Genomic DNA, 461,373 nt, shown 5'->3' with positions numbered 1-461,373 from the left:
AACACGTTCACCACCTACGACTGCAATACATGTACATAGTGCCGAAAACCCTGAAAAGATCATAAGTGATAGGACAAACCCGATTCGATCGGTTATCGGCCCCAGCAATAGCCTGGCTAGAGCGAAGCATAAGAAAAAGATAGACAGCATACCGGATGCTTGAACCGTATCCCAGTTATAGGCTTTCTCCAGGAAGTTAACGAGCCAGCCGCCAACGGCCATTTCTGAAACAACACCAAACGTAAGCACTAGCACCACTAGCCATAATACGCGATCTTTCAGTAGGTCCTTTAATGAAATACGGTCCTCATGTAAGATGTCATCTCCCGGAAACGTGCTAAACCAAGCAATCACAATGGGGATGATCGACAGTAGCAGCATAATCAGGTACATCCCACGCCAATCCAGAGTGTGACCGACAATCGTCACCTTCATCAGACCCGTGGCGATAAGTGGAGCAACCGTTGAACTTAAGCCGTAAAAACCATGCGTCATGTTCATCATCATTCCGGTATTTTTCAAGAAAATCTTGGCACTCAGAATAGCTAGACCAATCTCTAACATACCGTTGCCGATATACATGAAAAAATAGGATGCTGCGAACAACGGGTAATAATGGGAATAAAAAATGAGGATTCCGGATGCAGCCATGGACGCGAAAGCAGCGATGGTTACCCATTTGATCCCCCACATCTTGGTCAAATACGCAGTGAAGGAACAAGCTATCAAATACCCCAAGGCGTTCAGAGATAACAAAGTACCCAATTGGGCTTCACTTAACCTAAAATCAAACTGAATTCGCGGTATGGCCGGTCCTTTAATGTTTTCAGAGAATCCGAAGATGACGAACCCAATAAATATGGTCGCCATTTGCATCGCGTAAATCCGGTTGAATTTCCATGTCGTTTTTTTCACTTTTTTAACTCCTATGTTGTAATTGAACCTCAAGTAGCGCTCGGCGCAACTATTGCATTCGTAACTTCGGGCGAAGATTTCCTCCCCCCATGAGACAATTGAATAAAAGCAAAGGTGTGCGATTGGAAAATATCCAGTTAACAGCTCTTCTCTAAGCATCTCTAGTCATCGTGATCTTGCCGCTTCCATCCACGCCGCACATGGCGATCAATTTCCTAGCATACTGATGTGGTTCCTCGTCATATCTCCATTTTGCACGATTCGAGCACTTTCAATTGACAATTCACATGTACAATAGATATACTACTTTTTACTTGATTGCACAAGGATGATTGCTCTTGAAACCGAACTACAATTCGCAAAAATCTCTGTTTACCATCGGAAATATAAGCTTTATTACCGTACAACGCCCCCAAGGACATAAAATATCGTATTCCGAGGGCAGAAGCCAGCATTCGTTCATCTATACGTTCAGCGGCACCATGTGCTATAGCTTTGAAGACCCTGCCATTAGCGATATCGTGGCCCCTGCAAGACAATTAGTATTTCTTCCTTCGGGGACCCGTCACGCGAGTACTTATCTGGATACCGAGAATGGGGTCGGAATTGTACAATTTGATCTAATCGAAGGAAAGCTTCCTTATTACCTTGCCGCACCGACGCTGATTATATTTGATCATGCGGAAGAGATCTTCTCTTCTTTTCGTAAGAACTTGAAAGCCGGGACCGACGATAATGCGATATATTATTTTTATCGAATGTATGAATTGCTATGGCATCTCTCCAGGGAAATTCAGAACATTCCTTACAAGTTCAAGAAGCTGCAACCTGCCCTAAATGAAATGAATCTGAATTATGCCAACCATCGTAAGATCAGCTATTATGCGGATATGGCCGGAATGAGCGAGCCGGGATTTCGACGGCTTTTCATCCAATATACCGGATTATCTCCGATTGATTACCGCAATCAAATTCGACTCCAAGAAGCAAAAAAACTGCTTCGCAGCGGGGAATACCGCATTGACGAAGCAGCAGAAGCCGTAGGATTTAGCAATCTGTCTTTTTTTTGCCGATCTTACAAAAGGCTCTTCGGGCATAGCCCGGGAAAAGAGAAATAGTTGTTTGAAAAAATCGGCCCTTACTTCATACTTATTAAAGTTCTGTCCGCAACGAGTATGGGAGAATCGTATACTGGGATATTCTTAAATGTATAGATGTTGCCTTCTCTTCTCCATTGTGCTGCCGGTATTTCATAAACGCCACCCGTTATCATATCCACATAAACAGGATCATCAAAGTTTCCATTTTCAACACTAAATTCCAAACACTTCAATTCATTCTCTTCTCTTGGTATCGCATCATCCGCCCACATGGCATATAACTGCTTTTGTGTATCCTTATTTCGGTAGCCATATACGGAAATACTTCGGTCCGTATTGAGTGAATAGGCAGGGCGTGACCCTCTTGCAGCAATGTGATGGGTATGCTTTAACGTTGTCAATCTTTCCAAGGTATGGTCAAAGATCGAGGTTACATGTTGGATGGCATAATAAGCGATCTTTGGCCTTACGGCTCCATTATCGGAAGCAGATTCAACAATGCCTTTCGTATTTTTTCTTCTTATCGGGCCATTGCCGGAATAATTCATGTCAATAATGCCAAAAATGCTGCACTCGATATCGTTTCCAAGGTTCTCAAGCATTCTTCTTATATCCCACTTGGCTTGTGTTAATTCAGACCAGTTATAATCGGAGAGCGCGCCTCCTGTACCGCCTACGGAAGGCGCACCATTTTCACCTTGTCTCATGATCATTCCCGGAGCATATCGTTTTACGATTTGTCTCATCTTGTATACAGCAAGTTTATTGGCATCCGGATTATAAACATAGTCATGATAGGTTACATTGTGGAATAATCCAATCGCATTCTTCTCGTTCAAATAGGCAAAAAATCTTTCTACATAGTCAAGATCGATATGTCCTAAAGCAAGGGCTGAAATTCTTGCATGGGATTGAATGCGTTTAATAATGGCTGCTGTGCGAATATTAAAGTCAGCCGTAATTTCAGGCGTATTGACCAAGTTATCACTAAAGTTGGGTTCATTCCATACTTCCCAATCTTTCACCTTATCTTTATATCTTGTCACCATGGCCCCTACCCAATTCTCATAGGCTGCAAGTGCTTCTTGAGATAACGGCATGCCTGCTCCCAGATTTTCACCGCCGCCGCCGGGATAAATCGGATTGCCATATCCAGTACATAATACGTTCTGTCCGATTTTACTGTAGTCATGTATATTCTCTCCCTAACCCGTCAGTACCATCTCCACATGCAAGACAGCTTTACATCAAGCATACAGAGATATCCGTGGGCAGGTCAATGACAGATCCAATCTGTTTTTGCACGATTCGAGCATTGTGAATGATCTGTTCTAAACATCGAACCGAAATAAAAACTTTGGCAGATACAGCGCGCCGCGAACGTCGCGAGCTTGGTCCCTTTGTTCGGGGAGAACGATTCAATTGCTTTGATCACCCCGATTTGTACCTAGCTTGGCATTATTCTATATGCGATTGACATTTTTGTTTATTCGAATCCAAACAGGTGCGCTTTATAATAGAACGTAAAGAGACCAGCAATAGGTTGACGGAGACGGAAGTCATGACATGGAGGTATTTGCATGAACGAAATACTGAAAATTACAACAACTCGCTATCCGGAGTTAGAAGCATGTATTCCAGAAATTGAGGCAGCATTTGAGCTTATGCGCGTCTCTTTTAGCCAAGGCGGTAAGCTGCTATTATGCGGGAATGGCGGCAGTGCTGCAGATTGCGAACATGTTGTGGGAGAATTAATGAAGGGGTTTATGTCTAAACGGCTGCTTCCCGTATCAACCATTGAACGTTTTGAAACTGAATTTCCGGGAGAAGGCGCTTCGATTGCCACAAAGCTCCAAGGTGCCTTGCCAGCGATTTCCCTAGTCAGCCATTCCGCTTTTTTAACCGCATATGCCAATGATGTAGCTCCGGAAATGATTTATGCTCAGCAGGTGTATGGATATGGCCGCCCGGGAGATGTATTGATCGCTTTTAGTACTTCAGGGAATTCCGTAAATGTGCTTCGGGCTTTACAGGTCGCTAAACTGCTGGGGATGAAAACGATCGGCTTCGCGGGAATGAGCGGCGGCAAAATGAAAGCGCTGTGCGATGCTTCGATCTGCGTGCCATCGGAACATACCCCTAGTATTCAAGAAAGACATTTGCCCATCTACCATGCTTTATGCATGATGCTGGAGGAGGTGTTCTTTCCCTCATGACAGTCTTAGCTGCAATCGATATTGGCGGTACAAAATGCGCAGTAAGTTTAGGTGTTGTGGAGCAGAATAACATGGACATCATAGAAAAAATCCGTTTTCTCACACCTATAACTCCAGAAATTGCAATCCAAAAGATCATTTCCTCCTTAGAAATTTTGTTTGCCAAGTATCCCCAAAAAAGGGCTGCTGCAATTGGCATTAGCTGCGGTGGTCCACTGGACAGTCGGAAGGGCCTTATTCTCTCGCCGCCGAATTTGCCGGGCTGGGATCACGTTGATATCATTACTCCTTTTCAAGAACGCTTCGGCATTCCGGTCAGTTTGCAAAACGATGCGAATGCATGTGCATTAGCTGAATGGCACTGGGGTGCTGGCAAAGGCTGCAGGAACATGATTTTCCTTACTTTTGGTACAGGAATGGGAGCAGGATTGATTCTGAACGGACAGCTTTATAGCGGAACGAATGATATGGCTGGAGAGGTAGGGCATATCCGTTTAGAAGCGGATGGTCCACTCGGATATGGCAAAGCGGGCTCATTCGAAGGCTTTTGCAGCGGTGGTGGCATTGCGCAAATTGCGAGAAACATGGCATTAACCGCAATACAACAAGGGCAAGGCCCCTCCTATTGCAGGACATGGAAGGATCTAGAAGAGGTTACTGCACAAAAGGCAGGAGAAGCTGCACAAGCAGGAGACCTCACCGCTCTGCGTGTTTTTGATCTGGTAGGTCAACAATTAGGTCGAGGTTTGGCAATGTTAATTGACCTGCTCAACCCGGAACGAATTGTGATTGGCAGCATCTACGGCCGCCAAAGGGGAATCCTCGAGCCTATCGTAATGAACGTGCTGCGGCAAGAGGCATTGTCCATTTCCTTCAACGTGTGTGAGGTAGTTCCAGCTGGATTAGGTGAACAAGTTGGCGATTATGCCGGTTTGTCTGTCGCCATGGAACAAAAAAAAAGAGAAATGGGGAATTCGATTGATCATCGACCGATTGGATTATTGTCATTTGTACAGAGACCTGCACCCTAAATTCAACAGAGCCTTCACCTATTTAAAGGAAGCCCCGCTCATTACCATGCAGCCTGGCAAGTATGAGATTGAAGGTGATGATATTTTTCTACTGCTGCAGGAGTATCAAACAAAAAGCGAGGAAACTCAATTCTGGGAAGCCCACCATCGCTACATCGATATCCAATATATGGTTCAGGGCTCAGAACGGATGAGATATGCTTGTGTAGAGGAGCTGCAGCAAACGGAAGATTTCTTGGCAGAAAAAGACTACATCGTTTTAAAAGGAAACGGTCATGATTTTGTCGTGCAGGAGGGTGCCTTCGCCTTATTTCTTCCTCAAGATGCACATATGCCTTGCTTATATGACAAGCAGCCGGCACTCATAAAAAAGGCAGTTATTAAAGTAAAAAGGTAAGAAAGAAAGGAGAATCCCCATGCATAATAAAGAATTGCTGAATTGCCTCCGTAATGGACAACGCGTTTATGGGACACTGATCGTTTCGACTTCCCCCCGCTGGCCTACCGAAGTAAAAAAATTAAATCTCGACTTCGTTTTTATCGATACGGAGCACATGTCCATCGACCGGGACATGCTCTCCTGGATGTGCCGGACCTACTCTGCCCTCGGACTTGCGCCAATCGTGCGCATTCCGTCGCCGGACCCCTACGAAGCAAGTAAAGCTATGGATGCAGGAGCCGCCGGTATTGTAGCCCCCTATATCGAAACACCGGAGCAGGTGAAGGCGCTTCGCGGAGCCGTTAAGCTTCGGCCAATTAAGGGGAAGAAATTAAGCAATATGCTAAATGGAACCGACCTACCGGAGGAACCTCTGAAATCCTATCTGGAAGAGTTTAATGCTGGCAATATTCTGATTGTTAATATCGAAAGCGGGCCCGCTCTCGAGGCGCTAGATGAAATCCTGCAGATTCCTCAATTGGACGGTGTGTTAATCGGCCCCCACGATTTATCCTGCAGCCTGAATGTACCTGAGCAATACGACCATCCCGTATTTAAGGAAGCTGTCAGCACGATCATCCGTAAGGCAATAGCTGCTCATGTAGCTGCCGGTATCCATTATTTTTGGGGAGTTGAGCAGGAAATCGCTTGGGGGCAGGAAGGGTTAAACCTTTTCGTCCACGCCTCCGACATGACGGCTTTCACAGCCCAAATGTCTCGTGACATCAACGAAATGAAACAAAGACTGGGCGATCGATTAAACGAGAACGCAGATAACCGTATCCATATTTGATTTCAATCGAAAGGAGCGCAGGCTTTGCCTGTGCTCCTTAATTATATCACTGTGCTTTATTATTCCTGCTGGAATTACGAAATAGATGAGGGGTTGTGCCTTCATACTTTTTGAACAACCGAATAAATGTCGTTCTGCTGTAAATACCTACTCGATCCACGATTTCATTTATCGTCAGATCTGTTTCTACGAGCATCTCCTTCGCTTTGGAGATTCGGTACCAGCTTATATAACCGACAAGATTAATGCCCGTCTTTTCTTTGAAAATCCGTGAGATATACTTGGCGGAAACCCCCATCCCCTCAGCAATTTTCTCAAGACCCAGATCACTGTGATAATTCTCCTCAATATACTTGATAATGACCGAGCTGATCTCATTGGATGTGTCATGATTTCGTGTCGTCGTCTGTTCAATGATTGTGTCGAAAAACAGGAGTAGATGTTCCTTCTTCTCTTCGTAGTCGTCGCCTTTGAATAGCGTTTCATTGCCGGATATATGATGTGGCATTAAACCACGCTCAATTAAAAATCTGCAGCCCGTATTATACATCTCTCTAAGCAAACTTATAATAAGATGACGCGGCAAATGCTTCTCTTTGTTTTTCTTCACAATCTCGTCGACTTTTATTTGTAAATTTTCCTTATCCCCCGCTTTTAAACAGTTAATGATGCTGTTTTCATCCATAAAGGAATAGGAAACGTGTGTGATCTCATCCGAAAGCGTTTCTGCCTCAATGATTTGAAAATCCGCTTTCCCATCACTGGAATCCAAGGCGTTCATTGTGTCTGAATAAGATTGGGCGATTCCTAACACATCCCGGTACTCCTTGCCGATCCCGATCCGTATAAGGCAATACCTCGAATCATGCTGGAAGGTATCGATGATTTTCTGCAAGGCCTTTTTCAATTGCAGGGTTTCCTCGTGGTCCTTTAAATTAAATATGCCGATGTACAAGTTTTCTTTTTCCTCAAGCAAATAAACATCCACATAAGAACGCAGCAATCCCCCAAGCAGGTTCCCCATCTTGTTTAAAATTTTCATTCGATCCACATCTTGAATCTCGTTATAAAATGACGCTTTGAATTCGAAACGAATAGCGAAGCACTGATACATGGGTTTCAAAAACTTCATGTCATTTCTTAGCATTCTTTCAATTTCCTCTTGCCCTTTCTTCGATTTCATGCCTCGGAATAAACTGATCAAACACTCCTTGAGATATTCCGCAGATTGCGTTTCCAGCTTGCTTTGGATGTTATGATTCCGTTCGATCAAGCTATTAATCCTCTTGCCGATATAATCAAACTCATTGTATTTGCCCGTTTCATGATTGATTTCGTCCGAGATATCATTTGCATCGCTGAGGATATCTCGAAACCTTTTTATAGGGCTGTACAGGTTATAGGCAAAGATAAATGAAAATATAATGCCGATTAGAATAAGGGTAAAACAAATAACCATGATTGAAGCAACAAAATAACTGGTATCCTTGTTGAATTCACTTACCGGTGTCACGGTGTAATAATTCCACCCATAATTTTCTGAATTGACGCGGGTTACGACAACTTTATTATTTCCAAGCTTTACTTTACTGTTAGATATTTCAGGTGAATTAAAAATTTTGTTCAGTTTCTCAACTACTGAAGGGGCACTCAAATTCGGATCACTGCTCACAATGACCCGATTGCGGTTGTCCGTGACAAGCATTTGAGTCGCATCCATCACGGCATGGTCTTGAATCGTCTTCAGAATCATATCCGTTGGCACTGTCGTCACGAGAACAACCTTATTTCCGCTGCTCGTGTTGGTGAAAACGAAAGGTATCACATTTCTCGCATGCGAAGTACTCTGACTGACTCGGGATGTAACATCCAGAATCTCAAGGAATTCCCCACCCTTAAGCTTATTATCCCAAAATACTTTATTGTATGCTTTCATTTGGTAGTTTTGATCGAAAAAAAAGTCAGAATCGTTAAGCCCATCAGAAAGATAGACCTTTTCTGTATCTGCGTAAGCGAAGATGTGATCAATCAGCACACCAAGGTTCGTAGAAATGCGCGCTAACGTTGCAGGAATTTCTGGGATACGTACTCTGTCCGCAAGACTGTATTCGTCATAAGGACGTAGCAGATCTTTATTTTCGGAGAAAAAATTCGCGCTTGAATCTTGAATCGTACGCAAATAAATCTCGATTGTATCAACAGAGGAACGTAAATTCATTTCTACTTTTTGCGTATAGTTTTCTTGTATTCGGTTAGTTGAGTTGAAATAAAAAACTGTCCCTATAATTAATATAGGGACTAAAAGGGATAAGAAATATCCTAGAATTCGAAAAAAAAGCCGGTTCAACGGAATGAACAATTTAAATCTATTTTTGATCATCATTGAACCTCCTCCTTCTCCAGGGGTTATGGTGTATTTGCGCGAGTATAAGCATCGTTGTAAATTTTCTCGATTTCCGAAACACCGTTATCTGCCAAGCTCTTCATAAACTTATCATAGTCAGACAATGGACGAACACCGATAATAAATTTATCCATTTCCTGATCTACTAAAGTATCTACCTTAGTTACTAATTTTTTTAATTTCTCGCTTTCTTCCTTTGTAAAAGGAGGTATACTGCGTACTTGGAAATAGCCATTCGCTTCTGTCATTTGAGAAGCCCAACGGGTTAATTCCGGATCCGATACTTGAGCCATCGGGTGTTCATCTACATTCGGATCGAAAGCCTCAAATCCAACAGCGATGTCCTTCTGCATGAAACGATAAGGATCTTTCGTATCTGCATACTTCTTGACGATATCTTCCTTCATCATGGGCTGGCCATTTACTACTGTATAGTGCTCGCCCTCAATACCATAGTTCATTAAACGTGTGCCTTCAGGGCTATACATCCAATCCATGAATTTAACAACTTTCTCTGGATCCTTCACTTTAGCACTGATGACATAGTGATGCAGCCAATCCTTCACATACATAGCCGCTCTAGGCTTTGCCTGCCCGTACTGCAGTGGAGGCAGTAGATCGAATTTCGCTTTTGGGTCAATTGGTTTCAACGCTTGATTAAAGTTGACACCAAAGGAGTTATTGTCCCAATAGAATAATGCTTTACCCGAAGCCAGTTTTTCTTTCATTTGGTCACCGGTATTCACTGCATAATCAGGATCTAACAGCTTTTCACTATAAAGTTTGTTGAGGAACTCCAACACCGGTTTAAATTCAGGGTGTGCCTGCCCATAAGACCAACTGCCGCCATTTATGGCCGGGTCGTAGTACATCCGGTTTCCTGAACCCATCGCAAAGGATATTTCATTTAGCAGCTTCTTGGCGTTTTCTCTGCCTGTATAAGGAATCGAATCCGGATAGGCTTCTTTAAATTTTTTCAAAACATGATATAAATCGTCGAAAGTCTTTGGTATTTGCAAGCCTAGCTTTTCAATTAAATCTACTCGGATCATAGGCGCGCCGGCAAGCTGTAATCTCCAATTTCCCAATTGCGGAAAGGAGTAAAATTTACCGTCCACTTTGTTGTTGTTAATAGCCGGGTTTTCTTTTATTAATCTAGCAAGGTTAGGCGCATATTGCATATAGTCGCTAATATTAAGCAGAAGCCCGTCTTTGGCTGCACTGGCAAAAAGTTGATTGCCATTCGCCACCTTCATGATATCTGGCAAAGTATTCGTAGCGAAGATGGTTTGCAACCGTTGATCTAAGTTAGCGGGTGCAAGCTCAAAATCCAGTTTGACATTTGTCTTCTCAAATACAGCATCAAAAACAGGCGATTTGGTGTTAATTTCACCATAGAGTACTTTAAGAGTCATGGGAGCGTCCAACAGTTTACCACTGGATTGAGCAGTGTCTGGTACAGTTGCTTTCGGTGCATCCGTGCTATTGCTTGCCGTATTGCTCGAACATGCCGAAATGATCAAAACAAGAACCAATACCATGGATAAGATGATCGCTGATTTGCTTTTTTGATTAGCCAATGGATACCCTCCTAGAATACTATTTTCTTTCCTTATTTTCAATTTTCCAAAAATGCCATCATGGATAATGAAAGCGCCATCACTCCTTTCAAAATTAAAGAGTCATCCTTTTAGCGATCCCACCATCACACCTTTGACAAAATATTTTTGAATAAACGGATATACAGCAAGAATGGGTAGAAGGGTAATAAAAATAAAGGCATATTTCATGCTGGTCACAATCGTTTTCGAATCACTCTCCGCATTGCTTCCGCTACTGACCAGCCCGTCAATCACATAATTGCGCACAATAACCTGGATGGGGTACAATTTGGAGTCACTTAGGTAAAGCGTTGCCGGAAAGAAGCTGTTCCAATGCGCGACCGCATAAAACATACACATGGTTGCGATGACCGGCATGGAAAGCGGAAGCACGATTCGCAGGAAAATCTTCATATCGTGCGCACCGTCGATATGAGCAGACTCGTAAATCTCGTTCGGGATGTTCTGAAAGAACGTTCTCATAATGATCATGTTCCAAACATTAATTGCCGTAGGTATGACGATTGCCCAGATGGAATTCAACATATGCAACCGAAAAACAACGAGATAGTTGGGAATCAGCCCCCCGTGAAATAACATGGTAATAATAATGAAAAAGGTAAAAACATTTCTTCCATAAAACCGGTTTCGGGATAACGGATATGCGCATAGTGCAGTCATCATGACATTGATGAACGTTCCGACGACCGTATATAAGATCGTATTTCCATACGCACGAAGGACCAAAGGATTATCCAGTACGGCACGGTACGCTTCAAAATTCATTCCAATGGGGAGCCATCTGACCTCTCCCCTCATGACGCTAATCCCATCACTGACAGATACAATAACAACATAATATAAGGGGTACAAAAAGGTGAACAGCATCATGATGATCAGCAAATAAATAATGGTATTATAGAAGACAGAACCGAGTCCTATTTTTCGAGTTACCATAAACTGGTTTCACCGACTTTTCGGGAAATTTTATTCGCAGAAGTAATAAATACTAAAGCGATTACCGATTGGAAAAGCTCAACCGCTGTACCATAACTGAAATCGCTGGAAAGCAACCCGCGTCTATAGACATAAGTCGAAATCACGTCTGCTGTTTCATACGTAGGTCCGGTGTATAAAAGTAGGATTTTCTCAAAACCAATTGTCATGATGTTACCTAAGCTAAGTAGAAACATAATCGTCACGACAGGAATGATCCCGGGGATCGTTATGTTCCAAATTTGCTGCCACCGATTGGCTCCATCCATCTTTGCAGCCTCATATTGCTGCGGGTCGACCGAAGTAAGGGCTGCTAAATAAATAATGGACCCCCAGCCTACCCCCTGCCAGATTTCCGAGCTTACATAAATACTGCGAAACCATCCTGCATCCATCAAAAAAGGGATAGGTTCCTTTCCAAAGCTTCCCAACAACTGGTTGATTAATCCGCCATTTGACATTAGATTAACAACCATACCGCATACAATGACAGTTGATAGAAAATGCGGAAGATAACTGATGGTTTGTACGAGCTTCTTAAACCGCAGAAATTTGATTTCGTTGATAACCAAAGCAAGAATAATTGGAGCAGGAAAAGCAAAAATGAGCATATAAATATTGATCACAACTGTATTCCGCACAAGTTTCCAGAAATAAGGGTCTGTTAAAAACTCGCGAAAATGTGCGAATCCAACCCACTCGCTATGAAAAATTCCCCTCACAAAGTTATAATCTTGGAATGCTATCACAATGCCAAGCATCGGAACGTACTTGAACAGGATAAAATAAACAATCGGCAAAAACATCATCATGTATAAGTACTTGTTTTCCACGATCCTTTTCCTCATTGTTTTGATGACGATTGAGTTAAGAAAAGTCAATCCAGTTCCCCTCCTTAATGCTAACCAGTTACCTCTTCCAAAATATATCACTTCCTACGCGCTAAATTAACACCCACTTTCGCACTTCCCGTTTCATTTTCCCCCTGGTTTGTTCATGTTTCATTTTTCCACCTTGTATCATTTCGGAGTTAGCCAAATCTCTCCAATATTCATCCGTTTAGTTCCTTTCGTACGGAGAAAGCTGAGCTTCAGTTTCCCCTCGCTAATAATCTCGCGAGGGATGTTGGATTCATGCATCGTAACTGTTGAACCATTTACAGGCAGATTCTCATAAACGATGAAGGAATCATTCGCTGTCAATTTCACTTGAACAGCTTTATGTGCTTCCACCCCAATTTCCCCCACAAAGGCCACTTTCAATTGGTAATCCGCCGATGGGTCAAGGTTCTCATAACGAATGATGATCGGGGTGTCGAGCATCACATTCACATGATTAATCCAAGCTAAGGGGATGCCGCCAAGCTCCTTTTCTTTTTCTTCTGCGCGACCGGGTGTTAATAAATAAACGGCATGAGCGGTTCTTGGCGAAACCAAATAACCTGGATCGCTTGCCCAACCCTGACCCGGATCGATACGGCGGTTGCTGCGATACGATCCGATATTATCATAAAAGCCGCCAGGTCCAGGATTCGTCCGATTTCGTATCCCATCAATAATCGCCAGTCGTTCTGCCTCATCCTTCGCCTTATGAATCATGGCACATCGGATGCGAAGCCAACGGGAATTGTTCAAGGGGTAGTTAATCGCATCCATGAATGCACCGCGATCCTGAGCAATCGCGAAATGTCGTGTCACAGTTAGCTGGTAACCTATATTCTCAAATAAACGGTCTGCCAAATCATCGCACCGTCTGCGATAATCCTGAGCAACGGGTTCAGTTACAGCTCGAGCAAGGATTTGCTCAACCCGTTCCGCTGCAACCAATGCTCCCGTAAGCTCCACTTCCCTTAGCGCATCCATGGCTCTATATTCCAGCTCTGTTTCATAGACAAGTCTACGCTTCGTGTACGCATCAAAGTAAGCTCGAAGCAATCCCATCTGAAAACGGTAATTGTTCAGAACGCTCTGGGGGGCTTCCCTCTCCATTTGCTGCCACTGCAGCAAGGTCACTTCCACGCCTTCGTTCGCTAATAGCGGACCCACCCAGTTATCCTCCAGTGCCAGCAGTCCTTGAGCTATGCCATCTGCTTGCTCATAGCCGATAAACCACCTGCCGTAGTCGCGTAACGTTTCTGCCACCGGTATCTGAGGATTCCAATCTTGATCGCTCCAAACGAATTTGTTTACATCGTCATTAATACCTTCTGAGTAAGAGATATTGCCGACGGCATAAGAGGCAAATACATTATGAATTTGCTTTTGTGCTATAGGACGCGGATTGGTGCTTTCTCTGCCTAGGGTCAGCGCAAATGACAGATCCCAATCCGCTACTGGATACTGGCAATGGAAATTATGTGTGATGTCTTCATAACGGCGAATTGGATATTTCTGAGGAACGATCTTTCTTAGCTCGGGCAGCGTTTCATCCACATGAGGGCCAAACACGATGCCGCCCAGCCAATCCGGCTCCTTGCTCAACTGCTCATAAAACCCTTTCTTCCATGCGGACGGATCTGCATTCATGACCTGCGATGACAGCCAAATCTGAGCATCCGGGTGGTAGGTGTGCAGAATCTTCGCAACTTTCTCGCACCAAACGAACAGTGGTTCTGGATCCAAATCGCCAGGATCACTGCCTGGGATAAAGACGTGCTCTATATAGGGCACCATGCTGAATATTTGTTCGCGTTCGGCCAATTCGGCTTCGACGATTTTCGGATCAGAGAAATCTTTACCGAGGTTAGGGTACCAGACCCATGTGTCGAGACCATAAGAATGTATGACTTCGGACAGCCGAATCATCATTTCCATGGGTTCGACCTTCATTACCGGCCCTGTGGCATCATCATCGGTTCTAGGCGGCATGATTTCAATGCTGTTGGCGCCGAAAATGGCTAAGTCTCTGATATACTGGTCAAACTGCTCCACACTCCACGCATCATAGGCATTGTTCTTAGGTCTGTACCCAAGCTGATGTCCTCGGATTGGAAACCTGGGAGCTTCTGTTAGATTGAGCTCATTATCCAGCTGTATGACATTGTCTCCCCAGTGCAATGAACGCAAAAGCTTTCCTGTACCGTAGAGAACACCACGGGCATCTGCACCGACAACGAAAACAGCTTGGCGTAAAGCTTGAGACACTGTTCTCAGCGCAAACCCTTCCGGTGATAGCGCAGGAATATCCTCATGCAGCTGGATTGGGCCGATTCGTTCAAACGAATCAGGTGTTCCGATTGCAATAAATGGAACGTTTCCATCCGGATAACTATGCGAGCGAAGCAGTATAATCCCCGTCCGTTTAGCCAATTCTTCGATCAGGACATCGACCGCCTTGGCTTCCGCCCCTTCAGCATCCTTGGCATATACGACTGTGGCTTGTTTCAAGTTCAAATATGTCATCTGGGGACAACTCCGTTCATGTGTGTTGTAACAACTCGTAATTCTCCATTCACAAAACTACAATTTGTACTGTTCGGCGTATTCTTTGGACACGGCATACAACTGCTCGACCATTTGCTTTCCGGTCTCGTTGAGGTCCTCCAACTTCCGAGAGCGCGAGTGGAGTCCAATCCCCACACCATCCAGGCTAATGAAGTATTTGGCGTTAATGGGATAAGGCTGTCCTTCATGCGCAGAGGCCATTCCGATAAAGTTCATCAACCTCAGTGCTTCTTCAGGCTGGGTATGCCAATTACGGCATAGCCAGACGTAAAGTTCTGGATGAAAGTTAGCCATGATCCCGCTGAAGCCTGCAGCTCCAGCCTTTAACGAATCAAGCAGCGTTGTTGCATTCGCATTAAATATTTTTAGAACACTTCCTTCTACGGCTTTCAACTTGGCCTTAATTAGCGGAAGCGAACAGCTGGTGTCTTTCAGAAACAGAAAACGTTCGGTCGCTGCGCACCATTCCAGCAACGCTGGCGAAAGCTCCCTTTTATATGGATAAGGGCATTCATAGAAACCGAGCGATAGGTCTGCAGGCAGCTTCTCGAGCAAGCGTTCCAGATTCGCTCTCCAAACATGATCAGACTCATCTTCCCGGGCTAACCGATTCGTAACCAGGACGACGGCATCCGCTCCAGCTGCAGCGATTGCAAGTATATCCTCTACCTGCTCTTCAATTGAATCCGAAACGTGCCCCGATGCAATAACTGGAACCCGGCCTGACGCTTTACCTACAATAAATTGGGTCAATTCACTTCTTTCCTGCCGCGACAGATTGAACATTTCACTTGATAAACAAACGGCAAAAAGCCCCTCTACACCATGAGCGATATACCAGTCCACCAATTCCCCTAATGCAGGATAATCAATTTCATTCTTTTCGTTGAAAGGCGTAATCATCGTGCTCCAGACACCATTCCTAATCGTTTTCCCCATCGCTTTTACCTCCAGTTTCCTTCTATTGAGATAACATTTTCAAAATATATCACTTCCATAGCGCAAAAATAACACCCACTTTCACGTTTTCCGTTTCATTTTTGCTCATGTCATACGATTGTTTCATTTTTCTACCTTGTATCATTTTGAACTCGTTCCATTACAAAAGAAAGCGATTACATTCCGCCTCTAATGGGCGTGTAATCGCTCTTTTACATTGTCATGCATTAAGTTCAATGATTGACTACATGAATAGGACTTCCCTTTAAATAAGCTCTTAGGTTGTCCGCGGCTGTAGCCATAAGCCGGCTGCGGGCTTCTTTCGTTGCCCATGCTATGTGCGGCGTAATGATACAATTCCGTGCACGGAGCAGCGGACAATCTGCCCTTGGCGGTTCTATGCTGAGCACATCAAGCCCTGCGCCGCCAATGGTGTTGGCATTTAAGGCATCAGCCAAATCCTGCTCCACGACTAACGCGCCTCGGGAAGTATTAAGCAGTAGCGCTGTCGGTTTCATTAGGGATAGCCTTGCTCGATTCATTAACCCCTGCGTATCCGGAAGCAGCGGGCAGTGCAAGGATACGACATCGGAATTGGCAAGCAGCTCATCCAACGGAACGAACCGGGTGTCCGCCCCATCAGGGTGGGGATTGCGGCCGCTTGTACTGGCCAGCACTTCCATGCCAAGAGCCCTGCATACTTTTGCCACCTCTTGGCCAATTCTGCCATAGCCGATGATGCCGATCTTCTTGCCATGGAGCTCTATTAACGGCTTCAGGCTAAAGCAGAAATCGCCGCTGCGGCTCCATTCACCACTGTGCACTGCCTCATTATGCAGTCCGATATGATGGCATAATTCCAAGAGCAGCGCAAGTACAAATTGAGCGACCGAGGATGTTCCGTAAGTCGGAACATTTGTCACAGGAATGTTCCTGAAGGATGCGGCCTGAATATCGACGACATTGTACCCTGTTGCCAGTACACCGATATAACGAAGATCAGAAAGCTTACCAATCGTATCTGCTGAAAGCGGCGTTTTATTCGTGAACAGGACGTCTGCACCTTTTGACCGTTCCACGATTAATTCTGGGGGCGTTCGTTCATACACCGTAACCTCCCCCATAGCCTGTAGCTCCTCCCAGCTTAAGTCTCCTGGATTCAAGGTATGTCCATCTAATATGACAATTTTCACTTTCCCCACCCTTTCAAGCTGTCTTTTTTAGAAACGTCATGACAAAGTCTATTTCTTGCCCAAAGCTTTGTCAATAGCCATGTGTGCGCTTACAATACACTCAAAATACAGAGAATAGATAGGATTAGAGCAGGGATATTACCGATATTTAACCAGTTGGCGGGTTGCTGGAGAATCCACACAAAAATAGTTGGCCTAATATTATAAACGGAAGTCATTATTTCACATTCTTATCTATCTCAAAATCCGTTACATTGAAAATGAAAAAGGTGCGCTACAAATTGAAGAGAGTAGGGAAAATAAATGGAAAAGAAAACGCAATTACACCTTATCGGAAATGCTCATTTGGACCCTGTGTGGCTATGGCAATGGCAGGAAGGTTATGCTGAAATTAAGGCAACCTTCCGGTCTGCCCTTGATCGAATCAAGGAATTTCCAGATTTTATCTTCACCTGTGCTTGCGCAGCCTATTATCAGTGGATTGAGGAAAATACGCCAGAAATGTTTGCAGAAATCCAGCAGCGCGTTGCTGAAGGAAGATGGGTCATTGTCGGGGGCTGGTGGATTCAACCGGATTGCAATCTGCCTTCTGGAGAATCGTTTGCCAGACAAGGCCTGTATAGTCAAAGATACTTTCTTAAAAAATTCGGCGTCATGGCCAATGTTGGCTATAATGTCGATTCTTTCGGCCATCATGGCATGCTGCCGCAAATTTTGAAAAAAAGCGGGCTTGATTACTATGTGTTTCAACGTCCGAATATCAAAGAGAAAGATCTCGAGAATAGTCTCTTCTGGTGGGAAAGCGAGGATGGCACTCGCGTGATGACGTTCCGTTTGCCAACCGGCTACACAGACCAAGGACCTGCGCGAATGGAAGAACGTATCCTCAAACATATGGCATTAGCCGAGAATGAAGGGAATCCCGTGATGTCTTTCTATGGCGTTGGCAACCATGGAGGCGGACCAACCATTGCGGCACTTCATAAATTGGGAGAGCTCCAGGAGAAGTATGGCGAGGACAGCCTCGTCTTCAGTTCGCCGAACGCATTCTTTACTGATGTAGAACAGCAGAATTTGGATATCCCTACGCTAAAAGAGGATCTGCAGCTGCACGCCATTGGCTGTTATTCCGCCCATTCGGAAACGAAAGCTTATAACCGCAAGGCAGAGCATCGTTTGTTAACAGCTGAAAAATTCTCAGCGTTAACCCACCATCTCCTTGCACTTCCGTACCCGCAGGAAAAGCTTCAACACGCCTGGCAGCTCGTCATGTTCAACCAGTTCCATGATATCATGGGCGGCTGCAGCATTAAAGAAGCTTACGAGGACTCCCGTGAGTCCTATGGCGAAGCACTGAATATCTCAGCTGTCGCGCTTAATGCTGCGCTGCAGAAAATCTCGTGGTCCATTGATACGATGCTGCCCGAAGTCAAGTCATTAAGCAAGGAAAACGATTGGATGTTATGGGAGCAGGCGGATCTAGGCATCCCGCTAGTTGTCTTTAATCCCTTGTCATGGGAAGTAAATGCTCCGATTTATCTTACGACAGAGCTCACAAGCATAACGGATGAAACTCAGCAGCCTATCGTAAGTCAAACGATCCGCGCTTCGCGTACAAACGGAAGAAATGACAAGTGGGGGAGCATGTTCATCGGCCGAATCCCGGCAATGGGTTATCGCGTTTACTGGATTTCGAAAAAGAAAACCCAAGAAAAAGCGCTGCCGACTGCTGCACTTGCCGTCAGCTCTACTCTTTTGGAAAACGACTTTATCCGTGTTGAATTTGATCCCCATAACGGCAGTATCGTCAAACTTTGGGACAAACGTCTTGAACGCGATATCTTCAACGGCAAAGGGGCTGTCGCTCAAATTATCGACGAGTACGATTCAGATACCTGGAGCCATGAACTCCGAGCGTTTCCAAACCTGATCGGTCAGTTCACCGACGCGAAGTTTCGAATTCTGGAGCAGGGCCCGCTGCGGACCGGAATACGGATCACCAGCCGATATAATCAGTCCGTGCTGCAGCAAGACTTCTTCCTGTATCACGACCGTGCTGATCTTGAAGTCAAGGTGCAGCTTGACTGGCGGGAAAAGCATAAAATGCTTAAACTCGCATTTCCAATCAACACGGAGCAGCCTGAGGCAACGTATGAAATCCCATATGGATACATGGTCAGACCCGGAGATGGAGAGGAAAAGCCTGGTCAGCAGTGGGTAGATATCAGCGAAGCGAATGTTGATGGGGATAAACCGAAATACGGATTTGCACTGCTCAACGACAGTAAATATGCCTATGATGTCAACGGACATATCCTTCGTATGACCGTCGCACGCGGGGCCATTTTTGCCGACCACTTTGGCTACCACCATGGTTCGCGAGATGATTTATGTGAATATATGGATCAAGGGATTCAGGAGTTCAAGTACACGATGGTGCCTCATGAAGGCACATGGCAAGAAGCACAAATCGTGAAGAAGGCCTATGAGCTCAATGTACCGCCAATCACCATCATCGAAACGTACCATCAGGGTGCTCTGCCGCAAAAAATGGAAGGGATTCACATTGCCAACGATGGCATTATTGCTACCGTATTCAAAAAAGCGGAGGATGGAAATGGCTATGTGCTGCGCTGCTATGAGTCCTCAGGCTTCAAGACGAATACAACAATTGAAATCCCTTTCCTCAACCGCAGATGGACAGCCACCTTTGGGAAATGCGAGATTGTCACCTTCCTGATCACTGATGATGTGACTCAACCGGTTAGGGAACTAAATTTATTAGAAATGTAGTCAACAGGTATTCTTCCTTTGTCGGAGTGCGGTACAATAGAAAGATAAACCAGATCCCGCAAGGAGTCCCCTTTCCCTATGACTATTCACATTGAAAGCTACACAGATCAGCTGCATGCTCTGCAAAAATGCATCATGCAGCCTATTGTCTTTAACGATATATCCTTTGTGCTTCTAGATGCACTACCCGCCTATCATGAACCGGATTGGACTTGTGAAGAACATCGGCACCCTTGGTTTGAGTTTAATTACGTCATGAAGGGCAGCACGATAACAACATTAAGCGGTGTCCCCTTTCGTATTACAGCAGGTCAATCCTACTTAATTCCCCCTGGCCAAATACATGGTCATTATCATGAGACAAAGGAAGTAGAGGATGGCTTCTGCTTACGCTGGCAGCTTCAACTGCTTGAAGTTAATTCCAGCACTGCAGCCACCTGCTTCGGTAAAGAATGGATTCGATGCTTTTCACAGCCTAGACCCATTGCTGTTGAGGCAGAGATCAACTTTCCGCTGCTGAAGCTACATCAAAAAATGAGTGTGTCAACCATTCAAGCAACCCTGCTCCACTGGCTTAGCAATATCTACGAATCCTGGCGTCCTGAGCAACACCAAACAGTCGAATTGAAACATAATGTGAATTCCCTTCTTATTCAACAAGCAGACCTTTACTTGGAAAAATATTTTGCCACAGAATTTAAGGTACATGATGTTGCCAATGCTTTACATGTGAGTTATCGCAACCTATCGAGAATGTATAAACGGGAAACAGGACTTACATTAATTGAGAAGTTAAACGATATCCGAATCAGACAAGCAAAAAGATTTATTAAGGAGACCCATTTATCCCTTAGAGAAATCGCGATGGCCGTTGGCTTCAAAAATGAATTTTACCTTTCCAAAATGTTCCGGCGCTATGCCTTAATGTCTCCAACACAATTTAAGCTGCAGATCGACCCGTCGGTCACCTCATCACTTGATTTTGAGCGGCATAAATAAGGAACCAAGGACACTTGATTGTGTTTAAAATGAAAGAAGGTCCGCCTAAACAGGAAATAACCTGCTTTGCTGACCTTCTGTTTTTTTCCTTTGATTTTTCTTTGATTCATCAGCGCCCGCTTCTCGATCCGCGACATATAGCTGCGGCGCGTCTCCTCCAGAGAACGCAGATGCATCAAGATCTCGTTCTCGATACAGCGCGCCGCGAACGTCGCGAGCTTGGTCCCTTTGTTCGGGGAGAACGATTCAATCGCTTTGATCAGACCGATGGTCCCGATCGAGATTAAATCCTCGAGTTCTTCTCCGGTATTGTCGAATTTTTTGACGTTGTGAACACGAAGCAAGGTAAATTAACCGCCAAATCCACAAGCCTTCTGCAAAAAGGCTAACAGCCATCAAATAAAACTAAAGCCTCTGGTGAAGACTGGTTTTTTAGTAACTTTCGTGGTCCCGAGTGCGCAGTAAACTTTCCAAACGCCCAGCCGTATCCGCTGAAGCAGTAAAAATGATGACCTTCAGCTCCGGATCAGTCGGCGGCTGCAAGGTCACTTGTTCGAACTCCATCTCTCCAATACGAGGGTCGTACCACTGTTTGTGGCAATCTGTAACGACCTGAACGTCATGTCTCGGCCATATCTCGCGGAACAGCTCGCTATTCTGCATAAATTCTTCAATAAGCTTCTTATACCTATCATCATTAGGGAAGTGTGCGTAATCAGCACGAAAGCGCGCAATCATTACCTGCGCTTTGGATTCCCAATCGTTGTTGTGGGATTTAAGTGACGAGTCCATCAAAAACCGTCTCAACCAATTGGGCCTTTGCTGCATATTATTTGAGAATACCGGCAATCGAAACACTATCTCGGCTGCCTGGTTCCATAATAACAAGTCCCAACTCCTTCCAATTATGAATGCAGGATTCGGTTCAAGAGCCCTTACCGTTCGCTCCAAGCCAACATTCAGTTCTTGTTCTTCTACTTTTGCCTGAATTATCGGCCTTGCCAGAAGATGAAGATGTTGACGTTCATCCTCAGTCAATCGCAGCGCTTTTGCTATGTTATTTAGTACATCCTCTGAAGGATTGATACTTCTGCCTTGTTCCAAAGAGGTATACCAGGACGTTCCAATATGGGCAAGCTGAGCCACTTCTTCCCTTCGAAGCCCTGGAGTCCGACGTCGTCCGTAAGATGGTAGCCCCACTTCTTCCGGATTTAGACGCTCTCGACGCGAACGCAAAAATTCGCTTAACGAGATTCCAGTAGCGATCACTTCCATTGACCACTCCTCCTTATCCTAACACTACCAATCATACGATAAACACAGGAAGGAAGCTACCCGCACATTATGTCATACTGCCAATATAGCATTTGAAAAACTCAGGAGGTTTTGAAAAATGAATGTTTTCCTAACAGGAGCAACAGGTAAAATAGGAAGCCGCGTTGTTCCGCGATTGCTGCAGCGTGGTCATCACGTCAAACTTTTAGTTCGGGATGCTGCAAAGGCGGATTGGTTTCGCCGGCAAGGAGCTGAAGTTTATGAAGGCGATCTTTTGCATACGGATAATTGGACTGACGCTCTCTGGGGCACAGATGTTGTGATACACTTGGCTGCGCAGTTCCGCGGTGTAGACGAGAACACTGCTAGGATGTCAAACGTCGATGCCAGTATAACTTTAGCTCGCGCAGCCTTGAAGGCGGATGTGCCAAGGTTTGTATTTTCCAGCACCAGTATGGTTTACGGTTCCCCGAATCATTCAAGACCTAGCCGTGAAGATGACGAATTGAAGCCGATCTCCCCTTACCCTCAAACCAAAGTTGCTGCTGAAGACGCGCTGTTGCGGCTTCATCGAGAACAGGGATTAGGACTGCGCATTTTGCGGCTCGCTTTTGTCTATGGTGAGCAAGATCCCCATGTCAGGGAATTTCTACCGTTCATGCAAAAATGGAATCCTGCCAAACAACTCCATATGGTACACCATGCGGATGTAAATCAGGCCCTAATGCTCGCTGCTTCCACACTAGGTATAGATGGCCGAATCTACAATGTTGCCGACGATGCTCCGATCTCCGCAGCAGAGTTGTTTCAGCTTCATGACCACCAGATTCCGTCAGAAACACAGCAACAGGAATTTAATCCATGGGAAATGATTCTTGAGACAGCGCGCATAAAAGACGAATTACATTATCGTCCAATTTTCCCGTCGTTCTATTCAGCAAGAGATGCAGGAGCGTCATAATACAACATTATGTACTGTGAAGTAACATAAAAAAGATCGCAAGCATCCGGAAATACTGCCCGGACTTAGCGACTTATATTTAAATCTACCTAAAAATACCTTCATCTATATCACATTCATTACAACCGTTCCTCATCGCTTCGCCTTATAAAACTCATGATACAGCTTCATGAGCGCCCGTTTCAAGGTAAAATAAATAACCCGATAGCTCAGAGGCCTACCGGGGGCTGATCGTTTTCATTTGAATGTGATAATTTTAATTTTCGAGCAAATCACGGTGAATCTTAACAACGATCTTGACCAGATGAACACTCTCTGCCAAATGGCAATTTGGGCGGTGAATTTCACCAGGCCAATAGACGGTGAAATCGCCCGGCAGAAGCCGAATACGTCCTTCGTTCTCAACATGTTGGAACAGGATGTAATCCCTTTGTTCCAGTTGGTCTTCAACCGCCTGGTTCTTATTTGAATGAGAGGCGAAGCCTTGCCACTCTTCCCCTGCTAACACGAGATGGATGTCGGCATAACAGGCATGAGCTTCGGCCAGTTGTTCCTCGAACAGCTTAGTCGTCGGTTTCTGCTTCATCAAGTACATGTTCTTTCCTTCTAATTCAACTGTAGACTGTATATCGTTCGGATTCAAATTAATGACATATTCGAGCGCACGACATACAGCCTCACCATATTGGTATTGATGATCCCGGCGATAACGGATCGTATCTATAATCATGGCAAGCTCCTCCTAATGTCCGGTACATATACCATTCCGGTGACGACACAGCACGTCACTTCCTACGTAGAATGCCTTGATTTGTTCGCGTTCTTTCTCCGTAAACTGTTTAAGCGGCTGGCGGACAGCCCAAGATGAGATCACGCCCTGCAAATAAAGCATATATTTCTCATACGGGATGACATCGAATTGGATCATATGCGCAATCACCTCGTTGGCCTCGGCTTGCATCTTCTGCAATGTCGGCATGTGAGGACGCTCTTCCGCCGCAATCAGCTTATACATTTGCGCGAATAAGCCTGGCATCATGTTGAACGTGCTGCCAATGGCACCATCCGCTCCGGCATAAGCGCCTCCTGAATAAATTTCGTCATGTCCATTGAAAATCAGGAACTCGCTGCCGCATCTCGCCCGAATCTGCTGCATTTCGAACAAATTCAGCGACGTGAATTTCACTCCAATACATTGCGGATTGCGGCTCATCTGCTCGTAGAAGTCCATAGACAGACTGACCCCCGTCGCTCCTGGGAAATGGTAGATGATCATCGGCAGCGGGACCGCAGCCATAATAGCCTCGTAATGCTCCCGTATTTCTTTCATCGTCACTTTGTAGTAGAACGGAACGACGGCCGAAATCGCGTTGACGCCTTGCTTTTCTGCATGTTTGGCAAGTCTGATCGATTCCAGCGTGCTGATGCAGCCGACATGCGCAATAATCATAACCCGTCCCGCAGCGGTTCGGACCACCGTCTCCAAGACTTGTTCCCGCTCATCGCTTGTCAAAATAAATCCTTCGCCAGTGCTTCCTCCCACATAAAACCCATGGATGCCTTGGTCAATTTGATGCTCTACCAGATTTGCCAAAGAGTCGAAATCGATCGCTCCATCCTTATGCATCGGTGTAAGCAGCGCCGTAAAAATACCATGGAACGAAGTTCGTTCTTCCTTGTTTTCAGTAGTTTTATTGTTTGTCGTCATACCCTATCTCTCCTTTGGCGCCATAGCGCATGATGTGAATTATGATGATTGTATTGTAGCCCCTGGTATAGCGAATTTCCCCCCACTTTTTTATTAAATCTCTCATTTCTTTATGAAACCGCCTCATTTAACAGACTTCCCTTGAAAAATCATTTTATTACTTCCACCGACCGGATGTACTCGACACTTCCATCGTAATCATTGCCGATCCGAAAATCGCTGGCATTATTCTGCAAATTTCTAAAATTCGCGTCTGTTATCGTAAAGGCAGCTTCCTTCCAAGTATTCGTTCCTGTTTTCACAATATGCAATGGTTTGTATATAGCGTTAAGCGCATTGTATTGGATCAATATGGTGTCGGTTCCGGAATCATAATACGAAATTTTAATCGTCAACAGCGCATCTCCTGTTCGTGCGAATCCATCGGATACCTGAAAATAGAAATATTTATTGTCACCTGATATTTTGCGTGCCTCCACACTGCTTATTGTCTCCACCGTCGTATACGGTTCTTTTGTTGGATCACTCGATTGAACTTGCTCTATCAATGTGTAGTTGTTGACATTTTTCAATATGACTTTCGCGTGGTTGCTTTGTTTTCGCACCGTTACCTTGCTGAAGGATTTCAAGCCGTTGTTATCTGAATAAATACGAAAATCGGAATAACTATTTTGCCTGTTGGCGAATTTAATATCGTTTAAGGTATACGTTTGGGTTTTCCACCCACCTGTATTGCCAATATACACTTTAGCCATTGTTGTATAGGCTCCTCCCTGCCCATCGTATTGAAGCTGCCATGAGCCGGACCCGCTGTCTAGATATGTCACTTCTATCGTAACCGTTGTATCAAGCCCGTCGTTCGTGTCATAAAGCCATTGGTCGTTCAATCGAAAATATGCGTATTTATTGGGGGAAACCTGGATATAAGATCCATAGCTCGTTACTCCGCTGTCTGCCGGAGACGTGTTCATAAATAACGTGAGCGAATTTTCCACTTGCGCGCCGAAGAAGCTTTCGGCACCGTTCAACGCTTGAAAATGGTACAAAGCCTTTAACGGTGATAAATTTTTAGCGACAAGACCAAAATTGTCCTCCTTAACATTGTTCGTGTCCGTGTCTCTATAATTGTACCAAAATGTTTTGGCGACATTTGGCCACCGTTTGTTCATCGCATACACTTGATCCGCGTAGTCAGCTTTTTGGTATTCATTCGTTCCCATCGAAGAAGAGCCGGTTTCCGTTATCCAGATCGACTTGCTTCCCAAGGTCGCACTGTACTTATTTACGATGTCCATCATCCCGTTATATTTACTGACCAGAAGCGGTGATGCCCCGTATGCATGGTAATTAATGATGTCAAAATAGTTCCCTGCTCCCTTGCTCATCAATGTATCGAACCATGTGCCGAGACCATAACTTGTTAAAGCCAATCCCCCCAATAATACGGTATTGGAAGAGTCGGTCGCTTTGACAGCAGTATAGGCTTTCTGCAGGAGGGTATTGTAATCGTCGATACTGCTCTTCCAGAATCCCAACGAATCCTGCTCGTTCCAAACCTCCCAATAATTGATTTTCCCTTGATACCTTGTGGTTATAAAATTGACATAGCTTTCCCAGTCCGCCCAATTGGCCGGTTTATACCTGGCTATATCCGGTGAAGGAACCCCCGGCATGGAGGAAGCCCAAGGTGCGGTATAACATAAAATCCAAACAATATGGATGCCCTTTGCAGTCAATTGATTGACCATATTATCCAATTGATTCAAGTAGGCCGTGTCATACACACCTTTAGCTGTTTCAATCCTGCCCCATTCGGGGGAAATGCGGATCCATTGAATTTGGGAATCGGCGATTTGATTGATTTCCGTCGTGTAATCCGTCGTGTAGCGTTGCAAAGGGTCATTCACCCCAAAGTAGTCGGAATCGATGGCGTTGGCTTGGTTAAGCGGTAAACCGATGATGCCTGCAAGACAAATCATCAAGAAAATCCCCATCTTCCTCAGAAACATATCAAGTCCCTCCATTCAATTTGAACATGCATGTTGGATCGCCATGTATGAAGGAAAGCCCCGGTCAGATTTGCTTCTAACCGGGGCAGGCCATCATTCTAGCGCGTGGGCAAGTTCAATCAAGATGTCTGCCAACTCGTTCGGAATCCGTTTTCCTTTTTGCGCTGATATCTCGTTCACATAAGCGCCATACTGCGAATGTTCCAGCTTTTTGACAAGCGAGTTGACCACTCCTTTCGATCCTTCTCCGGTTACGAGACGCCCCGTTAATGCTGCTAAGCTATCCCCTGTCACTTGAATTGTGTAACTTGATGTTTCGAATGTCATGTGGCCTGCTGCATCCTCAGCTTTTGCCAATACCTGGTGTGTGCCTAATCCGAGCATATAGGCAGGACTATCAACCAGTAGCCCGTTGCAATTGCTGTACACGATGCCCGATATGCTATCCGCTGCCGAACATGCGATCTTCACATGCTGATCGACTGTAAACGTGCCAACGCCAGAAATCTGCACAATCGGAGGAGTCTGATCAATCATGAATGTAACCGATTTGGCTTGCTCTACATTTCCTACAGCATCGGTTGAGCGGTATAACAACGTGTGAGGTCCATCTTCAACAAACCAAAGTTCCTGTGTGTATGGCTGCCATGTGGCGCCGCCATTCAAACTATACACCGTCTCTGTCACGCCGGGCCGATCATCCGTGGCGCTAAGATTGACTTTGACATCAGACACATACCATTCGTTATGTTTCGTACCTTCAAGTGCAGTTGCTGTTGTAGGTGGGGTATCGTCCGTTACGATCCACTGCATAGCACGGAATTTATTGGATAATTTACCGTCACCTATACCGGCCCCCCACTCAATCCAACCCTTTCTGCCACTCCCATCATTGTCATTTACCAATAAAGAGAAGCTGATGACTTCGTTTCTTTCCGCCATGATTGGCGTTATTTCCGACCAAGGAAGCGCCAACTCGTAAATTGTATCGTGCTGAATGTCATCTCTCGTTACGACAAGCTTGCCATTTGTCACCAATCCTTTGCTTACTCCCGGAGGTGTAATCCAGCGATAAATTTGTGGACCGTTTGGTGTTTGGGAAATCCCATATTCATACCAACTGAGACTCTCTCCCGGGAGTCCGTTCGAAATTGCGAATTGAAAGCTGTCATTTTTATAAATGTCCGCTCCGGAAAAAGGTGCCGACATGGTGTCATCTTTGATTCTTGCTGTGATATACAGACGATTTGAATCGAAGTTAAGCCAAAATTTCCCGCTCAAATCATTTGATCCTTGATAACCTGTCATTTTGACCGTCCCCTTGGACAGGTCGATTGTGGAGAAAGCGGCTGCCGTTTCTGGATCGATCGCTCCATCAACGCTAATCGTCCCTTGCATAATGGGGTTGAATTCAGCCGTTCCTTCATAAGTGAACGGATCGTAGTCATCAAAGTAAACCGTGACTTTAAGCGCATTCGTTACCCCTAGACCATAACCCGTAAGCGGAATATCAAATACATCTGCAGAACTGGACTGAACCTCAGCTTGCAATTCCTTCGTTCCCGAATGCGTACCGAACTTCCATTCGACTTTTCTAACTTGCAATCCTTTGGTGGCAGAAAGATTGTTGATCTGAATTTGAAGCGTTGTGCTCATCGTAGCTACGTCGGCAATAAGGGGACGAACCTTGACTTCATAGGACTGGAGCGCTGTAACCGCGCTTCTTATTACGCCGATCTTGTCATTTCCTTTCATCAAGAAACCCTTAACCAAGCGGGTCCCCGGTTCATTCAAATTGGGAACGGTCAGCATTTGGGTAGCCTTATGACCACCCTCGGCAAATACCGGATGCGACTCGCCTTCCACCTTTAAGACGAAAGAGAAAGATGTTGAGGTTTTATTATCGGTTTCCAATGTTAAGTTGATCGGATCACCGACTCGTGCGGGATCCCCATGCAGGGAGAATGTGGAATCCTCCTCGACTCCGGAAATAGTCCCTTTTATAAAATACGGCTCATCGTTTAAGGTCACATAAACGTTCCCATTATGAGGAACATACGTATCTGTATTTCCCATCATATCCGTGATTTGGATCGAAGTTGCGGTATGAATAACAGCCGGGACCGACGAACCTGCTGCCCACACAGCTCTTATTTGTTCACCCCCCTTTTGGAAAACGTAACTTTGGATGTCCGTATCCATCGAATCCTTACTTACAAAATGTGCGCCACCAAGTGCTCTTGTCATGGTCGCATAAGCCGCATATGCAGGCTTAGGTGTGTAAGCGCCCAGTTTATCATTGGTATTACGGATGATTCCGAAATTATCTTCGTTATAATTGAGCTGAACGCCATCGTTCATAAAATCGTACCACATGATTTTGTCGATACCGTTCGCGATTGCAACGACATAACTACGAATTAGATAGTCCGCCTGCTTCTGTTCATCCACTCCGCGACTGTCCAGTTGCGTGGGCCAGCCTGTTTCAGAGATCCAGATCGGTTTCAGCTGCCCGTTATTATATTGCCGGATCAAATCCTGCAATCCTTTAATTTGACTCTCCAACCGCTCCGGCTCACCTGGATATACATAAGGATGAACGGAAATAACATCCAAATACTGCAGGCCCCCAAGCTGGAATACTTTTTCCATCCAATTCAAGTCGATCGCCATGACCATGCCCACGACAGGCGTGTCGGGATGCGCAGCCTTGACTGTTTCATACGTTTTTTTCAGCAATGGAAAATAATTTTCCGGTTTCGAATCGGCCGGTCCGTTTCCTCTGTCCCCAAAGCTTCCGTTAAACTCGTTGAAAACTTCGATGGCATCCAACTGGCCTTCGTATTGATCCGCATACGCTTTCACATAATTGGCGAACCCTGCACGACCCTCATCGGTATAGGGAGTGCTATTGTTATCATAAAAAGGGTTGTTGAACCCGGAAACAAATGTGAAATCAAAATGATCATCATTCAACTTCGCCATGTAATCATCGGGAGAAGGAGAAAAGGTGTATGAACCCTTTTGCTTTTCAATACTGTTCCATTCTCTACCGTCCCGAACCATACCGATACCGGCATATTTCATCATGTCGATCAAATTAGCAGCATCCGCTGGCGGGATACGGTGCAGGTGGGTAGCCATCCCGAACGGAGAATTCACTTGCACCGAATGCTCTAGGGGAGAAAGCACGGCGAACGGAGTTTTAATTGAAATGGGATCACTAACGTTAGAATTGACCTTGATTTGTAAGGTAAAATAACCGAACGTTGTAAAAGGAACCGTCACTATAGCCTCGCCCTGAGCAACCGGGCTGATCCCCTCAGAAACCGCAGCTCCTTGATAATCATAGACTGCCCACGCTACGCTTGGTCTTGTGGTTATTACCTTAAATTGAATAGCTTCATTATTGATAAATACATTGCCTGGACGAAGCTGAACCAGTTTGGTGGATGGCAACATCGTTGTAATGAAGGGGCCATCTGTGCTCCATTGATTCAAGCCGTTCACAGCCTCGACCTTAAACGTGTATTTTTGATCGCTTTGCAGTCCCGTAACCGTATAAGAGCTTGCAGTATCGGCAACCGTTCCCAAGACGATTCCGTTTTGATAAATTCTATAACCAGTCACGCCAATAGGGTCATCTGCAGCTGACCAGTTTAATTGCAAGCCCGTTTCGTTGAAGTCTGAGACGTTGAGGCTTCCTCCGGACGGCCAATTGGGAGCGCTCGCATTTACGCGATCGGTGGAAAGCTCCAGATACGGGCGGTTCACCGTGTTCTCCATGCTGTTAATTTGCACAGCATGACCTTGTTCGGCTTGCTCCAAGAACGCAAAACTGACCGTCTGATCCAATGCCTTTTGCCGTTTCACAAAAGCAGTCACATCGATTTCATACCACCCCGCTGTTTTACCTACATTGAGGTTGGCAATATAAGTATCAGGAGTTGGCTTGGTATTCCAGGTCACAGTGTTTGCCTGCCAGGAATCGTCCTCCATGCCAAATACTTGGACACCAATCGTCGAATTCTCGGTATCGACGGCATATATTTTTAATTTGGCCGATCCGATCTCTCCACCAAAATAATTCAAATCATATTTCATATATGCTTGCCGGTTTAAATTGGCATCAGCATTAAAATTCTTCACGCCTAACAATGCTGATGTTCCATAATTATCATTTGCGTTCCCCCCACCCCGGACATAGGTATCCTCGAGCGGCAATACAACAGTCTGTTTCGGGTCGGGCAACGTCACAGTCACATAGGGCCCATCGTGACTCCATTGATTCAGGGCATTACCGGCTTCAACCTTGAACGTAACCTTCTGTCCGACCTGCAGCCCTGTCACTGAATACGAGGTCGCTGATCCACTAACCGTTCCTATGACATTTCCGTTTTGATAAATGGTATAGCTGGCCACACCTGCAGGGTCTACAGCCGATGACCAGTTTAGTTGCAGGCCTGTTGCACTTACATTCGAAATGTTGACATATCCGCCAGATGGCCAATTGGGAGCGCTTGCATTTACGCGATCAGTCGAAATCTCCAAATATGGACGGTTCTCCGCATTCTCCACGCTGTTGATATTCACAGCATGACCTTGCGCCGCCTGCTCCAGGAATGCGAAACTTGCCGTCTGATCCAACGCCTTTTGCCGTTTCACAAAAGCAGTCACATCGATTTCATACCAGCCTGCTGTTTTGCCTACTTGAATATTGGTTATATAATGTTCAGGAATGGGCTTGGTATTCCAGGTTACCGCGTTTCCTTTCCATGCATCGTCTTCCATACCAAACAATTGAACGCCGATCGTTGAATTCTCCGTATCAATGGCATATATCTTTAATTTGGCAGATCCGATCTCATTTGCAACAGAACTTAAATCATATTTCATGAAGGCCTGCCGCTTAATATTGACATCCGCATCAAAATTTTTTACACCTAATGTTGTAGAGGACCCAAAGTTCGTATTCGCGCTCCCTCCGCCTCTGACATAGGTATCTTCACTCGGATATAACTGTGAGCTAACCGGATCGGCTGACGCTGCAAAAGCCGACATCTCGTCATTTGCATAGGGAACAAGCGGAGCAACAAATCCTTGGAACAAAGCCGCTGTCATTGAAAAAGTTAAAACAAGGCTTGTTACTTTCAATTGCATTTTTTTAAACACGTGCACGTACTCACCTCTTATCGTTATTTTTAACTTATAAGCCAAGCACTTCTCCCGGACATCTCGGACATCCGGAAAAAGAGCTTGCCAATTTCGTTTATCGATTGTTATTTAAAATTGTTCTTGTTCTTCTGGTACCACTCCTGAACCTGCTTATCTACGTTATCTCCGCCTAGGCGCTTCCATTCTTTGCGAAGTTCATTTAGTCCATCCTGGGCCGTTATCGACTTCCCACCGGTAACCACTTTCGTTTCAATCTGAACGGCGATCGGTGAGAACGTAGCGATCAACTGTGTTAATTCAGGAATATCCGGGCTATACGGAATATCTCTCCGGTATACATTCTTCATTGCCAGTTCAAGCGACTTCGCCTTCAACTTGGCATAATTCTGGGATAGCTCATCCTTCGCCGCCGTGTCTATGATCAATTTAGGCGTCATAATCGAATCGATCATGAGCGCGTACTCGCCGGCATAACTGACTTCCTTGACAAATTTGTCCTGATCGATGGTCTGCCTAGCGCCATCAACTGTTTTATAATGTACATTTTCCTCCCCATACTTGAGGGGTACCCATCCATCCTTCAGCATCCAGTCTAAAAATTGGATGGCCGATTTGATTTGCTCTTCCTTCATCTTGCTGTTAAATACAGTAAATACGCTCGGAGGGGCCTCTTGATATAAGCCGTTCTTACCATACTTGGTGCCGATCGATTCAAGCGGAACCAACTTCGCATCCGGCACATTTTTCAATAAATCGCGATAGGCGTTATCAATATTTACCGTACCCCATTGTCCCAAATATATGCCTGCTTTACCGGTCGTCAACAATTGACTTGAACGCTGAAAGTTGGTGTCTGTAATATATTCCTTGTCGATCAATCCCTCGTCAAAAAGCTGCTTCTGGAACGCAAGCGAATCCGCAGAACGGTCAAGAAGCCTACCGTATTCCAGCTTGCCGCCTTCCACATACCACTGATTTTCCTGGGTGAAAAATAAAGCTCGCAAAATTCCGGTGCCGCTACCGCTTAATGAGATCGGTACGGTGTCCGCTTTGCCGTTGCCATCCGGATCACCATCTCTGAATTTGCGAGCGACTTCGATAAATTCTTCAGCAGTAGTCGGAGCTTTCAGTCCTAGCTTATCCAACCAATCTTGACGAATCCACATGCCGTGATTGGCGACTGTTTCTCGCGCGAACGAAACCGCATACGTTTGACCGTTGACGTTCAGATAAGGCTTGAGCTCTGGGTGTTTCTCCAGATATGCTTTGTACGTTGTGCTGTACTTGTTGATATAATCGCCGATCGGCTGAATAACGCCTTGGTTGGCCAATTGGCTAATATAATTTCGGTCGTATTCCCAGATTAAATCAGGAGCTTCACCGGAAGCGATGAGAGCATTCAATTTGGGCTGCGCTTGACTCCTGGTAACGGGAACCCATTTGACATTCACAGGCGACTTCTCATTGATCCACTTTGTCCACCGGTTGTTTTCATAAGTGCCTTCCTCCGTCGGTACCGTACCGCGATCGAACATCGATACGCTGATTTCCTTCTTAGGTCCCGAACTGGGTGCTGGGGAGGAAGCCGGCGAACTGCTTGTTTGTACCGAAGAAGTCTGGTTGGAGCTGCATGCGACAAGTAATGACAAAGCCATGGTTACCGCGAGAACGGCATTTCCTGCGTATTTGAACTTACTCATTCTTTTTATCCCCTTTATCTATATGAAATGAAAATCTAACGTCAGTTCGCTCTGGAGATCAACCTTTGACCGAACCGATTAAAACGCCTTTGACAAAATATTTCTGAAGGAATGGATATACGCAAAGAATCGGCATCACAGCGATGACAACGGCTGCTGCTTTAATCGCTTCCGGAGTAAGCAGAATTCGTTCCGCCGCATCATTTCCTCCAATATTGTTTAATAAGTTCTCATCCACCTTGTTGACCATCTGATAAACCTTTACCATAACGGTTAGTTTGGCCGACTTTGTGATGTAGAGCATCACGTTAAAGTAGCTGTTCCACCAACTAACAGCATAGAACAAGGACAATGCTGCCAAAATCGGCTTGCAGAGCGGGATAAAGATCTGCATTAATATTCGCCAATCGCCGGCACCATCCATCGATGCAGACTCCTCAATTTCCTCAGGCAGCCCTTCCATGAATGTTTTCATCACAAACATGTTGTATGTGCTGATTAATCCAGGCAGCCAAACAGCCCAATACGAGTTCATTAAACCTAACGTTTTGATGAGGATAAAGTTAGGAATGATGCCAGCAACAAACAACATCGTAACCGTGATCATCATGAGCAGCGCGTTTCGACCGAGAAGTCTTCTTCTTGAGAGCGGATAGGCTGCCAGAATGGTCATGACCATATTAAGCGCCGTTCCGACAACCGTGACAACAACTGTGTTGCGCATGGCTACGAATAACTGGCCATCGTCAAACAAACGTTCATAGGCAACGACATTGAACTCGACTGGCCATAAGAAAACTTCACCGGAATTAATCGCTCTGCTGCTGCTGAAAGATGCCGCAATTTCATACCAGAACGGGAATAGGGTCAATAATGAGAAACAGCCAAGGAGTATGTAAACACTTATTCTTGCAAATCCATTTAGCATCTTTTTGTTTGTCCTATACATGGCTTACCATAGCCCCCGTTCTCCGGACATTCGAATCATCCGGTTAACGCCAACGATCAGGATCAGGCCGACAGCCGATTGGAACAAACCTATCGCCGTTGTATAGCTGTAACTCATATTCTGCAAACCTACCCTATACACATAGGTGCTAATTACATCTGCAACATCAAGTACCGAGTTATTTTGCAGAACAAGCGTTTGTTCCAACCCCACATCCATCATTTGCCCCATTCTAAGAATAAGCAGTATGGCAATCGTACTGCGAATGCCTGGTAATGTAATGTGCCATATCTGTCGTAGCTTGTTGGCACCGTCCATCTTCGCTGCATCATAGAGCTGCGGATCAATCGAGACGATTGCCGCCATATACAGAATCGTCCCCCACCCAGCTTCCCTCCAGGTACTCGATAACGTATAGACAATCGGCCACCAGAACGAGTCGGCCATGAAGTAAACGGATTCCCATGCAGTTAATTTCTTGATGACCATATTCACAACTCCCGTGCTTGGTGATAACACGGCAACCACAATTCCGCCGAGCACTGCCCATGACATGAAGTGAGGAACGTACAGCATATTTTGCACAATGCTCCTATACCATTTCTGCCTTGTTTCATTTAGCAGAAGTGCAAGGACAATCGGGACAGGGAATCCGAGAACGAGACTGTACAGGTTAAGTACCAGTGTGTTTCTCAATATCCGCCAAAAGTCCGGGCTTGTGAAAATCATTTGAAAATGCTTGAATCCAACCCATTGGCTTCCGAAAATGCCGTCCACAAACCGATAATTCTTAAACGCGATGATCTCACCGAGCATCGGAGCGTACTTGAACAGGATGTAAAAGCTGATTACAGGCAGGAGCATCAAATATAAATGTCTATCCTGCATCATCCTTCTCCATACCGTTTGCCTGAACTTTCCGATACCAACCGTTTGTGTCCCGGTCCGTAATTCTGTTGCCGGGAGCCTACCCTTCATACCGTTTCACCCTCTCGTTATGTCATTTGTCAAACCTTCGTTCGCTTACGGTTTGATTGTAGGTTAGGCGATAAGAGAAGGAAATAGACTTGTTATGTGCTTCGTATCTTTTTCTTGTTTTTGAACTGGTACATTTCTTTAGGATGGTACCTTAATCTTGGGTTTTGCTCATTGAAGCTTACTCCGACGCTAATTTTTCTTCAGACATGAGCACCCACTCCCGATATTCGGTTGGTGTCATGCCCGTATATTTTTTAAAAGCCCGAAGATAGCTGCGTGTATTCGTGTATCCAACCCATTCCGCTATATCGTTAATCTTGCGGTTCTTAACAGCAAGAAGCTCCTTGGAAGCATTAATCCGAATCTCAATCAAATAATCAATGAAGTTTTTCTCCGTATATTCTTTGAACAGCTTGCTAACGTATGTCGGATTTAACTGAAACTTTTCGGACAACAACTCGAGAGAAAATTCGCTGTCACGATAATGATCTTGAATGTAAGGCAATAACCTATCTATGGTTTTATTGCTTCCCCGTTGACTTCGTTTTTCTTCAATTTTCCCCGCAAGTCCTTCAAGTACGGTTTGGACAATCCGTTGTGCATCCTGCCAATTGTCGCATTGATGAATCCGTTGGTGGAGATTCCCCATCTCTTCAAGCGTTTCCTCTGTATTTATGCCGACCGAAGCAACGACCTGCAATGATTTCATGATCATTTCGTAGGAGAGCTGCCTTATCAAATCGGGAGATAAGCTGCCGTTGACTGCTTCTATAAACAATTCGGATATATATCCCTCTAATTTTCCACTCTCTGTCTGCTTTAATGCTTCCACAATTCGATCCGTCATCGTTATCAAGCGGTAATAGCCCTGATTATCATGCCCCAACACATCTTCGATAGAAATAACGGAATGACTGCCGATAACCATTTTGTATTGCAGCGCCTTTTGCGACTCGTCGTACGATACGGGGATATCCTTCATTTCCTGATAACATCTGCCTACACCAATGGTCACTAGAAGCCCGAATTGCCTCTTCATGACATCCAAGACCAAATCGAGGACGGCCAATGCACGAAGATGGTTTTGTTCCATATCTCCTTCTGCAAAACTAAAAATGATAGCAGCGAATCCCGCTCCTAAATCGACTGCGGCCCCTGAGTTCTCCATATTCATCAACTCTTCCGCAACGTTGCATAACGCATACGTATACAAGGTTACATCCTTTGGGCTAACGCTGCCTTCCTTAGCGATCTCGGCCGTGCACACGACAAACCTATGAGCATACAAGCGGATTCCGGTGAATTCCAGGTGATGGCGCACAGATGCGTACTCCGTTCTATACCCGGACAGGATATCTAAGATGATTCTCCATTTCAATACGGGTTTGGAATCCCGGACCTGCTTCTCTAGGTGTTCACGGTCTACAGACATTTGGTCGAATACCGTTTCTAAGTAACCCAGTCCAACGGAGGAGCCTCTCACTGATTCATGCTCCGGATGGACTGGCTTGAACGCTCCTGACATTTTTCCAACTAATCGGTCCAAGGGCTTAAAGGTCAGACGATTTACGTAAAAAAGAACAGTAAGAGCTAGAAGAACCATGCCGACGGCAAACGCAATCATCAAACTCCGTGTAGATTCCAGAGGCTGATACATGTTAGATTTGGGAATAACGCTGACAATTCGCCACCCCGTATAATTTGAGGCCGTATAAAATATCGATTGCTCAATCCCCTCTATTTTCACTGTGAAATGTCCGCTTCCGCTATGGCTTAGAATCTGCCCAATATAAGGAGTATTCGCCAAGTTTTTATACAACTGCGTTGAGTCATCATGCGTCACTATATTGGCCTGATCATCAATGATGAAGGTATGTCCATCTTGGTCTTCTTCATACACATTCTTGATCATTCGATAAAGAACATCTTCATTGATATTGATGGCAACAAGTCCTTTTCGAAATTCAGGGCTGCTGATGGAAGGATAGGAACGGATCAGCGTGATGACATCCTGTTCTTTTTCGCCGTCCCATACTTTATGGGTAGACAGCCATTTTGAATGTCCTTTCATCCTTATGTAGTTAGCCAACCAGGTATCTTGTGAGACATCCCCCTTCATATAGATTTTATCGGTTAGCATATCACCACTTACCTCTGAATAAAGGAATATAGATGAAAAAAGTTCATTCGTATGTACAAGCGTTTTCAGTTTGTTTGACAATCCAAAAAAATTCGCATATTTCTGAGCCGCATCATCATAACTGTCATACATGAAATAAACATACTCTAACTCCTGCGACATATTCAGCAAATCTTTCTCCGTTTGGCGGAAAACGATTTCGATCTTATCATCAATCTGCTTTAACAAGGCAAGATGGGTAGTCTTCAGATCCTGTTCCAATCGTCCAACGGTTCCTGCATAAGATAGCCAAAAGGTTAAAAAAATGATCGCAATAAAGACCAAGCTGTAAATAAACATGACCTTGCCGGAAATACTCAACTTCATAGACATCTCTCCCTACTACATTCGCTCACTTGTAATCACTGGTCTTATTGACGGAATTCAGTAGGGGTCATCCCGATTCTCTTTTTGAACAGTCTACTGAAATATTTCTCGTCTTGGTACCCCACGCGATTAGCGATTTCATACGTTTTGAGATTAGAGCCCAGCAGCAGTTGCTTGGCCTTATCCATCCGGACCTGGGTTATATAATCAGTTAAATTTATGCCCTCGACCTGCTTAAACAAAAAGCTCAGGTAGACAGGCGATACAAATACCTCTTTAGCGATAATATCCAGCGAAAGGTTGCTGGCAAATTGGATCTCTAGCATAGCCTTAACGGATTCCACAACGTTATTCTTGCCGGATTTTCGCAAATCAACGGTCAGGTGGAGCAAATAGCGAAGGAACGACTTGCAGATTTGACTCAGCTCCTGCAAGGTAGCGGCGGCTACAACGTATTGAATCTGTTCAGCGGTCAACAACTGATCCAATTGCATCTTGGGATGAAGTTCGGAAATCACGCTAGCACCATAGATCATGGCTTGCAGACTTTCCGTTTTCGTCAATGGAATCGCGATCTCTTTCTCTTGCAGTTCGGTGAAAAAGGATTGCATCCAATCCTCCAATTCCTGAAGATTGCCAATCTTGAGGGCCATTCGCAGCCGTTCATAAGCCGATGATAGTTCTTCCGCGGCAGGCGCTTCCACTATCAGTGAACCCTGTCCATCGCTCTTTTTCCTGCTTTTGGACATTTCCCAATCTACATCGTCAATAAAGATGACTTCATTTGGGCCGGTATAATATTTATATTCCAAGGCCATTTTGGCCTGCGCATAGGCCATCTTTCCTTCGAGAAGCAATTGTCCGTTATGGGCAGAAACGCCTACGGTAACAAAGTATTTTAAAGTTTGCTTGATATTCATCACCAATTGCCGCAGGTCACGGCGAAGTTCCTCCAGGGAGGATGCCATATGCATAATCAGTACAAACTGACCCGATGTCTCCAGAAAAATGCATTTCTGTTCCCATTGCTGCAACGTTTCCTCCGCAATGTTCTGGATAGCAAAATTCATCAGCTGTTGATCTTCATAATTAAAATCTCTGAGCATTTCAGGATCCTGTTCGATTTGCAGCAAGACGATTCGGAAAGGCTCCAAGGTTAATGGAACGTTCAGATAGGCCGTTTTCTCCATAAACAACTTCTCAGGAAGCCTGGCTCCTTCCAGTAAGCTTCTTAAAAACCTGTCACGGATTAGCGGCATATTTTCCTGCAGCTGGCGGTATCGTTGATTTTCTTCTTCCCATTCTTTCTTGATCTTAATGAGCACTTCTAACAGCATATCTGTGTCCGGCGGCTTAAGCAGATAATCAGAGGCGCCAAGCTGAAGCGCTTGTCTGACATAATCGAATTCATCATGACCACTGAGAATGACGGATTTCATTGCCCATTCCCGATTTCGAATTTCGGTAAGCAGCTCCACACCCCCCATGATGGGCATCTGGCAATCTACGATAATCAAATTGGGCAAAGTGCAGGCCATTTGCTCCAAAGCCTTCCTTCCGTTTTCCGCTGGCGGCAGCCACTCGAAGCCGTATTCCTCCCATGGAATGATCATCCTTAATCCTTGTATAACGATCGCTTCATCATCAATGACCATGACTTTCATATAGTTTCCCCCATTGTGCTTCATTTTCGATCATTGGAATTCGTACAATTACCGTGGTGCCGATATCGGGCGCGCTGTTGATTTGCAGCGCATAGGCAGGACCAAACATCATCTGCAGCCTTTCATTCACATTGCGCAAGCCATACCCACCTTTACTTCGTACTGGAATGTACAACAGTTGTTTTACCTGGTCCGGATCCATGCCCTTGCCATTGTCCTGAACGATGCAAACAATATCGTTTCCTTGAACATAGGAACGAATCAACAGAACGCCTTGGCGCTCCGTCGCCGGTTCGAAGGCATGCAGGATGGCATTTTCCACAATAGGTTGGAGCAGAAGCTTCATCGTAATACAATGGCCAATTGTAGCATCGATATCCCAAATGGGCGTGAATCGACTAGGGAAACGTGCATGCTGAATACTGATGTAGGCTTTGATTTGATTGATTTCATTTTCTAATTTATAGTAATCCTCCCCCTTATTCAGTGAGAGCCGAAATAATTCGCTTAACGATTGAACCACTTTCGCCGTTTGATGATCACCGTTAATTTTGGAGCTGAAGAAAATGTAATCCAACGTATTGTAAAGGAAATGCGGCTCAATTTGGGCTTGCAACGTTTTTAATTCAATCATTTTCTGATTCGTTTGACTGATATACACTTTCTGAATTAACTCATTCAATTGGGCGACCATTTCATTGTACTTTTGCGTGAGCAGCCCGATTTCATCCTTCGACTCCACAGGAACCTTTTGATTAAAGTCCCCTCGTTTAAAATTATTCATAGACCGAAGCAGCTTCTTAATCGGCAAGGTTATGCCTTTGGAAAGCAAGATTGACATCACAATCGCAACGAGCAGGAGCGAGAATGACAGGATGATCGTGCTGCTGAGTACAATACCATATTGCTTTTGGATGTCTTCCATTGGCGTCAGGCTCACAATATGCCATCCATATAGCTCAATTGACGTATTCGCGGCTAAATACTTTTTATTGCCGATTTCATACATCCACGTTTGGTTGGGCTGCAGCAGGTTTTTAATTCCGTTTATATTGTCTTTAAAATGACTGCTCATTTCTTTATCATCCAGTTTGCTGGCAACGAGGTGATAATTATCATCGAACAGAAGCAGATTGGTCGTCCGGCTGATCTGCACGTCCTGGATGGCCTCCTTGATAGCATCCCGATTCATGCCCAGAAAAAACATGCCCAGCTTTTTGTCGGCATCATACAAGCTGATAATCCGTCTACCCAGCACGATATCATTGTAATTATGTGCGTATATAAATAGCGAGGAGCCTGAATAATCCAAGTGAGGCTGGCCGTCAAGCGCAGCCGTCGCCATATACAAGGGGGAATCTTTAAATTCCTCATAGGGTACCACTTGCCTATAAAATCCTGAGAAATCCTTAAAGATAAAATCATTTTCCCCGTACAAGATAATAAATGAGATATACTTTTTCGCTACTTTTAAATTCGATAAATAATTGAAAATCGTCTTTTGCGGATCGCCTGCAGACGGAGGGCTGGCCTCGCTTAGCAGCGATTGAATGGTTTCGTTTCCCACAATAAAGGAGGAGAGGTCCGTTGCATCATCCAGCATATGTTTCACATTGTCAGCAATCAACCGGATGATTTGCACTTGATTCTGCATCGTCTGTTTCTCCAAAGAGCGGGTTGCTATGCTATACGAGAAGCTGCCAAGGCCAATGACGGGAATCAGCACAAGCAAAATGAAGGAAACCAGCATTTTGGTTTGTAAGGTTTGGAACTGAAACATCCTGTTTTCTCCTCACTTCTGGTAATTAATTGCATTATAAAGCTTTATAACCGTCTACGGTATAGTCATCCCGCACTTGCATGAATAAGTCCACCAATCCTTAAAATCGTCACATTGTAATACAATTCGAGAACATTTACGATAAATTTGTAAGCAAATCATCAAGGAGGGGTAAACATGAAACAAGTAAAAAAGCCTGCAGCGGTCCTCATCAGCCTACTGTTACTGGCTGGAGCAACGCTGACTGGTTGCAGTTCGAAACAAGCCGACAATAGTGGACAAGCGTCAACACCTGCGGCAGCCTCGAGAGAAATCGATTGGAAAACCGTGAAAGCGGATATCCGGTTCATCTATCCGGGGACGTCTGAGGCAGAGAAAGAATTAGCCGATCAATTTAAAACAAAAATGAAAGAAAAGTATCCGAATGTCAACATTGAGTATATGTTCTTGTCCTGGCAGGATATGGATAAGAAGCTGCCTATCATGCTTTCTTCTGCTGACTATCCGGATATCACGATGACCCAAGACGTCACCAACCTAGTCCAACTGAATGGATTGGAGGATCTTTCTCCCTATTTCAATAAACAGGGAACCGCATTGAAAAAAGAAGATTTTCTCCCAGGCACACTGGAGTATGCCTCCCAAGGAGATAAAATCTATTCCGTTCCGAACCTTGCCAACTCTTTCACCCTCATGGTCAATGAACAAATGTTGAACGAAGTCGGCATGAAAATCGAAGATTTAAAAACTTGGGACAGCGTGGAGAAAGCCGCACAGCTCATGACCAAAGGCGATAAGTACGGCTTCGGTTACCCGCTGGGCGTAGCTCGGTTCGCTTTCAGAGTTCCCTTTACGGCCGCTTACAGCAATGGTCTTGTGCTGGACGATACGTCGGAAGCATCCAAGAAGAAATATATCGAAACGCTGGAGCATTTCAAAAAGCTCGAAGCTTACGAGCCGAAAGCCCATTTCACTTGGGGTTATCCGGAAATGTGGCGGTCGTTCAGCAACGGAGAAGTGGGCATGGTTGCGGCAGGAACTTACTTTTCCGCGAATGTATACAGCATCAATCCAGACATCATTAAGGTCACGAGAGCGATTCCTTATCCGAAAGGCCCTTCCGGGACAAAGGCACAAGCTCCTGTCTCAAGCGTTGGCGTAGGCATGTTCAAAGGAAGCAAAAATAAAGATGTCGCCTGGAAGCTGATCGAAGAGTGGTCGTCTTCCGAGTTTAATACGACAGAAGCAGCCGTCGTCAACGTCACCGCTGTCAAAAATGCCAATTTGGATGAAATCGTCAAGAAGGCTGAAAAGGTTTATCCAAAAGCCATCGATGGCCACAAGCGGATTTTGCAAGACTTTAACCAAATTCTTGTCAACAACGGCGTACCTATGGCAACCATCCTAGGACAACCGGAGATCGAGACCCTTGTGCAAGATAATATGACGAAGCTTCTTATGGGTAAACTGAGTACGGAAGAATCGTACTCAGCGATCAAAGACGGGATCAATAAAATTAAAGATAAGTTTAAATAACAACGTCATTATTCATCGGGGAACCGACAAGGATTGTAAAGTCGACGTTCCCCTTTTTTATTTTTGAATCAAGGAGGAAGTTCATCTATGAACACCCCAATCAAACGGTATGCTTTCGGCTATATGCTGCTTGCGCCAGTCGTATTATACGTTGCAATCTTTCAGTTCTATCCTTTGTTCGATACGATTCGTCTTAGCTTCTTCAAATACTCGCTTCTTCATGGCGGTGGCATGCAGTTTGCGGGCTTGAACAACTATAAAGAGTTGACTATGCATGATGAACATTTCTGGGCCATTCTTAGAAATAGTCTTGTTTGGGTCCTTGGTTCCACGCTGCTTCAATTTCTCATTGCCGTTCCTGCTGCACTCATCCTGAATCAGAAGCTTCGACTTCGAGGCCTTTGGCGCGGGCTAGTGATGGTTCCCTGGGTTTCTCCCGTTGTTGTCATCGGCATCATTTGGAAATGGATTTACGACGGACAATATGGGTTGCTCAATTACTATTTAAAGCTGCTGCATCTGCTTCAAGACAACATTGTCTGGCTTGGACACGAATATTGGGTGTGGCCATCCTTGCTGCTTACTTCCACATGGAAAGGATTTCCCTATGTCACGTTAATGCTGCTTTCCGCACTACAGGGCATTTCCAATGAGATGAAGGAAGCGGCGGAAATAGACGGAGCGAACCCTTGGCAAAGATTCCTTTATGTTACCCTACCTTCGCTAAAACCTATCATGTACGTCACCGGTATGGTTTCGATTATCGCTTCTTGGACGAAGTTCGAAATGATCTGGGCATTGACCAATGGTGGACCGGGTTATACCACCAGTATTTTGCCGACTTATTTATACACGCACGCGTTCGTTTATTTGGACTTGGGTAAAGGTGCTGCGATTGGAACTTTATCGATGCTGATTGTGTTGATGATGGTATTTGTTTACGCACGATTGTTTGGTAAAGAGAATAGTTAAGGGGCGAGAACATGAGAGAAACTTACTTGATGAGATGTTGGAAATATATGATTCTGTTCCTATTATTAGTTTTTACCTTAGTCCCTTTTCTCTGGCTATTGGATACTTCATTCAAGAGCGACGAAGCCATATTTGCCTCTAAGCCGACTTGGTTGGTGTCGCCTTTTACCTTAGATAGTTATTCATGGGCGCTCGGAAAAAAAGGGATACAGCTCGGCAAACTGTTGTCCAACTCCCTGATCACATGCGCGATTACTGCGTTGATAACCGGATTGATCGCCTGTATCAGCGGTTATGGTCTAGCCAGATATCAAGTTCCAGGGATCAAGCTGATCTTCGTACTGCTCGTATTGGCCCAAATGATTCAAGGCCCCATGATTATGATTCCATGGTATAAGTTTGCATCCATGGTATCGCTTTTGAATACCAAAACCATCCTCGTAATGATTTACGGTACAATGACAATTCCTGTTGGCGTCTGGATCATGAGCGGGTTTTTCAAAACAATCCCGATCGATCTGGAAGAAGCAGCCTACATGGATGGAGCTACGAAATTCAAGACATTATTTACTGTCGTGATTCCCCTTGCTCTGCCAGGCCTAGTTGCGATTAGCCTCTATTCCTTTATTCTCGGTTGGAACGATTATCAGTACTCGCTAATTCTAACGAACTCTCTATCTGCAAAGACCGTTCAAGTTGGCATCGCCGAAGTGATGGAAAGCATGGGCTCTACCAATTGGGGAGGCATCCTGGCAAGTGGTGTAATTATCATCCTTCCTATTATTGTGATCTTTGCTATCATTCAGAAATTTCTCATTGAAGGTTTAACCGCCGGCAGTGTTAAAGGATAATTTCAACACAGTAACGAGTGTTAAGAAGGTTCGCCTCCTCTAACACTCGTTTGTACATTTCTATATCAACCACTTTCGCAGCATGCTTGATTTCACACGCCCAGCTTTTTCGTTTCTCCTGGTTTTATTTCAACCGCTTGTCCTTCCACGCTCAACCATACGGATAGGGCGCTTGCATTGTGCACCCATTCGCCTGAAACAGCAAACCGCAATTGACGCAGTGCTGTCATGTACATCACGATTTCAATATTCGTCGCATACCACACATCAGGTCGGCGACCGATCAATTCGCCAAACTGCTCAAGCTGATCCCAGTTGTGATTGTTATTGAACTCATAGCTGTGACCCCATACATAGAGCAGGGACAGGCGCGGATGACGCGGTTGATCATCGATAAACTTCTGACCGAAAGCCAGCATATCGCGATGATGGCAAGTCGGCGACCATAATAAAAAATCGTCCGGTATCTCAAAGCTGCCATGATGATTCGTGGTTCGAGCATATTCCACGCCCAGGGCAGGAAGCAGCGCCACAACCTCCTTGTTCCAAGCGCCGTGTGGGTACGACAACCCCTTTACGGGATATTCTGCAAGCTGCTCCAACGCGCTGCGATCCTGTAAAATCTCATCAGCGATCCTTTCCTTTGGCGACATATTCAAAAACGGATGGCTGACCGTATGCCCGGATATCTCATGCCCGCTGAATAAATCTTTCACTTCCGAACGTTCCAAATACCCTGGCTTGCCCAAGAAGCCAGAGTTCAAGTGAAACGTCGCCCGGATGCCGTAACGATTTAATATTCGAACCATTTCCCGGTCGAATTCCCGTCCGTCATCGTAACTTAGCGTCAGAGCTTTACGCTTCCCACCGGGAAATAAATCAAAACGAATACGCATAGGTTCCCTCCAATTTCAACCTTTTACGGAGCCAATCATAGCTCCCTTTATGAAATATTTTTGCATCCATGGATAGATGAATATGATCGGTCCTATAGAAAGCAGCGCAATCCCAGAGCGGACATTGCTCATCGCAAGCTGCGCTTGCTGCGCATTATTGCTAAGCATCACCTCATTGCTTTGCTCGCTGACCGATGCCAGCATTTCGCGCATAATCACTTGAATAACCGTCAAACTGCGGTCGCGAATATAGATCATGGCATCAAACCATGCATTCCAATGCTCAACAGCAGCCCAAAGTGCGATCGTAGCCAGTACCGGGGTCGACACCGGCAAAATGATTTTAAACAGAAGTGTCAAATAACCCGCTCCGTCGATCACGGCGGATTCCTCCATCGCTGTATCCAGTGACATAAAATAGTTCCGCATGATGATAATACTGAAGATGGCAACAGCCCCTGGAATAATGAGAACTAGAAAGTTGTCGAGCAGTCCCAAACTGCGAATGATCAGATACGTAGGAATTAGCCCCCCGCTGAAAAACATCGGGATGATGAAGTATGTGGTCAGCCCTCCGCGAAAAGGCAGTTCTTTCTTGGCAAGCGGGTAAGCGGCCAGAATGGTAAATAAAACCTCAAGTAGAGTCCCTAGAACTGTACGTACAATGGAGTTGATGTAGGGGCGAACGATCTCCCCGGAAGAAAGCAAATACCGATAAGCTTCAAAGGACCAGGTTTTCGGCCAAAAATGAAAACCGAGCGTAGTCGCTTCTCTTCCATCGGAAAAAGAGAGCACGACCACCTGCCAGAACGGATAGAGGATGACCAAGGAAAAAAGGATCATAAACATGCTGTTTAAACCAACAAACCACCAACCGGGTTGGAGCCTGATGCCGATTCTGCCTGCTCTTTGCTGCACTTGCCTCATTTTCACCACACCCCATAGTCGTTGAATTTGCGCACGATCTGATTCACTGTGACGAGGAGAACAACCCCCACCAGGTTTTTAAACAATCCGACTGCAGCGGAATAATCTAATCGAAATTCGACGAGACCCGCGCGATACACATAGGTATCCACGATATCTCCAACTTCATAGACCAACGGACTATACAAATTAAGGATTTGATCAAATCCGCCGGATAAGATGTGACCCAAACGAAGTAGAAATAAAATCGTGATCACAGGAATAAGCGAAGGCAGTGTAATATAAATCATTTTGTGAAAACGGTTAGCCCCGTCTGATTCTGCCGCTTCATAAATCTCCGGTGAAATTGAAGATATCGAAGCCAAATATAGAATCGACGCCCAGCCCACCTCTTTCCAGGCATCGGAAATCAAGAGAAGCGGAACAAAAAATGTTTTACTGGATAAAAAATTGATCGGGGTGCCGCCGAATAACGTAATGAGGTAATTGACAATTCCTCGCTGTGGCGAGAAGACCTCAACGACCATGCTGGCAATAATAACCCACGACATGAAATGGGGTAAATAGGAGATACTTTGCACGGTCCTCTTGAATTTATTGTGCATGATTTCATTGATCAGCAGCGCGAAAATAATCGGGAACGTAAAGCCTACGACAAGCCGCAGCACGCTGATGATGATCGTATTTCGGAGTGCCCGTATAAATACGAAATCATGAAACATATTTTTAAAATGCTCGAAATTGTTCCATGGACTATCCCATATACCTAGCCCTGCCTTAAAATCCTTAAAAGCAATGATTACGCCATACATGGGCGCATAATGAAAAATAGCGAGATGAATCACAGGAAGAAGTAAAAGCACATACAGCATTTTCATTTTTTTGGCTTTTTTCCACTTCAGAGCCCGGTCTGATTTCGCTTTAAGGATGGTCGTTTCAACTGAGATCGCCATCTTGCTACCGCCTTTCCAGCAAGCGGGTAGATTTGCCTCTGACAAATCTACCCTGCTTTCGCGCATATTCACTTTTCACATTACGTTACTTCTTGCGGAGATCGGTGACTTTCGGCGCTTTTTCCAGTTCGGCAAGAAGTTCATCACCGCCGCTGCTGCGCCAATTTTTCACGTAAGCATCCCAAGCGGAATCGACATTAAGTTCACCTGTAATGGCCTTAAACAAGAATTCATCCGTGATCGTTTTTAATTTCGCAGCGTATTTGGTATTCAACTCATTGTATTTGGTTTGATTGAAATAATCCCACTTAAACGGCCGATAGGCAATTTTCCTTCCTGCTTCGGCACCAAAATACAGATCCGTTAAATTAGAAACAGCCGCATTGCTATAATACGCATTCACATTTCCTAATTGGATCGGCAAATTGTAGTAACCTATCCCGTCTTTTTCGCGATCGGCTTCCGCTGTCTGTTTCGGAATGACAGCCGACTTATAAGGCTCAGCTTCCCACGAATAATCTTTGCCTTCTTCACCGAACGCGGAGAGCATGAGCCCGTCTTTGTCCAAGTTCAAATAATCGAAGATCTGAAGAATACGCGCTAATTTTTCATCCGAGACATCCTTCTTAATGACCATCGCATAGCCAAGCCCATCTACAGGCGTATAGGCAGCCGAACCCTGCTGGCCTTTAGGACCGATCGGCGGCGGGGTGAACAGGAATTTCGCATTCGGATCCTTCAGAACAAGATTGCCGGGCGGACGATTGAACGTAAAAGGCACCATGCCCGCAGCTTGCACCTGCACCTGTGCTGCGCCATATTTCCCGGCAGCGAACTTCTCCCAGCTTTTAGCGCGGTTTAATGTCGTAAATTCCGGATCGATATACCCTTTTTTATTCAGAGAGGCCATATAGGTTAGAAACTCTTTATAGTTCTGGGAGATCGCATAGCCGACTACTTTTCCGTTTTCCTCCAGATTATAATCCCAACCAAAGCCAAACGCCCCCGCTTCCGTATTTAAAGCCCAGGATGCATCGCTATTGTTCAGAAGCAAACCGTACGTATCCTTTTTACCGTTACCGTCGGGATCATTATTGGCAAACGCCTCGAACATTTTCTGCTCTTCCTCTAGCGTAAACGCTTGCTTGGAGAAGAAAATTCGTTCGGCACCACCGGAAGTACCCACAGGAATGATGTCATCTTTAGGTTTAAATCCGAGTTTCTCCATCCAATCCAGACGGTACACCTGCCCCCAAGTGAGATTGTCCCAATCTTGTTTATAGCCGGTAAGGGCATAGTATTCACCCTGCTTACCTGGGACTTGATTCACTTTCCATCCCGTTGGCAGGTCATTTAATACTTTGGCGTAATTGGGCGCATACTTCGTGATCATTTCCTTGGATATGCTGCGGGTCACAGCATCCGAATACAGCTTATCCGGTGAATCCATGAAGGCAATATCCGGCAATTCTCCTGAAGCCACCATCAGATTTTTTTGTTCCTTGTTGTTGACATCCAGCTTTCTATTCTTCAATTTCACATTGAATTTCTTTTCAATCATCTGTTGAACTTTGTTGTTGTCTTCAATCTTGCCCCTTGCTCCTTGGCCAACCCAACTGATTTCCATCGTTTTCGAGCTATCCGCTGGCTTGTCTGCTGCTGTACCTTTCGGTTCACTCGCTGTCTTCTCCCCCGAGCATCCTGAAGCCGTCAAGATCACGGCCAAACCAAGTGCGGCAACGCTTACTTGTTTACTTTTCATATCCTTCCCCCTACGCTTATCGTGTGCCTTACCTCTTCATTATAAATAAAAGGCCCCTGCGATCCGTAACACAATCGTCAGGGGTTTATAATACGAATCTCACACATGTGAGGACGCTTCCATAGGATTATCCGACTCATACGGAAGCCGGATTGTCACCGTCGTTCCAACACCGGCACTATGGATCGATAAGCCATAGGCATCGCCGAAATAGAGCTTGATTCGACTATTCACATTATATAGCCCTACATTTCCGCGATCTCTATTGTCCAAGCGAAGCCGGATTTCATCCAACTTTTGGGGCTCAATGCCTGGACCGTTATCCTTTACGATGACCTCAAGCTGATGCCCGGTTTTCCTGCAATTGACCCAAATCTTAATTTCGTTGTTGTTTGTCTTAAGGGTATGCCTGATGGCATTCTCAATAATGGGCTGGAGGATCATCTTATTCACGATACACTCGTTCAGCGTTTCTTCCATTTGCCACTCGAAATGAATTCTGTCCTTATACCGGTAACTCATGATCTTCGAATAGGACTGACAGTAGACAATCTCATCTCTAAGCGTCGTCAGCGGGCTGTCTTTCCCCATGGCGTATCGAAACAAACGACTGAGTAAGCCAATCATATCTACGGCCAAATGACGCTCTCCCTTTTCGATCATATAGATGATATTTTCCAATGTATTGTACAGGAAATGGGGATTAATTTGTGCCTGCAGCGCCTCTATGTGCAGCTCCTTTTTCTCAAATTCAAGGGTCAGCCTTTCTTCATTTGCCTGGAGTGTATCCTGTACGAGCCCGTTAATTCTCTCCAGCATATGGTTGAAAGAGACTCGCAACTGTTCAACTTCATCGATTGCAAAGCCTCTGTGGAGCGTCAATTGATCAACATGCTCGAGATCAATGTTCAGATAACGGTTTTGAATGGAAGCTAGCGGTTGCACTAAGTACTGTGACATCAGATAGGAAAACAGGAGAATCAGCAATAAAAGAATGACCAACAAATAAATATCATCGAAAAATAAACGTATCACTTGATCCCTGATCGCCGAAGCATCGTACTTTGCAATCACATACCAAGGTAAAGCCGCAATTTTCTTGGAAAAATAAATGGCGCTATCGGTGCGGAATCGAGTCCCCTCCGATTGAAACAATGAGGATGGAATGTCGGCTTTCTGCGCGATTTTTCCCATATCCGGATGGGAGATTATACGGCCATTCTCATCCACGATAAACGCTTCACTGCCATTTCCGTTCAGATCGGCATACAGATTCGTAAAGAAAACACCGTTGATATCTGTTTTCATATAAGCAATCGGACTGGAATAACGATTGATATCGACGATACCTATGCCCAAACTTACCGTAGATGATGCTGTATCTGTCGATGGAAGCCAATAAAAAATAGGTTTACGGCTAGCACGCATGTGCTCGAAGAAAGTCGGGTCGATCTGGTTGGCATGCTTATATCGATTGCTGTAGATCAATTGATTATTGATATTGTAGATACCGATAGCATCCTCACTGAGAACGGGCAAAAAACTGTCAAAAATGAGTTGATCCATATGCTGTTGAAGATGATCGGTCGGTTGATCCACGTAGGATGCAACGAAAGCATCATAAGCCAAACGGGTCATGGCAGACTCTTTTTGATCGGCAAATAACTCTACCCGATGAGCTGTCTTGTCAAACAACGTATAGAAAGTTTGTTCCAATTCCTGTGTAATGATTTTCGATGATTGCACATAAAACCCCGTAACAAAAAGGCAGATAGGCAGCAAGATCGTAATTAAGAAATAAACGAATAAACGGTCCCTCATCGTGAATCTTTTGTATCTCTGCCGCACAACATCTAGAGGTTCCCATCTTTCCTCCAAGCTGCGCTGCCTGCCGATCCAACTGATCAAACTGTGCAAGGGGAACAAAATTTTACGGCCGATCACATACGATAGAAAAAAAGTAAGCAGCGCGCTGCCGCCTAAAATAATGAGCGCGTATCCGCCAAGCGCCAGAAATTGCCTTTTATGAAACCCCGATTCGGTTTCAGCCAACGCAATACGGATGTCATGAAATCCGATATCCCGAAAGAAATAACGTTTGCCCGAGAATGAAATGCCTTCCATTTGCTGCATATTTCCCGCACTTTTCAATAGTTCATTAATTGCTGGCGTTACTTCGCTTCCCTTAAACAGCACCTGATCCTTCGCATCCACAACCGCCAGCGATTCGCCATATGGAAGAATATGGTTAAACGAGCCGACGTTTAAATTGATCGTTAGGATTCCGAGTGTTCCCCCCGGACCTTTGATCGGACACATAAAATAACTCGATTTGTTCCATGCATCCAGTAGATTTCGCAGTGCATCCTCTTGAATCTCCAAGGGTGTCAAACCGAATACTTGATACGTCTGGTTTAAGGAGACAAACGTGATCTGATTCTCCAGGCTGGCCAGCGTCAATTGATTGCCTTCAAAATAATAAGAGGAATATTTGGCATTTGAACTGTACTGGCCTCCCTTTGTCCAAATCGTAATGCCACTGATCAGCTCATTTCCTTTATTCAAATTAAAGAGGGAGGACTCTATATTTTGAGATAGGTTCACCTTTTCATACGATTTTGCGTTTGGCCGCTCGAGTTCGTAGAGCGATTGAATTAACACGGTGTTATTCCGTAAACTATCTATGGTTTGGTAAATATCTTCGAATTGCTTGCGCACATCCGCGGCTGTTTGATTTAATTTCATCGCTTGCATCATATCGGTCTTCTCGTCAATATAATGCACCGTTTTCACGTAGAGCACATTGCCGACAATGATGAGCATTAGCGAAACGATCGTAAGGGAGAACAGCAGCAAAAAACGATTCAATCTGATCTCTTTTCGCTTCATTATGCATCTTCCTTGAACCGATAGGCCAAGCCGCCCGATTCTCTATAAGCTTGCGGCGTTACACCGCTTAATCGTTTGAACATTTTATTGAAATACGAAAAGTTGCCATAACCGACACTCATGGAAATTTCAAAAACTTTGTAATCCGTGTGCAGCAGCAGCTTCATCGACTCCTTGATTCTAACTTCATTCAGGTAATCGATAAAATTCTTTCCCGTTTCCCGCTTGAATAACGTGCTGAAGTAGTTCGAATTGACGTGCAGCCGTTCCGCGACGTCTTCAAGCTTGATTCGCTCTGTGTAGTTCTCTGCAATAAATTGCTTCGCAACAGCAACATAAGCATTGCGATCTCCATTCGCCTTTACAGCCAAAGGATGAACGGAAGAAGTCGACTTCCCAGCCTCTTGCTTCAAATCATTGGCAACACCTTGGAACAGCTCGATGAATTCATCGCGAATGATCGGCTTGAGCAGGTAGCCTTTCACCCCAAAACGGATCGCTTCCTTCGCATATTGAAAATCATCATAGGCACTCATCAGCGCGACCTTGATATGCGGAAATTCACTTTTCAAACACTGTGCAAGCTCAAGTCCGGTCATATTCGGCATTAAGATATCCGTCAAAATGACATCCGGATGACTTTCCCGCGCCATTTGTAAAGCTAATTCGCCATCTGAAGCGCACCCCGCCACTTCAAATCCAATTTCTCCCCATGGCATGTTATTGACGACTCTTTCACGAATAAACGCCTCATCGTCAGCGATTAACACCTTGAACATCGGAATCCTTCCCCCCTGCTATAAGCGCTTACAAATAGAGAAGACTGTATCTCCTTACCTAGATGTTACCTTGCTAAGTATGAAAAAACAACTACCGTCTTTCGACGATAGTTGCCTTACTTACACCATGCTATCGGTGTCTAACACAGCCGCCATTAAATCGATCCCCGTTCGTTTGAAGGGCGGATCCATTTCTAGCTCCTGAAAGGCCGGATCCTCAACCTGCATATACGTAATAATCGCTTTGCCCGATTTCGTGAACATACAATTCAGATTCGTATATTCATTCGGCCCCTCCGCAATATTCCCCAGCCTTCTCCATGATTCCCCGCCATCCTTAGAAATCGCTGCACTTAAAGGTGTGCGTCGGCCGAAATGATGCTTACCGGGTTCGTACTGGCTATCGTTCCATAACAGTAGAAGGGCATCGGTACCGGGAATCCGCCGCAAGCAAGTGCAGGATTCCGGCGATTTCAAACCGCTTGTTTGCGGTAAGCTCCACGTGTTGCCCCCATCTGTTGAATGGCACATAAACACGGAGCCCAATTGAGATCTGATCGACATCAGAAGATGTCCGTCGCTCATTTCAGCAACGGAGGATTCCATCGCGCCACGCATAGGCAGATCTACTGTGCCTGTGGCACACGTCCATGTACATCCGTCATCATCGCTATAGTAGCATCCGATCTCATTATGCTGACCGCCTTGATGGCCCGTGCCGAAGTGGAAGGGAAGCAGCAATCGGCCGCTGGACAACAGATTGATGTGATTCGCGCCGCCTTGCAGCCATTGGCCCCCCGAACGTTCCCAAATGTGTGTCAACAGTTCCCACGTTTCGCCTCCATCCTTCGAGGCATGGACTTCCATCGTGGAGCTGGCTCCCCCCTGATGGCCCCTTAAGCAATGGAGAATTAACGTTCCATTCGGAAGCAGACACAGACCCGGAGCCTGGACATTGTGATCTCCCGGATGGACATCGATCAGCATCCGCTCGCGTCCCCAGGTTATCCCACCATCCATGGAAGTTTTAGCATAAATGCGGCATAGATCGAAATCGCTTCCAAATGTACCATCATACTTGTGCCAAACCGCTAACAATGTGCCATCTTTCAGCTCAGCAATGGAGGCCGTATCGTTCCTTGGGTTATGGGCAGAGGATTTTGCAATTGTCGCATATTGGATAGTATTTAACATGTCACTTCACCTCGTATAGGGCCATGGCTAACTTTCCCTTTTATAATTGACTTGATTGAGAAATGGTTTTCCGTCACGGTAATTCATCAGATTGTTCAAGAGCAGCTGACAGAAACGATCGAATTCTTTCACCGAGCGTCCCCCAGCATGTGGTGAAATAATCACATTATCCAATTCCCATAACGGACTTCCCTCCGGAAGCGGCTCTATCTCAAAGACATCAAGCCCCGCTCCCTTCAGCCTACCGCTAGTCAATGCCGCATAAAGAACATTCTCGTCGACGATACTTCCGCGGGCCAGATTATAGAAATAGGCTCCATTCTTCATAGAAGCGAACATGTTATAGTTAAACAATTTCTCAGTCGATGCGTTGCCTGGTAAAATCAGGATCACATGATCAGCTTGGGATAAAGCTTCATTCATTCGAGAGCTCGGGTACATTTCATCCATGTAAGGATGCAACTCCCCGATTTCACGTCGCACGCCAATGGTGCGAACGCCCAGAGCGCGCAGACGTCGTGCGATTTCTGTCCCTATGTCGCCAACACCAACAATGCAAGCCGTGCTGCCAAACACTTCTTCATATTCGAATTGACGAATCCATTTATGCTCATGCATATCGCGTATATGCTGTGAAATACGGCGTGTCAGTGCGAACATCATAGCAATTAAATGCTCAGCTACTGCAACCGACATGACACCGCTAGCGTTACACAGTGTAAAAGAGGCATGATCTTGCGTCGTGCTGCCCAAGAAAGCGTCATAACCAACGCTTCCTAATTGGACAAGCCGAACTGGGCTTCCTGCAAGCCATTCCGCTTTGGGCCAACCGACTACAATTTGCGATCTACCTATCTTTTCACGGAAAACTGCCTCAGGAGCCTCTTCATTCATTTGCTCCAAAGTTGCCCAACCAGAAACGACTTGCTGGATACGCTCCATGTGTTTTTCCGTAAATCCATTGACTGCCACCAGGACGTGAGGTTTCATCGCTTTTTCGTTCACCTCCCTATTAAGAAACCGTCAGCGGAACTCGATATACGGAACCTGGAAGGTATGGATATTTCTCCTCCAGTCCATCTGGCAAGTATACGCCCAACCCAGGAGTCGACGGAACCTGTATGTTACCGTTCACCATTTTCAAAGGCTCAACCATCATTTCCTCACGCAGGGGATTCGGCACATTGGAAAGCTCCAGAATCGTACAGTTCCTAGAAGCGAACGCCGCGTGGAAATTCCCCATGATGCCTACACCTCCACACCATGCATGAACGGCAATTGGAATGGACTTGCGTTCACACATTTGCGCCACACGGCGGAACACGCTCAATCCCCCGATAACGGCCGCATCCGGCTGGAACAGGTCAAGCGAATTGGCTTTCAAATAGGATTCGGCTTCTACCAAGCTCGTTACCGTCTCCCCTCCTGCAACCGGAATGCTGACGTTGCGCCGAATTTCCGCAAATCCTTCATAGTTCGTTACCTCTGCCGGCTCTTCAATCCACAGTAGGTTGTATTTCTCAATACGTTTTGCAATTTCAATGGCCTTTTTGACAGACCATGGATATTTCGCTAAGCCTTGCGCGGCATCAACAGACAATCCGATATGGGGCCCAAGTGCTTCACGGCATATGGCTACCTTCTCTTCAATCGCATCGATATCCGGCAGCAGGTTGATGCGAATTTTCACCGCCTGGAATCCTTGTTTCACATAGTCATTCATTTCTTGTTTAAGCTCGTCAATTGGTTTATTATTGCCACCGCTTGCATAAGCCATCATTTCATTATGCACCTTACCGCCAAGCAATTCGTACACAGGAATGCCAAGCGCCTTGCCTTTTAGATCCCAAAGCGCCATTTCGATACCGCCGATCACGCATTGCGTTAATCCCATTCGTCCCAGGTAATAATTAGCAACTCGCATTCGATCGGACAACTCCATGACGGACATTGGGTTTTGTCCAATCAGATCGTGTTCCATCTGTTCTGCTATTCCCCTGACGGCTTCAGGCGCATAAGTGCCCGCGTAGGTTTCGCCCAAACCATAAATGCCTGCATCGGTTTCCACTTTCAAAAAGGCTGTGGGACGATATCCCGTTTTCAGGCAAATTTCCCGCTCTGCATCCCCTTTATTTGCGTACGGAGCGCTGACAAGGATACATTTAACTGCTGTAATTTTCATTACGCTTTCCCCCTCGATGCTCAATTTCACCAAACACGGTGGCTCCGCTATTCATTATATAAAAGAAGCATCTGAGGTCCGTAACACAATTATTAGAGGTATCTAATACAATTTTCACAAATTGGAGACGTTCTTGTGCTATTGATAACAGGGTGCAAATTCAGCATTACAATCCTTAAATTAGTCCACTAAATCTAAATTTCATCCGTTATCGCACAGCATTCATAGTGATACTATGAGATCAAGCTTCTAAATCCAATAGGGAGGACAATCGTGGGGATCAATTTTTGAATGCGCTTACCGAATACTGGGATTCATGGCAGTTGATATGTTGGGAGGAGACCTATAATGAAAGAAAAGCAAAGAATACTTCTGTATAGCCTCAGTTTTACTTTTATATTTACCTTGATGCTTGGGTGTTTCATAGTCGTAAATTCATCTGTTGCTTATGCGTCACCGCCACCTTCTTATACACTTGATGAAAAGGTAGCTTATCAAAATGACGGTTCTAATAATTTTTGGTGGACTCACTTACGCTGCGCAACCCTACCTAACGGTGCTAGTCCACAAATCATGTGCACTGTATCCAAAGATAAAAATGAAAGCCCTACCAATTTGTCTGACGTTTTCTATGATATCGCCTACACGTTAAGTACAGATCTTGGGGAGACGTGGTCCTCACTTACAACCATCCCACAATATCAATGGAAGACACTACCGGATGGCTACCAGGGCATGTTAATTGATCCCGTACCCGTATATCACGAAAAAACAGGAAAGATCATCCTTTACGGCATGGCCCAATCGTACGACCTTAATTTCAACAAGAAACATAATTACCCCGCTTATGCGGTATATGATCCTGCCAGTTCAACTTGGAGCAGCGACTGGTATTTATTCGACTGGCCTAACGTTTACGGCCATACCGGCAGCGTTTATCCTTATGAAGTAGGCGATGGTTCAGGTGACATTCTTTGGCCAATCAATCTATTGGACGGAACAGGCAGTGTAAAGGTTGTTAAAGCATCCTTTAACGGGACTGCGCTTTCCTACATCAGTCAAGGTACATCGGTCCCCAATACAGGGGGCAACGGGAACCGTTCCGGTATTGAAACATCCCTTACTAAGTACAATAACGAATACTTTATGACCCTTCGCGATGATATTCAGAACAGGTTGGCCAAAAGCAGTGACGGCTTGACCTGGCAGTCTGCTGTACCCTTACAATGGGAGGATGGAACCACTGTAGCTGGAAGTATGAATACGCAGATGCATTGGGTGACACAACCGTATGCACTCTATCTGATCTATACCCGTCAAGATGCTTCCAACACCGATATCCTTAGGTATCGGGCTCCTTTATGGATGGCTGAAGTCGATCCCGTTACGCTTCGGCTCAAAAAAAACACGGAACAAATCGTGATGTCGATTACGGATAACCGGGCACAATTAGGCAATTTTGGAACCACTGCAGTTACACCAGAATTGAGCATCGTGACAAGCAACGAATGGAGATCCCTCGTTCCGAATCGGGCCATCGTCTCGAGAATTTGGTGGAATAAGGCGATGGTCGGCAACTGGCATTTAGATGAAACCTCAGGAACTACTGTTGTGGATTCCGCTACCGGCCTTTATCCCGGAACCATTGTAAACGCGACACGAAACTCGAACGGCAAATTCGGCAGCGCTTTAAACTTTAACGGCAGTGGCGACTATGTGAACTTAGGCAATCCCTCCAGCAGTGCGTTTAATTTCGGAACCTCACAAAGCTTCTCGGTATCCGCTTGGGTGAAAACCAGTGTAACGGGCACAACAAAGTACATTCTGAATAAAGGAGACACGAACGCTTCATACTGGTTACGTTTTGAGGCCAACAATACGATTAAATTTCTTCTCGACTACGGCAGCACCTTCGATTCCGCTCAATCGACAGCTACCTTCACAGATGGACAATGGCATCATGTTGTTGGTGTAGCCGATAAAGCAACAGGTCTTAAACTTTACGTGGACGGAGTATTAGTAGGTCAAGATACCAGCCCTACAAGCGGGTCCATCTCCAACTCCCTGCCATTGACGCTTGGCAACAGCTCTGCAAACACAATGAATGGTTTCATTGATGAAGTACGACTATACAACTACGCTTTAAATGCTACGGAAGTAGGACATTTATACGGGTTGAGCGGATATTGGAAGTTCGATGAAACCACAGGAAGTACCGTGCTCGATTCTACCTTAAACGGTTACCATGGAACCATTACGAATGCCATCCGGAGTACAAACGGTAGGTTTGGCAGTGCTTTAAGCTTTGACGGAAATGGCGACTATGCCACATTGGGAGATCCCTTCAGCAATGATTTTGATTTCGGAACCACAGGAAATTTCTCCATTTCCGCCTGGGTGAAGACGAGTATACCGGGAACTGTTAAATACATTGTGAATAAAGGTGATACCAACGCGGCGTATTGGTTACGATTTGAAGCAAACAATACGATTCGATTTTTGTTGGATTATGGGAGCACCAGTGATGCGGTTCAATCCACAGCGACCTTTGCAGACGGGCAGTGGCATCATGTCGTGGCTGTTGCTGATCGAGCTTCGGGTCTTAAGCTATACATCGATTCCGTTTTGGACGGCCAAAACACTTCTCTTACGGGAGGCAATATCTCTAATGCGTTTCCGTTGACTGTAGGTGTCAATTCCGCTAGCACGATGAACGGCCTGATCGACCAAGTCGAGATATTCACTTATCCTTTAAGTGCTGCTGATGTGCAAAGCTTGCAATAGAATTAAAACAATTACATTCCAAAAAGGTAGGTACTGCGTTCTAGCAGCACCTACCTTTTTAACATCTCCAATGATAAACCAATCCAAGCCCATTCGCGCGATTTGTATGAAGCACATGCCCCCATCTTCTCCGTGACTTAGCAATCATGGCAACTCTCCGCTCTTATCGCTTCGCCTTATAAAACTCATGATACAGCTTCATGAGCGCCCTTTTCTCAATCCGCGACACATACGAGCGCGAGATCCCCAGCTCCTTCGCAATCTCCCGCTGCGTCCGCTCCTCGCCGCCAAGCTCAAGCCCGAACCGGCCGACGACGACTTCCTTCTCGCGGTCATCCAATATATCCAAATTCTTATAGATCTTACTCTTCTCAATCTTCAGCTGCACGGCATCCACGACATCGTCCGCTTCGCTGCCGAGGATGTCGATGAGCGTAATCTCATTCCCCTCTTTGTCCGTTCCGATCGGGTCATGCAAGGACACGTCTTTGCGCGTTTTCTTCAAAGAACGCAGATGCATCAAGATCTCGTTCTCAATACAGCGCGCCGCGAATGTGGCGAGTTTGGTCCCTTTGTTCGGCGAGAACGATTCAATCGCTTTGATCAGACCGATGGTCCCGATCGAGATCAAATCCTCGAGATCTTCTCCGGTATTATCGAATTTTTTGACGATATGGGCAACCAACCTCAAATTATGTTCAATGAGCTTATTTCTAGAATTCTCATTCCCTTCGGCCATCAGTCTAAGATGTGTTTCTTCTTCTTGTTCGGTTAAAGGCTGTGGAAACGCATTATTTTTCACATAAGACACAAGCAATGTGAGTTGCTTGATCACTACAGCAATTGCGCTAAAAAATCCAGGCATTCCAGCACCCCCTTGAGTGTTTGCGGATCTTAGCTGACTCGGAAGCCTCCGCTTTGAGATTACTATTAGTGTATGTAGGTGGGTGCCTAGAAGTGCCTGTACGGCTGAACTTACCTTTAATAAGCTAGGAGCGGAAGAAATTAGAGGAGATGCGCCTTTCGGACAGCTTGCATCCACACTTCAGCGATCAATTCATGCCCGGCTGCCGTTGCATGAACGCCGTCATGCAGCCAATAGCCAGCTTCTTTTTTGGACAGGGCTTGATTGAAAGGTTCCTGTAGTTCCACGAAAACGGCGTCGAATTCTTCAGCAAGTGTACGAACAATTTGTCCGTAATGGGGAATCATCCCCTGCCATTGTTCCCAGTTGTCCACGACAGTGCCTGCCGGGAGAACAAAAGGCTCACACAGAACTAGCTTGGTTTGCGGCATGACTTCCGCGGTCTCTTCCAATAGATGACGGTACACGCGCTCGAAGCGATCACTTGCGCCTTGAGGCAATTTATTAATCATACGCCAAGCATCATTGACCCCGATTAAAATACTGAGAATATCCGGTTGTATGCTTATCGCATCTTCATTCCAACGGGCATACAGATCAGAAACGCGATTGCCGCTTATTCCTCGATTGTAAACTTGGTGTTCTGCATCCGTGTATTGTGCGCCTAATTTACCTGCGATCATCGTAACGTAACCGCTGCCCAAGTGCCTATTGGGCTCTTGTACTTCTTTATTCCGCCCAACATCGGTAATGGAATCACCCTGAAATAGTATTTTTTTACTTGGAATGGTCATGGCCTTTGCTCCTACCGAAATCAAATTTTTTATGTGTGCATACATGGGTTAAGATTTGTAAAAGACCCTCTAAACAGCGGGTCTTCCATCCTGATCGGCGATCAGGGTCCGACTTTGATATAATCCACCCATTCACGGAATCCGCCCGCACTTGCATTTTGCCCTGTGGTGGTGAACCTGAACAAGTAACTGCCTGGGGCACTAAACGTGTAGTTGCCAAAGGTAATATCCCGATAGGCTTCCGACGTAGTCCAGTACATGTCTACAGGAGTTCCCACATTGGTTCCATCGATGGAAAGCTGTTGAATGCCGCTAATCCATGTTTTGAAAATACGAGCCGTCACAGGATAAGTGCCAGCCTGTGGAACATCCACACTAAATTCCGTGTAATCGCCGACGACCGTGTGGTTAAGGCTAAGTTTCTTGCCACCGCTCGCATTGGCATCATTGATCACCGATACGGATTTCGACGTGAGGTTAACCGGCAATGTTTCTGCTTCGTATTTATCAGGAAGAGGAATCGGGGAAGGGTTCGCTGCTTGCATTCCTGTCAGGCTGAACTTTACTTTGAACGATTTCCCTGCCGATTTGTTCACGTTGACCTTGAATTTGATCGTTGGGCTATACTGAAGAATCGTAACTTCAGGATCTTGGGAGATGACATTCTTGGCGTTCTTATTTACTTCCAAATAAATGGTTCCCACATTGGCTTGCGTTGGATCAGAGACGGAAACCTCAACATCGTTGGTTGTCTCTCTCATCATCACCGAGGCTTTGCGGTTAGACGTAACCAGCCCCACCGTTTTGGGAGCATCATTCCAGAAATTGATGCCCGTGATATTAAGTCCCGTCTCCTTAACCGCTTGGGCGGAAGTCGAATTTTCAAGGATCGTCACATTCGGTGAAGCGGCATAAGCGCTAACTTGCGTGGCTGTCTTGTTCGGAAGCACCACGTAGGAAAAGCTTTGATTGGTCGGATTCGAGCCATGGTCGAACCATAACGTCAAATAATTGCGCGTATAGTTCGTACTCGACCACCCTACAGCAGAGTTGATTTGCTTCCAGTTGCCAGTGCGAGCTTCGCGCAGCCCATTCACTGTTGCGCCGCCCGGGAAGTAGTACCCGATATCGGAACCCGTCACATTGCCGGCAAGATGAATATAGTTGGTTCCGGTCATCGACTCCGTCCAGCCCAAAGCCATAGATTTCGCGGTTCCATTGACGGTTAAGGCATTGTTGCCGGATGTATTGATTTTCCGGTTCTCAACAATCGATTCGGTCACGACGCCGTCCGTGCTATTAATACTTGCTCCGAGGGCCACCACTTCATCGTCAAACATGAACCACGATTTCTTGGCCTCAAGCGTTTTGGAAACCGCATGGAAGTCCATACCGGTAACGCCATAAAGCCCAAGCATATCCGTTCCGCCTACCCAATTACGATCACCTTTCACGTTGGCGGTTTGTGCCGTATCCTTCAGGACCGTGGTGCCCGGTAATCTGTAGCTATTTACGGTTGGCCAGAAGTTGTCATTAAACTGGCTCAAGTCATTGTTATACAGATACGTCATGCCGTCCCCCGTGTGCCACCCTTTGGAATTCTCGGCATTCGCAGATTCATAATCGCCAATGCGGCTGGAGAACATGCTGATGCCATAGCCGAAGCCAGGGCGCAATTGCAGGGCTCGATCCATACTTGCAAATTGTTTATACCCGAGCAATTCGCCTCGTGACGTAATTCCTGAATCGGCGACAATCGCTTTGGCTTTAACAATCATGTCGATGGACGCATGAGAAAGAAAATTGTTCTGCGTATCGAGTTGCAACCAATATTTCATCATTTGCTTAAATGAAGTCGCGTCTGTGGTTGGGGCTATTTGCGACAACTGAAGGATGGCGGTAAAAACTTCAATTAACGCCTCCCCATTATCTTGGCTCTGCCAACGCGAGATTTCGCGCCCCCTCACCATATCCATCAGGTTGCCATTATAGATGAGCGGCTCATAAGAATCGTGAATCCACTTATACACATTACTTATATTGGCATCCGTAACGTCCCACGTAGATCCCGCCAGGTCATAGAGAACCTGGGCCAGACCTCCAAGGAGATGAGCGCCGTAGGAAAGGGTATAGGCATAACTCGTATGCTGGATAAATGAACCGTCCTTATAAAAACCATCTCCGCTGAGTACATAAGGCAGCAAAGCACTCAAACCATCCCGGCCAGCGGCTATTTTGGCGGAATCCTTGGCATTAATGCCTTCAATCGCGATGACTTGACTCTCCCACAAGCGATTGGCGCCGGTCATTTGCACACTTGGCTGTGCATAGTTGATCGCAGCCATATAGTTGCCGATTTGCGTTGAAGTCAAATCATTGTACATGAGCGCGACGATATCATTCAAAGCAAGCGGCCCGCCGATTTGCCAGTGCCACCAGTTTTGATACATGTTGCACCCATCATAAAAACCGTTTGGCGAGGAATTCATCCAATCCAGACCATCAATAATGGCCGCTTTCAAGGATGCGTTTCCATTGAGCGTCGATCCATACGTATTGTAAGCAATGGCCATGGACCGCAAATGATTATACGTCGTTGTAATTCCTGTAGAATCGCTGCCCAACGCAGCATCATTCCAAAGTTTAGTACGAGTCGCTGCTGTCAGCATGGACGTCCAATAACCCTGTGCTTCATTCGTAATGGCCGTGACGCGAGCGGCAATATCGGGATCTGACAAGTTGTAAGAAGCCCCCCCGGTTAGCGTCGCTTTATGCCTTTCCCTCAACGTATCAAATTCGTCTGTGGCAGAAACCTTGGCCGTCGGCCCAAACGGCAGCAACACCATCACAAACAGCAATACGGATAACGACAAACCTGCCCATTTCCTGATTAACCTTTTGTCCACAAGCGCACTCTCCTTATTGATAAGAAAAGATGAATTGCCTTCCTTGCTTCCTGGAAATGACCGATCTCACCCCCTTTCCGGTTACCCTTTTACAGCCCCCATAGACAGTCCTTTTACCAGATACTTCTGGACAAACAGCGTGAAAATCAATGGCGGAATCACGGATAAAACGATAGAAGCCGCCACATCCCCCCAACGGATGCCATAGGCTTGGATAAATAACGTCGATCCGACCGTTACGGTCGTTGCTTTCATATCACTGAGGATGCGAACGAACAAGAAGTCATTCCAACTGAAGATAAACGTAAGGATCGCCGCTGCCGCCGCTCCCGGAGCGATCAGCGGGAGGATAACCCTTGCAAGCATGCTGTACACCGAACAACCATCCATCATGGCAGCTTCTTCAATTTCTTTGGGTAGTTCCTGAACAAATCCGACCAACAACATTAAGGTGAGCGGGATGTTCATCAAAGCGGCCACCCAGATGAGCCCGATTTTTGTATCTAACAAATGGAGATACTGAAACATCATGTAATAGGGAATGGCGAACACAATGGGAGGCAGTAATCGTAAAGAAATAACGAATGGGAAAAAGCGTTTAATCCCCACTCTCATCCGAACCATGACGTAGGCGGCCGGAATACATACCCCAATCGTCACAATGCTAGCAAAGAAGGATATGACAAAGCTGTTTAGGAAAAAGGTACCGAACGGGTAGCCCGATTTATAGAATACGTTATTGAAATGTTCAAACGTTGGTAGGAATACCCACTTTGGAGGAAATGAAGCAATATCCTGCTCCGCCTTCAAGGATGTTATGATGGCAAGCAGTAACGGGGAAATCAAGATGACGATACTACCGATGAGTACCAGGGCAAATGCTATTCTTTTTAGACTGTTCATCTTACTGCCCTTCCTTTTTCAAAACATATTTCATGGCCAGCGAGAGCGGGAACGCGAGAATGAGAGACAGAAGAAGACTTGCCGCCGCCGCTCCCCCTAAGTCCCCATCCAAGAAGGCCTTCTTGTAGATAAACATACTCACACTCGTGGTTGATTCACCTGGACCGCCATTTGTCAGCACATAAATCATGTCATAAATTTTAAAAGCATCGATCCCTCGCAAAAATGCGGCTGTGGCAATGCTCGGAACTAGCATGGGTAACGTAATCGTGAAAAACGCCTGAACTGGAGAAGCCCCGTCTATATGGGAGGCTTCATAGATGTCCTCGGGGATTGTCGTTAACCCCGCATAAATGATAATGAATACAAATGGAATCCACTGCAAAGCGTCGATGGCAATGAGCGTTGTATTCACCCATTCCGGGTCAAACGGATTTTGGTCAATGCCGATCATTTTCAAGTAGTACGGGATAATCCCTACAAATTCATTCAGACCTAACCGAAAAATTAGGGCAAATAACGAAGGCGCTACCATCATCGGCAGCAGAATCAAGCTCGTTGAAATCCCCTTTCCCTTGAAACTCCGGTTCATTAGTACAGCAAGACCAATGCCCAGTATGATTTCAACGAGAGTGGCAAGCACAGAAAATTTCAAGCTGTAAAAAACGGAATGATAGAAACTCGGGTTCGTCAACATGTTGATGTAATTATCCATACCTACGAACGGTCTCCGAGTGTCGGATAGATGAACGCCAAACAAGCTGGCGTAGTAAGAATACAAGGTGGGGAAGGCCACAAGGGCCAACACCACAAGAGCTAATGGAGTGATTAATATGTAGCTGTCTCTTCGACGCATGCCTACCATAGCTTATTTTCCTACTTTCTGGTTAACTTCCGTATTCGCCTGTTTCAGCGCATTATCTACACTAACCTGGCCTGCCCAAGCAGCAGAAAAATTCTTAGCGAGAATTTCAAGAACAGGGTTTACATTCGCGCTCGTATCTTCGACGAATCCATACTTATCGACATGCTCAGCAATGACAGGGAACTCAGGACGTTCAGCTTTCATCCCCTTAAGAATACTTTTCACCGATGGAATGCCACCATTTTGGGCGTAGATTTTTTGCGCAGCTTCTGTGGAAAGGTATTTCAACCATTTCACCGCAGCGTCTTGGTGCTTGGACGATTTGTTCAGACCGACAGCGAGTACGTGAACATGGGTTTTATGCTGGTCGCCCGGGATCGGTGCTAGACCTACTTTATCGAAAATCGTTGGATTCTTGGACTTATCTGACAATTCATGATAGGCAGCGCTCCATTGCAAGATCAATGCTGCCTTGCCGGTTTGGAAAGCTTGGTTCGTTTCGGGGTATTCAAAGGTGGAAGAAGAAGCAGGCGTCAAATCATTCTTAAAAATATCGGAATAGACCGAAAGCGCTTTCTTGGCAGCATCATTTCCAAAATTCGCTTTACCATCATCGGTATACCAGCTGCCGCCGAAAGAGTACAGGACATCATCCCAGATCATAATGTTATAAATCAGATTCTTTGCTGGCAGCGCTGTGCCATATTCGGTTGGAGAATCGGCGTTGTACTTTTTCGTAAAGAACGCTGCGGTAGCTTTGAAATCATCCCAATTCCAATCGTCCGGTTTTTTCGGCGACAATTCCTTGCCTACGATTTGCTGACTGATTTGTTTATACTTCGCTTGCCATGCAGCATCGCTAAGCAGTTTGTCGACCAAATCCTTCCGGTAGTACATGAATTGGTTAGACACATCCATTGGTACGCCGTACACATGCCCATCGCTTTTCAAAGAATCTACGGTCGTGCCTATAAAGACTTTCAATCCGTCGCCTAATTTATCTTCAAGCGGCACTAAGCTCTGGTTCTGTTCCCCCACTTTGTAAGTGGCTGTCATATAAACGTCAATATCACTGTTGCTAGCTGACATCATCGTGGCTTCCTTTTCCCAGAAGCCCTCTCTCGGGGCGGGAGCCATTTTGACTTCTACGCCATCTTTTTTCCCTTGATCGCTATTGTAAGCTGCAATCACCTTCGTTATCGCATCGCTTTCCGGTCCTGGCCAATACAGCATATTGACGACTTCCGACTGAGCCGGGCCTTTCCCCGTAGATTGGGCATCGCCTTTCTGAGCAGCATTGTTCGAGCTGCATGCCGTCAATCCCATCGCAACCGCACCTGTTACAAGAATAGTTACTGATTTTTTCAATTTGTTTGACATTTTAGAATCCCCCTTTAGTTAGTAAACTTCCAGCTCCCATAATCATGGCGTGTCCACCCAAGCTTGAAAATGCAATCTCCAGCGCCTCATATGCCGCTGATTGTAAATATCTCTTTAGAAGAGTGTCCAGAACGTTCGCATATGCCACCAATTCTTTAGCCAATCCTCCCCCTAGAATAATTCGCTGAGGATTCATGATGTTAGCGATCGATGAAATTCCATAGACCAAGTCCTCTAAATATTGTGCAAGCAATAAAGAGGCTGGCTGCCCCAAATTTTTCAAATCGTTAAAAAAGTCGTAGGCTGTGACGGTATGCCCGACCAACTCTTCATAACGCTTACCAAGCGCTTCACCGGACACGTAGGCTTCCAAGCACCCCTGATTTCCGCATGGGCAGTGGCGCCCGCCCGCCTTCAGAATCATATGTCCGACTTCTCCTGCACAGCCGCTGGCTCCACGATACAGTTGTCCATCTGTAACCATGGCTCCGCCTACCCCAGTGCCCAAAGCCACACATACAAAATTCGCAATCCCTTTGCCGAAACCATAATGCAGTTCGCCTATCGCCATGGCTTGCACATCATTGACGACGCGAACAGGAAGGCCAGTCGCTTTGTGCAGGGCTTGCTCCAGGTCTGTTCCGGCCCACCCAGGGAATGTCTCGGTTGAGGATAGAATTTCCCCGCCCAATCCGACTTGACCAGCAGCCCCAATGCCTATCCCCATCACTTCTTTGGTATTGAACTGGTGTATTAACGTAATAATCTGAGACACCACATGAGAGCCGCCTCGAGCTGCCTCCGTCGGAAACTCTTTGACATTTGAAACGCTTCCATCTTGATCAACCAAGCCACCTCTTATCTTGGTTCCCCCAACGTCGATCCCTAAGGCTGAGCTCATGTGCGACTCTCCCATTTAATAAATTTTGTTTAATACAGATTTTGTCGTCTTCTCCCTGTTCTTTTCAAAGCTTTCCTTCATGTTAAGAGAAAGTGCACTGCATAGAATATCAATAGCATGGAGCTGGGCGATCTTTGAAGACAACGCCCCTGTCTTCTGAGGATCTTCCTTGGCTGAGATCAACAACACGTTATCGGATATCTTCGTGATGGGAGAACGAGCAAAGTGCGTAATGCTAACGATCGTCGCTCCCGCTTCTTTAGCTAACACGAGACAATCGATCGTATCCTTCGTGCTGCCGGAGACGGATAGGCCGATAGCCACATCCCCGGGACCGAGCGTTGACGCCGACATGGCTTGCAAATGAGAGTCCATAATCGCCTCGACAAACACCCCGAAGTGAAGAAACTTGTATTTTGCATCCAGACTGGTCACGCCCGATGAACCGACACCAAAGAAATGGATTTTGCGGGCACTTGTTAACACATCTACAACTTTGCGAAGCTGATCGATATCCAGGATGGCCGTTGTATCTTGGATGGCCTGTAGGCTAGTCAGAGCTAATTTCTGTTTAATGGCTGAAAGCGGATCCAACACTTCATTCTCAATATTCGCTAATTCCATATTCGTAAGGGACGTATGAGCTGATTCTTTTGCTAGCGAGAATTTAAACTCCTGAAAGCTCTTGAAGCCAATACTCCGGCAAAATCGAAGAACGGTCGTTTCCCCGACATTTGCTTTTTCCGCCAGATCGGTAACAGAACCAAAAATTAATTGATCATTTTCCTTCAGAACAATCTCTGCTACTTTTCGCTCCGCTTTTGTCAACGCTTTCAAATAACTCTGAATATGAATGATCATATTGCTCATGGTGTAGGTCGTCCTTTCAATTTCTGTACAAACCACGCGGTAATCAACTGCGGTCGGGTAATGGCAGACCCCACGACGACGGACCATACGCCTTTGTCATAGCAAGCAATCATCTCATCCGGATTTCGGATATTCCCTTCCGCGATGACGGGAACACTTATGCGCCCCACTAATTGTTCCATGAGCACATAATCAGGCGCTTCTATAGGCTTCGTATAGGACGTATACCCTGACAACGTTGTTCCCACGGCGTCCGCCCCATAATCCGTCGCGGCAATCCCTTCCTCTAAGGTGGCGATATCCGCCATGAGTCGTGTTTTGGGGAAAAGTTTCTTGATTTCCTCCAAAAGCATACGCGTCGTCTTACCATCCGGACGGATGCGATAGGTTGCGTCTACGGCAACAATCTCTGCGCCGGCTTCCACGACTTCTTCCACCTCTTTCAGCGTGGGCGTAATAAACACATCCTGATTGGGATATGTGCGCTTTACAAGTCCGATAATAGGAAGGTCAACAGCCTTTTTGATTCCTCTAATATCCGAGCCGCTGTTCGCGCGAATCCCCACAGCTCCGCCTTGTTTAGCTGCAATAGCCATCTTGATCATGGTATCCGGTCCATACAGCGGCTCATTTTCCAACGCCTGACAAGAAACAATCAATCCGCCTCGTATTTTCTCGAAAACAGCATGATTCATGCTACACCTCCTCCATAATTGGTATGATGGCGCGATCTTTGCGACTTCATAAAAAAGGAGATATTTCCCTATAACTTTAAAAAAAGAGGATATATTCTCCATTTTCACCGAAAAAAAATAAAGGGAAAATTAGCTTCATGACGGATACATCGGATTGAATACCTCTCAGCGGAGTATCCTACGTTTTCTGATCTATCTCCGCTTTTCAGACCAAAGCGAATAGCCTAACCAGACCAACCCTAGGCCCATCGGAACGGCTGCCACCCGCCCGATCTCGTGCGGGAGCACCGCAGCGGCCAGGGAGGCCACGGCCCCAAAGGCTAGTAAGCCAGCTGCCCACCGTGATAAAATGCCAGCGCGATACGTTGCGATGCCAAACAGCAGACCTCCGAGTAAATACGCTATCGCCGATATGGGTCCCACGGCAACTAGTGCGCCGAGGTCAGACTTGCTGCCTGCTCCGCTTGAAAGTCCCAAGAATCCTTCCACAAACATCGGTGCATCCGTCGTCAGCAATGGCAAGATCAAAGCTTCGATGAAGGTAAGGGCCGTTAGCAGGACAAACTCGAGGCTGAACAAAAGATAACCGACTACACCAAGCCACCCGGTATGTTCCATCTGTCTGACAAAAATCCCCGTAATGCCGACCAGAGCGAGTATCCCCATGGCGATGCTTAAATAATGGGCAAGTGTCCAGGCGCTGGTATTCACCGATGAAAGAATGTCAGCCGGATGGATCATCTGGATCACGATGAATAAGATCCCTGCCAACATCGCTGCTACACCTGACCAACGAATGAGGTTAGGGGCTGTAAGATTGTTTTTGCCTACTGAATAGCGATTCGTATTCATCGATTTGTCTCCTCTTTCTTATGAAGCATGCCATCATCATACTTTGCTTCTCTGTCCTCTCATCCCTTACGATACAAGTTGGTGCAGAGAGCCGCATCACCACAAGTGGTGATTTCGTGTGGTGATTTATTTGCATAAAAAAAATCCCCACCACTGGTCGTTATACTGACCAGTGATGAGGATGCGGGCTCGCTAGAACAATGCCAACTCTTCCGCCCGACGGACTGCAGCCCTGCGGCTATTCACCTCAAGCTTGCTGTAAATATTCTTAGTGTGAGTGCGCAAGGTGTTCAGAGAAACATGGAGTTCACCGGCAATTTCCGGGCCGCTTAATTCCGTTCGGAATAAGAGGAGAACCTCCAGCTCTCGAACGCTCAGCGGCTCGTTAAGCAGCTGCCTAGTCGTCTCTTTACTTACGGGGAGGACACTGGCGCTTAAAAGCCGAGGGATATACGTCGTAAGCGCTCCCTGCTCCAAGACAGCTTTCAACAGGGGGACCAGAGGCTCCCCCTCGTCCACAAAAATACGTACGTAACCCGCTGATTCGGCAAGGGTCAAGGCGCGTTCCAGCGCCACAACTGCAGCAGGAATATCGCCTTGCATATCGCACACCAGCGCCTGCAAAATCAGGACTTCGATGACGCTCCCCGTCCTCCCTCCTTTTTCCGCTGCATGGAGCAGGCGCCGAAGAAATTGTTCAATCTCGGTGATCGAGCGGCTCCTGCGGTCGCGCTTGTATTGGGCGAGCAGCACCCTCGTCAACGTGATGTGCTCGAATTCGCGAAGATAGGAAAGATTATCCTTGGCGGATAGGGTCTGTTCCTGTGCCCAGTCGAGGGCATCATCCACCTTCCCCTGTTTGATCCACACCCGTGCCTTCAAAGCCGAGGCCGGACGCACATTGGGGAAAAAGTCACTTTTAAACAGCCGCTCCGCCTTTTGGAGAAGGGGGAGCGCAGCATTCAGATCGCCTTTTGCCTCCAATAATTGAGCCATCGCGACGTGCCAGCGATAACTGTTGTCCAGCTTGCCGGTACGCTCTCTCAGTTCCTTGCTCACCTCCAGGTGATGCGCAGCGGCTTGAAGATCATTGTACTCGCAATAGAGCCCGCTCATTCCAATATGAATATCGACGGTTCCCCGCAGCAAAGTCTCGCCATGCTCCTCAGCAAGGAGTAATCCCCGCTCATAGACACGCATCGCCTGACGCAGCTTGCCTTGTGAAATCCGGATATCCGCCAAAGCGATGGTGCCCCCGATAGCGTCCGAAAGGTTGCCGGCAAGCTGGACGCCAGCCATCCCCTCGGCAAACATGCGATACGCGGTTTCGAGATCACCGCTCGTCCATGCCGCCAGTCCCAGAAGCGCTAGGGCTGCACCGCGCCGAAGATGATCTCCTTCCGGCACAAGCTCGATCACCCGCTGGGCGTAGTGAATAGCTCCCGGGATATCCCCCATCACCTGGGAACGGGCGGCACGATATCCGGCAATGGTACCCGGGAGATGATGAAATTCTTCCCCATCCACAATAACCATTTCAGTTATGTTCGCTTGAATGTCTGGGGTAGATGTCAGCCAGCGTTCGGCATCTAGGAGCCGCCGCTCCACGGCCATGAACTCCCCGCCGACCATTAACGCCCACGCATATGCTACACTTAAGACAGGCCTGCAGCGTATTAACGCATCGGGCAGGCGCTTCAGCCACCCCAATGTAACAAGCCCTTGTTGAAGCCTCCTCATCTCGGGCCAAGCAAGCTCGATCAGATCCGCCGCTCGTGCGAAATCATTGGCGGCTAATGCGTGGCGAATCGCATCAGTCGTCGAGCCATGCTGCTCGAACCACAAGCTGGCACGCCTATGCAGCTCGGCTGCCGCATCCGCATGATTCGCTTTTAAATGTGTATAAAGCACCTGGGCAAAGAGATGATGAAAGCGATACCAATGACGTTTGTCATCCAGCCGAATAACAAAGAAGTTGCCCTTTTCCAGCGCCTCCAACTGCACGCTGCCATCCCCCTGACCGGTAACGGCATCGCACAGGGGACCCGACAATCGGTCAAGTATGGAGGTTTGAAGCAGGAAGTTCCGGATCGATTCCGGCTGCCGACGTAGGACTTCTTCGACCAGGTAGTCGACGATGTACCGGTTGTCTCCAGCGAATGCATGGATGAATCGGGGAATGTTCTCGAGTCCCCGCATCGAGAGCGCCGCCAGCTGAAGCCCGGCGATCCAGCCTTCGGTACGGCTCTCCAACGCAGCTATGTCATCTGCCGAGAGAGCCAAGCTCATCACCTGGCTGAAGAATTCGGCTGCCTCGCTGGTAGAAAAGCGCAGGTCTGCGGCACGCAATTCAGTCAAGTCGCCGTGTGCGCGTAACCGGCTCAGCGATAGCTGCGGATCTTCACGGGTCGCGATGACCAGATGCATCTGCCGCGGCAGATTATCCAGCAGAAAGGCAAGCGCATCGTTGACGGGTTTGCTGCTTATGACATGAAAATCGTCTAGAACCAGAATGAATGTGTACGTGAGAGCTGAGATTTTATTGAGGAGAATCGTTAACGTCGATTCGGCTGACAGAGGCTGTTGGGATTCGCTTGCATCCAACACGCCTTCTCCGATCTCCTCGGCAATCGTTCTCAGCGCAGCGATAACATACGTCAGAAAACTGGATACTTCGTTATCCCCTTCATCCAAGGACAGCCAGGCGACAGCACGATCACATCCGGCAATCCATTCACTTACCAGCGTAGTCTTACCATAACCGGCGGAGGCAGAAATGAGGGTTACCTTGCGATCCAACCCCCTATTCAGCCGTTCAATCAGCCGCGGTCGAAGAACCGCTAAAGACCGGAGGAGGGGGATGTACAGCTTCGTCATTAATATCGGCCTATTCATACTTTGAACTCATTCCCCATTCTCTATCGGCTCATATTCATTAGAATAACTTGAATGACTGTTTTTCACCACTACAAGTTACGGATGGATCGGCCTGAATACCAGAAAAAAAATTAGCTTCCTGAAAGGAAGCTAATTTTACCGTACAGCTTTCAAAACAGATGATTTCTTGTATGCTGATTGGCTCCTGGCAGCTGCTCAACTTAAGCCAAATGACGCTCCAATTGCAGCACCTCAATACCTGCCAGCAAAACAATCCCGATACCATGCGTATCGTTCAACAGCCAGGACAGATCATCCTTATAGTAGCCGACGCTATAGGAGTAGCCCGAACCACGACATACTCCGTACACATTGCCGAATTTATCGATGGAGATGCGGGCCATGCCGCTCCACCCCTTATGAATGGCCGCAATGTATTTCGCTGTATCTGTGATCCAGCCGTACCTGACACCGCGGGCAAAAGCATACACAAACATTGAGGTGCACGAGGTTTCCTCATAAGAAGCCGGCTCGGTCAGCACTTGGTGCCACAGGCCGTTCTCCCCTTGCAAGCGCAAGTAGCCTTCGCACAGCTCATTGAAGAAGGCCAGCAGCTCCAGGCGATGCGGATGCCCTTCCGGTAATACAGCCAACAACTCCGATAAGGAAAAAATAACCCAGCCGTTGCCGCGGCCCCAAGCGATTTTCGTCGGTTTGTCGATGCCGAAATCATAAACATGAGACATGATTTGCAGCTCAGGCATGTATAATTTTTTCTTGAATTGGATGAACTGATTCGCCGCATCCTCCAGATATCCAATTTCGCCGGTCCGCTGGAAGCAGCGGCACAAGTACGGCACGCTCATGTACAAGTCATCGCACCACAGCGTAGCGTTCGGGAAATCGACGTGCTTCGGCTTCCGATACAACGAGCCGTCAGGCAGCCGATCTTGTCGGTTGCTGATGTAGTCGGCGATCACGTCTGCAATTCGCTCGGCGCCTCGCAGCGGCTGATTTTGCAGTGCAAGCAGCATCGTTGCGCCGAACGAGCCGCAGTCATCCAGACTGTCCAGCGTAGCCAGGGTGTTCAGCACCCCGGAGGCGCCATACTTGGCTTTATCCCAATTGGCGTAGGTATAAAGCCGCGTGCATGTCTCCACATGCTTGTACACATACTGAAGCAAATCGTCGCGTCCGAGCAGCTTTCCCGTCTGAAGCATCCCGTACAGCGTCACGCCGAGCGGGTAGTTCCACTTGCCGAACAACGCATTTTCCGTGAACGGACGAACCCACGTGTTCGGCTGATCCAGCCGCCAGAACGTGCCGCCCGCCTGCGTCTCCACCAAGCCAGACAGCGAATCTTCCACATCCGGCATCGCTTCCTCAGCTGCAAAAGGCCCTACATACAGCCACGCATCCTTCGCCCCATGGACAGGATAAGGCTCGGCAAGCTGTATCCCTGCCGGCAGCGGTTCCAGGCGAAAGCCTGCGCTCCCGTGCTCGCCATAGCTTTGAATGACAAGATTGTGCGTGCCGTACCCAAGCTGCAGCTCCACACGGAAGGCGCCGGCCTTGTCAACGTTTGCCCGCAATTCCCCATTCACGTGGATGGCGAGCTTGCCTTCGGCTATCCCTGCCAATTCCACGCTGCGCAGCTCCTGCGAGAACGAGCGCAGCTTCGTCCATGCAAGGGCGTACTCGCCGTTCAGCTCACCAAAAATGCGAGCCACCGGATTCTTGGTTATCGCCTCCTCCCCCCATGCCAGCTTCGGGTACCAGACGATGCCGCGATCCGATTCCGTGCTTTCCTCACCCGGGAGCTCGCTCCAATCATGATCCTGCGGCGCAGTGTAGATCCAGCCTTCGTGTCCGAACCGCTCGGGGGAAGGCGCCAGAAAATGAACCGGGTTGCTCTTATATGAACCTGGTCCCAGAGAGCCGCCACAGCCCGCTTCCGTTTTGGTAAACTGGAACACCAAGTGGTTCCAGCCTTTCCGCATTCCGATCGTAACAACCGTTCTTCGTTTCGGATTCAATTCATCCGCGATATTCGCTTTATAAATAAGCTCACCGTTCGCATACAGCAGCAGCGGCCCGTAGCAATGTAAAATAAAGGAGAGTGGCGTTTCTACGTCACTCCAATATTTCGACCAAGCGTAGACAAGCTGGCCGTTCTGAATCTCCGGAAACCGCCGAACAAAATCAAAATCATAACTGTAATCGTGCTTCTTCAGAATGCCATCGGCACTAAAGACCCGATACGCCATCGGGTGAGGCGGGTTGTTCCCTACATAGCGGTCGGCGATCGTTGCCAAAATCTCGCTTACACGGTCTCCGCATTTCGTATATATACTTTCATTCCTATCCATATAACGCTCAGTCATGCGTGCTCTCTCTCCCCTTCAATGAAGAAAGAGGCGGAGTCCCCCCGCCCCTTGCCATCCTGTTTATTTCGCTGCCCCGCCGCTGCGTTTTTGATACGCATCTGTCATTTCTTGGCTCATGGTTGCCAAGTCAGGGTCATTTTTCTCTTTCGCCACGAAGTCATCCCACGCGGAAATCGGCTCACGCCCCAAAATAATTTTGGTTTTCAAATCCTGCACTTTTTTCTCGAATTCCGGCAGCAGCTTCTGCGCCGTCGGCGAGTACAGCCCGATGCTGATATCCGCGACAGACGTTTTGGCACGCTCATCCTGAATTTTCATAAACAAATCGTTAGCTTCTTTCGGGAAGTACACTTTCGTCGAGCTGGCGTAAGGGTCCGCGACATAAACGATTTGGTTAAAATCAGGACCGTTATCTTTGGCCAATTGTTCGGTATTGATCACTTTTTGACCGTCTTTAACGGTATAGTCGACGCCTTCAATGCCGTATTGCTGAATGGCGAACACGTCATCGGTCATCCAAGTATCGACCATTTTCAGGATACGCTTCATTTTCGCTTCAGGCACAGACTTGGGAATGGCCAGCATGCCGGAGAAGCCAGGGCCTTTCGGGTTGTAGCCGTTCATGTTGGTCAGCGGGTAGAAATCGGTCGGCTTCATATTCGGGTCAATTTTCTTAAGTTGTTCATAGTGATCGTTCATCGTGCCGGCTTTATCCATGATAATGCCCGCTTTCCCACCGTTGAACAGATCGGAAGCCTGAGATAGCTTGAGCGATGCGAAATCTTCCGGAAGCAGCTTGTCTTTGTACATTTTCGCCAAGTATTCGATGGATTGACGTGTTTCCGGCAGCATCGCAGTATTGATGATTTTACCGTCAACCAGCTTCCATTTGTCATTCTTCACGTTCGCGCCGGTAAAGCTGTTCTCGATCATGGCCAGTGTGCCCATATCGGCCGGAGGCGTCATGTAAGCGGCAACCGGTGTCGTGTCGTTCTTGCCGTTCTTATCCGGATCTTTCTCCGCAAAGGCTTTCATAACGTCGTACAGTTCGTCGGTTGTCGTCGGTACTTTGAGGCCCAGATTGTCGAGCCAGTCCTTGCGGATGATAAAGAAAGAATCGGCTTCCGCCGGACGCGGGCGCGGAATGCCGTAGTTTTTGCCGTCCTGCATTTTCGTCAGGTCCCAAGCGGTTTGGGAAATCTTAGAATTCAAGTTTGGGTAGTCTTTAATATAAGGCGTTAAATCCCAGAAAGCGCCTTGCGTAACTGCGTTCCGGAATACGGAAGTAAACGGATCGTTAATCGTGATCAAATCCGGAATGTCGCCGGAAGCGAGCGTCACGTTCAGTTTATCCGTATAGTTGTTGCCGGACACCCATTGAATTTTCATTTTAGAATTCGTTGCCTTTTCAATAGCCTGCTTAATCTTGTTATCATCCGCCGCAGGCGATGGTGTGAGCAAAATCGTCATAATGCTGACATCAAGCGGCCCTTCATTGCCGCCTGCCGCGCTGTTTCCCGCAGTGCTCTTGTTTCCGCACGCCGCCATGACACTGGAAAGCGCCAGCATAAGCACCATGGAACCTAGGATTGCTTTTTTGCTTTTTCTTACTTGCATGTGAGATCCTCCCTTGTTATGAACTTCTGCGTATCCAACGCTCCACTGGAGCACAAGGTAGACATTAGTACATCCCGCTTTGATCGACAATCGGACTTTTTTGTACCGCCATTTCGGCACCTTTAGGACTATCTTGCAGCTTGCACTTCGATGCAAACTGCCGAAAAACCCTTATTCCGCGCGGTTTAGCTCGCGAAATTGACTTGGCGTAATGCCTTCGTACTTTTTGAACAGCCGATTGAAGTAACTATGCTGATAACCGACGGATTCGGCCACTTCATTGATCTTCATATCCGTTTCAACAAGCAGCGCCTTCGCGTTGCCAATGCGAATATTCGTTAAGAAATCGATGAAATTGATGCCGGTAATCTGCTTGAATGCCCGGCTTAACGTGTACGGACTGGTACCGAATAAATCTGCGCACGATTCCAGCGACAGCGGTGTCATGTATTGCTCACGCAAATGGACGATGACCTGCTCGATGATCTGCTTGAAGTGATAATCCTGCCGCGAAATCATCTCCTGAACAAAGACGCCAATCACCTTGTGCTGGAACCATTTGAGCATCTGCTCCGGTTCTTTAATCTGCGCAAGCTGCTCGAATAAGTTCACACTGCCAAACAACTGTACCGGATTCATCCCGGATTGCAAAGAAGCATACCGGATGCTGCCCAGCAGTTGAAGCATGCCTTGCTGAAGCATAAATTCCGTGGATCCGTTGGCAGCCAACTCCTGCATGAACTGACCGATAAGCAAGGTGGCTTCAGACTCCTGACCGTTGCGGATGGCATGAATGATTTCCTTATCCAAGGTGAACGGATAACCCGTTTCCTTATAGACATCCAGCTTCGAAAGCTGATCTGTCTTAATAATCTGATTCTCGTCGAGCAGATCCCGGTAGACCAACGCTTGCTTCACTTCCTCAAACAGATGTGGAATTTGTTTCACGTTGTGAACCCATTTACTGACTGATATCGTAACTTGCATTTTTAAAATCCGATTGATCGCACGAATAATCTCTTGACACACCTGTTCCAAATCCTCATCCAGCCAGGTCGATGGATGGGAGGAAGGGAACGACAGCAGAATCCCGATGGAAAAGTTGTGGAAATTGATAATTTCCGCCTGCTCATACTGGCTCTTGATCAACTCGTCGATAATGTTGGACGCCGCGAACGTCACAAGGCTTTCATCCCCCGGAGAAAATCTCCCTTCGAGATTGGCAAAACCCGTCAATTGAAACATCAGCGCGACCAATTGGCGATTTTCCGTTTCCCAACCATATCGCTTCATTCGCTCCTTTAAATCGTTCTCTTGCAAGGAGATGAGATACCCCTGTGCCAACTGCAGAAAGAAACCTTCCCGCAGAAGCGGCATTTGCTCCTCAAGCTTGTGACGCATCGTTTCGGTTTGCTGGGACATCATCTGCCACTGCTTCTCGATCATCGCAAACTCGTCTTTGATCTCTTCGTTCTTCTCACCGGAAAACAGCGTTAACAGCCGCTGAACTGGATGATAGATACGGCGAGACACGAACCACGATAGGAGCAGCGCAATTAGCAGCCCTGTGACGCTAATAATCAGAATCCATTTGGAAATAGAAACGACCGGCGCGGTAATGGACGATAGCGGCGCAGCGGAAATATACACCCACTTTTGACCCAATCGGTTAAAATGGCCGTACGAGACGGAATACGAAACTTTGTTATACATGAATAGAAAAGACTCCGGCTTGGCGTCTTTCACAGCTGCTTCCCCGAGCTCGGCTTGATGCTCTGCGTAAGCCTTCTTCAGCGCAAGATCGAGCTCGGATCCGCCAGGGCCGCTGCTCGACAAATTCCATGCATCTTTATCATTGAACAGCATCGTGACTCCCTCATCATAGGGAGTCAGCGTTTTCAGCACCTTCAACAGGTTATCTTCATTCAATGTGGCAACAAGAGCACCGAAGGGCTCGGTGCTGTCGCCAGGGATTTTATTTACAATGGCAAGTCCCTGCTTGCCGGAGCCTTTGGGCGTCGTAAGCGTCCAGAACATGGATTTCTCATGCCCAAGCAACGTCTCGTAGCTTTCGATATCAGCCTGAGCACTGAGAAATTTGTACCGTTCTGTTGTAAACACAAGCGGTCGAGGCTTGTCCAGAAACAGCTCTACCTTCTGCAGAAAAGGATGTGCGCTCTCCAGCGTCAACAGCGTTCGGTACATATCCTGAACGGTATCGTAGTTATAAGCGAAATTAATCGTTTTCAGTTTCTCGTCGAATTTGGAATCGAACGCCCAGTGAGACACCGTCATTTCCAAAAAAGCCAGCTGATCGTCAATGTTGCCGGCCCGGTTTGAAATTTGATTCTGGTGCAGCCCCTGCAGTTCTTTTTCCACATTATGGGTTGCGATCCAATAGATGCTCAGACCGATAATCAGCCCGGGGATGCTCGCCATAAGAAGAACCATGACAAGGCTTTTCCGGAAAAAACGCTTATTATATTTATATTTCTGAATATAGCCAAGTGCATGCTGATAGATGCCAGTCAAGATGCTCACCTTCCAATCACTCATTTTCTACACGATTCGACATCTTGAACTGGAATCCCTCCCCATAGGCAGTTATCCCTTGACCGAGCCCACCATGGCGCCTTTGGCAAAGTGCTTTTGCAAGAACGGATACACCAGCAAAATCGGAACTGTCGCGACGATGACCGCGGCCATCTTCAGTGTCTCAGACGGAGGCGGGACGGAGGATACGTCCATGCGCAGGTCCGCATTATTCGCATTCAAGAGAATATTTTGCAGCATCACCTGCAGCGGCCATTTGCTTGCGTCGTTAATGTAGATAAGCGCATTAAAGAACTGATTCCAATACGCGACTGCATAGAACAAACCGAAAGCGGCAAGCGAAGGCAGTGACAGGGGCAAAATGATGCGGAAAAACGTCGATAAATCGTTGCATCCGTCCATGGAAGCGGACTCTTCCAGTTCGGCAGGAATGCTGTCAAAAAAACCTTTCATCAAAATCACATTCCAGCCGCTGGCGAGCGCCGGCAAAATAAGCGACCAGAGGCTGTCAATCAGGTGCAGCTGGCGAACAAGCATGTAGTTCGGGATCATGCCGGGATTGAACAGAATTGTAATCAGAACTGCGATTAAAGCGATGCGTCTGCCGCGGAGCCTTTTTCTGGATAAGGCATAAGCAAATGATGCGGTAAAGACCAGAGAAAGCACCGTGCCGACGAGCGTCACATAGACGCTGACACCGATGGATCTCGGGAATGCCCCTGTCGCCATCAAAAATTTATATGAATCCAGCGACCATGTCTTGGGGAAGAGCACGAAGCTTTTTTTCAAATATTCTGTCGGATCGGTGAAAGAAACAACAAACACATAATATAACGGGAAAAAGGTGATGATGCCGACCAGCCCCAGCACAGCGATATTCGTTAGGTTAAACAAACGATTACTTAGCCCTTTTCTCATATAATTCCCTCCTTGGGTCATTGCTATAGCCACTTTTTTATTGGCGGGCGATTAATATACGCCTTCCTCGCCCATTTTTTTCGATATCCAGTTCGCCAATACCACCAGCACCAGGCCTACAACCGATTTAAATAAACCGGCAGCGGTACTATAGCTGAATTCGCCTTGCTGAATACCCACCCGGTATACATAGGTATCAAACACTTCGGCCACGTGGGAAACGGCACCGTTGTACATCAGGAATACCTGCTCAAAGCCGACGTCCAGCATATGGCCCAAGCGTAAGATCAGGAGCGTAAAAATGACGGTGCGGATAGCCGGGAGCGTAATGTGCCACATTTGCCGTAACCGTCCGGCTCCATCGATCTTGGCCGCTTCATACACCCCGGGATCGATGCTGGCCATCGCAGCCAGGAACAAAATCGTTCCCCAACCGCATTCTTTCCAGATGGATTGAACCGTCAGCATGAGCCAGAATGAGTTGGGATTCGTCAAAAAGTCAATTTTCGCAAGGCCTAACCCGTCCAGCATCTTGTTGACCAAGCCTTCCCCTTTGGCGAACATCAGGAACGTCAACCCGGAGATGATCACCCACGATAAAAAATGCGGCATGTACACGATCGATTGAATGACCCGTTGATAGACTACGCTTCGCAGCTCATTTAAAAGCAGAGAAAGTACGATCGGCAGCGGGAAGAAGAGCACAAGATTCAGGAGATTGATTGCCATCGTATTGCGAAAGAGCAGCATAAAGTCCGGATTGGTGAAAAACCGCTGGAAATGCTCAAAGCCTACCCATTCGCTGCCGGTAATCCCGGCAAACGGCGAAAAGTTCTGAAATGAAATCACGACGCCCCACATCGGGACAAATTTGAAAATTAGAAAAAACAACACGCCCGGCAGCGCCAACAGGTACAAGTACTTATCGCGTCTTATATCCCGCAGCAAGCCTCTCTTACGTACGGATCGGGATTTGGCAGATTTGACGGAAGCGGCTGATTCTGGTTGCACGATTGCCATCCTTTCATTCCCCTTTCTAAGCTTGTTCTCGAATGTTACCAACTTAGATGAAATTCACCTTCTTGACAATCAGACAATATTGTAAGGAGGAAGGGCAAATTTGTCTCAGCCGACACCGGCATTGCGACTATTTTGCCGATTGAAACAATCTTGTTCCGAAGCTGCAAAGTCGCGTCACATCAGGGAAAATGCAGTTCAGGCTTCCGCGCGGCAGAGAGAAAGCCTGACGCCGCATGCAAAACGAAAAAGCCGCCCCACGCGTCGTGTAACGACGCGTGGGACAGCCCTTTCTTTCCTCCTTGCGGGTCGAGGAAACCCGATTACATCATCGCCGCGAGTCCGTGCCTGTCATAAAAGACCGGGCCGCGGGTCCAGACGCAGGCCAGATGCATAAGCAGTTCACCGGTCATCCGTTCACGGATCGCAGCGAAGTTCGCATCACCGTACAGGTTGTGCCATTCGTTCGGATCTGCTGCCAAATCGTACAGCTCGCCCTGGAACTCGCCGATTTGACCAATCGCTTCTCCAAGCATGCCTGGCATATACAGGATCAGCTTGTAGTCCATCTTGCGCCACATTAAGGCCGGTGCTGAATGATGCGGCTCCGCCCCTTTACCGTGAAACTCGCAGAACGTCCCTAGACGCTGTGTCTCGCCAAGCAGGTCGAGTCCGGGAAGCTGCGGATTACGCGGCAGCCCCGCTACCCTCGACAAAGTAGGCACGAGATCCACCAGCTCCGCTGGGCGATCGTCCGTCGAACCATGCACCGCTTGCGGCAAATAGCTGCCGGCCAGAATCATCGGTACGCGCACACTGCTCTCATACAGGCAGTATTTGCTGAAGCGGTGCTGCCTTTCGCCAAGCATCTCGCCATGGTCAGAAACGAAAACGATCAAGGCATTGTCCAGCCGCCTTTGCCGCTCCAGCTTCTCCAGCGCTTGCCCCAAGTAATGGTCAAGCCAAGAGCAATTCGCCCAATATCGAAGCGTCGTCCGCCTTCTCTCCTCCGGCGTCATCGCCTCCCAGACATGCCGCTTCTCCCAATAGCTGCTCTCACTGCTTGCATTGACCGCGTCCGTCGCGGCCAGATGCGTATGCGGCTCCAGCTCCCACGGCGGCTGCGCGATATCCGGAATCTCGTTAAGATCGTAGAGATCCTCGAATTCCTTCGGTACATTAAAGCCGGCATGCGGCTTTAAAAAAGACAGATACAGAAAGAGCGGACGCGCGTCATCCAGACCTTCGTCGATGAAGTTTAAGCATTGCTCGGCTACCCAGCCATCCCGGTGCCAATGCATCGGGATCTGGCTTGTGCGGCCGATGTACCCGTTCGAGTTCTCCTCGCCGCCTCCGTAATCTCTCGTTTCTTCATAATAGGCGGCAAGTGCTTCCGGGTCGGTGTCCCCCATCATAACGGCGCCTTCCTCATAGTGCCCGCTGTCGCGAGACAGCCCGACGGCCCGTACCTCAAAGCCGCGCGTGGACGGAACAGGATTTTTCACGCCGTGGTTCCAGTGGGTTTTTCCGAAACCGGCCGTCTGATACCCCGCCTTACGCATCAACTCGGGAAGCGGATCGCTCGGCAGCTTATCTTCCTCGTACAAACCGCCGTGATTGGTGCGCACCCCAAGCTGCGACGGATAATAGCCAAACATCATCGAGGTGCGGCTCGGCACACACATCGGCGCCTGGCATACCGCTTGGCTGTAAGTGATGCCTTGCGCTGTCAGCTTGTCAATGTTCGGGGTATGGATATGCGTGTTATATTTGCCGATACAATCCCAACGTTGCTGATCCGTCATAAAAAAAATGATGTTCGGTTGCTTGGACATCGATGTCCTACTCCCCTTCCCGGCTTAAAAAAGCTTGTACGCGCGCTGCCGTGTGCAGCAGCTTCAATTCATGCTTCGCGTAATTGAAATACTTGCCTTCCAGCATCCCGATTAACGTATTCGTCACGCGAACCTCGATACGATTGGCACCTTCCTTCAGCAGGGCGCTCTGTCCGCGGAAGCGATACGGCAGCCAGGTGCGGGCACCAAGGGAAGCCCCGTTCACCAGAACTTCGGCCACATCGTGAAACTCCTGATCCAGCCCATCGAACGTAATTTCGAAGGTTTCCTCCGTTGGCAAACGGTCGATGTGAATTTCGCGGCTGAAGGTCATCGTTCCGGCAAAATACGGATAACCCGCGTAGGGACTTGCCGCAAGCGGCTGTAGCTGAACGGCCGGAGGCAGCAAGACTGGCCGCTGCTCGGCGTCAAAGCCGGTCTGGAACGTCCCGGTCACATACAGCGCATCGATCAGACCATGCCAATCCTGTTCAATCGCCACCTCAACCGCGATTTCATTGACTCCCGGCTGCACATAAGCCGTAATGTCACACCCGATGTTCATATGGTCGTACACAAAGTGCCGCGTAAAATGCGATGGTTGCAGTCGATGCCCGTTAACCCGAATCGCCCCTTCACCGGACAGCGCACCTTGATCCATCACCAGATGCACCCGGTCGAGCGGCTGCTCAGCAGTAAAAGTAGCCGTATAGCGCGCTTGCAGCGGATACGCAAGCCCCATGCGCATGGGCGTCCCGAACAATTGGCGCATCTGTACCGGCAGCTTCGTCGAACTCGACAAATCTGCACATTGATCGATGAACGTCTTGACCTGTACAAGCGGAGCTGCCTCCTGCTCCCCTGTTTCAGAGCCGTTCACGCCTTCAATAGACAGATGGAACGATTCGAACCGCACCACATTGTCCGCATCCGTCTGCATCGTCCACAACGTCGACTCCGAAGCATCGATGTTCAGCGCCCACGGTTGGTTCTCCACAGCTGCAGCAGAACGGCCGCGCGTGATGCGAAACAATCTCGATTCGTAGGCGCTGAGATGAATCGGCAACGTCCAGCCACTGCCGGAGAACGCAGCCTTGACGGGTGCTTCATCGCCGCGATCCAGAGACAGCTCGCTAAACAGCGCATCCTTCACATCGTCATCCGCCCAAAGAGCGGTTGAGATCTGCATAGCCAATCCGCGTTCTTCTTCCTCCTGGTTGCTGACAAAGACCAGGAAGCTGTCCGCGTCGATACGACGGGTCTGCATCAGGATGCTGCGCCCGCCGCAAGCCGGACTCAGCTTCACCGCAATCGGCTGCAATTGTTCCAGCAGCGAAGACAAGCTGCCCAGCACCGCGGCTTCGTCAGCCGACGCCGCAAATGGCAAATGAAACGCATTCGCAGTGCCTTTGGACCACACCTGAGACAGCTCTGCATCTTCGTTCCAGAAGTGTCCCGCAATCGGCTGAGCTTGACCGAACGTGCTCGCTAAGGAAACCGTGTCCCATCCGCTCGCTTCGATGGCTTGATACGGAAGCTGCCCCATGCTGACAACCGTTCCGCCCTGCGCGAGAAAGACTTTCAGCTTCGCCAGCGCACCAAGCTCCAGATTCGTCATCGGCGGCACAACGACCACAGAATAACTGGCATGACCAAGCAGAATCCGGCCGTTCTCGACGACAGCTTCCGCCAGCAGACCTGAATCCAAGTGGTCAAAGTCCCTGCCGCTGTACGTTAATTCGTTGCAAATACGCGTCCACCACTTTTTGAGATCGGCGAGCTTGCGCTGCTCATCCCCATTGGTACCGCCGTAATCAAAATGATGAAACGGATTGCCCAGGTGCGTCCAAAGGGAGGTCGTCGGTTGAAGAACCGCCGTCTGAATCTCGGCATGTCCACAGCTCATTACATAGCTGATCCGTCCGACGTAATCGCCAAGCTGTCTGAAATGCTTCCAGTACGGATTCTGAAGGAACTGCGACGGCGGTGCGTCATGCTTCATCAACGCATCAAGAGTATAGAAAAAAGCATGAAAATTAAAAAAGTTCGTGCCCTGCGCAGCCATGCGATCGATCATCCATTTGGCGTCCTGCAGCGTCATCGACCAGCCCACACTGTGGAAACACTCGATCAAGTTTCGTTCGCGGCCGAACTGGCGGGCGATGGAGCTGACCATTTTGGCGCTCGTCCGGAAGCTTTCCGCATGGTTATTCAGTATCCAATCCAGCGAACGACCAAGCTTCTCATGGGCGGTATCGCCTCCGGGCACATGGCTGTACCGCTGCGTCGTATGTCGGACGGACGGCACTTCCGTCACATACTGAAGCCCGTATCGCTCGCACCAGTCATGCACCTGCTTGTGATACGCGCTTAGCAAGAGTTCATGAATCGCTTGATAGTAATCATACCGAATACGCGCAGCCTGATCCCCTTCATCGTACAACAAAGCGTGAAGGTGCTCCCTGAGATCATAACCATGCTGCTCCAGGAAATAAGCCGGCAGCTGCGGCGACCACGGCATGCTGCCCAGGAGCCCAATTTCGTCCGTAAACATCCCTTTGATCGTACCGCCAAAATATTCGCCTAGATGCTGCGCATACTTATCGTGCGTCAGCCGAAGAAAGGTCGCCATCGCTTTTTGATTGCACGGATCAACGAACGTCCCGTAATATTTGAAATCCTCAATTTCCTTCTCTTGCACGATCAGCACTTCCCAGTCGCCCGGCGGCGCCGTCCATACCATCTTCTGAATCGTGCGGTAGGTAAAGAACCGCTTCTGATTATAAGCCGTAAGCCCAGCTTTCTGAAAAATCGGCTCCGCTTGAAAATTCCCAATCGACGAGCGGACATCGACCGCATCGTTCCACAGCTTCTCGCCTGCCGGACCCACGGGAACGGCTTTGGCATACAAAATTCGCGCCCATGGCAGCTCAAGCGACACCTGTTCGCCGCCTTGCACACGCTGGGCTCGATGCTCCATCGTATAGTGCTTCGCTTCCGGATGCTCCAGCGTCACCTCACCGCCGGCAATCCCACTCGGATACGGATATTCATCATAAAGCCATACATGCAAGTTGCGGCGCTCGGCTGCTTTAACCGCGACGCGCACTTTTTGAAACCAGGCATCGGATAAATAAGGAACTTGCAGCCCCTGTCTCGCGCAAACAAAAAAACCACCTAAGCCTTTATCCGCCATCTCATCGATCTGATAACGAATCTGCTCATCGTCCATTTCCCCATTCCAGAACCAGAACGGATGAATCCGATACTCCGCTTCCGGTTGGACAAAAGACTGCATCGTAAACTTGGCCATGACAGCTCATCTCCTCATCATAGAAAAATTTGAAAAATTGCTTTCTTCTAATAAGCAACTATAAAGGAAGTGACTTTGGCTTAACAATCGCATTATTTTGACAGGGGGGGTGGATCGTTGCGACTATCTTGTTCGGTTTGCACATCCTTGCGAACCCGATAGCCAGATGCCTGAAATGTACACCTGAGCACAAAAACAGCTGCCCCAACCCGAAGGCCGGTAGCAGCTGCGCAAAAGCTAACTAATTATTGATATAACGCTCAAAAATGAATCCAAAATCCTTGATTTTCAGCTCCGTATGCTTCGTCTTGAGCCAGTTGTAGACGGACGTGTTAATCGCGTCGAACTCGCTGCTGACCGCAGCCGTTTCCGTCGAAATGCGGCCTGTCGCTTCCTTGGCCACTTGCACGCTTTGCTTAGCATAGTCGTACAAATGGTCGTTGTGCTCGACCGTCTCGGCGATTTTGATGAGCGCTTTGTACAGGTCTTTGATCTGTTCAATCTGTTTTTTGTCTACATCAATCGAAAAAGCGACGGAACCGATCGTAAATTTGATCTCAACGTCCAAATCAATCGTCCCCGCCGTCTCCAAATACACATCCGAAATGGCGTGGGAATGGTACGTGTACCGTTTCAGCATCCGTTTGCTGCTGATCGCGCTGTCACCGTCAAGATGAATGAGCGCAAGATTCGTAAAGCAGTACTCATCTTTCTTCGACTTAATAATGAAGAAAACTTTCTCGCCGTCCTCATGCATGACGTAATCGTCAGAATCGACCTTATCGAAATCGGCCGGGCTAATGACTTTTCCAATATCGCTGAGTCCGAGCGCATCTGCCGCTAGCTTTTTGAACATGGCAATCATCCTCTTTTCTGATAGATTTCACCATTTCAGTATAACTGATTTCCACCGCTGACAAAAGCACTAACGAAGCTGCCGAACCGTGGACCCCCGAACGATCAACTCGCCTTCCAGCACCTTCGTGTCCCCTGCCACGCCATCGATCATCGCCAAAAGAAGCCCCACCGCCTCTGTCGCCATCGGCTGACGGGGATAATGCAGCGTCGTGAGCGGAGGATCCGTTTGCGCCGACATCAAAATATTTTCACACCCCGCTATGGCAAGCCCCTCGGGAACCTGAACTCCAGCCCCGTGGCAAGCGGACAGGCAGCCGGCCGCCATCAGATCGTTCGCGCCTACGAGCGCCGTAAAGGGAGCCTTCCCTGCCGCGAGCCTCGCGCTCAGTACCCGTTCCGCCTCCTCAAAACGCCCGCCGCCATCCAGTCGATCCTCCGGATACCATATTAACCCCGCCGCAGCCAAGGCGCGCAGGAATCCCTCGAACCGCACTTCGTAATGGCTCGCGCTTGCGATACCTCCACCCATAAAACCGATGCGCGTATGCCCCTGCTCCTGCAAATGCCCGATGAGCTTGAGCAGCTCCGCCTCCCAGTCCAGATCCCGGTAAGCGATTCCGCTCCCCACTTGCCATGGCTGCATCACAGATACCGCCGGCACCCCGCGCGATTCAAAATCGGCCACCGTCGATGCTTGCAAGGATTGTCCCAGCAGCAGTAGGCCATCGACTCTGCCCATGAAAACACTCTTGAGCTGATCTTCCTCTTCCTTCCGATACGTATGAAAAAAAACGAAGTACCCCTGCGCTCTCAATTCATGCTCCAGATGCAGCAAAATACCGGCCTCAAACGGATTGCCGAGATAATTGACAAGCACGGCGATTTGCTTCGTTTTTTTCGTTTTCAAGCTGCGTGCGAGCAGATTCGGCTGATAGCCCAGCTCCTCTATCGCTTGCAGCACTTTTCTTCGCGTTTCTTCTTTGACGATTTTCCGGTCGTTCAACACATACGAGACCACGGCTGAAGATACGCCCGCTCGGTCCGCGACCTCTTTTCTGCTTACCATCTCGTTCACCCATTCAGGTTATTCTAAGGTTTAGGCATAGATGCTCTTGCCAGCATCCTGCAACCATAACTCCTTTAACGGTACCATAGATTTATAAGAAACAAAATAGCCTCGGTAATTTCACGAACATTATCCGATTGACATCACTTATCGTTCGTATTATGATAGTCAAGGCAGAATGATACAGCCACATACGTTAGAATCGTTCGTATATCCCCGAGAATTGGCTTGGGGGTCTCTAGAGGAAGCCTTAACTTCCTAGCTACGACGGGTGCTTGCTTTCGCATACCCGGGTGGCTAGGTTTTTTTGCGTCCAAATTTGAGGTGCTGAAGGAGATTGCTGCTATGAAGGCTTATGATTTTATCGTTGTCGGTGCAGGACCTGCCGGTATTTTCGCCTGCTATGAGATGACGCTGCTGCATCCGAACGCTCGTATTGCACTTGTCGATAAAGGCCACGACATCTACAGACGCAGTTGTCCGATCCTGGAAAACAAAATCAAGCTCTGTCCCCCGCCTGCCGGAAAAAAAGATTACGCCGGCTGCCTGCCTGCTTGCTCCATTACATCCGGTTTTGGCGGCGCCGGCGCATACAGCGATGGCAAGTTCAACATCACGACGGAATTCGGCGGCTGGATGACGGACTATCTTGCGCCAAGCAAGGTCATGGAGCTGATTCAATATGTAGACAGCATCAACCTGCAGCACGGAGCGACCGAATCCATTACGGATCCGACGACTGAGGCCGTCAAGCAAATCGAACAGCGCTCTTATGCGGCAGGCTTGAAGCTGCTTCGCGCCCAGGTGCGCCATCTCGGCACCGAGCAAAACCTGATGATTTTAAAATCGATCTACGAGTACTTGACGACCCGCATCGACATGATGTTCAAGACCGAAGTCGAAGATATTCTGACGGTCAAAGATAACGATAAACACGTCATCCAAGGCATCCTCCTGAAAGATGGCACCGAGCTTCGCAGCGCTAACGTCATGCTCGCCCCAGGCCGCGACGGCTCGGCTTGGCTGACGCAGGTGCTTAAGAAGCGCCGCCTTCGGATGTCCAACAACCAGGTTGATGTAGGCGTGCGCGTCGAAACGTCCGACGTCGTCATGCGCGAAATCAACGAACATCTATACGAAGGTAAATTCGTCTACAACACGTCCGTCGGGACGCGCGTACGTACGTTTTGCAGTAATCCGTCCGGCCACGTTGTCGTGGAAAATCACAGCGGCATCATGGCGGCGAACGGCCACTCTTATAAGGATCCGGCGCTCGGCTCCGCCAATACGAACTTTGCCCTGCTCGTCTCGCACAAATTCACCGAACCGTTCGATAAGCCGAACGAATATGCGCGGGAAATCTGCAAACGCGCCAACGATCTATCGAGCGGCGGCGTCATCGTGCAAAAATTCGGCGACATCATGCGCGGCCGCCGCTCAACCGCCGACCGGATTCGCGAAGGCTTCCTTGAGCCGACGCTGGCCGAAGCCGTTCCTGGCGATCTGGGACTCGTGCTTCCTTACAACACGATGAAGAGCTTGATTGAAATGATTCACGCCCTTGAAAAAGTGACGCCAGGGATCGCCTCCGAACATACGCTCTTCTATGGCGTGGAAGCGAAGTTCTACTCCGCTCGTCCGAAACTGAGCGAAACTTTTGAAACTGAGATCAAAGGTCTCTACTGCGGCGGCGACGGCGCAGGCATCACACGCGGTCTTGCCCAAGCCGGCGCCGCAGGCGTCTGGGTTGCGCGCAACGTGCAGCTGTAACGATTTCCGGGGAAATAGGACACGTTTCGTCATCTGTTTTCTCGATCTTCTCAATAGACCAATGTTCAATTCAAATCGAGCTGAACATTGGCTTTTTTGCGTCCAAAAAGGCTTTTCAATCCCTTTTAAATGTGGTAACATAAAACCGTCACAACAAATGAAAGCGTTATCATTTTGAGAAGGGGGATTTTACAATGAATGTAGCGCTCGATGTTATGAACACGTATGAGGACTTCAACTTGGAGAAAGATATTATGTATTTCCGGGTTGGCGAGCAGGGTTTGGTCTCGTTCCACGGTAAAAACTATCATGTGAAGAAACGCCTCAGCTCCGATCAGATACAAGCGATGACAAGCGATGCGACCTTCTTTAAAGTGAACACAGACTGTTATGTCAACACACGCAAAATTCAACATATTCAGGACGGCAAAGTATATTTTGACACGAAAGGAAGCGAAGCCAAATATACACCGATCACTAAGCTTCGCCAGCATCGGTTGAAAGAAATCGTCCAGCTGCAGAGAACGGTGTAGCCCCTTGCGAGCGAGCCGCCGAAACCTCGGGCACAAAAACAAAGGAGCGACGAATCAGGGATTCGAGGCTCCTTTTGCTTTTTTATGAAATTTTAGAAAGCGATTCATTCTGATGCTCTCGGATTAAAAACCGGATGTACTCGACCGTCGTTTCTTTCACCTTTCTCGCTTCTTCCAAAGTCGCGAAGGCGTATTCAGCATGATCGGTGCTTCCATACTTCTTCAGTTCTTCATAGTTCATCCCAAGCGCGGAATAGTTGTTCACAAGCTCATAAGGGGTTTTCGCATCCACTTGTTTGACGAATATGTCTTTGGTGAAAAACGAGCCCTGCTTCTCTACTTTAAAAATGACCCGGAACGGCCGATCCTTATCGGAGACAAAGCATTTAATGACAACGTCAATTTCCATCGTTTTGTAATCCAACGTGTTAGCAGGTTCCTGCTTCGGCTTCTTATGCATCCACTGTTTCAACTTCTTCAGCAACAACAAGCTTCTCTCCCCCATCACGCGAACTTATCCATATTTTAATAGATTCGTTCTGGCTTGGCAACCCGAATGTAAATTCTTTGTGAAAACTTTAGAATACTGTTCCGTTATACAGCTTCCTGCATAGAGGGAGAAGACGTTCCTTTTGCTCCTCGATATTTTAAAATGATGATCAGGCACAGCAGTCCTGTTAGCCCGCCGCATACAATAAACGCTCCGTTCGCCCCGAACCGGTCCGCAATCCAGCCAGAAAGCAGACTGCCGATCGGCGTCGAGCCCGCAAAAACAAGCGAATACACACTCATCACCCGTGCGCGGTATTCCTCTTTGGCGCTCATTTGCAGCAGCGAGTTACTGTTCGTCGAGAACATGATGTTAAAAAATCCAGTCAACGCCAGCAGCAGGCCGCACGTCCAGACCGAGCCTGTCAAGCCGTTGCCGATCAGGCAGAGCGCCACAAGGATACTCGCCGCCATGCTGACTTTCACTCGTGGGCCCATTTTGCTGCGGAACGACATCATCAGCGCCCCGGTCAAAGAGCCGACACCCAGGCACGACATGAGCGTACCGTACGTCGTCTCGCTCATGTGCAGCACATTTTTCGTAAATACAGGAATGAGAATGTTAAAATTAAACGCCAGCGTCCCGATCACCGAAACCAGCATCACGGTCGGCGCAAGTACCGGGTCTTTGGCGATGTAGACGATGCCGTCCTTGATTTCCTTCAAGACGCCTTCCTTCGCCCTCATCTTGCGCACATACGGAGCCGCCTCAATATGAATAATGCCGTACAGCACCGCGATAAAGCTGACCCCGTTCAGCAAAAAGCACCAGCCAGCCCCAAGCCAAGCCATCATCACCGCGCCGATGGATGGTCCGACAATGCGCGCCAAATTAAACGTCATCGAATTCAAGGCGATCGCGTTCATCAAGTCCTCTTTGCCGACGATTTCAATATTAAACGATTGCCTTGTCGGCATATCCAGCGTGTTGTTCAGCCCGAGCAGCAGAGCGAGCACCAGAATATATTCATATCTCACCGAGTCCGTCAGCACCAGCGCAGCGAGCGTAAACGCCAGAATCATCGAGACCGACTGGGTCACGATCAGAATGTTTTTCTTCGGAAATTTATCGACAATAATGCCGGCAAATAAGGAAAACAGCAGAATCGGCAGGAACTGGCATGCCGCAACCAATCCGAGCTTCAGCGGCGAGCCTGTGAGCGTCAGCACCAGCCAGGATTGCCCGATATTTTGCATCCAGGTGCCGATGAGCGATACGCATTGACCGAACCACATGTAGCGGTAATTTTTATGCGTAAGCGCGTGAAAATGCCGATCGATAAAAACTGAGCCCGCAAGCTTCATATTCATACATCTAGTCGCTCCCCTGTGTAATGTTCAGCTGCATTGTGTCCCATTTTCTCCAGAATGTTCAGCGCCATTTCGCGCTCTTCATCCGTGAGCCCCTTCGTAAGCAGCACCCGCCAACTGGAAAGCACACCGCGAACATCCTCCTTGATCGCAAGCGCCTTCTCCGTCAAAAACACCTCGTTACACCGCTTATCCTTCTCGCTCACCTGGCGGGTGACATAGCCTTGCTCCTCAAGTTTCTTAAGCGCTTTGGCCGTCGTCCCCTTATCAATCTTCAAATAGTCCGCGATCTCCTCCTGCGTCAGCCCGTCTTCCCGATAGAGCGCGTTCAGGAAAATATGCTGCCCTTTACCGATGCCATATACCTTGAGTCGATCCCCTATGTACGACTGCCCAATCCGATAAATCAACGACATCCACCGCGGAATCGAAGTCTTCGTTTCAATCATCACCGTCTCCTCCTTCCTCTTAAAATAAAACCGATCTGCATAAAAGCAACCTTCCTGCCGATTCGTTGCAATTGCCACTAATTTAGTGTATGAAAAAATCGTTGCGTTTGCAACGATTTTTTTGATGAATTCGCAGCGGGCTTGGCGCTGGGAAGGTCGGCAACATCGCGCTGCGCCGTATCGTTTATAGCGGCGTCCTAAGCGATTCTCCCTGTTGGCCTGCTGGGGTGAATAGCCAATGATTTCATGGCTTAAATGGACTCCATCGCACCCATTCTTTTAAATAGGCCATGTTACCACTGCCTAAGTCGGGAAAACATTGCGATGACAGCGAGGATCTACTGAAATTGCCAATGGATTTTTTGGCTATTCTGAGTGAACCCGCTGCCAAGCTGGAATTAGCCAATGGTTCTATTGGCTAATCCTCCCCTTCGGCTAGGCCAGAGAGGTTACACCAGGCTCTCCCCCTGTCTCAGTTCGAAACCGAAAGCCTGGCCGATCCTGTTTACCTATGGCAGCAAGCTAGTTGTCTAGCTACTTACTCTCCCTTCCACCCTATCCCATTCCGCCGCCCCTTCGCTCACCCTGCAAACTTCCCGCCTCTCTCCAACACGCCAAATACAAATAAGCGCGGAGAACCGCGCTTATTTCGTCTCTTTTCCACTATCGCCTGCAAATAGAAGTGGCAAACCTCTCTTATTTAACCCTCATTGCCCCTCCAAAGGTGGATAGCGGCTTGATAACAGCGGTTTACCACGCTTATTTGGAAATCAGCTGGCGGAATCGCCTCAATAAGGGCGGTTCACCGCTCTTATTGGGTTCACGCCGCCCAAGCGCTCCAGGCCCGCCGAGAGCTCTGACGTGTAACTCGCGTCAAGGATGCGGGAGCAGCTAACCTGGGCGCAGGCCAACCGCAAGGCACACTAGCACCGCGTGCCTACACGAACTTCACGCACACCGGCCGCGAGATCGCCGCCGTGAAGCCCGTCTCCTCCAGGAGCCCTGTCTCTGCGCTGCGGCGCAGGACGACGAGAGAGGAGGAGTCCTGGTTCGCCGCCAGCAGGAAGCCGCCGTCCGGCGACAGGGCGAAGTTCCGCGGCGTCCGCCCCTGCGTGGACGCCCAGCCCGCCACCGTCAGCGTCCCGTGCTGACGGTCCACCGCGTAAACCGCGATGCTGTCATCGCCGCGGTTCGACGCGTACAAGAAGCGGCCATCCTCCGACAGATGGATGTCCGCGCAAGTGCTCTCGCCGCTGAAGCCTGCCGGCAGCGTCGGCAAGCTCTGCACCACGGCCATGCAGCCCGTGGCGGCGTCATAAGACAGCACCGTCACCGTGCTGTCCAGCTCATTCACCGCGTACGCGTACCGCAGGTCCGCGCTGAACACCAGATGCCGCGGGCCGGCGCCCGCTGCAAGCGCCGCCTCGCTGTGCGGCGCCAGGTCGCCGCTCTCCGCGGCAATCGCATACACCAGCAGCCGATCCAGGCCGAGATCGGCTGCAATCGCAAACCGATTGTCCGGCGTCGGGACAATCGAATGCGCGTGCGGCGCTTCCTGCCGGTCCGCACGCGGGCCGACCGCTCCAGCATGCTGCAGCAGCTGGACAGGTGCCCCCAAGCTTCCGTCCACTTGGATCGGAAGCACCGTGACATTGCCGCCCATATAGTTCGCGACGTATAGTCGGCGTCCTTCACGATCCAAGCTGACGTAGCACGGCGACGAACCGTTCGTCGGCTGTTGGTTCAGCTTCGTCAGCTTGCCCGTTTCAGGCGCAATGGCGTACGCTGCGACGGAGCCGCCATACCGGCCTTCATACGTATCCGTTTCACTGACGGCATACAAAACCGTCCGCGCTTCATTCAGCGCCAGGAACGACGCATTGGGCAAATCCCGGTACGTGTCCACAATCGCGATCTCGCCCGTTTCCGTATTCAGTCGGCAATAAGAAATACCCGTCGGCTCCGAATCACTCGTATAGGCGCCAACATAAAAATAAGCCTCATTCAACAACCCCATGCTCCTAACCTCCGCATCATGAGAAATCCTTTTTCATTTTTTTCCATTATGAGCCTTTAGTCGGCCTCTTGTCTACGCTTCTTTGCCGCATTCGGGAGAAGAGAGCCCTTAGGACGACCGCCAGCAAAGCGCCGTACAGCGCCAACTCCATATCATGCTGCGCGTCCCACTCATCCCCTTGACTGCCTAAGAACTTCGTACCAAGCTCCGGCGCAACGAGAAACGCCACCCACATCTCAATCAGCTCGTAAAAGGCGCCCAGCGCCAAAATCACTACACAGGCAGTCGCAGACTGTCCCCCCGCCTTCATTCCCGTCCAGCGGCCCAGCGCTTCTCGGACCGGCAGCACACAGAGCAGCCCAAAGCTGAAATGCACGACCCGATCGTAGGAATTTCGCGATAGATCAGTGAATCCAGCCTGTTTCAACCATTCCGTCACAAGGGGTACATCATAAGAATAATTCGCGCCGACGGCATGCAGCAGGAGAAACAAGCCGAGCATCCCGTAAGCGCCAAGCGATAGCCTGCAGCGCCAATAGGTGAAGATAAGCCCGGCGATAGTGAGCCAGATCAGCAAATTTTCCAGCACCCAGTCCCCTCGGTCTATCGGTTTAATCGCCAACAGTCCCCACGCCGCAGCCCATATCGCCGCACCACTAACCACACGTCTCTCAATTCGCCCCGACCGTTTCCGCAATAGCAACAGCCCCTTTGTTTTTAACCAAAGCGTACTGTACTTCCAGCGGCCTCCATAGTGCTAACTTTTTGTAGTACCTTAACCCCTTGGCCGGTTACACGGCGAAAATGGAAATCGTCGCTTCCTGCCCTTGGAGCGCCTGCTCAACACACCTGCGATGCGCCCCCATCTCCGACAACTCCGCAATCACAATGGCGATGCGCCCATCCCGATCCGTCCGCTCAGCGAGCTGCGCCAACGTCGTATACTTGAAATCTCCCCAAGGCTCAGCCGCTTCCTCGCGCTGCGGATCGACCCACAACGGCGTGGAAAAGCCATGAAACCACAGCGTCTTCATCGCCTCTTCGGCAAATCCGCCTGCGCCGTAAAGCGCGACAGCCTCACATCCAGCCGCTTTGACGCGCTCGATGACCTCGAACAACATGACTTTCCGGCCGAACCGATCCGCGTACCGCAAATAAAATCCGTATAAATAAGAAGGAAACCTCCGCGTCGCCAAGCCTTGCGGCCAGTAGGCATTGAGTACGGATTGACCGTAATTGCAGCTAAGCAAAAAGGCTTCCGCCCCATCCGCGTACCATCGCTCATCCAGCTCTTCGCAAATCGGAACCGCATGTTCGGTGACAAAATTGTCCTGATGAATCAGGTCGCCAAGCAGCTGCGCTTCTCGCAGCATCGGCATGTCCAGCACGCGGTGGAGCGGCTTGCTCCACATGACGGCCTCCCGGGAGGCACGTGGCAGCCCCGCCCCCTTATGCGTCAACAAATACGCATAGTACCTCTGAAACGCGAAAGCGCCCTCCTGGCAAAGCTCTTTCAAGGCCAGCTCTTCCTCCGATCTTTTCAAAACCGCCGTGACCGGCGTTACAAGACCGCCTTCTTCCTCCCTGTACCGAAGCGTCGAACCGAAATTCCCCATCAGCAGCTCCTCCAGATAAGCCGGCGTCCGAGCGATGCAATTCCCCTCTTCACAGCCTCCGCTCCCGGCACGCAGCATACTGCGTACATCCATCCCGGACATGCGCAGCGCATCCAGCCGATCTGCGCCGACAGCGAGCAAATGCCGCATCCGGGGCTGACCGCCGGCAAGCGCAACGATCCGTTCAAGCGCCTGCTGCATCGTGCCATTAAAGCCGATGTCCAAGGTCACAAGCGATCCGGGATCGCCAAATTGCTGCTCCAGATAAGTCATGAACCGGCTGCGATGCGCCTGGATCGTCTGCGCCATGCGGTGCTCAACGCTTTCGCTGCTCAGCTGTTGCACAATAAGATCGTAGACCGTCTCTCCGCTCTCCAGACGAACCGTGCGGCAGTCCGCTACCTTCAGCTCCTGCCATGGCGCAAAATCCGTCGCTTCCTCCGACAGCTCCAGCACCTCCCACAGTTCGCCTACTTTTACACCGTGAATGCCGAGCAGTTGATCGCGCTCCCGTTCCCCAAAGCTTGTCATGCCGGCCAGCAGCACGGCTTGCCGCGACACGTACACCGGCTTCACCTCGAACGTCATCCCCCGCTGCGACGCCGTCCGCTCCAGCATCGGCCCCAGCAAATACGCCTCCCGCATCAGCGGATGCACAGTCCGAATCTCCTCGACTTCGCACAGATCCAGCACCCATTCGCACAAAGCATGCAAGAACGGTCCTAGCACCTGCGCCCCGAATGAATAGAAGAACTGCCCTGGGCTGCCCGGCTGAACACCCAGCCTGCCTGAAGCGGCCCCTGCCAGCTTGCGCAAAGATTTCCAGGCAGGCAGCACCTGACCGTGGCGCACCTGCTCCCAGTGGTGCAAACTCGCAAACGACTCGGGAATGACACCATAATAAACAGAAAGAATTCCCGCTTTAGCCGCGCCGTCGACGTCAGCGGGCCTGTTATCGCCGATATGCAGCATACGGCCGGAGGCGATCTGCGCATAGTGCCCTTTGACCTTTTCAAATAAATGGCCCGACGACTTGCCGTCTCCCTCCTCCGAAGAGACCCAAAGCGAATCGATTAACGTCAAATCGAGACCGTTCAATGCAAGCAAGCTGCGCAGTTGGTCCCCGAGCAAGTACATATCGGACACAAGCGCAACCGGGATGTCCCGCTCCCTGCACGCTTTCATCAGCGAAACGATATGCGGGTTCAAGTACCCGTATTCCGCTTCCGTTTCAAGCTCGATATCGATCAGCGCCTCTCGATCGCAGACGGTTTCCGGCATTTCCGCATAAATAAGCGCAAGCGTCACCTCACCAAAGCCGGTACGAGCCCGCTCGCGCGCCCTTGCCCGCCGCTCCGCCTCGATCCGCATCGCCTGAAAGGCCGGCGGGGCAATCGACGCCGCTAATGCCCCACGGGCATGCGCTTTTCCGGCAGCTATGCCGAATATATCCGCCGGCTGGCTGCACATCCGAAAATGCAGCGTATCGAAAATATCGAGACAAAGCAGATCGATCTCATCTAATTGAATGGCCGTCAAATACATATCCGTTTTCCAAAGTTCCGTATCGCCCTGCACAGGTATGCCCCCTTCTTATTCAACCGATTTGAGCGTTTTAGGAAATTGCGGTAAGCTATATGACATACTCTATCTGAAAAACGAGGTGCGCCATGATGTCCGAACAACCGTTGGTTTCCGTCATTATTCCTACCTACAACCGCCGTATTGAGCTCGCCGAGCTTGCAGAATCATTATACCGCCAAACGTACAAGCATTTGCAAATCATTCTCGTGAACGATTGCGGACCTTCCATCGACTTCATCCGCGACCTTTACCCGGAGCTGAACATTGAGATCGTGAACATGCCGACCAATCAAAAGCACGTTGCAGCTCGCAATCGCGGCCTGCAAGAGGTGCGAGGCGATTACATCATGCTTTGCGATGACGACGATTTGCTGCTGCCGATGCACATCGAGCGGATGCTTACAGAAATCCAGGACAGCGATCTCGTCTATCCCGATGTGGAAATTTTCAATTACGCCTTCGAAAATAATGCCCGCATCATCACGAACCGCTTTCTATTCGCCTATGAATTCGACATTCCGGCGATGCGCCGGTTCTCTACCTTCTTTTCCTCCGGCTGCCTTTTCCGCCCGGCCTTGATTAAAGCGCTCGGCGGCTTTGATGAGGAAATGTTCCACTATTGGGACTGGGATTTCTTCCTCCGGGCCGTTCAGGATTTTAGGGTGAAAAGAGCCCCTATCGCCAGCGTTCTCTACGCCTTCGCGCAGGATGGGCAGAGCAATATGTCCGGGCAGCATGACAACATGCGCCCCTTTCTGGACCTGCTCTCCGCCAAGCACGGGCTTGGTGAGCTGCCGACCAAAAATTTTTTCCTGCTGCTCGAAGAACCCGAAGTCAAAGCACGGCAAGCAAAGACCGAAATCGTCTGGGACGGACAGCCGATCCGCTCGCGCCTAACTGTATAGCCCTTTCGCGTACAAGGTCCGAAACTCGCTCGGCGTCATCCCTTCATACTCGTGAAAACGCTGGTTAAAATAGCTCGGGCTCGTATAGCCCGCTTCCTTGGCGATGTCTTTGATCGGCCAATTTTCTTTCTCGATCAGGCGCTGCTTCGCATACTGCATGCGGCACAGCGTGATGAACGACAGGGGCGTCATCGACGTCGCCTTGCGAAACAGCTTGCAAAAATAGTACGTGCTCACGCCTGCGAGCTCCGCCCATTCCTCGAGAATAAAGGGATCGCAGGCTTTTTGCTGCATCGCCGGCAGAAGCGCCACAATGCGTTCCACCGATTCCATTCCCCGGTTCACCGCCAGCGGCGCCGCATAGCTCATGAATTCGCTCAAAATGCGGTAATTCAACGTACTGAGCTGCGTCGGCCGCAAGATTTGATGAAGCTCCGCCTCCTCCAACAGTTCGAGCAGCGATTGCTCCAGCTCGGCGCTCCGCTTGAGCGACCACAAATTGCGCAGAAATCCTTTCGCCACGAGAAACTCCTTCAAGTGATCGCCATAGAAATGCACCCAGCGCACATCCCAAGGCTCGTCTTTCGAGCTGTAATAGAACTGCTTCTGATACGGGAAAAAGAGAAAGGCATCGCCTTTTTGCAGCGTATGTACCTCGCCTTCCAGCTCCACATAACCTTTGCCCGCCATGATCACGTGCAGGCTGTACGTCGTCCACAATCCCTCGGGGCGGTCGACTTCATGGTTCGGCGAATCCTTGTACCAGCCTACGGACTCAGGAAAAACAAAAAAATCCGACTGCTGCAGCGTCGGCAGCATCACGTGTCTCCTCATCGCATTCGCCCTCACTCTAATGACAATATTCCGATAGTCCATTCAATATATTATTATATTCATTTTAAATAACACAAACTATAATAGCAATATAACATCACTACATTTCATCCAAAAAGGAGATACACACGCCATGACCAAACTTCGCTGGGGCATTCTCGGTTGTGCCAAAATTGCTATTCGCGCTTGCATTCCAGGTATTGAGCAATCGGAAACGGGGGTCGTCACCGCCATCGCTTCCCGCGACCTTCAGAAATCTCAGGAGACTGCCGCAAGTCTGAACATTCCGAAAGCCTACGGCTCGTATGAAGAATTGCTGGCTGACCCCGACATCGATGCGGTCTACATCCCTCTCCCGAATCACCTCCATAAGCCATGGACGATTCGTGCTGCCCAAGCCGGCAAGCATGTGCTTTGCGAAAAGCCAGCTGCCTTAACCGCTGCGGAAACCGAGGAGATGGTAAGCGCTTGCGAGGAAAATGGCGTCCTGTTCGCCGAAGCGTTTATGTACCGCCACCACCCGCGCTATGAGCGCGTAAAACAGATCATCGACGCCGGTGAAATCGGCGACATTCGCGGCATCCATGGCGCCTTCACGTTCAGCAACCCGGACGATCACGCCAATGTGCGCTACAAGCGCGAATGGGGCGGCGGTTCGCTGTACGACGTCGGCTGCTACCCGATCAGCGCTGCGCGCCTCCTGCTCGGCCGCGAACCGGAAGCGGTAACGACGCACGCTTTCTTCTCGCCGGAGCATGACAATGTCGACATGATGATGTCCGGCCTTGTAGAATTCAGCGGCAATGTCGCGCTGACATTCGACTGCGGCATGTGGGCGGCGTTCCGCAACCGTCTGGAAATTCTCGGCTCGAAGGGCCGCATCGTGCTGCCGTCCGCTTTTGTCGCGCCGTCGCAAGAAACGAGCGATTTCCAAGTGATCATTGGCGCCGAAGAGCGCACGGAGTCTGTCCCGCTGCTCAACCAATATGCGCTGCAGGCCGATGATCTGGCTTATGCCGCATGGGGCCGCAAATCAATGCGTTTTGCCCCGCAGGATGCCATTGCCAATATGAAAGTGCTGGACGCCTGCCTCAAGTCGGCAGAAGAGCGCGCTCGCATCGTGTTATCACACTAATATAGATGAAGGAGGCTTCTCTCATGGAACACATTCAAATTAAAGGCCTGAACAAACCGGTATCGAAGCTGATCATGGGCTCTGACTTTTTCAACTTGTCGAACGGTCCTGTTGTCAGCGAAATTCTAGGGCATTACCTGGCGATCGGGGGCAATTGCATCGATTCCGCCCATAACTATTGCGGCGGCGAAAGCGAGCAAGCAATCGGCCGCTGGCTCGATGAGACAGGCAAGCGTGAGTCCATGGTGATCTTCACCAAAGGCGCCCACCCGAAAAACGACGGCCCGCGCGTGAACAGCGAAGCGATCCGCAGCGATCTGTTTACGAGTCTGGAGCGCATGCGCACCGACTACATCGATCTGTACGGTTTGCACCGCGACGATCCGAACGTGCCGGTCGGCCACATTTTGGAAGCGCTGAACGAGCACGTCGAAGCCGGCCGCATCCGCGCCTTCGGCGGCTCGAACTGGACGCACGAGCGCCTGCAGGAGGCGGCTGACTATGCGGCGAAGCACAGCCTGATCGGGTTCAGCTTCAGCTCTCCGAACCTGAGCCTCGCCAAGCCGAACGAGCCGTTCTGGGCGGGCTGCGTGTCGGTCGACAGCGAAGCGCTGCGCTGGTATGAAGCCAACCAGTTCCCACTGCTGTCCTGGTCCTCGCAAGCGCGCGGCTTCTTTACCGGCAAGTTCTCGCCTGATGTGCGCGACAATGCCGATATGGTTCGCGTGTTCTACAACGACGAGAACTGGATTCGCCTGGAGCGCGCCAAGCAGCTTGCTGCCGAGAAAGGCGTGAGCATGATCCAGATCGCGCTCGCGTACGTGCTCAGCCAGCCGCTGCCGGCCTGCGCGCTGATCGGTCCGCGCACCGAGGCGGAGATGATCTCCTGCCGCGACGGCGCGGACATCAAGCTCACGCGCGAGGAGTTGGCGTGGCTCGATTTAACCGGCGCTGCGGTCTAAGCGACAGCCCGCGCATTATGGGAGCTTTCCGAAATTACGCCACATTTTTTCGGAAAGTCTCCACTGGTCATTTTCGAGACACCCGCCAGCCCGTCCCATAGACTCCGCTACCGTGCCATGTTAAGATAATGAAAAGCATGTTCTACGGAAAACTTTAGGAGGTCCTATGGGAAAGACTGACATTCGCCGAGACGCCATTATGCAGGCGCTGAAAGACAAAGGTTCGATTGCCCTCACAGACATTGTGAAGCAATTTGGCGTATCCGAAGCGACGGCACGGCGGGATCTCGAAATTCTGGAAAGTGAAAAACGGTGCATCCGCACATTCGGCGGCGCCGTTCTCGAAAGCTTGAAGGTTGAAGTCCCGTTTTTCAACAAAATGGATCTTTTGACTGAAGAGAAGAAAGAAATCGCCGACAAGGCGCTGCGCTTCGTTGAAGACGGCGACATTATCGGGCTGACGGGCGGCACGACGACGACGTTCATCGCGAAGAAGCTCAATCAGTTCAAGAACCTGACGGTCATCACCAATGCGGTCAACATCGCTTATGAATTGATCGGAACGCCCGGTCTGCAGCTCATCCTCACCGGCGGCGTGATCCGCACCCAGACCTTCGAGCTGTCGGGCCCGCTCGCGAACGCGACGCTCGACAACCTCAGCATCCGCAAGACGTTCATGGGCTGCGACGGCGTTTCGCTCTCACGGGGCATGATGATCTACAACGAGCTGGAGGCGGAGACGAATCGCCGCATGATGAGGCAGTCCATGGAGACATATCTCGTAGCGGATCATTCCAAATTCACGCGCAGCTCTCTCTTTGTCATCGGCGAAGTCCAGGAAGCTGTTGGCATCATCAGCGACTCGGCGATTACGCCGGAAATGAAGCATGCGTTCAAAGAAGCGGGGACACCGTTCTTGTAATAAGCACAAACCGCCACCCGGCAGCGAAGACATCGCGTGCCGAGTGGCGGTTTTATTTTTAGCGAATCACTTTCCCGAAAGCCTCGACGATGTCGGCGCGAAACGATGTGCCGCTGTGCTTCTGAATCTCCAGGAACGCTTCCTGCTTAGAGTTCTCCACGCGATACGAACGCGGCGTCGTCATCGCCAAGTACATCTCCACAATGCCCAGCATTTGAGATAAAACCGGCACTTGCGCCCCCACCAGTCGATACGGGTAGCCGGTTCCATCTATTTTCTCATGATGATACAGAAACGTCCGCTCCACTTCTTGAAAATCCGGGATGCCCTCGCACAATTCCCGCGCCATATAGCAGTGCTCGTGAACGACTTCATATTCGAACTCGGACAATTTGCCTTCTTTCTCAAACAGATAGTCCGGCAGCTTCACCCGGCTCACAAAATGCATGAGCGACAGCAAATCAATCTCCCACTCCTGCACAGAAACTCCGCCGTAGACGTGAACCAGCTTCTTGAGCAGCGCGCTCATTTCGCCGATTTCCTTCCGTGATGTTTGCGTTTTGCGCTCGCCGACCGGAATGAACGACTGCAGCATATTGATGACCTGCTGCTTTTGTTTCTGAAGAGAGGCGGTCTCGGCGTCGCGCTTGCTCTTGCGAACCGTCAATTGAATGAGCGCTCCAAGCAGTACGCTTCCGATGGCATACGCGTTTTTCGCAATGGTGTCAAGAATAGGAAACGCATTCCCGCTCCCCCTAAAGTCCGTGCTAAGCCAGTGAAAAGCGGCGAAATACAGCAGAAACAGCAGGGAGCCATAGGCATAAGCCCTGCGTTCCACCATCAGACTCAGCATGATCGGAAAGAAGACGATCGCCACCCACAACAGCTCCAAGCCAATTGGGTCGTAAAGAGAAATGAGCGCCATCACTGCAAAAATGACAGTCGGCGCCAGCCTTTGCGCATACATGCGATGCAGAGGCAGCTTCCATTGAAGGCCATACATTCCCCAACCAAAAAGCGCCACGGTCGCAGAGGCTATCATGTACAGCTGGGATTCGACATTCCGGGTGATTAGCCAGTAAACCGCCCCGCTTGCCGCGCATAGGGTCGACAATCCCCCGATGATGAACATAAAAAGCAAATGAATCGGATAACTCCCTAATCGCTGTAAAAACTTCATTGTTCAATCTCCCTTAGGTCTGCGAACTCAAGGCCGTTCCCTCGCAAGAAACATGGAAGCTCCGTTCATGACGGCATGAATTGCGGAAAGAATCGTCTCCGGGCTCGTATCTTTCATCAAATATCCGTCCACACCCGCGTTTAAAGCGCGGTATATATCTTCACTTTCATCGAATGCGGTTATGATCATAATTTTCAATTGTGGAAAAAGCGCTTTCAAGACGCGCGCCCCTTCAATAATCGGGATGCCCGGCATTTTCAGATCGGTCAGCAGCAGGTCAGGCGCAAGCTTCACAACCTGCGAGAGGGCTTCTTCACCATTCGCCGCTTCCCCTGCCACCTCGTAGGACCCGCAGCTTTCCAGCAGCATGCGCAGGCCGGCCCTTACAATTTCTCTATCATCCACAACAACTACCCTATACAAAGCCCACACTCCTTTCTCGCGGAATACAAGCCGTAACCGTCGTACCTGCATCCGGTTCAGATTGAACAACAAGCGTTCCGTTCAATGCTTTAATCCGGTTCTCCATGCCTTCGAGACCGAAACGCCGCTGTGTAAGGTCCTCCCGGAGTGCCATCCCTTTGCCATCGTCTTTGACGGTTACTTCCCACTGCACGCTGGTCACCTCAATGTTGACGTACAAATGACTGGCCTGCGCGTGCTTGATGACGTTATTGGCCGCTTCCTCAATCAGGTGATAAATGGCTTCTTCCACCTCCAATTGCTCATGCGGCGTCCACCCATTTTTTACAAAAACCGGCCTTACTTTCGTATGCTCCGTTACCCGATGCAGCAGCTTCTCAATCGCATGATGGAGATTGATCTTTCTTTTCTCATCTTTCAGCTCGGTAATGAACTGTCGAATGTCCCGGTGGCTTTCCTTCACCTTCCTCTCGACTTCAAGGACGTGCGGAAGCATCTGCTCGCGAGCGTCTTGCGGAAGCGCTTGCTTAAGTTGAAACAGCTGAATCGAAATGAAAAACAATTCCTGGGCAATGCCGTCATGGATGTTCTGAGCAATCGTCTCCCGCTCCAGAGAGACCGCCGCCTCCGCTGTCTGAGCCAGCTCTCCTCGAACAAAATGGTCGGCTTCCAGGCGAATCAGCATAAACTGCATATAAATTTTATGTATCGTCGTTAATTCATGCTTGTTTGCCCTCACCAGCAGCCAACCGTAATGGCTTCCCTGACGATCCGTCAACGCTTTGATATAATACGGCACCCTTTCCCCCGTTGGGGAAGGAAGATTCGCATACTGTTTAGGCGAAGATGGCGGATTTTGCTGCATATAGTTCGCATAATAGGTGTGCTTCCAGCTCTGAACTTTCCCCGTCTCCAGCCATGCAGGCAAAATCAGCAGCACATCGCGGCCATCCAATGCCTTTCTGAGCAGCTCCTCCGTATAGGGAATCCGTTCAATGAAAGACGATGAAGCGGCATAAGTGCGCGCCCTGTAGATCATCGCAAGCTTCCGGTACGTATGATAGATCGCTAGTCTGCCATAATGATACAAGCCGATCAAGACGCAAAAGATGAAAACAAGAAAACCGTACCCCCAATACCGATTGGCATCGAGTTCTGCCGCCGGGCCGGGCAGCCAACGCAAGAGCAGCGGCAGCAGTGCCGCGTAAGCAAGAACAATGGCATAGTACAGCCGCCAGTCCATCAGCCTTTTCCAAGGCAGGATGCTTGCAAAGCTATAGACTAACAGTGTGCTGGAAAGACCGCCTGTATGGCTCAGCAGGTAAAGCGTGCACATCAGATCCACGGCCGCTGTCGCCAACCAACCCCATTTGTTCTGAACTTGAAGGTAAGCCAGGGTAGATACCGTTTGTGCCAAAATTACCAGCAGCAGCAGCTCGGGCTGCAGGCTGTAATTTTCAACATACAACAATAACCCGGCAAGCAGCAGCACCCATTTGCAGCCAACGAAGACATAGAGATTCGTTTGGCTCTGTCCCTGTAGAATCATGTCGAATTGCTCCTAAAAACTTAATGTAATCTTGATGGTTATTTCAATTTCAGTAAGCTACAATGAAAAGAGACATTGTAGTCTCAAAGTCATAGGCATTAGGAACTATATCCACTATATCATATCATGGTTAATTATTGGAGGTTATCCCTTTGCTTCGCATGATCATTCTTGATGACCATCCCCTTGTCCGGCAAGGTATTCGCATGATTGTATCCGCCAGCCCGCTCGTTCAAGTCGTCGGAGAAGCTGGCTCGACCCTCGAGGCGCTGGCGCTTCTCCAGCAATTGGAACCCGATCTGGCGCTCATCGATGTCAATCTCGGCAGCGAGAACGGTTTACAGTTGATTCGAAAAGCTCGTCAAACCGGGGCTGCGTGCAAGTTCATGCTGCTGACCTCTTCCATTACACGCAGTGAGTTGCAAGAAGCCAAGGCGCTGCAGGTCGAGGGCATCTGCTTGAAAGAAGCTTTCCCCGAGGATTTGATCTACGCGGTCGAAGTCGTGGCGCGAGGCCGCAAATATTACGATGCCAACCTTATGAACACATTCATGGAAGAGCCGGCAAGCTCGACTAAAGCCCCCCTTGACGATCTCACGCCCAAAGAGCTTGAAGTGCTTTGCGCGCTTGGCAAAGGGCGTTCCAACAAAGAAATTGCCGGGGATTTGTATATTACGGAATTCACGGTCAAAAAGCACGTCAGCCAAATCCTCGCCAAGCTGGAGTTCGCCGATCGAACGCAAGCAGCCCTCTACGCGCTCTCCAAAGGGCTAGTCGAATTCGAGCTGCAGCGTTAATATGCCAAAGATCCGCCGGTAGCGACCTGCGGATCTTTTTTTGTTATTTCAGTTCAAGCGGCTTGGGGATTGCGTGAAAAGGGAATAAGGAAAAGGCAGCGTATCCCTTAAGCGCCTGAATGGAAACCTGCCCCAAGGCGGGGTCCCGGCTGTCCTTGCTCTCGCCCAGCGTCCGATTGTCTCCAACAACAAACAAATGACCGTTTGCTACAATCTGTTCGGCCATGTCCTCGGATTTGCCGACGGTATACAGCTCGGCCAACGGACTGCCATTTACATAAATGACGCCGCCCGTAATCAACACATGGTCGCCCGGTACGCCGATAACCCGTTTAATGATGCTATAATCCAAACGTTCATCTTTTAGAACAACCACATCCCCGTATTTCGGCGAGGAGAAGAAGAGCGAAAGCTTATTCAAGAGCAGCACGTTGCCGTTATGCAGCGATGGATTCATGGAATTGCCGGACACCTTGGTCAGGCCGATCATGTTATTAATCAGAATAAAGGCCAACGCCAACAATAAAAGAAACCGAATCCATCCCCATACTTCGCTCTTTCTTTTTCCTGGTGCCGGGATGTCCGGCGTCAATTCATCCATGCGTGATTCCCCTTACGATTCATTGTAGGTTGCCGTCACGACGGTGGCCGGCGTTTCTTGCGGTCCGTAGACATCCGTTGTCACTGTCGGCGGTTGGGCTGGCTGCGGCTCAGCCGGCTGCGGTTGCGCAGGCTGTGGTTGCGCCGGTTGCGGCTGCGGTTGCCCCCCTCCGGGCGCACCTGCCGTTGGAGAAGGAACATACACCAACGCCGGCGGTGTGTAGCTCTCGGCAAGCGCATTCATCCCTGCCTCTGCACTCGCCACAATCGCTTGCAGCTTATTCAGAATTTGCTCCCGGTCCTGCGCCGTGCGAAGATCCATTTTATCCAACAAACTCTGGGCATACTGATCGAGAATGTCCATTTGTGCCCGCTTCTGCTCTTCGGTATAAGCATCCAAACTGCGGGATGCCGCTTCCAGTCGAAGCTGCAATTCTTTCTTCAACGCTTCCTTCTGCGCTTCCGTTTCCGACTTCATCGATCGATCCAGGCTTTGCATCGCTTGTTCCGATTTCTTGGAAAACCAGGAAGCCATCGAACCTGCAATGTCCAGATCTGCATAGGAAATCCCGGCCGAGGCCGTAAGGATAGCCGTTAAAGAAACAACTCCAACTGCGATTTTCTGCTTCTTGGTGAATGGACTGTTCTTCTGTCTGCTTTTCATGCTGCCACCTCCTCAGAGTGATTAGAAAGAGCCGGGACCCGCGAAGACGGGGCTCCGGCTTTTGAAATTGCCTTATGGATTTGTGATTGCGCCTACGATGCTGTCGAGTTGAGCCAAGGAATCGGTGGTCAGGTCATCGGCTTTGGAAGCGATTCTGCCTTGCGCCTCTTGCTGCAGTTGTGTTGTCAACTGTTCCAGTTGGCTCTGAAGCGCACTGATTTGGGAATCCAAGTTCGATTTTACTTCCGCAGTTGCCGTTGATTGTTCAGTAGCGATTAAACCTTCCAGGGCAGATTTTGTCGCCACAATTTGCGCGGACAGTTCGCTAGTCGCCGTAGCCGTTGTATTTGCAACACCATCGTTCAAACGAGTCGTGTACACGCCTTCGTGGTTTTTAACTGCATTTTGGATGCTTTTCGTATCTTGCACGCCGATTGCTGCTACGTTAGCATTGGTAGAACTGTTAACACCGCTTACGTACGAATCGTATTCAGCGCCGATGCTGTTTGTAATGCCGTTGCCTGTTGAAGTGATTTGTGAAGCGTAAGTATCTTTTTGACTATTAATAGCAGCGTTCGCCTCAGCCAGTTCTGCTCTGCCTGTTGTTGCGATGTTCACGCGCGCTGCACCAATGCCGGATTGAACTGTATCGTTCAGATCATTTGTTTTGGAGGAGTAATAGTTTCCAAATTCCCCTGTAATCGCCGCTTTTGCTGCAGAAGTCGCTGTGTTATACCAGCTTTGCAGTTGTACACCCGCGTCCGTCGCCGCAAAAGCTGTCCCCATGCCTGCTACCAATCCTGTTGCAATTACGCCTACTGCCAATTTGCTTTTCAATGCTTTCATCGTTCATCGATCTCCCTTGGAATTAGTTTATTGGTTCAAAGCCTTGAATCGTTTGAGTTACCGTGCGTTCAAGCTCCGTTTGCATACGGCCGGTTGCCGAGGCAACATACGCGTCAAACGCCTCTCGACTTGTCTTGCTGAGTTCTGTCGCAGCGCGATCAATTTGCTCGGCGTAATCCTTTTGCGATTGTTGAATGCGCCGGGAAGCCTGATTGGCCGCAGCGGCCGACTGCTTGTCGAGCTGCTCGTCTACGCTTGCGAGTGACGCCTTTTCCGTATCGCTTAGCGCAATTCTTGCTGTATTCATCTCTTCCCGCAGTTGATCTTCACTCGCCTGCTGCTGGAGCTGCACTTGCGATTTCATCCATTGCTGCAGCGTTTCGCCTGCCCCGGTATACGCATAAGCCGTACCCGAAGCCACGAGAGTCGATAAGCTCAATGAAACCAGTATCGTTTTACGCTTCAACCGTGTCATTGTGCTTCCCGTCCTCCTTTGGCTTGCTGCATCTGATTACATCCTTATTGTAGTCTCATATCCATTTTGTGCCCTCACCCTTTGGAATAGTTTTCAATTTCTACTTTCGGGGAAGCCCATGGTATACTTTCGTACCAGATGAGGCGCGCCTTCGGCACCACAACGACAAAAAAGCGGCAGACCGGACTCTGAAACTGTCCTAGCCTACCGCAGCTATAGGTTTAACTTCCGATTCATAAGATGTGACGACCCAGCTTAAGTAGAATCTATTTATACCCAGACTTTACCAAGAAGTAAAGCAGCCGCCATGCGATAATGTCCATAGGAACGCATTTCAAACAGATGGAGGCCAAAGAAACGTGACAAACTTTGTTATTCGAAGAATGGAGCCGCCTTACGATTTTACCGAAATTGCCCCGCTTCTGAATATGATTTGGTCGGAACCGACAACCGCCGAACAATTAAAAACAGACGAAGAGAGCATACCGCCCGGCAAGCTGCACTACAATGCAGACGGTGAGCTTGAAGGCTGGGATCGTCCCAAATGGGTTGCCGAGGACGCACATGGACATGTCCTTGCGTATGCCATCGCTTGGCGGGCGCCTTGGACGGAACCCGGAGCGCTGATTTGCAACCTGATTGTCGATCCGAAACATCGCGGCAAAGGAGTCGGCAATGCCATTCACGCTGCGCTTCTTGCCTGGGCCACCGAGGTGAAGGCCTCGCGGCTGATCAGCTTCTTGCGGGAGACGGATGAGATGTCATTAGATTTTGCTGCGCGGCGCGGCTGTGTGAAAGAACGACATACGTTCGAATCTGTATTGGAACTGGATACGTTTGACGGCGGCCAGCTCTTTGACACGATTGCACAAGTGGAACGTAACGGGATCCATTTTGTAACATTGGCCGAAGAGCCTGGCGAAGAAAGCGAACGCCAATTGCATGAATTGTATCGCGTTACGCATCAAGATATTCCAGGCTTTTCAGAGGGCTATCCCTGGTTTGAAGAATGGAAGAAATGGAATATCGATCGTCCCGGCGCACGCCCGGCATGGATTCACATTGCCAAGGACGGCGACCGCTACGTGGGCGTAGTTACTTTACAGCAAAATGAACAAACCCAAGCGATGTATCACGACTACACAGGCGTGCTGCCCGAATATCGCGGCCGCCGCATTGCGCTGGCTTTGAAGCTGCTCGGCATCCAAACAGCTAAGCGGCACGGCGTTCCTTATTTGAGAACGCATAACGACTCCTTGAATGGGCCGATGCTGCACATTAATCGCCAATTGCTTGGTTTCCGAGCGGAGCCGGGCCAATACAAGATGGTGCTCGAGCTGCCCAAATACGCAGCCTTCTCCTAGATTCAGCGCAGCAAGGTGTGCAATCAACCCGGATGGATTCCTAGCGCTTGCGGCTTCTTATCTACGTTGGCCGGAGATTAGCAGCAGAATGCGGCTTCTCCAAGCTCCATCATCACCCGCTAGAATCGTCTGCCATCCGAGTGCACGAGCTGCTTGCAAATTTTTTTCCTGGTCATCCACATACCAGATCGTTGACGAGCCCGCCACTTTCGCATGGACATGCGCATAAATGTCGGGATTCGGCTTGCAACAGCCGACACTGCTAGAAATCGTCACACTGCTGACATACCTTTGGATGGGAGCTAAAATAGGCTCAACCCATTCTGCGCGATGATTGCTTAGTAGGTGAATGTCCGCATACTCATGCCATACCGAAATATCCTCGAGCGCAGGCAAAGGCTGAATGTTCGACAAGAGCAGTCGCTTGGCCTGCTCTTTCTGAATGACAGGAAATCTTGTACAGAGCCGCGTCCAAAACGCTTCTTCTGAGATCGCGCCCTTCCATAGTTCGCTGCGGATCTCTTTTTTAAACAACATCAGCCCTTCGTAAGCCGTTCCCGTTTCCTCCTCCAACCTCCTCCAAAAGCGCGGTGAAAAATTGGTCGCCAATACGCCGGCAACATCCAGAATCAAGCTGTTTCGCTGCGACATCCATACGCCTCCACTCCGTAACTGGTCTAGTACATCTATTCTAGCACAATCGTTTTACGCAAATCCCCCTTTCCTGCACACGGCAAAACTGTGGGGAAAAAGCTGTAACGGATGCCAGCGCGCTTATTGTCCTGAAAATGGGCATTTTGAAACTTAACGGATGCCATTGCACTTATTTCGATGAAATCTAGTGAAATCGGGCCGATTTCAAGGTAATAGGCGCTGTCACATCCGCTACAGCTTGAAATGGTCGATTTTGGGGCAGATAGGCGCTGTGGCGCCCGTTAGCGGCAGCCACGCGTCCGACGACGTTTCGTACCCCGAAGCGAACTACATTCTGACCAAAATAACCACAAGCCCGCCTCATCTCAGGCGATCTTGTGGTTACCAATCATGTGTCATGCATACGTGCTTCACGTGTCGTACAGCCCATACACGAGCTATAAACGTGCATCGTTCCGCTCCCGCCTAATCCTCCTGCCGCCAGCCGATCGGATACGCTTCCGACAGCGTGACCGGCAGCCGACCGGCAGCTTTTTCGTTGCCGAGCAGCACATGCGCGAGCGAGTGCATCGCCAACGGGCGATTCTCGTAGCAAGCGTAGTACGTCTGAACCTCCGGGAACTCGAGCAGATCGTACGGGTTCCGCCCGGCCGCCACGATGAGGCGAAGCCGTTCTTTCGCTGCCAGCGCCTTCACCAGCTTCGTCTGGCCCGGCGAGAACGTCGCATTATACGTGACGACAACGACTCGCTCCAGCTCATCGCACAGCCCCACCAACTGAGCTACCTCGTCATCGCTCGGATACAGCCCGACGTATACTTCCCGAACCTCCTGGCCGGTAAGCTCCGCCAAGGCACAACCGAGTGTCCCCGTCCGCTCGACGACTTCGTCGATCTCCGTGCCGGTCTGCACTTCCGTCCAGATCACGAGCAGCTTGTCGTCCACAAGCAGTTCTTCCCGGACCGTATCCTTCACCTTCGTGACGCTTTTGCGGCTCAGCTCCCGCGCGAGCGCCTGATGCTCCGGCGTCGAGATCGGCCCCTCCGGCAGCGGGGCCATCGCCTCGAACAAGATGCCGCGCTTGTACTTGTGCGTCATCACGCGCAGCACGGACTCGTCGATGCGCGACTCCAGAATGCGGCCGCTCTCGACGGCCGCAATCACCGCCTCGATCGCCGCAAGCTGGCGCTCCAGCTGATGGCTGACCAGCACGAGGTCAGCCCCTGCCTCAATGGCGCGGACCGCGCCCTCCGCCACGCCGATCCCCTCGGAGATCGCCTTCATTTCCAAGCAGTCGGTCACGACAAGCCCCTTGAACCGCAGCTCCTGGCGAAGCAGCTCGGTCAAAATCCGATAAGACAGCGTCGATGGCGTCGCAGTCGCGCTGTCCCCCAGCGCATCGAAAACAACATGCGCTGTCATAATCGCATCCACGCCGTCCTCGATGGCCCGGACGAACGGCGCCAGCTCCAGCTCGCGCAGCCGCTCCATGCTGTGCGGCACAACCGGCAGGTCATGGTGCGAGTCCGCCGCCGTATCCCCGTGCCCGGGGAAATGCTTGACGGTCGCGATGACGCCCATGTCCTGCAAGCCTTTGACCGCGTGCGTGCCCATATCGCCGACCAGCGCAGCCGTCTCGCCGTAGGAACGCACGCCAATAACCGGATTCAGCCGGTTATTGTTGATATCCAGGCAAGGGGCAAAATTCATATTCACGCCCATCTGCCGCAGCTCTTTCCCCATCGCCTTCGAGCAGGCGTACACGCCGGCCGGAGAAAACGCTGCCCCCAACGCCATATTGCCCGGCAGCAGGGTGGCCCCTTTTTCGATCCGCGAGACCATCCCGCCCTCCTGATCGACCGCGATAAATAGCGGCTGATTGCCGCTGCGCTGCGAGATCGCCTGAAGCTCGGCTGAAAGCTGCGCAAGCTGGATCGCATCCTTCACATTGCGCCGGAAATAAATGACGCCGCCAAGCCCGTACGTTTCAATGAGCTGGGTGATCGCTCCGTTCGGCGTCGTCCCATCCCAACCGCAGATGAAGAGCTGGCCGACTTTTTGACGCAAAGAAAGGGGGGAATGCTTGGTTGCTGGGGATGCCATGAAAACACGCTCCTTGAATGGATGTTAAGCTTTGATATGAACCATGATGCGTCTATGCATCAGAAAATACATCGCAACGACGGGCAGCATGCTGAGCACAATGGCTGCGCTGAGCGAGCCGTAATTCATGTTGAGTTGGTCATAGAACGCAACCATACTGACCGGCAACGTGCGCAGCGCCTCCTTCGTCAGAAACACATTCGCCATCATGAACTCGTTCCAGCCCGTTAAGAAATTCAGCATAAAAACGGTAAACAGCGAAGGTATCGAAATCGGCACAAGAATGCGCCACAGCAACCCGTGCACGCTCAATCCGTCCATAATGCCCGCCTCCTCCAGCTCGCTCGGAATCGACGCCATGAATGCGCTTACCATGTAGATCGTCCATGGGAGCTCCAATACCAGATAGGGCAAAATTAACGCGAGCGGTGTGTTCACCAAGTGCAGGTCCCGAAGCAACAGATAAAGCGGCACGATCAATGCGCCCGAGGGTACGAGCAAAGCGAGGAGAAACACGCGTCGCAGCAGCCTGCTGATGCGCGGGAATTTCATGCGGGTCAGGGCAAAAGCCGTCGCCGTCCCGAGCCCCAGCGCCCCCAGCGCGGAGACCGCCGAATTGACCACACTATTCAGCAAATACCGGCCCACATGCGCACCGCTCCAGGCGTTCCAGTAGTTGGCAAGGGAAAGCTTTGCCGGAAATGCCCACGGGGCGGCGATAATTTCCTTATTCGTTTTGAAAGAGGAGAGCAGCACCCAGCCGAGCGGGCATAAGATCACAGCCACGTAAACAAGCAAGATAGCGTGCGGAAAAAAGCCCCGAAATCCTCTCACCACTCCACCTCCTCCCGCCTCCTCGCGAGCCACCCAAACGCGGCGGTCAACACTTCGGTAAACAGCAGAATCAGGATCGCTATGGAGCTTGCGTACCCGTACTCGCCGAGGCGATACGCTTTTTTGAGCATATAGGAGCCCATCACTTCGGTAATGCCGTACGGATTGCCGCCCGTCATCACAACGACAATGTCCAGCGCCTTCATCCCGCCGGTGATCGAGAGCAGCACCATCACAACCAACACGGGCCGCAGCAGGGGCAAAATCATATGCCACGCCTGCCGCCAACTGCCGGCGCCGTCCAGTTCCGCCGCTTCCAGGACAGGGCGAGGAATCGCCCGGATCGAAGCGGTGACTAGGATGACATAGAAGCCGATCCACTGCCACGCATTGGCGATCAAAACGGCAGGCATCGCCGTCGCCTCATTCCCCAGCCACACTCGCTTCCAACCGGCCAGACCGACGGCCTCCAATACATGATTCAGCAGCCCCGCCTGTGGATGATAGACGAACCCCCACAGGACGCCGATGACTGCCGTGGACAGGATGGTCGGCATAAAGATGAGTGTCTGGTACAGACTCGTCCATCGTCTTACCCGGCTGACAAACAGGCCGAGAAGCATAATCAGCGGAATTTGGAACCCTACGGCAAACAGAATGAAGAACAGATTATTTCTTACAGCGATCCAAAAATAAGGATCCCCAAACGCCGTGCGGAAATTGGCCAGCCCGTTATAGATCGGCGCCGACACGCCGTCCCAGGATGTGAAGCCATAACGGAGCGCCATCCCCATCGGCATTAGAAAAAACAACGCAAACACCAGCAACGTCGGTGCTGTAAACCAGGCGTAAGCCCAAGCATTTTTGCCCAATTGATTCATAGATCATCCTGCTACGATTTGGTATGGGATTCCTCCGCATTCGCGGCCTCCTGTTTCCTCTGAAGGTCGGCCGTCAACGCCGCCGGATTCGTCCTACCGCCGATCAACTCCTGCATGCTGCGCTCCAGACTCTCGCGAACCTTCGTCTGAATGACGGAATCGAACGCAGGGAACGTCCCTTTGCTCGTTTCAAACACTTGCAAAATCTGAGAAATGAGCGGATTGATCTGCCCCGTATCCGACAGCTTCATCGCCGGCGGCATGCCTTCTTCGAGCAGCTGCCTGCGCTGCATCGGTTCGTTGTACATTTGCCGTATAAACTCTTTGATCGCCATGAGCTGATCCGGCGTCACCTTTTTGCTGAAACCGTAGGCGTTGGACCAGCCGCCATTGATGTAGCCGTCTCCCGGACCGCCCATGGACGGCAGGCTCATGAAGCCGACATCGTTCACAATGGACGATTTCTCCGGATCAAGCAGCGGCGTATTCGCCCAACTGCCATCGAACATAAAAGCCGCGCCGCCCGAGATAAACGCATTCTGCTGCTCGGCGTACGCCAGCGCGAGGCTGCCGTCCTGAAAATAACCTTTTTGAATCAACGTTTGATACTGCTCGAACGCCTGCAGCATGTCGGGATCAGTCCACTTCTTGCTGCCATCCAATAGCCCGCCGATCGCGCCCTGCCCTGCCGTGCGCACCCACATCGTGTTAATCATCATGTTGATCACCCATGAATCTTTGGCAGCGAGTGCAAACGGCGTAATTTTGAGCGACTTCAGCTTCGCAGCGGCAGCCATGAGCTCATCCCACGTCTGCGGCGGTTGAATCTCATGATTGGCTAGCATCTTTTTATTGTAATATAAACCTTCCACATAGCCGGCCATCGGAATCCCGTAGATTTTGCCGCCTACCGTAAATTCCTCGAAGCTGTAAAACTTGTCCGTTAATCCAAGCTCTTGAAGAATCGGTGTCAGATCGAGCAGGCGATTCGCTTTCACGTAATCCCGCGTATCCGTGCCTCCGAACAGATCGAAAATTTCCGGCGGGTTGCCCGCCGCCACGACATCCTGCAGCATCGCAAGCCGCTTCTTCTGCGTATCCTTGACCTGTGTATGCCGGATCGTCAACTGAATCGGCGCAGACTTGCCGTCCTGTCCGCTTGCCGCTCCGCCGCGACTTCCATCGCTTGATCGATTACCGCCGATCAAGCTGCAGGAACTCAGCAGCAGCGTACCGCTCAGGGCAACCATGCCCCACATGAACGCCCTTTTCCTCATCATCTGCCTGACTCTCCTTTTAGCCCATGTTTCAAGTATAAGGGAACCCCTCCGGGTGCTAAAGACCAACAAATTCCTAATGGAGGGACAAAATTCTCTAGTCGCGCGATCCGTTCCCCGTGCGCTTCTCCCGGTACTCCGACGGGATTTCCCCCGTAAATTTCTGAAAAACTTTCGTAAAATAGCGCCGCTCCGCATAACCGACGGCTCGCCCGATGTCCGTGATGCTCTTGTCGCTGTGCAGCAGATGAGACTTCGCAATCTCCATGCGATGCTTGGTCAGGTATTCCACGAACGTTTCCCCGAAATGCTGCTTGAACAGCAGGCTGAAATATGAGGCGGAAATGCCCAGACTGCCGGCAATATCCTCGATCCCAAAATCGTTCGAATACTGCGTCCGAATATATTCTTTCGCGGCAGCCATCAAGAGCTCGCTGTTTTTCTTCTTGTTCGTTCCTTCGAGCCCGATCGTCACAAGCTGCGCCATCACCCGCACCAGATGCGGGATGCTTTCGCTCTTGTCGAGCTGACGCCAAATCTGCTCTTCCTCCGTAGGCGTGACGGCGTTTATTTCGCGCAATTCGCGCAGCACATGCAAAATGAGATAATGCAGCATCTGATACGCCCGCGTCGTCGACGTGCCGGGCAGCCCCTCGAGCATCGCTTGCAGCCGCTGCAGCGCATCTTCCGTGCTCGGGCGGCTCACCTGCTTGAGCCCGGCGACGATCTCCGCGACGAGTTCCCACAGCGTGCCGGAGGCATCGGCCGTCTCCCGCGTCTCGCGGCAGGGCAGCAGCGCTGCCGGGGTGAGCTGCAGGTCCCGCTGCAGCCTGCGGTACGTCGCCGCCAGCTCGCCGAGCGGCACCGGCGACTCGTAATAGCCGACGCGGATACCGACGTCGACGGCCCGGTTCACTGCTTGCTGCAGCTTCGCGGCAAGCGCCTCCAGCTTCGCCGGCGCGTCCTCCGCCGCGCCCGGCCATGGCAGCAGAAGCGCCCACTCGCCCTCGCGCATCTGCAGAATCGTCGCCGTCTCCCGCTCCTCGGCGAGCACATGATGGAGCACCTTGCGCGCCGCGAGGTTCCAGGCTTTTCGCTCCGCTTCGCTCCATGTCAGTGTATGCTCTGAGTACTTATCCACATCGAGTATCGCCAGCAGATAGGCGACGGTCTGAAAATCCGCGCGATCGATTGGCAAATAGCCGTCCGCCGCCAAATCCAGGTCGTTCAGGATGACGTCTTGCAGCACTTTTTCATAGACCAGGCTTTGCAGTTCCCCCAGCTTCCGCTGCTCTTCCTCCGCCTGGCGCTTGCGCTCGCGAATTTCGTCCGCCAGCTTGCGAATCGAGTTCTCCAGCTCCTCGTAGTCGATCGGTTTAAGAATATAATCGCTCACGCCAATCCGCAGCAGCGAGCGCACATACTCAAAATCCTGATAGCCCGTCACCATCAGCACTTTGCAATCCTCGTTGATCTCCCGCAGCTTATGAATAAACGCAATCCCGTCCATATGCGGCATCCGAATGTCGCTCATGACGAGATCGGGCACAAATCGCTCGCAGAGCTCGTAAGCTTCCAATCCGTTTCGCCCCGTGCCGACAATGTCGATCCCCAGCTCGTCCCAGGGAATGACCCCCTGCAAATTGCGCAAAATATTCGGTTCATCATCCGCCAAAATCGCCGTCAGCCTCATCCTACGATCTCCTTTGCTTCGGAATAACAACCTTAATCGTCGTACCCGCGCCTTCCTGCGAGCAAATAAACATGCCGTACCGTTCGCCGTACTGAATGCGAATCCGATCCGCGACATTGCTGAGACCGAGTCCGCGGCGCTCCTCGCCGTCCATAATTTCATGCAGCGGCGTTTCCAGCTCTGTTTTATAATGAAATTTCGCCAATTTCTCATTGCTGATGCCGACGCCATTGTCAGAGATGTAAATCCCGATGCTCTCGCCTTCATCCTGGGCGTTAACCGCAATCTGCCCCATCGCCTCCATCGGCTCGATGCCATGCTGCAAGCTGTTCTCCACAAGCGGCTGCAAAGTCAGCTTCAAAATATCATAGTGAAGCAGCTCCTCCGGCGCCTCAATCGTATAGTGAAACCGGTCCTCGAAACGGTATTCCTGAATTTGCAAATAATTTCGCAGATGATCAAGCTCCTGCTTGAGCGAAATTTCCTCGCGATTTTCCATCCCGATGCGCAGCAAATTGCCGAGCCGGATGACCATTTGGCTCACTTTTTTTCCTTGATTTTGAATCGCAAGCACGTTGATGGACTCCAAGGTATTAAAAAGAAAATGCGGCTTAATCTGCGCCTGTAGCAGCATCAGCTCCGCTTTGTTTTTCCGGTCCTGCTGCCGCTTCACTTCATCGAGCAAATCCTCCACCCGCGCCACCAGCGAGTTGAAGCCCCGGGCCAAGGCCGACGTCTCGTCCTTCCCGCTCTCTTCCATCCGCGTCGTCAGATCGCCGCGCTCCACCTTTTTCATCGAGGACAGCATGCGCAGGATGAGCTGAATGATGCGCCGGACGAAGACAAGGTTGTACATCAGGGCAAAAAACAAGGAAACAAACGTAATCCCCGCCACCAGCTTCATAATCGTCTCCAGCTCGCCCGCTACGTACTTCCAGGACGTGATCGAGACGACACTCCAGTCCTGAACCCCCATTTGGCTCAAATTCAGATGGTAGAGCGACACGAGGCTTTTCTCATCCTGAAAATTCGATTGAAAGCTGTAGTTGTTCTTTTGAAGCTCCAACTTGCCTTGCAGCAACTGCAGGATGTTCGCGCCCTCCAGATTTTGCTTGTTATCGTAAAAAATAAGCCCGTTCTTATTCACGAGCAGGTAGCGGCTCGAATTCTCCGTATTGAACGATTTGAAAATCTGATCGAGCTCACTGAATTTATATTTGGTCAGCATGTAGCCAAGGTTGTCCATCGTCCAGAAATCTTTGACTATCCGGGCCTGATAGAACTCGCCGCGCGCCGTGCCGAACTCTGTATACTCCGAAGGGCCAATCCAGAGCGGACTCCCGTTGAGAGCTTCAATTTGCTGAAAAGCCGTGCTCTTGCTAAGCGTCGCCCAGGGCAGCGCCCCAGCACTCGTGCGGCCGGCGCTGAACAGCTTGCCGACGTTATTGTAGATCATGACAGATTGAATAGGGGTATAGGTCAAAATAGAGCCGCGCAGAAACGTATCGAACGCATTCTGATCATAGGAAGACAGCGTTTCGTTCGCCTTCACCTGATCCATTGTGCGGTAGATTTCCTGCACACTGTCTTTCACCATCCAGAAGTCCGAAAAATAGTTCGCTTCCTTGAACATGTAATAAATGTTCCGGGAAATCGCCTGCAGCGTCACTTCGGTCAGGTCACCGTACTTCTTCTCAATGAGCTGCTGTGACACCGAATACACGGCCGTCCCCAGCACAAAAAGCGGAATAATAATGAAAAATAAAAAGCCGAGGAATACTTTTTTATTCAAATTCATGAAAGCTGCGGACTCCCTCCACCATAATCTGACACCTTCATTGTAAAGGAAGTGTGAAAGATTAACCAGCGGTTAAAGCGAGGGCCGTATAAAGTGAAAAAATCGTTCCCGCACCTCTACAGCGCGACAACGATTCATAGATTGATCGTTATGAAATTGTGTGCCGGATGTAAGTACAAAACAATGGAAGCCCTACCTCTCTCCCATCCTTGCGGCTCCGATGACCGCGCCAGTGAGAATTGTGAAACCAAACACTTGCTGCCGAAACACTTTCGCTGCCTCGGTTTACCTAGTACAAATAAGGTGATGGATGCCTTTTCGAAAAGAACTGACAAGAAGAGGGGGTTACGTTCATCTTGCGAAATCGTTCATGTGGGGTAAAGGGAGGCTCAATATGAAGTGTTTATTCGTTCCATTTCAATCAATAGTTACTATTATACGCGTAAATTGTACAAATGTCAAGATTGTGACAAAAACGAAAAGCCCGCAGGCGATTAAGCCCACGGGTCTCCCTTATACTTTAAATTTCTGCAGCGAAATTTGCAGCTCTTCGGCGAGTCCTGCCAAGGACTTCGCCGAGTTCTCGATTTCCTCCGTCGTCTCCATCTGCTGCTGGCTCGCCGCCGACGTTTCCTGCGAAACGGAGATGCCCGCCTCGGATACCTCACTGACTGTGCGCATGACCTGCTCAATTTGCAAGTTCGCGGCCACGAGCTGGTGAATGTTCTGGTTCACCACGTCTACTTTCGCGTTAACTTCCCCGACGGAAGCGGCAATGTGAACAAAAGATTCCTGCACCTGCTCAGAGATCGTGAGCCCGGTCTCCACTTTGCCCGCGCCGGTCTGCATCGCTTGCACGGCGTGATGAATCTGCGTCTGGATCGTGGACACCAATCCGGTAATATTGCGCGCGGAAGCGGCGGTCTGCTCCGCCAGCTTTCGCACCTCGCCGGCAACGACAGCGAAGCCGCGGCCCGCTTCTCCCGCTCGAGCCGCCTCGATCGCGGCGTTCAGGGAAAGCAAGTTCGTCTGCGTCGAGATTTCGTTGATCGCATGAATGATGTGTCCGATTTTATCAGCGTTGCGACCGAGCTCGTCAATGACCCCTCCGACTTCGCGCACAGAATCGGAAATATCGTTCATTTGAACCGCTATCGAAGCGACGGATTGCTGGCCTTCCTTCGAGGCGTTGGTGGCTCGTCCGACCAGCTGTGCAACCTCTTGCGCGGATACGTCGATCCGTTTCGTATTATTTACCATTTGGCCAACCGCTTCATTTGCCTGAAGAACACTCGAAAATTGGCGCTCGAAGTCACCGGACAGCTTCTGTGAGGAACCTGCCACTTGGCGGGCAGCCATCGAGCTTTGCTCGGAGCTGGCCAGCAGCTCTTGGGAGCTCGCGGACAACGTCAGCGCGTTTTCGGCGATTTGCGCGACAAGGCCGCGGATACTCTTCGTCATCTCGTTGAAAGAGGCGGTCAGCCTGCCAACCTCGTCTTGATACGGATAGTCGCCCTGTAACGACAGGTCGCCTTCGGCAGCTTTCACCATGCGCCCTTGCAATTGATGGATCGGCTTGGTCACGATCATGTTCAGCACCAGCGCCATGCCTGTCATCAAGATGATTGCCGCCACGATCGTGAGGATAATCACCACATGGGAAACTGCGGAATCGTGGCTGCTGTCTTTTTGCGAATTGTCGGCTGCCGTCTCTTTCAATTGAACGAGCGTATCCAACGCCGCAATCGTTTTCGTTCGCTGCGGAGCGACTTCATTGTTGAACACCTGATAGGCGACCTGATTGTTTTGCGTTGCCGCCGAGATCGTTTTGCCCACAAGCTCCAGGTACTTGGCGTTTAGCTCATTGAAGCTTTGATACGCCTTCAGCTCTTCGCTGCCGCGCATCTGCCCTTTTATTTTACCATCGAGGTCCTGGATCGTCGCCAGACTTTTATCGAGGTTCTCTTTCAACTTCCCCTTATACTTGACGTCCGTAGACAGCATCATTTCCAGCAAATTCGAACTGGATTCGTTGTAGCTTGCTTCCAGCTGATTAATCCATTTGACAGATAATAAACTTTCCTCGTACATTTTAGTAGTATTGCTAGACATCTTATCCATGTTGTAATATCCGGTGAAGCCGATAATCAGCATGAACAAAATGGCAATGGCATTCATGAGCAGCAGTTTGAAACGCAGCTTGAGATGGCGGAGAATGGACAGGTTGAATCGATGACGATTGAGACTCCCGGTCGACTTGGTCTTTGCGCTCAGGTTGATGTTCAAATTCCTGTTCTCTCCTTTTTATTTCCGACGGCCTGTCCGGCTAGATGTCAAGAAATCTCACGTAATAGTAAATTAATTAACCCATGGTTTATTTTACAAAACACCCCTCTCGATGTAAAGAGAAACTTGTTTGCACCCGGCATATTTACGGCCTTCTCACGGTTAACGCTTCCACATTATGTATAGAAGACAAAGGGGTGTCTACCATGAAACGAATCGCCATTATTGTGAATCCACTTTCTGGGAATGGCAGGGGATCTGACATATGGAGGGAGATCGAAACCGAGCTTGTTCGGTGCGCGGCTTCTTATGAGCTCGCGATGACCACAAAGCCCGGCGATGCCAGCCAGCAAGCGATGGCTTATGCGAATGAGCAGGCGTTCGACCTGCTGCTCGTCATCGGCGGCGACGGCACCGTGCACGAGGCGGCGAACGGGCTTATGCAGTCCGGAGCTGCGAGGCAACAGCTCAGGCTGGGGGTCATTCCCGCGGGGACAGGGAATGATTTTGCCAAAGCGTACGGCGTGCCGCGGCAGCCGTTGGAAGCGCTTCACCTCGCCCTGCATGGCGGTGGCGAGGCGGTGATCGACGCGCTGGCGCTGGACGGCGGCACGCGGGTAGCGGTCAACAGCTTCGGGGCCGGCTTCGACGGCATGGTCGCCAAAGTCACCAATGAAGCTGGCTACAAAAAGCTGCTGGGCCGCTTCGGCCTCGGCCGGCTGTCGTACCTGCTCTCCATCCTGCGGGTGTTTGCGACGTATCAGCCGCAGGCCGCCCGGCTCGTGGTGGACGGCCGCGTGCACGAGCTGCCGCATATGTGGCTGTGCACCATCGCGAACATCCCTTACTACGGCGTGGCGATTCAGATTAGCCCCGGCGCTTCCCCGACCGACGGCCTTGCTGACGTCGTCGTGATCCAGAGCCGCAGCCGCCTCCGCCTCCTGCCCGTGCTCTTGACCGTCTACCAAGGGAAGCATACCACGCACCCGGCTGTGACGTTTTATCAGGGCATCGCGATCAAACTGAGCGCGACCGAGCCGCTGCTGCTGCAGGCCGACGGCGAGATCGCCGGCACGACGCCGCTGGACGTGCGCGTCGTGCCGGCCGCGCTTCGGGTCGTCTGCGCGGAGGGTGCTGACAAGCGAGGTAGCCTGTAGCCTGTAGCCTGTAGCCTGTAGCCTGCGGGCGTCCCGGCTGAGCGAAAGCCATAGCAGGGGCTAGGCCCAATGTTGTCAAGTTAAGCGGTTGGAGGAGAAATGCTAATACGCCAAGGGGACCTAATGTAGACGCACTTAAGAAGGTCTTTTGAGATAGTTAAGAGTGGCCAGACCCTCTTAGCTGAGCGAAAATAGGTAATTTTCACAAATTAGCAGGGGCTAGGCCCACTTAGATCTAGTTATTTTTAGGAAATTGGCCCGGATTGCGGCCATTAAGAGTGGCTAGCCCCTCTTAGCTGAGCAATAATAGCCAATTTCCACAAATTAGCAGGGGCTAGACCCTCTTAGATGTAGTCATTTTAGGGAAGCCGACCAAAGCTGCGGCCGTTATGAGCTTTCCTAGCCTAACCTGACAACAATAGGGTTAGGCCCTGCTAATTTGCCTCGCGCGGCGTTTTTTCGCGATTTAAGAGGGGGCAGGCCCTCTTAACCAATGACTTGCTCGCGGCTCTTAGTAGCATACAACTAAAACCAGCAGCTACTTTACCGTTCGCAATCGTTCCGCCTCCCTCAGCCTTCCACCCAACTCTACAACGCCCCGCCTCCCTCCAAAACACGATAAACACAAATAAGCGCGGTCAACCGCGCTTATTCCTCTCGTTCCCCGCCAGACACAGGAAATAGAAGCGGTCAACCGCTTCTATTTCGCAGAAACTCACTCGAAAACGCCTCATCTCCGAGCAATAGCAGCAGTTTACCACGCTTATTCCCTCCGCCAATGACAAATTCGGTCCAATAGAAGTGCTCTACCACCCTTATTGCCCTAAGCTCCCTTCGCGACATCCGCGTCCAATCCCGGAGCCCATAGCTACCCGAGCTCCCCCAGTTGCCAGCGGGCAAGCCAGTTCACGCCCCCTGCGCCCACCGCCGCAGCGTCACATAGTCGACTTTGCCGTTCCCAAGCAAGGGCAGCTTCTCCACATACCGCAGCTCCGACGGCACGTAGATGCCCAGCAGCTGCTTCTGCGCCAGCGCCTCGCGCACACTTGCCAACGTCAGTCCGGCGTCGGTATGATACACCACGATGCGCTCGCCCTTGCGCCGGTCGGGCGCAGCGACCGCCGCGCATACGGACGCCGCCGGCAAGCACGCGGCGACATAGCCTTCCACCATCGGCAGCGACACCTTCTCGCCGCCGATTTTGGCGAAGGATTGCAACCGCGCGGCAATCCGAATAAAACCCTGCTCGTCGATCGTGACCACATCGCCCGTGCGGTACCATTCAGGGCATGCCACGAAGCCTTGCCCGTGAATCAGGTAGCCCTGCATGACGTTCGGCCCCCGAACGAGCAGTTCGCCGCCTTCGGCAATGCCATCCACCGGCTCCACCCGCGCTTCCATGCCGGGCAGCAGCCTGCCCACGCTTCCCCTGCTCGCATGCATCGGCGTGTTCATCGAAATCACGGGCGACGTCTCTGTCGTTCCGTAGCCTTCCAAGATGCGGATGCCAAATTTGTCCATCCATAGCGCACGCACTTCGTCCTTGAGCTTTTCCGCGCCGGCGACGACATATCTCAGCGAATGCGCCAAATCATACGGCTCCGCCATCCGCCCATACGCGGCTAGAAACGTGGACGTGCCGAACAAAATCGTAATATTTTTATCATACACAAGCTCGGGAATGACCTTATAATGCAGCGGATTCGGGTACAGCACCAGCTTCATGCCCGTCAGCAGCGGCAGCAGCGTGCCAGCCGTCAGCCCAAACGAGTGGAACATCGGCATCGTGCCAAGCACAATATCCCCCCTATTAAACCCGATCACCAGCCTCGCCTGCTGCATATTTGCAAACAGATTGCGGTGTGTGAGCACCACGCCTTTCGGCTTGCTTTCACTGCCGGAGGTGAAGAGCACAACTTCATTCGCACCAGCCCCCGCCACAGGCCCCTTCATCTGCAGCTTTGCCTGCATCCAGCCCAGTATCCGATCCCTCCCCGTCACAGACGCCTTGATCGTTTCGAGGAACAGCATCTCATACCGTGCACTCGCCAACGCGACAAACTCCTGCAGACCGGCCTTCTCCACAAAAGCTCTGGACGTCACAATCGTCCGCACGTTCCCCGTCTCGCAAGCATCCAGCATCGCCCCCGCACCTGCCGAATAATTCAGAATCACCACGGGCTTCCCTAACCGAAACAGCGAAAATAACACAAGCACATGGGCCGATGCATTCGGCAGCACAATCGCCGTACGCGCTCCCTTGGGCAGCAGCCCGAGCAGCCCTTTCAGCTTAAGCGCAAGCACATAGCTGTGCAGCACCAACTGACGATACGTAAGCGTCGTCCCCGTCACAACGTCTTCCACAATCTCACGGTCTGCCCCATGCCGCCCCTTCGCCACCAGCAGTTCATGGAACAAATTCAGCTGCGGTTTTAACCGGCTATCGAGCAGATGATCCAGCATCCGATCGCGAATACAAGTGGTAGCCCGTGCTTTTTGCGCCTTTCGCGTTAAACCCTCCAACATACTCGACGGCACCTGAAACGGTTCCCCAAAGCTAAAATGCACCCGTGGAAACCATCTCTGCTTCACCTTCCCGGGCAAATAAGAAAATTTGGCGTACTCGAGCCCGTTGATCGCAATCGGCACCAACGTCACATTCGCCCGCAGCGCCAAATAGCCGATCCCGCTGTACACTTTCATCATCGCCCCCGTGGTCGTAATGCGCCCCTCCGGAAAAATGACAAGCGGCTTGCCGCTGCGAATCGTTTTGAGCATGCTCCTCACAGCATACGGATTGGCCGGATCGACTGCAATCGTTTCCCGAATCGGGAACAGCCAATCGAACCGCTTCGCCATTCTCGTATTCACCACGAAAACCGCTTCCTTCGGCAGCACGAGTGATAGCAGTACCCCATCCAGTAAAGAAACGTGATTCGGAATCAGCACCATGTTCTCCGCTAAGCTGAACCGCTCACGCCCCTTCACGTTGACCCGGAAAGCAGCCAAGAGCAGCATGCGAAGCAGCGGGTACAGCACCTTGAGCAGTGTCGTAACGATCCCATTCATCCCATTCTCCCCTTTTGGTGTAAGCGTTCTCATTAAGTACATATCACCTACATCTTATGCGGGTTCTCACAGATTTGCGTATGCGTCCACAAAATAAAACAGTCCCGTAGAGCGGCCTAACGGCCAAACTCTCGGGACTTTTTATCTAAAGGTACTAATTACCGGGAACAACCAAAGAAATTACTTGCCGCCAAGCACGTGAATCGGGTGACCAAGCGCGCCTTCCGCTGCATCCATGATCATTTCCGTCAAAGTCGGATGCGCATGGATCGTCAGCGCGATGTCTTCCAGGTTCGCGCCCATTTCAACGCCAAGCGCGATTTCGCCGATCAGGTTGGACGCTTCCGGCCCAACGATTTGACCGCCGAGCAATGTGCCGGTTTCTTTGTCAGCAACGAGCTTCACAAAACCTTGACCTGCGTTCAAGGAATTCGCGCGGCCGTTCGCTGCATACGGGAATTTACCGACAGCAACGTTGATGCCTTTTTCCTTCGCTTCCGTTTCGCTAAGGCCTACACCTGCGATTTCCGGATCGGAGAATACGACCGCTGGAATCGCTTTGTAGTCCACTACGGAGTTGTGGCCAGCAATGACTTCCGCCGCGACTTTCGCTTCGTAAGAAGCTTTGTGCGCAAGCGCCATGCCAGGCACGATATCGCCGATTGCGAAAATGTGCGGAATGCTTGTACGACCTTGATTGTCGACTTCGATCAAGCCGCGATCCGTCATTTTCAGACCGATCAGATCCAGGCCAAGCTCTCCGTCCGTATTCGGACGACGGCCAACCGTAACGAGGACATAGTCCGCTGTTACTTGTTTTTCTTCGTCCTTCACCGTAAAGGTTACAGTTACATCGTTGTCCGTTTTCGTGCAGGATTGCGCCATTGCCTCGGTGTGCACTTCAACGCCGACTTTATCCAAGTTGCGCGCAACGAGCTTCGTGAATTCTTTTTCAAAGCCAGGCAGCACATGGTCGGAACCTTCCAAGACGGTTACTTTCGTACCGAATTTGGCATATGTTTGACCAAGCTCAACACCGATGTAACCGCCGCCGATGACGACCATGCTTTTCGGAATTTCAGGCAGGTTCAGCGCTTCGGTGGACGAAATGATTCTGCCGCCAAAAGGAAATGCTTTCAGCTCGATTGGCCGGGAGCCTGTTGCGATAATGCAATTTTTAAAACGGTACCGCGGCGCTTCCGCATCGTTGAACACACGTGCTTCGTGCTCATTGATAAACATCGCTTCACCTTGGAACATTTGAACCTTGTTGCCTTTAAGCAGCCCGCTGACGCCGCCTGTTTGCTTCGCTACGATGCTGTTTTTCCATGCCTGGACTTTCGCGAAGTCAACCTTCACGTTCTCAACCGAGATGCCCATGCTGTCTGCATGCTGAGCATGCTCATACGTATGCGCCGCGGAAATCAACGCTTTGGATGGGATACAACCGCGGTTCAAGCACACGCCGCCCCAAGCCTCTTTATCGACAATCAGAACGCTCTGGCCAAGCTGAGCCGCGCGAATCGCAGCGACGTAACCGCCTGGGCCCGCCCCGATGACGAGCAAATCAATATCAAGAGAAGCATCACCTACGACCATGCTGTTACACCTCCAAGACGAGAAGCTCTGGATCAGCCAGAAGCTGTTTAATGTAGTTCAAGAAGTTTTGCGCTGTCGCACCGTCAACAATGCGGTGGTCGAAGCTTAAGGAAAGCGCCATAACGGACGCAGGAACGATTTGACCATTTTTCACAACCGGTTTCTCTGTGATGCGGCCTGCACCCAGGATCGCAACTTCAGGGAAATTGATGACCGGTGTGAAGAACATACCGCCAACAGAACCGATGTTTGTGATGGAAATGGTGCCGCCTTTCATTTCGTTCGGCGACAATTTGCCATCGCGGCCGCGAACAGCCAGATCTTTAATGGACGCTGCGATGGACCATACATTTTTGCGGTCTGCATCATGGATGACAGGAACCAGCAAGCCGTTGTCTGTATCCGTAGCGATCCCGATATTGTAGTACTTTTTGTAGACGATTTCTTGCTTCTCTTCGTCGATCATAGCGTTCATGACCGGGAATTGACGGCAAGCTGCCACCAATGCTTTGACGATGAAAGGCAGATACGTCAGTTTCACGCCTTTTTTCTCTGCGAGCGGCTTCGTGCGCTCACGCAGCGCAACCAGCGCCGTCACGTCAATTTCGTCCATCAGCGTCACGTGCGGAGCTGTGTAGACGGATTTCACCATCGCATTCGCAATCACTTTGCGGATGCCTTTGAACGGCACGCGCTCTTCGACGCGATCGCCGACTGCAACCACCTGCGCTGCCGCAGCAGGTGCTGCCGCTGCCTCGCCTGCTGCTTCCGCGGCAGGCGCAGAAGATGCCGCCGGAGCCGCTGCGCCGGCTCCTGTAAAGCCAAGCACGTCCTCCCGCGTAATGCGGCCGTGCTTGCCTGTCGGCGTCACCTCTGCGAGGAGGACGCCTTTCTCTCTTGCGAGCTTGCGTACGCTAGGCGTCGCAAGCACTTCACGCGCTGCGCCGCTTGCGCTAGGCGCAGCCGGTGCTGCCGCAGCAGGCACTGGCGCTGCTGCTGGAGACGGTGCCGCCGCTGGTGCAGGTGCGGCAGCCGGAGGAGCAGCCACGGCTGTAGCCGCGTGGCTCGAACCGTGATGCATCGATTCCGCAGGCATCTCACCAGTGACGTCGATCGTCATCACGAGTTGACCGATCGTGCACACTTGGCCTTCTTTCGCTGTAACGGAAACAACTTTGCCTTCTACCGGGCAAGGCACTTCCACGACCGCTTTATCATTTTGAACTTCCATCAGGATCGACTCGTCCGTGACGGTGTCGCCCGCTTTTACTAACAATTTCACGATCTCGCCTTCATGTATGCCTTCACCAAGCTCTGGGAACTTGTATTCAAACAATGCCACGTGTACGACCTCCTGTACCCTTCGTCTGTGAATTAAAATTCAAGTACTTTTTTAATGCCGGCAATGACACTAGCTGGACTTGGCAACCAAGCGTCTTCGATTTGTGCAAACGGATAGATCGTATCCGGCGGAGCTACGCGAAGCACTGGCGCTTCCAGGTGAAGAATCGCTTTCTCGTTGATTTGGGCGATGACTTCTGCCGCAACACCAGACGTTTTTTGCGCTTCTTGCACGATGATCGCACGGTTCGTTTTCTTGATGGAAGCCACGATCGTCTCAATATCAAGCGGAATCAGCGTACGCAGGTCGATAACTTCGACTTTAACGCCTTCCGTTTTTTCGATTTCTTCTGCAGCTTTCACGGATGTATGCACCATCGCACCGTATGTGATGATCGTCACGTCGGAGCCTTCGCGAACAACGTTCGCTTTGCCCAGTTCAACGGTATATTCGCCCTCAGGCACTTCAGCGCGGAATGCGCGGTATAAGTTCAGATGCTCCATGAAGAAAACAGGGTCGTTGTCACGGATTGCGGAGATCAAGAGACCTTTCGCATCGTAAGGGTTGGAAGGAACGACAACTTTGATCCCTGGCGTTTGTACGAGCAGACCTTCCAGTGCGTCCGTGTGCAGCTCAGCCGCTTTCACGCCGCCGCCGTATGGCGTACGGAACGTAATCGGGGAGTTGTAACGACCGCCGGAACGGTAACGCATGCGCGCAGCTTGTACGCAGATTTGGTCAAGCGCTTCGTAGATGAAGCCGACGAATTGAATCTCGGCAATCGGACGGAAGCCTTGAACGCCCATACCGACGGCAAGACCGCCGATTGCGGACTCAGCCAGCGGCGTATCGAATACGCGGTCTTCGCCGAACTCTTTTTGCAAACCTTCTGTCGCCCGGAATACGCCGCCAACATGACCAACGTCTTCACCGAACAGCACTACGTTAGGATCTCTTTCCAATTCAACGCGCATCGCGTCTTTAATCGCTTGAATCATCGTCATTTGTGCCATGACTGTCTGTGCCTCCTAATTGTCTTCGTATATAAAAGGCTGTTCCGATTAGCCCAGGTAATCTTTCTTTTGCTCTTCCAGGTGAGGCGGCGTAACTTCAAACATTGAATCGATCAAGCCAGGAACCGTCATTTTCGCTGTTTCTTCCGCTTTCTTGATATGCTCAGCAACGGTTGCTTTCGCTTCTTCTTTCACTTTCGCTTCTTCTTCTTCGCTCCACAGGCCTTTCTTCGTCAAGAAAATGCGCATGCGCGTAAGCGGATCTTTCGGTTCCCACTCCGCCTCTTCGTCTTTCGTACGGTATTTCGTTGTATCATCCGCCATGGAGTGCGGACGGTAACGATACGTCAGCGCCTCGATCAGTGTCGCGCCTTCGCCTCTGCGGCCTCTTTCAGCAGCTTCTGTTACCGCTTGAACAACGGCAAGAACGTCCATCCCGTCAACTTGCACGCCTTTGATGCCAGCTGCAACGGATTTGTGCGCAACGGAAAGCGCGCCTGTTTGCTTCGCGTAAGGTGTTGTAATGGCATAGCCGTTGTTTTGTACAAAGTAAATCACAGGCAGTTTGAAAGAACCTGCGAAGTTCATGCCTTCGTAGAAATCGCCCTCGGAGCTTCCGCCGTCGCCTGTGTACGTGATCGCAACGCGTTTTTCGCCGCGTTTTTTGAACGCCATCGCAACGCCTGTCGCGTGAAGAATTTGTGCGCCGATAATGATTTGCGGCATCAGAACGTGCACGTCTTGCGGAATTTGTCCACCGTGTTGGTGACCGCGGGAGTACAGGAATGCTTGGTACATCGGAAGACCGTGCCATACGATTTGCGGCATATCGCGGTAGCCTGGACAAATAAAGTCGTCTTTATTTAAAGCGAATTCACTCCCGATCATGGAAGCTTCTTGACCGGATACTGGCGCGTAGAAGCCTAGGCGGCCTTGACGTCCAAGGTTAACCGCTCTTTCGTCCCACACGCGAGTGAAAACCATTCTTCTCATTAACTCTTTCAATTGGTCGTCGCTAAGCTTCGGCATTTTTTCCGGATTGACGATTGTGCCGTCCGGAGCAAGAACCTGCAATGGCTCAACCTTCTCTGTGTACACTTCATAATTTGTTTGGCTGACAAGTGGCTTACTCATACCATTTTCACCTCTTATATGATTTTCGTGCCTACAATCTAATCTTCTGTTATAGTATTATTATAATCCTGTTTCGGTGAATTGTACACCAGTTATGGTAAGGTATATGACCTTTTTTCTACACAATGTATAGTACAGTTCTCGAAAATATATAATACAGTTTACATAGAATTAACAACTGCTATAATACACCTACCCTTATCCAAAGGAGATTTTTTCCATGTCCGACGCCCGTTACTACCAACGCACGATTCTGAAAGAAGAGCTTCCCTCCGCTATTCTTGGAGAGACTCGCTCGCTGCGCATCTATTTACCCCCAGGCTACAATGAACTGCTCTCCTATCCGGTCATTTACTGCCAGGACGGAGAGCAGTTCTTTAACTTCGGGCGCATCGCGACAACAATGACCCGCTGCATTCTGGATGCGGATATGGAGCCCGCCATCATCGTCGGCGTCGATGTGAACGTCGCTACCCGCACCGCGGAGTATGCGCCGGAAGGGGAACGTCATGCGGCGTACTGCCGTTTTTTTGCAGAGGAGCTTCTAACTTATATCGAAAATCGCTACCCGATCCGCACGGAGCGCTCCGAACGCATCCTGGCCGGGGACTCCCTGGGCGGAACGGTGTCCCTGCATCTCGCCTTAGCTTATCCTAGCCTTTTTTGCCGAGTAATATCCTTGTCAGGCGCATTTTTCGCCTCTACCCGGGAGCAGATTCTAGCTGCGCAAGACTTGTCGTGGCTCGAAATGTACATGCTGATCGGACTCGATGAGGAAGAAGTCAAGACAGAGCGAGGCACCTTTGATTTTGTGCGGGAAAACCGCGAAACGCTGGCGGCGCTGAACAGCAAAAAAGCCGCGCTTCACTATCTCGAGAAGCCCGGCAAACATTTGTGGGGGTTCTGGCAGGGAGAACTCCCCGCCGCCCTGCATTATTTTCTTGGTTAGCGCTCTGCCATTACACGGTGGCGATGCCGTACCTCTGCTCCATGAGGCCCACCATCTCCAGGATGTCGGCCTCGGCCGGGTAGTCGGCGAAGTCTGCCGGACCTGCGGCGGCAATACCAGCCTCCGCGGCCACGTCCAGCAACTGCTGAACGAAGTGCTGCGACGTCAGCGGAATATGCAAGCATTCTGCCAGGGAGGACATGCTTTCCGGCGAAACGTGCGGATAGTCCGCCTCCGTCCCTGCCGGCACCGCCCGCTCGTAAAACCCTTGGGCCAGCGCCGCTTTGTCAACACCCCTGCCCTCCACGATCAGAAAAGCCTGCACAGCAATCGCCCGCTGCTGCCTGCGCTGCGCAATGCCGCAAAACTTGCGCCCTCCAATCGCAAGATCGAACTCGCCCGGACAGAACGATCCGGTCACCTCTCCCTGTTCTACCTGTCCCGTCAAAGAGGCCAGCACTTCACGAATCATGTTAACCATACGGTAAAAATCTTTGCGGTGATCCATATCCCCCGCTTCCTTCGGAAGCATCAGGGTGATATTCACCACACCGCTGTCCAGCGGCACCGCTGCGCCGCCGGAATTCCGTACGGCAGCCGCATAGCCATGGCTTTGCAGCCAGTCCTTCGCAGCCGCGGCCGCCGGCAGGCGGCTGTCGCGAAGCCCCATGATAAACGCGCGGGGATGCCGCCATATATGTAGAATCGGACGCGATCCTTCTTGCATCGAGCGGCAAATCAGTTCCTCTACAGCGAACGGATACAGCGCCGGATAAGAGGTCACATCCTCGGAACGATCCAAAATGAGAAGCGAGGAAGGAAACGATGTTGTCTTCATGTAAGTTCTCCTGAACGTGCATAATGTACTGCCGTCCAAATTGTAAGCCAATTTCGTTCAAAAAAACAATATTTTTTTCCTAATGGGCAAAGGATATTTACTTTTTTTGTCGAAATAATCGTTGAAGATGGAAATTTCTATGAAGTAGGCGAGAAGATTGAATGTCTTTGACGAAATTCTGCTCAATATCTTAGTCCTGTCCATACCGATCGTGTTATATCATCTCACTTGGCATGAGACGCCGGATCCCTTTCGCTTTAAAGGCTCCGCCCCGTATGCCATCGGCATCGTTTGCTCCGTGAGCGCATTATTTTGCATGTCCCATCCTTTATTCATCGCATCTGGAACTGCGTTCGATCTCCGCACTCTCCCCATCCTAGTCGCCTTCCTCTATAGCGGTGTACGTTCGGGTCTTGCCGTTTTTCTCGTTATTCTGGGTTATGCCTATGTCATGGACGGTTTGCATTTTCTCTGGTTCGCTTCTTTGGCCGCGCTGCTCGTTCCGTTCATCCTAGCGTTCATTTCCCTCAGCAATTGGAAGCAGGTCACGCCGAAAATTATGTTTCCCAGCCTCCTGGCTCTCGCCAGCGCATCCGCCAACAGCTGCATGCTCGTCCTGTACCGGATGAAAATGGATTTGCCCATCCCGCACACTTTCATTTACTACACCCTGTTGTACATTCTCGTTCAAACGGTATCTATGGGTATTCTCAGCTACTTCATCGTCCGCATCCAAGAAAATATCGCGCTGCGCCATGAAGTCCACAAGTCGGAGAAGCTAAACGTACTCAGCGAACTGGCCGCTTCCGTGGCTCACGAGATTCGCAATCCGATGACCGTTGCCCGCGGTTTCATGCAAATGCTCAGCCAGTCCCAAGTCTCCGAGGACAAAAAGCGCATCTACACGCACATGGTGATTGAAGAAATCGATCGGGCCCAAAGCATTATTTCCGATTATTTATCGTTCGCCAAGCCTGAGGCTGAGAAAATGGAGGAGCTCGATTTATCGCTACTTGCTCACAAAATCAGCAACCTGATCACACCGTACGCTGCAATGAGAGGCATCGAGATCGTGTTTGACATTCAGGCTGATCTGCGAATTAAAGCGAATGGCGATAAAATGACGCAGTGCCTCGTCAACTTGACCAAAAACGGCATCGAAGCGATGCCAGACGGGGGGCATCTGCATGTCGCCGGTTTTCGGAAAGATCACTCGATCGTCCTGCAGATCAAAGATACAGGTGTCGGCATGAGCGAAGAGCAGGTACAGCGGCTCGGCACTCCTTTCTACTCGACCAAAAATAAAGGCACTGGACTTGGCCTTATGGTCTCTTACCGCATTATCAAAAATTTCGGCGGTCAGATCGAAGTTCACAGCCAGGAAAACCACGGCACCTGTTTTATTATCTCATTGCCTGCTGTCTGAAGCGCCGGAAGCGGCCAAAATATCCATAATGCCCTTGAACAGCGGCATCGATTGGTTTTTATCCGCAGGTCCGGTATTCTTCACCACGACAGATACGGCATACTGTGGCGCCTCCACAGGCCCATAGCCGATGAACCATTGATTGATTTTTTCCTGCTTGCCGCTTTGCAGCTGCGCTGTCCCCGACTTCCCCGCCAGGTTCCAGGTCGCCCCTTCCAAACTCTGCCCCGTGCCGTCCGTCACCACTTCCCGCATCCAGGCGAGCAGCGTGCGGCTCGTTGCCGCGGTAATGGTGCCATCGGGCGACGTGAGCTTCTGAACTGGAAACTTTTCCATTTCGCGTCCGGTTTGATACTGAATCTCCCGCACGACGCGCGGCTCAAAGCCTTTCCCAGCATGAAGCAGCGTAACGACCAGGTTCGACGCCGCGAGCGGCGTCATGCGTACATCGCGCTGCCCAATCGCCGTCTGCATAAGCACGCCTTCGTCGTCATGGGGCGTTTGCGCAGCGAACAGCTGCCCCGGCTCTTCGCTGTCAAACTGCCGGAACGCCTCCATCGTGTCTGTTTTCCCCATCCAGCCCACATCGTTCAACACGCCAAGCTTATTGGCGTATCGCTCTAGTTGAGCAGCCGTTAACCGCTTCATCACATTTGCAAACACGATGTTGCAGGATTCAGCGAAGCCCTGTTCCAGCGTCAGCGGACCATGCCCGCCCTTCAGCCAGCAGGTAAACCCATACTTCCCTAACGCGCCTTCGCAATTGAACGTTTCCGTAGGCGAAACGACCTTCTCGTCCAGCGCGGCGGCCGCCACGATCGTTTTGAAGATCGAGCCGGGCGCCGTCGCCTTCACCGCGTAATTAATCCAGTTGTTGTTGGCCAGCCGAACATCGCTCTGATCAAAATTGGGGCGGCTCGCCATCGCGATGACATCCCCGTGCTCCGCTTCCTGCACGACAGCCGCGCCTTCCTTGATGCCCAGCTTATCCATCAAAGCCTCAATCTTCGCCTCAATGTCCACATCCAGCGTCGTCACCAGCTTAACAGGATAATACGCATTATTCGGCGCAATCAGGCGGGCGTCCAGCCCAGCCAGCGGCCTTTTTCCAGCGTCTGTAAAATACGAGATCGACGTCTCGCCAAGCCCGCGCAGCCAGGAATCGAACGACTTCTCGAGCCCGGAGCCGCCGATTTTCGTAGTAAGCGCCATTTTGCCCTTCGCCACATCGGTCCCGTAGAGCTCCTGCACCCGCTCCGGATTTTGCCCGATGAATCCGATCAGTTGACGCGCCGTCATCTCCGCCGGATAGCGGTCCTCCATATCGACGACCTTGATGTTGGGGAAGCCGAGCGATTCGATCTGCCCTGCTTGCACTTCAGACAACTGCGCGAATGAACCGCTATCCTCCGCCCCCCATACCTGAGGCTCCTTCAAATTACGCAAGAACGTCAGCCACCGCTCCGAGCTGGTCTGCAAAATCCGGGCTAGTCGGTCTGCATCCTGGCGCGACATTTGATAATCGCTGTGGATGGGAAAAGCGACCAACGCTTTCACCATTTTGCCAGTAATCGGCCTCAAGTTTCTATCCAGAATTTGCCCTCTGCCGCTTTCAAGTACAAGCGCACGCTGACGCTGAATGACCGAATTTTTCACAAGATTAATGTCTCTAGACGAATAACTTTCAGCCGTCGCAATTTGAATCCAGAACAGCTTTCCTGCAATCCCCGCAAACACAAGCATCACTAACAGCAGCGCGATAAAAATCCGCCTTTTTTGAGCGGGAGACATCCTGGCTACCCTCATGCACCTTGACCCCTTTGTATGTACGAACTTTCCCCCGTTACATTCAGTATCGGCATTCCGTCTTCGAACCAAACCAAGCGTCAGTATCGGTAAAATAAAAAAAAACACCCACTCTCCGGCTGGAAAGTGGATGTTCGGGCTTATACCTCGAATTTGGATAATGTATCGTTGAGCGATTTGGACAGCTGATCCAGCTTGTCCGACAATTTGACCAAACCGTCGCTGATGCTGAGCTGCTCGGAGCTGAGGGATGCCACCTCTTCGGATGTCGCAAGCGATTCTTCCGCAACCGCGCTGACATTCGTCATCGCGTCTGACAAGACAACTTGCGACTGCTCCAGCGTGGAGATCGAATCGCTGACCGTGCTCAATCTTTCGATAAAGCCGCCCATGTGGTTTGTCACTTGCTTGAAGATCGTATCGGCTTCTTTCACCGCCGTGATCTGCTCTTGGAAGATCGGCGTTGCTGTAGACAGCACCTTCACGGTCTCATCAATCTCGCCTTGGATCGTTTCGGTAATTTGTCCGACGACCTCGATGGACTGCTTGGACTGATCGGCCAGTTTGCGGATCTCATCCGCAACGACCATGAAGCCTTTGCCGGCTGCGCCTGCGCGAGCCGCTTCGATTGTCGCATTCAAGGACAAAATGTTCGTCTGTTTGGTCATATTGTTAAGCAGATCCAAAATTTTACGAATCGAGCGTGTGCTTTCTTTCAGCTTATCGACTTTATCGACCATGGAACGAATCATTTCTTCCGTTAGATTCGTTTTGGCAATAAGCTCATTCATATACTTCGTTCCGAGAGAGCTCGATGATTGCACATCGGCGGCAGCTGTACCCATTTCCAGGTTCGCTTCAATAACTTCCTTCATCTGAATCCCGATATGATGCGTCAGCTCGTTGCCGCGTTCCGACTCTGTCGCCAGACCGCCGGCACCGTTAGAAATTTCATCGGTAGCTACCGCAATTTCTCTTGCTGCAGTTGCCGTCACTTGGGAGGAATTCGTCAGTTCCTGCGCGGTCTCGAATACCGCTTGCGCGGATGCGCTCGTCTGCTGCACCAGGTTTGTGATCTGCTGCATCATGATGTCGAAGCTGGCGCCAAGCTGCCCGATCTCATCCTGCGATTTGTAATTCGCGCGAACCGTCAGTTTCCCTTTCGCACCTTGCTGCATCAAATTGCGAAGGTGCACCAGCGGACTGCCGATCATTCTCGCTACGAAAATACCGATTAATACCGCAGCAAGAGCAGCAATCAACGCAATAATCAGCGTGTAATTGAAAATTTTCTTCGCATCTTTCACAAGCGCACTAACGGGAATGTCGCCGACAAGGTTCCAGCCGGATACTTCTGATGAATAGAATGCAACCAAGTGATCGTCATTTGTCGTGAAAGAGCCATTGCCTCCCTCGATCTGCTCCTTCGTCAACTGTACTTCCGAGTCTTTTTCAATCGTCTCCAAGTTGGCCGAGGCAACGTTTTTGTTGGCCGAGCTCGTAATTACAACTTTGCTGTCTTCGCCGAGCGAGATGCCGGCCAGCTCTTTATTCAAAATGTCTGTGCTATATTCAATAACAAGTACGCCTGTCGTTGAATTGGATACGGTGTTTTTCAACAACCGCGAAATTGCAAACGTATTGCTGGAGGAGGAGGAATACCCTTTTTGTTTGCTTGCAAGCCATGCTACTTTGCCGGCATTTTCAACCGTCAGTTTAAACCAATCTTCATTGCTGACGTTCTCCGACAACGCACCGCCGCCATTGCCAGTCAGCACGATTAGCTTGCCGTCGGGACGATAGAGATGCAGCGATTTGATCGATTTATTGGAGAAAGTAACTACGTTCAACTTATCCGTAATTTGGCGAATCGTATCCAACGCTTCATATGTAGAGGCTTCCGTCTTCTGATACTTATCGAGCAGCGTTTGGAGATCAGTGTTCAGCATGAGTTGCAGCGACGTATCGTCAAACGTTTGATACAGAAAATCAAGCTTCTTACCTGCCTGCGTAACGGTCTGTAAGCTGGAGTCCGCTACCTTGTTCTTAATGACGCTTTTGGAAACTTGATAGGAAATAATCCCAACAGCAAGCACGAATACCAGAATGCTGGCAAAAAACATTAAAAACAACTTCATTCCAACAGATTTGATTGGATTCTCCAATTTCAACCCGCCACTGCCAAATCCACCTTGGCCGCCTCCTGCTTGTCCAGTTGCTGCATAGGATTTCCCTTTGCGCAGACCTCCTGTTGCTTGAACGATTTTGTCTACAAATGTTCGGAATCCTTGCTGTTCTTTTTTCATCTCGTTCACCCACCATTAGTTTCTCATTCTACTTACTCGTTGCCTTAACTTTACAACGTTCGAGCTCACGACGCCGTTGAAAAGGTTTACATAATCTCTATTTCGACAACGCTTTTCAATTTCCTTTAAATTTCGTTACAATTTTAACAAAAAAAAAGAAACTTTCTCCACTATACATGAGTCTGGAGAAAGCTTCCATGGTACTATTTGCCTGTTTTTTTACGCATCATATCCCATTTTTTTACAGGTTGCACAGTCTGAATTTTAATTTGCTGAAGCGGATGGCGCGCTGCAGTAAGCGTTTCGCCCGATTCATCCACAATCGTGCCAACTGTCTGTTTAAAATGCGTCCCCTCCGGCCCGAAGAACTCAATCTCCTGGCCCGGCTTGAAATGATTGCGCTGCTGAATCAGCGCCGTGCCTGTCGCATCGTCGTAGTCCATGACGAGCCCGACAAAGTCAAAGCCGACGACCTTATCCTCCGGCTCATAAATATGATCCTCATGCCCTGGCGCCTCATAGAAGAACCCTGTGTTGAGCGGACGGTTCGCCGCTTTATAAATCTCTTCCTGCCACAGCGGATTCAGCTTGAAATTGTCCGGGTCTTCAAAATAAGCATCGATCGCCTGACGATACGCATTCACCACCGTCGCGACGTAATGAATGCTCTTCATGCGGCCTTCGATTTTAAAGCTGTCCACGCCCGATTCGATCATCTCTGCAATATGCTCGATCATGCTGAGATCCTTGGACCCCATCGTAAACGCATCGTCGTCCTCGGTAAACATCGGCACGTCCGTCGCAAGCGGCTCCGACAACGGCTGATCCTTCGCGAACAGGTCGTACTTCCAGCGACACGACTGCGAGCAGCCCCCGCGGTTCGAATCCCGATCCGTAAAATGGTTGGACAGCACGCAGCGCCCGGAATACGAGCTGCACATCGCGCCGTGGATGAAAGCCTCGATTTCTACATCGACATGCGCCTTGATCTCGTCGATCTCCTGCATGCTCGCTTCCCGCGCCAATACGACGCGCTCAATGCCCTGATCTTTCCAGAACTTGACCGTCTGCCAGTTCATGACCGACTGCTGCGTGCTGACGTGCACCTCCAGCATTGGCGCCACACGGCGGCACGTTTCCATAATGAGCGGATCCGCCGCGATAATGGCCGAGATGCCTGCTTCCTGCAGCCCTCTCAAATAATCCTCAAGCCCTTCAATATCCTCGTTATGGGCGTAAATATTCGTCGCCACAAACACCTTCGCGCCGTAGCGATTAGCGAACTCCACGCCCTCCTTCATTTCTTCCAGCGAGAAATTGTCCGCATTGGAGCGAAGACCATACTTCTGTCCGCCGATATACACCGCATCCGCCCCGTAATGAATGGCGAACTTCAATTTCTCCAAATTGCCAGCCGGCGCCAGCAGTTCCGGTTTGTCCAAACGAACCCGCTTTCCCCGCGCACGCCGTTCAATTGCTGTTATCATGTGGGATCGCACCTTCTTTCATCAATCAATAAACCTGCTCTTTATAGAAAAATCCGTAAGACAGCTCGCGTTCAGGGTCCTGCAGCTCCGAAATCGCATCCAGCCACGCCTCGTTGAAAACGTAGTTCTCCGGATCTGACGCATACGCATCAATGGCCGCGCGATAGCTTCGAACAACGGCTTCATTGTAGGCCGTCGATTTCAGCAGCCCCTCGATTTTAAAGCTGTCGATATGCCCGTCCATCAGTTCCGGTAAATTTTCCAGCATGCACAAATCTTCCGCGCTTAGAATGTGCGTGCCGTTCGCATCTTCATAGACCGGATACCGCAGCTCGCGGCGTTCGTGTTCAATGAGGAACAACCCTCGATCGATCGAGCGGTCCTGCCCCCCCGCATCATTGCCCTGATGCTCCATATAATTTCGAAGCAGCTCCCGCTTGGAGTGATAAATGTTGGTGATGCCATGCACCTGAACTTCAACGGCCAAATCGCATTTCGCCTTGAATTCCAGCACCTGCTCCATGTTCAGCTCTCTCGCCAGCACGACGCGGGTTGCACCTTGGCGCCCCCAGTAATTGGCGGTCGCATAATTCGTCGACGTCATCTCCGCATTCCAATGCAACGGGATCGGCTTCGGCAGCTGACGAACGTTCATCAGGATGCTCGGATCCCCGAAAATAACGCCGTCCACCGCCATCTCCTGCAGCGCAGTCAAATAAGGAAGCAGCTCAGGAAGCACGCTGTTCACCATAATATTGTTCATGCTGACGTATACCTTGACGCCGCGCTCATGCGCAAACTGGACGGCCGCCGCTACATCCGGCAGCTTCATGTCGCCTGGCAGGCGCATGCCGAAGCACGATTCTCCGATGATGACGGCATCTGCGCCGGCTTCAATCATTGTTTTCACATCATGCAGCGATCCGCAGCTGATGACTAGCTCTGGTTTTTTCACTTGCAAACCCTACCTTCTGTCTACTTCGACGCTTTCTTGCTCTCTTCGATGTTCTTCTTATGCTCTTCGTACGTTTCTGCGAACAAATGCCCCTTCGTCCCGTCTTTCTTCGTCACATAAAATAAATACTTCGTCTCTTCCGGATAAATCGCCGCTTTCATCGACGCCAGGCTCGGGCTCGCAATCGGCCCCGGCGGCAAGCCAGCATTCAGATACGTGTTGTACGGACTCTGAATCTGCAAGTCCTTTTCCAGCAACCGATCTTTCGGCTTGTCGAACAAATACTGAACCGTCGCGTCGATCTGCAGCGGCATATTCTTCTTCAGCCGGTTCTGAATAACGCCGGACACCTTGGCACGCTCCTCGTCCACGACGACTTCACGCTCGATCAAGGACGCGATCGTCAGCATCTGATGCACGTTGAGCCCGCGCTCTTTCAGCTTGCTTTGCCAATCCGCCGGCAGTGTAGCCAACTTCTTGTCCAGCTCCTGCAGCGTGCGTTCGACGAATTCCTGTTCCGTCGTGTCTTTCTTGAACTCATACGTTTCCGGGAAAATATACCCTTCCAAGCGGTGTCTTAAGTTTTTCGAATCCGGAATGGAAGCCGTTGTCTCGTCTTTGAACCCGCCCGGGCTGTCAACGAGTTGGAGAAAGGTATCCTTCTTCCAAGACGTCTGCTCGGCAAGCTTCGCGGCAATCTGCTCAATCGTAAAACCTTCCGGAATCGTGAACTTTATCGTTTCTTCCTTGACAACATCGCCGCTGTTCAGCTTCGCAATCATCTCGTCGAACGTCATGCCCGGCTTCATGTCATATTCGCCCGCTTGAAACCGCGAACCTTGCTTCTTGAATTTTAAATAATACATAAAGGCCGTTGCGTTCTTAATAAGTCCCTTGCTTTCAAGGGCATTTGAAATTTGTACAGTTCCCATTCCTGGGGCGATCAACAGCCTGATCGGTTGATCCGATGCCGCTACGGGCTGGAGCGCGTTCCTGACATACAGCCCGGCGCCTCCCGCCAAGCCTAGCAGCAGGACAACTACGATGCCCAGGATGAGCAGTACCCGTTTCAGCTTGCTTGTTCCCGGCTTGCGCCATTCCTCTTGCTCATGCTCTCTAATCACTTAATCTGCGATCCTCCTCCCGCTTACATGATGCGCATGGGCAGCCATGCACAACAAAACCGAGCGGATGCGCTCCGCTCGGTTGTAAACGTCCTACAAGTCGTCCTGATCCGGGAAGACCATCTCGTCATAAAGCTCCGATACCGTTTCCCATTCGTCGTCATCTTCAATCGTTACTAACTCGTATTCCCCGTCTGCACTCTCCACGACCCGAAAAACGTCGAATTCATCGTCCTTCTTCAGTTCGTCGGATTGAAGCACAGCATAGGTACGATTCTCATACACAAATTCTTTCAGGAGACGATATTCCGTTGACTCGTTCTGCTCATCAAACAAAATGATAGCATCCCCGTAAGTTTTACGCAATACATCGGTTGGTTGCGTGCTCATCCTTCTTCTTCCTCATCGAACTCTGCCATGAGCGTATTGAACGTCTCCTCGACAATGTTCCATTCCTCTTCATCTTCAATGGTGAACAATTTCAGGTCTTCGCCGTCTTCGTCTTCCTCATAACGGAAAGCGTACACTTCGTCGGAGTCTTCGTCTCCGCCTTCTGTCGGCACGACCATCATGTATTTCTTGTCTGAACCGTCCACTTCAAATTTCATGATAACCTCGAACTCTTCTTCGTTGCCTTCATCGTCCGGAATGTAAATGATTTCTGGTTCTTCTTCACGCAATTCTTCTTTGGACATGTTCATTCACCTCTTCATATTAGCATCCATATACCCTTGCAGGATGAGCTGTGCAGCCATCTTGTCGATGACTTGCTTCCTTTTCTTGCGGCTTACATCCGCTTCAAGCAGCGTCCGCGTCGCCGCAACCGTCGTCAGCCGCTCATCCCACAAGCGTACCGGTATACTTAGTCGCTCTTCCAGTTGTTTCGCAAACGCGATCGCCAGCTCACCGCGCGGACCGATCGTGTTATTCATATTTTTGGGCAAGCCCACGACAATCTCGATCACGCCGTACGTTTGCACGAGCGAGACCAGACGCTCGATATCTTCCCCGGGCTTTCCGCGATGAATCACTTCCAGCCCCTGAGCCGTCCATCCGAGCTCATCGCTAAGGGCGACCCCGATCGTTTTATCCCCATAATCCAAACCCATGACTCTCATGCTAGACAGATCTCATTTCTTCATAGAGGTTGTTCGCGAACTATTTGTGTTGATTCAGGTAGGCACGAACCAGTTCTTCGATCAGTTCATCGCGCTCCCGCTTGCGAATCAGGCTGCGTGCGTTGTTGTGACGCGGAATATATGCCGGATCTCCGGAGAGCAAGTACCCGACAATTTGATTGATCGGATTATACCCTTTTTCCTGAAGAGCGTCATACACCGCCAGCAGCACGTCCTTCGGCGATGTTTCGATTTCCTCCGCCTTCACATTAAACTTCATCGTTTTGTCCATGGAACTCATTCAGGAGCACCCCATTTCCTCTTGCCATTTGTAAAATTATTGAAAATTGAACACTGTATACTGGATATATTCTCTACGGTTTCAAAAATTCCTGTCCCCGCAAAAAATAATTATGCGAATTGGGATACGAGCCCTTCCACGCTCGCAAGCGCCGCTTGCAGCTTGGAAGCGTCTTTGCCGCCGGCTTGCGCCATATCCGGACGTCCGCCGCCGCTGCCGCCAACCGCTCCGGCGACTTCTTTGATGATTTTGCCGGCGTGGTAGCCTTTCGCAACAAGATCAGGCGTAACGGCCGCGACCAGATTCACTTTGTCCTCCGCTGCCGCGCCGAGTACGATAACCGCCGAGCCCAGCTTGGTCTTCATCTCATCCACAATGTTGCGCAGGGAATCCATATCGGCCGCGTTCACTTGCACAGCCAGTACAGCGACGTCGCCAACCTTTTTCACCTGATCTGTCAGGGAGCCCGCTTCAATGCGGCTCAGCTTGCCGCGCAACGATTCGTTCTCGCGTGACAGCTCTTTCACTTGCTGCAGCGTCAGGTCCACGCGTTTCGGCACATCCGTGATGTTCGATTTGAGCAGGCCCGCCGCTTCTTTCAAGAGCGCAAGCTGTCCGTCCAGATACTCGTAAGCGCTGCGGCCCGTGACGGCTTCAATCCGGCGCACACCGGAGCCGATGCCGGATTCGCTGACGATTTTGAATAGGCCGATTTGACTTGTGTTCTGTACATGACAGCCGCCGCAAAGCTCCAAGGAATAGTCGCCGACTTGCACAACACGCACGATGTCGCCATACTTCTCGCCGAAGAGCGCCATCGCGCCCATCGCTTTCGCTTCATTGATCGGTTTCAAGGAAATGTCAACCGGAATGCTGTTCCAGATTTGACGATTAACGCGCTGTTCAACGTCCTGCAGTTCTTCGGCGGTAATGCTGCCGAAATGCGAGAAGTCGAAACGCAGACGATCCGCTTCTACCAAAGAACCAGCCTGGTTAACATGCGTGCCCAGCACTTCTTTGAGCGCTTTGTGCAGCAAATGCGTCGCCGTGTGGTTCTTGATCAGATCCGCACGCTCGGCTGCCGCAACAACGGCTTCCACCGTATCGCCTTGGCGCAACACGCCGGATTCTACGATCACTTTGTGCACGTGCTGACCGTGCGGCGCCTTGTTCACATCGAGCACCTTGAGCGTCACTTGCTCGCCGCGAATGATCCCGTGGTCGCCCACTTGACCGCCGCTTTCCGCATAGAACGGGGTACGGTCCAGAATGACCTGGCACGTCTCGCCGACGCCAACAAGCTCCACGAGTTCGTTCTCGTGCACGATCGCTTCGATTTTAGCAGTAACTACCAATTCATTATAACCAACAAATTCGCTTTTAGTCGTAAATTCGGACAGCGGCCCGCCTTGAACCTTCATGCCGCCTTCCTTCTGGCTGGCTGCTCTGGCACGGTCGCGCTGCTCCTGCATCGCGGCATCAAAGCCGTCACGGTCGACAGTCAGCCCCTTCTCAGCGGCAAAGTCCTCTGTCAAATCAAACGGGAAGCCGTACGTATCGTACAGTTTGAACGCGTCCGGACCACTGATTTGCTTCGAGCCGGCTACTTCCGTCTTTTCAACCATCTCAGCCAAAATGAGCAGACCGTCGTTCAACGTCTCGTGGAACCGCTCTTCTTCCGTGCGGATCACTTTCTCGATAAATTCGGCTTTGTCCACGACTTCAGTGTAGTACACGCCCATGATCTCGCCAACCGTCGGCACCAGCTTGTACAGGAACGGCTTGTCCGTGCCCAGGACTTTACCGTAACGCACCGCACGGCGGAGCAAACGGCGAATAACATAACCGCGTCCTTCATTGGAAGGAAGCACGCCGTCGCCAACGGAGAACGCTACCGTACGAATGTGGTCGGCAATGACCTTGAGCGCAACATCGTGCTCATCATTGACATGATATTGCACGCCTGTCAACTCGCAAGTGCGGTTGATGATGGGGATAAACAAATCCGTATCGAAGTTGGAGTCCACATCCTGCAAAATGGAGGCGAAACGCTCCAGCCCGGCGCCGGTATCGATGTTTTTGTTCGGAAGCGGCGTGTAGCTGCCGTCGGAATTATGGTTGAACTGCGTGAACACAAGGTTCCACACTTCGAGGAAACGCTCATTCTCGCCGCCAGGCCAGCATTCTGGATCATTCAGATCGCCGTATTTGTCTCCGCGGTCATAGAAAATTTCCGTACAAGGTCCGCACGGGCCTTCGCCGATGTCCCAGAAATTCGATTCCTTCAGTTTATAGATACGCTCAGCCGGAATACCGATCTGCTTGTTCCAGATCTCATATGCTTCCTCATCCTCTTCATGGACGGTGACGGAGATACGGTTCGGATCAAAGCCGATCCACTGCGGATCGGTCAGAAATTCCCAAGCCCATGGAATCACTTCTTTTTTAAAATAGTCGCCGATGGAGAAGTTCCCCAGCATCTCGAAAAACGTATGATGGCGGCGCGTCTTCCCGACGTTCTCAATGTCGTTGGTACGGATACATTTCTGTGCGTTCGTAATCCGCGGGTTTTCCGGAATTTCACGGCCGTCCAGATAAGGCTTCAGCGGCGCGATCCCCGCATTGATCCAGAGCAGCGATGGGTCATTGTGCGGAACGAGCGATGCGCTCGGCTCGACCTTGTGCCCTTTGCTCGCGAAAAATTGCAACCACTTGGAACGAATTTCACTTGCTTTCATGTGTGTGCGCCTCCATATTTTTGTAAAATGTGCAAAAACAACAAAAAACGCCCCTGCAGCTAAACAGGGACGAATCATCGCGGTACCACCCTGGTTATTGGCGAAGCGCCAATCTCCTTGTGCGGATCTGTAACGGGTCCAACCGGTGGAGTTCGTCCACGCTCCGAAACGAGCTTTGGGCCATTCTTGCACCGAAAGGCTCTCACAGCCGACATAGACCGGATTCCCGGTTATGCGGAGCCTTCTCTCTGGCGATGGGCTATGGCTTACTAAAGTTTCATCAACGCTTTCATGTAAGGCAAATTATAACTTTCCGCCTGACACCTGTCAACATGGGTATGACCTGGCAAGCGCTCGGACTGCGTCATCCCGCCTTCAATATAATGAAACCTTGCAAGCTTGGACATCAGTGTCGAAAAATGATTTTGACCGTTGACAATGATTCTCAATTGGGCTATACTGATTTCAGTGATAATGATTTTCATTATCGAATAGATGATCAACATCATGTTTCTCACATTCATACCGTAGTCCATATGGATAATCTCGCATGGGCCACACACCTTCCTATCCTCAACCCTCGTACAGAACCCCTTTGTACCATGATCCCGCAAGTCATGGCACAGAGGGGTTTTGTGCGTCTGCCTTGGCTAGGTCGACGGCTTATGAACATAATGCAGAAAGACATGCTGCAGAATGACCTTCATGACCGCGAAGAACGGCACCGCCAGAATCAGACCTACCACTCCCGCCACCTCCCCGCCAACGAGCAGCGCGAAAATAATAAAAAGCGGATGCATATGCAGCGTTCGGCCAACAACCTGCGGCGAAATGACATTGCCTTCCAGGATCTGCACCGCGAGATTCACGACGGCGACCAGCAGCACCATTTTAAGCGAAACGGTAGCCGCCATGAGCAGTGCCGGTGCAGCGCCAAAGAACGGACCTAAGTACGGGATGATGTTGAAAACGGCCACCACACTGGCCAGCAGCAACGGATACGGCATACCGATCAACCAATAGCCGACATAAGCCAAGGCTCCGATAATGAGGCAGACGAGCAGTTGGCCGCGAATATAATTGCCAAGCGCCGTGTCAATGTCCATGAGCAACGATACTGTCTTCTTCCGATACTCGCGGGGAACGAAGGTTAAAGCCGTTTTCTCGAGGAGCTGGAAATCCTTGAGCATATAGAACGCCACGAACGGCACGATGAACGCGATGAAAAGCATATTGATCGTTGCGCCGATGCCGTTTACATAGTTCGCGATGGCCATCGAGATTTTATTTTCAAATTTGGTTAAGGAATTATTAAAACCGCTTCTCACGCTGTCGGGCAGCAGTTGATTCTGATTAAACCCGTCCACAAGCGATTGCGCCTTCATCGCCATCTGGGGCATATGTTCGTTAAGCTCAGCCGCCTGTTGAATAAACACCGGCGTCATATTCATCACGACCACTGTCAGTCCTGAAAGAAACACGCCGTAAATAATTAACACCGCCATCGTTCGCGGCACTTTGCGCTTATTCAGCAATGTGACGACGGGATTCAATATGTAGGAAAGAATCATCGCGATGAAAAAAGGCATCGCAATTGCTTTGATAAAGCCAAACAGGCCGTACAAAATCGGTTTGATCAGGAGCAGCATGTACAAGACCGCCAACGCCAGCAGCGTGTAGACCAGTCCGACAAACCATTTGTTGCGCCAAATACGCTCCATGCTGGGGTTCACCTCTATCTTCGAATTCAGCTCGCCCATACAGTATATGTAAAAGTTGTGGGGATTAACCTCAACTGGAAAGATCAAAAAAGCGCCGCCCGCCAACGATTTCTCGCGGCAAACAACGCTTTCACATAACGGATCCAACCGGTTAATTCGCATGCTCCTGTAGCTGAGTCATATCTTCCTCAAAAAACAAATCGTCCAGAGAACTTAACGTTCCGTCCTCTTCAACTTGATAGACGGACATTTTCTCTCCGTTGACGCTTAGCTCAATGAAGCAACCCCAGCAATAAAACTGATGGGAACCGATCTTTCCAATATCTTTGGAATTACAGTTTGGACAACGCATCCTGCTCACCCTATTCTTCTTTGGATACGAAGAGTTCTTCAACTTCCTGAGCGCAATGTACGGGCACAATAATCGCATCTTCCCCAATAGTTGCCGTTTCCGGCAGCGGGAGCCGCTTACGCCCTTCTTTTAAATCAGAAATAAACCCTTCGGACAATTCGTAACCTACTATTTGTTTTCCCCAATTCCCGTTTAAATAAACATCTTCTACCATACCCAATTCTTCGCCGCCGACTGTCATGACAGGCAGTCCTTTAATCCTGCTGCGTCCTTCCAAAAAAGGGTGGCACTCATTCATGTGCGCGAGTTCGCAAATTACATCCTCGTTCGATATGGTAATGGCATCCTCCCCGGCGGAGACGATTCCTTCCCAGGACACGTATCGTAAGGCAGAGAACCACATCTTCGCTTCGAGTATGATGCCGCTTATGTTCCACGTTGGGTCAATCAGTAAATCTTGTACCTCACCGATTTGCTTGCCGGTGTCTACCGTAAAAACCGGAAGTCCGATGAGATCGTGCGCTTTGCGCAAGTGGCACTCCTCCTAGAACCGCCCGGTACTAGGTATTACGCAATCTTGCAACAATGGTTGCAAGTTCGCGGTACCTACTTATTACGCAATCTTGCAACAATGGTTGCAATTTTCTGGGCGGCCGTTTCGATTTGTTCTTTAGAATTCCCCATTCCAAAGCTAAACCGAACAGCGGAGAGTGTGACATTTTCTGGGAGCTTCATCGCCTTCAGCACGTGCGAGATTTCGAGCGATCCGGATGTGCACGCCGATCCGCTAGCTGCGGCTACGCCCTCCAAGTCTAAATTCATAAGCAATGTTTCTGTGGAAACGCCGGGAAAGCTGATGTTCACGATATGCGGGACGCCCATTTGCAGATCGCCGTTGACGACGAATCCGTCTGTCCCCAGCTGCTGCTCCAAACGCTGAAGCAAAAGCTCACGAAGCTCTACCGCATGGGCGCTCACTTGCGCTTGCTGCGGCAGCAGCAGCTCCACCGCTTTGGCAAATCCGGCGATGGCGCCGACGTTCTCGGTGCCTGCACGGCGTTTGCGCTCCTGCGAGCCGCCAAGCAAATACGGCAGCAGCTTCGTAGCGCGAGACACATACAGCGCTCCAATGCCTTTGGGGCCGTAAATCTTGTGCCCCGAGAAGCTCATGAGATCGACCGGCAGTTCGCCGAGCTGAATCGGCAGCTTGCCCAGCGCTTGAACCGCGTCGACATGAAACGGAATGCCGCGCTCACTGGCTAGCTGGCCGATCGCCTCAATCGGCTGAACCGTGCCGACTTCATTATTGACATACATGATCGAGATGAGTGCGGTGTCGGGACGAATGGCCGCCTCTACCTCGCGGGCAGCAACGCGTCCGGAAGCGTCGATCGGCACGTACGTAACTTCGTAGCCAAGCCGTTCCAAACGTTCGCAGGGATGCAAAACAGCATGATGCTCAATCGCCGACGTGATGATATGTTTCTTGCCGGACGTCGATGCTTCCGCTGCCTGCATAATCCCGAAAATCGCCATGTTGTTGCTTTCTGTCCCGCCGCTTGTATAAATCAGCTCCGCAGGCAGGCAGCCCAAGGACTTTGCCATTGCGTCACGGAACCGGTTAAGCGCTGTTCTGGATGCTCTGCCAAAGCTGTGGGTGCTTGAAGGATTTCCATAATTTTCTGTATAGAAAGGCAACATGGCCTCCCATACATCACGATGTACGGGCGTTGTTGCTGCGTGATCGAGATAAATCGGATTCATAACTCACCTTAGATATAAAACATATAATTATCGTGCTTGCCTTTGTCCTCGAAAGCAATCAAACTTGCCAATGTCGTGGAGTCCAATACTTCCGCGATGCTGTCCCGGATGCGGATCCAGAGATCGCGCTTAGCCGGATCGTCTTCTTCTTCAAAATCAACCGGGGAAATCGGGCCCTCCAGTACGCGAATCACTTCGCCTGCAGTCACCTGCTCGGCAGCTTTGGATAAAATATAACCGCCATAAGCACCGCGAATGCTTTTGACCAAACCGGCATTGCGAAGCGGTGCGACCAGTTGTTCCAGATAGTGCTCGGAAAGCTGGTGCTTCTCTGCAATGCTTTTCAAAGAAGTCGGGCCTTCACCTAATCGATTGGCCAACTCCATCATGATCGTTAAACCGTAGCGGCCTTTAGTGGAAATTTTCAAAATGTACACCTCATTCAAGATTATATGGCATCAAGGAGTCTGTTCCGTATCGCTAAAAAAACTTGCTATATTTACCGTGCCTCATGCCGCCGAAACAAACACGATGGCCGTCCCTATCTTGGTAAACAGCGTTTCCATTTTTCGCAAAAACATTCCAAAGTAACCGTATATCATATCTATGTTATCATAAATCCTTTGACATGTGGTAAAAAACGATGACATTCTCTTGAAATATTTTAAATTTTGTTCAGAGACATGTATAATAGGATGATATTTAGATATAAACATCGCTTGTGATGAAAGAAATGAGGGTTTCTACGATGACCAGGAAAACGCGCGTCATTCTCGGCATGTCCGGGGGCGTCGATTCATCGGTTGCTGCGCTGCTGCTGAAGGAGCAAGGCTACGAAGTGATTGGCATTTTCATGAAAAATTGGGACGATACCGACGAGTTCGGGCACTGCACCGCTGAGGAGGATGCAGAAGATGTGCGCCGCGTCTGCGACCAGATCGGCATCCCTTTTTATACAGTCAATTTTGAAAAGCAGTATTACGATAAAGTGTTCGCCTATTTTCTGGACGAGTACAAGAAAGGCCGCACCCCCAATCCCGACGTCATGTGCAACCGGGAGATCAAATTCGGCGAGCTGCTGCAAAAGGTGGTCGAGCTTGGCGGCGATTATTTGGCTACCGGCCACTACGCGCAAGTTAAGGAAGAGAATGGCGAGTACGTGCTGCTGCGCGGCAACGATGCGAACAAGGATCAGACCTACTTCCTGAACGCGCTGAACCAGCAGCAGTTGGCGAAGGCGATGTTCCCAATCGGCCATCTGCCGAAGCCGCAAGTAAGGGAAATTGCGGAACGCGCCGGACTGGCGACGGCGAAGAAGAAAGACAGCACCGGCATCTGCTTTATCGGCGAGCGAGATTTCAAAACTTTCCTAAGTCAGTACCTCCCTGCCCGTCCCGGCAATATGGTCGATATCCGCAACGGCGAAGTGAAAGGCAGGCATGACGGCTTGATGTACTACACGCTGGGTCAGCGTCAGGGCCTCGGCATCGGCGGTTCCGGCACCGGCGAGCCTTGGTTCGTTGTCGATAAGAATCTGGAGCGCAACGAATTGTTGGTTGTGCAAGGCGAGAACTACCCAGGGATCTATTCCAAAGGGTTGACAGCGACGGATGTGAATTGGATTTCTTCTGAGAAACCTGTGGGCGCATATGCTTGCACCGCCAAATTCCGCTACCGCCAGCCGGATCAAGGCGTGGTCGTAACGTTCCAGGCGGATGGCACATGTGAGGTCGTCTTTGACAAGCCGCAAAAAGCGGTAACGCCTGGGCAATCCGTCGTCTTTTATCAAGGGGATGTGTGCCTCGGCGGCGGCATCATTAATGAAGTCCACAAGGACTAATTCGGAGAGGATGATACGGTTATGGCAGCACCGAACGAAACTTCGCTGAAAGCAGACACCTATGAGGACGTTATTCGCATTGTGGAAGAGGTTCAGCTTCTCCCCCTCTCTTCCTTTATTCCGGAGCATCTCTCGCTGGAATCCGTGACGGTGCATGAACAATGGCACACCGGCCTTGTCACTGATCCGTGGCTATGGCGCGACCGGCTGCCGGGTGACGGGATTGCGGCTTACGGCCGCTTTTTCGCCAAAAAGCCGATGCTGATCCACAAGTCGCTGTTCCCTCTTGTAAAAAATGTGTTGGAAGAGCCCTATTCCGTCGACGAACGCTACGCGGACGGCGAGCTGTCCAAGGCTGCGGTCGATGTGTACCATGCGATTGAAGCGCATGAAGGCATCGATGTGAAACAGCTGCGAGCGGTAACAGGCTTGAGCGGCAAGGAGTCGAAAAACGAATTCGATCGAGCGCTCGTTGATCTGCAAAGCACGACCGACATTGTGATCTCGGGCATCAGCGAGCGGCTGAACGCCAGCGGCACCAAGAACGGCTGGAACAGCACGTGCTATATGACAGCTTCCCACTGGATGGAGCTGCATGGGATTGCGCCGAATACACTGCCGACGCCGGAGGCGAAGGCGCAGCTCAAGGCGCTGCTGGAAGCGCAGTTTAGCGAGGCGGCGAATGTGTATTTGCGTAAGATTTTTAAACTAAAATAAAAGCTGCCTAACCAGATAGCCCCCGATCGTCCTCGCAGTCGCTGCGAACGGTCGGGGGCTTGTTCGATTTTACCGAAATTGCGCGGATTTACCTGGACGCTCGTTCGTATGCTTGGCCTCCCTGCCGCAAAGGCTAAGAGGCAATACAACTAGCTGTAGTTTCTGCAAGAAAGGGAACACCCCTGCCTACTTCAACCGTATTGGCTGGGGGGAAATTTCATTTCGAAAGGCGGGAACCCGTTCATGCACACCTGGATGTTGATGATGGTCATGCTAAATCTTCCTGCACCAGGCCAGCTGGGGATGGCGGAAACGAGCCCGACAGTTGCTGTTCAAGCGGCAGGCCCCGGCTATACCAGGCAAGCGCCGACTCCAGCGCCAAATTTGGATCCCGGGTATGCCAAGTGGAGCCGGATTGCCTTTCAGGAAGCTGGCAAAGTGTACACACTGCTTGATTACAAATATCTCGGCAAATCGGACGTGGCCCCAGGGGTCGCGCAGCAGCAGTTTCGCTTCTGGGCACGCCATCAAGGCAAAGAGTTTCCGCTCATAGTTACGATCCGCTATGATCCGGTTTCGGAGCGCATTTTCGCTATTCTGATGGAACAGGAAAATTTAAGAGGGAGCCTGCGGATGTTATGAATCCGCCTGCATCCCTCTTCTTTTGTGTTGATTTTGTTGGATTTTGCCTTCGGTGCCTTGCTCGGAAGCCTCGAAGATGATTTCATGCCTGATTTCATCCGGTAAGTATTGCTGCTGCACGTAATGCCCCGGATAGTTGTGCGGGTACATGTAGCCTTTGTGTCCGAGCTTCTCCGCGCCTTTGTAGTGTGTATCGCGCAGGTGTAAGGGGACGTTGGCGGATTTGACCCGCTCCATGAGCTGCTCCGCCTTCATAATCGCAAGCGGAATGGAATTGGACTTCGGGCTCTCCACGGCAAATAAAATTGCCTGGGAAATGATGTACTTCGATTCCGGCCACCCGATCTTGTGATACGCGTCCATCGCGGTGACCGATTGCACCATCGCCTGAGGGTTCGCCAGGCCGATATCCTCACTGCAAGCGACGATCAGCCGCCGCAAGAACGTCATGGGATCCATGCCGAGCTTCTCGACGGCATAGAGGAACCAGAACAGCGCGGCGTCGCTGGAGCCGCGCACGCTTTTGTGAAAAGCGGACAGAACGTCATACTGCGTCGACTCGTCCGCTTTCACGATCGGGCGGCGGATGGACTCCTCCGCCACCTCCAGGGTGATCCGAACCGTGCCGTCCGGTTCGGGCGAAGTCGTCAGCGCTGCTAGCTCCAGCGCGTTGAGGGAGCGGCGGATGTCGCCAACGGCCATCCGCGCGATGTGCTCCAGCGCCTCCTCGTCCACGTGGAGGCGCATGAAGCCGAGCCCCTTGACGGGATCGGCGATCGCTCTGCGCATGGCGATAAGCGCATGCTCCGCCGTGAGGGGCTCAAGCTGAAACAGCGTCGAGCGCGACAGCAGAGCCCCGTTCACATGGTGGAACGGGTTCTCGGTCGTCGCCCCGATGAAGATGAGGATGCCCTGCTCCACGGCCGGCAGCAGCGCATCCTGCCGCGAGGTGTTGAAGCGGTGCACCTCGTCCAGGAACAGCGTCGTTTTGCGGCCGTACAACGCTTTATTCGATTTGGCGACTTCGATAATCTCGCGCACGTCTTTCACCGAAGCGTCGACGGCGTTGAGTTTCATGAACTCGCCCTGCGTGCGGTTGGCGATGATGTTCGCCAGCGTTGTTTTGCCCGTGCCCGGCGGGCCATAGAGCAGGATCGAAGTTACCTGGTCGGCTTCGATCGCGCGCCGCAGCAGCTTGCCTCGGCCGACGATATGCTCCTGGCCGATATATTCATCCAGCGTAGTCGGCCGCATGCGGTCGGCCAGCAACTTGCTTGTCGGATCCTGGGAAGAAGCTAATGTGAATAAATCCATGTGTCGTTTCCTTTGCGATATAATGGAGTCGCTTCCCACGCCCAGCCATGCTGTTCGCGGCGACATAATTGATCTGGCAGGGAGTACCTATCTCTCCATTATACTCCGCTTGGCTAAGCCTGTCATGTTTCCGCCCTGAATGAAAAAGAGAGGCTCCCCAAGGTCGCCACTTGCCCCCTCAGGAAAACCCCTTTGTTAGCTCACAACTTCTTCGCTTTCGCGGGCTCTGAATTTCACGTTCATTTCCGCGCAGCCATAGTAATCAACCGAGTAATTGAACTGCCAAATTAACGAACTGGAATTCCTCCAGCTTAATCACATCTTTCCCGCTGATAGAGGGGCCTGAACTGGAATTTCTCCATCTCTTTTCCGCATATCCGACAATTCCGCCGATAAGCATGAAATGAACTGGAGGTTTTCCAGTTAAACACCCCTATTGGAGCTAACTGCACCACCTGAACTGGAGAAATTCCAGTTAATGACGAACCGCAGCTGAATTGTCACCTGCACATGCTTTGCACACGATACCCCACACGCTTATACCGACGGCGTCGCCGCCTGCTCCGGCATCGCTTCCTGCGGCTTCACCGGCATCGCAAACTTCAGGGGCCCGGCGATAACAGCCGCCAACAGGCCGAGCGCGCCAAAGGCGATGCACAGCACAAAGCCGTGATTGATCGCCGTGCCCAGCGAGTCGCGCAGGAAGCTCGCTACCTCTTGCGGCAGGGAGCTGCCGGCGCGGATCAATTGCTCCGGGTTGCCCATCGATGCGATTTTATCCGCCGGAATCCCGTGTGATGCTGCCCCGTCTTGGATCAAAGACGTGTAATTGTTGTTCACAATCGTCGCCATAATCGATGCGCCCAGCACACCGCCGATATTTCGCCAGAAGCCGACAATCGAGGAAGAGACGCCGATGTATTTGCGGTCTACGCTTTGCGCCACGGCGTTTTGCGCCACGCTCATCAGCGGGCCGATGGCGCCAAGGCCAAGCACCACCATCAGGAAAATCATGTACAGTTTGCTGGCATCGTGACCGACGATGCTAAGCAGATAGCTCACAATGATGCCCATCGCCATGCTGAACGCGAAGACGGTGCGGAAGCTGAAGAACCGCTGCAGGAAACCGAACCCGACGGCGCCGACCATCAGCGAGAACATCATCGGCGTCAGCAGGCCGTTGGAATTCGCTTGCCCGAGCACCGCGGTCGAGAAAATCGGCAAGTACGCAATCGCCGCAAACATGATGGCGCCTTGGCAGAGGCAAGCGAGCACGGTGCCGAGCACCATCCGATTTTTAAACAAAGGCAAGGGAAGAATCGGTTCAGACGCTCTCCGCTCCACTTGAATGAACAGGAAGCCGACAACGATGGCTACCCCGATCAAGCTGACGATTTGCCAAGAGCCCCAGGCGTAATCTTTCCCGCCGAATTCGAGCGCCAGCATGAGCGAAACGGTCGAAATAATAAGGAACAACGTGCCGACATAGTCAATTTTGGGCTTGCGGTCGGAACGGGATTCTTTCAGCGCAAAGAACAGCACGAGGAAGGATAAGACGCCCAGCGGCAAGTTCACATAGAAGCACCAGCGCCAGCCCCATGTATCGGCGAGCAGCGTCCCGATTTGCGGGCCAGCTACCGAAGATAAACCGAAAATGCCTGCGAATACGCCAGAAAGCTTTGCCGCCTGCTTCGGATCCGCAAAAATCGTATAAATAATCGTAAACGAAATCGGGAAAATCGCGCCTGACCCAATCCCTTGAATCGCTCTGTAAATGATCAGCTGCGTCATATCCTGCGCCGTTCCGCACAATGCCGACCCGATCAGGAAGATCGAGATCCCGATTAAATAGAACAGCTTGCGTCCGAACATATCGGACATTTTGCCGAAGACGAGCATCGTACTGGTGGACGCCAGCATATAGGCAGTGAATACCCAACTGATTTTATCAAAACCGTTAATATCGCTAATAATATGGGAGATGGCCGCCGACGTCACAGTGTTATCCAAGGCCGACATCAAGAGCCCCAGTGCCATCGCTAAAATAATAAAACCTGCTTTCTTATTCCCCATTGGTGCTTTTCCCTCACTTCTCGTTCGTTTTTTTCAATCGCTCAATGCCTTGCGTTAAAGTACGAATCAAGCTTTCCTTGTCGCTGATGCCAATCTGAATGCAAATTTCCTGCGTCGGCGACATCTCGGGCTTATAAACTTTATACATCTCTGTTAATCGGTTCAATTTGTCATGCGCATCCTGCAATTGGTTCTCCAGCATACCGATCATAACGTCTTTCTCGAGAAACTCGCCGAAAAACATGCGTGTCATCACGTCGGACTTGAATTCGTTCCGCTCGATGGGACCGTGCAAATATGCTTGAAACAACTTCTTTCCTTCCTCGGTAATGGTGTAAACGTTCTTGTTCGGTCTCCCCTCCTGGATGACGCTCATCTTTGAAATGTAGCCCTCCTTCTCCAACTTGCTCAAGGTCGGATAAATGGTACCGAAGCTTGCGTTGTAGAAAAAGGAAAAAATCGACTCCAGCCGATGCTTAATGTCATACCCCGACATTTCTCCCCTCATCAACAAGCCTAAGATTACGTCCTGACTGTTCATATGCGTTATCCTCCAAGTTCAATTCCAATTCTGTCTGAAAATAAAATATCACATTGATATATATCGAGTCAATATATATTAATTCGATATATGAACTAAATTACAAAAAAAGATGCCCTCCCGAAACGAATTTCGGAAAAGCATCTCTTTTTTACTTCTTCACCAGCCCTGTTTCAAGCAGATCCTTCACGGCGACACTCACCATGATCAGGCCTGCCACAGGCGGCACATACGCATTGCTCGCAGGCGGCTGCTTCGCTTTGCGGATCTCCGGCGCGTTGGCCGGTACGATTTGCTCCGTCACGTCTTGCCGCGGCTTCATCGGCTCTTCGGTCGAGAAGACGACCTTCACGCCTTTTTTAATGCCCTCTTTGCGCAGCCCCTGACGAACGACACGGGCAATCGGGTCCATACTCGTCTTGGAAATGTCCGCGACCTGGAACTTCGACGGGTCCATTTTATTCGCGGCACCCATGGAGGAGACGATTGGGATTTTACGCTCCAGACATTGCTTAATCAAATGGATTTTGTACTCGATCGTATCGCTCGCATCCAGCACATAGTCAATCGGATACGAGAACACCTGCTCATACGTCTCTTCCGTGTAAAACATCCGCAGCGAAATGACATCGCACTCCGGGTTGATCAGCTTGATGCGGTCGCGCATCAGATCCGCCTTCGGCTGGCCGACGGTCGTCGTCAGCGCGTGAATCTGGCGGTTGATGTTCGTGATGTCCACCACATCCTTGTCGATCAGGATGAGGCCGCCGACACCGGTGCGCGCCAAGGCTTCTGCAGCGATGGCGCCCACACCGCCGATGCCGAGCACGGCCACCGTACTGTTTTTCATGACCTCCAGCCCTTCCGGGCCGATAGCCAGTTCAGTTCGTGAAAATTGATGAAGCATCGGAACACGTCCTCTTCAAAAATTCTTAGGCTTTCGCAGGCTGCTTCAGCGCTACGCGAATCGACAATTGGTCAAGCTGCTTGTCGTCTACCTCTCCCGGAGCGTCCATCAGCAAATCGGTTGCGCTTGCCGTTTTCGGGAAAGCAATCGTTTCTCTGAGATTCGTTCTGCCTGTAATCAGCATAACCAAACGGTCGAAACCGAATGCAAAACCGCCGTGCGGAGGCGTACCATATTCGAACGCTTCCAGCAGGAAGCCGAATTTGTCATACGCTTCTTCTTTGGAGAAGCCGAGTGCGGCGAACATTTTTTCCTGCACATCGCGTTGATAGATCCGCTGCGACCCGCCGCCGACTTCATAGCCGTTCAAGACAAGGTCATACGCTTGCGCACGGATTTGGCCCGGATCCGTATCGAAGAAGTGCAGATCTTCCTCGTTAGGACGCGTGAACGGATGGTGCTCCGCCACATAGCGCTTCGCTTCTTCGTCCCAACCGAGCAGCGGGAAGTCGACAACCCAAGCGTATTTGAAAACAGAGTCGTCGATCAGACCGAGCTGACGGCCGATTTTCAGACGCAGGTTGCCGAGTACGTCAGCAACGACTTTCTTCTTGTCGGCGGAGAAGAGCAACAGGTCGCCTTCTTCCGCGCCCAGACGCTCGGTCAGCGACGCGATTTCCGCTTCGGTAAAGAATTTGACGATCGGCCCTTTGAATTCGCCGTCTTTCACTTGAATCCACGCAAGACCCTTCGCGCCATAACGTGCGGCAAACGGCAGCAGATCATCGATCTCTTTACGGCTCCAAGTGCCGCAGCCTTTGGCATTGAGTGCTTTAACTTGGCCGCCGCCCTTCACAACGTTTGCAAACACTTGCACGCCGGATCCGGACACGATGTCGGACACGTCTTGCAGCTCCAGGCCGAAACGAAGGTCCGGCTTGTCAGAGCCGTATTTGCCCATCGCATCCGCGTATGTGATGCGTTGGAACGGGCGAGGAATGTCTACGTTCGCCGTTTCTTTCATCAATTTCACAACAAGCTCTTCAAGCAGATCAAGCAGTTGATCCTGGGACAGGAACGACGTCTCAATGTCGACTTGCGTGAATTCCGGTTGACGGTCTGCGCGCAGATCCTCGTCGCGGAAGCAGCGAGCGATTTGGTAGTAGCGCTCAAGACCACTAACCATCAGCAATTGCTTGTAAATTTGCGGTGATTGCGGGAGTGCAAAGAACTCGCCCGGGTGCACACGGCTTGGCACCAGGTAATCACGTGCGCCTTCCGGAGAGCTTTTCGTTAAAATCGGCGTTTCTACGTCGATGAATCCTTGGGAGTCCAGGAAATTGCGGAAGACGTTCGACGCTTTGGAACGCAGCATCAGCGTGCGCTGCATTTCCGGACGGCGAAGGTCCAGATAACGGTATTTCAAACGAACGGTTTCGTCCACGTCTACGCCGTCTTCAATGAAGAATGGAGGCGTTTTGGCCGCGTTCATAATTTCAATTTCCGTTACGCGCACTTCGATTTCGCCTGTCGCGATGTTTTTGTTCACCGTTTCGGCATCGCGCTCGACGACGTTCCCTTTTACCGCCAGCACGTATTCGTTGCGCGCACGGTCAGCGATCGCCAAAGCGTCGCCGGAGAAATCAGGGTTAAATACGATTTGAACGAGACCGCTGCGGTCGCGCAAATCGATGAACAAGACGCCGCCTAAGTCGCGTCGGCGCTGAACCCAACCGTTAAGTGTTACTGTTTGACCAACCTGAGCTTTCGTAAGCTCGCCGCAATGATGTGTTTTGAGCATCATGATAAGAACTGCCTCCTCGAATGGGTTAATAATGCGCTGCGTGTTTTATGCGAATAGGGTCTTTGCCGCATTCGCAGCAAGATCCGCTAGACTAACTGTAACTTGTGTACCGGTATCCATTTTCTTCAGCGTAATTTCGCCGCGCTCCAGCTCGTCGTCGCCGAGAATCGCAACATAGGTTGCATTGAAGCGGTCCGCCGACTTCATTTGCGCTTTCATTTTGCGGCCCTGATAGTCCTTCTCCGCTTTCAGACCTTGCACGCGCAGCTGCTGCAGCAGCTGGGTGATCTGCTTCTCTGCGGCTTGGCCCAGCCCGATCAGATACACATCGAGCGGCTCCGGCTTCGGAATTTCGACGCCCTGCGCTTGCAGGACGAGCAGAATGCGCTCGAGGCCAAGCCCGAGGCCAACGCCCGGCTGGTCTGTGCCGTGGCCGCCAATTTCACCGACGAGGCCGTTATAACGTCCTCCGCCGCCGATCGTATCGATGGCGCCGATCCCTGCCGCTTTATACTCGAACGCGGTGTGCGTGTAGTAGTCGAGGCCGCGCACGAGGCGAGGGTTAATGCGGAACGGAATGTCCATCGCCGTTAAGTGCTCTTTCACCTGACTGAAGTGCGTCGTGCACTCTTCATCCAGGAATTCGAGGATATCCGGCGCGCCTTCCCCGTATTTCGCATCGATTTTGCAATCGAGAATGCGCATCGGGTTACGGTCGTAACGGGACTGGCAGTCTTTGCACAGCTTCTCCTTCACCGGCGCAAAGAATGCTTGGAGCTGCTCGCGATAAGCCGTACGAACCGACGGCGTACCGACCGAGTTGATCTCGACGGTCACTTCTTTAAGCCCGATTTCTTTGTAGAAGGTGTAGCCTAATGCGATCACCTCGGCATCAATGCTCGGATCGACCGAACCGAACGCTTCGATGCCGAATTGGTGGAACTGGCGGTAACGCCCCGCCTGCGGCTGCTCATACCGGAACATCGGCCCGATATAGTACAGCTTCGTCAGGTCAGGAACCCCGTACAGCTTATTTTCGACAAACGCTCTGACGACACCGGCCGTGCCTTCCGGACGCAAGGAAATGCTGCGATCTCCTTTATCCATGAACGTGTACATTTCTTTCTCAACAATATCCGTCGTTTCCCCGACGCCCCGTGAAAACAACTCCGTGCTTTCAAAAATCGGCGAACGAATTTCTTTATAATTGAAACGCTGGCATAGTTCTCTCGCCTTGCTCTCCAGGTACTGCCATTTCTCGACTTCGCCCGGGAGAAGGTCCTGTGTGCCTTTCGGCTTCTGAATACTCATCTCATATCAACCTCCCTTATCTCTTCTGGAAAATAAAAAAATCCCTCATCCCCGACTTTCGTCAGGGACGAGAGATTTGATTTTCACAAATTCACCCGCGGTGCCACCCAGCATTCAGACGATTGGTGTTCATGTTCGAACACGCAGCAAAACGTCAGCTCTTAAGCGGTTAACGCCCGCAATTCGCACAGCTGCTACTCAGCATGTCTGAAACATGCCGTTCCCAACCGGTCCTCTGGGAAGTCTGTTCATTCGCTCATCAACGGAAGCTTGCAGCCTGGACTTCCTCTCTGAAGATGTGGGGGCGAACTACTTGGTCCCTTCAATGGATCTTCATTCATTTACATTACTGTATATTGTAATCATTGGCAGAAACAAAGTCAAGCGTCAGGCGCTAAACCGGGCTTTAACGTCAGATTAGCAACACAGGCAGGAATTGCCATGTGCTCTATGGAACTGTCAGAGAACTCTGAAAAGTGAGGTGACTAAGCGCCATGACATTCGCTCGAACCCAGCCTCGGCCCAGGCGCGGCACGATCCCGTTCACCAAAAAGCCTTATTCGCTGCGTTCGCGCCTGATCCTGATCTTATTCTTAAGCTCGCTTGCTCCGCTAATTATTCTGGGGAGCATTTCGTATTTTTCGATGTATGCGATTTTGAAAAATAAAGCCGAAGCCGGCGTCAAAAGCAATCTGCATCAAGTACTCATCTCGCTGGAAGATACGCTCAGCCAGCTTAATCATACGTCGCAGCAGCTCGCTTTTGACGGAAGAGTCGGCAAAAGCTTGGAAAGCTACCTCGCCGGCGACGGCTACATGAAGAAGCAGCTAAGCGATGAAATTCGCAGCGAGCTGGGCTTGATTCATTTTACGAATCCGACGCTGGGTCTCATGTTCTATTACCTCGGCAAAGAGCGGACGACTCTGTTCGAAACTTACAGTTTGAACGGCGCTGTCGATTTACGCAGTCTTCCCGTTTTGTTCCAATTCAACAACATTCGCTATTTCGGGCCGCACATGTCGCTTAATCCGATCGATGGGCATATCGTGCTGTCGATCCTCCGCCAGGTGGAACTCCCCGACCGCGACGATGTGTATGTGTATATCGAGACGAATTTTCGCCTCGCCGAAAGCATTATTAAGAACGACCAATATGGCGGCAATCTGATTCATGTGATCGTGGACGACAACAACACCGTCGTGTACAGCGAAAATACGTCCGCGTTCCCGATCGGAACGGATGCAGCGAAATATACGGCGGCCAAGATGCGCAGCTCCTACTATACATACGAGGAAAGCAGCAACCAGTCTTGGAAAGTGATAGCAGCTATTCCCAAGTCCGTCTACCGCGCAGAAATTAACCGTTGGATAATGGAGTTCTCGCTGTTTGCCGTTGCGACATTGGCCGCGAGCTGCCTGATAGCTTGGTATATTTGGCGCACGATGTACCGCCCTCTGTCGCAGCTGAACAACGACATCCGCAACGTGCGGAGCGGCAATGGCACTTTCCAGGTGCGCTCTTCGCCGATTTTTGAATTTGCCGTCATTCACAAGGAATTCGCCGACATGCGCACCCGCATCGGTGAACTGATCTCGGAAGTGGCGCTCAAGGAGCAAGGCAAGGCACAGTTGGAAGTGGAAAAATTGATGGCCCAGATCAATCCGCATTTTATTTACAATACGCTCGACACGGTTCGTTGGCTGGCGCGGGGCAACGGGCAGAAAGACATCGACAAGCTCGTCTCCACCTTGAACAAGGTGCTGCATTACAACCTCGGCAAAGGCGGCCCGGCCAAAATCAGGGACGAACTCGAGGCGCTTAAGCAGTATGTAGAGCTGCAGGGCATCCGTTACAACTTCCAATTCGTCGTGAACATTCGCGCCGACGAAGGGGCGCTTGAGCTGCCGGTACCGCGCTTTATTTTGCAACCGCTAGTGGAGAACGCACTATATCACGGTTTGGACGAGAACGGTGTCATTGAAGTCGACGTCGCCGAGGATAACGGCACTCATATCGTGATCAGTGTGTCCGATAACGGCGAAGGCATGTCCGAGACCGACATCCAGCGGCTGCTCAAGGGTGATACTGCCGACCGCAAGCGGGTCGGACTCGGTATCGGCCTGAACTACGTATATCGCATGGTCAAATTTCAATTCGGAGCGGACGCTTCGTTCCATATCGAGAGTCGGGAAGGCTTAGGAACGACGGTGCGGCTGCGGCTGCCGATCCACTATGAGGAGGCGTGAGTCATGATAAAAGTGTTGGTCGTGGATGACGACCATCTGGTGCGCAGAGGGTTTATTTCGATGATGCCCTGGGGCAAGTACGGGCTCGAAGTCGTCGGGGAAGCCGGCAACGGAAGAAAAGCGCTCGAGTTTCTCGCGGAGCAAGACGTTGACTTGCTCATTACCGATCTGGCGATGCCGGTGATGTCGGGCATTGAACTGATGAAGCAGGTAAAGCAGACAAAACGGGACCTACATATGGTGGTGCTTACGTTTCACCAGGATTTCGAACTTATTCAAGAGGCTCTGCGGCTCGGCGCACTCGATTACATCACGAAAGTCGAGCTCGAGCATGAGCAAATGGACGAGGTGCTGCAGCGCATCGTGCAGCGCATGCAGGAACAGACGGCGTCCGCTGCGATGACAACGAAGCCGGAACTTGCCGCAGAGGAAGCCATGGAAGACGACGGACAACGATATTCGGCGGAAGTGCGCGCCAGCATCAAGAGAGCCGTCGAACTCATTCGGGACGGGCTGCAGGAAGAGCTGCACCTGCCGGAAGTGGCGCTCCGCGTCAATATGAGCCGGAGCTACTTCAGCCGCTGCTTTCACGATCTCGTCGGCAAGACATTTAACGACTATGTGCGAGAGCTGCGTGTCGAGCGCGCCAAATCGCTGCTTAAGACGACGTCGCGCAACATCGGCTGGGTAGCCGCGCAATCCGGGTATCCGAATGAGAAATATTTCGGCAAAGTATTTCGCGAGCTGACCGGCGTGCTGCCGAGTGAGTTCCGTAAAATGGAGAAAAGTCACAAAACATCCTCCAATTAGTGCACTTTCGTCTACAAACGCTTACAAGCGAGAAAAACCCGAGACGGTTTGCTCCTGATTCTAGGACGCAAGCTGACGCCGGAGGCTGCGTTGTTCTTTATGATGGGGATGTAGCGACGATATAAGGAGGGGATAGCATGAAAACAATGAAAGCGCTTATCGCACTGACGGTGGTGTCGGCACTCGTAACAGCTTGTTCGGATAAGCCTGCGCAGCAAGGGGCGCAAGAGACCGCCCAGGATACGTCCAAGGGGCAGAACGCTTCAACCCCATCGGCTGCGCCGGCAGCGAAGGTAGATCCGTTCAAGATGCCGAACCCGGTCGAGATCACGACGTTCAAAGGTGTGACGCCGGGAGCCAAGCTGCCGAGCGGAGATACGGTCGAGGAGAACCAGTACACCCGGTATATTAAAGACAAGACAAACATCAGCTTCAAGTTGTTATGGTATGCGAGCGGGCAGGATTATACGCAGAAGCTGAAGCTGGCGGTGGCCAGCAACGATTTGCCGGACATGATGCTGGTCGACGAGCAGACGTTCCTGTCGCTGGCGGAAGCCGGCCAACTCGAAGATTTGACGAAAGTGTATGATGCCTACGCAGCTCCGCTTACGAAAGAATTGTACGCCTCCACGCAGAACAAGGCGCTCGACAAGGCGAAGTACGGCGGCAAGCTGCTGGCGATCCCGAACATCAGCGTGCAAGCCGACTCCGTCAGCATGGTGTGGGTACGCAAAGATTGGCTCGACAAGCTCGGCCTGCAGCCGCCGAAGACGATGGATGATCTTGTGAACGTGGCGAAGGCGTTCGTTGAGAAAGATCCGGACGGCAACGGCAAAGCGGATACGATCGGCTTGACCGGCTCGGATACGGCGCTGTCAATGCCTGGAAAAGCCAGCTTCCACAACTTCAAGCCCATCTTTGAAGCTTACGACGCTTTCCCGAGCAACTGGATCAAGGACAAATCCGGCAGCGTCGTCTACGGCTCGATTCTGCCGGAGACGAAACAGGCGCTCGGCAAGCTGCGCGACATGTACGCAGCTGGGCTGATCGATAAGGAATTCGCGCTGCGCAAAGATGTGAACGCGCCTGTCGTCAGCGGCCAGGCCGGCATCTTCCTCGGTCCTTGGTGGGCTGGCGGCATGCTGATGGATACATACACCAACAATCCGAAAGCCAACTTCATCCCGCTGCTCCTCCCTGACGCGAAAGGGCAAGTGAACAATCTGATGGTGCCTGTCAGCAATACGTTCCTCGTTATGAAGAAAGGCGTGAAAAATCCGGAAGCTGCGGTGGTCTATGCCAACACGTTCATCGCCGCACAACGCAAAACCGATCCCGACGCTTTGAAGCTGGATTTCACGATTGATGCCTCCTATTGGCCGATTGGCAACGCAACGTTCGATTACGCCGACGCCGTCGAGCGCAAAGCCGACATGCTGAAAAAGGCGTTAAGCGGAGCAACGAAGCCCGAGTCGCTGACGCCGGAAGTGAAAGTGCTGTATGATTACGCGAAGCAGGATCAAGCCAACCCACGCGGCGACCTGAAAGTCTGGAAATCGTATTACGGCTACACCGAACCGGCCGAAGTGCTCAAGCAGCCGCGCAGCAACATCTACAGCGAGTTCACGGCGACGACTAAGACAATGGATCGCAAATGGGCCAACCTGCAAAAGCTGGAAAGCGAAACGTTTTTCAAAATCGTCATGGGCCAGCAGCCGCTTGATTCGTTCGATAAATTCGTCACCGACTGGAAGTCGCAAGGCGGCGACGACATCACGAAAGAAGTCAGAGACGAAATCAGCAAAAAATAACCGGCGGCGAGGCACCTCCTTTCACAAAGCGGGCGGTGCCTCTTCGTTAATTGAAACGGAGGTGCGACGCGGCTATGAACTTCAAATCGTATTACAAGCACTATCATCTTATGCTGTGGCCGGGCGTCATCCTGCTGCTCATCTTCCATATCGTCCCTATGTTCGGCATCGCCATTGCCTTTCAGGACTTCAAGCTGGGACTCGGCATCTGGAAATCGCCCTGGATCGGCTTCGAAAATTTTACTTATTTGCTGCAGCTGCATGATAGCAGCGTTATTTTCTATAACACCGTGTTTATTTCGCTGTGCAAAATCATCGCCCATCTCATTATCCCACTCTTCTTCGCCATCCTGCTGAACGAAGTAAGGATTATGGCCGTGAAACGGTGGGTGCAGACGATCGTCTATTTACCCCACTTTTTATCCTGGGTCATCTTGGCGGGCGTTGTGATCGACCTGCTGTCGCTGCAAGGGGTTGTGAACCATACGCTGGCATCGTTCGGCTTCGAGCCGATTATGTTCCTGGCCAGCAACAGCTGGTTTCCGGCGATCATTATCGGCAGCGACATCTGGAAGGAATTCGGCTTTGCTGCGATTATTTATTTGGCCGCCTTGGCAGGCATTAACCCGAATTTGTTCGAGGCCGCGGAGATGGACGGCGCGAATCGGTTCCAGCAGCTGCTGTACATTACGCTGCCGAGCCTGCTTCCGACCGTCATCCTTCTCGCTACGCTCAGTATCGGCAACATTTTGAACGCCGGCTTCGATCAGATTTTCAACCTGTACAACCCGCTAGTCTACGATTCCGGCGACATCATCGACACGTACGTTTATCGGGTAGGTCTCGTACAAGCCCAGTACGGCTTCGCGACCGCTGTCGGGCTGATGAAATCGGTCATCGGCTTCCTCTTGATCGTGATCTCCTACCGCATCGCCTATCGGTATGCCAATTACCGCATCTTCTAGTGAAAGCTGGTGAGCCCTATGGTACGCAACAAAACATTCTCGGCAAGGCTGGCGGATGCGGCCATTCTGCTGTCCATGCTGGCGATTTCGTTCCTCTCCCTCGCTCCGGTGCTGCATACGATCGCCGTTTCGTTCAGCGACAACGCCAAGGCGGCCGGAGGTCTGGTGAAATTATGGCCAGTCGGCTTCAATTTCGCTTCCTATCAGAAAATCATCGTCGAGCCCCATTTTATTCACTCGTTCTTCGTCTCGGTCAAGCGGGTGCTGCTCGGCGGGTCGATCAACTTCGTGCTGACCGTCTTGATGGCGTATCCGCTGTCGAAGAGCGAAAAAGAGTTTCCGTATCGCGGTGTCTACACGTGGTTCTTGCTGTTCACGATGCTGTTCAGCGGCGGCATTATTCCGCTTTATTTGACAGTCAAGACGCTTGGCATGTTTAACACGCTGTGGGCTTTAGTGCTGCCGGGCGCGGTGCCGGTGTTCAACGTCGTGCTGCTCATGAACTTTTTCCGCAATATGCCAAAGGAGCTTAGCGAGGCGGGTTATATGGACGGGGCCGGGCCGTGGTTCATGCTGCTGAAAGTATTTTTGCCGCTGTCCCTTCCGTCGCTAGCCACTGTCACGTTGTTCAGCATCGTCGGCCATTGGAACTCGTTTTTCGACGGCATGATTTTCATGCGGAGCGTAGAGTACTATCCCTTGCAAACGTACATTCAACAGCTTGTCGTTCAGCTGAATACAATCGATCTCGATTCGACGCAGGCGGCGCTGCTCGAGAAAGTGTCCGACAAGACGCTCAATGCCGCCAAAATCGTCGTCTCGATGACACCGATTCTCATTATTTATCCATTTCTGCAAAAATATTTCATTCACGGCATTATGCTCGGGTCCGTCAAAGAATAGAAACTGTGCGATGGGAGTGGCACGTCTGTGGAATTCACTGTAATGACGTTTAATTTGCGCTACAACGAAAAGAAAGACGGAAACAACGCCTGGCCGCACCGGGTCGATCAGGCGGCTGATCTGATTCGCCGCTATCGTCCCTCTGCGATCGGGACGCAGGAAGGGCTGCTGCCGATGCTGGACGATTTGCAGGAGCGGCTTCCCGGCTACACTTGGGTCGGTGCAGGGCGCGGCGGCGGTAATGAGGATGAACATAATGCGATTTTTTACGATACAAGCTTGCTGCGCGTGCAGGAATGGGGCCAGTACTGGCTTTCAGAGACGCCGGAGCGGCCGAACAGCGTCAGCTGGGACAGCAGCCTGCCGCGCATCTGCACGTGGGCCCGGCTGCAGTCGATTGCGGAGCCGAAGCTCGAATGGATGCTGTACAACACGCACCTGGACCATATCGGGCAGGAAGCCCGCGTGAATGGCGCTTCTTTGATTCGCAACCGGATGGGTCGCTATGCCGGGGCGGCTTCGGCTGCAAGTGCGTTGGGTTCGCCGCTGCCGGCCGTGCTCACCGGCGATTTCAACGCCTGGCCGAGCAACCCGGCGATCGTGCGGCTGCGCAGCGAGCTGTTCGACGCTTACCGGATGCATGACGGCGACGTCGGCCTAACCGCGCACAGCTTCCATGGCGGTTCGGGCGGGCAGCCGATCGATTACATTTTCGCTTCGGAAGGCGTGCACGTACTGGAAGCGCAAGTGATCCGCGACAACGTGGGCGGCCGCTATCCGTCGGACCATTATCCGGTGCTGGCGCGGATGCGCATCGAACCCCGCGGAAGGGAGTGACAAGCAAATGCCAAAGCAGATGAATCAAGTCGTTGTGGAGCGAAAACTTACGCGTCGCATCGACAAAAGCGAGGAAAGCCGCTATGTGGAGCTGCCATTTGAGTTGCCGGAACGGGCCTGCACGCTGCACGTTTCGTACAGTGTTGAATCGCATGACGCCGGTGCTAATGCAATCATTGACCTTGGCGTGCGCGACGACCGGCGCCTGCGCGGCTGGAGCGGAGGCGCGCGCAGCGAATTCCGCATCGAGCCAGAGCAGGCGACCCCCGGCTACATCGCCGGCGAACTGACGCCCGGCGATTGGGCCGTCGTGCTGGGCGCCTATCGCGTGCCGGAGAATGGCTGCACGGTATATGCGACCGTGCGCTTCGAGCTGTGCACGCCGCGTTGGCTGCGCGGGGACTTGCACACGCACAGCGTCCACAGCGACGGCTCTTTCACGCTGGAGGAGAATGCGGCCGCGATCAAGGCGCTCGGCTGCGATTTTATTGCGATGACCGATCACAACGCGATTAGTCAAAACAGCACCTATCCTCGGAACAGCGGCGTCGTTATGATTCCCGGCATGGAATTCACGACGAACTTCGGACACAGCAATTTTCTCGGCATAGACGATCCGCTGGATGATTTCCGCGTCGTCACCCAAGCCGATGTCGACCTCCGCATCGCGACGGCGAGAGCCCGCGGCGCGAGGATCGTACTGAACCACCCCCACTGTGAGTATTGCCCGTGGCTGTGGGACTTCGCTGCCGACTATGATTGGGTGGAAATATGGAACGGGCCATGGACGGAGCGCAACGCCCGGGCTTTAAGCTGGTGGCAGGAGCAGTTGGCCGCCGGCCGTCGGCTCGTCGCCGTGGGAGGCAGCGACACGCATCGGCCTCATCCGTACGTAAAGCACGCCTACCCATGCACATGGGTGCTCGCAGACTCGCGAACGTCGGCGGGCGTATTGAACGGCATTGGCCGCGGCCATACGTTTACAACCTTCTCCCCCGATGGGCCGTTCGTCGAGCTGCTCTGCGGCGATGCCATGATGGGCGATACAGTGCCTGTTGGAGATGCAGCTCCCGAGCTTGTGACAGTGCGTGCCGAGCATCTGCTTCCCAGCGATGAGCTGCGTGCCATTAGCGAGCACGGGTTGGAGCGGAGTTGGATCGCCGATGGAGATACGATGGATGTAAGCGTGGAGCGAGACGGGCTGTATTTTGTCCGCGTCGAAGTGTGGCGCTGGTTTGAGCAGGTGCAAAGTAAGCTGCTGGCGGCCGTGACGAATCCGATCTATTTTGATCGGCCGTGACACCCCTGAAAGCGAAAAAGCACATAAAGCCTTCAACCGAGTTGGAGGTCCTTTATGTGCTTTTTTTGTTTACATTTTGGTGCTAAACAAGCCACAGGCTGCTATATATTTAATGATGGTCGGCCCATTTCTGCAATTCGTCCATCACCGGCTTGAGTCCTTTGCCCTTCTCCGTCAGTTCGTACTCGATCCGAACCGGTGTTTCGGGATACACATGACGCACAATAATATCCGCGGCTTCCAGTTCCTTGAATCGTTCGGAAAGCATACGGTCGCTCATGCTGGGAATCAATACGGATATATCTTTAAACCGCTTGGGTCCAGTTAAAAGCACATGGATGATTAACCCTGTCCAACGTTTTCCCAGAAGCTCAAATGCGTTCTCGAATTTCGGGCACAGTTGATAGTCTTCCATAAAAATCATCTCCTTCGAGTTTTACAAAACGGTGCAACGGTTCCTATAAAACAATTTTAACATAGTCACTTGACAAAAGTAAGTGCTTCGTAATAATATACTAACATAAAGTAAGTTATTAAACAAAATTTATTTAAAGAGGAGTTGTTAGTCATGGCAACTGGACTATTAATTATTCGTTTGATCATCGGTTTATCGATGGCGGCGCACGGCACACAAAAGGTGTTTGGCTGGTTTGGCGGCTACGGCCCGAAAGGTACAGGCGGATTCTTTGAATCTATCGGCATTAAGCCAGGCGTTCTGATGGCGGTTCTTGTCGGACTCGCTGAGCTTGGCGGTGGCTTGCTCTTCGCCGCGGGACTTTGGACCGCTGTCGGTGCAGCACTTATCATTCTCGTTATGCTAGGCGCTATATTCACCGTGCATTTGAAAAGCGGCTTCTGGGTCACTTCCGGCGGCATTGAATACCCGCTGATCCTCATTGCGATAGCCCTTGGCGTCGCCTTGATCGGTGGCGGCGACTATGCCATCGACGCCCTGCTATAATGATATGTACCCGCCTGGCCTTGCGGCCCGGCGGTTTTTTATTGAAGATAAGCCTGCGGCGTATAGGCCACAGGTTTCTTCGCATTTTCAAAGCAATTTCATTTTTTCCCCTACGTATATTCATGCTAATTTGTCATATACATGTACCAACAAGGCAAGAAGCCTTGAATAATCCATCTGGAGGCTGTAAATATGACACTACAAAACGAGTTTCAAGAAGATCGTCAAGATCTCGTGGTGCTTTTCTCTGAGGAATCCGAATCGGAAGCCGAAGTTGAAGAAGAAATAGCTGAAGAAGCAGCCGACGAGGAAAGCGAAGACTCCTCCAGCGAATCAGAAGAATCCGATGAAGCCGAGGAGGACGAAGAAGCGGAAGCGGAAGAAGAAGAAGCGGGCGACGCGGAAGAAGAAGCCGACGCGGAGTCTGGCGAGGATGATGAGGCGGAAGAAGACGAAGAAGCGGAAGCTGAGGATGAATCTGCAGAAGCCTCCGACGAGGACTAGGTTTTGTAACCGCCATCATTATCATCATCCAAAACACTTTCTAAAAACATAAGAGCCCTACTGCCACATCCGCTGCGGCAATAAGGCTCTTTTTGTTTTATGGCTTGCCCGTCAGGCCAACCTTCAAATCTTTGATCAGCACGTAGGTGTCGCCGTTCGTCAGCTTTTGCTTGTCGGCAATCAGCGACAAGGAAGCTTCGTTCAGCAATTTGCTCGCAACCAGCTTCGCCTGCGCATCCGCTGGCGTGCTCGCTATACCTAGAGCTTGTGTCATGGTATAGGTCGCTTGTTCAAGTGTCAGCGGGATTTTATCCGCATTGTCCAGCTTCGCGATCGCTGCACTGGCGTCTCCCTTCCAAGCGTCCGGTTTCATTTTGCGCGCACCGAGCACAAGGTTCACCATTCTTTTCGGATTGGCGGCATCGTCCAGATGGAAGTTGTTGTCGTAAGCGCCTGCCGCAAGACCTAGAGTCAGCGCCGTCTTAAGTGCATCAAACTGCTTATGCTCCATAAATGGCTGAGCCTTGATCGCGATTGGCTGCACGACCATGCCCTGCTTGTTCAACTGCGCTTGCAGCTTGGCAATGCTCTCCTTGGACGCGGACAGCTCGCGGAACGTCTTGTTCTCCAGCTTCGCCTGCGCCGCCGCTGCACCCGCGGCCTCTCCTTCCGCCATACCGGTCGGAATGACGCGCGCGCTGCCGTGCGGCAGCGTATCATAGCTCGCCGCGCGACCGACAACGAGCAGCCCGTCCACCTTCAGCGGCACGAGGCTGCGGAACGGAATCGCATACTGCTTCGGTTTGCACACGACGGTGCCGGAATCTGTCGGTGAAATGCGCTGAATGTCAACCGGATAGGACCCGAAGCCGATGCGGTCCCACTGATCCGTATTCGTGCAGACGTCGACAATGCTAAGTCGGTATTCCCCTTGCATATGCCGGGTTTCCCGAACATACAGCTCAGGCGCAGTCGCATCCAGCTCCAGCGTTGAAAACTCAGGGAACGTTTTCTTCATGTAGTCAACAACGTTTGGCAGCTCTTGCTTGCCGATATCGAACGCTTCTTTCACGGATTGCGGATTGAACGTGTCGACGCCGAAAATTTGCAGCGAGTTGATCAGCACGGTGTTGTCGTTCTGACGGCCCATGTTAAGCCCGCGCATCTTGGCTCTTGTCTTATTAATTGCCGGATAATTGCTCATTTCTTTGTAGCCATAGACGCTCACTTCATTAACGCCCGAATTGACGTCATCATCGCCATTGAGGCGCTTCGCCATCAGGTCCCATACCTCCGGTGTCACACCACGAAGCCGGAACGCCAACGTGACTGCCATTTTCGAGTTGGGATCGCCAATATCCTCATGGCCGATCGTAAAGCCGACACCCGCCGCGGCGGCAACATCCCCGTCTTGCGTCGCGTCGATGACCGACTGCGCTTTCACGGTTTGCGTCGTGCCGTTGGCAAGGGTAATCGTCGCGCCTTGCACAAGCGATTTCCCCTCCGCCATCAGCGGCGCGATTTTGGACGTGCCCATGAGCACGTCGATGTTCTTTTCATTTTTGACCAAATCATAGAATGCATTGGCCGCTGTATTCACATCGAAGGAATCGCCTTCAATTTTGGCGTACCACTCGGAGAAAAAGCCTTTGTTCCACACATCGTCCTTGCCGAGCAGCGTCTTCCCTGTCGAATAGTTCATATCGATGGAATTGATCCAGCCGAGCGTCATCAGACCGCCCAAAATCTCGCGATTGCGCCCGTCAACGAGCAGCGTGCTCAGACCATTCCTCGCCGCGGAAACGGCCGCAGCCACGCCCTCAGGGTCCGTACCGACGACGATGACATCATAGCTGTCCTTCGCCTTCTTCACGGATTTGACTTCTTCCAACGCCTGCTTGGCATGCTTATTCGAGCTGTCCACGTGCAGATTATATTGATACACCAGCGATGCAGCCGCCGCCAACACCGTCAAAACAATCAAGATCGTCATCCACCAAACCCACGCCCGGGAAGTCGATCGGTTTCCATTCCTGTTAGCCATTACGATAAAAGCACCCACCTTATCTCTCGCATTTGGAACTATTATGCCATTTGTTAGTTTACCACAATTTGCTGTCAGTTGAGAAATTTGTCGCAATTGTAACTTGTGTGGGGCCTGCTCTGTCCTTGTACGGCTGCCGACAGCCCGCATAAAATAAAAACCGCAAGCACTGTCGACCAGTACGCGCGGCTTCGGCTTTTACCGATATGATTTTTTCGGAATGCTCTTCATCTGTTCCTGGGCGGATGTAAACTCTCTGCTGATCTCTACATCGGCAAACGCCGCGGCTTGGCTCATCCGTTCCGCAAAGCTCGCATGCTGCCACTGCTGCTCCGCTGAGGTCATCATTTTCTCTTTGATTGATTGGCGCATGAGTCGGCTCCTTCCGGCTTGGGCGTGTCTGAAAACCCGCTCAGGGGCATCATTCACCACCTTTTCGCCCCCTGCTGCGTCACTTTCGCTTGACGTACCCCCGGTACGCCTTCACAAAAGTTCCTTGCATGGAACGAAAATTCGGCAAAATCGCGGCCCTCGGAGCATTCAGACTTGCCCTGGGTTCTACTTGCTAGTATACCCAAGCCTTCTCTTGCCCATCCCGCTTCTACTTGCTCTCTATAATGAGCGTAACCGGCCCCCAGTTCGTCAACGACACGTCCATCATCGCCCCGAACACGCCCGTCTCCACCTGCAAGCCCTGCGCGCGAAGCTCCCGATTAAAATAATCATAGAGCGGCTCCGCCTGCTCCGGTCTTGCCGCCGCCATAAAGTTCGGCCGCTTCCCTTTTCGGCAGTCACCGTACAGGGTGAACTGCGATACCGATAAGACGCCTCCCTCAACCTCTTGCACGGACAAGTTCATCTTCCCGGTTTCATCTTCAAAAATGCGCAACCCGGCGATTTTCTCCGCTGCATATTTCGCATCCTGCTCCGTATCCTCGTGCGTAATGCCGACCAGCAGCATCAGCCCCCGTCCGATCTCGCCAACCGTTTGTCCATCGACGGACACGGCTGCCTGCTTGCATCGCTGTACCACTACTCTCATCGCAATCTCCTTGCCTTACGTCTGCATGATCCGCGAGACCGAATACACATCTTTCACGCGTTTGATTTTCTCCACAACGGACTGCAAATGATCCAAGTTTTTAATCAAAATCGTCATATGAATCGTCGCCATTTTATTTTTATCCGAACGGCCCGAAACGGCCGAAATCATCGTCTTGCTTTCCGAGACGGCCTGCAGCACTTCGTTCAGGAAGCCGCGGCGGTCATGGCCGGTAATTTCAATCTCAACGTTGAAGTTCGATTCGACCATATCGGCCCAATCGACCTCGATGACGCGCTCCTCTTCGCCCATCGCCGTCGGAATGTTCGTACAATCCGAACGGTGAACAGACACTCCGCGTCCGCGCGTAATATAGCCAATAATCTCGTCGCCGGGCACCGGATTGCAGCAGCGGGCAAAGCGCACCAGCAGATTATCCACGCCCTTGACGCGCACGCCGTTCGTCGGACGAGGCTTCTTATCGGTCGCAGCCGGCGCCTTGACCTCTTTGAGCTCGCTGCTCAGCTTGATCATCTGCGCTTCTTCCTGCTCCTTGCGCATCTTCTCCGTCAGCTTCGTGCAGATTTGTGCCGCCGTAATGCCGCCGAATCCGACAGCGGACAGCATATCTTCAATATCGGCAAAATTGTACTTCTTCGCCGCTTCCAGCATCTTCTCGTCGCTCATCAGCGTGGACGGCTCGATGGCCAAGCGCTTCAGCTCTCGTTCAATCAAATCGCGGCCCTTCTCCACGTTCTCCTCGCGCTTCTCTTTCTTGAACCACTGCTTGATTTTGCTGCGCGCGTGCGAGGATTGCGCAATTTTAACCCAGTCCTGGCTCGGCCCGTAAGAGTGCTTGGACGTCAAAATTTCAATAATATCGCCGGTTTTGAGCTTATGGTCAAGCGGTACAATCCGCGAATTGACCTTCGCGCCAATCGTCCGATTTCCAACTTCCGTATGAATCCGGTACGCAAAATCAAGCGGCACCGATCCCGCCGGCAGCTCAATGACCTCGCCTTTCGGCGTAAATACAAAAACAAGATCCGAGAAGAAGTCCATCTTCATCGATTCCATAAATTCCGAAGCGTCCTGCGTCTCCTGCTGCAGCTCCAGAATTTCACGGAACCAGCTCATTTTATCCTCAAAAGTGCCCGACGGCACGACCGATCCGCCTTCTTTGTACGCCCAGTGCGCGGCGATCCCGAATTCCGAGGTGCGGTGCATCTCCCACGTGCGGATCTGCACTTCCAGCGGCTCGCCTTTCGGGCCGATGACCGTCGTATGCAGCGACTGGTACATGTTCGGCTTCGGCATGGCGATATAGTCCTTGAACCGGCCCGGCATCGGCTTCCACAGCGTATGAATAATACCCAAAGAAGCGTAGCAGTCTTTGATGTTGTCCACGATGACGCGCAAAGCCATCAAATCGTAGATTTCGTTGAACTGCTTGCCGCGTGAACTCATTTTTTTATAAATACTGTACAAATGCTTCGGTCTTCCGGAAATATCCCCTTGAATCCCCATTTCGTCCAGCTTCTCTTTGATGCTGTGAATAACGTCCTCGATGTACTGCTCGCGCTCAGTCCGCTTCTTCTGCATCAGATTGACGATCCGGTAATACTGCTGCGGATTCAAATAACGGAGGGCAATGTCCTCCATTTCCCATTTGATCGTCGAAATCCCGAGCCTATGCGCAATCGGACAAAAGATTTCCAACGTTTCTTCCGCGATCCGGCGCTGGCTCTCCTCCGACTGATATTTCAGCGTACGCATATTGTGCAGACGGTCCGCCAGCTTGATCAGGATGACACGAATATCCTGTGCCATTGCCACGAACATTTTGCGGTAATTCTCGTTCTGCTGCTCTTCCTTCGATTTGAACTTAATCCGCTCGAGCTTCGTCAAACCATCGACGAGCATCGCGCACGTCTTGCCGAATTTATCAAGAACCGTTTCCAGTGAAACGGTCGTATCTTCCACGACATCATGCAAAAGCGCCGCAATCACCGAGGTGACGTCCATCTGCATGTTCACCAATATCTCTGCAACGGCGAGTGGATGCAGAATATAGGGCTCACCCGATTTGCGCACTTGGCCATGATGGGCTTCATCCGCGAATTCATAGGCCTCCCGAATCCTCTGCAAATCATTCTCCTTCAGATAGGCGGCGGCCTTCTCCAGCAGTTGCTCTATACCCATGCATCTACCCATTCCTTAAAGTGATTTTTATTCATTATGCCTGCAAGTCAGGCTCCTCGTCAAGGATTGACTGACAAGCGTTCGACAAAAAGCATCAATTCTCTATTTCCCGCTATGCTAAAAAGAGAACCGAATACTGGCGTATTCGATCCTCAGTTCATGATTAGTATTGGACCAACGATACCACGTCGATGCCTTCAAATTTGTTACGGCCGTCCAGGTACGTAAGCTCGATCAAGAAAGCTGCACCGATGACTTCGCCGCCGAGCTGCTTCACAAGATCCACAGAAGTCTTAATCGTTCCGCCGGTTGCAAGCAGATCGTCGGCGATCAGCACCTTCTGGCCTGGCTTGATCGCATCGCGGTGCATCGCCAGCTTATCCTTGCCGTACTCCAACGCATAGTCCGCTTCAATCGTTTCGCCCGGCAGCTTGCCGCTCTTGCGAATCGGCACAAAGCCGACGCCGAGCGTGATAGCCAACGGAGCACCGATCACAAAACCTCGCGCCTCAGGGCCTGCGATAACGTCGATCTCTTTATCCTTCACCAGCGCTTTCAGCTGCTCGATCGCTTCTTTGTACACATCGCCGTTCTGCAGAAGCGTTGTAATATCCTTAAAACGGATACCAGGCTGCGGGAAATCGGGGATAACGCGGATGTAATCTTTGAAATTCATATTCAATTGCCTCCAACATTCATAATGTGATCAGTTCATATATCGGGCCATCCATTGTTCCAATTCTTTCGCTGAGGAATACATCACGATGGATTCCACTTCCTGCCGTCCGGCGCGCTGTTGATACAAGCGAGACGTAGCCAGGTCCTTTTTGGCCGGCGCAGGGTTGATCGTTACTATCTTATCTTTCTTCTGGACAAACGACAACTCTTCAAATACGGATAAAATAAAATGAATCATTTCCGGCGACATGCCCGAGCGTTTGCTGAGGGATGTCATCACTCTCGTATCTTCAACCTGCAAGGAGGTTTCTCTTTGCAATAAAGCATACAGCATTTTAAACATATCGCGCGACGGCATCGTGCTTCCGCTGCCCCCGCCAAGCTCGGCAAAAACGGCGTAGCAGCGCATCATGCCTGCCGCTTGCTGAATCACATTCCTCAAGTCTGCAATTGAGCCTGGCATCGTATAAAAAACGACGTCCTGCGCTTCATCGAAGTGCAGTGATTCCGCGAGCGAATTGCCAGGGCTCAGCGTCTGGTCGTCCTGGAGAACCCAATACGGGACTTCCTCGCCCAGATAGACGCCCGCAGCCCGGTAAAGCGGCTCATCCGACGGTTGAAACAGCACAAGCCCCGGCATGATCTGATAGGGACTGCCTGCGAGGGCCTCCGCCAGCCCATTCAGCCTTGCGCGCAGTTGACCGGCGCCCCGCCAATCAAACACCTGCTTATGTTCGATGCGAATGTCCTGCAGCACAATCTGCGGCTTGCGCACGCCGTTCCATTCATTAATCGACAATTCGCCGACCACATCAATGCTTGCCGACGGCGTAATCAACCCGGCAATATGCCCTTTGCCGAACGCGACAGCCTCCACCGTACAAGCGACCTCATCCTTCGCTTGGGATATGCCCAGCTTCAGATGCTGCTTCTCCTTACCCATCGTACGAATGTCGCTGAGCGAAGCGCCGGAGAACAGAAATCTCGGCGACGGATTGCCCATGCCGAACGGCGCCAACAGCTCAAGCTGTTCGATGCAAGCGATCGGCACATCCGCCAAATGGCACTGGCTATCCGCTTTAATCAGCGGGATGTAGTCCTGCTCCGTTAACAGGGAGGCGGCGATTTCATTCAGTCTATGTGTCAATTCATCCAAATGACTCCGTTTCAGGGTCATACCTGCGGCCGCCTGATGTCCGCCGTAATGGTCGAACAGCTCCTTGCACGCCGTGAGCGCCTGATACAAATCAAAGCCTGCGATGGAGCGCGCCGAGCCTTTCGCTTTCCCGGTTGCCGGGTCAATGCTTAAGACCAGGGTCGGCCGATAATAGCGCTCCACAATCTTGGACGCCACAATGCCGACAACACCGACGTTCCAGCCTTCGGCAGCGACGACAATGACTTTGTCCATCCCTTTATCGCGCTGCGCTTCCGCCATGACGAAGGCTTCGCTCACCATGTCTTCCACAATTTGCTGACGCTCTTTATTCAGCATATCCAATTCGGCGGCAATTTGCTCAGCTTCCTGCAGATTTCGCGTAGTCAACAGCTTGACCGCAATATCGGCCGCTTCAAGCCGCCCGCTGGCATTGATTTTGGGAGCTAAGGAAAAGCCGATATGTCCTGCGGTCACTTCCTTGCGCTCGATCCCTGACACCGCAATTAACGCACGGAAACCGGCGTAGGCGGAATCCTGCATCCGCTCGAGCCCATGCTTCACAATGAGCCTGTTCTCTCCGGTCAGCGGCATCAGATCCGCTACCGTGCCGAGCGCTGCGAATTCCAGCAGCTCGTCTGGAAAACGGCCAAGCAGCGCATGTGCCAGCTTGAAGGCGACGCCCACACCTGCCAAATACTTGTAGGGGTATGGACATCCCGGCTTCTTCGGATTAATAACCGCGAGCGCCTCGGGAAGCCTCTCCGGGGGCTCGTGGTGGTCGGTGACGATCACATCAAGCCCGAGCTCCCGGCAGTAGGCGATCTCTTCGGCTGCGGAGATGCCGGTGTCAACCGTGATCAGGAGCTGCACGCCCTGCTCTTTGGCCAGCGTGACCGCCCCGAGGTTGAGCCCATACCCTTCGCGAATGCGATGCGGAATGTACGTATCGAACCTCGCTCCCAGCCCTTCCAGAAGGTGAGCCATGAGCGATGTGCTGCTGACGCCGTCCGCATCGTAATCCCCGTAAATCCGGATGAATTCTCCGTTATCCAGCGCCTTCCGAATGCGGTCAACCGCCTCACGCATACCGTCCAGTCCGAGCGGATCGTGATAATCGTCCGCGCTTCCGTGTAGAAATTGATTCGCAGCAGGCACGGTGCGAATATCTCGAAGCACCAGGATTCTCGCGACGAGCGGATCAATCTGCAGCTCCTGAACGAAGGTGCGAACGAGTTCTTCATCTGCGTGGCCTATGCTCCATCTTGCCTTGGGTGCTAACAACTGCGTATCCTCCTGCGTTCTTCTTAATGTATAACCGTCGGCAACTCGCCGACGTCCGTCTCATTGCCTGGCTTGTAAGGATAGCCCGCATCGTAAGGAATCACATGAATGCTAACGTCGGTCACATGGTGATACTGTTTCATGAGCTGATGTTTGATTCGTTTTGAAATCTCATGACCTTCCCAGACCGAAAGCCGAGGATTGACGCTGACGCGCATATCCACGACCACATAATGCCCCTGCTCACGCGCTTTCAGCTCGTCGACCGTGATCACGCCGTGCATGCGCTGCACGGCTTCAAGCATATCGGCAGCCTCATCATGCTGGCGCTCACTTCTTGGCCCCGCTTGGGGCGATCTCCCAATAGACCGAAATCCCAAACGGATCGCCAGCAAAGCGACGAGCAGTCCCGCGATGGCGCCAGTCTTGGACAACCAAGTGATGTCCGTCTGTTTCTCGAGAACGATGCTGACGGCCTGAACTCCCGCCGCAAGGCCGAGAACGATCATAATGCCTCCCCAAAGGCGATTCGCTATCTTGTGCAAACGCTCGTCACTCACCAGGTCATTCCCCCTAAAAGGATACAAAGGCCGCGTAATATTCACGCGGCCGTCTACTATAGGTTATTACGCTGCAACTTTCTTTTTAGAACTGCGCAGCGATTTACGTTTAAGCAAGTACCAAAGCGAACATGCGATAAAGATCGAGGAGTACGCCCCGCTCGTCAGACCGACCAGCTTCGCAAGCGCGAACAGCTTGATCGATTCGCTGCCGAAGATGTACAAGCAGCCTGCGGCGACGAGGACGACGAGAACGGTATTGATGTTCCGCGCCATCGTTTGCCAAATACTATCGTTCACCAGCGCAACCAGATCTTCGTCGGTTTTCAGCTTCGCAAAGCGCAAGTTCTCACGGATCCGGTCAAAGATAACGATTTTATCGTTAATCGAGTAACCGATCGTCGTCAGTACCGCGGCCAGGAACGGCAGGTTCACTTCCAGACGGAAAATCGTGAATACCGCGATAACGATGAACGCGTCGTGCAAAATCGCGATAATCGCCGCGATCGCAAAGCGCCATTCAAAGCGAATGCTCACATAGACGCAGATCAGCACACTGGCAATCGCCACGGCATACACCGCTTTAAGCAGCAATTCTTTGGCCAGTTGCGGGTCGACCGTATTGATTTCTTTGCTTACAGTCGCGCTGTATGCCGTCTCAAACGCTTTCTGAATCTTCGTGACCGTCGCATCGTCCAGCACGTCGTCGAAACGAATGGACACGCGGTCGCTATTGCTACCGCCAATTGTCGGGTCGGCGTATTTGGATTTCAAATCGCCGCTGGACGTCAAGCCTTTGAGAATCTCGTCAACCTTCGCTGTATCGAGCTGTTTGCCAACCACGAGGTCAATATTAGTGCCTGCCTTGAAGTCAACGCCAAAGTTCATACTGGATACGAAAATCATAATTAAGCCAACCAGTAGAATCGCCGCAGAAATCAGGAAAAATTTGTTGCGGCTTCTTACAAAATCAAAACGCTTCTTAGAGTCCACGGATGTCTGCCTCCTTCACACCGAAATAACTTGGCTTTTTGAGCAAATTACCCCGGATAATCAGGTGCAGCAGCCATCTCGAAAACACAACGTTGGTGATGATGGAAATGATGATACTCAGCATCGTAATAACGGCAAATCCGCGAATCGCACCGTTACCGACATAGTACAGCACGATGCCTGCAATCAAGTTGGTCACGTTCGCATCCATGATCGTACGGAAAGAATGCTTCGTGCCGGCTTTCAAGGAAGACAGAATGCTCTTGCCTGCGCGAATCTCTTCGCGAATACGCTCGTAAGTAATGATGTTCGCATCGACGGCCATCCCGGCGCCGAGCACAAGCGCGGCAATACCAGGCAGCGTGAGCGTCGCATTCATAAAGTCGAAAATCGCTAGCAGCACCCAAATGTAAGTAATCAGGGTGAACGCCGCTACCAAACCTGGCACACGGTAGTACAGCACCATGAACAGGAAGATCAGGATCGAAGCGATCAAGCCTGCTCGCGCCGTCTCATGCAGCGAAGCTTTCCCCAGCGTTGCGTCAACGCGCTGTATGTATTTTTCCGTCAGTTTGAGCGGCATCGCGCCAAGGTTAATCATTTTGGCTACTTTCGTCGCTTCCGTTACGCTTGTTTGCGTAATTATCGCGGAATCGCTGTCAATCGGATAGTTGACAGACGCCGTCGATTGCAGCTGATCGTCCAAATAAATGGAGAGGGAGCTGCCTACCAGCTTCGTCGTCACCTCTTTGAACTTCTCGCGGCTTTTCATTTTGATCTCAACGATCGGTTGTTTCGTGTTCGGATCGTAGCTGAGCTTCGCCGCATTCTCAACGAAATCCGTTCCGTTCATGTACACGGTGCCGTCCGGTCCTCTGAATGTCAGGACAGCCGGTTTGGACATCATCGTCCGCACTTCTTCTTCGTTCTCCACGCCCGCCAGACGGACACGGATACGGTCCGAACCTTCCGGATACACTTCCGGCTCTGCCACGCCGAGGGAATCGGCACGTTTGGCAAGGCTTTCCGCTGCTTCCGTAAGCGTTTCCTTGGTGAGCGGCTGACCAGCCGTCAGCGGCTCAGCGGTGTACAAAATTTCAAAACCGCCCTTCAAATCCAAACCAAGCTTGATTCGATCAACTAGTCTAGGGCTCGTTGCTCCGATTGCGCCGAGAACAATGACAACCGTTAGAAAGAAGAACGAAATTCTTTTCCAATCCAGCATCTCATGCTTGTCTCCCTTCGATACTCAATATGCCTATTATACTCAGGTCTGAAAAACGAGTCAATTTAAGTCGATTTCTCTGACTCAGCTGCAAAAAAAAGCCCCAATCGTTAGAATTGGGTCCCTCTATACATGCTAATTGTCATCCAGTTCATGAACTGTGTAGTCTTCAGCGATAAGATGTCATTGACAATTTGATGGAGCGAAGGTATCCCTGTCTTCTTGTATTTCTCGTTGACGCAATCCCAAATATCTTTGCCGGTCACCTGATCATAGCCCAGCAGGACAAACTCCTCCGCCTTGCTGGCGCAGAGCCCCTCAATAATCTCGTTCAACTCGTGATCCGTCATGCCGGCGCCGTCTTCTTCCTCGCTGACGTTCCGTTCTTCTTCGCTCATGGGGAGGTCCTCCTAAAGGTATGATTTACCTGAATCTTTGAATTATTCGAGGTCGTAACGTTATTCTCCTTCTGCGCCCCGTCCTTGTCCGCAAAATGTTAGCATGAGCTTGGCCAGCCCCCGCATATTCATAGGTATGACTGAACCGAAAAGAGGGTTGGGAGTGACCAAGCAATCGTTTATTAGAGGCACGCTAATTTTGCTTGCCGCCGGAATCGTGAACCGCATCCTCGGCTTTATACCGAGAATGACGCTGCCGCGTGTTATCGGCGCGGAAGGCATCGGCATATATCAAATGGGATGGCCGTTTCTGTCGGTCATCTTAACGATCATTACCGGCGGGATCCCGGTGGCGATCGCCAAGCTGATTGCGGAAGCCGAGGCAGAGCATAATGAGAGCCGTATCCGCTCCATTTTGCGAATCTCGCTCGCCATCACCGCGACGCTCAGCGTTTTTTTCACACTCCTCTGTCTATTCGGGGCCTCCTGGATCACCTCGCACTTGTTAACCGATGACCGCGTTTACTATACGTTTCTGTCCATGAGCCCGCTCATCCCGATTATCGGCATTTCGGCCGTCTATCGCGGCTATTTCCAGGGCAAGCAAAATATGATTCCGACCGCCACGAGCCAAACGACGGAGACGTTAATCCGCATCGTCATGGTGCTGGTGTGTGCCTACATGATGGTGCCTTACGGGGTCGAGTACGCGGCGGCGGGCGCGATGATCGGCGTGCTTGCGGGCGAAATTGCCGGCTTCGTCGTCCTTTATATTCATTTTAAATGGGACAAGAAAAAAACGCCCGAGGCGCCCGTTGCCAGCATCGGCACGAAGAAATTGACCGGAAGATTTACGAATTTCCGCAAAATCATGCGCATCTCTATTCCGATTACCGGCAGTAAATTGATCGGTGCAAGCTCCTACCTGCTCGAATCGATCCTGATCGCCCAAAGCCTGGCCATTGCAGGCATCACGACCAAGCTCGCAACCGCCCAATACGGCGCGCTGCAAGGGATGATTATCCCGATCATTTTGCTCCCGAGTGCCCTCACTATGTCTTTATCGGTTTCTTTGATTCCCTCTTTAAGTGAAGCCGCGGCGCGCAAGGATATGAAAACGATCCATATGCGCCTGCATCAGTCCCTTAAACTCGCGCTGATCACCGGAGCGCCTTTCGCCGTGCTGATGTTCGTTCTGGCCGAGCCCATTTGCACCTATATGTATAATCAGCCGGATGTCAGCACAATGCTTAAAATGATGGCACCTGTCGCGATTTTCATTTATTTTCAGTCGCCGCTGCAGGCTGCGCTGCAAGCGCTCAACAAGCCCGGCGCCGCGCTCGTCAACACGCTCATCGGTTCAATCATCAAGCTGCTGCTCATCTACTTCCTTGCCAGCCGACCTGAGCTCGGCATTCAAGGCGCTGTATTCGCCATCAACATCAACATCGTACTCGTTACGCTGCTGCACTGGAACAGTGTGGTCCGGCTGCTGAAATTCAAGATGGACGGCAGCTCGTTCGGCAAAATCGGCGTCGCGATGCTTGTCTCCGGCGGTGTCAGCTATCTCTTCATGTATACCAACTGGATCGACGTCACTTGGATGCGCTTCGTTTCTTCGATGATCAGCGGCATGATCGCCTACCTGTTCGTCATTATGCTGTTTAAGCTTATTCGTCTGCAGGATCTTCAGCGGCTTATGCATATGGGCAAAAAAATAATCCGCTGATCCCCGCCCATGTTAAAGCTCAGCGTTTCCGGTCCAAAAACATCCGCCCGCGGTGATCGATCGAGCAATAGAACACTTCTTTGAAATCGCGGGCTCCCTTGGATTGCAGCTGATTTTTGAGCCAGAAGCGATTTTGGCCGATTTTCTCCAAATTCTCGTCCTGCACCTTGCCATCCATTATGAGCGGCAGCGGCAGCCCTTCGTAACGGATGGCTGCTTTCATCTTGTCATCATCCGCGGCTTTTCCTTTCACTTCTTTTTCCACCACGCTAAGCTTCCCTGAAGGCTCCAAAATGGCAAACTCCACGTCCGCCACGTTCATAATTTTATTTTGCCGCAGCTGCAGCATGAGATCGTCCAAGTTATAACGGTGCTTTCTCATTTCCTCGCGGTTGAGATTGCCCTTATGAATAAGCACACTGGGTTTGCCGTCGAACAGCACGCGCAGCGTACGGCTTTTCAGTGTAATGTAGGCGATGAGGACTTGAATGAGCACCAAAGTCGCCATCGGGACAAGTCCACTGAGGAGCGGCTTGTGCGCGTCTTCCAGAACAAAAACCGCGATCTCGGCCACCATGATGGAAATCACGAGATCAAATAGCGACAGCTTGCCGATTTCCCGCTTCCCCATGATTCTCAGCATGAGAAACACGACAAAATAGATGAGCACCGTGCGCAAAAAAATGGTCAGAATATCCATTGTTAGCCTCCTTGGTTCTCAAGCTCTTGCTCGTTCTCGGAGTTCACTGGTATTCTGACCGCTCACGTTACTCATCATGCAGTATTTACGTATTCAATTGTTGGCAGCTTACACGAGGAATAATCTGAAATACAGCGTTGCAATTCCGATTAAAATAAGGCAAACCGGCAGCGCTACCGCCACATAGCCGCGCTGGGTAAGCCCTCCTCCCTCCTGCTCCGAGAGCGAAGCCGCATACATGTTCGACACCGAACTGATCAGCGTTGCGCTGCCGCCGATAGCGCTGCCGATGATCAGCGCCAGCCAGATCGGCTGGACGGACGCTTGCAGCGTCTCGCGGATACTGTCGACAATCGGCATCATCGCCGTGATATACGGCACTTCATCCATCATGGCCGAGCCAAAGCCAGTCAGCCACAGCAAGAGCGTAGACAGGAAAGAAACGCTGCCTTGACTCATTTCGAGGCCGCGGTAAGCGAAAAAGCCTGCAATGCCGGAGTAGGTCAGCCCCCCTGCCATGATGAACAAGCCCAGGAAGTAGAGCACTTGCATGTCTCGAAACGTGTGCCACAGGGCGCGATAATCTTTCTTCACAGCCGTCTGAACGACGGCTTTATAGTTGGCCGCGAGCGAGAGCACAGCGCCAATCGCCGCGATATAGGCCGGCTGCATGCCCAGCAGGCGGTGCAGCATCAGCGCAATGATCGTCAGCGCGATCACGGTTGTACCGATCACGACGAAGTTGCGGTCGGCGTTCAGGTGGGAGCTGGGCGTGAGGCGCAGCAGCTCCCGCTTGTACGTTTCCGCAACGATCAGCTTATTGCGGTACAGCACCCACATGATGAGGTACAGCACAGCAAGCAAAAGAAGTACGAGCGGCGCCAGCTGGTACACCAGCTGGCCTGGCGTCATGCGCCCGCCCCCGGCGATCAGCCGGTTCGTCAAGTTGCCCATGATCGTTGCGGCCCCGCCGATATGGACAGAAATCAGCACCGAAATTAAAAACGGGACGGGCGTTATTTTCATCATTTTCGATGTTTTCAGCAGAAAAGGAACGATAAGTGCTACGGCGATTAGGCTGTCAAAGCAAGCAGCTACGAGCGCGGCGAGCAGAGATAAACTGATCAGCACCGCAATCGGTCTTAGTCTGAATTTGCGAAGCATGCCGCTTGCCGCGTAAGCGAGCACGCCCGTTTGCCCAATCAGCGCCGATAGGATGAACAAGCTGGCGATATAAAGCACGAGCGGCCAATTGGCATAGCCGGTAAGCGCCTTCTGGATTGGCACGATGCCAAGCGCGATCATCAGGACAGCACCGCCGAGCGCGGTGTAGGTACGGTCCCATTTTTCTATGAGAATGGCCAAATAGGCAGCGGCGAAAATAACGAGCGCGGCGACAGTCTGCCACAGCACCGGACCTTGCGAAAATTCCGTCAACAATATTCTTCACACCTCTCTGGTAGAGTCTGTACTAATTCTATGTGCTTGGCCATACAATGATGTTAATGAGATATTTCAGAAGGGAATGATGCCTATGAACCCTATGAAGTCCGTCAGCCAGGTACGAATCACCTCACCTCTGTTCTCCGGACTCATGTACGCTTTTTGCATGATGACGATTGGCACGCTGCTGACTTCGCTGTTCTTGCTGCTCACGTCCACCCAAGAAAGCTCCTTACATACGTTAACTACGATTATTCATGCGGTTTCTTTGTTTATCGGCGGATGGGTCTCTGGCAAAAGAGGCGCAAGCCGCGGCTGGTACCACGGGGGAATGGTAGGCATCGTTTATTTTATTCTCATTTTTCTAGTAGGCTTTCTTGCTTTTGACGCCGGGCTGAACCTGCAATCGCTGCAGCTGCTTGGCATCCTGTTCGCTTCAGGCGCGCTTGGCGGCATGCTTGGCGTAAATACCCAGCGATAAAATAAGTCGTTTCCGTGAAGAATGCACTACCTCCCCCTGAGTTGTGGTATAATATCATAGTTATATCGCAAAAAACTTCCAAAAATTAGGGGGAACCATCTTCATGAGCCCTTTTGCTTCCATGTCGCATGCGACAATTTATATTGTACTAACGGTCGCGCTTTTTGCAATCATTGGAACGAGAAAAAATCCATTATCGATTGCCGGGAGCTTCGTTCAGGAGATTTTCACTTCGCGCAAATATCTGTTTCACTTCGTTGCACTATTAACAATTCTCTTTTTTAACAAGCTTGAAATGACTTTTGAGAAAAGAATGCACTACCGTGCCGATTTCACCAAATCCATCTATAGCATCGAGGGTAACTTCGTCGCGAACATCCAGCACTTTTTTCATAACGATATTCTCACGTATGTTAGCAGTTATTTTTACGTCGTTGTGTTCCCGTCCGTCATGATTGGCTCTATTGCCATTTATACGTACAAAAAGAATTACAAGCTGTTCTACGCTGTCTGTTACGCACTTATGTTCAATTATATGATTGCGATTCCGTTCTACCTGTTCTTTCCGGTCAATGAAGTATGGTCGTTTCATCCGAACGTCAATCTGCTTATTCTGGATGCGTTCCCGACCTTCGAGCAGGATTACAGACCTTTATCCGGCCTGGACAATTGCTTCCCGAGTCTGCATACGTCCATCTCCGTTTCGATGGCGGTCATCGCCGTGAGGAGCAAGAACACCTTTTGGAAAATTTTCGTTCCGGCTACCGCGGCGTTTATTATTTTCACCATCTTCTACCTGGGGATCCACTGGCTGTCCGATATGTGCGCCGGCGTCATTCTAGGTGTAGTCGCTTCCCGCATGGGTCTTCGCTTGGCGGAAGGCCGCCTCATCCTTGGCGAGAAGGCGCTGCTCAAGCGTATGAACAATAACGAGCTATGAAACAAAAAAGCGAGAGCCTGTGAGAGGTTCTCGCTTTTATTTTATTCTTTCGCTGTCGTTTGCGAAACCGCATTGATCGCTGAGCGATCGAACGTCATCTTCGTCGCATCATTGACGCGAAGCACGCAAATGTCGTCCGTAATCTCCATGATCGTGCCGTGCAAGCCGCCAATCGTGACGACCTTATCCCCTTTTTTCAAAGACCCTAGCATTTGATTGCGTGTTTTTTGCCGCCTCTGCTGTGGACGAATGAGCAGGAAATATAAAACAACAAACATGAGCACAAGCGGCCCGTATGTATACAAATATCCAATCGCACCCGCATCCGCGGTTCCATCCGCTAATAGAAACATCGGTATCCTCCTCTCTTAGAATCCTCTTTCATTATCGTTCAGCCCGTAAGAAGCAAAGAAGCTGTCTCGGAAATCGAGCAGGCGATCTTCCATAATCGCTTCTCGCACATCGCGCATGAGCTGTAAGAGAAAGTGCAGGTTATGAACTGTCGTCAATCTGATGCCGAACGTCTCGTCGGCTTTGATCAGATGCCGGATGTAAGCTCTGCTGTAATTCTGGCAGGTGTAGCAGGAGCATTTGGGGTCAAGCGGACCGAAATCCGTCATATACTTCGCATTGCGAATCACCAAACGGCCTTCGCTCGTCATGCATGTCCCGTTTCTCGCAATACGCGTCGGGAGCACGCAATCGAACATGTCGATGCCGCGGATCGAGCCTTCGATCAAAGCGTCAGGGGAGCCCACGCCCATCAAATAGCGCGGCTTGTTCGCCGGCATAAGCGGGGTAGTCTGCTCCAGCATCTCATACATCATGTGCTTCGGTTCGCCTACGCTCAGTCCTCCAATAGCATACCCCGGGAAATCCATGGAAGTCAACTGCTCCGCACTCAGCTTGCGAAGGTCGGCATACATCCCCCCTTGGATGATGGCGAACAAAGCTTGATCCTGCGGCCGGCCGTGGCTTTGCAGGCAGCGCTCCGCCCAGCGCGTCGTGCGCTCCAGCGATTTTTTCACATACTCATAATCGGCTGGATACGGCGGACACTCGTCGAACGCCATCATGATGTCAGAACCCAGCGCATTCTGAATTTCCATCGCGACTTCCGGGGAGATGAACAGCTTATCGCCGTTCAGGTGGGATTTGAAGGTGACGCCTTCTTCCGTAATCTTACGCATGTTGCTTAAGCTGAACACCTGAAAACCGCCGCTGTCGGTCAGAATCGGGCGATCCCAGTTCATGAACTTATGGAGGCCCCCTGCCTGCTTCACGATGTCATGCCCCGGACGGATAAAGAGATGGTACGTGTTGCTGAGAATAATCTGCGCATCCATCGTTTTCAATTCTTCCGGGCTCATCGTTTTCACGGTTGCTTGCGTCCCGACCGGCATGAAGGTCGGCGTCTCAATCACGCCATGCGGCGTATGAACACGACCCAGGCGCGCGCCGGATTGCTTGCAGGTTTTGATAGGTTCGTAGGTTACTGCTGCTGTCATTACGTACACTTCCTATTCTTAATAAATCAACATGGCGTCGCCAAAGCTGAAAAAGCGGTACTGCTCGCGCACGGCTTCTTCATAAGCACGCATAATGTAATCTTGCCCCGCCAGGGCGCTGATCAACATTAACAGCGTGGACTTCGGCAGGTGAAAATTGGTCAAAAGCGCATCCACAATCCCGAACTCGTACCCCGGATAAATAAAAATCGACGTCCAGCCCTGCGAAGGTTGAATCGCAAGCGGCTCGCCGTTCTTGCCCCCGCCCTGCTCGCGGCTAATCCCTGCCGCCGTTTCCAACGTCCTGCACGACGTCGTCCCCACTGCAATAATACGTTTGCCGCTCCGTTTCGTTTCATTAATCAGGTCGGCCGTTTCTTGCGACAGGATATAATACTCGGCATGCATCTGATGATCCTCGATCTTATCGACGGAGACGGGACGGAAAGTCCCTAAGCCCACATGCAAGGTGACAAAAGCGAGGCGGACGCCTTTGGATTTGATTCGGTCCAGGTATTCTTGTGTAAAATGCAGCCCCGCGGTCGGCGCCGCCGCCGAGCCCTCGTGTTTGGCGTAGACGGTCTGGTACCGCTCTTTCTCCGGCAGCTGCTCCTTAATGTAAGGAGGCAAAGGCATTTCGCCGAGCCGGTCCAGGATTTCGTTGAAAATGCCCGTGTAGCTGAATTGCAGCACCCGAGCGCCCATGTCGCCGACCTCGACGACTTCAGCGGTGAGCAACGGCTCTCCGGCGTCATTGTTGCCGAACTCGGCGACGGCGCCGAGCTGCATGCGTTTGCCGGGCTTTACAAGCGCCTCCCAACGGTCTTCGCCGAGCTGCTTGAGCAGCAGAAGCTCGACCTTGGCGCCGGTCTCTTTTTTCGTGCCAAAAAGCCGTGCTGGAATAACCCGTGTGTCGTTCATCACGAGCAAGTCCCCGGCTTCGAGGTAATCGATCAGATTTTCAAAAGAGCGGTGGACCGTTTCGCCTGTGGCTTTATTTAGCGTAAGCAGGCGGGACGCCGTCCGGTTCTGGAGCGGCGTCTGCGCAATCAAATTTTCTGGCAGTTCAAAATCAAATGCTTGTACATCCATAAGTATGAGTTCATTCCTTCGTTATGTTGACGCCGATGTAATACGTCTGAAGTATTTTTTTGTAATCGTAGCCTTGCTCGGCAAAGCCTTTCGCTCCCCACTGCGACATCCCGAGACCGTGGCCAAAGCCGTTTCCACGGAACGTAAAGGTGAGACCTGCTGCCCCTGTGGAAGCTGGCGGCGCGATCGTACTGCCGGTTGAGGACAGTTGTGAAGCCCCCGCTGCGGTTAAAGCGGTAAGACTCGTCATCTTCTGTGCCGTTGGCGCTTGCTGCCCGGCGGACAAAACGTAAAGATCCGTTGATGCCGCTGTGCTGGTCACGTGACCAGCGGACGTTGCGAGCGTGACCGCACTCGAAGTTGTGGTACCGGTACCACCAGTATAACTGCCCGGTTGCTCGATTTCAAACAGCGTGCTAGGCAAACCGCCGAGCAGCGAGCGAAATGCATCCGGATACGCCACTTTCACGGGAGTTCCGTTCACCGCCAGCTCGGTCGCGCGCCCGGACGGGCCGCGCTTCGTCACTTGCAGCGAGGTCACCGTACCGCTTACGGTAACACCGCCGGCGGTAAGCATGTTTTTGATGTCCTGAGGCGTAAACGGCCCGCGGATCCAGGAGTAGGCGTTTGACTCTTTCGTCTGGCCGAGGACGGCGACTTTTTCTTTCAACGCAAGCTGCGCAATCGCCGGGTTCGCTGCATTATCCACATATGGCGCCGATCTCACATTCACGTCTTGATCTGTCGACGTATAGATCGGCGCGCCCTTGCTGTCTTTCGTCCCGCTGTCTTTCAAATACATGCTATGTACGTAACCTTCAGCTCCGCTTGTAAGCCGGACCCGGTACCAGACCGCCTTGCCTTTCTCGGCACCCTCATCGGGGCTTGCTACACTTTGCAAATAGGCGGCAGGATTGCCCCACACTTCGGAAGGGTCCGCCGTCTTGCCCCCGGCATTCGAGGAGAACACGGGTGAAATCAGGCCGCTCTTATCCTTCAATACCTCATGGGTCGTCGCATCGACTGCCTGACGCCCGGCGGCGAACTCTTTGGCCGTGCCGTAGTACGCCTGATCTAGCGTCGTATCCGACACCTGTGCAATCTCATATTTATTCCCCTGCTTCAGGGCAAACGTGCGTGCGGCGACTGCCTGCGCCTTCAGCGCTTCAACCGGCCATTCCGAGTTCAACTCTGAACCGACCACACTGTACAAATACTGATCCATCGGCAGCTCGTTCACGAGGGCTAACCGCCCTTGGTACGAGGAAATTTCCATACCGCCGCGATAGCTGCGGTTCTCCCGTTCTTTCACGGTGATGGTCTGCGTGCCGGCAGAGATTAGCGTCTTCTGCGCGCCTGCCGACGCGACGTAGTGCGGCACTGCCGCTGAGGCGCTGCTTGCGCCTGAGACGTCCGAGCGCTCGATGAGGTAGGCGGCTGCAGCGGCGCCCACCGGCTGCAGTGGAATGTTTGGCGCGGCCTTCAAGGCGGCCTGCTTCACGGTTTCCAGGGCGGCGGCTGTCGCTTCGCCGCCCACCCACACCTGAAACGCGGCTTTGCCTGCCACGTCCTGCACGAGCACGGCGTCCGCATTGACGCCGGCTTGGGCGTAGACGGCCGCTTGCGCTTGCGCAGCGGCCTCTGACGCATACGGGCCGCCGGCTGCGAGATGCAGCGGCCCGGTGAATTGCGGCTGCGCCGATTTAAGGAGCGCGGCGACGCCCGCGTCCTTCAGTGCCGCAGCAGCCGCGGCTTCAGCGGCAGCTTGCGTCGCTACGCTGCCGTAGAACACTTGGAAGCTCGGCTTCCCGAGCTTCGTTCTCGCCAGCACGAAGCTGTCTTCCGGCATCGCCGCCAGCTTCGTGTACAGCGCCTTCGCCGCCGCGAAATCGGCGGTCTCCAGCATCAAGGCGCTGTAGCCGTCAAGCGATACGCGGAGCGTGCCGACGGCTTCGCTTTTCCACGGCAGCGGCGCTTTGTCGCCGCTGCCGACGCTGATCTGAAACCCTCCCGGGGAGGTGAGGGTGACGACCGGCTCTATCTTTTTATATTTGCTAGAGTTGATCACAAGTGCAACACGAACATCGTCCGCCGTGGCTGCCCCTGCGGACGGGCTGAACACGCCGCTGAACCCGAGCGCCAACGCAGCGGCAGTAAGCATTGGGACGCTCTTGGCTCCCCCTGCAAGCTTAATTACATTCCATTTCATGCAAGTAACGTTCCTTTCTGTCGTTAAGGTCTGTAGTAACTTAGACTCTAGCAGCAGTCAGAAGTTTTGGTTTCATAGAAATTTACAGAAAAAATGCAGGCACCGCCGCTCGATTCGCGCTAGCTGTGCTCTGTATGGCGGCCCGAGGAGCGCGGTGAGCGGCGAACGTGCCCGCAGAAGAAATAAGCGTGGTAAACCGCATCTATTAGCGCGATTCGGCCTCATCCGCCGAAAATAAGCATGGTAAACCACTGCTATTTCTAGGAATAGCCACACTTTACTCTTATGCGACGGCCGTTAGCAGCGGTTTACCACTGCTATTTGCCTCGGCTCCCACGCTTGAGCCAGTATAAGGGTGGTTTACCACTCCTATTTACTCCCCTGCAGTTGTTGGATGACCAGCGACATATTGCGTTCGGCCGGGCTCCACCCCGCAATAAAAAAGCTTTCACCCCGCCTAAGGAGAGGCAAAAGCTTTTGCGTGTCCATTCCCATCACACGCAGCACTCGCGCTGCAGCCACTTGCACTTCGCTGCTCGCCGCTCATCCTGCATCGCTTTCTCGTCTGTCGCAGCACTTGGCCATCTCTCAAAGCAGGCGCTGCCCCTACTTCGGCTCCGGCAGCGGCAGCCCCAGATGGTGATACGCCTGGGGCGTCACCATACGGCCTCTCGGTGTGCGCTGCATGAAGCCGATCTGCAGCAAATACGGCTCGTACACGTCTTCGATCGTCTGGCTCTCCTCGCCGATCGTCGCCGCAATCGTCTCCAGGCCGACCGGGCCGCCCTGGAAGCTCAAAATAATCGCGCGCAGCATTTTATGATCGATCTCGTCGAGACCCAGATCGTCCACCTGCAGCAGGCGCAGGGATTCCCGCGCGAGCTCCATCGTGATGATGCCGTCGCCTTTCACCTGTGCAAAATCGCGCACCCGCTTCAACAAGCGATTCGCGATACGCGGGGTTCCCCGCGAACGCATCCCGATCTCGCGCGCCGCTTCGCCGACGATGCCCACCTGCAAAATATCCGCCGTCCGGCTGACGATATAGGAAAGCTCATCGACGGTGTAAAACTCAAGCCGGCTGACAACGCCGAACCGGTCGCGCAGCGGGGCTGAGAGCAGCCCTACGCGCGTCGTGGCGCCGATCAGCGTAAACGCCGGCAAATCGAGCCGCACCGAGCGTGCGCTTGGCCCTTTGCCGATAATAATATCGAGCGCATAGTCCTCCATCGCCGGATACAGCACTTCTTCCACTGTGCGGTGGAGGCGGTGGATCTCATCGATGAACAGCACGTCGCCTTCCTGCAGATTCGTCAGAATCGCTGCCAGATCGCCTGGGCGCTCAATCGCAGGGCCGGACGTCGTGCGAATGTTAACGCCAAGCTCATTGGCGATAATGTTGGATAAGGTCGTTTTGCCGAGCCCCGGAGGGCCGTACAGCAGCACGTGATCCAACGCTTCCTTCCGCTGCTTGGCGGCTTCGATATAAATCTTGAGGTTCTCCTTCGCCTGCTTCTGCCCGATATATTCAGCTAAATAGCGAGGGCGGAGACTGTACTCGACCGCGCTGTCCTCCATCATGAGATTAGCCGAGATAATCCGGTCATTATCCATGGTGCTCCTCCTCAAAGTCGTCTTCTGATCACGAAGCAAGTCAAAGAAGCGAATTTGGCCTCGAATCTTGCCTTCAGCTTCGAATATAGGTAGCCATGTAGGTTTGCCTACACTCCGCTCCTCCTTCTTCAGCTTCTCGCAACCTTCTCGGTGCTCCAACCCGACAACCCGCTCACTCTCTTCTTTTCACCCTACATCGTATATAAAACCTTCAGCGCGTGCTTCATCAACACATCCACGGAATCGTATGTATTCGCCTTCTCCTTCACCTGCAGCCAGGCGCGGTCGACCTCCGCCTCGGTATAACCGAGCGTCATGAGCGCTTCCTTCGCCTCGCTCCAACTTTCGCCACCCTCGGTGAGCTGTGCCGAGCCGACGACGCTTAGCGCGACAGCGGCTTCCGGACTCGAGAAGGTGACGGATCCAAGCTTGTCCTTAAGATCCAGAATAATGCGCTGCGCCGTTTTCTTACCGATCCCGGGCAGCTTCGTCAGAAACGATAGATTCTCCTGCGAGATTGCTAGAATAACAGCGTCAGGACGCCCGCCCGCAGCCAAAATGCCGAGCGCTACCTTCGGCCCGATGCCGCTCACATCGAGCAGCAGGCGAAACAGCGCCTGCTCATCCCGGGATGTAAAGCCGAACAACAAATGCGCATCTTCGCGCACATGATAATGTGTAAATAACGTAACTGGCTCGTTGTCTCTCAGCCCCAGCGCATACGGATTCGGGCAAAAGACGCGATACCCCACGCCGTTCACATCCAGCACCACATACTCGCTCTCGCGCAGCGCAACCGAGCCTCTTACAAAATCGATCATCGTTTCCATCCCCCGTTCAATCTGTCTTGCAAGGACGAGGAATGCGCATGGCAAATCGCAATTGCCAGCGCATCCGCCACGTCGTCAGGCTTCGGCACCTGCGAAAGTTTGAGCAATATTTTGACCATTTCCTGCACTTGCGCTTTCTCCGCTTTGCCATAGCCAACCACAGATTGCTTCACCTGCAGCGGGGTATATTCCGCAATCGGCAGCCCGGCCTGCACGCCGGCAAGCACCATCACGCCTCGCGCCTGCCCGACCGTGAACGCCGTCGTCACGTTGCGGTTAAAGAACAGCTTCTCGATCGCCAGCGCATCCGGCTTATACTTCTCTATTAATTGCGTCGTCGCGTCATAGACATCCTTAAGGCGTATGCCTGGGTCCGTATGCGCCTCCGTCTGAATCGAGCCGTATTGCACAGGAACCAGCTTGGAGCCGATTTTATCAATAAAACCGAAGCCCACTATCGCGATCCCCGGATCAATCCCTAGAATACGCACCTATAAACTCTCCCATCTTCTCTCAAAAAAGCGAACATATGTAGTCATTTCCCATTATAGCAGAAACGCAAAAAAAGAGATAGACTCGGGATGAACCGAACCTATCTCTTCCAGCTAGCCAGGCTTATGGCGTTGTCATTGCACGTTCTGTTATTTCTATGGCATAATCACTGAATGTCGATAATACGCTATTATACTCCTCCAAATCGGAGACTCGAATTCCTTTGCGAAGCTGTTCGACCGTCCCTGGCGGGAGACTGCTTTCAAGCTGCTGAATGTTGAGCTGGAAAAACGTGCGAATGACATTGTCAGCTCCCGGCGTTCCATTAAATAGCGACAAGTTGGAGGAACCGTCAATGCCGAACATCGCTTTTTCTTTGCAGGCAGGCGACAAATCCTCGATATGCTCTGTAAACGTCACATCACCGTTTGAGCCGATCGCGAGCTCCCAATCCGGATGCTTCTTTTGAAGCTCGATCAGCGGCTGCGAGGCCAGAAGGCCTAGCGGACTGCGTTCCTCTCCGCAGACGTAGGATTTGAGCAAATAGCTTTCTCTTTGGTCTTGAATGGCCCGAAGCGTTTCAATCGCTTTCTCCAGCCGTACATCCTCAGCGGGCGAGATACGAGCAAGTGCAGACACTGCTTTTTTCGCATGATCCAGCGGATTGAACGGGGCTGCACCTCGCGACTCATATCCGATCCAGAATGCCGTACCGAGCAGAACGAACATGCCTAAGGCTAACCAGCTGCGTTTCCAGCGCAGTCTTCTCTTTAGATGCTTCAAGAACCTTTGTACAATCACAGTAATCCCTTCTCACTTGGTTTTTTTCGATATTGTTTCCAATTGCGGAAAACCCTATACATGATTTACCATAGAGATGAGATAGTTAGACAACCTACCTGAATCGGCGGTGGAACAGCATGAACAGAAATAAACGGATCAAACGCACCACGCTTCTGATTATCGGTGTGATTTTATTATGGAGTAGTGTCGCCATTTGGAATGAGGTTCATAAACTGCAAATAAATCATTCGATTGGCCAAACTTCTTTCCGTACTAATCCGTCTTCTACTTAGACAGCGTCACGAAATATCCATCTTTTCGGTAACAATTGGTTAAAAATAAACACTCCTTTACATTTGAATTTGACTGTAGCCGCAGAAATGATATAGTCAAAGATAGACAAACTAAATCTTGCCGACGAAGATGTTTGACATGCGCCTACAAGCATTTGTTTACGAGTGATAAACGACGACTCTAAGGAGGGAAACAGCATGAATGTAGCAGAGCTTCAATTAATTCAATTATCCAGACGGGGTGACCGGAACGCTTTCGTAGAGTTGGTCGAGTTATACCGCAGTAAAATTCAAAAGCTTGCTTTCCGCATGCTCCACAATCGGCCTGATTCCGAAGATATTGTCCAGGAAACGTTCATTCGCGTGTATTTGAATCTGAACCATTTTGACGAGACGCAAAATTTCTCGACGTGGATCTACCGCATCGGCAAAAACGTCGCGATCGACCTGCTTCGCAAGAAGAAGCCTGTCCAATCCCTCGACGCTGAGCTGAACGACATGGACGATGACTACAGCTACTACAGCAAGCTTGCCAGTCCCGACCAGTCGCCGGAGAACGCGGTGCTGCAAACCGAGGTTCAAGAGCATATGCAGACAGCCATAAATAAATTAGGCGATAAATATAAATCGATCATCACGCTTTACTACATGGAAGAGCTGTCTTTGCAAGAAATCAGCGAGAAGCTGAATCTTCCGATCACGACAGTCAAAACAAGGCTGCACCGGGGCCGCGAACTTCTCCGTAAAAAATGGGGCATGCATTTCCTGATCGGCCTCATGACGTTCTTTACGCTTGGCATGATTGCCTAGCTAGCTGCTTATACCAAAGAGGCTTACCCTGAGTCATCGCAAATGACCTCAAGGTAAGCCTCTTTATTTATACGTTGATCCAGGGCAGGGCCTGCTTTGTTTGCGCCGGTTTTTCGGGGATGCGCTGCTGGCGCCGGAGAAAAGCTTCAAGCGGCGATTCGCTGGCGGATCTTGCTTTCTTCGCAGAGCGAGCGTTAGCCGATGACTTTCTCCCTTTGCGAATGTCGATTTCCAGCTCTTCTTCCGTATCCGTCGACTCCGTCAGTTCGTGCGTGTGCACCTGCGGGTAAATCGCGGACTCATAAGGCGCCTGATAATTAGCTCCGGCATATGGAATACCGTAAGGATCGTTCTGATAGGCAAAAGGGAACGGTGCCTGCGGCCGATCGTATGGCATCACAGGCGGATAAAAGCCCGGCAGCCCCGGCATCGACGCCATGTCCTGTCCGTCCGCCATCATCGGCGCCGCGCCTTGCCATGGCTGGTTCAGCGGGCCGCTCGGATAGCCGGTCGGCACGTTCATCCAAGGCATCTCGTGCGTGGATGGGCCGCCGCAGCCGCAGTCATTCTTAATGGCCATTGGGGCCGTCATTGCCGGCATTGCTGGCATTGCTGGCATTGCTGACATGGCTGGCATGGCTGGCATCGCCATCTGCGGCATCGGCTCGCATGGCGCCTCCTGATAAGGTGAATACGCCGGATAGGCCACCGGTTCCGGCTGTTCCGCACTTGGATAAGCGAATACCTCCGTCGCTTGAATATGGAACTGCGCAAACGGATGCTGGGCTTGCGGATACGGTTCATTCAGCGTGGCGTCGCTTGAAGGCGCCATCCCCATGTTTGGCGCTGGCATGGCCGGCATTGAAGGCGTTGTCGGCATGGGCATTATCGGCTGCGCTGGCACGATTGGTATCGGCATCGCCGGCTGCGTGCTCATTTCGCCAAGCGATGGCGCAGGTGCTGCAGGCTCCTGCACCGCAGGCGTCGGCTCGACAGGCTGCATGGGTTCGGGCTGTTGCTGAACCGGCGCCTGCGGGAACGGCTCTGTCGAAGGCTTGTGATATCCGGGGCCAGGCACTTGGCTGTGATGCCCCTGTCCCTGTCCCTGTCCCTGCCCGTGGCCGTGTCCATGGTGCGCCTTCGGCACATACACGATGTCCCCCGTCATCAGTACATTCGGGTTTTTGAGGTGGCCGTTAGCTTGGATCATCGCGGCAAGCGGCACATCCCAAGCTTTTCCGAGCTTCCACAGGGTATCTCCCTGCTGGACGACATGCTTGTAGACGTAATCCGACGCAGCCGGCTCCGGCTTTTTATGGCCCGAAGGAATTTTCACTTTCATCCCGACGTCAATGACATTCGGGTCGGCAATTTGCGGATTCAGCGCAATGATCTGTTCCAGCGTCGTTCCGTATTTGTTAGCGAGCTCATACAGGGTATCGCCTTTTTTGACAATATGAATTTTCAAAACCCTACCTCCTTTATCGCTTCTCTTTAACATCTGAAAGCGAAGTGGCCGCATAAGCATTCGCTTAAACACAATGATAGTACAGTCTATGCGGAAGGCTGGGCTTTTGCCCCTCTCGCACAAAAAAAATCCCTCACGCCTAAGCGCAAGGGATTCATGTTACTCACTGTGATAGCTATAGCTCGGATAGCAGCCCAATATGCGCACCTGGCAGCCGATTGCTTCAATTTCCTGGATAGCAGCCGGCAGCAGAACGGAATCGAGGGTTCCGACAATGTCGATGTAAAAATAATAATTGCCCAGCTTCTTCTTGGTCGGCTTCGACTCAATCTTGGACAAGTTGATCCGCCGCCAAGCGAAAGCTGACAACACTTGATGCAGCGCGCCCGGGTAGTCTTCCGGCAGCGTCACGAGAATCGTCGTTTTCATCTGCTCCGACGAAGCGAGCTCGGAAGCCTCTTTGCCGACCAGTAAGAATCGGGTCATGTTATCCTTATGATCCTGGATCTCCCGCTGCAGCATCGGGACGCCATAATTGGCGGACGCAATGGCCGTCCCAATGGCCGCAACCGAAGGATCCTTTAGCTGGGAGACAATACGCACGCCCTCCGCTGTCGAGCTGACCTGCTCGAACTCTGCACCCCGCAAATACTGCTTCATAAACCGGCTGCACTGCGCCGGTACAACGTGATGGGACAGCACCTTCCGAATATGCTTGTATGGGTTATCGGCATCAGTTTGACCTTCCGGATCGGCATACCCGATCAGATTCATATCAATCGGAAACACCCATTCCGCGCGAATCGGCAGATCCACTTCATGCACAAGCCAATCCACGTGCAAGTGCACAGAGCCTTCCAGCGTATTTTCGATCGGAATGACACCGAGATCGGTTTCTCCCGAAGCCGTTGCGTTGAACACTTCGGAGATCAATTTGTACGAAACGTACGTGAACTTGTCGTCGCCAAGAAAGTGGCGCGTCGCTTCTTCCGAGAACGTGCTGGGTCCGAGAATGGCAATTCGCTTCATGCGAGCACCTCTTTCTCCACCAAACTGCGGAGTCCTTCGTCCCCTTCGCTTAACAAGGTCGCCGTCACGCCGTCACACGGCTTCAGCCAAAGCAGCTTGGCGGAAATGCCTTCCTTCGCCAACGTGCCGCGCAGGAACGCTTCCAGCTCCGCCTTGCGGTCACTCTGCGCGTCCACCAGCGCGAGCATCGTCGGTCCGGCGCCGCTCAGCGCAACGCCGAGCGCGCCGTAGTTCTCGCTTTCATCCAGCAGCGTCTGCATGCCGGGGATGAGCGACGCCCGGTACGGCTGATGCAGGCGATCCTTCATCGCATGGCGAATCATGCCCAGATTGCCGGTTGCCAGCGCCGCCACGAACAGCGAGGAATGGCTGAGGTTGTATACTGCATCCTTCATCGCTACCTGCGTCGGCATCACACCGCGCGCCTTCTCTGTGGAAAGCTGGAAGTCAGGAATGGCGACCAGCACGTCCAGGCGGCTGTCCGGTTCAAGGCGGATCGACTCCGCCCGCTCATCGTCCCAAAACGCGACCACAATGCCGCCATAGAGGCTCGCTCCGACGTTATCGGGATGTTTCTCGAGGCGCGAGGCCATCTGAAACAGCTCGTACGTCGAGAAGCGGCTGCCGATCAGCGCATTGGCCGCAGCCAGCGCGCCCACGATGGCGGAGGCGCTGCTGCCAAGTCCGCGCGTCAGCGGAATTTCACTGTACATGGAGATCGACAGTTCGGGAATGGAGACGCCCGCTTCCGCAAACACCATTTGTGCAACTTTATAAATCAAATTGGATTTGTCCGTCGGAATGCCGTTCATTTGATCGCCGATCAGTTCAACTGTGGTGCGGTCGGCAACCGCCATATCGATCCATGCATATAAGTTCAAGGCCATCCCCAGCGAGTCAAATCCAGGACCCAAGTTTGCCGTGCTGGCCGGTACCTTTACCCTTACTTTCTGTATTGTCCTGTCGCTCATTTCGAAACTGCCCTCATTTCACTTAAAGTAAGTCAAAACCGCGAGAAGGGATTAACCTTCTACGCGGTATACGCTTTTAATCGCGTGAATAACATCCATCGATTCAAATTGGTTGAGTACCTTTTTCATGCTCGCTTGATTCGCATCGTGCGTAATGATAATGATCTCAGCCTTTGGATTATGCGCGTTCGGATGTTGGAACACTGATTCCAAGCTCACTTCGTGCTCGGCAAAAATTTGCGTAATTTGTGCCAGAACGCCCGCTTTGTCCTCCACATGCAGGAGGATGAAGTTTTTCGACGCGATTTGCTCGTCGGATTTGAGCTTCTTCTCTTTGTAAGGCGCTTGCACCGTGCGTCCGTTCACGCCCAGCTTCGAGTTGCGCACAACGGCAACGAGATCCGCAACGACCGACGTTGCTGTCGGCAGCTCGCCTGCGCCCGCGCCGTAGAACATCGTCTCGCCAACCGCTTCACCGGTCACGTACACGGCGTTGAACACCCCGTTGACGGATGCGAGCGGATGCGAGTTTTTCACCATCGTCGGCTGTACGCTGACAGAGATGTGCCCGTCGTGATTTTCAGCGATACCGAGCAGCTTCACTTCATAGCCTAGTTTTTTCCCGTATTGAATATCTTCTTTGGACACTTTGGAGATGCCCTTCACCTCGACATCGCTCAGCGCAACGTTGGCGTGGAAGCCGAGTGTGGACAAAATCGTCATTTTACGCGCTGCATCGAGACCTTCGACGTCGGACGTCGGGTCCGCTTCGGCATAGCCGAGCGTTTGCGCTTCCTTGAGGACGTCCGCATAAGCGGCGCCTTCCTGGCTCATTTTCGTCAAAATGTAGTTAGTCGTTCCATTAACGATCCCCATGATCTTGGTGATGCGATCCGAGGAAAAGCCTTCGACCAGTGTACGAATGATCGGAATGCCGCCCGCCACGCTCGCTTCGTAGAAGACGTCGCAGTTGTGTTCAGCTGCCTTGGCCAAAATCTCAGCGCCGTGCATCGCCATCAAATCTTTATTCGCGGTGACAACGTGCTTGCCGTTCTCCAGCGCCGTCAGGATATGTCCTTTGGTCGCTTCCACGCCGCCCATGACTTCAACGACAACGTCGATTTCTTTATCCCCGATCACGTCCCAGACGTTCTCCGTCAGCTTCTCCGGATCCACGGAGATGTTGCGCGGTTTGCTTTTATCCTGAACCACGATTTTGGCAATTTCAATGGCAGACCCTGTTTGACGCTGCAAGTCCTCCTGATGTCCTTCCACGATGCGGACGACGCCTGTTCCTACAGTGCCAAGTCCGAGTAAACCTACTTTAATTGGCTTCATTGTTCTTTTCCTCCCGAATGATCGTATTCGTTAACTGCCTTGGCCGATGACCATGGCACGCTTAACTCCGTCCTGCGACTGCAGCCGCTCTAAAAACTGGCGAATCTCTTCGCCCATGGATGAAATTTCAACGGAGATGACGACGTTCGCCATGCCTTGAAGGGGAATCGTCTGGTGAATCGTCAGCACATTGCCTTCGAGATTGGCAATCAGCGCCAGCACCCGGGACAGAATGCCCGCCCGATGCTCCAAATCCATCGAAATCGTAATAATTCGTTCTCGTTCCAATCTGCTTAGTGGATGGATGCCATCCTTATATTTGTAGAAGGCGCTCCGACTCAGCCCGACCTGCTCAACGGCTTCATGAATCGTCTTCACCTCGCCGCGGGCAAGCAGCTCTTTCGCCTGCACGGTTTTGAGTACCCCTTCCGGCAAAATATCCTCACGGACTAAGTAGTAACGCTCAGGACCGAAGTGCTTCATCGAATGGTCAAGTTCTTTGCTATCCGGCACTCCACGACCGTCCTCTCCAAAAAGACTGTTGTTTCACTATAGTGGACATTATATCGAAACATGCCTTGCGAAGCAATAGGCAAATTGCTTCAAGGTTGTCCGCCTTTGCCTGACTTTCGCGGGCTGTGATAAGCTGAGAGATGAGTGATTCCTATGAAAACGAATACATCCTGAAAGGAATGGACTATGATCACCCTGCGCATGATGTCCACGGCTTTGTTAATGAATGAGCGGGACGAGCTTCTGATGATGAAGCGGTCCTTACACCGCACCTTGTCTCCCGGTCTCTGGGCCGCTGTCGGCGGGCATTTGGAGCCGGATGAGATCAGCCACCCCCGCACGGCTTGCCTGCGGGAAATTTACGAGGAAACGGGCATTGAAGAGGATGAAATTGAGGGACTTCGCATGCAGTATGTGCTGCTGCGCCTCAACGGGCAAGAAATTCGCCAGCAATTTTTCTATATCGGGCGCACCAACGTCAATCCGCGTGTCGTCACCTCGGAGGGCGACCTTCACTGGATACCGCGCGAGCAGGTGTTGGAGCGTGAGATTCCTTTTATTTTTCGCAGCTTGCTGCAGCATTATTTTGCCGTCGGCGATACAGCGCATCCTTGGGTCGGCTCGGCGGGCCTGGACGAGGTGACGGGCGGACCGACGATCCATTGGCACCCTTTGCTGGATCCGCTGCGGGTGTAACATGTGTCACAGCATCGGCGCAAAAAAGAGCAGAATCCCATAGTCGGGTTCTGCTCTTTCGCTTGTCCGCGCTTAAATCGCGCTGCCGCCGAATAAGAAGCGGTACTCCCAGTGACGGCCTGCGATGGAATCGATGCGGACGCCGCCGCTTTCTTTGGAATAGGTCGATAAAATTTGACCGTTTCCGAGATAAATGGCGACATGCGTGATCGTCGCTGTGGATTTGTTGATGCCTGTGTAGTTCGACTTGGCCGTTCCTTTATAGGACATAAAGAACATGAGGTCGCCGACTTTCAGGTTGTGCCAGTCTGTCGTCACGTTGTGGCCGAGCGATTTCACATACGCGCCCTGCCCTCTCGAATCGCTTGGCAGCTTGAGCCCGATGCCGTCAAGGAACGCTTGTCTTACAAAATCGGAGCAGTCGAACGTTCTCGTATTATCACGGGACGATCCGTATTCGTACGGCGTGCCCAAATATTTTTTACCTGCTGCAATGACTTTCTGAATTTGTTCGGAAGCGGAAAGATTGCTGCCTGCATTGCTGCCTCCGGAACCGCCCGAGCTGCCGGAGCCGCCGGAAGAGGAGCTTCCCGAAGCTTTTATGTATTTTTCGCTTGTGCTGACATAGCCGACTTTCCCATCAGACGCCTGCACCTTATACCAGTAGCTGTTCACCTTTTCGAGAATTCTCACCGTTTCGCCGGCTTTCAAATATCGAATGCGGCTGGCGTCCGTATTCGCTCCCGTTCGGAAGGAGACGCTGGCGACGATCGTTCCCGTCCCTGATGATGGCGATGGGGCAGCCTGTCCGTCTAGCTTGGTGTACTTGTCACTCGTTGAGATATATCCGATTTGTCCATTGGTCACCTGGACTCGGTACCAGTAGCTGTTCACTTTATCCAAAAGAACGAACGGCTCGCCCTTACTCAAATAGCGAATGCGAGAGGCGTCGGTGCTCGGCGCCGTTCGGAAACTGACACTGCTTACAATTTTACCTGTCGTGGCCGCTGAAGCCGATTGAGGCAGAGATAGGGTAACAGCACCGAAAAGAAGCGAAGGGATGAGCGCAAAAGTTAGTAGTTGTTTCTTCATGTTGGCCTCCAATCCAATTTTTCGTCTATATCCATAACCATTAATCTAGTAAATGGTATCATATCCATTGGTTAAGTTTTAGCTGTAAGTTCTGCCAATTCGGCTTCAGCGCAGGTCAAACCGCGAAACAGGGCCCATCTTTCTATCAAAATCTTGCTTCTACTTCCCGCTCACCTGCAGCAAGTTATAGATAGCCTGAACGCTTTGAATGCGGTTCAGCGCCTCTTTCGGGGAGAAGGTACCGGCTGCCGTTCCGGAGAGCATGCCTAGCGCCGAAGCCCCGTCAATCGCTTCCTGCGCCCAGGCGGACATGTCCGCACTGTCCGTGTATCCGCTTCTCTCCGCCAGTCCCGCCGGAACGGCTCCGCCATGATAAGCGTACGCTCTGACGAGCAGCACCGCCATCTGTTCTCGCGTGATCAGCGCCTCAGGTGCAAAAGACTGCTCGGTCACGCCGGAAATAAGCCCGGCATGGGAAGCCGCCGCAACTGCCGAAGCGTACCAAGCCTCCGCCGATACATCGGCAAAGCCCGCTTCCGCCTGCGGCTCAGGCAAATGAAGGGCGCGAACGAGCATCGCCGTAAATTGTGCCCGCGTCGTTGTCCCGGACAGATCGAACGCCGTCTGCGATTCACCGTCTACAACGTGCTTGGCGGCCAGTACTTGTAAGGCTCGATGTGCCCAGTGATCGCTCGGCACATCGACAAACGACTTGTCATAGGCCATAACGGCATAAGTGCCTGGCCGATCTATCGTAAAGGCCGCTTGGCCATCCGCTATTTCTACCCCATCGCCGGCAAACACCCACAGCCCCACTGCCTCATCGTAACGATACACCCCAAGCAGTTCTCTATCCAGATTCGCTTCGTTGACGGGAATCGTCACGTTCGCAGCGGCAGGCCACGTAAGCCCTTCTACAGCTGTGCCATCTTCCGCACGCAGCTGAAGCCCCACCGTTACAGCCAGCCCGCTTGGCGTAAGCACTGCGGACGAATCCGCTGCGGGCGCATTCAGTATAGCGGCATCTGCTGCATGACGCACGTCGATAGCCAGTTTCAGCTTGGCGCTCTCTGCCGCTTTTGCTTGCTTGAACGCCTGAACCGTAGCCGCAGGCAGCGTCACCACGATGCCGTCCGCGCTCAATTCCAGCGGCACGGAAGGAAGCTCCGAAAGCGCGACAGACGCAGTGTTTTCGCCCTGTCCAAGGCGGATGGACGCTTTCCCGTCCTCCACCAGCAGAGGAGCGTTCGACGAACTTGCAGGCGTGCTTCCGCCCGCTCCCGAGTCTCCCTCAACATCCTCAGGCAACTCAGGAAGAACCGGCGTCGTTTGCAGCGTGAGCCGCAGCGATTTGCCCAGCGTATCCTTGACGTTCGCCCGAATGCGCACGGTCGGCGTCAGCTGTGTCACCTCAATCGCATCATCCTTCGCAATGACAGCCTCAGCGGATCTGTTCAGTTCAAGCTCAATCGTTCCGCTGTTTTCCAGGGTCGGATCGGCCACCGCCAACTCGTAGCGGCCGGCATAGGGATCTTCCTTCACCATCACGGAAGCTTGGCGATTAGAGGTAACGTCCCCCGCTGTCGTCAATTGATCTCTCCAAAAGTTATAGCCTGTAACCCCTAATTTGCGCTCCCTCACCGCCTGCGCATCCGGTGAATTCAACACAATATCATAGTCCGGTGAAGCGGAGTAAGCCTCCGTCTTGCCCTGGGTCGCATTCGGCAAAATCACATAAACATAGCTTTGATTCACCGGATCCGCGCCATGATTGATCCACATCGTCACAAAATAATTGCTCAGCAAATCGGTCTGCGGTGTCGAGGACGGCGGGTCGCTCAGCTGCACATCGGAGAGACGGCCTTCTTGCCGTTTGCGGGCAATCGTGACCGCTTGATGATCGGGGAACGTATAACCGATCCCCGCTCCCTGGGCGTTGCCTTCCAAATACATCCAGCTTGGGTGCGCTACCGCCTGTTCGGCAATTTCCCCGCTTTTCGCCTCACCGTCCACAATAAAAGCGTTCGAATTGTCCGCTTTCAGCTTCCGCTGCTCGACAACGCTGTCCACCGGAAGATGATCCGTGCTTGTAATGCCCGATCCCAGAGCTACAATCTCGTCGTCGAACATGAACCACGATTTATTTGCGCTCATCTGCGTGCCGATCTGTTTCAGATTCATGCCTGAAACGCCGTAGCTGCCTAGCGACGCGCCGCCGGCCCAGGCGTTCGAGGGCGCCATTTCGCCATCGCCGTACTGATATTGATCCGAGCTTCGCGGACGGTCGACAACCGTCGTGCCCGGCAGTTTGTACCAATCCACCGTTTGCCAATAATTATCCGTATATTGGCGCAAATCGTTGTTATACAGGTAAGTCATGCCATCTCCGGTATACCAGCCCTTCGGATTTTCGCCATTCGTCAGTTCGTAGGTAGCGACTCGCTTGGAGCTTTTGCTGACACCGAACAAATAGCCGTCGCCAACGTGAATACTGCGTGCCATCGCATTCATTTCAAAATGCTGCGGCAGCTGTTCCGCCGGCACAATCGAGGGGTCTGCCATCCAGCCTTTAATCATATCGGCCAAGTCCAGCGGAAACTGATAGTACGTAAATCCGCGTTCGAGCAAATAAGGCATATGAAATTTAATAAAACGCTTTAGCGCTTCCGCCTGCTCTGCAGGTGCCGTCTGGGCAACGCGCGCCATGCCGATCAAAATACTTTTAGCCGAAGCGTAGCCGTCCGATGCATTGCCGCGCACAATCGCTCGGCCGCGCGTCATATCCAGCGCCTGCCCTTTGTACAAGATCGGCGCAAAGCCTTCCTTGATCCAGCGATACACATTGTCAACGCCAGGTACAACCGGCTGCCATGTGCTGCCATTGAGCAGCAGAAGCAGGTTGCCCATGCCTTGCATCAGTACTTCGCCATAACTCCCGGAATAAGCGATATTGTTATGTTGAATGTAGGAGCCGTCTTCATAAAAACCGTCCCCGGAGGTGACGTAATCGAACAACGGCGTCAAACCGTCGCGCGATTTGATGAGGCGATCGTAATTTTTTTCGACAATGCCGAGCCTCGTCTCAATCATCATAATGTCAGAGCGGTTCGCCCCCACCTGGGTAAAAGAAGGCGCAGCCACATCCCCGATATAATGATCGATGCTAAGCGCGTTAGCGGCAATTTGCTGCGGCGTCAAATCGTCATACATGAAAATCAGGATATCCGCCAGCCGCGTCGGCGCGCCGATGTCCCAGTTCCACCAATTGCCGAATTCCGCGCCGGTCGGCGTATACAGATGCGCCAGCATCCAATCCATCGCTTGAATAATGTCAGCTTTGAGCGCAGCGTTGTGATAGAGGGCAGTGCCTCTAAGCGCATACGATTTGGCCATCGCTTTCAACCGCGTGTAATGATCGGTAATGAAGGTGGAATCCGTCGTTGAGGCCGGCAAATCCGCCCATAGCGTGCCACCCGTGCCGGCTAGCTGCATCGCATCCCAGTAGGACTGCGCCTGTGCGGCGCTGGCATCAATGATCGCTTTCACTTCCGCATTGCCCACATCCAGAGCGTCCATTCCGGTAAAAGTCTGCTCCCACCGGATTCTCAGCTTATCGTACTCCTGCGGATCCTGTGGCTGCGGTGTCGTCACCTGAATCGTAACGGTGTCCGATTTGCCATTAGCCGCGCGGGCTGTCACTGTCGCCGTTCCGACGCCTACGGCCGTCAACCGTCCGCTGTTGTCAACGGCAAGCACAGCAAGATGATCGGATTGCCACGTCAGCTCAGGAGCGGTTGCCTCAGAGGGCGACACCACGGCCGATAGCGCGAAGGTCTCGTATTTCATGAGCTGTGCCGGTGCGTTCTCGATCGTCACTTGCTCGACATCGATGTAAGGCGTAACGGTAACCTTCGTCACGCTAGTGATCGCTGGATTCGCTTCAGAGATGACCGTAATGTCGGTACTTCCTGCGGCAAGTCCGGTAATTACACCGTTTGCATCCACTGTCGCAATCGCTGGATTGGAAGACTGCCAGTGCACCTTCCGATTCGTCGCATTCACCGGCACGAATGCAGGCTGAAGCGTGCGCGTTGTCGTCGCCGGCAGCGAAACCTCGCCCGGAAGCGTAATGGCGCTCAGCGGGATCGGCGCCACGACAGTAAGCGGCACGCTCTGTGTATACCCGCCACCGTATGTGGAAACCGTTACGGTTGCAGTTCCGGCTTTCAGGGCATGAACGACGCCGTAGACAACGCTTGCGACCGTAGGATCGTCAATGCTCCATGTCAAGCGAGCCTCGGAAGCATTGTCCGGCAGCGGCGAAGCGGCAATCGTCGTCTGCTCGGTTTCCGCGAGCGCAAGCGTAGCCGGCGAAACTGCAAGCCCTGTGACGGGGACATAATCCATCAGCTTCAGATCGTCGACATACCACTCCCCTTGGACGCCTGATTTGTAATACTGGTATAAATAAATATGGCGAATATTCAGCCAGGCGGCAGGCAGCGCAGCCTCCCCCGCGTAAGCGTCATTGATAAAGTACGTGACGGTTCTGGCATCGTTATCCACGAACAATTTTAACCGGTACCAAGCATTCGCTTCATACGTCCCGATCGTCTGATTCCCCGCATCCTTGATCTTTCCCGTGTTGTCAAAAGAAATGACCGACACGTTGGTCGTCGCCGTAGCCGGAACCGGGGCATTCAGGCTCCGAAACTGAATATCCCTCCTATGCTCCGTACTGTTCATATACACCTTCGTCTCGAAAACCAGCTTACCGCCAACGCCGGTATTGCCCGCCGTGTTCCCGCCGAGGTTGTTGCGGCCCGTATTGATATTCGTCGTATTCGAGACGATTTTGAGGCTGTAATCGCTACGGCCCGGCGCATTTTCCATCATGACATAATCCGTATTTGCAGCAGACGAATAAATGCCCCATGCCCCGCCAATCGTCCCTGTGTAGGTCGTACCGTTGTACAGCTTGCTGTTCTTCGCAATAGCGCTTTCATCATAATTGATCTGAACATACACGTTCGAGGCCGCTTTAGCCGTCGGCAGGCTGCCTGTGCCAGGAAATAAACCTGTTACAGCCAGCACCACGCTCATCCAACAGGCTATCCATACTTTCCATGAAGCTTTCATAAAGGATCCTCCACTCTGTGTTCATGATTCTTGCTTTAGACAACGCTTTCAAAATGCTGCATCGCGATGACCGCCTCCCCTGCTCCAAGAGGCATTATGATCGTAAACTCCTCTCAAAGTGTAGGGGAGGGCAGAGCAGCGTGTCTATGTGCCGTTTCTTTCCGGCATATGCAAGATTTGAACCTGTGCGCAGAATGGCTCTATACCAAGCATTTGATAACAAAAAAGATCTTCCCCAGCCCGCTTTCGGCAGACGTTCAGGAAGATCTTTATCCGATTTTGGCCGGCGCATCCCCGCCATCCGGCGGCTGCTGCCGCGCGTAATGCTGGCTTCGTTCCACCCAGCGCTGCATCACTTTATTCGCTTCCTTCCGCTTCAACAGAGCTTCTGCAAGCTGAAACCCTTCTTCATAGCTGCCCACCTTCTCAAACCACATGAACCGGAGTCCGGCATTGAAAATGACATGATCCCGCTCGCGCTTCACCTCGCTGCTCTCATCGCCGGTGATGATGCGGCGGATTAGCTCCATCTGCTCATCCCGGCTCAGCACCGGCAGCGGCTCGCTGCGAAAGCCGAATTTCTGCGGATCCATCACACGCGTCTCGTCTCCCCATGGCGTCACGATCCGAATGAGGCTGCTTGCGTAAAGCGGCAAATCTTCCGAGCCCTCGATCCCGCTGACCAGATACGTTTGCTGGAAGCCCGAATGCATCGCGATCGGAATGAGCGGTTCCATCGCCTTCCGCTGATGAACGCCAAGAATGACGTTCGTCGAGCGGACCGGATTCAGCACTTTCTCCACCGTATCGATAACAGTCCGCAAGCCAAGCTGCTCGCGTACGCCTTTCAAACGGCCGATTGGCGGGCACAGCTGCTCTGTCGACAAAAAACCGATATGTACCTGCTGCAGCATCGCCTGCCATCCCTTAATGGGCACGTTGGTGGCAACGCCCAAGCCTTCGAGCAGTTCTTTCATCACGGTGCCTTGCCGGGTTGTAAACGAAGTGCCGCCGTGCATCACCTGCTTAAAACCGACAGAAGCTAACAATAAGCTAACAGGAAGTGTAACAGGGAAGGTTTGGCGTCCTTCGGCCGGCCCGGCACAGTTGAGCGAATCTTGTACTGCGCTGTACACGACAGCATGGCTGCGAAACACATCGATAAACGCCATCGTTTCCTCAAGGGCCTCCCCTTTCATGCACAATGCCATTAAAAACGCCGCACATTGCGCATCGGTCGACGCTCCGTTCGTCATATCAGCGGCGGCCTCCCTGGCTTCCTCGTAAGTTAAATTTCGCGTATGCGGCTGCTCGGCGCTCATCGCTTGAATCCATCTCTTCACCTGTCTCCCCCCTGCGCGATAATTTAATGTCATAATTATTGACATTAAATTATTTTGTGATTAGAATGGTAATCCTTTTCAAAGTTAATGTCAAGTATAGTGACATTAATGCGAGGGAGCAAAAATAAAAAGCACCTATCCCTCAAGGATAAGTGCTTTCGTCCTATGATTTTTCGTCGAATTCGAACTCGAAATCACCGATCTGTATCGTCTGTCCATGAACCGCGCCGCGCTTGCGCAATTCGTTGTCCACGCCCATATTGCGCAAAATCCGCGCAAACCGCGCTACGCTGTCCGGCGTGCTGAAATTCGTCCGCTTGATCAGCTTCTCGATCGACGGGCTGTCGATGACGAACATTTCATTCACGCGGCGAACCGTAAATTCATTGTCTTCTTCCTTCTCAAAGCGGTATACCTTCCGCTCCTCTTGCTCCGCAACGGCCTCGACTTCCGGCGCCGGTGGAATGCTCTCCACGATGTCGGAGATTTTGTACAGCAGCTCCTTGACGCCTTCATGCGTTAGCGCCGAAATCGGATAAATCGCGTAGTCCTTGCCTTCCGCAGCGAGCTGCTCTTTGAACAGTGCCAGGTTGTCCTCGGACTCCGGCATATCCATTTTGTTCGCCACAATAATCTGTGGGCGGTTCTCCAGCTTCGCGTTGTACAGCTTGATCTCCTCGTTGATCTTGAGGAAATCATCGTAAGGATCACGTCCATCCGCAGCGGACATGTCCACCACATGCACAAGCACGCGCGTCCGCTCGATGTGACGGAGGAACTCGTGACCAAGGCCGACGCCTTGATGCGCGCCCTCTATCAATCCCGGCAGATCCGCCATGACGAAGCTGCGGCCATCCCCCACATCGACGACACCCAAGTTCGGGGTTAGCGTCGTAAAATGGTACGCGGCAATCTTCGGCTTCGCCGCGGACACGACTGACAGCAGCGTCGATTTCCCGACGCTCGGGAAGCCCACGAGGCCCACGTCTGCGAGGACCTTCATCTCCAGGACAACCCAGCGTTCTTCGCCTTCCTCGCCGTTCTCGGCAATTTCCGGCGCCACCATCCGTTGGGTCACAAAGCGGGTGTTGCCCCGCCCGCCGCGGCCGCCTTTGGCCACAACGACTTCTTGCCCGTGCCGGGTCAAGTCGGCTACAACCATCTGCGTGTCGTCGTCGATGATCGTCGTTCCCGGCGGAATCCGCACGATCATGTCCCCGGCGTTCGCGCCGTGCTGCGACTTATTGCGGCCCTTCTCGCCGCGATCCGCTTTAAAATGCTTCTGGTAGCGGAAATCCACCAGTGTCCGCAAGCCCTCGTCGACGCGGAAAACGACGTCGCCGCCATTACCGCCGTCACCGCCGGCCGGGCCTCCGTCGGGCACATATTTCTCCCGGCGAAACGCTACCAACCCGTCGCCACCGTCGCCGCCTTTTACAAATACTTTCGCCTTATCTACAAACATCATTACACCTCAGCTTATATGCGATAAGGGATGCGAAGAATAATCTCCGCTTCCTCTTCTTCTGTTTTCAATTGTTCCAGCTGCACCTGGCCTGTCCCTGACGCAAACAACTGCCTGATTGTACGTGCCAACTGCTCCTGATCATAAGAACCTTCATATACACAATCAAGCAGCAAAGCCTCGTCCTGCCGATCAAATTCCAAGCTCAGCCGCCCGGCTTCGCCTTCCTCCGCCTGCGCGCACGCCTCCACGCAGCCGAACACGTCTCGGATCGCATTCTCAATCGCACCCCCCGCTAACGGCAGCTGTCCGAGATTGATTTCCTGCTCCAACTCGACATGAACCTCAATGCGCTTGGACTCCACGCGCAGCTGCAGGAAGTAAGCGACCAACGATGGAATGCCCAGCTTGGACAAATTGCTTTCCTGCGCCATCGTCGTTTTTATTTTTTCCATAAGCGGTTTCAAATTATCAAATTTCTTGAGCTGAATATAGCCAAATAAGATTTGCGCATCGTTCATCCAATCGTGCCGGAGCCGGTTCACAACCCCAATCAGCTTCACATGCGATTGCTGCTCCTGCGTCTTCAAGCGGGAGCGCCATACTTCTTCAGTCCTGCTTGCCTGCATACTGATGAATGCATATCCGCTTAGCAGCGTAAACAGCAGCGCGCCTGCCCGGATCACCCAATGCGGCGCCGCCATCATGCCGATAAGTCCAATTGCCACAAGCGCGCAAAAAAATACTTGTGTCTTGCTCATTTGTTTCATTGTTCGCCGCTCCGTCCTCCCTATTGGTAACCGTTCCTCCAGTATACCACGGCGACTGGAAAAGTTCACCAAACAAACGCGAAAACCTCCGCCCTTGACCAACCAACAGGGGTGTGATCGCAGTTAGAGGCTTATGCAATCTTTATAAAAAAAATCCCCGGTGAACGGCCGCTCACCAGGGATTTCCATTACGCTTCTACAGCTGCAGCTACCGGAGCAACGTCAACTGGATATACGCTCACTTTTTTGCGGTCGCGGCCAAGACGCTCGAATTTCACAACGCCTGGTACCAAAGCGAACAGGGTGTCGTCGGAACCGATACCCACGTTAGTTCCTGGGTGAATTTTCGTACCGCGTTGACGGTACAGAATGCTTCCCGCAGTAACGGTTTGACCGTCAGCACGTTTAGCGCCAAGGCGCTTGGAGTGGGAGTCACGTCCGTTCTTTGTGGAACCTACCCCTTTTTTGGAAGCGAAAAACTGGAGATCCAATTTCAACATGGTGTTATCCTCCTTTGTGATAGATTGTTGTAATCGTTATATAGTCACCGTAAGTTTCTGTAATGGTTTGCAGCATAACGACCATCGATTCCAGAATCACTTGGACTTTGTCCCAAATCTCTGGCGCAGATCGTGCGTTCTCTGGAATGGTAATATCCATAAAACCGCGGATCATCTCATGAATAGGGATTACGCCTGTCAGCGATTCTATCGAATTATAAGTACCAAACGTCACCGCAGATACAGCGGCACAGACGAGGTCTTTGCCTGGTACGTCATACTCGGCATGGCCTTCCACAACAAAAGACGTAATTTCCGGTAAATCCGGTGATTGGCGCTTTATGGTCACGTAGATCATAAGCTTCGCCTAATTACGCTTGGATTTTCTCGATAACGACTCTTGTGTACGGTTGACGATGACCTTGCTTTTTGTGGTAGTTCTTTTTAGGCTTGTATTTGTATACGATCACTTTCGCGCCTTTTCCATGTTTTTCCACTTTCGCGGAAACGGAAGCACCTGCTACCAATGGAGCACCTACAACCAGACCACTCTCTTGGGATACCAGGAATACACGATCGAAGGATACAACCTCACCTTCAGCAGCGTTCAATTTCTCGATGTAAAGAACATCGCCTTCTTGAACTTTGTACTGTTTACCACCTGTTTCAATAATTGCGTACATTTTCACGACCTCCTCATGTCTCAGACTCGCCTTGTCCAGGTGATGAGCAGGATAAGTCATCCTGTCATACTTAAACCCGTTTCGCGCGGTTACAGCATGCCCTTACAACACACTCCGAGTATTATAACACAGTTATAATTTCATATGCAATGCCTTATTTGCGCTTGCGCGTCATTTCCAGCAGACCAAGCTTCGTCCACCCGACGATCGTCGTTTTCGAACGGTCCTTGCGTACGGCCTGCGTCAAGGCAGCCATGACGGCGGCGCGGTTCTCTTCCGAGCTCATATCGATAAAATCCACAATGATAATGCCGCGCAGATTACGTAGCCGCAGCAGCCGCGGAATTTCCATTGCCGCTTCGCGGTTGATGTCCGTCACCGTCTGCTCCAAATCGATAGAGCCGGTGTATCTGCCGGTGTTCACGTCGATCACGGTGAGTGCTTCGGTCTGATCGACGATCAGATAGCCGCCGCTCGGCAGCCAGATTTTGCGCCGAAAGCTCTGATTGAGCTCCTCGGTAATGCCAAACTGATCGAACATCGGCGTCTTGCGGTCAAAATACGCGACCCGCCCGCGCCAGCCCGGCAACTGCTTGCGCAGCAGTCCCTTCATTTCCTCGTAGATGGCCTGCGAGCTGAGCCACACTTCCTGCACATCGTCGGTGATCACATCCCGCGCCAGCTTCGGAAGCAAGTCCAAATCCTGGTAGAGCTGTGCCGGCGCCGACGCTTCCTCGGCTTTGGTGAGAATCGCGCTCCACAGCTCGCGCAAATTGTTCAAATCGTCGCGAATCGCCTCTTCGCTCTGCCCGAGCGCGCCCGTTCGAAGGATGACACCTTCGCCCGGCACCAAATTGCTTTCCGCGAGCAGCTTGAGCCGCTGGCGTTCGGCCTCGAGATCGATTTTGCGTGAGACGGCGATATAATCGGCATCCGGCATATACACCACCCAACGCCCCGGAATCGAGACGTGCGTGGATACCCGCGCGCCTTTCGTACCTTGCGGATCTTTCGTTACCTGCACCATAATGTGCTGGCCGACCTGCGCAAGTTCTGTGATGGACGGCTTGATTTTCGGCTGCTTGTCCATATGTACGGGCAAGAGGTCGTCTATATAAAGAAAAGCGTTCTTGGTGAGCCCAATATCCACAAAAGCGGCCTGCATGCCGGGAAGCACGTTGACCACGCGCCCCATATAGATGCTGCCAGCGCGCTGCGTATCCAGTGGATACTGCACGTCGTACTCGACCAGCCTGCCGTCCTCCAGCAAAGCGGCTTGCGTCAGATCAGGTGCACAGTGAATGATCAATTGCTTCATACTCGCGTTCACCTCATCAGCTATTTTACATGAAAAGATCCGAAACTGCACTCCCCGGTTTCTTTCCATCTAAATATCCGCTGACGATTTGCTGTTCCGGCACGACCGCTTGTATGCGTCCCGCCTCGTTAATGATGTAAATGAGATGATATTTTTCCCGCATAAAAAGCTTCAGCGTCTCCGCCATCGTCCGCTGCTTCGTAATGACAATCGGCTGTGCCAAAGCGCCGCGGCTGAGAATGAGGCTGACTCTGGGTCCGCGGGCCATCAGGAAGCGCAAGAAGTGATACGGTACCTGACGGTAGGCGTACCAATTGGATATCAACAGGAAGCCCCCCACCACCAGGATGTTGATGGGCAGCCCGCCTTGAAGCAGTTGAACGCCGGCAAAGCCGATCATCAGAACGCTCAGCACCATCGAGATCACAGCCGAATACACAATCGTGTTATGATACGACAGCAGGTAACCGAGCAGACATTGCATCACTTTACCGCCGTCGAGCGGCATCACCGGCAGCAGATTGAACAGCGCGATCATCACGTTCGCCTCGATAAAAAAATCCCACCAGCTCCCGCTCCCCAGCTCCAACGACTTCATCAGCAGCGCCGCCCCGATCATCCAGACGTGCTGAAGCGGCCCGGAGATCGCCACAATCAGCTCCTCTCGCGTCGAAGCGGTCCCCAGTTCATCCACGACCAAAACGCCGCCAAAAGGAAGCAGCTGCACCTCCTGCACGCGCCAGCCAAACCCGTTCGCCGCGGTCAAATGCCCCAGCTCATGCACAAGCACAATGCCAAACAAGGTGATCGCTTCCATGAAATATCCGGTAAGAGCGGAACCAAGCATAATTAACGTAAACAAAGGATGAAATCGGTACCTAGTTCCAGCCCATTTAATCAAAGGAAATCACATCCGTCGGATTGATCGGCAAACCTTCTTTCGTCAGAGCAAAATACATCGTCCCCTTGGCCGCATTACGTTCCGACGCTTTGCCGATCGGCTCGCCGACTTTCATCCAGTCGCCTGCGGCAACGGACACCTCACTCAGCCCCCCATACGTCGATTGGAGCCCCCCGGGATGCCGAATGACGACCGTCATGCCGGTATCCGGCGTTTTTCCGGCGAATATGACTTGTCCCGTATCCAGCGCGTAGACCGGCGCAAATTCCTGTGTGCTCACATTGACGCCTTTATGCGAATTCCCATCATACGGAACGATAATTGTTCCCTTCGCCGGGACATATAACGTGCGCTTGGACGTTGATACTTTGATCGCTTCACTGCCTGTCCGGTTCCAGCTCGGAATAAACGACGGAGAACCTCCAAACGTATCTGCATACCAAGCGGAAATCGCCGTAAAATCATACGACTCCGTGAGCGCTGCGCTCACATACCGCTTCCCTTTCTCAGCCCACGGCTGCTGCAGTTGAAACATGCCGTATACGGTCCCGAACAGCGCCGCGCTGATTAGGAGCTTGATCGCGATTTTGCGGGGGGAAGGCGGCCGCAGCAAGCCCGTGTCGTCTTCATCTCCGCCGTTCCGGTATATCTGTCTGTCCATAAGCTGCTTCTGCTTCCAGGCAAACTCGGGATCCTCCATCTTACGGCGCCACTCCGCATCTGCATACAACGGCACATCAGGTTCCCGCGGCGGAGCCAAATATTCCGGCAACCGTACTGGGCCAAGGCCATAGCTTTGGCGATGGGCGGCCTCAGACGATTCCCGAATACTGCGAAGCCGCTCATTCCGCCGTTGTTTCACTTTATCGTTACTCCCCATGGAATCCCCTCCTCACAAACCTTCTCTACAGCGTATGAGCGCGTGGACAAGATTATGTGACGAATCCTCCGGCAACGCGAAAAGAAGGCGCCCCGACAGCACATGGCTGAGAGAGCACCTTCTACGGGATGTCATATTAAGTTAAAACAGTTCAGGCTCTTTCTCCTGATGAAGTTTCACGCTCATGACGAGTCCCAGCGACAGCATGTTGATCATCAACGACGTTCCGCCATAGCTGACAAAAGGCAGCGTAATCCCCGTGAGCGGCATGACGCCGATCATCATACCGACGTTCTCGAAGATTTGGAACACGAACATCGACACGACACCCACCACGATATAGGCACCGCCGACTTGCGCGCTTTGGATCGAAATGAGAATCATGCGGTAGATGAGCAAGAAGTAGATTAGCAGCAGGACAGCGGAGCCACGGAAGCCAAATTCTTCCCCGATGACGACAAAAATCGAATCGGAGTAGGCTAATGGAATAAAGTTGCTGTGCACCGATGTGCCCTGCAAGTACCCCTCACCCTTCAATCCGCCGGAACCGATAGCCCGTATGGCGTTCCTCACCTGATAGTTATCGTCGGATGAGACATCTTGCGGATATAAATACGTATCGATCCGATCCATCCAATGGCTAAAGCCAAAACCCCTCAGGAAATCGTACAGACTTTGATGAAACGTTTTGTATAACGTGAGCGCTAGAAAACCGACGCCCGCAATGACTACAAGGGAGATGAACACCTGCGAATATTTAATGTTGCCGATCCAAAGCATCCCGACGAGAATGACGATGAAAATAATGGCATTCCCCAAATCAGGCTGAATCAACACTAAAATAAATGGCAGTAAGACGGTGCCCACGACGGGAATAATATCGTTCTTCAGGAGAAGCAAATCACCGCCCCGCCGCACGAGCAAGGCCGCGATGCATATAATCAGAATCAATTTAACCAGCTCGGCCGGCTGGAAGGTCAGCCCTCCGGGCAGCTCGAACCAGCCGCGGGCACCATTGATTTTTTTGCCAAAGAAATATACCGCAATTAGCGAGACGATCCCAATGCCGTATAAATACGGCGCAATCCGAATCAACAAACGGTAGTCGAACAGACTGCAACCCACAAAGGCAACAAGACTGACACCGTACAGCAAAAGAATTTTGGTAATGGAAATACTGATTTTCGCATCGACGGAGGAACTGTACACCATCATCGTCGAGATAACCATGAAAGCCAGCAAAATGGCGATGATCGGGAGATCCATGTTTTTCAGCTTGGCTAACACCGGACGATCATCCTATTCCCATAAACTTTTTCATACGTTTGACCCAGCCGGTCTTGTCCTCAAGCTGCATCAGCGGCACCGTATCGCCGATCATCCGTCTCGCAATGTTCCGATAAGCGATCGCCGCACGCGCAGACGGATTCATCACCGTAGGCTCCCCCATGTTCGCCGCCTTGATGACATGCTCATCATCCGGCACGATGCCCAGCAGGTCAATCGCCAGGACGGTGCAGATTTCATCGATGTCCAGCATCTCGCCTTTCTTCACCATCATCGGGCGAATCCGGTTGATGACCAGTTTTGGCGCCGAAATACGCTCATTCTCGAGCAGGCCGATAATGCGATCCGCATCGCGTACGGCCGCGTTCTCAGGCGTTGTGACGACGATCGCTTTGTCCGCACCCGCAACCGCGTTTTTGAACCCTTGCTCGATGCCCGCAGGGCAGTCGATGATGACGAATTCGAAATCATTTTTAAGTTCCAGAATGATCGCCTTCACCTGCTCCGGCGACACGGCATGTTTGTCCTTCGTCTGCGCAGCAGGAAGCAAGTAAAGCTCGTCAAACCGCTTATCCTTGATCAGCGCCTGAGGCAAGCGGCAGCGCCCTTCCGCCACGTCAACAAGATCGTAAATAATCCGATTCTCGAGTCCCATCACGACGTCCAGGTTTCTAAGTCCAATATCCGTATCTACCATGCATACTTTTTTGCCCAGAAGTGCCAGTGCAGTACCCAGGTTCGCGGACGTCGTCGTTTTGCCAACGCCGCCTTTCCCTGAGGTGACAACGATTGCCTCTCCCATTTTTCTCACCCCATCCAAAATGTCTTGCTATGATCTATGAATGCCACAATAAGGAGACTTTGCCTGAAAATAGGACGTTAATTTCGGAAAGCTCCCTAAGTCCCGGCGAATTATCCTTGTATCGGTACCGCTGTTTTAATCGGGGAATCAGGCCGAATGCGGTGCAGTTGATGCAATTTATCGATTTCCATCTTGCCTTCCTTGATGTAGGCAAATTCCATAAAAGCTTCGTCAATCCCCCACTCGTCGGGGGGCCTGGAAATAATACCGGCGATCCGCAATTGCGTAGGCCGCATATGGGAAGCTGCAACGATCGCACCTTCGTCGCCTTCTGTTCCCGCGTGGGCCATGCCGCGCAGCGAGCCCATGATATAGATATTTCCCGTCGCCGTGATAATGCCTCCGGGGTTCACATCGCCCAAAAAAAGCAAATCACCTTCGTTATGAAGCGTCTGACCTGAACGAATCATCCCTCTGAGTGTCGTCATGGGAGCTGCGGAAAGTTCTGCGGCCGCCTCTTTCGCAGGTTCGCTTTCAATCGATTGAATGAGCAAATTCCCCTTTTGCTTAATGACAGCGCGGATTTCCTCTTTCTGCTCCTCGGTCGCCTCCCGGCTGCCCAACTTGATACTCACGTGAATGATCGGTCCAGTTAATATTTGTTGATGCGTTTTCTCCAGTTTGTGCTTTAATTCCTGCAGCACTTCCTGCCATTCGCACGTATCGTTCAGCAAAAAAACAAGGCCATCCTTGACCCCTTTAATCATTACATGGTGCTTGCTAGCAGACATAGTTTCATGACGACCTCCCAACCCATACATTTCGGCTCTAGTCGTGAATTCTCCTGCTTGCGGGATGGAAAATTATTCTTCGCCGGCGGCAGAGATCTTCCGCCTGCCTTCCAGCAGCTTGCGAATCGGCACATAGCAAATGAGCGCAATCAGCAAGTTGAAGAGCACAGTCGGCAGCATGTAATGGGTCAGCGCAAATTGGAAGTCGACCGTAATGAGCTTGAACAGCCGATTAATACCATAATTAATGCATTCGAACAGAAACAAACCGACGGCCGTAATGACCAGATTGTAAAAAATCAGATTCGGCTGCCTGCGCTGAACAAGCCCCGCCAAATACCCGGTTAATCCCATGCCGAAGGAATACACACCAAGCATAGCGCCGTAATACGTAAAATCGTGAAGCAGTCCAAAAACGAGTCCATAGATTAAAGCGGCATGACGATGATGAAAAAGACCGATAAAAAGAATAAAGACGAGCATCAGATGCGGCGTCACATACACGTTAGACTGCCAGGAAGACGGCAGAATCCAGACGAGGAGCGAGCCTTGAACGATCAAGAGACCAAGTAGAATGAGCCAGATTACGTGTCGATTCATTTCCGCTGACTCACCTCATTCCACCTTAGGAACTTCAACGACAAATACTTCGCGTATGTGGCTGAACGAAGCTTTCGGCTTCACCATTACTTTGTACGTAATGCCAAATTCACCAGGACCAATCGAGGTGATGGTGCCGACTTCAATCCCTTTCGGGAATACTTGGCCGAGCCCCGATGTGATGATCGTATCGCCGACCTTCATGTCGTCCGCATGCTCCACTTTGTTCATCACCAGCTCACCAGTTTTGGGATCGTACGATTCAATCATGCCGAACGGCTGATTATCATTCCCTTTGACCGTAACCGCAATGGCTTTGGAGCTGTTGTCCGTATCCGTCGTTTCGGTTAGCAACTGCACGTTAGAGTGGAAACCGAACACTTTGCTGACCCGGCCAACCAAACCGTCAACGGTCATGACCGCCATATTTTCCTCGATGCCGTCCTTATCCCCTAAGTTGATCGTCACGGTGCTGTTGTAAGGATCGGGATCGATGGTGACGACCTCGGCAATCCGATAGGTATAGTTGTTCTGCTGCCGCTGGCGCTCTGTGAAGCCCAACTCTTCCATTAGCCTTTTATTCTGAGATTCGAGCTCATTAAGCCGCTGCGTATCGCGCGCATATTGCGTCAATGTCAGCTTCAGTGTCTTGTTCTCCTCGTAGATGACGCGAAGATGACGGATGTCTTCAAAGAAACCCGCGATGGCGGCTGCGGGCTTGTAAAGCAGGCCTTGCGTCCATGAAATGGAGTCTTTGACGAATTTCTCCGGCCATGTCATCGGCCCCCGATTGCCGAGCGTCAGTCCCATTAGAATGAAGAAGCAGACGAGCCCGGACATCAGAAAAAACAGCCTTTTATTTCCCATGAATTTAAACAACGTTGGCACCTTCTAACGATCTTTTAGCCCTTATAGCGGGAGCCGGACCCTGATTTGCTTTTGAAAAGATGAATATTTTCCAGCGCGCGGCCCGTACCGATCGCGACGCAATCGAGCGGATTCTCCGCCACCATCACCGGCATGCCCGTCTCCCGCGCGAGCAGGCGATCCAGATTGCGCAGCAAGCCGCCGCCTCCGGTGAGCACGATGCCGCGATCCATAATATCCGCCGACAGCTCCGGCGGGCACTTCTCCAGCGTCACCTTGACCGCTTCGACAATCGCATTCACCGTATCTGCAAGCGACTCCGTGATTTCGTGGGAAGTGACGCTGAGCGTCTTCGGCAGCCCTGTCAGTAGGTCGCGGCCGCGAATTTCGAGCGATTCCTTCGCTTCCGATGGAAGCGCGGAGCCGATCTCGATTTTCAGCGTTTCCGCTGTGCGCTCGCCGATCATCAAGTTATACGTACGCTTGATATATTGAATAATCGCTTCATCCATCTCGTCGCCGGCAATTCGAATCGAGCGGGACGTCACGATCCCTCCGAGCGAGATCACAGCCACTTCCGTGGTGCCGCCGCCAATGTCGACGACCATGCTGCCTGTCGGCTCCCACACCGGCAAATCCGCGCCGATTGCCGCCGCGAACGGCTCTTCAATCGTATACGCTTCCCGAGCGCCCGCTTGCTTCGTCGCATCCTCAACCGCGCGTTTCTCGACCGCCGTGATCCCGGAAGGCACGCAGACCATCACGTTCGGATGGCGTTTGAACAACCAACGCTGCTTCTGAGCTTGTCTCAGGAAATAGCGGATCATCGTCGACGTGGTCTCAAAGTCAGCGATCACCCCGTCCTTCATCGGACGAATCGCCCGAATATTCCCCGGCGTGCGCCCAATCATCCGCTTGGCGGAGTCGCCAACCGCTTCAATCGTTTTTGTATCGGTACGCAGGGCAACCACCGACGGTTCCCTCACGATAATTCCTTTGCCTTTTACATAAACCAGCGTGTTCGCCGTTCCCAAATCAATGCCTAGATCTTTCGTTAATCCTCCGAACATAATAAAAGCTGCTCCTTTCCTATAGCGAGTACTATTATATTACATTAGTCCCTGTTCCTTCAAACTAATGTATCGCTGATCTCCAATGATAACATGATCCAACACGTCAATACCAATAATGCTGCCCGCCTCCACTAACCGCGCAGTCAGGTTAACGTCTTCCGGACTCGGTGTCGGATCTCCGCTCGGGTGATTATGTACGCATACAATCGACGCGGAGCTGCACTTGATAGCCGCCCTAAACACCTCCCGCGGATGCACGATAGAAGCGTTCAAGCTTCCCATGGACAGCGTCTCCTTCGCCAAAATCTGGTTTTTGGTATTCAAAAACAGACAAACAAAATGCTCCTTTTGCAGATACCGCATGTCCTCCCTCATGAACTCGGCTATGTCTTTCGGCGACCGGATCGTCGGCCGCACGTCAAACGTGCTCCTCGCCAAACGGCGACCAAGCTCGATGCCGGCTTGAATTTGCAGTGCCTTGGCATCCCCGATGCCGCGGATCTGCGTCAGCTGATCGCGGCTCATATCAACGAGCCCACGCAGGCCGCCGCATTCGCTCAGCACGCGATTCGCCAAATGAATCGCAGACTCCGATACCGTCCCCGTCCGCAGCAGAATCGCCAACAGTTCGGCGTGGCTGAGCGCCCCGGCGCCATAATTAAGCATTCGTTCCCTCGGCCGATCTTCAGCCGGTACCTCCCGAAGCATAGGTTGCAAAGCTTCCATGTTTCCCCTTCTTCCCTACGTAGATTGTGTTACTTTGCGGCATCCCATTCATATGTAAAAGTCCCTATAATTGCGCAAAAACCCCCGGACAATAAGATCCGAGGGCTTCTAGGACGACGTTTCCGTATGCAGTTGTTGCGATTCTTTCGAGCAATCCAAATGTTTTAGCTGATCCAGCATGCCGCCGATCGTCAAGCGATCGAAATACTGCTCCATCTGCTTCTCGGCATCGCAGAAAACTTTTCCCATCAATTTATCCATTTTGGACGAAACCACGCAAGGCTTGGAAGCGTCGCCGGAACACCAATTAGGCTTGAGTGTGCCTTGACAAGTGAGCCGGTAAATCTCGCCTAACGTTACGTCCTCCGGCTTGCAACTGAGAATAAAACCGCCGCCGATGCCTTCTTTCGTGGACACATAGCCGGCTTTCCTCAGAAATCCCATCACTTTGCGGATTCTCGCCGAGTGCGTGGAAACGTTCGCCGCAATTTCCTCGCTTGTTGCCATATGGTCAGGTAAATGGGCCAATAAAACAAGACTGTGAACCGCTATTGTAAATTCACTATTCAAGGGAATGCACCTCCCTGAGATGTGTTGTCATGTCGCTTACTGTCATTGTACCCGTTACAGATAGGACAGTCAATGCACCCTCAAAGGATTGGTGTCAAATCCGCACAATCGTCACAGAACGGCAATCTCGAACTCTAGCAGCATGTCGCTAAGAAGTGCTAACGGCAAGCCTACAACGGTAAAATAATCCCCTTCGATGCCGCTGACGATCGTCGCTCCGATCCCTTGAATCGCGTACGACCCCGCCTTGTCCCGCGGCTCGCCAGTCGCAATGTAACGATAGATCTGCTCGTCTGCCATCGGCTTCATCCGCACATGCGTCATAGAATGGGAAACGACGTGTCTCCCCGTTGCCGCGTCGACGCAAGCAACGCCGCTGTACACCTGATGCGTGTTCCCCTGCAGCGCCTTCAGCATACGGTGTGCATCTTGCTCATCAACCGGCTTCCCCAAAATTTCATCGTTAAGCACAACGATCGTGTCGGAGCCGATGATGACGCCGTTTTTTTCCTCAAGCGTCAGCATCTCTCGAACTGTGGCGGCTTTGCGCAGCGAAAGCGTCTCAACGAACTGCCCAGGCGACATTTTTTGCGCGACGGTCTCATCCGCGTCGCTGACACGAATGATATAAGGAAGGCCGAAAGATTGGATAAGCTCCTGTCTCCGCGGGGAAGAGGAGGCTAAGATAAGTTTGTTAGTCACCGTAAAACAACTCCTGATTTGCAAATTTTGTCTAAAAAATCCCGAGATAAATGTCGAAATATCATTATAGTTTTCGATAGAGGAAGAACCCGCCGACGAGCCCCAGGATGCTGCAAAGATTCAGTCGGATCATCAGATCAATATCATACTTGATGACTTGCAGATCGGCTTTGGGCTGCCAAGTAATTGGAACCGACTTCGTGAGAAACGACAGCGCAGGCACCGAGGCCAGCAATTGCCCGACAATGATGCCGGTAATTAATCCAACGATAAGAAAAATGATTAACGTAATCGTGCCTTTTTTCATTGCTGCCATCCTCTCTATTATGTACAAGCCTATTATACGGGCAGCCACCTCTTTTTTCCATGCCCAAAAACGCGCGCTGCCGTTTCTTACCTGCTTACAGCGCCGCCCGTTCCTAGTAAGATAAATACCGGAGGTATCTCATCATGAATTTTCGATCTACGATCCTGCTTTCTATGGTTCTGCTGACCGTCCTTTTTCCCCAATCTGCATTCGCTTACAAAGTCGTGCTGGATGCCGGCCACGGCGGCTACGATTCCGGAGCGGTCGGCGTCAATGGTCTGAAGGAGAAAGACGTCAACCTGGACATTACACTAAAATTAAAACAAGCTTTGCTCGACCGCGGCTATGAAGTTGATCTAACGCGAACCGACGATACCTTCTGGTCCCTCGCTGAGCGTGTGCAATACACTACCGAGCAAAAAGCGGATTTCTTCGTTTCCATTCATGCCAACGCCAATCCGGGCTCGAGCGCTAAGGGTTCGATGGTGCTTTACTATGATAATGCCTATCCACAAGAGGATTACCCCGCGAGCGCTGCGATGGAGAAGCTCACGCCTTACAGCAAAGATTTGGCGCAAAAAGTATTGGACAGCCTGGTGAACGCCGCAGGCACCAAGGATCTCGGGCTTGTGCCGAGCGCCGTTTACGTCGCGCGCATGGGTGAAATCCCGAGCATCCTCGTCGAAACGGCGTTTCTCTCAAATAAAAGCGACGCCGCGCTGCTCGCCGACGACGCTGTTCGCCAGCGGATGGCCTCGGGCATCGCGGACGGCATCAGCGCCTACGCGCCGCCGGTGTTCACCGACCTGCTCGACCACTGGTCCCGTGACGCCGTACTGCGCATGAAAGGCAAGGGCGTCATCGACGGCATCGGCGGCAACCGATACGAACCGGACCGCGCGCTGACGCGCGCCGAATTCCTCACGCTGATGGACCGCGTGTTCAAGCTCGACTCCCTTCCGGCCTCCTGTGCGAACAGCGGCAGCGTGACCGGAAGCGTCTACGGCGGCGCTTGCCAGCCCGCGCCCGCGCTAAGCTTTAAAGATTTGCCCGCGACGCACTGGGCGAGCGCGGTGTTCACCAAAGCCAGCAAGCTGAACTTGCTGCAAGGGTACCCGGACGGCACGATCCGTCCGAATCAGGCGATTACGCGCGGCGAGGTCGCGTATTTGTTCGAACGCCTGCTGACGGCATCGGCAGGCAAGAAGCCGGCGGTGGCGGCGCCGAAGAGCGCCGACTTTACGGACGTGCCCGCGACATTATGGAGCGCACCGGCGATCTATGTGTTGAAAAGCAAAGGCATTATCAACGGCTACTCCGATACGGAGTTTTATCCGGAGCAGACGATGACCCGTGCGGAGATCGCCGCTATGATTGATCGGTATATGACGAAGTAAGTGCGGTGGCGGTATTACGCTCTTGCAGGTGGATCGATAGCCCCAGAAAGCAAAAGCCTGCAATAACAAAAAGCAGCAAGCCCGGCACTATACGCGTGCCCCAGCTTGCTGCTTTTATTATGATCCGATCAAGCTCAGCAGTGCTTTTTCCGCGAGAATGTACTGCATAAGCGAGGACTGCGCTTGCCAGAGCATCGCTTGCGAAGGAGCTTTCTTGTACTCCTCCAGGGATTGTACGGCACTGTTCATGGCGGTCGTCATCTTTTGAATGGACGACTTGGCGTCCGGTTCATCCCCATCGCCGAGCGCAGCGGACATCGTGATGAGATTCTGATGCGACGTGCGGATCGTCTTCATTGAATCATCGCCGATGGCCGTCGGCGTCGTTTCGGCGAGGTGCACGACTGTCAGCCCCGAAATCGTATTCACCAGCTTATCGCCTTCCGCGATAAAGCTCGGCACGGATTCCGGCTTCGCGCCGGACCAACGAATGCTCGTCATCGCCGGAAAATCGACATTTTTCAAATAGACTTCAATCGACTTATCGGCAGCCTGAACTTGCTGCTTCAGAACGTTCGCGTCATCACGCGACTTGCCGAAGCCGACGAACACTGTCATTTTGTCCGAAGTATCAAGCGCCGTGGCCAGCCCTTTCTTGCTCATCGTGTCCTGCAGCGCCTTCGCGCCTTGAAGCGAACTGAATACGCCGTTTTGCAGGAAGGTATACGATTTAGCCGGTATTTGCACGGCCGTAGACGGCAGGGCCGATGTAGCGGTAGCCGCCGCTGCATCTCCCGTCGGCTTCGCACCTGCTTGTACGCTCGGCGCCGGCGAAGTGACGGTGTTCGTGATGGTAACGCCGCCCGGAACTTCCCGATCGGAGGAGAACATGGAAAGTACGAAAAAGCCAAAAGCAATGCCGGTTACAACTGCCCCCGCAACAGAAGTCGCAATTCGGAACCACGGTGTTCCGGACGATTTGGTATAACGAATGCCGGGACCAGGCTCGGAATACGGCTCACGCGCGCGCCAATCGTGCTCCATCGGCTCATAAGGGCTTGTTCGTTCCGGGTGATCCATTCTGGTCGGATGCGGCTGCCTTGGATAATCATGCGGCGGCGAGGACGGCGGCTGAGGATGATCGTACTGCGATACAGGTGACAGAGGCGAACGCGGCGCTTCCTTATATCCGCTTTCCCGCGCTTGCTGCGAATCGCGAATGATGCGCTCGACACGCTCGCCCTCCGTCTCGAACGGGCTGTTCCAGCTGCCGAAGTCGGTCGTAAACGTATTCAGCGCATGCGATTCAAACAAGCTTTCCACCTGCTCCCGCTCCGCCTGCTGGTAAGGCGTGACGCGCTGCTGCTCCTCTTCTCGCTGCGTTTCTATCACTTGAAACTCTTCTTGATAGAGAGGAATGACCGTTTCCTCCGCTTGCTGCACTCTGGTCGCTCTCCGCTCGGATTCCGCTCTTTCTTTCGGATCGAATCGATACGTAATTCTCGCTTTGCTCATGCTATCCACACACTCCTCACAGCCTGTATTGGGATCAGGGACGCGCTGCCCTTCATCTTGTCCAAATCTTCTGTTACTAGAGTATGAGAGTTGAGGCATGAATATGTTTCCTTCCATGAAAAAAAGACCGCCTCCAGCCTAATGGCTTTCCAGCAGTCTTCGTTTTATTGCTCCGCTTCGTATTTCTTGCGCAGTTCTTTGGCCAGGCCGTCGGCCGCCTTCCAAATATCGCCCGCACCCATTGTGAGCACGAGGTCGCCAGGCTGTACATGTGTGAACAAGTAGCTTTGAACCTCTTCCCGCGAAGGGATATGCTGCACGCGGCTGTTGCTGTTGCTGCGAATCAGCTCGACCAGCTTGGCGGAATCCACGCCTTCAATGCGCTTCTCGCCCGCCGGCGAGTAAATATCGGTTATGATCACTTCATCCGCTTCCGCAAAGGAACGGCTGAATTGATCGAACAAATAATAGGTCCGCGTATAGCGCTGCGGCTGGAATACCGCGATAATTCGCTTGCCTGTCGCTTTGGCCGCGGAAATCGTCGCTTGAATTTCCGTCGGGTGGTGGGCATAGTCATCGATCACCAGAATATCCTGCACTTCACCCAACACTTGAAATCTGCGCTTTGCGCCGCGGAATTCTTGAATCGCCTTCGCTACCGCCTCAAACGAAAGACCGGCTTGCAGACACGTGATCAGTGTCGCGAGCGCATTGTATACATTATGCTTACCGGGAACCGATAAGCTGATTTTTCCGAGATGCTCACCTTGATGCTGCACATCGAACGTCACTTTGCGATCACCCAGCGTAATGCCGGTGGCTACATAATCCGCGTCAGCTTCAATGCCGTACGTGATGACTTCGCTTTGAATCTGCGGAATCATTTCACGCAAGAACGCATCGTCGCCGCAGACAATCGCCTTGCCATCTGGCCGGACTTGGCTGAGAAACTGCCGGTAGGCTTTTTTCAAATTTTCAAAGTCGCCGTTATAGTTTTCCAGATGATCCGCTTCAATGTTGTTCACAAGCGCGAGCGTCGGGTGGTATTGCAGGAACGTACCGTCACTCTCGTCCGCCTCCGCGACAACGTAGTCCCCTTTGCCGGCTTTGGCATTGCTGCCGACGTTCATAATCTCGCCGCCGATAATATAAGTCGGGTCGAGTCCGCTCAGCTCCATCACCAGAGCAATCATGGAAGAGGTCGTCGTTTTGCCGTGCGCACCCGCAACCGCAATGCCTTTACGCTCGTTCATCAGCCTTGCAAGCATCTGCGAGCGGTGAATGATCGGGATATTAAGCTGCTCGGCTTGCTGAATCTCCACATTATCTTTGGCCAGCGCCGTCGAGTAAACGACCAGATCGGCACCTGAAACATTGTTTGCCTCATGACCGATAAATACTTGCGCGCCTTTGGCTTTCAGCTTTTCCGTCAGCTCCTGCTGAGCAAGATCCGAACCGGAAATGCGATAGCCCATTTCCAGCATGACTTTGGCAATGGCACTCATGCCGTATCCGCCGATTCCAATAAAATGTACGTGTTGTGCTTGATTCACGCCGTTCTCACCATCCTTTGTCAGAATCGGTTTGATAGGTTATCCAAGAACGAACATCAGAGATTAAATACAGCGTGCCGGATACGACCGCCAGATCATCCTGCTCAGTTCTGCTTGTCAATACGTGCAATGCTTGCTTCCAATCCCGCTCGATCACAATGTCCACATCACGGTCTATCTCTCGGAGAAGCTCCCGTGCGAGGTCTGCGAGCATGGCGGCATCGCCTTTTTTATGAAAATTCGCTTCTGTAAAAATAAGGGTATCCACCAATGGTAGTATATGCCTTAAGTAGCCTGTATGATTCTTGGTCGCCAGCATTCCGATCATCATGTGCAGCTTGCGATAGCTGTATACATTCTGCAAAGCTGCGGCCAGCGTCGCTGCGCCTTCGGGATTATGCGCCCCGTCGATGAGAATACGCGGCTCCTGCGATACCATTTCCAGACGGCCCGGCCAACGTGTGGCTTCGAATCCGCGGTACAAATCTTCATCATCCACGATGCAAGCGTAGTATTGACGCAGCACTTCCAGCGTCATTAACGCAACAGCAGCGTTCTTGAGCTGATGTTCGCCGTTCAACCCAATGGTCACATTCGGAATGTGGCGGAACGGGCCGCTAAACTGGAACGACTGCCGGTCCAACTGGCTTTCCACGCGTGATAAAGAAAATTGATCGCCAAGCGTGTACAGTGTCGCTTTCTTTTCCTTCGCTTTCGCTTCAATCACTTGCCAAATCTCTCGTGGTTCGACCGCCGTAATGACGGGAACGCCCGCTTTGATAATACCGGCTTTCTCCGCGGCTACCTGCTCAAGCGTATCTCCGAGAATATCCATGTGATCGTGGCCGACGTTCGTAATGATCGTGGCGATCGGATTCACAATGTTGGTGCTGTCGAGTCTTCCGCCGAGTCCCGTTTCCCACACGACATAATCAGGATAAGCCACTTTGCCGAAATACAAAATCGCCAGCGCCGTGGAGATTTCAAACATGGTCGGAGCGCCGAGTTCCGTCTCCGCCACTTCGTCTACGACCGGCTTAAGATCGTTCACTAACCGCAGCAGCACATCGTCTGGAATGTCCTCGCCGTTGACTTGCATCCGGTTCGTATAGCGCACCAAGTAAGGCGATGTGAACGTGCCGACATCGTAGCCGCACGCCTGCAGCACCGAAGCCAGATACGCGCACGTCGAGCCCTTGCCGTTGGTTCCCGCTACATGAATGAATTTGAGTCTGCGCTCAGGGTTGCCGAGCTTCTCCATAAGCAGTTCCATGCGCTGGAGGCCCGGCTTCATGCCGAGCTTCTCCATGCGTCCGACGATCCAATCGATCGCTTCCTGCGCCGTCTGGAACTCTCCTATAGGCTTGTTAGTCGTTGCTTCCATAGTCTCATCCTCATTTACTATATGAATTGTCTCGTAAGCGTACCTAGACAATCGTACATTTTGCTCGAATTATCCCCGTAACTCCGCTAATCGTGCAATCACTTTATCCCGCTTGTCGGCATAATCTGCCAGCTTCGCCTTCTCTTCGTCGATGACTTTGGCCGGCGCCTTCGCCACGAACCCTTGGTTCGACAGCTTCTTCTCAATACGCTCGACTTCGCCGTGCAGCGTCTGCAGCTCTTTCTCCAGACGTGCAAGCTCCTGCGCGATATCGATCAGACCTGCCAGCGGCAGGTACAGCTCCGTGCCGGTGATAATCGCCGTCATCGCTTTATCCGGCGCGGCAAGGGCAGCGTCAATTTGCAGCAGCGACGTGTTGCAGAAGCGTTTGAGGTATTCTTCGTTGCTGCGCAGAATGCTCTCGGTTTCAGCGCTTGCCGGCTTCAGTAGCAGCTCGATCTTCTTGCTCATCGGCACGTTCACTTCGGCGCGAATGTTCCGAACCGCACGGATCGCTTCCATCAGCAGCTCCATCTCGCGAACCGCGTCAGGCGCTTCGAACGCCGCGTTCTCTGTCGGCCATGCCGCCAGCGTAATCGTGTAGCCGACATGCGGCAGATGCTGCCAGATTTCTTCCGAAATAAACGGCATGAACGGGTGAATCAGGCGCTGCGTTTGATCCAGCACGTAAGCGAGCACGGATTGCGCTTGCTTTTTCGCTGCAGGATCTGCGCCATACAAGCTCAGCTTGCTGAACTCGATGTACCAGTCGCACAGATCATCCCAGATGAAGTTATACAGCAGACGGCCGGTTTCGCCGAACTCATAGCTGTCGATCAAGCGAGTCACATCGCGAACGGTTTCGTTTAGACGGTGCAGAATCCAGCGGTCAGCCGTTCCGAGCGGGCCGGACAGGTCGATGTCCGCAGCCGTTACGCCTTCCAGGTTCATCAGGGCGAAGCGCGAAGCGTTCCAGATCTTGTTGGCAAAATTCCGCGCCTGCTCAACCCGCTCCCAACGGAAGCGCAAGTCAAGCCCTGGCGTGCTGCTTGTGGAAATCATGTAGCGCATCGCATCCGCGCCGTACTTCTCGATCACTTCGAGCGGATCAACGCCGTTGCCGAGCGATTTGGACATTTTGCGGCCTTCGCTGTCCCGAACGAGACCGTGCATCAGCACGTCTTTGAACGGAATTTGCCCTGTAAACTCAAGTGCTTGGAAAATCATCCGCGCAACCCAGAAGTAAATAATGTCATACCCCGTGACAAGCACATTCGTCGGGTAAAAACGCTTCATATCCTCGGTCTCATTCGGCCAGCCTAATGTGGAGAACGGCCAGAGTGCCGAGCTGAACCACGTATCCAGCACGTCGTTGTCCTGGCTCAGGTTCGTGCTTTGGCAGGAAGAGCAAGCCGTCGCATCCTCGCGAGATACGGTAGTATGACCGCAATCCGCGCAATGCCAAGCCGGAATCCGGTGGCCCCACCAGAGCTGACGGGAAATACACCAGTCACGTACATTTTCGATCCAGTTCAAATACGTTCTCTCAAAACGGTCCGGTACGAAGTTGACGCCTTTGCCTTCTTTTTGCGTGCGAATCGCTTGGTCCGCAAGCGGCTGCATTTTGACGAACCACTGAGTAGACAGATACGGCTCAATAACCGCGCCGCTGCGCTCGCTGTGGCCCACTTGGTGCACATGCTCTTCGATTTTAAGCAGAACGCCTTGCTCTTTCAGATCGGCAACGATTTGCTTGCGGCATTCAAACCGGTCCTGGCCTTTGTAAGGACCCGCGTTCGCGTTCATGGTGCCGGTTTCGTCCATCACCAGAATTTGCGGCAGATCGTGGCGTTTGCCGACTTCAAAGTCGTTCGGATCGTGGGCAGGCGTAATTTTCACTGCGCCGCTTCCGAACTCTTTTTCTACATACTCATCCGCGATAACCGGGATTTCCCGATTGACAATCGGAAGCAGCAGCTTTTTGCCGATCAGGTGCTTGTAGCGCTCATCCTCCGGATGAACCGCAACCGCCGTATCGCCAAGCATCGTTTCCGGACGCGTCGTCGCTACGACGATGGAACCTGAGCCGTCCGTTGTCTCATATTTCAAGTGATACAGCGCACCCTGCACTTCTTTGTACTCAACTTCGATGTCCGAAAGCGCTGTGCGCGCCGCCGGATCCCAGTTAATAATATAGTTGCCGCGATAGATCAAACCTTTTTCATAGAGGGAAACGAACACTTCGCGCACCGCTTGGGACAACCCCTCGTCCAGCGTAAAACGCTCACGGGAGTAGTCCAAAGAGAAGCCCATTTTCGCCCATTGCTCACGGATCGTCTCGGCGTACATCTCTTTCCATTCCCATACTTTTTCCAGGAATTTCTCACGACCGAGGTCGTAGCGCGTTTGGCCGTGCTCACGCAGTTTTTGCTCGACACGAGTCTGCGTCGCGATGCCTGCATGGTCGGAGCCCGGCAGCCACAACGTGTCATAGCCTTGCATCCGTTTGGTACGGATGAGAATATCCTGCAGCGTAAAATCGAGCGCATGCCCGATATGGAGCATCCCCGTTACGTTCGGAGGCGGGATTACAATGGTGTACGTTTCCGCATCCGGGCGGTTGCCCGCTTTGAAAAACTCATTTTCGATCCAATAGGCATACCATTTGCGTTCCGCCTCTTTCGGATCATACGTTGTCGGCATTTCGGTTTGTAGCTTGGTCTCGGTCATTGTGAAAACCTCCATAGATCGATAGAAATTAGCTGAAAATTGCACAAAAAAACCTCTCGCCCGAAAAGGACGAAAGGTATAGCTTCCGTGGTACCACCTTCATTTCATGTCAGCGCACATGGTGCAACCTGAACATGACACTCAAACAGATAACGGCTGTAACCGGTCAATGCTACTGAGCGCCTTCCTAATTCGGGCCTCTCACTCACATTCACTGCTCCAGGGCGACTTCGAACGGATGAATCCTGTGGAACCTCTCAGCGTTGCAGCTCCACTCTCTGAAGGCTATTGCCGTCTACTACTCCCTATCCTTGCAATTCCATATGTTGGACTCAAAATGTATTACACTATATGATAACGAACATTTGTTACATAGTCAATATATGTACGCCCAGTTCCTGATGTTTACGTCCTAGTATTGGGGAAAAGTGCGGATTGTATACGTAAGCGGGCCTGTCCATGCAAAAATAAACCTTTCGTATCCCTGAACCGTCCAAAAATAAAAGGCTCTGCTGTCCGCTGACAACAAAGAACCCCCAGCCGCAAAACAGCCCGAGGTTCTATAGAGCTGCGAGGAAATTAACGATACGTTACTTCCTCGCAGTCTCTCAAGGTTATGTAAGCCAACTATTACTTCGGCAAATAAATGACTTGACCGGCGGTGATCTCGTTGTCGCCCAGACGATTCATGAGCTGAAGCTCGCGCGTCGTAATCTCATAGCGCTTCGCGATCGTTTCCAGCGTATCTTCTTTTTGCACAATGCACATTTTGACTTTGCGGAACTCTTCAGATTCGGCACGACGGTTAAGGAAAAGCCGTGTCCACTCTACAGCGTCAATCCGCGCTTCGTCCGCAAGAGCCGCTTTCGCTTCAGCTTCCGGATCCCGCTTATCGGAAAGATACGAGCCTGCCTTTGAGAGTAACGACTTGATGCCGTAGGGGTTAACATCCTTAGCTTCCGAGGCCTTTTTGCCAAAGGCAACTTTAAGCTCCTTTTTCTCCTCCGTAACAACCGTGCTGTCAGCATGTGGCGTCACCTTCAATTCGATTTGTTCCACGTCGACGCCGAAGGAGTCGCTCCCTTGAACTTCTGGCGCATACGTCGCGGCAGGTGCAGGAGATGCCGTGATCGGCGATGTGTAGACGGGCTCAGGGGCCGCAGGCTGTACCTGCGGAATGGGCTGCACCGGTTCTACCGGCTGCATTTGCGGCATCGGCGCTACTGGCGGTTCCTCGGCGATTGGCGCAGGTTCTAGAGCTGGCTCGGGAACCTGATCTGTTTCCGGCTCCACCGCCGGCGCTTGCCCGTAAGGCGCAACGGGCTCGGAACGCGGAGCGTCGATTTGGTGCACGAAGGTAACCTCTTCTTCCTCCCGCCAGCTTTCCTGCGGAGCCGAAATAATTTCGATCCCTTGCAGGGACAGTACGCCGGTCACATTCAAGCTTCGCGAAGACAACAGATCGATGTCAAAATTCTCGATATCCACTTGGATGTCTTCCACACGATGAACCCTGCTTAGCGGCAGCGAAATTTCAACGGGAATCAGATGCTCAAGCGTTCGCGTCGACTCGCCGTCTTCACTGGTATAGGAGCCGGTGAGCAGCAAGTTACCTTTCAGAATCGCTTGATCATCCAGCGTCAAGACCTGAATATGCGGCAGCAGCTCAACCTCGTTCAGCTCTTGTATGGCCGCTACGTTTTCCTGCAAATGAACGCGCTCGTAAATATCGAATCTGAGCCCTGGTTGCGGTTGTTCAAACACCGAATGAATCCTCCCTTCCGTCAATCCGGCCGAGAAAGCATGCCCCCGGATTATTGGGTGATAGACTTGTTTGTCTCTAGAGTATATGGGAGGGAGTGTTCAGGCATGACTACATTTTTTAGGAGTGCGAGAGTCCATCTAGCAATTGCTTGAAATCCTGCGGGCAGGGTGCACTGGCAACAATCGTGTCTTCGGTGAGCGGGTGTGGAAAAGAAAGCTGCTTCGCATGAAGCGCCTGCCTGTGAAAATCGCGCGAAGAGCCGCCATACAAGGTATCGCCGTACAACGGATGGCCCAAATGGCTGAGATGCACGCGGATCTGGTGCGTGCGCCCTGTTTCCAGCTCCAGCTCGACGAGCGCGGCTTTGGGAAATTGCTTCAGCACGCGGTAATGCGTAACCGCCTGCTCGCCTTTCGGCGACATGACGCGGCGTCCTGCCGTATGCCGATCTTTGCCGATCGGCGCATCGATGCGTCCCTGCGCGCTCTTGAAGCGGCCCGCTGCGATCGCTTCATACGTGCGATGAATGCGCCTCTCCCGGAGATGTTCATCTAATAGGACATGCGCCCATTCGTTTTTGGCATAAAGAATCGCTCCGGTCGTATCTTGATCTAGACGATGAATATGCCGGATCGCGCACGCCTGCCCCGTTTCCATATAATAATGGGCGACGGCAGCAGCCAGCGTCCCCTTCTGCCCCGCTTCCGCAGGATGAACCGACATACCAGCAGGCTTATTGATCACAAGGCAAAAATCGTCCTCGAAAACGATATCGAGCTTCGCCGGCTCAGGTGGGACGTTAGCCGATTCTCGGGGGAATGCCTGAATACGAATGTGGTCGCCCTCGGCGCGAACCAACCCCTTGGACGCCAATCTTAGAAAATATTTGCGCGGTACCGGAAGCATCGCGGCAAGCTCGTCTACAGCGCCAGGCTTCAGCGCTTTCCACCCGCTGCTGGGCAGCGGCAGCTCGAGCCATTCCCCGTTTCTCGTCCAGGCGATCATGGGCGCGTCCCTCGGCGGGATATGAAGTAGATTGCGGCTAGAAGCAGCAGAAAACCAAGCACGACCGCCATCAGGTCGACCGGAAAATCAAAAAAATAGTAGCGTTTCATAGAATGGCAGCTCCTTTTTCACAAATTCGTGGCGAATAAGCGTTGTTTACACGTTATTTTAACAATTACCATTATCATTTGCATGTAAAAATATGATATTATGAATCTTGTACTATTTTTTCGACAAATTCTACTATATTCGTAAACACAAGTTTAGGAGAGGAGTTATTGTGGTTACTTCAATTGCAAATCATTTCAGAGGCTATAGCTGGCTGAAACGAATTTTTCTCGTCATCGCCATTTGCATATTTTTAATTTCGAGTTTTTTATTTCTGACACCGCCAGGGACCTATATCCGCGAATATTTAGCGCAGACGGTTATCACAACTCAGCATCGGGATTGGGCCTGGATTTTTGTCGGGGCCAAACGCAGAGATGAAATGGTAGCGGAGGTTCAAAATTTGACCGAGGTCAACTCTGTTGAAAAGCAGGATCTGGGGGCCGTGCAATTTAATACGAACCGCTCGATCGAAAGCTTGGTGCGGGTCGAGGATATTTCCGGACAATTCTGGAAAGGTAAAAAAATGTACGTCTACGATCCGCGCACGATCCGTGTAGTCGTTCCCGCCAAGCAAGGGGAAGGCGAACGGATTACGTCCATGGTGCAGCGTACGGGAGCGGTCGCCGGCATTAACGGCGGGGGCTTTAACGATCCGGACGGATTGGGCAACGGTTTTGCCCCTATTGGGGTTATTATGTCCGGCGGCAACATTTTGTATACCGACCAAGAAGGCAGCATTCCGCAGCAAATCGTCGGTTTCACCAAGGAAGGCACGCTCATTATCGGAAAGTACTCCATCGATGAGCTGTTGAAACTCGGCGTGACGGAAGCCGTTTCCTTCTATCCTCGGGTTATCGCAAATGGTAAGGGATTGATTACCAGCGGCGACGGCGGTTGGGGCCGCGCACCGCGGACCGCGATCGGTCAAAAAGCGGACGGAACCGTCATTTTCATCGTTATCGACGGCCGTCAAACGTCCAGCGTCGGCGCGACGCTGAAAGAAGTGCAGGACATCTTCCTGGAGGACGGCGTTATCAACGCAGGCTTCCTGGACGGCGGCGCTTCGTCCGAGATGGTGTACAACGACGATTTGATCACGAGCCCTTCGAGCCGTTACGGCGAGCGCCGCTTACCGTCCGCGTTCCTCGTGTTCGATCACCCGGATCAAGTTGAAGTGAAGAACGTCTGGGAAGGCTTGACGCATATCGATCCAGGCGGTGCGTATGACCATCCAGATTATTTGCGTGAGCAAGCTGAGCTGAAAGCTAAGCAAGGCAAAGCGACGCCAACACCGAAGCCGACGGCAACACCCACGCCGAAGTCTACGGAGAAAGCCGACGACGAAAAGGAATCAACCGTGCCTTCCGGCTCTGTGAAGCCGGGCACGTCGACGAAGCCGGGAAGCTCCCCAACCGGCTCCGCGGGACCTGCGGGTTCGACAAGTCCGAACCCGACGACACAGCCGGGCGGCGGTGCAACAAGCAGCCCGCCTGCCGGAGGCGGCGTGACGGTGAAGCCTAGCGCCACGCCAACACCGACGCCTAGCGGCGGTGCCCCAGGCACCGGAGGCGCAGCAGGCGGCGCCACGGGCGGTACGGCGACGACGAAGCCGACGCCGACAAACAGCACGGGCAGCAGCACAGCTCCGACCACGCAAACATCAACGGCTCCGACGTCGACGACGAAGCCGAATTAATATGAGAGCCCTCATCTTCCTTTGTAGAAGATGAGGGCTCTTTTGGTGCTGCCCGAGCAAGGAACCGGGCTTGCTCGAGAAGATGGGGCGAGGACTGCCCGTTACCTCCCCGGAGGTTGGGCAAATTACTCGCTTAGTTGCTAGTCGATGAGGTTAGTCGGATTCCTGCAAATAAGCAGGCATTTCCCACCAACATGGCGCTTTTAGCAAAATGCCTGCGATAAGGCAATTTTTTAGGCCAAACTCGCTCCAAAAGAGGGGGGCTCGTCCCAAATGCCTGCGATTTTGCAGGCATTCATCGAATCAGCAAGGGAAAGAGAAAAATTCCTGCTTTATTGCAGGTTTGATGCCCAGTCCGAATACCTTCCCGTTCCCCGCAGCAAGCTACTCTACCCACGACTACCCTGCCACCGTTCCAACAAGTTGCCCCCACACTGCGTGCTAAGACAAAGCGTGAAAACAAAAAAATGAACTGGAAGCTCTCCAGTTCATTTCTCTTTGCGGGCCAAGTTCGCCAACTACAACCGCTTCAACGCCTCGCGGTGCGCGGCGATCGTTTGCGCAATGTCCTCATTCGAGTGCGCCGTGGAGACGAACATGCCTTCAAACTGCGAAGGCGCCACAGATACACCGAGGTTCAGCAAGTGGCCGAAATAGGCGTTGAAACGCGCCAAATCGGATGTTTTCGCGCTCTCGTAGTCCGTGACCGCCTGCTCCGTGAAGAACGGGCAGATCATCGAGCCGACGCGATTGATCGTGCACGCGATGCCAACTTCCCGCGCATTGGCGGTGAAGCCTTCTTCAATGCGCGCCGACTTGCGCTCCAGCTCCTCGTACACGTTCGGCTCGCCGAGCAGCTTCAGCGTCGCAATGCCCGCTGCCATCGCCAGCGGATTGCCGGAAAGCGTGCCTGCTTGATAAATCGGGCCGGCCGGCGCCATCTGCGACATGATCTCCAGCTTGCCGCCGTACGCGCCCACCGGGAGTCCGCCGCCAATGACTTTGCCGAGGCACGTCAAATCAGGTGTAATGCCGAAACGGCCTTGCGCACAGTTTTTGTGCACGCGGAAGCCGGTCATCACCTCGTCAAAGATGAGCAAAGCACCGTAACGCATCGTAACCTCGCGCAGCCCTTCCAGGAAGCCAGGCTTCGGCGGAACAACGCCCATATTGCCTGCTACCGGCTCTACAATAATCGCGGCGATCTCCTCGCCGAATTTTTCAAATACATACTGAACGGAAGCCAGGTCGTTATACGGCACCGTCAGCGTATTCGTCGCCACGCTGCTCGGCACGCCCGGGCTGTCCGGCAAACCAAGCGTCGCCACGCCGGATCCTGCTTTAATAAGCAGCGAATCCGCATGCCCGTGGTAGCTGCCTTCGAACTTCAGAATTTTATCGCGCTTCGTGTATCCGCGTGCCAAACGCAGCGCACTCATCGTCGCCTCGGTGCCGGAGTTTACCATCCGCACCATCTCGATCGACGGCACGCGCTCAATGACCAGCTGCGCCATTTCCGTTTCCAGAAGCGTCGGCGCTCCGAAGGAGGTCCCTTTTTCCGCAGTCGCTTTGATCGCTTCCAGCACGACCGGATGAGTATGACCGACGATTAACGGTCCCCAGGAGCCCACATAATCGATAAACGTATTGCCGTCGATGTCCGTCACGCGCGAGCCTTCGCCTTTCTCCATAAACATTGGCGTAAGCCCGACCGATTTGAAGGCGCGGACAGGACTGTTCACACCGCCTGGGATCAGCTTCTTGGCTTCTTGAAATGCCGCCGAAGAGCGCGTGTCGATTCTGCTCGAATTTTCCATGAAATAGCCCCCAAATTTGTGATCTTATGATAAAATGAGTTGAAATCATACCTGTAAAGGCGGTACATATCAGATGCTGGATCTTATTCGAAAAGTGCCTCTATTCGCCCAACTAAACGATGCGCAGTTGGACGCTGTGACGGCGATTTGCACCAGACGCAGCTTTAAAGCCGGCACCGTTCTTTTCTCCGAAAAAGAAATCGGCTCCGTCTTCTACATGGTGCTCAGCGGTTCCGTCAAAATTTATACAACCGGATCCTCCGGCGAAGAGAAAATTTTGTCAATCTGCAAAGCCGGCGAAAGCTTCGGCGAACTGTCGCTCATCGACGGGAAGCCGCGCTCCGCTTCCGCACAGACGCTGGAAGACTGCACGCTCCTCGCAATCACAGGACAAAGCTTTCTCGATCTGCTGCGCACGCATTTTGACATTTCACTAGGCATCATGCAAGAACTGAGCCATCGCCTGCGCGATACGAACCAGCAAGTCTACGATCTCACCTTTCTGGACGCCCGCACGCGCGTGATCAAAAGCCTGATCACCATGGCGAACAAACACGGTCTGCGCAATGGCAGCATCATCACCATTAAGCTCGTACTGAACTTTGATGAAATCTCCCAACTGGCATCTGTTCAGAAAACAACCTTGATGCAGGTCATCCGCGATCTGGAGGAGAAAAAAATTCTAACCCTCTCCCCTTCAGACTTCAAGCTCGACCTCGCCAAGCTTCGCTCATAGGCCGGCGCTGACCGTTTCCTTGGCCGAACCTACCTCGGCAGAGACGCCTATGCGGTCAACCAGCGCATTCGCCGCTTCCTTGCCCTGCCGGATGCAATCCGGCAGTCCGACGCCATGGAAGCCCGCTCCGGTCACCCAGACACGCGGCATCGCAGCCGCGAGCTTCGCGCGAAACTCCGCAAGCTTCTCCAGATGGCCGACTGGGTATTGCGGCATAGAGTGCATGAGCCGCGTCACTTCGCTGAACAGCGGCGAAGCCTCGATGCCCAGCAACTTGCGAATATCCCTGCGGGCGAGCGCCACAAGCTCGTCGTCGGACAACGCCGGCCAGTCCTGCTCGCCTGCGCGGCCGATGTAGCAGCGCAGCACCACTTTGCCGTCAGGCGCCGTATGCAGCCATTTGGCGGACGTCAGTGTGCAGGCCGTAATAGCAAAGCCTTCGCTGCGCGGCACCAAGAAGCCGGAAGCGTCCAGCTCGAATGGAATATCTTTCCGGTCGAACGCCATGATGACGTTGGCAACGGAAATATAATCGATGTTCCGCAGCACCTCCGCAATCGGCAGTTCCTCCAGCAACTTGGCCGCCTGATACGTCTGCGTCGTCACGATCAGACCATCCACGATTTCCTCGTGTCCGTCCTCAAATAGCACCTTCGCTGGCCCGCCAAAAGCGGCCGACCCATCCCCCGCAGCCGTCACTTTCGTCACGCCCACGCCTGTTCGAAGCTCCGCCCCGCCAGCGCGCAGCGCGGTCTCCAAACCTTCCACAATCGTTTTCAAGCCCCGTTTGAACGTCACAAAAACCGAGTGCCTCACCGCCTGCGGCAAATGCGCGCTTTCCTCCGGCACGTTTTTACGGCTTGCCATCATCCCGAGTATGACGCTCCGATGCTTTTGCTCCATCGCGCCAAACTGCGGAAACGTCGACTTCAAGCTCAGCTTGAACGTGTCTCCGGCATAAATGCCGGCGAGCAGTGGCTCCACGACGCGCTCCAACACTTCTGTCCCCAAGCGGCGCTCCAGAAAGTGCCCCAAAGACTCGTCGGTCTGCTCCTTGCGCTTTGGCAACACGAAATCCATCGCAGCGCGCAGCTTGCCAAGCGGTGAGATCAGCCCCGTCTTCATAAACGGCGTCCACTGCGTCGGAATGCCGAGCACGAGACCCGGCGGCATCGGATGCAGCTTCCCTTGGCGCACGATGAACGTTTTCTTCGCTTTCGGATTCGTCGCAGTCAATTCGCCTTCGAGACCCAGCTCATGCGCCAGATTAATAATCGGCTTCTTCCGGGCGAGAAACGAATCCGGCCCTTTTTCTATCACAAAGCCGTCTCGCTCCAGCGTATGAATTTTGCCGCCCAGCTTCTCCGACTTCTCTACAACGGAAATACGGAAGGGTGCACCTTCCGCCTCCAGTCGCTTTTGCAAATAAAATGCAGCGCTAAGTCCCGTAATTCCGCCGCCAATCACCATATAGTGAGGAATGTGTGGACTCATGACGGATTCGCCAATTTCGTCTCTTGCCACTTCTTATAGACCACGTCGCTCAGCGTTTCCATGTAAAGCGGGTCCGTATTCAGCGATTCCGTCCGTTCGAGCTGAATGCCTAGCTCCTTCGCGAGTGCCTGCGCTTCAATGTCGATGTCATACAGCACTTCCAGATGATCCGACACGAAACCGATCGGGCACAGCAAAATTTTACGCACAGCTTCTTCCCGGGATGCATGGGCGAGCAGTTCGCCGTTAGGCGAACGACCAGCCTTCACAACCGTCTGCATCACATCCAAGATGTCCGGTCCCAGCCACGGTGTGGCCGTCTGCCCGGCGCTTTGCCAGCCGAACTGCCAGTTCGTAATGCCGACGCGATCCGCAATCGCCTTCGAAGTTGCCTGCAGTTGATCGGGATACGGATCTTTCATCTCTAAAATTTTTGCAGGCAAGCTGTGCGCCGTGAACATGACCCGCACCTCGTCGCGATTGCCCTCGAACTTGCCGAGTGCGTTCTCTACGCGCGTTTGCAGCGCATCGATCAGCTTTTCGTGCAGGTGATAGTCCCGAACGAAGGAAATTTTAAGCCCCAACTCGTCCGCTTTATCCTGCGCTCTCTTCACGTAACCGCCAACGCTCATCACCGAATAATGAGGCGCCAACACGACACCGACGGCTTCCTGAATCCCGTCCTTCACCATCTGCTCCACGCCGTCTTCAATATAAGGGTGAGCATGCTTCAAGCCTTGATAGCAGACGAATTCAACCTCGGGATGCTCCTGGCGAAGCGTCGCCTCCAGGCCTTGCACTTGCTTATTCGTGTTCTCGCGCAGCGGGAAAAAGCCGCCCACAATCGCCTCATACCGGCTCGTCAGCTCATGCAGTTGCTCCGCTGTCGGCGGATGCCCCCGGCGGATGTGGGTATAGTACGCTTCAACTTGATCTAGGCTCTCCGGCGTTCCGTACGACATGACGAGTACGCCAATCCGTTGTTTGGACATGTTAAACACCACTCTTTTCTGCTTGCTGGGATAATATCGAATGGGAGTACGAATGGATGAACGCAGTCAATTCTTTTAACTTCTCCAGTGAAGCTTCCGGGAACAACCCATGGCCCAGGTTGAAAATATAGCCCGGACGCTGCATCCCTTCATCCATGATCGCTTTCGCCTGATTCTCAATGACCGACATCGGCGCCGTCAAAAGGTAAGGATCAAGGTTCCCCTGCACCGCATATCGGTGATCCAGACGTTCACGGCCTATGTTGATCGGCACGCGCCAATCCAGCCCGATCACGTCGGCCTGAATGCCTTTCAAGTACGGCAACAGCTCACCGGAGCTGACGCCTGGGAAATAAATTTTCGGCTCCTTCAAATCCGCCAAGCCTTCGAAAATCCGCATCATCGTTGGCCGCACATACACGTCAAAATCCGCCGGCGACAACGCGCCGACCCAACTGTCGAACACCTGCACCGCTTTCGCCCCTGCCGCAATATGCGAGCGGAGATAAGTAATGACCATATCGCCGAGTTTGTCCATGAGCGCAAACCAGACCGCAGGCTCCGAGTACATCATTTGCTTCGTACGGATGTAGCTCTTGGACGGCTTGCCCTCAATCAAATAGCTCGCAATCGTAAACGGCGCGCCCGCAAATGAAATAAGCGGCACCTCCAGCTCCCGATCAAGAATGCGAATCGTCTCAATAATGTGCGACAGATCCTGCTCTACATTGATAGGCCGCAGTTTGGCCACATCTTCCGCCGTCCGCACCGGCGTATGAATCACCGGACCAATATCTTTGACAATATCGAAATCAACGCCCAGCGAAGCAACCGGATTCATAATATCGGAATACAAAATCGCCGCATCGACACCGAGCTTCTTGACCGGCATCATCGTCACTTCCACAGCCAGCTCAGGCTGACGGCAAATTTCGAGCAGCGAGTATTTCTCTTTGATTTTGCGGTAATCCGGGTCATAACGTCCCGCTTGACGCATGTACCACACAGGCAGCGTATCGACCTGCTCCTTGCGGCACGCTTTGATAAAATTATCGTTGTAGCTCATCGGCTCAAACACCATCCTCTGATCGTCCGTTCCTATTCTCATCCATTATGCCCTAATTATTCGGCTCTCACAACCGAGGTAAGCTTCGCTAATGCGACAAATGTATGACAAAAGAACCACCCGGCTCTGCCAGCACGTTCGCTCTGCTCCACAAAGGAAGCAGCCCGACAGCAGACGCTCGAATGGTTCTCATGCCTATTATTTTTGCAGGTAACGGGCAATGTCTTTGGCGAAATATGTCAAAATAATGTCGGCCCCCGCACGCTTGAAGCCCGTCATCGTCTCCATGACGATGGCTTCTTCGTTCAGCCAGCCGTTCGCTGCCGCTGCTTTCACCATTGAATACTCCGCGCTGACGTTATACGCCACCAGTGGCAGATCGAAGTTGTCTTTCAGCATGCGAAGAATATCCATATACGCCAGCGCCGGTTTCACCATGAGGAAATCCGCGCCCTCGATCACATCGGTTTCCGCTTCGCGCAGTGCTTCCCGGGAGTTGGCCGGGTCCATTTGATACGTTTTGCGATCGCCGAATTGCGGCGTCGAGTGGGCTGCGTCACGGAATGGACCGTAGTAGGCGGACGCATACTTCACGGAGTACGCCATAATCGGCGTATTCTCGTAGCCGGCTTCGTCAAGTCCTGAACGGATCGCTTGCACATAGCCGTCCATCATGTTGGACGGTGCGATAATATCCGCGCCTGCCTTGGCCTGCGATACCGCTGTGCGAACCAACAACTCTAGCGAAGGATCGTTCGCCACATCGGCAGCGCCGGTAATCGGATGATGGTGAATCACGCCGCAATGGCCGGTATCTGTGAACTGGCACAGGCAGGTGTCGGCAATAATCTGCAGCTCCGGATACACCTCTTTGATGTAGCGGCAAGCCTGCTGAACGATACCTTCATCCATATAAGCGGATGTGCCTCTGGCATCTTTACTATCAGGAACACCAAACAGTAGAATCGCTTGGATGCCAAGACCTACGATTTCGTCCAATTCTTCCTTTACACGATCCAACGACCAGTGGTACACACCAGGCATCGATGCGATCTCCGATTTAACATTGGTACCGTGGGTGACAAAAATCGGCTGCACAACATCGTTCACGGTCACTTGATTCTCGCGAACGAGATTGCGAATAGCTGCATTGCCGCGCAGCCGGCGGTTACGTACGATTGGAAAACTCATGATGCTTTCCGCCTCCTTGAATCATGCTGTGCACGAGCGAAGCGACCGTCGCTTCCTCGGCCATATAAGTGATCGGCAGGCCAGCCTTGGCGGCTGTTTCCGCCGTTTTCGGACCAATACAAGCAATTTCAACACCTTGCAGCAGCGTGAGCGGCTCTTCCACCCCGAGCTGGCGCAGCGCTTCAAACAAATTCGTAACGGTTGAGGAACTGGTAAAAGTAATGATATGAATGCTTTGGGTTGTCAAAAGCTGCAATAGCTCGTCGCCATCATCGACAGTCAGAACATTCTCGTAGATGTCGACTTCCGTCACCGAAAGCCCCAACTCGCCTAGCCGCTTAGGCAAATAATCGCGGGCGAGGTCCGCCGTCGGCAGCAGCACCTTCTGTCCGGCCCGCAGCTCGGCTTCCAGCGCCTCGAGAATGCCTTCGCCTTGAAACTTCGCCGGAATCACGTCGGCGATAATGCCGCGCTCCGCGAGCGATTCGGCCGTTTTCGGGCCGACCGCCACGATGCGGGCGCCGCTCATTTTCCTGACATCGATGCCCCGCTCCCGCAGGCTGCGGAAGAAATACTCGACGCCGTTAACACTGGTCAAAATCACCCAGTCAAACTCCGGCAATTGCGCCAGCGCAGCGTCGAGCGCCGCAACCGCCTCCGGCTTGCTTGGCGGCTGCATGCGAATGACCGGGAACTCGACCGGCTCTCCGCCTAAGTCGTCGATCAAGTCCACGAGCTCGCTCGCCTGACTTCTGGCACGCGTAACCATAATCCGACGACCGAATAACGGCTTCTTCTCCACCCAAGCCAGCTTCTCACGCAGCTTGACGACTTCACCGACGATGATAACCGCCGGCGATTTAAAGTCCGCGGCGCGAACTTTTTCCACAATGTCCCCCAGCGTCCCGGTAATCGTCGCCTGGTCGGCCCACGTGCCCCAACGCACCAGCGCCACTGGCATGTCCGCCGGCTTGCCGCAGCGAATCAACTCCCGGCAAATTTGCTCCAGATTCGCTACGCCCATGAGGAACACCATCGTGCCGATCGCTTTGGCCAGATGGTCCCAATTCAGGCTAGTGTACGTCTTGTTCGGATATTCATGCCCTGTCACGATCGCCACGGACGATGTAAAATCGCGGTGCGTCACGGGAATTCCCGCATACGCCGGCACCGCAATGGAAGAGGTAATCCCTGGAATGATGTCAAACGTAACCCCATGCTCCGCAAGCAGCTCGGCCTCTTCGCCGACGCGGCCGAACACGCTTGGATCGCCGCCTTTGAGGCGTGTGACCACTTTTCCCTGCTGCGCAAGATCCAGCAGCAATTGGCTGATTTCTTCCTGCTTCAGAATATGCTTATCCGGCAGCTTGCCGACAAAAATCAGCTCGGCCTCCGGCCTGCGGTGCTTAAGCAGCCGCGGATTCGCCAAACGGTCGTACACGATCACGTCTGCCCGCTGAATTGCCTCCATCCCTCGAACGGAAATCAGCTTCGGATCTCCGGGCCCCGCACCGACCAGAAATACTCTCCCCTTGTTCACAGCCCTCACGTCCTCGCTTCGTTTAGGATACGTTCCGCTCCTTGCGCAATCAGCTTGTCAGCGACAAGCCGGCCTAATGCCTCCGGATCGCTCCCGGACGCCGTCTCCTTCAGCATGACGGCGCCGTCCGGCGAGCCGACCATGCCGGTCAGCGTCAGCACCGGCGCTTCGGCTTCTCCGCCTGCCTCGCCTACGCTCGCGTAGGCGCCGAGCGGCACCTGGCAGCCTCCGTTGAGTCTGCCGAGGAACGCCCGCTCTGCGCGCACCGCGAGCGCGGTCGGTTCATGCTGGAACTTGCCCAGCAAGTCCAGCACAAAGCTGTCGCTGCCGCGGCACTCGATGCAGAGCGCTCCCTGCCCAACGGCAGGGAGGCACTGCTCCGGCGGCAAATACGCCGTGATGCGATCTTTCCAGCCGATCCGGTGTAAACCGGCAGCGGCGAGCAGTATCGCATCGAAGTTCTCTTCATCGAGCTTGCGCAGCCTCGAATCGATGTTGCCGCGGAGCGACTCGATCCGCAGGTCGGGGCGCACATGCTGCAGCTGGGAGCTGCGGCGCAGCGAGCTTGTGCCGACGAGCGCGCCCTGCGGCAGGTCGTCCAGCCCTTTCGCGCCGCGCGTAATCAGCGCATCGCGCGGGTCCTCGCGCTCTGGAATCGCGCCGATAACGAGCCCTTCCGGCAGTTCGAATGGCATGTCCTTCATGCTGTGCACGGCGATGTCAATCTCGCCGTCCGTGAGCGCTTGTTCAATTTCCTTCACGAACAAGCCTTTACCACCAACCTTGGACAGAGTCACGTCCAAAATGCGGTCGCCTTTGGTGACAATTTTCTTAATCTCAAATTGGCAGGCAATCCCCTGCTTCTCTGCAAGCTGCTTAAGCAGCTCAACGGCTTGTCCAGTCTGCGTTAACGCCAGTGCACTTTGTCTTGTACCTACAATAATGGTTCTCATGATTTCCTTGCCTCCTAAGCATGCCATCCGATTGCAGCGAGAAACGCCCACGAAGGCGCCACGTCTGCATCCCCCTGTCCACTCATCCAGGGCTGCCCTTCTAACGCTTGGAAAAAAGCCTCCGACCAGCCATCAAAATAACCTTGCCTGATCATTCCGAGCAAGTCCCAATCCAGCATGTCCTTGAACAGCTTTTGCCTCGCTTCTTTAATCGTAACCCGCTCCTGAATCAGCAAGCGAACCCGACTTAGAAAATCCAAATAAATCTCATATTCCTCACCGTAAGCGGCGTCGATCTCTTTGACGATTTTACGTGCCGCTGAAGGGCTCGCGCCTGCCGTTGAAACGGCGATGACCAGCTTGCCCCGGCGAACGACCGAGGGCACAATGAAAGTGCTCAGCTCCGGCTGGTCGACCACATTGATGAGCATGCTGCGCTCCGCTGCATATCGCGCGATGCGGGCATTCACTTCCCTGTCGCTCGTCGCCGCCACCAGCAGTAAATACGAGCCGATCTCATCCAGCGTCTGCGCATTGAAAGTCTCTCTAAGCAGTACGACGTCAGGCCGGGCCATCAGCCCTGCAAGTCCTTCCGAAAATTCTGCCGCAATTACCGTTACGTGAGCGCCGGCATTCAGCAGCGAACGCACCTTCCGCTCGGCCACCTGGCCGCCGCCAATGACCAGACATCGGCTCCCCGTTAAACTCGCCATAATCGGGTACGGATGCTGCCAGCGCCGCTGTTCGGTCAATTCCATATCCATCCGTGAAAGCCGGATACGAGATTCGACACGACAAAGTTCAAAACGACGATGCAGAACGCAGCCAAATTCCAAACGGCGAGTTTATTGCCGGAGATCCGCATCGACACTCTTTGAAACAGATAGAAGGCGTAAGCCGCCAGCACGAAAAATGAATTGATTACCTTCGCATCATACAGCAAATCCGGATTCCCTTCCAGCAGCACCCAAACGATGCCAAGAGTCAGCGCCAGCAGCAACAGCGGAGCGCCAATGATGACCGACAAATACGTGTAGGACTCGATCTTTTCCAGCGAAGGAAGCCGCATCACGGTTTGCGAGAATTTTTTCGCCTTCAGGCTATTATGTAAAAAAACGTACATCCCGGAGAAAATCGCGGCAAACGAAAAGGCGGCATAACTGCCAATCGCGAGTGAAATATGAATGAATAAGAGCTCGTCGTTAATGTCCCAACCCGAATTAATCGGCTTGACATTGGGGTTGCCGAATATATTTAACGCCAGAATCGCAAAGCCTAGCACATTGACAAAAAACACGAACAACTCAATCCGGAAAAACCGGTTCACAATCAGCGACACGGTCACAATGACCCAAGAAAACATAAACAGCACGTCCGACCTCATAAAGGCCCATTCCGTCAAGTGATTGTAAAGTGAGGCCGCAAGATAAGCCGTCTGCAAAACCCATACAAACAAAAGCAGCCCCGTCCCCATCCGTTTTGCCTTCCGGTTCGCGCTTGCGAAATCCGAAAAGTAAAACAACAGGCTCAGGGCATACATATAAATCATCGCGTCAAACAACCAGCTTCGTGTTACCATGGCACCTCTCCCAGGCGATTAGCGCCTCTTATCAAGATGGGGTTACTAGATCCGCATTTTGCAAACCGCGAACGGACAGCTTGTCCTCGAGCGACAGCTTATTCTCGGTTATTTTTTGAACGGATTCCAGCGCTTGAGCTATTTGATCTGCTTCTTCTTGTTGTCTGAGTGTTTCTTCCAAGGCAAAAATTTGCGTAAACATCTCCAATGCTTCGTCGCCGCGGCGCTCGCCGGCCATTTCTTTGACCCGCAGAATCGGGTCGCGAAGCATTTGATTTACGATACTTTTCGTAAATTTACGAATAATCTTGATTTCACGCTCGTCCAAATCAGGCAGCTTCTTCAGCATGTTATCCATCGTTTCCTGATGAATGCTATTTGCTTTCGTCTGCAGCGCGCTGATAACGGGGCTGACGCCCAGCATCTTCGTCCACTGCTCGAAGACCGCCATTTCCGAGGCGATCATCACTTCGATCTTCGCCGCTTCCTTCTTGCGTTCTTGCAAATGCTTGTCGACGATGTTCTCCAGATCATCAATATCGTAAAGGAACACGTTCGGTAACGAGGAAATTTGCGGATCCAAGTCGCGCGGCACCGCAATGTCCATCATGAACAGCGGACGGGATTTTCTTTTTTGCACATAGGCTTGAATATCGCGCTTGGACAGCACATAGCCCGGCGCACCGGTCGACGAAATGATAATATCTACAGATGGCAGAAACTTCGGCATATCGTCGAGGGTACAAGGCACACCCTGGAATTTATGCGCCAGATCCTGGGCACGTTCAAATGTACGGTTCACAACAATGACCTTGTCCGCACCATTCGCATACAGATGCTTCACGGTCAACTCGCTCATCTTGCCGGCCCCGATAATCATGACCGTTTTGTTCAAATAGGACCCAAAGATCCGCTTGCCCAGCTCAACGGCCGCATAGCTGACCGATACCGGATTGTTGCTGATGTCCGTTTCGGAATGCGCCTTTTTCGCGAGCGTAATTGCCTGTTTAAACAGTGTATTGAAATAAGTTCCCGTTGCTTTCAATTGTTGGGACGCGAAAAAAGCATCGCGCACCTGACCGAGAATCTGGGTTTCTCCGATCACCATGGAGTCCAGACCGCTTGTCACGCGGAACAAATGCTCAACGGCTTTCTCATTTTCGTAATGATAGAGATGCTTCTGAAATTGATCCTTCGGCACTCCGAACCAGCGTTCAATAAAATGCATCAAATAGTGACTGCACAGCTGAGCGCGGTCAACCACCGCGTAAATCTCGGTACGATTACAGGTGGCGACAATGACACACTCGAGTATGCTCTTCGTTACTTTCAGTTCGGCGATTGCTTTCGGAAGATCAGAGTCTGCGAATGCAAACTTTTCACGAATCTCAACCGGTGCCGTCCGATAATTAAGGCCTACTGCAATAATGTGCAACGTTCCCACCTGCCCTTCCTTTTAGCTACGACTTATTATAGCACAGTGAAATCGGGAAACCGACAAATTTTTTGACTAATTTATGAAAGCATGCGTTCTGATGGTTAGTTTTGACGACTGCCGCCTCGCCTATACCTGCATTTCCTTCTTATTGAAGCCCCTTTTTTCTTAAAAAGGCAGCTAAATCGCCGTCCAGCTCGGCCAATTTGGCGTTTTGCGAGGAAACGATGTCACCGTTCGATGCCATCAGTTTCTCATAAATATCGTACATTTTGTCATACTGATCCCGCGTTTCCTTCAGCGTCTGAATTTCATCGGGCTTCAGCGCCCTTGTCCCGCCAAGCTGCATCCGCTGCACAAACTGCGAAAGATGATCCATAAAGCTGAGCCCAGTCAGCTCTTCGCTTCCCCCTGCGGCTAGCACAAGCCGCTCATGCGTGTAGGAAGCCGAATACAGCGCCTGCTTTACGGCGTCCAGATCGTGCGTGCTTTTGCTTTGCGGTGCCTCATCCAAATAGTTTTTGAGTACTTCCATCTGAAACACCGAAACTTGAAAAAGCAAATGATTGGCGTCATGCGACTCGCCGCGATGTGTCAGCATCTGTTTCAAGGAATACAGCGGCCATAGAATTAGAAGCAGTACGATTCCATATAGTATCGCCTTTCGCATCAATTTTTGTTTCCACACCGTTACCACCCACCCGCCTTATATGGACTTCGTAACATTGTATGGGTAACGGGACAAACAAATAACCACGGATTTCTCCGTGGTTATAAATGAAGCAACTTATTTATTTAACAAGCTCCGCTTGTTTGACGACTGGAGTTTCCACTTGCAATTCGCCAATACCGCGAACCAATTTCTTCGCATAGTATTTCTCTGGCTTCAATACGGATACCATGAAATCAATCGCTAATTGAGGGTCTACAGTCTCACCGCAAGTATAGCAGTCTAGTGCAGCAAATCCTCTCTCAGGATACGTGTGAATGGAGAGATGACTCTCGGACAATAAAACAAGTACGGTTGCGCCTTGTGGTTCAAATTGCTTGGATTGTACAGATAATACGGTTGCTCCGCATACCTCGGCAGCTTCTACCATCTGAGCTTGCAGCCATTCTGCATTGTTCAGAAGTTCGAAATCTACCCCCCAAGTATCAATAGCAACGTGTCTTCCGAAAGTTGAGTATTCAGTTTCCATCTTTCGGTTCCCCCTTCCTAGGAATAAAATGTCTTACAAATTTCATCCGCTAGGACCTACGTCATTCACTTCCCGAGGGTATAATCTCTCGCAACATTCAATGTCCTGAGTGAATCCTGGTTCCTATATTGTTTTCAACGAGATTAAAAATAACATCTATCGACGATAAATGCAATACTTTTTTTTGCTACCGCTAAACTGTCACGTTCGCGCCATATCTAACTTATGTGAAAATGAATGTTTGGTGCATCCACAACAAAAAAGACCCGAAAAATGGGTCTTTCAATCGCATGCATATTTATGAATAATTAGGCCTCCAAGACGAATAACCGGTGGGTTAATTCCTTGAGACGAACGTCGACTTGTTCATGTTCTTGCGGCTCTTGCAGCATGTTTCTCACGTCGAGCAGATGATTGATCTGGTCATGGATCATCTCAATTTCTTGTTCAATTTCTTGACGTTTGAACAGTTGCTGCAGCAGGCCTATCGTATCTTTGTGCTCATAAATAACCGTGACGCGCTGACCTTTTATCTCTTCAATTTTCACAACAGTGCCGTGCGCATACGTATACACCATGGTATACGCCGAATAGATGCGGTTCACAATTGCGCTTCCTTTGAAATCCGAGACAGCCTTACGCATTAAATTCGCTAGTTTCGTGTTGCTTAATCTGCAGGATCCTGTGCACTCGTAAAGGCCCGATTTTTTCTCAAATGAGAGGACGATCTCTTGACCGCCGGCGCCATCTTGAAAAACAACCTCTTGGTTCCCGTTTTCCAAAACTTTGACTTGCAGCGCCAACTGATGATCGACAAACATTTGAAAAAACTTCAACATCTCGGCTTCTGTTAACTGGAGGCAGGTTTTGACATATTCAGTCGCTAACCTTTGTGCCATAAAAATCCCTCGATTCTTTGTTTTCAAGCCATAAACTCTTACCTTGTTTATATTATACTACACAGCTGACGAATATTCCTGCCTCCCATTCATGATAATCCGCCAAATATTCTGAAAAAACCGGAGAACCTCGAATGCCGCTTTACTTTCCCTTAAAAACCTCGCTTTCCTGTAGGGTTCTTTGTGAAATGCTCCCTCATTCGGAGTTAGGCTCCTTGAGACGCAAAAACCGCCCTGCGCTTGGCAAGACGGCTTGTTTCCTTCTTAGTCTGCGGAAGAATCCGCTTCGGTTATCGAACCTTCAGTCTCGACCGCTGTTTCCGCGGATTCCTCGCTTGCGCCGTAACCGATCGCTTGCTCGAGAATGCTCCATAATTCGTCCTTTCCGAGCTTCAGTTCGGACGAAAAGAGAAGCGGCTGTACGCCTTTCGGCATGTCGAGCGTTTCCCGAACAACTTTCAAATGCTTCTGCCATTTGCTTTTGGGGATTTTGTCCGCCTTGGTCGCAACCACTTGAACAGGCACCCTCATATGGCGCAGCCAATCGTACATGGCAACATCGTCCTTCGTAGGCGGGTGGCGCAAGTCGACGAGCTGCATGACCAAACAGAGCGGTTCCCGATGCAGCAGGTACCCTTCAATAAATTTCCCCCACTCTTCGCGCTTGGTTTTGGATACCTTGGCATAACCATAGCCTGGAAGATCGACGAAATATAAGTCCTCATTCACTTTATAATAATTGAGCGTTTGCGTTTTGCCCGGTTGGGAGCTTGTTCTGGCCAAGTTTTTCCGCGAGATCAAGCAGTTGATCAACGAAGATTTCCCGACATTCGAACGCCCTGCCAGAGCAATTTCCGGCAAGGCGTCCTCAGGATATTGGCTAGGTCCAACCGCGCTGATGATGAATTCAGCTTGATTGACTTTCATGATTTCAACTCTTTCTAAAAGCGATTTATGCGGTGCCGACAGGCGTCGTCGGCTGCTTGCGGACTAAGGCATGTTCCAGCACTTGATCCATGTGAGAGACCGGGATGAACGTCATCGCTTCGCGTACGCTCTCCGGAATATCCACAAGATCTTTTTCGTTATCTTGCGGCAGCAATACCGTCTTGATGCCTGCGCGGTGTGCAGCCAGTGATTTCTCTTTCAGACCGCCGATTGGCAGCACGCGACCGCGGAGCGTGATCTCGCCAGTCATCGCGACATGGCGGGAAACCGGGATGTCGGTCAACGCCGAAATCAGCGCCGTTGCCATTGTAATGCCGGCCGACGGACCGTCCTTCGGAATTGCGCCTTCCGGGATATGAATGTGAATGTCGTTCTTCTCATGGAAGTCCGCCGGAATGCCAAGCACTTCAGCCCGCGAGCGCGTATAGCTGAATGCCGCCTGTGCCGATTCCTTCATCACATCGCCAAGCTTGCCGGTTAGTGTCAGCTTGCCCGTACCCTGCATGACCGTGACTTCGATCACGAGCGTATCGCCGCCGACTTCCGTCCAGGCAAGGCCTGTCACGGCACCGACCTGATCCTTGTCTTCGGCCACGTTATATTTAAACTTCACGGGACCGAGGAAATCTTTCAGATTGTCTTCGGTGACGTGTACAGGTGCGGAAGGATCGGATACGATTTTCTTTGCAGCTTTACGGTTAATACCGGCTACCTGCTGCTCCAAATTCCGCACGCCGGCTTCCCGCGTGTACTCGCGCACGATTTTCATCAAGGCGCCCTCATCGACGACAAGCTGGTCATCCTGGAGGCCGTGATCGCGTTTTTGCTTCGGCAGCAAATATTTTTTCGCGATCTGGAGCTTCTCGATTTCGGTGTAACCCGGAATGTAGAGAACCTCCATGCGATCCAGCAAGGGACGCGGAATGTTGTGTACAGCATTCGCTGTGGTAACGAACATGACCTTCGACAAATCATACGGTACTTCTATAAAATGATCGCTAAAAGTGCTATTTTGCTCCGGATCGAGAACCTCGAGCAGCGCGGCCGCCGGGTCTCCCCGGAAATCCATCGCCATTTTGTCGATTTCATCCAGAAGAAATACGGGATTGCTGGCGCCGGCATTTTTCATCCCCTGAATGATCCGCCCAGGCATCGCACCGACATAGGTGCGGCGATGACCGCGAATTTCAGCTTCATCCCGAACACCGCCGAGAGAAATTCGCACGAATTGTCTGTTCAAGGAACGTGCAATGGAACGCGCAATCGACGTTTTCCCGACCCCTGGCGGGCCAACAAGGCAAAGAATCGGACCTTTGAGCTTCTGAACGAGCTTCTGCACGGCCAAGTATTCCAGCACGCGCTCTTTCGGTTTCTCTAGTCCGAAATGGTCTTCGTTTAGAATTTCTTCCGCCTTATCGAGATCCAGATCGTCGGCAGTTTCCTTGTTCCACGGCAGTCCGAGCAGCCAATCGATGTAGTTGCGAATGATGCCGCCCTCTGCGGAGGTTGCCGGCATTTTCTCCAGACGGTCGATTTCTTTCTCGACCTTCTCCTTTACCTTCTCAGGCAGCTCCGCTTCAGCCAATTGGCTGCGAAGCTCATCGACTTCGCCTGCGCGGCCTTCTTTATCGCCAAGCTCCTTCTGAATCGCCTTCATCTGCTCGCGCAGGTAATATTCCTTCTGCGTCTTTTCCATTTGCTTTTTGACGCGTTGGGAAATTTTACGCTCCAGCTCGAGCACTTCCCGCTCATTATTCAGGATGTTCAGCATTTTCTCCAAGCGCTCACGCACATCGACCGTTTCGAGAATTTCCTGTTTATCCTTGATTTTCAGCGACAAATGACTGCAAATGACGTCCGCCAGGCGGCCCGGCTCATCGATGTCCGAAACCGCGGCAAGCGTCTCCGGCGTTACTTTTTTAGATAAATTGATGTAATGCTCGAACTGATTAAGCACCGTACGCATAAGCGCATCGATTTCAGGATCGGTCGTATCCTGCTCTGGAAGCTCCTTCGCCGTCACCTCGTAATATTCGTCGTTAGACAAATAATCCACGATTTCCGCGCGCAGCACGCCTTCAACCAGCACGCGGATCGTACCGTTCGGAAGCTTGAGCATTTGTCTCACTTTGGCAATTGTGCCGATCCGGTAAATATCCTCTGTGGTTGGTTCTTCTATGTTGATCTCCGATTGAGAGCAGAGGAGAATCATGCTGTCATCTACCATTGCCCGTTCGAGTGCTTTAACCGACTTTTCCCTTCCTACATCAAGATGTAGGACCATGCTTGGATAGACAAGTAGTCCCCTAAGAGGCAATAGCGGCAATCTGCGCACCTTGATTTTTCCAGGTCCCATCCTCTGCACCTCCATTTTTCCTCTTGTTGCCTTTTACATTTTAACAAAACTAACCGCAAAACACCAATTTGCACCTTACATTAGGTGTTAACTTCTTACATCCCTTTATTGGCATCGATGCTTTGCGGGTTGGCATGCAAAATCGGCAGAGCAGATGAAGCCAGACCTCTCTCCGGCGCAAGCGGAATCGGAATCACGTTCTCTTGCAATTCAAGGCCCAGGGCTACACTTAACACTTCTTCAATTGTTTCGGCCGCGTACACTTGAACGCCAGGCAGATCTTCAAAAAGCGCCTGCCAGTTCTCCTTCGGAATAATGACGCGGGTTGCGCCGGCTTGGAAAGCCGCCTCCACTTTCGCCACAACGCCGCCAACTGGCTTCACTTTGCCGTGAATGCTCATTTCACCGGTCATCGCGAGCTTATTATCCACAGGGATACGTTGAATCGCCGAAGCGATTGCTGTCGCCATGGAAATACCCGCGGAAGGCCCGTCAATCGGCACGCCACCCGGGAAATTGATGTGGAGATCGTAGTCCGCTGTATGGAAGCCCAATTTGCGCAGCACGGTCAATACGTTTTCCACAGAGCCCCGCGCCATGCTTTTTCTGCGAATCGTGCGGGAGCCCCCGCCCATTTCTTCCTCATCCACAACGCCCGTGATGTTGAAAATGCCGGCACCCGGCACAGCAGCGGGAATCGCGCTGACTTCGATTTCGAGCAGCGTCCCGAGGTTAGGGCCGTACACGGCAAGACCATTGACGAAACCGATTTGCGGCTGTGCCGGCACTTTGCGGTCTGGGCGCGGCGGAATTTGCGACGAGTTAACAACCCATTCTACATCAGCTGCCGTAATTTCGTTGCGTTTATCCGTCAGCGCAAGGCCTGCTGCCAGTTGGATCACATTAACGGCTTCACGTCCGTTTGTCGCATATTTGGTGACCACCTGTACGGCGTCCTCACATTTTTTAAACCCGATCTTGTCGAGCGCCTTTCTTGCAATTTCGCCAACCTCGCCAGGCAGCAGCGGACGGAAAAAGATTTCCATGCACCGCGAGCGGATCGCAGGCGGAATTTCGCTCGGCGTGCGCGTCGTGGCGCCTACCAAACGGAAATCGGCCGGCAGGCCGTTTTGAAAAATATCATGAATATACCCCGGAATGTTGGCATCCTCCGAGCTGTAATAGGCGCTCTCCAGGAATACCTTGCGGTCTTCCAGCACCTTTAATAATTTGTTCATTTGCGTAGGGTGCAATTCACCGATTTCGTCGATAAACAGAATGCCCCCGTGCGCCTTCGTCACAGCGCCTGGTTTCGGCTGCGGAATGCCGGCAACGCCCATCGCACCGGCGCCTTGATAAATCGGATCGTGCACCGAACCGATCAGCGGATCGGCGATACCCCGCTCGTCAAATCGGGCGGTCGTCGCATCGATTTCTGTAAACTTGGAATCTGGACGAAACGGCGATTCGTCGTTCTTCTTTGCTTCTTCCAGCACAACCCGTGCCGCTGCCGTCTTACCGACGCCCGGAGGTCCATAAATAATGACGTGCTGGGGGTTCGGACCGCACAGCGCAGCTTTCAGGGCCTTCAATCCTTCCACTTGCCCTACAATATCTTGCATGGAGGAAGGTCTTGTTTTCTCCGACAGTGGCTTGGTGAGCGAAATGGAACGCAGCTTTCTCAGCTTCTCCAATTCTTTCCTGGATTCTCTATCGACAGCAGACCGATTGGATTGTTGATTGCGCAGCAAATTCCAGAAATACAACCCGATCACAACCGCGAAAAACACCTGAATAACCATCAATATAATACTCAAACTCATCGTGCTAACCTCCTTGAAACTTTCGTCGTCAGAAAAGCTTATAACTTCCAGTATTCCCGCGGAAATGCAGGTTAATCCAATACAAGCAAACTTTTGCCGGGCGTATGGAAGGCCCCGAATCGAAGAAGGATAAGAGTAGATTTTCATGCTAAAAGGATGTGGGCCGGCTTGAAACGATTTGCATTACTCGCGGTTCTTCTCACGATGATTGTCGGTGCTTCTACGTCGCAAGCGATGGCGAAATCAGATCATTTACTGCCGAGCGCCGACGTCCTGCTTGATGTGGGGCACGGAGGCATCGACAGCGGAACGATGTTCGGGAAATACGAAGAGAAAGCTATGAATCTAGCGATTGCCAAAAAAACATATAAAGCCCTTCGGAAAAGGGGCTTCCGTGTCATAATCAACCGTACCGAGGATTACGCCTTAAGCGACGATAATACGTGGTCTTACGGCGGTCGGCACCGCAAAGATCTCGCCCAGAGAGCGGGGCTCGCGAATACGCTGCAGCCCCGTATGATGCTCAGCCTGCACATCAACTGGTCCAGAAAACCTTACGTCCGCGGCCCGCTCGTGATTTATCAGAACCAGTCGGAAAGCATTTTGTTGGCGACGCTGCTGCAGGACGCGTTGAATAAGGTGTATGAAACGGAAGAGCTTCCTGTACTCGGCAAAAAATATTACGTGCTGCGGAATACGAAATGCCCTTCCGTTATCGTTGAACTCGGCTTTCTGTCCAATGGTAAAGATCGCAAGCTGTTAAACGATAGCCACTTTCAAACCAAGCTGGCCAAAGCGATTACCCATGCCGTGGAACAATACATGTCGATGACGCATCCGAAATAACCTATTTCACCATTTGAGAAATGGAAACAAACGTTGCTTCCTTTTGAATCGCAGGAATCGCTTCTTTAATGACCTGCGCGGTTTTCTTGCCCGGCGGGCCGACATGTCCGATTGCAATGACGCTGTCGTTATCGTGAACGAGCTTCTTGAGCTTCGTCATCTGCTTGCTGATGTGGCTGTACGTATAGAGGTCGTCGAAAAATAACTGATTCCCTGCGTGAGGAACACCTTTGGCTTCGGCCAGCTTGCCGATTACGCTTTTGGGTGTGGTTCGGCTGTCGAGCAAAAAAAGTCCGCGCTCCTTGCAAATGTCCACGAGAATGCGCATCACGCGTTCGTCTGCTGTCGCTTTGGAGCCCATATGATTGTTGATGCCGATGGCATACGGCACATCTTCAATGGCCGCGACGATCCGTTTATGAATTTCGGCGTCGGACAAATCCGTTGTGATGGCCCCGGGGCCCAGCCAACTCTTCTTCCCTCGCACCGGCTCCATCGGCAGGTGGAGAATCACGTCCAGCCCGCGGTCATGCGCCAGCTGGGCATCCTGCTTCGTCGATGGCAAGAACGGCATCACCGCTACGGTAAAAGGAATCGGCAGCTGCAGCATTTCGGCCGTGCCGTCCATGTTGTTGCCAAAGTCGTCGATGACGATGGCTATCTTTTTGCCCGCTGCGCCTTGCATGTCTGCGCCTGTTCCGCCCGGTGCAGGAAACTCCGGCCCCTTTGCCTTCATATTGATCGGCGTAGCCAGCAGCATAACGCCTGCAATTGCCGTAAAAGCCATCGTACGAACTAACGTGTTGATTCGTGTTGTCTTCATGTGAGACGCCTCCTGATCGCGTAAGAGCGCTGTGAAATGGCCGCTTGGCTTCCATTTTTTTCAGCTAGATTCATTATGCGTCGGATGCGCCTTAAATATGTAAAAAAACCGTTACCTCCCGGGATCCGGTGGTAACGGTTTTTAGTTTAATGTTTGCGGCCGGGAATGGCGCCCGTTTGCTCGTAAGCCGTGACGATGCTGTCGATTTCTTTTTTCAGCTCGCTCAGCAGTTCGGCTTCCGGCACTTTGCGGATCATTTCCCCGTAGCGGAAAAGCATGCCTTCGCCCCGGGCGCCAGCGATGCCGATGTCAGCCTCACGCGCCTCGCCAGGGCCGTTAACGGCACAGCCGAGGACGGAAACTTTGATTGGCACTTTGATTTTCGAGATATATTCCTCGACTTCATTTGCAATCGAGAACAAGTCGATGTCCAGACGACCGCAAGTTGGGCAGGAGACGAGTGTTGCCGCGTTCGTGATCAAGCCAAACGTTTTGAGCAGCTCTCTAGCGACTTTGATTTCCTCAACAGGATCCGCACTAAGGGAAATCCGAAGCGTGTTGCCGATGCCCATATTCAGCAGCGTACCGATGCCCGCCGCGCTTTTCACCGCACCGGTGAACAGCGTGCCTGCCTCGGTAATGCCCAAGTGTAACGGGTAATTGAACGCTTTGGCTGCTTGGGAGTAGGCCGCAATCGCCATCGGTACATCCGACGCTTTGAGCGAAACGATGATGTCGTGGAAATCCAGCTCTTCCAAAATGTTAATGTGGAACAGAGCGCTTTCCACCATCGCTTCAGCCGTCGGATAGCCGTATTTCTCCAGCAAATGATTTTCCAGCGAGCCTGCGTTGACGCCGATCCGAATCGGAATGCCGCGCTCTTTGCACGCCTTAACAACGGCCTCTACCTTATCGCGGCGGCCGATATTGCCCGGGTTGATCCGAACCTTATCAATGCCGTTCTCAATCGCGGCAAGTGCCAGTCGATAGTCGAAATGGATGTCCGAAACGAGCGGAATATGAATCTGCTTCTTGATTTCTTTGATCGCTTCGGCGGCTTCCTTATTGTTCACCGTGACGCGCACGATTTGGCAGCCCGCCTCCTCCAAGCGAAGGATTTCGGCAACTGTCGCTTTGACGTCCGCCGTCTTCGTCGTACACATGCTTTGCATGATGACTTCGTTGCTGCCGCCAATCGTCAGATCGCCGACACGGACGGGTCTTGTGTCTCTTCTATGGAACATTTTGGTTTCTCTCCCCATGACACCAAACATCCTCCGCTCCAGTTCCCTGTAGAAGAGAACCGGATTGGAGGCTGTATGATGGTTGATGAAATTGAAAGGTTACGCGCTTTCTTCCTTCTTCTTGGAGGAAGCCTGCGCACCGTCCTTGGCTGTCAAGACAGGTGAAATTTTGTTCTGAACGGTTTCCTTGGACACTACACACGTGGAAACGTCCGTTCTTGAAGGCACCTCGAACATCACATCCAGCATGATGCTTTCGATGATTGCACGCAGACCGCGGGCGCCGGTATTGCGTTTGATCGCTTCTTTGGCAATCGCGTCAAGCGCTTCCGGCTCGAACTGCAGCGTTACGTTATCCATTTCCAGCAGCTTCTGGTACTGTTTCACGAGCGCGTTCTTCGGCTCGGAAAGAATACGCACAAGCGCTGCTTCATCCAGCGGCTCGAGGGTGGAGATGACCGGCAAACGGCCGACGAATTCTGGAATCAAGCCGAATTTCAGGAGATCTTCCGGCAGAGACATAGACAGGTATTCGCCTGGTTTCAGATCCATTTTCGTGCCATCCGTAGAGAAGCCAATCACTTTTTTACCGATTCTACGCTTAATAATTTGCTCAAGGCCGTCAAAAGCACCGCCGCAAATAAACAAAATGTTCGTCGTATCGATTTGGATAAACTCCTGATGCGGGTGCTTGCGTCCGCCTTGCGGTGGAACGGAAGCGACCGTGCCTTCCAGGATTTTGAGCAATGCTTGCTGCACGCCTTCACCGGATACGTCGCGAGTAATCGACGGGTTCTCCGACTTGCGGGCTACCTTATCAATCTCGTCGATATAAATGATGCCGCGTTCCGCTTTTTCCACATCGTAATCAGCAGCCTGAATAAGCTTGAGCAAGATATTTTCCACGTCTTCCCCAACATAACCGGCTTCAGTTAGTGATGTAGCATCGGCAATCGCGAACGGTACATTCAAAATTTTGGCCAGCGTTTGCGCAAGGAGCGTTTTACCGCTGCCTGTTGGCCCTACGAGCACAATGTTACTCTTTTGCAATTCAACGTCTTCCAGTTTGTTCTGGGAGTTGATGCGTTTGTAGTGGTTGTATACCGCAACGGCAAGGGATTTCTTCGCTTGATCTTGACCAATGACGTATTGATCCAAAATGTTGCGAATCTCTTGCGGCTTCGGCACATCCTTCAGATCCAGCTCTTCTTCATGACCCAGTTCTTCTTCCACAATTTCTGTGCAAAGCTCTATACATTCATCACAAATGTAAACTCCCGGCCCGGCAACCAGCTTACGAACTTGGTCCTGGGATTTGCCGCAGAAGGAACATTTGAGTTGGCCTTTTTCATCGTTAAATTTAAACATGGGATCACTCCTTTATTTCAAGTCGTTTCGAGTGATAACCTCGTCGATTAACCCATATGCCTTCGCTTCTTCAGCGCTCATAAAGTTATCTCGGTCGGTGTCTCTTTCAATTTTGTCCAGCGGTTGGCCTGTGCGGTCCACATAGATCTGATTGAGCTTGTTCTTCGTCTTGATAATCCAATCCGCATGGATCTTAATGTCGGTCGCTTGACCTCTCACACCGCCGAGCGGTTGGTGAATCATCACTTCTGCATTCGGCAGCGCATAGCGCTTGCCTTTGGCCCCGGCTGTAAGCAGCAGAGAACCCATGCTTGCCGCCATGCCTACGCAGATCGTAGAAACATCCGGCTTAATAAACTGCATGGTATCGTAAATCCCCATACCTGCAGTAACCGACCCACCTGGTGAGTTAATGTATAGGTGAATGTCCTTTTCCGGGTCCTGGGCGGACAGAAATAGCAGCTGGGCAATGACCAAATTAGCCACATCGTCATCAATCGCCGTTCCGATGAAGATGATGCGGTCCTTTAGTAAACGCGAGTAAATGTCGTAAGAACGTTCCCCACGAGCCTCTTGTTCAACAACCATAGGAATAAGACTCATTGTACCAACTCCTTTTGCGGCAATAGCCAAGTTCTCTCATTTTATGAGATTTCTCATACAGTTTATCACGTTTGCGCGGCAAAGTCATTTTTTCGAAAATCAGCTATGTATGGCGGGTCTTGCTTATGTTTTGGAAGCGCTACGTTCGTAAATTAGGGTAAAAGAAAGGCACGTTGCTTACGTACGTGCCTTTACTTACCTTATTTACACAGCTGCGGAAACATGCTTGCTATTTTGAACCAGAAGGTCTACGGTTTTTCTGATCACAAGATCATTGCTCAGACCTTCCAGGCTTCCATTGGAAGCGAACAATTCGCGAAGCTCAGCTGTCGTTTTTTGATAGGATGGCGCATACTTCTCAAGTTCCGCATCAACTTCTTCGTCGGATACTGTGATGTTTTCTGCAGCCGCGATAGCTTCAAGAACAAGGTTGTTGCGAACACGCTTAGCCGCGTCTTCTCTCATTTGATCTTTCAGCACGCTTTCGTTTTGTCCGGAGAATTGGTAGTAGATCTCCAGCGTCATGCCTTGGGAGCGAAGACGTCTTTCGAACTCTTTCACCATGATGTCTAGCTCGGACTCAACCATAGCTTGAGGAATTTCTACATCCGCGTTAGCTGCCGCTTTTTCCACAACTGCCGCTTCCAGCGCCGCTTCAGCGTCTTGCTTCTTACGGTCGGCAAGGCGTGTTTTCAGTTCAGCTTTATACTCGTCCAGCGTGTCGAACTCGCTGACGTCTTTCGCGAACTCGTCGTCCAGTACAGGCAAGTTTTTGCGTTTGATGTCGTGAATTTTCACTTTAAACACAGCCGCTTTGCCTTTCAGATCGTCGGAGTGGTAGTTCTCAGGGAAAGTAACGTTAACGTCTTTCTCTTCGCCTTTGCCAAGACCTACGAGCTGCTCTTCGAAGCCAGGGATGAAGGAATTGGAACCGAGCTCAAGGGAGTACTTCTCCGCTTTGCCGCCTTCGAAAGGAACTTCATCAACGAAGCCTTCAAAGTCAAGGACAACAACGTCACCGTTCTCAGCTTGTCCTTCTTCCAGAACAACCAGTTCAGCATGGCGCTGTTGCAGACGCTCAAGCTCTTGGTTGACTTCTTCGTCTGTTACTTCTGCACTTTGCGCTTCAACTTCAACACCTTTGTAGTCGCCAAGCGTTACTTCCGGCTTCACAGTCACTTTCGCTTTGAACTTCAGGACTTGTCCTTTACCGAACTGCTCAACGTCAACCTCTGGGCGGTCAACCGGCTCAATCTTGGCGTCTTCCACCGCTTGTACATAAACTTCCGGCAAAATGATGTCCAGCGCATCTTGATACAAGCTTTCTACGCCGAATTTAGCTTCAAAGATGGAACGAGGCACTTTCCCTTTACGGAAACCTGGCACGTTTACACGCGCTACGATTTTCTTGAACGCTCTGTCGAGTGCATCTGCAACTCGCTCAGCGCCAACTTCCACTTCAAGAACGCCAACGTTCTTCTCTATTTTTTCCCAACTTGCTTTCATTTTATGCCTTCCCCTCCAAAAATGTACCATGACATATATTTTCACGTTATGCTCATTATAACCACTCTATTATAACATATAACTTTTTCATTTCAAGACAGTAGCCTGGCAGGATATTCTGGGTCATCCCGGGTCAGGGCTGAACTGCTTTACAAACGCTTGCAGCGTATTGTACGCCCGTTTCCAAGGCAAAGTCATCTCGTCCACGATCCCGTAATTGTCAAGGAGCTCCTCCCGTACCGCCATCCCGAAAAGCTTCTCCTGCAAAATAATATGAAGCGCCGACGCCCACACGTCCACCGCGCTCTCTTCGGCCTGCGCCAGTTCGGCATACAGCGGCGTGCCGTAGGCGTAAGCCAGAAACTCCTGCCACGTCTGGCTGGCAAAGTACACAAAATCAGGCTGGCTTATTTCACTAATGTCTCCGATCCTGCGAATCATATCACGAATCCGGGATGGAAAATCCTCCGGCGAAATCGGCGTATCCTCGATATCAAGCAGCACCTGCTGCCCGTTCTTCGGCAGTGCGATCGTCCCTTGCTCCCCGTTTCGCCGAAGCGTCTGCAGCGCTTTGAACTGAATATGCGGATGCCGCGGCCGTTCCGTCAGCCACTCCGTCACAAAAGGGCCAAGCTCGGGTTGATCGAGAAAAGCCATCTGCTCCAGCGCATTCACCTGCTGCTCGAGCGTTCCTTGCACCAGCATCTGCTGCAGCTTGGCAGTAAATTCGCTTTGGTCGACGGCCGATTTCTCGCGGATTGCCTGTCGGACGAAATCCGACTCGATTTCCCCAGCCTCTTCCTCCTGCGCCTCACTTAGCGGAAACGCCACTTCTGGAAACATGGTCAGAAGCCACTGCTGAAGCGCTCCCCACTGCTCTTGCTTCACGGGATCCACCCCCGGGAATTGCAGCAAGTAGGCGAGCAGCTGCATCGCGTCGCTGTATTGTTCGTGCCGCAGCAGCCTCGCAAGCTCTTCCTCGTAATACTGCGCAGTCTTTGGAAATAAAATCACGTTGTTTTTCGATGATTCCGTTATGCTCTTCACCTCGTTCCGTGAAACCTGCTCTTGTCAGTTTACTTGATCCCCTAAGTGATTGCAAAATTTTAAAAGAGGGAGTTGACTTCATTTTCCTCCTTGTGATATATTAACTCTTGCTTCGCCAAGCAGCCTCGGTGCTGGGAGGTAAGAAGTGATAGATGTCTCAGTAGCTCAGCTGGATAGAGCACACGCCTTCTAAGCGTGCGGTCGGGGGTTCGAATCCCTCCTGGGACGTAACGAAGTGCAAAAAAACCGCGCGGATGCGCGGTTTTTTTGTTGTTCATTTTTCGCAACATGTCGCTTGATAAAGGGCATTGCCTTTTTCACGCGGCTTTGGGAATAGAACGAGAGCGGCCGGTGACAATGCCTGCAAAAAGGCAGGAATTGTCCTTCTCCGCCTTGCGATTCGATGAAATGCCTGCGATTACGCAGGCATTTTGGGAGAAATCCCTCTTTTGGTGCAAATCCCGCCCAGAAAACTGCCCTTTCGCAGGTATTTTACTGTGCACGCCGTTTTTCCGGGAAATTCCTGCTAAATCGCAGGCATTGGCCAGTTTAGCGCGACAGACGCTTCTTTAAGAAAGCACGAGCTTAAACAAATACATCTGTATTAAGGCATGACTAAAGGGCACGAACCCGGTATAACACCGTGTTCACACCCTAAAGCCAAACTGAACTATATAGCACCTAAATTCCCGAGAGCTCTTCTCGTTTGTCGACTAAAGGTAACAATACATATGACCCATCAGTCGATCCGTAACCACCTATAAATGATGCAATTAACGCTGCAGAGCCCGCAGAACAATGGCGGCCGCCTCCGCGCGAGTCGTATTAACCTGCGGTTTGACTGTCCCGTCTTCATAGCCGCCGATCAAACCTGCGGCCACAGCCGTAGCCATTGCCGCACGCGCCCAATCGGATATAGCTCCGCTATCCGGGAAGCTGACGCTGCCGGAAACCGCCTGCAATTTGGCGGCACGAACCACGATGACCGCCATCTGCTCACGGGTTATTTTGGCGTCGGGCCCGAAAGTATCGTTGTCATAGCCTGTCACAACGCCAAGCGCTGCGGCTGTCGCAATCACCTCTTTCGCCCAATGGTCTTTCGTATCGGCGAAACTTGTGCCGGCTTTTGCCTCAAGATGAAAAGCTTTGACGATCACGGACACAAATTCAGCTCTCGTAATCGCGTTGTCCGGCTTAAACGTGTTGTCCGGGTAGCCGTTGATCGCGCCTCGTTTCACCAATTCCCGCACGCTGGCTTCAGCCCAGTGTCCTTTAAGGTCGGTCAAATCGGCCGCGCCCGGCTGCTCGCTTTTCACTTTGTCTGAAGCCAACACAGCGAATTTGCCAAAATGATTCAGTGCCCCGGAAACAGTCCCTTTCTCCGCATCCACTTTCACGTCGCTGAGCTGTACCCATTGCTTCGTTGATCCGTCCAGCCAGTAAAGACTGACCGTCGATTTCTCGAAGTTCACCTTAGACTTGTCAAAAGGCAATGTAATGACGGCAGGCTTGTTAAAATCCCCATCCTTGCTCTTCGTAATCTCGTAAACGTCGCTTGCCGGTTGCCGTGCATGGTCAGCAGGCAGGATCGAGGTGTCGCTCAGTTTGTTGACGGTTACCTGAATGATGCCATCCCCCGCTCCCGCAGGCAAATCAATTTTGACGCCGTTCAGGGTAATCGTTCCACCGCTAGCCGCCGAAATCGATCCCGAGTTAACCGGAGCGCTGCCACCGCCGCTGGAATCTTGCGCAGGCGCAACCGGCGTATAGCTGGCAAACAAGGTAAAATGTTTCGTCCAGATCACAAGATCTGCCCCGACCTTGATCGCAGCTTCTCCGTCAGCAGCAATCTCGCTGTCTGCCGCAGCTTGCGTATCCGCCGAGATCGTGCCAGTAATTGGGGTAAACACGCCATTTCGCACATATCCGGCCGATTTGCCCCCTTGATTCGGGATGAGCAAACGCACCGCTTTGTCAAAAGTTAATGTGACATCCGGCGAACCGACTTCAATCACCGCGCCCATAGTCGCATTGCTGATGGAGACGCTGCTATTGTTTCGTACTTCCGGCAACTTGATCGTCCCATCCCAAGTGGATGGAGCCGTAACTTTCGTTCCGCTAGGAATCGCCAAGCTCACATTGCCCAGGGCGGTCGCTGCCGCCACTTCGACCTGAGGCAGCGTTGCAACTAAATTCGAACCTTCCGATGCTGTAGCAACTTGCGCGCTGGCATTCGTTACTCCCAACGGTACCGTGATATGGACAGGCGCGTCTGTGATGCTGATTGGTTCACCGGAGACTGCTATCAGATCACTTGGCACCGGCGCCGATACGACCAACGTTCTCGCGTCCTGGAACAAGCCGTAGGTCGCCGTAATGACGGTCGAGCCGACGCCTGCCGCACGAATGATGCCTGAGCTGTCAACCGAAGCAACGCCCGGATTGCTGCTCGTAAAACCAACGCCCTGAGCCAGCGGTGCCTGCGATCCGTCGTCATAGACGGCGCTCAGCACGCTTGCGGCAGATTGCCCTACGCTCAGGTTATCCGGCACGTTCAGCTGCACCGAAGCGACTGGAGACTGTCCGGCAATTACAATTTCAACGATATTGTTCCAAGCATCCTTCGAGTTGCCATGCCCGTTGAACTTGATGTAGCGCGCCTCGGTCAGCGGGAGCTCGAACATTTCCAGATTCGACGTGGCGCGAGTGCTGTAACCCGAATAAACCGAGTTCCATACAGTGTTATCGACGGATGTTTCAAGATCGAACCGATATTGATCGAGGTCTCCATTATAAAAAGAAATGAGTACATACTTCACCGGCTTCGCCTGACCGAGGTCGAACGTCGCCCACTGCTCGCCATTGGCGGCAAAACGGGTCGACATATTGTTGTCGAAAGCGTTCGTGTGCGAATAAGGCGCTTTGAAATCGCTGGCCGCTGACCCGACAATCGGGTAAGGCAGCAGGCGTTCTGGAATCACGCCGTAGGTCGGCAGCCCCGCCAGCGTCACCGTGTAATCGGTGGCCTGGTAAGGATCGTACAGGTCAGTCACATGAACAACTGCTGTGCCGAACGGCGTCGGCGACTGCGTCACCACCACTGCACCCTCGCTCGTCGCCGTCACGATCGGCACGCGCTGCGTGCCTACAGGCAGCTGCACGGTATAGCTGTATTTGTCCGGAGCAAAATCAGGCAGCGCTATGCCGTTTACTTGAATACCCGATGCTTTCGGCAGCGACGCATCAATCGGCGGCTTGCTGCTCTTGGACAACGTCAGCTTATCAAGCTGAATGCCGCCCTGCTGCGGCTTCAATACCAGATCGTGCATCCCCGCGCTCAGGGCGAAGGAAGCGGACGTGGAGCCCCAACCCGCTATTCCGGCTGCCAGGCTCACTGCCATATCCGGGCCGCCGTCCACAGACACGAGCACCGTGGACGGACTGGCAGCGCCGCTGCCAAGCAAGTGAACGTAATAGCTGCCTTCGCCTGCTAAATCAAACCGATACATCAGGCTCGCAGACGTCGTCGCTGCCGAAGCGCCCGATTTCATGAGCCGCCCGCCGGAACAAGTCGAGCAAAAGTCCACAGCTAGGTCGCCTAGCAGGGATGAATAATTTTCCGCTTCCACCTGTAGGGTGATCGTGTTCGCATTCAGCCAGATCGGATAACCGACGTAAGCAGCCGGCTGTCTTGCTGCCGCCGCTGTCGAATACTCGTCGGCGCCTATATCCGCTGCTGTGCTGCGTGGCTGCCCGTCCATGTCATCTTGCACGTACGGATATGTGCGGATCGCCGCATCAATGGCCGCGCTGCCAGCCTGAAGCCGGTACAAACCGTCAGCTTGCAAAGCCAGTTTCGGATCGACATTCCGAACTTCCGTGATCGTCCGGGCCGGCGTGCTAGGCACCGTCGTGAATCCGATGTTATCCTGGTACACCGTATTGCTGTCTACCGTCTCGAGATAAGCCTCGTTGGTCGTATTTTGCACCAGATTGTTGGCAATGATCGTGTCAATCGGTTTATAGAAATATTTCGTATTGGTCGTGTACGGCGGATGTCCGACGATAATGCCGTAGGCGCTGTTCACAATCGTGTTATTCACGACTTGCGTCCGGTACACCGGCCAGTGCTGGTTGAAATCGCTGGCGTAATTTTTGTAATTCACAATCGCCGGACCGTGGTCAACATCGCCGCTGTCAACCAGGATCGCTTCCGTCGTTAATCCCGCAAAGTAATTGTTATAAATCTTATGATCGACGCCATACACACGGATGCCGCCAACCCCTTCTTTCACGCCATCACCGATAAAATAATTCCCATACACGTCCGACCCGTTGCCATGACGCAACGTCAGCTGCGATTGGGAGTTACGGAATGTATTGTAGCGAATTGTATTGTCGCTGCTCTTGACCGAGATGCTCTCGGGATCGCCGTCCGTATTATCGAATTCGTTGTATTGCACGACCGCATATCCGCTCAGCATGGACACACCGGACAGACCGAGCCGGATCGCCTCCATACCGTTCGCGATGCGCGGGCCGAAGTTGCGGAACAAATTGTATTCGATCGTAAGATACTGGGACATCGCCGAACCGCCGTTGCCGTCAACACTCATGCCTTGACCCATCTGCGTCTTGTTCGCGAATACGTTGTGATCGACTTGAATATAATCGCTGTTCGCACCGCGAATCTGTAGATACGCAATGTTGGTGGTAGCGCTGTTCGGATTCTCGATTTGTTCGAAGGAACACTCCGTTACGCGGATGCTGTTCGAGCTATCTAGGAGCAAGGAAGCGTTATCCGTATTGGTAAAACGCAGCCCCTGCACGTTGACATAGGCAGACGCAGTCGACACCTTCAAATAGGCGGCGCCGGTAATGATCGCGCGGCCGGTATGCGCCGCCTTGATCGTAATCGGCGACGTCAAAGTGCCGACCTTGCCTTTCAATTCGAACGGACCGTTCTTCGTATAGCTTCCGTCCGCTAGCACAATCGTCGTCCCTGCCTGAGCGCTTGCCAGCGCGGCATCCAGCTGCTCCGCCGTCGAAACATTCACGGTCGTGCCACTGCTGATCGTGTATACCGGCGCTGCGCTCGCCTGCTGCGAGTTCGCGCTGGAGCCGCCATTATTCGTCGCTTGGACGACGTAATAATAGGTCGTGCCGCTCGCGATGTGCTTATCCGCAAAGCTCGTTGCACCGCCGCCGGTCGTCGTGCCGACCGTCGTGTATTCGCTACCGTCCTTCGTGCTGCGCAGTACCTTGTAGCCCGTTGCGCCGCTCACGGCGTTCCATTGCAGCGCCACTTGCGTGCCGGCGCTGGCATTCGCCGTAAAACCGGTCGGTGCGTCCGGCGCCGTCAGCGTCGCGCTTACTTCCGCAGAGCTAGTGCCCGTTCCTGCCGGATTCAAAGCTTGCACCGTGTAATACCAGGTGCCATTCTCCACGCCATTGTCCGTATAACCCGTCGCGCCGCCATCCGCAACCGTGCCGATTGGCATATGGCCGCTGCCGCTCCGCATGCTGCGTGAGACCACGTAGCCGGTCGCGCCGCTTACAGGCTGCCAGGACAACGCAATCGTCGCGTCGCCCGCTGCGGTCGCCGTCACGCCGGTCGGCGCGCCAAGCGTTGCCGCGTTCAGCGTCGCGCTCGCTTCCGCAGAGTTGACGCTGGAGCCGCCCGTGTTCACCGCCTGCACCACGTAGTAGTACGTGCCGTTGGCGATGCCAATGTCCGAATAGCTCGTCGTTACGCCATCTGCCGTCGTGCCGATCTGTGTGTAGCCGCTGCCGCTTGTCGCGCTGCGCCAAATGCTGTAGTTGTTCACACCGCTGACCGGAGACCAGTTAAGGATAATCCCTGTGCCGTCCGCAGCTGCGGTCAGTCCGGTCGGAGGGTTCGGCGCCGCCACACCGGCCGTCGTCGTCAAAGGCGCGGCATTGCCAACCGTCAGGCTCGGCGTTTTGCTAGCGCTTGCGGTTATGGCCTGCACCCTATAATAGTAGGTTGTGCCGTTCACAGCCGACGTATCGCTGTAGGTCGTCGTCCCGCTGTCGACCGTGCCGATCTGTGTGTAGCCGCTGTCGCTTGTCGTACTGCGCCAGATCGTGAAGCTCGCCGCCGATGCGAAGGCGCTCCAGCTCAGATCGATCTTGTTGTTGCCGGATGCCCCTGTCAAGGTCATCTCACCGATGGAGACCAAGGATGGAACCCCTTCCACCGACGAGCCTTCCGGCGTCGCCATAGACGGGCTCACCATATAATAGGATGTCAGCGGAGCCGCAACCCCGGTGTCCGTAAAAGCCGGGGTATTGGATGTACCGGCAAACAGATAAGGACCGGCAACGTCTGTCGCGCGCCGAATGACGTAACTGTCAGCGCCGGCAACAGCCGACCAGGTAAGATTGATTGTCGTGCCGGAGTAAGTGCCGATCAGATCGCTTGGCTCGCCAAGTGGCGTATCGGTGGCGAAGGGGTTGTCGAAGCTGGCAGCGCCTTTCTGCGTCACGAACCCAACGTAAGGAACAGATGACATCGCCAAGCTGTCGTTGACCTTGGCGACAAGCGCCGGTCCGTTCTTGACTGAGCCGTACATCGCGCCTCCGCGCACTACAAGGCTCAACGTGCAATAGGTTGCCGAGGCGCCGTTCTCACAAGCGTTCCCTACCGAGACGGCAGCCGGAAACGTTGAGCCGCTCAATGTTGTATTGTTCGCTTTGCCACGCCATTCCAGACTACCTCCGCTCAAGCCAAGCGCATAAAAGTTTTTGCTATCCGTGTATCGAAGCAGTCCGGGATGCTCGCCGGCCCCCGTCGCAGCGCTGTCCTTTATTTGCCCGGAGAATGCACTGTCAGCCGGAAAAGACTTCGTTGCATTGGAAAGATAGAGACTGCTTGTCGTATTGCTCTGAATGACATTCCCGTTGTCTCCGTCTTGAAGGATTGTCCATTCATTCCCCGTCCCCGACGCATTGCCCTTCCAGCCTCCTATTGCGTTGGTGCTCGTAATCTGATCGCCGACTGAAAAATCGGGTGACTCGAACCCCGTCGACAGCGTCACAGGCGGATTGGAAGCGGATACAATTTGTGGAAAGGAACAGGCCGTCAGAGCTGCGGCAAGCAGCATACTGACATAAGATTTTGGCCGTTTACTACGCATAAAATCACCTCGGTATCATTAGAGTAAACTTCGTTCTATCGAAGTTTTCGAAGAGTCTCGCTTACGGATATGGCGTGCTGACCGCGCTTGTCCCACCGATCTGAAAGTCTGGCTCTATTACATAGCCTATAGCTGATACGGGTTACATGAACATCAGCAAAAACGCAAATGCATCATTAAAATTGCAAATAGCCCCCTCCATTTTCCGCAAAACGCCCGCAAAAATGCAAAAACAGCCGACTCTGCGGCTGTTCGCGACTAGCTCATCTCGTTAATTTGTCTGGCTCTCTTGTCGCCTAAACCGAAGGACGATTCGGCTGATGGTGCCCAGGCTCCGTAGAATCCAGATTCGACTGCACTCTGGAGGATTGCTTCGAATGGTCGACTGTGCTTTGATTTTGTTGACCCATACTTTTCTTTTTACCCATCGTGACAGCACTCCTTCTATAATATAGCGTTGAACTGCCTGATTAGTATGGAAGGTTGAGCGTCCGAATATGCTGGATATCGTTTCCGGCCCTATGCAAAAAGCCTGCAAAGAGCATTATGCTCCCTGCAGACTTTTGTCGTGCCACGAAGAACAATAGGCGACTTTCCAAAATAAAGTAAATTTCGGAAAGCGCCATTAGTGCATCTTGTGAGGCAAGTTTTTGCCTGTCTGACCGTCACCTTGTGTCCTGCGATTCTTCTCGGCTTTCCTCTGCTTGTCGTGCAGCTTGCTAATGAAATGACTATCCATGAGCATTCGCCTCCTGAAGAAAGAATGGCACTACCCTTTTAGAATGTCACGCAAGCTCCAAATTTAAACGCATCGCCAAATTAAGGATAGCGCCGCGGGCTTCGACATCGGTTTTGACTCTTTCATATAACGCTTCGAATGTGGAACGATTTTGAATAAATTCCGGTTCGGATTTGATGGCGGTTTGCGTCCAGTTAATCAGCACGTTCTCCGCATGCGTCAACTCGTTGAACGCACGATGAAGCCCTACGCGCTCAATGATCTCCTCCATCTCCGCTTGTCCGACTTCTTTGCCTTCTTCACGGAGCGCATTCACGCGCTTATCCGCTTGCGCGCTAATTTGCAAAAAGTGTTCTTTGGCCGCCAAATAGTCGATCTGTGCTTTCGAGTGCTTCTTTTTCATCCTTCATCACCTTCGTCAATAGAATTGCCGTAATAGATTGATTGTAACAGCCCTAGGGCCAAAACACAAAAATGTCCCGCCCGCCTGACATGACAAGGACAGACATTATCCGCGCAGCGCACGCATACCCTTTATTATTATGCTCTTCGAGAAGAAAGGAAGGAACGTCTATGTGCGGAATAACGGGTTGGATCGATTGGCGGAAAGACTTGACCGGGTACCCGTCGATTCTAGAAAATATGACGGAAACGCTCCACCTGCGCGGACCGGATGCCTCCGGCACTTGGATCTCGCAGCATTGTGCCCTTGGACATCGGCGCCTCAGCGTCATGGACCCTGAGAACGGCGCTCAGCCCATGATTCGCAAACAAGGCGACTATACGTATACCATTGTCTATAACGGCGAGCTCTATAACGCCCCTGAGCTGAAAAGAGAGCTGGAACAGCGCGGACATCACTTCCGCACGACGTGCGATACCGAGGTGCTGCTTGTTGCTTTTATCGAATGGGGAAAAGCTTGTATTGACCGATTGAACGGCATTTTTGCCTTCGCGGCCTGGAATGATCAGGAGCAGTCCCTTCTATTAGTAAGAGACCGACTCGGCGTAAAGCCGCTTTTTTATTCTCATCAGGAAAGCGTCCTTCTATTCGGCTCCGAGCCGAAAGCGATTCTCGCCCATCCCGATTTCAAAGCGGAAGTCGGCGCAGAAGGCTTTGCCGAAATCTTTGCGGTAGGACCGGCCCGGACGCCGGGGCACGGCATTTACCGGAACATGGCCGAGCTGAAGCCGGGGCAGTATGCGATTTTCGACCGCAACGGCCTCTCCGTCCGTACGTACTGGAAGCTGGAGAGCAAGCCGCATGCGGACGATGTTGACGCAACCGCTAAGCAGATCCAGCACCTGCTGAACGACACCGCGCAGCGTCAACTCGTATCCGACGTGCCGATCTGTACGCTGCTGTCCGGCGGACTCGATTCCAGCGCGCTGACGGCGCTCGCCGCCGACCATTATAAAACGAGTGGCAAGGGCGCGCTGCACACGTTCTCCGTCGATTACAAAGACAACGACAAGCATTTTAAAGCGAATCTGTTCCAGCCGAACGCCGATGCGCCGTGGATTAAGCGAATGACGGAGCACCTGGGAACGGAGCATCATTATATCGAATTCGATACGCCCGAGCTGGTTGAATCGCTGAAAGCGGGCGTGCTTGCCCGCGATACGCCGGGGATGGCCGATGTCGACGGTTCGTTGTATCTGTTCTGCCGCGAAATCAAAAAGGAAGCGACCGTCGCGATCTCCGGCGAAGCGGCCGATGAAATTTTCGGCGGATATCCCTGGTTTCATAATGCGGAGGCGCTTGAAGCCAATACGTTCCCTTGGTCGCTCAAGCTGGCGAACCGGGTCGATCTGCTGGCTTCCGACTTCGTCGATTGGATTAAGCCCGTCGAGTATGTCGCGAACCGCTATCAGCAGGCGCTCAGCGAAGTGCCGCGGCTGGCCGGCGAGACGACGCAGCAGAACCGGATGAGAGAAATGTCTTATCTCAACATTACCCGCTTCATGCCGACGCTGCTGGACCGCAAGGACCGGATGAGCATGGGAGTCGGGCTTGAGGTCCGCGTACCTTTCTGCGATCACAGGCTTGTCGAATATGTGTGGAACATTCCTTGGGAAATTAAGACGTCGGGCGACCGGGAAAAAGGCATCTTGCGCAAAGCGCTCAAAGGCGTGCTGCCGGACGACGTGCTGACACGGAAAAAAAGCCCGTATCCGAAAACGCACAACCCGAATTATTTGGCCGCCGTACGCAAATGGGTGCTGGAGATTCTCGACGACTCCTCGTCTCCCCTGCTGCCGTTCATCGACGTGAACAAAATTCGCGCGCTCGCCAGCTCGGATTCGAACGACTTCAACCTCCCGTGGTTCGGACAATTGATGACGGGACCGCAGATGTTTGCCTATTTGGCCCAAGTGGACTATTGGCTCAGAACGTATAAAATTTCAATTCGATAAATGGTAAAAAGCCCTCCGCCGGATCTGACTCCGGTTGCGGGCTTTTCGCATGCTGCGTTGTGCAGCGCTTATATCGGCTTTCTCATATCCGGGAGCTGATTCAGGAACGAGCGCAGCGCTTTGGCGCGGTGGCTGAGCTCATTTTTTTCCTCAATCGAGAGCTCCGCCATCGTACGTCCCAATTCTGGGATGTAAAAGATCGGGTCGTAGCCAAAACCGCTCTCGCCGCGGTGCTCGCCAATGATATAGCCTTGGAACTCGTCCTCGGTTTCGATCACTTCGTTCGCAACCGGATCGACCAGCGACAAGGCGCAGACGAAAGCAGCAGGACTCAGCAGCTCGGGATGCTCCCCTTCCGCCGGCACAAGATGCAGCTCGCGGTTCGCCAATTCCTTCAGCGCCCGGAGCAGTTGCTCATTATTCTGGGCATCTGTCGCCTGATCTCCAGCGAAACGCGCGGAATACACGCCAGGTTTGCCGTCCAGCGCTCTGACGCACAGCCCCGAATCGTCGGCCAGCACCGGCACATGGAGATGGGCCGAAATCGTCTGCGCCTTAATCCGCGCGTTCTCTGCAAACGTCGCGCCGCTCTCGACGATCTCCGGCAGATCTGTGTAATCGGCCAAGCTGCGGACCTTATACCCTTTATCCCCAAAAAGCTTGGCAAATTCCTTCACTTTTCCCTCATTACGCGTGGCGATGACCACAATGTTACTTTGCAGCTGCATGCTGAGCACCTCTTATACGTTCTGCGATAGGACCTAACGCTTCCGTCTGGACGGCGATCATCTCCGTAATACCGGACTCCGCCAAGGCGAGCAGATCATCCAACTCCTTGCGCGAGAACGGCGCATCCTCGCCCGTCCCTTGAATTTCAACAAACTGGCCTTGACCGGTCATGACCACGTTCATATCGACCTTCGCCTGCGAATCTTCTTCGTAGTTCAAATCGAGCCGCGGCGCGTCCCCAATCACGCCGACACTGACCGCCGCCAGAAAATCCGTAATTGGAAATTTCGCCAAATGTTTGTCCGTCGCTACTTTCTGAATCGCATAGGCCATCGCCACAAACGCGCCGGTAATCGAAGCCGTTCGAGTGCCGCCATCCGCTTGAATCACATCGCAATCCAGCGTGATGGAGCGCTCGCCAAGCGCCTCCAGATTGACCACAGCACGCAGCGCTCGTCCGATCAAACGCTGAATCTCCATCGTCCGCCCGCCCAGCTTGCCTTTCGCCGCTTCCCGCTGGTTGCGCACTTGCGTCGCTCTAGGCAGCATCGAGTATTCAGCTGTCACCCAGCCTTTTCCCTGGCCTTTCAAAAAGGGGGGAACCCGCTCCTCGATCGTTGCCGTACAAATCACCTTCGTATCGCCGACTTCGATGAGCACGGAGCCTTCCGCATGCTTTATATAATTAGGCGTAATGCGCATAGGTCTTAGCTGCTGATCCGTTCTTCCGCCGATTCTCATGTCTTGCCATCTCCTCCTGTTGCTTCCTGCCGAAGCAGACGCTATGCCCCCATTGTAGCAAACTAGAAAAAGAAAAGCATCCCGGCAGCCAGAAACTCCTCAATTCAGAATTGGCTGAAAACAACAAACCGCCAGCCGCTCGCCCGTCGTTGGACGGATGTGCAGTTGGCGGTCGGTTGCGGTACCCTGACGGGTTTAGAGCTTGGATGGGTTAATATGAGCAGGTCTTAGAACCGGCTTATTATAGTTCTGACCGTCGGAGGACGTGATTTTGAGTGCGCCGTCGACTTTGATCTGCACTTGCTTGTAGCCTGTGTTCTCAGTCAGGGATAAGATCACGGATTGCAGCGCGTCGGCGGAAGCCTTCTGGTCGGAGCCGAGCAGCTTATTCGAGAAATCAACAGTGACCAGGCCGTCAGCCGCCGGTTTCACGCTTTTAACTTCTGTCGCCCCATTCAAAACGGCGGCCAGCCCTTTCTTCGCATCCGGCCCTTTGATCAATTGATCGACGACCGCCTGCGCGACGTTGTCCGTCCGTTTCACAAGCCGGGTGACCGGCACGTAATATTTATAGTCTTGATCGTTTTGATTCAGGAAGTAGAGCGTAACCGGTGTCGATTGGCCGAACTCCGCATCCTCCGCCTTTTCCAGGTTGATGCCCATCGTGCGGGCCAGCGGGGTGTCGAGCGGCGTATGGTTTTTCGGCATTTCGGTCAGATCCTTCCCGTTCACGCGCAGTTGGACTTTGTCGACGGTCGGGAAGTTCGTCAAGTTCCAGGTGATGGCTTCGAGGAGCTTGCGCTCGTTCTTCTCATCGTAGTTCAGAAACTCTTTGGAAAAGTCGACGACGGCGGTTTTATCCGCTTTGACGTTCAAAGAGATGACTTTCGTGCCCTCCGGCAGCAGTGCTTGGAAGCCGTTTGGCAGCAAGCTTTGCACCGGACCGCCGGCGATCATGTATTCCAACGTCGTTTTGGCGACAGACACGGTTTTCGGCAAGCCGAGACTTAATGGTGTCACGAAGCCTTTGGCATCCTGAACATACACCGTCATTTGTGACGTATTTTCGTCTGCCATATCAATTGTTACGGCAGCGGACGTCGTTTTGACGTCTGCCTCTGTGCCGGTTTTCGGCGGCGCGTCGATATCGCTTTTTTTACCCGTCCCGAGAACCGAACATCCCGTGGTCAGCAGGACAATCACCCCCGCTATTGCGGCTGAACGAATCCAATGTTGATGTTTCATTCCTTATTCCTCCCTCGCATTTGGCTGGCATCACGGCCTGTACGATGCTCTTCGTACTACTATGTATATAGGGCTTTGTCCGTTTTAGACCGGCTTTGTCCGACTTTTTCATAAAAATGGGACATTCTTCATCAAGGCCTGGTTTTTCAACAATCCGCCTTCATATGCTATACTGAAGATCATTGCTATCAACACAACCGGGAGGCGCCTGCAATGCGAACATTCCTGAAGGATAAAACAATCATTTTCAATGAATTCCGCGAAGAAGTTTTCAGCCATTATCCGCAAACTGTTATTGAAGAAGCCGTCGCCAGACTGCTTGTTGAAATAAAAGGGATTCGCAAGATTCCGTCGGAGCTGATTACGACCACCCTACTGGGGGTTCTGAGCAAAACCGAAACCTACAACGTCATGTCCACCCTCATGGAGCTGCAAAAGAAAGTCAAGCACGATCCCGAGCTGCTCGCCTCCATGAAGGATCCGGCCTACAACGTGCATCGGACGATCGCGATGTCCATTTGCGGGCTGTACGGCAGCGGTGCGATTTCGCTGTTCGGCTTTATGGACTGCAAGTTCCGCTTCTTTTTCCCGACAAAAAGGCCAAAATCGTTCATCTCCAAAGGAATCTGTGCCATTGTCGCTTCGACCGCATCCGTCATTATTTCGGACAACGTCAAGGTCGACTATACGCAGAAAAATTTGGAGCTGCTCGAAGCGCGCGGCGTCAAGCTGGACGACATGGTCGACATTCTCGACCAGCTGCAGCGGCCGTATAACCCGGATATGGAGCGCAGTTTGTGCGAGCGCCATATTCTCGCGGTGCTGCGCAAGCAGCAGACGTACCACGCTCTGCAGCTCGCGATCAAGATCGACACCGCCGTCGAGGTCGGTGAGTTTAATCCGCAGTACAATCACATTGTGGGACAGGATGAGGGGCTTTTCGGCGTAGACGAGAGCATCGCCACCGCTGTGCCGCTCATGTACGGCACCATCGCGCTGACGAATTTCGGCTACCTCGACAAGGAGAAAATCGGCATCATCCGCGAGCTCGACAGCGACCACGACGGCGGCAAGTGCAACACCTTTATCGACGATATGGTGTGCGGCATCGTGGCGGCGGCGTGCGGCCGCCTGGCGCATAACAACTTACCGACGTATAGTAAGCCGGTGAAGTGAGGCGGGTTAGCGGCGGGGCGGGCTTGCTGTGAGCCTCCGGCGGCTAGGGGGCGTGCAAGCTTGCTGCGCTACGCTAAGCAACGAAATTCCTGCAAATCTGCAGGAATTTTTTTCATTTTCGGCCGAAATTGAGCAATACCTGTGATAAGGCAGTTTTTTCGCCGCGATTTCCTGAAAACAGCCCATTTCAGGAAAAATGCCTGCGCTTTTGCAGGCATTCTCGAAATCGCCCAATTTGAAGTAAAAAGCCTGCTTTGGCGCAGGCTTTTTATTTCAGTTGCTCGATCCGGCGGTGCTGTCGATAGAAATGCTGTTATAGTCGATGTGGCGGTGGTTGCAAATCATGCTTTGGGCAAACGTTGCTAACGGAACAATTGGATCTGCGCCACGACCTCATTCACAATATCCTGGACAGGCAAGCAGCCATCAATAATGAAATCCGAACTGGGCTTAACGGTTACTAGCATCTCCTCATACGCTCGCCTGCCGCGAGTAAGATAATGGCTGGCATCAGTTATTGCACGGTCGATTGAGCTATTTTTATACTCTCTCAGAATTCGCCGCGCCATCGCAACATCCAAGGGCGTATCGATAAAAACAGCCAAATCAATACAACCGCTCATGTCATCGTGCAAATAAGCAAAAGGGTAATCAAGAAACACATAGTCAACCGCTCGCCCCTTCCCGGATAATACATTTTGAAGGTCTTCCACCAGCGGCGTAAGTCCCCATTCCTTCATATTCGCCCCTCGCTCCACCCATGCGCAGATATCCTCAGGGCTATCAAACTCATAATTATCAAAATACAGCGCTTGTGAACAAGCTAATTTCTTCTGTAATGCCCTTACAACCGTTGTTTTGCCACCACCCGATACGGCCGCTACCGCTGCAACAAATGGTTTGCTAGGATTGCGCATCCGCTTCTCCCTCGGAACTTTTCCACTGCTGTAACGGCAGCATATACACTTCCTTCTGTGAAATCCATTCAAATCCCATGTCGGCATACAGTGTACGAGCTGAAAGGTTAGCTGTATCCGTTTCTAATTGCAAGCGATGAGCACCGGATTTGACAGCGATTTGAATGGTGTAGCTTAAAAGCGTTCTAGCAACGCCATGATTGCGGTACTCGGGAAGCGTAAACACATCTTGGATCCTGAGTATCGGCAGCCCCTTCGTTGTTGAGAAGCCCCAATGATACGTGACAAAACCCAAGTACCTATCTTCATGCTGCGCAAGTAAAAAGATAACATGTCCGAACGCCAATAAATTGAACAATGCTGCAGCGCATTCTTCCCGTTGCCGCCCGTCCCATCCACCTTCACATCTGTAAGCAGCTACCAATTCGCTCGCTTCTTGCACTAAGCCATCGTTCAATTCAACAACTTCAATATCCATAACCTCACCCTCTCGTCTAGGATACCGAAATTTTCACACATTTTCCAGAAAAAGTATAGACTTATCCTTTACAGTCCATTATGATGTTGAATTAGGTTTGGGTAAAAATTCGGACCTATTTGTCTAATTCAATGAAAGCAAGCAAAACACTACTGGAATAATTCCCTTGACATTGGAAAATATAATTTCGATGAAAGGGGGGGCATTCATGGTTGAGTACACTAACATTCAAGACAATTCCGAAGAAATAACGAAGTGCATAGTTAACTGCGACACTGAGAAAGATCATAAAAGAAATGATGAAAACCTTTTGAACAGCATTCCGAACGAAGAAGAATATATTGATGAACCGTAATTCACTATCGTTCGAAAATTGTGTCGAAAGACAACAATACCCATATAGACTCAATAATCAAGCAAAATGTTTCCTCAATATAACTATGCTGCCCGATGCCAACGTTGTTGTTTACAGCAAAAAACGAACCCACCTTCCTTCAAGGTGAGTTCGTTTTTTATTGTCACTTATCCCGCTGCCCCAGCGGGATGACCATATTCCACGTGTTCGCCGCCTGTGTGAACTCGCCCGGCCCGTCGGCCGTCGCAAAAAACAGATGCGTCGGCGCCCCGTCCTCGAACAGCACGAACGGCCGCTCCAGACTGCCCATGACCTGCTCCGTGCCGTCATCCCATAAGACCGTGCGAGAGTACGCCTTGCGCCCTTCCTCCGCTTCCCATATGACGCCGTCCGCTGATCGCGCCAGCATGCCCCCGTGATACTCGCCGCAGATGTTGCCGATCATATCTTTGGCGATCATCTCGTAGCCGCCGTCCACCTGATAAATAAACGGATCCTCCAGGCAAAATTTCTCCTGCGGAAAAATCGTCTCATCCGCCACAGCCGTATACGGCCCGCGATAATGTGGCGCTCGCGCGACGCCGAATGACATTGTGTCCCCGTGCAAAAACTCAGCGTACGGTCTCGACTTATACGAACGCGTCTTGTAGACCAGCAGCACGGAACCGTCCTCATGCACACACGGAGCCAGGTTGGACGTAAAGAAGTTGTCGAACTTGTCCGGTCTCGGCTGCAAAATCGGCGCATCCATGCGCTCCCACGGCCCGAAGACACTACTTGCGACGGCAAGGCCGATCCGCTTGTTGGCTCGCGCCACGATACATCTCGGATCATGCAAATCATACGTTTCATCGGGAGAAACGTCCCTGAACGGGTGCGTCGAGCCCATGTAGTACAAAAGGTACGTATCCCCGTGCTTCACAATATGCGGGTTGTGCGTGCTTCGGCCGTCCCAATATTCGGCGCCCCGAGCCGGCAAGACAACCTCCTCAAACCGATACGGCCCCTCCGGCGTCTCGGACACCGCACGCACGATCTCCGAAGCGACGAGCCAGCCCGGATGCATCGGCAGCGTTTTGGGCCAGCGGGAAGCGAACATGTGATATCGCCCATCCTCGCCTTTCACCACGGAGCCGCACCATACCCAGTAGCCCGCCATGCGAAAGCCGCCGCCCCGCGGCGCAGGCCTTCTCCCCCTATCCATCACATCGCGTCCCTCACTTCCCTAAAAACCTAGCGGTTCCAAATATCATTCGTCTTCGCGAGCTCCCGATCCAACCGCACCCTAAGCTCCCGGACCACATCAGGCTGCTCGCCCGCAACATCCTTCATTTGATACGGATCCGCCACATCGTCAAACAGCAGAACGGTCTCCTTCTCCGCATAATCCTTGTGCACGAGGAACGTGTATTGTTCTGTCTTAAGCCCCCTCATATTCGTAAAAGGGTTCAGATACAGCCCAGCCGTCCCTTCGGCCTGCTCCCCGCGGAAGAAAGCGGCTTTATCCTCGCCCTCGACGTCGTCCGGCACGGCAGCCTCCAGCCCCATCAAGCCAAGCAGCGTCGGCAGCAAATCCGGCACATTCAGAATAAAATCGGCCCGTCCCGGCCGAATCTTGCCCGGATAGCGGATCGCGAACGGCACCTTAAAGCTTTCGGCGTACCAATGCGGCTTGCCCGACAAATTGTGGCTGCCCATCATATCCCCATGATCGGATGTGAACACGACGATCGTGTCTTCCTTGATGCCTTTGGCGTCAATCGTGTCCAGAATACGCTGAAAATGCTCATCCACGCCCGTGATCGCGGCGAAATACCGCTTCACGTGATTCTCGCCGTACGCTTTGCCCCGCTGTGGAGCCGCTTGCAGACGCGTGAACGCCTCCGGCGTCGTATCCGTCACGTTTGGCCGCACCAGCAGGTCGCCCGTCTCCATCCCTTCATACATCGCCAAGTACCGCTCCGGCACTTGCTCAAACGGTGGATGCGGCGGGTTGTACGACAGCATCAGCATAAAAGGCTTGCTCTCGTCGCGGTACGCGCCCCCCTCGTTCGCAATATACCCCACGGCGACATCCGTCTCATGCTCGACCGACCAGACGCCGGGACGCGTCCGCTCGGATAGCCCAGCCTCATTCTCCCAGTAATGCGGGTCGAGATGATTGTCGCAGGCGCCGTAGGCGTGCCAGAAGCTGAAGCTGTGCCTGCGCTCCGGCAGCGTATACGAGTCCCACAGGATGCCATCCTCGCGGAAGCCTTCCGTGTGCGGCGCCTGCGAAGGCTCGACCGGATCGAGATGCCACTTGCCGATATAGCCGGTCTCGTAGCCGATATCCACCAACACATCCGATAAACAGCGCTCGTCCTTTTTCAAATAGACGCCGTACACGTTGCGATTAGAGTTGCAATTGGCGATAACCCCCGTCGAATACGGATATTTCCCCGTCATCAGCATGCCCCGGTACGGACTGCAGATCGGAAAATTGCTCACCGCGTTGTTCAACACAAGGCATTCCTCGCTAAAACGGTCCAGGTTCGGCGTCAACACCGGGTCACCGTGCATAAAGCCGACGGACTGCTGCCTGAGTTGATCCGGAAAAACAAATACTACATTCGGTCTCTTCATATCCTCTCACTCCTTGCCCGGCAGAGGCTCAAACGCTGCCCCTTCCGTAATTCCCGGCCTCATCGGCATCCGCTGGCCGTACCCCGTGACCGGCGCCACGCGCCCGTCCAGCTCCGGCACGACATAGCTGGCGAACCATTCGCCGAGTCTGCGCCGCAGCGCATCCACAATCTCCGCGCAGGTCGGATCCCCCGCCTTATTATCTTCCTCGCCTGGATCGCGGCGAAGATCATACAATTCATGCGGCCCGTATGGGTAACGGTGCACATACTTCCACTCCTCCGTGCGGATCATCCGCACAGGACCATACTCATCAAAAATCACAACATCCTCTCGCCCGCTCCCCGCTTCCCCGCGTAGCAGCTTCAGGAAGCTCTGACCCGGCAAACGCGAAGCCTCTGGATTCGGCAGCCCGCACATCTCCAGCAGCGTCGGAAAAATATCGTACTGACTCACCAGCTCGCTGCATACGCTTCCCGCAGGAATGACGCCGGGATAAGCGAAGATCGTAGGCACCAGCACCGACGTATCGTACATATTAAGCGGAAACGTCGCGTTGCCCTTGCCCCATACGCCGTGATGCCCCATATTCATGCCGTTATCGCCCATGAAAACAACCACCGTCTGCTCCTTGAGCCCTTGCGCTTCCAGCCGATCCAGCAGCCGGCCGATTCCTTCGTCCATCGCAGTCACCGACGCATAGTATCCTTGGAGCAGCTCCTTACGGCGCTCGCCTTCCCCGCGCGGCGCAGATGGAATCTGATTCGGATGCATCGGCAGATCGGGCACCGATTCAAATGGGCAATCGTCATACAATCGCACATACGACTCCGGGTGCTCGGAACGATCCCAAGGCGAGTGCGGCGCCGTATAGTGCACGCCAAGGTAAAACGGCACCTCCTGCCCGGCAAGCTCGTCCATAAACGTTAGCGCATGGTCGGTGATCATATCCGTGATGTATCCGTCCGCGATCCGAACCTCGCCGTCCTCCACGATGTCAGGCCTCATATAAGAGCAGCCGCCGCGCGCGATGGTGAACCAGCGCTCGAAGCCTTTTTGCGCCGCGACACTGTTGCCAAGGTGCCATTTGCCGCTTAGAGCGCAGGCGTAGCCCGCTTCGGCGAGCAGCTCCGTGTAGGCCGGGATGTCGGCCAAATACTCGGTCGCCGTTCGTTCGCCCGCTAGCGCCGGGTGGCGGCGCAGCTCTTCAGACAAAGCGTCCCGATCCACGTTGCCGGACGAAATCCAGTCATGGACGCCGTGCTGCGATGGCATACGGCCCGTTAAAATAGAAGCACGCGCCGGCGAACAGACCGGCGACGTGCAGAAAAAGTGATCGAAGCGCATCCCCTCGGCGGCTAGCCGATCAAGATTCGGCGTACGGATTTCGGGGTTGCCGGCGCAGCCAAGCGCCCAGCTCCCCATATCGTCCGCCAAAATAAAGAGGATGTTCATGTTTTGTTTTTGCATAGCCATTTCCTACTTGCTAGCTTTATAGCGGTCATAGACCTGCTGATAAATTTTCATCATGTTGTCGAGGCCCATATCCTTGAGCTTTTTGACGTAATCGTCCCATTCTTTGTCAATGCCGCCGGACAGCATCCATTTCGCGTACATTTTGCTGACGTATGCATCGATGTCGGTCAAGTAGCGGGAAATCTGATCGCTTTCTTCCGCTGTAAAGTACGTTTTCGGGAACGCGTTATCTACCAAATATTTACCATATACGTTGTCGATATCAATCTTGGAGCGATTGCCCGAAGCCGCAGGCGGCACGATCATGTCGGTCACAGCTTTCGTCAAACCCCACACCGAGTACGCGGTTGGCGGCACTTGCATGAAATCGTCTGCGCTTGCCCCGGATGGTGTCGCGATCGCATCGTATTTACCGTCGGAGCGTTCTTTGAGCGAATTGCCGCCGATAACGCCACGACTGAATTGCATGGAGACTTTTGGATCGTACATGTTGTCAATCCAGCGCATCGTTGCTTCCGGATGTTTGTTGACGTTCGTTATGGCGAACGAGCCTCTGAGCAAAATGCCGTTGGCATAAGCAGCCCATACCGGGTCTTTGCCGTTTGGTCCTTTCAGCGGTGGCAGCGATACATAGTCCTGGTTAGCCGGATTCCAGTCGAACACGACGCCGATGATGCCTTTGCTTTCTTTGGCCGTCAGCACTTTGGAGTCCTGCGTGAAACTTTCCGGATCGGCCAGTCCTTCGGCGAACAATTTGTTGAAGTACTGGATCGCATCCTTATACTCCGGTTGCGCTGCCGTGTACACGACTTTATCGTTCTCCACGGACAAGTGGTTGTTGCCTACTTTATGCACGTCGCGGTCAATACGGCCGAAAGCGCCGAATAAGGAGTTGATGTCGCTGTTCCAGTTTTGCAGGAAGGACATCGGGATTTGATCCTTTTTATTGTTGCCGCCCAAATCGTTATCTTTAAAAGCTTTCAGCGTCGAATACAGCTCATCCGTTGTCGTCGGCATCGGCAGCTTCAGCTGATCCAGCCACTTTTTGTTAATGAACATCGTGGACTTCGTCTGTGAGTAACCCTCGTCAATCGTCGGCAGCGAGTAAATATGACCGTCCGGCGCTGTCAGCTGCTTTTTATAAGTCGGATTGTCCTGGAACATCTTCTTGACGTTCGGCGCGTATTTCTCGATCAACCCTTCCAGCGGAATGAGAATGCCTTGCGAACCGTATTTGACAATGTCGGTATCCTCACTCAAAATACCATGCGCATAAAACGCATCCGGCAGTTCGCCGCCGGCAAAGAGCAGGTTTTTCTTCTCGTTCCATGAGCTGCCCGGCGTCAAATTCCAATTAATATGAACGTTTGTGGACGCTTCAATATCTTTAAAAATTTTATAATCATTCAAATCCTTGCCTGACGGCGGCTTGAACGCCGCAATGTTCAGCGTCAGCTTCTCTTTGGCAATCGGCAGTCCGCTCTCATTCATATCAGAGGGCACCGCCGCAGCCGTTGTCGGCTTCGCGCTTTCTTCCGCAGCTCCTTTATCGGAGGAGCATCCCGCCAGGACGAGGGACGTGCTTAATAGCAACCCTAGTGCAGCTTTTGGCCATGTGTTGTTCATCTTTCTTTTTCCCCTTTCTGATGATACATGTTCTAGTGTATATAGTAAGCGGCGGTTGCCGCAATTACCCTTTGACTGAGCCGACGAGGGCACCTTTGACGAAATAGCGCTGCAAGAACGGGTACAGCACCAACACAGGCAAGGAGGAAACGATAATGATGCCGTATTTCATCAGCTCCATCCGCTTCTGCTGTTCCTGCGAGCCGTCGAGCATATCCTGCATGTCGGAGCCTTCGTTCATAATGAGAATGTTGCGCAAAATAATTTGCAGCGGCTGCTTGGCATTGCTTTTTAGATAAATCAGCGCCTGGAAGTAGGAGTTCCAATGCCCGACGGCATAGAACAACACCATGACCGCCACAATCGGCAGCGCCAGTGGAATCGCGATTTTCAGAAAAAATTTGATGTTCGAGCACCCGTCGATTTGCGCCGATTCCAGTACCTCGCCGGGCACGTTCGACTGGAAAAAGGTCCGCACGATAATGACGTTGAAGACGGACACCGCATTCGGAATGATCATCGCCCACGTGGAGTCCAGCATGCTCAGATCCCGGACGAGCAAGTAAGTGGGAATCAGGCCGCCACCGAAAAACATCGTAAACACAAGCAGGAACATAAAGACGTTGCGGCCGACGAGATCGGTGCGCGACAGCACGTAGCCCGCTGTAATGGTGAGCACAAGGTTAATCGAGGTGCCTGCCACGGTGTACCACAGCGAGTTGCGGAAGCCGACCCAGATCGACGTCTCGCTCAGCAGCCGTTTATAGCCGTCCCAAGTCACATGCTCGGGGAAGAAGAGCAGCTTGCCGGAATACACCAAATCGGGATCCGTAATGGAAGCGGTGACCACAAAGTACAGCGGATACAGCACCAGCAGCACCAGAATGGAAATGAGCGTGTAGTTGGTGATATCAAACAGGAGATCCGCTCTTGATTTTGCCAGTTTCATGTTCGTCTCTCCCTTACCATAAGCTGGATTGTTTCATAGATTTCGATAGTTGGTTGACGGCAATCAGCAAAATAAAGTTGATGACCGTGTTGAACAGGCCGATCGCCGATGCGTAGCTGTACTGGGCTTGCACAAGCCCCGCTTTGTACACATAGGTTTGAATCGTTTCCGAGGAATCAATGTTGAGCTGGTTCTGCATCAAATACACCTTTTCGAAGCCGACACTCATAATATGGCCCATGTTCATAATGAGCATAATGATGACCGTAGGCATAATCGACGGAATGTCGACATGCAGGACGCGCTGCAGCTTGGTCGCACCGTCGACGGTCGCCGCTTCGTGCAGATCGGGATTGACCGCTGTAAGCGCCGCCAAATAAATGATTGTTCCCCACCCGACACTCTGCCAGACGCCCGAGAAGACGAAGACGGTCTTAAACCAGTCCGGACTTCCCATGAAAAAAATCGGTTCGATGCCGAACAGGCCGAGAAAGCTGTTGACGGCGCCTGTTTTGGGCGAGAGCAGCAGGTAGACGATCCCGACGACGACCACCGTAGAAATAAAGTGCGGCGCGTACGTAATCGTTTGCACAAAACGCTTGAAGCGCTCGCTTGTGAGCTGATTAATCATCAGCGCCAGGATGATCGGCGCCGGGAACGCGACAAGCAGCTCGTAAATCGAAATGCCGAGTGTGTTGCGAATGATGGTCGTGAGCTGATACGATTCGAAAAATCGCTCAAAGTTATCGAAACCGACCCAAGGGCTGCCGGCGATGCCTTTGACGGGGTTGAAGTTTTTGAACGCAATTTGCAGCCCGTACATCGGTACGTAATGGAAAATAATAAAGTAGGCAAGCGTCGGCAAGAACAATAAGTACAGATCGTAATTGCGGATAATACGCTTGAAGGTTTGGGACTGAAGCACCGTTGTTCACCTCCGCTGTTAGTTCGCGATGTCGCTTAATTAAATCGCTTTCATGCCTCAGTTGTACCATCCGCAGGGCACAGCCGTATATAAGCGAGATCGCCACAGGGCATATGCGAAACTTGATCTGGGCTTGCGTGGCGCGGGATCTGCGGTTTTTGACGGGGCGAGTATGCGAATTCGGCATGTTGAAAAAGCGGCGTGGGTGGGCGGCGGACGCGAGGGCAGTAACGGCTCTGTGTGGCGTTAGCATCGGCGCTTCTAAGCCAACTCAGCTTGCTGGGCAGAGGTGGGCGGCGCCAATGTTGTCAGCAGGTTAAGGTGGCAGGCTGTGAGCGAGGCATTTGTTGTTATCAGGGAGGAATCAAGCTATCTCCTGGACATAAGATATTTGAAATTACCTATTCGCATCGCTTGTGTTCTAATTTCCAGAATAAGATAACGGAGTTATCCTATTCGTCGGTTTTTGCCGTGTTGTAAGCACATGTGCTGCAAATAGGTTCGTTTCGCTAACTTATTATCTTAAAAATCGACCCCGTTGCTGAAATAGTGAGCTTAACCTGACAACATTGTGGGCAGTTCACCCTACTTTCAGGGACGGAAACGTGGACTACTGGCGTAGTAGAATAGCCAATGGACTGACTGGCTATTTGGGGTGAATCCCCTGGATGTCTAGCATTAGCCAATGGTTTCATTGGCTAACGGGGCAACCGGCTGGATGCTCTAGCGTTTGCCAGAGGTTCCTTGGCTAAACTGCAAGAAAAAAAATACGCCCCTCTTGAACGAAGGAGCGCATAGATGCAAGCAGCTAACGATGCTGCTTGCGGTATTCGCCGGGCGTAACTCCGACCATTTGTTTGAACTTGCGGATGAAGCTAGATACGTCGTAATACCCGACTTGCTGCACGATATCTTTCACGGAGCGGTCATCGGTACGCAAGAGCCGTTTGGCTTGATCGATGCGCACCTCGTTCATGTATTCCATGACCGTCTGGCCGGTCTGCTCCTTGAAGTAGCGGCTTAAATACGAGAGCGACAACGAAAAATGCTCCGCAATCCGCTGCACCGAGAAATCGTACTCCGCGCAGTGCCGGGAAATGTACGTCGTGATCTGCTCGATCATCGCGTTCGGCGCCGACGGCTTCTTCGCCTCCAGCACCTCGCGCAGCGTCGCCGACGCGGCCAAGAGCAGCTTGACGATATCGTCAAGCGTCGTGTAGTCCGTCAGCGTCAGCACGTCGGGAAAGCTGGCGCCCGTGCTGCCAGGACGCTGCTTCTCCGCGTAAGCAATAAACTTGCGGATCATATCGTAGATCATCTCACGGGCAATAAACAGCGTGAGACCGCTCGCCTTCATGCGCTGCGCGATCTGCTCGACGGCTTCGGAGATCCGCTCAGGGCCGCCAAGATGCAGCACCATATCCAGCTCCTCGAGCACGCGCCGGGGATTGAACAAATCGGCATGATCGTGCGCTTGCAGCTCATCGAAGAAAATGACCCGTTGATTGCCCTTGATCAGCTTGTAGTCGATCGCGGTCGACGCCTCGAGAAACGAGCGGCCTGCTTGCGCCAGCTCACCGTATCGGTTGCCGACACCCATCGTAATCGGCGCCTGGAAGACGGCGAGCACATGCTCATGCAGCCGTTCCAACCAGGCGCGCCAAGCCTCCTCCGAAGCACCGGTCGACACGATGAACAGAATGCGGCGCTCTTCCAGGCTTTCTTTACGATAGCCAATCATCTCGCTGCCGAACTTGCCCTCGACTTCGTCCAGCAGCCGTTCCTTCATCGCCGCCATGGAGGCGGGATACTCCAGCATAAGCACGGCCGTGTCCGGGTAAGGCAGCACAACGCCGAGCTCCTGCCCCTGCTCATTGAAGGCTGCTGCTGAATCCCACTCGCCTTTTAGCAAAGAGGCAAGCAAATGCTCCCGAATCGCGGAACGATTCGCTTCCAGCTTCAGCCCGAGGCTGCGATTGGAATGCGCCATATCGTGGATGACGCTGCCGATCGTTTCCAGCTCGTTCGCCTTGCGAAGCGATTGGCCGCGAACGGATTCGACGAGCGTTGCGAGCTTTTTAACCGGATTGTAGTTGAACAGCATCAGCACATACACCAAGGCACAGCCGGCGAGAAAAATAATGCCCATCCAGCTCACCCACTGCCAGATCGCCCGAGTGATCGGCGCGACAAGCGTAGTTTTCGGGATTAACGTCACATAGGTAAAGCCGCTTTTGTCCGACTTTTGGTAAGAAACCGCGTAGGTCACATGCTGGATCGAAATATTCTGGTAGGAGGCATCTCCGTGCACAACCGTCTTGAAAAAATCCGCATCCTGCAAATAGTCACTCTGCTTCTGTGCGGCCACGACGTGTCCCTGACGATCGAAGACGATGGCGTTGCCTTCGGGTAGTGATAAGCTTTTGAGCAGCTCGCTTTCCCGCAGCATGAACAGCACCGAGCCGTAGGGATGCAAGCTGTTGATCGGAATCGGCACAAGGTACGTGACCATTCGCAGGTCAGGCGTACCGGAGACGCCGGAGACCGCAACATCTTCCGCAGGACGAAGCTGCGGCACCGTCGCGTGCTCCAGATCGTCTTTGAACTGATCGGGAGACCAATTTTTATACACATAAAAATCTTGTATGAACTGATTCACCTTATAAATGCTGATCGGTGAAATCATGAAATCGGTGCCCCGAATATGCAGCGCGATCTCGCGGATGCTGTCGTCGACTACCTTGCCTTCCAGCACCTTTTTTCCTTGGTAGACGCTGTAATCGTCGTGCGTCAGCACGTAGGGAGACAACTCGGACATGCTCTCCAGCTGCCCCGCGATCCGGTTCATCAGAATCAGCTTCTGATCCATCTGCTCCTGCAGCTCATTCAGCAGCGCCTGATTATTGCGCTCGACATCCCCGCCGACGATATGAACCAGTTGATAATACCCCGTCAAGCCCAGAAAGAGCAGCGGCAGTAAAAACAACGCCATATAGGAGAAAAGATAACGGTAAAAGACCGGTAGCTGATTAATCGCCGATTTCATTGTCTCGCCTCCGCTTGGATAGTACTGGCTTTATGAAAATCTTATGAAAGCGCTTGTAACGTGAATTCTCGCGGCATCGCGTCCTTACACGTCACCTCGATGACCGTAAAACCATTGTCCGTTCGTTGCACACGGATGTCTGTCAATGCTTCCTGTTCGGCCCACAGGCCTTGTAAAGTAAGCCGCAGCGTATGGGGGATGCTTTCCGCATGCACCCAATCGCGCGAATAGACACTGACTTCCTTTTGAATGCCGTTCTCGTCATATTGATCCGCTTCTACACCTTCATAAAGCCGAAGATCCGGATCGACGACGCTTATCGTCAAACCGCCAGCTTCCTCCCGCATCATCACCATGCACGGCGTATCGACAGCCGAGACGCGGCCGGTATTGACGCTATCGTCTGTTTCAAATAATGCGTACGCGGTAATGCCGCTTGCTGTGTCCGTAACAACATGGGCGCTGCGGTCTTGCCGAAGCACCGTGTAGGCTGCCGTCCCGGGGGACTGCATGCGAGCGCAGAAGGCTTCGGTTTCCCCTGCCGTCGTATTGACGAGAATCGCGTACTCGTAACGCCCGCCTTGAGGCGAAGTTCCGTGCTCCAGCCAAGCTGCCGCAAAATCGCCCTGCGTATCCGCGTCCGTCGCTTGATGCTTCGAATGCTGCATCGATTTCGACAGCCCGAGCGCCTGGCCCCCCGGCACATAGTAGCCGTTTCCTTTATTGTCCACGATCCATATGGCTTTGTCTAATTGCTTTTTTTGGAAGTACGGGAACGTTTGTACCGGTTCGGTGTCATTCAGCCAAACAGCATCATGCGGGTGCGGCAAATGCTGCTGAAATAGCGTCGTCTCCGTCGGCTGTTCTTCGTTGTCGTTCTCGATGTCTGTGCCCAGACACACAATGAGATGGTCGAAGAAAAAGGCCGATTTCCGCGCGCGATGGCTGCCCTCGTATTTCGGATGCTCGTGGAGCTTCATCGCGAACATGCCGTTTTCTTGTTTGAAGTGAAGTCCTCCCGCATACGTCTCGTCGGACAGCAGCATTTCCTCAAAGCCGCTGAGCGTATCCACATTGCGAACATCGGAACGCAGCTCCGCGATCGGCTTGTGAATCGTCGTCGTGCCAGGCCAACGGTTCCAGTCCCAGCCATCATGATGGTAACCGCTGGCCTCGTTGGCGATCGGCTCGCCTTTGCTCATGATCTGCAGATGCCCGTGCGAGATGTAACGGCCGTACAAATTCGCGCTCACATATGTCTCGTTTGCCCAGAGATAACGGCTGTGTCCGCGCATCCCTGCCAACCATTCGCCGCGCCGATGGATCGCCAGCGCCGCATAGTTCATTGTCCAGTGGCCGGTTGGCGCGGGTTCGGGCGTGAGCTGGTTCGCTTGGAAAAGGCGGACTGCCTCGGTGGATTCCGTTGGCTCCAGCAAACGTAAATATGCCGCAGCGACTTCAACGTCAAGTTCGTTATTGCCGTCCGGCGTGCCGCAGCGGGCCAGCCAGGCAAACGGCTCGGGATCGAGCGCCCATCGGCCTGTCGGGTGGCGCGCCGATAGCGACAACAACCACTCGCGCTTGTTGCTGTACAGCCGCATCGCCAGCAGCGCCTTGCGAATCGTGGCGTGCGCCTGCTCGTGGATGCGATACGGCGTGCCGCTCAGCACGTACATCATTGGCGTCACACCTTGAAAGCCCCCGACCGCATAGGCGGGATAGTGGTTGACGTGATGATAGGCGGAGCCGTCGATTTTGTAGGCGGCTCGAAGTCCTTTGGCCGGCAGCATCGATTGGCTCAGCCAATCGCGGAAAGCCACAAGCTCCCACGCCTTCTCCGCAGCATCTTCGCCGATGAGGATCGACGCCAGCATGCCGTGCAGGGTCGTGTTGTAGATGTCGATGTTGCCCTCCACTTCGGCAAGTGGCGTATGGATACGGCCCGCTCCGCTGAACCAGCGCATCGTGCGCTGCGTGCGCGCCAATCGGCCTGATTGTTGAAGAACGTCGCGGATAAGGAATACCGCTGGGTAATAATCGCGGAAATTATAGCCAAAATGATGCACCGTCCCCTGCGAGCTGCCGTATGTCCAGCCTTGATCCTCCAAATGATCGAGCACGAGGATCAACATAGCTTCGAGCTCGGCTTTTTGAGTTGCGTCTTTGCTGGATCGGAAGCACGTCGCTGCCGCTAGGAGGAATTTCGTAATCTCGCTGAGCTGAATCGCGTAGGCGAGCTGCTTCAGCTCTTCTTTCCGCTCCAGCGGGAAGTGATCGCGGAACGGGAGCTCTACTGGTCGGCCTGTGATTCCGACTTGGGATTGCGTGATGCCGAAGCTGGAGAATTGCCGCTTCAGCTGGTCGACCTCCTCTTGCGAGCAGGTTCGCGGCGTGTAGAAAAGCGCTTCATAGCGCGCATTCATGATGCTATGTGCATGCTCTTGCTCGGGCGTGATTGCCGTTGGCGAGGCGAAAGCCGTTATGGTTTGGTTGGGCTGTGCGCCTTTCTGAGGCGCGGAAGAAGAGTGATGCTGTTCTCGCGTTGAACTAGTCGGAAGTACGATTGATGACTGATGCTGTTCAGGCTGTGCGCCTGCCAATTGGATGGAGGACGATCGCAGTTGCTCGAACGCATACAGCGCCAACCAGTGCGCATTCGCCGAAGCATCAGCGGCGAGATTGACGAATGGCACCTGCGCGTCCCGCGTATGAAACCGCGGATCGATCTTGGTGTTCACCATCAATTGGTCGATGAAGATCGTACCCGCCTTCACGCCTTCTGGCATCCGCAGCGTGATCGTATCCATGTCGGGATGCGGCACGCCTGTCATGTCGCGTTCATACGCGACCCATGCCGTACGCCAGCCTTGGAACTGTAGGCCGAAATTGAACGAACAGTCAGTCTCCTGACCGCCTCGGCTAAATTCGAAAGTAAGCTGCCCCTCGATCGGGGCCAGATTATAAATCCAAACGGCAAACGAATCGCGCGCCTGACTGCTCGCCCCTTCCTGAAACGGGCGATAGCCAATATCGCCTGAAATGGTCAACCGGCCTGCCCCGGCATAATCCCACTGCAGACTGTGCTTCCCATCTTTATAGTGGCGGTCGCTGATCGTCAGACGCGAGCTTGCGTCGCACGAGATGCTCTCCGGGATACCGCTTTCAAAACTGTAAATCGTCATGATGTCCTCCCCTGCCTTCAGGAATAATCTCAGTTCTAGTTCTTTCCCAAAGTGTAGTGGACAGCGGTTCCAAGTGTCTATGTGCGGTTTCTTTCCGGCATATGCGAGATCTGAACTGAGGGGCTGTGGGGTGGCGATCCGGCGTGGGTTAAACGGGGCAAAATGATAGGCGGATATCGAGAGAGAGAGGTAATTGCTTACAGGCGAAATAGTTGCCGGCTTCATGGTTGAGTGAGAATTGAGTGGCGTGTGGGCTCTTTAAGTAACGCGTACGTTATATCCGACGTTGGACAAAACCGCGGGACGTATCAGTTCAGGCAGTAAGCCTGCAAATAAGCAGGAATTTTCTATTTTCCTCACCTGATTTTATGAAATTCCTGCGATTCAGCAGGCATTTTTGAGCAGAATCCTTTTTTCCTCCACAGCCCGGCCAAAAAACTGCTTTATCGCAGGCATTTTGCTGAAAAAGCCACTTTTGCGAAAAATTCCTGCTTATTCGCAGGAACTCGGCTGACTGTTCACCTCGATAGAATCATAAGATGTCTACCACGCTAAAAGATACCCGCGCGGCGATCCCACGCCGGCGGTGTGCGAAAAAGCCCCGCTGCTACGCCCAGCGGGGCTTACCTAACGCGCTATGTCTACACGCGCGTGTAACGGATCAGGCCCGCGGCCGGCTCCACCTGCCGGATGCGGCCCTGCGCCTCGAGCAAGATGAGATGCGCAATTGTCTCCGACAATGCGAATCTCATCTGGTGCATGCTCAGCCGGTCGCCGAACGTCGCCCGGCACACCTCATAAGCGCTCAGCGGCGCGCTTAACTGCCCTTCCATGAGCGCGAGCCGCTCATGGTGGTGGCGCACGAGCTCCGCTGCGCGTGCGCTAAAACCAGCCCATGGCTCCCGATGCCCCGGGTACGCCATGGCGACGTCCAGCTTGCCGATCTCGGCCAAGCTGTCCAAATACGCGCCGAGCGGGTTTTCCTCCACCTGCGGGAGGAAAGACACGTTCGGCGAGATCTGCGGCAGCACATGGTCGCCGCAGAACACGACCCGCGCCTCGGCGTCGTAGAAGACGAGATGCCCCGCGGCATGGCCGGGGGTCTCAATGGCTTCGTAGACGCGGTCCCCGAGGCGGACCGGCCCTTCCCGCAGCAGCGTGACCTGCGGCTGCGGGGACACCAGCGCGACGAAGTCACTCATGTGACTCGTCATCGCCGCCATCCCGTCCGCCGGGTACCCGTGGCGGGCGAACAAATCCAGCAGCAGCGCCGACATCGGCTGCTGCTCGCCCCACAGGAGACCGACCTGCGCGTAGCCGGTCTCCGATAACAGCACAGGCGCGCCGGTGCGCGCCTGGAACCAGCCCGCCATCCCGTAGTGATCGGGATGGTGATGGGTCAGCACAATTTGCTCAATGTGCGTCCAGTCAATGCCCAGCTCCTGGAGCGTCTGCTCCCAGAGCGCTTCCGCCTCCGGGGTGTGCAGCCCCGGATCGATCACGGTGTACCCTTTGCTGCCGCGAATCACATATGCGTTCACCCAACGCAGCGGAAAAGGCAGCGGCACCTTCACCTGCGTAATTTCATCCGTATGTATCGTAATTGCATTCATTTTCCTGCTGTCATCCTTCCCTATGCCCCACAAAAATCATCCGCCTGGAAACCTCCGGCTCGTACGCCCGGCCCTCGCAGTCGCCGTAGACATGATCAACCCGCAAGCCCGATTGAGCAAACATCCGCTCAAACTGCGGCTTCTCGTACAGCTTGACCTGCTCCATATGCAGGCGTTCCGACGCGTCCGAGCACGCAACCGTAATCCGTTTGCGAACGAACCCATCCTCAATCGTGCGCGCTTCGCGGATGGTAATGCCGTCCTCCTCACGTTCACTAAAAGGGACGAGGCATCTTTCCACATAAACCGGGTTCAGAAAATCCAGAATAAACCGACCGCCTGGCCGCAGCAGCCGATGCATTTCGGTCATCACCTTTTCATTTTCGCGATCCTCATCAAAATATCCAAAAGACGTAAACAAATTCACCACCGCATCCTGCGGCTCGTTTAGCGGAACAGCCCTCATGTCGCCGCGCACCCACGTCACTTGACCGCCTAAATCCATACGCATCGCCTCTCGCAGCAGCACCTCCGACAGATCCACGCCCGTCACCTGATACCCAAAATCAGCCAACGCCAGCGAATGCCTCCCCATCCCGCAGCACAAATCGAGCACCTTCGCGCCTTGTGGTAGATCCAGCCAGTCGATCATTTGCTTGACTTCATGGTACGCCCCTTGCATATCGCGATGCTTATAAACGAGTAAGTAATCATTGCCAAAGCTTTCCTGATACCAAGCCATCATCCTACACCCTTCAACTTCCCTAAAATAATGGACTCTCCCCGCTAGCCTTGCAGCTTGCTTTCCATCAGCTTTAACCCTTCAAGCGCTTCCTCCCGGCTAAAATTGCCCGCCGTCAGCCGCTCCTCGTCAATATCCAGCAGCTTTTCGTAAAATTGCGCTCCGCGCTCCGGCATCGTGCGATCCTCCGGATGATCTTCTATATAATGAAATAATGCATCTTCGGCCTTGGCGTAGCTGCCCATCTTGTCATAATATGGAAGCAGCAGCCTCTGCGTTTCAGCCGGTAGCCGCCAGCCTTGCAGGCGTTCATGAAGTCCTTCGAGCCTCGGCTTGATTTCGAGCATGACCTCGTCGTCCGGCTCAACCTCATCGGTCAGCCCGAGCAGCAAAAGCAGCTCCAGCGCTTTGACGTACGCCCAGTAGGCCTCTTCTTTTTCCACATTGTCCTTGAGAAAATCCCCCTGGCCCACGAACAAGTCATGAATAACGAGAGCCTTCGCCGTATCAATCTGCCCCTGATAAGTTAGCAGCTCCAAAATATCCTTCGACGACAGCGATCGTAAGGACCGCAGATTAAGTCCGAGCACGTGCCGGCTCGCCTCGTCCAATTGTCTTTGCGCGTCTTCGATGTCGACAAACTTCTTTTGAAACAAAATCCGGTGGAGCACCACCGTCAACTGCTCAATCTGCTTGAGCAAATAGTCGCGTTTGAACATGGAAGCGGATTCCCCCTTTTGCCCCTTCACATCCAGCTACCTGTAAGCTTACCATGCCTAGGCTGGAAACTCAAAAAGTCATTCCGCCTATTTTTGACAGCATACCGCACCATTGACACTCGCCCTTCATAAACTAATTTTGACTGTATCCCTTAACCTTGTAATTCCCAATACCCGAGCAAGGAGGGGTGACACACATCCATGGGCAGCGACCACAAAAACAAATTTTTACTTACAAACCGCGAACGCGAAGTATTTGAACTTTTGGTGCAAGACAAAACGACAAAAGATATCGCGCAGCAGCTGTTTATCAGCGAAAAAACTGTGCGAAATCATATATCGAATGTCATGCAAAAACTCAATGTCAAGGGTCGTTCACAAGCGGTTGTAGAACTGATTAAGCTTGGGGAATTAAAAATCTGATCTCGTCACCAGCCAAGGGATCCATGCAAGCCTTCCGACCCTCTTAGGAGGAACGGAGGGTTTTTATGTGTTTGTTGGGGATTTAATTCACCATCGTCAGGGTAAACTACAATATCAGCCTAATTACCAAATCAGGAGGTTTTATCCATGACGATTCAACCACATCAAGAAGCTTCCTCAACGAGTCCCAAAGTCGCCGTCGTCACCGGAGCAGCATCCGGAATCGGACGGGCATCCGCAATTCAATTGGCCAAGCATGGATACCGCGTCGGCTTGCTCGACCGTCCTGGGGACGAGTTGAACGATGCGTATGCGGAGATTACAGGCTCTGGAGGCGAAGCCATCGCGCTTGAGGCCGACATTGCTTATGAAGATCAGGTCCAGCAAGCGATGCAAAAAACGGTGAGCACCTGGGGCCGAATCGATGTGCTCTTTGCCAATGCAGGCATTAACGGGGTTCTCACGTCGATTGAGGAAATGGCTTCCTCTGATTGGAACCAGACGCTGCAGATTAATCTGACAGGCACGTTCCTTTGTGTCAAATACGCGATCGAACCGCTCCGCCAACAGGGCGGCAGCATCATCATCACGAGTTCCATCAACGGCAATCGCGTTTTTTCTAACTTCGGCATGTGCGCTTACAGTACGTCCAAGGCTGGACAAGTCGCTTTTATGAAAATGGCTGCGCTCGAGCTTGCCCGTTACCGCATTCGGGTGAACGCGGTGTGCCCCGGTGCGATCAAAACGCACATCGGCGAGAACACCGATAGCCGGCCTGAGGTGAAAGAAATCACGATACCTGTCAAGTATCCCGAAGGGAGTCAGCCGTTGGAGCACAAACCGGGCAGCGCCGAACAAGTCGCCGATCTTGTGTTATTTCTCGCGTCCGACCAGTCCAGTCATATCACCGGCACGGAAATCTTCATCGACGGAGCGGAATCATTGCTCCAGGGCTAATCTCCCCAAGTACTTGTATCGTTCACTTCAGAAATTCGCACACCCGTTACTTGAGAGCCACAAGGGGCCCGCGTCCTCGACGCGGGCTCTTTGCATTCGTTGGCGACCGCTCTGCTTGGCACAGCAAAAATTATGGCGCACAAACACCAGATATGATACACTGCACCCATCGCCGCTCCGTTATTGACTGTTGATTCCGATTCATGGGAGGTATTTACCATGCTGCTACGACGCAAAAGCATCTTTTTGACGTTATGGCTTTCCTATATCCTCATCTTGCTCATTCCCGTAACTGTAACCTTCGTGCTTTACATCAATATGGAAAAAACGATGGTCGACAATGCCAACCGCTCTAATCTCGCGATGCTGGAGCAAGCCCGTCAGATCGTGGATACCAATCTGCAGGAAATGGAACAGCTTGGCGTCCAAATCGCCACACAGCCCAAGCTCCAGACGTTATGGACGATGAAAGGCAGCGACAAATCTATTCAATACGAGGAAACCATACGCGCACTTCGAAATATTCGAAACGGATCACGCTTTATTGACCAGTTCTATATTTATCTGCGGGATGACGATACCGTCATTTCCTCCACGCTGAAAACGGACGCGGCCACTTTCTTCACCGAATTGTATCCGCTTCCAGGCAGAAGCCTCGATCAAGTACGCTCCGAGATTTTATCCGGCTACCATTACCTGGACTACTTTTCAGCTCCACAAGGAAATCAAGATCACACGGCAAATGTGATTGCCAGCGCCTTTACATTGCCTCTCGGGGAGGGCAGCAATGGGAAAGGCACCCTGATCATGCTCATTAACGAACAACAAATTTTCGACTTGATCAAGCAAATTCAGTGGGTGAACAGCGGGACGATGCTTATCCTCGATTCGAAAGGACAAGTCATGGTTTCGACTACGGGTCGGAACGAGCTCCCCGCCGGTTTGCTCGCGGAGATTTCCGATTCGAACGGTTACAAGACGTATTCGACGGAAGGCCAAGATCAGATGCTCTCGTACACAACCGGTCAAAGCGGCTGGAAGTATATTTCCTTAGTGCCCAAACACGTTGTGCTGGAAAGGGTCAACGAAATTAAGTTTTGGGCGTTGATCCTGCTGGCCTTCGTTATCGCTGCCGGCAGTGCGGCGGCTTATTGGATGGCCTACCGCAGCTACAGCCCGATCCGCGATTTGGTTTACACAATTAGTAAAAGTAAGAGTGTGCAGCGCAGCGGGTCAGCCAACGAATATGAATTCATCCGGACATCGATCGCAGAATCGCTCGCCGAAGGAAAGGAACTTAAGACCAAGCTTGCCGGTCATCTGCCGGTCGTTCGCGCACATTTTTTGAACAGGCTGCTGAAGGGGCAAGTGGATCAGGCTGAACTCATTCCCGACTCCCTCGCTTTCATGGGTGTGCAATTTCCGCATTCCCATGTAGGGGTGGTGCTTATTGAGGTCGATGAGAGCAATGAATTCCGTATCGAAGAAAGCGAGCGTGATTATGCACTGGTTCGCTTTATCATGTTTAATTTGAGCAGCGAGCTATTGGGGGATGACGGTTATGCAACGGAAACGGACAGCAATAGGTTGGCGCTCGTACTGAACGCTCCTGACTCTTCGGAGCAGACACTACATAACCGTGATCGGCTGATTGCCGAGCTCAAAGGGATTATCGAGGAACGGTTCCGAATGAAAATTACGGTTGCGACCAGCTCCATCCACCACGGGCTGACGGAAGCTTCCCGCTGCTACAACGAAGCTCTTAACGCACTGGATTACCGCATCATTCATGGCATTAGCTCCATCATCCATTACGATCAAATCCGGGAGATGGCGCGAACCGATTACTACTATCCGACGGAAGTCGAAGCGCAATTCATGAATGTGCTCAAAAGCGGGGAGCTTGACGCCGCCGAGCGGATTCTTGGCGATCTATATGAGCGCAATATCGGTTCCCGCGATGCTACGCCTGAGCTCGGCAAGCTGCTGTTTCTAAACATACTGGGCACCTTACTGAAAGTTACGGATGCGTTGAAGATCGATGACAAAATGTCGTCTGGAACGGGCTCCGATCCTGTGAAGCTGATCCTGAACAGCACTTCGGCGGACGATATGTTAAAAAAAGTGAGAGAACTGATTGTATTTATTTGCAATAGTGTGCGCGAAGCGCGCTCCGAGCAGCATGAACGATGGCACGAGAGGATGAAGCAGTATATCGATCACCATTACGAGGATCATTCGCTCAGCTTGACCTCCATCGCCGATCACTTCGGGATGACTCCGCAGTACATGTCCGGACTGTTTAAGAAGCAGTACGGCATGAATCTGACCGATTATATGATCGAGGTCAGGATCTCCGAAGCCAAACGTCTGCTCGCCGACCCGGGCCTCACGATCCTGCAAGTAGCTCAGCGGGTCGGGTATACCACGGACATCGGCTTCATTCGCGTATTCAAAAAAATCGAAGGCATCACCCCCGGCAAATACCGGGAAATGCTGCAGTTATCCGACAATCGGAAAGACAGTTAGGCTCTGTGAAAATCGGTTTATCCTTAATCTGAAGCGGTGTTTGTCTTTCGTTAAAACGTATTGTAGGCAGTTTGGCCCGCCTCAGCTACATTGAAATTGCGGACGGCGAAACCGCACAACAATCATATGGGAGGGTCACCGAAGAATGAACAAAAAGAAGAAAACGCTTCAACTCACTGTGCTCTCGGCTACTGCGCTTGCCCTATTGGCAGCAGGCTGCAGCACCACCGATTCAACGAAATTAACCGCAACTCCGGCATCATCAGGGGCAGCACCCGCCACATCAGCAACAACTGAAGTCAAGTATCCCACTTCCCTTACGTACTGGGTACAGCTGAACGCCAATGCAGGCGCCATCATGAAGACGTACAATGAGATGGCTGCCTATAAGGAAATTGAGAAGAAAACCGGTACCAAGGTGGAATTCCAGCATCCTCCGACAGGGCAAGAGAAAGACCAATTCAATATTATGTTGGCTTCAGGAAGCTTGCCTGATGTGGTGGAATACAATTTTGCCTCAGGTGTAGGGGCATCCGCTACACAAAGTCCCGATGCGCTGATAAAAGGCAAACAGATTCTGCGCTTGAACGAGCTCATCGAAAAGTATGCGCCTAACTTGACCAAAGTATTGAAGGATCACCCTGAGTTCCGCAAAATGATCACAACCGATGAAGGCAACATTTATGTCATGCCGAACCTTCTGGGCGACGAACAGCTAAGCGTCGTGAACGGACCGATTTTCCGCAAAGATTGGCTTGATAAGTTGAACTTAAAAGTGCCAAACACCATTCCCGAATGGGAAACGGTTTTGAAAGCATTCCGCGACAAGGATCCCAACGGCAACGGCAAACAGGATGAAATCCCCTTCTTTATGAATCTGACCGGCGATTATGATTTGAACCATCTGTTTGTTGGCGCCTGGGGTATTGCAACGGACTTCTATAACGATAACGGCAAGGTGAAATACGGCCCTATTCAGCCTGAATACAAGGAGTTCCTGACTATTTTGGCTCGCTGGTACAAAGAAGGCTTGATCGATAAGGACTATGCCAGCATCAAGGATTCCAAGCTTAAGGATAACAAAATTATCAGTAATCAGGTCGGGGCTTACTCCGGTTTTGCCGGATCCGGTCTTGGCCGTTACTTAGACTTGGTTAAAGAGAAGGACCCGAGCTTCTCCCTCGTAGGAGCTCCCTATCCGAAGCTCAAAGAGGACGGACCCAAGCCGCTTGGACAGTATACGATGCCTTTCGTTGGATATGGAGCAGCCGTATCGGCCAAGGCCAAGAACCCGGAACAGATTATTGCGTGGCTCGATTACAAGTACGGCCAGGAAGGCCACATGCTCATCAACTTCGGCATCGAAGGCGAAAGCTACAAAATGGAGAACGGCTATCCCAAGTACACTGACATCATTATGAAAAACCCCGATAAGCTGCCAATGACACAAGCGATGGCAAAGTATTTCCAATCCAGCTGGAACGGACCTTTCGTTCAAGATAAGCGGGTTATCGAACAATACTACACCATCCCTGCGCAGCGTGACGCACAAAAAGTGTGGGCCCAGGCGGATCATTCCAAGCAAATGCCGAGCATTAGTCTGACTGCCGATGAAAGCTCGAAAACCGCATCCGTCATGAACGACGTCAAAACGTATCGCGATGAAATGTTCAATAAATTCGTCATGAATGCAGAGCCGATCGAGAACTTCGATAAGTATGTGCAAACGATGAAAAGCATGGGGATCGAAGAAGCGATCAAGGTCCGTCAGGCTGCCCTGGATCGTTACCTCAGCAGAAAATAAGAGAAGCTTCAGATGTAAACATACGGCTCGGGAGACAATCTTCCCGCCGTATGGCGTCTTTTTGCGTCCATTTTGACAGACTCATCAGCTCAAGGAGGAACTCGCGATGTCCACAGCGCTCCATCAACAATCCGACTCCGTGAAGCCCGCGGTCGACAAGAACGGGTTCAAGTACCGATTTATACGCGACTTCAGGCTCAATAAATATATCTATCTCATGCTGCTTCCTGTCGTAATCTATTATGTTGTCTTCTATTATGTGCCCATGTATGGACTGCAGATCGCATTTAAGGATTATTCGCCTGGCGCCGGCTTTTTGCATAGCGACTGGGTCGGTCTCAAACATTTCCGTGACTTCTTCGGAAGCCATTTCTTTATACGTATTTTGCGCAATACACTGCTGATCAGCTTGTATGAGCTGCTGTTCACGTTTCCAGCCTCCATCGTGCTCGCCCTCCTGCTAAATGAGCTGCGCAGCGCGGTGTTGAAGCGTACCGTCCAAACGATTACCTATATGCCTCACTTTATATCGATCGTGGTGATTTCGGGTATGCTGATCGATTTCCTGGCCCGCGACGGATTAATCAACAACCTGCTCAGCTCCTGGTTCGGATTGGAGCCCATCGCTTTCTTGCAGGAGAGCAGTTGGTTTCGTTCTGTCTATATTTCTTCGAATATATGGCAAAATATCGGCTGGGGGTCCATCATCTATCTGTCGGCCATGTCCGGTATTGATCCGTCGCTCTATGAGGCGTCCCGGGTAGACGGCGCCAATCGTTGGCGGCAGACGCTTCATATTACATTGCCAGGCATTATGCCTACAGTGGTCATCCTGCTTATTTTGCAAATCGGACACTTCATGTCCATCGGGGCGGACAAAATTCTACTGCTCTATAACCCGACTACGTACGAAACTGCCGATGTCATCGGAACCTTCGTCTACCGGAAAGGGATTCTCGAATCCAACTTCAGCTACAGCGCTGCCGTCGGTCTCTTCAACTCCCTCATTAATTTTACGCTGCTCGTAACGGCCAATGCGCTCAGCCGTCGCACCAGCGATAACAAACTTTGGTAATAAGGAGGCTCGTCCAACATGCACAGAAGCTGGGGGGAACGTCTATTCGATGTATCGAATTCCTTGCTCTTGATCCTGTTATCTTTACTCACCTTGTATCCGTTCGTCTACGTGCTGTTTGCCTCCATAAGCGATCCAACATGGATCGCTCAAGTGCGCGGCTTGATCTGGTATCCAAAGGGCGTAACTTTGGAAGCCTATAGACTTGTTTTCTTGAATCCTTCGATTATTACCGGTTATTTGAACACACTGGTGTACGTCGTTCTGGGCACCGCGCTGAACATTCTCATGACCTCGCTGGGCGCGTACGCTTTATCCAGGAAACATGTGATGTGGAAAAACCCGGTCATGTTTATGATCGTGTTCACGATGTTTTTTAACGGCGGCCTCATTCCTACTTACTTGCTGATCAACGACCTGGGCATGGTGGACAGCCGTCTGGCGCTGATCATTCCCGCTGCCATGAGCGCTTATAACCTGATCATTATGCGCACCTCGTTCCAGGGCGTTCCGGCCAGCTTGGAGGAATCGGCCAAGCTTGACGGCGCCAACGACTTTACTATCTTATTTCACGTCATTCTTCCGCTGTCGATGCCTGTGGTGGCCGTCATGATTCTCTTCTATGGCGTGGCTCACTGGAACTCCTGGTTCAGCGCGCTGATCTATTTGCGCACGCGCGACCTTTATCCGCTCCAGCTTATTCTGCGCGAGATCCTGATCACGAACAGTACCGATACGATGATGACCGGCGTTGGCGGTTCCGATAAAATACCAATCGGAGAAACGATCAAATACGCGACGATCATCGTGGCTACAGTCCCGATCCTGGTGTTGTACCCTTTTCTACAGAAGTACTTCGTCAAAGGTGTTATGATCGGGGCAATTAAGGGGTGATGGTGAAGTCCCCTTTCCTTACCGGATTCAGCAAAACAGCCGTTAGCTTTGAACCTCCAAGGTTCTTAGCATAACGGCTTATTTACTTGCGCTTACGAGGAAAATAATCTTAGGAGGGTGCCCCTCAGCCAGCTGTCATTGCTTGAAGGGCACCCTCTTCTATTTAAGTCAATTGACCACCTGAACGGTTATCGTCTCGCTCGACGTCTGACCGGCTTCACTCGCCAGCTACGCTCTGTACGTATAGGCTGACGGGATTATTCAGGACTGCCGTAAACCATGACTTCGTTAATACTGGTTGCTGTCGTGATGTTGTTGCCAGTTACAGCTATTCGTAGATATCTTGCCGTCGTATCAGGGATATCATAAATTTCATAATCGCCGTTCACTTTCCCCGAGCTTGGCCCTTCGAAAATCTTCGTCCACGTCTGTCCATCTGTTGAAGTCAGAAGATCAAAGAAAAATTGGCGCTCATTTCCACGTAACCAGGAGATGCCGACATAGGTGGCCAGCGTCTCGGAGCCGAGATCGAAATCAATGGTGTTCGGCCCGAGAACAGCCCAGTACGTTAACGGATCGTGGTCCGCGGCTTGCGGTCCGGGCCACGTATTGTCAACCGGTCCGCTGTCAGCCAAATACGTGACAGGCAGTGCCGGCACATCCGTCAGCACACCTGAGAATACACCCTTGAACACATCGATCAAATATTTGCCCGGCCTGCGGACGCCTTGGTCATCCGTTACTTCCACCAACACTGTACCTGGAATGGCGGATGCCGGCGTAATGGAAATCGTGTCGGATGGATCTTCTGCGACAGCCGTGATCGCGGGCACAGTTTGAGTCAAGAACGGAACTTCCAACGAATATTTCATTTTCAACGGTCTGAAGCTGTTAAGCGGCACGCCGTCGATTTTGATTTCCGATAACAAAGCTGTAGGTGTCGAATCCAGGCTCCATTGCTGCAGCGGTGTGACGGCCGGCAAATCAGTAGGCGGCGCTTCAATCGCTGACAGCGGGGTAAACCTAACGGCAATCGTCAGTTGATCCTTGGCGTCCGGGATATGAATCGTCAGCTTCCTCAACTTGGCATTGAGCGTTTGGCCGGTATAACTATCCGTTGTTGGGAGCGGAGTCGCCGTTCGGACCTCAAAGCTCGCTGCGCTTGGGGATAGGAGCTGAGCATAAAGCCGTTTCCCATTCTGCTTAAGGATCGCCGATTTGCCATCCGGTGCAACGGTGATTTCCGGTGCCTCCGTATGCATGAACCAATACAAGTCCGAAGGAGCCTTCAGTTGAAGCTCATCCTGAAGGAGGAAGCTGCTGCGGTATTGCCCCATCATCATGCCCCGCTTCGCGTATACCACGTCATCCTTGTAGGCCGACGTCATATCGACAACCGCATAGCCGCCTTCGGGCTTGGAATCGTAAGCGACGATCGGCGCGTTTGCGTCGAGCGCTTGATCCGGTCCGTCGTCCGGGTTGATCACAAGCGTGTTGGAGCCTTCGGCCCTCGTGCGGTAAAAATCCCAACGGTTCGGATCCGCCTTGGGGTCGGTTATGAAATAGCCTAGAACGTTATAGTCCTTGTCGTCCTTTCCGAGATCGACGGCCCACCGGACACCAAGCGCATCGAGAACAAATGTGCCTACGTCGAGATTGTTATGCAGGGAGTTCGTTATCGCATAATCGTTGACCCCACCCTTAATCGCGACGTAGTTAGCGCCGGGATCGTTCCAGGAATCGCGAAAGACCGCGACATTGTTCTTGAGCGGATGATCGTACAACGCGTCAAGCTCCAGAGGATCGCTGCTGCCGTACAGTCCCTGACGGTACCAAATCAGATCCATCGGTTCCGCTTTTTTATTCTTGTTATACGTGAATTGTCTGTACCAGGAAATATCCGGGTCTCCGAGCAAATCCGCGAACAGCAGAAGCTGTGGCGTATCGAGAAACGTGAGATGCGCATCCGAATAATTGAACGGACCGTTCGGACCGTGCAGGTTCGCCATATACTTCGAGGTCTCGGAGACTCCGGTCTGCTCCATTAAACCGTAGTCGGTGCCTAAAGTAGTGTGGAGCGCCCCAATCATATAGGCAAAATATTCTGTTGCATAATCCCAATAACCGGTTCCCTCCGGCCAATCACCTTCCGTGGCAAATACACCGATACCGTATTGAACGGAGGAAAGCGCTGCTTGTAAGACCGACTCGGCAATCGGTACCTGGAAGCGCGGATCGGAAGCTTCCGTATGGATGCGATTGGCATCCGCTTCGTCTCCGATCGTCAAGGCGGTTACAGCGATGCCGCCATTGGCAACCAAATTCCAGTTACTTGGTGAAACCGTCCACCACGCATTGTTTTTGGCCCCGCCCTCCAAATATTCATACTTCGCGTTGATTAACACTTCCTGAATCATTTTGGCGCGGAGATGATCCCGCTCCTGCTGCGTCATCGCATCGTACAGCCAGTCATATCCGATGGAAGCCACATTCCCCATTTCCGAAATGCTGAGGAAATTTTTGACGCCGCCATGCCAGTCCGGATAATCGGCCATCACATTCAACTGCTCAATTGCACGAGATGAATATTGGGTGTCTCCTGTTAGTTGATACATAAGGGCAAGCGATTGAATCCGCGGCATCAGCTGATCTGCCAGATTGACGATATTAATGTTCGAACCTGAGCTGGACGTGTAATATCCGATCGCCGGCTCACCAGCGGCTTTGTCCGCAGCAGCCTTCACTTTGGCGTACCACTCCTGCAAGATCGGATCGGTCTGAACAAGCCCGCGTATTCTCGTGAAATCATCGCTTGTTGCATACAACCGGGGATGAGCCGTCCCTGGCGCCGAATGTCTCGAGACGAGCGAAGCAATCATTTCCGCTCCCGGCAGGCCAACATAAACGACGATCGTGGTGCTTGAAGTCCCGCCCTGTCCGTCTGAAACCTCAATTTGAAAAGTGTCGTAGCCCGAGTAGCCTGCTGCAGGCGTATATGTCCAGGCTCCACCCGGCTGAACGACTGCGCTTCCGTGCTGAGGCTGAGACGCTTGCCCCGCTTTGAGGCTGAACGTAACCGGGTCTTGATCCCGGTCTTTGGCCGTAACGACGCCCGAAACAGCTTGATCCCGAACCGTCCCTACATTGACCTGCAGCTTATCCATGGATGGAGCATCCTGCTGCGACAGCACATTGACCTGGATGATCGAAAAAGCAAAATGATTATGGCCGTCGGCGATCAGCAGCGTAAACGTATCCGGTCCGTTATATTCGGCATTCGGATAATACATCCATGTCCCGTTCTCGCTCGCAGAGACCGTACCGTGAGACGGAGCCAGGAGCACCGAAGCGGTAAGCGGGTCTTCCGCTGCATCGGTTGCCAGAATCGGGCGAGTGATCGACTGATCCTCCAAGACCTCGACGGCTTCATCGGAAGCGGTAATGTCCGAATCCGTCCCGACAATGACGGTATACGTTGCAGTATACTGTGGGTTTTCTCCTATCGCGCGGATCGTAGCGATTCCGGGAGCAACCCCTCTGACGGTAGCCTGGGAGGAGTTCGATCCGCTTGCCTCCACGACAGCTGCGGATTCATTGTCCGATGTCCAGGACACCGCCGGATTGGTGGCGTTGACCGGCAACACAGTTGCCGTTAAGGCGACGCTCGCGCCGACTCCGATCAGATCTTTGGTTTTATCCAATTGGAGGCCGGACACCGGAACCCAAGGGATCACTTGTATATCGTCCGCCCACAGCGTACCAGTACCGAGCTCGAAACCAACCTCAACCCGAGCCTGAGTGGCACCCGCTGGGACCGTGACGATATTTTCGTAATATTTCCAGCCGTCTGCGTCTATGGTTCCTGTGAAAGGAAGTGTGTCGAAGACCTTGCCATTCTTCGAAACGACATTCCCAGCTTCATCCTGGTAGAGCAGTCGCAGGCTGACATTCGTTCCGCCGTTCTCCTGCTTGAGCCAGCCGCCGACCCGATAGCTCTTACCGGCAGCGGCCCCTATGATTTTATTATAAAGAACAACCTTTCCTTTAGATGAAGCCTCAATTTTAACCGACTTTGCGCCTTCCTTCTTTACAGTCGAATCCATCGATAATTCGGGCTTCGCGAGGGTCGTATCCGTACTAAAATAATAAATCCACGTGCCCGGTTTGGTCGCATTGAGCCAGTCTTTCGTTGAGTTAACTACGGTCTCGAACCCGCCGTTGGGAAAGGTGGTCGAAACGATAACGGTGTACGATTTCGACCACCCTCCCTCTGCGGCCGTTGCGGTAATGACGGCAGTCCCCGCCGCAATGGCGCTTACCTTGCCGGATGTGTTGACAGCGGCAACCTCAGGCTGGGAAGATGTCCAGTACACCCGTTTGTCCGTCGCGTTCGATGGGGCGGCATAAACCGTATAAGTTACGCTTTCACCGGGACTCAAGGCACGGAACGAAGGTACCTCCCCGGTAAGCCCGGTAACGGGTACCCATGGCGTTAGCTGCACGTCATCAAACCAGGCTTTTCCCTTTCCATTCGCGAAGTACGCATATAGACTCGCTGAGGTCGTTCCCGCGGGAGCTTGGAACAAATCCTCGTAGTTCTGCCAAGCCTGTGTCCCTTTCAAGCCGGTCTCCGGCAGATAAACCGTTCCGAGCGCAGCCCCTCCAGAACCAGTCCAGACTATGCGGAGGGATGCCGCATTGCCGGTTAGTGATTCGGTTGCGATCTTACCGCTTAAGCGATACCATTGTCCGCCGGCCACCGGAATCTGCCGCTGCACGGCGGAAGCACTGCTGTTTACCGCTGCACTGATGCTGAGCGAGCGGCTGCCAGCCCCGTATACGGCTTCGTCGACTGTTATAACCGGGCTGCCATAAGGGGCTAACGCCGACCAGTCGGTAGCCGTCGTATCCGTAAAGCCGTTCTCAGAACCGCTCACCACCGTTTCAAAGCCGCCGTTCTTCACAAGCCCGGCAGGGGTTACCGTAATGAGGTAGGACGCCGTGTAGCTGCCTTCGGATGAAGTGGCTGTAATCGTGGCAAGGCCCGGCGCAACCCCGGCGATCACCCCCTGCCCGTCTACAGCCGCCACACCCGGGTTGGACGAAGACCAGCTCAAGCTCGGATTGGATGGATTCATGGGAGTGAACTGAACAGGCACCTGCTTCGAGCCCCCCACAGGGATCATGCCCCCCGGCTCTTGGAAGGAAATCCTCTTCAGCGATGTCCATGGTTTGAATTGGATATCGTCAAACCAGGCATTTCCCGTTACCTGGTTATAATCCAGATCGATTCTCGCTGTAACGGCCCCTGCGGGAGCAATCGTTGAGGTCGCATAGTTGCCCCATTGCGTAACGTTGCCTCGGACCGGTTTATTGGTAGGAAGCAAATAATCCATCCGCAGCAACTGCCCTGCCGAGCCGAGGTAAGCAACGCGGATATTGACACCGAATGCAGTAGTATCCCCTACAATCTGCTGGGTTTTGAACGAACCGGACAACCGGTACTCCTGACCGGGGACTACCGGTAGATTCCCTTGATACACCGTCAACCTGCTTTTGTTCGGTGCCGGCGAGCTGATCTTCACAGAACGGCTGCCCGCGCTCGCGTGGTACAATTCCACGGTAACTACCGGCGGGACAGGTGTGGACACGGTGTCCACCCATATGCCCCAGTTGGTTGCCCTTCTGGTTGTCCAGCCGGACTGGGAGTCCGTGGTGAACGTCTCGAACGAACTGTTCTGAACCAGATTCTCTTCCTCCGCCTGCGCGACAGGGAGACCCGCCGGACTCCAGCTTGGAGGAAGCATCATGCCTATCGCCAGGACGATAAGCAAGACCATGCTTAATTTTCTTAGCATGAATAAACCACCTTTCTTCATAGATTCAGCGCTTTGTAAGCGCATACAAATAGTTTAGGCGATTTGTTTATTCATGCCTATAAGTAAGTCTAAACAACAACAAACCCGGTTTCATCTGGCCTACAAACTGATTTTCACAGCGGCTATCCTGGTTTAAGATTGGACAGAATCGTGATGGATAGCTTGATGCGGGGGCAGTAATTCGTGCATTAAAAAAGCTGCCGAAGGAATACTTCGACAGCCTGGTTGTGCTTCTTATCCAAATTATTATTTCAGAACTATTCTCCTATCGCCGAAAGCGAATGTTCGCTGCCTCAACATCTTCCAAATATAGCGGAACATCATACACACGAACATGTTCAATTGCACCCTGAAAAGGCGCATTCCCCTCACTATCTCCAAATGCATCCGTGCCAAATCTTCCCCCATATCCACCTTGACTCACATGAGAACGAACGAGACGGAAAGCCGCCGAACCCTCGGCTGCCAAGTGATTATTGAGGAAGAGCTTTAAGTTGCCGTCTGCATAGCTAAGCGCCACACTTTGCCAATCTGCTGCTGCGTTTTCACTTAGCTGGGCAGATATGATTAGCTGTTGTCCTCCTGAGCAAACGGCTCCTTCAATGCATCCATTCTGAATGCGTATTGCAAAACCATTTTCCGAATCACCTTCGTCGTAAAGCACTTGCTTTCCTAAAACTGTTGTAGGCCGAAAATTCAATAACACAGTACGCAGGCTGAAAGCATCATGGAGATGACCAGATTCTTCTTCTGTGGCGATTCTGACTGGGGAGTAAGTCTTCGTCCTGTAATGAGCTTGTAGTGCATACGTATCAAGAAGTCTTGCAAGCTCGGCATCTGTGACAGGGAACATCGTGCCGTGCCTTGCTCCGTGTGGGAACCTGCTTAAGCTGCCATCCAGCTCAGAGGACCAATTATGCATATCTGTAGATGACATAATGCCGTATTTGCCATAAGCCCAATAATCGTAATAGAGAAGCCATCTCTTCTCACTTTCGATCCAGAGGAATTCGGGTCCTTCCGTATAATCTGGCGTCTGGATGCCTGGCAGAGTCTCATACGGTCCTTCTAATCGATCGGAAACTGCTAAATAATTCATCGGAGGATGAGGAAAGCGATCAGGTTCGTATACATGGCTTTCATCCTTAACAGCCATGTAATATTTCCCATCATGCTCAGCAAGTGAAGCGTCAATCGTCTGAAATCCGGGCGCATAGAATAGATCTGTGTTCGAAAATTTCTCCCAATCCTTCGTCTTCACACAGTAATGCTTGCTGTTGCTTAAATCCTTCCCTGTACTGGACGCCCAATAGATCAAATAGCTTTCGTCCTCTGTATCATAGGAGAATTCAGGCGCCCAGCTGTTCACAGTATCTGGTATATCTGTCATGACTCGAAGCGGTTTTTCATTCGTCCAATGAATCAAATCCTTCGAACACGCATAACCAATGGATGGCCCCATCGGGCGTGTTGTATATACCAGATGCCATTGCTGATCGACACCTTTTGCAATAAAGGGATCCCTGAGAATGCCTTCGCCAATTGAAGATTTCCATACAGGCTTGTTGCCATTCAGCTCATACCAATGTAAGCCATCTCTACTGAATGCATAGTGAAGCTGCTCTGTTTTATGCGATTGGCCTGGCCCTGAACGGAAATACCCCATAATATAAGCATTCTGTTTTTGGTTTTTACTTGTCATAAACATGCTTGCTGCCCCTTTCTTCTTGATGACATGACTTCACTTCATCGCTTGCATCGTTCGTTTAAGCTTCTCAATATCCACGACTTGCTCCGACCTCACTTCTCTGAGGTCATGTTTCATGTATTCAGGCCGACTAAGTACCTGTGCGCGAGCTGTCCATGCTCCATATGCCTCCTGTAACTGCTCGACAAGCTCCGGATGCTGATTCGCAAGATCTTCCGTTTCCGTACCGTCTATTGTCATATCGTAAAGCTCCCACGGCTGATCGTAGAATCGAACCAGCTTCCACTGATGATGCCGAACACCACAATTGCCCTCATGTTCCCAGAACATATAGGCTTTCACTGGCGTATCATTTTCTAAGATAGGCATCATACTTACGCCTTCCATCGGTTGAATCGTATGACCATTATAAGTATCGGGATAAGATGACCCTGTAATATCAACAATAGTTGCCATAACATCGGTTAATTGCGCAGGTGATCTGCGAATGCCGCCCTTTTCTTTCACCCCGTTTGGCCAATGAATGATACACGGAGAAGCAATACCGCCTTCGTGAATATAATGCTTGAACATGCGGAAAGGCGTATTCGACAGGTTTGCCCAGCCATAACCATAATGACCGTTTTCTGTTGGATACGTAGGGCCGCCTGGCAGGATGGATGTATCTTTAATCGTCGGAAATTCCCCATTTCCTCCATTATCTGACAGGAACATAATGAACGTGTTATCCAACTCGTCAAGCTCCTCCAGTTTCGCTACAATTCGCCCAATATTTTGATCCATACAATCGACCATTGCAGCATAAACTTCCATTGCTTGTATCCGCCATGCTTGATGAGGCTCATCTACCCAGGATTCGACAGCCGAGGTTTCCTTCAATGAGCATTTCCAAGAAGGATCTACAATGCCCATCTGTTTCATCCGTTCAAATTTTGCCTCTCGCAGAATATCCCAGCCTTGGTCAAAACGCCCCTTGTATTTGAGAATATCTTCTTCTTTGGCTTGGAGTGGAAAATGGGGCGCGGTATACGCCATATATAAGAAAAATGGATCGTCAGGTGTATGAGCTGTATGTGATTCCAAATAACCAATCGCTTGATCTGTCATATGATCTGTTGAAAAGAACGGCGATGCCAACCGGTCAGCTTCCATTGGAATTCCGTTTATTGTGTGGCCTACCTTTGAGAAATAACCTGGAGGCTTGTACATGGTTGCATTCTCAAAACCGCGTTCATGCGGCGGTGTGCTGCCCACATGCCATTTGCCAGACATATACGTTCTATACCCGTTAGATTTGACAACCTCCGCCAGTGTAACGGAGTGCTCGCTTAATTTCTTCGTGTAGGGCCCATATCTGCCCTGCAAGTGCGCCATACCCGCCTGATGCGGGTGCAGACCCGTTAATAATGAGGCTCTTGAGGGCGAGCATCGTGCTGTATTGTGAAATTCAGTCAGCCGCACACCTTGGGAGGCAAGTTTATCCAAATTTGGCGTATCGATATCCCCACCATAACAGCCTACATCTGAGTACCCTAAATCATCGGCCAGCATAATAATGATATTTGGTTTTTTCTTCTTCATTGTAAATAATCTCCTTTCGATGACTATCCTTTAATAGAGCCGATCATGACACCTTTGACAAAATGCTTTTGAACAAATGGATACATGACTAACACCGGCAAGCTTGCAATAATGATCAACGCATATTTCATGCCTTCCGCCAGCATTAAAGATTCTGTAATGTCGGTGGAACCTTCCATGATCGCGCTTTGATTACTAATAAGAATTCCACGAAGCACCAGCTGCAGCGGATATAAGTTGTGATCTCGCAAATAAATCAGGGCATTAAAGTAAGCATTCCAGTGACTAACCGCATAGAAGAGCACCATGACGGCCATAATTGGCTTGGAAAGGGGCAGAATGATTCGCCATAAAATCCCCCTATTCGAGCAACCGTCAATCATGGCTGCTTCTTGCATCTCCCAAGGGATATTGGTTTGGAAATAAGTGCGCATGACGATAAGATTATAGGTTGCAATCGCGTTCGGAATCAGCAGCGCCCATACGGTATCCACCATACCAAAATCTTTAATAATTAAAAAAGTAGGAATAATTCCACCTTGGAACAGCATTGTAAACGTGACGCCAAACATAAAGAAGCTGCGCCAAGGCATATCTTTCCTAGAGAGCGGATAGGCCGCCAGTGTTGTCAGGATCAAATTGAACAAGGTTCCAGCCGTCGTGTACAACAATGTATTTCGATAACCGACCCACACTTCTTTATTTCGAAATACCTCTTCATACGCCGCGAAGGTAAAACCTTTGGGCCACAGCACCAAGTGACCGGCCATTACCTCCATGGGATCACTGAACGAGGCGCTGACAACAAAAACGATCGGATAAAGCACGACGACAAAAATCACAGCAGCAATCGCATAGACGACTAGATTAAAGAACCGGCCGTCTTCAATACGGTTGCTTTGTATTCGACTCGACATGTTGGAACCCCCTACCATAAGCTAGCTTCTGCTTTTTTACGAGCATACCGATTAATCGTCAGCAGAAGAACTAGGTTAATCATGTTGTTAAAAAGACCGATGGCTGTTGTAAAGCTGTATTCACCACTTTGAATACCCGTTCGATAAATAAAGGTAGCAATCACGTCGCTTGATGCCATATTCAAATTATTTTGCATTAACAAAATTTTCTCAAACCCGACGTTCATGAAATGACCGACATCCAGAATTAATAGAATGAGTATCATGGGCATGATTCCGGGTATGGAGACATGCAGAAGGCGCTTGAACCGAGAAGCACCATCGATCTTGGCCGCTTCATACTGTTGAGGATCTATGCCTGCCAGTGCTGCAATATAGATAATGGACTGCCAGCCCATGTTTTGCCATATGCCAGAGGAGATGAATATTGCTTTGAACCATTCGCTCTCCTCAAGAAAAGCGATGGAATGTCCGCCAAAGGCTTGAACGATGACATTGACAATGCCTGTCTCAGGCTTGAGCATGAGCTGCAGCATCCCAACAACGACAACTAACGAAATAAAATGCGGCACATAGGAAACATTCTGTAAAAGCTTTTTGAATTTTTTACCCGGCAGCTCATGAATGAGCAGCGCGAGCATAATGGGAATCGGAAAGGCAAATAAGAGGGAGAATAGACTAATGGAAAACGTATTCCATAATAATCTGCCAAAATAGTAAGATTCAAAAAAACGTTCAAAATGATCAAAGCCGACCCAAGGACTTCCCAGAATGCCTTTTACCGGATTAAACTCTTTGAATGCGATTTGCAAGCCGTACATGGGGCCGTATTGAAAAATAATGTAATAGGCTGCGGGCAGCAGCAGCATAAGAAACAAATCATATTTATCACGGAATTGTCGAAACCGACTTCTTCGTGTAGTCTTTCTTTGGAGTTTTGCTTCCTTGCTGTTTGTTGTCCTAGCCTGCATGATTGACAAGGGAATCCCACCTATCCGAAATCGTTTGATCGGGGACGGTGCTTCCGTCCCCGCATCTGCTATTTTTTACTTTGCAAATTGTCATACACGCTTTGATACATGCCTTCCAATTCATCAATTTTCATTTTCTTTAGTGTCGTAACATAATTATCCCACTTGCTGAAATCCAGATCTCCGATAATAAACTTAGCGCTCTGCTCCCTGACATAGGTATCAATGTCATTACGCAGTATCTCTACGTTTTTCGAAGTGGCTTCATCAAACAGCGGAGCACCATACTTCACTTTAGTTAAATAGGGATCCAACACCTTTTGCGCATCCACAACAGCTTGGTTGTTTACCAAAGAATCGTTTTTCTCATTCAGCCAGTGAGGGAATGCACCTCCACAATACGGTGATACCTTTGCACAAGCCGCTGCGTCTGGTTTTGGATCTTTGGCAATGGCATCTACGTATACCGCTTCACCGGTTGCATCATAGTTAAACGTCTGCCCCTCTACCCCGTAACGAATGAAGGTGGAGCCTTCCTGACCATAAAAATAATCGACCCAACGCATCGTTGCTTCCGGTTGTTTATTGACACTCGTAATGGCAAATGTTCCGAACGTCTTCGTGATCGCATCAGAGACCGAGAACTTCTGATCGCCGAAAGGCCCTTTCACAGGTACACCTTGTACATATTGATCTGCAATCGCCGCGAACGGATTGTTGTTCCCCCAGCTAAATTCACCCAAATTGCCTGAGGTCATTTTGGCAAGATATTGTGCATTTGTTTGTGTGAAATATTCGCGATCAATTAGTTTTTCTTTCCAAAGCGTATTCAGGAACTGCAGAAGCGCTTTGTAGCGATCATCCGTCGACCACAGCTTCACCTTGCCATTCTCAATATTGGCACGATAATCGAATTGCAAATCCAACCCAAAGCTCCCAGCAAAAAAATTCACGAGTGAGAAGTTATCTTTGGTTTTATTCTCGGATGGCTGTGTGGATAACGGAATTTCGTCCGCTTTCCCGTTCCCATTCGGATCGCCGTCGCGAAACGCTTTCAAAACAGTAATTAACTCATCTGTCGTTTGCGGTTGTTTAAGCCCGAGTTTATCCAACCATTTCTGATTTAACCAAAGCTTTGGCACCAGTGAGGCCTTCGTTGTTACAATCATCGGCAACGAATAAATATGACCATTCGGATATGTAATACCTGCTTTAATCTCAGGATATTGGTCCATTAACGCCTTGAAGTTCGGCGCATATTGGTCAATTAGCTTTTCTAGCGGAATGAGCTGTCCTGATGTTCCGTACTTCAATGATTCAATCGGTGACAAAGCAGCCCGAAAGAAAAAGTCCGGCAGTTCGTTGGAAGCAAACACAAGATTTTTCCGCTCTGAGAACCCTTCCGTCGGTACATCTTCAACATTCACTTTAATACCTGTCTTTTTTTCATATTCATTCCATACTAGCAAATCTTTGCTTGGGCCCGCATTCGGTGCGATCCGTTGCATCATTTTAAGGGTAATCGGTGTTGTCACAATCGGAAAGCCAGTTGTACTCGAAGGCGATGGCGCTGTACTTGATGCACTTGCCGTACTTGATGCATCCGTTGTGTCAGTCGATTTACTGCAAGCGCTTAAAATTCCTGTCATAGCGATCGTAAGCGATGTAGCTACAAGCAAAGATTTGGATCCCTTATTTTTCACTGAATGTGAACCCCCTGTATGATGTGATGGTGTGTTGCTTGTACTCATTGTAGTTCATCGCCTATAGTAAAAAACCCTAAAAAGCTGAACAAAAGCTACAAAAATACAAACGTTTTCATAAACAGCAAAAGGCCTCCACAACTTGCCCCAACTTACCATTCTGTCCGTAACGGAAGCACGGTTGGTGTTGCATGCTTGTGAATGCCGTTAGCTTACACCTACTTATCGCTGCAGCTTGCATTTTACAAAAGTTTGTGGCGTAACACCTTCAATGTCCTTAAAAACTTTAAAAAAATAGTTATAGCTGCTAAAGCCTACGGATTCGTAGATATGCTTGATCGACATGCCTTGTTCAAACAACTGCTTGCTCATGCTGACTCTGTAGTGATTTACAAATTCCGTAAAGCTTTGTGCAACCTCATCTTTAAACAACCTGCCTAAATAGGACGGGGTAATGCCGATACTTTTAGCTGCAAGCTCCAGGGAGATATTCTCGGCGTAATGATTACGGATATATGTAATCGCTTGGATGACATATGGCGTGTTCGCCATCGTATCCTGGCGCATCATTTCATCTAGCACGACATCATAGTAATCTGTCACCCACGTTCGCATACCGACTACCGTCATGCATCTCTCAGCCTGCTCCTTCCACAACTCGGAAGTAAAGTTCTTGCCAGGCTTCATACCCCCAAGTCCTCTATCCCGCCATACTTTATGCGCGATCGTAAGCAGCTCTTTAAGCATATTCTGTATCGTTGCGGCATGTTGTATTCGCGATTCCTTCAACGATGAAAATATTTGCTGAACAACCGCATGCACCTGTGTTCGATTCTGAAGATTTAGCGCTGTAAGCAAATCACGTTCCTGATCCAGCTGAAGAAAAGATGCCGGGTTTGCATTTGCTTCTTCCTGCCCATCTCCTGTTGTTTTTACGCCGGTAAATTGCTGGAGCAAACGATCTTCCAGCAAGCGGGATGCGGCTAGGAATTGATTTCTGGCCTGCAGTAGCTGATTGGCGGCTGCACTAGCGCCAAACACAATCCGAACATTTAGAAAATGATGCATCGCTTTTTCCAATCTCCGCAGCTCGCTATCCAACTTTTGTGCAATTGCACCTTCGCTTCGGTGCTCGGGATAGCTTAAAAGCGCAGCAAAGCGGCCTTCCTCCAAATAGAAGAATAATTTGTTCCCCTCTACATGACATTGCCAATACAGGTCTTTAATAGATCGAATGTAAATTTGCTTCTCATTCTCTGATAAAGACTCCGTAAGCATACTGAAATGCACAACCTGTAGAGTAACAATGATCACATTTTTTAATTCCATACCCAGATTGCGGTTAAGATGCTCTTCAACAAGCTGAACGTCGGCACTTCTACCTAATAGAAGCTCGCGAATAAGTTCAATGGCTGTACGGTGATTAGTCATTTCCCAATTTCGTTCCAACTCTTCGTTCCGTTTCATAGCCGATGACCGATTGTCGAGTGTTGCTTTCGCTTTATTCAGAACCTCCAGCAAATTTTCGGCATGAAGCTCGTGCTTCAGTAAATAATCTATAGCCCCCGATTTCAAGGATTCCCTTACAAAATCAAACGTATCGTAGCTGCTGAGCACAATAAATAAGATTGTCGGGTCCTTCTCTTGTATCCATTTGCACAGCTCAACTCCACTCATGCCCGGCATATTCATATCCAGTATGACAATATCTGGCTTGCTAGCCTCTATGAACATCATGGCTTCTGGCCCATTCGTTGCTTGTCCGGCAATCCGGAAGTCAAAGGTCTGCCAAGGAATGAGCGTTACCAAATAATTGCGAGCCAAGATGTCATCATCCACAATGAGTACTTTATACATAATAGGTATCTCCTTCGTTCAGAATTGGGATGGTTATGGTGACTGTCGTATATAGTCCTACCTCACTCAGAATGTGAATACCATAGTGTTTACCAAACATCATACGGATTCGTTCGTGAACATTGGCTATGCCAATTCCGCTAAACGTATATCCATTTTGACGCATTTCTCCGCTTAAGATACGAAGGATTTGTTCATCTGACATCCCAGGACCGTTATCCGTTACTTCAATGACAATATCGTTCATCCCCTGCTTCTGAAGGCTGATTGTGAGCAGCCGTTCAGATTCCCCCGGTTTATATCCATGAATAATCGCATTCTCGACGATTGGCTGCAAGAGCAGCTTCACCGTTTTACACCTCAGCAGCTCAGGGTCCACATGCCAGTCGACATCCATGTGATACATGTCTTTATATTGCTGGATTGTAATATAGCCGCGGATATAAGCGAGTTCTTCCTCGATCGTAACGTATTGGCGAGTATTGCCTACAACCCCGCGCAGTAATTGAATTAAGGATGTTGTCACCTCCTCAATATTCACCGCATTGCGTAATCGTGCTAAATATTTAATCGTGTTCAGTGTGTTATAGAGAAAATGGGGACTGATTTGAGCCTGCAGTGCGGTAAGCTCAGCTTCGCGCTTCTGCTCCTCTCGCAACTGAATCTGCTTCATCATTTCCTTCAGACGGGTAACCATGTGAATAAAGGTTTTATTCAGCTCACCGACTTCATCCTGCGAGGTAATATGAGACAGCGTAATCATATCGCCTTCTTCAACGCGTTTCATCGTCTTTTGTAAATTTCGGATATTTTTCGTAATCTGCCCGGCAATATTAACCGAGAGCAAGAGCACAAGGAAAAATACAAAAATCACCACCTCGATAATCTGATTGCGCAGCCGAATCGAGTCTTTCACAAGCGTACTCTCCGGTACAATGCCAATCGTAGACCAACCGGTGTAGGCTGACTTATAGTTGGCGACAATATACTTTTTTCCCTCTAATTCCATGACGGTACCTTGATCATTCCGTTCATTTTGATAACCGATGGCCATCGCCGCCTCCCTTACAGGGTCGGGTTGCTTCTCATCAACCGTACTAAACACGATGCCTCCCGACTTATCTGTTACGACAATTTCCATGCCGTCCAACGGTTGGATCTGATATGTTTTCATAAATAATTCAAAATCAATATCAATCATCACGACTCCGATAGCTTCTTTACCTGACTTAATCAGCCTGCCGATGGTAACGGTTTCATTCCACAAAAACCCGTCGCCTTTCTGCTTGAGCCATATCTTCGAGCCATCCGCAGCTATAATTTGCTCAATCGCTTGATCTTGCAACACGGATTTGCTCAGAATGGGATTGCCCTCATAAATAATTTTTCCGTTCAAACCCACAATTGAAATTCTGGAGATATAAGATTTGTAGGCCTTCAAAGACGAGAGAAATTGTTTGACAAGCTTTTGTTCGAGAAAAGCTTCATAGGAAAGCTCTTCAGAAGGACTCTTGATATACGGAACAACGATTTCCTGATTCGTAGCTGCAACGGAGCTCATCTGATCCATATCCTTGAATATCGTCTGGAGATGATCATCCGCTTGCTGCATAGAACTAAGCACAAATTGAGTCGCATTTTGCTTGATCGTATTCGTCAGACTGTGATAAATGATCGCACTGACCAGACTTAACGAGAGTAATATAACAGTGGCAAAACTTAAGAATACCTTAGCTTGGATGCTCTTTTTGTAAAAAAACAGCTTATAAAATCGTGTATGCATACGTTGTCTCCCAAGCCCCAGAATGTACAGCTGATTTTCATTTTGTCATATGACCGCAGGATTAGACAAGCATTAGTTCATGGAAAAAAGACACCAGCAGGTGGAATATGGCATAGTGCCACCTTCCCGCAGTGTCTTAACCTTTAAAATCAGTTCAAATAGTTTCTTGGATGCCGCTTTATCGGATAATACTGCGAGTCTGGCAGCGTCGCCGTCTGCGTTCGGATTAACCACATCGACAATGTACCCAACATTTCACACTTTATATCCCTATGCTTTGAGGAGTCATACAGATTATTTAGTTCTAGTGGATCGTGGCTTATATCGTACAGCTCACCTCTGCCATGCATGTCCATGTTCAGCTTCCATGCGTCTTTCCTGACCGTCCTAAGCCAGCCGGATTGGGTATAGCGATTCAGCTCATTAAACTCGGCTATCCCATTTTTAACTGAGCCGACTGTATCCATATCTTCTGATGCTGCTCCCTGATGATATAGTCCGCCATAACCATGCTCTATCATCACGCTGGCGAATTCGTTCTTCGGATACTCCTCCCCATTCAACAGACCCCATAAGCTTCTGCCCTGTACTCCCATTGGAATCTCAGACTCCATAACCTCGCAGAGCGTCGGCATCACATCTGCAAGAGACACATGTGCGTCGTGAGCTTCTTCTCTTGCAGGGATCCCTGCGCCATAGAATTGCATCGGTATGCGGCTTAATACTTCAGGAGCCTCTGGACCTTTCTTCATCAAGCCGTATTCTCCAACAAAATCGCCATGATCGGATAAGAACACGATAAGAGTATTATCGAGCATGTGGTTTTCCTCCAAATGCAGTACGAAACGGCGAATTTGATCGTCGATAAGCCTCAGCATGCCCAAATAATTGGAGCGCGCTCTCGCGACTCGGTCCTCATGATCAGGAAGGAAATGCTCCATTTGCTCACCGTAGAAGACCCACTTCTCTCCCTTCCGGAGGCGATCTTCCTTGCCAGCACCAAGCGGAGGGAGCTTCTCGGGAGGAAACATGGAATAATAAGGCTCTGGTGCTTGATAAGGATTATGCGGTTCAGGGAAGCTCAGCCACAGGAGAAACGGTTGCTCAACCAGCGAATCGATCCACCTCTTCGCAGCGGAAACTGCGCGATAAGGCAGTTGACAATCAAGAGGAAAAGGAGTAGCCGTCATACTAACTTGAGACAGGGATTTCAGCCACTCATCGTAGCTCGCCTCCATGTCTGTCTTCTCTTCTTGGAAACCGCCCCAATGCCCTTGTAGATAATGATAATCGACAGCTTGATCGGGGATAAGCGGACTATGATTCTTGCCGATCAAAGCAGTAGCATAATGATTGTCTTTGGCGACAGCGAACAAATCCTTCTCATATTCAGCCAGCTTCAAGCCGTCGTTCCTGTTCACTCGATGCGAGCTTGGCCAGCGTCCGGTAATTAAGCTTGTGCGGGCAGGACCGCATACTGGCATCGTTGTATAAGTGTGGTTAAACCAGCAGCCTTTTTTCGCCAACTCGTCTAGGTAAGGGGTCGTATTCAATGAATACCCCTCAAGCGCTCTCAAATCAGCACGCTGCTGATCTGTCATGATAACCACAATATTCTTCTTATTCACCAAAGTGCCTCCCTTTGTTCAACTTTATGCTTGCTAGAAATTCGTTGTTCGTAAAGGAAGAGGGTCCACGGTTTCTGCCATACGGTCGCACAGCCGCTGGTACAGTTCCAGTTTGACGGAAGCATAGGCAGCTTCGTTCCAAAGATTGACCGTCTCGCCCGGATCCTTGCTTAGATCATACAACTCTCCCAATTTGTGACCGTGACAGGCAACCAGCTTGAACTCATGCGTGCGGATCATCGTTGCATAAGCAGGATCTTTCCTCCTCTGAGCATTGTAAAATTCGCAATATACATCATCCCTGTGTTTATCTTGTGTTAAACTTCCTGTCAATAATGGCCACAAGGAACGGCCCTGCATCCCCTCGTAGATGGGCAACCCAGCAGCGTCCAGCAAGGTGGGAGCGAGATCTACCAACTCTACCATCGCCTTTATCCTTCTGGCTTCAACGACTTTCCCAGGCCAGGATATAAGAAGAGGAACTCTAACTGATGGATCATAGAAATGAGGGCCTTTCAGATAGATGCCATGATCGCCAAGCAGCTCGCCATGATCAGACATGAAGATAATTATGGTATTGTCCAGCTGACCGCTGCGCTCCAGCGCTTCTATCATTCTTCCGACCTGCTCGTCAATAAGATCAACCATCGCCCAATACGCCGCGCGCAAATACAGATGATCCTTCTCCGTCATGTCTACAAATGGATAAAAATTCTTCATCCCGTAAGCCGCTAACGAATCTCTCTTCTGAAACTCAGGCTTATTGTCCAGCTCACCTTCTGTATAAGAAGGAAACGGCAGGGACTCCAACTGCTCGACGTATCTCGCCAAACGGTTTTTATCTGGCGTGAAGGCATGATGCGGATCATACATATTGACAGAATACAGCCATGGACGGTTGAAAGCAGCGCTTGTTTCGATAAAATTAATTGCCTTCTCGGCACACCAAGTTGTCTGCTGATCCTCAGCATCCGGTCCAATTTGAACATATTTGCAATCATCGATCGGCGAGACGCCATAACGCTTCCCTTTGCTCTGCAGCCACTGGGTGTATTCATTTGTCTGCCAGTCCGGCATCGGATGATGGGACCATCGGAATTCGGAATAACCGTCGTTGATACGGGCTTCCATGGAAGGAGCAATTGATGGATGGCAAGCGGAAATATGCAGCTTGCCTGCTAAACCGCAGGTATAACCGTTTTCGGCAAGCAATCGCGTCACCAATACTTCATCCGCAGAAATCGATTGACCGTTCTGCCTAACTTTTGTCGTTCTTGGATAACGGCCTGTCAAGAAGCTTGCACGGCTCGGCGAGCAAACAGGACTCTGACAATAGCTTTGCTCGAACAAGGCCCCTTTCTCAGCCAACCGATCAATATTCGGCGTTTGGACAAACGCATTTCCATAGCATCCTAATGTGTCGTAACGCTGCTGATCCGTGCAAATCCACAATATATTTGGTTTCTTCATGTCTATCACTCCTCGTATTACTTTTAAGGAAGAAGGCAAAAGCCATTCCCTTAAGGGGGAATGGCCACTGCCATTACAGATACAATAGCTCTAACATTCTGCAAACCATGACAGCTGCTTCTTCTCTTGTTACTTCATCTTCATGCCGTAAAGTATGATCTTCATAGCCTATCATGATGCTAGCGGATACAACCCGCTTCATCCCCTCTAACGCCCAGTCCGGAATCTGAGCAGCATCTTGGAATGAGGTCAAATCGGTGCTTTCTTCCAATTTTATAGCATTAAATCTCTCTAGCACTCTTCCGATCATGACCGCCATCTCAGCGCGCGTAATCGGACGCTCGCCCTCGAAACGGGTATTGCCGTTGCTGCCCACACCACTGATAATGCCTTCTTCTGCCGCAGTTTGCACAAAGGACTTCGCCCATTCAGGGATGTCCTGGTTATCAGCAAAACCCGTCTTGGTTCCTGAAAGCTCCATACCGAGCGCAGACACGAGAATTTTGGCAAACTGAGCACGCGTTAAGCTGTCCCCTCCGTGAAAGCTGCCGTCAGGAAAGCCGGAAATGGCATTCATCCCTTTCAGACGATTGATGCTTTCCGACGCCCAAGGCTGGCTTGCATCCTTCAGCTTCACGTCACTATAGGCAAACACTGCAAATTTCGTAAAGTGATTGATATTGACACTGATTGTTCCATCTGGATTCATACTGCCTCCAATATAAATCCATTTTTTCTGCGTTTCATTGTAATAATAGACGGCAGGCTGCTGTCCTTCTGTCAATTGCTTGTTATCGAATGTAAGTGTTAGCTGCAACTTTTTACTGAAATGATTGCCGCTCGTGTTGTTCAGCACATAAGTTTGGCTGAGCCGCTGCTGAACTTCATTCGGAGGGCTTTCATTTTCACCTGCGATTGCAACGGTTATGGTGCTTTTCGAACCAACCGCTCCAGCAGGAACAACCAGTTTCAACTGCCCCTTAAGTTCCAGGTGTCCTTCTTCTAATGGATTTAGGTCCACTCGATTCGTATCATTCTTGATGCCAGTCTCTCCATTCACATTGCCCTGTGAAAGTTCATTCCCTGACTCCGATTCATTCTGACTGCTTCCGTCGGAAGGATCACCATTCCCATCTTCACCCGAACCGTCTTCGCCTGGTTGCTGCGTTTCCATTTCCATTAGCTGACCCGAAACATCAAATCCGGTAAAGGAGTTATAAGTCGCCTGAACTGCGTCCGTATACAGTCCCATTTGCGCAGGTTGGCCAGCAAACGGATCTGCTTCATTGAAGATCAGCTCATTGTTGACCCATACATAAAGGCGTCCTTTAGAACGAACTGTCTTATAAAAGTTCTGCGCGCTTATCTCTTCACGAACAACAAAAGAGAAGGGTCTGTTATTGTCAGACGGGACTCTTAGCCGCAGTTTATCCGTTTTGACACTATCCGAGAAATCCGCAATGCTGTAATCTCCCTTCCCCTTATCTTCGTAAGAGAATGGCACATTCCTCCAGCCATCAGACCAGCTATCGAATCCGAAATTGGACGAGCTTGCATCCGGCAGCTCAAAGTTCTGGCTAATATAATCGAACGGTCCAGAGAACCATAGCATTTTAGCCTTCGAGATTTCTGCTTCTCCTCGTAATTTGTATTCATATTCGCTCTGGGCCGTACCTTCGTAATTCGAATGCCCATATATCGTTTCTCTCGCCGTAGGTGCTGTTGCAATTATTGTACTCACACCGTTAACGACGCTCGAAAGCTCATAATTATGCGATTCATAATTGGTAGATGCCGTCACATAGTTTTGCGCATCTTTGTACGCAAGCACCACGCCTGATTTGCCCGAAACCGGCAAGGAATCCGAATGAATGTTAACGGACATCTCATTCTCAAGCAGCGCATCCCCTTTTACGGTGATAGCTTCTCCATCAACCGGGGACTGCAAGCCATTCTCAGAAGTCGTCCAATCTGCGTCCCATCCATTGAAATAAGAGCCATATTCGTTCCATCCTTCAGTGACGGTCACATTGTCTATGCTTACGTTAGATCCATCGCTAACCAGTCCGATTTCTCCAGCAGAAGCGATAGCATCAAGCTCCAGAACCGGCTTGTCATCATTCAAGGTATAATGATCTAACTGAGCGAATACCTTCGATCCATTCTTGTATATTTTCAGCGTATGGAACTGTTCGCCGTAATCTGCCGCTCTTGCATCCTCATGATGGAACTGGAACGTAGCAGGCAGCTCGTAGCTTAACGTATTGAGCACTCCGTTTATGCGATATGGAATAAGGAGTTTATGCTCATTCCGATCAATCATAACTTTCACATCGTTATTTTCGTCCTTATGCCAAACCGTAATCCCAGCTTGCGCCTTAGTACCGAAATCATCATCGTCAAAGCGGATATTCGATTCGAAGAAGAAATTTTGTATGCCAACATCTTTAATCAAAAGCTCCCTTGTCTCGCTCGGGGCTTGAATGTGAATCGATGTTCCGTCGAAAGTCACATCAGACTGCAAGCCGCTATAATGATTCAAACTGTCCGCTGTGTCAAAACGATCTTGGAAGGTTGGCGCCCAAGCGTCGGGATGCAAACCTGGCGCAGCCTCTGATGTCGGACCATCGGCAACCATTTCTTGATCCCAGAAGTAAAGTCGATCTTTGCCTTGGCCATTGTCATTGTTCCAGAAGGCTTTATACGTAATCCAGGTTTCAAATCCATTCGGCCCTTTGATGACATTGGGCTGAGACGGTCCTACAATATCCGGCTCAATCGCGCTCCCCTTCGTATCATAGAGCCCGAAGTCCAAATGATACGCCGTCAGCTCCGGTCCGCCGTCACGGCTGATTTCTACGGAGATGACATTCGTACCAACATGAAGCATTTCGCTTGGAACCTCGGTCATGATGTAAGCACGTTGCTGACCACCGAAGGATACCAGCTCTTGACCATTCACGTAGACTTTCCCGTAGCCTTCCAAGCGGTAACGCAGTACCGTTGTTTCGGGTACTTGATTAAGTTCCAATGTTCTTCTTGCCCACATCGTAGAAGGACCCGTTGGATTGCCCCAAATTTTACTCTTATCCGTCTCGTTGTCGTTGTATATGCTTGGTATTTTTGTTTTGTTCACTTCTGGCCATCCGAATCCGCCTTCGCCGGTTTTCCAGGCTGAAGCGTCGTAATCTGAAGCTGTCCAGCCTGAATCCGGTTGCGAGAAGGTATAAGCGTATGGCTGCCACCCATGCTCTGCTGTTGGAAGCAGCACGTTATATTTCAAAATAAGCTGTTCTATATTGCGTGCGAGCAACTTGCCTGGATATTTGTCTGCATTCGTAATTTCATCATAATTGGCTGCTTGAGCAACGCCTGTTTCATATAGACCAGTCTCCGGATAGAATTGATTCCCTACATATAGCATGTAATATTCGCCGTTGTGGTAATACAGCTCTGGTCCTTCGAAATTATAGAAATTCGTATTCGCCCAATGGCCAGGCTGCGTATGAACCGTCTCGATCGCAGGACTTCTTCCCGCATTGCCCATCTCGTTGAAGAAGGACTGTACTTTCCATACCCAGGCGCCTGCTCTCTTCGGCTTTGCATCGCCAGTATTCGGATCAGGTTCATCCGGGTTGACTTTACGCAGATAGACGAGATCTCCGTTGGCAGCAACGAACATTTGCGGATCGATACCCAGATCGAATCGGGTGTCCCAGAAGCTGTGCTGAAAGTCTGGCGTATCGTTCATCGTGCTTGGATCGCCGTTGATTAGCGCCGTCCCATTAAAGGCATAAAACATAACGCCATTATGGAACAACAAATCCGAAGCTCCGTATCGACTGTATAACGGGTCCGCATTTGCCGCTGGCGGCAGGGTGGACGGATCGTCCGAGATCAACTCATACGGACTTTCCCAATGAACCATATCCTTCGATCGGTACACATCGCCGCTCGTTCCAGTGCCCATCAAATAGTAGTAGCCATTATACTGTTCGATGGTCCCATCATACACGGTTATTTTCTGCCCCTGATTAGGTCCCGAATCTACGGTCATTAAATTTTCTACTTCCTTGATAGCAAACAGATTGACCGTTACTTCACAAGTTGCCATATAACCGCCATCCTCGGTCATGGCACTAATGATTGACGTGCCAGGCGAAACCGCAGTCACCCTGCCTTGCTCATCCACCGTCGCTATCGCTTGATTACTCGAGGACCAGATTACCTTCTGATTCGTGGCCTCGGCCGGTTCGACAGCTGTTATGAGCAGCTTCTTCATCCCGGGAGATAAGGTTAAGCTTGAATGATTCATGTTAATACCTGTAACATGGACAGGCTCTACAGTTACTATGCTGGATGCCGTAAAACCTCCGTCTTCCGTCGTAACGGTAATAACCGCAACTCCTGCCTGCAGAGCGGTAATATGTCCCGTTCCATCCACCGTCACAACCCCGGGATTGTCGGTTGTCCAGACGACATTTTGATTAGATGCATAAGAAGGCGTGATGACTCCTGTTAAAGTATGTGTCTCATTCACCTTCATGCTGAGATTGGATTCATCCAATGAGATCCCCTCCACTGCCGATTGCTCGACGGTAATGACACAGGAAGCTATGTAGTCGCCGTCCTCTGTCCGAGCGGTGATGGTTGCAGTCCCTTCGCCGATTGCCTCTACGGCAGCATGCGAGTAGACACTCGATGTCACAGTCGCTACAGCCTCGTCACTCGAGGACCATAGAATGGTCTTATTCGTAGCATAGCTTGGCGCAACGATGGCCTGAAGCTCAAGTACACCTCCAACCGCCAGCGTTTCGTTCCCCGTATTCAGGCTGACTCCACTAACAGCTACTGGACCAACGATTGGCGATACCGCTGCCGAATAGAGCTTCACTTCATCGATCATCCCATTGAACCATGCGCCCCCTCCACTGCCGCCGAACGCATCGACAGCAAGTCGAGCGCCGATTGCCGCTTGATTAGGTGAAGCTGCGACGGTTGCGTAAGTCGCTGTATCAGACTGAACAAGCGTTCCATCCAGATACAGTTTAAACAAACCTTTGTCGAAGGATACGGTGACATGATGCCAAGCAGCTGTATCCGTAAAATTAGTTGAAAGCGTATGTCTTTCAGACCCATTGACCACAGCCGCTTCGAGCTTATTTGCATTTAATTGAATGGCAAGTCCCGCCGTATTGCCGCCACGCTCGAATAATACCTGCCTGGAAGCCGTATTGTTCGCTTTGAACCAAAGTCCCGCAGTAAATTCCGAAAATTGCGATGAATCACCTATCATGAAATTAGAGCCCAGCTTATTGAGCTGAATGATGTTGGTTGTTCCATTAAATGAGAACGCTCCATTCTCCAAACCATTCCCGACATAAGTTCCATTAGCGTTTACAGAATGATTGCCGTTCCCGCTGGAATCCTCGGCAAGCTGCACACCGTTATTCTCATATACACTGTCCAGCTTATACCAGGCTACCAGCCCTTCATCACCAAGGGCTACAATGGACGGTATCACGGTTATGTCACAAGTTGCCGTGAAATTACCATCCTCTGAAGTTACAGTAATGGTTGCGTTCCCAGATGAAATCGCTTCTATTACTGCTCTATCCCCATTAACAGATGAAATACTCACCACTTCGTTATCGCTGGAGGTCCACATCAGATTTCTGTTTGTTGCTAACAATGGTTCCAGTGCAGCCTGCAGCTCATAGGTAGAATGGACACCAAGCGTTAATTTGCTCTTATTCAAACTTACTCCTGTTGCAGCAATCTCTGGAGTCATTGCCACACTATAGAGACGAACATCGTCAATCATTCCATTGAACCATGCCCCCCCTTTGGTGCCGCCGAAAGCATCAACTGCATTTCTCGCGCCAATTGCCCCTGCATTAAGTGCGCTAGCCACTTGCGAAAAGGGCGCAGTCAAAGAATCGATAAGCACACCGTCCAGATATAGCTTGAACTGCCCATTATCAAAGGAAGCAACCACCTGATGCCAAGCAGTCGTGTCGGTAAAATCTGTCGAAAGTTTTTGCATGATATCTGCATTTACAACAGCCGCTTCCAACTTGTTGTCAGCTATTTGGATGGCAAATCCTGCTGTATTCCCACCGCGCTCGTACAGAACTTGCCTTGATACGGTATCATTCGCCTTGAACCAGAGTGAGGCTGAATGCTCGGTGAACGAATCCTTGAGGAAAGTCGTACCCGATCCTGATGTATTCAATTGCACGATATCGCTTACTCCGTTAAAGGAGAGTGCGCCTCCATAAACGCCGGAATCCGCACGCCATGTGCCACTCGTACCCACAGCATGTTGACCATTGCCCGAAGAGTCCTCCGCTACGTTAATGCCATCTATCGAAATCGGCGCATCGAGCTTGTACCAAGCTAGCAAGCTGGGTACAACCGACTCGGAGGCTGATGCGCGCATCCCTCCAAATGGCGTAATTATGAAGGTTATCATGATGAAGAGCAACAACATTCTTTTAACCATATATCACCATCTCATTCTCCCCCTCAGGATGTTTTCAAACGCTACCCATCCATTGTAATGTAAACGGTTTCTCTAAAAACTCTAAATTTCATTGAAAAAACTACAAAAATACAGACTGGCTATGATAACCACCCTACGTACCGTACCTTTCGGTATATGCGGCTCTGACTTGAGTATAATCATCCGCGAAGAATAGAAATCCGAGTTGCTTGAGGTTGTTGTTTCCGAGGGATTTAGTGAGGATTGGGGCTATTGGAAGTTCTCCAGTAGCCTTTTCTTATGTTCGCGCATTCCCACTTTATACGATGTTTTAGAACTACATGTGTGTTACTTGAGTTTTTGCAATGATATCTCCAATTCTTCTTCCCATTAAAATAAGCAATAAAAGTTCTACTGGCCACAAAAATACAGTAACATTCCTTATTATTAATCGTATTGACCCAGGTTTTTTACTTGTATCTTCAATGTCTCTTACGGCAATTCTTAGTACTCTCTTACCTACACTCCTTCCTTGATATACATCCTTAAGAAAGTAATAAATCATTCCTAATAACAGTATTGTGTTAAAAGTTTCAAATGGCCTCATAAAATTAGAATCTGTCGGATACATGATTGACTCCCAATTAAATGCCATGAAAATGAACAAGACTATTATTGTTCCGACTAGATGATCTATTAAAATGGCTAATATTCTCTGTTTCAATAATTTACTCCCTTTCTATTATTGTTATTGTTTGCTTGAAATCATTTCCCCCGAAATTTTTCTAATTCCCAAAATAATCCTTAAACTGTTCTCTATTTGTTTTTGATAATGCTTTCCTCAATAATTCATCATCATAACCATATGTAATTAATGCATTCAATATGGCATCTTTCCGATCTGGTCTATTTCTTCTAATGTTAGATTCCAATTGAATCTCTAAAGGTACGACTGGCACTTCATGGTTCTCGAATTCAACAAGCTTCTTTAACTCCCAAATATATTTACCGCCTTCCCATATTCCCTCCCCTTCATCCGAATCGGGGATACCAGCAGAATTTGATATTTGAACCACTTCCACAGTAAAATCGTGGATTTTCCATTTCCCTTTCGTCCAAGTGAATCCAGAAGAAAATGATTGAGTAAAGTATGGTTATTCATTAGAGGATAGCCAGTCTCCATCAGAATAAGAAAGATCAGATTTAGATTTTAAGTTAAATTTTCCCAGTAACTCAGCTATATCTTGAACATCTTCTATGTTCTGAACATATATATCTAAATCATTTGGTTCCATTTTTGCATTTTGTAATACAGATCCAACGGATCCGACGATAATCCATTTATTTGTTAGTTTGGATTCCGAGTAAAGATCACAAAAAGTCTTTAGCGCTTGTTTCCAACTCATGAAAAAAAGCTCCCTTCTTTATCGCTCTTCAAGAAAATTCTGCCTGATCCCACTTCCCCGAAATGCCACTGGCAGTCCAAGGGCCGCAAGGCCCGCCGCGCGAATAGTGTTATCAGATGCCCATATAAACAAACTCGCAATCGAATCTTAAACCACATCCAAATTCTTGCACAAGATCCCAAACATCCAGAATTATACATTAAAAAAATGCAGGGAACCAACAATCAATTCCGACTTCGAATTGGGTCTTATCGAGTTGTTTATTCTATCTTTAATGATATTCTAGTTATCGTGGTTATTAAAGTTGGATCACGCGGCGATGTATATAAAGCGTAAGGCACTGGAGTTATTCAATGCTTTACGCGCCCGAGAGAATAAAGCTAGCACAGCTGGCGGGTCGAAGACTTATCCTCGCAGGGTTGTCACTTGAATCCACTTCCCCGAGATCCCTCATGGCGACCAAAGGCAGCGTGAATACGATGTTAGATGAAGTCAAAGACATCTTCGAAATACTACCACTTCGTTATGTATCCAGCTTTTCTAAGGGAATACTCTGTAAATGGGTTAACATTATCAATTGGTACTTCTAATGAAAAGTATTTAAGTTCATAACTTTCATTATCGTTTACTTTCGGGTCCCCTTGTATTTCTTGCGCTTCATATATAGCCATTACATTATAGATTTCATCACCATGTGGGTACTTATAGTACATGTCCTTACCAGAAAATATCGTTATGAATTTGAATGATTTCGCAGTAAGTCCTGCTTCTTCATAAAGTTCTCGAGCTGCCGCCTCTTCTAATGATTCTCCTAGCTCTAATGAACCTCCAATGGTTCCCCAATCATTACTATCAGTCCTTCTCTGAAGTAATAGTCCACCGTCGTGATTGAATATTAAAACACATGCACCAACCATTATTAATGGTCTAGTGCCAACAATATTCCTTAAGTCCATGATGTATCCCATCAAATTAGCTCCTATGTAGTTATTATTGATATGATTCATCTGTGATTTCATCTAACGTTGTTGTATTCACGAACCCGAGAGGCTTAAGGCGCGGCAGCCCCGGGTCCGACGGGCTTAGCCAGTGTAGTGTTGTCTGCTGTGTCCGCTTCCTCGAAAATACTCCTGACAGACCAAGGGCCGTCAGGTCCGCAGCGTGAATAAGGTGTTAGGTGAATTCATTGCCTTCCTGAACAATCCCACTAATCAATTCTCTAAGAAATTCTTGTAATCCTCGATCCACATTCTTTCAATAAATGCACCTGTCGACTTTTTCTCGATTAAATCCTGACACCTCTGAGGCGTAAGTAAATTAATAATCTTACCCTCATAATTAATTATATTATTTGTCAATCTATTTAGTTTTTCTACGATTTTATCAGTATCTTCAATTGGAATATCCCCATAATAAATACCTTCATATCCAATCTCTGATGGCCTAAGATAATTAATTGGTTCATAAGTAATACCGAATAAGTCCTCTTCCTTAAAATTAACCATTGCTATTCTAAATGGATAATCTATGGCATCTTTCAAGTAAATATTTTTTGTTTGTAGGTCCTTTAGGTCTCTCACAAACCGATGTCGTATACAAAAAATGAAGTTAGTTCCTTGATCCCCTCTATATGTCCTTCTTAATAATGCAGCAACTGTTTCACCTTTAGTTTTATATAGGCATTGTCCTTTGCTAAGGTAACCATACTCTTGTAACTTTTTGGTGACCACTTCATTAAATATTGGATTGAAAATACTTGCCTCCATGATAATGCCCTCCAATTAATATGTTGCAATGATTTCACCTAACGTTGTTGTATTCACGAACCCTCACTGGCTTAAGGGAGCATAGCGACCGGGTCCGACGGACTTAGCCAGTGCAGGTTTGTCGACTGACTCGCTCCCTCGAAATCCCTCTTGGCGACCAAGGGTCGGCTCAGCCGGCCCGCAGCATAAAACTTGATTGTACTAATCTCTTGGTTCACATAAGCATGCGAAAAGCCTCTGTCCAGCAGTTGCAGCGAGTAGTTTTGAATGACGTTATCCTTCCAATCCCACGCCTTCCCCACCCAATAGGCGAAGAAACGCTCAACTTGACCCAAATACGCCTTGATTGTTGTTGCACTGTAACCTCGAAGCAAGAGATGGTCTTTAAAGCATCGACACGAATAGGATAGCCGTGAAAAGTTAAGAGCACTTGCCCAATTACAGTCAATGAATAGGCCAATGCGCATGGCAACTCTTTGTAAATCCACTAGCGGAACACCTTCTCGATATTCCCCTTCAATTTTCAAGCCTAAGCTCGTATCGCTTCGTTTAAACAGCATAATATCCAATACAATTGACCCTCCAATTCTATCACCTTTTGAAAATACTGGAAACACAAAAGAAGAAGCTCCCAAAGTCTGCCGTAGACCTGGAAGCCTTCATGCTTGTAAAACAAAAAAAGCCGTCCTCACAAGGACAGCTCCTAATCCTAATTTAGTTCAACTCCATCACCACATACGTTTCCCTGCGACCCGCACTTTTTGCTCCCAACTATATTCCTACTCCACCCGCTCAATCCGCACCGCACAAATCTTAAACTCCGGCATCCGGCTCGTCGGGTCGAGCGCGTCGCTCGTCAACTGGTTGATCGCCAGGTCGTCGCCCCAGTGGAAAGGGACGAAGACGGTGCGAGGCTGGATGCCCTCGGTCACTTTTACTTGAAAAACGAGCGAGCCTCGCCGGCTGGTGATACGGATGCACTGATCCAGGCTCAGCCCGATGCGCTTGGCGAGCGAGGGATGAATCTCGGCGACCGGCACGGGCGCCTTTTTCAACAAAGCGTCAGTTCGGCGCGTCTGCACGCCGCTTAGGTAGTGATTGCCGAGCCGCCCGGTGGTCAGGATGTACGGGTACTCCCCGTCGATCGGCTCGCCTGGCATTTTCGGCTCGATGCCGAAGAGGCGCGCTTTGCCGTCGGGGTGGTGGAACCGCTCCTGGAACAGGTGCGGCGTTCCCGGATGATCAGGCGACGGGCACGGCCAGAACAGGCCCTTCGCCTCCTGCAGCCGCCGGTAGGTGATGCCACTGTAGTCGGCCTTGCCGCCAGCCGAAGCAGCCGCAAGCTCCTCGAACACATTTTCAATACCCGCATATTGAAAATAGGTCCCTCGCCCCAACGCCTCCGCCAGCTCGCACAGGATGCGATAATCGAGCTTGGCCCGGCCCGGCAGCTCGGTCGCTTGCCGCCGATGGAACACGCGTCCTTCCAAGTTCGTCAGCGTACCCTCCGCTTCGCTAAAGGACGAGCCGGGCAGCAAGTAATGCGCATAGCGCGCGGTCTCGGTCTCGAACATGTCGATGACGACGAGCAGCTCCAGCTTCTGCAAAGCCCGCTCCACCATCCGGTTATTCGGGCTGGACACAAGCGGATTGGAGCCCAGCACGATCAAGCCCTTTACTTCGCCCTCGTCGACTTTTTTCAGCAGCTCGTAGGCGGAAACGCCTTTTCCCGGCAGCTCGGCCGGGTCGATGCCCCACACGCCCGCCACATGCTCGCGGGCCGCCGGATCTTCGATCAGCCGGTAACCCGGCAGTTGATCGGCCTTTTGCCCGTGCTCGCGCCCGCCTTGACCGTTGGCTTGCCCGGTCACAGCGCCGTAGCCGCAGCCGGACCGACCGATTTTGCCCGTCAGCAGGCATAAATTAATGTAGTTCAGCGTATTCTCCACGCCGTTTTTCTGCTGCTCCAAACCGCGCGCCGTCAAGACGATGCCGCTCTCCGCTTTCGCAAAGCCCCGGGCCACCGTACGCAACACCGCTTCGAGAATGCCTGTCATCGCCTCGACCCGCTCAGGCGTAAAGCTTTTCACCGCGTCCTGCACGTGCTCAAAGCCGACGGTCCGTTCCCGAACAAAGCGCTCATCCACCAGCTTCTCCGTAATCATTACGTTCAGCAGTCCGTTGACAAAGACGGAATCGAATCCAGGCTGCAGCCGCACATGCACATCGGCAACCTTAGAGGTCATCGTGTTGCGCGGATCGATGGTCACGATGATGGCGCCTTTCTTCTTCGCTTCCAGCAAGTAAGGCATCATCGTCGGCTGGCATTCCGCAATATTGGTGCCAGCCAAAATGATGTACTTCGCATTCGGAATCTCGCTCAAAGGCATCGTCATCCCGCGATCGATACCGAATGCTTGATTGCTCGCCGCAGCCGCCGAGGACATGCAGTAGCGGCCGTTATAATCAATGTACCGCGAGCGAAGCGCCACACGGGTAAATTTGCCGAGCAGGTAGCACACCTCGTTCGTCAAAGAGCCTCCGCCATACACACCGACGGCATCGCGACCATGCAATTCCTGCAACGCCATGACCTTTTCGGCAATGCCGCTGTAAGCCTCCGCCCACGACAACGGCCGCCAAGGGAGCACCCCCTTCTGCTTCTGAAGCGGCTCCAGAATCCGCTCGGAATGCCCCACATGCTCCAGCGCATTCAATCCTTTTTGACACAATCGACCAGTCGCTACGGGAAACACGCTGCTTGGCTTAATGGTCAGCCCGCCTAGTCTCTCGCCCGGAATGAATTCCAACCCGCACTGCATACTGCAAAAGCAGCAATGAGAGGAGGGCTGTTCCACAAGCGCTCTATACTCCGTTTTCATCGCCCTCGCCTCCTCCTTCACCACCTCACCTGAATCAATCAGCTCGCGATATCCCGCGCCGCCGGAAAGGCAATATATACGTAGCCGTCCTGGATCTTCGTTTCATATGTTTGCACGCAGCCGGTATCGGGCTTTTGAACCTCGCCGGAAGGCAAATGAATTTTGCGATCGTGCATCGGGCAGAAGACGTGCTCATCGCAGACAATGCCCTCAGCCAGCACCCCTTCCTTGTGCGGGCAGCGATTTTGAATCGCATGCAGCTTGCCGCTTTGCAGTTTGAACAGCGCAACCTCGACATCCTGATAGCGGATCGTTTTCCCTGTGTTCAACGCCAATTCCTCATAAGAAACAGCTTGCACCCATACGCTTTGTTCCGTTTGTGTATTCATCCGTATGCTCCTCCCCGTTACTTCAACTCAACAACCTCATAGAGATCGCGTCTAATTTTGTTGCTCTCAATCGCTTGCTTCCAAGGATCGGTCAGGACGGATAACGCCGTCTCCATACGAGCGCAGAGCGCTTGACGCTTCTCATCATCCTTCACAACTTCGCGGATATGCTCGATGCCGAGACGGTGCACCCACTCGCTAGTGCGTTCGCCGTACTTACCGGTTTCACGGTAGTATTGCAGGTACGCTTCCGAGTACTCGATAATATCCGCTTCGGTTTTCACGGTGACCAGCAGGTCGCCGACGCGCACTTTCACGCCGCCGTTGCCGCCTGCGTACAGCTCCCAGCCGCCGTCGACGGAGACGACGCCAAGGTCTTTAATGCCGGATTCTGCGCAGTTACGCGGGCAGCCGGATACGGCCAGCTTCACCTTCGCCGGCGTATTCAGGCGCTCGAACCGCTTCTCCAGCTCGATGCCGACGCCCATCGCGTCGCCGGTGCCGAAGCGGCAGAACGTGTCGCCGACGCACGTTTTCACCGTGCGGAGCGCTTTGCCGTAGGCGTAGCCGGACGGCATGTCGAGCGCTTCCCACATCGCGGTGAGGTCTTCTTTTTTCACACCGAGCAAGTCGAGTCGTTGTCCACCGGTAAATTTCACGGTTGGTACGTTGAACTTCTCCGCCACTTCGGCAATTCGCTTGAGCTCCGAAGGATTCGTCACGCCGCCATAAATCCGCGGAACGACGGAGTAGGTGCCGTCTTTTTGAATGTTCGCATGCATCCGCTCGTTCACGAAACGGGACGTGCTATCGTCTTTATACGTTTCCGGGGCAATCATGCCCAGGTAATAGTTCAGCGCAGGGCGGCATTTGGAGCAGCCCTCTTCATTGGTCCAGCCGAGCACATGCATCACTTCGCGGACGTGAGTCAAGCCTTTTTCACGAATCCCATCTACGACTTCATCCCGAGACAGTGTCGTGCAGCCGCAAATGGATTCTTTGGCTGCGTTTTTATCGTAAGAGGCGCCAAGTGTAAAAGCGAGCAAATCGCTCACCAACGGCTTACAGCCGCCGCAGGAACGGGACGCTGTTGTGCAGTTTTTCACCTCATCGACTGTCGTCAGCCCTTGCTCCTTGATCGCCGAGCAGATCGTGCCTTTCGTGACCCCGTTGCAGCCGCAAATAATCGCATCGTCCTTCATGTCGGCCACACCGGATGCCGCGCCGCCGCTGCTGTTATCCGTAAGGATGGACGTCTTGGCCATGCCGCTGATGTCCGTTTCTTCCCGGATCATTTGCATGAGACGCGTGCCATCTGCTGTATCGCCGAAGAGCACGGCACCGATAATTTTGTTGTCTTGGATGACGACTTTCTTGTAAACGCCGGTGAATTCGTCGTGAATGCGAATCGCTTTGGTCCCTTCAGCATCCATAAATTTGCCACCGGAGAAGACGTCCACACCGGATACTTTCAACTTGGTATAGACAATTGAACCTTCATACGGTCCAGTTTCCACGCCAGCCAGGTGCTTCGCCAACACTGCCCCTTGCTCGTACAGCGGCGCCACCAAACCGTAAGCGACACCGCGATGCATCGCGCACTCGCCAACGGCGTACACGTTAGGTACGTTCGTTTGCAGGTAGTCGTTGACGAGAATCCCCGGATTGCATTCGATGCCGGACGATTTCGCCAGCTGAACATTCGGACGTATGCCGACCGCCATGACGATGAGGTCCGCTTCCGCAACCGTGCCGTCCTTGAATTTCAGCCCTTTGACGCGCTTGTCGCCGATGATTTCCTCCGATTGTTTGGCCAAAAGGAAGTTGATGCCTTGCTCTTCCAGCGCTGCTTGCAGCATTTTGGAAGCGGTGCGGTCAAGCTGCCGCTCCATGATTGTATCGACGATATGAACAACGTCTACCTTCATCCCGAGATTCAGGAAGCCGCGCGCAGCCTCCAGGCCGAGCAAACCGCCGCCGATGACGATCGCTTTTTTATACTTTTTCGCCGACTCCATCATGATCTCGCAATCGCGGATCGTCCGGTACGCCATGACGCCCTCTTTGTCCGCACCCGGCATCGGAATGATGAAAGGATTCGAGCCTGTCGCCAAAATCAGTTTGTCGTACGGAACGGTCACGCCCATGTCGCTTGTGACGGTTTGGGCTTCGGTATCGATGTTCGTGACCGTTTGACTCGTATACAGCGTAATGTTGTTCGATTTGTACCATTCATAAGGATGGATCACGATGTCTTCGACTTTGGAATCGCCGGAAAGAACGTAAGACAACAAAATCCGGTTATAGTTCGGATGCGGCTCCGTGCCGAAAATGGTAATGTCATATTTATCCGGAGCAAGTTTGAGCAGATGCTCGACAGCGTTAACCCCTGCCATGCCGTTGCCAACCAGTACCAGCTTCTCTTTGTTCACTGTCATTGTCATCATCCTTCCATTCTTTAACGATCGCTTGTTGGAATGTGGAAAAAAGGGTCATTTGGGAAGCAGCTAACGCCGCCCAAATGACAAATGCGGGATATGGAGCTATAAAAGAGTTCCATTACAAAAGTCAAAGACGCTGGTCGTAACGTCTTTGCCCATGCAGCCTGAGGCACACGCAGCAAGCTGCATGAGCAAAATCTTTACGGAACACCGGATGCCGCGCTGCCGGATCGAATTGATCCTCCCCGGCAGCGCACTTCTACGTGACAGTTAGGCTTGTAGTGTAGTATCTATGGAAGCCGCTGAACTGGCAGACACCTTGCCGCCTTCGCCGATCCATGTACGCTTCCATTGACCTTGAACAACGGCGATAATCACGATGCACAATACCGCAATGACGCTGAGCGTCAGGAACCCCGGTGTGAAAGAACCGGTGGACAGCTTCAGATTGCCGAGAATTTTCGGCAGGAAGTAGCCGCCGAGTCCCCCGGCTGCGCCGACGATCCCGGTCATGACGCCAATCTCCGCCCGGAAGCGCTGCGGCACAAGCTGGAATACCGACCCGTTCCCCATTCCAAGTGCCATCATGGCGACGAACAACAACACGGTTGTCACTGACAACGCAGGCAGGGTCGAAATGCCCGCCATCATCAGCCCGACAATACCGTACAGCACCATCAGCATTCGAATGCCGCCGATCCGATCCGCAAGCCAGCCACCCACAGGCCGGAAGAAGCTGCCGCCGATGACGCACAAAGTGGTGAAGTCCGCTGCGCGAATGGGAGACAAGCCGTACTGCGTGTTGAAGAAAATCGTGAGATAGGTCGACATCCCGACAAAACCGCCGAACGTCACGCTGTAAAAAATACAGAACAGCCAGGCATCGCGCTGCTTGAGCACGCGGCCATATTCCGCCAGCTTCTTCGGCGCCGGTTTGTTCGGGCTGTCCTTCGCCAAGATACTGAACAGGATCAGTGTGATGACGATCGGGATCAAAGCAATGCCGAAGACGACATGCCAGGTGCCAAAATGCTGCGCAATCCGGTTCGCGAACAGCGTCGCAAAGATCGTGCCGCTGTTGCCAGCGCCGGCGATCCCCATCGCAAGCCCTTGATACTGCGGTGGATACCACGAGGATGCCAGTGGCAGCGCAGCTGCGAAGCTTGCTCCAGCGATGCCGAGCATCAACGCGACGAAGTACATGTCGCCCATCGTGTTCGCAAACTGCCAACCCCAGAACAGCGGAATCAACGTTAAAGTGAGCCCGATCTGGCCGGTTCGCTTGGGGCCGATTTTATCGGTCAGCACGCCAAGCACGAGGCGGAGTACGGCGCCCCCCAGCGTCGGCAGGGCAACGAGGTTCGCTTTTTCCGCGGCATTTAGATGGAAGTCATTCGCGAGAATAACTGCCAGCGGACCGAGAATCACCCACACCATGAAGCTCATGTCAAAATACAGGAAAGCGCTGAACAATGACCCTTTGTGCCCAACTTGCAAAAAACTTTTCCGATCCACCATGCATACCCTCTCCTTTGCGAGGCTTTTCGCCTTCTCTTCATGTGTTCCTACCCGATAAATGATGCCGATGCGATTCTAGACAGAAAAGGCCGACAAACAGCCCCGTATCATCGGGAAAGTTCGTCGGCCTCATTGCCACTGCTGCCACGTCCTCGTGAACAGCATGTTAGGTTTAATTTTCATTTGTCATCTTCAACGCCACGTCATTGTGCCGTTTGTTACCCTGATTATACGATGTGATTTTTCATGTGTCAATAAACTTGACATAAATTTTCTGAAAAATCCTGAAAACTTCATATCGACAACTTTTAGACGGCTATGCTATATTATTTTCATACATTCACATCCATTTTTAAGTAAATACCTGACATTAACTTAACATCATTTGGCCTACTAATTACAGGAGGGAGTCTTTCATGTTACAATCTTTTATCGTTGTCGATGAGTTAAAAGAGAAACGCTCAGCTACCTCCTCTGAGCTAACGTCTATCGGGGAGCGGCAAATTGCGGAGGGCCCTCCGTTCTTACCAGAAGAAACCTTAAAGGATTTGGGCTTCCGCGTCTACGCCGGGACGTCCATGAGAGAAATTTCATTTAACATGCCCAAGATTGATGCTGTATTATTAGTGGTAAGTCCTGATCAGGTTGCGCCTTGGCGCACCCGTCTGCACACGCTGCGCAGTCTGCCGCTGTTCTGGTGGTGCGACCCGCATACGTTTCCTTCTAATGAATGTAAAATCGATAACGGCATCGACGGCTTGCTCGGCCCCTCCATGAGCGCGTTGGAAATTCACTGCGCGTTGCTGCTGGGCGTCAATCATTTTTTTCAGAGAACCGAATGGCAGCAGGAACGCGAGCAGTTACTTTCCAAGCTCGAGGAGCGCAAATGGGTCGATCAGGCGAAGCGGATTTTATGCGAAATCAAAAAAATATCCGAAGCGGAAGCTTACGATTTCCTGCGCAAGCAAGCCATGAATGAACGCAAACGACTGGTAGACGTCGCAACCTCCATTGTGAAGGTGTATCAACTGCTGCAAGATCAAAATCAAGGGGGACGCAAACGATGATTTCCTTATTAAAAGAAGTGGGCCGCGGCAAACGCGGAGCTCGAGACCTTACTTATGATGAAGCTGCGCAAGCGGCTGAGCTGATCCTGACCGGCGGCGCTACGCAAGCACAGATGGGTGCTTTCCTCGTCGCGGAGCGGATCAAAATGGAATCGCCGGATGAGCTCAAAGCGTTCATACACGCCCTGCGGAAGCGCATCACGTCGCATCCGATCGCCGGCAGCCTCGACTGCGCCGGGCCGTACGACGGCCGCGCGCGCACGTTTATCGCGACGCTGCCGACCGCGTTCGTGCTGGCCGCCTGCGGTGTGCCGACGACGCTGCACGGCAGCGCATCGATGCCCCCGAAATGGGGCATCACGCTGCCTGACGTGCTGGAGGCGCTCGGCGTCCAGGCGCTGCAGGCGTCGCGCGAGGCGCTGACGTCGGCGGCTGCGCGGACGGGTTTCCTCTTCACACCGACAGAAAGCTGGTGCGCGCCGCTTGGCGAGCTGCGTCAGCTGCGCCAGGAGCTCGGGCTGCGCACCGTATTCAACACGGCGGAGAAGCTGCTTCGTTTTACCGAAGCACCCTATATGGCGGTAGGCGTGTTCCACGGGACCGTGTTCGAGAAGATCACGAACCTGCTCATCGACCTCGGCGTGACGAACGGCATCGTCGTGCAGGGGATGGAAGGCTCCGAGGATCTCGGCGTCGACAAGCGTACCCGCACGTTTCTGATCAAGGACGGCGTCAGCGAGCTGTTCATTATCGATCCTGAAATTTATGAGCTTCAGGTCGAAGTGCCTGAGGTCGAGTGGACAGCACAGTTGCAAGCCGAAACGGCGCTTGCGGTGCTGCGCGGCGAAGCCGAGCTTCCGTTCCTGAACATGGTGTTGCTGAACAGCGGCGTGCGCCTCTGGGTGGCGGGAGCCGCCGGATCCATTGAGGAAGGCATCTACATGGCGCGCCACGCCATTGAGCAAGGCACGGCACTGCAGAAGTTCACGCAGTGGTCGGAAGCGATCAAGCCGGTGTCGGCGACGTAAGGCATTGTGTTAAATGAAACAACCTCCATCCCGCCTGACCCGGCGAGTTGGAGGTTGTTTGCTTGTTCTGCATTTACTTGCCAATAAACTGCTGCGTAAACATCTTGCCGCACGGGCCGCCATTCACAATGCCGATGCCGATGTGCGTATAGTCCTTGCTTAGAATGTTCGCCCTATGCCCCGGCGAGTTCATCAGCGCCTCATGCGCCGCTTGAACGGATTGATTACAGGCGATATTTTCGCCGGCCGCATTGTACGTGATGCCGAATTTCTCCATCATATCGAACGGAGAACCGTACGTTGGCGAGTCATGGGAGAAATAATTGTTGTCGACCATGTCCTGGCTCTTGATTCTAGCTGTTTTCGTCAAAGCCATGTCGGCGACCAATGCCGGCAAGCCCGCTTTCGCCCGCTCCTGATTGACCAGATCGAGCATCTGCTGCTCTTCTACAGTAAGCCCTGACGTCGAAGGTGCCTGCGGCGATGGTGTCGGCGTCGGACTCGGCTCGGATGGCGCAGGGCTTGGCGTCGGTGTCGGCGCAGGCTTTTTCGGTATTTTCAAATTACCGTATGCCCAGAGAATCGATTGCAGCGTCTGATCGTCGACATTGCCTGTGATCGGAAGCCCGTAGCGGCTTTGGAAAGCTTTCACCCCCGCGGCTGTTTGATTGCCGTAATAACCGGTGATCGGGCCGGAGTAGTAGCCCAAAGATTTCAGCATCCCTTGCACTGCGAACACATCCGGGCCTTTGGCTCCCTTGCCGTACGCAAATGCGGTCGAAGCGGCGCTGCTAAACAAAATCACACAAAAAAGTGCGATCCAGATCATCCTTTTTCTGCCGAATTGCATGTGTGTCATGTCACTTCCCGTCATCAGCATCTTCGTCCCGGAAGGACGATAGGCTTAGATTTTCCTGATTTCTAACTTTTATCCAAGGGATGAAAAATCAGCCTAAGCTAGGGTCACCAAGCCGCTGCCCGCTTATTCTAAGTCGGGAAGTACATGTCTTTCGTCAGAAAAAATAGCGGTACAGCGCAAACGTATGCGGCGCCGTCAGTTTCACGCGCAATTCTCCGGAAGACAGCTCAGCCTCCGGCACTTCGGCAAGCTTCGATGACGCTGCTATAAGCTCCAAACGATTCGGCAGTTGCACGCCGTCGTTCCCCCAAAGCGCAAATCGCGCCTCCTCCCGATCATTCCACTCGCGCAGCACGATTACATACCCTATTCCATTCCCCGAGATCGATTGGAATCCCGTCCATGACGTACCGTCCGGCTCCTCGCCTATCGGGAGTACATGTCCGCCTTGAATGGCCTGCTGATGCGGCTTGTACGCATGAATGAGCCCTTTCAGCTTCTCGCCATCCGCCTGTGCCAGCCCGGTTACTTCCATCCATGCCAGTGGGCTTGCAAACATCGTCAGCGCAAAAGCAAACTCAATGCCCACGGCAGACGGTGCCAAAGGATCCTGCGCATAATTCATCGGATTTCGGGCGACATTCAGGAATTCAATCTGAAGCTTTGCCGCGGATACATAGGGTGAGAGCTGCCATAGATTACGCAGCGTATAATGAGGATAATAATTGCTCCAATCTGTATACCGATTTTCGAGAAATAAGTTGCCGTACTGCGTCTTCCCGAAATACCCGAGCCTCACCTGAGCCGTCGTATCCTGGTTAAACACGACTTGCCCCTGCGTGGCCCTAATCACCTTCTCCATCATCCGGCACAGCCTCACTTCCCCTAACTTGGAAGCAAGGCGAATGCCGTCAAGTTTGAAATGGCGGATCCCCTCCCGCTGATAAAAACCGATTAGCGTATCCGCATCCTTTTCCCAATATCTAAAATCGTGACTGGAATCCGGTGAAAACCAGAGCCCCAATTCCATGCCCAGCTCCTTCGCTTTCGTCATAACGGGCTTCAGCCCGCGCGGAAACCGCTCCGGGTGCACCTCCCAGAATTGGTCGGATTGACTGTAATAATCGCCCCAGGTGCCCCCCTGCACGATCGAATTCGCCGTCGTCCCTTGCTGCCATCCGTCATCAATCTGATATACGGTCACGCCCAGTTCAGCGGCTGCCGGCAGCTCCTCCAAGATAAAAGCTTCATTCACCCGGCCGTCACGGGAACGATCCCCCCACGTATTGCTCATGACATAAGCATCACGCTGTGCCACATAGGTGCGAATGCTCCGATGATACGCATGCAGCAGCGTCCGCAAGCCGAGCTCCGTTCCATCATAGACGCCGACCGTCACGCCGTAGGCCGGAAGCTCATCGCCATCCTCGCCATCCGCAGCATCTAAGCCTGAACCGTCCACAAACAAGCGATTGCCTTCAAAACGAAAATCCCCGCCTGACCGATGGAGATGACCGAATGCGGTCGGCCCTTCTTTCAGCACCAGCAGCCCTCTTGACGTAAGTTGTTGACTGAACGCCAAGATACTGCCGGTCAGCGCAATTCGCTCGTTCTTATACAACAAGCCCGTGTCGCGGCTGACCAGATTATTGTGACTGTCCGTCACATCTTTCAACTGGATGCACTGCCACCGGCAGTGCACAGGTCTCAACGCCAGCGCGTCGATGTAATCGTGCCCAGCTTCCACCTGTTCCTCCGTATAATCCTCCAATTGCAGATTAGAGCTGTCGGCGGCGAATACAGACGCCTCTGACCCAACGCTGCTTGCGGCTATGCGCTTCACCCACATTTCTTGCCGGAGGAAAGATGCGCTCGGGTACAGCCGTACTTCAAACCGTATGGCATGGGTATTCGTTCTTAGCTCCACCGAGACCTTCCAATGCTTGGCCCCGACGCCGAGGTCATCGTCCTCCACCGCTTGAAGCGACACATGAACAGCCTCTTCATACGACAGAAGCGGGAGTCGATAGGCCGTCAAATCAGCCCCCTGCGCAATCCATTCTTCCCCTGTCGCTTTGTCCTTGAGCGACTTCGTTACCAGCGTACTGCTATGAATCTCCCATACACGCTCAATTCTTTCATTCCCCGCCACGAGCCGATCTTGCTCAAATGCCGCGTAACAATCCTTGTACCGAAGCATATTCTCACTCCCCAATCGCATTTTAATGTGCTACTATTTCCTCATAGGGTAATGATATATTGCTTCCAGCAAAGGCGAAATCGTATTTTATCGCGAAAGGATAGTAAAATATTGTGATGATTGAGGGCTCGTTTGGCTTCCTGTATACCGATGACACCCCTGCTCCGTTATATCGCATTGAATCAACCGGCTTCCATCGTATCGCAGGCACCGATTATGAGTGGGACGGCACCAATCGCCCGGGCGTCGGCTTTATCTTTCAATACACACTGGCAGGCGAGGGGCAGCTTACCGTGGGAGGGACAAGGTACACCGTGCCGATGCACCATGGCTTTTTTGTGCAGATTCCGTCTGATCACCGCTACTGGTATGAGCCTGACCAAGACAAGCCCTGGGAGCATATCTGGCTTCGCTTAAGCGGGCATGATGCCGAGCAGATATGGTCGCGCTATCTCCGACACTACGGTCCCGTGGGGGCGATCCATCCAGACTCGGAGCCGATTCGGCTGCTGCACAAGCTTTATGAAGATGCGGCTTCCAACCGGCTTCGCGATCGCTATGAGGTATCCGTGCGCCTGTATGAATGGATGCTGGCCATGCTGAGAGAAACGGAAGGCAAGGGGGCGGAGCAGCGCGAAATCCCGGAGAAGCTTCGACATGCCAAAGCATGGCTGGAGCAGCACTATCGCATGCCGCTTGGATTAGATCAAGCCGCACTGGCTGCGGGGATGTCGAAGCATCATTTTTGTAAAATGTTCCATAAATCCATCGGCATTACGCCTATGCAGTATGTGCGCCAGCTGCGCATTGAGGAGGCGGCCCGGCTGCTGCGGCACACCTCGCTCCCGGTTACCGTGATCGCGGAGCAAACCGGTTTCGACAACAGCAGCTACTTCGGCAAGGTGTTCCGCCAGATGGCCGGCATGTCTCCGAGTGATTTTCGCGAGGGCGTCACTGAAATACCGTATGGCGCGTTGAGATTTGTGACGTGAGAAGAGAGGGTTATCCTTATTTATGAGAGGTACTTGCTGTGCAAGCAGCCGGCAATGAACGCAGCCTGCTGCCTTCGAATCTGCTCGACGTAATGGACATGATCGCAGAACAACGTCTTGCCGTCCCCTAGCCTTTGCGTAAAACCATACAAATCGATGGACATAACACCAGCCGCGCCCATGATCCGATCGGCAGCTTCGTTATAGTTCATGACGTCCTGATTGAACCGTACAAATTTCTTTATCTGTTCCTCATGAATAGCATCATCGACAGGCGTGGTCCTCACCCAAACGATTCTGACTTCCAACGGTTGAATTAGTCGTAGAACCGCCTGTAAATTGGCTAAATATTGCTCCAACGGCACCTGCAGCTCGCCCGTCAACGCATTCCGTTTGATATCGTGCAGCCCGCAATTGAGCAGCAAGATGTCATGATCGAACAGGTGGTTAGACACGAGATAGGATAAATATTGAAGAACCATGCCGCTATCCCCGCCGTTCGCCCCTCTCATCGCGTCCGGGAGATCCTGGTTTTCGTTAATTGCATACCGATCTTTCTTACGATCGTACATCATGCTGCCTTCCAGCATTTGCTCCAAATAAACCCCGTAATCCATGGATATGCTGTCCCCTAACACGAACAATTTATCCAAATGCTGCTCCTCCTCCTGCGGCAAATTTAATCCTTCGTCTGATCTCGATATTTGCCAGGCGTGATGTTCTCCGAACTTTTGAATGATCGAATAAAGTTGCCGGAATTGCTGTAATGCAGTTTCTGTGCGATCTCGTTGATCGTCATATCCGTTTCCCGCAGCCATCGTTTGGCGATGCCGAGTCGGACCTTAGCCAGATACTCGCCGAAATTAATGCCCATTTCCTGTCGAAACACACGGCTGACATAGACGGGATGATAGTTTAACCGTTCTGCGCACACTTCCAAGGTAAGATTGGTTTCAGCCTCGTTGTTGATCATCGCACAGACTTCCTTAGATATGCGGTGATACGCCTTGTCTTTTTGCTCGCTAATCAACTTGACGACCGGCCCAATTAGCATCTGCATAAACCAACTCTCGATTTCTGGCATCGTTTTAATTTCGAACAGCCTTTCAAATAACGATACGGTTCCGTCATAGGGCATGACGCCGCCGATTTCCTGATGAAGACGCAGCAGGTCGGTCAGAAGCCTCGCCACAAAGATCTGGTAATCCCGATGGTCGGCCGCATTCTTGTAAATTTCCTGAAGAAATCCACTAAGCTTCTGCCTGATCTCATCCTCATTGACCAGCTTAATGGAATCGATCAGCTCATTCTCCAACTGCATGGGAAAGATCGGGGGCAGTTCGCGATTCGGCTGAACTTCGTCGAAGAAAAGAAGCGATTCCTGCTCATAGCGAATTCTGTATTTTAGAGCTTCCAGCCCTTCCAAATAAGCCTGGGGTATTTCCTTCAAGTCTGCATGCACCTTGCTAACCCCAATGCTGAGCGGCAGCCGCAAAAACTGCCTTACCTTTTTCTGGATGTCCATCGCCCGTTCAAAAGCGAGCAGCCGGGCCTCCTGAGCATCATTGCCCTCGCTGCCCATGATCAACACTTGCGAATGGTTAATCACCACTGACTCGAAGCGCTCCTGGGGCGGAACAATTTCACCTGCGATATTGCTGACCGCAAACATCAGCAGATAGCGATCATGCTCCGTGTAGCCGGTACCTTCCAGCGTATCAAATTCGGATACAAGCACCACGTATTGCTTCAGGTTCGTCGGGTAATTGTAGCTCCTCATCATCTCTTCGATTTCATTGCGGCGCCACTCGCCTAATAGCAGCTTGGTGGCGAAAAACTGCTTCAATTGATCGCTCATTTGCTGCCGCAAGTGAAGCAGAGACTTCAATTTCCCGCTGATAATGTCGATTTCACTGCCTTTATCCGAGCCGGATACTAAATCGCGGAGCGCGAAGTACCATCTTTTTATCGGCGAGTAAATCACCCTTGAGCTGTAGAGCGACACCAGGATGGTGAGAATCAGAATTCCCGTGCAAATATAAATCGTGTACCGGCCAATTTCCCTGGAGTCCATCGAAATGTCGTCCAATGAAATGACCGATAAATACAACCAATTGTTGTAGCTCGAGCGGTAAGGAATAATAACCGACGGTTTGCCGTTCAGGTCAATGGTAAGCGCCTTATCATTTTCCAGATTGGCTGATTGCGCCACAACGGATTCAATTGCCGTATGCAAATGCTCATCCGAGCTCGTTCCGGCTACAAATTTCCGACCTTCGTCCATAATGAACATTTCGCCGAACTCTTTATTTTTGGCAAGGATGGCGTCGAGATCGTCAAGCGAAATGTCGACGAGCAGCAAGGCAATCGGATTGGCGGAATGCAGGGGCAGCCTTTCGACTACCGTAATCGATTGATCGGATAAGTAATACCGATTAAATTGCTGGTCTGTGTCCGTGTAGCGGGAGAAAAGCGTTGGATCCGAATAGTACGTAAAGCTGTTAAAATGGCCGCCACTGCTGATCAGCCAATTTTTTTGAAGATTGACAAGCACCACATCTGTGATGCCAAGCTCATAAGACTGCATAAAAGAAATTTCCTGCTGAATTTGCCCCACAGCCTGAAAGTCGTATTGGGTCACGGCTTTGTTGAGCGTCTGGGCAACCAGCGTGGAGTACATTAATTGATTCATCATTTTATCGACCAGACTCAATTCTTTCTCCGTTCGCAGATGAATCTGAGCCAAAATCAAATCGTTGCCACGGATCACTTTCTCTTTAATCGAATTGGAGGAGATGACATAGGAAAGCAACCCCAGCGTAATAACCGGAATCGCACCCAGCAATATACTGATCGCCAGCAGCTTGGTAAAGTATCGAGACACCCCAATGTTCATACGCATTCTTCCCCCGACTCGTATAAAGACATCATCGTCATTCCTCCGTGAAAACGACCGGGGCTTTCTTCAGCTATATGAATCCAAAGAAAGCCCACGCATTGTTCGCTTGTTGAACGATTTCTACTTTTTGGCCGCCTGATAAGCGGCGTTTATTTCATCGATATATTTGGCGCCACCGGTGCTCTTCCACTGCTCGACCGCTTTTTTCCAGCCTGCTGTGTCAAGCTCGCCGAGAATAAATTTGCTTTGAGCATCGTTGACGAGTTGATCCAACGTTTTGCCGAGCGTGGTATACGTTGCCGATTTATAAGGCGCCGCAGGATTGAAAACAGCAAACTTCTCATTATCCTTGCGGACTTCGATCATTCTGGCATATTGCGGATCGTCCGATTTAAGCTGCGGCAGCATATCAGTCAATATATTCAAGTTATAGATGCCTGGCCCCCCGCCTGTCGCCTTGGTGTAGCCGTCTTGATCCTTCCACACGACCTGCCCGCCGTCCAACGTATAGTGGACCCCTTCTATACCGTAGTTAAGCAGGAGCTGAGCTTCCTTGCTGCCCAATTTATCAATAAAGCCTAATATCTGGCGCAGCTGCTCCTCTGTCTTCACGTTTCTCTTTGGAATCATCATCATCAAGTTAAAACCGTTTTCACCCCGTGCCTTGATGCCTGCCGGGCCGTTAAATTCGTTAATCATGGCCACTTGTGCCTTCGGATCATTTTTCTGAACGGACTTCTCCCGCGTGGCATCCGAAACCTGATAATAAATGCCGGCTTTGCCGCCATAGAAAATTTCGTTCTTCTTATTGGAATCGACCAACAGGAAATCCTGGTTGACGCCATGTTGATCATATAATTTCTTAAACGCATTAAGCGCTTCCGTATACTGCGGCGTTAGCACAGCCGGAACCAGCTTGCCGCCGTCTTCCGCCCATTCGTTCGGTCCGCCGAGCCAGGTCAGCACCGCTTTGAAATCCGAACCGCCATTATCCATCACCCATCCGGTTGTATCGTTCTTCCCGTTCTTGTCTGGATCGCCGGTCCCGAAAGCAATCGCTGTATCTAGCAGCTCCTGCGGCGTTGACGGCGCTTTAAGCCCCATATTGTCCAACCAGTCCTTACGAATAAAGATGGTGCTTCTTGCTTTATCTCGGGCGCGGTAGATGCCGTAAGTTTTTCCTTTGTAGGAAGCATTGTTGAGGACCCCTGCGTCCAAACGACTCAAATTCGGGTAATCTTTCAGATAAGGCGTTAAATCCCAGAAGACACCGGCATCGACAGCGTTGGCAACGGCCGGCAGATTGATATCGGCAACAACGATCGTCGGCAAATCCCCTGCCGCAAGGGAAGCGGTCAGCTTGTCATTGTAGGCTGCGTTCGGCACCCAGTTGATGTTCAGCTTCGAGTTCGTCACTTCCATCAGCTTCTTCATGACGTCGCTGTCGGCCGCTGGGGCATTTGGCGAGGTATACATCGCCATGATGGAGATATCTAACGGTGCAGCTGGTTTCGTGTTAGGCGCTCCCGACGCTGCGGTTGTGGATGAAGCCGGAGTGGCTGTCGACGTTTCTCCGCTTTTTGTTCCGTCGCTGCATGCCGCTAGTAGCGCAGTGCTTAGCAAGAGCACGAGCATGACCCTTCTTTTTTGACCCGTAACCGTTTTCATTTGTGCGGATACCCTCTTTCTTATCAAAATTATATATTAAATGATGACGAACTGCACGACCGAAGGCATGGCCATCGTCATCCTTTAACCGAACCGAGTAGAACACCCTTCGTGAAATATTTCTGCAGAAACGGATATAAGAGCAAAATCGGAAGCGTCGCTACCACGATGACGGCCGAACGAACGATGTTCGAAGGCGGAATGTAGGTGAACTCGTCGTCGCCGACCCCGGCCGTGCTAACCGTCACGATCTGCCGGAGCAGCACCTGAATCGGCCATTTGGATTGATCGTTTATATACAGAATCGCCGATAGGAACGTGTTCCAATGACTCACGGCATAGAAAAGCGAGATCGTGGCGATGGCCGGCAGCGACAAGGGCAGAATGATGCGAAACAGAATCGTGGGGTCGCTCGCGCCATCGATCTTCGCCGATTCCTCCAATTCATCCGGGAGGGCCTGGAAGAAATTTTTAAGTATGATCAGAATGAACGGGCTAACCAGCCCCGTCAGCCATAAGGACCAGTAGGAATTCAGCAGTCCAAACGCTTTTACCAGCAAGAAATTAGGAATGAGCCCTCCCGTGAACAGCATGGTGAACACGATCATCAGCATCACGGTATTTCGGCCTTTCAAATATTTTCTCGACAGCGGATAAGCGATCAGTGACGTCACTATAACATTGAGCGCAGTCCCTACCACCGTAATGAAAATCGTGGTCAGAAGGCTTCTCGGCAGCGTGTTGGAGGAGAAAATAAACCGGAATCCGTCCAGACTGAACTGTGTCGGGATAAGCAGAAACGGATGCGCCGCCAGCTGTGAGGAAGCCGCGATGGATGTCGCAAAGACGTGTAAAATCGGTATAAAACAAATCGCTGCATAGAGAAATAACAGCACGTAGTTGATCCAGTCGAATAGCAAGTTCCCCGAACGCTTATGGGCCCGGGCGAGTGGCAAAGATACGTTTCCTGTCGTTGGTTTCGTCTGTTCCATTACCATATACCCTCTTCTCCAAACTTTTTGGCCAAGCGGTTTGCGAGAAACACCATAACCAGACCTGCTACCGATTTGAATAGACCAACTGTTGTGCTGTAGCTAAACTGGCCGCCCAGAACCCCGATATTGTAGACGTACGTATCGAATACATCCGCCACGCCGCGATTCATTGGATTCGACATCAAGAACACATGATCGAAGCTGAGTTCCATAATATCCCCGACTTTCAGAATCATCAGAATGACAACGACACTGCGTATACTAGGTAATGTAATGTGCCAAATTTGGCGCAGCCTGCTGGCCCCATCGATCTCTGCCGCCTCGTACAAGCTGGTGTCCACACCGGCTATCGCGGCTAGATAAATAATCGTCCCCCAGCCCGCATCATGCCAAATGGACTGAATCGTATATAAGGGGCGAAACCATCCGGCGTCGAGCATAAAGTTAATTTTGCTTCCGCCGAGCGATACCAGCAGATTGTTAATGATCCCGCCCTCCGTCGTCAGCATGAGGTAGGACAGGGAAATCACAACGACCCAAGAAAGAAAATGCGGCAAATAAATAACCGTCTGGATGAATCGCTTGAAAAACTGCTTCCGAATTTCATTCAACATAAGTGCGAGAAGGATGGGAATCGGAAAAGCAAAGACAAAGCCATACAAAAACAACATCAATGTATTTCGGAGAAGAACAAGAAACGTATCCTCCGTAAACAACCTGTGGAAATGCTTGAAACCAACCCATGGGCTGCCCGAAAACCCGAGAAACGGCTGATAATCTTGAAAAGCGATCACGTTGCCGAGCATAGGTAAATAACGAAAAAGAATAAAATATAAAATACCGGGAATCATCATCAGATACAGCCATCGATGTTTACCTAATGCCATATGCACTGCTGTAACACCACCTTGTCACATGATAAAACGATTGCAAGCTCACTATAACCGGATGAGAGATTATCGGTATATCCTCTTTGCTGAACCACATGCCAGAAAACGCCGCTTCTCATTCGATTATCATTAGTTAGCCTAATTATCATTCGTTAGGATTGAAGCGCAGGGCCTCCCTTACCTGCCTGATTACAGGCGAAGACCTCGCAAATCCATCTGATAAACGTGCCGCTGTCCTTCATGCGTTGAATCGAAGGAGATCAACGAGCCCTCTCGATTCCAGCGCGGGTGCAGATCGCAACGATTATCACCATCCAGTTCAGGCAGCGAATAATACGAGGCGAGCTTCATCCCCTTGCGGGTTTGAAAATTGTACATATACAAGTTTCGATAAGAATCCGCGTCGGGATAACTGTCATACAGCATGAATCGCCGATCCGGGGAGTAACTGCAATGTCCATCCTTGAGGAAGAAAGACTTGTCGATCGTCATGACCTCGCGCGTCTTGTCTTTCCATACATAAAGCTGCTCCCCCTCCGGATGCGTTGCTAGTTCACCGGCATGAATCGCCAAGTGCTCACGATCCCGCCAATGATAATGCGACGCATACCCGTAGTCGGCAAGCAGGAATAAATCGGTGCCATCGATATTCATCGTCACGACCGCCGTTTTCCACAGTTTCCCTTCCTCCGGGAAGCAGCGCACCAGAGCGACAAGGCGGGAGCCGTCGGCATTAAAGGTGATGTGGTTGATCAATATTTTTCTGTCCTCACCTTGAAAATACGCTTTCGTAAACGCCCATATCTGCTGCAAAGAAATCGTTAGCCGACTGGTTCCTGACAACAGGTCGATCAGATATATCCCATCATCGGACGGATGGTGAACACTCGCGAACGGGTCCGCTTCGCCAGCATAACCATATCCCGGACGGAAATCGTACATGCGGGGGAAATTAATGCTTACCCCATACCGGCCTGTCGGATCGACATTGGCTACAGGCTTTTCCAATGAATGGGACTTGCCTGTTGTCAGATTCAGCACGACGCCTTCATAGGCGCTGCCGTTCCTCGCATTATAAATAACCGTATTCTCCGGGTACGCAGGGTGCCATTGCAGCATACTGCCCTGCTGAAAGTTCCATGCTGTCGTTTCTCCAATGACCGTGAAGCGGTTGTTCTGTACATCGATACAACCAAGCTCGGCGCGATCTTCCGCGCGCGGCAGCCGATCGCAAAACGCGACTCTATGGCAGAGATGATACCGATCGTTCCCGCTCCATGCCGGTGTATCATAATAGCCGAAAAAATAATGGCCGTCTGCCTCTGTTAGACGCTCTGCCTTCAGCACTTCGTCCTTTATCCGATCCATTGCTCATGACCTCCCGCCTCAATTGAGGTGTAATTGTGGATAACATTCTCCGAATAAGCGAGGCATATATCATGGCGGTTATGTCTGGCCGCCTCCTCGCATTCAAAAACTTGGATATGATCAAGTCGTACATTCTTGCCATACGCGATCGTCAAATAGGCGGGCTTAATCATAAATTCAGTATCACGCTGTTCTTTCAGCGTCCGTTTGCCCGTTATTGGTTTGCTGCGATGACCGAAAGGCATATAACCTGTAATGCGCATCGTGACATGCTGCAGCGAAATATTGTCAAGCAGGCTGTCCGGTGCTCCTTGCATGACAACTGTGCTTCGTGTGCTGATAAAAAGATCACGGAAGACGACATCTCGCACGCTGCCCAGCTTGGAGTCGGCATGCCGCTTCTCGACATCGATGAACAGCGGCAGCACCGGCTTGATATCATACAGGTCTGCGGACTCGATCGTGATTTCGCTCATTCGCACCCTCTCCACTGTGCCTCCGTCTTTAACGAAGATGCCGATCCCGACCGCGGCATTCACGGTGCAGCGATTGAAATAAATGTCGCTGATATTCCCGTACGTCTCCGTTCCCAGCTTAATGGCTGTATTCGGCGTCTCCAGAATGCAGTTCGTCACGAAGATAGGCCCGCACGCCTGCTGCTCCGTGCTCTTGATCGGGATGCAATCGTCCCCAGTCGAAAGATGGCAGTCCGTAATAAATACATGGCGGCAGCTGTCGGGTACAATACCGTCCGTATTTAAGTGATAGCGATAATTGTGGATCGAAACGCGGTTGATATAAACCGTATCGCACTGCTTCAAATGGATGGTCCAGAACGAGCTGTCCCGAATACAAATATCCTCCAGCGTGACCGAGCGGCAATTGTCGAAGAAGCAGGTGCAGACCCGCAGTTCAGGCGGCTTCGGAACCCCCCACCAGGAGCCGAACTTCTCCGTGCCGAACCCCCGAATCGTTCCTTTGCCCGTAATGCCGAACGAATCGGCATTCGTCGCTTTAAACAAAATCCTGTTCTCATATGCGCCTGACCAGTCTTCCCGATAATCGGCACGATTCGTCGAAGCCCACAGCACAGCGCCTAATTCCAGATGCAGCATGACCCTGCTCTTCAGTTCGATACTTCCAATCGAATAATCGCCGGCGGGAACGGTAACCGTCCCTCCGCCCAAGCGGTGACATTCGTCTACGGCTGCTTGAAACGCGGTGCTGTCCAGGGCGGACCGATCTCCAACAGCTCCGAAAGCTTTCACATTCAACATGCTCGACCACGATCCTTTCCATCATTAAGTTCAGTAGAGGAGTCCCTTCGTCAGCCATCATCCAACGGAGGTTCTTGAACACGAAAGTATCGTAGCGTATTTGCGAATTATCCGTATATATTCATTACCTAACTATCCTTCAAAATGAGAAAAACTGCAGACATCGCCACCCTTCCGGCAATATCTGCAGTGCTTCTCCTGATCAATACCCTCCTGCATACCGACTGGCAGGCTCCTGCGATTCATCCTGAAATTGACGCATAAACTCGGCTCGTTTCATATTGGTGGCGTCAGCCGCAGCTGTTGCCTTCACATTATCACCTTTGTAAAGTTCATCGATAATCCAGCGCTGCCCAAAGCCTGCATGGACAACCTCATCCGCCCAATCGAAATCCTGAAAAGTCGTCATGTGTGGATCCTTGATGACATCCCGGCAAAACTCCCATTCTTCTCGCTTGCCTGGCGGATATTTCATGGCTGCTTTCTCAATGGCAATGGTAAGATGGGTATACGCCTCATCCGAGTCGAACAAATTGGCTGTCATATCATACCAACCCGTCCAGTTGGGCACATCTGAAATATTGTAACCCTTTAGCCGGAGAGCCGCTTCTCCGAACCACGCATGGCGCACTTCGTCCCAAAGATGGCGAGCTGTATCCAGATAGAAGACCCATGGCTTATCTAACGTGGAAAAGTGCACATGAGCGATGCCTTCGGCAGGAGACATCTCGAAAAACCTCGTATACATCATCATCTCGAAGCGGCTATGATCGTCATCAGAAAACGGTATATCGCGAAACTTTTTAACACTTGTGCGGAATCTCGCATCGCGAGTGCTATGTTGGGGCAGCTCAAACGGAGGGGCACTCCGAACAACACCAGGATCCACGGGAATGCGACTCGAAGTGCCATCAATCTCTCCAGCCGCCGCCAGCAGCACAGACAGATAGCTGGACCAGAGATCTGCCTCGACGACTTCTTCAGGACTCACTTCTTCCGCCAAAGCCTCGATAGCCAACCGCCCCCAGGCCAGCTGCTCCTCCCGACAATGCAATTGGCCGCGCAGCATTTGGATCGTCGGCTCATCCACGAGCGGCTGTGCCGCTTCCAAATAACGATGAATCGATTTCACTTGCGCGGGTTTTATGACCTCGAACAACGCTTTCAGTAAAGCGAGCGTCCCGGGACTGCGAAGTGCTGCCTCCATAAGCGCTTCTAGCTCTGCCTCGGGACATTTATCGTAGGCTTTCGTGCTCATCCGAAGTTGTCTGCATCGATTACGCAGCTGATCGCTATGATTCGCATCTTGCCAGCATAATCGGGCAAGCGCCCCCTTCACTTCATACTCAGGGCGAGCAGCCACATGCCCCGCCTCTAAGCGCATCAACATACGATCAACGTAGCCAATTCGATGTAATCTGCGAGCGGATTCCTGCACAGACAACCCAATGCGATCCCAATCTTCAATTCCCATAAAAGGATCCAGCTTCACTTTCCTTCCCCCATTTCGTTTACATTATATTGCTTCTGACATACTATAATTTTATGAGGAATCCTTTTATTTGGAAATGAAGTACATGACCAAAAGTTTATACTTTAATACAATCTGATCCGGATCGGAGATGTAAAATGTCGCTTCTGAATTTGCCCGCACAACTTCAATTACAATCAGCTTTCGGGAAAGTGACTTGTGAGAAATCGTGGAAGTGGGATACCACAACACACCCCCTGCCGGACTATGATATCTGGTATGTTTGGGGCGGCGAAGGACAAATGACAGTGAATGAGGTGTATTATCCATTGTCCGGAGGCACTTGCTTTCTATTTCGCCCAGGGGATCGTACACGAGCATTCCATAATTCTGCTAAACCGCTGACCGTAACTTTTATTCACTTCGACCTTCCAAACGAATCCAGGCCAAACTTTCCCGAAAGACATCGACATGTTCGAGATACCCTCCTGTTCGAAGCCTACTTAAATCGGTATGTATTATCTGCGCTTGAAGCAGGACCTCATAACGCGGAAGAGCGAGCCATGTTACTCAGCTTGCTGCTTCATCAACTTGAACGTGAAGATGCACTTGCGAGTGAACGAAATAGACAAAGCCCGCTGCATTCCAGGGAATCAGCCGCCATTCTGGAACTCATTCATTATCTTCGGCAGCACCCTTCAGAGCCCCATCCGATCCATGAACTTGCGGAGAGCGTTCGCCTTTCTCCCCGTTATTTTTCACAGAAATTCAAACAATTGGCGGGAGAAACCGTCGAGCATTTTCTCATTCGCATTAAAATCGAAAGAGCCGAGCATCTTCTCCGCTACAATGGCATGAATGTTTCTGAAGTTGCAGAAGCGCTCGGCTACCGGAATATTTATTTTTTCAGCAAGCAATTCAAGCAGTATCGAGGCTTTCCCCCATCAAAGGTGCGTTCTGTGGCTGCGAAACCACATTGACATCGGGTCGGCAATCCGTTACATTAAATTTAGTACCTAGTACTAATACTTGATGCTAAAAGGAGTGCGAACCATGTCCACTTTGGCTCCCCTGAACGCGCGAATTACCGGAATCGGCACCTACGTCCCGTCCCGCATTTTAACGAACGAACAGCTCCCTCAGCTTGTGGAAACCAATGATGAATGGATTGTGCAGCGCACAGGCATTCATGAACGCCGCATCGCCGCAGAGCACGAATATACGAGCGATCTGTGCATCGCCGCCGTCGACAACCTGCTGGCACGCTACCCCGGCGCTCTCGACGGTGTCGAACTCGTCATCGCTGCCACGCATACGCCGGACCTTTCGTCGACGCCGATCGCCTGCCTCGTTCAGGCGCACTTCGGCCTGACGGCCGCCGGCGCCTACGACGTCAACGCCACCTGCGCAGGTTTCACCTATGCGCTGCATCAAGCAAGTGCGCTCGCCGCCGCCGGCGCGCACCGCAAAATCCTCGTGGTCAGCGGCGACACGCTGTCCAAAATCACCGACTACACGGATCGCTCGACGTGTATTCTGTTCGGGGACGGCGCCGGGGCCGTGATCGTGGAGCGCGATGACGCGCAGCCCGCGTTCCTCGCCCACCACATCGGCGCCGACGGCCGAGGCGCAGCCCACGTGTACCGCACGGGGCTGGCGCAGCAACTGCACGGCTTGCCGCTCGACGGCGACGGCAAGCTTGTCCAGAACGGCCGCGAAGTGTATCGCTTCGCGGTGTCCACGGTGCCGCAGGGCGTGGAGCGGCTGCTGGCAAAGAGCGAGTTGACCATCGGCGACGTGGATTGGTTTATTCCGCACAGCGCGAATCTGCGGATGATCGATTCCATCTGCGAAAAGCTCGGCCTGCCGCTGAGCAAAGCGCTCACCTCCATGGAATACTACGGCAACACGTCCGCCGCTTCCATCCCGCTGGCGCTGGATCTCGGCGTTCAGGGCGGCCGCGTGAAGCCGGGCGACCTGCTGCTCTTGTACGGCTTCGGCGGCGGGCTGACGCACGCCGGGCTGCTGGTGCGCTGGGGCTGAGGGCGAGGCAGACGACGACAAGCAAAGTCAAACAAGCTAAGCTGCTTTGCTTGTCCATGAACTGGAGAACCTCCAGTTCATTTTGCCTTGATACGCCCCCGTGACAGCTGAACTGGAAAACCTCCAGTTCATTTCAGCAGTTTTCGGAGAAAGGCTGCCAAACGAGCAAATGTACGGGAGAAGTTCCAGTTCAACTCTGCAATTTGGGCAAAAATGCGAAAATATACAGCAGAAATTCCAGTTCATTGGAAGAGCGGAAGCGAGTGGCGGGTGATGAAGCGCATTAGCATCGGAGGAACTGGCTGGCGGATGATGGAGAGCATTAGCGTCGGAGGAACTGGCTGGCGGGTGATGGAGAGCATTAGCGTCGGAGGAACTGGCTGGCGGGTGATGGAGAGCATTAGCGTCGGAGGAACTGGCTGCGGATGATGGAGAGCATTAGCATCGGCTGACCGGTGGACGCGGCGAACACCGCCTCCAACCACTAACGGAAGCAAATGTCCATTAGCAGCTCATCTTCCGAATAATGAGTGGATTGACAGTCAAAAAAGTCCGTTAGACTTGAAAACTTCGCCAAAATAGCCGTTTTCAAGTTTTAACGGTCATCGCTGACCTTTACAAGTGAAAGTTCCCCAATCTAACGGCTCTAACGGCCAAAAACGTCCCATCCCCACCTCTACTAGCCAGTGTTAACATCTGTGTCAGTACCGGCGCAATTACAGTGCGGAGTGCCAGTGTCAGGCTAGCGGCGTCGCTCCATCTACTCTTGCCTACCGCTATCGCCGCCCACGCGCCGCCCCCTCCCGCTTTGCCTCCGCCCGCTTCACTGGCTTCGCTTGCTGCACAGGCTGCGGCCGCGCACGAGGCGAAGCGGGAAGCTGAAGCTGCGCGTTCACCCACGGCTTGCCCGGCGCGCTCTGCGACCGCGTGCGAACCGGCAAGCCGGTCACGCGCTGCAGCAGAACCCGCTGGTGCGCCGCGATGACGCCAAGATTTTCGCCGATATGCTTCGCCAACTCCCCGGAGGCTTCCACCTGATCGGCTACCGCCTCGAGCATGCGGCTCAGCGCCCGCTGGCTGCGGGCCAGCGAGATCAGCAGGTGCAGCTCGATCTGCGCTCGCCGCCGCTTGCTCATGATTTATCATCCTCGCCTAGGGAGAGGAAGCCATCCCCCAGCAGACCGCCGTCCAGACCGTCGTCCAGACCTCCACCCAAGCCGCCGCTAAAACCGAAGCCCGAGCCGCCCTCATTTTTCCCGAGCAGCGCCGTCAGTTGGTGATTCAGCGCCGCCTCCATTTTCGTCAAGCTGTCGATCAGATCAATGATCCCGCTGTGGATGTCGGCGGTCTGTTTCATTTTATGCTCATGCCCTTCCAAATTTTCAGTTGTCAGATGGAGCAGCACCCAGTTCTGCGCTTTTCTCGCCTCGACCACACGAGCTTCCAGCATCAGCGCGATTTCTTCCTGCACGCGGGCTGTGGCTTCCAGCATTTGCATAAACAGCTCTTCCCTGCTCACGGCTGCTCCTCCTTATTCCTCATGGCTTTCCTGCATTTCCTTCATAATAATCTCCGTCCGCTTCGCCACTTCTTCCGCAAGCTCCGCCAAGCTGCTCACATAGGAGGTCACGTTTTTCGTAAGCTGCAGTGACCGCTTGTGCAGCACACCAAGGCCTTGAAACTCCGGATGCGAATCCGGCAAATCGCCGACTAGCGCCGCCATCCGCGACGAAATATGCCGGTGCGACGCCAGTAAAGCGGCCAGTTCCCGATGCGAAGCCGCAATGTGCGCTATAACCGTCGTAATTTGCTGCTCCATGCTGCTCCCGCCTCCTTTTTTCACTTTACGTTATGCGCGTCACCGCGAAACGATACCTGCTTACATAAACTTCCGCGGGTCCACGCCCCATTTGCGGATAAATTTTTGCCGGTTGCGCCAAATCGTTTCGCGGACGAGAGGGCGCGGCTTTTTCCGAAAGCTGACCGACCCTTTATGATAAATGAAGCAATCGCCCGCGATCAGCAGCCGGTAACCATGCAGCCTGGCCCGATAGCAGTAATCGTCATCTTCAAAATGTCCCGGCGAAAAGCGCTCATCCAAATAGCCGATCTTCTCCAGCATTTCGCGTTTAAAGAGGAGGCACATCCCGATCAGACGCTTCGTCTCCACCCAACGCTGCGGATTCGCTTCATTATATTTATCCGTCATTCGGACGATTGTCGTAAAACGCTCCCGTATCCGTTGCCGGCCGCTGGCATAGTTCGTCACCGGTCCGACCATGCCGACATTCGGCTGCTCATGCAGGCAGCGCTGCAGGTTCGTCAGCCAGTTTCGAGTAACGATCGTATCGTTATTTAGCAGCATCAACTCCGAGCCTTCCGCGAGCCGCAGACCCAAATTGCACGCTGCCGGAAAGCCCAAATTCACCGGTGCCGCGATCAGCTTGATTTTCTCCTGCATGCAAAAAGCGGCTGTGCCGTCACTCGACCCGTTATCGACAACAATCAGCTCGTAAGGCACGTCGGTATGACGTCGAATGGAAGCCACACACACCTTGAGCAGCGGCAGCCCGTTATACGTAGGAATAATGATGCTCGTCAGCTGCGTTCGAGGCGGAACCATCACATCTTGCGACGCCGAATGGTGCGTGTCCCGACGGGAAATCACCTGTGGTATATCCGGCGCTCCAGCTTCCATCTCCTGGATGAAAGGAACCAGCCTCTCCGCAGACACTGACTCATCGTTCCCGCTCGCAAAAAGCAGTATATCCGACTGCGTTATTCTAGCTCCGATGTTTCGGCCTTCTTCCTCCCCGACGGGATCAGGGGAATAGATGACGAGCGCGTTCGTCGTCTTGCGCGCTTTCTCGAGCGCACGGTCCAGGGTACCGTGTGCGATGACAATCAGCTCGCTGAGCGGAAGCCGGTTGAGCTGCTCCAGCGTTTTCACGCTGAGGCATTTGCCACTGGGTACGGTCACGATAGCGGCTGTCGACAGCTTCGGCGGCGGCAGCACCCAATCGGGCCTGCGGGCGCGCATCGCCTTACTAAATCCGCTGACATATCCCTTGGCGGCCTCCCCGCACTTTGCCGCCTGCATAAGTGGGGGTTGGTCTTTGGCCCATTTCGCCCACAGCTCGCTTAGCGCTCGCTTGTAGTCTTTGCGATAGGTGCGCACCGAGCGTGCATCCCGGAAGCCCGCGCGATACCCGAAGCGACGCCAATAGCGCTGAAAGCTCGAGAGCGCAGGCATCCGCCGCATGGCGCTGGTGCGCTTCCGTAAAACCGGCTTTCTCACGCGAAGCTGACGCCCCCGACGCCCCTGCGTATCGATTCGCGGGATTCGCTTCTTCCCTTGTTTTTTCACCGGATCCACCCCCTCCCCCATGATGTGCCGCCGCTATCAACAGTGTATGAGCTTCGCCCTGCGTGGCAAGGGCAACTGCCGCCCGCGAGGAAAAACAGGCAGCCCCCGTTAACAAAAAAACGGCCTCTTCCTCCCATGCTGACGGCGCAGCAACGAGGCAAAAGACCGCAGCAGCTCAGAGTCACTGTGAAATGGCGGGCTGCTGATTCTGGAACGTATATCCTTGCGCAAAGCCGATATGGTAGCCTTGATTAAAAGCGGCATCGTACGCCGCTTTGTACGCGAGCGCGCTCCTGCTAAGAGCCGGGCGGCGCTTGCGGCGCAGGGCCGGACGCATTCGCACCCCCGGCGCCCGGCGATTTCTCCGAACGAGCAGGCCTCGTTTCGGACGTTTGTATTTGGAACGCGCGAGCTTCGCCCCTGCCCGTTTGATCGGTTTGCGGCGAACCGCTGGCTTGCGCAGCTTTTTTTTCACAGTCATGCTGATCTCACCTCACCTTGAAATAACTTGCGGCTATCTCGGCCCGAATATAATGGAAAGGATTGAAACTAATCGGTTCGCATACGTATGATCGCGCATCGTCCGATACAGGCCGCGGAGCGCAATCTGGTTCCGCTCCTCCTCATGCTGCAGATAATGATTGAGCTTATGCATCAGCTCTTCCGGCGAAGCATACGTCTCAATGTCATAGCCCGGTGTGTAAAAGCTCGCCAAATCCGAGCGCACATCGGTCAACTGCAGCACGCCGCAGCCGGAAATTTCAAACGTTCGCGGATTCGGAGAAGCGCCCGCAATGCGTCTGCTATTGTTGTTATAGGACTCGTCGTCCGAAGCGCGGTGCATGTTGATGACGATTTTGGCTCCGTTATAGAAGTTGGCCGTCTGATCCGGAGGCATCCACGTGCCTAGCTGAATTTGGGGAGCGAGCAGCCGATACTGCCGCAATCGGTCCCACCAGATGCCCGAGATGAGCACCCGCTTGTTCGCGAGAAACGGCGCCAGCTTGTCGAACCAGACAACCCGGTTCCAGTAGGCCGAACCGATAAAGCAAATGTCACGCATCACGCCGGCCGGCACCGGTTTCGGGCGGAACATCTCCGGTTGGAACGCCAGCGGCACATAATGAACCTGCGGGCAGCCCATATCTCTATAAAACTGTACGCAGTTGATCTCCATCGTAAAAATAAAGTCGTAATTTTGCCCGAAAGCAGCCGTAATGTCGGTGTAATAAGGATCGTCAGTCAGCCATACGGCCATTCGAATCCCCGACTGCCGAAGCCGCTGCACGACGTCAAGTCCCAGATTGACGCCGTCGAGCACCAGTATGACATCGGGACGATGCTTTGCGGCCAGCGCTTCAATACTCGCTCCGGGATGCCCGACTCGAATTCGATCGCTCGCGTTGTTGCCGATGATCAGCTCTTGCACGAGCGGGCGCAGGCTGTTAATGATTGCAATGTCAATGGGCTCGTAAGGGTAGCTTTTGCCCGATGTGACATACAGGACGCGAACGTTCCAGAACGGGTTCGGCGCCCGGTCGCGTGCCGCCTGCTGCAGCACCGCCTCGCAGCGCCCCATGCGAATCCCGTTCATCAGACCGGCATGGTAGCCGTCGCGTTGCCCCTGCCGCCTTGCCGAAAGCGTGCCGGCCCTGTGATGACTTTTCTGAACTCTCAACCTGTTCCTCTCCTCCCGGTAATCCTTCTAGGCTCAGCTAAAAACCACATTCAATAGACGCGTCAGCCGCTCCGCATACGCATGGTGAAGCAGCGTTCGGCGCAGCCCGTTCATCGCAATGCGCTGCCGTTCCTCACTGTGCTGCAGGTAGTGCGCCATCTTCTGCACAAGCTCCTGCGGATGCTGGAACGTCTCGATCTCTTGACCCGGCGTATAAAACTGCGCGAGCTCGTGGCGGGAGTCGGTTATCTGAAAAGCGCCGCATCCCGCAATCTCATACGTCCGCGGATTAATGGAATAGCCCGGCAGCTCGCGGGAATTTTTATTGTAGGTATCGTTCTGCGTATGTCGGTGAATGTTGAGCACGATTGATGCGCCGTTGTAATACTTGACCGTCTCTTCGATCGGCACCCAGTGCAGCTTGATGCCCTGCCGCAGCAGCGCATAGTGGCTCAGGCGGTCCCAGAGGCCGCCGGCGAGCACTATCCTTTTGCCGATCAAAAAAGGCGTCATGGCATTGATCATCGCCAGCCGGTTCGGGAACCCCGTGCCGATGAAGCAGATGTCACTCATGTACGCAGGGCTGACCGGCACGGGTTTAAACACGGCGGGGTTGGACGCCAGCGGCAATTGGTACACCCGGCTGCAGCCCGCACCCTGGTAAAGCGGCACGCACGACGTTTCATGCGTAAATACGTAGTCGTAATGCGGCGCAAGCGCCACCGACTGATCGCTGAAATACGGATCATCCGCAAACCAGATGGCGGTGCGGATGCCAAGCTGCCTCACGGCTGCGATGTGCGCCGGATGCTCAGCGGGAAATACGTGCAGCCCGTTCATCACGAGCACGAGGTTCGGGCGCAGCTCCTGCGCGAGACGCAGCATGTCGGCCGCCGTCGTCGTGTAGACGACGCGCGCCGTCTGACGCAGGCCGTCGATGATCCCCTGATCAATGCCGTCGAAGCCCTGCACGACGAACAGCACGCTGACTTCGCGCATCGGCCATGGCGCCGGCTGGCTCGTATTAAGCACGTGCTGGCACCGGCCCATGCGGTAGCCTTGCGCCAATCCGTCATGGAACCCGTGATGCTGACCGGCGGCCGCCGACGCTGCGGTTGCGGTGAAACGGTTTGGCTTTTTCATCTCACACCTCTTTCTTGCGAAGAGCGGAATCGTCATAGTCATACCGGATAAAGAAAGCAAGCGCCGCCTCCCAATCGCGCATCGGCGAGAGCCCGTGCCGTTCAATCGCTCCATGCCGAAAAGCGCTGTACATCGGCCGCTTGGCCGGTACTGCCGGCAACTGCTCCGTTGGCAAGGGATGCAGAAGGACGCCCTGGAGTCCTGCTTCGTGCAGGATGCGCCGGGCAAACTCAAAGCGCGAGCATACGCCGCTGTTTGAGGCGTGATAGAGACCGTAATGCTCCGTTTTGAGCAGTTCCCGGATCAGCAGTGCAAGATCGAGACAATACGTCGGCGAACCGAATTGGTCGTCAACAATGGTGAGCTCGCCTGTGGTGCGGGCCTTCTCTAACACCTTCGTCACAAAATTCGCGCCTTTCGCACCGTACAGCCAGGATGTACGCACGATGAACGCTTGGCTGCACGTCAGCTGGACAAATTTTTCGCCTAGCAGCTTGGACTGCCCGTAAATATTGATCGGATTCGGCATATCCTGCTCCGAGTAGGCGTCCTGCTTGGCGCCGTCGAACACATAGTCCGTGCTGACATGCACCAGCTTGGCATTCAGCATATGGCAAGCCGCCGCCACATGGAGCGCACCGAGCGCATTCACTTGGTAGGCGGCTTCCGACTCGCCCTCCGCACGGTCGACATTCGTGTAGGCTGCCGCATGCACGACCGCATCCGGCCGAAGCTGCTGCAGCGTCTTTGTCACAGCGTCCTCATCCGTGACATCTAGCTGCTTGCGGTTCAGCGCAATGACCTTGTGCACAGGGCCGAGTACGCGCTTCAAATCATAACCGAGCTGTCCATCCCCACCGGTGATCACGATCTTCATCGGGCATCCCCTTCCCGGCCGCTGCGGTATGCGCCGGATACGATGCGGTCGTACCAGTCGGTCGCCAGCTTATACCAACCGAGCGTCTGACTCAGCCCCGTATCCCACGTGTAGGCGGGCTGCCAACCGAGTTCTCGCTGGATTTTCGAACTGTCGATCGCGTAACGACGATCGTGCCCCAAGCGATCGGAAACGTGCTGGATCAGCGACTCCGGTTTATTCAATAGAAGGAGAATGCGTTTAATGACGTCCACATTCGTCTGCTCGTTATTGCCGCCGATATTGTACACTTCGCCGGGCACGCCGGCTTCGATCACCCGCTCGATCGCCGAGCAGTGATCTTCGACAAACAGCCAGTCGCGCACATTGAGGCCGTCGCCGTAGAGCGAAATCGGCTGGTCGCGCAGCGCTTTTGTAATGACGAGGGGGATAAGTTTTTCAGGAAATTGGCGGGGACCGTAGTTGTTGGAGCAGCGGGTAATAACGACCGGTAAGCCGTAGGTTTCATAGTAGGCGCGTGCCAGCAGATCGGAGCCGGCTTTGCTGGCGGAATAGGGGGAATTCGGTGCAAGCGGCGTTGCTTCCGAAAAGGCGCCTGTCGCGCCAAGCGTACCGTACACTTCATCGGTAGAGACGTGAATAAATTTGCTCACCTGCCGCTGTCTCGCCGCTTCCAGCAGGCTCTGCGTGCCCAGCACGTTCGTCGTCACAAAACCGCGCGGGCTGTGAATGCTGCGATCCACATGGGATTCGGCGGCAAAATGAACCACGATATCGACATCCGCCATCGTCTTCAGCATCAGCACTTCATCGCCGATATCGCCATGTACAAACGTATAGCCGGGCTGTCCCTCCAACGTCTCGACATTGTCCGGGTTGCCCGCATACGTCAGGACATCCACGTTCACAATGCGATCCTCAGGGTGCCGGCTTCGCCAATAATGAATAAAATTGCTGCCAATAAACCCCATGCCGCCGGTGACTAGCAAGGTTTGCATGGCGAATCCTCCCTTCTGACGAGCAGATTAGCCTGGAAGAGCGACTCATGCGTCCCTGCATCAATCCACCAATTGGTGAAAAAGCGGTGCGACAGCTTACCGGATGAGGCATACACATTGTTCACATCCGTAATTTCCATTTCGCCTCTTGCAGAGGGCGATTGGGTTTTGATAATGTCGAACACCGAGGCATCATACAAATAAATCCCCGTCACCGCATACCGGGTCTGAGGCTGTGCAGGCTTCTCCTCAATCCGCTCGATGCGGCCGTCTTTCATCGTCGCAACGCCGTATCGCGAAGGATCCGGCACTTCTTTCAATATCACCATCGCGCCTTCCTCTTGTTGATGGAATGCGTCTATCATCTGTACCAAGGAATCTTTAAATAGATTATCTCCCAGAATCACGACAAACTTCTCGCCTGGACGAATAAAATCTTCAGCGAGCGCAAGCGCCTCGGAAATGCCGCCCGCCTTTTCCTGAATTTTATAAGTCAGCTTGATGCCAAGCGCATCACCGCCGCCCAAATAATCGAGATACAGGCCTGCGGATTGCTTGCCGGTGATGACGAGCACATCCTCAATCCCCGCCTCAGCCAGCTTCTCCAGCGCGTGCTGAATCATGGGCATATCGCCAACGGGCAATAAATGCTTATTGATAATATGCGTCAACGGACGCAAACGGCTGCCTGTTCCTCCCGCAAGTACCACGCCTTTCACGCCAATCCCCCTTCCAAAATCTGGTGAATGCTACGAAGCTACATTCATTTCTACTAGCATATGCGCCTCTGGTAGACTTCAATTGGACGAACAGCCCTGAAATGAAAATTGGTTATGTATCTATTTTCAGAAGTTAGGGGGGATGCCGCTTCCCCTCTATTACCTGCCAAGGGAAACTCTTTCGCTGCTATCCTGCAATTTGTACAGGTAAATACCGGAAAGGAGTGGGAAGTGGGACATGCTCCTGTAAAATGTACAGCTAATCTCTGCTGCTTTTCTCAAAAAGGGGGATTTTGTTGATTTGGTGGCGTTTTTGATGTAGGTTTTACATGATTTCAGTTAAAACGGTTCTTTTTTCGCGGATTAGTTGTATGTTTTGCAGCTTGTGGGGGGTGCGGCGAGGAATTGCGGTGGGCATTGCGGTCGGGAGTGCCGTGGAGAGTGCCGTGGAGAGTGCCGTGGAGAGTGCGGCGGGGAGTGCGGTGCCGGTTGCGGTGGATATTGCCGGGTTAAGCTGCGCTAAGCTGAATAAGCACTCGAGGAGTGCGTATTCAGCCGCTGAGCGCCGGATTTCGGCTAATAAGCACTCGCGGAGTGCCTATTCCTTCCAAATCAGCCCGTTACACCGAGTATTGCGTTCAATAAGCACTCGCGGGATGCTTATTCAGTTACTGAGCGCCGGATTTCGTTCAATAAGCATTCGAGGAGTGCTTATTGAACGAAATATAAGGTAGCATATTAAGAGCGAGGTGCCGATTTCCTCATTTAAGCTGGCGTCCTCTCTAAATAGGTTACTTCCAATAACTTATTCTCACGGACTGCCCTTGAATTCTATAAATAAGATAACGACTTATCTTATTTACGGATTTTCATCGTGTTCCGGGCACCTTTGCAACAATTAAGTTTGCTCACCTAACTTATTTACTTACCTATTACTTCAACTTAAAAATAAGATATCTCAGTTCGGGATTGCGGCAGCAGCACTAGCGACCAGAGGCAACGTAAGTAAACGCATTCGCAGGTTGGAATCTAAAGTCCGCAATAGCATGCAACGGCACGGTATAGATAGCTCATCTCCCAGCAAGGAGCCTCTGGTTAGCAGCAGGCAGGCGAACCACATGCGAACGAAAAAAAGTGACCCGCACCGTCCGTGCGAATCACTTTTTACCGCCTACGCGTAGCCCTGCCCGATCGCGATCCAGTTCACGATGCCCTGCTGCTCTGTCGTCGGCTTGATGCGGCTGACGGCCAGCACCACGCGGTTCGCCAGCTTCCGGCTGATCGTGACGTGATACGCAGGCAGCGTCGTGGTGGCCGTCAGGACGTAGTCCGTGTTCGTGAACTTCTCGTCGAAGCTCACGACCAGTTCCAACACTTCGTCCTCGACCTGCATCTCGAACGGGACGAGCCCGAACTGCTGCACCGCGCTGCGCTGCTTGCGGGAGGTGCGCAGCACGTTATCGACCAGCTTCGATAACGTGAGCGACCGCTCCTGCACGTGCTCGTCGCGGATCGTACCGGCGGCGAGCTTGCCGCCGTCGATGCTGCCCGGCGCCAGGTGCTGCTCCGCCACCGCGCCGGGCGCCAGGTGCTGGCCGTGCACGCTGCCGGCGGCCAGCTTGGCGCTGTCGACGGCGCCATCGGCGAGCTTCTCGCCATCCACGGAGGCCGCCTGCAAGTGGCGGCCGGCGACGGCGGCTTCCGCCAGCTTCGCGCCGTCAATGGCCCCGTCCGTCAAGTGCTCCGCACCGACGGACCCAAGCGCCAGATGCGAGCCGTCCACGCTGCTCGCTGCCAGCTTCGTACCATCGACCGCGCCTTCGGCGAGCGCTTCGTTCGTGACGGCGCCCTGCGCCAGCTGGCCGCTGCCAACGGCGCCGGCTGTGAGGTGCTGCGCCTGCACACTGCCCGGCGCCAGCTTCTCCGACGTGACCGCCCTGCTCGCGAGCTCCGCTTTGCCAACGGAGCGTTCAACCAGCTTGCGGCCATCGAAGCTGCGGTCCTTGAACAGCTCGGGTGTGATGGCATCCGGCGCCAAATGCGTTGACGTCACGACGCCGGGCTGAAGATGGCTCCCGTCGATAAGCCCCGCCTGGAGGTGGGAACTCCCTACCGCGAATGGCGCCAGCTTGACGCTCGTAACCGCTTCCGCTGCCAGCTTCCGAGCAGTCACGGCGTCATCTTGCAGGTGCCACCCCGAGACCGCTTCCGGTGCGATGTGGCTGCGCTGAATCGCCTGCACCTCCAGCTCTTTGGCGCCGATGGAGCCTTTGGCCAAATGCTTGTTGGAAATGATCCCCTCTTTCAAATGACTGGCGCTGATTGCGCGCTTCGCAATTTTCTCCGCGGTGATGCAGTCATCCCGCAGCTTATACGCATCGACGCTGCCTTCGGCAAGCTTATCGCCCGTCACCGCGCCGCTGGCAAGCTTGTCGGCTGTAATCGTACCGTCTTCCAGGTGATCGGCCTGAATCATCTCGTTCGCTATGTGCCAAGATTGCACGGCGCCGAAGGCGAGCTTCTCCGACGTAACCGCTTCATCCTGCAAGCAGTCCGTCGTCACAGCGCCCTCCGCCACATGCACCGTTTCAATGGAGCCCGGTGCCACATGCTGCCCCGTCACCGCGTCGCTGTCGAGATGCATCCCTACGATGGATGCCGGCGCGATGTGCTTGCCTTCCACGACGCGGCTGCCAAGCTTGGCGCTGTCCACGGCTTGGTCCGCCAGAATAGCGTTCGTCACAGCCTGCGCGCTGAGATGTTCCGTCGACACGCTTTGCAATTGCAGATGCTCGGACGCGACGCTGCCGATTCCCAGCTTTTCCTGCGTCACCGCCTGCGTTCTGATTTTATCCGATGTGACCGCGCCGTCCATCAGTTTCGCGGTATCAATGATGTAGTTGGCGAGATGGCGGGACAGCACACTGCCGCTGCGAATCTTTTCCGACGTCACGGCCTGATTGTCAATCAACTCCTGGGTGACGACCAGTTCCGTCAAGTGGTGCGGTAAAATGGAGCGGTCCGCCAGCTTGATGCCCTCGATCGATTGATCGGTCAGCTTGGCGCCCGGAATCGTCGCATCCATAATTTTGTCGCCGACCAGCGAATGGTCCTGCAGCTTGTTGGCGCTGATGCTGTTAAGTGCAATGTGCTCGTCGCAGATCGCATGAAACGCGATTTTTTCCCGTGTCACGCTGTTCGGGGCAAGCTTGGTTTGCTCAATCGCAAAGTCCTTGATGGCTCGCGTTCCAATACTGCTCGGTTTGATCTTGCTGTCGTCAATGGAACGGCCGGCGATTTTCTCCCACGTGACGGATTCATCCACCAAATCGTCCGTATACACCACGGGATCCGTAACCCTTCCGGTTTTCCGTTCATTGAACAGAAGCAGCGGCGGTGCCGGTGTTGATACTTGGGACACCTGCAGCGGTCTCGTCAACACTTTGTCGGCCTGAACCGTGGGCTGTGTAAGCGGTGGCTGCACCACAGGCTTGGGAGACGGTGCGGGTCGTTCGGCTTTGGCAGGCGGCACCGGTTCATCCAGCCATCGCAATTCGTTCGTGTGCGAATTTACTTTTTGCACGCCGGACCTCATGCCGGCGCTTTTTCGCTTAGCCATCGTTTCCTCTCCATTCAGCAAAAAAGAATCTGTGGTAACATATTCACCCCTATCCGGTTGCGTACATTCGCCTGTAAAAATGTGCGCTTACCCAGATCAGCCGCCGCTTCGGGCGTTTTCCAGCCATCGCGCGTACAGCTCGAGCCTCTTCTCCGCCGATCGCTGCCATGTGAATTTCTCTTGCACACGGGCGATGCCCTGCTCCCCGAGCTTGCGCTGCAGGTCGTCATCCTGCAGTACGCGCAGCAGCGCTGCAGCCAGCTCGCGCTGAATCTCCGGAATCGAGACGAGCACACCGGTCTGCCCGTCTTCGACGACCTCCTGAATCCCACCGGCGTGAGTGGCCACGACCGGAACACCAGACGCCATCGCCTCGACATTGACCAATCCGAAAGCTTCCTTTCCTATAGAAGGTACTACCGCCACCTCGGCGAGGCGCATCCAGGCGGGGATATCCTGGTGTTTGATATACGGAACGAAGACCACGTGACCGGCGAGCGGCCGGGCCTTTTTCTTGAGCCGGGCCACGTACGGCGTCACCCTGCGCGAGCCATAGAACGCGCTTCCTACAATGACCAGCAGCGCCCTTGGCTCCTGCCCGATAATCGCGGGCATCGCCTCCAGCAAGTGATGCACCCCTTTTTGCGGGATGAGACGTCCGGCGTACAGGATGATTTTGCGGCCCTCATAGCCCCGCTCCCTCAGCGTCTTCTGTCGAGCGGCATCGCCCTCCGGGGACCACTTGGATATAAAGCTGCCTGTGTCAACACCCAAATAATTGACTACAATTTTATGGGCCGCCGCAGGCACTTTTTTTTGCAAATACGTCTTAAGAAACTCGCTGTTGACGATAATAATCGTCGCGGCCCGCAGACACGCTCTTAGCCGTGGAAGCGCAATATGAGGCTCGCTGATAAAATACGTCGAATGCAGCACTAGCGAAATCGCCGCCTGGGGAAACTTCCGGCGCAGCCGCCACACATATCGTGGACGGTTGTCGACCTGGATGACGGCTGGCTTGAGCCGGGCGATCTGCCGCATCACCCCCGCGATATACGTGCCCCGTCCCCTGAACGGTACACGCACATACGTGACACCGCCACGAACCTCTTTTGCCCGTTGGAATGACGTCTTTCTGCCAATGACCGTCACGGGAATGTGCTGAGTGAGCTGCTCCGCCGTCTTTTGAATCACCTGTTCGACCGAGCTGCTTTTCTCTGACGGAATGGCAAAAGCGCCCGGCGACACGATTACCACCTGTCTGGATGAACGCCACTTTTTGACGCCCCGCGGTTGACCTTTTGTCACGATTGTCCTCCCCTTTAACAACGTTCCTGCTGTACGCATGCGGATATTTCTTGAACTTTCAGAGCCTGTATCAGCTTTCGTACAAACCGGTGCACCCCCGCCTCCATACTATGAGAGGAATCCTTTCTGCGAGCCGCCTCCAAATGACAGAAGGAGAAGGAGTGAACCTTATGTCGCGTCGTCCCTATGTAGGCATTTTGGTCAACGACACCTTGTTCGCCGGCATCCCGCATGGGCATACCCTTTATGAAGAAATTTCCTTCTACCGGGATGCTTGCAAGCAATATAAGCTGACGCCTTGCTATTTCCGCATGCAAGATGTCCATATGCCGTCGATGAAGGTTCATGCCTATGTACAGCAAGAAACCTGCACCGAGCGCATGTGGATCGATCTGCCCAAAGTCATCCACAACCGCGCGATCTACCTGGATGCCGCTTCCAATCACATCTTGGAGCAATGGACCCAAAAGGGCATCCTCCTGTTCAATCGTTGGAACCGTTACAGCAAAATGCGCATCCACAACCTTTTACTTAAAAACGAGCATATTCGTCCCCACCTGCCAAGCACATATCCCGCTACCCTTGCTAATGTAAAAATGATGATGGCTTCCTACACCTCGCTGATTTTAAAACCGACCAACTCCAGCATCGGCCGGGGGATCATGAAGCTGCAAAAGCTGCCCAGCGGCCGTTGGAAGCTGATTTATCCGGCCAGCATGAAGCTGACGAACCGCGTATGGCGAACGATCCTCTTCCGGAAAGGACTGCCGCTCACGCTGCGCCGCAAAATCGCTTCAACCTCCTACCTCATCCAGCAATGCCTTCCGCTCGCTACCGTGAACGGGCGTCCGTTCGATCTTCGCGTCTCCGTGCAGCGCGGCGCAAGCGGCGAATGGGGCATCACCGGCATCGTAGCGAAGGTGGCTTCACGGAAGCATTTTCTGACCAATGTGGCGCAGGGAGGCAAAGTTGCGACGCTGCCCGACCTGCTGTCCGCCGCCTACCCGCACCTCGATCCCGAAGACGTCTGCTGCAAGGTTGCTGACTTCTCCCTGCTGGTTGCGCGCCATTTGAGCAGCGAGCTGCCCGCTTTGGCGGATCTCGGCCTCGATGTCGGGATTACGACGGAGGGCTTTCCTTTATTTATAGAATGCAACGGGAAGGACCAACGTTACAGCTTCAAAGAAGCCGGCATGCAGGACAATTGGAAATCCACCTATTACAATCCGATGGCGTACGCCAAATATTTAATGTCGGGCGAAAAATGAAAAAACAAAAACACCGGACCTGCCCCCAAACGCCTGAGCGGCGCTTGAAGCAAGTCCGGTGTTTATTTGTTATGGACGGCGCTCGCAATTCGCTGCGCTTCCTTGTTGAAAGCCGTTAGATCCGGCACGGGCACCTCGTTATTTTGCAGGGCATATTTGCGCTTCAGCTGCACGATTTGGCTCAGCCGTTCATTCAAGACATCGACCGGCAGCGTACCTTTATCGACCGCGGCATGCAGCGCCTGGAACACGCGGATGACGTTCTCCGCACCGTGCCCCGCCATCACCTGATTTGCGCCGGCCAGCACGGACTGAACCGCCGCATCACCAATGTCTTGATGCTCCGTAATCGCCCCCATCGTCAAATCGTCGGTCATAATGACACCCTGAAACTTCATCTCCTTGCGCAGCAAGTCCGTCATGATGATACTGGACATCGAAGCGGGGCTGTTCGGATCGATCTTCGGCAGCAAAATATGCGCCACCATCACGCTGTCCGCCCCCTCCGCAATCGCTTTGGCAAACGGGACAAGCTCAAACTGGCGCAGGCGAGTCAAGTCGTTCTGGACGACCGGCAAGCCGACATGCGAATCGACCGACGTATCGCCGTGCCCCGGAAAGTGCTTTACAACCGGCACGACGTGCGTCCCTTGAATTCCTTTCATCATCCCCACGCCAAAGTCACTGACTAGCGCAGGCTTCGCGCCGAACGATCGGTCGCCGATGACCGGATTCTTCGGGTTGCTGTTCACATCAAGCACCGGAGCAAAATCCATATTGAAGCCGTACGCCGCCATCTCCTTGCCCAGCAGAGCACCGGTGTCGCGCGCCAGCTGCAGCTTCCCGGATTGGCCGATCGCCTGACTGGTCGGCGTTTTCACCAGTTCGTCCGGCAGACGGGTGACACGGCCTCCCTCTTCGTCGGCGCCCAGCCAGAGCGGCTGTTTGTTCACGCGATTGGTCATTTTTATCTCATTCGTCAGCGCCACAAGCTGCTTGGTCGACGTAACATTCGGCTTATACAGCAAAATACCGCCAAGGTGATACTTCGTAATCAGCTCCCGCGTCTGGTCGGTAACGGTCGTACCGTCAATGCCGGCGATGATCAGCTGGCCGATCTTATCGTCGAGCGTCCAGCCGGCCCAAGGGTCTGGTGTCGGCGTCGGCTTAGCGCTCGGTGAAGGTGTTACGCTTGGCGAAGGGCTCGTGGACGGCAGCGGCGTGGCTGTCGCAATCGCAGAGGGCTGAGGCGATGCGCTCGCCGCCGGTTTCTGGCTGGCCGAGCAGCCGGTGAGCACGCTCAGCAAGCTCAGCGCCGTCAACCAGCCTGCGGAGCGGGTGATCTTTGATGCTTTTTTTTCCATGGGAATCCTCCCTTTCTCTGTATACTCAGCATTGACGCTTTTCCATCACGAAATACTGCATGCTTGCCTCCGCTTCTGCCCTACTCTGCGGAAATCGCAATTGATTCTTTCCCCTTTCTGTGGCAAGATTAGCGAAGAACCGCAAACAGGCGGGACGGCAATCGACCCTCCCCCCATAACCACGAATGAACAGGAGTTTTTCCCAATGTCGAAGCCGTTTTTCCGATTACTGACAGAATTGTCTTCCCGCAAATGGGTATCCCAGCTGACTGGCGCTTTCGCGCGCTCTAAGTTGAGCCGGTATTTTATTCCCCGTTTTGCTCAAACGTACGGCATTCGCATAGAGGATGCGGAGAAGGCGATCAAAGAATATAAATCGCTCAACGATTTCTTCACACGCCGTTTGAAGCCGGGTCTGCGTCCGATCCATGAAGATGTCTCGCGGGTCGTGTCTCCGGTCGATGCCATGATTACGGGCATTGGCGACATCAAGGACGGGACCATTCTCAATGTCAAGGGGCAGGACTACACCATTGACGAACTGCTGAACCGCTCGCCGCGAACCGTCAACTACAAGAACGGATTTTACTTCGTTCTGTACTTAAGCCCGACGGACTATCACCGCATTCATTCGCCGGTCTCCGGCGATATTCTGGAGAAAGAGCATGTGCTCGGCAAAGTGTACCCGGTGAACGATTTCGGTCTGCGCTATATGAAGCGCGTGCTGAGCCGCAATGAACGGCTGATTACATTCATCCAGCATGAGACGGGCGAAGTCGCCGTTGTGAAAGTCGGGGCTTTGAACGTCAGCTCCATTCAGTACGTAACGCCGCTGCCCAAAACGCTGGAGCGCGGCCAAGAGCTCGCGTATTTTGAATTCGGCTCTACCGTCGTACTCCTGTTCGAGGACGGCATGTTCGAGCCTCGTCCCGATCTGATGCTGGGCTCCAAAGTCAAAATGGGAGAAGACCTCGGGCGCTTTTTGGATACATAGGGCGCTTCCGAGGAGAGGAGATCATACATCATGGCAACCCTGTCATCATCGTCATCCGATCGAAATGCAGCCAAGCTACAAACTGCCAGCGACGTGAAGCCTACCGTTTACAAAATTCTTTTTGCGATCGGCCTGGTTCACCTGCTGAACGATTCAATTCAATCCGTGATTCCCGCCATCTTTCCGATTCTGAAAGATGAGATGGGACTGAACTACACGCAAATCGGCTGGGTTCAATTCGCCATCAATCTGACGGCCTCCATTATGCAGCCTGTCGTCGGCCTGTACTCCGACCGCAAGCCTTCGCCGTACATGCTGCCAATCGGCATGTTCTCCACGCTCATCGGCATGCTGCTGCTGGCTTACGCCCATACGTACTGGGTCGTCCTGCTGTCGGTATGCTTCGTCGGACTCGGCTCCGCCGCTTTCCACCCGGAAGGCTCGCGAGTGTCCCACATGGCCGCAGGCGGCCGCAAAGGGCTCGCCCAATCGATCTTCCAGGTCGGCGGCAATGCCGGGCAATCGCTTGCTCCGGTCATGACCAAATGGATTTTCATTCCACTCGGCCTATTTGGGGCGATCTGGTTCACCGGCGTCGCCGGCATCGCCATTCTGGTGCTGCTTTTTATCGCCAAGTGGTATAAAGTTACACTTCCTACAGTGGCCGCGAGAACAAAATCCGCGGTGCGCAAAGCCATGAATCCTCAGCGCCGCAAGCAAGTCACATTTGCACTATGCGTGCTGGTGTTCCTGGTCTTCATTCGCTCCTGGTACGGTGCGGCGATGTCCGGTTACTTCGCATTCTTCATGCAGGACCGTTATGGCATCACCATTGACCGCGCACAGGATTTCATCTTCCTGTACCTCGCGGCAGGCGCCGTCGGCACCTTCTTCGGCGGTCCGCTCTCCGACCGCTTCGGGCGTCGGAATCTGATTTTCTTCTCCATGCTGGGCTCGGCGCCGTTTGCGCTGCTGCTGCCGCATGTGTCCCTTGGATGGGCTTATGTTTTGCTGGCACTGATCGGATTTATTAATTTATCCAGCTTCTCCGTTACTGTCGTGTACGCGCAAATGCTGTTCCCGGGCAAGCTCGGCACGATCTCCGGCCTGATCACCGGACTCGCGTTCGGCCTCGGCGGCATCGGCAGCGTCGTGCTCGGCAACTTATGCGACGTTATCGGCACAACCCGTGTAATGGAAATGTGCGCCTACCTGCCGCTCGTCGGCATCTTCACCTTCCTGCTGCCGACAGACCGCAAGCTGGAAAGCTGGTCCGAAGAAGCTGCCTAAGGATTAGACGCAGGCACCGCGTGAATAGTTACATCTCCCCCTTCATTCGCGAGAGTGGAGGGGGTTTTTGTTTGGATGAAACTCCACCAGGCAACACGTAACGCACCTAAGTCCATCAGGCAACACTGTAACAACCTAAGTCCATAAGGTACTTTAACTACCTGGGTCCATAAAACACTTTAGCGGTCCTAAGTCCCATCAGGCAACACTTTAGCGGTCCTAAGTCCCATCAGGCATCGCCGTAGCGACCCAACCCCATACAAAGTACTCGACAAGCGCATCTCCCCATCACGCGGCAGGCTCACATCACCAAGAAGATGTAAAACCTACATGTAATTTCAGGAAAAAGGAGATTTCCATGCAATATCTTGTAAAATGTACAGTAAAAATACCGCCAGCCCCCTCGAATTTCGTTTTTTCGAGCAAATTGGGACGAATTAGATGTAAGTTTTGCAGGTTCTCCCTTCACTTTAGTTCATTCGCAAGAAATTACATGTAGAAAATACAGGATAAACATCCGAAAAACATCAGAAAAATAGCTAGCCTCCCCCCATCTTCAAAGAAGCTTGACAACAATTTGCTCCCCTCCTTTACCGGGCGCTGTTATACATGATCTATGAAGGGACGAATAACGATGCCTCCAAGCTGAAAAAGGTGCCCCCGGTCATCCACAGACCTTGGGGCACCTTTCTTTAAATAGACATGTTGAGCTTGTGCGGGAAGCGTTCAATCACATAGCGGTAAAAGGCACTTTGCCCTCCGTCCTCGTTCGGCCAAACGATAGCGGTCCGCTCAATCGTGTGATTCATGCATTTCACGCTGTGTACGACGGCGCGCAACACCGGAGTCATACGCGGCTTCCATGACGGCTTCGCGCACTTTTTCGACGACCGCGTGGTTGAACACGCTCGGGATAATGTAGTACTCGTTGAGCTCGTCCTCACCAACGACAGAAGCAATCGCCTTAGCCGCCGCAAGCTTCATTTCCTGGGTAATACGCGACGCTCGGCAATCGAGCACTCCGCGGAAAATTCCCGGGAAGCACAGCACGTTGTTGATCTGGTTCGGATAATCCGAACGCCCTGTCGCCATGACACGAACGTAAGGCTCGGCCTCTTCCGGCGTAATCTCCGGCGTCGGGTTCGCCATCGCAAAAACAATCGGATCGGCCGCCATGCGCTTGACGTCGTCAGCTTTTAGCACACCGGGACCGGAAAGACCGATGAAAATATCCGCGCCAGCGATGACATCGGACAGATTGCCTTTTTCACGATTCGGGTTCGTATTCTCCGCATACCAGGTCCATGCCGAATTGGCATAAGTTTCTCCGGCGACGATTGCACCGTGGCGATCCACCCCGATGACATTGGTGATGCCTGCGGCGAGCAGCATTTTGGTGCAGGCGATGCCCGCCGCGCCGATGCCCGTCACGACAACTTTGCAATCTTCCATACGCTTGCCCACAAGCTTGACCGCATTGAGAAGACCCGCAAGAATAACGACAGCCGTCCCGTGCTGGTCATCGTGGAACACTGGAATGTCCAGTTCTTCGATCAGCCGCTCCTCAATTTCAAAGCAGCGCGGCGACGAAATATCTTCGAGGTTAATCCCGCCAAACGTTGGCGCAATCGCCTTCACTGTGCGAATGATTTCCTCTGTATCCTGTGTGTCGAGACAGATCGGGAACGCATCGACGCCTGCCATTTGCTTGAACAGCATCGCTTTCCCTTCCATCACCGGCATCGCCGCTTTTGGACCAATGTTGCCGAGTCCGAGTACGGCTGTTCCGTCGGATACAACGGCTACTGTGTTTCTTTTTATTGTTAACGAATGCGCTTTGGCCGGATCTTCGTGAATCGCCATACACACGCGGGCCACCCCAGGGGTATAGACGCGGGAGAGGTCGTCCCGGTTTTTGATCGGCACCTTCGGCGTCACTTCCACTTTCCCGCCCAAATGCAGGAGGAAGGTCTGATCGGATACGTTGATGATGCGAACGCCAGGCAACTGCTCCAGCGCTTTGGTAATCGTCTCGGTGTGCTCCGGATCGGCAACTTTGACGGTAATATCGCGCGTTTGTGTTGTTTTGCCCGCCCGCGTAACGTCGATTGCCACAATGTCGCCGCCGGCATCGCCGATCGCCGTAGCAATTCGGCCGAATGACACCTGTTCTTTATGTATTTCCAAACGTACAATCACACTCGTACCGCCGCCATGTAAACCTGCCATACCAAGGATCACTCCTACAAAATGATTTAATTGACCATCTGTTCGAATAATAGCATACTATTTATTTTCCTGCCAAAAAAGGTTCTTTATACCCCTGAAAACATAAACTTGCTAATTCGTTCTAAAATAAGGACACCTTGCCTGATTTCTTCCTCGCTGAGATGGGCATAACCAAAGCAGGCTCCCTCCCGTCCAGCCGGGAGGTTGTACGTGGCGGCGTCGGTCCACTGGACGCCGGCTTCCCGGCAAGCGGCTGCATAAGCGGCATAGGTGCGGGGATCTCCCCGCCACCAGCCGAACAGATGCAGCCCGCTGTCGCTGTCCACCCACGCGAAGCGGGTGGACAGGTGCTCCTGCAGCAGCGCCTGCAGGAGCAGGAACTTGCTCGCGTACACCCGCCGCATGCGGCGCAGGTGTCGCTCGTACGCGCCGCTCGCCATGAAACTGGCGAGCGCGCGCTGTTCGAGCAGCCCCGTCGGGTGCGGCTCGAACAGCCGCTTCGCGGCCGCGAAGGCGCTGTGCAGCGCCTCCGGCAGCACCACATACCCGATGCGCAGGTCCTGCAGCATCGGTTTCGAGAACGAGCCGATGTAGACCACTCGGCTCTCCTGATCGAGCACCTTGAGCGGCTCAATGGGCCGCCCGCGGTGCCGGAACTCGCTGTCATAGTCGTCTTCGACGATGACAGCGCCCTGCTCCGCCGCCCAGCGCAGGAGCTGCAGGCGGCGTTCCAGCGACAGCACAGCCCCCGTCGGGAACTGGCGGCTGGGGGTCACGAACAGCAGCCGGGCGTCCCACGGCTGCGGGATAAGCCCTTGCCCGTCCACGTCCGCATGGACGGGCACACCGCCGACCGCGCGTGCAGCGCGCGCGATGCCGTAGTAACCCGGGCGCTCCAGTACGACGGGATCGCCCGGGTTCACCAGCAGCTGGGTCAGCAGGGCTATCGCCTGCATCGACCCGTTGACGATCACGATGCGCTCCGGCGGCGCATCGATGCCCCGCATCCGCCGCAGATGCAGCGCGATCGCTTCGCGCAGCGCGTAATGCCCTTCGGCGATGTAGGCGTCCTCCTGAGGCGACTCCGTCATCCGCCGCACCTGCTCGTACAGGCTCCGGTTCCACACCTCCCGCGGGAACTGCTCCAAATTCGGCCGAGCCACCTCAAACGAGACCTCAAGCTGCCCTTGTCCCTGCTCTTTCTTTTGCCCGCGCTCTTCTCCTTGCCAACGCTCCTGCTCCTGCCCTTGCCCTTGTCCTTTCTCCTGCTCTTGCGTCTGCTCCTGCTTCTGCTCCTGCCTTCGCCCGCTCACCAAATCCCGCACCCGCTCGCCCCAGGCCGACAACACAAGCTTCTTCCCCGCCTGCACTTTCCGCTGCGTCTGCCCTTCCGCGTACACCACATACGTGCCGCGCCCCACCTCCGCTTGCAAATAACCTTCCGCAATCAGCATGTCATAGACCTGCCCCACAGTCCCGCGTGAAATCCCCAACGTAGTGGCCAATTCACGCGAAGCCGGCAGCTTCGTCTGCGGTTTCAGTTCTCCCGCGAGCAGCGCATCGTGCAGCGCATGATATAAAGCAGCATATTTACTCGGATAGCGCTCCAGATACGTTTCAAACGAGAAATAAACTTCCATGTGAGCATCCATCCCCAAATCTGTTGTCAAGTTAAGGAAATAAGCACTTAGGAGTGTCTTATTTCCCCATAACCAACCATTTTACGAAAAATAAGACATTTTTAAGTGCTTAAAGTGTGGAAAAACCCTCTGATGAGGCTAATCCCAAGGAAATAAGCACTTAGAAGTGTCCTATTCCCCCGAAATCGCCTTCTTTACATAAAATAAGACACTTTCGAGTGCTTATATGACTTCCATGTGCTTAATAAGGGCATGTGCTAATCCGACAACATGCCTATCTCCACAATGGTCTATACAAAACCACACTTATTGGCTCTTTTTCATAAACCAATTATACCGTATAGTAACGACAATCACATCTTTTACATACAAAGGAGCTTGATCCCTATGAACATCCAACCACCGATTCTCGACGGTACGCGCGTCGCGCTGCTGCCCATGCAGGAATCCCACATTCAAGGCCTTGCGGAAGCGGCGGCCGATCCGGCTATATTTGCGTATATGACACCGCTCCTTCAGCTAACGGATGTGCAGCAATTCGTTCATCAAGCGCTCGAAGAGCAGCAGGCGGGACTGGGGATCCCGTTCAGCGTGTACGATAAACAGCTTGAGCGCTTTGTCGGCAGCACCCGCTTGTTCGACCTGTCGGCTCAGCACCGGCATGGCGAAATCGGCCATACGTGGTATAACCCGGGGGTATGGCGCACACGAGTCAATACGGAGTGCAAATACCTGCTGCTCCGCTACAGCTTTGAGACCATGGATCTGATCCGGTTGCAGATCAAGACCGATCTTCGCAACGAGCGCTCAAAAGCGGCCATCGCCCGTCTCGGAGCGCAAAAGGAAGGCGTTCTCCGCAATCATCGCATCCTGCATGACGGCTACATTCGCGACACGGTCATGTTCTCCATCGTGGACCGGGAATGGCCGGAGGTGAAGGCACGGCTGGAAGGCTTTTTAACAGCCTCATATCCTGCCGCCGCTCCCTCCTTTTCCAAATAGAATCCGCCTTGCGCACTTCATAAGCGTATGCCTGATTTCGGTATCGATGATGCCGAGTTTACGAGCAAACGCTTCTTTTCACTATTTTTCCAGCATCCGCCCTATTCCTTTCAAACAAATGTCAGAAAATTATGCTTCACGAAGTGACGTTCACCGGGGAAAGTGATATAATAACTGGGAAAAAATGAATCGAAAAAATGAATTGCACATTGGAAGGAATGACCCGCGATTATGAATCCTCTGGCCAGTCAGTTAAACGAGACCCTGCAACGCGAAAACAATCACGTGTACGACATGCTTTCTGCACTAGGCAAATCGATTTACTTTCCGAAAGAAGGCATTCTCAGCCAATCGGCTGAAGCGAAAGCGAAAGCGAAGAAGTTCAATGCTACGATCGGTATTGCTATCGAGAACGGGCAGCCTATGCATCTGAAGGTCATTCAAGATACACTTTCTACTTATAATCCAAAAGACATTTATGAATATGCGCCACCTGCGGGCAAGCCTGAGCTTCGTACCGCTTGGCGCAAAAAAATGCTGGAAGAAAATCCGGCAATCGGCAGCAAATTGATCGGTAATCCGATCGTGACGAACGCCTTGACACATGGCCTGAGCATAGCGGCAGACTTGTTTGCTGACGCAGGCGATGCGGTGATCATTCCGGACAAAAACTGGGAAAATTACGAGCTCACGTTTGAAATTCGCCGTGGCGCCCAGATCGTGAACTATCCGCTCTACACGGATGCGATGAAGTTCAACTCAGCCGGCCTTCGCGACGCGCTGCTGGCGCAGAAATCCAAGGGCAAAGCGATCGTGGTTCTGAACTTCCCGAACAACCCGACGGGCTATACGCCGAACGCACAGGAAGGCCGCGAGATTACGGCAGCGATCAAGGAAGCGGCGGAAGCCGGCATCAACGTGGTCGTACTGACGGACGATGCTTACTTCGGCTTGTTCTTTGAGGATTCCATGCACGAGTCAATTTTCGGGCAGTTGGCTGATCTGCACCCGCGCGTGCTTGCCGTGAAAATCGACGGCGCGACCAAAGAAGAGTACGTCTGGGGCTTCCGCGTCGGCTTCATCACGTATGCCGGCCAAAGCGAAGCACTGCTTGCCGCACTGGAGCAGAAAACGATGGGCATTATCCGCGCTACGATTTCCAGCGGCCCACACCCTTCCCAAACGTTCGTGCTTCATGCCCTGAACTCACCGGAGTTCAACCAGCAGAAGCTGGAGAAATACGACATCATGAAGGGCCGTGCGAACCGCACCAAAGCGATCCTCGACAGCGGCAAGTTTGACGATGCGTGGGACTACTATCCGTTCAACTCCGGCTACTTCATGTGCCTCAAGCTGAAAACCGTCGATGCCGAATCCGTACGCGTCCAACTGCTGAACCAGCATGGCGTCGGCACGATTGCACTCGGTGAAACGGACCTGCGCGTAGCGTTCTCCTGCATCGAGGAAGGCAACCTCGAAGAGTTGTTCAACCTGATCTACCAAAGCGTGAAAGAGCTCGAGACCGTCTCTGCACAATAAACAGAAGGGTGCTCCCGATTACCGTGAACGAATGCGGTAATCAGGAGCACCCTTTTTGCAGAGCAGCACAGTTACTCCGGCCGCTTCGTATTGACATGCTTAAGCCACTGCTTCGGCGTATAGCCGTAAGTCCTTTTAAACATCCGGATAAAATAGCTCGGCTCCATCCCCATCTGCTGCGCAACTTTGTCGATCGTCATCCCTGGCTGCTCTTCAAAAAGCTGCACAGACCTGCGCATACGCAGCTGCTGGATATACTGCTGCGGCGACACCCCGTAGCTGGCGGCAAACAACCGATTGAAATGCTGAACGGAATAGCCCACGGCTCTAGCCAGATTGGACACCTGAATGCCTTCGTTATAATGGTCGTGGATCCGCTTGACCGCCTCCTGCAAAGCACCGTTCGCCTGTCCCGGTGGATGCACCCGCGCCTTTACCTCCCGACCGTTCCGGCTTTCCATTACCGCAATCAACATATCGTACATGCGCCGCGACGCTTCCCCGTAATCGTTCTCGCCATTCAGATGAATGCACTGCCAAAGACCCTCCAGTTTGTTCCACAGCTTCTGAAAATCCTCGCCCGCGCACATCATCGGCGTCCCGCAGCTAACGTGGGCCAGCATCGCTTCGGCCGCAGTACCGTGAAAGGCGGCAAAACCAAGCTCCCAATCCTCCCGGCGCTGCTCGGGATAATATTCGTGATGCACCCCGGCGGGCAGCACCAGTATTGAACCCGGTGACATGATCAACTCCGGCCCTTCGGCAATGCGAAAGACGCCTCTGCCGCTGCGGCTTAAGAAAAGCTGATGCGCCGGAAACCCGTCCGGCCTGTATAGATGCTTTTGCTCATGGCTGCCCACACAGTACACATTGAGCGGCAGGGTGAATTCCGGCGGCTGCAGCTCCGCCAGCAAAAACGGCATCATGCGAGCGTCCCTCCATGTTCATTTTATACGATTTTCTCCATCTTCTGTTCTATTAGTATAGCTCCGGCCTGCCCTATAATCAAAAGGAAACCGATATTGCGACGATAATTATTCACCCAAGGAGCGATTAATGATGATTCGAAAATTTCCGCCGATTAGTTCCAAATTGCCTGTCCTGATGCATGGGGCTGACTATAATCCCGATCAATGGCTGCACGACCCGCAAGTGCTCGCAGAAGACATTCGACTCATGAAGCTGGCCGGCTGCAATGTGATGGCGATCGGGATTTTTGCCTGGGCGGCTCTGGAGCCGGAAGAAGGCGTGTTCGCGTTTGAATGGCTTGATCGTGTACTCGATTCGTTCGCGGCGAACGGCATCTACGCCTGGTTGGCAACCCCAAGCGGCGCACGTCCGACCTGGATGTCGGAGAAATACCCGGAAGTGCTGCGCGTCGCGGCCAATCGCGTGCGAAACCTGCACGGTCAGCGGCATAATCACTGCTATACCAGCCCGGTTTACCGCGACCGAACGGCACGGATCAACGGCGCATTGGCTGAGCGTTACGGTCACCACCCCGCAGTCATCGGCTGGCATATCTCCAACGAGTTCGGCGGCGACTGCCATTGCGACTATTGTCAGGACGCGTTCCGCGCCTGGCTGCAGCAGAAATACGGCTCGCTGGAAGCGCTGAATGCCGCTTGGTGGACTTCCTTCTGGGCGCATACATACACGTCCTGGAGCCAAGTCGAATCTCCGGCGCCGCATGGCGAGAACGCGGTCCACGGGCACAATCTCGACTGGAACCGGTTCGTTACCGACCAGACCGTCGCCTTTTGCGAGCATGAGATCGCTTCGGTTCGCAGCGCCAATCCCGCGCTTCCGGTGACAACCAACATGCATTTAATCGAGATGCTCGATTACCGGAAATTTGCCGATTGTCTGGACGTCATTTCCTGGGACTCCTATCCTATGTGGCATGAGGGGCAGGATGACAGCGGGCTTGCGGCGTCCACCGCTTTTTATCATGATTTGTTTCGCTCGTTTAAGCAAAAGCCGTTCCTGCTCATGGAAAGCACACCGAGCCAAACGAACTGGCAAAAGGTCAGCAAGCTCAAGCAGCCCGGCATGCACCGCTTGTCTTCCCTCCAGGCGATCGCGCACGGGGCGGATTCTGTGCAATATTTTCAATGGCGCAAAAGCCGGGGCTCCAGCGAAAAATTCCACGGCGCCGTCGTCGATCACGCCGGACATGAGCATACGCGCGTCTTTCGCGATGTCGCTGCGCTCGGCAAGACGTTAGGGGATATCTCCGATATCGTCGGTACCACGACGCCGGCCGAAGCGGCCATCCTCTTCGACTGGGACAACCGCTGGGCGGTCAAGGACGCGCAAGGCCCCCGTAATTCAGGCATCCACTACGAGCGGACGGTGCACCAGCACCATCGTGCTTTGTGGGAACTCGGAGTACCTGTCGACGTCATCGGCTCCCAGGACATTTTCGCCGGTTATAAGCTGATCGTGGCCCCTATGCTCTACTTATGCACGGAAGAAACCGGCCGGCGGCTCGAAGCGTTTGTCGAGGGTGGCGGCACACTCGTCACTACGTACTGGTCCGGCATCGTAAATGAGCACGACCTGTGCCATCTTGGCGGGTTCCCGGGACCACTCCGCCGAATGCTCGGCATTTGGGCCGAGGAAATTGAAGGGCTTTATGACCACGACCGCAATGGCCTGCGTCTGCTGCCTGACAATCCACTGGGCCTCTCGGGCACGTTCGAAGCGCATGAAATTTGCGAGATCGTTCACACCGAAGGCGCTGAAGTGCTTGGCGTGTACACGGACAGCTTCTATGCCGGACAGCCGGCGCTGACCCGAAACGTCTTCGGCACAGGGCAGGCCTACCATATGGCGACGCGACTCAAACCGGACTTCCTGTCGGCGTTCTACAAGTCCGTTGTTGAACAAATCGGCACAGCCCGCGCACTGGATACGGAGCTGCCGCAAGGCGTGACGGCCCAGATTCGGACGGACGGCGAGACGACGTATGTCTTTGTCATGAATTTCAGCGGCGAGGTGCAGCGTGTTCAGCTTGATGGGCGCAGCTATACAGAGTTGGAAACGAACGCGCCTGTGCAAGGCATCAGCCTCGAGCTTGCCGTCAACGGTGTTGTCCTTTTGAAACGTCCCACGAAGCCATAAGCAAACGCTTGTACGAGGGGGCATAGCTTGAGAAGCCTTGCGAAGCGATCCCGTTATTTGCACATTTTTCAGCATATAGGATAATCTATCGCTCGGGCACCTCCCTTTCTGCATTTACTAGGATCAGATAGAAAAAAGGGAGGTGATTTCGATGGCTAAAGCATTACGTCCCGCTAAACTCGACAACGGTCAAGGCAAAGTACTCCGCCGCATGCCGGGAACACTCAAACCTACGCAGCGCCTCTCCCGTTTCACGGTGTTATGGGTCAGCACAAGCGGCGTTCCTTTCCAAACCGCAGGCTTTACTTGCACAGCAAGCACAGTTGGCGGCACGCGTCTCGCGACCGTTCGTTTTGACAACTACGGTACAGCCGTCTTCCGTTCCATTGGCACACCTACAACGCGTACGCTCATCATTCGTACGTTCGATCAGGACGGTGTCCTCTTCCGTACCCGCACCGTTCCTTCAGGCGTCGCAGCATTCGCGATCATCGGCTAATCGTCTCTCTTTCATGTCAAAAAGCTAGCTCGGGATGAGCTAGCTTTTTATTGTCATAACCCTTTCGACGCCGCTTGATAGGCCTCGTACCAGTGCGCCCACTCCTCTTGCGGAAACGCTCTGGGCTCACCGGCTAACTGATCTGCAAGCAAGTCCAGACATACATGCCAGCCGGCCAAATCTTTCGGCGTATGCGCTGTCCACTCGCCGACATACTCCATCAGCTCCAGCCGCGTCCCTTCGGCAACAGGCTGCACGTGAAAGCGCACTCGACCCGCTCCCCACGCAAACTCCAGCACTTCCTCCTGTACAAAATCCGTGATCGGCATTTCAATGAGCGGAGACGTACCATCTTTCATGTCAAAAAGCATTCTCCCGCCGCTGCCCAGCTCGCCTGTCTTCAAATTCGGCATCCACACCGCAAGCGCTGCGTCTTCCGTCAACGCCTCCCATACCTGAGCTGCCGTCTGCGGCAGCAGGCGCTCGAATCGCGCCGCGTAGCCTTGATCCGTTTGAATAATAACTGCTAAAGGTGCCATCGTCTGCATTCGCTCCTTTTCTGAACAGCCTATATGACTACTATAGCGTTTTTCCCGCCAGGCTATCAAATGTGAAGAAAAGCAGTGGCTTTTCGAAAATAGACATGCCATACTAAATTTAGCAAAATGTTAGGTGAAGGAGCACCGATCATGAAAGAAACCTTGCATGAATTCGTCGATTTGCATCATTTCATGCCAACGCGCTTCGACCGGTCAGGCGGCTTCTGGCTCATACGGGCCGGACGCAACGTCGCCAAGCCCAGCTACTGGATAGGACGCAAGCAGATTGATTGCTTCGGGCTGCATATTCTCCGCAGCGGAAGCCTGCTGCTGCGATTCGGCGACCAGCAGGTGATGCTGCAAGCTGGGGACCTCTTTTGTCTTTTTCCACATGTCACCTATGAATACCAGATCGCCGGCGAAAATGAGCTCCAGATGCTGTGGCTGTCCCTGCAAGGACCTCAACTGCCTGAGCTGCTGCAAACGATCGGCGTCACGCCTGCCGAGCCTTACCGTCGTCAAGCGATCCGAGGGGAATCACTGGACGGCTTGCAAGACATTGAACGTCTGGTTTGGGAGCAGCCGCCCGCGCGAAAGCTGGCCATGTTCAGTGCGCTGTGCCGTTTTTTTGAAAGCCTGGAGCTGGATAGCCCCTTCCCGCATGAACAAAATCAGTCTGCAAACGATAACTGGATTCAGGAAGCAGAGCGTTTCTTCCAGCTGCATTATACCGAAGAGCTGCGGATTCATGGCGTTGCCGACGCATTTGGCTTGCATCGCTCGTATTTTTCCCACGCCTTTACGCAAAAGCTCGGTATATCGCCGCAGCAATACATCCAGCGTCTGCGCCTGCAGCGCGCCCAGCAGCTTTTGCTGCAGAATCGTACCCTAACTGTAGGCGAAATCGCGCTCTCCGTGGGGTACCCGGATCTGTATACCTTCTCGCGCGCGTTCAAACGGCACGTCGGCTGCTCCCCGAGCGATTATCGGTCGCGCACCTAGAAAGCAGAAACCAATACCTCGTTCCCAGCGTATAACTATTTTAATTACGGAAACTTACATACATTTATTGGAGGTACAAGAACGATGAACGCACATGAAATTGATTATCGTATTCTAGGAAGTGAAATGCAGTACGTGGAAATTGAGCTCGATCCGGGAGAAAGTGTGGTCGCCGAAGCCGGAAGCATGATGATGATGGATCAGAACATCCATATGGAGACGGTCTTTGGCGATGGCAGCAGCGATAACAAAGGGTTCATGGGCAAGCTGCTTGGTGCGGGCAAACGATTGTTAACGGGTGAAAGCTTGTTCATGACGGTATTTACGAATCATAGCTCGTATGGGAAAGAAACGGTGAATTTTGCCGCTCCTTATCCGGGAAAAATCATTCCGATGGATTTGCAGGATCTCGGCGGCAAATTGATTTGTCAAAAAGATTCCTTCCTCTGCGCAGCGAAAGGCGTATCCGTTGGGATCGCGTTCCAGCGCAAGCTGGGGGCCGGCTTCTTTGGCGGTGAAGGCTTTATCATGCAAAAGCTTGAAGGCGATGGCCTCGCTTTTGTTCATGCGGGCGGCTCCATCTGTGAGCGGGTGCTTCGTCCAGGGGAAGTCCTTCGCGTCGATACGGGGTGCCTTGTGGCGATGACGCAAGATGTAGACTATGACATCGAAATGGTTAAAGGTGTGAAAACGGCGCTGTTCGGCGGCGAAGGTCTGTTCTTTGCGACGCTGCGCGGACCTGGGCGTGTATGGATTCAATCCTTGCCTTTCAGCAGGCTGGCGGACCGGATGGCTTCGGCTTCCAGAGCAGGCGGACGGAAAGAAGAAGGAAGCATCCTCGGCGGCTTAGGCAATTTGCTCGATGGAGACGGGAGATAAACGGTTAGCCGATAAACATATAAGCCCGGTGGCGAGCTTCATGCTCGCACCGGGCTTTGTGCTTATCGGTCATCGTCCCATCTTGGGCTATCTCGTCACCATGACCGGGCAATGCGCGTGTTTGATGACATTGTGGCTGACGCTGCCCAGCAAAATCTCGGAAATCAAGCCGGCACCGCGGCTGCCCATCAGAATGAGATCAACCTGATTGTCGTCGGCAAACTGGGTGATGATCATAGAAGGGTCGCCCGTTTTCAACTGTACGTCGTAAGGAACTCCGGCCGCTGTAAGCTTGTCCTCCGCAGGCTTCAGAATTTGCTGTCCTTCCGCCTCAGCATTCTCCTCAATGGAAATAATAGGCGGCTCATTGAGTACCAGGATTGGACTCACATGAAGAATGGTTATTTTCACTTCGTGGGATAAGCTTGTTGCCAGAGCAATCGCTTGTTCAAGCGCGTGATCGCTATGCTGGGAACCATCAACCGGAACGAGAATTGTACGAAACATAGAAATTCCTCCCATCTTGATGCGCTGGCGCATCTTTTTCAGACAGCTAGTGATGTTCCATGTCTCTATCATACTCCCACGTAACGTTAACGTCAACGTAAATAAATCTTTGAGACTTACTGGGGAATGATGATGATTTCCGAGGCCTCCGTTTCCGCTCCGACAAAATGAAGCAAGCGCTCCCCTTCTTCAAGCAAGGCGTCTTTCTCCGAGGGATCGAGCTTCTCGAACATTTCCGCGACGATTGCCGTTTTCCCTCGCTCTCTGTGCAGCTTCCAGGTTCCAGCTACGTACCCGTCGATGAGAATTGTCGGCCGAACGATGCCATTTGAAGTAAATACTCGGTTACGGTACCGGTCCTCCAAAATACGGCTGCGATCCGCATGTGCGAGCAGGATGTTATCAAACTCGCCGAGAAAGCGCGGCACCGCAGGCGTATCCGCCTCTGGCCGCGGGGCATCCGGCAGATCGAACAGAACAGCTCCTTGATCCGTCTGGAACGTTACAAGCTCGCCTTTGAGCTGCTCCAGCACTTTACCTAGCCCCGAAAGTCCCGACCACACCTGCATATCTTTCACCGTCGCCGGGCCAAAAGCCGCCAAATATCGGCGAATCCACCGTTTCGCGTCGGGTTCGGCGCCCATCGCTTGCCCGAGCCACAGTTCCATCGACGTATGCACCGCCTGTCCGCTCTCTCCCCATATGCCGCGAGGCGGTGTCTGTACGAGCGGCACCAGATTTCGTACTGCCGCCGACAACGCGTCTGGCCGCTGCGCAGGCCACTCCTGCTGCAAATGCTCTCCCAGCTCGCTAAGCGTCATCGGCTTCTCTTCAACCAGACTTCGGCCGCTCGCTGCCAGCTGGCTCCTGTCCACGCCTTGAAGCTCTTTGCCGAAAGCGCCGTTCAAGCTGCGTTCCATCACTGGCTGCAGCCACGGGCGGAGCGCCAGCGCATCAGCGGCAGAGGCCAGGTGCAGCGTCGCTCGCATCAACGCCATGCGAACCGCTTTGCGACCCAGGATGAGCTCGGAAAGCTGCTCCTGGCGAAAATCTTCGACCCTGGACCAGAGCGCGAAGTAAGGGGCGTTCGGGGCTTGCGCCTGCAAGCCCGCCAGCTTTTCAATAGCGTCCAGCACAGGAAGCTGTACCCGGCTGAGCAGCATCTGTCTGGCCAGCAAAGCCCGATTCAGTGCGCGTGAATCCATGATTGGCGTACTCGTCATGGCAGTGCCTCCTTCTCGTTTTGAGGCCGGCATAACCGGCATCGTCAGATGAACCTATCCGCACCCGAAGCCACCAGTCTCATTAACGCATGCCGCGGAAAAAATTGCGCATGTCGCCGATCATCAAATCCGGCGCATCGATCACCGCAAAATGAGTGCCCCGATCGAACTCGCTCCAATGCACGATTCGGTTGCCTTGCTCCGCATAATGGCGGATGGCCACATCGGACAACTGGAACACCGCGACGCCAATCGGCGTTTCCGAAGGCGCTTTCGGCGCCCAAGCCGCCGGATCATGTGCGGCTTCATAGTACATTCTTGCCGACGAGCCCGCCGTACCATTCAACCAGTATAGCATCAGATTCGTTAAAAACCGTTCTGGATCCACGGCCCCTACCGCATCTCCGAAGCCGTAGAATAACTCCGCCGTCCAGGCAAGCAGACCGACAGGCGAGTCATTGAGTCCATAGGCAAGCGTCTGCGGCCGCGTCGATTGGATCATGTTGAAGCCGAAGCGCTCCTTCATAAATTGACCGAGCCGGCCAAGGCGGACTTTTTCGGCGTCCGAAAGCGTCGCCAGCACGTCATCTTCCACCGGTCCCATTGGAATAAAGCCCATGGTGGCCGCATTCACATGCACACCGGCGACCCGGCCCGCTGCGATACGCCCCATCTCCGGCGCGATAATCGCGCCCATATCGCCGCCTTGCACGCCATACTGAGTGTAGCCAAGGCGCTCCATCAGCTCGGCGAACGCTTGCGCCGCGCGCCCGGGCGTCCATCCCGCCTCTTCCGTCGGCCCCGACAAGCCAAAGCCCGGTATGGATGGGATGATGAGATGGAACGCGTCAGCCGGATCGCCGCCGTAGGAACTCGGGTCGGTCAATGGGCCAATCAGATCCAGAAACTCGACGGGTGAACTCGGCCAGCCGTGAATGAGCAAGAGCGGCATAGCCGACGCCTCTGGGGAAGGGATATGGAAGAAATGAAGATTCGCGCCATCGATCGTCGTCACATACTGCGGAATTTCGTTCAACCGCTGCTCCTGTTTGCGCCAATCGAAAGCCGTGCACCAGTAGTCGGCCATTTCTTTGATGAAGGGCAGCGGGACGCCGTACTGCCAGCCTGCACCAGGCAGCTCATCTGGCCAGCGGGTATGTGTCAAGCGATACGTAAGATCGTCCAGCGCCGCTTGCGGCGTCTCAAGTCGATAGGGGCGGATAGCCTTTGCATTTTTTTCTGCTGCGGAAATCGGTGTGTTCATGGGTAACTCCTCCTCAAGGGGATTGGGTTTATATTTGCATTGTAATCTCCCCTTGTTGACAACTGTCTGTCAGGAACATTCTGCGGTGAGAAAAAGATCGACTTCCCGCCGCAGGAACGGTAAAGTCAGATATAGAGGAAGGAGCTGGAATTTCATTGAAAATCGAACGCTTACTCGGCATTACCATGATCTTATTAAGTCAGCGGCGGGTGAACGCCCAATCGCTTGCAGATAAATTCGAGGTCTCGCTCCGGACGATCTATCGGGATTTGGAGACGATCAATATGGCCGGCATTCCGATCGTTTCCTATACGGGCTCCGACGGGGGCTATGAAATTATGGAGCAGTTCCGGCTCGACCGGCAAATCGTCACCTTCGACGACCTGCAATCGATTCTGGTTGCGCTCAAAGGTGTTCAAGCTTCACTCGACGATGTAGAAATGGATGGCCTTCTGACCAAAATCAAGGCGCTGGTCGCCAAATCCGAACAGCATCAGCTGGAAGAACTCGGTGAAACGTTGATGTTCGATACGAATCTATGGCACGGCGGCGGCATCAAGGACCGCTCCATGCTGGCAGTGCTGCGGCAAGCAGCCAAGCAGCGGTCGGTCGTCTCGTTCCTCTATACGAACACGGAAGGCGTAGGCGAGCAGCGTGAAGTTGAGCCCTTGGGGCTAGCTTGGAAAGGCTATGCGTGGTACTTATATGCCTACTGCCGGCTGCGCAGCGACTACCGAACGTTCCGCGTGTCGCGCATAAGCGGGCTGCGCCTGCAACTGGAAACGTTCGCGAACCGCGGCGTTCGCATGGAAGAGCTGGATGCGCGCTGGGGCAATCAGGAGACAGGGCCGCTCGTGCCGCTGCTGCTGCGCTTTCCGCCTCGCCTGCGGGTGCGGGTCGAGGAGGCCTTTGGCTTGGACAAAGTCGACAAGCAGGAAGACGGCACGCTGCTCGTTCGCGTCAGCTATCCCGACAACCACTGGATGTACGGGATGCTGCTCAGCTACGGGCCAGACGTGGAGGTGCTCGAGCCGCTTGCCGTGGCGGATAAAATCCAGCACATGGCGAAGCAAATCTACCAGAAATATCTGGAGGGGTCGTCTCCATGAGTATGCTTCATCTCTTCGAAGCAAGCTTTTAACGTATTATCAAGCCCATGCCCGAGCCCAACCACCGCCCGCCTCAGCTTGCCTGTTACATTCGCCCCTCACTTGCATTTCCTGCATCAAATTGATCGACCACTAGCTAAAAACAGCATGCGTCCTGTATCTTCTACAACTGCTGTACCCATTCGTTCCCCGCAAGAAACGGCTTGATCGGGTTGATCGGGTTGATCGGCTTGCCAAAACTGCAAAAAAGCAGGAATTTCCCGCAATCCTTATCTGATTTGAGCAAATTCCTGTGAATCGGCAGGCATTTTTAACAAGTATCCTCTTTTTGAGTGGATTCCGCGGAAAAAACTGCCTTTTTGCAGGAATTAGAGAGGAAGCGCCTTTTTCTTGAAAGATTCCTGCCCTTGTGCAGGAATTCACGTGCCCACTGCTCTCCACTCCGATAGTTACCCGAGCATTACTTTGGGCAACCGTTCGCAGACTCTCCCCGAGATTCAGCCGCTTAACGGCGATTTACCTGTATGCTCTGCGGGATGCTGATGCTCTCCACGGCTGCCGGCTCAACGAACCTGCTGCCATGCCATGCCCGGCCTCCGGCCTCTGGCCCCCCTCCCCCCCCCTGTCCCTGCCATGCCTTGCCCGCCCCACCGGCGCCCGCGAAAACCCAAAAAGCCGTCCCCGACCAGGGACGGCTCTTACACGCTTACGCTCTCTGCAGCATCACCTTGCGCTGCTCCTTCGCGCTTTGGATCGCACCGAACACCATCGCGGTGCTGTAAATATTGTCGGCGTAGCTCGTCTCCGCCGGGCGCCCTTCCGCCAGCGCTTGGAACATTTCGTCCAAGCAGCCGTAATGCCCTTCGCGTCCGTTCCAAGTGAACGGCGCTTCCACGTGCTCGTACTCGTAAAGGAACTTCGCCTCTTGCCCTGGCGCAACGACTTCGGCATACGGCGCCGCATCCTTCCAGCTGGCCGCCCCCTTGCTGCCGGCGATGCGCCACTCCGCCTCCCACGTCGTGCGCAGCCCTTCAGAGCACCATGAGCCGTTGTACGTGAACACGGCACCGTTATCAAACTCAAAAATGCACGTCGCAGCCGCATTGCCTTCATACCACGAGCCTTCCGGATTGAACTCGTGGCAGTAGACCGACACCGGATTCGCCCCGATGATGAATCGCGCCTGATCAAACGTATGGATCGCCATATCCATAATCAACGGACTGTCCATCGCATCGCGGAAGCCGCCGAAATGCGCACCGACAAAAAAGTCTGCCGTCACAAACCCCGGCTTGCCAATCGTCCCCGCGCGAATCAAGTCGCGGAGCGCGCGGATATTTTTCAAATAGCGGCGGTTCTGCATGATGCTGTACTGCAAATGAGGCTTCGACACCGCAAGCTGAACGAGCTCCTCAGCCTCTTCCATCGAGGCAGCCATCGGCTTCTCGCTCATGAGATGGCAGCCGCCTTCCAGCGCGGCCGTCGCTACAGCCCGGTGCGCCGAGGGCACCGTCACATCAAAAACCAGATTCGCCCCAGTCTCTCGAATCGCCTCTTCCACGCTCGCGAACCACGGGACTGACAGCCCGTAGGTCTCGTTCATTTTGACCGCTGCCGCCTCGTATAAATCCACCCAAGCCACAATCTCGGCATCCTCGCGCTCGAGCGCATATTTCACCCAAGTCTTCGCCATACTGCCGCAGCCGGCCTGTACAATCCGATATGTCGTCATCTCGCAAGCCCTCCTCTTAGTCGACTTTCCGAAATACAGTTAATTTCGGAAAGCGCCGTTAATCAACCACCGGATTAGGAACGAACGTCCCGCCCCGGCATGTTTTCAAATAGTTCAACGCATGCACCTGGCCTGTCATTTCCAACGCATCCCGGTAGACCGGATCGTGCCAGCCCTCAATATCAATCGTGCTCTTATACCCATGCTGGCGCAGAATGGAGATGATGTCCGTCCAATTCGTATCGCCAAATCCAGGCGTCCGGTGCCAGACATACGGTTTCGGTCCGCCGATGCCCTGCTCCTTGATCACATCCCACGCAATCGTGGCGTCCTTGCCGTGGACGTGAATAATTTTGTTCACCCATTTGCGAAGCTGTGGGATCGGATCGATCAGTTGCGTCATCTGATGCGTAGGCTCCCACTCCAAACCGATATGCTCATCGGGCAGCGCATCGAACATCAACTCCCAAGCCGCCGGATTATGCGCGATATTCCAGTCCCCTTTGTGCCAATTCCCGTTCATCGGACAATTCTCAAAAGCTAGCTTCACACCGTTCGCCTCCGCACGCCGAGCAAGCTCACCAAACACCGCTTTGAAGCGCGGAATCGAGTCCGGAATCGGCTGATCCACCAGACGCCCCGTGAAACCGGTTACCATCTCCGCGCCAAAATCCCGCGCATGATCAATTAACCGCTCCCAGCTCGCCAGCGTATCTGCATTCCCTTCATGCCCCGTGAGTGGATTGCCAAAAATCGATAAGCTGGACACCACCGTCCCATGCTGCTGCATCATGTCACGAATTTGTGCTGCTGTTTCCTTCAAATTCGTCGTGCCGGTCGTTTGCCAGAACGATAATTGAAAGCTTTCGAAGCCGTGCTTCACAATTTGCGGAATCACTTTGACTGCCGTTGGCCCCTGCACGAGTGTACCAATTCGAATATTTTCCATCGTCTATGCGCTCCTTGATCCTATTTGCATCTTTCGCCGATAGTCTGGCTCGCCCGATGCAGCTGGTATATACTTAGCATAGTCCAGTTTTCAACGAAGCCGCTACCTAGGATCGTGGGAAAAACTTGCACGATTTTGTGCTCTAAGGAGGAAGACCGCCATGACCGCCTTAAAAGAGTTAAAAGAAAATACGCGCATGCCCGGCAAGCACTTCCTGTTTAACGTCTTTCACAATCTCAGCTCCGGCGAGCGCTTCTTGCATTTGCACTGGCATGAGCATATGGAAATTATTTATTTTGTAAAAGGAAGCGGCGTCTTCGACATCGGCGGCACCTCCGTCGACGCAGCGCCCGGCGACCTGCTCTTCGTCCATAGCGGCGAGCTGCATGCCGGCTATGCCGTGGCCAACACGGACGTCGATTACTATGCCATCGTGTTCAACAAATCTTTGCTCGGCGCTGACTCGGGAGATCCCTTGTACGGTCCGATCGTCCTGCCCTTCATGGAAGGTCGCAAGCGCTTCCCATTGCAGCTTCGCCCCGGGGATGCCCCCTACGCGGCCTATCTGCCGCTCATTCATCGGCTCATCGATGAATTTGAGCATAAGCTGCCGGGCTATGAGCTCGCGGTCCGCTCGCACCTGCAGCTGCTGATCGCCGCCGCGCTGCGCTGGCTCGAGCAAAATCCACCCGCTCGCCGCGAGGCGCGGGCGCCTCTCTCTCAGCTCCATGCGAAGCAGTTTGAGGAGCTGTTCGCCTTCATCCGGGCGGAATACCGGCGCCCGATCTCCCTTGAGGAAGCGGCGCAGCTGACGAACATGAGCGTCCACCATTTTTGCAAAACGTTCAAAAAGCTCACGGGCCGCACCTTCGTCGAGTACGTCAATCTGTTCCGCATTAACGAGGCGGAGAAGCTGCTGCGCACCGAAGGTCTGTCCGTCACCGAAGCCGCCGAGCAGGTGGGCTTTAACAGCATCAACTATTTTACGCGCACGTTCAAGCAGTTTAAGTACTATAGCCCTTCCCAATGCAAAAAAGAATGAAAATGACTTCCACCGACCTGCAATCAGGCGAGTGGAAGTCATCTATGCTGCAGCGGCTCAGTCGCTTGGGTGTTCCTCCCTCAGTTTCTCCAAAAGTGCCTGCACTTCGATATTCGGTTGCGGATACGAGAGCTCCAGCTTCTCCATCACCCGCAGAACAATGCGAAGCACCAGGTAATCCCGGAACCAGCGCTCATTCGCCGGGACGATGTACCAAGGAGCCTGCTTGGTCTGTGCTAGAAAACATCCTCATACGCCGCCTGATTCTACCCAATATACATTGAATTCATGAATAGACCAGTACGATCCTACACTGCCTGTTTGCACAACTCGAATAAATCTGGCCGTCTGTTCAGGGAAGTTAACCGTTGTCACCGTGCTGCCCGAGCCCGAAGCTACTGCGGTCCCCCATATAATTCCATCCTGTGAAACATAAATCTCATATTTTCTCGGATAATCCCAAGTACTTCCAGCTGCATTTAGAACAATCCGGTTAAAAGTCATTGTGGACTGCATATCGACTTGAAAATATTGGCCATATACCTGCGCAGTTGCGGTATCCCAGCGGGTGGAGACAACGCCGTCCAGCGCATTACCTACTCTTGAGCTCTGCAGGGAAGCTGTCGCCGTCCAACCGCTGCGCGACAGCGGAGCTGCGTTCGTTTTCACCGTCACCGGAAAGCTTGCTGCGGAAACGTTGCCCGACGCATCCTTCGCTTTGACGGTTAACACGTATTCCGTTTGCTGAGTCAAGCCGGTTACCGTATAGCTGGTATCCGTTACCAAAGCGCCATTCACCTGTTGCGTGCCGTTATATACATCATATCCGACAACGCCATAGTTGTCGGTGGAAGCATTCCAACTCAAGCTTACCGTGGCATCCGTTTTGTTCGTAATCGTTAACCCCGCTGGCACTGTTGGTGCTTCTTTATCAACATGATACACGTTGAACTCGTGAATGGACCAATACGACCCTACACTGCCTGTTTGCACAACTCGAATAAATCTGGCCGTCTGTTCAGGAAAGTTAACCGTTGTCACCGTGCTGCCCGAGCCCGAAGCTACTGCGGTCCCCCATATAATTCCATCCTGTGAAACATAAATCTCATATTTTCTAGGATAATCCCAGGTACTTCCAGATGCATCTAGAACAATCCGATTAAATGTCATTGTGGACTGCATATCGACTTGAAAATATTGGCCGTATACCTGCGCAGTTGCGGTATCCCAACGGGTGGAGACAACGCCGTCCAGCGCATTACCTGCTCTTGAGCTCTGCAGAGAAGCTGTCGCCGTCCAACCGCTGCGCGACAGCGGAGCTTGCGGGTCAACCGGTTCCTGAGGCGGTTGGGCTCCTGATGTAACGACATAGACCGTTTCTCCCGGCTTCGATTCCCCACTGCTATTCATCGCTATGATTCTGTAGCTGTAGAAGGAACCTGCGTTAAGACCATTATCCTCATAGGAAGTCATGCTCCCCGCTATCGTTGCAACCGTTTGCCAGTCGGCATCGCCGTTCGTTCTTCGCTCAATCTTATAGCTGCCCGGCGCGATATCGCCCGAGAACCAGGACAGGGCAACGGACGTATCGGTCACACGGGTCGTCGTCACATATTGCGGCGCGTCCGGCTTCGATGCCTCCAATCCAAGCAAAGCGTCAACCGCCGCAGTCATGCCCGCCGTATCGTTGGCGACAATATTTAAGACATTGTACTCCCCAATAAACGCCGAGTTCACTAAACCAATCGAAGCTTCTCCGGGGGCCAGTTTCGCCCCTTGCTCCGGCAATAAGTACGCTCTTGCCTGATCAAGCAGCAGGACGTTCGTCGACGTGCTGCCGAACAGCACCAGGTCGGCGTCAACCGTTTTCCACTTCGGATATTTCAGCTGCGACTCATATTCCTGCAAGCTTTTCACAACGCCGCCCGGCTCCGCTAATCCAAGCTGCGCGCTGCGACCTTGCTGAGTATAGTGCTGCACCAACCGCTCGGCCTGCGCGACAATGGTGGGATCGGCATTTTGGGCCGCTGTTAAGGCGACAATCAACGGAACGTCTTCGCGAGCGCCGAATTTGCGGATATCCACTTCACGGTGGATCGTCACATCGGGCTGCGCCTCGGTTTGCTGCGATTGAACGATAATTAATGTCTCTGTCTCCAGCCCGCTAAGGAGTTCTTTCACTTTAACCGAATAAGTCCCCGGAGCGTCGCTTGCATGCAACGGCAGCTTGGCGGTTAAGCCCGTTGCTGAGTACACAGTAGCGATATCCCCGCTAACCGTATGGCTGACCGTAATTTCCACCGGAATGCCGGACATCGGACTCGGATTGCGGATCGTCGTATAGGCTTCATAGAAGCCGGAATCTGATAGATCGACGGTAAATTCCGGTGTCGTCACTTCGGCGGGCGGCAGTGCATACCACTGGAAGCCATTCGTCTGCAGATCGACTTGCTCAGCTTCGGCCTGCGTTATTTTGCGCCCCTGCCTGATGTCGTAAATCGGACGGCCAGTATGCCATTCCAACTCCGCCGTCTGTCCGATCAGATGCTGGGTCTCGCCTGCAGCCGTATTATGCTTCTGATTCAGCACCGTCACATACTGTGTGTCGCCAGAACGCGTCGGCACCGCCCACACATCGCTTTTCGCTGAAGCAGCAGCTGGCTTGGCGACCCCCACCATGGCTGTCTGCAGCTTGGCAATATTGTCGGCATTGCGGGTTAAGAGCAAATTCGTCTGGTCCGTATCGCTTTGCACCACATAGGATCTGACCTGCATGTTCGTTGCGACGGAAGTGACGGGCGATACCGATTCGTCGTCTCTTAAGATGCGGCCGCCACCATCAACAAAACTTTGCAGCTCGGATTCAAGGCCGTCGCTCCAACTCCAGCTGTTGTCAAATTGGTTCAGTCCGACAAGGAGAATGGCCTTCATCGAATCCGGCAAGCCACGCTTCAATTCCTCTGGCGTAATCACCTTTGCAGGCCAACCAGCCGCATGGGCAAGGAACAGCGCTTCCGACACTTTCCCCTCATGGGACCCGGCCAACAGCTGCGCATCGGTCGGATTGTCTCCGCCGACGTTCCCCCTCAGTAAAGCTTGATCGTTCACATACATAATGCCGATGGTTGGAGTCGGATTCGCCATGGCATACGCACCGCCGTATCGGTGAATCCAGTCATAAAGCTCTTTCTGCTCCGCAATGGTTTGCGGTTTGGCTACATTCCCTTTGTTATTCGGCAATACATTCGTTCCGATCGCCTGAATGCCCCGGGTTAACGCCATCGCATAAGCGCTTTCGCGATCCTCTTTCCCAAAGAACAGGGAGAAATCGTCAGGCAGCGCCCATGTCGTCTTATTCGGATCGTAACTGCGCAAGCGATCGATCAGCGCGACGTTGTGCAGTGGCTTGGAGGAGCTTTTTTCATTCCAATCGTACGCACTCTGAACCGGCAACTGCTCGTGCATCTCCTTGCCGGGAATCGTCGCCCATACCCAGCCTCCGCGAGCGCCTACCCCTGGCGAGCTTCCGAACGATCCGGTCGTCGTCGAATAGTTATCGTTGACTTCGGATACCGCTTTGGAGAAGTAGCCGAAAGCTTTGAACGTTTCATTATAACGCGCAATGTAATCCAGAAACGGCTTGGTACTTGTTGCAAAATATTCATGCGTCTTCGGCGTATACGTCCCTTGCAGACTTGGGGCCAGCGGCGTCGTGAGCGGAAGTCCCGCTGCCGTCTGAAACGCCGTGAACGCTCTGCCCCAAGGACGGTTCGGATGCGGCGGTGCCCAGTCCCAGTAGGAGGCATAACCCGCGTTATCCGCGCCCAGGCTGACCCCCGCTATATTCGGGTATGCGCCGAGCCGTTGCAGGCCAAGCTGAATGTCACGATAAAGCGGTGCATGGAAATCCGCGATATAGGAACTGTAGAACGGCAGGTTCTGGCTGCTCGAGGTGATAACGTCCCAGTCCGTACGTGGAATAAACCCCAGCTGGACCCCTCTCTCGCTCAGCGCCTGCGCCATATTCGCCTGGCTTTTGGCATTCGCCGGCTCCTCGAAGGAGCTGAACTCGTATACCCGGTCGTAACCGGTATCGGTTACATAATCTGCATAATCCTCCACTGTCCCGATATTCGCATATTGAGCCGCGATTTCGGGATGCTCGGAGTGATAATATCCACCCGAGCTCATACCGTGCGGCAAATAAATGAAGTTGATCGTTTCGGCCGACCGCGGAACATCGACGCCCACATGACGTTCGATCGAAGCCGAAGCTACCTCGTATTCCTGCGTATCGGGCTTTGCTCCCGCCAATGCCTGCACATCCGCGTCCCAGGCCGATGAATTCGGGAACGTTTCCGGTTGATTAAGGCTCCGGACGGTAATGACCGGACCCGCGCCCGGAACGGTTGCATTCACTTCGTAGGGAATATCCTTCGGATCGCCCGCTACAACAGCCTGCAAGCCTGCATCGAAGCTGACAGGTCCTCGTCCGTTCACCCATAATTCATACGGTTTTCCGCTCTCGTTCTGCGGCAGCAGCAGCGTCAAGGAATCGAAGGTGCGGGTTCCGCTGTTGTATATTTCCTGGCCATCATTCTTCAGTACGACATGGGTAACCGCTCCTGGCGTAGCACTCGCGATACGTACAGGAAACGTCCACAACTCGTAATCCCAGGTCCAACTGCGGGCTGTACGGTCGGCCGTGTACAAATTCGTCTGTCCCCAACGCCAGGCGACGCCGCGCACCCAGTGATTCCCCGGCTGAAGCACGTTATCAGACGACTGCTGTAAGATCGGCATGTTTTGCGGAGTCTGTTGAAGAAGGATTTCCGCCTTGTATTCAGGGCCGCCCGCAAAAGGCTGAACCGTCCTGACCGAATTGTCGGCAAGCGGAATACGGAGCTGGATAGCCGGCCAATCGACGGCATTCGGACCGTCCACCCGGTTGGCATTTTGATGGATTTTGGCGCTGCCCTTCGTAAACAAGCCCGTGGGTGTATCGAATCGGACCAGCCGGAAGGTCGCATATTTGGTCGGCGCCGTAAAGTCGCTGTTGTCCGACACTCGGGTGACGATGGTTCCGTTCATATCGGCTTTGACCTGATCGAACGTAAGCGACGATGCGTACATATGCAGGGAATCGATAGCGCCCCGGAAACCATACTTCACCATCGCTCTTAAAACACTATCGTAGTGCCATTCCGTTCCGAACAGCATCGTTACGTCATTCGGCAATAGATCGGTGAACACCGCACTGCCGTCGACAGTCCCGATTAGCTTGCCGTTCACGTAAAAGTTGGCTCCCTTGTACTTCTCGAAGGTTACCGCTACATGAGACCACTGTCCGGCCGCCAGCTCGGAGGCTGTGAACTTCCAGTTATACCACTTCTCTCCGTAATCCGATCCAAAATATAAGGCATTCCCCTGCAAGCCGAGATAAAATGTCGTTCCTTTCCAGTTGGCGTCCCGCTTGGTTACGATTGGCTGATACCCGTTCAGATCATCAGGCCGGACCCACACCGAAATCGTAAAGGCAGACGATACCTTGTTCAACTGATTCAGAGTGGCGGCTCTCGCTTGATCCGCCCCCGTTAGCTGCAGCGCTTTGCCACCGCCCGTACGCCCTTCGACATAAGCTGCCGGGGAGCTGTATGTGCCATTCTGGCCGAAGCCGCTCGTATCCACTATCGCGGATGCATCCCCTAGGACCGGCTCCATTTCGTATCTGGCGATCAGCGGGACTTTAATGACATCCTGCGTCGTAAAAGGAACCGCAATGCTGGCCGGCGATTCATTGCCGTACAAATCCTTCGCCTTTATGACAAGGCTGTAAGAAGTGTTCGCCGTTAACCCCGTAATCCGGTATTTTCTTTGATTCGTATACCCGGCATGCTGCCCGTTGATATACAGATTGTAGCCGACAACGGCAATGTCATCGGTCGAGGCGTCCCAAGTCGCATCGATTTGCGTATCCAGTACGCCGGTCACACTCACATTTCCCGGTGCGGTAGGAGGATTCAAATCCGGGGCAATCGTTCCATAGGCGTTCAGCTCGTGAATCGACCAGAAGCTGCCGACGCCTTTCGTTAAAGTCAACCGGATGAACTTGGCGGTCTGCTCCGGAAAGACGGCCGTTACGATAGCCGAAGTCCCCGTCACTCTGGCAATCGGGGCGCTCCAGCTCACTCCGTCCGCCGATACGGTAATATCGAACTCACGGGCATAATCCCCAGCGGAACCCGCAGCATTCAGTACAAGTTTATTGTAGGTTTTGTCGCCGGGACCCATATCAATCTGAAACCAGGCTCCCGCCGTTTGGGCGGTACCGCTACTCCAACGGGTAGCGGCATTGCCGTCGATCGCGGCCCCCGCTCCGCCACTATTGCCTGAGGCGCTGGCGATCCAAAGCGTCCGGTCGATCACGTCCGTCGTCAGCACCGTTACCGGATCGCTCCACGCCGACGCGTTGCCGGCCAAATCGATGGCGCGGACTTTGAACGAATACGAGGTTTTCGGAGAAAGGCCCGTAACCTTATAGCTCGTCGTACGAGAAAATCCTGCATATTGGTTACCGGCTTGAATTTCATATCCGAGAACCTTCACATTGTCGGCGCATTCATTCCATTGCAGCGTGACGTCAGAATCCGTGACCTGTGCAGCCGTCTCGCCTTCCGGAGCCTGCGGTGCGGCTGAATCCGCATCCGTGCCGCCGAACAGCTTCAAATCATGAACCGACCACCAGCTGCCATTGCTCTTGGTCAACGTGATGCGGATATACCGGGCCGTCTGAGCCGCAAATGAGACATCGATCACTGCGCTGCCGTTGCCTTGCGCAATCGCACTGCTCCAGGTTTGCCCGTCTTCGGAAACTTTGATCTCGTATCCGCGGGCGTAATCCCCTGCCGAGTTCGCAGTATCGATGACAAGCCTGTTGTAGGACTTGGCTGCCGGACCTGTATCCATCTGCAGCCACATACCGACAGCCTGAGCGGCGCTGCTCGTCCAGCGGGTGGACACCGCGTTGTCGGCTGCAAGCGCCAGCGTGGATGCCGTATTGTTGTGCGATGAGGATAATGTCCATGCATAACGGTCCATCTCCTCCAGCTTCACGGTAGCAACGGCACTTGCCGCCGAAATGTTGCCTGCGGCGTCTTTGGCGCGAACAGTGAAAGAATACGTCGTTCCCGCAGAGAGACCTGTGGCAGAATAGACAGGCGCACCGGTAATGCTTGCAAGTATGACGCCGTCCTTGTAAATGTCATACCCGGTTACGCCCGTATCGTCTGCAGGCACGGCCCATGTCAGATGAACCGAGTCCGTCGTGCGCCAAGTTGACGTTAAATTGGTCGGTGCTGCCGGAGCTTGCGTATCCGCCGCCATCGCAGGCGAAGGGGGAAACGGCAGCAGTCCGATCAGTAGCAGCAGGATCATAAATCGAGCTAGAAACGGGCTCATACGCTTACATTGCTTCATCACTAGGAACATCTCCTTTCGATTTAAAAAAGCAAAACAAGTCCGAATCGCTTCATTCACAATCTATATATGTAAGCGATTACATTCACCTCCTCTCATATCCCGCAAGGGCACTCCCTTCTCCAAATTGAAAGAAAGAAATCCCGAGCGGGAAAATGAAAATCGTTCTGTACAATTACCCTTTAATTGCGCCGATCATAACTCCTTTGACAAAATACTTTTGCAGGAACGGGTAAACCAGCAAGAGCGGCACCAACATGACGACTACACCTGCCGAGCGGATCGACTCCGGCGTAAGCAGTTCCGCTGCCTCTTGCGGCTGCAGGTTGTTCAAGCTTTGCAGCAAGGATTGGTTCGCGATCATATTTTGTACCAGAACAGCCAAATTGTATTTATCCGAATCGTTGATGTTGATCAGCACGCTTTGGAACACATTCCAATACCCCACCCCATAAAACAGCATCAACGTCGCCAGTACGGGCATCGACAGCGGGAGCACAATTTGCCATAGCTGCCGCCAATCGCTGCACCCGTCGATCTGCGAGGCTTCTCCCATTTCCTCCGGAATTTGCTCAAAAAACGATTTCAACACAAGCATGTTGTACGCGCTGATCAGCCCAGGCAGCCAAAGCGCCCAATACGTATCGACGATACCTAGCGAGCGGTTGAGCAGAAAAGCAGGGATCGTCGGTATGCCGAACAGCATGGTAAATACGATGGCCAGCGTAAAGCCTTTCCGCCAATAAAACTTGCTCTTGGATAAAGGGTAAGCGGCAAGCACTGTGAAGATCATACTGAACACAACGCCGAAGACCGTGATTACTACGCTGTTCTTCAAACATTGAACAATCGGCGTGCCTTCGATCAGCGAACGGTAGGCATCCAGATTAAAACCGACCGGCCAAATCCCGACGAAGCCGGAAGCGATGGCCGCATAATCGCTGAACGAGACGGAAACGATGTTCAATAGCGGAACGAGACAGCTCATTCCAGCCAGCAGCAGCAGCAAATAGTTGGTGGCGTAAAATAGTTTTTCACCGAAGGACAGACGCATAAGCCACCTCTTTTACCATAAAGATTGATTGAATTTTTTGGCGACCCGGTTGGCGCCTAGCACGAGAATGAGCCCGATTACCGCTTCGAACAGCCCCATCGCGGTCGTGATGCTGTACATACCGCCTTGAATACCGGTCGTATAAATATAAGTGCTGATCACATTGGATGCGCTCGATACGACGGCATTTTGCAAATTGTAGACGTGATCGAAGCCGACCTCCATCACCTTGCCCATCGAAAGGATCAGCATCAGAATCATGACCGGCATAATGCCAGGCAGTGTCACATGACGGATTTGCTTGATTTTGCTCGCGCCATCGATGCTGGCCGCTTCATACAGGTGCGGATCGATGGACCCTATTGCGGCCAAATAAATAATCGCACCGAAGCCAGCTTCCTTCCAAACAGCTGAACCGAAGAAGATCCCCAGCCATGTGCTCACCTGATACAGGAATGATACAGGGGTACCGCCGAAGTATTCAATCACCCTGTTTACAACCCCCGCCTGTGAACCAAAGAGTGTGACGGTGATGCCGCCGATAATGACCCAAGAGAAGAAATGCGGCAAGTAGACGAGCGTTTGAATCGATTTTTTGAACCATAATCTGCGCACTTCATTCAGCATCACTGCAACCAACACAGGAAACGGAAAGCCGATCACAATGTTGAAAAAACTGAGAAATAACGTATTTCGGATAATTTGCAGCGTTTGCGGATTATCCAACATCATCCGGAAATTATCGAAGCCCGCCCAAGGGCTTCCCCAGACGCCCTGCATGAGATTGTACTGCTTAAACGCGATCACATTGCCAAGCATCGGAACATACTTAAACACGATGAAGAAGGCGACGACCGGTATAAACATCAACACGAGCTGCCAGTTCGACTTCCATCTTGCCAAATGGCGGGATGACGCCGCTTTCGGCCTAACCGCAGATTGGCGCAGCGCCGGCGCGGGAGTTGCAGTTTTATTCATTTCCATGCTTCGCCTCCGAATTGTAAATCAGCCTTAAAGTCTGCCCTCCGTGGCGCAGATCCAATATGCCCGTATTCAACTCCGAACATAGATACGGACTCCCAATCAACGGCCAATCGTCATAACGAACGGGGGCTCCGTTAATCGTCCTTGCTCCGTCGTATTCGATGCCCAGCTCATCTCCGGACAACGTCTGGAACGTAGCAGAAGGGTTTCCCTCCTCCGGTAGAGATACGTCGTAAGAGACGGCGGCAAGCACCGCTTCCCGGAAAAGAGCCAGCTCGGTTTCCATCCTGCTCTGCGGATCGCCGCCCACCTCACCCGTCGGGCTGTAATCGCCAGGCGCCGCCGTTTGCACAAGCACCGCATTGCTTAGCCCATCGCTCCGCATTCTGCGGTGTACCTCTTCTCCGGCAACCCAGCGGTAAGGCCTCATCACTCGAACCGCCGCCAGAACCGAACCGCCATGGCAAAAGATCCAACCGCTCGCATCCTCCTCCAGCTTTAAAATCGCTGTGCTAGAGAAAAAACCGTCGATGTATGGATCCCGATCCGAGGGGAAAGGCTTCCGTGGGCCGTATTTGTACCATTCGCCTGCCGGAATGTGATATAAAGCAATCAATGCCCCTTTATATTGAACGACTTGCTCGTATGGAGAAGAGCCTTGCCACTTGTTCGCATACGGTTCCTCGGGATTTCCGAAATCGGGAAAAGGATGATTGAAAAATAATACGCCCGCAGGCTGCTCCGAACGCCAGTCGAGCGACCACCGTCTCAACTGCCCCGACCAGACGATATCGCCCTGTCTTCCGTCCGCCATACTCCCAAGCGCATACCCCGGGGTCATATACGTATACTTGCGTACTCCTGACCGGCTAATATAGCCGAGTCCCTTAAAGCCTTCATTTTTTCCTGTTAACGGCCGGGTTTCGTGACCGTCATGCGCAGGTTCCGTCATGAATGTGAGGTCGTGAGTTTCAAAGTGCTCGAACGCCGTGCCCCGATCCTGTGCGATGCGTACAACAATATCCGGCGCCCTGTACGCGGACAACGCATTGATGATGCTGTAGTGCGGCTCCCCGGTTCTAAGGTTCGGTCGTCTGCCTCCGAAATAAAGCCAGGCAGCAACGGTTCCGGCCGGTGCTGCATCAAACGTATGTGTCGGGTGATAGTCCCGCGAATGGGCTCCTGCGTACAAGCCGTCGAGCCACTCCCCTGCTGTGTTCGCCAAATACCAGTCCATCATTTGAGCCGCTCTTGTCTTCCATGACGAATCCTGTGCAAAATCATACATCGTAGCCAGCGTATTTAGATAGAATACGCTATATGTCGGAGAATCGAACTCACCTTGACCGAACCGGCAAACTCTGGACAGGTAATTGTCAAGGTACCAGGAGCAGCGCTCCTTCACCTCAGCCGCATGCTCCCAATCGGGCCAACTCTGGGCGGTTAAATAACCGGCAACGGCGTTCATGATCTTGTGGTTTTCCGTACCACTCTCCATCCGGTACAGCTTTTCATTCTGCATGCTTGCTTTCACCTTAAGCCGCAAACTTTCGTCATACTTCCGCCCGAAGCGGAGCCATGCATCGATATTGGCATGCCGGAAAAACATCGCGTCATGTCCAGGATGATCATTGACGGCCGCTAGGTGCGACAATGCAAGTTCCGTCTCGATTTGCCGCGCCAGCCTAGTTATTGCGTAGTACATTCTTCTCCGAGACTCGTCGTGCTCCGGAATCGGATTGTGCAAGATCCCCTCTTGCAGCAGCCGGCAGCGCTCCCGGAAGGCCCGCTCCAATAATGGATCCTGCGTTAAACTTGCACGATCATGCGGGTTCATTTCTATCACTCCTTTCCGGCATTATTTGGTCGGGATGCCAGGGGAAAGGGCCGGAGATGCTGCAGAACTCCCCTTTATCCCCTTCACCACCGCTTGCCTTCCCCTGCTTTGCGATTCCCTTACTTATTCGAATACAGCTTCACAGCGTCTTCGCCGAATTTGTACAAGTCTTCCAGCAGAAAGGCATTCGCTTTGTTCGTTGCATACCATTTGGCGTAGAACTCATCAACTTTGGCTCCGCCTGCCTTCTCCCAAGTCTCCTTGGCATCTTTCAGCGCCTGGTCAGCCGTATAAGCTTTGCCGCTGACGATCGATTTTGCCCACAGGTCCTTGATCTGTTGATCCACGTTTTTGACGATTAAGGACAAATCCTGAGGCAGCACCGGCAAATATTCCGGCTTTAAGGTAGGTATCGGGCGTTCCTTCGTTACATAAGCCGCTTCCGACTGAAGCGCCAGATCGCGCAGCGTCTTCAATGTTTCCGTATTTTGCGGTTTCTGGGCGCTGAACGAACACTTACCGTACAGCAAAGTCGAAGCCATCATATTCAGATCGCCGGTATAGGAAATTTCTTTTTTATTTTTCTCGGCGTCGATCGGGTTCGGACATCCTGCCGCGTCCTTATTCCAGTTCACGCCCTCCAATCCGTTTTGCAGCGTTTTTGCGTTTTCCGGCTTGATCATGAAATCGATGTACTTCATCACCGCTTGAGGATCCTTCGCCGAAGCGTTAATCGCTCCCACCATCTGGATCGGGCTGGAGATGACCGGGCTGAACTGGCCGAAAGGCGATTTGGGCAGCTGCAGGACGGAGAGCTTACCGTTCGGGCTGTTTTTGACAAAAGCGTCATAATCGTTCACGGCTATATCCTGAGCCAAATACATCCCGAGCTTGCCAGCAAGAAAATCTTGCTTCGCTTTTTCCCCGTTCTTATCCGCCAAATAATCCTTATCGGCCACGCCGGCATCAAACAGCTGCTTCTGGAAATCAACCGCCGCCTTCAAACGGTCCCACTCATGAATGAATTTATCACCTTCAAAACGCCAAGCAACTTCCCCATAACCGAACATATGTGTGATGATCGAATTGGCATTTCCACTCAGGTTCAGGCCGAACGTGTCCGCTTTACCGTTGCCGTCTGGGTCTTGTGTGGCGAACGCTTTGGCAACGTTAAGGAATTCCTCCGTCGTTGTCGGCTTCTGAAGATTCAGCTTCTGCAGCCAATCTTCACGGATATAAATGCGGTGGCCGGAGGTAAGCGGATTCACCTTGCCGATTTCATAAATTTTGCCGTCATCCTTCGTACCGAGCTTCTTTAACTGCGGGAATTGCGTCATCAACTCTTTGTAAGTCGTGCTGTACTTGGCGATGACATCGTCAAGCGGCATCAGCAGCTTTTGACTGTACCATTGATTCCGGTAGCCCGTATCGTATTCGAGGATCAGATCCGGCGCGCTGCTTGTTGCGAACAAGGCATTGAACTTCGGCAGCGATTCCCAGCGCGGCACCGTCACGTATTTCACATCGGCTGGACCGTTTTTATTGATCCATTCCACCCAGCGGTTTTTCTCCCAGTTGCCTTCTTCCGGCGGGATATTGTTGCGTTCGTACACGGATACGGTAATTTTTCCTCTTGCTTCCGCGGTCGCGGTAGGCTGCGCCTTGCTGCTTTCTTTGGCTGGCACCGTCGTCTCATTCGATCCGCAGCCGGATACGACTACGCTCGTCAGCAGCATCGCTACCGTACCCGCAGCGAGCTTGCGATTCCTCCATAATGGCTTCTTCATTGTTGTAGATCCCCCTCTTCGTTCACCTTCGTTATTTGTTGAACCGGTGTGCCGGCTCCTATTTGCACTATACCTTCCACCCGGTTGCTAAGCAATTTACATGTTTCCTTCGGTTAACCAAAAGGAAAAAACCGTCCAGCTAACCGATTATCCGCAATGAACCGAAAAGAAAAAAGCCCTGTCACGACGGGCTTTTGCCTTGCTGCTTCCGGTATTCCCCCGGAGTTGTGCCTACGACTTTCTTGAATGCGCGGATGAACGAAATGTCGTGAATATACCCGACACCATTGGCGATCTCCTGTAAAGAAAGCGCCGTTTCGAGCAGCAGACGCTGACTGTTTTCTATGCGGACCCTGACCAAATAGTCTACCAGCTTTTCACCGTAAGCCTCTTTGAACAAACGGCTTACATATTTGCCATTCAGCCCAAACACATCACAAAGATGATTCAGCGACATATCCGAATTGGCGTATTCCTTGTCCATATACTCCCTGACTTCACGGACTAAGGCATAATGGCTGCGGCTTTCCTGCAGCTCCCGGACTTTAACCTCGAATTCCCCCAAAACCCGTTCGTACTGCGCCTCCAAATCCTCCGCCACATCGAACGTATCGCGAATTTGATTTAACCTGGGCAGCGCCTCCGATTTCCACAGCTCCTGAATATCGGCGGGGAACTCCATCATTTCCCGAGACAGGTGGTGATTTAGCGTATGCAGGAACTGCACATGCTCTTCCCGCGATAACCGGCCGGCCCGTGCTTCCTGGAACAATTGGCTGAGAATCGGACGCCAAGGCTCTTCACCCGTACGGAGCACACGCGCGAAGAGGCGAATCGTCTGCAAATGCCGGTACGTCCCGTCCTCCTGCCGCTCGGTTTCATGATGTGCGATCACCCTGTTTAATCCAAGGCTCGGTTTCAAGGACAACGCCTCCTTCGCGCCTGCGTATGATTTTGGGATGTCCTCAATCCGCTCCACCACAGGTCCGATTCCGGCCGTCATCGTAAAGTCAAGATTAGCCTCCACCCATTCGCGGGCGTTTCCGGTCAGCGTCTCCAGCTTCAGCTCCCCATCCGCAGCTTGTTCCTCCAGTTGGTAAAGAGCAGTCAACTGATGCTGTGACGTCCATTCGGCCCATACGGTCAAGGGCTGCGACTCCGTCATTTCCTTCATGACGCTGTTCACGACGAATTTCAACAGAAACAGGTCGCGGTGCGTATATTTTTCCGTTAACCTGGCATATTTATCGATTTCCAACACAACGATGCCTAGCGAACGGAATTGAACCGGTAAATTCAACCGCTCCAGCTCGGAATCCCACTCCGTCGGCTCAATGGGCCGGTTGCCCTCCAGCAGCTCAACAAAAAAGTGACGCCTGCGGAACAACGAGTCTTCCTCATGCATTTTTTGATAAGTATGGGACTCCTCGATGAAATGATCCAGCGCCTGCTCGATGAATTTGAACTCATCCTGCACCTGTTTGGAGGGCTTCCCGCTTTTTTGGGCGGAATAACGATGGATTTGATTCATGATCTCCTCGATCGGCTTATAATTGCGTCTCGTTACAAAGGTCATCCAAGCTGTGCCTGCGAGGACGACAAGAAGTCCTGCGGCAACCCATATGTAAGAAAACACAGAAGCATACTGGAACAGATGCTCGTCATGAACGCCCCCCGTGTAGGTCCAACCGGTATAATCGGACGTCACTTCGGAAAGAACCGTGCCCTGGGTTTTAGCGTCTTTCTCCCCCATAATGACATTGCCCGCGTAGTCCCTGATCCCGACAAAATTAACGTTCGTGCCGGTCAACTCTCTGATCATCTGCTCCACTTTCGTTAAGGAGATGTTGACCACGATCAGCCCTTGCCCGCCGACGAGCAGCGGGTATTTGCGGACGATCGAAACAACAGAGGACGGGAACCGCTCCGAATCCTGAAATTCGAAGTACTCACGTTTACCGGACAGCTCGTAGAAGGTCCCCATCTGCAGCCGTTGCGTAACGAACTCGCGGTCCCCGAACTTCTCCAACGCAATGAATGAGTTTTTGCTCATAACCATCTGATCAGCATAGCGGTACAAATAGACGGAATCAATAAAACCGTTCAAGGCGATCATATCGCTGACTTTTCTCGATATTTCATAATTATTGAAGTAGGACAGCGACGGGTCGCTTTGGAAAAAAGCTGCCAGCTTCGCATCGGATTCAATATCCTTGATGAGCGCATTATCGATTTCCCTCAAGGAATGATCGATTAACTGAACGGCATGCAGCGTAAACTGCTGGTTCGCGTTGACTGTTTCCCGCCTCGTCAGCCCGCTCAGAAGCATAAAAGTAAGCAGAATGAGGATCGAGGTTAAACTAAAAAAAATCGGAAAATATGAAAATAGCAAACGGTAAAACCATTTTTTCGGCATCATGATCTCCCCCTGGTTATGGAAAAACAATAACACCTGTTATTATTGAAGTAAAGTGAAAGAATGCTATCAGGTACTGTACTGACTCGGTCAAAAGAAGTGTGGGGCAGGGAGCCATTGAATAGAAAAATGATTGAGGGCTAAAAGGCGTTCACCCGGTAGGGTGAACGCCTTTTTACATTAACACTTATATTTCGCTTCCTTACACTCTGTCATTGCTCTCTACATCAAATCAGCAATTTTCACAGGCTCGCCTGTACGGATTGCTTGATTCGCAGCAATGCCAGTCATAATAGACAGGGCACCATCGATATGGTTGGCCGCGCGATTGTGGATGTCCTCGACCGGTGTTCCGAACAACTCGTTCAGCAGCACGGGGTCTCCTCCGCCATGTCCGCCTGCTTTTTCTTCGACCTCCACCTCGTAAGGCGCGCCGAACATCGGATATACAACAATGTGCTTGCCCTTTAGCGCCCCCTCCAGCGCCTTGCTGCCGCCCGAATTCACGTAGGACTGCTCGACGATGCTCATCTCGATGCGTCCTTTGGTTCCGTTAATCGCAATCCGGTAGCCCTCCCAAGGCATATAAGCATTAAGCGAGTAAGTCAGAATCGCCTTGTTTTTATACCGGACGATCACGCCCATCGTGTCTTCGATATCGATGCCTTCTCCGAATACACTCTGATCTCGTTGGTAGCCGTCTTCATGCTCCGCATCCAGATACATCGCTTTCAAATTCGGGATCTGATCCATATGAAGTGCAAACGGATCTTCCTTGGCGTTGGGATTGCCTGTAGACCGCTGATAAAATTTGGTCACTCCCCGCTGCTCCGCGTTCTCCTTGCCATAGAAAAGCAAATCTCCAAATGCGAATACGGACTCCGGCTCGGAACCGATCCAGAAATTGACCAGATCGAAATGGTGGGTGGATTTATGCACCAACAGTCCTCCACTGTTCCGCTTATCCCGGTGCCAACGGCGGAAATAATCGGCGCCATGCTGCGTGTTGAGCAGCCATTCAAAATGAATCGACGTCACCTTGCCGATGGTTCCGTCTGCAATCAGTTCCCGTGCTTTCGTATGATGAGGTGCATAGCGATAGTTGAACGTCACGCGTACCTCTCTGCCCGTACGCTGGACTGCCTCAAAAATTTGTTTGCATTTTTCCGGATCGACGGTCATCGGCTTTTCCGTGATCACATCGCAGCCAAGCTCCAACGCCCGTACGATATACGTATGATGAGTCCGATCCACGCTGGTCACGATGACGGTATCAGGCTTCTCCCGTTCGATCATTTGATCGAACGCTTCCGCTTTGTAGGTGCGTACAGCTGGATGTCCGTACTTTTCCGTCAGGAGCTTATTGGCATAGTCCATTCTCGTCTGATTCACGTCGCAGAAAGCAGCCAACTCCGCTGTATCCCGGTAATGCTCCGCTATGGCGCAATAAAAAAATTGTGCCCGTCCTCCGACGCCAACCAAAACATATTTTTTATTTCCCATGATGATCGTCTCTCCTTTTCCCTTCCGGGATTCTCTTTATTTGAATACATCGACTCGGCTTACATACTCGACACTTCCATCGTAGCCGTTGCCGATGCGGAAATCGCTTTTGTAGCTTTTTGAACTAGTAAAATTGGCATCAGAGATCGGTATCTGGACATATCGCCAGGTATTTGTGTTCGTTTTGACGATATCGACCGCTTTGTAGGCATTGCCCGCAGTCGTGTATTGAAGCTTGATTTTGTCCGTACCGGAATCCCAGAACATGATCCCCACTGTCACATTCGTATCTCCGGCGCGAATAAAGCCATCTGACACATTAAAGTAGAAATACTTGTTGTCCGCTTCGATTTTCCGGCTTTCCACGCCGCCCATAAGGGCTACGGGATTATAAGCCTCATGAGTTGGATCCGTGTCAACAATATGCTCTACCAGCTTCCACTTATCGCTTGTTTGAAGCAAAACTCTTCCTGTGTTCGATTCTTTGCGTACAATGACCTTGTTCACCACCAAATCGCTCGAACCCGCTGCCAGCCGGAAATCAGCGCTGTTGTTTTGTCGATTGGCAAACTTGATGTCAGAAAGCGAATACGTTTTCGTCACCCATTGGTTGCTGTTCGTCATATTCACGGTTCCTGCATTCTTGGATGCAATGGAAGTTGAATCGTATTGCAATTGCCACGACCCGCTCGTATCCAAATAAGTGACATCAACATAGACATTGGGGTCCAAGCCCTCATTCGCATTGTAGAGCCAATTGTCGTTGATTCTGAAATACATGTAGGTCCCTGCGGGTATCCGTTTATTCGGACCGTCATCAACAACATGGCTGCCATCACCGCTTGCTGCCGGCACATCATACAGGGTCAGCGCGTTCGGCGCCTGGCTTGGATAACTGTTTTGGATACGAAAATCACTTTCTGCGCCGCCTAACGATTGATAGTGACTGTACGCCTTCAAAGGGATGAGGCTGTTATCGACCAAGCCAAAATTGTCCTCTGTCGGATTTACCGGACTCGAAGCCGTATTCCGATAGTTGTACCAGAACATTTTTTCGATTTTCGGCCATCTTTTATTCATCACATACAGTTGATCCGCATAATCGGCTTTGTTCCATTCTTTGCCGCTGCCGCCAAGTGTAGAGTAACCCGTCTCGGTAATCCAGATCGGTTTGTTTCCGATTTCCGAGGCATACTTGTTGATAACGTCGATCATGCCATTATACTGGTCAACCAGTTCGGCGGAGGTGCCATAAGCATGATAATTAATAACGTCGAAATAATTCCCAACCTGCCCCAAGCCCATCAACGAATCAAACCAGCCCCCAAGCCCGCCATTATTCGAGATGATCGCCAGTCCGCCCATGAGGACTTTGTTTTTGGGATTAACCACTTTCAGTTTGTTGTATGCTTTCTGAAGGAGGGTCTTGTAGTCAGTTGTTGAGCTTTTCCAGAAACCGGTGTGATCCGGTTCGTTCCACACTTCCCAGGTCATAATCTGATTGTGGTACCGGTCCGCAATGAATCCGACAAAATCCTCCCAATCCGCCCAGTTAGCCGGCTTATAGCTTGATGCGGCGGGATCGCCCGGCATGGACGAGGCCCATGGAGCGGTATAACCAAGAATCCAGTCGATCATAACGCCCCCTTCGGTCAACCGGTTCACGATATCGTCCAGCTTGGTAAGAAGAGCGTTATTATAAACACCTTTCGATGTTTCGATCGATCCCCATGTCGGAGATAACCGGATCCATTTGGTCCCAGAGGCGATGATCTGATCGATTAAATCCGTATAGTCACTATACCGCTGCGGATGTTCATTGTATCCGATATAGGGAGCAAGCACTTCAATTTGATCAAACCAGGCTGCCGGAGCAGATACACCGACGGTATAATCCATCGTAAAGCCGATAGCTTCCAAATAACCATGCCAAACACCGTCATTTGCTCCGCCCCAATGATTCGAACTTCCGAAGCTGGTCAGGTCAATTAACTGCCAATTTGTTGTGGTCTGCAGAATTAGCTGTTGCTGATGCCACTGGCCTGTAAAGTCCTTCAGACGTACACTTACCCTTTGACTCGAGTTCGTCACCTTCACCCAGAAGCGCAGCTCCTGGATATCATACAAATCCGAAAAGCTTCTGTATGCCCCTACATATTGTCCGGAGCCGGCGAGGTTGCCCGACAACTTTCCGGAAGAGGAGCCGTCTTGGGAGGTTGTTCCATCTTGTGCGAAGATTCCAGTCCCCCCGTTTCCAGTAAAAAAGTTCCACTGTAGCGGACTGGATTCAAAATCGTCCTTTACCGCAGTCAATCCCGGCTCAGCATGAACAACAGAATCAGATATAAATCTGGACGGCGTAAACACATAGAACATAGATACTGCCATCACTGCCACGATAAAAGAAGCCAACAACCTCACCAAACGCTCCATTTAACAGCCTCCCGCTCAGCGTATTTATCCTGTTATCCAAGAATATCAGACAACTGTTTATCCAGCTTCAGCATTCTCATAATCATGACAACGGATTCCGCTCTGGTGGCGCTGTCTTCAGGCTTGAAGCGGAATTCGTCTTTCCCCTGTATAAAACCGGCTTCATAGAAGGATTGAACTTCGTTCGCATTCCAAGTGTTCTCAATGTCTTCAAGCGGCTTCTTGTTGGTATGCGGAATACTGCCGAGATCAACCAATTTGGATAATATCGAAACCATTTCAGCACGGGTAATCCGGTTGTCGGGCAAGAACGAACCATCCGGGTAACCGGAAATGATGCCTTTCGCATATAACAGACCGATCACTTTTTCCGCCCAATGGCCTTCGATATCTTGCGGCCGATTTCCCGTATCCGGCACATCACCTTGAATTTGGAACGCCCTTGTGATCATGGTGACAAACTCGGCCCTGGTCGTGATGCCGTCCGGCTGAAAGCTTCCGTCCTGATAACCGTTAATAAACCCTAATTTCACACTTGTTGCGATATCCGCAGCTGCCCAATGATGGCTCACATCTTGAAAAATAGGATTATTTGCAGCGGGAGCGGCCAGTTTTTCTTTGATGGTGTCGATCAAATGTTTGGCATCCACTGCCGATGATTGAAATATCGTGTTTTCGAGCTCATCCTTCTCGGGGTGCTCCTCCACTTCAGGCAACGGTGTCGTCGGTATTGTCGGTGTCGTCGGCACCGTTGGCGTCGTTGGTGTTTCCGGCGGCTGTGTAGAACCATCCTCTTGAACGTCATCTCCACCAGTCGCACCTGCGAAAATCAAAGGTTTAAATAAAGCCGGATTTTTCGTTTGCGCGATTCCGGAACCCCATTCCAAAATTTTCAATCTGCCTGCTCCATCGTCATCATTGACAACCAAGGAAAAAGCTACATCGCTGCGCTGATCTTGAGCAGGAAGCAATTGAGCCCAAGGAATCGCCAGTTCATACACGGTTGTGCCGCTTGCCTCATCTCTTTTGATGGAAATCCGGTCTGGGCCTGCCGGCTCAAAGACTACGCTGGAAGGACCGGACCAACGATAGAGCTGGGCTCCCTCTTTCGTTAGTGCCATTCCAAACTCATACCATTGATTTTCGGCTACGAGCTCCGGCACAGCAAACGCAAATTGAATGGAATCCCCGTTCCAGATATTGCTCTGAGTATTGTTCTGGGTATGAACATCGTCCTTAATCGAGGCGGAAAGATAAACGTTATCATGATCCCAATTCAAATAAACATTTCCGCTTAAGTCGCTTTCCCCTCCATTCGTCGCATTCGCTTTCAGCAATACAACCTTTCCTTGTTCCCCAAGCTTCACGAACGGATAACCCGTTTGCTCCTGTAGATTCCCATCCACCTGATTCGTTTGATAATATACCGGATTCGTAGAAATTGTGCCTTCATACGTAAGCGGGGCGCCTCCGGCGACGGTTACTTGTATCGTCAACGGATAGCTGGAATAGAATTGTATGTCTTCGGCTTGGATCGACAATACTGTACTGCTCAGCGGAGCCAATTCCGAATTTAATTCCAAAGTTCCCTGCTGCCCTCCTATGCTCCAATCCGCGTTTTGCAGCAAGTATGTTTTTTGACTGGAATTATTGGTGACCTGAAAGCGGACAAGCCCTTCATTGCCTTCCGAACCAACATCTGTTTGAGGCAGGATTTTAATAGCGAGCGCTTCTGGCCTGATTTGGGATTCAACCATTAATCTGCCCGACAGGGTTCCATTAATCGTCAAATCCGAATAACTTCTCTGCTTCCCGCTGATGTCCAAAGCAGGCAGTACAACATCCTTCTTAACTTTATTGCCTGCGCTTGCTTGAAGAGAAAAGTTTTGGTCATCGATCGAAAACACAATATCTGCATTTTGTTGGCTTAGGGTATAATCCGCGACCAGCGTAACTGGCAATTGTTCCCCTGAGACACCGACAGCGCTGCCGGACATATAGATTGGACTTCCGTTCTTAACTTCATCCACCTTTCCGACCACATAGATCGGGTCAGGCGAGATCGATACATATATTTTTCCATCCGATGGAAATAACGTTTTCTCGTTCCCCATCATATCGGCAACTCGCAAAGGATTAGAAGTTTCCAGCGTGACATTCTTCGCATTCGGCGACCAGAGGACGCTTACGTCCGTACCCGATTGATCGAAATGATAACTGAAGCCTCCGTCTTCAATAGAATCAACCGCAACAAAAGAAGTATTGCTCAAATAGCGAGTCATCGCTGCATATGCGACATAAGACGGCTTTGGCGTATAGGATCCCATCGCATCGTCCTTGTGTCGGATGAGTCCGAAATTGTCTTCCATCGCGGTAGACGAAGTTCCGCCGAGAACGCCGTCATTCATAAAATCGTACCAAGTGATTTTATCCAGCCCGGCCGAAAGCCCTACAAGGTAGCTTCGCACCAGATTGAAGGCTTGCGTTTGCTCATCGACATATTTACTTCCCGTATAAGGCAAAGTAGAATAGCCGGTCTCGGAAAGCCAAATCGGTTTGGTTTGGCCCTGGTTATAGATTTTCATTGTATTGAACATATCCTGAATTTCTGTTTCAATCCCTTCCGGTCCGATCGGATACCGGTGGACTGAAAGCTCATCCATATAGTTCAAGCCATCATGTTCGAATACGTCAACTAACCACTCTTTGGCTGCGGAAATCCCCGAAGTAGCTCCGCCCACCACGGTAATATCGGGACGAATCTCCTTAAGCGCTTCATAAGTCTCTTTCAAGATCATCGTATAATAGACCGGATCCCGCGCCGCAATGCCTAATTCTTTCGTTCTAATATTATATTCATTCCATACTTCTACTTCTTTAATATCGTCTCCATAAAACTTAACGACTTCTTGCGCAAACTTCGCAAACCCTAATCTGCCCTCGTCCGTATATGGAACTTGATTCCCATCATAATTGGGGTTCGTATAAGCCAAAACCATGAAAGGATTCAGATTCAAATCTCTAATCTTATCGCGTATTGCTGTATACTGCTGCGAGAAGGTGTAGACCCCTTTTTGCGGTTCCATATCTGACCAGGATATACCGTCACGCACATTCTTGATTCCCGCTCTCTTGATCAGTTCAAGCAAATCTTCCGACCATCCTTGATCAACTCTTTTCAGATGGGTTGAAGTGCTAAAGGGAGAATCTTCAGCATTTGCTCCGGGGTTGTTGTCCGAGAGTATGGCGAAAGAAGTCGTTGTGCCAGCAACAGCAATTCCCGCTTGTTTGGCAATCAGACTTAATTCGAAATACCCTTTCTTCGCCAATGGAATCGTAAGCCGCTTCAGATCGTGGGTAGGCGTCAACTCTTCCCCGTTCATCAGGACGGTTCCCCAATTGTCTTTAACACTCCAGATCAGGCTGTCGCCTTGCGGAACAATATCGAAAGATTTGGGTTCACTCTCGAAGAAAATGTTGCCTAGTTGAACCTGGCCGATTGTCAAAGCTTTCAAGGTGTAATAACTGTAAACGGTTATAGGCGCTTCTCCCATTTGATCGCTGACTGCATACGTTTTTATCGTAACCTTACCGTGAATTGGAATAGGTTGAACATACACTTGGCGTGTTAGCGAGGTTTTGGGATCGCTATCGTCCGTCGTATAGTAGATCGTGGCCGGATTGGTGTAGGTTGACAAGGAAACCGTTGTGCCGTCGGTAACAAATCCTGACGGGAGATCTGCCTTAACCGCAGATGTCTCAAGGCCAAATTTGACAGCATCCGCTATGACATAGCCGTCTTCTGTCCCCGTTGTCAGATAGGTTACCTTTCCGGAAGTTCCTGCAAGAAATTTATACGTTCCGAGCAGATTCCATTGTCCTCCATTCAAGCTTTGATTCATGTAAACGGTTTCACTTACGGTTTGATTTTGATCGTCAACGTACGTAATAACGAGTGGCGCTTTCGTTGCGCGAGGCGTCGTTGAATTCCAATAAGCGTATACGTTATAATAGCCGTCAAATGGCAAGTTCGGCGTATAGACCGCGCTTTTTTGTCCTTTTCCCGTATTTCCATCATGCTTGTAATCGGTGCCGTACTTGTCAGGTGAAGTTGCACTTGCACTCCAGGATCCGTTAAATTGAGCTCCCGAATCCTTATTATCGACGATAATATTCATAGGAAGATTGTACGCCTCATAACTGTAATCGGTTACAGGTCCATCTCCCAATTGAACGCTATAGGCATACGTTTTTAGCGTAAGCGTGCCATGGATAGGAATGGGTAGATCATAAGTTTGCCGTGTCGGTGAAGTTTTGGGATCGCTATTGTCCGTCGTATAGTAGATCGTTGCTGGACTGGTATCGGTGGTTAACGAAACCGTTGTGCCATCGGCAGCGTTCCCGGAAGGGATGCTGGCTTTGACAGATGAAGTCTCCAGCGTTTTGAATTTAACGGCATCCGCAATGACAGTGCCGTCTTCTGTCCCCGTTGTCAGGTAGGTTACCTTTCCGGAAGTTCCAGCAAGAAATTTGTACGTACCGAGCAGGTTCCATTGTCCGCCGTTGAGGTTTTGATTTACGTAAACGGTTTCACTAACGGTTTGGTTTTGATCGTCGACATACGTTACAACGATTGGGACGTTAGATGCGCGGGGAGGCTGTGAATTCCAAAAAGCATAGACTTGATAATAGCCGTCACTCGGCAAGTTCGGCGTAAAGATCGCGCTTTTCTGTCCTTTTCCCGTATTTCCATCATGTTGGTAGTTGGTGCCGATCCTGGTAGGCAAAGTGGCGCTTTTCGGCCAGCTTCCGATAAATTGGGCTCCCGGATCCGTATTGTCGACAATGATCTCCGTCGCGCCGATAGCCACAATTGGAAATAGACTTGTGAACAGGGATAGGATAAAAATGGAAACAAGGAGCTGACTCAAACTCTTCTTCATCAATCCAACTCCAATCATCGTAAATTTGGATAGAGAGGGGATCGGTTGATCCCTCTCCATTCCATATATGTGTTACTGGGTAAAAGAGACGCCAGCCTTCTTCAAATCCTCCAGCATCGCTTCTTTGGCCGCTTTGCCGTTGTATTGCTCGTCATGGGCTTTGACATAGGCATTCCAACCCGCATCGTCCAAAGCAGCGGCGCCATACATGAACTTGCTGAACATTTCCTCGCGGTATCGCTTCAAATCAGTTACCATTTCCGACCGTTCCTTGGCAAGTCCAAGCCCGTAAACCGAGCCCACGTCACCTTTGTTCGCAATCATCTGTTGAACAACGGCATTTTCAGCAGGATCCGGGAATCGGACGGTAAGCGCTTGCGGATCGCCAAGACGCGTTACGAACGGCCCGCTCAGATTATACAAATCCAGATACGTATTCGGATTGGGTTGCCCCGCTTTGGGCGTAGTAAAGCTCTTCACCTTGCCGTTTTCCTTGATATGGTTGACGCCTTCCTCTCCGTACAGTGCCAGCTGTTCACCTTCTCCTCCGTTCATCCAGTTGGTAATCTCGACGATTCGCTTGAGTTTCTCCGGGTCTTTCCCAGCCTTTGCAGTAACGCCGTAAATGCGGGTTACTCCGGATTTTGGAGAAGTGAAGCCTTTGCCTGCGGGTCCTGTGACCGGCGGCAAGTACACGAACTCAGCTTTGGGATTCAATTGCTTCGCCTTGTTGATGATATCCGTCGGATAACCGTTCTGGTATTGAAAGATACCTACCTGACCCTGCACGATTTTCTGCTCCTTGCGCGTAGCGTCGTTTACCGCAAGATCTGGATCAAGACCTCCATTCTTCATCAACTGATTCATATAGGTCAAATAATCCCGCACAGCCGGTGCTGTAAAACCGCCTTGGAGTTTACCGTTCTTGATATACTCTTCAGGATAAATGAAGCCAAGGAATGAAGTCATCAATCCCCAATAATCCGCTCCAAATACACTTCCGTACGCGGTGTAGCCGTACGTATCCTTCTTCCCGTTGCCGTCCGGGTCGTTATTGGCAAAGGCGGTCGTGACCTTCGCAAAATCCTCAACGGTCTTCGGCATCTCCAGCTTCAGCGTATCTAGCCAATCCTTGCGAACAAACCACCCCGTCAATGATACTGCCGGACGAACAGGAATGCCGTAATAATCTCCCTTGTCATCCGAAATCCCTTTCAACATCTCATCGGTTATATATTTCAGGTTACCAGGCAAATTATTCATCCCGTAAACGTCATTCATCCGCTGCAGATAGCCTTGTTTAACCGCGTTCCGATAATCGTTCATGTCGCCGAAATAGATCAAATCCGGCAAGTCCCCCGCTGCGACCCGCGTACCGAGCTTGGCTCTCCAATCGGCCGCATTGCCGATCGTGACCGTATATTTCAGATCGGTATTGAATTGTTCCTTCACCTTCTTGAGGATCACGTCTTTGTCCGGAGCAGGCAGCTCCACCGGCGTCGCGCTTCGGGTATCCACTTCAATCGAGATCGGCTTCAGCTCCTGCTTTCCAGCAGGTGATGACCCGTGTGTGGCAACATTCGCTGTATTATCGTTGGCGTTATTCGAGCATGCGGCAAGCAGCCCGACCGATAGAACAACCGTCATACATTGCATAAGCTTTTTCTTCATGTTTGTCCCCCTAAAAGTTTTGTGATGACTTCGCCGGATTACGGCGAATGAGCACAACTTGCATCGTAAGCATAAGCTTTTATCCATTTGCAAGATTCCCTTTTACTTCGTTACCGCTTTTCATTTTTTCCATTATACACCGCCAAGAATGCTTCTCACCCCCTCTCATGAACTCCTTCCTTATCCTTTAACCGATCCCAGCAGAATGCCCTTCGTGAAATGCTTCTGCAGGAATGGATAGATAAGCAGTACGGGAATGACTGTAATAACAACTGCCGCCATCTTCATTGTTTCGGACGGCACATACTGACTGAGGTTGATTGTATCTGCCTGATCCGGCGTCGCAAGCATTTGCTGCAAAATTGGCTGCAGCGGAAGCTTTGACGCATCACGGACATATAGAATAGCTTCAAAATACATGTTCCAGTAATTGACGGCATAGAACAGTCCGATGGTCGCAATGACCGGCTTGGAAAGCGGCAAAATGATGCGAACCAGCATGCCGGGCTCCGAAGCCCCATCCATCGTGGCCGCTTCCTCCAACTCTGCCGGCAGGCCTTCCATAAACCCTTTGACAATGAGCAGATTGAAGACGGAGACCATTCCGACTAAAATCAGGATCGCATAGCTGTCCAGCAAGCCGAGCGACTTCACGACCAGATATGTCGGAATCATGCCGCCGCTAAAAAACATGGTAAACACAAAATAAAGCAAGATCGTCGATCGGCCGTAAAGACTCTTCTTGGAGAGCCCGAAAGCCGCCATAATGGTGATCAGCAAGCCGAAAAAGGTTGCAACAACCGTAATGAACACACTGTTGACAAAAGCGTGCGGAAGCTGTGTCTCCGTTAGCAATTGCCGGTACGCCTCGAAGGAAACTTGCCTTGGTATGATAATAAAGCCGCCGTTGCGTATCACTTCCACATACGGTGTAACCGAGATCGACACGATGTACAAGAATGGAAACAGTGCTATAATTCCGCAAAGCGTTAATATGGCATAATTGGCCGCGTAAAATATTTTCTCGCCTTTACTCGCTCTCATCAAAACCCCTCCTACCAGATCTGGGAATCAAACCGTTTGGCGAGCCGGTTCGTACCCAGAACTAGAACGACTCCGATGACGGACTTGAAGAGACCAACAGCTGTTGCGAGCGAAAACCGATTCTCCAGAATCCCGACTCGATAGACCCAAGTATCAATAATATCTACCGTTGCATAGACCAGCGGGTTATACATGACAATAATCTGGGTGAATCCGGCGTCAAGCAGATGACCAACTCGCAGCATGAGCATTAGAATAATGACGGAACGTATACCGGGCAGCGTGACGTGCCAGGTTTGGCGCCACTTGCTCGCCCCGTCGATGACGGCCGCCTCATATAGCTGTGAATCAATCGATGTCAGCGCCGCCAAATAAATGATTGCTCCCCAGCCTAAATCCTTCCACACATCGGACAAGACAATGATCCAGCGAAACCAGTCGTTTGAGGTCAAGAACGGGATCGCATCCTGCCCCCACGATTTCAGGGTAAAGTTGACCAGCCCGTTGGTTGTGCTGAAGAAAGCAATCACAATGCCGTAGATAATGACCCACGACAGAAAATGAGGCATATACGTAAGCGTCTGGATGATGCGCTTGAATCCTGTTCGCCTCACTTCATTCAACAAGATGGCAAGAAGAATGTCGGGCGTCATGCCAGCCACGATTTTCAGTAAACTGATTGTCAGCGTATTGCGCATCAGCCTCCAGAAATCCGGTCCATTAAAGAAGTACTCGAACCATTTGAATCCGACCCATGGACTTCCGCTCAATCCCTTGAAAGCGTTATAATCCATGAAGGAGATCGTGATGCCGTAGATGGGAAAATATTTGAACACCAGAATGTAAAGAAATGCCGGCAAAATAAACAGGTAGCGATACTTGTATTTGGCTATGCGGTTCAGCATGATTCTCATTCCCATCCCTCTTTCTATTGATAGCTTAAGTATACTGATGACGAGAAGAGGGTGCTTTTCAGAAATTTGGAGGAACCTTTCCGATCTTTTGACGATTCAATCGCAATAATCGGTAGAGACACAGACATAGCTCTCCCCGTGTAACGATCGGAGTCTCGATTGTGATGGCAGCCTCCTGCGGCAAACCGAGTGCGGCGATCGCCCGGTCCATCCAGCGCCGGAGCATGGAAGCCTGCAGCAGCGGCTGCCGCTCCCAATAAGCAACCGGCAGTTCCTCCGAACAAGGCAACCTCGGACCCATGTCAATGCCGACGGCGAGGATCTGATCCGAGGCGGGAAGCGCCGGAAGCGCGCTGCCTCCAGGCAGCAAACGGGACAGGGCGATCAGCGCCGCCGCTTCCCGCACAGAGGCCGGCTTATCGGCGCCCGCTTCATAGCTTTCAAAGAACCCCTTCGTGCCGAAGTACTGACAAGCTCTCCCGATCTCGCTCGCTAAAGGTGTATCTTGGTAGTAGGTGATCAATTGCGCTTCGGACAGAAGTCTATCCTGCAGGAGATCGATGTTCAGCAAACGTACGGGGATATCTGCCGAGACGCTCATATCCGCCGCAATGCCCGCGGCAAATCCGAGCTGCATCCAGCAAGGCTCCATCCGAATAGTGCCTAGCCCCATATGTGTTGCAGAAACTGCAACCGGCACAAGCAAGCCGTCAACCTCCTTGGGGACAATGACACCATAAGGAATTTGATAAATTTCAGTCAGCCAGCCGATCCCGAGAAAGCCCTCAAGCGCCACATTGTTGCCTGCCGGTTCGCGTTTTCTCGTCGCGTGGGAATCAATCGGATAAGCACCGACCGCGATGCTGTCAGCTTGAATCGGAGCCCGCCGAAACCCTGGCGCAATACGTGCGTCGTTCTCTGTGAAGGTGTATTCTCCTTCGATGCGTCTGGCTTCCCGAACGTAAAGCTGCGGCGGGAAGTGGCCGTTATCGATAAATTCGTCGGCGGCATACCCCCAGCGGAGCGCACCTGCACGAAACGATTCAGGAAGCGCTTCGTCATGCTGCAGAAACCAGAGCAGACCTTGCACATAGCTTCGGTGGCGATGCTCGATGGACCGTCTCGTTTCCCGGGTGCCTGTTGGATAATCGTCATTCTCTTCAGGCAGATCGGAGGAACACATGCAAAAGTGATGATTGTTCGAATCCGTCTTGCCTCCCGGAATCGGAAGCATGTTGAGCACATCGCCGATGGACCGCACTCTTCCCGCGCTTACATCCTCAAGGAGACTTACATAGTCGCCTCGGATATAGGGGTCAGGCTTGGTCACCGGTACGCGGTTGTCATCCCGATCGGTCAGACACAACCGATAATTATAGGCTTGAATCCGATGATCGCCTTCCCCTGTGCTCCCTGGGAAAACTTCCTTGTTATCGTCGAAATTCATATACAGCTTCCCGGCGTATTCCTCGTTCCATTCATCCCTGGACTCTCTTCCGATCCGATACGGAACGCCCGATGCAGCGGCTAGATCGCCTTCATAAGTTCCGTCGATGAATACGGCTGCTCGGATGCTGAATTTCTTGCCATCCGCATCCGACCTGACCACGATTTGTTCAAGCTGGTTGCCGCGAACAATGACAGAATCGAGCTCCTGTCTGCACACTATCGCCAGTTTTACCTCCTGGTCAAGTATCTCCCGCAGCACACGCATCGCAACCGAAGGTTCAAAGAACAAACCGCCATTGCAGGCTTGCACTTCACTGGATCCTTCACCGAAACGCTCCACATAGTAGCGCAGAACCTTATCTGCGAATTCACGGAACAACGCACCCGAAGCATCCAACGAGATAATGTCAGTTCGTCCGAGACCGCTGGTCATCAGCCCTCCTATATGATCACCCGGCTCAATCAGCAGGGTTGAACGCCCTTGCCGGGCAGCGGCGATCGCAGCGCCGATTCCGCCAGGCGTCGCTCCATACACAACAACTTCATATGATTCATTCATTGCCAAGACCTCTCTTTCCTAATGTACGCTATCTATCATAACTCCCCAGTGTTTCGAATGATTTCGCATGGTTTGGATAAAGCTACGGATTCTTTGGGCGTGTGCGAATTCAATCCAACCAATGATTGAACCAATGCGTCACATACGCGAACTTTCTCTCAGTCTGTACACTGCCGCCGCCCTCGTGTCCGTTAAACGGATAAATATCGATGTCTTTCTCGCCAGCAATTCGGTTATAAGTAGCGAAATACATCTGCGGTGGGCAAGTCTCGTCCTTAAGCGCAACCGAGGCCAGCACCCGGCATGTAATCCGATCCGCCATGTTCATCGTATCGAAATAACTTAAATTATCGATAACGAGTTCGAGCTCATGCGGATGCTTCTTCACATATTCGGACACGCTGGCGAACGCCCCGTGCATGCCTTCAACACGGCGTGTCAGATTGCTGTTGCTGGGCACATCCACCAGCGCCAGTGCAGGTCGATCGTCGAGCGCTGCAACCGCCATCGCCAAGCCCCCTCCCTGACTGCCGCCTTCGACTATGATGCGGGTGCCGTCAATTTCGGGTTGCTCGCAAGCCCAATCGATTGCTTTCAGGCAATCCATGTAGACGTAGCGATAATAGTACTCAAACTTGTTGTGTACGCCTTTGCTGGCCACGTTCAGAGAGAATCCGCTGGAATAGGCGGCCCCATTTCCCGTACGTCCTCCTTGGTCACGACAATCGACCGTCACCACAACGAAGCCCATCATAACCCAGTTCAAATAGTCCCCCGGCTCACCACGGCTCCCATTGAATCCATGGTAATGAATCAGGCACGGATACTTGTCTTTGCGCATAAAGACAGGTACGATCATCCAACCATAAATCGGCGTGTCGTCCATACCGTTATATTGGATTTCATATACGGCTGCATGACGAATTGGATAATCGCTCAGCAGCGTTCTCTTTGCATGTAATGGCACGCGATAAGCTTCATGCATCGTGTTTTGCCAGAATAACTCGAAATCGTCCTTTTTCGTCAGCTCCGGATAATAGTCAAATAAATCTTTTGTTGCTTGGGATAAATAGTCCACAGTGAAGCCCCACATCCTTTCTCTATTTGCTTATGCTACCTATCATAGGCTTCGCCGCATTTCGGATGATTCCACGTTGTTTTGAGAAAGTTACTTATTCTTTGGACATTGCCAAAAAAACAGCATATAGCTGCTTGAAGGAGGATGCTATAATAGGAACGCAGAGGGGGAAAGAGCTTAATGAGGAATAAAATCCGATTAAAACTTGGAAGCAAAATTTTCATACTCAGCTTTATCTCGATTTCCAGTGTCGTTTTATTGCTCGGCTATATTTCCCAGAACTTTGTCAAAGGCTATTTGCTGCAGCAGCAGGCCTCTTATATTCAACGTCTGATCGAGCAGCGGGACTTGTACCTTAATCAATATATGACTAATCTTCGGGGAGATCTACTTGCGCTTTCCCGCGATGAACGGCTGTACGATTCAAAAACGTATGCTTCGGCCTATTTGGCCAATTTCCGTTCGTTCTGGAACGCGGACGTCAAAAATTTGGAAATTGTATATCCGGACGGTAGCATCGGCGGAACGTCCGATTTCCTCGCGGAGCTCTACCAGATTCACCACATCCGCTCTATTCTGGAGAAAGATGCTCTTGATTTATCATTCCCGTTCTATTGGACGGAGCCGTACGTATCGCCGATATCCGGCTACACCGTTTCCGTCATTACGCATTATCGCAGTCCGGACGGTACCTATCGCGGCAGTCTCATGGCCGATCTGGATCTTAACGCGATCTTCGCCAAGTATGGGGATTGGAACTTTCTATCGGAGAAAGACTTACTGATCCTGAGTGCACAGAATCGGCCGATCAGCACGTCACACCCGTATGTCAATTACGATGTTTTCAACAAAAACTATGTCGTGAGTGGTTTGTCCACGGAGAAGTTAGACGCAATCCGTTCGAAGTCGGTTACCATGACCGACGAAAGCGGCAAGCAGCTCATTGTAAATAAATCGGAGTCGAACAGCTGGGGTTGGAAAGTTGTGGTCGTACTGGATCGTGATAAGGTGGAGGAAGCGATCGGCATTATCCGGACGTATTCAACGATCGTCTTTATACTTGGGGTCATCATATCGCTGGTACTCTCGTTCTACTTGTCCCGGTATATTGTCAAACCGATCAATCTCTTAATCGAACAAATGTACAAAGTAAGCCGAGGGGATTTTCAGACACAAATCGCATTGTCCTATCGAAATGAAATCGGCTACCTCGTCAGACACTTTAACCGGATGGTTCGCCGCATCAAAGGGTTGATGGATAATATCCGGCAAATTGAACACACCAAGAAGCAATACGAGCTCAAGGTGCTTCAATCGCAAATTCATCCGCATTTTTTGTACAACACCTTGAACGCAGTGCGCTACATGGCCAAGAACGACAAGCCGGAAATGGTCGACGTCATGGTAACCTCCCTCATCGAGCTGTTGAAATTCCACCTGGACCAGGTAGCCGAAATGGTACCGCTAGTCCGGGAGCTGGACGGGATTCGGCATTATGCTGTCATTATGTCCGAACGCTATCCGGACACGTTCGAACTGGAAATTGAAGCTGCGGACGAAACGCTTGCTGTTCCCGTACCAAAGTTAACGCTGCAGCCGCTCGTGGAGAACAGCATTTTTCACGGTATTATTCCTAAAGGCTGCGGAACGGTTGTCGTATCTGCCTTTGTGGAGGAGGAGCAATTGGTTCTTCGTGTCTCCGATGACGGTGTCGGCATGTCGCAGGCGACGTTATCAAGCCTGTTCGAGCGTTCCGATACGAAAGCCAGCGTCAACAATTATTACAGCCTTGGTGTCGGGAGCATCCGGGAACGACTCCAATTGTACTACGGCGATCACGCCTTTGTAAGAATCAACAGCAGTCCCGACTGGGGGACTGAAATCGAGATCAGGCTTCCGATAGGGGGAATACCGAGTGATGACAAATGAGGCCAAGCAGCCGCCAATTAAGGTACTTCTCGTAGATGATGAATACAGTGTTCTTGAAACGCTGCGAAACGAAATCAATTGGTCCGGTCTTGAATTGGACGTCGTAGCGATAGCGGAAAACGGGGAGAAAGCTTTGCAGAAATGTGCGCTGTATTCGCCCGATATTGTCATTACCGACATTACCATGCCTGTCATGGACGGCTTGCAGTTCATGGAAGCTGCCAAACGCGATTTCGAGTCGATCAAATTCGTCATCCTTACGGCTCACCGCGATTTCGAATATGCTCAACAAGCGATCTCCATGGGGGCGCTTGCCTACTTGATCAAAGCGCCTCTGGAAAATCAAGTGGTGGAACAGAAGCTGGCGCACTGTCGTGACGAAATACGTAAGGAACGCGAATTGAAAGAACGCCTTCAACATTCAGCCCGAATGTTCTCCAATTATTCCAGGGATATTAACCGTCAGATTCTAGAAAAAGCACGACGCGGACTTGACCTGCAAAGCGCGGACCTCCAACATTTACAGGAAGCAACGCACCTTGAGAAGCCATCCAGCTTAATTGCCGTTTATTTTACTTTCCTGCAGAGAAGCCGCTTCATCAATCAGTACCCGCCGGGCGATCACCATCTGATTGAATATGCCATCAATCAAACCGCCGCTGAGCTGCTCGAAGGGGTCGCCAAGGGGACTATTTTGCCGATATCTCCAGGGTCATTTCTGCTTCTACTGTCGTTTCCCGAGGCGGATTACAAATCGATAAGCGAGCATGCTTTATCGATGTATTATGAGCAGGCTTCCCGCTGGTTTTCGCGGTACTTCGGCGTGCAGCTGCTGTTCGGCGCCAGCGAACGAACAACGAATATCGGCATGCTCGGTTCGTTGGTTCGCAGTGCCGAAATGGCGATCGAGATGGCCTTCTATGAATCTCAGCCTGCCATCCTTTATGCATACGAGCATAAACACAAAGTGTGGGATCGTGCCTCACATTCCGACTGGATGCATCTGGAAGCGAAATTAATGGATAAATGGACGTCACGTCAGCTCCAGGACGGACTTGATGGCGTCCAGTTGCTGCGAGCCTTTGTCGAAACGAATCGCCCTTCGCCGATCGAGTTGAAATCCCGTATCCTTCAACTATTCGAACGCCTCATCTTACCATTAAATAAACAGGAATGGGAAAGCATTACCGACAATGACTACATGGACGCTTGGTTCGCTCAGCTGGAACGCGTAATCGTTCGATCCATCCGACCGATTCCCGAGACCGGGAACCGATTTCATCCGGAGATCAAGAAAGCGATCCAATATATTGTCGAGCATCTCGACCACAGTTTAACGCTACAAATGGTAGCCGACCATATTCATTTGAACCCTAGCTATCTGAGCCATTTGTTCAAACTTGAAACAGGAAGCAATTTTCTTGATTATGTAACGGAGCAGCGCATCGCGAAAGCGAAAGAGCTCATGGCTGCATCCGCGCTGAAAAATTACGAAATCGCCGAGCAGTTAGGCTTTCAGAGCTACCCTCACTTCTGCACGGTGTTCAAGAAGACGACCGGTTTGACTCCAAAAGAGTATCGATCGTGTATTGCAGCGTCAAATAAGAACGAATGAATACATTCATTCCTGACTAATCTTTGTTGTTTCTCACGGCAAATCGTTCACGAAAACGAAAATAGTCCGCATTCTCTCCGGCAACCATCAATCCCATACCCCAATCAAAATGAGTTTCCATCAGGGGTTCATCCTGCGGATCACGGTACTGAAACAAGACGTTTCGCCTTGGACGAGCGCTTCGATTTACATTGGAACCGTGGATTGTCAAGTAGTTAAAGAATAAAACATCGCCAGCCTTGGCGACACATGGCGTTCCCAAGCTGATCGGATATGTGCGATGATCGAGATAATGTTTGCCAACATGCGGCAAAGCCCCCTCCTTATGACTGCCCGGAATGACGTGGAGGCAGCCATTTTCTTCATCCGCATCATCGAGATGCACACTGGCGGCAAGCATAGTATGGCGCGTATGCGGGAAGTACGGGTAATCCTGGTGCATGGGGAATGCCGCGCCCTTCTCCGGCGGCTTCACTAGCATCTTCGAATGGTGTAACTGCACATTCGGACCGATGAGCTGCTGCAGCACGGCGACCATGTTCGGGTGCACAGCCGCTCGATTGAAGGAGGCATGATGGTAGTGTACCTCGTGAAATCCCTTAAGCACGAGCTTACGTACATCCTCGTCCCCCAAATAGTCACCTTCCCACGTATGGTTTTTGTCAAATTTGGACTGAGCTGCGCGCGAAATAATTAAATCAACCGCATTACGCATCTCTTTGATTTCATCAGGATTGAATACATCCCGAACGAGTAAATAGCCGTTTTCCTGATAGAAGTTAGCCTCTTCGCGTGATATCATAAGGTATACGCCTCCTAAGCTTGCCGTGTTTTACGGCTGATTGCACTTTTAATTATAAAAAGAAGGAGGATCCTATTCTTTGGCGAAGACAGACCTATCTTTGTCTAATTCGGACAACATGTTTAGCATTCCTCGGGTTCCCTCCCCTCAGTGGAAAGATTGCCAAACGGTCCTTAACAATCATGTAAAAGTGCTGCGTGGGCATGAGGTAACTTTCTTGATTCACTATTGGGGAGCCGCTTCCAAACTGCTGTCGAACCATCACCACAAGCATTCGTTTTTTGAATTATGCTACTGTGTGGATGGGAAGGGCATTTATTTGGAGGGGGGACTATCGACTGAGATCTTGCCTGGGGTGCTATTCTGCTCAAAGCCTGGGGTCTATCATCAAATTTTAAGCGAATCGCAATCGGACTTGCATCTGCTGTTCATTGCGTTCGAGATCGTGGAAGATGTTGGAACTGGCAGCCGATTAGCTTCACTGTACAAACAGATGTCCTACGAAGAGAAGATGCTGCTCGTTCAAGCTGAACATAGTGCGTCCTCTTCTCTATGGCTGACTCTGTTGGACCAAGTTGCCCCTGGGAAGCCGATCTTTCCCGATCTGCTAAAAAGCATCGCATACAGTCTGCTAGTTTCCATTCCTCCACATTATTTGGATGCAACACAGGTGATGCCAACAGAACTGTCTACACGAACCCCTTCCTCCATGCTCGTCAAGCAAGCAACATTGTTTGTCCGCGATAACCTCGGTGAGAAGCTGCTTGCAAGGCATGTCGCCAACTATTTGCACATTTCCGAGCGTCATCTTGCTCGCATATTCCAAGGGGAGTTTGGTGAAACCTTCGGCAGCTATCTACGCAAGGAGCGAGTCAACCTGGCCGCTGAGCTGCTTAACTCACACCAATTTTCCATTAAGGAGATTGCTGAACGAACCGGATTTGGGACGGTGCATTATTTTACCCGGGTTTTTAGTGAGGAAATAGGCATGACACCGGCGCGATATCGGCGCAATGCGGCACGGGAGCAGTAACCGGGGGTGAGGTCTGAAAAGAAGCGATTGAATACAGCGTCTCATCTTGCTTCAACGCGCTGATCGGAACTGGCTGAGCCACCTCAGCGACCTCTCCCACATTTCATCGTGAAAAGCGTGCCCGATGCCGCTTTGCTCGTAGATCTCGATGCGTTCCGGCTGCTCGCGATAGTGTTTCTTTGCGAGCAGCGCCTGAAACCGACGGGCCGCTTCCGGCGGGACGAGCGTGTCATCCGCTGCATTATCAAAGCGGAGCCAGGGCCTGTGCGCAAATCGATCCAGATGATCGATCGGATTCAGCGCCCGGAATAAGCGCAGGGATTGTTCATCCGCTGCGCCCTGATCTTCGGCGGAGCCGTGGCGCGACCAGTCCGGCGTCGCGATGCAAGCGTTCACCGCCGTGATCCGGCGGTCCAGCGAGGCGGCGGTCACCGCGATGTCGCCGCCTGCCGAAACGCCGCCGCAGACGATGCGGCCGGTCACGCCAAAGCAGGCGACCGCCCAGTCGATCGCCCGCGAGACATCCTCGGCGGTGTGCCCGATGATCGGCCAGAAGTACCGCTGCCGATTGTTGCGGACCCTGGCCGCCATCGCGGGCATCGCCTCGCCGGCAAGATGACGTTCGCCGTGCTCCCGTAAATCGAAGCTGACGGCGAAGAAGCCCGCTTCCGCCAGCGCTTCAAGATGCAGGAGGACGCGTTCCTTGGTCCAGGTGAACGCCGGCAGCCATACAGCCAAGTCTCGCACCCTCCCGGGCATCACTTGCGGCTCTCGCCATACCAGTGGAAATGGCATCTCCGCTTCCATAACACTCATCTCCTTTCGCTCCTCACACGCGAGGGTACACCGTCAACACGACCCGGCCGTAGCCGGTCAGAGGCGGTTCCCCGTCATTCGTCACGGCGATCACGACATGAATCGTTTGCGGCGCAGCGACCTCCGGCGCCGTGAAGCTTAGCTGCGGTGTCTCCTCTCCTTGCAGCTCCAGCTCGCCATCGTAAGTACCTGCTTCGTGATAGACGAACCACCGAAATATCAGCTGTCTCCCCTGGCGGTCGGAAGACGCCGACGCATCCAGAGCGATCGTCGCTCCGGAAATGACTTCCTGCTCCCGCTCGCTGCTTATCACTACAATCGGCTCATAATTCGCCTGCTCCGGCGGCAGCACGCACCAGTCCATGCGCGCCTGGAAGGAGCGCTGATACGCCTCGCGCCAACGATAGACGGAGGACCAGTAGGCCGCATGTTCATGCTCATGCGCCGGAGCAGATTCTTCCGCATCGAAATAATGGCGCGACGGCATACCTTCTGCCTGCACAAAGCGTCCGCCCCAGCCCCCCCAGTCCGGCCGCTCAGGTACCCCGAGCCCATTCGGGATGAGGTACAGGAAGGAAGGCGAGTCTCCTTCCTTGATCCCTTTCACGGAGCGGCTGTAAATGTCGCCGCCGTCGTATTTCGGATAAGCGGCGCCGAGCGGGCCATGCCCCTCCGTTACATGCGTTTCCAGCCAAACATCGCTCACCAGCGATAGATCCCCCCCCTTATACATCCCCCGCACAGCAAGAGAGCTCAGCACATAGAACAAGTTCGGATAATGGTCACGGATCCAGGATCCCATCGCATATTGATCGACGACAGAGTAGACACGCAGCCCTGCAAGCATCTGTTCAAACGCCGACTGACCTATCAGAAGCTCTGCCTTCCACAGCGCTTGAGCAAGGTCCGTCGTCCCTCCCCAGACGATGACCCACAGCGGGCGATTATCCTCCTTCATCATCGCCGCCACGAGATGCTCCGAGCCCTCCGTGTCATGGCCTTCCCCGACATAAGCTGGTCCGTCGAGCGGATTGCCGGCTTTAATCAGTCTTAGCAGCTCCGCTTCCGAAGGGTAGCGCGAATCATGCGCCTGAAGCTGCGCGCAAACTTGACCATACTGACGAACAATCGTTTCAATGTAATCCGGCTTCACTTCGCCTTGCCAGTGCTTGGAGTACGTGGCGACTAGCCCCTCCAGCTCCAAATCGTTGGCATACAGCAACAGCCTTACGAGCGATTGCGTGTCGTCTGGCTCTTTATAACCAGTCCGCAGGCTGCTAATATCGGTTAATACAAAAACTCTGCTTCTTTGCTGCATGATCTCACCCTTCCTTTCAATTCTTCAGTCTTGCCCAATCCTCCGGCGTATTTGCGTTATTCAAACCAATCTTTGAACCAGCGGTTCACGTAAGCCAACTTGCGTTCCAATTGCTTAGCCCCGCCGCCTTCATGCCCGTTGAACGGATAAATGACCACATCCTTCTCGCCCGGAATCCGATTGTATGTGGCAAAATACATTTTCGGCGGGCAGACTTCATCCTTCATGGCAACGGAAGCAAAAACTCGGCACGTAATGCGATCCGCCATATTCATCGTATCAAAATAGGTCAAGTTATCGATAACGAGTTCCAATTCATCGGGATGCTTCTTGATATACTCGGCTGCGCTGGCGAACGCGCCGTGCATGCCTTCGACGCGCTGCGTCAAATTGCTGTTGCTGGGCACATCGACCATCGCCAACACCGGTCTGTTATCCAATGCAGCAACCGCCATCGCCAGGCCTCCCCCCTGACTGCCGCCTTCCACCACAATGCGCGAGCTGTCTACCTCTGCCTGCGCGCAAGCGAAATCAATTGCTTTTAGACAATCCATATATGCATATCGGTAAAAGTACTCATCTCGGTTATGAATGCCTTTACTCGCTACATTTAAAGAGAAGCCGCTGGAATAAGACGCGTGGTTGCCCGTGCGTCCCCCCTGATCGCGGCAATCGACGGTTAGTACAACGAAACCCATCATTGCCCAGTTCATATAAGCGCCGGGTTCGCCCCGGTTCATATTGAAACCGTGGTAGTGGATCAGGCAAGGGTATTTATTTTTGCGCATAAACGTGGGTACGATCATCCAACCGTATATGGGCGTATCGTCCATGCCATAATATTGAATCTCATAGACCTCGACGCTTCGAATCGGATACTCGATCCGCTTCCGGCTCGGGGCTAACGGCACGCGCTTAGCTTCGAGAATCGTTTCTTCCCAGAACGCGTCAAAATCGTCTTTTTTCGTGAGCTCAGGTACATAGTGATACAGCTCTTTCGTTACATGTTCCAAATACCCCATCGGGTACTCCCTCCTGGTCTCATTTATCGAACTCAAGTTCAGTTCCTTCTTTCACTGCGCCAAATATACAGCCACATGCTTCTCCGCACTTTCGTATACGCTGAATAGCAGCCGAAGCGTCTCCATATTATCGGCGCCACTGGTATCGAAGTCCACACCGGCATTCAGGCACTCGATAAAATGCGTTTGAAGACGCACATGGCTTTCCTCGTGGTCAAGCGTTGTCCCATGTTTGATCCAGCGCTCTTCACTGCCATGTTGATTAATAAGCGAAATATCCCCGTTGGTGTAAAGTTTGAGGGTTCCCTCACGGCCGTCAATCACTAAGCGTTCCAAATGAACCGGTGCCACACTATCGCTGAGCGGGCGATCCAACTGCTGCCGGGTGGCCCAGCTCATATCCATATACCCGTGAAAGCCTTCATGCCCAAGCACGACGATGCCATTGTCCTCACCCGCAATATAAGGGCTGACTTGGCTTAGCTCCGCGTATACCCGCTTCGGCATCCCGAACAAAAACCGCCACACATCGAACCAATGGGCTCCCATCTCATAAAACAGCAATCGAGGCATCTCGCGGAACACCGGCTGCGGCAGCTTCACCGTAGGCTCCATTCGCGGGGTATAAAAGTCCGTATGTACGTAACGCACCGTATGAATCGCCCCGATCACCCCGCTATTTAGCATTTCTTTGATACACCGAAAAGGCTCCAGCCACCGCCAATTCTCTGTTACCATTAGTCGAACGCCAGCTTGCTTGGCAAATGCGACCATGCGCGCTCCTTCCTCGAGCGTTCGGGCAAAAGGCTTCTGGCACAGGACATGCTTCCCGGCCTTGGCAGCCAACTCGACAAGCGCCACATGCGATTCCGGCCCCGTGACAACATCGACAATATCAATCTCCGCCTCCTTAACCATTTCCTCGGCGGACAGATATAAGCTTTCCTCCGGAATATTGTACAGATGTGCCTTTTCGCTTAATTTGGCAAGATCAGGATCGCATAAGGCAGTCACCATCACATTCGGAATCATTTGCCAAGCCTGCAGATGGCGAGAGGACCAATAACCTGCCCCGATCAAACCGATTTTCCACATTGTCATCCTCTGCACTCCTGTTCTTGCTCCAGATGCAGCATGCGCTTCAACACCTCTTGCAGCGATTCCTTTGTAAATACTTTTTTCCAGTCCGGTTGAAAAATGGTTTCATAGCCGTAATCAATCGCGATGCGTGCAGCATCCGAGAACGGATTCACTTGATTAAAGGCAATCGCGAGCGGAATCTGGATATGCCCTAGCATAAAAGAACGGGCCGCAGCCTCCGGCACCCCCATGCGCACAACCTCATCCATCGCCTCTTTCATGATGCAGGCAGCCGCAGCCGCCACAACCTCTGCCGCTGCGGGCTCCAGCAGAGCCATCTGCTCGACGGTAATCCGGTGACACGTCACGACCGGAGCAAACATCCGGATGCAGATACCCTCTGCAATTGCCAATTGTTCCTCATTCCCTTGATGGAGGGCAATAACAATATCCTGTTTGGCCGCAATGCCGCCGAACATATCCTGCCTTGCTTCCAGGGTCTCCTGCTCATCGAATAATGCCGGATGACAAGGATGTGTGACCACGACGCCAATATCGTCCCGCTCGGCAACTTGGTTGGCATACGCAGCTGCCGGGTCCAGAAGAATTAGGATCGCACCGCTCTTCATTTGCGGAACCACCTGCTTGGAAATGCTGCCGATCAACGCATCGGGAACCGCAAGGATGACCACATCCGATTCTGGAAGTGCCCGTTCGACAGGCGTCACGCTTCTCCCTCTTTCAGCAATACGGCCGATTCCAACATCGGAAGTCTCGCAAAACAGCAAGCGATCCTTTCCCCGAAGTAAGTTATCCATCAATCGGCAGCCCATCTTGCCGCCAGCGCCTATTAAAGTGATTGTCTTGCTGAGCGTATTCGCATCCACTGTCTCTACTCCCTTTCACTAACAAATAACATAGTGTAACCATAACACGAGTCCATATTGTATACAATACATATTTATTCGTATATTCATTGTATTTTTATTATTGACGCCTTTTGCGGATATGGTAAAATAAATAAAAAGCTGAACTCATTTGGAGGCTGATTATGAAGCTTGGAATAAGCAGTTACACCTTAACCTGGAGCGTGGGCGTTCCCGGTTACCCCCCCCCTTTACAGCCGATAGATGCATGCGGTCTCCTGACCATTGCAAGGGAAGAGCAAGTTGCGCTTGTTCAAATCGCCGATAACTTACCACTCCAAGCTAAGAGCGACAATGAGCTCCTTCAATTGAGACGTCGGGCTGAAGAAATCAATATTGAGCTAGAAATTGGCACAAGAGGCACGGATCCGGACCATTTAAGACGTTATCTGCAAATCGCTCGTTTACTCAACTCCAAGCTGGTTCGAACGCTGATCACAACATCCGATCTGTCTGTCGCTGCTAGGGACCTTGCCGAAATCGAGCCTGAGTTTGCCCATGAGGGCGTCCTGTTAGCTATTGAAAATCACGGTTTACATACAACAAACCAGCTGATCGGGTTGTTTCAACAATTAAACAGTGCGCATATTGGCTGCTGCTTGGATACTGTCAATTCATTCGGAGCTTTGGAGGATCCACAGCGAGTAATCGATGCACTGACTCCCTATCTTGTAAACCTGCACATTAAAGACTTTGACATCCAGCGGATCGATCATCAGATGGGTTTCAGCTTACTGGGAACGCCGGCAGGAGCCGGTCGATTGGATCTTAATTATCTATTCGGTCGTATCGCAGAGTACGGTAAAACACCTACAGCCATACTAGAACTGTGGACCCCCTACTGCGGGACGACGGAGAACACCATTCGGAAAGAACATGCATGGATGAAAGAAAGTTTAAGCAATCTTAGGAAATATCCACTCCACTACAAATGAGGATGATTGATTTGCCTGCTGTAACACTCAAACAAAAAGCTTACGATCGTTTAAAACAGCTTCTGCTTAACGGAGAGATCAATTCCAACGAACAGCTGACTGAAAAATATTTGACCGAGAAGCTTGGCATGAGCCGTACTCCGATTCGAGCGGCACTTGAAAGGCTTACCGTTGAACGGCTGCTAAACTACTCCTCAAACAAAGGAATAAGCCTGGTCGAGTTATCTTTAATGGAAGTACTGGACTTTTATGATTTTCGCAAATCGATAGAAGGTTACATTGTCAAAAAGATTTCTCTGATTGAATGGGAGGAAAGCGACCTTCTCTGGTTCCGCGATAACCTCGCCAAACAAGAAGAGTATATGCGGTCCCGTGATTACGCCGCCTTTACACTCCTTGATTCCGCCTTTCACCGAAAGCTTGCCGAAGTGTATGGGAACCAAGAAATGATTCAGGCCATGGATCAACTGCAGGATAAATTATATCAAGTGGCACTTAAAGTTCTTCGCAAAGACAAAACACGAATTCAAATCTCCTATGAAGACCACGTAGCCCTCTTTGATGCTATTGTGGACGGTAAAACCGCCGAAGCTGAACAGCTCATCTACGATCATCTCGAGATCGGTGCGCGCATATTGATGAATTAGAATCTCATACTGCTTGAATAAAGAGAGTGATAGCCTAGCTTCTGCGCTATCACTCTCTTGGTATTCAATTACATTCCCGCTGTAATCTCCGCTGCCGACTTCGCTGTGTTGTAGATCCGCACCTCATCGATCTTCCCGTCAAAGTACAATTCTCCGTTCGGGCGACGACCCATATTGACGTTTAAGCTGTTATTATATTGCGATGCAGCAATCGATGTCGTATTGGCGTTGCTTAACGAACCGTTGACATAAAGCCGCAATGCACTTCCAGGTTCGTAAACACCCGCTAGATACACCCATTGACCAGTCGGGATCGCGGCTGCACTATTCACAATCTGAAGTGTCGTACTATTGGTAGCGATTTGAAAGGATGCCCTTCCATCTGTTTCCATATTGAGACTCCAGCCCCTGTTGTTAGCTGGTCCCTGCTTGCTAAGAATGCGTCCTGCTGTCGTATGCGAATCCACATAAACCCAGGTCGACAACGTCATCGCGCCAGTTAATCGCAAAGCAGTCGGATTGCCCAGGTTGACATAATCGCTGCTTCCGTCAAAATCGAGTCCGTTATTCGTATGTCCGGTCGTCCAAGCAGGAGCTCCGACCAAGGTGCCGTTTAACCCATTGCCGGATAAATCCGCGGCGGTCGTGCCGCTAGTCTCATCCAAATTCCAATAGCCTACCAAACTGGCATCCGTTGCAGCCGCAAGATCCGCCACCTCGGGCGTCGTGAGCGACTTATTGTACAATCGCACTTCGTCGATTTTACCCTCAAAATACAATTCACTGCTCGGGCGTCGGCCGATATTTACATTCAGATTACTATTGTATTGGGACGCGGCAATGGAGGTCGTATTGGCATTGCTTAGAACACCATTCACATAAATCCGCAGCGCAGTGCCAGGCTCATAGACACCTACAAGATGAACCCACTGATTGGCTGGAATGGCAGTAGCGGTGTTGACAATTTGGAGTGCCGTGCCGCTGCTGGCGATTTGAAAAGAAGCTTTGCCATCCGTCTCCAAATTTAAGCTCCAGCCTCTGCTGCCAGATGGCCCCTGCTTACTGATGATGCGCCCTGCACTTGTAAAGGAATCCAAATAAACCCAAGCAGACAGCGACATGGCTCCGGTAAGCCGCAATTTGGATGGATTTCCGAGATCCACATAATCGTCACTGCCATCGAAGGAAAGTGCATTATTTGTGTGGCCGGCCGTCCAAACCGGGCCACCGGTTAACGTTCCGTTAAGCCCATTACCCGTGGAGTCTGCTGCCGCCACTCCGGAGGTTTCATCGAAATTCCAATAACCGACTAGACCTGGAAGGGGAGCCGGTGGGAAAGACGTTCTTAATAACGTCGGATATACCCAAGCATGATTATGGTAATACCCGCTCGCACTGTTGATTCTCCCTTTTAATGGACGTGAGTCTCTGACGTAATCTTCATAATCGCTGTCTTGGTAGATTTCCGCCATCGCTTCATAGAGATTTCTTGCGTTGGAGAACGATTGATTGCCGCCCCCATAGGCCGAAGGCCATTGCGAAACGTTCCCATTGACGTAATAGAACATTTTATCAAGTGCCAGCTTAATAGTTTTGCCGCTTGGGGATACCCAATTGAACAAGTCCTCGCCCGTGGCATGCTTCACAATATCCGCAGCGGCCGTCATCGACGTCAGCGCAAAATAGTGATACCAAAGCGAGTTTTGGCCACGCGTCGTTTCATCCGGGAGAAAGCCGTCCGAGGCAATGGACACATCGATTTGCGTCTTAAGCTGGTTCACCTCTGACGCCATGGCGGCAGCATCGTCCAAGAACTGATACGAGGCAATCTGAGCGTATAAGCTCCAGTCCCGCCAATTGCTCGTGAATGTAATCGAGTCCCATACTGGAATCGTGACATTCGTCAGCCAAAGGCCAAACTGCGATTTATCCGCAGCGCTCCAGCCGGTATATCCTTTCAAGAGGTCTGCGGCATTAATCAATCCGACACCGACATACGCGGATACAAGTCTACCGTCCGTGCCACTGATCGAGGTATTCGTGTACGCCCAACCGTTCAGAAGCTCTTTCGCTTTTTCCGCATAAACGGTATTACCAGTTAGCTGGTAGGCCACTGCCGCCGCATAGGCAGCCTGGGCATCAATCTCCAACCTAAGCTTTGCCGCATCATGTGCAGCAGGGTTTGCGTAATAACCCGGTATGTTTAAAGCCGCGATCGCGTGACTGGTGACGCTCAACGCTTGATTGGCATCGATCATCATTTGGTCATACGCTTCCATCCATGGACTGGTATTGGCATCCACTTTCGTTTTAATCGTGCTCAACTCGCTTGACGTTACAACGCCTCCAGGATGTGAATACGCCGATACATCGACCGCTACCGATAACATCAACAACAGTGCAATAAAAGCAACAAACGATTTACGCATTTTCTTCATTGATCTTTTCCTCCTTATTGGATGGACGATTACTTCGCATTTGCTTTTGCATAAGCGGCTTCATAATCGGCGATGACATTGTCCCCCCCGTTTTTCTTCCAAGTAGCGATGATCTGATTCCAGCCTGCGTCATCAATAGCACCCATGATATATTTAATTTTTCCATCGTTAATCAATTGGTTCAATTCGGAACCATTTTTATTCATCGTCTCCGAAATAAAAGGTTCAGCTGGATTTGGAATCGCGATGGCTTCATTGTCCATCATCATCTTTTTGTATTTCTTCACGACTGGAGCGTCATTTCCGGGTGTTGCAGCAGTCGTGCCATACGGCAGCAATTGCAGCAAAGGGTTCACTTGGGTGTCATAAGACGCTTGGTCAGTAATCACAGGTACGCCGTTCTCCTTTTTATACGTCACGCCTTCAAGTCCCCACGCAAATAAATCAAGCATTGTCGGATCACCCAGTTTATCAATGATGCCGAGTAAATCTAGAAGCTGCTGTTCGGTTTTTACACTCGACTTGGGAAACATAATTTCTCCGTTGTGACCAGTAGTCGCTGCCATATGATAATTGCCGTCCGGTCCCTTAAATCGGCTGATCACGTCAATAACGGCTTTCGGGTTCGCCTTTTGCAGAACCGTAAATCGACCGCCGGCATCGTCCAATACGTTAATCGCCATGCCGCCTTTCTCGCTGTTCATATAATCAAACATTTGCGTACCCGTGATCGCAGCAAAGTCACTGTTCATTAATTTCTCATCATAGAGCTTCTTATAAAACTTCAGCGTGTCCATAAATGCAGGCGTCATGAATTCAGGTGTGAACTTGCCATCCTTCACCTGCCAACCTTTGGGGCCGCCAAAATAAGTAAGGACTTGCGGAAAGCCTGTTAGGCTCTTACTCTCCAGCATGCCAACAGTATCGTCTTTACCATCCTTATCTGGATCGTTCTTGGTAAAAGCTTTAATCACCTCGTAAAGGCTTTCCATCGAATCCGGCTGCTTCAGTCCCAGATTGTCAAGCCAATCCTGGCGAATCATCATGCCGCCACGAGCGAGCGGTCGCGACCGATAAATCCCATAAACCTTTCCGTCAATGGAGATGTTATTTAAAACCTGCGGGGACAGCTTAGCTAAGTTTGGAAACTTCTTCAAATAAGGTCCAATTTCCCAGAACATCCCTGACCTGGCCGCGTTTACAATGCTCTGCGACTTGGTTTCCAGCACGACAATGGCATCTGGCAGCGCCCCGGATGCTATGGAAGTATTCACCTTGTCGTTATAAGCCGAATCCGGGACCCAAGTGAGTTCAATTTTGGAATTCGTATAAGCCTGAATTTCCTTTAGTGCCGGATTATCATTGGATGGTGCATTCGCCGAGAACAGCGGGAGCATCATTTTCATGCTTTTCGGAGCAGCGGAAGCGCTTGCACTTCCTTTCGGGGAAACAGAGGCTGAGGCCTCTGAATTTTCCTTTTTGTCCGAACAGCCGGCAAGTAACGCACTAGCGGTCATACAACTAAGCAATAAAATCGTTGCTGTTTTTCTGTTTCTCATGGTAAGAAACCTCCCTATTTTTTGAAAATCTTATATCCCTTTTCGTTATCCTTTTACCGAGCCAAGGAGAATTCCTTGAGCAAAATGTTTCTGAAGAAATGGATATACACATAGGATGGGCAGCGTGGAGATGACAATAACCGCCATTTTGATCGTCTGCGAAGGAGGAACGACAAAATCTTGTCCCAGGTTGCCGGTATCCAGCCCTCCCTGCGATAAAAGAATAATTTGACGAAGCCACACTTGAATGGGCCATTGGTGTGCGTCATTTAAATAAAGCAGGGCCGAGAAGAACGTATTCCAATGTTCCACGGCGTAGAACAAGCCGAATGTAGCAAGGGCTGGCAGCGATAGCGGAAGAACGATGCGAAACATGATACTCAGATCGTTATAGCCGTCTATTTTCGCCGACTCCTCTAAGCTTTCCGGCAGCTGCATGAAAAAATTGCGAAGTACGATAAGATTAAACGCGCTGATGGCATTCGGTATCATTTGCGACCACAACGAGTCAATGAGCCCCAACGATTTTACAACTAAAAAGGAAGGAATAATACCTCCACTAAATAACATGGTGAACAGAATGAAAAATAAAATAACTCGGCGCTCCCTCAAATCTTTGCGAGCCAGCGGATAGGCCAGTAACGAAGTGAACAGCAGATTGATCACCGTACCAACGATTGTAATATAAATCGTCACCAACAGGCTTCTTGGAATATCAGGCGTTTTCAAAATAAAGGTATAGCCATCCAAGGAAAAATGAGTAGGGATGAGAACCAATTTGTTTTTCACGAGTTCCGTCCCGTCCGTAAACGAGCCAGCGATAATATAAAGCAAGGGGACTACCGTCATGACGGCAAAACCGATCAGCACGCCATAGATTATAATGTCCAACAACATGCTGCCTAGCGAGCGACGTGTATGCATGGATTTCACCTTCCTTAATAAATGCCCTCTTCACCAAACAGGCGGGCTAGATAGTTCGCCATTGCGACCAGGGCAAGACCGACCAGCGATTTGAATAAGCCGACCGCCGTGCTGTAGCTAAACTGCCCCTGCGTAATACCGGCGCGATACACATATGTATCGTAAACATCGCCAACATGCTGTGTTAAGGCATTTAGCATAAGGAAAATTTGCTCAAACCCGGTATCCAGGAAGTGGCCGAGTCGGAGGATAAACAAAATAACAATCGTGCTCCGGATTGCAGGCAGCGTGATATGAATCAATTGACGCCATCGATTGGCACCGTCAATTCGTGCGGCCTCATACAATTCGGCATTCACGCCCGCCAATGCAGCCAAGAAGATAATCGTTCCCCAGCCCGTCTCTTTCCAAATCACCTCTAAAGTAATCATCGGACGAAACATCGACGGATTCGTAAAGACATCGATTGTGTTCCCACCTAAGGATGCAATCACCTGATTGACGATGCCGTACTGTGAAGAGAAAAACATGTACACAATACCGATAATAACAACCCACGAGAAAAAGTGGGGAATATAGATGATGGTTTGAATGAATCGTTTGACCACCCCGATCCGGACCTCATTTAGCATGAGCGCGATAATAATAGGGGCCGGGAAAAAGAACACGAGATTGAGCATCGCAAGAATAAGGGTGTTTCGTGTCAACAACCAAAAATCGGGGCTGCTAAAAAACCGTTCGAAATGCGCAAAGCCCACCCACTCACTGCCAGAGAATCCTAAAAAGGGCTGATAATTCTGAAAGGCAATCAGCACCCCCCACATCGGTAAATATTTGAAAATCAGAAAAAATACGATCCCTGGCAGCATCATGACATATAGCCATCTGTTTCGAATGATATAACGAAGCATCCGGGCGCTAGAGCTTTTGGAGGGCAGGCGTTGGACAGCTAATTGATTATCCGTCAAGGACACTTGTACTTGCCTCCTTCCTAATGAGTATTGGTATTCCACATGTGTTGACCTCAGATTAGGCTACGAGCCGGCGTGCCGTCTATACTCAACAGAGCTTCAAACGCTATTCATGATCATTAGAGCGTATCAGACTTTATTGATTATGGTTATGATTATCTGATTATCCCTCCCCCTAAGAAGGAAAACGGCATAACCCCTCTTGTTGCGAGAGGCTATGCCGCATGTAAAGCGCTCTTAGTCCGATTCAGGATAGGAGCCGTTTTCATTACGAAATTGACCTGGTGTGATACCGAACTGCTTCTTAAACGAACGAATAAAGTTTTGGGAATTATTGTACTGCAGCCTCACTGCAATTTCCGCGATCTTCATATCCGTCTCGATTAACCATTTCTTGGCTATATTCAAACGATACGTTAATAAATATTCGCTAAAGGTTACACCGACTTCTTTACGAAATACATGTTTAATATAGCTTGGATGGTAATGAAGCTGCTCCGCACAAGTCGTGAGAGACAAATCCGTTTCGTATTTCTCATGAATCATATGAATAATTTCATCCGATATGTTGCGAGATCGTCTGCGATTGACTTTCTCCCACGCTTCCGTTAACGGTCCAATAATTCGGTCCCCAAACCAATCCTCAATCTCGGTCATCGTTTTCAAATTATACAATTGCTCCAAATGCGAGTTCGGAACATCCGTCTGAAGCTCTGCCCCGCTCTCGGTACTTGGCAGTTCGCGAACCAACGAAATAAACAAATGAACCAGCGGCAAATGGTAATCGTATTGATAATAGTTATCCACTAAAATCGATTTTAAAATTTGCTTTAACAGCTGTCCACTCGTGGTCGGATCCCCCAACTTAATTGCGTCAATCAGTTCATTCACGCTTTGATCAGGGAACTTATATTTGAGATGTGTCTTCGTAGAGGCATAGATGTCATCGATATAAATGATGGCTTCTTTATCTAAACGAATTTTGTGCTTTAGCGCTTCTGCCGCTTCATTGTAGGCAACGGATATATCGTGAACAGCCGGATAAGGCTTACTAATGCCAATACTAACATTTAATTGAAGGACATCTTTGATCGTCCGCTGGGCTTCTTCAGCCATTTCAATCCAAAGTTTCAAGTAAGCTTCCGGTTTATCCTCCGTTTCCGTACACCGAAAAATCGTGACTTGTGAGCGATCGATAATGACAGGCGCCAATCGGTGTTCTTCACTGATCATTTCGTTGACAATATTGTTGATCGCAAACAGGAGTAAATCCGTATCTTTCTCCCGATAATTCGTTTCCGCTAGCGAATCAATCTGCATAATCATGACCCCATACCGCTCATTCTCTAATGAAGGACGATAGAAATCATTCCAGTGATCTGCAATCTCCAAGGGAGGCAGCTCTCCTCGGCACAATCGAATGATGAATAACTCCTTCAGATGATCCATTTGTTTTTTCATTCTGCCATCCATCAGCGTTTGTTTTTCCAAGAGAGCCTGCACACTGTCATGGATAAATTTTAATTCATCTGGTCGCTTTTTCGAATTAGCTTGTTCCGTGCCAGAAAAAATGGCGTAAAGTTTACCTACTGGACGATACAAACGGTTCGAAGCAAATAATGTAATCAGCAACGTAATAAAATAAATAAACAGGCAAATATAGAGGGTTAACCAACCAATTTTTGCGCTGTCTCTATTAATCTCTTTTAAAGGGACGATGGATAGGTACGTCCAGCCTGAATAGTTCGATTTACGATAAATGATTTGGTTCTGGCCTGATTGGGATTGCAAATTATCGCTCAGCAAGGAGGACGCTGCTAGTTGAGCAGCATCAACTTCACGGGTAAAATAAGATTTATCACTTGCCGTTTCGTCAGTAGCAATGACTTGTTGATTGGAATTGAGGATAAACATATTCCCAAATTCCTTATTCTGCATAAGCAGCGACTGCAACTCTGTCAATGGCACCTCCGCAATCAGCAAACCTTCGGGGTCGTTAGAATTAATCGGCAATTTCTTGATCAAATAAGCGTTATGCTCATCCGAAGTCCAGCCTGAATTTTGCGGACGCTTCAGATAAGACATGAGTTGGTCTTGGTTGCTATATTGATCAAAACGAAATAATCCCTCATTTTGCAGAACCCACTGTTTATTGTGATTGAAAAAAATGATGTTTTTAATTCCGAAATCATACACTTGGAGATTATGAAGGTTTTGTTCGATCGAATTAATCAGTTCAAACTGATTCGGATTCAATTCCTGCTGCAAAAGCTTATTCGACTCGGAGGAGTTTATAAAAACGGTCAGCATGTTATCCACCGTTTCAAGCATTTTTTCAATCCGCATCTGAGTCTGTAGTAAAACCTGCTCATTACTTTCAATGACTTTGCTTTGAACGGTTGATGAAGCTTGATAATAAGAAAAAAATCCGATCGAAGCCACCGGAATCGTTTCGAGCAGCAAGCCAAACAATAAAATGCGGACCATATATTTGGAGAACTTCATCTGCCAACTCCTTTAATCAGACCTTCCGTCGTTCCTATATTATTACATAAGTTCTTCTAAGTATGTAGCTTCAATCTATCATAAATACAAAATGTATACAATATAGATTCAAAAACAAAAAGTCCGAAATTCCTAGTCTATCAAGGAATTTCGGACTTTTACCGATCGACAAGCCGTCCTAGAAGAGTCACTGACCGGCCACCTGCTTGCGGTATTCCTTTGGGGAAACACCCGCTATTTTGTTGAACAAATGCGTGAAATAATTGGAGTCATTAAAGCCGGTCGCCTCGGAAATTTCGAATATTTTCATATCCGTGCTTTTCAGCAGAAGCTTCGCCTTCTGTACACGCAGATTCTGGATATAGCCGGTTATACTTTCCCCGGTTTCCTTTTTAAACAGATTGCTGAAATAGCTGGGGTTGAGATGAACATGAGCCGCCACCTCGGCCAAGCCGCATACCCCCATGTAGGATTCTTCAATAAACCGAATGGCCTGCTTGACCGGATTATCATTCTTGCTGGCAAGCCAATTATTGTGAGATTGGAGGAATTCATTGATGTATCTCTGCAGCCATGCCGCAATATCCTCCGGTGTCGCACATTTGTAGACGGAATCCCACTCTATGGGGAGCACGGCCATTTGCCATTCGGGAAACTGAACCTGCACCAACCGATGAATGGCAGCAGCCAACAGCAGCGCTTCAATTTTGGCGGTTTGCGGGGGCAACTTACTGATCCGGATGGTTTGTTCCTTCAGCTCCCGGTACAGCCGACTGTTATCCTCCGACATCAGCCAGGTTACAATTTCCTTCTCCTTCTCGTAAAGCGCCGTCTGGTTAAGCAGCGATTCATTGGTAGAGCCGAGGTCCCTTTCCCCTTCCTGACAATACCTCTTGTAGCCTTCGCGCAATTCCTCCGTACTGGTGCAAAGCCCTTGTCCGCTGCATTCAAGCGCCAGTCTCAGATATTGATGGATCGAATCGGTAAGTATCTGCAGCCATGAGGGGGATGTTTCCATCCAGGAAGCACTCCTGTCCACCAATAAAGCCCACTCCGATGCATTTAAGGGAAACAGGCGATAGCCACCCGGAAACCATTTAGTCAAGTGCTCTCCGGCAATATTGGTGAAAGCAAACTGCAACAGCGGCACATCCTGGGCGGAATAATGCTTCTCCAGGGGGGAATAGGTAGGAATACGGAGGAAATGCAGTTCGCATTGCTTCATCCGCTTCAGCAGAGCCTCCACTTCTTCGCCGCTGCAGGGCATGCCCATAATAGCCGCGCGCAGCTCGCTGTCTTCATGCTGGCGCTTCCAGCCTTCCACCAAGAGCTGCGACTGACTTTCTTCAATCAACTGCACATAAATTCGATCGAGTACGCCTAATATATCCGATTCCACACAAGGCTTCGTGATAAAATCCAGCACCCCGAACTTGACCGCGGACTGGGCATACTCAAAATCCTTGAATCCTGTTACAATGACGATCTTCGTCAGCCAGCCGCGGCTTCTGATTTCTTCTGCCAACTGCAAACCATCGACATGGGGCATCCGAATATCGGTCAACAAGAAATCCGGGACACACTTCTCCATCATGAACAAAGCGTCCCGGCCATTGCCGGCTTCCCCCGTTACCTCCCACTCGGCGGACCGCTTCCCCACCAGTTTCAGCAGCCCCTTGCGGAAGTTGGGCTGATCCTCTGCAATAAACAGCTTGCCCTTCATCCGATTCCCTCCTCCTGACTACCCAGAGCTTCATATTTAATAGGAAGCGTCATGTGAACAACCGTTCCTTTCCCTTGACTGCTGGTAATTTCCACGCCATATGCGGGTCCGTATACCAGTTGAATGCGCCGCAGCACACTTTTGTAGCCGATTCCCGTCTTATTGCCGTCCGGCAGGTTAGTCTTCGCCTCTGTCAAGGATCTTAGCGTTTCTTGATCCATGCCGCATCCGTTGTCGGCCACCTCGATATGCAGCGCTTCATCGAACAGAAACGCTTTAATCCGCAGCACGCGGTCTTCCTCCATATCACGGAAAGCGTGTACAAAAACATTTTCCACCACCGGCAGCAAAAGTGAGCGCATCATCCGCAGCTGCAGCAGGGACTCCTCGGCCTGAATAATGGTTTCAATCTCGCCAGTGAACAGTTCTGTCTGGATCTTGAGGTAATTCCGGATCTGATGCAGCTCTTCGCCAAGCGTTGTATCCGTCTGAACAGATTTTAGGGAATATTTCAACATCTCCGAGATGGCGTTGATCAGAAGCGCCGTCTCCTCCTGGTCGTTGCTGTACAGCTTCCAATACAGCTCATTGAACAGGTTGTGCAGATAATGGGGGTTGAGCTGTGCCTGAATGGCCTTCAGCTCCGATTCTCTCTGGCTGATCTGGGCCAAATATACCTTATTAATCAGCTCACTCACCTGCTCGGCCATGCTGTTGAAGCTGTCTCCGATGTAGCCCAGCTCATCGCCGGAATCCACTCTGACACGGGCAGTAAAATCGCCGGAACGCAGTATGCGCAGTCCCTGCATCAGATGGGCCAGAGGCGTCAGGAGCGTCCGAGTGGAAAGCGTAATCAGCAGCGCGCTGAGCAGGATCACACCGATTCCAGCAAATGCCAATACCTGGATGATATCTTTATTTTTTCTCTGTATCTCCTGCAAGGATGCCCCTCCGTAAAGGGTAAAGCCTGCCGGAATCAGCTCGTGGCGGACAAACAAATAAGTGATGCCATTCATTTTGACATAACGGGGATAATTTGCCCCTGTCAGTTGCAGGAGCTGCTCCATCTCGTCTTGATCGGTATTGGAGTAGAGCATACCGCCCATAGGCTCCAACAGCAGCACCTTGCCGCTGCCGTTCTCTGTAAGATCCCTCAGCACTTTGGAAACCAGGCTTTCCTCCATCACCATCACCATCGTGCCGTATGGGATCAACTTCTCATTGAGCATCCGTCTGGCAGCAACCAGAACCGTCCTACGGCCGTCCGGATCAATGGTGCTGGCCGCCTCGGCCCGGCCCCAGACCAGATTCCCCCGATGGGGTTTAAGCTTCTCCATCATCCTGTTCAAGTCTTCCGTTCCCGGCTCGCCGGAAGCGCCATTTTTGGAGAGAACCGTCATTTCGCCATTCTCATTGTACAGGAACACGGAACGGATGGACGGCGCATCCACCAGCAGCATATTCAATTGCTCTTCCACATACTTGCGGTTCTTGAATTGTGTGTAGGAATCGCTTTGTGGAACAACGATCTCCTTGAGGAACAGTTCAATAGACGGATTCAGGATAATAGACTGGGATACCCGGTTGATTTCCTGGAAGGACATCTCCAGTCTGGCCAAAGATTGTTCGTTGGCGATGGAGAACTGCTTGCTGATTTCATCCTCCATTAACTGGATATTTGAGCGATAAACCATCCAACCTGCTAAAGCAAAAGCAAGTGTGACCATACACGAGAGCAGCACGATCAGCTTAATCTTGAAGCTGCCCTTTATTTTTCCGGCAATAGCCCCCGGCCAGTTTCTCAGATGCAATCGGCTCCCCCCTTGAGTTTCATATTGCAGTATAAAACGCTTCCTTCCAAGCAAACGAGGTTTTTATTTTACCTGTCTACATAGGAAGAAAGCGCGTCACGTTTCGGTCCAGTTTACCCGTATTATTGTAAAGCTTCGTACAAGGCAATAAGAGCAAGAGACTGTCCATATGCCATCGGCATAATGGTAATGTTCCTATAATGTTCTTTATCCATGCCCATCCCGGTTCCGGCCGATACATTCAGCACGGTTCCATCCTCGCTGATGTTGTGACAAACCGCCTCGACAGCCTTGTCTGCAACAGCTTGATAGGAAGAATCTAGTATACCAGATTTTATCCCTTTTAGGATACCTGCGGCAATTGCGGCTGATCCGGACACCTCTTCATAGCTGGTCGGATCTTGCAGGACGGTGTGCCAGAGACCGGAAGCGGCCTGAAGCGGAACCAGTGCATTGATCTGAGCCTTATACGTATCCACTAGAAATTGACGAACACCCAGGTGAATCGTATCTTGACAAGTTTCCAGGTAATCGACGAGACCGTAGGTGAACCAGGAATTACCACGGCACCAGAAGATGCTGCCGAAATTATCATTGCGCTCGAAACTCCAGCCGTGGAAAAACAGCCCGGTCTGCTTGTCATACAAGTACTTGATATGAATCAGAATCTGGTGTACGGCTTCTTGCTCCCAGTCAGGCCGTTCGAACTTGCGCCCGGCCTGATTCAGAAACAGAACGGCCATAAAGAGCGTATCGATCCATAACTGTCCATTGTGCAAATGGATGCCATCTCGGTTGCCTATGGCCGTGACGGTATGCTGGAAGCCGCCTTCTTTCGTTTTGGGCAGCTCATGAATGAGCCAGTCCGCATGCTCCCGACAGAGCTGTTCCAACTGGTTGGAAGGCTCAAGCTGATCCAGGAGCAGAACGAGAGCCAGATAAGGGGCGCTCGTATTAATATTTTTTGACGGCAAACCAACATCCAGATTGCGGGAATACCAGTTCTGGAAAAAATCCATATAGCGGCGATCGCTGTAATACTTTTGCAGCTTATACAGACCATAAAGGCCGACGCCTTGAGGCCAGTCCCACTCTTCAATGCCAAAATCCCGTTGGACAATCCCTTTTTTGGTATCGGCGTGGAGCACGGTTTTATCCTTTTCATAGTCGCTGCCGCCCAGATTCATAAGCTTGTCGACGATCAGTCCAATTTTGTGAAGCAGCCTTTCATTTGTCATGATCTATATACTCCTTTTTATATAAAATGTTCCGAAAACAAACTTGGCCCGGCCTTTGCCGAACCAAGTCCGCCTTTCACCTATGCCAGGTCTTTCAGCCCTTCTTGTGTTGAGAGCGAACCAGTTCTAGGATATCTTTGCCCAGGAAGGCTCTGTCCTTATTTTCTTTATACCAAGTATTCATAAACTCCTCAATCTGCTTGCCGCCGCCTCTCTCCCAGGCAGCTTTAGCATCTGCAACCGCCTGCTCCGGCGTATATTTGGCCCCGCCGATAATGCCTTTGGTATAGATGTCCTTCATTTCCTTGTCGACATTGGTATTGATCACCACCAAATCGCTCGGCAGGGTAGGCATATGCTCATAGTGACTCAGCGCGGGATACTGCGCCTCAGGATTAAGCAGAAATTCGTCGGCTTTCTTCAGCATCTCCAGACCGGCCTTCTGGTCAGGATCACTCACGTCGAACGCAGTCGTGGAAATCAGAAGCGGATTCTCAGGGATTGAGTAGAACATGGTATAGTCCATGGCCCAATCCAACTCCTTGGCATTCTTCGCGGGATCAATGACCTTAGGGAAGCCGTCCGTTCCTTTTTTCCAATGCTCCCCCTCAATTCCTTTTTTCAAAATCAGAGCGTTCTCCGGCTTGATGATGAAGTTAATATATTCCATAGCAGCCTTGGGATCTTTGGCTGCGGCATTGATCACCGTCGTCATTTGAACCGGATTGACGACATGATGAACGAATTGCCCCATGGGAGACTTAGGCTGCGCCATCGGCGCAATCTCCGCCTCCGGTACAACCTTGCGGAGCGTTTTGAGATCCGTTACGGTACTTTCAAACCAGTTACTGACAACAGGTGGAAGAAACACGCCTATTTTACCATTCAGATAGTCCTGTTTGGCTTTGGCTCCATTCTTGTCCGCCAGATAGTCCTTATCGATAAGTCCTTCCTCAAACAATCGCTTCTTGAATTTAAGAGATTCCAACGTGTTTTCCCAAGTCCTTACGATTTTGTCATCGCTGGAAATTTTCCAACCGTACGAGCCGAACATGGAATCCACCATGCCGTCGGAGGTGTAGCTCATATTGGTTCCATAGGTATCCTTCTTCCCGTTGCCATCAGGATCCTGCTCAACGAATGCCTTCAGAACGACAAGCAATTCTTCCGTGGTTTTCGGAACCTCCAGCTTCAGCTTTTTCAGCCAATCCATCCGGATAAAAGCTACACTCTGCAAATGGGGCTCATTAATTTTACCAATTTCGTAAAGTTTGCCGTCCGGCTTGGTGCCTATTTTGCGAAGCTGTGGGTACTTTTCCAGGAGCTTCTGGTATTCAGGCGCATATTGCAAGTAATCGTCGAGCGGCATCAACTGCTTCTGCTGGTACAGGGAATTGCGGAACCCCGTATCAAAATCATTGACGATATCCGGCGCACTGCCCGATGCGAACAATACATTCAGCTTTTTGACTGCCTCCGCCCGATCCACCGGCACATATTTGGCCGTAACCGGGGAATGCTCATTGATCCACTTGGTCCATCGGTTGTCCTCGACCGTTCCCTCTGCTGCGGGAATATTGCCCCTGTCGTAGTTGGAAACCGTAATGGTGGCTTTTCCTTCGGCCTGCCCCTTTGTCCCCTCTTCCTTTTGACTGCAACCGGCTGCCCCTGCTGCCATAACCGCCGACAGCCCCAATGCTAATGTAACCTTCATTCTCGGTGCGGATGTTTGTCCAAACATGTGGAATCCCCCTCAATCTATGATTAATTTCGTTGTTGCCGCTAACCCTGAAATAACACTGGTCCATGCCGCAGGCCGGATGGTGTTATGGAAGCCTCGAAACCGGCAAAGCCGGTTTGAGGGCCTTCTCCGAGATTTCATCGGTCTTCGATGCGGTGGGAACCGCAGCATGAATGGCTAACCTTTGATAGAGCCAAGCATAATGCCTTTGACAAAATACTTCTGCAGGAACGGGTATACCGCGAGCATGGGTATAACCATAACCATCACCCCAACCGCTTTCAACTTTTCGGATACCATTTCCTGCTGCTGCATCATATCCATGGCCGATACATTGAAGTTCCCCTGAATTTGCAGCATCCCCTGAACGATGACGGTGAGATTTTGCAAACTCGTCTTATTGATGTACAGAATAACACTCATAAACATGTTCCAGTAGCCTACGCCGTAGAATAGCGTCAATGTAGCGAGCAAAGGAAGAGACAAAGGCAGGATGACGCGCCTGAGCAGCTGAACCTCGCCGCAGCCGTCAATCTGGGCGGAATCCACCACTTCTCCCGGGATGCTCTCAAAATAACTTTTCATAATGAGCAGATTATAGGTGCTGATCAGCCCGCCAAGCCAGAGGGACCAGTACGTGTTCGTCAAATGCAGGTTATTCATAACCAGATAGGTAGGAATCATGCCTCCGCTGAAAAGCATAGTGAACAGGGCGGCCGTTGTGATCGGCTTCCGGGCATAAAGGTAACGGCGGGATAACGGATAAGCCGTCAACACGGTGGCGAGCATGCTCAAAGCCGTTCCACATAAGGTAATGATCACACTGTTGCTAAAAGCGCGCAGAGCTGGCGTATTTTCGAAAAAGTATCTGTAGACGGTGAAATCAAGCCCCACCGGCCAGAACCAGACCCGCCCCAGATCAACTGCATGCCCCGAGCTTACGGACAGCGCTATTAAATGCAGGAAAGGCAGGATGCAGGTGAGCGAAATGCCAATTAATACGACGTGAATAATGATTGAAAATATTTTTCCGCTTGTGGATTCCCTCACGAGAATTTCCCTCCTTTCATCAGAATAACCCCTGGTCGAATCTGCGGGCCAAGGCATTGGCCGACAGCACAAGCACCAGGCCGACGAAGGATTCAAACAATCCCATGGCTGTGGTCAAGCCAAACTGGGCCTGCT

The 461,373-nt window shown here is 51.6% G+C and carries 356 protein-coding genes, 1 tRNA gene, 3 pseudogenes, 1 riboswitch and 2 other annotated features (2 of these 363 running past the window's edge); of the genes and pseudogenes, 78 read left to right on the top strand and 282 right to left on the bottom strand.

Translation table 11 applies throughout. The features are described 5' to 3' along the window. Positions 1–876: the 5' portion of an MFS transporter gene (locus ABE504_RS11135; protein ID WP_430088688.1), read on the bottom strand. Its footprint begins 324 nt before the window's first position; the window shows 876 of its 1,200 coding nt (coding positions 1–876); the start codon lies at positions 874–876; the stop codon falls past the left edge of the window. A gap of 377 nt (positions 877–1,253) precedes the next feature. Between ABE504_RS11135 and ABE504_RS11130 the strand changes: the two genes are divergently transcribed. Beyond that, positions 1,254–2,033, top strand: a complete 780-nt coding sequence (locus tag ABE504_RS11130; protein WP_430088114.1) for a helix-turn-helix domain-containing protein — start codon at positions 1,254–1,256, stop codon at positions 2,031–2,033. A 20-nt stretch (positions 2,034–2,053) separates the two neighbouring features. Here the strand turns inward: ABE504_RS11130 and ABE504_RS11125 are convergent, their stop codons facing one another. From ABE504_RS11125 to ABE504_RS11115, 3 genes and pseudogenes are all read right to left on the bottom strand, one after another. After that, complete coding sequence (locus tag ABE504_RS11125; protein WP_430088112.1) at positions 2,054–3,115, bottom strand: hypothetical protein; 1,062 nt, start codon at positions 3,113–3,115, stop codon at positions 2,054–2,056. After that, complete coding sequence (locus tag ABE504_RS11120; RefSeq protein ID WP_430088110.1) at positions 3,070–3,207, bottom strand: hypothetical protein; 138 nt, start codon at positions 3,205–3,207, stop codon at positions 3,070–3,072. Before ABE504_RS11120 ends, ABE504_RS11125 begins: the two co-directional genes overlap by 46 nt. A gap of 171 nt (positions 3,208–3,378) precedes the next feature. Next, positions 3,379–3,456: pseudogene (locus tag ABE504_RS11115) on the bottom strand (RNA polymerase subunit sigma-70); the annotation flags it as partial. A 139-nt stretch (positions 3,457–3,595) separates the two neighbouring features. On the opposite strand from ABE504_RS11115, the gene ABE504_RS11110 reads away from it, so the two are divergent. The 4 genes from ABE504_RS11110 to ABE504_RS11095 are packed head-to-tail and all read left to right on the top strand — an operon-like array spanning position 3,596 to position 6,494. After that, positions 3,596–4,231: a D-sedoheptulose-7-phosphate isomerase gene (locus ABE504_RS11110; RefSeq protein WP_430088108.1), complete on the top strand. Its 636-nt coding sequence runs from the start codon at positions 3,596–3,598 to the stop codon at positions 4,229–4,231. Then, positions 4,228–5,262 carry an ROK family protein gene (locus ABE504_RS11105; protein WP_430088106.1) on the top strand — a complete coding sequence of 345 codons (1,035 nt, stop codon included), beginning with the start codon at positions 4,228–4,230 and terminating at the stop codon, positions 5,260–5,262. The genes ABE504_RS11110 and ABE504_RS11105 overlap by 4 nt, the downstream gene beginning before the upstream one ends. Then, a complete protein-coding gene (locus ABE504_RS11100; protein ID WP_430088104.1) occupies positions 5,240–5,659 on the top strand; it encodes a YhcH/YjgK/YiaL family protein in 420 nt (139 codons plus the stop codon). Before ABE504_RS11105 ends, ABE504_RS11100 begins: the two co-directional genes overlap by 23 nt. Positions 5,660–5,678: 19 nt before the next feature. Further along, complete coding sequence (locus ABE504_RS11095) at positions 5,679–6,494, top strand: HpcH/HpaI aldolase family protein (protein WP_430088102.1); 816 nt, start codon at positions 5,679–5,681, stop codon at positions 6,492–6,494. Between the two features lie 46 nt (positions 6,495–6,540). On the opposite strand, the gene ABE504_RS11090 is transcribed toward ABE504_RS11095, so the two are convergent. The 7 genes from ABE504_RS11090 to ABE504_RS11060 all read right to left on the bottom strand — a co-directional run bounded on the left by ABE504_RS11090 (position 6,541) and on the right by ABE504_RS11060 (position 17,070). Continuing rightward, complete coding sequence (locus tag ABE504_RS11090) at positions 6,541–8,877, bottom strand: helix-turn-helix domain-containing protein (protein WP_430088100.1); 2,337 nt, start codon at positions 8,875–8,877, stop codon at positions 6,541–6,543. Positions 8,878–8,900: 23 nt separating this feature from the next. Beyond that, a complete protein-coding gene (locus ABE504_RS11085; RefSeq protein ID WP_430088098.1) occupies positions 8,901–10,478 on the bottom strand; it encodes an extracellular solute-binding protein in 1,578 nt (525 codons plus the stop codon). A gap of 102 nt (positions 10,479–10,580) precedes the next feature. Then, on the bottom strand, positions 10,581–11,456 hold the full coding sequence (locus ABE504_RS11080) for a carbohydrate ABC transporter permease (RefSeq protein ID WP_430088096.1): 876 nt from the start codon (positions 11,454–11,456) through the stop codon (positions 10,581–10,583). Then, positions 11,450–12,328 (bottom strand): ABC transporter permease, encoded by an 879-nt coding sequence (locus tag ABE504_RS11075; protein ID WP_430088094.1) that lies wholly within the window; start codon positions 12,326–12,328, stop codon positions 11,450–11,452. Before ABE504_RS11075 ends, ABE504_RS11080 begins: the two co-directional genes overlap by 7 nt. Positions 12,329–12,514: 186 nt before the next feature. Beyond that, complete coding sequence (locus ABE504_RS11070) at positions 12,515–14,896, bottom strand: alpha-glucuronidase family glycosyl hydrolase (RefSeq protein ID WP_430088092.1); 2,382 nt, start codon at positions 14,894–14,896, stop codon at positions 12,515–12,517. A 57-nt stretch (positions 14,897–14,953) separates the two neighbouring features. Further along, on the bottom strand, positions 14,954–15,877 hold the full coding sequence (locus tag ABE504_RS11065; protein ID WP_430088090.1) for a dihydrodipicolinate synthase family protein: 924 nt from the start codon (positions 15,875–15,877) through the stop codon (positions 14,954–14,956). A 233-nt stretch (positions 15,878–16,110) separates the two neighbouring features. Beyond that, positions 16,111–17,070 (bottom strand): D-2-hydroxyacid dehydrogenase, encoded by a 960-nt coding sequence (locus tag ABE504_RS11060; RefSeq protein WP_430088088.1) that lies wholly within the window; start codon positions 17,068–17,070, stop codon positions 16,111–16,113. Between the two features lie 303 nt (positions 17,071–17,373). Between ABE504_RS11060 and ABE504_RS11055 the strand changes: the two genes are divergently transcribed. Further along, on the top strand, positions 17,374–19,863 hold the full coding sequence (locus tag ABE504_RS11055; RefSeq protein ID WP_430088086.1) for an alpha-mannosidase: 2,490 nt from the start codon (positions 17,374–17,376) through the stop codon (positions 19,861–19,863). Positions 19,864–19,941: 78 nt separating this feature from the next. Then, positions 19,942–20,862 carry an AraC family transcriptional regulator gene (locus ABE504_RS11050; protein ID WP_430088084.1) on the top strand — a complete coding sequence of 307 codons (921 nt, stop codon included), beginning with the start codon at positions 19,942–19,944 and terminating at the stop codon, positions 20,860–20,862. Positions 20,863–21,005: 143 nt separating this feature from the next. Here the strand turns inward: ABE504_RS11050 and ABE504_RS11045 are convergent. Together ABE504_RS11045 and ABE504_RS11040 are read right to left on the bottom strand one after the other, a co-directional pair. Continuing rightward, positions 21,006–21,206, bottom strand: a pseudogene (locus tag ABE504_RS11045) (sigma factor); the annotation flags it as partial. A gap of 88 nt (positions 21,207–21,294) precedes the next feature. Further along, on the bottom strand, positions 21,295–22,137 hold the full coding sequence (locus tag ABE504_RS11040) for a helix-turn-helix transcriptional regulator (protein ID WP_430088082.1): 843 nt from the start codon (positions 22,135–22,137) through the stop codon (positions 21,295–21,297). A gap of 118 nt (positions 22,138–22,255) precedes the next feature. Here ABE504_RS11040 and ABE504_RS11035 point away from each other — a divergent pair, with 118 nt between their 5' ends. After that, complete coding sequence (locus ABE504_RS11035; protein ID WP_430088080.1) at positions 22,256–23,098, top strand: NAD-dependent epimerase/dehydratase family protein; 843 nt, start codon at positions 22,256–22,258, stop codon at positions 23,096–23,098. Positions 23,099–23,354: 256 nt separating this feature from the next. Here ABE504_RS11035 and ABE504_RS11030 read toward each other — a convergent pair whose 3' ends face one another. The 10 genes from ABE504_RS11030 to ABE504_RS10985 all read right to left on the bottom strand — a co-directional run bounded on the left by ABE504_RS11030 (position 23,355) and on the right by ABE504_RS10985 (position 41,567). Then, complete coding sequence (locus tag ABE504_RS11030; protein WP_430088078.1) at positions 23,355–23,828, bottom strand: YhcH/YjgK/YiaL family protein; 474 nt, start codon at positions 23,826–23,828, stop codon at positions 23,355–23,357. Positions 23,829–23,840: 12 nt separating this feature from the next. Continuing rightward, complete coding sequence (locus tag ABE504_RS11025; protein ID WP_430088076.1) at positions 23,841–24,806, bottom strand: N-acetylneuraminate lyase; 966 nt, start codon at positions 24,804–24,806, stop codon at positions 23,841–23,843. A gap of 149 nt (positions 24,807–24,955) precedes the next feature. After that, positions 24,956–26,815, bottom strand: a complete 1,860-nt coding sequence (locus tag ABE504_RS11020; RefSeq protein WP_430088074.1) for a hypothetical protein — start codon at positions 26,813–26,815, stop codon at positions 24,956–24,958. A gap of 93 nt (positions 26,816–26,908) precedes the next feature. Beyond that, complete coding sequence (locus tag ABE504_RS11015; RefSeq protein WP_430088072.1) at positions 26,909–32,032, bottom strand: DUF7594 domain-containing protein; 5,124 nt, start codon at positions 32,030–32,032, stop codon at positions 26,909–26,911. A 62-nt stretch (positions 32,033–32,094) separates the two neighbouring features. Beyond that, positions 32,095–33,690, bottom strand: a complete 1,596-nt coding sequence (locus ABE504_RS11010; RefSeq protein ID WP_430088070.1) for an extracellular solute-binding protein — start codon at positions 33,688–33,690, stop codon at positions 32,095–32,097. A 58-nt stretch (positions 33,691–33,748) separates the two neighbouring features. Next, positions 33,749–34,618: a carbohydrate ABC transporter permease gene (locus ABE504_RS11005; protein WP_430088069.1), complete on the bottom strand. Its 870-nt coding sequence runs from the start codon at positions 34,616–34,618 to the stop codon at positions 33,749–33,751. 24 nt (positions 34,619–34,642) lie between these two features. Then, positions 34,643–35,527, bottom strand: a complete 885-nt coding sequence (locus tag ABE504_RS11000; protein WP_430088068.1) for an ABC transporter permease — start codon at positions 35,525–35,527, stop codon at positions 34,643–34,645. A gap of 268 nt (positions 35,528–35,795) precedes the next feature. Continuing rightward, on the bottom strand, positions 35,796–38,123 hold the full coding sequence (locus ABE504_RS10995; protein ID WP_430088066.1) for a helix-turn-helix domain-containing protein: 2,328 nt from the start codon (positions 38,121–38,123) through the stop codon (positions 35,796–35,798). A 44-nt stretch (positions 38,124–38,167) separates the two neighbouring features. Beyond that, positions 38,168–39,787 carry a response regulator transcription factor gene (locus ABE504_RS10990; RefSeq protein ID WP_430088064.1) on the bottom strand — a complete coding sequence of 540 codons (1,620 nt, stop codon included), beginning with the start codon at positions 39,785–39,787 and terminating at the stop codon, positions 38,168–38,170. After that, positions 39,768–41,567, bottom strand: a complete 1,800-nt coding sequence (locus tag ABE504_RS10985; RefSeq protein ID WP_430088063.1) for a sensor histidine kinase — start codon at positions 41,565–41,567, stop codon at positions 39,768–39,770. Before ABE504_RS10985 ends, ABE504_RS10990 begins: the two co-directional genes overlap by 20 nt. Before the next feature lie 177 nt (positions 41,568–41,744). On the opposite strand from ABE504_RS10985, the gene ABE504_RS10980 reads away from it, so the two are divergent. The 3 genes from ABE504_RS10980 (at position 41,745) to ABE504_RS10970 (ending at position 44,926) form a co-directional block, all read left to right on the top strand. Beyond that, positions 41,745–43,103, top strand: a complete 1,359-nt coding sequence (locus ABE504_RS10980; RefSeq protein WP_430088061.1) for an ABC transporter substrate-binding protein — start codon at positions 41,745–41,747, stop codon at positions 43,101–43,103. A gap of 87 nt (positions 43,104–43,190) precedes the next feature. Next, positions 43,191–44,075, top strand: coding sequence for a carbohydrate ABC transporter permease (locus ABE504_RS10975; RefSeq protein ID WP_430088059.1), 885 nt, complete (start codon positions 43,191–43,193; stop codon positions 44,073–44,075). Positions 44,076–44,086: 11 nt separating this feature from the next. Then, positions 44,087–44,926 (top strand): carbohydrate ABC transporter permease, encoded by an 840-nt coding sequence (locus tag ABE504_RS10970; protein WP_430088057.1) that lies wholly within the window; start codon positions 44,087–44,089, stop codon positions 44,924–44,926. Positions 44,927–45,018: 92 nt separating this feature from the next. Here ABE504_RS10970 and ABE504_RS10965 read toward each other — a convergent pair whose 3' ends face one another. The 9 genes from ABE504_RS10965 to ABE504_RS10925 all read right to left on the bottom strand — a co-directional run bounded on the left by ABE504_RS10965 (position 45,019) and on the right by ABE504_RS10925 (position 56,508). Beyond that, entirely contained in the window at positions 45,019–45,822 is an 804-nt protein-coding gene (locus ABE504_RS10965; RefSeq protein ID WP_430088055.1) for a polysaccharide deacetylase family protein, read from the bottom strand. 15 nt (positions 45,823–45,837) lie between these two features. After that, positions 45,838–46,749 (bottom strand): carbohydrate ABC transporter permease, encoded by a 912-nt coding sequence (locus ABE504_RS10960; RefSeq protein ID WP_430088054.1) that lies wholly within the window; start codon positions 46,747–46,749, stop codon positions 45,838–45,840. Positions 46,750–46,751: 2 nt separating this feature from the next. Next, complete coding sequence (locus ABE504_RS10955) at positions 46,752–47,702, bottom strand: ABC transporter permease (protein WP_430088052.1); 951 nt, start codon at positions 47,700–47,702, stop codon at positions 46,752–46,754. 85 nt (positions 47,703–47,787) lie between these two features. Next, on the bottom strand, positions 47,788–49,464 hold the full coding sequence (locus ABE504_RS10950) for an ABC transporter substrate-binding protein (protein WP_430088050.1): 1,677 nt from the start codon (positions 49,462–49,464) through the stop codon (positions 47,788–47,790). A 99-nt stretch (positions 49,465–49,563) separates the two neighbouring features. Beyond that, positions 49,564–52,353: a cache domain-containing sensor histidine kinase gene (locus tag ABE504_RS10945; RefSeq protein ID WP_430088048.1), complete on the bottom strand. Its 2,790-nt coding sequence runs from the start codon at positions 52,351–52,353 to the stop codon at positions 49,564–49,566. Further along, complete coding sequence (locus tag ABE504_RS10940) at positions 52,353–53,132, bottom strand: response regulator transcription factor (RefSeq protein WP_430088047.1); 780 nt, start codon at positions 53,130–53,132, stop codon at positions 52,353–52,355. The genes ABE504_RS10945 and ABE504_RS10940 overlap by 1 nt, the downstream gene beginning before the upstream one ends. A gap of 120 nt (positions 53,133–53,252) precedes the next feature. Beyond that, on the bottom strand, positions 53,253–54,326 hold the full coding sequence (locus ABE504_RS10935) for a sialidase family protein (protein WP_430088045.1): 1,074 nt from the start codon (positions 54,324–54,326) through the stop codon (positions 53,253–53,255). Positions 54,327–54,353: 27 nt separating this feature from the next. Next, positions 54,354–55,316, bottom strand: a complete 963-nt coding sequence (locus ABE504_RS10930) for a D-2-hydroxyacid dehydrogenase (protein ID WP_430088043.1) — start codon at positions 55,314–55,316, stop codon at positions 54,354–54,356. A gap of 22 nt (positions 55,317–55,338) precedes the next feature. Next, a complete protein-coding gene (locus tag ABE504_RS10925) occupies positions 55,339–56,508 on the bottom strand; it encodes a mandelate racemase/muconate lactonizing enzyme family protein (RefSeq protein WP_430088041.1) in 1,170 nt (389 codons plus the stop codon). 348 nt (positions 56,509–56,856) lie between these two features. Between ABE504_RS10925 and ABE504_RS10920 the strand changes: the two genes are divergently transcribed. After that, the gene (locus ABE504_RS10920; RefSeq protein WP_430088039.1) at positions 56,857–59,292 is read left to right on the top strand and encodes a LamG-like jellyroll fold domain-containing protein; all 2,436 of its coding nucleotides are present in this window, start codon (positions 56,857–56,859) and stop codon (positions 59,290–59,292) included. Between the two features lie 163 nt (positions 59,293–59,455). Here ABE504_RS10920 and sigK read toward each other — a convergent pair whose 3' ends face one another. From sigK to ABE504_RS10820, 20 genes are all read right to left on the bottom strand, one after another. Continuing rightward, the gene (gene sigK, locus ABE504_RS10915; RefSeq protein WP_430088037.1) at positions 59,456–60,157 is read right to left on the bottom strand and encodes an RNA polymerase sporulation sigma factor SigK; all 702 of its coding nucleotides are present in this window, start codon (positions 60,155–60,157) and stop codon (positions 59,456–59,458) included. Between the two features lie 140 nt (positions 60,158–60,297). Then, a complete protein-coding gene (locus ABE504_RS10910) occupies positions 60,298–60,951 on the bottom strand; it encodes an SGNH/GDSL hydrolase family protein (protein ID WP_430088035.1) in 654 nt (217 codons plus the stop codon). Between the two features lie 101 nt (positions 60,952–61,052). Further along, positions 61,053–63,857 carry a polysaccharide lyase family 8 super-sandwich domain-containing protein gene (locus ABE504_RS10905; RefSeq protein WP_430088033.1) on the bottom strand — a complete coding sequence of 935 codons (2,805 nt, stop codon included), beginning with the start codon at positions 63,855–63,857 and terminating at the stop codon, positions 61,053–61,055. Between the two features lie 81 nt (positions 63,858–63,938). Then, positions 63,939–64,760: a carbohydrate ABC transporter permease gene (locus ABE504_RS10900; protein WP_430088031.1), complete on the bottom strand. Its 822-nt coding sequence runs from the start codon at positions 64,758–64,760 to the stop codon at positions 63,939–63,941. 1 nt (position 64,761) lies between these two features. After that, the gene (locus ABE504_RS10895; RefSeq protein WP_430088029.1) at positions 64,762–65,625 is read right to left on the bottom strand and encodes a carbohydrate ABC transporter permease; all 864 of its coding nucleotides are present in this window, start codon (positions 65,623–65,625) and stop codon (positions 64,762–64,764) included. A 3-nt stretch (positions 65,626–65,628) separates the two neighbouring features. Further along, positions 65,629–67,005 carry an ABC transporter substrate-binding protein gene (locus ABE504_RS10890; RefSeq protein ID WP_430088027.1) on the bottom strand — a complete coding sequence of 459 codons (1,377 nt, stop codon included), beginning with the start codon at positions 67,003–67,005 and terminating at the stop codon, positions 65,629–65,631. Position 67,006: 1 nt separating this feature from the next. Continuing rightward, entirely contained in the window at positions 67,007–67,906 is a 900-nt protein-coding gene (locus ABE504_RS10885; protein WP_430088025.1) for an ROK family protein, read from the bottom strand. 15 nt (positions 67,907–67,921) lie between these two features. Next, positions 67,922–68,776 carry a MurR/RpiR family transcriptional regulator gene (locus ABE504_RS10880; protein WP_430088023.1) on the bottom strand — a complete coding sequence of 285 codons (855 nt, stop codon included), beginning with the start codon at positions 68,774–68,776 and terminating at the stop codon, positions 67,922–67,924. Next, entirely contained in the window at positions 68,773–69,471 is a 699-nt protein-coding gene (locus tag ABE504_RS10875) for an N-acetylmannosamine-6-phosphate 2-epimerase (RefSeq protein WP_430088021.1), read from the bottom strand. The genes ABE504_RS10880 and ABE504_RS10875 overlap by 4 nt, the downstream gene beginning before the upstream one ends. Positions 69,472–69,663: 192 nt before the next feature. Next, positions 69,664–70,323, bottom strand: coding sequence for a hypothetical protein (locus ABE504_RS10870; RefSeq protein WP_430088019.1), 660 nt, complete (start codon positions 70,321–70,323; stop codon positions 69,664–69,666). Positions 70,324–70,515: 192 nt separating this feature from the next. Next, the gene (locus ABE504_RS10865; protein ID WP_430088018.1) at positions 70,516–73,218 is read right to left on the bottom strand and encodes a LuxR C-terminal-related transcriptional regulator; all 2,703 of its coding nucleotides are present in this window, start codon (positions 73,216–73,218) and stop codon (positions 70,516–70,518) included. 203 nt (positions 73,219–73,421) lie between these two features. Continuing rightward, complete coding sequence (locus ABE504_RS10860) at positions 73,422–75,584, bottom strand: glycoside hydrolase family 88/105 protein (protein ID WP_430088016.1); 2,163 nt, start codon at positions 75,582–75,584, stop codon at positions 73,422–73,424. A gap of 63 nt (positions 75,585–75,647) precedes the next feature. Further along, complete coding sequence (locus tag ABE504_RS10855; protein ID WP_430088014.1) at positions 75,648–77,204, bottom strand: extracellular solute-binding protein; 1,557 nt, start codon at positions 77,202–77,204, stop codon at positions 75,648–75,650. Between the two features lie 171 nt (positions 77,205–77,375). Further along, positions 77,376–79,745: a helix-turn-helix domain-containing protein gene (locus ABE504_RS10850; RefSeq protein ID WP_430088012.1), complete on the bottom strand. Its 2,370-nt coding sequence runs from the start codon at positions 79,743–79,745 to the stop codon at positions 77,376–77,378. Between the two features lie 63 nt (positions 79,746–79,808). Further along, complete coding sequence (locus ABE504_RS10845) at positions 79,809–80,675, bottom strand: carbohydrate ABC transporter permease (protein WP_430088010.1); 867 nt, start codon at positions 80,673–80,675, stop codon at positions 79,809–79,811. Between the two features lie 51 nt (positions 80,676–80,726). Continuing rightward, positions 80,727–81,695: an ABC transporter permease gene (locus tag ABE504_RS10840; RefSeq protein WP_430088008.1), complete on the bottom strand. Its 969-nt coding sequence runs from the start codon at positions 81,693–81,695 to the stop codon at positions 80,727–80,729. A 320-nt stretch (positions 81,696–82,015) separates the two neighbouring features. Next, the gene (locus ABE504_RS10835) at positions 82,016–83,527 is read right to left on the bottom strand and encodes a sulfatase family protein (protein WP_430088007.1); all 1,512 of its coding nucleotides are present in this window, start codon (positions 83,525–83,527) and stop codon (positions 82,016–82,018) included. A gap of 7 nt (positions 83,528–83,534) precedes the next feature. Beyond that, positions 83,535–86,840 (bottom strand): glycosyl hydrolase, encoded by a 3,306-nt coding sequence (locus ABE504_RS10830; protein ID WP_430088005.1) that lies wholly within the window; start codon positions 86,838–86,840, stop codon positions 83,535–83,537. Positions 86,841–87,081: 241 nt separating this feature from the next. Further along, positions 87,082–87,696 carry a PH domain-containing protein gene (locus tag ABE504_RS10825; protein WP_430088003.1) on the bottom strand — a complete coding sequence of 205 codons (615 nt, stop codon included), beginning with the start codon at positions 87,694–87,696 and terminating at the stop codon, positions 87,082–87,084. Positions 87,697–87,765: 69 nt separating this feature from the next. Further along, the gene (locus ABE504_RS10820) at positions 87,766–88,764 is read right to left on the bottom strand and encodes a LacI family DNA-binding transcriptional regulator (RefSeq protein ID WP_430088002.1); all 999 of its coding nucleotides are present in this window, start codon (positions 88,762–88,764) and stop codon (positions 87,766–87,768) included. A gap of 186 nt (positions 88,765–88,950) precedes the next feature. Then, positions 88,951–89,049, top strand: a riboswitch (purine riboswitch). A 60-nt stretch (positions 89,050–89,109) separates the two neighbouring features. On the opposite strand from ABE504_RS10820, the gene ABE504_RS10815 reads away from it, so the two are divergent. Together ABE504_RS10815 and ABE504_RS10810 are read left to right on the top strand one after the other, a co-directional pair. Continuing rightward, the gene (locus ABE504_RS10815) at positions 89,110–90,534 is read left to right on the top strand and encodes an NAD(P)/FAD-dependent oxidoreductase (protein ID WP_430088000.1); all 1,425 of its coding nucleotides are present in this window, start codon (positions 89,110–89,112) and stop codon (positions 90,532–90,534) included. 194 nt (positions 90,535–90,728) lie between these two features. Further along, complete coding sequence (locus tag ABE504_RS10810; RefSeq protein ID WP_430087998.1) at positions 90,729–91,067, top strand: LytTR family transcriptional regulator DNA-binding domain-containing protein; 339 nt, start codon at positions 90,729–90,731, stop codon at positions 91,065–91,067. 82 nt (positions 91,068–91,149) lie between these two features. On the opposite strand, the gene ABE504_RS10805 is transcribed toward ABE504_RS10810, so the two are convergent. The 6 genes from ABE504_RS10805 to ABE504_RS10780 form a co-directional block, all read right to left on the bottom strand. After that, positions 91,150–91,554, bottom strand: a complete 405-nt coding sequence (locus ABE504_RS10805) for a hypothetical protein (protein ID WP_430087996.1) — start codon at positions 91,552–91,554, stop codon at positions 91,150–91,152. A gap of 107 nt (positions 91,555–91,661) precedes the next feature. Further along, positions 91,662–92,927 carry an MFS transporter gene (locus ABE504_RS10800; RefSeq protein ID WP_430087994.1) on the bottom strand — a complete coding sequence of 422 codons (1,266 nt, stop codon included), beginning with the start codon at positions 92,925–92,927 and terminating at the stop codon, positions 91,662–91,664. Next, positions 92,924–93,376, bottom strand: a complete 453-nt coding sequence (locus ABE504_RS10795) for a MarR family winged helix-turn-helix transcriptional regulator (RefSeq protein ID WP_430087992.1) — start codon at positions 93,374–93,376, stop codon at positions 92,924–92,926. Before ABE504_RS10795 ends, ABE504_RS10800 begins: the two co-directional genes overlap by 4 nt. A gap of 937 nt (positions 93,377–94,313) precedes the next feature. Continuing rightward, positions 94,314–95,393 (bottom strand): lactonase family protein, encoded by a 1,080-nt coding sequence (locus ABE504_RS10790; protein WP_430087990.1) that lies wholly within the window; start codon positions 95,391–95,393, stop codon positions 94,314–94,316. 46 nt (positions 95,394–95,439) lie between these two features. Then, on the bottom strand, positions 95,440–96,090 hold the full coding sequence (locus ABE504_RS10785; RefSeq protein ID WP_430087988.1) for a DUF2238 domain-containing protein: 651 nt from the start codon (positions 96,088–96,090) through the stop codon (positions 95,440–95,442). Between the two features lie 94 nt (positions 96,091–96,184). Beyond that, the gene (locus ABE504_RS10780; protein ID WP_430087986.1) at positions 96,185–98,587 is read right to left on the bottom strand and encodes an HAD family hydrolase; all 2,403 of its coding nucleotides are present in this window, start codon (positions 98,585–98,587) and stop codon (positions 96,185–96,187) included. Positions 98,588–98,682: 95 nt separating this feature from the next. Between ABE504_RS10780 and ABE504_RS10775 the strand changes: the two genes are divergently transcribed. After that, the gene (locus tag ABE504_RS10775) at positions 98,683–99,498 is read left to right on the top strand and encodes a glycosyltransferase family 2 protein (protein WP_430087984.1); all 816 of its coding nucleotides are present in this window, start codon (positions 98,683–98,685) and stop codon (positions 99,496–99,498) included. Here the strand turns inward: ABE504_RS10775 and ABE504_RS10770 are convergent. Next, on the bottom strand, positions 99,487–100,332 hold the full coding sequence (locus tag ABE504_RS10770) for an AraC family transcriptional regulator (RefSeq protein WP_430087982.1): 846 nt from the start codon (positions 100,330–100,332) through the stop codon (positions 99,487–99,489). The two genes, ABE504_RS10775 and ABE504_RS10770, sit on opposite strands and share 12 nt — an antisense overlap. Positions 100,333–100,465: 133 nt before the next feature. Between ABE504_RS10770 and ABE504_RS10765 the strand changes: the two genes are divergently transcribed. The 3 genes from ABE504_RS10765 to ABE504_RS10755 all read left to right on the top strand — a co-directional run bounded on the left by ABE504_RS10765 (position 100,466) and on the right by ABE504_RS10755 (position 103,351). Beyond that, positions 100,466–101,467 (top strand): Gfo/Idh/MocA family protein, encoded by a 1,002-nt coding sequence (locus ABE504_RS10765; protein WP_430087980.1) that lies wholly within the window; start codon positions 100,466–100,468, stop codon positions 101,465–101,467. A 23-nt stretch (positions 101,468–101,490) separates the two neighbouring features. Next, positions 101,491–102,429, top strand: coding sequence for an aldo/keto reductase (locus tag ABE504_RS10760; RefSeq protein ID WP_430087978.1), 939 nt, complete (start codon positions 101,491–101,493; stop codon positions 102,427–102,429). 166 nt (positions 102,430–102,595) lie between these two features. Further along, on the top strand, positions 102,596–103,351 hold the full coding sequence (locus ABE504_RS10755; protein ID WP_430087976.1) for a DeoR/GlpR family DNA-binding transcription regulator: 756 nt from the start codon (positions 102,596–102,598) through the stop codon (positions 103,349–103,351). Between the two features lie 58 nt (positions 103,352–103,409). On the opposite strand, the gene ABE504_RS10750 is transcribed toward ABE504_RS10755, so the two are convergent. The 3 genes from ABE504_RS10750 to ABE504_RS10740 are packed head-to-tail and all read right to left on the bottom strand — an operon-like array spanning position 103,410 to position 106,503. Continuing rightward, positions 103,410–104,531, bottom strand: a complete 1,122-nt coding sequence (locus ABE504_RS10750) for an HD-GYP domain-containing protein (RefSeq protein ID WP_430087974.1) — start codon at positions 104,529–104,531, stop codon at positions 103,410–103,412. A 27-nt stretch (positions 104,532–104,558) separates the two neighbouring features. After that, positions 104,559–104,954, bottom strand: a complete 396-nt coding sequence (locus ABE504_RS10745) for a response regulator (protein WP_430087972.1) — start codon at positions 104,952–104,954, stop codon at positions 104,559–104,561. Then, the gene (locus ABE504_RS10740; protein WP_430087970.1) at positions 104,947–106,503 is read right to left on the bottom strand and encodes a sensor histidine kinase; all 1,557 of its coding nucleotides are present in this window, start codon (positions 106,501–106,503) and stop codon (positions 104,947–104,949) included. Before ABE504_RS10740 ends, ABE504_RS10745 begins: the two co-directional genes overlap by 8 nt. Positions 106,504–106,664: 161 nt before the next feature. Between ABE504_RS10740 and ABE504_RS10735 the strand changes: the two genes are divergently transcribed. Then, positions 106,665–107,300: a response regulator gene (locus ABE504_RS10735; RefSeq protein ID WP_430088686.1), complete on the top strand. Its 636-nt coding sequence runs from the start codon at positions 106,665–106,667 to the stop codon at positions 107,298–107,300. 43 nt (positions 107,301–107,343) lie between these two features. On the opposite strand, the gene lepB is transcribed toward ABE504_RS10735, so the two are convergent. From lepB to ABE504_RS10715, 4 genes are all read right to left on the bottom strand, one after another. Continuing rightward, a complete protein-coding gene (lepB, locus tag ABE504_RS10730) occupies positions 107,344–107,901 on the bottom strand; it encodes a signal peptidase I (protein ID WP_430087968.1) in 558 nt (185 codons plus the stop codon). 12 nt (positions 107,902–107,913) lie between these two features. Continuing rightward, positions 107,914–108,564 (bottom strand): hypothetical protein, encoded by a 651-nt coding sequence (locus ABE504_RS10725; protein WP_430087966.1) that lies wholly within the window; start codon positions 108,562–108,564, stop codon positions 107,914–107,916. A 72-nt stretch (positions 108,565–108,636) separates the two neighbouring features. Then, complete coding sequence (locus tag ABE504_RS10720; RefSeq protein ID WP_430087964.1) at positions 108,637–109,410, bottom strand: hypothetical protein; 774 nt, start codon at positions 109,408–109,410, stop codon at positions 108,637–108,639. A gap of 22 nt (positions 109,411–109,432) precedes the next feature. Next, on the bottom strand, positions 109,433–109,885 hold the full coding sequence (locus ABE504_RS10715) for a hypothetical protein (protein ID WP_430087962.1): 453 nt from the start codon (positions 109,883–109,885) through the stop codon (positions 109,433–109,435). 359 nt (positions 109,886–110,244) lie between these two features. On the opposite strand from ABE504_RS10715, the gene ABE504_RS10710 reads away from it, so the two are divergent. Continuing rightward, the gene (locus ABE504_RS10710; RefSeq protein ID WP_430087960.1) at positions 110,245–111,249 is read left to right on the top strand and encodes a GNAT family N-acetyltransferase; all 1,005 of its coding nucleotides are present in this window, start codon (positions 110,245–110,247) and stop codon (positions 111,247–111,249) included. 57 nt (positions 111,250–111,306) lie between these two features. Here ABE504_RS10710 and ABE504_RS10705 read toward each other — a convergent pair whose 3' ends face one another. From ABE504_RS10705 to ABE504_RS10670, 8 genes are all read right to left on the bottom strand, one after another. Then, positions 111,307–111,900, bottom strand: coding sequence for an HAD-IA family hydrolase (locus ABE504_RS10705; protein ID WP_430087958.1), 594 nt, complete (start codon positions 111,898–111,900; stop codon positions 111,307–111,309). A 468-nt stretch (positions 111,901–112,368) separates the two neighbouring features. Further along, positions 112,369–114,006 (bottom strand): beta-N-acetylhexosaminidase, encoded by a 1,638-nt coding sequence (nagZ, locus tag ABE504_RS10700; protein ID WP_430087956.1) that lies wholly within the window; start codon positions 114,004–114,006, stop codon positions 112,369–112,371. Positions 114,007–114,030: 24 nt separating this feature from the next. Continuing rightward, positions 114,031–114,840, bottom strand: coding sequence for a carbohydrate ABC transporter permease (locus tag ABE504_RS10695; protein WP_430087954.1), 810 nt, complete (start codon positions 114,838–114,840; stop codon positions 114,031–114,033). Further along, positions 114,837–115,721 (bottom strand): carbohydrate ABC transporter permease, encoded by an 885-nt coding sequence (locus ABE504_RS10690; RefSeq protein WP_430087952.1) that lies wholly within the window; start codon positions 115,719–115,721, stop codon positions 114,837–114,839. Before ABE504_RS10690 ends, ABE504_RS10695 begins: the two co-directional genes overlap by 4 nt. An 11-nt stretch (positions 115,722–115,732) precedes the next feature. Next, on the bottom strand, positions 115,733–117,001 hold the full coding sequence (locus ABE504_RS10685; protein WP_430087950.1) for an extracellular solute-binding protein: 1,269 nt from the start codon (positions 116,999–117,001) through the stop codon (positions 115,733–115,735). Between the two features lie 94 nt (positions 117,002–117,095). After that, entirely contained in the window at positions 117,096–118,691 is a 1,596-nt protein-coding gene (locus ABE504_RS10680) for a response regulator transcription factor (RefSeq protein ID WP_430087948.1), read from the bottom strand. A gap of 1 nt (position 118,692) precedes the next feature. Beyond that, positions 118,693–120,489: a cache domain-containing sensor histidine kinase gene (locus tag ABE504_RS10675; RefSeq protein WP_430087946.1), complete on the bottom strand. Its 1,797-nt coding sequence runs from the start codon at positions 120,487–120,489 to the stop codon at positions 118,693–118,695. Positions 120,490–121,002: 513 nt separating this feature from the next. Further along, the gene (locus ABE504_RS10670) at positions 121,003–122,775 is read right to left on the bottom strand and encodes a methyl-accepting chemotaxis protein (RefSeq protein ID WP_430087944.1); all 1,773 of its coding nucleotides are present in this window, start codon (positions 122,773–122,775) and stop codon (positions 121,003–121,005) included. A gap of 206 nt (positions 122,776–122,981) precedes the next feature. Between ABE504_RS10670 and ABE504_RS10665 the strand changes: the two genes are divergently transcribed. After that, positions 122,982–123,932, top strand: coding sequence for a diacylglycerol/lipid kinase family protein (locus ABE504_RS10665; RefSeq protein ID WP_430087943.1), 951 nt, complete (start codon positions 122,982–122,984; stop codon positions 123,930–123,932). A 906-nt stretch (positions 123,933–124,838) separates the two neighbouring features. On the opposite strand, the gene ABE504_RS10660 is transcribed toward ABE504_RS10665, so the two are convergent. The 5 genes from ABE504_RS10660 to pdhA all read right to left on the bottom strand — a co-directional run bounded on the left by ABE504_RS10660 (position 124,839) and on the right by pdhA (position 132,089). Next, the gene (locus ABE504_RS10660) at positions 124,839–127,001 is read right to left on the bottom strand and encodes an AMP-binding protein (RefSeq protein WP_430087941.1); all 2,163 of its coding nucleotides are present in this window, start codon (positions 126,999–127,001) and stop codon (positions 124,839–124,841) included. Positions 127,002–127,181: 180 nt separating this feature from the next. Beyond that, positions 127,182–128,600 (bottom strand): dihydrolipoyl dehydrogenase, encoded by a 1,419-nt coding sequence (lpdA, locus tag ABE504_RS10655; RefSeq protein ID WP_430087939.1) that lies wholly within the window; start codon positions 128,598–128,600, stop codon positions 127,182–127,184. 4 nt (positions 128,601–128,604) lie between these two features. Further along, entirely contained in the window at positions 128,605–129,942 is a 1,338-nt protein-coding gene (locus tag ABE504_RS10650; protein ID WP_430087937.1) for a dihydrolipoamide acetyltransferase family protein, read from the bottom strand. Between the two features lie 32 nt (positions 129,943–129,974). Beyond that, positions 129,975–130,955: an alpha-ketoacid dehydrogenase subunit beta gene (locus ABE504_RS10645; protein ID WP_430087935.1), complete on the bottom strand. Its 981-nt coding sequence runs from the start codon at positions 130,953–130,955 to the stop codon at positions 129,975–129,977. A 48-nt stretch (positions 130,956–131,003) separates the two neighbouring features. After that, positions 131,004–132,089, bottom strand: coding sequence for a pyruvate dehydrogenase (acetyl-transferring) E1 component subunit alpha (gene pdhA, locus ABE504_RS10640; protein WP_430087933.1), 1,086 nt, complete (start codon positions 132,087–132,089; stop codon positions 131,004–131,006). 220 nt (positions 132,090–132,309) lie between these two features. Between pdhA and ABE504_RS10635 the strand changes: the two genes are divergently transcribed. Next, positions 132,310–133,038 carry an alpha/beta hydrolase gene (locus ABE504_RS10635; RefSeq protein WP_430087932.1) on the top strand — a complete coding sequence of 243 codons (729 nt, stop codon included), beginning with the start codon at positions 132,310–132,312 and terminating at the stop codon, positions 133,036–133,038. 10 nt (positions 133,039–133,048) lie between these two features. Here the strand turns inward: ABE504_RS10635 and ABE504_RS10630 are convergent, their stop codons facing one another. Further along, the gene (locus ABE504_RS10630; RefSeq protein WP_430087930.1) at positions 133,049–133,876 is read right to left on the bottom strand and encodes a lipoate--protein ligase family protein; all 828 of its coding nucleotides are present in this window, start codon (positions 133,874–133,876) and stop codon (positions 133,049–133,051) included. Positions 133,877–134,033: 157 nt separating this feature from the next. Between ABE504_RS10630 and ABE504_RS10625 the strand changes: the two genes are divergently transcribed. After that, a complete protein-coding gene (locus ABE504_RS10625; protein ID WP_430087928.1) occupies positions 134,034–135,302 on the top strand; it encodes an ATP-binding protein in 1,269 nt (422 codons plus the stop codon). Here the strand turns inward: ABE504_RS10625 and ABE504_RS10620 are convergent. The 16 genes from ABE504_RS10620 to cymR all read right to left on the bottom strand — a co-directional run bounded on the left by ABE504_RS10620 (position 135,285) and on the right by cymR (position 151,402). Next, complete coding sequence (locus ABE504_RS10620; RefSeq protein WP_430087926.1) at positions 135,285–137,093, bottom strand: peptidoglycan D,D-transpeptidase FtsI family protein; 1,809 nt, start codon at positions 137,091–137,093, stop codon at positions 135,285–135,287. The genes ABE504_RS10625 and ABE504_RS10620 overlap by 18 nt on opposite strands. Positions 137,094–137,248: 155 nt before the next feature. Next, a complete protein-coding gene (locus ABE504_RS10615; protein WP_430087924.1) occupies positions 137,249–139,414 on the bottom strand; it encodes a methyl-accepting chemotaxis protein in 2,166 nt (721 codons plus the stop codon). Positions 139,415–139,617: 203 nt separating this feature from the next. Further along, positions 139,618–140,901 (bottom strand): peptidase U32 family protein, encoded by a 1,284-nt coding sequence (locus ABE504_RS10610; protein WP_430087922.1) that lies wholly within the window; start codon positions 140,899–140,901, stop codon positions 139,618–139,620. Positions 140,902–140,926: 25 nt separating this feature from the next. Beyond that, positions 140,927–141,856: a peptidase U32 family protein gene (locus ABE504_RS10605; RefSeq protein ID WP_430087920.1), complete on the bottom strand. Its 930-nt coding sequence runs from the start codon at positions 141,854–141,856 to the stop codon at positions 140,927–140,929. A 20-nt stretch (positions 141,857–141,876) separates the two neighbouring features. Beyond that, entirely contained in the window at positions 141,877–142,977 is a 1,101-nt protein-coding gene (mltG, locus tag ABE504_RS10600; protein WP_430088684.1) for an endolytic transglycosylase MltG, read from the bottom strand. A 96-nt stretch (positions 142,978–143,073) separates the two neighbouring features. After that, positions 143,074–143,370: a DUF1292 domain-containing protein gene (locus tag ABE504_RS10595; protein WP_126142604.1), complete on the bottom strand. Its 297-nt coding sequence runs from the start codon at positions 143,368–143,370 to the stop codon at positions 143,074–143,076. Beyond that, complete coding sequence (locus ABE504_RS10590) at positions 143,367–143,675, bottom strand: DUF1292 domain-containing protein (protein WP_126142603.1); 309 nt, start codon at positions 143,673–143,675, stop codon at positions 143,367–143,369. Before ABE504_RS10590 ends, ABE504_RS10595 begins: the two co-directional genes overlap by 4 nt. 6 nt (positions 143,676–143,681) lie before the next feature. Next, positions 143,682–144,098: a Holliday junction resolvase RuvX gene (gene ruvX, locus ABE504_RS10585; protein ID WP_430087918.1), complete on the bottom strand. Its 417-nt coding sequence runs from the start codon at positions 144,096–144,098 to the stop codon at positions 143,682–143,684. 40 nt (positions 144,099–144,138) lie between these two features. Further along, positions 144,139–144,399: an IreB family regulatory phosphoprotein gene (locus ABE504_RS10580; protein WP_430087916.1), complete on the bottom strand. Its 261-nt coding sequence runs from the start codon at positions 144,397–144,399 to the stop codon at positions 144,139–144,141. 110 nt (positions 144,400–144,509) lie between these two features. Next, positions 144,510–147,137, bottom strand: coding sequence for an alanine--tRNA ligase (gene alaS, locus ABE504_RS10575; RefSeq protein ID WP_430087914.1), 2,628 nt, complete (start codon positions 147,135–147,137; stop codon positions 144,510–144,512). A 269-nt stretch (positions 147,138–147,406) separates the two neighbouring features. After that, positions 147,407–147,673, bottom strand: a complete 267-nt coding sequence (locus tag ABE504_RS10570) for a hypothetical protein (RefSeq protein WP_430087912.1) — start codon at positions 147,671–147,673, stop codon at positions 147,407–147,409. Positions 147,674–147,787: 114 nt separating this feature from the next. Continuing rightward, the gene (locus ABE504_RS10565) at positions 147,788–148,858 is read right to left on the bottom strand and encodes an AI-2E family transporter (protein WP_430087910.1); all 1,071 of its coding nucleotides are present in this window, start codon (positions 148,856–148,858) and stop codon (positions 147,788–147,790) included. A gap of 151 nt (positions 148,859–149,009) precedes the next feature. Continuing rightward, positions 149,010–149,210 (bottom strand): hypothetical protein, encoded by a 201-nt coding sequence (locus ABE504_RS10560; protein ID WP_126142598.1) that lies wholly within the window; start codon positions 149,208–149,210, stop codon positions 149,010–149,012. 10 nt (positions 149,211–149,220) lie between these two features. Continuing rightward, positions 149,221–149,742, bottom strand: coding sequence for a PRC-barrel domain-containing protein (locus ABE504_RS10555; protein ID WP_126142597.1), 522 nt, complete (start codon positions 149,740–149,742; stop codon positions 149,221–149,223). Positions 149,743–149,816: 74 nt separating this feature from the next. Next, positions 149,817–150,974, bottom strand: a complete 1,158-nt coding sequence (locus ABE504_RS10550; RefSeq protein WP_430087908.1) for a cysteine desulfurase family protein — start codon at positions 150,972–150,974, stop codon at positions 149,817–149,819. A gap of 8 nt (positions 150,975–150,982) precedes the next feature. Next, entirely contained in the window at positions 150,983–151,402 is a 420-nt protein-coding gene (cymR, locus tag ABE504_RS10545; RefSeq protein WP_430087906.1) for a cysteine metabolism transcriptional regulator CymR, read from the bottom strand. Positions 151,403–151,722: 320 nt separating this feature from the next. Between cymR and mnmA the strand changes: the two genes are divergently transcribed. The 3 genes from mnmA (at position 151,723) to ABE504_RS10530 (ending at position 154,173) form a co-directional block, all read left to right on the top strand. Beyond that, on the top strand, positions 151,723–152,814 hold the full coding sequence (mnmA, locus tag ABE504_RS10540; RefSeq protein ID WP_430087904.1) for a tRNA 2-thiouridine(34) synthase MnmA: 1,092 nt from the start codon (positions 151,723–151,725) through the stop codon (positions 152,812–152,814). A 21-nt stretch (positions 152,815–152,835) separates the two neighbouring features. After that, a complete protein-coding gene (locus ABE504_RS10535; protein ID WP_430087902.1) occupies positions 152,836–153,531 on the top strand; it encodes an AlkZ-related protein in 696 nt (231 codons plus the stop codon). A 243-nt stretch (positions 153,532–153,774) separates the two neighbouring features. Next, positions 153,775–154,173 (top strand): DUF3889 domain-containing protein, encoded by a 399-nt coding sequence (locus tag ABE504_RS10530; protein ID WP_430087900.1) that lies wholly within the window; start codon positions 153,775–153,777, stop codon positions 154,171–154,173. On the opposite strand, the gene ABE504_RS10525 is transcribed toward ABE504_RS10530, so the two are convergent. The 6 genes from ABE504_RS10525 to hisS form a co-directional block, all read right to left on the bottom strand. Beyond that, positions 154,168–155,487, bottom strand: coding sequence for a replication-associated recombination protein A (locus tag ABE504_RS10525; protein ID WP_430087898.1), 1,320 nt, complete (start codon positions 155,485–155,487; stop codon positions 154,168–154,170). The genes ABE504_RS10530 and ABE504_RS10525 overlap by 6 nt on opposite strands. Before the next feature lie 537 nt (positions 155,488–156,024). Beyond that, positions 156,025–157,560: an MFS transporter gene (locus tag ABE504_RS10520; RefSeq protein WP_430087896.1), complete on the bottom strand. Its 1,536-nt coding sequence runs from the start codon at positions 157,558–157,560 to the stop codon at positions 156,025–156,027. 13 nt (positions 157,561–157,573) lie between these two features. Continuing rightward, complete coding sequence (locus ABE504_RS10515; protein WP_430087894.1) at positions 157,574–158,101, bottom strand: PadR family transcriptional regulator; 528 nt, start codon at positions 158,099–158,101, stop codon at positions 157,574–157,576. Between the two features lie 151 nt (positions 158,102–158,252). Further along, entirely contained in the window at positions 158,253–159,008 is a 756-nt protein-coding gene (locus tag ABE504_RS10510) for a tRNA threonylcarbamoyladenosine dehydratase (RefSeq protein WP_430087892.1), read from the bottom strand. Between the two features lie 25 nt (positions 159,009–159,033). Continuing rightward, positions 159,034–160,809, bottom strand: a complete 1,776-nt coding sequence (aspS, locus tag ABE504_RS10505; RefSeq protein WP_430088682.1) for an aspartate--tRNA ligase — start codon at positions 160,807–160,809, stop codon at positions 159,034–159,036. A gap of 48 nt (positions 160,810–160,857) precedes the next feature. Beyond that, a complete protein-coding gene (hisS, locus tag ABE504_RS10500; RefSeq protein ID WP_430087890.1) occupies positions 160,858–162,123 on the bottom strand; it encodes a histidine--tRNA ligase in 1,266 nt (421 codons plus the stop codon). Positions 162,124–162,617: 494 nt separating this feature from the next. On the opposite strand from hisS, the gene ABE504_RS10495 reads away from it, so the two are divergent. The 7 genes from ABE504_RS10495 to ABE504_RS10465 all read left to right on the top strand — a co-directional run bounded on the left by ABE504_RS10495 (position 162,618) and on the right by ABE504_RS10465 (position 170,995). After that, a complete protein-coding gene (locus tag ABE504_RS10495; protein WP_430087888.1) occupies positions 162,618–164,369 on the top strand; it encodes a sensor histidine kinase in 1,752 nt (583 codons plus the stop codon). A gap of 3 nt (positions 164,370–164,372) precedes the next feature. Then, a complete protein-coding gene (locus ABE504_RS10490; protein WP_430087885.1) occupies positions 164,373–165,179 on the top strand; it encodes a response regulator transcription factor in 807 nt (268 codons plus the stop codon). 137 nt (positions 165,180–165,316) lie between these two features. Beyond that, positions 165,317–166,990 carry an extracellular solute-binding protein gene (locus ABE504_RS10485; protein ID WP_430087883.1) on the top strand — a complete coding sequence of 558 codons (1,674 nt, stop codon included), beginning with the start codon at positions 165,317–165,319 and terminating at the stop codon, positions 166,988–166,990. A 74-nt stretch (positions 166,991–167,064) separates the two neighbouring features. Continuing rightward, positions 167,065–167,955, top strand: coding sequence for an ABC transporter permease (locus ABE504_RS10480; RefSeq protein ID WP_430087881.1), 891 nt, complete (start codon positions 167,065–167,067; stop codon positions 167,953–167,955). 18 nt (positions 167,956–167,973) lie between these two features. Then, complete coding sequence (locus tag ABE504_RS10475) at positions 167,974–168,858, top strand: carbohydrate ABC transporter permease (RefSeq protein ID WP_430087879.1); 885 nt, start codon at positions 167,974–167,976, stop codon at positions 168,856–168,858. A gap of 27 nt (positions 168,859–168,885) precedes the next feature. Next, positions 168,886–169,695 carry an endonuclease/exonuclease/phosphatase family protein gene (locus tag ABE504_RS10470; protein WP_430087878.1) on the top strand — a complete coding sequence of 270 codons (810 nt, stop codon included), beginning with the start codon at positions 168,886–168,888 and terminating at the stop codon, positions 169,693–169,695. A 7-nt stretch (positions 169,696–169,702) separates the two neighbouring features. Further along, complete coding sequence (locus ABE504_RS10465) at positions 169,703–170,995, top strand: CehA/McbA family metallohydrolase (protein ID WP_430087876.1); 1,293 nt, start codon at positions 169,703–169,705, stop codon at positions 170,993–170,995. Positions 170,996–171,104: 109 nt separating this feature from the next. Here the strand turns inward: ABE504_RS10465 and ABE504_RS10460 are convergent, their stop codons facing one another. Continuing rightward, the gene (locus ABE504_RS10460; RefSeq protein WP_126142578.1) at positions 171,105–171,410 is read right to left on the bottom strand and encodes a winged helix-turn-helix transcriptional regulator; all 306 of its coding nucleotides are present in this window, start codon (positions 171,408–171,410) and stop codon (positions 171,105–171,107) included. A gap of 153 nt (positions 171,411–171,563) precedes the next feature. Between ABE504_RS10460 and ABE504_RS10455 the strand changes: the two genes are divergently transcribed. Continuing rightward, on the top strand, positions 171,564–171,956 hold the full coding sequence (locus ABE504_RS10455) for a DoxX family protein (RefSeq protein WP_430087874.1): 393 nt from the start codon (positions 171,564–171,566) through the stop codon (positions 171,954–171,956). Positions 171,957–172,148: 192 nt separating this feature from the next. Further along, positions 172,149–172,460: a hypothetical protein gene (locus ABE504_RS10450; RefSeq protein ID WP_430087873.1), complete on the top strand. Its 312-nt coding sequence runs from the start codon at positions 172,149–172,151 to the stop codon at positions 172,458–172,460. A 97-nt stretch (positions 172,461–172,557) separates the two neighbouring features. Here the strand turns inward: ABE504_RS10450 and ABE504_RS10445 are convergent, their stop codons facing one another. From ABE504_RS10445 to ABE504_RS10400, 10 genes are all read right to left on the bottom strand, one after another. Further along, complete coding sequence (locus tag ABE504_RS10445) at positions 172,558–174,453, bottom strand: FAD-dependent oxidoreductase (RefSeq protein ID WP_430087871.1); 1,896 nt, start codon at positions 174,451–174,453, stop codon at positions 172,558–172,560. Between the two features lie 249 nt (positions 174,454–174,702). Then, a complete protein-coding gene (locus ABE504_RS10440) occupies positions 174,703–174,876 on the bottom strand; it encodes a hypothetical protein (protein ID WP_164716600.1) in 174 nt (57 codons plus the stop codon). A 229-nt stretch (positions 174,877–175,105) separates the two neighbouring features. After that, the gene (dtd, locus tag ABE504_RS10435; RefSeq protein WP_430087869.1) at positions 175,106–175,546 is read right to left on the bottom strand and encodes a D-aminoacyl-tRNA deacylase; all 441 of its coding nucleotides are present in this window, start codon (positions 175,544–175,546) and stop codon (positions 175,106–175,108) included. A 15-nt stretch (positions 175,547–175,561) separates the two neighbouring features. After that, positions 175,562–177,748, bottom strand: a complete 2,187-nt coding sequence (locus ABE504_RS10430) for a RelA/SpoT family protein (protein ID WP_430087867.1) — start codon at positions 177,746–177,748, stop codon at positions 175,562–175,564. A gap of 163 nt (positions 177,749–177,911) precedes the next feature. Next, positions 177,912–178,424, bottom strand: a complete 513-nt coding sequence (locus ABE504_RS10425; RefSeq protein WP_430087865.1) for an adenine phosphoribosyltransferase — start codon at positions 178,422–178,424, stop codon at positions 177,912–177,914. A 30-nt stretch (positions 178,425–178,454) separates the two neighbouring features. Then, positions 178,455–180,866: a single-stranded-DNA-specific exonuclease RecJ gene (recJ, locus tag ABE504_RS10420; RefSeq protein ID WP_430087863.1), complete on the bottom strand. Its 2,412-nt coding sequence runs from the start codon at positions 180,864–180,866 to the stop codon at positions 178,455–178,457. Positions 180,867–180,889: 23 nt separating this feature from the next. Continuing rightward, entirely contained in the window at positions 180,890–181,426 is a 537-nt protein-coding gene (locus ABE504_RS10415) for a cation transporter dimerization domain-containing protein (protein ID WP_430087861.1), read from the bottom strand. A gap of 66 nt (positions 181,427–181,492) precedes the next feature. Next, the gene (secF, locus tag ABE504_RS10410) at positions 181,493–182,419 is read right to left on the bottom strand and encodes a protein translocase subunit SecF (protein ID WP_430087859.1); all 927 of its coding nucleotides are present in this window, start codon (positions 182,417–182,419) and stop codon (positions 181,493–181,495) included. Further along, positions 182,409–183,641, bottom strand: a complete 1,233-nt coding sequence (gene secD, locus ABE504_RS10405; RefSeq protein ID WP_430088680.1) for a protein translocase subunit SecD — start codon at positions 183,639–183,641, stop codon at positions 182,409–182,411. Before secD ends, secF begins: the two co-directional genes overlap by 11 nt. A gap of 113 nt (positions 183,642–183,754) precedes the next feature. Continuing rightward, on the bottom strand, positions 183,755–184,042 hold the full coding sequence (locus tag ABE504_RS10400; protein WP_430087857.1) for a post-transcriptional regulator: 288 nt from the start codon (positions 184,040–184,042) through the stop codon (positions 183,755–183,757). Between the two features lie 163 nt (positions 184,043–184,205). Here ABE504_RS10400 and spoVB point away from each other — a divergent pair, with 163 nt between their 5' ends. Then, the gene (gene spoVB, locus ABE504_RS10395; protein WP_430087855.1) at positions 184,206–185,771 is read left to right on the top strand and encodes a stage V sporulation protein B; all 1,566 of its coding nucleotides are present in this window, start codon (positions 184,206–184,208) and stop codon (positions 185,769–185,771) included. A gap of 19 nt (positions 185,772–185,790) precedes the next feature. On the opposite strand, the gene ABE504_RS10390 is transcribed toward spoVB, so the two are convergent. Both ABE504_RS10390 and ABE504_RS10385 read right to left on the bottom strand, forming a co-directional pair. Beyond that, positions 185,791–186,471, bottom strand: a complete 681-nt coding sequence (locus tag ABE504_RS10390; RefSeq protein WP_430087853.1) for a DUF421 domain-containing protein — start codon at positions 186,469–186,471, stop codon at positions 185,791–185,793. Between the two features lie 108 nt (positions 186,472–186,579). Then, complete coding sequence (locus tag ABE504_RS10385) at positions 186,580–187,911, bottom strand: SLC13 family permease (RefSeq protein WP_430087851.1); 1,332 nt, start codon at positions 187,909–187,911, stop codon at positions 186,580–186,582. Positions 187,912–188,005: 94 nt separating this feature from the next. Here ABE504_RS10385 and ABE504_RS10380 point away from each other — a divergent pair, with 94 nt between their 5' ends. Together ABE504_RS10380 and ABE504_RS10375 are read left to right on the top strand one after the other, a co-directional pair. Next, positions 188,006–188,395 (top strand): TIGR04086 family membrane protein, encoded by a 390-nt coding sequence (locus ABE504_RS10380; RefSeq protein ID WP_430087850.1) that lies wholly within the window; start codon positions 188,006–188,008, stop codon positions 188,393–188,395. 103 nt (positions 188,396–188,498) lie between these two features. Further along, positions 188,499–189,335, top strand: a complete 837-nt coding sequence (locus ABE504_RS10375; RefSeq protein WP_430087848.1) for a phosphatase PAP2 family protein — start codon at positions 188,499–188,501, stop codon at positions 189,333–189,335. 41 nt (positions 189,336–189,376) lie between these two features. On the opposite strand, the gene yajC is transcribed toward ABE504_RS10375, so the two are convergent. The 8 genes from yajC to ABE504_RS10335 form a co-directional block, all read right to left on the bottom strand. Then, positions 189,377–189,688, bottom strand: a complete 312-nt coding sequence (gene yajC / locus ABE504_RS10370) for a preprotein translocase subunit YajC (RefSeq protein ID WP_430087846.1) — start codon at positions 189,686–189,688, stop codon at positions 189,377–189,379. A 15-nt stretch (positions 189,689–189,703) separates the two neighbouring features. Further along, positions 189,704–190,843, bottom strand: coding sequence for a tRNA guanosine(34) transglycosylase Tgt (gene tgt, locus ABE504_RS10365; protein WP_430087844.1), 1,140 nt, complete (start codon positions 190,841–190,843; stop codon positions 189,704–189,706). A gap of 18 nt (positions 190,844–190,861) precedes the next feature. Further along, entirely contained in the window at positions 190,862–191,935 is a 1,074-nt protein-coding gene (queA, locus tag ABE504_RS10360; RefSeq protein ID WP_430087842.1) for a tRNA preQ1(34) S-adenosylmethionine ribosyltransferase-isomerase QueA, read from the bottom strand. Between the two features lie 10 nt (positions 191,936–191,945). Continuing rightward, positions 191,946–194,144, bottom strand: a complete 2,199-nt coding sequence (locus ABE504_RS10355) for a SpoIID/LytB domain-containing protein (RefSeq protein ID WP_430087840.1) — start codon at positions 194,142–194,144, stop codon at positions 191,946–191,948. 606 nt (positions 194,145–194,750) lie between these two features. Then, the gene (gene ruvB / locus ABE504_RS10350) at positions 194,751–195,758 is read right to left on the bottom strand and encodes a Holliday junction branch migration DNA helicase RuvB (protein ID WP_126142692.1); all 1,008 of its coding nucleotides are present in this window, start codon (positions 195,756–195,758) and stop codon (positions 194,751–194,753) included. Positions 195,759–195,949: 191 nt separating this feature from the next. Further along, positions 195,950–196,579, bottom strand: a complete 630-nt coding sequence (gene ruvA, locus ABE504_RS10345; RefSeq protein WP_430087838.1) for a Holliday junction branch migration protein RuvA — start codon at positions 196,577–196,579, stop codon at positions 195,950–195,952. Further along, on the bottom strand, positions 196,576–197,079 hold the full coding sequence (gene ruvC, locus ABE504_RS10340) for a crossover junction endodeoxyribonuclease RuvC (RefSeq protein WP_126142553.1): 504 nt from the start codon (positions 197,077–197,079) through the stop codon (positions 196,576–196,578). Before ruvC ends, ruvA begins: the two co-directional genes overlap by 4 nt. Before the next feature lie 124 nt (positions 197,080–197,203). Further along, positions 197,204–197,881, bottom strand: a complete 678-nt coding sequence (locus ABE504_RS10335; RefSeq protein WP_430087836.1) for a BofC C-terminal domain-containing protein — start codon at positions 197,879–197,881, stop codon at positions 197,204–197,206. Positions 197,882–198,354: 473 nt separating this feature from the next. On the opposite strand from ABE504_RS10335, the gene sigW reads away from it, so the two are divergent. Continuing rightward, positions 198,355–198,966, top strand: coding sequence for an RNA polymerase sigma factor SigW (sigW, locus tag ABE504_RS10330; RefSeq protein WP_126142552.1), 612 nt, complete (start codon positions 198,355–198,357; stop codon positions 198,964–198,966). 67 nt (positions 198,967–199,033) lie between these two features. Here the strand turns inward: sigW and ABE504_RS10325 are convergent, their stop codons facing one another. From ABE504_RS10325 to ABE504_RS10305, 5 genes are all read right to left on the bottom strand, one after another. Beyond that, positions 199,034–200,434 (bottom strand): LysM peptidoglycan-binding domain-containing protein, encoded by a 1,401-nt coding sequence (locus ABE504_RS10325; protein ID WP_430087834.1) that lies wholly within the window; start codon positions 200,432–200,434, stop codon positions 199,034–199,036. A gap of 159 nt (positions 200,435–200,593) precedes the next feature. Then, a complete protein-coding gene (gene pheA / locus ABE504_RS10320) occupies positions 200,594–201,463 on the bottom strand; it encodes a prephenate dehydratase (RefSeq protein WP_430087832.1) in 870 nt (289 codons plus the stop codon). Beyond that, positions 201,460–202,434: a homoserine kinase gene (gene thrB, locus ABE504_RS10315; protein ID WP_430087830.1), complete on the bottom strand. Its 975-nt coding sequence runs from the start codon at positions 202,432–202,434 to the stop codon at positions 201,460–201,462. The genes pheA and thrB overlap by 4 nt, the downstream gene beginning before the upstream one ends. A gap of 51 nt (positions 202,435–202,485) precedes the next feature. Continuing rightward, positions 202,486–203,772: a homoserine dehydrogenase gene (locus ABE504_RS10310; protein ID WP_430087828.1), complete on the bottom strand. Its 1,287-nt coding sequence runs from the start codon at positions 203,770–203,772 to the stop codon at positions 202,486–202,488. Between the two features lie 30 nt (positions 203,773–203,802). After that, a complete protein-coding gene (locus ABE504_RS10305) occupies positions 203,803–204,255 on the bottom strand; it encodes an ACT domain-containing protein (RefSeq protein ID WP_430085522.1) in 453 nt (150 codons plus the stop codon). A gap of 216 nt (positions 204,256–204,471) precedes the next feature. Between ABE504_RS10305 and ABE504_RS10300 the strand changes: the two genes are divergently transcribed. Beyond that, positions 204,472–204,981, top strand: coding sequence for an NUDIX domain-containing protein (locus ABE504_RS10300; RefSeq protein ID WP_430087826.1), 510 nt, complete (start codon positions 204,472–204,474; stop codon positions 204,979–204,981). 72 nt (positions 204,982–205,053) lie between these two features. On the opposite strand, the gene ABE504_RS10295 is transcribed toward ABE504_RS10300, so the two are convergent. The 21 genes from ABE504_RS10295 to ABE504_RS10195 form a co-directional block, all read right to left on the bottom strand. Continuing rightward, entirely contained in the window at positions 205,054–206,073 is a 1,020-nt protein-coding gene (locus tag ABE504_RS10295) for an SH3 domain-containing protein (protein WP_430087824.1), read from the bottom strand. Between the two features lie 159 nt (positions 206,074–206,232). Continuing rightward, entirely contained in the window at positions 206,233–211,212 is a 4,980-nt protein-coding gene (locus ABE504_RS10290; protein ID WP_430087822.1) for a polysaccharide lyase family 8 super-sandwich domain-containing protein, read from the bottom strand. Positions 211,213–211,481: 269 nt separating this feature from the next. Then, positions 211,482–212,555: an anthranilate phosphoribosyltransferase gene (locus tag ABE504_RS10285; protein WP_430087820.1), complete on the bottom strand. Its 1,074-nt coding sequence runs from the start codon at positions 212,553–212,555 to the stop codon at positions 211,482–211,484. Between the two features lie 163 nt (positions 212,556–212,718). After that, on the bottom strand, positions 212,719–214,020 hold the full coding sequence (gene obgE, locus ABE504_RS10280) for a GTPase ObgE (protein ID WP_430087819.1): 1,302 nt from the start codon (positions 214,018–214,020) through the stop codon (positions 212,719–212,721). A gap of 14 nt (positions 214,021–214,034) precedes the next feature. Next, positions 214,035–214,790 carry a Spo0B domain-containing protein gene (locus tag ABE504_RS10275; protein WP_430087817.1) on the bottom strand — a complete coding sequence of 252 codons (756 nt, stop codon included), beginning with the start codon at positions 214,788–214,790 and terminating at the stop codon, positions 214,035–214,037. Positions 214,791–214,978: 188 nt separating this feature from the next. Then, positions 214,979–215,290: a 50S ribosomal protein L27 gene (gene rpmA, locus ABE504_RS10270; RefSeq protein ID WP_430087815.1), complete on the bottom strand. Its 312-nt coding sequence runs from the start codon at positions 215,288–215,290 to the stop codon at positions 214,979–214,981. 4 nt (positions 215,291–215,294) lie between these two features. Then, positions 215,295–215,648, bottom strand: coding sequence for a ribosomal-processing cysteine protease Prp (locus ABE504_RS10265; protein ID WP_430087813.1), 354 nt, complete (start codon positions 215,646–215,648; stop codon positions 215,295–215,297). Between the two features lie 13 nt (positions 215,649–215,661). Then, positions 215,662–215,973, bottom strand: a complete 312-nt coding sequence (rplU, locus tag ABE504_RS10260) for a 50S ribosomal protein L21 (RefSeq protein ID WP_430087811.1) — start codon at positions 215,971–215,973, stop codon at positions 215,662–215,664. A 12-nt stretch (positions 215,974–215,985) separates the two neighbouring features. Further along, positions 215,986–216,074 (bottom strand) — a sequence feature (ribosomal protein L21 leader region). A gap of 53 nt (positions 216,075–216,127) precedes the next feature. Beyond that, a complete protein-coding gene (locus ABE504_RS10255) occupies positions 216,128–217,291 on the bottom strand; it encodes an Rne/Rng family ribonuclease (RefSeq protein ID WP_430087809.1) in 1,164 nt (387 codons plus the stop codon). 25 nt (positions 217,292–217,316) lie between these two features. Then, complete coding sequence (locus ABE504_RS10250; RefSeq protein WP_430087807.1) at positions 217,317–218,153, bottom strand: M50 family metallopeptidase; 837 nt, start codon at positions 218,151–218,153, stop codon at positions 217,317–217,319. 31 nt (positions 218,154–218,184) lie between these two features. Beyond that, positions 218,185–219,072, bottom strand: a complete 888-nt coding sequence (locus tag ABE504_RS10245; protein ID WP_430087805.1) for a peptidoglycan DD-metalloendopeptidase family protein — start codon at positions 219,070–219,072, stop codon at positions 218,185–218,187. 141 nt (positions 219,073–219,213) lie between these two features. Next, positions 219,214–220,359 carry an FtsW/RodA/SpoVE family cell cycle protein gene (locus ABE504_RS10240; protein ID WP_430087803.1) on the bottom strand — a complete coding sequence of 382 codons (1,146 nt, stop codon included), beginning with the start codon at positions 220,357–220,359 and terminating at the stop codon, positions 219,214–219,216. A gap of 7 nt (positions 220,360–220,366) precedes the next feature. Continuing rightward, the gene (gene minD, locus ABE504_RS10235) at positions 220,367–221,161 is read right to left on the bottom strand and encodes a septum site-determining protein MinD (RefSeq protein ID WP_126142921.1); all 795 of its coding nucleotides are present in this window, start codon (positions 221,159–221,161) and stop codon (positions 220,367–220,369) included. A 110-nt stretch (positions 221,162–221,271) separates the two neighbouring features. Beyond that, positions 221,272–221,952 (bottom strand): septum site-determining protein MinC, encoded by a 681-nt coding sequence (gene minC / locus ABE504_RS10230; protein WP_430087801.1) that lies wholly within the window; start codon positions 221,950–221,952, stop codon positions 221,272–221,274. A 72-nt stretch (positions 221,953–222,024) separates the two neighbouring features. Next, positions 222,025–222,552 (bottom strand): rod shape-determining protein MreD, encoded by a 528-nt coding sequence (mreD, locus tag ABE504_RS10225; protein ID WP_430087800.1) that lies wholly within the window; start codon positions 222,550–222,552, stop codon positions 222,025–222,027. A 15-nt stretch (positions 222,553–222,567) separates the two neighbouring features. Beyond that, a complete protein-coding gene (gene mreC, locus ABE504_RS10220) occupies positions 222,568–223,431 on the bottom strand; it encodes a rod shape-determining protein MreC (protein WP_430087798.1) in 864 nt (287 codons plus the stop codon). A 23-nt stretch (positions 223,432–223,454) separates the two neighbouring features. After that, complete coding sequence (locus ABE504_RS10215; RefSeq protein WP_126142918.1) at positions 223,455–224,489, bottom strand: rod shape-determining protein; 1,035 nt, start codon at positions 224,487–224,489, stop codon at positions 223,455–223,457. Between the two features lie 39 nt (positions 224,490–224,528). After that, positions 224,529–225,218: a RadC family protein gene (radC, locus tag ABE504_RS10210; protein WP_126142917.1), complete on the bottom strand. Its 690-nt coding sequence runs from the start codon at positions 225,216–225,218 to the stop codon at positions 224,529–224,531. Between the two features lie 108 nt (positions 225,219–225,326). Then, entirely contained in the window at positions 225,327–225,788 is a 462-nt protein-coding gene (locus ABE504_RS10205; RefSeq protein WP_430087795.1) for an RrF2 family transcriptional regulator, read from the bottom strand. 111 nt (positions 225,789–225,899) lie between these two features. Beyond that, on the bottom strand, positions 225,900–226,490 hold the full coding sequence (locus ABE504_RS10200; RefSeq protein ID WP_430087793.1) for a Maf family protein: 591 nt from the start codon (positions 226,488–226,490) through the stop codon (positions 225,900–225,902). 64 nt (positions 226,491–226,554) lie between these two features. Further along, positions 226,555–226,797 (bottom strand): DUF4321 domain-containing protein, encoded by a 243-nt coding sequence (locus ABE504_RS10195; protein WP_430087791.1) that lies wholly within the window; start codon positions 226,795–226,797, stop codon positions 226,555–226,557. A 143-nt stretch (positions 226,798–226,940) separates the two neighbouring features. Here ABE504_RS10195 and ABE504_RS10190 point away from each other — a divergent pair, with 143 nt between their 5' ends. Beyond that, positions 226,941–228,194 carry an N-acetylmuramoyl-L-alanine amidase gene (locus ABE504_RS10190; RefSeq protein ID WP_430087789.1) on the top strand — a complete coding sequence of 418 codons (1,254 nt, stop codon included), beginning with the start codon at positions 226,941–226,943 and terminating at the stop codon, positions 228,192–228,194. 117 nt (positions 228,195–228,311) lie between these two features. On the opposite strand, the gene ABE504_RS10185 is transcribed toward ABE504_RS10190, so the two are convergent. The 6 genes from ABE504_RS10185 to ABE504_RS10160 form a co-directional block, all read right to left on the bottom strand. After that, on the bottom strand, positions 228,312–229,709 hold the full coding sequence (locus ABE504_RS10185) for an SPOR domain-containing protein (protein ID WP_430087787.1): 1,398 nt from the start codon (positions 229,707–229,709) through the stop codon (positions 228,312–228,314). Positions 229,710–229,873: 164 nt separating this feature from the next. After that, positions 229,874–231,262, bottom strand: coding sequence for a UDP-N-acetylmuramate--L-alanine ligase (murC, locus tag ABE504_RS10180; RefSeq protein ID WP_430087786.1), 1,389 nt, complete (start codon positions 231,260–231,262; stop codon positions 229,874–229,876). Between the two features lie 7 nt (positions 231,263–231,269). After that, positions 231,270–232,646, bottom strand: coding sequence for a bifunctional folylpolyglutamate synthase/dihydrofolate synthase (locus tag ABE504_RS10175; protein ID WP_430087784.1), 1,377 nt, complete (start codon positions 232,644–232,646; stop codon positions 231,270–231,272). A gap of 69 nt (positions 232,647–232,715) precedes the next feature. Beyond that, positions 232,716–235,376 (bottom strand): valine--tRNA ligase, encoded by a 2,661-nt coding sequence (locus ABE504_RS10170; RefSeq protein ID WP_430087782.1) that lies wholly within the window; start codon positions 235,374–235,376, stop codon positions 232,716–232,718. A gap of 62 nt (positions 235,377–235,438) precedes the next feature. Then, positions 235,439–235,697: a binding site (T-box leader), on the bottom strand. A 309-nt stretch (positions 235,698–236,006) separates the two neighbouring features. Further along, positions 236,007–237,140: a LysM peptidoglycan-binding domain-containing protein gene (locus ABE504_RS10165; protein WP_430087780.1), complete on the bottom strand. Its 1,134-nt coding sequence runs from the start codon at positions 237,138–237,140 to the stop codon at positions 236,007–236,009. A gap of 118 nt (positions 237,141–237,258) precedes the next feature. Then, positions 237,259–238,146, bottom strand: a complete 888-nt coding sequence (locus ABE504_RS10160) for an RluA family pseudouridine synthase (protein WP_430087778.1) — start codon at positions 238,144–238,146, stop codon at positions 237,259–237,261. Positions 238,147–238,426: 280 nt separating this feature from the next. Between ABE504_RS10160 and ABE504_RS10155 the strand changes: the two genes are divergently transcribed. Further along, entirely contained in the window at positions 238,427–239,953 is a 1,527-nt protein-coding gene (locus ABE504_RS10155) for a phosphodiester glycosidase family protein (protein WP_430087776.1), read from the top strand. Positions 239,954–240,471: 518 nt separating this feature from the next. Here the strand turns inward: ABE504_RS10155 and hemL are convergent. Continuing rightward, entirely contained in the window at positions 240,472–241,770 is a 1,299-nt protein-coding gene (gene hemL / locus ABE504_RS10150; RefSeq protein WP_430087774.1) for a glutamate-1-semialdehyde 2,1-aminomutase, read from the bottom strand. Positions 241,771–241,843: 73 nt separating this feature from the next. Here hemL and ABE504_RS10145 point away from each other — a divergent pair, with 73 nt between their 5' ends. Then, positions 241,844–242,506: a Crp/Fnr family transcriptional regulator gene (locus tag ABE504_RS10145; protein WP_430087772.1), complete on the top strand. Its 663-nt coding sequence runs from the start codon at positions 241,844–241,846 to the stop codon at positions 242,504–242,506. Here ABE504_RS10145 and hemG read toward each other — a convergent pair. From hemG to lonB, 15 genes are all read right to left on the bottom strand, one after another. After that, positions 242,501–244,000, bottom strand: coding sequence for a protoporphyrinogen oxidase (hemG, locus tag ABE504_RS10140; RefSeq protein WP_430088678.1), 1,500 nt, complete (start codon positions 243,998–244,000; stop codon positions 242,501–242,503). The genes ABE504_RS10145 and hemG overlap by 6 nt on opposite strands. After that, positions 243,997–244,992: a ferrochelatase gene (gene hemH, locus ABE504_RS10135; RefSeq protein ID WP_430087770.1), complete on the bottom strand. Its 996-nt coding sequence runs from the start codon at positions 244,990–244,992 to the stop codon at positions 243,997–243,999. The genes hemG and hemH overlap by 4 nt, the downstream gene beginning before the upstream one ends. A 1-nt stretch (position 244,993) precedes the next feature. Continuing rightward, positions 244,994–246,058 carry a uroporphyrinogen decarboxylase gene (gene hemE / locus ABE504_RS10130; protein ID WP_430088676.1) on the bottom strand — a complete coding sequence of 355 codons (1,065 nt, stop codon included), beginning with the start codon at positions 246,056–246,058 and terminating at the stop codon, positions 244,994–244,996. Between the two features lie 198 nt (positions 246,059–246,256). Next, complete coding sequence (gene hemB, locus ABE504_RS10125; protein WP_430087768.1) at positions 246,257–247,249, bottom strand: porphobilinogen synthase; 993 nt, start codon at positions 247,247–247,249, stop codon at positions 246,257–246,259. Then, positions 247,227–248,789: a uroporphyrinogen-III C-methyltransferase gene (gene cobA, locus ABE504_RS10120; RefSeq protein ID WP_430087766.1), complete on the bottom strand. Its 1,563-nt coding sequence runs from the start codon at positions 248,787–248,789 to the stop codon at positions 247,227–247,229. The genes hemB and cobA overlap by 23 nt, the downstream gene beginning before the upstream one ends. Positions 248,790–248,794: 5 nt before the next feature. Then, the gene (hemC, locus tag ABE504_RS10115) at positions 248,795–249,742 is read right to left on the bottom strand and encodes a hydroxymethylbilane synthase (protein WP_430087764.1); all 948 of its coding nucleotides are present in this window, start codon (positions 249,740–249,742) and stop codon (positions 248,795–248,797) included. 14 nt (positions 249,743–249,756) lie between these two features. Beyond that, complete coding sequence (locus ABE504_RS10110; RefSeq protein ID WP_430087762.1) at positions 249,757–250,494, bottom strand: precorrin-2 dehydrogenase/sirohydrochlorin ferrochelatase family protein; 738 nt, start codon at positions 250,492–250,494, stop codon at positions 249,757–249,759. Next, positions 250,491–251,321, bottom strand: coding sequence for a cytochrome c biogenesis protein CcsA (gene ccsA / locus ABE504_RS10105; RefSeq protein ID WP_430087760.1), 831 nt, complete (start codon positions 251,319–251,321; stop codon positions 250,491–250,493). The genes ABE504_RS10110 and ccsA overlap by 4 nt, the downstream gene beginning before the upstream one ends. A gap of 31 nt (positions 251,322–251,352) precedes the next feature. Further along, complete coding sequence (gene hemA, locus ABE504_RS10100) at positions 251,353–252,756, bottom strand: glutamyl-tRNA reductase (RefSeq protein WP_430087758.1); 1,404 nt, start codon at positions 252,754–252,756, stop codon at positions 251,353–251,355. A 148-nt stretch (positions 252,757–252,904) separates the two neighbouring features. Next, positions 252,905–253,444 (bottom strand): hypothetical protein, encoded by a 540-nt coding sequence (locus ABE504_RS10095; protein WP_430087756.1) that lies wholly within the window; start codon positions 253,442–253,444, stop codon positions 252,905–252,907. A gap of 103 nt (positions 253,445–253,547) precedes the next feature. After that, positions 253,548–253,955 carry an adenosylmethionine decarboxylase gene (gene speD / locus ABE504_RS10090; RefSeq protein ID WP_430087754.1) on the bottom strand — a complete coding sequence of 136 codons (408 nt, stop codon included), beginning with the start codon at positions 253,953–253,955 and terminating at the stop codon, positions 253,548–253,550. Between the two features lie 308 nt (positions 253,956–254,263). Next, entirely contained in the window at positions 254,264–254,854 is a 591-nt protein-coding gene (locus ABE504_RS10085; protein WP_430087752.1) for a non-ribosomal peptide synthetase module, read from the bottom strand. A gap of 264 nt (positions 254,855–255,118) precedes the next feature. After that, entirely contained in the window at positions 255,119–255,781 is a 663-nt protein-coding gene (gene yihA, locus ABE504_RS10080) for a ribosome biogenesis GTP-binding protein YihA/YsxC (protein WP_430087750.1), read from the bottom strand. A gap of 25 nt (positions 255,782–255,806) precedes the next feature. Further along, a complete protein-coding gene (gene lon, locus ABE504_RS10075) occupies positions 255,807–258,158 on the bottom strand; it encodes an endopeptidase La (RefSeq protein ID WP_430087748.1) in 2,352 nt (783 codons plus the stop codon). A gap of 95 nt (positions 258,159–258,253) precedes the next feature. Next, positions 258,254–259,981, bottom strand: coding sequence for an ATP-dependent protease LonB (gene lonB / locus ABE504_RS10070; RefSeq protein WP_430087746.1), 1,728 nt, complete (start codon positions 259,979–259,981; stop codon positions 258,254–258,256). Positions 259,982–260,149: 168 nt separating this feature from the next. Here lonB and ABE504_RS10065 point away from each other — a divergent pair, with 168 nt between their 5' ends. Further along, a complete protein-coding gene (locus tag ABE504_RS10065; protein ID WP_430087744.1) occupies positions 260,150–260,827 on the top strand; it encodes an N-acetylmuramoyl-L-alanine amidase family protein in 678 nt (225 codons plus the stop codon). A 1-nt stretch (position 260,828) separates the two neighbouring features. Here the strand turns inward: ABE504_RS10065 and ABE504_RS10060 are convergent, their stop codons facing one another. From ABE504_RS10060 to ABE504_RS10035, 6 genes are all read right to left on the bottom strand, one after another. Continuing rightward, positions 260,829–261,650, bottom strand: coding sequence for a divergent polysaccharide deacetylase family protein (locus tag ABE504_RS10060; protein ID WP_430087742.1), 822 nt, complete (start codon positions 261,648–261,650; stop codon positions 260,829–260,831). Between the two features lie 146 nt (positions 261,651–261,796). Continuing rightward, positions 261,797–262,894, bottom strand: coding sequence for a flavodoxin-dependent (E)-4-hydroxy-3-methylbut-2-enyl-diphosphate synthase (gene ispG, locus ABE504_RS10055; protein WP_430087741.1), 1,098 nt, complete (start codon positions 262,892–262,894; stop codon positions 261,797–261,799). A 99-nt stretch (positions 262,895–262,993) separates the two neighbouring features. Beyond that, positions 262,994–264,262, bottom strand: coding sequence for an ATP-dependent protease ATP-binding subunit ClpX (gene clpX / locus ABE504_RS10050; RefSeq protein ID WP_126142887.1), 1,269 nt, complete (start codon positions 264,260–264,262; stop codon positions 262,994–262,996). 12 nt (positions 264,263–264,274) lie between these two features. Beyond that, positions 264,275–264,865, bottom strand: a complete 591-nt coding sequence (gene clpP / locus ABE504_RS10045; RefSeq protein ID WP_126142886.1) for an ATP-dependent Clp endopeptidase proteolytic subunit ClpP — start codon at positions 264,863–264,865, stop codon at positions 264,275–264,277. A 204-nt stretch (positions 264,866–265,069) separates the two neighbouring features. Continuing rightward, positions 265,070–266,371: a trigger factor gene (gene tig / locus ABE504_RS10040; RefSeq protein WP_430087739.1), complete on the bottom strand. Its 1,302-nt coding sequence runs from the start codon at positions 266,369–266,371 to the stop codon at positions 265,070–265,072. 123 nt (positions 266,372–266,494) lie between these two features. Beyond that, positions 266,495–267,418 (bottom strand): hypothetical protein, encoded by a 924-nt coding sequence (locus ABE504_RS10035; RefSeq protein WP_430087737.1) that lies wholly within the window; start codon positions 267,416–267,418, stop codon positions 266,495–266,497. 154 nt (positions 267,419–267,572) lie between these two features. On the opposite strand from ABE504_RS10035, the gene ABE504_RS10030 reads away from it, so the two are divergent. Continuing rightward, positions 267,573–267,646, top strand: a tRNA-Arg gene (locus ABE504_RS10030). Between the two features lie 39 nt (positions 267,647–267,685). Continuing rightward, the gene (locus ABE504_RS10025) at positions 267,686–267,991 is read left to right on the top strand and encodes a hypothetical protein (protein WP_430087735.1); all 306 of its coding nucleotides are present in this window, start codon (positions 267,686–267,688) and stop codon (positions 267,989–267,991) included. 200 nt (positions 267,992–268,191) lie between these two features. On the opposite strand, the gene ABE504_RS10020 is transcribed toward ABE504_RS10025, so the two are convergent. The 4 genes from ABE504_RS10020 to ABE504_RS10005 form a co-directional block, all read right to left on the bottom strand. Beyond that, entirely contained in the window at positions 268,192–274,578 is a 6,387-nt protein-coding gene (locus ABE504_RS10020) for a chondroitinase-B domain-containing protein (RefSeq protein ID WP_430087734.1), read from the bottom strand. 296 nt (positions 274,579–274,874) lie between these two features. Further along, positions 274,875–275,006 carry a hypothetical protein gene (locus ABE504_RS10015; RefSeq protein ID WP_430087732.1) on the bottom strand — a complete coding sequence of 44 codons (132 nt, stop codon included), beginning with the start codon at positions 275,004–275,006 and terminating at the stop codon, positions 274,875–274,877. Positions 275,007–275,203: 197 nt separating this feature from the next. After that, positions 275,204–275,317 (bottom strand): DUF4023 family protein, encoded by a 114-nt coding sequence (locus tag ABE504_RS10010; RefSeq protein WP_126144549.1) that lies wholly within the window; start codon positions 275,315–275,317, stop codon positions 275,204–275,206. 46 nt (positions 275,318–275,363) lie between these two features. After that, positions 275,364–275,720, bottom strand: coding sequence for a hypothetical protein (locus ABE504_RS10005; protein ID WP_430087730.1), 357 nt, complete (start codon positions 275,718–275,720; stop codon positions 275,364–275,366). Positions 275,721–275,890: 170 nt separating this feature from the next. On the opposite strand from ABE504_RS10005, the gene asnB reads away from it, so the two are divergent. Then, complete coding sequence (gene asnB / locus ABE504_RS10000; protein WP_430087728.1) at positions 275,891–277,735, top strand: asparagine synthase (glutamine-hydrolyzing); 1,845 nt, start codon at positions 275,891–275,893, stop codon at positions 277,733–277,735. Between the two features lie 68 nt (positions 277,736–277,803). On the opposite strand, the gene ABE504_RS09995 is transcribed toward asnB, so the two are convergent. The 3 genes from ABE504_RS09995 to ABE504_RS09985 all read right to left on the bottom strand — a co-directional run bounded on the left by ABE504_RS09995 (position 277,804) and on the right by ABE504_RS09985 (position 280,450). After that, on the bottom strand, positions 277,804–278,463 hold the full coding sequence (locus ABE504_RS09995) for a non-canonical purine NTP pyrophosphatase (RefSeq protein WP_430087726.1): 660 nt from the start codon (positions 278,461–278,463) through the stop codon (positions 277,804–277,806). Next, positions 278,447–279,205 carry a ribonuclease PH gene (gene rph / locus ABE504_RS09990; RefSeq protein ID WP_430087724.1) on the bottom strand — a complete coding sequence of 253 codons (759 nt, stop codon included), beginning with the start codon at positions 279,203–279,205 and terminating at the stop codon, positions 278,447–278,449. The genes ABE504_RS09995 and rph overlap by 17 nt, the downstream gene beginning before the upstream one ends. Positions 279,206–279,400: 195 nt before the next feature. Then, on the bottom strand, positions 279,401–280,450 hold the full coding sequence (locus ABE504_RS09985; protein ID WP_430087722.1) for a GerMN domain-containing protein: 1,050 nt from the start codon (positions 280,448–280,450) through the stop codon (positions 279,401–279,403). Between the two features lie 213 nt (positions 280,451–280,663). On the opposite strand from ABE504_RS09985, the gene ABE504_RS09980 reads away from it, so the two are divergent. Both ABE504_RS09980 and ABE504_RS09975 read left to right on the top strand, forming a co-directional pair. Further along, complete coding sequence (locus tag ABE504_RS09980) at positions 280,664–281,626, top strand: phosphatidylglycerophosphatase A family protein (protein ID WP_430087720.1); 963 nt, start codon at positions 280,664–280,666, stop codon at positions 281,624–281,626. Between the two features lie 141 nt (positions 281,627–281,767). Next, on the top strand, positions 281,768–281,992 hold the full coding sequence (locus ABE504_RS09975; RefSeq protein ID WP_430087718.1) for a hypothetical protein: 225 nt from the start codon (positions 281,768–281,770) through the stop codon (positions 281,990–281,992). Here the strand turns inward: ABE504_RS09975 and ABE504_RS09970 are convergent. From ABE504_RS09970 to ABE504_RS09910, 13 genes are all read right to left on the bottom strand, one after another. Next, complete coding sequence (locus ABE504_RS09970; protein ID WP_430087716.1) at positions 281,989–282,543, bottom strand: hypothetical protein; 555 nt, start codon at positions 282,541–282,543, stop codon at positions 281,989–281,991. The two genes, ABE504_RS09975 and ABE504_RS09970, sit on opposite strands and share 4 nt — an antisense overlap. After that, the gene (locus ABE504_RS09965) at positions 282,530–283,021 is read right to left on the bottom strand and encodes a GNAT family N-acetyltransferase (protein ID WP_430087715.1); all 492 of its coding nucleotides are present in this window, start codon (positions 283,019–283,021) and stop codon (positions 282,530–282,532) included. The genes ABE504_RS09970 and ABE504_RS09965 overlap by 14 nt, the downstream gene beginning before the upstream one ends. Before the next feature lie 518 nt (positions 283,022–283,539). Next, a complete protein-coding gene (locus ABE504_RS09960) occupies positions 283,540–284,580 on the bottom strand; it encodes a glycoside hydrolase family protein (protein WP_430087713.1) in 1,041 nt (346 codons plus the stop codon). Between the two features lie 29 nt (positions 284,581–284,609). After that, positions 284,610–286,001: a sulfatase family protein gene (locus tag ABE504_RS09955; RefSeq protein ID WP_430087711.1), complete on the bottom strand. Its 1,392-nt coding sequence runs from the start codon at positions 285,999–286,001 to the stop codon at positions 284,610–284,612. Positions 286,002–286,007: 6 nt separating this feature from the next. Continuing rightward, positions 286,008–287,471, bottom strand: a complete 1,464-nt coding sequence (locus ABE504_RS09950) for a sulfatase-like hydrolase/transferase (protein WP_430087709.1) — start codon at positions 287,469–287,471, stop codon at positions 286,008–286,010. Between the two features lie 9 nt (positions 287,472–287,480). Beyond that, the gene (locus ABE504_RS09945; protein ID WP_430087707.1) at positions 287,481–289,103 is read right to left on the bottom strand and encodes a hypothetical protein; all 1,623 of its coding nucleotides are present in this window, start codon (positions 289,101–289,103) and stop codon (positions 287,481–287,483) included. Between the two features lie 64 nt (positions 289,104–289,167). Further along, positions 289,168–290,052, bottom strand: a complete 885-nt coding sequence (locus ABE504_RS09940; RefSeq protein ID WP_430087705.1) for a carbohydrate ABC transporter permease — start codon at positions 290,050–290,052, stop codon at positions 289,168–289,170. Between the two features lie 13 nt (positions 290,053–290,065). Next, positions 290,066–290,977: an ABC transporter permease gene (locus ABE504_RS09935; protein ID WP_430087704.1), complete on the bottom strand. Its 912-nt coding sequence runs from the start codon at positions 290,975–290,977 to the stop codon at positions 290,066–290,068. Positions 290,978–291,785: 808 nt separating this feature from the next. Then, complete coding sequence (locus ABE504_RS09930; RefSeq protein ID WP_430087702.1) at positions 291,786–294,023, bottom strand: helix-turn-helix domain-containing protein; 2,238 nt, start codon at positions 294,021–294,023, stop codon at positions 291,786–291,788. 41 nt (positions 294,024–294,064) lie between these two features. Further along, positions 294,065–297,205 carry a chondroitinase family polysaccharide lyase gene (locus tag ABE504_RS09925; protein ID WP_430087700.1) on the bottom strand — a complete coding sequence of 1,047 codons (3,141 nt, stop codon included), beginning with the start codon at positions 297,203–297,205 and terminating at the stop codon, positions 294,065–294,067. A 641-nt stretch (positions 297,206–297,846) separates the two neighbouring features. Continuing rightward, positions 297,847–298,818: an MBL fold metallo-hydrolase gene (locus ABE504_RS09920; protein WP_430087698.1), complete on the bottom strand. Its 972-nt coding sequence runs from the start codon at positions 298,816–298,818 to the stop codon at positions 297,847–297,849. A gap of 10 nt (positions 298,819–298,828) precedes the next feature. Next, positions 298,829–299,563: a class I SAM-dependent methyltransferase gene (locus ABE504_RS09915; RefSeq protein WP_430087696.1), complete on the bottom strand. Its 735-nt coding sequence runs from the start codon at positions 299,561–299,563 to the stop codon at positions 298,829–298,831. 41 nt (positions 299,564–299,604) lie between these two features. Next, the gene (locus tag ABE504_RS09910; protein ID WP_430087695.1) at positions 299,605–300,279 is read right to left on the bottom strand and encodes a DUF6483 family protein; all 675 of its coding nucleotides are present in this window, start codon (positions 300,277–300,279) and stop codon (positions 299,605–299,607) included. 201 nt (positions 300,280–300,480) lie between these two features. Between ABE504_RS09910 and ABE504_RS09905 the strand changes: the two genes are divergently transcribed. From ABE504_RS09905 to ABE504_RS09880, 6 genes are all read left to right on the top strand, one after another. Continuing rightward, complete coding sequence (locus ABE504_RS09905; protein WP_028556998.1) at positions 300,481–300,702, top strand: helix-turn-helix domain-containing protein; 222 nt, start codon at positions 300,481–300,483, stop codon at positions 300,700–300,702. Between the two features lie 147 nt (positions 300,703–300,849). Beyond that, positions 300,850–301,659 carry an SDR family oxidoreductase gene (locus ABE504_RS09900; protein WP_430087693.1) on the top strand — a complete coding sequence of 270 codons (810 nt, stop codon included), beginning with the start codon at positions 300,850–300,852 and terminating at the stop codon, positions 301,657–301,659. Between the two features lie 219 nt (positions 301,660–301,878). Beyond that, entirely contained in the window at positions 301,879–304,188 is a 2,310-nt protein-coding gene (locus ABE504_RS09895) for a helix-turn-helix domain-containing protein (protein ID WP_430087691.1), read from the top strand. A gap of 145 nt (positions 304,189–304,333) precedes the next feature. Next, positions 304,334–305,992, top strand: coding sequence for an extracellular solute-binding protein (locus ABE504_RS09890; RefSeq protein ID WP_430087689.1), 1,659 nt, complete (start codon positions 304,334–304,336; stop codon positions 305,990–305,992). 106 nt (positions 305,993–306,098) lie between these two features. Next, the gene (locus ABE504_RS09885) at positions 306,099–307,067 is read left to right on the top strand and encodes an ABC transporter permease (protein ID WP_430087687.1); all 969 of its coding nucleotides are present in this window, start codon (positions 306,099–306,101) and stop codon (positions 307,065–307,067) included. Positions 307,068–307,085: 18 nt separating this feature from the next. Next, on the top strand, positions 307,086–307,961 hold the full coding sequence (locus ABE504_RS09880) for a carbohydrate ABC transporter permease (RefSeq protein WP_430087686.1): 876 nt from the start codon (positions 307,086–307,088) through the stop codon (positions 307,959–307,961). 257 nt (positions 307,962–308,218) lie between these two features. Here the strand turns inward: ABE504_RS09880 and ABE504_RS09875 are convergent, their stop codons facing one another. The 14 genes from ABE504_RS09875 to ABE504_RS09810 all read right to left on the bottom strand — a co-directional run bounded on the left by ABE504_RS09875 (position 308,219) and on the right by ABE504_RS09810 (position 335,348). Beyond that, complete coding sequence (locus ABE504_RS09875; protein WP_430087685.1) at positions 308,219–313,819, bottom strand: Ig-like domain-containing protein; 5,601 nt, start codon at positions 313,817–313,819, stop codon at positions 308,219–308,221. Positions 313,820–314,105: 286 nt separating this feature from the next. Then, a complete protein-coding gene (locus ABE504_RS09870) occupies positions 314,106–315,548 on the bottom strand; it encodes a family 43 glycosylhydrolase (protein WP_430087684.1) in 1,443 nt (480 codons plus the stop codon). Positions 315,549–315,581: 33 nt separating this feature from the next. Next, positions 315,582–317,129: an arylsulfatase gene (locus ABE504_RS09865; protein ID WP_430087682.1), complete on the bottom strand. Its 1,548-nt coding sequence runs from the start codon at positions 317,127–317,129 to the stop codon at positions 315,582–315,584. A 23-nt stretch (positions 317,130–317,152) separates the two neighbouring features. After that, positions 317,153–318,046, bottom strand: coding sequence for a carbohydrate ABC transporter permease (locus ABE504_RS09860; protein ID WP_430087680.1), 894 nt, complete (start codon positions 318,044–318,046; stop codon positions 317,153–317,155). A gap of 11 nt (positions 318,047–318,057) precedes the next feature. Beyond that, positions 318,058–319,017: an ABC transporter permease gene (locus ABE504_RS09855; protein WP_430088674.1), complete on the bottom strand. Its 960-nt coding sequence runs from the start codon at positions 319,015–319,017 to the stop codon at positions 318,058–318,060. A 68-nt stretch (positions 319,018–319,085) separates the two neighbouring features. Further along, a complete protein-coding gene (locus tag ABE504_RS09850) occupies positions 319,086–320,720 on the bottom strand; it encodes an extracellular solute-binding protein (protein WP_430087678.1) in 1,635 nt (544 codons plus the stop codon). A 222-nt stretch (positions 320,721–320,942) separates the two neighbouring features. Next, positions 320,943–322,577: a response regulator transcription factor gene (locus tag ABE504_RS09845; protein WP_430087676.1), complete on the bottom strand. Its 1,635-nt coding sequence runs from the start codon at positions 322,575–322,577 to the stop codon at positions 320,943–320,945. Next, positions 322,570–324,360 (bottom strand): cache domain-containing sensor histidine kinase, encoded by a 1,791-nt coding sequence (locus ABE504_RS09840; protein WP_430087674.1) that lies wholly within the window; start codon positions 324,358–324,360, stop codon positions 322,570–322,572. The genes ABE504_RS09845 and ABE504_RS09840 overlap by 8 nt, the downstream gene beginning before the upstream one ends. Positions 324,361–324,509: 149 nt before the next feature. Next, positions 324,510–325,988 (bottom strand): sulfatase-like hydrolase/transferase, encoded by a 1,479-nt coding sequence (locus tag ABE504_RS09835; RefSeq protein WP_430087672.1) that lies wholly within the window; start codon positions 325,986–325,988, stop codon positions 324,510–324,512. Positions 325,989–326,021: 33 nt separating this feature from the next. Further along, on the bottom strand, positions 326,022–327,458 hold the full coding sequence (locus tag ABE504_RS09830) for a sulfatase family protein (RefSeq protein ID WP_430087670.1): 1,437 nt from the start codon (positions 327,456–327,458) through the stop codon (positions 326,022–326,024). Between the two features lie 73 nt (positions 327,459–327,531). After that, a complete protein-coding gene (locus ABE504_RS09825; RefSeq protein ID WP_430087668.1) occupies positions 327,532–333,900 on the bottom strand; it encodes an Ig-like domain-containing protein in 6,369 nt (2,122 codons plus the stop codon). 379 nt (positions 333,901–334,279) lie between these two features. Beyond that, complete coding sequence (locus tag ABE504_RS09820) at positions 334,280–334,666, bottom strand: RDD family protein (RefSeq protein WP_430087666.1); 387 nt, start codon at positions 334,664–334,666, stop codon at positions 334,280–334,282. Positions 334,667–334,727: 61 nt separating this feature from the next. Further along, entirely contained in the window at positions 334,728–335,024 is a 297-nt protein-coding gene (locus ABE504_RS09815) for a hypothetical protein (protein ID WP_430087664.1), read from the bottom strand. 72 nt (positions 335,025–335,096) lie between these two features. Next, positions 335,097–335,348, bottom strand: a complete 252-nt coding sequence (locus ABE504_RS09810; RefSeq protein WP_430087662.1) for a hypothetical protein — start codon at positions 335,346–335,348, stop codon at positions 335,097–335,099. Between ABE504_RS09810 and ABE504_RS09805 the strand changes: the two genes are divergently transcribed. After that, positions 335,334–335,684, top strand: coding sequence for a type II toxin-antitoxin system RelE family toxin (locus ABE504_RS09805; protein ID WP_430087660.1), 351 nt, complete (start codon positions 335,334–335,336; stop codon positions 335,682–335,684). The two genes, ABE504_RS09810 and ABE504_RS09805, sit on opposite strands and share 15 nt — an antisense overlap. A 176-nt stretch (positions 335,685–335,860) precedes the next feature. On the opposite strand, the gene ABE504_RS09800 is transcribed toward ABE504_RS09805, so the two are convergent. The 7 genes from ABE504_RS09800 to ABE504_RS09770 all read right to left on the bottom strand — a co-directional run bounded on the left by ABE504_RS09800 (position 335,861) and on the right by ABE504_RS09770 (position 344,344). Next, positions 335,861–336,316, bottom strand: a complete 456-nt coding sequence (locus ABE504_RS09800) for an NUDIX hydrolase (protein ID WP_430087658.1) — start codon at positions 336,314–336,316, stop codon at positions 335,861–335,863. A 243-nt stretch (positions 336,317–336,559) separates the two neighbouring features. Continuing rightward, a complete protein-coding gene (locus ABE504_RS09795) occupies positions 336,560–337,114 on the bottom strand; it encodes a hypothetical protein (protein WP_430087656.1) in 555 nt (184 codons plus the stop codon). A 71-nt stretch (positions 337,115–337,185) separates the two neighbouring features. Then, complete coding sequence (locus ABE504_RS09790; RefSeq protein ID WP_430087654.1) at positions 337,186–337,683, bottom strand: hypothetical protein; 498 nt, start codon at positions 337,681–337,683, stop codon at positions 337,186–337,188. A gap of 210 nt (positions 337,684–337,893) precedes the next feature. Next, the gene (locus ABE504_RS09785) at positions 337,894–339,996 is read right to left on the bottom strand and encodes a molybdopterin oxidoreductase family protein (RefSeq protein ID WP_430087652.1); all 2,103 of its coding nucleotides are present in this window, start codon (positions 339,994–339,996) and stop codon (positions 337,894–337,896) included. Between the two features lie 38 nt (positions 339,997–340,034). Beyond that, entirely contained in the window at positions 340,035–340,385 is a 351-nt protein-coding gene (nirD, locus tag ABE504_RS09780; protein ID WP_430087650.1) for a nitrite reductase small subunit NirD, read from the bottom strand. 17 nt (positions 340,386–340,402) lie between these two features. Further along, complete coding sequence (gene nirB, locus ABE504_RS09775; RefSeq protein ID WP_430087648.1) at positions 340,403–342,823, bottom strand: nitrite reductase large subunit NirB; 2,421 nt, start codon at positions 342,821–342,823, stop codon at positions 340,403–340,405. A gap of 273 nt (positions 342,824–343,096) precedes the next feature. After that, entirely contained in the window at positions 343,097–344,344 is a 1,248-nt protein-coding gene (locus tag ABE504_RS09770) for a nitrate/nitrite transporter (protein ID WP_430087646.1), read from the bottom strand. 416 nt (positions 344,345–344,760) lie between these two features. Here ABE504_RS09770 and ABE504_RS09765 point away from each other — a divergent pair, with 416 nt between their 5' ends. Continuing rightward, entirely contained in the window at positions 344,761–345,411 is a 651-nt protein-coding gene (locus ABE504_RS09765) for an ANTAR domain-containing response regulator (RefSeq protein WP_430087644.1), read from the top strand. Then, a complete protein-coding gene (locus ABE504_RS09760; RefSeq protein WP_430087642.1) occupies positions 345,408–346,439 on the top strand; it encodes an anthranilate phosphoribosyltransferase in 1,032 nt (343 codons plus the stop codon). The genes ABE504_RS09765 and ABE504_RS09760 overlap by 4 nt, the downstream gene beginning before the upstream one ends. 73 nt (positions 346,440–346,512) lie before the next feature. On the opposite strand, the gene ABE504_RS09755 is transcribed toward ABE504_RS09760, so the two are convergent. After that, positions 346,513–347,298: a CAP domain-containing protein gene (locus ABE504_RS09755; protein WP_430087640.1), complete on the bottom strand. Its 786-nt coding sequence runs from the start codon at positions 347,296–347,298 to the stop codon at positions 346,513–346,515. A gap of 154 nt (positions 347,299–347,452) precedes the next feature. Then, positions 347,453–349,498, bottom strand: a complete 2,046-nt coding sequence (locus tag ABE504_RS09750; protein WP_430087638.1) for an alpha-galactosidase — start codon at positions 349,496–349,498, stop codon at positions 347,453–347,455. A gap of 116 nt (positions 349,499–349,614) precedes the next feature. On the opposite strand from ABE504_RS09750, the gene ABE504_RS09745 reads away from it, so the two are divergent. Beyond that, positions 349,615–350,490, top strand: a complete 876-nt coding sequence (locus ABE504_RS09745) for an AraC family transcriptional regulator (RefSeq protein ID WP_430088672.1) — start codon at positions 349,615–349,617, stop codon at positions 350,488–350,490. Positions 350,491–350,510: 20 nt separating this feature from the next. On the opposite strand, the gene ABE504_RS09740 is transcribed toward ABE504_RS09745, so the two are convergent. The 8 genes from ABE504_RS09740 to ABE504_RS09705 all read right to left on the bottom strand — a co-directional run bounded on the left by ABE504_RS09740 (position 350,511) and on the right by ABE504_RS09705 (position 361,079). Next, positions 350,511–351,143 carry an SGNH/GDSL hydrolase family protein gene (locus ABE504_RS09740; protein ID WP_430087636.1) on the bottom strand — a complete coding sequence of 211 codons (633 nt, stop codon included), beginning with the start codon at positions 351,141–351,143 and terminating at the stop codon, positions 350,511–350,513. A 26-nt stretch (positions 351,144–351,169) separates the two neighbouring features. Continuing rightward, the gene (locus ABE504_RS09735; RefSeq protein WP_430087634.1) at positions 351,170–353,386 is read right to left on the bottom strand and encodes a helix-turn-helix domain-containing protein; all 2,217 of its coding nucleotides are present in this window, start codon (positions 353,384–353,386) and stop codon (positions 351,170–351,172) included. Positions 353,387–353,509: 123 nt separating this feature from the next. Then, on the bottom strand, positions 353,510–355,057 hold the full coding sequence (locus ABE504_RS09730) for an extracellular solute-binding protein (RefSeq protein ID WP_430087632.1): 1,548 nt from the start codon (positions 355,055–355,057) through the stop codon (positions 353,510–353,512). 77 nt (positions 355,058–355,134) lie between these two features. Continuing rightward, entirely contained in the window at positions 355,135–356,049 is a 915-nt protein-coding gene (locus ABE504_RS09725; RefSeq protein WP_430087630.1) for a carbohydrate ABC transporter permease, read from the bottom strand. Then, on the bottom strand, positions 356,049–356,939 hold the full coding sequence (locus tag ABE504_RS09720) for an ABC transporter permease (RefSeq protein WP_430088671.1): 891 nt from the start codon (positions 356,937–356,939) through the stop codon (positions 356,049–356,051). The genes ABE504_RS09725 and ABE504_RS09720 overlap by 1 nt, the downstream gene beginning before the upstream one ends. 192 nt (positions 356,940–357,131) lie before the next feature. After that, on the bottom strand, positions 357,132–358,310 hold the full coding sequence (locus ABE504_RS09715) for a hypothetical protein (protein ID WP_430087629.1): 1,179 nt from the start codon (positions 358,308–358,310) through the stop codon (positions 357,132–357,134). Then, complete coding sequence (locus ABE504_RS09710) at positions 358,298–359,587, bottom strand: glycoside hydrolase family 28 protein (RefSeq protein ID WP_430087627.1); 1,290 nt, start codon at positions 359,585–359,587, stop codon at positions 358,298–358,300. The genes ABE504_RS09715 and ABE504_RS09710 overlap by 13 nt, the downstream gene beginning before the upstream one ends. Positions 359,588–359,789: 202 nt before the next feature. Further along, on the bottom strand, positions 359,790–361,079 hold the full coding sequence (locus ABE504_RS09705; RefSeq protein WP_430087625.1) for a hypothetical protein: 1,290 nt from the start codon (positions 361,077–361,079) through the stop codon (positions 359,790–359,792). 137 nt (positions 361,080–361,216) lie between these two features. Between ABE504_RS09705 and ABE504_RS09700 the strand changes: the two genes are divergently transcribed. From ABE504_RS09700 to ABE504_RS09690, 3 genes are all read left to right on the top strand, one after another. Continuing rightward, positions 361,217–362,038 carry a helix-turn-helix domain-containing protein gene (locus ABE504_RS09700; protein ID WP_430087623.1) on the top strand — a complete coding sequence of 274 codons (822 nt, stop codon included), beginning with the start codon at positions 361,217–361,219 and terminating at the stop codon, positions 362,036–362,038. A gap of 73 nt (positions 362,039–362,111) precedes the next feature. Next, complete coding sequence (locus ABE504_RS09695) at positions 362,112–363,101, top strand: ketoacyl-ACP synthase III (RefSeq protein WP_430087621.1); 990 nt, start codon at positions 362,112–362,114, stop codon at positions 363,099–363,101. A 273-nt stretch (positions 363,102–363,374) separates the two neighbouring features. After that, on the top strand, positions 363,375–363,530 hold the full coding sequence (locus ABE504_RS09690; protein ID WP_430087619.1) for a hypothetical protein: 156 nt from the start codon (positions 363,375–363,377) through the stop codon (positions 363,528–363,530). Between the two features lie 347 nt (positions 363,531–363,877). Here ABE504_RS09690 and ABE504_RS09685 read toward each other — a convergent pair whose 3' ends face one another. The 12 genes from ABE504_RS09685 to ABE504_RS09630 all read right to left on the bottom strand — a co-directional run bounded on the left by ABE504_RS09685 (position 363,878) and on the right by ABE504_RS09630 (position 376,810). Further along, positions 363,878–364,159, bottom strand: coding sequence for a hypothetical protein (locus tag ABE504_RS09685; RefSeq protein ID WP_430087617.1), 282 nt, complete (start codon positions 364,157–364,159; stop codon positions 363,878–363,880). A gap of 74 nt (positions 364,160–364,233) precedes the next feature. Beyond that, entirely contained in the window at positions 364,234–364,620 is a 387-nt protein-coding gene (locus ABE504_RS09680; RefSeq protein ID WP_430087615.1) for a restriction endonuclease subunit S, read from the bottom strand. Between the two features lie 12 nt (positions 364,621–364,632). Beyond that, positions 364,633–364,920 (bottom strand): hypothetical protein, encoded by a 288-nt coding sequence (locus tag ABE504_RS09675; RefSeq protein ID WP_430087613.1) that lies wholly within the window; start codon positions 364,918–364,920, stop codon positions 364,633–364,635. Between the two features lie 60 nt (positions 364,921–364,980). Then, positions 364,981–366,468 carry a glycosyltransferase family 2 protein gene (locus tag ABE504_RS09670; RefSeq protein WP_430087611.1) on the bottom strand — a complete coding sequence of 496 codons (1,488 nt, stop codon included), beginning with the start codon at positions 366,466–366,468 and terminating at the stop codon, positions 364,981–364,983. A 181-nt stretch (positions 366,469–366,649) separates the two neighbouring features. Beyond that, the gene (locus ABE504_RS09665) at positions 366,650–366,949 is read right to left on the bottom strand and encodes a hypothetical protein (protein ID WP_430087610.1); all 300 of its coding nucleotides are present in this window, start codon (positions 366,947–366,949) and stop codon (positions 366,650–366,652) included. A gap of 33 nt (positions 366,950–366,982) precedes the next feature. Beyond that, the gene (locus tag ABE504_RS09660; RefSeq protein WP_430087608.1) at positions 366,983–368,146 is read right to left on the bottom strand and encodes a CgeB family protein; all 1,164 of its coding nucleotides are present in this window, start codon (positions 368,144–368,146) and stop codon (positions 366,983–366,985) included. Between the two features lie 33 nt (positions 368,147–368,179). Further along, a complete protein-coding gene (locus ABE504_RS09655) occupies positions 368,180–369,289 on the bottom strand; it encodes a CgeB family protein (protein WP_430087607.1) in 1,110 nt (369 codons plus the stop codon). Between the two features lies 1 nt (position 369,290). Continuing rightward, positions 369,291–370,166 carry a dTDP-4-dehydrorhamnose reductase gene (rfbD, locus tag ABE504_RS09650; RefSeq protein WP_430087605.1) on the bottom strand — a complete coding sequence of 292 codons (876 nt, stop codon included), beginning with the start codon at positions 370,164–370,166 and terminating at the stop codon, positions 369,291–369,293. After that, entirely contained in the window at positions 370,163–371,164 is a 1,002-nt protein-coding gene (rfbB, locus tag ABE504_RS09645) for a dTDP-glucose 4,6-dehydratase (protein ID WP_430087603.1), read from the bottom strand. The genes rfbD and rfbB overlap by 4 nt, the downstream gene beginning before the upstream one ends. After that, complete coding sequence (locus ABE504_RS09640) at positions 371,149–371,883, bottom strand: sugar phosphate nucleotidyltransferase (protein ID WP_430087601.1); 735 nt, start codon at positions 371,881–371,883, stop codon at positions 371,149–371,151. Before ABE504_RS09640 ends, rfbB begins: the two co-directional genes overlap by 16 nt. A gap of 1,171 nt (positions 371,884–373,054) precedes the next feature. Beyond that, a complete protein-coding gene (locus ABE504_RS09635) occupies positions 373,055–375,502 on the bottom strand; it encodes a WIAG-tail domain (RefSeq protein ID WP_430087599.1) in 2,448 nt (815 codons plus the stop codon). Between the two features lie 96 nt (positions 375,503–375,598). Continuing rightward, positions 375,599–376,810 (bottom strand): glycosyltransferase family 4 protein, encoded by a 1,212-nt coding sequence (locus tag ABE504_RS09630; protein ID WP_430087597.1) that lies wholly within the window; start codon positions 376,808–376,810, stop codon positions 375,599–375,601. Between the two features lie 170 nt (positions 376,811–376,980). Between ABE504_RS09630 and ABE504_RS09625 the strand changes: the two genes are divergently transcribed. Next, positions 376,981–378,078, top strand: a complete 1,098-nt coding sequence (locus ABE504_RS09625) for a YheC/YheD family protein (protein ID WP_430087595.1) — start codon at positions 376,981–376,983, stop codon at positions 378,076–378,078. Between the two features lie 62 nt (positions 378,079–378,140). Here ABE504_RS09625 and nagZ (ABE504_RS09620) read toward each other — a convergent pair whose 3' ends face one another. Beyond that, positions 378,141–379,442, bottom strand: a complete 1,302-nt coding sequence (gene nagZ / locus ABE504_RS09620; RefSeq protein WP_430087593.1) for a beta-N-acetylhexosaminidase — start codon at positions 379,440–379,442, stop codon at positions 378,141–378,143. Positions 379,443–379,647: 205 nt separating this feature from the next. Here nagZ (ABE504_RS09620) and asd point away from each other — a divergent pair, with 205 nt between their 5' ends. Both asd and ABE504_RS09610 read left to right on the top strand, forming a co-directional pair. Then, positions 379,648–380,436 (top strand): archaetidylserine decarboxylase, encoded by a 789-nt coding sequence (asd, locus tag ABE504_RS09615; protein WP_430087591.1) that lies wholly within the window; start codon positions 379,648–379,650, stop codon positions 380,434–380,436. Positions 380,437–380,466: 30 nt separating this feature from the next. Further along, the gene (locus ABE504_RS09610) at positions 380,467–381,726 is read left to right on the top strand and encodes an MFS transporter (protein WP_430087589.1); all 1,260 of its coding nucleotides are present in this window, start codon (positions 380,467–380,469) and stop codon (positions 381,724–381,726) included. Positions 381,727–382,518: 792 nt separating this feature from the next. On the opposite strand, the gene ABE504_RS09605 is transcribed toward ABE504_RS09610, so the two are convergent. After that, on the bottom strand, positions 382,519–383,955 hold the full coding sequence (locus ABE504_RS09605; protein WP_430087588.1) for an NAD-dependent malic enzyme: 1,437 nt from the start codon (positions 383,953–383,955) through the stop codon (positions 382,519–382,521). 86 nt (positions 383,956–384,041) lie between these two features. After that, positions 384,042–385,595, bottom strand: a complete 1,554-nt coding sequence (locus ABE504_RS09600; RefSeq protein WP_430087586.1) for a PLP-dependent aminotransferase family protein — start codon at positions 385,593–385,595, stop codon at positions 384,042–384,044. 387 nt (positions 385,596–385,982) lie between these two features. Between ABE504_RS09600 and ABE504_RS09595 the strand changes: the two genes are divergently transcribed. Further along, positions 385,983–386,597, top strand: coding sequence for a GNAT family N-acetyltransferase (locus tag ABE504_RS09595; RefSeq protein ID WP_430087584.1), 615 nt, complete (start codon positions 385,983–385,985; stop codon positions 386,595–386,597). A 231-nt stretch (positions 386,598–386,828) separates the two neighbouring features. Beyond that, a complete protein-coding gene (locus ABE504_RS09590) occupies positions 386,829–388,136 on the top strand; it encodes an aminotransferase class I/II-fold pyridoxal phosphate-dependent enzyme (RefSeq protein WP_430087582.1) in 1,308 nt (435 codons plus the stop codon). A 71-nt stretch (positions 388,137–388,207) separates the two neighbouring features. Here ABE504_RS09590 and ABE504_RS09585 read toward each other — a convergent pair whose 3' ends face one another. After that, a complete protein-coding gene (locus ABE504_RS09585) occupies positions 388,208–389,062 on the bottom strand; it encodes an AraC family transcriptional regulator (protein WP_430087580.1) in 855 nt (284 codons plus the stop codon). A gap of 133 nt (positions 389,063–389,195) precedes the next feature. On the opposite strand from ABE504_RS09585, the gene ABE504_RS09580 reads away from it, so the two are divergent. Together ABE504_RS09580 and ABE504_RS09575 are read left to right on the top strand one after the other, a co-directional pair. After that, the gene (locus ABE504_RS09580; protein ID WP_430087578.1) at positions 389,196–391,262 is read left to right on the top strand and encodes a beta-galactosidase; all 2,067 of its coding nucleotides are present in this window, start codon (positions 389,196–389,198) and stop codon (positions 391,260–391,262) included. 151 nt (positions 391,263–391,413) lie between these two features. Beyond that, positions 391,414–391,761 (top strand): hypothetical protein, encoded by a 348-nt coding sequence (locus ABE504_RS09575; protein ID WP_430087576.1) that lies wholly within the window; start codon positions 391,414–391,416, stop codon positions 391,759–391,761. 53 nt (positions 391,762–391,814) lie between these two features. Here the strand turns inward: ABE504_RS09575 and ABE504_RS09570 are convergent, their stop codons facing one another. Continuing rightward, positions 391,815–392,300, bottom strand: a complete 486-nt coding sequence (locus tag ABE504_RS09570; protein WP_430087574.1) for an SRPBCC family protein — start codon at positions 392,298–392,300, stop codon at positions 391,815–391,817. A 150-nt stretch (positions 392,301–392,450) separates the two neighbouring features. Here ABE504_RS09570 and ABE504_RS09565 point away from each other — a divergent pair, with 150 nt between their 5' ends. Further along, positions 392,451–393,302, top strand: a complete 852-nt coding sequence (locus ABE504_RS09565; RefSeq protein WP_430087572.1) for an AraC family transcriptional regulator — start codon at positions 392,451–392,453, stop codon at positions 393,300–393,302. An 84-nt stretch (positions 393,303–393,386) separates the two neighbouring features. After that, a complete protein-coding gene (locus ABE504_RS09560; protein WP_430087570.1) occupies positions 393,387–394,181 on the top strand; it encodes a TIGR00266 family protein in 795 nt (264 codons plus the stop codon). 87 nt (positions 394,182–394,268) lie between these two features. Here ABE504_RS09560 and ABE504_RS09555 read toward each other — a convergent pair whose 3' ends face one another. The 3 genes from ABE504_RS09555 to ABE504_RS09545 form a co-directional block, all read right to left on the bottom strand. Continuing rightward, on the bottom strand, positions 394,269–394,688 hold the full coding sequence (locus ABE504_RS09555) for a universal stress protein (RefSeq protein WP_430087568.1): 420 nt from the start codon (positions 394,686–394,688) through the stop codon (positions 394,269–394,271). A gap of 116 nt (positions 394,689–394,804) precedes the next feature. After that, complete coding sequence (locus ABE504_RS09550) at positions 394,805–395,911, bottom strand: winged helix DNA-binding domain-containing protein (protein ID WP_430087566.1); 1,107 nt, start codon at positions 395,909–395,911, stop codon at positions 394,805–394,807. Positions 395,912–395,993: 82 nt separating this feature from the next. Beyond that, complete coding sequence (locus ABE504_RS09545; RefSeq protein WP_430087564.1) at positions 395,994–397,175, bottom strand: epoxide hydrolase family protein; 1,182 nt, start codon at positions 397,173–397,175, stop codon at positions 395,994–395,996. A gap of 155 nt (positions 397,176–397,330) precedes the next feature. Here ABE504_RS09545 and ABE504_RS09540 point away from each other — a divergent pair, with 155 nt between their 5' ends. Continuing rightward, positions 397,331–398,284, top strand: a complete 954-nt coding sequence (locus tag ABE504_RS09540; RefSeq protein ID WP_430087562.1) for a helix-turn-helix transcriptional regulator — start codon at positions 397,331–397,333, stop codon at positions 398,282–398,284. 706 nt (positions 398,285–398,990) lie between these two features. On the opposite strand, the gene ABE504_RS09535 is transcribed toward ABE504_RS09540, so the two are convergent. Beyond that, positions 398,991–400,016: a Gfo/Idh/MocA family protein gene (locus ABE504_RS09535; protein WP_430087560.1), complete on the bottom strand. Its 1,026-nt coding sequence runs from the start codon at positions 400,014–400,016 to the stop codon at positions 398,991–398,993. 58 nt (positions 400,017–400,074) lie between these two features. Then, positions 400,075–400,965 carry a sugar phosphate isomerase/epimerase family protein gene (locus ABE504_RS09530; protein ID WP_430087558.1) on the bottom strand — a complete coding sequence of 297 codons (891 nt, stop codon included), beginning with the start codon at positions 400,963–400,965 and terminating at the stop codon, positions 400,075–400,077. 160 nt (positions 400,966–401,125) lie between these two features. Between ABE504_RS09530 and ABE504_RS09525 the strand changes: the two genes are divergently transcribed. Then, positions 401,126–402,007 (top strand): AraC family transcriptional regulator, encoded by an 882-nt coding sequence (locus ABE504_RS09525; RefSeq protein ID WP_430087556.1) that lies wholly within the window; start codon positions 401,126–401,128, stop codon positions 402,005–402,007. A 57-nt stretch (positions 402,008–402,064) separates the two neighbouring features. Here ABE504_RS09525 and ABE504_RS09520 read toward each other — a convergent pair. The 15 genes and pseudogenes from ABE504_RS09520 to ABE504_RS09450 all read right to left on the bottom strand — a co-directional run. Beyond that, positions 402,065–402,232: pseudogene (locus ABE504_RS09520) on the bottom strand (polyphosphate kinase 2 family protein); the annotation flags it as partial. A gap of 24 nt (positions 402,233–402,256) precedes the next feature. Beyond that, positions 402,257–409,483, bottom strand: coding sequence for a discoidin domain-containing protein (locus ABE504_RS09515; RefSeq protein WP_430087554.1), 7,227 nt, complete (start codon positions 409,481–409,483; stop codon positions 402,257–402,259). A gap of 175 nt (positions 409,484–409,658) precedes the next feature. Beyond that, a complete protein-coding gene (locus tag ABE504_RS09510; protein ID WP_430087552.1) occupies positions 409,659–410,537 on the bottom strand; it encodes a carbohydrate ABC transporter permease in 879 nt (292 codons plus the stop codon). Positions 410,538–410,549: 12 nt separating this feature from the next. Further along, on the bottom strand, positions 410,550–411,521 hold the full coding sequence (locus tag ABE504_RS09505; protein ID WP_430087550.1) for an ABC transporter permease: 972 nt from the start codon (positions 411,519–411,521) through the stop codon (positions 410,550–410,552). Further along, entirely contained in the window at positions 411,508–413,358 is a 1,851-nt protein-coding gene (locus ABE504_RS09500) for a hypothetical protein (protein WP_430087548.1), read from the bottom strand. Before ABE504_RS09500 ends, ABE504_RS09505 begins: the two co-directional genes overlap by 14 nt. Before the next feature lie 119 nt (positions 413,359–413,477). Next, on the bottom strand, positions 413,478–415,145 hold the full coding sequence (locus ABE504_RS09495; protein ID WP_430087546.1) for an extracellular solute-binding protein: 1,668 nt from the start codon (positions 415,143–415,145) through the stop codon (positions 413,478–413,480). Between the two features lie 181 nt (positions 415,146–415,326). Beyond that, entirely contained in the window at positions 415,327–417,561 is a 2,235-nt protein-coding gene (locus ABE504_RS09490; RefSeq protein ID WP_430087544.1) for a helix-turn-helix domain-containing protein, read from the bottom strand. A 222-nt stretch (positions 417,562–417,783) separates the two neighbouring features. Continuing rightward, positions 417,784–419,064 (bottom strand): Gfo/Idh/MocA family oxidoreductase, encoded by a 1,281-nt coding sequence (locus tag ABE504_RS09485; protein WP_430087542.1) that lies wholly within the window; start codon positions 419,062–419,064, stop codon positions 417,784–417,786. 36 nt (positions 419,065–419,100) lie between these two features. Beyond that, entirely contained in the window at positions 419,101–421,497 is a 2,397-nt protein-coding gene (locus ABE504_RS09480) for a glycosyl hydrolase (protein WP_430087540.1), read from the bottom strand. Positions 421,498–421,529: 32 nt separating this feature from the next. Beyond that, complete coding sequence (locus ABE504_RS09475; protein ID WP_430087538.1) at positions 421,530–426,440, bottom strand: S-layer homology domain-containing protein; 4,911 nt, start codon at positions 426,438–426,440, stop codon at positions 421,530–421,532. Positions 426,441–426,512: 72 nt separating this feature from the next. After that, positions 426,513–428,111 (bottom strand): extracellular solute-binding protein, encoded by a 1,599-nt coding sequence (locus tag ABE504_RS09470; protein WP_430087536.1) that lies wholly within the window; start codon positions 428,109–428,111, stop codon positions 426,513–426,515. 180 nt (positions 428,112–428,291) lie between these two features. Next, complete coding sequence (locus ABE504_RS09465) at positions 428,292–429,155, bottom strand: carbohydrate ABC transporter permease (protein ID WP_430087535.1); 864 nt, start codon at positions 429,153–429,155, stop codon at positions 428,292–428,294. Positions 429,156–429,166: 11 nt separating this feature from the next. Then, the gene (locus tag ABE504_RS09460) at positions 429,167–430,069 is read right to left on the bottom strand and encodes an ABC transporter permease (RefSeq protein WP_430087533.1); all 903 of its coding nucleotides are present in this window, start codon (positions 430,067–430,069) and stop codon (positions 429,167–429,169) included. Between the two features lie 58 nt (positions 430,070–430,127). After that, entirely contained in the window at positions 430,128–432,077 is a 1,950-nt protein-coding gene (locus ABE504_RS09455) for an FAD-dependent oxidoreductase (protein ID WP_430087532.1), read from the bottom strand. Between the two features lie 109 nt (positions 432,078–432,186). Then, positions 432,187–433,155 carry an acetylxylan esterase gene (locus ABE504_RS09450; protein ID WP_430087530.1) on the bottom strand — a complete coding sequence of 323 codons (969 nt, stop codon included), beginning with the start codon at positions 433,153–433,155 and terminating at the stop codon, positions 432,187–432,189. Positions 433,156–433,335: 180 nt separating this feature from the next. On the opposite strand from ABE504_RS09450, the gene ABE504_RS09445 reads away from it, so the two are divergent. Beyond that, entirely contained in the window at positions 433,336–435,084 is a 1,749-nt protein-coding gene (locus ABE504_RS09445; protein WP_430087528.1) for a cache domain-containing sensor histidine kinase, read from the top strand. Beyond that, on the top strand, positions 435,074–436,699 hold the full coding sequence (locus ABE504_RS09440) for a helix-turn-helix domain-containing protein (protein ID WP_430088669.1): 1,626 nt from the start codon (positions 435,074–435,076) through the stop codon (positions 436,697–436,699). Before ABE504_RS09445 ends, ABE504_RS09440 begins: the two co-directional genes overlap by 11 nt. Before the next feature lie 16 nt (positions 436,700–436,715). On the opposite strand, the gene ABE504_RS09435 is transcribed toward ABE504_RS09440, so the two are convergent. After that, complete coding sequence (locus ABE504_RS09435) at positions 436,716–437,501, bottom strand: phytanoyl-CoA dioxygenase family protein (RefSeq protein WP_430087526.1); 786 nt, start codon at positions 437,499–437,501, stop codon at positions 436,716–436,718. Between the two features lie 217 nt (positions 437,502–437,718). Here ABE504_RS09435 and ABE504_RS09430 point away from each other — a divergent pair, with 217 nt between their 5' ends. Further along, a complete protein-coding gene (locus tag ABE504_RS09430; RefSeq protein WP_430087524.1) occupies positions 437,719–438,534 on the top strand; it encodes a helix-turn-helix domain-containing protein in 816 nt (271 codons plus the stop codon). A 51-nt stretch (positions 438,535–438,585) separates the two neighbouring features. On the opposite strand, the gene ABE504_RS09425 is transcribed toward ABE504_RS09430, so the two are convergent. The 5 genes from ABE504_RS09425 to ABE504_RS09405 all read right to left on the bottom strand — a co-directional run bounded on the left by ABE504_RS09425 (position 438,586) and on the right by ABE504_RS09405 (position 443,657). After that, positions 438,586–439,272, bottom strand: coding sequence for a dienelactone hydrolase family protein (locus tag ABE504_RS09425; RefSeq protein WP_430087522.1), 687 nt, complete (start codon positions 439,270–439,272; stop codon positions 438,586–438,588). A gap of 91 nt (positions 439,273–439,363) precedes the next feature. Then, positions 439,364–440,668, bottom strand: coding sequence for a nucleoside hydrolase-like domain-containing protein (locus ABE504_RS09420; protein WP_430087520.1), 1,305 nt, complete (start codon positions 440,666–440,668; stop codon positions 439,364–439,366). Between the two features lie 56 nt (positions 440,669–440,724). Next, positions 440,725–441,690 carry an acetylxylan esterase gene (locus tag ABE504_RS09415; protein WP_430087518.1) on the bottom strand — a complete coding sequence of 322 codons (966 nt, stop codon included), beginning with the start codon at positions 441,688–441,690 and terminating at the stop codon, positions 440,725–440,727. Positions 441,691–441,741: 51 nt separating this feature from the next. Further along, on the bottom strand, positions 441,742–442,791 hold the full coding sequence (locus ABE504_RS09410; protein WP_430087516.1) for a Gfo/Idh/MocA family protein: 1,050 nt from the start codon (positions 442,789–442,791) through the stop codon (positions 441,742–441,744). Next, positions 442,788–443,657, bottom strand: coding sequence for a phosphogluconate dehydrogenase C-terminal domain-containing protein (locus ABE504_RS09405; protein WP_430087514.1), 870 nt, complete (start codon positions 443,655–443,657; stop codon positions 442,788–442,790). The genes ABE504_RS09410 and ABE504_RS09405 overlap by 4 nt, the downstream gene beginning before the upstream one ends. A gap of 164 nt (positions 443,658–443,821) precedes the next feature. Between ABE504_RS09405 and ABE504_RS09400 the strand changes: the two genes are divergently transcribed. Both ABE504_RS09400 and ABE504_RS09395 read left to right on the top strand, forming a co-directional pair. Further along, on the top strand, positions 443,822–444,631 hold the full coding sequence (locus ABE504_RS09400; RefSeq protein ID WP_430087512.1) for a sugar phosphate isomerase/epimerase family protein: 810 nt from the start codon (positions 443,822–443,824) through the stop codon (positions 444,629–444,631). An 11-nt stretch (positions 444,632–444,642) separates the two neighbouring features. Beyond that, positions 444,643–445,278 carry a GntR family transcriptional regulator gene (locus ABE504_RS09395; RefSeq protein ID WP_430087511.1) on the top strand — a complete coding sequence of 212 codons (636 nt, stop codon included), beginning with the start codon at positions 444,643–444,645 and terminating at the stop codon, positions 445,276–445,278. 68 nt (positions 445,279–445,346) lie between these two features. On the opposite strand, the gene ABE504_RS09390 is transcribed toward ABE504_RS09395, so the two are convergent. From ABE504_RS09390 to ABE504_RS09340, 11 genes are all read right to left on the bottom strand, one after another. Then, complete coding sequence (locus ABE504_RS09390; protein WP_430087509.1) at positions 445,347–447,716, bottom strand: LamG-like jellyroll fold domain-containing protein; 2,370 nt, start codon at positions 447,714–447,716, stop codon at positions 445,347–445,349. A gap of 29 nt (positions 447,717–447,745) precedes the next feature. Then, the gene (locus ABE504_RS09385) at positions 447,746–449,275 is read right to left on the bottom strand and encodes an extracellular solute-binding protein (RefSeq protein ID WP_430087507.1); all 1,530 of its coding nucleotides are present in this window, start codon (positions 449,273–449,275) and stop codon (positions 447,746–447,748) included. Between the two features lie 45 nt (positions 449,276–449,320). After that, entirely contained in the window at positions 449,321–450,199 is an 879-nt protein-coding gene (locus ABE504_RS09380; RefSeq protein ID WP_430087505.1) for a carbohydrate ABC transporter permease, read from the bottom strand. 14 nt (positions 450,200–450,213) lie between these two features. Further along, complete coding sequence (locus tag ABE504_RS09375) at positions 450,214–451,110, bottom strand: ABC transporter permease (protein ID WP_430088667.1); 897 nt, start codon at positions 451,108–451,110, stop codon at positions 450,214–450,216. A 297-nt stretch (positions 451,111–451,407) separates the two neighbouring features. After that, positions 451,408–453,657, bottom strand: coding sequence for a helix-turn-helix domain-containing protein (locus ABE504_RS09370; RefSeq protein ID WP_430087503.1), 2,250 nt, complete (start codon positions 453,655–453,657; stop codon positions 451,408–451,410). Positions 453,658–453,862: 205 nt separating this feature from the next. Beyond that, positions 453,863–455,398 (bottom strand): response regulator transcription factor, encoded by a 1,536-nt coding sequence (locus ABE504_RS09365; RefSeq protein WP_430087501.1) that lies wholly within the window; start codon positions 455,396–455,398, stop codon positions 453,863–453,865. Further along, entirely contained in the window at positions 455,395–457,209 is a 1,815-nt protein-coding gene (locus ABE504_RS09360; protein WP_430087499.1) for a sensor histidine kinase, read from the bottom strand. Before ABE504_RS09360 ends, ABE504_RS09365 begins: the two co-directional genes overlap by 4 nt. 122 nt (positions 457,210–457,331) lie before the next feature. Beyond that, positions 457,332–458,447 (bottom strand): glycoside hydrolase family 88/105 protein, encoded by a 1,116-nt coding sequence (locus ABE504_RS09355; protein WP_430087497.1) that lies wholly within the window; start codon positions 458,445–458,447, stop codon positions 457,332–457,334. A gap of 94 nt (positions 458,448–458,541) precedes the next feature. Continuing rightward, positions 458,542–460,188: an extracellular solute-binding protein gene (locus ABE504_RS09350; protein WP_430087495.1), complete on the bottom strand. Its 1,647-nt coding sequence runs from the start codon at positions 460,186–460,188 to the stop codon at positions 458,542–458,544. 177 nt (positions 460,189–460,365) lie between these two features. Continuing rightward, on the bottom strand, positions 460,366–461,238 hold the full coding sequence (locus ABE504_RS09345; protein ID WP_430087493.1) for a carbohydrate ABC transporter permease: 873 nt from the start codon (positions 461,236–461,238) through the stop codon (positions 460,366–460,368). A gap of 19 nt (positions 461,239–461,257) precedes the next feature. After that, a protein-coding gene (locus tag ABE504_RS09340; protein WP_430087491.1) for an ABC transporter permease crosses the window boundary here: on the bottom strand, positions 461,258–461,373 show its final stretch. 841 nt of this gene lie beyond the right edge of the window; only the last 116 of its 957 coding nucleotides appear in the window; the start codon falls outside the window, past its right edge — the gene reads right to left on this strand; the stop codon is at positions 461,258–461,260.

The organism is Paenibacillus oryzisoli (genome assembly GCF_050467285.1).
GTDB classification, from domain to species: Bacteria; Bacillota; Bacilli; order Paenibacillales; family NBRC-103111; genus Paenibacillus_E; species Paenibacillus_E oryzisoli_A.
This window is presented reverse-complemented; position numbering and strand designations above follow the sequence as displayed.

Bases quoted from the DNA above. Each gene is read 5' to 3' on its own strand.
- ABE504_RS09960 (WP_430087713.1), bottom strand. From the start codon at position 284,580: ATGGATAGGGGGAGAAGGCCTGCGCCGCGGGGCGGCGGCTTTCGCATG.
- ABE504_RS10190 (WP_430087789.1), top strand. From the start codon at position 226,941: ATGAATTTTCGATCTACGATCCTGCTTTCTATGGTTCTGCTGACCGTC.
- ABE504_RS09890 (WP_430087689.1), top strand. From the start codon at position 304,334: ATGAACAAAAAGAAGAAAACGCTTCAACTCACTGTGCTCTCGGCTACT.
- ABE504_RS10890 (WP_430088027.1), bottom strand. From the start codon at position 67,005: ATGTCAAACAAATTGAAAAAATCAGTAACTATTCTTGTAACAGGTGCG.
- ABE504_RS10875 (WP_430088021.1), bottom strand. From the start codon at position 69,471: ATGAATCATGCTGTTTTCGAGAAAATACGAGGCGGATTGATTGTTTCT.
- clpX (WP_126142887.1), bottom strand. From the start codon at position 264,262: ATGTTTAAATTTAACGATGAAAAAGGCCAACTCAAATGTTCCTTCTGC.
- ABE504_RS10445 (WP_430087871.1), bottom strand. From the start codon at position 174,453: ATGACGATCTTGATTGTTTTGACGGTGTTGGCGGCGGCTGCATCGCTG.
- ABE504_RS09420 (WP_430087520.1), bottom strand. From the start codon at position 440,668: ATGCAGCAAAGAAGCAGAGTTTTTGTATTAACCGATATTAGCAGCCTG.
- obgE (WP_430087819.1), bottom strand. From the start codon at position 214,020: ATGTTTGTAGATAAGGCGAAAGTATTTGTAAAAGGCGGCGACGGTGGC.
- ABE504_RS09370 (WP_430087503.1), bottom strand. From the start codon at position 453,657: ATGGTCCGCATTTTATTGTTTGGCTTGCTGCTCGAAACGATTCCGGTG.
- ABE504_RS11005 (WP_430088069.1), bottom strand. From the start codon at position 34,618: ATGCTAAATGGATTTGCAAGAATAAGTGTTTACATACTCCTTGGCTGT.
- hemG (WP_430088678.1), bottom strand. From the start codon at position 244,000: ATGAGTCCACACATTCCTCACTATATGGTGATTGGCGGCGGAATTACG.
- rfbB (WP_430087603.1), bottom strand. From the start codon at position 371,164: ATGCAAACCTTGCTAGTCACCGGCGGCATGGGGTTTATTGGCAGCAAT.
- ABE504_RS09480 (WP_430087540.1), bottom strand. From the start codon at position 421,497: ATGGAGCGTTTGGTGAGGTTGTTGGCTTCTTTTATCGTGGCAGTGATG.
- ABE504_RS09800 (WP_430087658.1), bottom strand. From the start codon at position 336,316: ATGGGATACATCATGGACTTAAGGAATATTGTTGGCACTAGACCATTA.
- ABE504_RS09655 (WP_430087607.1), bottom strand. From the start codon at position 369,289: ATGAAAAAGCCAAACCGTTTCACCGCAACCGCAGCGTCGGCGGCCGCC.
- ABE504_RS11010 (WP_430088070.1), bottom strand. From the start codon at position 33,690: ATGAGTAAGTTCAAATACGCAGGAAATGCCGTTCTCGCGGTAACCATG.
- ABE504_RS10935 (WP_430088045.1), bottom strand. From the start codon at position 54,326: ATGTTAAATACTATCCAATATGCGACAATTGCAAAATCCTCTGCCCAT.
- ABE504_RS10865 (WP_430088018.1), bottom strand. From the start codon at position 73,218: ATGAATAGGCCGATATTAATGACGAAGCTGTACATCCCCCTCCTCCGG.
- nirD (WP_430087650.1), bottom strand. From the start codon at position 340,385: ATGAATACACAAACGGAACAAAGCGTATGGGTGCAAGCTGTTTCTTAT.
- ABE504_RS10160 (WP_430087778.1), bottom strand. From the start codon at position 238,146: ATGATCGCCTGGACGAGAAACGGGGAATGGCTCGAGCTGCCGCTGCCC.
- ABE504_RS11030 (WP_430088078.1), bottom strand. From the start codon at position 23,828: ATGATTATAGATACGATCCGTTATCGCCGGGATCATCAATACCAATAT.
- ABE504_RS10800 (WP_430087994.1), bottom strand. From the start codon at position 92,927: ATGAATATGAAGCTTGCGGGCTCAGTTTTTATCGATCGGCATTTTCAC.
- ABE504_RS10815 (WP_430088000.1), top strand. From the start codon at position 89,110: ATGAAGGCTTATGATTTTATCGTTGTCGGTGCAGGACCTGCCGGTATT.
- ABE504_RS10570 (WP_430087912.1), bottom strand. From the start codon at position 147,673: ATGGACTACGGTATGAATGTGAGAAACATGATGTTGATCATCTATTCG.
- ABE504_RS09760 (WP_430087642.1), top strand. From the start codon at position 345,408: ATGATTTCCTTATTAAAAGAAGTGGGCCGCGGCAAACGCGGAGCTCGA.
- ABE504_RS10940 (WP_430088047.1), bottom strand. From the start codon at position 53,132: ATGTTCAAGGTGTTAATCGCTGACGATGAGGCGTTTATTCGTGAAAGA.
- ABE504_RS10495 (WP_430087888.1), top strand. From the start codon at position 162,618: ATGACATTCGCTCGAACCCAGCCTCGGCCCAGGCGCGGCACGATCCCG.
- ABE504_RS11050 (WP_430088084.1), top strand. From the start codon at position 19,942: ATGACTATTCACATTGAAAGCTACACAGATCAGCTGCATGCTCTGCAA.
- ABE504_RS09455 (WP_430087532.1), bottom strand. From the start codon at position 432,077: ATGAATGAATCATATGAAGTTGTTGTGTATGGAGCGACGCCTGGCGGA.
- ABE504_RS09795 (WP_430087656.1), bottom strand. From the start codon at position 337,114: ATGGAGGCAAGTATTTTCAATCCAATATTTAATGAAGTGGTCACCAAA.
- ABE504_RS09995 (WP_430087726.1), bottom strand. From the start codon at position 278,463: ATGCAGCTGCAAAGTAACATTGTGGTCATCGCCACGCGTAATGAGGGA.
- ABE504_RS09945 (WP_430087707.1), bottom strand. From the start codon at position 289,103: ATGAACAACACATGGCCAAAAGCTGCACTAGGGTTGCTATTAAGCACG.
- ABE504_RS09980 (WP_430087720.1), top strand. From the start codon at position 280,664: ATGCGAACATTCCTGAAGGATAAAACAATCATTTTCAATGAATTCCGC.
- ABE504_RS10550 (WP_430087908.1), bottom strand. From the start codon at position 150,974: ATGAATCCGATTTATCTCGATCACGCAGCAACAACGCCCGTACATCGT.
- ABE504_RS09550 (WP_430087566.1), bottom strand. From the start codon at position 395,911: ATGACGAGTACGCCAATCATGGATTCACGCGCACTGAATCGGGCTTTG.
- ABE504_RS11095 (WP_430088102.1), top strand. From the start codon at position 5,679: ATGCATAATAAAGAATTGCTGAATTGCCTCCGTAATGGACAACGCGTT.
- ABE504_RS11080 (WP_430088096.1), bottom strand. From the start codon at position 11,456: ATGGTAACTCGAAAAATAGGACTCGGTTCTGTCTTCTATAATACCATT.
- ABE504_RS11065 (WP_430088090.1), bottom strand. From the start codon at position 15,877: ATGGGGAAAACGATTAGGAATGGTGTCTGGAGCACGATGATTACGCCT.
- ABE504_RS09525 (WP_430087556.1), top strand. From the start codon at position 401,126: ATGACCGCCTTAAAAGAGTTAAAAGAAAATACGCGCATGCCCGGCAAG.
- rph (WP_430087724.1), bottom strand. From the start codon at position 279,205: ATGAGAATCGGCGGAAGAACGGATCAGCAGCTAAGACCTATGCGCATT.
- ABE504_RS09545 (WP_430087564.1), bottom strand. From the start codon at position 397,175: ATGAACACACCGATTTCCGCAGCAGAAAAAAATGCAAAGGCTATCCGC.
- radC (WP_126142917.1), bottom strand. From the start codon at position 225,218: ATGGAAGCTTTGCAACCTATGCTTCGGGAGGTACCGGCTGAAGATCGG.
- ABE504_RS09765 (WP_430087644.1), top strand. From the start codon at position 344,761: ATGTTACAATCTTTTATCGTTGTCGATGAGTTAAAAGAGAAACGCTCA.
- pdhA (WP_430087933.1), bottom strand. From the start codon at position 132,089: ATGAGTAAGCCACTTGTCAGCCAAACAAATTATGAAGTGTACACAGAG.
- hemL (WP_430087774.1), bottom strand. From the start codon at position 241,770: ATGGAAAATTCGAGCAGAATCGACACGCGCTCTTCGGCGGCATTTCAA.
- ABE504_RS10620 (WP_430087926.1), bottom strand. From the start codon at position 137,093: ATGTCTCCCGCTCAAAAAAGGCGGATTTTTATCGCGCTGCTGTTAGTG.
- ABE504_RS09895 (WP_430087691.1), top strand. From the start codon at position 301,879: ATGCTGCTACGACGCAAAAGCATCTTTTTGACGTTATGGCTTTCCTAT.
- ruvA (WP_430087838.1), bottom strand. From the start codon at position 196,579: ATGATCGATTTTGTAAGAGGCTCGGTTGCGCTGCGCGAGAGCGAGTAT.
- ABE504_RS10925 (WP_430088041.1), bottom strand. From the start codon at position 56,508: ATGAAAATTACAGCAGTTAAATGTATCCTTGTCAGCGCTCCGTACGCA.
- ABE504_RS10455 (WP_430087874.1), top strand. From the start codon at position 171,564: ATGGCAACTGGACTATTAATTATTCGTTTGATCATCGGTTTATCGATG.
- ABE504_RS09560 (WP_430087570.1), top strand. From the start codon at position 393,387: ATGAACGCACATGAAATTGATTATCGTATTCTAGGAAGTGAAATGCAG.
- ABE504_RS09535 (WP_430087560.1), bottom strand. From the start codon at position 400,016: ATGACGACATATCGGATTGTACAGGCCGGCTGCGGCAGTATGGCGAAG.
- ABE504_RS10175 (WP_430087784.1), bottom strand. From the start codon at position 232,646: ATGGAAGCAACGACTAACAAGCCTATAGGAGAGTTCCAGACGGCGCAG.
- mnmA (WP_430087904.1), top strand. From the start codon at position 151,723: ATGACCAGGAAAACGCGCGTCATTCTCGGCATGTCCGGGGGCGTCGAT.
- ABE504_RS09720 (WP_430088671.1), bottom strand. From the start codon at position 356,939: ATGGCATTAGGTAAACATCGATGGCTGTATCTGATGATGATTCCCGGT.
- ABE504_RS10995 (WP_430088066.1), bottom strand. From the start codon at position 38,123: ATGAAGTTGAGTATTTCCGGCAAGGTCATGTTTATTTACAGCTTGGTC.
- minD (WP_126142921.1), bottom strand. From the start codon at position 221,161: ATGGGAGAGGCAATCGTTGTCACCTCAGGGAAAGGCGGCGTTGGCAAA.
- nirB (WP_430087648.1), bottom strand. From the start codon at position 342,823: ATGACAGTGAACAAAGAGAAGCTGGTACTGGTTGGCAACGGCATGGCA.
- ABE504_RS09570 (WP_430087574.1), bottom strand. From the start codon at position 392,300: ATGGCACCTTTAGCAGTTATTATTCAAACGGATCAAGGCTACGCGGCG.
- ABE504_RS10990 (WP_430088064.1), bottom strand. From the start codon at position 39,787: ATGAAAGTCATGGTCATTGATGATGAAGCGATCGTTATACAAGGATTA.
- ABE504_RS09610 (WP_430087589.1), top strand. From the start codon at position 380,467: ATGGCAACCCTGTCATCATCGTCATCCGATCGAAATGCAGCCAAGCTA.
- ABE504_RS09810 (WP_430087662.1), bottom strand. From the start codon at position 335,348: ATGAGTTGGAAACAAGCGCTAAAGACTTTTTGTGATCTTTACTCGGAA.
- ABE504_RS09715 (WP_430087629.1), bottom strand. From the start codon at position 358,310: ATGGATCGGATAAAGGACGAAGTGCTGAAGGCAGAGCGTCTAACAGAG.
- ABE504_RS10825 (WP_430088003.1), bottom strand. From the start codon at position 87,696: ATGTTCAAAAAGCTAGCGGCAGATGCGCTCGGACTCAGCGATATTGGA.
- ABE504_RS09675 (WP_430087613.1), bottom strand. From the start codon at position 364,920: ATGGAGCAGCAAATTACGACGGTTATAGCGCACATTGCGGCTTCGCAT.
- ABE504_RS10535 (WP_430087902.1), top strand. From the start codon at position 152,836: ATGGCAGCACCGAACGAAACTTCGCTGAAAGCAGACACCTATGAGGAC.
- ABE504_RS10760 (WP_430087978.1), top strand. From the start codon at position 101,491: ATGGAACACATTCAAATTAAAGGCCTGAACAAACCGGTATCGAAGCTG.
- ABE504_RS09725 (WP_430087630.1), bottom strand. From the start codon at position 356,049: ATGGAACAGACGAAACCAACGACAGGAAACGTATCTTTGCCACTCGCC.
- ABE504_RS09365 (WP_430087501.1), bottom strand. From the start codon at position 455,398: ATGAAGGGCAAGCTGTTTATTGCAGAGGATCAGCCCAACTTCCGCAAG.
- ABE504_RS10480 (WP_430087881.1), top strand. From the start codon at position 167,065: ATGAACTTCAAATCGTATTACAAGCACTATCATCTTATGCTGTGGCCG.
- ABE504_RS10310 (WP_430087828.1), bottom strand. From the start codon at position 203,772: ATGAAGCCAATTAAAGTAGGTTTACTCGGACTTGGCACTGTAGGAACA.
- ABE504_RS10440 (WP_164716600.1), bottom strand. From the start codon at position 174,876: ATGCGCCAATCAATCAAAGAGAAAATGATGACCTCAGCGGAGCAGCAG.
- ABE504_RS10820 (WP_430088002.1), bottom strand. From the start codon at position 88,764: ATGGTAAGCAGAAAAGAGGTCGCGGACCGAGCGGGCGTATCTTCAGCC.
- ABE504_RS09580 (WP_430087578.1), top strand. From the start codon at position 389,196: ATGATTCGAAAATTTCCGCCGATTAGTTCCAAATTGCCTGTCCTGATG.
- ABE504_RS10660 (WP_430087941.1), bottom strand. From the start codon at position 127,001: ATGAATGGGATCGTTACGACACTGCTCAAGGTGCTGTACCCGCTGCTT.
- lpdA (WP_430087939.1), bottom strand. From the start codon at position 128,600: ATGGTCGTAGGTGATGCTTCTCTTGATATTGATTTGCTCGTCATCGGG.
- ABE504_RS09925 (WP_430087700.1), bottom strand. From the start codon at position 297,205: ATGACGATTTACAGTTTTGAAAGCGGTATCCCGGAGAGCATCTCGTGC.
- ABE504_RS10215 (WP_126142918.1), bottom strand. From the start codon at position 224,489: ATGTTCGGAGGATTAACGAAAGATCTAGGCATTGATTTGGGAACGGCG.
- ABE504_RS10525 (WP_430087898.1), bottom strand. From the start codon at position 155,487: ATGGATTTATTCACATTAGCTTCTTCCCAGGATCCGACAAGCAAGTTG.
- tig (WP_430087739.1), bottom strand. From the start codon at position 266,371: ATGAAAGCAAGTTGGGAAAAAATAGAGAAGAACGTTGGCGTTCTTGAA.
- nagZ (WP_430087956.1), bottom strand. From the start codon at position 114,006: ATGGCATCCCCAGCAACCAAGCATTCCCCCCTTTCTTTGCGTCAAAAA.
- hemE (WP_430088676.1), bottom strand. From the start codon at position 246,058: ATGAGCTACAACGATAATTTTATCAAAGCGTGCCGCAAGGAGCAGGTC.
- ABE504_RS10510 (WP_430087892.1), bottom strand. From the start codon at position 159,008: ATGCTTCATCAATTTTCACGAACTGAACTGGCTATCGGCCCGGAAGGG.
- ABE504_RS10355 (WP_430087840.1), bottom strand. From the start codon at position 194,144: ATGAAATGGAATGTAATTAAGCTTGCAGGGGGAGCCAAGAGCGTCCCA.
- ABE504_RS10390 (WP_430087853.1), bottom strand. From the start codon at position 186,471: ATGGATATTCTGACCATTTTTTTGCGCACGGTGCTCATCTATTTTGTC.
- ABE504_RS10775 (WP_430087984.1), top strand. From the start codon at position 98,683: ATGTCCGAACAACCGTTGGTTTCCGTCATTATTCCTACCTACAACCGC.
- ABE504_RS09510 (WP_430087552.1), bottom strand. From the start codon at position 410,537: ATGCGTCTGTCCTTCGGTGAAAAACTATTTTACGCCACCAACTATTTG.
- ABE504_RS09865 (WP_430087682.1), bottom strand. From the start codon at position 317,129: ATGAAGAAGAAAAAACCAAATATCATTATTATGCTGGCCGATGATTTA.
- ABE504_RS10715 (WP_430087962.1), bottom strand. From the start codon at position 109,885: ATGACACGGTTGAAGCGTAAAACGATACTGGTTTCATTGAGCTTATCG.
- ABE504_RS10945 (WP_430088048.1), bottom strand. From the start codon at position 52,353: ATGAAGCGAAAAGAGATCAGATTGAATCGTTTTTTGCTGCTGTTCTCC.
- ABE504_RS10955 (WP_430088052.1), bottom strand. From the start codon at position 47,702: ATGGCGATCTCAGTTGAAACGACCATCCTTAAAGCGAAATCAGACCGG.
- ABE504_RS10490 (WP_430087885.1), top strand. From the start codon at position 164,373: ATGATAAAAGTGTTGGTCGTGGATGACGACCATCTGGTGCGCAGAGGG.
- ABE504_RS10675 (WP_430087946.1), bottom strand. From the start codon at position 120,489: ATGAATTTGAATAAAAAAGTATTCCTCGGCTTTTTATTTTTCATTATT.
- ABE504_RS10770 (WP_430087982.1), bottom strand. From the start codon at position 100,332: ATGAGGAGACACGTGATGCTGCCGACGCTGCAGCAGTCGGATTTTTTT.
- ABE504_RS10530 (WP_430087900.1), top strand. From the start codon at position 153,775: ATGCACACCTGGATGTTGATGATGGTCATGCTAAATCTTCCTGCACCA.
- ABE504_RS10005 (WP_430087730.1), bottom strand. From the start codon at position 275,720: ATGAAAAAGAAGCACTCGAAAGCACAGATCGACTATTTGGCGGCCAAA.
- ABE504_RS10720 (WP_430087964.1), bottom strand. From the start codon at position 109,410: ATGAAAGCATTGAAAAGCAAATTGGCAGTAGGCGTAATTGCAACAGGA.
- ABE504_RS09965 (WP_430087715.1), bottom strand. From the start codon at position 283,021: ATGGATATTGAAGTTGTTGAATTGAACGATGGCTTAGTGCAAGAAGCG.
- ruvB (WP_126142692.1), bottom strand. From the start codon at position 195,758: ATGGATAATGACCGGATTATCTCGGCTAATCTCATGATGGAGGACAGC.
- ABE504_RS10680 (WP_430087948.1), bottom strand. From the start codon at position 118,691: ATGAGGCTGACGGCGATTTTGGCGGATGATGAACCGAATATTTTGCGC.
- hemH (WP_430087770.1), bottom strand. From the start codon at position 244,992: ATGTCCAAACAACGGATTGGCGTACTCGTCATGTCGTACGGAACGCCG.
- ABE504_RS09600 (WP_430087586.1), bottom strand. From the start codon at position 385,595: ATGGAAGTTTATTTCTCGTTTGAAACGTATCTGGAGCGCTATCCGAGT.
- rpmA (WP_430087815.1), bottom strand. From the start codon at position 215,290: ATGTTGAAATTGGATCTCCAGTTTTTCGCTTCCAAAAAAGGGGTAGGT.
- ABE504_RS09745 (WP_430088672.1), top strand. From the start codon at position 349,615: ATGATTGAGGGCTCGTTTGGCTTCCTGTATACCGATGACACCCCTGCT.
- ABE504_RS10380 (WP_430087850.1), top strand. From the start codon at position 188,006: ATGAACCCTATGAAGTCCGTCAGCCAGGTACGAATCACCTCACCTCTG.
- ABE504_RS10590 (WP_126142603.1), bottom strand. From the start codon at position 143,675: ATGTCCAAAGAAGAATTGCGTGAAGAAGAACCAGAAATCATTTACATT.
- ABE504_RS09840 (WP_430087674.1), bottom strand. From the start codon at position 324,360: ATGCATACACGATTTTATAAGCTGTTTTTTTACAAAAAGAGCATCCAA.
- ABE504_RS09390 (WP_430087509.1), bottom strand. From the start codon at position 447,716: ATGAAGAAAATGCGTAAATCGTTTGTTGCTTTTATTGCACTGTTGTTG.
- ABE504_RS09555 (WP_430087568.1), bottom strand. From the start codon at position 394,688: ATGTTTCGTACAATTCTCGTTCCGGTTGATGGTTCCCAGCATAGCGAT.
- ABE504_RS09730 (WP_430087632.1), bottom strand. From the start codon at position 355,057: ATGAAAACGGTTACGGGTCAAAAAAGAAGGGTCATGCTCGTGCTCTTG.
- ABE504_RS10900 (WP_430088031.1), bottom strand. From the start codon at position 64,760: ATGAACAGTCTAAAAAGAATAGCATTTGCCCTGGTACTCATCGGTAGT.
- ABE504_RS10970 (WP_430088057.1), top strand. From the start codon at position 44,087: ATGAGAGAAACTTACTTGATGAGATGTTGGAAATATATGATTCTGTTC.
- ABE504_RS10725 (WP_430087966.1), bottom strand. From the start codon at position 108,564: ATGAAAAGCAGACAGAAGAACAGTCCATTCACCAAGAAGCAGAAAATC.
- ABE504_RS09885 (WP_430087687.1), top strand. From the start codon at position 306,099: ATGTCCACAGCGCTCCATCAACAATCCGACTCCGTGAAGCCCGCGGTC.
- aspS (WP_430088682.1), bottom strand. From the start codon at position 160,809: ATGCTCAAAACACATCATTGCGGCGAGCTTACGAAAGCTCAGGTTGGT.
- rplU (WP_430087811.1), bottom strand. From the start codon at position 215,973: ATGTACGCAATTATTGAAACAGGTGGTAAACAGTACAAAGTTCAAGAA.
- lepB (WP_430087968.1), bottom strand. From the start codon at position 107,901: ATGGATGAATTGACGCCGGACATCCCGGCACCAGGAAAAAGAAAGAGC.
- ABE504_RS11090 (WP_430088100.1), bottom strand. From the start codon at position 8,877: ATGATGATCAAAAATAGATTTAAATTGTTCATTCCGTTGAACCGGCTT.
- ABE504_RS10645 (WP_430087935.1), bottom strand. From the start codon at position 130,955: ATGGCACAAATGACGATGATTCAAGCGATTAAAGACGCGATGCGCGTT.
- hemC (WP_430087764.1), bottom strand. From the start codon at position 249,742: ATGAGAACCATTATTGTAGGTACAAGACAAAGTGCACTGGCGTTAACG.
- ABE504_RS10895 (WP_430088029.1), bottom strand. From the start codon at position 65,625: ATGGTAGGCATGCGTCGAAGAGACAGCTACATATTAATCACTCCATTA.
- ABE504_RS10755 (WP_430087976.1), top strand. From the start codon at position 102,596: ATGGGAAAGACTGACATTCGCCGAGACGCCATTATGCAGGCGCTGAAA.
- ABE504_RS09915 (WP_430087696.1), bottom strand. From the start codon at position 299,563: ATGATGGCTTGGTATCAGGAAAGCTTTGGCAATGATTACTTACTCGTT.
- ABE504_RS11020 (WP_430088074.1), bottom strand. From the start codon at position 26,815: ATGTTTCTGAGGAAGATGGGGATTTTCTTGATGATTTGTCTTGCAGGC.
- ABE504_RS09785 (WP_430087652.1), bottom strand. From the start codon at position 339,996: ATGAAAACGGAGTATAGAGCGCTTGTGGAACAGCCCTCCTCTCATTGC.
- ABE504_RS10630 (WP_430087930.1), bottom strand. From the start codon at position 133,876: ATGAAGACAACATCGTTTCCTTCCTCGCTTCTCATTTTGGATCGTTCC.
- ABE504_RS09845 (WP_430087676.1), bottom strand. From the start codon at position 322,577: ATGTATAAAGTACTCATTGTGGATGATGACATCTTGGCTCGCAATTAT.
- ABE504_RS10835 (WP_430088007.1), bottom strand. From the start codon at position 83,527: ATGTCCAAGCAACCGAACATCATTTTTTTTATGACGGATCAGCAACGT.
- thrB (WP_430087830.1), bottom strand. From the start codon at position 202,434: ATGAGCGACAGGACAATACAGAAAGTAAGGGTAAAGGTACCGGCCAGC.
- ABE504_RS09825 (WP_430087668.1), bottom strand. From the start codon at position 333,900: ATGCGCGCATCAGCCTCCGAGTCGGTTGTACCCAGCTTGCTAGCTTGG.
- hemB (WP_430087768.1), bottom strand. From the start codon at position 247,249: ATGAGTTTTCCAATCGTACGTAACCGCCGGCTGCGCGGCAATGCAGCT.
- ABE504_RS10290 (WP_430087822.1), bottom strand. From the start codon at position 211,212: ATGAAAGCTTCATGGAAAGTATGGATAGCCTGTTGGATGAGCGTGGTG.
- ABE504_RS09665 (WP_430087610.1), bottom strand. From the start codon at position 366,949: ATGACTGTGAAAAAAAAGCTGCGCAAGCCAGCGGTTCGCCGCAAACCG.
- ABE504_RS09375 (WP_430088667.1), bottom strand. From the start codon at position 451,110: ATGCTTCGTTATATCATTCGAAACAGATGGCTATATGTCATGATGCTG.
- asnB (WP_430087728.1), top strand. From the start codon at position 275,891: ATGTGCGGAATAACGGGTTGGATCGATTGGCGGAAAGACTTGACCGGG.
- ABE504_RS10460 (WP_126142578.1), bottom strand. From the start codon at position 171,410: ATGGAAGACTATCAACTGTGCCCGAAATTCGAGAACGCATTTGAGCTT.
- ABE504_RS09530 (WP_430087558.1), bottom strand. From the start codon at position 400,965: ATGGAAAATATTCGAATTGGTACACTCGTGCAGGGGCCAACGGCAGTC.
- ABE504_RS10920 (WP_430088039.1), top strand. From the start codon at position 56,857: ATGAAAGAAAAGCAAAGAATACTTCTGTATAGCCTCAGTTTTACTTTT.
- ABE504_RS09625 (WP_430087595.1), top strand. From the start codon at position 376,981: ATGTCGCGTCGTCCCTATGTAGGCATTTTGGTCAACGACACCTTGTTC.
- ABE504_RS09685 (WP_430087617.1), bottom strand. From the start codon at position 364,159: ATGCTCGAGGCGGTAGCCGATCAGGTGGAAGCCTCCGGGGAGTTGGCG.
- ABE504_RS09415 (WP_430087518.1), bottom strand. From the start codon at position 441,690: ATGGGGTATTTGGAACATGTAACGAAAGAGCTGTATCACTATGTACCT.
- ABE504_RS11035 (WP_430088080.1), top strand. From the start codon at position 22,256: ATGAATGTTTTCCTAACAGGAGCAACAGGTAAAATAGGAAGCCGCGTT.
- ABE504_RS10560 (WP_126142598.1), bottom strand. From the start codon at position 149,210: ATGCGTTGTCCAAACTGTAATTCCAAAGATATTGGAAAGATCGGTTCC.
- ABE504_RS09470 (WP_430087536.1), bottom strand. From the start codon at position 428,111: ATGAAGAAAAAGCTTATGCAATGTATGACGGTTGTTCTATCGGTCGGG.
- ABE504_RS09905 (WP_028556998.1), top strand. From the start codon at position 300,481: ATGGGCAGCGACCACAAAAACAAATTTTTACTTACAAACCGCGAACGC.
- lon (WP_430087748.1), bottom strand. From the start codon at position 258,158: ATGGGACCTGGAAAAATCAAGGTGCGCAGATTGCCGCTATTGCCTCTT.
- ABE504_RS10450 (WP_430087873.1), top strand. From the start codon at position 172,149: ATGACACTACAAAACGAGTTTCAAGAAGATCGTCAAGATCTCGTGGTG.
- ABE504_RS10765 (WP_430087980.1), top strand. From the start codon at position 100,466: ATGACCAAACTTCGCTGGGGCATTCTCGGTTGTGCCAAAATTGCTATT.
- ABE504_RS10305 (WP_430085522.1), bottom strand. From the start codon at position 204,255: ATGAAGCACTTCGGTCCTGAGCGTTACTACTTAGTCCGTGAGGATATT.
- ABE504_RS09735 (WP_430087634.1), bottom strand. From the start codon at position 353,386: ATGAACATTGGGGTGTCTCGATACTTTACCAAGCTGCTGGCGATCAGT.
- ABE504_RS09585 (WP_430087580.1), bottom strand. From the start codon at position 389,062: ATGATGCCGTTTTTGCTGGCGGAGCTGCAGCCGCCGGAATTCACCCTG.
- ABE504_RS10400 (WP_430087857.1), bottom strand. From the start codon at position 184,042: ATGAGCGAAGAAGAACGGAACGTCAGCGAGGAAGAAGACGGCGCCGGC.
- ABE504_RS11105 (WP_430088106.1), top strand. From the start codon at position 4,228: ATGACAGTCTTAGCTGCAATCGATATTGGCGGTACAAAATGCGCAGTA.
- ABE504_RS10145 (WP_430087772.1), top strand. From the start codon at position 241,844: ATGCTGGATCTTATTCGAAAAGTGCCTCTATTCGCCCAACTAAACGAT.
- ABE504_RS10860 (WP_430088016.1), bottom strand. From the start codon at position 75,584: ATGACTGAGCGTTATATGGATAGGAATGAAAGTATATATACGAAATGC.
- ABE504_RS10595 (WP_126142604.1), bottom strand. From the start codon at position 143,370: ATGAGCACGCAACCAACCGATGTATTGCGTAAAACTTACGGGGATGCT.
- ABE504_RS10855 (WP_430088014.1), bottom strand. From the start codon at position 77,204: ATGCAAGTAAGAAAAAGCAAAAAAGCAATCCTAGGTTCCATGGTGCTT.
- ABE504_RS10375 (WP_430087848.1), top strand. From the start codon at position 188,499: ATGAGCCCTTTTGCTTCCATGTCGCATGCGACAATTTATATTGTACTA.
- ABE504_RS10060 (WP_430087742.1), bottom strand. From the start codon at position 261,650: ATGAAGACAACACGAATCAACACGTTAGTTCGTACGATGGCTTTTACG.
- ABE504_RS09770 (WP_430087646.1), bottom strand. From the start codon at position 344,344: ATGGTGGATCGGAAAAGTTTTTTGCAAGTTGGGCACAAAGGGTCATTG.
- ABE504_RS11025 (WP_430088076.1), bottom strand. From the start codon at position 24,806: ATGACGACAAACAATAAAACTACTGAAAACAAGGAAGAACGAACTTCG.
- ABE504_RS09565 (WP_430087572.1), top strand. From the start codon at position 392,451: ATGAAAGAAACCTTGCATGAATTCGTCGATTTGCATCATTTCATGCCA.
- ABE504_RS09485 (WP_430087542.1), bottom strand. From the start codon at position 419,064: ATGGGAAATAAAAAATATGTTTTGGTTGGCGTCGGAGGACGGGCACAA.
- ABE504_RS10475 (WP_430087879.1), top strand. From the start codon at position 167,974: ATGGTACGCAACAAAACATTCTCGGCAAGGCTGGCGGATGCGGCCATT.
- ABE504_RS09385 (WP_430087507.1), bottom strand. From the start codon at position 449,275: ATGAGAAACAGAAAAACAGCAACGATTTTATTGCTTAGTTGTATGACC.
- clpP (WP_126142886.1), bottom strand. From the start codon at position 264,865: ATGAGTCTTATTCCTATGGTTGTTGAACAAGAGGCTCGTGGGGAACGT.
- ABE504_RS09860 (WP_430087680.1), bottom strand. From the start codon at position 318,046: ATGTCGAGTCGAATACAAAGCAACCGTATTGAAGACGGCCGGTTCTTT.
- ABE504_RS10840 (WP_430088008.1), bottom strand. From the start codon at position 81,695: ATGGCAATCGTGCAACCAGAATCAGCCGCTTCCGTCAAATCTGCCAAA.
- ABE504_RS10705 (WP_430087958.1), bottom strand. From the start codon at position 111,900: ATGTCGCAGCGAAACAGCTTGATTCTGGATGTTGCCGGCGTATTGGCG.
- ABE504_RS10965 (WP_430088055.1), bottom strand. From the start codon at position 45,822: ATGCGTATTCGTTTTGATTTATTTCCCGGTGGGAAGCGTAAAGCTCTG.
- yihA (WP_430087750.1), bottom strand. From the start codon at position 255,781: ATGAAAGTCAATCAAGCTGAATTCATCATCAGCGCGGTTGGACCTAGC.
- ABE504_RS10265 (WP_430087813.1), bottom strand. From the start codon at position 215,648: ATGATCTACGTGACCATAAAGCGCCAATCACCGGATTTACCGGAAATT.
- ABE504_RS11110 (WP_430088108.1), top strand. From the start codon at position 3,596: ATGAACGAAATACTGAAAATTACAACAACTCGCTATCCGGAGTTAGAA.
- ruvX (WP_430087918.1), bottom strand. From the start codon at position 144,098: ATGAGAGTCATGGGTTTGGATTATGGGGATAAAACGATCGGGGTCGCC.
- ABE504_RS09910 (WP_430087695.1), bottom strand. From the start codon at position 300,279: ATGTTCAAACGCGACTATTTGCTCAAGCAGATTGAGCAGTTGACGGTG.
- ABE504_RS09955 (WP_430087711.1), bottom strand. From the start codon at position 286,001: ATGAAGAGACCGAATGTAGTATTTGTTTTTCCGGATCAACTCAGGCAG.
- ABE504_RS10515 (WP_430087894.1), bottom strand. From the start codon at position 158,101: ATGAACAGTCAGGACGTAATCTTAGGCTTGTTGATGAGGGGAGAAATG.
- ABE504_RS09875 (WP_430087685.1), bottom strand. From the start codon at position 313,819: ATGCTAAGAAAATTAAGCATGGTCTTGCTTATCGTCCTGGCGATAGGC.
- ABE504_RS10170 (WP_430087782.1), bottom strand. From the start codon at position 235,376: ATGACCGAGACCAAGCTACAAACCGAAATGCCGACAACGTATGATCCG.
- ABE504_RS09900 (WP_430087693.1), top strand. From the start codon at position 300,850: ATGACGATTCAACCACATCAAGAAGCTTCCTCAACGAGTCCCAAAGTC.
- asd (WP_430087591.1), top strand. From the start codon at position 379,648: ATGTCGAAGCCGTTTTTCCGATTACTGACAGAATTGTCTTCCCGCAAA.
- ABE504_RS09710 (WP_430087627.1), bottom strand. From the start codon at position 359,587: ATGTTGAATGTGAAAGCTTTCGGAGCTGTTGGAGATCGGTCCGCCCTG.
- ABE504_RS09870 (WP_430087684.1), bottom strand. From the start codon at position 315,548: ATGTTTATGACAAGTAAAAACCAAAAACAGAATGCTTATATTATGGGG.
- queA (WP_430087842.1), bottom strand. From the start codon at position 191,935: ATGGATGTACAAGCATTTGATTTTGAACTGCCAGAAAATTTGATTGCG.
- ABE504_RS10690 (WP_430087952.1), bottom strand. From the start codon at position 115,721: ATGAATCAATTGGGCAAAAATGCTTGGGCTTACGCCTGGTTTACAGCA.
- ABE504_RS10930 (WP_430088043.1), bottom strand. From the start codon at position 55,316: ATGAAACCTCACGTCCTGGTGGCAGTCAATGGATTTACGGAAAAACAC.
- nagZ (WP_430087593.1), bottom strand. From the start codon at position 379,442: ATGGAAAAAAAAGCATCAAAGATCACCCGCTCCGCAGGCTGGTTGACG.
- dtd (WP_430087869.1), bottom strand. From the start codon at position 175,546: ATGAGAGTAGTGGTACAGCGATGCAAGCAGGCAGCCGTGTCCGTCGAT.
- ABE504_RS10565 (WP_430087910.1), bottom strand. From the start codon at position 148,858: ATGGAGCGTATTTGGCGCAACAAATGGTTTGTCGGACTGGTCTACACG.
- ABE504_RS09500 (WP_430087548.1), bottom strand. From the start codon at position 413,358: ATGAACCCGCATGATCGTGCAAGTTTAACGCAGGATCCATTATTGGAG.
- ABE504_RS09970 (WP_430087716.1), bottom strand. From the start codon at position 282,543: ATGCGCAATCCTAGCAAACCATTTGTTGCAGCGGTAGCGGCCGTATCG.
- ABE504_RS09460 (WP_430087533.1), bottom strand. From the start codon at position 430,069: ATGAGAATCATGCTGAACCGCATAGCCAAATACAAGTATCGCTACCTG.
- ABE504_RS10870 (WP_430088019.1), bottom strand. From the start codon at position 70,323: ATGAATACGAATCGCTATTCAGTAGGCAAAAACAATCTTACAGCCCCT.
- ABE504_RS09930 (WP_430087702.1), bottom strand. From the start codon at position 294,023: ATGAAATCGGCGATTAATCAGCTACCGGTCTTTTACCGTTATCTTTTC.
- ABE504_RS09590 (WP_430087582.1), top strand. From the start codon at position 386,829: ATGAATCCTCTGGCCAGTCAGTTAAACGAGACCCTGCAACGCGAAAAC.
- ABE504_RS10300 (WP_430087826.1), top strand. From the start codon at position 204,472: ATGATCACCCTGCGCATGATGTCCACGGCTTTGTTAATGAATGAGCGG.
- ABE504_RS10845 (WP_430088010.1), bottom strand. From the start codon at position 80,675: ATGAGAAAAGGGCTAAGTAATCGTTTGTTTAACCTAACGAATATCGCT.
- ABE504_RS09400 (WP_430087512.1), top strand. From the start codon at position 443,822: ATGAAGCTTGGAATAAGCAGTTACACCTTAACCTGGAGCGTGGGCGTT.
- ABE504_RS10520 (WP_430087896.1), bottom strand. From the start codon at position 157,560: ATGGGGAATAAGAAAGCAGGTTTTATTATTTTAGCGATGGCACTGGGG.
- rfbD (WP_430087605.1), bottom strand. From the start codon at position 370,166: ATGAAGATCGTGATCACCGGTGGGGATGGACAGCTCGGTTATGATTTG.
- minC (WP_430087801.1), bottom strand. From the start codon at position 221,952: ATGTCTGCTAGCAAGCACCATGTAATGATTAAAGGGGTCAAGGATGGC.
- ABE504_RS09595 (WP_430087584.1), top strand. From the start codon at position 385,983: ATGAACATCCAACCACCGATTCTCGACGGTACGCGCGTCGCGCTGCTG.
- lonB (WP_430087746.1), bottom strand. From the start codon at position 259,981: ATGAGTTTGAGTATTATATTGATGGTTATTCAGGTGTTTTTCGCGGTT.
- ABE504_RS09515 (WP_430087554.1), bottom strand. From the start codon at position 409,483: ATGAAGCAATGTAAGCGTATGAGCCCGTTTCTAGCTCGATTTATGATC.
- ABE504_RS09475 (WP_430087538.1), bottom strand. From the start codon at position 426,440: ATGAAGAAGAGTTTGAGTCAGCTCCTTGTTTCCATTTTTATCCTATCC.
- ABE504_RS09440 (WP_430088669.1), top strand. From the start codon at position 435,074: ATGACAAATGAGGCCAAGCAGCCGCCAATTAAGGTACTTCTCGTAGAT.
- ABE504_RS10735 (WP_430088686.1), top strand. From the start codon at position 106,665: ATGATCATTCTTGATGACCATCCCCTTGTCCGGCAAGGTATTCGCATG.
- ABE504_RS10830 (WP_430088005.1), bottom strand. From the start codon at position 86,840: ATGGCCAAGTTTACGATGCAGTCTTTTGTCCAACCGGAAGCGGAGTAT.
- ABE504_RS09435 (WP_430087526.1), bottom strand. From the start codon at position 437,501: ATGATATCACGCGAAGAGGCTAACTTCTATCAGGAAAACGGCTATTTA.
- ABE504_RS10010 (WP_126144549.1), bottom strand. From the start codon at position 275,317: ATGGATAGTCATTTCATTAGCAAGCTGCACGACAAGCAGAGGAAAGCC.
- ABE504_RS09505 (WP_430087550.1), bottom strand. From the start codon at position 411,521: ATGGAAATGAATAAAACTGCAACTCCCGCGCCGGCGCTGCGCCAATCT.
- ABE504_RS09830 (WP_430087670.1), bottom strand. From the start codon at position 327,458: ATGAAGAAACCAAATATATTGTGGATTTGCACGGATCAGCAGCGTTAC.
- ABE504_RS10430 (WP_430087867.1), bottom strand. From the start codon at position 177,748: ATGGGTATAGAGCAACTGCTGGAGAAGGCCGCCGCCTATCTGAAGGAG.
- ABE504_RS10810 (WP_430087998.1), top strand. From the start codon at position 90,729: ATGAATGTAGCGCTCGATGTTATGAACACGTATGAGGACTTCAACTTG.
- ABE504_RS10195 (WP_430087791.1), bottom strand. From the start codon at position 226,797: ATGAAAAAAGGCACGATTACGTTAATCATTTTTCTTATCGTTGGATTA.
- ABE504_RS09495 (WP_430087546.1), bottom strand. From the start codon at position 415,145: ATGAAGAAGCCATTATGGAGGAATCGCAAGCTCGCTGCGGGTACGGTA.
- alaS (WP_430087914.1), bottom strand. From the start codon at position 147,137: ATGAAAGCAAGTGAAATTCGTTCCAAGTGGTTGCAATTTTTCGCGAGC.
- ABE504_RS10750 (WP_430087974.1), bottom strand. From the start codon at position 104,531: ATGAAGTTTTTACAGCGATTAGGGAGTTATCCGATTCATTTGCTTTTT.
- ABE504_RS09635 (WP_430087599.1), bottom strand. From the start codon at position 375,502: ATGGCTAAGCGAAAAAGCGCCGGCATGAGGTCCGGCGTGCAAAAAGTA.
- speD (WP_430087754.1), bottom strand. From the start codon at position 253,955: ATGGAAACTGAATACTCAACTTTCGGAAGACACGTTGCTATTGATACT.
- mreD (WP_430087800.1), bottom strand. From the start codon at position 222,552: ATGAATCGACACGTAATCTGGCTCATTCTACTTGGTCTCTTGATCGTT.
- ABE504_RS10665 (WP_430087943.1), top strand. From the start codon at position 122,982: ATGAAACGAATCGCCATTATTGTGAATCCACTTTCTGGGAATGGCAGG.
- ABE504_RS10255 (WP_430087809.1), bottom strand. From the start codon at position 217,291: ATGAAGCAATTGATCATTCACTGTGCACCTGATCTGACGCAAGCCGCT.
- ABE504_RS09950 (WP_430087709.1), bottom strand. From the start codon at position 287,471: ATGCAAAAACAAAACATGAACATCCTCTTTATTTTGGCGGACGATATG.
- ABE504_RS10985 (WP_430088063.1), bottom strand. From the start codon at position 41,567: ATGTTTCAGTTCCAAACCTTACAAACCAAAATGCTGGTTTCCTTCATT.
- ABE504_RS10795 (WP_430087992.1), bottom strand. From the start codon at position 93,376: ATGATTGAAACGAAGACTTCGATTCCGCGGTGGATGTCGTTGATTTAT.
- ABE504_RS09920 (WP_430087698.1), bottom strand. From the start codon at position 298,818: ATGAATGCAATTACGATACATACGGATGAAATTACGCAGGTGAAGGTG.
- tgt (WP_430087844.1), bottom strand. From the start codon at position 190,843: ATGACAGCAGCAGTAACCTACGAACCTATCAAAACCTGCAAGCAATCC.
- ABE504_RS09350 (WP_430087495.1), bottom strand. From the start codon at position 460,188: ATGTTTGGACAAACATCCGCACCGAGAATGAAGGTTACATTAGCATTG.
- ABE504_RS11055 (WP_430088086.1), top strand. From the start codon at position 17,374: ATGGAAAAGAAAACGCAATTACACCTTATCGGAAATGCTCATTTGGAC.
- ABE504_RS10885 (WP_430088025.1), bottom strand. From the start codon at position 67,906: ATGAGCTCAGCCTTAGGGATCGACGTTGGGGGAACCAAGATAAGAGGT.
- ABE504_RS09355 (WP_430087497.1), bottom strand. From the start codon at position 458,447: ATGACAAATGAAAGGCTGCTTCACAAAATTGGACTGATCGTCGACAAG.
- ABE504_RS10790 (WP_430087990.1), bottom strand. From the start codon at position 95,393: ATGGGGTTGTTGAATGAGGCTTATTTTTATGTTGGCGCCTATACGAGT.
- ABE504_RS10980 (WP_430088061.1), top strand. From the start codon at position 41,745: ATGAAACAAGTAAAAAAGCCTGCAGCGGTCCTCATCAGCCTACTGTTA.
- yajC (WP_430087846.1), bottom strand. From the start codon at position 189,688: ATGTTTCTATTAGCGGATGGAACCGCGGATGCGGGTGCGATTGGATAT.
- ABE504_RS10740 (WP_430087970.1), bottom strand. From the start codon at position 106,503: ATGATTCTACAGGGACAGAGCCAAACGAATCTCTATGTCTTCGTTGGC.
- ABE504_RS10635 (WP_430087932.1), top strand. From the start codon at position 132,310: ATGTCCGACGCCCGTTACTACCAACGCACGATTCTGAAAGAAGAGCTT.
- ABE504_RS10465 (WP_430087876.1), top strand. From the start codon at position 169,703: ATGCCAAAGCAGATGAATCAAGTCGTTGTGGAGCGAAAACTTACGCGT.
- ABE504_RS10580 (WP_430087916.1), bottom strand. From the start codon at position 144,399: ATGAGTTCCATGGACAAAACGATGAAGTTTAATGTGAAGGCGGAGGAA.
- ABE504_RS09855 (WP_430088674.1), bottom strand. From the start codon at position 319,017: ATGCAGGCTAGGACAACAAACAGCAAGGAAGCAAAACTCCAAAGAAAG.
- ABE504_RS10880 (WP_430088023.1), bottom strand. From the start codon at position 68,776: ATGAGCAATATGATCATTCATATTCAGAGTTATTTGAAAGCGTTGACA.
- ABE504_RS10275 (WP_430087817.1), bottom strand. From the start codon at position 214,790: ATGAAACAAATGAGCAAGACACAAGTATTTTTTTGCGCGCTTGTGGCA.
- ABE504_RS09690 (WP_430087619.1), top strand. From the start codon at position 363,375: ATGAAGCGCATTAGCATCGGAGGAACTGGCTGGCGGATGATGGAGAGC.
- ABE504_RS09700 (WP_430087623.1), top strand. From the start codon at position 361,217: ATGTCGCTTCTGAATTTGCCCGCACAACTTCAATTACAATCAGCTTTC.
- sigK (WP_430088037.1), bottom strand. From the start codon at position 60,157: ATGCCTGGATTTTTTAGCGCAATTGCTGTAGTGATCAAGCAACTCACA.
- ABE504_RS11000 (WP_430088068.1), bottom strand. From the start codon at position 35,527: ATGCAGGATAGACATTTATATTTGATGCTCCTGCCTGTAATCAGCTTT.
- ABE504_RS11125 (WP_430088112.1), bottom strand. From the start codon at position 3,115: ATGCCGTTATCTCAAGAAGCACTTGCAGCCTATGAGAATTGGGTAGGG.
- ABE504_RS10685 (WP_430087950.1), bottom strand. From the start codon at position 117,001: ATGATGAGGAAAAGGGCGTTCATGTGGGGCATGGTTGCCCTGAGCGGT.
- ABE504_RS10185 (WP_430087787.1), bottom strand. From the start codon at position 229,709: ATGAGCAAAGCGAGAATTACGTATCGATTCGATCCGAAAGAAAGAGCG.
- ABE504_RS09465 (WP_430087535.1), bottom strand. From the start codon at position 429,155: ATGAGAGCGAGTAAAGGCGAGAAAATATTTTACGCGGCCAATTATGCC.
- ABE504_RS11120 (WP_430088110.1), bottom strand. From the start codon at position 3,207: ATGACTACAGTAAAATCGGACAGAACGTATTATGTACTGGATATGGCA.
- ABE504_RS09410 (WP_430087516.1), bottom strand. From the start codon at position 442,791: ATGACAATGTGGAAAATCGGTTTGATCGGGGCAGGTTATTGGTCCTCT.
- ABE504_RS09750 (WP_430087638.1), bottom strand. From the start codon at position 349,498: ATGCTTCGGTACAAGGATTGTTACGCGGCATTTGAGCAAGATCGGCTC.
- ABE504_RS09755 (WP_430087640.1), bottom strand. From the start codon at position 347,298: ATGACACACATGCAATTCGGCAGAAAAAGGATGATCTGGATCGCACTT.
- sigW (WP_126142552.1), top strand. From the start codon at position 198,355: ATGAATGTAGCAGAGCTTCAATTAATTCAATTATCCAGACGGGGTGAC.
- ABE504_RS10020 (WP_430087734.1), bottom strand. From the start codon at position 274,578: ATGCGTAGTAAACGGCCAAAATCTTATGTCAGTATGCTGCTTGCCGCA.
- ABE504_RS09985 (WP_430087722.1), bottom strand. From the start codon at position 280,450: ATGAAACATCAACATTGGATTCGTTCAGCCGCAATAGCGGGGGTGATT.
- hisS (WP_430087890.1), bottom strand. From the start codon at position 162,123: ATGAGTATTCAGAAGCCGAAAGGCACACAGGACCTTCTCCCGGGCGAA.
- ABE504_RS10610 (WP_430087922.1), bottom strand. From the start codon at position 140,901: ATGATAACAGCAATTGAACGGCGTGCGCGGGGAAAGCGGGTTCGTTTG.
- ABE504_RS10615 (WP_430087924.1), bottom strand. From the start codon at position 139,414: ATGAAAAAAGAACAGCAAGGATTCCGAACATTTGTAGACAAAATCGTT.
- ABE504_RS10950 (WP_430088050.1), bottom strand. From the start codon at position 49,464: ATGAAAAGTAAACAAGTAAGCGTTGCCGCACTTGGTTTGGCCGTGATC.
- ABE504_RS10975 (WP_430088059.1), top strand. From the start codon at position 43,191: ATGAACACCCCAATCAAACGGTATGCTTTCGGCTATATGCTGCTTGCG.
- pheA (WP_430087832.1), bottom strand. From the start codon at position 201,463: ATGAAGCGAATTGCCATTCTCGGACCCAGCACGTTCTCGGAAGAAGCG.
- ABE504_RS09445 (WP_430087528.1), top strand. From the start codon at position 433,336: ATGAGGAATAAAATCCGATTAAAACTTGGAAGCAAAATTTTCATACTC.
- ABE504_RS09380 (WP_430087505.1), bottom strand. From the start codon at position 450,199: ATGCATACACGTCGCTCGCTAGGCAGCATGTTGTTGGACATTATAATC.
- ABE504_RS09880 (WP_430087686.1), top strand. From the start codon at position 307,086: ATGCACAGAAGCTGGGGGGAACGTCTATTCGATGTATCGAATTCCTTG.
- ccsA (WP_430087760.1), bottom strand. From the start codon at position 251,321: ATGGTAACACGAAGCTGGTTGTTTGACGCGATGATTTATATGTATGCC.
- ABE504_RS10245 (WP_430087805.1), bottom strand. From the start codon at position 219,072: ATGGGGAGTAACGATAAAGTGAAACAACGGCGGAATGAGCGGCTTCGC.
- ispG (WP_430087741.1), bottom strand. From the start codon at position 262,894: ATGTTCCATAGAAGAGACACAAGACCCGTCCGTGTCGGCGATCTGACG.
- ABE504_RS11040 (WP_430088082.1), bottom strand. From the start codon at position 22,137: ATGGAAGTGATCGCTACTGGAATCTCGTTAAGCGAATTTTTGCGTTCG.
- ABE504_RS10910 (WP_430088035.1), bottom strand. From the start codon at position 60,951: ATGACCATTCCAAGTAAAAAAATACTATTTCAGGGTGATTCCATTACC.
- ABE504_RS09575 (WP_430087576.1), top strand. From the start codon at position 391,414: ATGGCTAAAGCATTACGTCCCGCTAAACTCGACAACGGTCAAGGCAAA.
- ABE504_RS10485 (WP_430087883.1), top strand. From the start codon at position 165,317: ATGAAAACAATGAAAGCGCTTATCGCACTGACGGTGGTGTCGGCACTC.
- ABE504_RS10960 (WP_430088054.1), bottom strand. From the start codon at position 46,749: ATGAGGCAAGTGCAGCAAAGAGCAGGCAGAATCGGCATCAGGCTCCAA.
- ABE504_RS09695 (WP_430087621.1), top strand. From the start codon at position 362,112: ATGTCCACTTTGGCTCCCCTGAACGCGCGAATTACCGGAATCGGCACC.
- ABE504_RS09940 (WP_430087705.1), bottom strand. From the start codon at position 290,052: ATGAAACTGGCAAAATCAAGAGCGGATCTCCTGTTTGATATCACCAAC.
- ABE504_RS11070 (WP_430088092.1), bottom strand. From the start codon at position 14,896: ATGACATATTTGAACTTGAAACAAGCCACAGTCGTATATGCCAAGGAT.
- ABE504_RS10085 (WP_430087752.1), bottom strand. From the start codon at position 254,854: ATGGCACAAAGGTTAGCGACTGAATATGTCAAAACCTGCCTCCAGTTA.
- ABE504_RS10425 (WP_430087865.1), bottom strand. From the start codon at position 178,424: ATGAATTTCAAAGATTACATCCGCGTTATCCCCGATTTCCCGCAGCCT.
- ABE504_RS10015 (WP_430087732.1), bottom strand. From the start codon at position 275,006: ATGGGTAAAAAGAAAAGTATGGGTCAACAAAATCAAAGCACAGTCGAC.
- ABE504_RS09490 (WP_430087544.1), bottom strand. From the start codon at position 417,561: ATGCCGAAAAAATGGTTTTACCGTTTGCTATTTTCATATTTTCCGATT.
- ABE504_RS09605 (WP_430087588.1), bottom strand. From the start codon at position 383,955: ATGGCAGGTTTACATGGCGGCGGTACGAGTGTGATTGTACGTTTGGAA.
- ABE504_RS10295 (WP_430087824.1), bottom strand. From the start codon at position 206,073: ATGAAGAAACAACTACTAACTTTTGCGCTCATCCCTTCGCTTCTTTTC.